At 44.8% G+C, this 461,373-nt stretch carries 476 protein-coding genes, 1 other RNA gene, 1 pseudogene, 3 riboswitches and 2 other annotated features (2 of these 483 only partly in view); of the genes and pseudogenes, 387 read left to right on the forward strand and 91 right to left on the reverse strand.

Annotation, left to right across the window (positions count from 1 at the left end):
* The 7 genes from GJB59_RS16435 to GJB59_RS16465 all read left to right on the forward strand — a co-directional run.
* Positions 1–529: the final stretch of an efflux RND transporter permease subunit gene (locus tag GJB59_RS16435; RefSeq protein ID WP_142826157.1), read on the forward strand. 2,531 nt of this gene lie to the left of the window's left edge; only the last 529 of its 3,060 coding nucleotides appear in the window; its start codon lies off the left edge, out of view; its stop codon occupies positions 527–529.
* 77 nt (positions 530–606) lie between these two features.
* Positions 607–1,686: an SDR family oxidoreductase gene (locus tag GJB59_RS16440; RefSeq protein WP_142826158.1), complete on the forward strand. Its 1,080-nt coding sequence runs from the start codon at positions 607–609 to the stop codon at positions 1,684–1,686.
* A gap of 221 nt (positions 1,687–1,907) precedes the next feature.
* On the forward strand, positions 1,908–2,702 hold the full coding sequence (locus GJB59_RS16445) for a TerC family protein (protein ID WP_142826159.1): 795 nt from the start codon (positions 1,908–1,910) through the stop codon (positions 2,700–2,702).
* A 231-nt stretch (positions 2,703–2,933) separates the two neighbouring features.
* Positions 2,934–3,680, forward strand: a complete 747-nt coding sequence (gene sigI, locus GJB59_RS16450; protein WP_142826160.1) for an RNA polymerase sigma-I factor — start codon at positions 2,934–2,936, stop codon at positions 3,678–3,680.
* A complete protein-coding gene (locus GJB59_RS16455; RefSeq protein WP_142826161.1) occupies positions 3,680–4,966 on the forward strand; it encodes an anti-sigma-I factor RsgI family protein in 1,287 nt (428 codons plus the stop codon). Before sigI ends, GJB59_RS16455 begins: the two co-directional genes overlap by 1 nt.
* Positions 4,967–5,187: 221 nt before the next feature.
* Positions 5,188–6,537: a TrkH family potassium uptake protein gene (locus GJB59_RS16460; protein ID WP_142826162.1), complete on the forward strand. Its 1,350-nt coding sequence runs from the start codon at positions 5,188–5,190 to the stop codon at positions 6,535–6,537.
* Positions 6,538–6,627: 90 nt separating this feature from the next.
* Positions 6,628–7,071 carry a MarR family winged helix-turn-helix transcriptional regulator gene (locus tag GJB59_RS16465; RefSeq protein WP_142826163.1) on the forward strand — a complete coding sequence of 148 codons (444 nt, stop codon included), beginning with the start codon at positions 6,628–6,630 and terminating at the stop codon, positions 7,069–7,071.
* 67 nt (positions 7,072–7,138) lie between these two features.
* On the opposite strand, the gene GJB59_RS16470 is transcribed toward GJB59_RS16465, so the two are convergent.
* On the reverse strand, positions 7,139–7,774 hold the full coding sequence (locus tag GJB59_RS16470) for a DUF8580 domain-containing lipoprotein (protein ID WP_142826164.1): 636 nt from the start codon (positions 7,772–7,774) through the stop codon (positions 7,139–7,141).
* Positions 7,775–7,834: 60 nt separating this feature from the next.
* Positions 7,835–8,449 (reverse strand): CPBP family intramembrane glutamic endopeptidase, encoded by a 615-nt coding sequence (locus tag GJB59_RS16475; RefSeq protein WP_142826165.1) that lies wholly within the window; start codon positions 8,447–8,449, stop codon positions 7,835–7,837.
* Between the two features lie 135 nt (positions 8,450–8,584).
* Between GJB59_RS16475 and ykzS the strand changes: the two genes are divergently transcribed.
* The 5 genes from ykzS (at position 8,585) to GJB59_RS16500 (ending at position 13,466) form a co-directional block, all read left to right on the forward strand.
* Positions 8,585–8,860: a protein YkzS gene (ykzS, locus tag GJB59_RS16480; RefSeq protein WP_425325244.1), complete on the forward strand. Its 276-nt coding sequence runs from the start codon at positions 8,585–8,587 to the stop codon at positions 8,858–8,860.
* Between the two features lie 31 nt (positions 8,861–8,891).
* The gene (locus tag GJB59_RS16485) at positions 8,892–9,827 is read left to right on the forward strand and encodes an AAA family ATPase (protein ID WP_142826166.1); all 936 of its coding nucleotides are present in this window, start codon (positions 8,892–8,894) and stop codon (positions 9,825–9,827) included.
* Positions 9,828–10,982: a DUF58 domain-containing protein gene (locus GJB59_RS16490; protein WP_142826167.1), complete on the forward strand. Its 1,155-nt coding sequence runs from the start codon at positions 9,828–9,830 to the stop codon at positions 10,980–10,982.
* On the forward strand, positions 10,979–12,202 hold the full coding sequence (locus GJB59_RS16495) for a hypothetical protein (protein ID WP_142826168.1): 1,224 nt from the start codon (positions 10,979–10,981) through the stop codon (positions 12,200–12,202). Before GJB59_RS16490 ends, GJB59_RS16495 begins: the two co-directional genes overlap by 4 nt.
* A 403-nt stretch (positions 12,203–12,605) precedes the next feature.
* Positions 12,606–13,466 carry an NAD(P)-dependent oxidoreductase gene (locus GJB59_RS16500; protein ID WP_142826169.1) on the forward strand — a complete coding sequence of 287 codons (861 nt, stop codon included), beginning with the start codon at positions 12,606–12,608 and terminating at the stop codon, positions 13,464–13,466.
* Between the two features lie 43 nt (positions 13,467–13,509).
* Here the strand turns inward: GJB59_RS16500 and GJB59_RS16505 are convergent, their stop codons facing one another.
* Entirely contained in the window at positions 13,510–13,971 is a 462-nt protein-coding gene (locus tag GJB59_RS16505; RefSeq protein WP_142826170.1) for a YkyB family protein, read from the reverse strand.
* A 231-nt stretch (positions 13,972–14,202) separates the two neighbouring features.
* Between GJB59_RS16505 and fadH the strand changes: the two genes are divergently transcribed.
* From fadH to GJB59_RS16575, 14 genes are all read left to right on the forward strand, one after another.
* A complete protein-coding gene (fadH, locus tag GJB59_RS16510) occupies positions 14,203–14,970 on the forward strand; it encodes a 2,4-dienoyl-CoA reductase (RefSeq protein WP_142826171.1) in 768 nt (255 codons plus the stop codon).
* A gap of 103 nt (positions 14,971–15,073) precedes the next feature.
* Positions 15,074–15,517 (forward strand): cyclic-di-AMP-binding protein CbpB, encoded by a 444-nt coding sequence (gene cbpB / locus GJB59_RS16515; protein ID WP_142826172.1) that lies wholly within the window; start codon positions 15,074–15,076, stop codon positions 15,515–15,517.
* A 187-nt stretch (positions 15,518–15,704) separates the two neighbouring features.
* Complete coding sequence (locus GJB59_RS16520) at positions 15,705–17,183, forward strand: MDR family MFS transporter (RefSeq protein WP_142826173.1); 1,479 nt, start codon at positions 15,705–15,707, stop codon at positions 17,181–17,183.
* Positions 17,173–18,048 (forward strand): transcriptional regulator CcpC, encoded by an 876-nt coding sequence (gene ccpC, locus GJB59_RS16525; RefSeq protein WP_142826174.1) that lies wholly within the window; start codon positions 17,173–17,175, stop codon positions 18,046–18,048. The genes GJB59_RS16520 and ccpC overlap by 11 nt, the downstream gene beginning before the upstream one ends.
* Before the next feature lie 68 nt (positions 18,049–18,116).
* Positions 18,117–18,830, forward strand: coding sequence for a 2,3,4,5-tetrahydropyridine-2,6-dicarboxylate N-acetyltransferase (gene dapD / locus GJB59_RS16530; protein WP_142826175.1), 714 nt, complete (start codon positions 18,117–18,119; stop codon positions 18,828–18,830).
* A gap of 12 nt (positions 18,831–18,842) precedes the next feature.
* Positions 18,843–19,958 (forward strand): N-acetyldiaminopimelate deacetylase, encoded by a 1,116-nt coding sequence (locus tag GJB59_RS16535; RefSeq protein WP_142826176.1) that lies wholly within the window; start codon positions 18,843–18,845, stop codon positions 19,956–19,958.
* Positions 19,959–20,091: 133 nt separating this feature from the next.
* Entirely contained in the window at positions 20,092–22,449 is a 2,358-nt protein-coding gene (locus tag GJB59_RS16540) for a DUF8725 domain-containing protein (protein ID WP_142826177.1), read from the forward strand.
* Positions 22,446–23,381, forward strand: coding sequence for an ABC transporter ATP-binding protein (locus GJB59_RS16545; protein WP_142826178.1), 936 nt, complete (start codon positions 22,446–22,448; stop codon positions 23,379–23,381). Before GJB59_RS16540 ends, GJB59_RS16545 begins: the two co-directional genes overlap by 4 nt.
* The gene (locus GJB59_RS16550; RefSeq protein WP_142826179.1) at positions 23,378–24,220 is read left to right on the forward strand and encodes an ABC transporter permease; all 843 of its coding nucleotides are present in this window, start codon (positions 23,378–23,380) and stop codon (positions 24,218–24,220) included. The genes GJB59_RS16545 and GJB59_RS16550 overlap by 4 nt, the downstream gene beginning before the upstream one ends.
* 12 nt (positions 24,221–24,232) lie before the next feature.
* Positions 24,233–25,642, forward strand: a complete 1,410-nt coding sequence (locus tag GJB59_RS16555; RefSeq protein ID WP_142826180.1) for a DUF8809 domain-containing protein — start codon at positions 24,233–24,235, stop codon at positions 25,640–25,642.
* Between the two features lie 14 nt (positions 25,643–25,656).
* On the forward strand, positions 25,657–26,649 hold the full coding sequence (locus GJB59_RS16560) for an AAA family ATPase (protein WP_142826181.1): 993 nt from the start codon (positions 25,657–25,659) through the stop codon (positions 26,647–26,649).
* A complete protein-coding gene (locus GJB59_RS16565; protein ID WP_142826182.1) occupies positions 26,646–27,506 on the forward strand; it encodes a DUF58 domain-containing protein in 861 nt (286 codons plus the stop codon). The genes GJB59_RS16560 and GJB59_RS16565 overlap by 4 nt, the downstream gene beginning before the upstream one ends.
* 11 nt (positions 27,507–27,517) lie before the next feature.
* Entirely contained in the window at positions 27,518–29,251 is a 1,734-nt protein-coding gene (locus GJB59_RS16570; RefSeq protein ID WP_142826183.1) for a vWA domain-containing protein, read from the forward strand.
* Positions 29,232–31,805 carry a VWA domain-containing protein gene (locus GJB59_RS16575; protein WP_142826184.1) on the forward strand — a complete coding sequence of 858 codons (2,574 nt, stop codon included), beginning with the start codon at positions 29,232–29,234 and terminating at the stop codon, positions 31,803–31,805. The genes GJB59_RS16570 and GJB59_RS16575 overlap by 20 nt, the downstream gene beginning before the upstream one ends.
* Before the next feature lie 20 nt (positions 31,806–31,825).
* Here the strand turns inward: GJB59_RS16575 and GJB59_RS16580 are convergent, their stop codons facing one another.
* From GJB59_RS16580 to GJB59_RS16605, 6 genes are all read right to left on the reverse strand, one after another.
* A complete protein-coding gene (locus GJB59_RS16580) occupies positions 31,826–33,016 on the reverse strand; it encodes an MFS transporter (RefSeq protein ID WP_142826185.1) in 1,191 nt (396 codons plus the stop codon).
* Between the two features lie 106 nt (positions 33,017–33,122).
* A complete protein-coding gene (locus GJB59_RS16585; RefSeq protein WP_142826186.1) occupies positions 33,123–34,199 on the reverse strand; it encodes an ABC transporter substrate-binding protein in 1,077 nt (358 codons plus the stop codon).
* Positions 34,196–35,002 (reverse strand): ABC transporter permease, encoded by an 807-nt coding sequence (locus GJB59_RS16590; RefSeq protein WP_142826187.1) that lies wholly within the window; start codon positions 35,000–35,002, stop codon positions 34,196–34,198. The genes GJB59_RS16585 and GJB59_RS16590 overlap by 4 nt, the downstream gene beginning before the upstream one ends.
* Positions 34,986–35,810 carry an ABC transporter permease gene (locus GJB59_RS16595; RefSeq protein WP_142826188.1) on the reverse strand — a complete coding sequence of 275 codons (825 nt, stop codon included), beginning with the start codon at positions 35,808–35,810 and terminating at the stop codon, positions 34,986–34,988. The genes GJB59_RS16590 and GJB59_RS16595 overlap by 17 nt, the downstream gene beginning before the upstream one ends.
* Positions 35,800–36,906 (reverse strand): ABC transporter ATP-binding protein, encoded by a 1,107-nt coding sequence (locus GJB59_RS16600; protein ID WP_142826189.1) that lies wholly within the window; start codon positions 36,904–36,906, stop codon positions 35,800–35,802. Before GJB59_RS16600 ends, GJB59_RS16595 begins: the two co-directional genes overlap by 11 nt.
* Before the next feature lie 15 nt (positions 36,907–36,921).
* Entirely contained in the window at positions 36,922–37,461 is a 540-nt protein-coding gene (locus GJB59_RS16605; RefSeq protein ID WP_142826190.1) for a helix-turn-helix domain-containing protein, read from the reverse strand.
* 384 nt (positions 37,462–37,845) lie between these two features.
* On the opposite strand from GJB59_RS16605, the gene GJB59_RS16610 reads away from it, so the two are divergent.
* Together GJB59_RS16610 and GJB59_RS16615 are read left to right on the forward strand one after the other, a co-directional pair.
* The gene (locus GJB59_RS16610) at positions 37,846–38,142 is read left to right on the forward strand and encodes a hypothetical protein (RefSeq protein ID WP_142826191.1); all 297 of its coding nucleotides are present in this window, start codon (positions 37,846–37,848) and stop codon (positions 38,140–38,142) included.
* A 102-nt stretch (positions 38,143–38,244) separates the two neighbouring features.
* Positions 38,245–38,904 carry a potassium channel family protein gene (locus tag GJB59_RS16615; protein WP_142826192.1) on the forward strand — a complete coding sequence of 220 codons (660 nt, stop codon included), beginning with the start codon at positions 38,245–38,247 and terminating at the stop codon, positions 38,902–38,904.
* A gap of 148 nt (positions 38,905–39,052) precedes the next feature.
* Here GJB59_RS16615 and rnjA read toward each other — a convergent pair whose 3' ends face one another.
* The gene (rnjA, locus tag GJB59_RS16620; RefSeq protein WP_142826193.1) at positions 39,053–40,720 is read right to left on the reverse strand and encodes a ribonuclease J1; all 1,668 of its coding nucleotides are present in this window, start codon (positions 40,718–40,720) and stop codon (positions 39,053–39,055) included.
* Between the two features lie 2 nt (positions 40,721–40,722).
* Positions 40,723–40,935: a DNA-dependent RNA polymerase subunit epsilon gene (locus GJB59_RS16625; protein ID WP_142826194.1), complete on the reverse strand. Its 213-nt coding sequence runs from the start codon at positions 40,933–40,935 to the stop codon at positions 40,723–40,725.
* Positions 40,936–41,220: 285 nt separating this feature from the next.
* On the opposite strand from GJB59_RS16625, the gene GJB59_RS16630 reads away from it, so the two are divergent.
* Together GJB59_RS16630 and GJB59_RS16635 are read left to right on the forward strand one after the other, a co-directional pair.
* The gene (locus GJB59_RS16630) at positions 41,221–41,991 is read left to right on the forward strand and encodes a Cof-type HAD-IIB family hydrolase (protein ID WP_142826195.1); all 771 of its coding nucleotides are present in this window, start codon (positions 41,221–41,223) and stop codon (positions 41,989–41,991) included.
* Positions 41,992–42,329: 338 nt separating this feature from the next.
* Positions 42,330–42,653 carry a hypothetical protein gene (locus tag GJB59_RS16635; protein ID WP_142826196.1) on the forward strand — a complete coding sequence of 108 codons (324 nt, stop codon included), beginning with the start codon at positions 42,330–42,332 and terminating at the stop codon, positions 42,651–42,653.
* A 26-nt stretch (positions 42,654–42,679) separates the two neighbouring features.
* On the opposite strand, the gene def (GJB59_RS16640) is transcribed toward GJB59_RS16635, so the two are convergent.
* On the reverse strand, positions 42,680–43,246 hold the full coding sequence (gene def / locus GJB59_RS16640; RefSeq protein ID WP_142826197.1) for a peptide deformylase: 567 nt from the start codon (positions 43,244–43,246) through the stop codon (positions 42,680–42,682).
* A 146-nt stretch (positions 43,247–43,392) separates the two neighbouring features.
* Here def (GJB59_RS16640) and GJB59_RS16645 point away from each other — a divergent pair, with 146 nt between their 5' ends.
* The 6 genes from GJB59_RS16645 (at position 43,393) to GJB59_RS16670 (ending at position 50,141) form a co-directional block, all read left to right on the forward strand.
* The gene (locus GJB59_RS16645; RefSeq protein WP_244946824.1) at positions 43,393–44,037 is read left to right on the forward strand and encodes a YkyA family protein; all 645 of its coding nucleotides are present in this window, start codon (positions 43,393–43,395) and stop codon (positions 44,035–44,037) included.
* 253 nt (positions 44,038–44,290) lie between these two features.
* Positions 44,291–45,403 (forward strand): pyruvate dehydrogenase (acetyl-transferring) E1 component subunit alpha, encoded by a 1,113-nt coding sequence (pdhA, locus tag GJB59_RS16650; protein ID WP_142826198.1) that lies wholly within the window; start codon positions 44,291–44,293, stop codon positions 45,401–45,403.
* A gap of 3 nt (positions 45,404–45,406) precedes the next feature.
* A complete protein-coding gene (locus GJB59_RS16655) occupies positions 45,407–46,384 on the forward strand; it encodes an alpha-ketoacid dehydrogenase subunit beta (RefSeq protein WP_142826199.1) in 978 nt (325 codons plus the stop codon).
* A 28-nt stretch (positions 46,385–46,412) separates the two neighbouring features.
* Positions 46,413–47,810 carry a dihydrolipoamide acetyltransferase family protein gene (locus GJB59_RS16660; RefSeq protein ID WP_142826200.1) on the forward strand — a complete coding sequence of 466 codons (1,398 nt, stop codon included), beginning with the start codon at positions 46,413–46,415 and terminating at the stop codon, positions 47,808–47,810.
* 5 nt (positions 47,811–47,815) lie between these two features.
* Positions 47,816–49,225: a dihydrolipoyl dehydrogenase gene (gene lpdA / locus GJB59_RS16665; RefSeq protein ID WP_142826201.1), complete on the forward strand. Its 1,410-nt coding sequence runs from the start codon at positions 47,816–47,818 to the stop codon at positions 49,223–49,225.
* An 85-nt stretch (positions 49,226–49,310) separates the two neighbouring features.
* Complete coding sequence (locus tag GJB59_RS16670; RefSeq protein ID WP_142826202.1) at positions 49,311–50,141, forward strand: polysaccharide deacetylase family protein; 831 nt, start codon at positions 49,311–49,313, stop codon at positions 50,139–50,141.
* A 39-nt stretch (positions 50,142–50,180) separates the two neighbouring features.
* Here the strand turns inward: GJB59_RS16670 and GJB59_RS16675 are convergent, their stop codons facing one another.
* Positions 50,181–51,650, reverse strand: coding sequence for an aminotransferase class I/II-fold pyridoxal phosphate-dependent enzyme (locus tag GJB59_RS16675; RefSeq protein ID WP_142826203.1), 1,470 nt, complete (start codon positions 51,648–51,650; stop codon positions 50,181–50,183).
* A gap of 105 nt (positions 51,651–51,755) precedes the next feature.
* Between GJB59_RS16675 and GJB59_RS16680 the strand changes: the two genes are divergently transcribed.
* Positions 51,756–52,751 carry an NAD(P)H-dependent flavin oxidoreductase gene (locus GJB59_RS16680; RefSeq protein ID WP_221931457.1) on the forward strand — a complete coding sequence of 332 codons (996 nt, stop codon included), beginning with the start codon at positions 51,756–51,758 and terminating at the stop codon, positions 52,749–52,751.
* 15 nt (positions 52,752–52,766) lie between these two features.
* A complete protein-coding gene (locus GJB59_RS16685) occupies positions 52,767–53,045 on the forward strand; it encodes a UPF0223 family protein (protein WP_142826205.1) in 279 nt (92 codons plus the stop codon).
* A 21-nt stretch (positions 53,046–53,066) separates the two neighbouring features.
* Here GJB59_RS16685 and GJB59_RS16690 read toward each other — a convergent pair whose 3' ends face one another.
* A complete protein-coding gene (locus tag GJB59_RS16690) occupies positions 53,067–53,708 on the reverse strand; it encodes a YktB family protein (RefSeq protein WP_142826206.1) in 642 nt (213 codons plus the stop codon).
* Positions 53,709–53,879: 171 nt separating this feature from the next.
* Between GJB59_RS16690 and GJB59_RS16695 the strand changes: the two genes are divergently transcribed.
* Positions 53,880–54,074, forward strand: a complete 195-nt coding sequence (locus GJB59_RS16695) for a YkzI domain-containing protein (protein WP_142826207.1) — start codon at positions 53,880–53,882, stop codon at positions 54,072–54,074.
* An 86-nt stretch (positions 54,075–54,160) separates the two neighbouring features.
* Complete coding sequence (locus GJB59_RS16700) at positions 54,161–54,952, forward strand: inositol monophosphatase family protein (protein WP_142826208.1); 792 nt, start codon at positions 54,161–54,163, stop codon at positions 54,950–54,952.
* Between the two features lie 34 nt (positions 54,953–54,986).
* Here GJB59_RS16700 and GJB59_RS16705 read toward each other — a convergent pair whose 3' ends face one another.
* Positions 54,987–55,184 (reverse strand): YlaF family protein, encoded by a 198-nt coding sequence (locus GJB59_RS16705; protein ID WP_425325245.1) that lies wholly within the window; start codon positions 55,182–55,184, stop codon positions 54,987–54,989.
* A gap of 111 nt (positions 55,185–55,295) precedes the next feature.
* Here GJB59_RS16705 and typA point away from each other — a divergent pair, with 111 nt between their 5' ends.
* A complete protein-coding gene (gene typA, locus GJB59_RS16710) occupies positions 55,296–57,143 on the forward strand; it encodes a translational GTPase TypA (protein WP_142826209.1) in 1,848 nt (615 codons plus the stop codon).
* A gap of 24 nt (positions 57,144–57,167) precedes the next feature.
* Positions 57,168–57,497 (forward strand): YlaH-like family protein, encoded by a 330-nt coding sequence (locus GJB59_RS16715; protein ID WP_142826210.1) that lies wholly within the window; start codon positions 57,168–57,170, stop codon positions 57,495–57,497.
* On the opposite strand, the gene GJB59_RS16720 is transcribed toward GJB59_RS16715, so the two are convergent.
* The 3 genes from GJB59_RS16720 to GJB59_RS16730 are packed head-to-tail and all read right to left on the reverse strand — an operon-like array spanning position 57,491 to position 58,662.
* The gene (locus GJB59_RS16720; RefSeq protein WP_142826211.1) at positions 57,491–57,940 is read right to left on the reverse strand and encodes a hypothetical protein; all 450 of its coding nucleotides are present in this window, start codon (positions 57,938–57,940) and stop codon (positions 57,491–57,493) included. The genes GJB59_RS16715 and GJB59_RS16720 overlap by 7 nt on opposite strands.
* On the reverse strand, positions 57,940–58,143 hold the full coding sequence (locus tag GJB59_RS16725) for a YlaI family protein (protein WP_142826212.1): 204 nt from the start codon (positions 58,141–58,143) through the stop codon (positions 57,940–57,942). Before GJB59_RS16725 ends, GJB59_RS16720 begins: the two co-directional genes overlap by 1 nt.
* Before the next feature lie 12 nt (positions 58,144–58,155).
* Entirely contained in the window at positions 58,156–58,662 is a 507-nt protein-coding gene (locus GJB59_RS16730) for a peptidyl-prolyl cis-trans isomerase (protein ID WP_142826213.1), read from the reverse strand.
* 169 nt (positions 58,663–58,831) lie between these two features.
* Between GJB59_RS16730 and GJB59_RS16735 the strand changes: the two genes are divergently transcribed.
* The 3 genes from GJB59_RS16735 (at position 58,832) to pyc (ending at position 63,809) form a co-directional block, all read left to right on the forward strand.
* Positions 58,832–59,113 (forward strand): Fpa/YlaN family protein, encoded by a 282-nt coding sequence (locus GJB59_RS16735; RefSeq protein WP_058384833.1) that lies wholly within the window; start codon positions 58,832–58,834, stop codon positions 59,111–59,113.
* Between the two features lie 73 nt (positions 59,114–59,186).
* Complete coding sequence (locus GJB59_RS16740) at positions 59,187–60,353, forward strand: FtsW/RodA/SpoVE family cell cycle protein (protein WP_142826214.1); 1,167 nt, start codon at positions 59,187–59,189, stop codon at positions 60,351–60,353.
* Between the two features lie 15 nt (positions 60,354–60,368).
* Positions 60,369–63,809: a pyruvate carboxylase gene (gene pyc / locus GJB59_RS16745; RefSeq protein ID WP_142826215.1), complete on the forward strand. Its 3,441-nt coding sequence runs from the start codon at positions 60,369–60,371 to the stop codon at positions 63,807–63,809.
* A gap of 34 nt (positions 63,810–63,843) precedes the next feature.
* On the opposite strand, the gene GJB59_RS16750 is transcribed toward pyc, so the two are convergent.
* Positions 63,844–64,803 (reverse strand): COX15/CtaA family protein, encoded by a 960-nt coding sequence (locus GJB59_RS16750; RefSeq protein ID WP_142826216.1) that lies wholly within the window; start codon positions 64,801–64,803, stop codon positions 63,844–63,846.
* Positions 64,804–65,107: 304 nt separating this feature from the next.
* Between GJB59_RS16750 and cyoE the strand changes: the two genes are divergently transcribed.
* The 7 genes from cyoE to GJB59_RS16785 all read left to right on the forward strand — a co-directional run bounded on the left by cyoE (position 65,108) and on the right by GJB59_RS16785 (position 71,911).
* Positions 65,108–66,025 (forward strand): heme o synthase, encoded by a 918-nt coding sequence (gene cyoE, locus GJB59_RS16755; protein WP_142826217.1) that lies wholly within the window; start codon positions 65,108–65,110, stop codon positions 66,023–66,025.
* 49 nt (positions 66,026–66,074) lie between these two features.
* Positions 66,075–67,169 carry a cytochrome c oxidase subunit II gene (gene coxB, locus GJB59_RS16760; RefSeq protein ID WP_142826218.1) on the forward strand — a complete coding sequence of 365 codons (1,095 nt, stop codon included), beginning with the start codon at positions 66,075–66,077 and terminating at the stop codon, positions 67,167–67,169.
* Positions 67,170–67,199: 30 nt separating this feature from the next.
* Entirely contained in the window at positions 67,200–69,083 is a 1,884-nt protein-coding gene (locus GJB59_RS16765) for a cytochrome c oxidase subunit I (protein ID WP_142826219.1), read from the forward strand.
* Entirely contained in the window at positions 69,073–69,699 is a 627-nt protein-coding gene (locus GJB59_RS16770; RefSeq protein ID WP_142826220.1) for a cytochrome (ubi)quinol oxidase subunit III, read from the forward strand. Before GJB59_RS16765 ends, GJB59_RS16770 begins: the two co-directional genes overlap by 11 nt.
* Positions 69,699–70,031: a cytochrome c oxidase subunit IVB gene (gene ctaF / locus GJB59_RS16775; RefSeq protein WP_142826221.1), complete on the forward strand. Its 333-nt coding sequence runs from the start codon at positions 69,699–69,701 to the stop codon at positions 70,029–70,031. The genes GJB59_RS16770 and ctaF overlap by 1 nt, the downstream gene beginning before the upstream one ends.
* A 469-nt stretch (positions 70,032–70,500) precedes the next feature.
* Positions 70,501–71,424, forward strand: coding sequence for a cytochrome c oxidase assembly factor CtaG (ctaG, locus tag GJB59_RS16780; protein ID WP_142826659.1), 924 nt, complete (start codon positions 70,501–70,503; stop codon positions 71,422–71,424).
* 25 nt (positions 71,425–71,449) lie between these two features.
* The gene (locus GJB59_RS16785) at positions 71,450–71,911 is read left to right on the forward strand and encodes a DUF420 domain-containing protein (protein ID WP_142826658.1); all 462 of its coding nucleotides are present in this window, start codon (positions 71,450–71,452) and stop codon (positions 71,909–71,911) included.
* Between the two features lie 27 nt (positions 71,912–71,938).
* Here the strand turns inward: GJB59_RS16785 and ytvI are convergent, their stop codons facing one another.
* Together ytvI and GJB59_RS16795 are read right to left on the reverse strand one after the other, a co-directional pair.
* Positions 71,939–72,994 carry a sporulation integral membrane protein YtvI gene (gene ytvI / locus GJB59_RS16790; RefSeq protein WP_142826657.1) on the reverse strand — a complete coding sequence of 352 codons (1,056 nt, stop codon included), beginning with the start codon at positions 72,992–72,994 and terminating at the stop codon, positions 71,939–71,941.
* 82 nt (positions 72,995–73,076) lie between these two features.
* Complete coding sequence (locus tag GJB59_RS16795) at positions 73,077–73,442, reverse strand: YugN family protein (protein WP_142826656.1); 366 nt, start codon at positions 73,440–73,442, stop codon at positions 73,077–73,079.
* A gap of 423 nt (positions 73,443–73,865) precedes the next feature.
* On the opposite strand from GJB59_RS16795, the gene GJB59_RS16800 reads away from it, so the two are divergent.
* On the forward strand, positions 73,866–74,930 hold the full coding sequence (locus tag GJB59_RS16800; protein WP_142826655.1) for a CAP domain-containing protein: 1,065 nt from the start codon (positions 73,866–73,868) through the stop codon (positions 74,928–74,930).
* Here the strand turns inward: GJB59_RS16800 and GJB59_RS16805 are convergent.
* Entirely contained in the window at positions 74,911–75,420 is a 510-nt protein-coding gene (locus GJB59_RS16805; protein ID WP_142826654.1) for a PaaI family thioesterase, read from the reverse strand. The genes GJB59_RS16800 and GJB59_RS16805 overlap by 20 nt on opposite strands.
* A gap of 75 nt (positions 75,421–75,495) precedes the next feature.
* Between GJB59_RS16805 and GJB59_RS16810 the strand changes: the two genes are divergently transcribed.
* Positions 75,496–75,942: a YlbF/YmcA family competence regulator gene (locus tag GJB59_RS16810; protein WP_142826653.1), complete on the forward strand. Its 447-nt coding sequence runs from the start codon at positions 75,496–75,498 to the stop codon at positions 75,940–75,942.
* A gap of 65 nt (positions 75,943–76,007) precedes the next feature.
* Here the strand turns inward: GJB59_RS16810 and GJB59_RS16815 are convergent, their stop codons facing one another.
* Positions 76,008–76,916: a glycerophosphodiester phosphodiesterase family protein gene (locus GJB59_RS16815; RefSeq protein ID WP_142826652.1), complete on the reverse strand. Its 909-nt coding sequence runs from the start codon at positions 76,914–76,916 to the stop codon at positions 76,008–76,010.
* A gap of 131 nt (positions 76,917–77,047) precedes the next feature.
* On the opposite strand from GJB59_RS16815, the gene GJB59_RS16820 reads away from it, so the two are divergent.
* Positions 77,048–77,320 carry a YlbG family protein gene (locus tag GJB59_RS16820; RefSeq protein WP_142826651.1) on the forward strand — a complete coding sequence of 91 codons (273 nt, stop codon included), beginning with the start codon at positions 77,048–77,050 and terminating at the stop codon, positions 77,318–77,320.
* Here the strand turns inward: GJB59_RS16820 and GJB59_RS16825 are convergent, their stop codons facing one another.
* Positions 77,321–77,701: a DUF7147 family protein gene (locus GJB59_RS16825; protein ID WP_142826650.1), complete on the reverse strand. Its 381-nt coding sequence runs from the start codon at positions 77,699–77,701 to the stop codon at positions 77,321–77,323.
* Positions 77,702–77,784: 83 nt separating this feature from the next.
* On the opposite strand from GJB59_RS16825, the gene rsmD reads away from it, so the two are divergent.
* The 3 genes from rsmD (at position 77,785) to GJB59_RS16840 (ending at position 79,933) form a co-directional block, all read left to right on the forward strand.
* Entirely contained in the window at positions 77,785–78,360 is a 576-nt protein-coding gene (gene rsmD, locus GJB59_RS16830) for a 16S rRNA (guanine(966)-N(2))-methyltransferase RsmD (protein WP_142826649.1), read from the forward strand.
* The gene (gene coaD, locus GJB59_RS16835; protein ID WP_142826648.1) at positions 78,353–78,832 is read left to right on the forward strand and encodes a pantetheine-phosphate adenylyltransferase; all 480 of its coding nucleotides are present in this window, start codon (positions 78,353–78,355) and stop codon (positions 78,830–78,832) included. The genes rsmD and coaD overlap by 8 nt, the downstream gene beginning before the upstream one ends.
* A 75-nt stretch (positions 78,833–78,907) precedes the next feature.
* A complete protein-coding gene (locus GJB59_RS16840) occupies positions 78,908–79,933 on the forward strand; it encodes a SepM family pheromone-processing serine protease (protein WP_142826647.1) in 1,026 nt (341 codons plus the stop codon).
* Here the strand turns inward: GJB59_RS16840 and GJB59_RS16845 are convergent.
* Complete coding sequence (locus tag GJB59_RS16845) at positions 79,921–81,120, reverse strand: nucleotidyltransferase (RefSeq protein ID WP_142826646.1); 1,200 nt, start codon at positions 81,118–81,120, stop codon at positions 79,921–79,923. The genes GJB59_RS16840 and GJB59_RS16845 overlap by 13 nt on opposite strands.
* A gap of 126 nt (positions 81,121–81,246) precedes the next feature.
* Here GJB59_RS16845 and GJB59_RS16850 point away from each other — a divergent pair, with 126 nt between their 5' ends.
* From GJB59_RS16850 to GJB59_RS17070, 45 genes are all read left to right on the forward strand, one after another.
* Complete coding sequence (locus GJB59_RS16850) at positions 81,247–81,780, forward strand: YceD family protein (protein WP_142826645.1); 534 nt, start codon at positions 81,247–81,249, stop codon at positions 81,778–81,780.
* Positions 81,781–81,804: 24 nt separating this feature from the next.
* Entirely contained in the window at positions 81,805–81,981 is a 177-nt protein-coding gene (gene rpmF / locus GJB59_RS16855) for a 50S ribosomal protein L32 (protein ID WP_006828847.1), read from the forward strand.
* A gap of 122 nt (positions 81,982–82,103) precedes the next feature.
* Positions 82,104–82,856 carry an enoyl-CoA hydratase/isomerase family protein gene (locus GJB59_RS16860; protein WP_142826644.1) on the forward strand — a complete coding sequence of 251 codons (753 nt, stop codon included), beginning with the start codon at positions 82,104–82,106 and terminating at the stop codon, positions 82,854–82,856.
* 260 nt (positions 82,857–83,116) lie between these two features.
* Complete coding sequence (locus GJB59_RS16865; RefSeq protein ID WP_142826643.1) at positions 83,117–84,466, forward strand: acetyl-CoA carboxylase biotin carboxylase subunit; 1,350 nt, start codon at positions 83,117–83,119, stop codon at positions 84,464–84,466.
* Positions 84,463–84,678 (forward strand): biotin/lipoyl-containing protein, encoded by a 216-nt coding sequence (locus GJB59_RS16870; protein ID WP_142826642.1) that lies wholly within the window; start codon positions 84,463–84,465, stop codon positions 84,676–84,678. The genes GJB59_RS16865 and GJB59_RS16870 overlap by 4 nt, the downstream gene beginning before the upstream one ends.
* Before the next feature lie 27 nt (positions 84,679–84,705).
* The gene (locus GJB59_RS16875) at positions 84,706–86,256 is read left to right on the forward strand and encodes an acyl-CoA carboxylase subunit beta (RefSeq protein ID WP_142826641.1); all 1,551 of its coding nucleotides are present in this window, start codon (positions 84,706–84,708) and stop codon (positions 86,254–86,256) included.
* A gap of 82 nt (positions 86,257–86,338) precedes the next feature.
* Positions 86,339–87,202 carry a ketopantoate reductase family protein gene (locus tag GJB59_RS19320; RefSeq protein WP_142826640.1) on the forward strand — a complete coding sequence of 288 codons (864 nt, stop codon included), beginning with the start codon at positions 86,339–86,341 and terminating at the stop codon, positions 87,200–87,202.
* Entirely contained in the window at positions 87,199–87,576 is a 378-nt protein-coding gene (locus GJB59_RS16885; RefSeq protein ID WP_142826639.1) for a DUF3397 domain-containing protein, read from the forward strand. Before GJB59_RS19320 ends, GJB59_RS16885 begins: the two co-directional genes overlap by 4 nt.
* 78 nt (positions 87,577–87,654) lie before the next feature.
* Positions 87,655–89,274 carry a bacillithiol biosynthesis cysteine-adding enzyme BshC gene (gene bshC / locus GJB59_RS16890; protein ID WP_142826638.1) on the forward strand — a complete coding sequence of 540 codons (1,620 nt, stop codon included), beginning with the start codon at positions 87,655–87,657 and terminating at the stop codon, positions 89,272–89,274.
* Between the two features lie 147 nt (positions 89,275–89,421).
* Complete coding sequence (gene mraZ, locus GJB59_RS16895; protein WP_142826637.1) at positions 89,422–89,853, forward strand: division/cell wall cluster transcriptional repressor MraZ; 432 nt, start codon at positions 89,422–89,424, stop codon at positions 89,851–89,853.
* 20 nt (positions 89,854–89,873) lie between these two features.
* Positions 89,874–90,812, forward strand: coding sequence for a 16S rRNA (cytosine(1402)-N(4))-methyltransferase RsmH (gene rsmH, locus GJB59_RS16900; protein WP_142826636.1), 939 nt, complete (start codon positions 89,874–89,876; stop codon positions 90,810–90,812).
* A gap of 12 nt (positions 90,813–90,824) precedes the next feature.
* Positions 90,825–91,184, forward strand: coding sequence for a cell division protein FtsL (ftsL, locus tag GJB59_RS16905; RefSeq protein WP_142826635.1), 360 nt, complete (start codon positions 90,825–90,827; stop codon positions 91,182–91,184).
* Positions 91,181–93,481, forward strand: a complete 2,301-nt coding sequence (locus tag GJB59_RS16910) for a penicillin-binding protein (RefSeq protein WP_142826634.1) — start codon at positions 91,181–91,183, stop codon at positions 93,479–93,481. The genes ftsL and GJB59_RS16910 overlap by 4 nt, the downstream gene beginning before the upstream one ends.
* Before the next feature lie 25 nt (positions 93,482–93,506).
* Positions 93,507–94,475: a phospho-N-acetylmuramoyl-pentapeptide-transferase gene (mraY, locus tag GJB59_RS16915; protein ID WP_142826633.1), complete on the forward strand. Its 969-nt coding sequence runs from the start codon at positions 93,507–93,509 to the stop codon at positions 94,473–94,475.
* A complete protein-coding gene (gene murD, locus GJB59_RS16920) occupies positions 94,476–95,840 on the forward strand; it encodes a UDP-N-acetylmuramoyl-L-alanine--D-glutamate ligase (protein WP_142826632.1) in 1,365 nt (454 codons plus the stop codon).
* 19 nt (positions 95,841–95,859) lie between these two features.
* Complete coding sequence (locus tag GJB59_RS16925; protein ID WP_142826631.1) at positions 95,860–96,645, forward strand: cell division protein FtsQ/DivIB; 786 nt, start codon at positions 95,860–95,862, stop codon at positions 96,643–96,645.
* A complete protein-coding gene (locus tag GJB59_RS16930) occupies positions 96,623–97,348 on the forward strand; it encodes a DUF881 domain-containing protein (RefSeq protein WP_142826630.1) in 726 nt (241 codons plus the stop codon). Before GJB59_RS16925 ends, GJB59_RS16930 begins: the two co-directional genes overlap by 23 nt.
* A gap of 17 nt (positions 97,349–97,365) precedes the next feature.
* Positions 97,366–98,082 (forward strand): DUF881 domain-containing protein, encoded by a 717-nt coding sequence (locus GJB59_RS16935; protein ID WP_142826629.1) that lies wholly within the window; start codon positions 97,366–97,368, stop codon positions 98,080–98,082.
* 2 nt (positions 98,083–98,084) lie between these two features.
* On the forward strand, positions 98,085–98,447 hold the full coding sequence (locus GJB59_RS16940; protein ID WP_142826628.1) for a small basic family protein: 363 nt from the start codon (positions 98,085–98,087) through the stop codon (positions 98,445–98,447).
* A gap of 102 nt (positions 98,448–98,549) precedes the next feature.
* Positions 98,550–99,833: a cell division protein FtsA gene (gene ftsA, locus GJB59_RS16945; RefSeq protein ID WP_142826627.1), complete on the forward strand. Its 1,284-nt coding sequence runs from the start codon at positions 98,550–98,552 to the stop codon at positions 99,831–99,833.
* A 58-nt stretch (positions 99,834–99,891) separates the two neighbouring features.
* Complete coding sequence (gene ftsZ, locus GJB59_RS16950; protein ID WP_006828828.1) at positions 99,892–101,085, forward strand: cell division protein FtsZ; 1,194 nt, start codon at positions 99,892–99,894, stop codon at positions 101,083–101,085.
* A gap of 111 nt (positions 101,086–101,196) precedes the next feature.
* Positions 101,197–101,868 carry a YggS family pyridoxal phosphate-dependent enzyme gene (locus GJB59_RS16955; RefSeq protein WP_142826626.1) on the forward strand — a complete coding sequence of 224 codons (672 nt, stop codon included), beginning with the start codon at positions 101,197–101,199 and terminating at the stop codon, positions 101,866–101,868.
* Positions 101,865–102,347 (forward strand): cell division protein SepF, encoded by a 483-nt coding sequence (locus tag GJB59_RS16960; RefSeq protein ID WP_142826625.1) that lies wholly within the window; start codon positions 101,865–101,867, stop codon positions 102,345–102,347. Before GJB59_RS16955 ends, GJB59_RS16960 begins: the two co-directional genes overlap by 4 nt.
* 20 nt (positions 102,348–102,367) lie before the next feature.
* Positions 102,368–102,631 (forward strand): YggT family protein, encoded by a 264-nt coding sequence (locus GJB59_RS16965; RefSeq protein ID WP_142826624.1) that lies wholly within the window; start codon positions 102,368–102,370, stop codon positions 102,629–102,631.
* A 64-nt stretch (positions 102,632–102,695) separates the two neighbouring features.
* Complete coding sequence (locus tag GJB59_RS16970) at positions 102,696–103,481, forward strand: YlmH family RNA-binding protein (RefSeq protein ID WP_142826623.1); 786 nt, start codon at positions 102,696–102,698, stop codon at positions 103,479–103,481.
* 94 nt (positions 103,482–103,575) lie between these two features.
* Positions 103,576–104,097 (forward strand): DivIVA domain-containing protein, encoded by a 522-nt coding sequence (locus GJB59_RS16975; protein WP_142826622.1) that lies wholly within the window; start codon positions 103,576–103,578, stop codon positions 104,095–104,097.
* A 37-nt stretch (positions 104,098–104,134) separates the two neighbouring features.
* Positions 104,135–104,349 (forward strand) — a binding site (T-box leader).
* 42 nt (positions 104,350–104,391) lie between these two features.
* Complete coding sequence (ileS, locus tag GJB59_RS16980) at positions 104,392–107,154, forward strand: isoleucine--tRNA ligase (protein ID WP_142826621.1); 2,763 nt, start codon at positions 104,392–104,394, stop codon at positions 107,152–107,154.
* 123 nt (positions 107,155–107,277) lie between these two features.
* Positions 107,278–107,754 carry a signal peptidase II gene (gene lspA / locus GJB59_RS16985; protein WP_142826620.1) on the forward strand — a complete coding sequence of 159 codons (477 nt, stop codon included), beginning with the start codon at positions 107,278–107,280 and terminating at the stop codon, positions 107,752–107,754.
* On the forward strand, positions 107,754–108,665 hold the full coding sequence (locus GJB59_RS16990) for an RluA family pseudouridine synthase (protein WP_142826619.1): 912 nt from the start codon (positions 107,754–107,756) through the stop codon (positions 108,663–108,665). The genes lspA and GJB59_RS16990 overlap by 1 nt, the downstream gene beginning before the upstream one ends.
* Before the next feature lie 194 nt (positions 108,666–108,859).
* Positions 108,860–109,396 (forward strand): bifunctional pyr operon transcriptional regulator/uracil phosphoribosyltransferase PyrR, encoded by a 537-nt coding sequence (pyrR, locus tag GJB59_RS16995; RefSeq protein WP_280525807.1) that lies wholly within the window; start codon positions 108,860–108,862, stop codon positions 109,394–109,396.
* A 27-nt stretch (positions 109,397–109,423) separates the two neighbouring features.
* Complete coding sequence (locus tag GJB59_RS17000) at positions 109,424–110,710, forward strand: solute carrier family 23 protein (protein WP_142826617.1); 1,287 nt, start codon at positions 109,424–109,426, stop codon at positions 110,708–110,710.
* 131 nt (positions 110,711–110,841) lie between these two features.
* The gene (locus tag GJB59_RS17005; protein WP_142826616.1) at positions 110,842–111,711 is read left to right on the forward strand and encodes an aspartate carbamoyltransferase catalytic subunit; all 870 of its coding nucleotides are present in this window, start codon (positions 110,842–110,844) and stop codon (positions 111,709–111,711) included.
* A 1-nt stretch (position 111,712) separates the two neighbouring features.
* Positions 111,713–112,990: a dihydroorotase gene (gene pyrC, locus GJB59_RS17010; RefSeq protein ID WP_142826615.1), complete on the forward strand. Its 1,278-nt coding sequence runs from the start codon at positions 111,713–111,715 to the stop codon at positions 112,988–112,990.
* Positions 112,987–114,084 (forward strand): carbamoyl phosphate synthase small subunit, encoded by a 1,098-nt coding sequence (locus tag GJB59_RS17015; protein WP_142826679.1) that lies wholly within the window; start codon positions 112,987–112,989, stop codon positions 114,082–114,084. The genes pyrC and GJB59_RS17015 overlap by 4 nt, the downstream gene beginning before the upstream one ends.
* Entirely contained in the window at positions 114,077–117,265 is a 3,189-nt protein-coding gene (gene carB / locus GJB59_RS17020) for a carbamoyl-phosphate synthase large subunit (RefSeq protein ID WP_142826614.1), read from the forward strand. The genes GJB59_RS17015 and carB overlap by 8 nt, the downstream gene beginning before the upstream one ends.
* Positions 117,262–118,029 (forward strand): dihydroorotate dehydrogenase electron transfer subunit, encoded by a 768-nt coding sequence (locus tag GJB59_RS17025; protein ID WP_142826613.1) that lies wholly within the window; start codon positions 117,262–117,264, stop codon positions 118,027–118,029. Before carB ends, GJB59_RS17025 begins: the two co-directional genes overlap by 4 nt.
* A complete protein-coding gene (locus GJB59_RS17030; protein ID WP_142826612.1) occupies positions 118,026–118,940 on the forward strand; it encodes a dihydroorotate dehydrogenase in 915 nt (304 codons plus the stop codon). The genes GJB59_RS17025 and GJB59_RS17030 overlap by 4 nt, the downstream gene beginning before the upstream one ends.
* Positions 118,937–119,626, forward strand: a complete 690-nt coding sequence (gene pyrF / locus GJB59_RS17035; protein WP_142826611.1) for an orotidine-5'-phosphate decarboxylase — start codon at positions 118,937–118,939, stop codon at positions 119,624–119,626. The genes GJB59_RS17030 and pyrF overlap by 4 nt, the downstream gene beginning before the upstream one ends.
* On the forward strand, positions 119,623–120,246 hold the full coding sequence (gene pyrE, locus GJB59_RS17040) for an orotate phosphoribosyltransferase (RefSeq protein ID WP_203583281.1): 624 nt from the start codon (positions 119,623–119,625) through the stop codon (positions 120,244–120,246). Before pyrF ends, pyrE begins: the two co-directional genes overlap by 4 nt.
* 161 nt (positions 120,247–120,407) lie before the next feature.
* A complete protein-coding gene (locus GJB59_RS17045; protein ID WP_142826609.1) occupies positions 120,408–120,761 on the forward strand; it encodes a PadR family transcriptional regulator in 354 nt (117 codons plus the stop codon).
* Complete coding sequence (locus GJB59_RS17050; protein WP_142826608.1) at positions 120,736–121,410, forward strand: DUF1129 family protein; 675 nt, start codon at positions 120,736–120,738, stop codon at positions 121,408–121,410. The genes GJB59_RS17045 and GJB59_RS17050 overlap by 26 nt, the downstream gene beginning before the upstream one ends.
* Before the next feature lie 88 nt (positions 121,411–121,498).
* Positions 121,499–122,833, forward strand: coding sequence for a D-serine ammonia-lyase (gene dsdA / locus GJB59_RS17055; RefSeq protein ID WP_142826607.1), 1,335 nt, complete (start codon positions 121,499–121,501; stop codon positions 122,831–122,833).
* Positions 122,834–122,837: 4 nt separating this feature from the next.
* Positions 122,838–123,134, forward strand: a complete 297-nt coding sequence (locus GJB59_RS17060) for a hypothetical protein (RefSeq protein WP_142826606.1) — start codon at positions 122,838–122,840, stop codon at positions 123,132–123,134.
* Positions 123,131–123,415, forward strand: a complete 285-nt coding sequence (locus GJB59_RS17065; protein WP_236015725.1) for a TIGR04104 family putative zinc finger protein — start codon at positions 123,131–123,133, stop codon at positions 123,413–123,415. The genes GJB59_RS17060 and GJB59_RS17065 overlap by 4 nt, the downstream gene beginning before the upstream one ends.
* 91 nt (positions 123,416–123,506) lie before the next feature.
* Positions 123,507–123,917: a VOC family protein gene (locus GJB59_RS17070; RefSeq protein ID WP_142826605.1), complete on the forward strand. Its 411-nt coding sequence runs from the start codon at positions 123,507–123,509 to the stop codon at positions 123,915–123,917.
* A gap of 48 nt (positions 123,918–123,965) precedes the next feature.
* Here GJB59_RS17070 and GJB59_RS17075 read toward each other — a convergent pair whose 3' ends face one another.
* The 3 genes from GJB59_RS17075 to GJB59_RS17085 form a co-directional block, all read right to left on the reverse strand.
* Positions 123,966–124,643 carry an amino acid ABC transporter permease gene (locus tag GJB59_RS17075; RefSeq protein ID WP_142826604.1) on the reverse strand — a complete coding sequence of 226 codons (678 nt, stop codon included), beginning with the start codon at positions 124,641–124,643 and terminating at the stop codon, positions 123,966–123,968.
* Positions 124,644–124,658: 15 nt separating this feature from the next.
* On the reverse strand, positions 124,659–125,507 hold the full coding sequence (locus GJB59_RS17080) for a transporter substrate-binding domain-containing protein (RefSeq protein WP_142826603.1): 849 nt from the start codon (positions 125,505–125,507) through the stop codon (positions 124,659–124,661).
* A gap of 467 nt (positions 125,508–125,974) precedes the next feature.
* Entirely contained in the window at positions 125,975–127,639 is a 1,665-nt protein-coding gene (locus GJB59_RS17085; protein ID WP_142826602.1) for an Rqc2 family fibronectin-binding protein, read from the reverse strand.
* A 107-nt stretch (positions 127,640–127,746) separates the two neighbouring features.
* Here GJB59_RS17085 and GJB59_RS17090 point away from each other — a divergent pair, with 107 nt between their 5' ends.
* The 13 genes from GJB59_RS17090 to GJB59_RS17150 all read left to right on the forward strand — a co-directional run bounded on the left by GJB59_RS17090 (position 127,747) and on the right by GJB59_RS17150 (position 140,326).
* Positions 127,747–128,031: an extracellular matrix/biofilm biosynthesis regulator RemA family protein gene (locus tag GJB59_RS17090; RefSeq protein WP_142826601.1), complete on the forward strand. Its 285-nt coding sequence runs from the start codon at positions 127,747–127,749 to the stop codon at positions 128,029–128,031.
* Position 128,032: 1 nt separating this feature from the next.
* Positions 128,033–128,653, forward strand: a complete 621-nt coding sequence (gmk, locus tag GJB59_RS17095) for a guanylate kinase (protein WP_142826600.1) — start codon at positions 128,033–128,035, stop codon at positions 128,651–128,653.
* The gene (gene rpoZ, locus GJB59_RS17100) at positions 128,653–128,877 is read left to right on the forward strand and encodes a DNA-directed RNA polymerase subunit omega (protein WP_142826599.1); all 225 of its coding nucleotides are present in this window, start codon (positions 128,653–128,655) and stop codon (positions 128,875–128,877) included. Before gmk ends, rpoZ begins: the two co-directional genes overlap by 1 nt.
* 74 nt (positions 128,878–128,951) lie before the next feature.
* The gene (gene coaBC, locus GJB59_RS17105) at positions 128,952–130,157 is read left to right on the forward strand and encodes a bifunctional phosphopantothenoylcysteine decarboxylase/phosphopantothenate--cysteine ligase CoaBC (RefSeq protein ID WP_142826598.1); all 1,206 of its coding nucleotides are present in this window, start codon (positions 128,952–128,954) and stop codon (positions 130,155–130,157) included.
* Positions 130,147–132,543: a primosomal protein N' gene (gene priA, locus GJB59_RS17110; protein WP_142826597.1), complete on the forward strand. Its 2,397-nt coding sequence runs from the start codon at positions 130,147–130,149 to the stop codon at positions 132,541–132,543. The genes coaBC and priA overlap by 11 nt, the downstream gene beginning before the upstream one ends.
* A gap of 19 nt (positions 132,544–132,562) precedes the next feature.
* The gene (def, locus tag GJB59_RS17115; protein ID WP_142826596.1) at positions 132,563–133,072 is read left to right on the forward strand and encodes a peptide deformylase; all 510 of its coding nucleotides are present in this window, start codon (positions 132,563–132,565) and stop codon (positions 133,070–133,072) included.
* A complete protein-coding gene (gene fmt / locus GJB59_RS17120) occupies positions 133,069–134,001 on the forward strand; it encodes a methionyl-tRNA formyltransferase (protein WP_142826595.1) in 933 nt (310 codons plus the stop codon). The genes def (GJB59_RS17115) and fmt overlap by 4 nt, the downstream gene beginning before the upstream one ends.
* Positions 133,998–135,350 (forward strand): 16S rRNA (cytosine(967)-C(5))-methyltransferase RsmB, encoded by a 1,353-nt coding sequence (gene rsmB, locus GJB59_RS17125; RefSeq protein ID WP_142826594.1) that lies wholly within the window; start codon positions 133,998–134,000, stop codon positions 135,348–135,350. The genes fmt and rsmB overlap by 4 nt, the downstream gene beginning before the upstream one ends.
* Before the next feature lie 33 nt (positions 135,351–135,383).
* Complete coding sequence (locus GJB59_RS17130) at positions 135,384–136,133, forward strand: Stp1/IreP family PP2C-type Ser/Thr phosphatase (RefSeq protein ID WP_142826593.1); 750 nt, start codon at positions 135,384–135,386, stop codon at positions 136,131–136,133.
* Between the two features lie 2 nt (positions 136,134–136,135).
* Positions 136,136–138,109, forward strand: a complete 1,974-nt coding sequence (pknB, locus tag GJB59_RS17135) for a Stk1 family PASTA domain-containing Ser/Thr kinase (RefSeq protein ID WP_142826592.1) — start codon at positions 136,136–136,138, stop codon at positions 138,107–138,109.
* A 24-nt stretch (positions 138,110–138,133) separates the two neighbouring features.
* A complete protein-coding gene (gene rsgA, locus GJB59_RS17140) occupies positions 138,134–139,030 on the forward strand; it encodes a ribosome small subunit-dependent GTPase A (protein ID WP_142826591.1) in 897 nt (298 codons plus the stop codon).
* Entirely contained in the window at positions 139,023–139,688 is a 666-nt protein-coding gene (rpe, locus tag GJB59_RS17145) for a ribulose-phosphate 3-epimerase (RefSeq protein WP_142826590.1), read from the forward strand. The genes rsgA and rpe overlap by 8 nt, the downstream gene beginning before the upstream one ends.
* Entirely contained in the window at positions 139,685–140,326 is a 642-nt protein-coding gene (locus GJB59_RS17150) for a thiamine diphosphokinase (protein WP_142826589.1), read from the forward strand. Before rpe ends, GJB59_RS17150 begins: the two co-directional genes overlap by 4 nt.
* 248 nt (positions 140,327–140,574) lie before the next feature.
* Here the strand turns inward: GJB59_RS17150 and rpmB are convergent, their stop codons facing one another.
* Entirely contained in the window at positions 140,575–140,763 is a 189-nt protein-coding gene (gene rpmB, locus GJB59_RS17155) for a 50S ribosomal protein L28 (protein ID WP_049693306.1), read from the reverse strand.
* Between the two features lie 220 nt (positions 140,764–140,983).
* On the opposite strand from rpmB, the gene GJB59_RS17160 reads away from it, so the two are divergent.
* The 25 genes from GJB59_RS17160 (at position 140,984) to sucD (ending at position 165,031) form a co-directional block, all read left to right on the forward strand.
* Positions 140,984–141,346, forward strand: a complete 363-nt coding sequence (locus tag GJB59_RS17160; RefSeq protein ID WP_142826588.1) for an Asp23/Gls24 family envelope stress response protein — start codon at positions 140,984–140,986, stop codon at positions 141,344–141,346.
* 18 nt (positions 141,347–141,364) lie between these two features.
* A complete protein-coding gene (locus GJB59_RS17165; RefSeq protein ID WP_142826587.1) occupies positions 141,365–143,017 on the forward strand; it encodes a DAK2 domain-containing protein in 1,653 nt (550 codons plus the stop codon).
* A 133-nt stretch (positions 143,018–143,150) separates the two neighbouring features.
* Positions 143,151–143,813: an L-serine ammonia-lyase, iron-sulfur-dependent subunit beta gene (gene sdaAB / locus GJB59_RS17170; RefSeq protein ID WP_142826586.1), complete on the forward strand. Its 663-nt coding sequence runs from the start codon at positions 143,151–143,153 to the stop codon at positions 143,811–143,813.
* A 16-nt stretch (positions 143,814–143,829) separates the two neighbouring features.
* Complete coding sequence (gene sdaAA / locus GJB59_RS17175; protein ID WP_142826585.1) at positions 143,830–144,729, forward strand: L-serine ammonia-lyase, iron-sulfur-dependent, subunit alpha; 900 nt, start codon at positions 143,830–143,832, stop codon at positions 144,727–144,729.
* A complete protein-coding gene (gene recG, locus GJB59_RS17180; protein WP_142826677.1) occupies positions 144,719–146,761 on the forward strand; it encodes an ATP-dependent DNA helicase RecG in 2,043 nt (680 codons plus the stop codon). Before sdaAA ends, recG begins: the two co-directional genes overlap by 11 nt.
* 90 nt (positions 146,762–146,851) lie before the next feature.
* Entirely contained in the window at positions 146,852–147,436 is a 585-nt protein-coding gene (fapR, locus tag GJB59_RS17185; protein ID WP_142826584.1) for a transcription factor FapR, read from the forward strand.
* Entirely contained in the window at positions 147,433–148,431 is a 999-nt protein-coding gene (plsX, locus tag GJB59_RS17190) for a phosphate acyltransferase PlsX (RefSeq protein WP_142826583.1), read from the forward strand. The genes fapR and plsX overlap by 4 nt, the downstream gene beginning before the upstream one ends.
* Positions 148,421–149,359 carry an ACP S-malonyltransferase gene (gene fabD, locus GJB59_RS17195; protein ID WP_142826582.1) on the forward strand — a complete coding sequence of 313 codons (939 nt, stop codon included), beginning with the start codon at positions 148,421–148,423 and terminating at the stop codon, positions 149,357–149,359. Before plsX ends, fabD begins: the two co-directional genes overlap by 11 nt.
* Positions 149,356–150,102 (forward strand): 3-oxoacyl-[acyl-carrier-protein] reductase, encoded by a 747-nt coding sequence (gene fabG, locus GJB59_RS17200; protein WP_142826581.1) that lies wholly within the window; start codon positions 149,356–149,358, stop codon positions 150,100–150,102. The genes fabD and fabG overlap by 4 nt, the downstream gene beginning before the upstream one ends.
* Before the next feature lie 40 nt (positions 150,103–150,142).
* Positions 150,143–150,379 carry an acyl carrier protein gene (locus tag GJB59_RS17205; protein WP_006828278.1) on the forward strand — a complete coding sequence of 79 codons (237 nt, stop codon included), beginning with the start codon at positions 150,143–150,145 and terminating at the stop codon, positions 150,377–150,379.
* Positions 150,380–150,797: 418 nt separating this feature from the next.
* Positions 150,798–151,553 (forward strand): ribonuclease III, encoded by a 756-nt coding sequence (gene rnc, locus GJB59_RS17210; RefSeq protein ID WP_142826580.1) that lies wholly within the window; start codon positions 150,798–150,800, stop codon positions 151,551–151,553.
* 2 nt (positions 151,554–151,555) lie between these two features.
* Positions 151,556–155,104: a chromosome segregation protein SMC gene (smc, locus tag GJB59_RS17215; RefSeq protein ID WP_142826579.1), complete on the forward strand. Its 3,549-nt coding sequence runs from the start codon at positions 151,556–151,558 to the stop codon at positions 155,102–155,104.
* 15 nt (positions 155,105–155,119) lie between these two features.
* The gene (ftsY, locus tag GJB59_RS17220) at positions 155,120–156,136 is read left to right on the forward strand and encodes a signal recognition particle-docking protein FtsY (RefSeq protein ID WP_142826578.1); all 1,017 of its coding nucleotides are present in this window, start codon (positions 155,120–155,122) and stop codon (positions 156,134–156,136) included.
* Positions 156,137–156,203: 67 nt separating this feature from the next.
* Positions 156,204–156,527: a putative DNA-binding protein gene (locus GJB59_RS17225; protein ID WP_142826676.1), complete on the forward strand. Its 324-nt coding sequence runs from the start codon at positions 156,204–156,206 to the stop codon at positions 156,525–156,527.
* A gap of 12 nt (positions 156,528–156,539) precedes the next feature.
* Positions 156,540–157,898: a signal recognition particle protein gene (gene ffh, locus GJB59_RS17230; RefSeq protein WP_142826577.1), complete on the forward strand. Its 1,359-nt coding sequence runs from the start codon at positions 156,540–156,542 to the stop codon at positions 157,896–157,898.
* A gap of 93 nt (positions 157,899–157,991) precedes the next feature.
* Positions 157,992–158,264 (forward strand): 30S ribosomal protein S16, encoded by a 273-nt coding sequence (gene rpsP, locus GJB59_RS17235; RefSeq protein WP_008430833.1) that lies wholly within the window; start codon positions 157,992–157,994, stop codon positions 158,262–158,264.
* A gap of 13 nt (positions 158,265–158,277) precedes the next feature.
* Positions 158,278–158,511 carry a KH domain-containing protein gene (locus tag GJB59_RS17240; protein WP_142826576.1) on the forward strand — a complete coding sequence of 78 codons (234 nt, stop codon included), beginning with the start codon at positions 158,278–158,280 and terminating at the stop codon, positions 158,509–158,511.
* Positions 158,512–158,578: 67 nt separating this feature from the next.
* Positions 158,579–159,094 carry a ribosome maturation factor RimM gene (rimM, locus tag GJB59_RS17245; RefSeq protein WP_142826575.1) on the forward strand — a complete coding sequence of 172 codons (516 nt, stop codon included), beginning with the start codon at positions 158,579–158,581 and terminating at the stop codon, positions 159,092–159,094.
* Entirely contained in the window at positions 159,094–159,819 is a 726-nt protein-coding gene (trmD, locus tag GJB59_RS17250; protein ID WP_142826574.1) for a tRNA (guanosine(37)-N1)-methyltransferase TrmD, read from the forward strand. Before rimM ends, trmD begins: the two co-directional genes overlap by 1 nt.
* A 137-nt stretch (positions 159,820–159,956) precedes the next feature.
* Positions 159,957–160,301, forward strand: a complete 345-nt coding sequence (gene rplS / locus GJB59_RS17255) for a 50S ribosomal protein L19 (protein ID WP_142826573.1) — start codon at positions 159,957–159,959, stop codon at positions 160,299–160,301.
* Positions 160,302–160,400: 99 nt separating this feature from the next.
* Positions 160,401–160,958, forward strand: coding sequence for a signal peptidase I (gene lepB, locus GJB59_RS17260; protein ID WP_142826572.1), 558 nt, complete (start codon positions 160,401–160,403; stop codon positions 160,956–160,958).
* Positions 160,959–160,969: 11 nt separating this feature from the next.
* Complete coding sequence (gene ylqF, locus GJB59_RS17265; RefSeq protein WP_142826571.1) at positions 160,970–161,839, forward strand: ribosome biogenesis GTPase YlqF; 870 nt, start codon at positions 160,970–160,972, stop codon at positions 161,837–161,839.
* A gap of 218 nt (positions 161,840–162,057) precedes the next feature.
* Positions 162,058–162,837, forward strand: coding sequence for a ribonuclease HII (rnhB, locus tag GJB59_RS17270; protein WP_142826570.1), 780 nt, complete (start codon positions 162,058–162,060; stop codon positions 162,835–162,837).
* Positions 162,838–162,949: 112 nt separating this feature from the next.
* On the forward strand, positions 162,950–164,110 hold the full coding sequence (gene sucC / locus GJB59_RS17275; protein WP_006828264.1) for an ADP-forming succinate--CoA ligase subunit beta: 1,161 nt from the start codon (positions 162,950–162,952) through the stop codon (positions 164,108–164,110).
* Between the two features lie 18 nt (positions 164,111–164,128).
* Positions 164,129–165,031, forward strand: a complete 903-nt coding sequence (sucD, locus tag GJB59_RS17280) for a succinate--CoA ligase subunit alpha (protein WP_142826569.1) — start codon at positions 164,129–164,131, stop codon at positions 165,029–165,031.
* Between the two features lie 106 nt (positions 165,032–165,137).
* Here the strand turns inward: sucD and GJB59_RS17285 are convergent, their stop codons facing one another.
* Positions 165,138–165,401, reverse strand: a complete 264-nt coding sequence (locus GJB59_RS17285) for a hypothetical protein (protein ID WP_142826568.1) — start codon at positions 165,399–165,401, stop codon at positions 165,138–165,140.
* Positions 165,402–165,798: 397 nt separating this feature from the next.
* Between GJB59_RS17285 and dprA the strand changes: the two genes are divergently transcribed.
* The 45 genes from dprA to recA all read left to right on the forward strand — a co-directional run bounded on the left by dprA (position 165,799) and on the right by recA (position 218,621).
* Positions 165,799–166,695 carry a DNA-processing protein DprA gene (gene dprA / locus GJB59_RS17290; protein ID WP_142826567.1) on the forward strand — a complete coding sequence of 299 codons (897 nt, stop codon included), beginning with the start codon at positions 165,799–165,801 and terminating at the stop codon, positions 166,693–166,695.
* Positions 166,696–166,797: 102 nt separating this feature from the next.
* Positions 166,798–168,867, forward strand: coding sequence for a type I DNA topoisomerase (gene topA / locus GJB59_RS17295; protein WP_142826566.1), 2,070 nt, complete (start codon positions 166,798–166,800; stop codon positions 168,865–168,867).
* A 21-nt stretch (positions 168,868–168,888) separates the two neighbouring features.
* Positions 168,889–170,199, forward strand: coding sequence for an FADH(2)-oxidizing methylenetetrahydrofolate--tRNA-(uracil(54)-C(5))-methyltransferase TrmFO (gene trmFO / locus GJB59_RS17300; RefSeq protein ID WP_142826565.1), 1,311 nt, complete (start codon positions 168,889–168,891; stop codon positions 170,197–170,199).
* A 67-nt stretch (positions 170,200–170,266) separates the two neighbouring features.
* The gene (gene xerC / locus GJB59_RS17305) at positions 170,267–171,160 is read left to right on the forward strand and encodes a tyrosine recombinase XerC (RefSeq protein WP_142826564.1); all 894 of its coding nucleotides are present in this window, start codon (positions 170,267–170,269) and stop codon (positions 171,158–171,160) included.
* 16 nt (positions 171,161–171,176) lie between these two features.
* Entirely contained in the window at positions 171,177–171,722 is a 546-nt protein-coding gene (gene hslV, locus GJB59_RS17310; protein WP_142826563.1) for an ATP-dependent protease subunit HslV, read from the forward strand.
* Complete coding sequence (gene hslU / locus GJB59_RS17315) at positions 171,722–173,119, forward strand: ATP-dependent protease ATPase subunit HslU (RefSeq protein ID WP_142826562.1); 1,398 nt, start codon at positions 171,722–171,724, stop codon at positions 173,117–173,119. Before hslV ends, hslU begins: the two co-directional genes overlap by 1 nt.
* Before the next feature lie 86 nt (positions 173,120–173,205).
* Positions 173,206–173,985 (forward strand): GTP-sensing pleiotropic transcriptional regulator CodY, encoded by a 780-nt coding sequence (gene codY / locus GJB59_RS17320; RefSeq protein ID WP_142826561.1) that lies wholly within the window; start codon positions 173,206–173,208, stop codon positions 173,983–173,985.
* Between the two features lie 222 nt (positions 173,986–174,207).
* Positions 174,208–174,924, forward strand: a complete 717-nt coding sequence (gene rpsB / locus GJB59_RS17325) for a 30S ribosomal protein S2 (RefSeq protein ID WP_142826560.1) — start codon at positions 174,208–174,210, stop codon at positions 174,922–174,924.
* A gap of 89 nt (positions 174,925–175,013) precedes the next feature.
* Complete coding sequence (tsf, locus tag GJB59_RS17330) at positions 175,014–175,898, forward strand: translation elongation factor Ts (RefSeq protein WP_142826559.1); 885 nt, start codon at positions 175,014–175,016, stop codon at positions 175,896–175,898.
* An 81-nt stretch (positions 175,899–175,979) separates the two neighbouring features.
* Positions 175,980–176,705, forward strand: coding sequence for a UMP kinase (gene pyrH, locus GJB59_RS17335; protein WP_006828253.1), 726 nt, complete (start codon positions 175,980–175,982; stop codon positions 176,703–176,705).
* Positions 176,705–177,262, forward strand: a complete 558-nt coding sequence (gene frr, locus GJB59_RS17340) for a ribosome recycling factor (protein ID WP_142826558.1) — start codon at positions 176,705–176,707, stop codon at positions 177,260–177,262. Before pyrH ends, frr begins: the two co-directional genes overlap by 1 nt.
* A 152-nt stretch (positions 177,263–177,414) precedes the next feature.
* Positions 177,415–178,206: an undecaprenyl pyrophosphate synthase gene (gene uppS / locus GJB59_RS17345; protein ID WP_142826557.1), complete on the forward strand. Its 792-nt coding sequence runs from the start codon at positions 177,415–177,417 to the stop codon at positions 178,204–178,206.
* The gene (locus GJB59_RS17350; RefSeq protein WP_142826556.1) at positions 178,203–178,994 is read left to right on the forward strand and encodes a phosphatidate cytidylyltransferase; all 792 of its coding nucleotides are present in this window, start codon (positions 178,203–178,205) and stop codon (positions 178,992–178,994) included. Before uppS ends, GJB59_RS17350 begins: the two co-directional genes overlap by 4 nt.
* Positions 178,995–179,010: 16 nt before the next feature.
* A complete protein-coding gene (gene dxr / locus GJB59_RS17355) occupies positions 179,011–180,156 on the forward strand; it encodes a 1-deoxy-D-xylulose-5-phosphate reductoisomerase (protein ID WP_142826555.1) in 1,146 nt (381 codons plus the stop codon).
* A gap of 117 nt (positions 180,157–180,273) precedes the next feature.
* Positions 180,274–181,533 carry an RIP metalloprotease RseP gene (gene rseP / locus GJB59_RS17360; protein WP_142826554.1) on the forward strand — a complete coding sequence of 420 codons (1,260 nt, stop codon included), beginning with the start codon at positions 180,274–180,276 and terminating at the stop codon, positions 181,531–181,533.
* A gap of 101 nt (positions 181,534–181,634) precedes the next feature.
* Complete coding sequence (locus GJB59_RS17365; protein WP_142826553.1) at positions 181,635–183,338, forward strand: proline--tRNA ligase; 1,704 nt, start codon at positions 181,635–181,637, stop codon at positions 183,336–183,338.
* 207 nt (positions 183,339–183,545) lie between these two features.
* Complete coding sequence (locus tag GJB59_RS17370) at positions 183,546–187,853, forward strand: PolC-type DNA polymerase III (RefSeq protein ID WP_142826552.1); 4,308 nt, start codon at positions 183,546–183,548, stop codon at positions 187,851–187,853.
* Between the two features lie 125 nt (positions 187,854–187,978).
* The gene (rimP, locus tag GJB59_RS17375) at positions 187,979–188,464 is read left to right on the forward strand and encodes a ribosome maturation factor RimP (RefSeq protein ID WP_142826551.1); all 486 of its coding nucleotides are present in this window, start codon (positions 187,979–187,981) and stop codon (positions 188,462–188,464) included.
* Positions 188,465–188,485: 21 nt separating this feature from the next.
* On the forward strand, positions 188,486–189,613 hold the full coding sequence (gene nusA / locus GJB59_RS17380) for a transcription termination factor NusA (RefSeq protein ID WP_142826550.1): 1,128 nt from the start codon (positions 188,486–188,488) through the stop codon (positions 189,611–189,613).
* A gap of 20 nt (positions 189,614–189,633) precedes the next feature.
* Positions 189,634–189,912: an RNase P modulator RnpM gene (gene rnpM, locus GJB59_RS17385; protein WP_142826549.1), complete on the forward strand. Its 279-nt coding sequence runs from the start codon at positions 189,634–189,636 to the stop codon at positions 189,910–189,912.
* Positions 189,912–190,256: a YlxQ family RNA-binding protein gene (locus tag GJB59_RS17390; RefSeq protein WP_142826548.1), complete on the forward strand. Its 345-nt coding sequence runs from the start codon at positions 189,912–189,914 to the stop codon at positions 190,254–190,256. Before rnpM ends, GJB59_RS17390 begins: the two co-directional genes overlap by 1 nt.
* Positions 190,234–192,615 (forward strand): translation initiation factor IF-2, encoded by a 2,382-nt coding sequence (infB, locus tag GJB59_RS17395; RefSeq protein WP_142826547.1) that lies wholly within the window; start codon positions 190,234–190,236, stop codon positions 192,613–192,615. The genes GJB59_RS17390 and infB overlap by 23 nt, the downstream gene beginning before the upstream one ends.
* Positions 192,612–192,890, forward strand: coding sequence for a DUF503 domain-containing protein (locus GJB59_RS17400; RefSeq protein WP_142826546.1), 279 nt, complete (start codon positions 192,612–192,614; stop codon positions 192,888–192,890). The genes infB and GJB59_RS17400 overlap by 4 nt, the downstream gene beginning before the upstream one ends.
* Before the next feature lie 18 nt (positions 192,891–192,908).
* Positions 192,909–193,259 (forward strand): 30S ribosome-binding factor RbfA, encoded by a 351-nt coding sequence (gene rbfA / locus GJB59_RS17405; protein ID WP_142826545.1) that lies wholly within the window; start codon positions 192,909–192,911, stop codon positions 193,257–193,259.
* 67 nt (positions 193,260–193,326) lie between these two features.
* Positions 193,327–194,256, forward strand: a complete 930-nt coding sequence (truB, locus tag GJB59_RS17410; protein ID WP_142826544.1) for a tRNA pseudouridine(55) synthase TruB — start codon at positions 193,327–193,329, stop codon at positions 194,254–194,256.
* Between the two features lies 1 nt (position 194,257).
* Positions 194,258–195,208, forward strand: a complete 951-nt coding sequence (gene ribF / locus GJB59_RS17415) for a riboflavin biosynthesis protein RibF (protein ID WP_142826543.1) — start codon at positions 194,258–194,260, stop codon at positions 195,206–195,208.
* Between the two features lie 135 nt (positions 195,209–195,343).
* Positions 195,344–195,613: a 30S ribosomal protein S15 gene (rpsO, locus tag GJB59_RS17420; RefSeq protein ID WP_142826542.1), complete on the forward strand. Its 270-nt coding sequence runs from the start codon at positions 195,344–195,346 to the stop codon at positions 195,611–195,613.
* A gap of 150 nt (positions 195,614–195,763) precedes the next feature.
* Positions 195,764–197,881 carry a polyribonucleotide nucleotidyltransferase gene (pnp, locus tag GJB59_RS17425; RefSeq protein ID WP_142826541.1) on the forward strand — a complete coding sequence of 706 codons (2,118 nt, stop codon included), beginning with the start codon at positions 195,764–195,766 and terminating at the stop codon, positions 197,879–197,881.
* A 59-nt stretch (positions 197,882–197,940) separates the two neighbouring features.
* Entirely contained in the window at positions 197,941–199,167 is a 1,227-nt protein-coding gene (locus tag GJB59_RS17430) for a M16 family metallopeptidase (RefSeq protein WP_142826540.1), read from the forward strand.
* A 78-nt stretch (positions 199,168–199,245) separates the two neighbouring features.
* Positions 199,246–200,283 (forward strand): aspartate-semialdehyde dehydrogenase, encoded by a 1,038-nt coding sequence (locus tag GJB59_RS17435; RefSeq protein WP_142826675.1) that lies wholly within the window; start codon positions 199,246–199,248, stop codon positions 200,281–200,283.
* A 128-nt stretch (positions 200,284–200,411) separates the two neighbouring features.
* Positions 200,412–202,079: a ribonuclease J gene (locus tag GJB59_RS17440; RefSeq protein ID WP_142826539.1), complete on the forward strand. Its 1,668-nt coding sequence runs from the start codon at positions 200,412–200,414 to the stop codon at positions 202,077–202,079.
* A 79-nt stretch (positions 202,080–202,158) separates the two neighbouring features.
* Entirely contained in the window at positions 202,159–204,501 is a 2,343-nt protein-coding gene (locus GJB59_RS17445) for an FtsK/SpoIIIE family DNA translocase (protein WP_142826674.1), read from the forward strand.
* 175 nt (positions 204,502–204,676) lie between these two features.
* On the forward strand, positions 204,677–205,405 hold the full coding sequence (locus GJB59_RS17450) for a GntR family transcriptional regulator (protein WP_142826538.1): 729 nt from the start codon (positions 204,677–204,679) through the stop codon (positions 205,403–205,405).
* Positions 205,406–205,451: 46 nt separating this feature from the next.
* Complete coding sequence (locus tag GJB59_RS17455) at positions 205,452–206,528, forward strand: BMP family lipoprotein (RefSeq protein WP_142826537.1); 1,077 nt, start codon at positions 205,452–205,454, stop codon at positions 206,526–206,528.
* 177 nt (positions 206,529–206,705) lie between these two features.
* On the forward strand, positions 206,706–208,265 hold the full coding sequence (locus GJB59_RS17460) for an ABC transporter ATP-binding protein (protein WP_142826536.1): 1,560 nt from the start codon (positions 206,706–206,708) through the stop codon (positions 208,263–208,265).
* Complete coding sequence (locus GJB59_RS17465; RefSeq protein ID WP_142826535.1) at positions 208,255–209,304, forward strand: ABC transporter permease; 1,050 nt, start codon at positions 208,255–208,257, stop codon at positions 209,302–209,304. The genes GJB59_RS17460 and GJB59_RS17465 overlap by 11 nt, the downstream gene beginning before the upstream one ends.
* 1 nt (position 209,305) lies before the next feature.
* Positions 209,306–210,265, forward strand: a complete 960-nt coding sequence (locus GJB59_RS17470) for an ABC transporter permease (protein WP_142826534.1) — start codon at positions 209,306–209,308, stop codon at positions 210,263–210,265.
* Positions 210,266–210,401: 136 nt separating this feature from the next.
* Positions 210,402–211,676, forward strand: a complete 1,275-nt coding sequence (gene yfmF, locus GJB59_RS17475; protein ID WP_142826533.1) for an EF-P 5-aminopentanol modification-associated protein YfmF — start codon at positions 210,402–210,404, stop codon at positions 211,674–211,676.
* Entirely contained in the window at positions 211,669–212,970 is a 1,302-nt protein-coding gene (gene yfmH, locus GJB59_RS17480) for an EF-P 5-aminopentanol modification-associated protein YfmH (protein WP_142826532.1), read from the forward strand. Before yfmF ends, yfmH begins: the two co-directional genes overlap by 8 nt.
* Positions 212,967–213,686, forward strand: a complete 720-nt coding sequence (gene ymfI / locus GJB59_RS17485) for an elongation factor P 5-aminopentanone reductase (protein ID WP_142826531.1) — start codon at positions 212,967–212,969, stop codon at positions 213,684–213,686. The genes yfmH and ymfI overlap by 4 nt, the downstream gene beginning before the upstream one ends.
* Positions 213,687–213,790: 104 nt before the next feature.
* A complete protein-coding gene (locus GJB59_RS17490) occupies positions 213,791–214,591 on the forward strand; it encodes a YmfK family protein (protein ID WP_142826530.1) in 801 nt (266 codons plus the stop codon).
* Positions 214,592–214,608: 17 nt separating this feature from the next.
* Positions 214,609–215,478, forward strand: a complete 870-nt coding sequence (locus tag GJB59_RS17495; RefSeq protein WP_142826529.1) for a helix-turn-helix domain-containing protein — start codon at positions 214,609–214,611, stop codon at positions 215,476–215,478.
* A 49-nt stretch (positions 215,479–215,527) separates the two neighbouring features.
* Positions 215,528–216,106: a CDP-diacylglycerol--glycerol-3-phosphate 3-phosphatidyltransferase gene (gene pgsA, locus GJB59_RS17500; RefSeq protein WP_142826528.1), complete on the forward strand. Its 579-nt coding sequence runs from the start codon at positions 215,528–215,530 to the stop codon at positions 216,104–216,106.
* Between the two features lie 24 nt (positions 216,107–216,130).
* Positions 216,131–217,384, forward strand: coding sequence for a competence/damage-inducible protein A (locus GJB59_RS17505; protein ID WP_142826527.1), 1,254 nt, complete (start codon positions 216,131–216,133; stop codon positions 217,382–217,384).
* 175 nt (positions 217,385–217,559) lie between these two features.
* Positions 217,560–218,621, forward strand: coding sequence for a recombinase RecA (gene recA / locus GJB59_RS17510; RefSeq protein WP_142826526.1), 1,062 nt, complete (start codon positions 217,560–217,562; stop codon positions 218,619–218,621).
* Between the two features lie 228 nt (positions 218,622–218,849).
* On the opposite strand, the gene GJB59_RS17515 is transcribed toward recA, so the two are convergent.
* Positions 218,850–219,065: a hypothetical protein gene (locus tag GJB59_RS17515; protein ID WP_142826525.1), complete on the reverse strand. Its 216-nt coding sequence runs from the start codon at positions 219,063–219,065 to the stop codon at positions 218,850–218,852.
* 121 nt (positions 219,066–219,186) lie between these two features.
* Here GJB59_RS17515 and rny point away from each other — a divergent pair, with 121 nt between their 5' ends.
* From rny to GJB59_RS17565, 10 genes are all read left to right on the forward strand, one after another.
* Positions 219,187–220,746: a ribonuclease Y gene (rny, locus tag GJB59_RS17520; RefSeq protein ID WP_142826524.1), complete on the forward strand. Its 1,560-nt coding sequence runs from the start codon at positions 219,187–219,189 to the stop codon at positions 220,744–220,746.
* A 65-nt stretch (positions 220,747–220,811) separates the two neighbouring features.
* Entirely contained in the window at positions 220,812–221,609 is a 798-nt protein-coding gene (locus GJB59_RS17525) for a TIGR00282 family metallophosphoesterase (protein WP_142826673.1), read from the forward strand.
* Between the two features lie 164 nt (positions 221,610–221,773).
* The gene (locus GJB59_RS17530; protein ID WP_142826523.1) at positions 221,774–221,986 is read left to right on the forward strand and encodes a hypothetical protein; all 213 of its coding nucleotides are present in this window, start codon (positions 221,774–221,776) and stop codon (positions 221,984–221,986) included.
* 2 nt (positions 221,987–221,988) lie between these two features.
* Positions 221,989–222,414 (forward strand): YlbF/YmcA family competence regulator, encoded by a 426-nt coding sequence (locus GJB59_RS17535; RefSeq protein WP_142826522.1) that lies wholly within the window; start codon positions 221,989–221,991, stop codon positions 222,412–222,414.
* A 283-nt stretch (positions 222,415–222,697) separates the two neighbouring features.
* Entirely contained in the window at positions 222,698–225,223 is a 2,526-nt protein-coding gene (gene mutS / locus GJB59_RS17540; RefSeq protein ID WP_236015728.1) for a DNA mismatch repair protein MutS, read from the forward strand.
* Between the two features lie 4 nt (positions 225,224–225,227).
* Positions 225,228–227,033, forward strand: coding sequence for a DNA mismatch repair endonuclease MutL (mutL, locus tag GJB59_RS17545; protein WP_142826520.1), 1,806 nt, complete (start codon positions 225,228–225,230; stop codon positions 227,031–227,033).
* A gap of 78 nt (positions 227,034–227,111) precedes the next feature.
* Positions 227,112–228,032 (forward strand): alpha/beta hydrolase, encoded by a 921-nt coding sequence (locus tag GJB59_RS17550; protein ID WP_142826519.1) that lies wholly within the window; start codon positions 227,112–227,114, stop codon positions 228,030–228,032.
* On the forward strand, positions 228,025–228,984 hold the full coding sequence (miaA, locus tag GJB59_RS17555; protein ID WP_142826518.1) for a tRNA (adenosine(37)-N6)-dimethylallyltransferase MiaA: 960 nt from the start codon (positions 228,025–228,027) through the stop codon (positions 228,982–228,984). Before GJB59_RS17550 ends, miaA begins: the two co-directional genes overlap by 8 nt.
* A gap of 10 nt (positions 228,985–228,994) precedes the next feature.
* Entirely contained in the window at positions 228,995–229,219 is a 225-nt protein-coding gene (gene hfq, locus GJB59_RS17560; protein ID WP_142826517.1) for an RNA chaperone Hfq, read from the forward strand.
* Positions 229,220–229,516: 297 nt separating this feature from the next.
* Entirely contained in the window at positions 229,517–229,816 is a 300-nt protein-coding gene (locus GJB59_RS17565; protein WP_142826516.1) for a rhodanese-like domain-containing protein, read from the forward strand.
* Positions 229,817–229,869: 53 nt separating this feature from the next.
* Here the strand turns inward: GJB59_RS17565 and GJB59_RS17570 are convergent, their stop codons facing one another.
* A complete protein-coding gene (locus GJB59_RS17570) occupies positions 229,870–230,475 on the reverse strand; it encodes a trimeric intracellular cation channel family protein (RefSeq protein WP_142826515.1) in 606 nt (201 codons plus the stop codon).
* A gap of 108 nt (positions 230,476–230,583) precedes the next feature.
* On the opposite strand from GJB59_RS17570, the gene GJB59_RS17575 reads away from it, so the two are divergent.
* The 7 genes from GJB59_RS17575 to GJB59_RS17605 all read left to right on the forward strand — a co-directional run bounded on the left by GJB59_RS17575 (position 230,584) and on the right by GJB59_RS17605 (position 235,909).
* The gene (locus tag GJB59_RS17575) at positions 230,584–231,816 is read left to right on the forward strand and encodes a methionine gamma-lyase family protein (RefSeq protein WP_142826672.1); all 1,233 of its coding nucleotides are present in this window, start codon (positions 230,584–230,586) and stop codon (positions 231,814–231,816) included.
* Positions 231,817–231,937: 121 nt separating this feature from the next.
* Positions 231,938–232,324: a MerR family transcriptional regulator gene (locus GJB59_RS17580; RefSeq protein WP_142826514.1), complete on the forward strand. Its 387-nt coding sequence runs from the start codon at positions 231,938–231,940 to the stop codon at positions 232,322–232,324.
* Positions 232,325–232,365: 41 nt separating this feature from the next.
* The gene (glnA, locus tag GJB59_RS17585) at positions 232,366–233,700 is read left to right on the forward strand and encodes a type I glutamate--ammonia ligase (RefSeq protein ID WP_142826513.1); all 1,335 of its coding nucleotides are present in this window, start codon (positions 232,366–232,368) and stop codon (positions 233,698–233,700) included.
* A gap of 350 nt (positions 233,701–234,050) precedes the next feature.
* Positions 234,051–234,239 (forward strand): hypothetical protein, encoded by a 189-nt coding sequence (locus GJB59_RS17590; RefSeq protein WP_142826512.1) that lies wholly within the window; start codon positions 234,051–234,053, stop codon positions 234,237–234,239.
* 147 nt (positions 234,240–234,386) lie between these two features.
* A complete protein-coding gene (locus tag GJB59_RS17595) occupies positions 234,387–234,818 on the forward strand; it encodes a hypothetical protein (protein WP_142826511.1) in 432 nt (143 codons plus the stop codon).
* A 62-nt stretch (positions 234,819–234,880) separates the two neighbouring features.
* On the forward strand, positions 234,881–235,075 hold the full coding sequence (locus GJB59_RS17600) for a hypothetical protein (RefSeq protein WP_142826510.1): 195 nt from the start codon (positions 234,881–234,883) through the stop codon (positions 235,073–235,075).
* Between the two features lie 99 nt (positions 235,076–235,174).
* Positions 235,175–235,909 (forward strand): class I SAM-dependent methyltransferase, encoded by a 735-nt coding sequence (locus GJB59_RS17605; RefSeq protein WP_142826509.1) that lies wholly within the window; start codon positions 235,175–235,177, stop codon positions 235,907–235,909.
* A 67-nt stretch (positions 235,910–235,976) separates the two neighbouring features.
* On the opposite strand, the gene lexA is transcribed toward GJB59_RS17605, so the two are convergent.
* A complete protein-coding gene (gene lexA, locus GJB59_RS17610; RefSeq protein WP_142826508.1) occupies positions 235,977–236,597 on the reverse strand; it encodes a transcriptional repressor LexA in 621 nt (206 codons plus the stop codon).
* A 165-nt stretch (positions 236,598–236,762) separates the two neighbouring features.
* Between lexA and yneA the strand changes: the two genes are divergently transcribed.
* The 6 genes from yneA to GJB59_RS17640 all read left to right on the forward strand — a co-directional run bounded on the left by yneA (position 236,763) and on the right by GJB59_RS17640 (position 240,977).
* Positions 236,763–237,080, forward strand: a complete 318-nt coding sequence (gene yneA, locus GJB59_RS17615) for a cell division suppressor protein YneA (protein WP_142826507.1) — start codon at positions 236,763–236,765, stop codon at positions 237,078–237,080.
* Positions 237,077–237,730: a YneB family resolvase-like protein gene (locus GJB59_RS17620; RefSeq protein ID WP_142826506.1), complete on the forward strand. Its 654-nt coding sequence runs from the start codon at positions 237,077–237,079 to the stop codon at positions 237,728–237,730. The genes yneA and GJB59_RS17620 overlap by 4 nt, the downstream gene beginning before the upstream one ends.
* Before the next feature lie 58 nt (positions 237,731–237,788).
* Entirely contained in the window at positions 237,789–238,022 is a 234-nt protein-coding gene (locus GJB59_RS17625; RefSeq protein WP_142826671.1) for a DUF896 domain-containing protein, read from the forward strand.
* Positions 238,023–238,109: 87 nt separating this feature from the next.
* Positions 238,110–240,113 (forward strand): transketolase, encoded by a 2,004-nt coding sequence (tkt, locus tag GJB59_RS17630; RefSeq protein WP_142826505.1) that lies wholly within the window; start codon positions 238,110–238,112, stop codon positions 240,111–240,113.
* Positions 240,114–240,320: 207 nt separating this feature from the next.
* Positions 240,321–240,563, forward strand: coding sequence for a YneF family protein (locus GJB59_RS17635; RefSeq protein WP_058384996.1), 243 nt, complete (start codon positions 240,321–240,323; stop codon positions 240,561–240,563).
* A 132-nt stretch (positions 240,564–240,695) separates the two neighbouring features.
* Positions 240,696–240,977: a hypothetical protein gene (locus GJB59_RS17640; protein WP_142826504.1), complete on the forward strand. Its 282-nt coding sequence runs from the start codon at positions 240,696–240,698 to the stop codon at positions 240,975–240,977.
* Positions 240,978–241,036: 59 nt separating this feature from the next.
* Here GJB59_RS17640 and GJB59_RS17645 read toward each other — a convergent pair whose 3' ends face one another.
* Together GJB59_RS17645 and GJB59_RS17650 are read right to left on the reverse strand one after the other, a co-directional pair.
* Positions 241,037–241,984: an alpha/beta hydrolase gene (locus GJB59_RS17645; protein ID WP_142826503.1), complete on the reverse strand. Its 948-nt coding sequence runs from the start codon at positions 241,982–241,984 to the stop codon at positions 241,037–241,039.
* A 12-nt stretch (positions 241,985–241,996) separates the two neighbouring features.
* Positions 241,997–242,896: a hydroxymethylglutaryl-CoA lyase gene (locus GJB59_RS17650; protein WP_142826502.1), complete on the reverse strand. Its 900-nt coding sequence runs from the start codon at positions 242,894–242,896 to the stop codon at positions 241,997–241,999.
* An 81-nt stretch (positions 242,897–242,977) separates the two neighbouring features.
* Between GJB59_RS17650 and GJB59_RS17655 the strand changes: the two genes are divergently transcribed.
* A complete protein-coding gene (locus tag GJB59_RS17655) occupies positions 242,978–244,162 on the forward strand; it encodes an acetyl-CoA C-acetyltransferase (protein ID WP_142826501.1) in 1,185 nt (394 codons plus the stop codon).
* Between the two features lie 13 nt (positions 244,163–244,175).
* Positions 244,176–244,385 (forward strand): DUF3886 domain-containing protein, encoded by a 210-nt coding sequence (locus tag GJB59_RS17660; protein ID WP_142826500.1) that lies wholly within the window; start codon positions 244,176–244,178, stop codon positions 244,383–244,385.
* Between the two features lie 74 nt (positions 244,386–244,459).
* On the opposite strand, the gene GJB59_RS17665 is transcribed toward GJB59_RS17660, so the two are convergent.
* From GJB59_RS17665 to GJB59_RS17675, 3 genes are all read right to left on the reverse strand, one after another.
* The gene (locus tag GJB59_RS17665) at positions 244,460–245,011 is read right to left on the reverse strand and encodes an AAA family ATPase (RefSeq protein WP_142826499.1); all 552 of its coding nucleotides are present in this window, start codon (positions 245,009–245,011) and stop codon (positions 244,460–244,462) included.
* A 36-nt stretch (positions 245,012–245,047) separates the two neighbouring features.
* Positions 245,048–246,244: an MFS transporter gene (locus tag GJB59_RS17670; protein WP_142826498.1), complete on the reverse strand. Its 1,197-nt coding sequence runs from the start codon at positions 246,242–246,244 to the stop codon at positions 245,048–245,050.
* A 139-nt stretch (positions 246,245–246,383) separates the two neighbouring features.
* On the reverse strand, positions 246,384–248,717 hold the full coding sequence (locus GJB59_RS17675) for an S-layer homology domain-containing protein (protein ID WP_142826497.1): 2,334 nt from the start codon (positions 248,715–248,717) through the stop codon (positions 246,384–246,386).
* 363 nt (positions 248,718–249,080) lie between these two features.
* Between GJB59_RS17675 and GJB59_RS17680 the strand changes: the two genes are divergently transcribed.
* The gene (locus tag GJB59_RS17680; RefSeq protein WP_236015729.1) at positions 249,081–250,118 is read left to right on the forward strand and encodes a zinc-binding alcohol dehydrogenase family protein; all 1,038 of its coding nucleotides are present in this window, start codon (positions 249,081–249,083) and stop codon (positions 250,116–250,118) included.
* Positions 250,119–250,187: 69 nt separating this feature from the next.
* Here the strand turns inward: GJB59_RS17680 and GJB59_RS17685 are convergent, their stop codons facing one another.
* Positions 250,188–251,090, reverse strand: a complete 903-nt coding sequence (locus tag GJB59_RS17685; RefSeq protein WP_142826496.1) for an aldo/keto reductase — start codon at positions 251,088–251,090, stop codon at positions 250,188–250,190.
* A gap of 79 nt (positions 251,091–251,169) precedes the next feature.
* Here GJB59_RS17685 and GJB59_RS17690 point away from each other — a divergent pair, with 79 nt between their 5' ends.
* From GJB59_RS17690 to GJB59_RS17720, 7 genes are all read left to right on the forward strand, one after another.
* Complete coding sequence (locus GJB59_RS17690; RefSeq protein WP_142826495.1) at positions 251,170–251,721, forward strand: NUDIX hydrolase; 552 nt, start codon at positions 251,170–251,172, stop codon at positions 251,719–251,721.
* Between the two features lie 104 nt (positions 251,722–251,825).
* Positions 251,826–252,287, forward strand: a complete 462-nt coding sequence (gene fur / locus GJB59_RS17695; RefSeq protein WP_008430965.1) for a ferric iron uptake transcriptional regulator — start codon at positions 251,826–251,828, stop codon at positions 252,285–252,287.
* Positions 252,288–252,397: 110 nt separating this feature from the next.
* Entirely contained in the window at positions 252,398–253,300 is a 903-nt protein-coding gene (xerD, locus tag GJB59_RS17700) for a site-specific tyrosine recombinase XerD (RefSeq protein WP_142826494.1), read from the forward strand.
* 71 nt (positions 253,301–253,371) lie between these two features.
* Positions 253,372–254,559, forward strand: a complete 1,188-nt coding sequence (gene deoB, locus GJB59_RS17705) for a phosphopentomutase (protein ID WP_142826493.1) — start codon at positions 253,372–253,374, stop codon at positions 254,557–254,559.
* A 125-nt stretch (positions 254,560–254,684) separates the two neighbouring features.
* The gene (locus tag GJB59_RS17710; RefSeq protein WP_142826492.1) at positions 254,685–255,989 is read left to right on the forward strand and encodes a pyrimidine-nucleoside phosphorylase; all 1,305 of its coding nucleotides are present in this window, start codon (positions 254,685–254,687) and stop codon (positions 255,987–255,989) included.
* A 69-nt stretch (positions 255,990–256,058) separates the two neighbouring features.
* The gene (gene lysA, locus GJB59_RS17715) at positions 256,059–257,381 is read left to right on the forward strand and encodes a diaminopimelate decarboxylase (RefSeq protein WP_142826491.1); all 1,323 of its coding nucleotides are present in this window, start codon (positions 256,059–256,061) and stop codon (positions 257,379–257,381) included.
* Positions 257,382–257,562: 181 nt separating this feature from the next.
* Positions 257,563–257,922 carry a GNAT family N-acetyltransferase gene (locus GJB59_RS17720; RefSeq protein WP_142826490.1) on the forward strand — a complete coding sequence of 120 codons (360 nt, stop codon included), beginning with the start codon at positions 257,563–257,565 and terminating at the stop codon, positions 257,920–257,922.
* A gap of 1 nt (position 257,923) precedes the next feature.
* On the opposite strand, the gene GJB59_RS17725 is transcribed toward GJB59_RS17720, so the two are convergent.
* Positions 257,924–258,424, reverse strand: coding sequence for a DUF309 domain-containing protein (locus GJB59_RS17725; RefSeq protein ID WP_142826489.1), 501 nt, complete (start codon positions 258,422–258,424; stop codon positions 257,924–257,926).
* 83 nt (positions 258,425–258,507) lie between these two features.
* Between GJB59_RS17725 and GJB59_RS17730 the strand changes: the two genes are divergently transcribed.
* The 11 genes from GJB59_RS17730 (at position 258,508) to GJB59_RS17780 (ending at position 269,750) form a co-directional block, all read left to right on the forward strand.
* Positions 258,508–259,281, forward strand: a complete 774-nt coding sequence (locus tag GJB59_RS17730; protein WP_142826488.1) for a segregation/condensation protein A — start codon at positions 258,508–258,510, stop codon at positions 259,279–259,281.
* Positions 259,259–259,849 carry an SMC-Scp complex subunit ScpB gene (gene scpB / locus GJB59_RS17735; protein ID WP_142826487.1) on the forward strand — a complete coding sequence of 197 codons (591 nt, stop codon included), beginning with the start codon at positions 259,259–259,261 and terminating at the stop codon, positions 259,847–259,849. Before GJB59_RS17730 ends, scpB begins: the two co-directional genes overlap by 23 nt.
* A 252-nt stretch (positions 259,850–260,101) precedes the next feature.
* Positions 260,102–260,833: a pseudouridine synthase gene (locus tag GJB59_RS17740; RefSeq protein WP_142826486.1), complete on the forward strand. Its 732-nt coding sequence runs from the start codon at positions 260,102–260,104 to the stop codon at positions 260,831–260,833.
* 91 nt (positions 260,834–260,924) lie between these two features.
* Entirely contained in the window at positions 260,925–261,485 is a 561-nt protein-coding gene (gene resA, locus GJB59_RS17745; RefSeq protein ID WP_142826485.1) for a thiol-disulfide oxidoreductase ResA, read from the forward strand.
* 13 nt (positions 261,486–261,498) lie between these two features.
* Positions 261,499–263,157 carry a cytochrome c biogenesis ResB family protein gene (locus GJB59_RS17750; protein ID WP_142826484.1) on the forward strand — a complete coding sequence of 553 codons (1,659 nt, stop codon included), beginning with the start codon at positions 261,499–261,501 and terminating at the stop codon, positions 263,155–263,157.
* Positions 263,154–264,338 (forward strand): c-type cytochrome biogenesis protein CcsB, encoded by a 1,185-nt coding sequence (gene ccsB / locus GJB59_RS17755; protein ID WP_142826483.1) that lies wholly within the window; start codon positions 263,154–263,156, stop codon positions 264,336–264,338. Before GJB59_RS17750 ends, ccsB begins: the two co-directional genes overlap by 4 nt.
* A gap of 217 nt (positions 264,339–264,555) precedes the next feature.
* Complete coding sequence (locus GJB59_RS17760) at positions 264,556–265,272, forward strand: response regulator transcription factor (protein ID WP_142826482.1); 717 nt, start codon at positions 264,556–264,558, stop codon at positions 265,270–265,272.
* Positions 265,265–267,046 carry an ATP-binding protein gene (locus tag GJB59_RS17765; RefSeq protein WP_142826481.1) on the forward strand — a complete coding sequence of 594 codons (1,782 nt, stop codon included), beginning with the start codon at positions 265,265–265,267 and terminating at the stop codon, positions 267,044–267,046. Before GJB59_RS17760 ends, GJB59_RS17765 begins: the two co-directional genes overlap by 8 nt.
* 46 nt (positions 267,047–267,092) lie before the next feature.
* A complete protein-coding gene (gene sigX, locus GJB59_RS17770; RefSeq protein ID WP_142826480.1) occupies positions 267,093–267,626 on the forward strand; it encodes an RNA polymerase sigma factor SigX in 534 nt (177 codons plus the stop codon).
* A complete protein-coding gene (locus GJB59_RS17775) occupies positions 267,616–268,815 on the forward strand; it encodes a hypothetical protein (protein WP_142826479.1) in 1,200 nt (399 codons plus the stop codon). Before sigX ends, GJB59_RS17775 begins: the two co-directional genes overlap by 11 nt.
* Before the next feature lie 75 nt (positions 268,816–268,890).
* A riboswitch (FMN riboswitch) is annotated at positions 268,891–269,023 on the forward strand.
* Positions 269,024–269,168: 145 nt separating this feature from the next.
* The gene (locus GJB59_RS17780) at positions 269,169–269,750 is read left to right on the forward strand and encodes an ECF transporter S component (RefSeq protein WP_142826478.1); all 582 of its coding nucleotides are present in this window, start codon (positions 269,169–269,171) and stop codon (positions 269,748–269,750) included.
* 208 nt (positions 269,751–269,958) lie between these two features.
* Here GJB59_RS17780 and GJB59_RS17785 read toward each other — a convergent pair whose 3' ends face one another.
* The gene (locus tag GJB59_RS17785) at positions 269,959–270,210 is read right to left on the reverse strand and encodes a ferredoxin (RefSeq protein ID WP_142826477.1); all 252 of its coding nucleotides are present in this window, start codon (positions 270,208–270,210) and stop codon (positions 269,959–269,961) included.
* Between the two features lie 106 nt (positions 270,211–270,316).
* Here GJB59_RS17785 and GJB59_RS17790 point away from each other — a divergent pair, with 106 nt between their 5' ends.
* The 36 genes from GJB59_RS17790 (at position 270,317) to GJB59_RS17965 (ending at position 301,311) form a co-directional block, all read left to right on the forward strand.
* Positions 270,317–271,342, forward strand: coding sequence for a YpbB family protein (locus tag GJB59_RS17790; RefSeq protein ID WP_142826476.1), 1,026 nt, complete (start codon positions 270,317–270,319; stop codon positions 271,340–271,342).
* A complete protein-coding gene (locus GJB59_RS17795; RefSeq protein WP_142826475.1) occupies positions 271,339–272,766 on the forward strand; it encodes a RecQ family ATP-dependent DNA helicase in 1,428 nt (475 codons plus the stop codon). Before GJB59_RS17790 ends, GJB59_RS17795 begins: the two co-directional genes overlap by 4 nt.
* 79 nt (positions 272,767–272,845) lie before the next feature.
* Positions 272,846–273,631, forward strand: coding sequence for a LysM peptidoglycan-binding domain-containing protein (locus tag GJB59_RS17800; RefSeq protein ID WP_142826474.1), 786 nt, complete (start codon positions 272,846–272,848; stop codon positions 273,629–273,631).
* A 68-nt stretch (positions 273,632–273,699) separates the two neighbouring features.
* The gene (locus tag GJB59_RS17805; RefSeq protein WP_142826473.1) at positions 273,700–274,329 is read left to right on the forward strand and encodes a CBS domain-containing protein; all 630 of its coding nucleotides are present in this window, start codon (positions 273,700–273,702) and stop codon (positions 274,327–274,329) included.
* A 68-nt stretch (positions 274,330–274,397) separates the two neighbouring features.
* The gene (locus GJB59_RS17810; protein WP_142826472.1) at positions 274,398–275,159 is read left to right on the forward strand and encodes a metallophosphoesterase; all 762 of its coding nucleotides are present in this window, start codon (positions 274,398–274,400) and stop codon (positions 275,157–275,159) included.
* A 66-nt stretch (positions 275,160–275,225) separates the two neighbouring features.
* Complete coding sequence (locus tag GJB59_RS17815; RefSeq protein WP_142826471.1) at positions 275,226–276,194, forward strand: YpdA family putative bacillithiol disulfide reductase; 969 nt, start codon at positions 275,226–275,228, stop codon at positions 276,192–276,194.
* Between the two features lie 61 nt (positions 276,195–276,255).
* Positions 276,256–277,224 (forward strand): asparaginase, encoded by a 969-nt coding sequence (locus tag GJB59_RS17820; protein WP_142826470.1) that lies wholly within the window; start codon positions 276,256–276,258, stop codon positions 277,222–277,224.
* An 87-nt stretch (positions 277,225–277,311) separates the two neighbouring features.
* Positions 277,312–278,001, forward strand: a complete 690-nt coding sequence (gene prsW / locus GJB59_RS17825; RefSeq protein WP_142826469.1) for a glutamic-type intramembrane protease PrsW — start codon at positions 277,312–277,314, stop codon at positions 277,999–278,001.
* 148 nt (positions 278,002–278,149) lie between these two features.
* Positions 278,150–278,824, forward strand: a complete 675-nt coding sequence (gene cmk / locus GJB59_RS17830; RefSeq protein WP_185959984.1) for a (d)CMP kinase — start codon at positions 278,150–278,152, stop codon at positions 278,822–278,824.
* Between the two features lies 1 nt (position 278,825).
* Positions 278,826–279,416, forward strand: a complete 591-nt coding sequence (locus GJB59_RS17835) for a lysophospholipid acyltransferase family protein (RefSeq protein ID WP_142826467.1) — start codon at positions 278,826–278,828, stop codon at positions 279,414–279,416.
* A gap of 68 nt (positions 279,417–279,484) precedes the next feature.
* Positions 279,485–280,630 carry a 30S ribosomal protein S1 gene (gene rpsA / locus GJB59_RS17840; RefSeq protein ID WP_142826466.1) on the forward strand — a complete coding sequence of 382 codons (1,146 nt, stop codon included), beginning with the start codon at positions 279,485–279,487 and terminating at the stop codon, positions 280,628–280,630.
* Between the two features lie 23 nt (positions 280,631–280,653).
* The gene (gene fni / locus GJB59_RS17845) at positions 280,654–281,688 is read left to right on the forward strand and encodes a type 2 isopentenyl-diphosphate Delta-isomerase (protein ID WP_280525805.1); all 1,035 of its coding nucleotides are present in this window, start codon (positions 280,654–280,656) and stop codon (positions 281,686–281,688) included.
* 93 nt (positions 281,689–281,781) lie between these two features.
* Entirely contained in the window at positions 281,782–283,092 is a 1,311-nt protein-coding gene (gene der / locus GJB59_RS17850; RefSeq protein ID WP_142826464.1) for a ribosome biogenesis GTPase Der, read from the forward strand.
* Between the two features lie 22 nt (positions 283,093–283,114).
* The gene (locus tag GJB59_RS17855; protein ID WP_142826463.1) at positions 283,115–284,134 is read left to right on the forward strand and encodes an NAD(P)H-dependent glycerol-3-phosphate dehydrogenase; all 1,020 of its coding nucleotides are present in this window, start codon (positions 283,115–283,117) and stop codon (positions 284,132–284,134) included.
* 87 nt (positions 284,135–284,221) lie between these two features.
* Positions 284,222–284,425 (forward strand): DUF2768 domain-containing protein, encoded by a 204-nt coding sequence (locus tag GJB59_RS17860; protein ID WP_142826462.1) that lies wholly within the window; start codon positions 284,222–284,224, stop codon positions 284,423–284,425.
* Positions 284,426–284,435: 10 nt separating this feature from the next.
* Complete coding sequence (locus GJB59_RS17865) at positions 284,436–285,146, forward strand: YphF family lipoprotein (protein ID WP_142826461.1); 711 nt, start codon at positions 284,436–284,438, stop codon at positions 285,144–285,146.
* 173 nt (positions 285,147–285,319) lie between these two features.
* Positions 285,320–285,592, forward strand: a complete 273-nt coding sequence (gene hbs, locus GJB59_RS17870; protein ID WP_006829858.1) for a non-specific DNA-binding protein Hbs — start codon at positions 285,320–285,322, stop codon at positions 285,590–285,592.
* Between the two features lie 650 nt (positions 285,593–286,242).
* Positions 286,243–286,827 carry a GTP cyclohydrolase I FolE gene (gene folE, locus GJB59_RS17875; protein WP_142826460.1) on the forward strand — a complete coding sequence of 195 codons (585 nt, stop codon included), beginning with the start codon at positions 286,243–286,245 and terminating at the stop codon, positions 286,825–286,827.
* A gap of 21 nt (positions 286,828–286,848) precedes the next feature.
* Positions 286,849–287,070: a trp RNA-binding attenuation protein MtrB gene (gene mtrB, locus GJB59_RS17880; protein WP_142826459.1), complete on the forward strand. Its 222-nt coding sequence runs from the start codon at positions 286,849–286,851 to the stop codon at positions 287,068–287,070.
* 77 nt (positions 287,071–287,147) lie between these two features.
* A complete protein-coding gene (locus GJB59_RS17885) occupies positions 287,148–287,924 on the forward strand; it encodes a heptaprenyl diphosphate synthase component 1 (RefSeq protein WP_142826458.1) in 777 nt (258 codons plus the stop codon).
* A 5-nt stretch (positions 287,925–287,929) separates the two neighbouring features.
* The gene (locus tag GJB59_RS17890) at positions 287,930–288,628 is read left to right on the forward strand and encodes a demethylmenaquinone methyltransferase (protein ID WP_142826457.1); all 699 of its coding nucleotides are present in this window, start codon (positions 287,930–287,932) and stop codon (positions 288,626–288,628) included.
* A gap of 22 nt (positions 288,629–288,650) precedes the next feature.
* Positions 288,651–289,625 (forward strand): heptaprenyl diphosphate synthase component II, encoded by a 975-nt coding sequence (hepT, locus tag GJB59_RS17895; protein WP_142826456.1) that lies wholly within the window; start codon positions 288,651–288,653, stop codon positions 289,623–289,625.
* An 85-nt stretch (positions 289,626–289,710) separates the two neighbouring features.
* Positions 289,711–290,157 carry a nucleoside-diphosphate kinase gene (gene ndk, locus GJB59_RS17900; RefSeq protein ID WP_008431013.1) on the forward strand — a complete coding sequence of 149 codons (447 nt, stop codon included), beginning with the start codon at positions 289,711–289,713 and terminating at the stop codon, positions 290,155–290,157.
* 187 nt (positions 290,158–290,344) lie between these two features.
* Complete coding sequence (gene aroC / locus GJB59_RS17905; protein WP_142826455.1) at positions 290,345–291,517, forward strand: chorismate synthase; 1,173 nt, start codon at positions 290,345–290,347, stop codon at positions 291,515–291,517.
* A gap of 2 nt (positions 291,518–291,519) precedes the next feature.
* Complete coding sequence (gene aroB / locus GJB59_RS17910) at positions 291,520–292,593, forward strand: 3-dehydroquinate synthase (RefSeq protein WP_142826454.1); 1,074 nt, start codon at positions 291,520–291,522, stop codon at positions 292,591–292,593.
* On the forward strand, positions 292,593–292,976 hold the full coding sequence (aroH, locus tag GJB59_RS17915) for a chorismate mutase (RefSeq protein ID WP_142826453.1): 384 nt from the start codon (positions 292,593–292,595) through the stop codon (positions 292,974–292,976). The genes aroB and aroH overlap by 1 nt, the downstream gene beginning before the upstream one ends.
* Positions 292,973–294,061 carry a prephenate dehydrogenase gene (locus tag GJB59_RS17920; protein ID WP_142826452.1) on the forward strand — a complete coding sequence of 363 codons (1,089 nt, stop codon included), beginning with the start codon at positions 292,973–292,975 and terminating at the stop codon, positions 294,059–294,061. The genes aroH and GJB59_RS17920 overlap by 4 nt, the downstream gene beginning before the upstream one ends.
* Before the next feature lie 16 nt (positions 294,062–294,077).
* The gene (aroA, locus tag GJB59_RS17925; protein WP_142826451.1) at positions 294,078–295,361 is read left to right on the forward strand and encodes a 3-phosphoshikimate 1-carboxyvinyltransferase; all 1,284 of its coding nucleotides are present in this window, start codon (positions 294,078–294,080) and stop codon (positions 295,359–295,361) included.
* A gap of 86 nt (positions 295,362–295,447) precedes the next feature.
* Positions 295,448–296,701 carry a tetratricopeptide repeat protein gene (locus tag GJB59_RS17930; protein ID WP_142826450.1) on the forward strand — a complete coding sequence of 418 codons (1,254 nt, stop codon included), beginning with the start codon at positions 295,448–295,450 and terminating at the stop codon, positions 296,699–296,701.
* Positions 296,702–296,715: 14 nt separating this feature from the next.
* Positions 296,716–297,279 carry a ReoY family proteolytic degradation factor gene (locus GJB59_RS17935; protein WP_142826449.1) on the forward strand — a complete coding sequence of 188 codons (564 nt, stop codon included), beginning with the start codon at positions 296,716–296,718 and terminating at the stop codon, positions 297,277–297,279.
* A gap of 5 nt (positions 297,280–297,284) precedes the next feature.
* Complete coding sequence (locus tag GJB59_RS17940) at positions 297,285–297,737, forward strand: YpiF family protein (RefSeq protein ID WP_142826448.1); 453 nt, start codon at positions 297,285–297,287, stop codon at positions 297,735–297,737.
* 140 nt (positions 297,738–297,877) lie between these two features.
* Positions 297,878–298,381: a Rieske (2Fe-2S) protein gene (locus tag GJB59_RS17945; protein ID WP_142826447.1), complete on the forward strand. Its 504-nt coding sequence runs from the start codon at positions 297,878–297,880 to the stop codon at positions 298,379–298,381.
* Between the two features lie 21 nt (positions 298,382–298,402).
* A complete protein-coding gene (qcrB, locus tag GJB59_RS17950; RefSeq protein WP_142826446.1) occupies positions 298,403–299,077 on the forward strand; it encodes a menaquinol-cytochrome c reductase cytochrome b subunit in 675 nt (224 codons plus the stop codon).
* A gap of 38 nt (positions 299,078–299,115) precedes the next feature.
* Positions 299,116–299,898, forward strand: coding sequence for a menaquinol-cytochrome c reductase cytochrome b/c subunit (locus tag GJB59_RS17955; protein WP_142826445.1), 783 nt, complete (start codon positions 299,116–299,118; stop codon positions 299,896–299,898).
* Between the two features lie 62 nt (positions 299,899–299,960).
* The gene (gene lhaT / locus GJB59_RS17960; protein ID WP_142826444.1) at positions 299,961–300,572 is read left to right on the forward strand and encodes a lipoprotein heptaprenylglyceryl N-acetyltransferase LhaT; all 612 of its coding nucleotides are present in this window, start codon (positions 299,961–299,963) and stop codon (positions 300,570–300,572) included.
* Positions 300,573–300,627: 55 nt separating this feature from the next.
* Positions 300,628–301,311, forward strand: a complete 684-nt coding sequence (locus GJB59_RS17965) for a zinc metallopeptidase (protein ID WP_142826443.1) — start codon at positions 300,628–300,630, stop codon at positions 301,309–301,311.
* A gap of 53 nt (positions 301,312–301,364) precedes the next feature.
* On the opposite strand, the gene GJB59_RS17970 is transcribed toward GJB59_RS17965, so the two are convergent.
* Positions 301,365–302,231: a YitT family protein gene (locus GJB59_RS17970; RefSeq protein ID WP_142826442.1), complete on the reverse strand. Its 867-nt coding sequence runs from the start codon at positions 302,229–302,231 to the stop codon at positions 301,365–301,367.
* 107 nt (positions 302,232–302,338) lie between these two features.
* Here GJB59_RS17970 and GJB59_RS17975 point away from each other — a divergent pair, with 107 nt between their 5' ends.
* The 16 genes from GJB59_RS17975 to GJB59_RS18050 all read left to right on the forward strand — a co-directional run bounded on the left by GJB59_RS17975 (position 302,339) and on the right by GJB59_RS18050 (position 316,619).
* On the forward strand, positions 302,339–302,677 hold the full coding sequence (locus tag GJB59_RS17975; protein ID WP_142826441.1) for a nucleotide pyrophosphohydrolase: 339 nt from the start codon (positions 302,339–302,341) through the stop codon (positions 302,675–302,677).
* On the forward strand, positions 302,674–303,474 hold the full coding sequence (dapB, locus tag GJB59_RS17980) for a 4-hydroxy-tetrahydrodipicolinate reductase (protein ID WP_142826440.1): 801 nt from the start codon (positions 302,674–302,676) through the stop codon (positions 303,472–303,474). The genes GJB59_RS17975 and dapB overlap by 4 nt, the downstream gene beginning before the upstream one ends.
* A gap of 13 nt (positions 303,475–303,487) precedes the next feature.
* Positions 303,488–303,892 (forward strand): methylglyoxal synthase, encoded by a 405-nt coding sequence (gene mgsA / locus GJB59_RS17985; protein WP_142826439.1) that lies wholly within the window; start codon positions 303,488–303,490, stop codon positions 303,890–303,892.
* Between the two features lie 11 nt (positions 303,893–303,903).
* Positions 303,904–305,046, forward strand: coding sequence for an N-acetyl-alpha-D-glucosaminyl L-malate synthase BshA (gene bshA, locus GJB59_RS17990; RefSeq protein WP_142826438.1), 1,143 nt, complete (start codon positions 303,904–303,906; stop codon positions 305,044–305,046).
* Entirely contained in the window at positions 305,043–306,176 is a 1,134-nt protein-coding gene (locus tag GJB59_RS17995) for a CCA tRNA nucleotidyltransferase (protein ID WP_142826437.1), read from the forward strand. Before bshA ends, GJB59_RS17995 begins: the two co-directional genes overlap by 4 nt.
* A complete protein-coding gene (locus tag GJB59_RS18000) occupies positions 306,154–307,137 on the forward strand; it encodes a biotin--[acetyl-CoA-carboxylase] ligase (RefSeq protein WP_142826436.1) in 984 nt (327 codons plus the stop codon). Before GJB59_RS17995 ends, GJB59_RS18000 begins: the two co-directional genes overlap by 23 nt.
* A gap of 402 nt (positions 307,138–307,539) precedes the next feature.
* On the forward strand, positions 307,540–308,388 hold the full coding sequence (gene panC, locus GJB59_RS18005; RefSeq protein WP_142826435.1) for a pantoate--beta-alanine ligase: 849 nt from the start codon (positions 307,540–307,542) through the stop codon (positions 308,386–308,388).
* Entirely contained in the window at positions 308,381–308,764 is a 384-nt protein-coding gene (gene panD / locus GJB59_RS18010) for an aspartate 1-decarboxylase (RefSeq protein WP_142826434.1), read from the forward strand. The genes panC and panD overlap by 8 nt, the downstream gene beginning before the upstream one ends.
* Before the next feature lie 143 nt (positions 308,765–308,907).
* On the forward strand, positions 308,908–311,670 hold the full coding sequence (dinG, locus tag GJB59_RS18015) for an ATP-dependent DNA helicase DinG (protein WP_142826433.1): 2,763 nt from the start codon (positions 308,908–308,910) through the stop codon (positions 311,668–311,670).
* Between the two features lie 24 nt (positions 311,671–311,694).
* On the forward strand, positions 311,695–311,865 hold the full coding sequence (locus GJB59_RS18020) for a YpmA family protein (RefSeq protein ID WP_142826432.1): 171 nt from the start codon (positions 311,695–311,697) through the stop codon (positions 311,863–311,865).
* An 8-nt stretch (positions 311,866–311,873) separates the two neighbouring features.
* Positions 311,874–312,350, forward strand: a complete 477-nt coding sequence (locus GJB59_RS18025) for a cell wall elongation regulator TseB-like domain-containing protein (RefSeq protein WP_142826431.1) — start codon at positions 311,874–311,876, stop codon at positions 312,348–312,350.
* A 15-nt stretch (positions 312,351–312,365) separates the two neighbouring features.
* Positions 312,366–313,556: a pyridoxal phosphate-dependent aminotransferase gene (locus GJB59_RS18030; protein ID WP_142826430.1), complete on the forward strand. Its 1,191-nt coding sequence runs from the start codon at positions 312,366–312,368 to the stop codon at positions 313,554–313,556.
* A gap of 31 nt (positions 313,557–313,587) precedes the next feature.
* A complete protein-coding gene (gene asnS, locus GJB59_RS18035; protein WP_142826429.1) occupies positions 313,588–314,883 on the forward strand; it encodes an asparagine--tRNA ligase in 1,296 nt (431 codons plus the stop codon).
* Between the two features lie 28 nt (positions 314,884–314,911).
* Positions 314,912–315,613 carry a DnaD domain-containing protein gene (locus GJB59_RS18040; protein WP_142826428.1) on the forward strand — a complete coding sequence of 234 codons (702 nt, stop codon included), beginning with the start codon at positions 314,912–314,914 and terminating at the stop codon, positions 315,611–315,613.
* A gap of 12 nt (positions 315,614–315,625) precedes the next feature.
* The gene (gene nth, locus GJB59_RS18045; RefSeq protein WP_142826427.1) at positions 315,626–316,306 is read left to right on the forward strand and encodes an endonuclease III; all 681 of its coding nucleotides are present in this window, start codon (positions 315,626–315,628) and stop codon (positions 316,304–316,306) included.
* Positions 316,281–316,619 carry a YpoC family protein gene (locus GJB59_RS18050; RefSeq protein WP_142826426.1) on the forward strand — a complete coding sequence of 113 codons (339 nt, stop codon included), beginning with the start codon at positions 316,281–316,283 and terminating at the stop codon, positions 316,617–316,619. The genes nth and GJB59_RS18050 overlap by 26 nt, the downstream gene beginning before the upstream one ends.
* A gap of 47 nt (positions 316,620–316,666) precedes the next feature.
* Here GJB59_RS18050 and GJB59_RS18055 read toward each other — a convergent pair whose 3' ends face one another.
* Together GJB59_RS18055 and recU are read right to left on the reverse strand one after the other, a co-directional pair.
* Positions 316,667–319,396, reverse strand: a complete 2,730-nt coding sequence (locus GJB59_RS18055; RefSeq protein WP_203583282.1) for a penicillin-binding protein 1A — start codon at positions 319,394–319,396, stop codon at positions 316,667–316,669.
* A gap of 34 nt (positions 319,397–319,430) precedes the next feature.
* A complete protein-coding gene (gene recU, locus GJB59_RS18060) occupies positions 319,431–320,042 on the reverse strand; it encodes a Holliday junction resolvase RecU (RefSeq protein WP_142826424.1) in 612 nt (203 codons plus the stop codon).
* A gap of 378 nt (positions 320,043–320,420) precedes the next feature.
* Between recU and GJB59_RS18065 the strand changes: the two genes are divergently transcribed.
* The 11 genes from GJB59_RS18065 to GJB59_RS18115 all read left to right on the forward strand — a co-directional run bounded on the left by GJB59_RS18065 (position 320,421) and on the right by GJB59_RS18115 (position 335,688).
* Complete coding sequence (locus GJB59_RS18065; protein ID WP_142826423.1) at positions 320,421–320,789, forward strand: YppE family protein; 369 nt, start codon at positions 320,421–320,423, stop codon at positions 320,787–320,789.
* The gene (locus GJB59_RS18070; protein WP_142826422.1) at positions 320,782–323,052 is read left to right on the forward strand and encodes a DEAD/DEAH box helicase; all 2,271 of its coding nucleotides are present in this window, start codon (positions 320,782–320,784) and stop codon (positions 323,050–323,052) included. Before GJB59_RS18065 ends, GJB59_RS18070 begins: the two co-directional genes overlap by 8 nt.
* A gap of 6 nt (positions 323,053–323,058) precedes the next feature.
* Positions 323,059–324,306 carry a ribonuclease H-like domain-containing protein gene (locus tag GJB59_RS18075; RefSeq protein WP_142826421.1) on the forward strand — a complete coding sequence of 416 codons (1,248 nt, stop codon included), beginning with the start codon at positions 323,059–323,061 and terminating at the stop codon, positions 324,304–324,306.
* Positions 324,307–324,371: 65 nt separating this feature from the next.
* Positions 324,372–324,665 (forward strand): cell division regulator GpsB, encoded by a 294-nt coding sequence (gene gpsB, locus GJB59_RS18080; RefSeq protein ID WP_006829902.1) that lies wholly within the window; start codon positions 324,372–324,374, stop codon positions 324,663–324,665.
* A 48-nt stretch (positions 324,666–324,713) separates the two neighbouring features.
* Positions 324,714–325,093: RNase P RNA component class B (gene rnpB, locus GJB59_RS18085), an RNA gene on the forward strand.
* A 477-nt stretch (positions 325,094–325,570) separates the two neighbouring features.
* On the forward strand, positions 325,571–326,707 hold the full coding sequence (locus GJB59_RS18090) for a THUMP domain-containing class I SAM-dependent RNA methyltransferase (protein WP_142826420.1): 1,137 nt from the start codon (positions 325,571–325,573) through the stop codon (positions 326,705–326,707).
* Between the two features lie 49 nt (positions 326,708–326,756).
* Complete coding sequence (locus tag GJB59_RS18095; RefSeq protein WP_142826419.1) at positions 326,757–328,664, forward strand: ATP-dependent DNA helicase; 1,908 nt, start codon at positions 326,757–326,759, stop codon at positions 328,662–328,664.
* A 53-nt stretch (positions 328,665–328,717) separates the two neighbouring features.
* Complete coding sequence (locus tag GJB59_RS18100) at positions 328,718–330,223, forward strand: carboxypeptidase M32 (protein ID WP_142826418.1); 1,506 nt, start codon at positions 328,718–328,720, stop codon at positions 330,221–330,223.
* A gap of 94 nt (positions 330,224–330,317) precedes the next feature.
* A complete protein-coding gene (locus GJB59_RS18105; RefSeq protein ID WP_142826417.1) occupies positions 330,318–331,076 on the forward strand; it encodes an SDR family NAD(P)-dependent oxidoreductase in 759 nt (252 codons plus the stop codon).
* A gap of 97 nt (positions 331,077–331,173) precedes the next feature.
* Positions 331,174–334,755, forward strand: coding sequence for a dynamin family protein (locus GJB59_RS18110; protein WP_142826416.1), 3,582 nt, complete (start codon positions 331,174–331,176; stop codon positions 334,753–334,755).
* A gap of 3 nt (positions 334,756–334,758) precedes the next feature.
* Positions 334,759–335,688 (forward strand): sulfurtransferase, encoded by a 930-nt coding sequence (locus tag GJB59_RS18115; RefSeq protein WP_142826415.1) that lies wholly within the window; start codon positions 334,759–334,761, stop codon positions 335,686–335,688.
* A gap of 40 nt (positions 335,689–335,728) precedes the next feature.
* Here GJB59_RS18115 and GJB59_RS18120 read toward each other — a convergent pair whose 3' ends face one another.
* Entirely contained in the window at positions 335,729–337,039 is a 1,311-nt protein-coding gene (locus GJB59_RS18120) for a hemolysin family protein (RefSeq protein ID WP_142826414.1), read from the reverse strand.
* A 170-nt stretch (positions 337,040–337,209) separates the two neighbouring features.
* Between GJB59_RS18120 and GJB59_RS18125 the strand changes: the two genes are divergently transcribed.
* The 3 genes from GJB59_RS18125 to GJB59_RS18135 are packed head-to-tail and all read left to right on the forward strand — an operon-like array spanning position 337,210 to position 339,742.
* Positions 337,210–338,787, forward strand: a complete 1,578-nt coding sequence (locus tag GJB59_RS18125) for an amidohydrolase (protein WP_142826413.1) — start codon at positions 337,210–337,212, stop codon at positions 338,785–338,787.
* On the forward strand, positions 338,787–339,536 hold the full coding sequence (locus tag GJB59_RS18130) for an SDR family NAD(P)-dependent oxidoreductase (protein WP_142826412.1): 750 nt from the start codon (positions 338,787–338,789) through the stop codon (positions 339,534–339,536). Before GJB59_RS18125 ends, GJB59_RS18130 begins: the two co-directional genes overlap by 1 nt.
* Complete coding sequence (locus tag GJB59_RS18135) at positions 339,533–339,742, forward strand: hypothetical protein (RefSeq protein WP_142826411.1); 210 nt, start codon at positions 339,533–339,535, stop codon at positions 339,740–339,742. The genes GJB59_RS18130 and GJB59_RS18135 overlap by 4 nt, the downstream gene beginning before the upstream one ends.
* Positions 339,743–340,421: 679 nt before the next feature.
* On the opposite strand, the gene GJB59_RS18140 is transcribed toward GJB59_RS18135, so the two are convergent.
* From GJB59_RS18140 to GJB59_RS18180, 9 genes are all read right to left on the reverse strand, one after another.
* A complete protein-coding gene (locus tag GJB59_RS18140) occupies positions 340,422–341,465 on the reverse strand; it encodes a hemolysin family protein (protein ID WP_236015787.1) in 1,044 nt (347 codons plus the stop codon).
* Positions 341,466–341,802: 337 nt separating this feature from the next.
* On the reverse strand, positions 341,803–342,552 hold the full coding sequence (locus tag GJB59_RS18145; protein ID WP_142826409.1) for an ABC transporter permease: 750 nt from the start codon (positions 342,550–342,552) through the stop codon (positions 341,803–341,805).
* Complete coding sequence (locus GJB59_RS18150) at positions 342,553–343,314, reverse strand: ABC transporter ATP-binding protein (protein ID WP_142826408.1); 762 nt, start codon at positions 343,312–343,314, stop codon at positions 342,553–342,555.
* Entirely contained in the window at positions 343,311–343,664 is a 354-nt protein-coding gene (locus GJB59_RS18155; RefSeq protein ID WP_142826407.1) for a DUF1048 domain-containing protein, read from the reverse strand. The genes GJB59_RS18150 and GJB59_RS18155 overlap by 4 nt, the downstream gene beginning before the upstream one ends.
* A 2-nt stretch (positions 343,665–343,666) precedes the next feature.
* Positions 343,667–344,038, reverse strand: coding sequence for a DUF1048 domain-containing protein (locus GJB59_RS18160; protein WP_142826406.1), 372 nt, complete (start codon positions 344,036–344,038; stop codon positions 343,667–343,669).
* Positions 344,039–344,040: 2 nt separating this feature from the next.
* On the reverse strand, positions 344,041–344,364 hold the full coding sequence (locus tag GJB59_RS18165; RefSeq protein ID WP_142826405.1) for a PadR family transcriptional regulator: 324 nt from the start codon (positions 344,362–344,364) through the stop codon (positions 344,041–344,043).
* A gap of 644 nt (positions 344,365–345,008) precedes the next feature.
* Positions 345,009–345,185: a response regulator transcription factor gene (locus GJB59_RS18170; protein ID WP_142826404.1), complete on the reverse strand. Its 177-nt coding sequence runs from the start codon at positions 345,183–345,185 to the stop codon at positions 345,009–345,011.
* Positions 345,186–345,623: 438 nt separating this feature from the next.
* Positions 345,624–347,294 (reverse strand): sensor domain-containing protein, encoded by a 1,671-nt coding sequence (locus GJB59_RS18175; protein WP_185959983.1) that lies wholly within the window; start codon positions 347,292–347,294, stop codon positions 345,624–345,626.
* Between the two features lie 68 nt (positions 347,295–347,362).
* Complete coding sequence (locus GJB59_RS18180; RefSeq protein WP_236015730.1) at positions 347,363–349,399, reverse strand: sensor domain-containing protein; 2,037 nt, start codon at positions 349,397–349,399, stop codon at positions 347,363–347,365.
* Positions 349,400–350,545: 1,146 nt separating this feature from the next.
* On the opposite strand from GJB59_RS18180, the gene GJB59_RS18185 reads away from it, so the two are divergent.
* Positions 350,546–350,956: a TIR domain-containing protein gene (locus tag GJB59_RS18185; RefSeq protein WP_244946828.1), complete on the forward strand. Its 411-nt coding sequence runs from the start codon at positions 350,546–350,548 to the stop codon at positions 350,954–350,956.
* Positions 350,957–351,153: 197 nt separating this feature from the next.
* On the opposite strand, the gene GJB59_RS18190 is transcribed toward GJB59_RS18185, so the two are convergent.
* A complete protein-coding gene (locus tag GJB59_RS18190; protein ID WP_142826401.1) occupies positions 351,154–351,999 on the reverse strand; it encodes a GAF domain-containing protein in 846 nt (281 codons plus the stop codon).
* 546 nt (positions 352,000–352,545) lie between these two features.
* Between GJB59_RS18190 and GJB59_RS18195 the strand changes: the two genes are divergently transcribed.
* On the forward strand, positions 352,546–353,265 hold the full coding sequence (locus GJB59_RS18195; protein ID WP_142826668.1) for a nucleotidyltransferase domain-containing protein: 720 nt from the start codon (positions 352,546–352,548) through the stop codon (positions 353,263–353,265).
* A 63-nt stretch (positions 353,266–353,328) separates the two neighbouring features.
* Here the strand turns inward: GJB59_RS18195 and GJB59_RS18200 are convergent, their stop codons facing one another.
* Positions 353,329–353,799: a hypothetical protein gene (locus GJB59_RS18200; RefSeq protein WP_236015731.1), complete on the reverse strand. Its 471-nt coding sequence runs from the start codon at positions 353,797–353,799 to the stop codon at positions 353,329–353,331.
* Between the two features lie 284 nt (positions 353,800–354,083).
* Here GJB59_RS18200 and GJB59_RS18205 point away from each other — a divergent pair, with 284 nt between their 5' ends.
* From GJB59_RS18205 to GJB59_RS18285, 17 genes are all read left to right on the forward strand, one after another.
* Positions 354,084–354,833, forward strand: coding sequence for a class I SAM-dependent methyltransferase (locus tag GJB59_RS18205; protein WP_142826400.1), 750 nt, complete (start codon positions 354,084–354,086; stop codon positions 354,831–354,833).
* Between the two features lie 114 nt (positions 354,834–354,947).
* Positions 354,948–355,292, forward strand: a complete 345-nt coding sequence (locus GJB59_RS18210) for an ASCH domain-containing protein (RefSeq protein ID WP_142826399.1) — start codon at positions 354,948–354,950, stop codon at positions 355,290–355,292.
* 100 nt (positions 355,293–355,392) lie between these two features.
* On the forward strand, positions 355,393–355,884 hold the full coding sequence (locus tag GJB59_RS18215) for an NUDIX domain-containing protein (RefSeq protein ID WP_142826398.1): 492 nt from the start codon (positions 355,393–355,395) through the stop codon (positions 355,882–355,884).
* A 93-nt stretch (positions 355,885–355,977) separates the two neighbouring features.
* The gene (locus GJB59_RS18220; protein ID WP_236015732.1) at positions 355,978–356,499 is read left to right on the forward strand and encodes a nucleotidyltransferase family protein; all 522 of its coding nucleotides are present in this window, start codon (positions 355,978–355,980) and stop codon (positions 356,497–356,499) included.
* Between the two features lie 169 nt (positions 356,500–356,668).
* Positions 356,669–356,923 carry a hypothetical protein gene (locus GJB59_RS18225; protein WP_142826397.1) on the forward strand — a complete coding sequence of 85 codons (255 nt, stop codon included), beginning with the start codon at positions 356,669–356,671 and terminating at the stop codon, positions 356,921–356,923.
* Positions 356,924–357,108: 185 nt separating this feature from the next.
* Positions 357,109–358,539, forward strand: coding sequence for a cardiolipin synthase (cls, locus tag GJB59_RS18230; RefSeq protein WP_236015733.1), 1,431 nt, complete (start codon positions 357,109–357,111; stop codon positions 358,537–358,539).
* 232 nt (positions 358,540–358,771) lie between these two features.
* The gene (locus tag GJB59_RS18235; RefSeq protein WP_142826395.1) at positions 358,772–359,479 is read left to right on the forward strand and encodes a DNA alkylation repair protein; all 708 of its coding nucleotides are present in this window, start codon (positions 358,772–358,774) and stop codon (positions 359,477–359,479) included.
* Between the two features lie 209 nt (positions 359,480–359,688).
* Positions 359,689–359,904, forward strand: a complete 216-nt coding sequence (locus GJB59_RS18240; RefSeq protein ID WP_142826394.1) for a hypothetical protein — start codon at positions 359,689–359,691, stop codon at positions 359,902–359,904.
* A gap of 189 nt (positions 359,905–360,093) precedes the next feature.
* The gene (locus tag GJB59_RS18245) at positions 360,094–360,513 is read left to right on the forward strand and encodes an Rrf2 family transcriptional regulator (RefSeq protein ID WP_142826393.1); all 420 of its coding nucleotides are present in this window, start codon (positions 360,094–360,096) and stop codon (positions 360,511–360,513) included.
* Between the two features lie 25 nt (positions 360,514–360,538).
* Positions 360,539–361,450, forward strand: a complete 912-nt coding sequence (locus GJB59_RS18250; RefSeq protein WP_142826392.1) for an NAD(P)/FAD-dependent oxidoreductase — start codon at positions 360,539–360,541, stop codon at positions 361,448–361,450.
* A 41-nt stretch (positions 361,451–361,491) separates the two neighbouring features.
* Positions 361,492–362,073 carry a class I SAM-dependent methyltransferase gene (locus GJB59_RS18255; RefSeq protein WP_142826391.1) on the forward strand — a complete coding sequence of 194 codons (582 nt, stop codon included), beginning with the start codon at positions 361,492–361,494 and terminating at the stop codon, positions 362,071–362,073.
* Between the two features lie 361 nt (positions 362,074–362,434).
* A complete protein-coding gene (locus tag GJB59_RS18260) occupies positions 362,435–363,823 on the forward strand; it encodes a M1 family metallopeptidase (protein WP_142826390.1) in 1,389 nt (462 codons plus the stop codon).
* Positions 363,824–364,236: 413 nt separating this feature from the next.
* Entirely contained in the window at positions 364,237–364,710 is a 474-nt protein-coding gene (locus tag GJB59_RS18265) for a hypothetical protein (RefSeq protein WP_142826389.1), read from the forward strand.
* A gap of 107 nt (positions 364,711–364,817) precedes the next feature.
* Positions 364,818–365,306 carry a hypothetical protein gene (locus GJB59_RS18270; protein WP_142826388.1) on the forward strand — a complete coding sequence of 163 codons (489 nt, stop codon included), beginning with the start codon at positions 364,818–364,820 and terminating at the stop codon, positions 365,304–365,306.
* Between the two features lie 156 nt (positions 365,307–365,462).
* Entirely contained in the window at positions 365,463–365,870 is a 408-nt protein-coding gene (locus GJB59_RS18275) for an NUDIX hydrolase (protein ID WP_244946827.1), read from the forward strand.
* A 123-nt stretch (positions 365,871–365,993) separates the two neighbouring features.
* Positions 365,994–366,208 (forward strand) — a binding site (T-box leader).
* Positions 366,209–366,261: 53 nt separating this feature from the next.
* Complete coding sequence (gene argS / locus GJB59_RS18280; RefSeq protein ID WP_142826387.1) at positions 366,262–367,953, forward strand: arginine--tRNA ligase; 1,692 nt, start codon at positions 366,262–366,264, stop codon at positions 367,951–367,953.
* A 23-nt stretch (positions 367,954–367,976) separates the two neighbouring features.
* A complete protein-coding gene (locus GJB59_RS18285; RefSeq protein ID WP_142826664.1) occupies positions 367,977–368,408 on the forward strand; it encodes an HIT family protein in 432 nt (143 codons plus the stop codon).
* Between the two features lie 77 nt (positions 368,409–368,485).
* Here GJB59_RS18285 and GJB59_RS18290 read toward each other — a convergent pair whose 3' ends face one another.
* Together GJB59_RS18290 and GJB59_RS18295 are read right to left on the reverse strand one after the other, a co-directional pair.
* On the reverse strand, positions 368,486–369,523 hold the full coding sequence (locus GJB59_RS18290; RefSeq protein WP_142826386.1) for a FecCD family ABC transporter permease: 1,038 nt from the start codon (positions 369,521–369,523) through the stop codon (positions 368,486–368,488).
* Positions 369,524–369,526: 3 nt separating this feature from the next.
* Positions 369,527–370,525, reverse strand: a complete 999-nt coding sequence (locus GJB59_RS18295) for a FecCD family ABC transporter permease (RefSeq protein WP_142826385.1) — start codon at positions 370,523–370,525, stop codon at positions 369,527–369,529.
* Between the two features lie 118 nt (positions 370,526–370,643).
* Between GJB59_RS18295 and GJB59_RS18300 the strand changes: the two genes are divergently transcribed.
* The 6 genes from GJB59_RS18300 to GJB59_RS18325 all read left to right on the forward strand — a co-directional run bounded on the left by GJB59_RS18300 (position 370,644) and on the right by GJB59_RS18325 (position 374,919).
* Positions 370,644–371,591, forward strand: coding sequence for an ABC transporter substrate-binding protein (locus GJB59_RS18300; RefSeq protein ID WP_142826384.1), 948 nt, complete (start codon positions 370,644–370,646; stop codon positions 371,589–371,591).
* A gap of 204 nt (positions 371,592–371,795) precedes the next feature.
* Positions 371,796–373,040 carry an MFS transporter gene (locus GJB59_RS18305; RefSeq protein ID WP_142826383.1) on the forward strand — a complete coding sequence of 415 codons (1,245 nt, stop codon included), beginning with the start codon at positions 371,796–371,798 and terminating at the stop codon, positions 373,038–373,040.
* A gap of 36 nt (positions 373,041–373,076) precedes the next feature.
* The gene (locus tag GJB59_RS18310; protein WP_142826382.1) at positions 373,077–373,616 is read left to right on the forward strand and encodes a GNAT family N-acetyltransferase; all 540 of its coding nucleotides are present in this window, start codon (positions 373,077–373,079) and stop codon (positions 373,614–373,616) included.
* Between the two features lie 76 nt (positions 373,617–373,692).
* A complete protein-coding gene (locus GJB59_RS18315) occupies positions 373,693–374,148 on the forward strand; it encodes a GNAT family N-acetyltransferase (RefSeq protein ID WP_142826381.1) in 456 nt (151 codons plus the stop codon).
* 63 nt (positions 374,149–374,211) lie between these two features.
* On the forward strand, positions 374,212–374,487 hold the full coding sequence (locus tag GJB59_RS18320) for an ArsR/SmtB family transcription factor (RefSeq protein ID WP_142826380.1): 276 nt from the start codon (positions 374,212–374,214) through the stop codon (positions 374,485–374,487).
* 45 nt (positions 374,488–374,532) lie between these two features.
* Complete coding sequence (locus GJB59_RS18325) at positions 374,533–374,919, forward strand: VOC family protein (RefSeq protein WP_142826379.1); 387 nt, start codon at positions 374,533–374,535, stop codon at positions 374,917–374,919.
* 51 nt (positions 374,920–374,970) lie between these two features.
* Here GJB59_RS18325 and GJB59_RS18330 read toward each other — a convergent pair whose 3' ends face one another.
* The 4 genes from GJB59_RS18330 to GJB59_RS18345 all read right to left on the reverse strand — a co-directional run bounded on the left by GJB59_RS18330 (position 374,971) and on the right by GJB59_RS18345 (position 379,019).
* Positions 374,971–375,492, reverse strand: a complete 522-nt coding sequence (locus GJB59_RS18330; RefSeq protein ID WP_142826378.1) for a GNAT family N-acetyltransferase — start codon at positions 375,490–375,492, stop codon at positions 374,971–374,973.
* A 227-nt stretch (positions 375,493–375,719) separates the two neighbouring features.
* Positions 375,720–376,904, reverse strand: coding sequence for an MFS transporter (locus GJB59_RS18335; RefSeq protein WP_142826377.1), 1,185 nt, complete (start codon positions 376,902–376,904; stop codon positions 375,720–375,722).
* A gap of 75 nt (positions 376,905–376,979) precedes the next feature.
* Positions 376,980–377,558, reverse strand: coding sequence for a TetR/AcrR family transcriptional regulator (locus GJB59_RS18340; protein WP_142826376.1), 579 nt, complete (start codon positions 377,556–377,558; stop codon positions 376,980–376,982).
* Positions 377,559–378,218: 660 nt separating this feature from the next.
* Positions 378,219–379,019, reverse strand: coding sequence for a TIGR00266 family protein (locus GJB59_RS18345; protein WP_142826375.1), 801 nt, complete (start codon positions 379,017–379,019; stop codon positions 378,219–378,221).
* 117 nt (positions 379,020–379,136) lie between these two features.
* Here GJB59_RS18345 and GJB59_RS18350 point away from each other — a divergent pair, with 117 nt between their 5' ends.
* Positions 379,137–379,625 (forward strand): cupin domain-containing protein, encoded by a 489-nt coding sequence (locus tag GJB59_RS18350; protein ID WP_142826374.1) that lies wholly within the window; start codon positions 379,137–379,139, stop codon positions 379,623–379,625.
* A gap of 76 nt (positions 379,626–379,701) precedes the next feature.
* Positions 379,702–379,947 carry a hypothetical protein gene (locus GJB59_RS18355; RefSeq protein ID WP_142826373.1) on the forward strand — a complete coding sequence of 82 codons (246 nt, stop codon included), beginning with the start codon at positions 379,702–379,704 and terminating at the stop codon, positions 379,945–379,947.
* Positions 379,948–380,011: 64 nt separating this feature from the next.
* Here the strand turns inward: GJB59_RS18355 and GJB59_RS18360 are convergent, their stop codons facing one another.
* Positions 380,012–380,656: an SDR family oxidoreductase gene (locus GJB59_RS18360; protein ID WP_142826372.1), complete on the reverse strand. Its 645-nt coding sequence runs from the start codon at positions 380,654–380,656 to the stop codon at positions 380,012–380,014.
* 193 nt (positions 380,657–380,849) lie between these two features.
* Here GJB59_RS18360 and GJB59_RS18365 point away from each other — a divergent pair, with 193 nt between their 5' ends.
* The 3 genes from GJB59_RS18365 to GJB59_RS18375 are packed head-to-tail and all read left to right on the forward strand — an operon-like array spanning position 380,850 to position 382,600.
* Positions 380,850–381,056 carry a hypothetical protein gene (locus GJB59_RS18365; protein ID WP_142826371.1) on the forward strand — a complete coding sequence of 69 codons (207 nt, stop codon included), beginning with the start codon at positions 380,850–380,852 and terminating at the stop codon, positions 381,054–381,056.
* Between the two features lie 20 nt (positions 381,057–381,076).
* Positions 381,077–382,087, forward strand: coding sequence for a S66 family peptidase (locus tag GJB59_RS18370; protein ID WP_142826370.1), 1,011 nt, complete (start codon positions 381,077–381,079; stop codon positions 382,085–382,087).
* Positions 382,088–382,102: 15 nt separating this feature from the next.
* Positions 382,103–382,600, forward strand: coding sequence for a GNAT family N-acetyltransferase (locus tag GJB59_RS18375; RefSeq protein WP_142826369.1), 498 nt, complete (start codon positions 382,103–382,105; stop codon positions 382,598–382,600).
* 49 nt (positions 382,601–382,649) lie between these two features.
* Here GJB59_RS18375 and GJB59_RS18380 read toward each other — a convergent pair whose 3' ends face one another.
* Entirely contained in the window at positions 382,650–383,660 is a 1,011-nt protein-coding gene (locus GJB59_RS18380; protein WP_142826368.1) for a PQQ-dependent sugar dehydrogenase, read from the reverse strand.
* Positions 383,661–383,735: 75 nt separating this feature from the next.
* On the opposite strand from GJB59_RS18380, the gene GJB59_RS19240 reads away from it, so the two are divergent.
* A complete protein-coding gene (locus tag GJB59_RS19240; RefSeq protein WP_268951328.1) occupies positions 383,736–383,858 on the forward strand; it encodes a hypothetical protein in 123 nt (40 codons plus the stop codon).
* A 132-nt stretch (positions 383,859–383,990) separates the two neighbouring features.
* On the opposite strand, the gene GJB59_RS18385 is transcribed toward GJB59_RS19240, so the two are convergent.
* From GJB59_RS18385 to GJB59_RS18400, 4 genes are all read right to left on the reverse strand, one after another.
* Positions 383,991–384,305 carry a hypothetical protein gene (locus GJB59_RS18385; RefSeq protein ID WP_142826367.1) on the reverse strand — a complete coding sequence of 105 codons (315 nt, stop codon included), beginning with the start codon at positions 384,303–384,305 and terminating at the stop codon, positions 383,991–383,993.
* 19 nt (positions 384,306–384,324) lie between these two features.
* On the reverse strand, positions 384,325–384,534 hold the full coding sequence (locus tag GJB59_RS18390; RefSeq protein WP_142826366.1) for a hypothetical protein: 210 nt from the start codon (positions 384,532–384,534) through the stop codon (positions 384,325–384,327).
* Positions 384,535–384,650: 116 nt separating this feature from the next.
* A complete protein-coding gene (locus GJB59_RS18395) occupies positions 384,651–385,040 on the reverse strand; it encodes a ribonuclease HI family protein (protein ID WP_142826365.1) in 390 nt (129 codons plus the stop codon).
* A gap of 8 nt (positions 385,041–385,048) precedes the next feature.
* Complete coding sequence (locus tag GJB59_RS18400; protein WP_142826364.1) at positions 385,049–385,732, reverse strand: queuosine precursor transporter; 684 nt, start codon at positions 385,730–385,732, stop codon at positions 385,049–385,051.
* A gap of 145 nt (positions 385,733–385,877) precedes the next feature.
* On the opposite strand from GJB59_RS18400, the gene GJB59_RS18405 reads away from it, so the two are divergent.
* Positions 385,878–386,078 (forward strand): zinc-finger domain-containing protein, encoded by a 201-nt coding sequence (locus tag GJB59_RS18405; protein ID WP_142826363.1) that lies wholly within the window; start codon positions 385,878–385,880, stop codon positions 386,076–386,078.
* A 65-nt stretch (positions 386,079–386,143) separates the two neighbouring features.
* Here the strand turns inward: GJB59_RS18405 and GJB59_RS18410 are convergent, their stop codons facing one another.
* Complete coding sequence (locus GJB59_RS18410) at positions 386,144–386,353, reverse strand: cold-shock protein (protein ID WP_142826362.1); 210 nt, start codon at positions 386,351–386,353, stop codon at positions 386,144–386,146.
* A gap of 165 nt (positions 386,354–386,518) precedes the next feature.
* Between GJB59_RS18410 and GJB59_RS18415 the strand changes: the two genes are divergently transcribed.
* From GJB59_RS18415 to GJB59_RS18440, 6 genes are all read left to right on the forward strand, one after another.
* Positions 386,519–387,154 carry an HD domain-containing protein gene (locus GJB59_RS18415; RefSeq protein WP_142826361.1) on the forward strand — a complete coding sequence of 212 codons (636 nt, stop codon included), beginning with the start codon at positions 386,519–386,521 and terminating at the stop codon, positions 387,152–387,154.
* Positions 387,151–389,028 carry an ABC-F family ATP-binding cassette domain-containing protein gene (locus GJB59_RS18420; protein WP_142826360.1) on the forward strand — a complete coding sequence of 626 codons (1,878 nt, stop codon included), beginning with the start codon at positions 387,151–387,153 and terminating at the stop codon, positions 389,026–389,028. Before GJB59_RS18415 ends, GJB59_RS18420 begins: the two co-directional genes overlap by 4 nt.
* 26 nt (positions 389,029–389,054) lie before the next feature.
* Complete coding sequence (locus GJB59_RS18425) at positions 389,055–390,185, forward strand: conserved virulence factor C family protein (protein ID WP_142826359.1); 1,131 nt, start codon at positions 389,055–389,057, stop codon at positions 390,183–390,185.
* A gap of 140 nt (positions 390,186–390,325) precedes the next feature.
* Positions 390,326–390,625 (forward strand): hypothetical protein, encoded by a 300-nt coding sequence (locus GJB59_RS18430; RefSeq protein WP_142826358.1) that lies wholly within the window; start codon positions 390,326–390,328, stop codon positions 390,623–390,625.
* A 31-nt stretch (positions 390,626–390,656) separates the two neighbouring features.
* Entirely contained in the window at positions 390,657–390,908 is a 252-nt protein-coding gene (locus GJB59_RS18435; protein ID WP_142826357.1) for a hypothetical protein, read from the forward strand.
* Between the two features lie 242 nt (positions 390,909–391,150).
* Complete coding sequence (locus GJB59_RS18440) at positions 391,151–391,357, forward strand: hypothetical protein (RefSeq protein WP_142826356.1); 207 nt, start codon at positions 391,151–391,153, stop codon at positions 391,355–391,357.
* 214 nt (positions 391,358–391,571) lie between these two features.
* On the opposite strand, the gene GJB59_RS18445 is transcribed toward GJB59_RS18440, so the two are convergent.
* A complete protein-coding gene (locus GJB59_RS18445; protein WP_142826355.1) occupies positions 391,572–391,808 on the reverse strand; it encodes a hypothetical protein in 237 nt (78 codons plus the stop codon).
* A 661-nt stretch (positions 391,809–392,469) separates the two neighbouring features.
* Between GJB59_RS18445 and pnuC the strand changes: the two genes are divergently transcribed.
* The 20 genes from pnuC to yoyC all read left to right on the forward strand — a co-directional run bounded on the left by pnuC (position 392,470) and on the right by yoyC (position 407,865).
* A complete protein-coding gene (gene pnuC / locus GJB59_RS18450) occupies positions 392,470–393,207 on the forward strand; it encodes a nicotinamide riboside transporter PnuC (protein ID WP_142826354.1) in 738 nt (245 codons plus the stop codon).
* Complete coding sequence (gene nadR, locus GJB59_RS18455) at positions 393,208–394,260, forward strand: multifunctional transcriptional regulator/nicotinamide-nucleotide adenylyltransferase/ribosylnicotinamide kinase NadR (RefSeq protein ID WP_142826353.1); 1,053 nt, start codon at positions 393,208–393,210, stop codon at positions 394,258–394,260. It begins immediately after the preceding gene.
* 185 nt (positions 394,261–394,445) lie between these two features.
* Positions 394,446–394,691, forward strand: coding sequence for a hypothetical protein (locus GJB59_RS18460; protein WP_142826352.1), 246 nt, complete (start codon positions 394,446–394,448; stop codon positions 394,689–394,691).
* A 170-nt stretch (positions 394,692–394,861) separates the two neighbouring features.
* Positions 394,862–394,993 carry a hypothetical protein gene (locus GJB59_RS19245; protein ID WP_268951331.1) on the forward strand — a complete coding sequence of 44 codons (132 nt, stop codon included), beginning with the start codon at positions 394,862–394,864 and terminating at the stop codon, positions 394,991–394,993.
* A gap of 496 nt (positions 394,994–395,489) precedes the next feature.
* Positions 395,490–395,927, forward strand: a complete 438-nt coding sequence (locus GJB59_RS18465) for a BrxA/BrxB family bacilliredoxin (RefSeq protein ID WP_142826351.1) — start codon at positions 395,490–395,492, stop codon at positions 395,925–395,927.
* Entirely contained in the window at positions 395,924–396,700 is a 777-nt protein-coding gene (locus GJB59_RS18470; RefSeq protein WP_142826350.1) for a class I SAM-dependent methyltransferase, read from the forward strand. The genes GJB59_RS18465 and GJB59_RS18470 overlap by 4 nt, the downstream gene beginning before the upstream one ends.
* Positions 396,701–396,979: 279 nt before the next feature.
* A complete protein-coding gene (locus GJB59_RS18475; RefSeq protein WP_142826349.1) occupies positions 396,980–397,573 on the forward strand; it encodes a YpjP family protein in 594 nt (197 codons plus the stop codon).
* A 346-nt stretch (positions 397,574–397,919) separates the two neighbouring features.
* A complete protein-coding gene (locus GJB59_RS18480; protein WP_142826348.1) occupies positions 397,920–398,864 on the forward strand; it encodes a thymidylate synthase in 945 nt (314 codons plus the stop codon).
* A gap of 110 nt (positions 398,865–398,974) precedes the next feature.
* Positions 398,975–399,472 (forward strand): dihydrofolate reductase, encoded by a 498-nt coding sequence (locus GJB59_RS18485; protein ID WP_142826347.1) that lies wholly within the window; start codon positions 398,975–398,977, stop codon positions 399,470–399,472.
* Positions 399,473–399,620: 148 nt separating this feature from the next.
* Positions 399,621–400,205 (forward strand): lysophospholipid acyltransferase family protein, encoded by a 585-nt coding sequence (locus tag GJB59_RS18490; RefSeq protein ID WP_236015734.1) that lies wholly within the window; start codon positions 399,621–399,623, stop codon positions 400,203–400,205.
* A 95-nt stretch (positions 400,206–400,300) separates the two neighbouring features.
* The gene (locus tag GJB59_RS18495) at positions 400,301–401,140 is read left to right on the forward strand and encodes a DegV family protein (protein WP_142826345.1); all 840 of its coding nucleotides are present in this window, start codon (positions 400,301–400,303) and stop codon (positions 401,138–401,140) included.
* 39 nt (positions 401,141–401,179) lie between these two features.
* Positions 401,180–401,977, forward strand: coding sequence for a GDSL-type esterase/lipase family protein (locus GJB59_RS18500; RefSeq protein WP_142826344.1), 798 nt, complete (start codon positions 401,180–401,182; stop codon positions 401,975–401,977).
* Positions 401,978–401,990: 13 nt separating this feature from the next.
* Positions 401,991–402,566, forward strand: a complete 576-nt coding sequence (locus tag GJB59_RS18505) for a YpmS family protein (protein ID WP_142826343.1) — start codon at positions 401,991–401,993, stop codon at positions 402,564–402,566.
* 16 nt (positions 402,567–402,582) lie between these two features.
* Complete coding sequence (gene msrA, locus GJB59_RS18510; protein ID WP_142826342.1) at positions 402,583–403,113, forward strand: peptide-methionine (S)-S-oxide reductase MsrA; 531 nt, start codon at positions 402,583–402,585, stop codon at positions 403,111–403,113.
* The gene (gene msrB, locus GJB59_RS18515) at positions 403,110–403,535 is read left to right on the forward strand and encodes a peptide-methionine (R)-S-oxide reductase MsrB (RefSeq protein WP_142826341.1); all 426 of its coding nucleotides are present in this window, start codon (positions 403,110–403,112) and stop codon (positions 403,533–403,535) included. The genes msrA (GJB59_RS18510) and msrB overlap by 4 nt, the downstream gene beginning before the upstream one ends.
* 58 nt (positions 403,536–403,593) lie before the next feature.
* Complete coding sequence (locus GJB59_RS18520) at positions 403,594–403,809, forward strand: YozE family protein (protein WP_142826340.1); 216 nt, start codon at positions 403,594–403,596, stop codon at positions 403,807–403,809.
* A gap of 70 nt (positions 403,810–403,879) precedes the next feature.
* Positions 403,880–404,584, forward strand: a complete 705-nt coding sequence (deoD, locus tag GJB59_RS18525; RefSeq protein WP_142826339.1) for a purine-nucleoside phosphorylase — start codon at positions 403,880–403,882, stop codon at positions 404,582–404,584.
* A gap of 591 nt (positions 404,585–405,175) precedes the next feature.
* Entirely contained in the window at positions 405,176–406,693 is a 1,518-nt protein-coding gene (locus tag GJB59_RS18530) for a lmo1851 family serine protease (RefSeq protein WP_142826338.1), read from the forward strand.
* Positions 406,694–406,747: 54 nt separating this feature from the next.
* On the forward strand, positions 406,748–407,629 hold the full coding sequence (locus GJB59_RS18535) for a CobW family GTP-binding protein (protein WP_142826337.1): 882 nt from the start codon (positions 406,748–406,750) through the stop codon (positions 407,627–407,629).
* A complete protein-coding gene (gene yoyC / locus GJB59_RS18540; RefSeq protein WP_142826336.1) occupies positions 407,626–407,865 on the forward strand; it encodes a protein YoyC in 240 nt (79 codons plus the stop codon). The genes GJB59_RS18535 and yoyC overlap by 4 nt, the downstream gene beginning before the upstream one ends.
* Positions 407,866–407,952: 87 nt before the next feature.
* Here yoyC and GJB59_RS18545 read toward each other — a convergent pair whose 3' ends face one another.
* A complete protein-coding gene (locus GJB59_RS18545) occupies positions 407,953–409,317 on the reverse strand; it encodes an MATE family efflux transporter (RefSeq protein WP_142826335.1) in 1,365 nt (454 codons plus the stop codon).
* Positions 409,318–409,580: 263 nt separating this feature from the next.
* Between GJB59_RS18545 and murG the strand changes: the two genes are divergently transcribed.
* The 9 genes from murG (at position 409,581) to GJB59_RS18590 (ending at position 421,523) form a co-directional block, all read left to right on the forward strand.
* Positions 409,581–410,657, forward strand: a complete 1,077-nt coding sequence (gene murG / locus GJB59_RS18550) for an undecaprenyldiphospho-muramoylpentapeptide beta-N-acetylglucosaminyltransferase (protein WP_142826334.1) — start codon at positions 409,581–409,583, stop codon at positions 410,655–410,657.
* A gap of 29 nt (positions 410,658–410,686) precedes the next feature.
* A complete protein-coding gene (gene dapF / locus GJB59_RS18555) occupies positions 410,687–411,640 on the forward strand; it encodes a diaminopimelate epimerase (RefSeq protein ID WP_142826333.1) in 954 nt (317 codons plus the stop codon).
* A gap of 18 nt (positions 411,641–411,658) precedes the next feature.
* Complete coding sequence (locus tag GJB59_RS18560; protein WP_142826332.1) at positions 411,659–413,305, forward strand: sensor domain-containing diguanylate cyclase; 1,647 nt, start codon at positions 411,659–411,661, stop codon at positions 413,303–413,305.
* Positions 413,306–413,554: 249 nt separating this feature from the next.
* Positions 413,555–416,371 (forward strand): 2-oxoglutarate dehydrogenase E1 component, encoded by a 2,817-nt coding sequence (locus GJB59_RS18565; protein WP_142826331.1) that lies wholly within the window; start codon positions 413,555–413,557, stop codon positions 416,369–416,371.
* Between the two features lie 24 nt (positions 416,372–416,395).
* Entirely contained in the window at positions 416,396–417,658 is a 1,263-nt protein-coding gene (odhB, locus tag GJB59_RS18570; protein ID WP_142826330.1) for a 2-oxoglutarate dehydrogenase complex dihydrolipoyllysine-residue succinyltransferase, read from the forward strand.
* Between the two features lie 89 nt (positions 417,659–417,747).
* Positions 417,748–418,338, forward strand: a complete 591-nt coding sequence (locus tag GJB59_RS18575) for a DedA family protein (protein ID WP_142826329.1) — start codon at positions 417,748–417,750, stop codon at positions 418,336–418,338.
* A gap of 177 nt (positions 418,339–418,515) precedes the next feature.
* A complete protein-coding gene (locus GJB59_RS18580; RefSeq protein ID WP_142826328.1) occupies positions 418,516–418,713 on the forward strand; it encodes a DUF6501 family protein in 198 nt (65 codons plus the stop codon).
* A gap of 89 nt (positions 418,714–418,802) precedes the next feature.
* Complete coding sequence (locus GJB59_RS18585; protein WP_142826327.1) at positions 418,803–419,660, forward strand: AAA family ATPase; 858 nt, start codon at positions 418,803–418,805, stop codon at positions 419,658–419,660.
* A gap of 9 nt (positions 419,661–419,669) precedes the next feature.
* On the forward strand, positions 419,670–421,523 hold the full coding sequence (locus GJB59_RS18590) for a vWA domain-containing protein (RefSeq protein WP_142826326.1): 1,854 nt from the start codon (positions 419,670–419,672) through the stop codon (positions 421,521–421,523).
* 188 nt (positions 421,524–421,711) lie between these two features.
* On the opposite strand, the gene GJB59_RS18595 is transcribed toward GJB59_RS18590, so the two are convergent.
* Together GJB59_RS18595 and GJB59_RS18600 are read right to left on the reverse strand one after the other, a co-directional pair.
* Entirely contained in the window at positions 421,712–422,893 is a 1,182-nt protein-coding gene (locus GJB59_RS18595; protein WP_142826325.1) for a toxic anion resistance protein, read from the reverse strand.
* Positions 422,865–423,572 carry a 5-bromo-4-chloroindolyl phosphate hydrolysis family protein gene (locus GJB59_RS18600; RefSeq protein ID WP_142826324.1) on the reverse strand — a complete coding sequence of 236 codons (708 nt, stop codon included), beginning with the start codon at positions 423,570–423,572 and terminating at the stop codon, positions 422,865–422,867. The genes GJB59_RS18595 and GJB59_RS18600 overlap by 29 nt, the downstream gene beginning before the upstream one ends.
* Before the next feature lie 204 nt (positions 423,573–423,776).
* Here GJB59_RS18600 and GJB59_RS18605 point away from each other — a divergent pair, with 204 nt between their 5' ends.
* The 4 genes from GJB59_RS18605 to GJB59_RS18620 all read left to right on the forward strand — a co-directional run bounded on the left by GJB59_RS18605 (position 423,777) and on the right by GJB59_RS18620 (position 425,326).
* Positions 423,777–424,073 (forward strand): DUF1033 family protein, encoded by a 297-nt coding sequence (locus GJB59_RS18605; RefSeq protein WP_142826323.1) that lies wholly within the window; start codon positions 423,777–423,779, stop codon positions 424,071–424,073.
* Positions 424,074–424,258: 185 nt separating this feature from the next.
* Positions 424,259–424,459, forward strand: coding sequence for a cold-shock protein (locus GJB59_RS18610; RefSeq protein WP_008428384.1), 201 nt, complete (start codon positions 424,259–424,261; stop codon positions 424,457–424,459).
* Positions 424,460–424,585: 126 nt separating this feature from the next.
* The gene (locus tag GJB59_RS18615) at positions 424,586–424,792 is read left to right on the forward strand and encodes a cold-shock protein (protein WP_142826322.1); all 207 of its coding nucleotides are present in this window, start codon (positions 424,586–424,588) and stop codon (positions 424,790–424,792) included.
* A gap of 57 nt (positions 424,793–424,849) precedes the next feature.
* Positions 424,850–425,326 (forward strand): YkvA family protein, encoded by a 477-nt coding sequence (locus tag GJB59_RS18620; protein WP_142826321.1) that lies wholly within the window; start codon positions 424,850–424,852, stop codon positions 425,324–425,326.
* A 103-nt stretch (positions 425,327–425,429) separates the two neighbouring features.
* Here the strand turns inward: GJB59_RS18620 and GJB59_RS18625 are convergent, their stop codons facing one another.
* Complete coding sequence (locus tag GJB59_RS18625; protein WP_142826320.1) at positions 425,430–427,037, reverse strand: ABC-F family ATP-binding cassette domain-containing protein; 1,608 nt, start codon at positions 427,035–427,037, stop codon at positions 425,430–425,432.
* A gap of 107 nt (positions 427,038–427,144) precedes the next feature.
* The gene (locus GJB59_RS18630) at positions 427,145–427,378 is read right to left on the reverse strand and encodes a protein YuzH (protein ID WP_142826319.1); all 234 of its coding nucleotides are present in this window, start codon (positions 427,376–427,378) and stop codon (positions 427,145–427,147) included.
* 121 nt (positions 427,379–427,499) lie between these two features.
* Here GJB59_RS18630 and GJB59_RS18635 point away from each other — a divergent pair, with 121 nt between their 5' ends.
* Positions 427,500–428,672: an MFS transporter gene (locus tag GJB59_RS18635; protein WP_142826318.1), complete on the forward strand. Its 1,173-nt coding sequence runs from the start codon at positions 427,500–427,502 to the stop codon at positions 428,670–428,672.
* Between the two features lie 2 nt (positions 428,673–428,674).
* Here the strand turns inward: GJB59_RS18635 and GJB59_RS18640 are convergent, their stop codons facing one another.
* Both GJB59_RS18640 and msrA (GJB59_RS18645) read right to left on the reverse strand, forming a co-directional pair.
* Complete coding sequence (locus GJB59_RS18640; protein ID WP_142826317.1) at positions 428,675–428,986, reverse strand: DUF2651 family protein; 312 nt, start codon at positions 428,984–428,986, stop codon at positions 428,675–428,677.
* A gap of 83 nt (positions 428,987–429,069) precedes the next feature.
* On the reverse strand, positions 429,070–429,600 hold the full coding sequence (gene msrA / locus GJB59_RS18645) for a peptide-methionine (S)-S-oxide reductase MsrA (protein WP_142826316.1): 531 nt from the start codon (positions 429,598–429,600) through the stop codon (positions 429,070–429,072).
* Positions 429,601–429,913: 313 nt separating this feature from the next.
* Here msrA (GJB59_RS18645) and GJB59_RS18650 point away from each other — a divergent pair, with 313 nt between their 5' ends.
* From GJB59_RS18650 to GJB59_RS18665, 4 genes are all read left to right on the forward strand, one after another.
* Complete coding sequence (locus GJB59_RS18650) at positions 429,914–430,861, forward strand: LCP family protein (protein WP_142826315.1); 948 nt, start codon at positions 429,914–429,916, stop codon at positions 430,859–430,861.
* 58 nt (positions 430,862–430,919) lie between these two features.
* Positions 430,920–432,128 carry an AI-2E family transporter gene (locus GJB59_RS18655; protein WP_236015735.1) on the forward strand — a complete coding sequence of 403 codons (1,209 nt, stop codon included), beginning with the start codon at positions 430,920–430,922 and terminating at the stop codon, positions 432,126–432,128.
* A 63-nt stretch (positions 432,129–432,191) separates the two neighbouring features.
* On the forward strand, positions 432,192–432,611 hold the full coding sequence (locus GJB59_RS18660) for a sporulation protein (RefSeq protein ID WP_142826314.1): 420 nt from the start codon (positions 432,192–432,194) through the stop codon (positions 432,609–432,611).
* A 541-nt stretch (positions 432,612–433,152) separates the two neighbouring features.
* Positions 433,153–433,509 carry a hypothetical protein gene (locus GJB59_RS18665; protein ID WP_142826313.1) on the forward strand — a complete coding sequence of 119 codons (357 nt, stop codon included), beginning with the start codon at positions 433,153–433,155 and terminating at the stop codon, positions 433,507–433,509.
* A 163-nt stretch (positions 433,510–433,672) separates the two neighbouring features.
* Here the strand turns inward: GJB59_RS18665 and GJB59_RS18670 are convergent, their stop codons facing one another.
* From GJB59_RS18670 to GJB59_RS18690, 5 genes are all read right to left on the reverse strand, one after another.
* Positions 433,673–434,137: a hypothetical protein gene (locus GJB59_RS18670; RefSeq protein WP_142826312.1), complete on the reverse strand. Its 465-nt coding sequence runs from the start codon at positions 434,135–434,137 to the stop codon at positions 433,673–433,675.
* 250 nt (positions 434,138–434,387) lie between these two features.
* Positions 434,388–435,122, reverse strand: coding sequence for an energy-coupling factor transporter transmembrane component T family protein (locus tag GJB59_RS18675; RefSeq protein ID WP_185959982.1), 735 nt, complete (start codon positions 435,120–435,122; stop codon positions 434,388–434,390).
* Position 435,123: 1 nt separating this feature from the next.
* Positions 435,124–436,554 (reverse strand): ABC transporter ATP-binding protein, encoded by a 1,431-nt coding sequence (locus tag GJB59_RS18680; protein WP_142826310.1) that lies wholly within the window; start codon positions 436,552–436,554, stop codon positions 435,124–435,126.
* Entirely contained in the window at positions 436,547–437,128 is a 582-nt protein-coding gene (locus GJB59_RS18685) for an ECF transporter S component (protein ID WP_142826309.1), read from the reverse strand. Before GJB59_RS18685 ends, GJB59_RS18680 begins: the two co-directional genes overlap by 8 nt.
* 1 nt (position 437,129) lies before the next feature.
* Positions 437,130–437,720, reverse strand: coding sequence for a YkoF family thiamine/hydroxymethylpyrimidine-binding protein (locus GJB59_RS18690; protein WP_142826308.1), 591 nt, complete (start codon positions 437,718–437,720; stop codon positions 437,130–437,132).
* Between the two features lie 90 nt (positions 437,721–437,810).
* Positions 437,811–437,916: riboswitch (TPP riboswitch) on the reverse strand.
* A gap of 217 nt (positions 437,917–438,133) precedes the next feature.
* Here GJB59_RS18690 and GJB59_RS18695 point away from each other — a divergent pair.
* Entirely contained in the window at positions 438,134–438,844 is a 711-nt protein-coding gene (locus GJB59_RS18695; protein ID WP_142826307.1) for a vWA domain-containing protein, read from the forward strand.
* A 66-nt stretch (positions 438,845–438,910) separates the two neighbouring features.
* Here GJB59_RS18695 and GJB59_RS18700 read toward each other — a convergent pair whose 3' ends face one another.
* A complete protein-coding gene (locus tag GJB59_RS18700) occupies positions 438,911–440,113 on the reverse strand; it encodes an MFS transporter (RefSeq protein ID WP_142826306.1) in 1,203 nt (400 codons plus the stop codon).
* An 89-nt stretch (positions 440,114–440,202) separates the two neighbouring features.
* Positions 440,203–440,302: riboswitch (purine riboswitch) on the reverse strand.
* A gap of 265 nt (positions 440,303–440,567) precedes the next feature.
* Here GJB59_RS18700 and GJB59_RS18705 point away from each other — a divergent pair.
* Positions 440,568–441,863 carry a M48 family metallopeptidase gene (locus GJB59_RS18705; RefSeq protein WP_142826305.1) on the forward strand — a complete coding sequence of 432 codons (1,296 nt, stop codon included), beginning with the start codon at positions 440,568–440,570 and terminating at the stop codon, positions 441,861–441,863.
* A 304-nt stretch (positions 441,864–442,167) separates the two neighbouring features.
* Here the strand turns inward: GJB59_RS18705 and GJB59_RS18710 are convergent, their stop codons facing one another.
* The gene (locus GJB59_RS18710) at positions 442,168–442,863 is read right to left on the reverse strand and encodes a FadR/GntR family transcriptional regulator (RefSeq protein ID WP_142826304.1); all 696 of its coding nucleotides are present in this window, start codon (positions 442,861–442,863) and stop codon (positions 442,168–442,170) included.
* Positions 442,864–443,037: 174 nt separating this feature from the next.
* Between GJB59_RS18710 and GJB59_RS18715 the strand changes: the two genes are divergently transcribed.
* From GJB59_RS18715 to GJB59_RS18725, 3 genes are all read left to right on the forward strand, one after another.
* Complete coding sequence (locus tag GJB59_RS18715; RefSeq protein WP_142826303.1) at positions 443,038–444,441, forward strand: FAD-binding oxidoreductase; 1,404 nt, start codon at positions 443,038–443,040, stop codon at positions 444,439–444,441.
* Positions 444,438–445,421 carry a bile acid:sodium symporter family protein gene (locus GJB59_RS18720; RefSeq protein WP_142826302.1) on the forward strand — a complete coding sequence of 328 codons (984 nt, stop codon included), beginning with the start codon at positions 444,438–444,440 and terminating at the stop codon, positions 445,419–445,421. Before GJB59_RS18715 ends, GJB59_RS18720 begins: the two co-directional genes overlap by 4 nt.
* 445 nt (positions 445,422–445,866) lie before the next feature.
* Positions 445,867–446,718, forward strand: coding sequence for a glycerophosphodiester phosphodiesterase (locus GJB59_RS18725; RefSeq protein ID WP_425325246.1), 852 nt, complete (start codon positions 445,867–445,869; stop codon positions 446,716–446,718).
* A gap of 87 nt (positions 446,719–446,805) precedes the next feature.
* Here GJB59_RS18725 and arr read toward each other — a convergent pair whose 3' ends face one another.
* Positions 446,806–447,222 carry an NAD(+)--rifampin ADP-ribosyltransferase gene (gene arr, locus GJB59_RS18730; protein ID WP_142826300.1) on the reverse strand — a complete coding sequence of 139 codons (417 nt, stop codon included), beginning with the start codon at positions 447,220–447,222 and terminating at the stop codon, positions 446,806–446,808.
* A 197-nt stretch (positions 447,223–447,419) separates the two neighbouring features.
* Between arr and GJB59_RS18735 the strand changes: the two genes are divergently transcribed.
* Positions 447,420–447,578, forward strand: a complete 159-nt coding sequence (locus GJB59_RS18735; protein ID WP_185959981.1) for a hypothetical protein — start codon at positions 447,420–447,422, stop codon at positions 447,576–447,578.
* Positions 447,575–448,432 (forward strand): SRPBCC family protein, encoded by an 858-nt coding sequence (locus tag GJB59_RS18740; RefSeq protein WP_142826299.1) that lies wholly within the window; start codon positions 447,575–447,577, stop codon positions 448,430–448,432. Before GJB59_RS18735 ends, GJB59_RS18740 begins: the two co-directional genes overlap by 4 nt.
* A 458-nt stretch (positions 448,433–448,890) precedes the next feature.
* Here the strand turns inward: GJB59_RS18740 and GJB59_RS18745 are convergent, their stop codons facing one another.
* The 3 genes from GJB59_RS18745 to GJB59_RS18755 form a co-directional block, all read right to left on the reverse strand.
* The gene (locus GJB59_RS18745) at positions 448,891–449,526 is read right to left on the reverse strand and encodes a hypothetical protein (RefSeq protein WP_142826298.1); all 636 of its coding nucleotides are present in this window, start codon (positions 449,524–449,526) and stop codon (positions 448,891–448,893) included.
* 332 nt (positions 449,527–449,858) lie between these two features.
* A complete protein-coding gene (locus GJB59_RS18750) occupies positions 449,859–450,941 on the reverse strand; it encodes a hypothetical protein (RefSeq protein WP_142826297.1) in 1,083 nt (360 codons plus the stop codon).
* Between the two features lie 58 nt (positions 450,942–450,999).
* On the reverse strand, positions 451,000–451,449 hold the full coding sequence (locus tag GJB59_RS18755; protein ID WP_142826296.1) for a GNAT family N-acetyltransferase: 450 nt from the start codon (positions 451,447–451,449) through the stop codon (positions 451,000–451,002).
* Positions 451,450–451,746: 297 nt separating this feature from the next.
* On the opposite strand from GJB59_RS18755, the gene GJB59_RS18760 reads away from it, so the two are divergent.
* Positions 451,747–452,733: an aldo/keto reductase gene (locus tag GJB59_RS18760; RefSeq protein ID WP_142826295.1), complete on the forward strand. Its 987-nt coding sequence runs from the start codon at positions 451,747–451,749 to the stop codon at positions 452,731–452,733.
* 291 nt (positions 452,734–453,024) lie between these two features.
* Here the strand turns inward: GJB59_RS18760 and GJB59_RS18765 are convergent, their stop codons facing one another.
* Positions 453,025–453,543 carry a cysteine hydrolase family protein gene (locus tag GJB59_RS18765; RefSeq protein WP_142826294.1) on the reverse strand — a complete coding sequence of 173 codons (519 nt, stop codon included), beginning with the start codon at positions 453,541–453,543 and terminating at the stop codon, positions 453,025–453,027.
* 589 nt (positions 453,544–454,132) lie between these two features.
* Between GJB59_RS18765 and GJB59_RS19400 the strand changes: the two are divergent.
* Positions 454,133–454,291 (forward strand): annotated as a pseudogene (locus GJB59_RS19400) (DapH/DapD/GlmU-related protein); the annotation flags it as partial.
* Between the two features lie 599 nt (positions 454,292–454,890).
* Here the strand turns inward: GJB59_RS19400 and GJB59_RS18775 are convergent.
* Together GJB59_RS18775 and GJB59_RS18780 are read right to left on the reverse strand one after the other, a co-directional pair.
* Positions 454,891–455,547 (reverse strand): potassium channel family protein, encoded by a 657-nt coding sequence (locus GJB59_RS18775; protein WP_142826293.1) that lies wholly within the window; start codon positions 455,545–455,547, stop codon positions 454,891–454,893.
* A 559-nt stretch (positions 455,548–456,106) separates the two neighbouring features.
* On the reverse strand, positions 456,107–456,709 hold the full coding sequence (locus GJB59_RS18780; RefSeq protein ID WP_142826292.1) for a CHRD domain-containing protein: 603 nt from the start codon (positions 456,707–456,709) through the stop codon (positions 456,107–456,109).
* A gap of 264 nt (positions 456,710–456,973) precedes the next feature.
* On the opposite strand from GJB59_RS18780, the gene srtD reads away from it, so the two are divergent.
* From srtD to GJB59_RS18810, 6 genes are all read left to right on the forward strand, one after another.
* On the forward strand, positions 456,974–457,699 hold the full coding sequence (gene srtD / locus GJB59_RS18785) for a class D sortase, LPxTATN-specific (RefSeq protein ID WP_142826291.1): 726 nt from the start codon (positions 456,974–456,976) through the stop codon (positions 457,697–457,699).
* 523 nt (positions 457,700–458,222) lie between these two features.
* Positions 458,223–458,525: an urease subunit gamma gene (locus GJB59_RS18790; RefSeq protein ID WP_142826290.1), complete on the forward strand. Its 303-nt coding sequence runs from the start codon at positions 458,223–458,225 to the stop codon at positions 458,523–458,525.
* Between the two features lie 24 nt (positions 458,526–458,549).
* Positions 458,550–458,873: an urease subunit beta gene (locus tag GJB59_RS18795; protein ID WP_142826289.1), complete on the forward strand. Its 324-nt coding sequence runs from the start codon at positions 458,550–458,552 to the stop codon at positions 458,871–458,873.
* The gene (ureC, locus tag GJB59_RS18800; protein WP_142826288.1) at positions 458,870–460,582 is read left to right on the forward strand and encodes an urease subunit alpha; all 1,713 of its coding nucleotides are present in this window, start codon (positions 458,870–458,872) and stop codon (positions 460,580–460,582) included. The genes GJB59_RS18795 and ureC overlap by 4 nt, the downstream gene beginning before the upstream one ends.
* Positions 460,583–460,593: 11 nt before the next feature.
* The gene (gene ureE, locus GJB59_RS18805; protein ID WP_142826287.1) at positions 460,594–461,049 is read left to right on the forward strand and encodes an urease accessory protein UreE; all 456 of its coding nucleotides are present in this window, start codon (positions 460,594–460,596) and stop codon (positions 461,047–461,049) included.
* Positions 461,042–461,373 carry the start of an urease accessory protein UreF gene (locus GJB59_RS18810; RefSeq protein WP_142826286.1) on the forward strand. Its footprint extends 355 nt past the window's final position, so 332 of the gene's 687 nt are visible here — the first part of the coding sequence; it begins with the start codon at positions 461,042–461,044; its stop codon lies off the right edge, out of view. The genes ureE and GJB59_RS18810 overlap by 8 nt, the downstream gene beginning before the upstream one ends.

The following is a 461,373-nucleotide window of genomic DNA, read 5'->3' on the forward strand; positions in this document are numbered from 1 at the left end:
TGAGCTGCTGGATAACTCGATAAACGACATGATGATGGCTGTTTTGCTTGCAGTGGTTCTTGTCTATATTGTCATGGCAGCACAATTTGAATCCTTTAAGTATCCGTTGGTTATCATGTTTACTGTGCCATTGATGGCGATTGGCGTAGCGATTGCGCTGTTTGTTACACAGACGCCAATCAGCATTACCGCCGTCATCGGTATACTGGTTCTGGTAGGTATAGTCGTCAATAACGGGATTGTGCTGGTGGATTATATCAATCAACGAAAAGAAGCAGGCATGAATTCTTACGATGCCATCATCACTTCTGTTCATGACCGCCGCCGACCGATTTTGATGACAGCATTAACGACCATTCTGGGGCTATTGCCGCTGGCGATTGGAATCGGGGAAGGTACAGAAATCAATCAGCCGATGGGGATCACAGTAATTGGCGGACTCATCAGTTCGACTTTGCTGTCACTCTATATCGTACCGATTGTCTATAGCTTGTTTGACAGACAGACAAGAAAAATGAACAAAAAGTAAGCCTTCGGGTTTACTTTTTTCTTTTGCTGCAATATACTGGGAAATTTAGTATGATGGGAGCAAAGGAGGCTGGAGCCATGACAGAAACAGTATTCACGGGATTTCCAGGATTTATTGCCAGCCAATTGATCCAAAAGCATGCCGAGCAAAACGAATCGATTTCGGCTATTATTTTATCGTCTGAGCGAGAAAAAGCAGAAAAGGAAGCCGAGCGCATCCGAAAACAAACCAACTGCCGGAGCATCAAACTGATAGAAGGAGATATTACGAAAGAGGGGCTGGGATTGACCAAAAGCGACAAAGCATATCTGATGGACAAACCGCTGATTTTCTGGCATCTTGCCGCTATTTACGATTTGGCCGTTCCCAGAGATATAGCATGGAAAGTCAATGTGGAAGGAACACGCAAGGTAAATGAATTTATCAACGAGCTTCCTAAACTGGAACGGTATGTATACTTCAGTACAGCCTATGTAGCGGGCAATCGGGAAGGAACCATTTACGAAAATCAACTGGTTCGTCCGAAAGCCTTCAAAAACTTCTATGAAGAAACCAAATTTGAAGCGGAACTGCTGGTAAATGAAATGAAGAATACAGCACCTGTGACAATCATCAGGCCCGGCATTGTCCGCGGTCATTCGATCACAGGGGAAACCATCAAATTTGATGGTCCCTATTTTTTCTTGAATTTGATTGATCGGGTGAAGTTTCTGCCGGCTGTTCCATTCGTTGGGCATTCCAAATCCTACATAAATGTTGTGCCGGTAGATTATATTTTAGAAGCGTCCATTTATCTAAGTAAACTAGGTGCGGCAGCTGGGCAAACTGTCCATTTGACAGATCCCAACCCCCACCCAGTAGAAGAAGTTTATCGCAGCATGGTCCAATCGATGACTGGAAAAAATCCAAGAGGGCGTCTGCCCCATAGGCTGGCCAAATTATCGCTGTCTATAGCACCGGTAAGAAAAGGGCTGGGGGTCGAAAAGGAAACATTGGATTACCTGACATGGTCCGCAGATTTTGACACGCAAAATGCAGAACGGCTGCTGGCAGGTAGCGGTATACGCTGCGCAGATTTTCTGGCAACTATGCCAGCTATGGTTCAGTTTTACAACTTGCATAAAAAGGATAAAAATTTTCAAATTCCCATCATTTAAAACTACCACTTCCATAAAAATGATGCTATACTGACATTACAAAATAATACACTTTGACTTTCAGTCAAGGGGGAGTAGCTATGGGGAAACCTATTTCACAGTCGTCAAGACATGGTTAGTAGCCATCGGTTGTGATAGCAAATTTAATTTGCTTAGCGAGACCTTTGCCTTTTTTTAGGCAAGGGTCTTTTTTGTGGGTAAAAATAGGAGGAGAGAATGGAATGGAAGCAATAATACTGGAGTATGCATGGGTCCTATTGGTATTGGTTGGACTCGAAGGATTACTGGCTGCAGATAATGCAGTGGTAATGGCAGTAATGGTTAAGCATTTACCGAAAGAACAACAGAAAAAAGCATTATTTTATGGGTTGGTAGGGGCATTCGTATTCCGCTTTGCAGCCTTGTTCATGATTACACTGCTAGTTAACATCTGGCAGATACAGGCGTTAGGGGCCGCATATCTCTTGTTCATCTCGATCAAGAGCATTTATGATCAGCGTAAAGGGGATACAGACGAAATTCTTGAGGGCGTTGATGCACCTGAGAAAAAAGGTTCAAGTTTCTGGATGACCGTATTAAAAGTTGAATTGGCCGATATCGCTTTTGCCATCGACTCAATGCTGGCTGCTGTAGCTTTGGCTGTTACATTGCCGCACTTAAATGTCTTCGGAATGGATGATATTGGCGGCATCAACTCTGGCCAGTTTATGGTCATGCTTGCCGGTGGTTTAATCGGTGTCATCATCATGCGTTTTGCGGCACATAAATTCGTGCAGCTGCTTGAGAAATACCCGCAACTTGAAACTGCCGCATTCGTTATCGTGGGCTGGGTAGGAGTCAAATTGTTGGTGATGACATTATCCCACGAAAATGTTGGCGTCTTGCCACATGATTTCCCGCACTCTACACCCTGGACACTTGTCTTCTGGACAGTACTGCTTGGAATTGTAGTTGTTGGCGGAATCCTTGGAGTTAAACAAAACAAAGATCAAGTGAAAGAACATGAAGCGAAATAAAAATCTTTAGCAAATAGAGTTAAAAATTAAGGTGCATTGATCTCATTCAATGCACCTTTTTTCTATGCTTATTTAAGAAAGGAAATATATTGAAGAGAAAATAGCCGACTACCGACAAAAAAGAGAATTGATAAGCGAATAATGATAAGAACAAAAATACCTGCCTCTTTTCAATTGAATCCTTCAAAGTTACAATCAAGTAGGCAGTGACTTTGAGAAGAGGTGAATGGTGTGCTTTTAGCTTCATTAAGCGGAAGATTTGGACGTATTGAAAAATCCAATGCCGAAATAATGGTATTGCAAGCACAAGATGGCGACGAACAAGCGCTGCACGATCTGCTTTTTTCTTACTCACCTTTTATGAAAAAAACGGCTTCTCAAGTATGCAAACGATTTATCGATGATCACGATGATGAATACAGCGTGGCATTGTCGGCGTTTAATGAAGCTATAGAAAAATTTGATCAAACCAATAATGCCTCGTTTCTGACATTTGCCCATATGGTCATCCGCAGGCGAGTCATCGATTTTATACGCAAAGAAAACCGGCGGGAAGAATTCAGCCACGATTTCATGCCGTCAGCAGAATCGGAAATTCATAACGGCATTGCAGATCAGGCAGCAACTCATGCATATACGCTCAAAGAGCAGGACCAAAAAAGGCGTGAGGAAATTTCTTTGTATGAAACAATGCTTCAGGAGTTCGGTTTATCATTTCATGTGCTGGCCAAGGTGTCGCCGGCGCATGAGGATGCGCGCATTACCTCCATCCAAATCGCTCAGCTGGTGGCTGAAACGGAGGAGTATAAGCATTATTTGATGGACAAGAAGAAGCTGCCGATCAAGGAGATTGAAAAACTGGTCAAGGTTTCCCGGAAAACGATTGAGCGCAATCGAAAATACATAATTGCTATGGCATTGCTGCAGATGAGCGATCTGCATTTTTTGAAAGATTACTTGAAAGGGCGGTTAAATTGATGCGGATACAATCGGGAATATGCATTGAACTGAACGATGATCGCTCAATTTTTCTAGTTAAAAATGGAGGGTTTGTTAAAGGCACACCTACCGGCAATCCTGCAATAGGAGAAGAAGCATCCTTTTATCCAGTTGAAAGAAAACGGGCGGTTCGCTGGCAGCCCGTCATGGCTCCTGTAGTAGCAGCGATAGCTGCCATTGCTTTGTTCATGTCAGTACTGGTGTTTCCGGTTGAAGAAGCTTTTAGTTATGTGCAAGTTGAAATCAACCCGGGCATTGAACTGGGCATCAATGACCGCTACGAGGTAGTCTCTATACGAGACCTGAACACTGATGGAAATGAGTTGATCCACGAGCTTGGTGAATGGGAGAACGTTTCTCTCCAAGACGTATTAAACAAGGTTTTTGAGTTAGCTGTAACCGAACATACTGAGCAAATTACCATTACTTCAGTTGAAGAAGATAGCAGCAAGCAGGATCAATCCATTAAAAAAGTCGTCATGGCAGTTTCTTCAATTGTGGAAAATGACAAAGTTACGATTCAAATGAAAGAAGCAACACGTGAGCAATGGCGCCAATCTAAAGAAGATCTTGTGCCTGTCGGCCAGATGATTGAAAAAGTTGAAACGCTGAAGGTTAAGGAAGAACCTGAAGTACAGGTTCCGCCAAAGGAGACACAGACCGTGCCTGATCTGAAAGAAACAGAACCGGCAAGTGAACCGGAAAAACCGAGCGAAAATAATGCAGGAAATCACAATCAAGAAAAAAATGAGACCAAAGAGACGAAGAGCGAAAAAGAAACAACTGAAAAAAAGCCTGATGTTCCAAAGAAATCAATTTCTCCTGCAGCAGAAAAGAAAGCCGATCCTCCAGCAGCTGAAAAGAAAAATGATAAACCATCTCCGAAGATAGAGAAGCAGCAAAAAACACCAAAACAAAACGGCAAGGCGGAAGAAACTTCAAAAAAAATCAAGAATTCTCCTCCAGCGAAACAACAGAAAGAAAACTCTGTGCCAAAAGAACAGCCTTCTGATAACAAACAAAAAGGAAAACCTGAAGAAGCGGATGAGGAGCGGGGAAACAGTGAGCCCCCAGGCCAACAAAAGAAAAAGGATGCTTCTGCCAATAGTTCGGCAGTGAAAAAAGAAGCACACACTCCACCCGGACAGGAAAAGAAAAAAGAACCGGCTGCCGATAATCCCGGCAAAGAAAAGCAACCAGAGAAAAAGACAAACGAACAGTCTCCTAAAAAAGAAGCTACGCAAGAGAATACAGAAAAAGAGTAGAAGAAGTTCTTCTGCTCTTTTCCTTTTTCCTGTCGGCCTCTGATTAATTCAACTCGATTGCTCGCAGGTGCGGTAGGGTTTTTAAAATGTATTCTTGCTAAATTGTTTGAAAACCTTAATGTTTTGGTTCTGCATAAATAGATTTGCGATTTCTCTTTCTTTTTGTCTATTCTTTTCATAGAATGGGGAGAGAGTATAATGTTGAAGGGAATCAATGTCTAATGAATAAAACTTTTCAAAAAGTACGAAATCTTACACCTGCCCAGGCAATTGTTTCGTATTATTTTGTAGCAATTGCAATTTCCTTCTTATTATTAAGATTGCCGAATGTCCACAAACCAGGAATGGTCATCCCTTGGATTGACAGCCTGTTCACCGCGGTAAGCGCTGTGAGTGTGACAGGGCTTACCGTTATCAACGTAGTAGAAACCTACACCACGTTCGGAATTGTTGTGTTGATGTTTATTTTGCAGCTGGGTGGAATCGGCATCATGTCGATTGGTACGTTTTTCTGGCTGTTGGTCGGCAAGCGCATCGGCTTGAGGGAGCGCCAACTGATCATGGTTGACCATAATCAGTCGAGCATGTCCGGTGTTGTAAAGCTGATTGTTGAAATTGTAAAAATTTTGCTGCTCATTGAAGCAGTTGGTGCTCTTATCCTAACGGTTTATTTTACACAGTATTTTCCGACATTCCAGGAAGCTCTGCTTCATGGCGTCTTCGGATCCATTACAGCGACGACAAACGGGGGCTTTGATATTACAGGAGAATCGTTGATTCCTTATTTTAATGATTATTTCGTTCAAATCATTAATATGATTCTTATCATTTTAGGAGCCATTGGTTTCCCGGTTCTAATTGAAGTAAAAGAGTTTTTGTCCAATAAGCAAAAATATTTCCGTTTTTCGTTATTTACGAAAATCACGACAAGTATCTTTGCTATTTTATTGGCAGTAGGAGCGATTGGTATTCTGTTGCTAGAGTCATTCCGTGCATTTAGGGGAATGAGTTGGCATGAAGCTGCATTTGCGTCTATTTTTCATTCGGTGTCATCACGTTCTGGTGGACTTGTTACCGTGGATATTACGCAATTCAACGAGGCGACAAATATCTTTATGAGCGCTTTGATGTTTATTGGAGCTTCTCCAAGTTCGGCAGGAGGAGGTATTCGGACCACCACGTTTGCCATCGCGATCCTATTTTTAATCAATTTTGCACGAGGAAAAAACACCATTCAAATATTCAAGCGTGAGATCGAATTGATTGATGTTTTTCGTTCCTTTGCCGTTATTTTTTTGGCAGTATTCATGGTATTGGTTGCGACCATTACATTGCTCATCACGGAACCACAGGCAACGATTGTGGAAATATTATTTGAAATCACTTCAGCGTTTGGAACATGCGGAATGTCTCTGGGCATCACGAGCGATCTGTCGGAGCCAGGGAAGTTCATCATCATGGCACTGATGTTTGTCGGACGGGTCGGGTTAATTTCCTTCCTCTTTACAATCGGCGGCAAAACAGATCCGACAAAATTCCATTATCCAAAAGAACGTGTAATCATCGGTTAAGGGTGCATAGGAGTCCTGGAAGATGTTATCTTAAAGAAAAAAGACTATAATTAGTGTAACGTAGCTTAAACAGTGGAAAGAGTGGATAGAATGAACGAAGAAATTAAACAATCATTGAAATTATTTATTGTGTTGTCGCGTGCGCATAAAGCGATCACCGAACAGACCAATCATTTTTTTCAGGCGAGCGGTGTCAATCCGACGGAATTTGCTGTCCTGGAGCTTCTGTACCATAAAGGAAAACAGCCTCTTCAAAAAATTGGAGGGAAAATCCTGCTGGCAAGCGGTTCCATCACATACGTGATAGATAAGCTTGAAAAAAGAGGCTATATCACCCGAGTGAATTGCCCAAGCGACCGGCGCGTGACTTACGCGGAAATATCAGAGCAGGGCAAAGAGTTCATGGCGCAGATTTTTCCGGAGCATGAAAAAAAGTTGCATGAATTGACCGATGCGCTGTCAAGCGAAGAAAAAGAGCAAGCCATTGAATTGATGAAGAAGCTGGGCTTGTCGATCAAAGACTTATCCTACTAATCACAGAAAAGGCCATCCGCATGTCGGATGGCCTTTTTGCGGTTAAAATATAAAGCCGCATATTATTTTATTGTTCCAGCGATTCTATTGTTTTGCCCATAGCGATCAAGTCGTCAGTGGCATTGACTGTGCTGTCGTCAAAAATCGTCAGGCGCACCAAAAGCTCCTCTTTTTCAAACACAATGCCGGTTACGGTGCCTTCTGTGCTCGGCACTTCATAAGCTATGGACTGATCAAAATCAGCTCCATCAAAATCCGTAACTTCAGCAGGTTCCTGCTCAGGATTAACAGCTTGAAGAGTCTGTATCATGCTTTCCTCAGCCGCTGCAAAGTCTGTTTCTTCCGGTGTAAAGGTTTCGATGCGCATGAAGACTGCAGAATTATCAGCTGCATAAAGCGCATCTTTTCTCGGTTCTTCAGCTGTCAGTTCGTAGCCGTCAAGCACGTATAACTCATAAGTTTGTTCGTCGCTTTGTGTCAGGGTGCCGGCTGGTTCAGCTGTTTCTGTATTTTCGACGGCATCAGTTTCTTCTTCCGTTTCTTCCGCTGGCACACTGTCATCGGTTTCTTCTTCGACCACTTCTTCAGTCGCTTCGTCAGGTGCAGTACCTGGCTCCTCCTCTGCAGTTTCTGGCGATCCGCAAGCTGCCAGAATAATGCCAACCGTCAGGACGGATGATAATAAAAATAAATGCTTCTTCATAAAAAAATTCCTCCTATCGGTTTGTCTAGTAGACGTTCGAAAAGGAGGAATGTTTCATTTTTAGACCGGTAAAGGCAGAAGAAGGAACAGCAGGACAATCATGATCAAATGGGCAACGATGATGACGGGCAGGCTCCTTTTCCATTCGTAAAGCAGACCCAGGATCAGCCCAGCTGCAATACCTGCAGCCACACCGGGCCAAAATCCACTTAATGCCAAAGCCAAGCCGAAAAGAATGGCACTGGCCAGAACCGATAGCGGCGTGGATATGTATTTTTTCAGTTTCTGTTGCACCAGGCCCCTCCAGAAAATTTCTTCACCAGGCACGATGATAAACATCAGGAGGAGATAATGCCAAATCGAAACAGGTGCAAATGCTGATAAGAAGGAATTGACCGGTCCTGATATGTTGAACGGAGTCAGAAGAAGCAGTTGGAATCCCACAGCAATAAGCCCATAGAGTAGAGTCCCATAACCTAAGCCGTAAACCAGGGACTTCCATGTAACTAGTTCATCAAAAATCTTGACGAATATAATAGCGAGTGACATAAGGATCAGCATCGAAAATGTGTACATATACCAAAAGATGGCAGTGTTATCAAAGGCTAAATTGTACAAGTAAAAAGCCAGGGGCAGCATCAAAATCAAAGAATGCTGTTTTAAAAAGTTAATCATGTAAATCCTCCTAAAAAATCGCAGCCATGTCCACATTGCGGGAAGCGGTAAGAGCAAAGATGTTCGACTTGTTTTCTTGCTGTATACTAATTTTTAGTACAGATTTTTAGTATCTGTCTAAAAGGTGGCTTTATTATGATGCTAGCCGAAACCGAGAATTATCATCCGTCTAGTATTATAACAGAAGGCTCCATCAAAACTAAGGCAAAAGGAGAACAATTCATGAATGACTATAACCAGCAACTCGAAAGTTTAAAAAACGGGGAAATCGAATCCATCACAATAGAGAAGGAGGATTTCCTGGATTTTCGCACTGTCCTGATCGCGCGAGAGGATTTCAAGCACTTTAGAGGTACAGCTTACCATCATGGAACCACAGTCTATACATATACGGTAGAGCCGTCGAAATAACGAAGTATAATTTAGAAGCGGAGGGGACAACGTGGAGAAATTAACACGGACAAAAGCACAGTTAAATAAATTGGTAGTTGGCAGAGAAAAAGAAATTGATTTTATGCTGATTGCGTTGATTCAGGGGGGGCATGTACTGCTTGAAAGTGTACCAGGTTCGGGCAAGACATGGATGGCCAAAGCATTTGCGGGATCGTTTGCTGGCCGGTTTCAGCGAATTCAATTCACACCGGATGTTTTGCCGTCAGACGTGACAGGCATTCGTTTTTTTAATCCGAAAACCCAGGAGTTTGAATTGCGCCCGGGACCGGTGCAAACCAATTTGCTGCTGGCTGATGAAATCAACCGGGCAACACCGCGGACTCAGTCAAGTCTTTTAGAGTCTATGGAAGAAAAGCAGGCAACTATAGACGGTGAGACCATTCAATTGCCCGATCCGTTCATTGTTATCGCTACCCAAAATCCGGTGGAATCGCAGCAGGGAACATTTCCGCTTCCTGCTGCACAGTTGGACCGTTTTTTGTTCCGTCTGGAAATCGGTTACCCAAAGTATCAAGAAGAACTGTCCATCATCCGGGATTTTCGCGGCAACGTCTCCCATAAAAAAGAAATTCTGCCGGTCGCGTCAGTTGAAGACGTACGGAAGTGGCGTGCAGCTGCTGGCGAAATAACAGTCCATGAAGATATTGAAACGTATATATTGGAGCTGGTACGCGCGACCCGTGAGCATCCGGCCATTGAACTCGGCTTGAGTTCCCGGGCAGCTCTGGCGCTTGTTCATGCAGCTCAGGGCCGTGCCTTTATGGAAGGGCGTCGGTTTGTGACACCGGACGATGTGAAATACATACTTGAACCTGTCACGGTCCATCGCTTGATGCTGACAGCTGAAGGCATGCTTGTTCATGAGCCTTTGGCAGTTTTACAAGAAATTTTGAATTCAGTAGCTTCACCGGTAGAGGCATTTTAGATGGCATGGATACGCCATAACGATGAAGCAAAAAATACGAAATGGGTGCTGGGCTTTTTAGGCGTCTTGTTCTTTATGGCTATGGCCTTTTTACAGTTTACTGCTGCGTCTGTCATCATTTTTGCAATCGCAGTGGTTGGGCTCCAAAAGCTTTACTTGGATCGAGCCGGAAAAAATCTGGTGTTTCAAAACGATCGAACACGCAAGCGTGTACTTTATGGAGGCGAATCTTCCTGGAATCTCGTTTTTAAAAATGAGGGTCTGCCAATTTGGGGCGGGCAGTTGAAAATTTGGTTTTACGATGCTGTGGAACCGACAAACGATCAGGGAGCAAGTTATGGAGATTTAGTGGAGCTTGATCTGCCTTTTACCGTAGACAGCAAACAGACGATTGAAATAAAAGTGCCTGTGACAGGCAAAAAAAGAGGCGTGTCGCGCATCAAAAAAATGGAATTGCTCATTCCACATCCATTTGGTGAAGGCAGCGTTACGCTGGAATACAAGCCGGTCATTTTGCACGAGCAGCTGGTATTTCCAAAACTTCAGAAATACCCTTTCCGTTATGCGCCATCCCGCTATAAGCCAGGACAATTCAATTTGCAGCATTCGCTGTTTGACGACGCTTTTCAGCCAATCGGCACACGTGATTATGTTTCAACAGATCAATTCAATCAAATTCATTGGAAAGCTAGTGTCAGAATGCAAAACTACCAAACAAAAATCTTTTCGCAGCTAGCTAATGAATCGATGCTTTTTGCACTGAATGTTTCGGCTCATTATGGAACTATCCACGACTTGGAAGAGCGGATTGAAGAAGTGGCTTCTTATATCGAAAGTTGCTTTAATGCAGGAGTTTCTTATGCGCTGGCAGTCAATATCCGCTCAGCGGGCAAGATGCCTTATTTGTATTTGCCTCCAGGGCAAGGGCAGCGGCACCGGCAACAGGCACTGGAATTGTTGTCGATCATATCGAAAAACAGCGCTACGCTTTCTTACCGCGCCATGTTGGGCCATCTGGACATCCATGCAGAACTGCCGTGTACGACTTATCTGCTGACCGACGAAACGAAAGAAGCCATGCGCTTTATCAACAAATGGAGCAGCCAAACAGCATTGACTGTCCTGCCAGGCAGAAAGGAACGTGATCCGGCATGACGGCACGCTTAATATCAGCCAATTACTTTATGCTGGATGCTTTCATAATTTCCCTGGTCCTGGTATTTGTTGCTCAAGAAACAGCATTGCCGGCAGTTTGGACATGGATTTTGGCAGCTCTTGGGATGTCATGCATTTCCTATTTTCTCTTCTCGCGAACCCCTTACCGACTGGTATGGATAGTTGGGCTGTCCATTGCTGTCGCTGCCGCCATGTGGACGGCAGGAGTTTCATTGTGGTTGGCTCTGATTTTAGGCATGCTGGCCACTTATTTGCTCCATGCCCGATACTCGGTTCTATCTGACGAGTTCAATCATGGCCATCATTTTTTAAAGAAGTTTTTGATCGTGTTCACTGTCTGCTGGATAGTTCTTCTATTGAATCCAGAAGAACAGGCAAGCCGTTTGCTTTTCACTATTGCCCCTGCAGCAATCCTGTTTTATTTAGTGAGCAGTCTGCTGCATAGTTATTTTTATTCCAAAGCAGATGGTGCGCGGCTCAGCCTGGCTGTTGGCGCTTTCGGTATTGTCGCGACTCTTTCGGCCGCAGCAGCAACCATTACTTTTTTTATTGCTGACGAAGTCCGGAGTTTGGCAGGCTGGGTTGTCGGAGGAGCAATAAGGATTTTGTTTTGGCCGCTCGCTCTGCTGCTTGAACAGGCGACGAGCTTTTTGTCGGGTCTATCGACTGAGGAGGAAATGCAGGAAACGATGGATAAACTCGGGCCGGATGGAGAAGCAGCCCAAGGCGATACTGCAGCAAGCGAAGCACTGCCAGCAGATTTTCCGGTTGAGATTTTCTTGGGATTCGTCTTGTTGGCATGTGCGATTGCACTAGTGCTGTGGCTGCGAAAAATAAAGCCGGATTCTAAAGAACAGGTACAAGAAAGCCACATCATCATCAAAAGGCATGATCATCCCTCGGCGCTGCAATTTCTGGGGAATCCAGCTTCGCCTTACAGCCAAAACCTGGATCTCCATCAAATAAGAGAGGTTTTTCGCGGCCTTGAACTTTTGGCAACAGAACAGCAAATGGGCCGCAAAAATTACGAAACGGTCCGGGAGTGGATGGTGCGAATGCAATGGGATGTGACCGATTCTTTCTTTAGGACCTACGATCAAGTCCGATATGGAGATAAACAACTGCCGGACTCGCAGGCGAATCAGTTTATTAGTGAAATTGCTGAAATAAAAGACAGATATTTAAAAGAAAATGTTTAAAGAGGTTTAAGGAAGGGGATAATATACTTGAACACAGCAACATTCTCATTTCCCCCTTTTGTGGTCGGTCCGTTATACGGGTCGGCTTCTTTTTTTTGTTTTTTAGAGGTTAAAGAGAACGCAGACGGTTGAATATTATATGAGCTCCATACATTGCCCCTGGGCGCATCTACGCCAAGGGATGGATTAGATTGAAGGCAAGTTTAAGTTTCCTGCCGCATTCATAAAAGATATGGAGAAAATCAGAAGGCAAAATCATTAGTTGAACAAATATAGCTGCTGCAATGCAAGTTGTCAGCAATAAAAGTTTATGAGTTCGATATGTATAGTTATTTTTTTACAAGAGTGAATATCCTGAAGATTTTTGCTAAACTGAAGATATATACAAAAGGAGGAAATACATATGAAGCTCGGATTTATTGGTACTGGAGTTATGGGCAACAGCCTGGTCAAACATTTACTGGACCATCAGCATGAGGTTTCCATCTATACACGAACGGCTAAAAAAGCGGAGAACCTGGTTGAAGCAGGTGCAGTGCTGGTAGAATCACCTCAGCAGGTGGCCGAAAACAGTGAAGTCATTTTCACAATGGTCGGCTATCCTTCAGACGTTGAAGAAATCTATTTTGGTGACAAAGGCATCCTGGAACATGCGAAGGCCGGTGCAGTTCTGGTCGACATGACAACTTCCAAGCCGCAATTGGCGCAGCGAATTTTTGAAGCGGCTGCTGAAAAAGGACTGCATGCTTTGGATGCTCCAGTATCCGGCGGGGATGTGGGCGCGAAAAACGCTGTTTTGTCGATAATGGTTGGCGGTGAAAAAGATATCTTTAAACAAGTTTCTTCTTTGCTTAACTTGTTCGGGGAAAACATTGTCTTCCAGGGTCCTGCAGGCTCTGGGCAGCATACTAAAATGTGCAACCAAATTAACATTGCGAATAATATGATGGGGGTTTGCGAATCCTTGATTTATGCCAAAAAAGCAGGTCTTGATCCCGAGCGCGTCTTGCGGTCTATTTCTTCTGGAGCAGCTGGGTCATGGTCACTGTCGAATTTGGCGCCAAAAATGATCAATGAAGATTTTCGTCCAGGCTTTTACATTAAGCATTTTATCAAAGACATGAAGATTGCTGCTGAGGAAGCGGAAAACTGGGGATTGAATTTGCCTGGGCTTCGGTTGTCGCTTAGCATGTACGAAGAGTTGGCGGGTAAGGGGTATGAAGATAACGGAACCCAAACTTTGATTCGTCAATACGAGGCATAAGAAAAACCGGAAACCTGTAAAGGTTTCCGGCTGATCGGCAGCATCAATCAAAATAAGATTTTTTAGGCGAATAAAATCGGTCTAATTGCCGAGGCTGGTAGGTCTTGGTGAAATTGGAGACAGCCGCTTCTTTTTTCTGCGGCTCCAATCCGGTCAAAGTCCGCAAAATTTCTTTTGCTACTTTCAAGTTCATTCGGCTTGGCGGATTGCGGTACGTATCATCCAAATGGCCAAGATGCTCGAGTGAAGAAAAATCTTCTTTTTTCGGGAGCATATGAAAATAGTAATTGCCGCATTTTACGAGGACGGAAGATTGTTGTTGGCTTTTCTGAGGGTTTTTACTGAAGTGCAAACCGATTTTTGCAGCGCGCTTTTTTTCAATCATAAGATTGAGTGCTTCTTTTTTCAACGCATACAAATAATGATTGTCGGGAGCAGTTTTTGCGTGCCGGTTAACCGTAAAAATGGCTTGAGCGATATCTGAATCTGACTTGGCAACTGTCATGAACTCATTCCTTTCATCCAAACTAATAGGTAGTTTCGAGTCCATCATATCAAAATTTCCAGCCACTGTATACTGAAGGAGACATACGCACAAAAAAGAGAATCCAACTGCGCTGTAGAACTTAATTTTAGTAAAGTGGAACTATGTATAGTTAGTTGCCGTCCACTGAACCGACGGCAAATGAAAAAATTTCGTTTTATGTACGTAATCTAATCTTAAGGGGATGTTTGCATGTTTACGGATCAAACGATTATTGTTACAGGCGGCTCGAGCGGCATGGGGTTGCATATGGCCAAGAAGTTCGCTTCAGAAGGCGCGAATGTCGTTATCACAGGACGTGATATGGACAAGCTGAACGAAGCTGTGAAAGCGATTACAGGAAGCCGGGGATCAGTTGAAGTGTTTCAAATGGATGTGCGGGAACCTGAACATGCCAAAGCCATGGTGCAATTCGCTCACGAAAAGTTTGGGAGAGTGGATGGACTGGTCAACAATGCCGCTGGAAATTTCATTGTCCACGCAGAAAAGTTATCGCCCAACGGCTGGAAGTCAGTAATTGACATTGTTTTGAACGGTACTTTTTTCTGTTCTCACGCAGTTGGCAACTATTGGATTGAAAACGGTAAGAAAGGCAATATCCTGAATATGCTTGCCACCTACGCCTGGAATGCGGGAGCTGGAGTTGCACATTCAGCCGCAGCTAAAGCAGGCGTTATGTCCTTGACCCGGACGCTCGCGGTTGAATGGGGCACGCAGTTTGGCATCCGGGTCAACGGCATTGCACCAGGTCCGATCGAGCGGACGGGCGGAGCAGACAAGCTGTGGGAATCGGAGAAAGCAGCGAAACGGACTTTAGAGTCGATTCCCCTTGGCAGACTTGGGAAACCAGAGGAAGTGGCGGAGCTTGCAGCCTTTATCATGTCGGAAAAAGCTTCTTATATGAACGGAGAAATCGTCACTTTGGACGGCGGCCAATGGCTGAACAAATTCCCTTTTTAAGGCATTTTTTGCACCAATTAAATAGTTTCAAGAATGTTGATGTGTTATGATAATGGTTGAATGGATGGCATCTAACATAGGCGATGCAAAAGGAGTAGAGTACATGATTTCATTACCAAGCAGAGATTTTCTGGATACACCAATCGAAGACTATATCATTTCTTCCGAGAAAGTTGCGCATGTTCAAATGGGCAACAGTGCTGAACATGCGTTGCTCGTATTGACAAAGACGGGCTACTCAGCCATTCCGGTTTTGGATTTGAAATACCGCTTTCGCGGCTTGATCAATGCACAACGGATTACTGATGCAATTCTCGGAATGGATCATATAGAATACGAGCGGCTTTCTGATATCCGCGTGGAAGATATCATGGAAACAGATCTGCCTTTGATCCACATTAACGAACGTTTTCAAAAAGCATTGGACATGGTTATCAACCAAAATTTTCTCTGTGTGATAGATGACGAAGAAATGTTTATGGGAATTTTGACGCGGCGGGTTGTATTAAAACAGCTGAAAAAACAAATTTATCAATTAAAAAGATAAACAGGCAACATAAAAAAAGGTCTCATCCCAGAGGCCTTTTTTATGCTTAAAAAAGCATATGATTGCTGTTCTACATATTTTTTAGATTTCAGCGCCAAGGTGACAGGAGCATAAGCCGTTCTGGCTATGTCTGCCGTACCTGAAAGGCGTTTTCGCGTTTATTGTCAGGTGAAAAGAGGTTTGGTTAATGGATAAAACAAAAAGGCCGCTTGTTTTGGCAGCTGTGATGCTGGCAATGTTCGTCAGTGCGGTCGAGGCGACCATCGTATCGACTGCCATGCCGAGCATAGCGTCTGAACTTGGCGGGTTTTCGAAATATAGCTGGGTATTTTCGGCTTATTTGCTGATGAGCACTGTGACGGTCTTGCTGTACGGCAAGCTGTCCGATATATTTGGCCGAAAGCGCATATTTGCAGTAGGGATGCTGCTGTTTTTGTTCGGCTCCTTGTTATGCGGTTTTGCCGGTTCAATGGAAGAATTGATTTTTTACCGGTTTGTTCAGGGAATGGGAGCCGGCGCAGTCATGCCGATTGCGACCACAATCGTCGGAGACATATATTCGAGTGAGGAACGCGCGAAAATTCAAGGATATTTATCAAGTGTCTGGGGAATTTCTGCTGTTACCGGACCTGCAATCGGCGGGATCCTCGTTGCAACCATTGGCTGGGAATATGTATTTTGGATCAACCTGCCTCTTGGCATTTTGTCCCTGCTTGGTGTGCTTCTTTATTTGAAAGAGCCGGTGAACACAAAAAAACCGGTAATCGATTATAAAGGGGCAGCGTTGCTGACAGCGGCCTTGTCAAGCATGCTGTATTTATTGGTGGAAGGCGGCGTGTCGTTTGACTGGCTATCCAGGCAATCGCTGATTTTGCTGTCAGCCAGCGTACTGTTTTTTGTGTTGTTCATTTGGGCGGAACAGAAGGCGGTCGACCCAATGATGCCTTTTGAGATTTGGCGGAATAAAACCATCCTCTATGCCAATCTGGTTTCCTTGGCGACCGGCGTCATTTTGATCAGCATCTCCAGCTATTTGCCCACTTATGTGACCGGTGTAATGGAGCAGCCAGCAGCCATTGCGGGCTTTACCTTGACGGCCATGTCTATCGGTTGGCCATTGGCTTCCTTTTTCTCCGGACGGCTGCTGCTAAAAATTGGCTATTTCAGAACGTCATTAGCGGGCGGTGCTTTTCTCGTCATCGGAACCTTGCTGTTTGTCTTGATGCAGCCTGGATTTGGTCCTTTGTGGGCAGCGATGTCAAGCTTTTTTGTGGGTCTTGGAATGGGCTTGACCAGCACTGCCTTTATTGTTTCGATTCAGGCAGCGGTTTCCTATGAACAGCGCGGTTCGGCTACCGCTTCGAATATGTTTATGCGAAACTTGGGCAGCACGATTGGCGTTGCTTTGCTTGGCAGCATCTTGAACAGCTCCTTGCTGCGCTCCTTTGCTGACAATGGTGAAAATTATTCTTTAAGCTCAATCAATGATTTGCTGAGTGCCGACAGCCGTGCAGGCATATCAGCCGAGGCATTGGAGTTTCTTCAGCTGGCGTTGGCCGGTGCGCTTCATAATGTCTACCTGGTCACAGCATCTTTCGCACTCGTCAGTTTTATCCTGATCTTCGGGCTGCGCGGCCCTAAAGGAGTGAAAAGCGATGTCAAATGAAGAATTGATCATTAAAGTGCTGGCCGAAGAAGGCAATATGAGAAAAGCGGCAGAGCGGCTATTTTTGTCGCAGCCCGCTTTATCGCAGCGGCTGCAGTCTATCGAAAAGGATTGGGGCCAGCAATTGTTCATTCGTTCGCAAAAAGGGCTTTCGCCAACACCGGCCGGAGAGTTGGTTATCCAATATGCCAATGAAACCATTCTGCGGAAAGAAGAGGTTTTTGAAGTGCTGCATACGTTGACTTCAAAAGTGCATGGCACACTGAAAATTGCATGCGCGACGATCATCGGCCAAAACTGGCTGCCGAAAGTACTAAAGGATTTTGTGACACTTTATCCGGAAGCAAAAATTCAGCTGATCACTGGATGGAGCTCTGAAATTGTCCGTTCGCTTTATGACGGTGAAGCGCATATCGGAATCGTGCGCGGCCATACGGATTGGAAAGGGCCGAAGCTGCATTTATTCAAAGATACCTTGTATTTGGTCGACAAGGAAATCCGTTCGCTCGAGGAACTTCTTCAAACTGAACGCCCGTTTATCCAGTTTAAAAGCGACTCGAACTATTACGAGGAAATCCAGCAATGGTGGCAAAAACATTTTGCTTCCAATCCGAAAAGGCAAATAACGGTAGACCAGATTGAAACCTGCAAGCAGATGGCAGTCAACGGCATCGGCTATGCCATACTGCCTTCGATTACACTCACCGGTACAGAAGAAGTGCATATGATGCCACTGACAAACAATAAGGAGGAGTTGGAATTGACGCGGGATACGTGGCTCATCGGCTACGAATCCGCTTTCCAGCTGCGCCAGGTTGAGGCATTTGTCGATATAGTCGAAAAACATGCCGCTTTATTAAGGTGAAGCGGATGAATTTTTATGCTAAATCAGATATAATAACAACATCACTTAATGGAAAGAGGTTTTTATTGATGAAACAGATGGATGCAAACGAAATAATCTCGTACATACAGAACGCAAAAAAGGCGACACCCGTAAAAGCGTACATAAAAGGCCAAGGAGTTGCTGATTTGGATTACGGCACAGACTCCAAAGTATTCGGAGAAGGCAGTTCAGTCACTGTGTTCGGCGAATGGACAGATATTCAGAAGGCGCTGGAAGCGAATGCGGCAGTTATCGAAGATTCGGTTGTGGAAAATGACCGCAGAAATTCAGCGATTCCATTGCTTGACATGAAAAACATCAACAGCCGTATCGAACCCGGTGCGTTTATCCGCGAAAACGTGGAAATTGGCAATAATTGCATCATCATGATGGGCGCTGTCATCAATATCGGTTCTGTCATCGGTGATGGAACAATGATCGACATGGGCGTCATCATGGGCGGCCGCGCAACAGTCGGCAAAAACTGCCATATTGGAGCGGGCGCGGTTTTGGCTGGCGTTATCGAGCCAGCTTCTGCAACTCCAGTCATCATTGAAGACGATGTTTTGATCGGTGCGAATGCTGTGGTTCTTGAAGGCGTTCGCGTCGGTAAAGGTGCAGTAGTCGCAGCAGGAGCAATCGTTATCGAAGATGTTCCTGAAAACTCAGTTGTAGGCGGCACACCAGCACGCGTATTGAAATTGATGGATGCAAAAACACGTGCAAAAACAGAAATCAAACAAGAACTTAGACAGCTTTAATCAGTGAATCCAATGGATTTAGTGAAAATCAGAAGAGATCTGCACCAAATTCCGGAAATTGGTTTTCAGGAACTTAAAACACAAGCTTATCTATTGAAAACGATCTCCCAGTTGCCGCAAGAACGGCTGGAAGTGGTGGAATGGCGGACCGGCATCGCGGTTAAAGTGCCTGGCACCAATCCAAGAAAGCGGATTGGCTGGCGAACGGACATTGATGCCTTGCCGATTACTGAAGAAACAGGCTTGCCATTTCAATCTGTTCATCCAGGATTTATGCACGCATGCGGACATGATATTCACATGGCGATTGCACTTGGACTGCTGCAAAAACTCATTGATCGTCCAATAGAAGACGATGTGGTGATTTTGTTCCAGCCTGCAGAAGAAGGGCCTGGAGGAGCATTGCCATTCCGTGAATGGCTGAAAAATGATAAACCGGACTTTCTGCCGGACGTGATTTGTGCGCTGCACATTGCGCCGGAACTTCCGGTCGGTACAGTTGGCACACGGCCGGGGTTGTTGTTCGCCAATACGTCGGAGCTGTTTATTGATCTTCACGGCAAAGGCGGCCACGCGGCTTTTCCGCATCTAACGGAAGACATGGCAATTGCAGCTGCTTCTTTGTTGATGCAACTGCAGACCATCGTAAGCCGCAATGTCAATCCGATGGACTCCGCGGTATTGACAATCGGTAAGATGAGTGCCGGAACGGTTCAGAACGTTATCGCTGAGCACGCGCGGTTGGAAGGAACAATCCGTACCTTGAACAGTGAATCCATGATTCACATGAAGCAGCGGATTGAAGGTTTCTGCCGGGCGGTCGAGAGTGCTTACAATTGCCGGGTAAGCATCGATTACGGTTCAGGTTATTTGCAAGTGACTAATGATGAGGCGCTGGCGGAAAAGTTCCTCCAGTATGCTGGCAAAGCGGAAGGCATAACAGCAATTCGCAGTGAGGCAGCCATGACAGGCGAAGATTTCGGCTACTTTACCGAGCAAATCCCTGGGCTGATGTTCTGGGCAGGTGTTTCCTCACCCCACGGCTTGCACCACGCAAAGCTGGAGCCGGATGAAGAAGTTCTCAGCTTTATGCCGGAATTGATCCACAGTTTCTTTTTAAAACTATAAGAACAGGCAGCATCGGCTGCCTGTTCTTTTTTCTGGAAAAAAAGTGGTTTAGCTGTTCCTTTTCTTATAAGAACATGGAACTATTTTTTATTGCCAGCGTACTAATAAAGAGACGAGTAAAAGGGGGATCATCATGCATAAACGCTTGCTGGCATTTTTTGCTTTTGCATTGTTTATTAGTTTATTTATCGTGCCGCAGGTATCGTTGGCGGCACCACAAATTACAGTGGATTCTAGTGCCGGGTTTCAAAATAAGATCAAGTATGAAAAGGGTTTGCCTCTTCAATTTACAGTTACCAATGAAGGCTCTGCGTTCTCAGGGGACTTGGTAATCAGTTACTCGGAAACCTATAATCTTGGAGCCGGTATGGCTATGCCGATTGAACTCGCTGAAGGCGAAAGCAAGACGCTGCACATCGCGTCCTCGGGTTTATCAGATATGAATTATACAGGTGGACCTAATGACCAAAGCATTTTTCTGTTTGAAGGCGGCTGGGAAGAAGGAGAATCAATTGCTTTCAAAGGCAAAAAAACGATACAGCCCAGTTACTATTCGCCAGGGACAATGTTTGTTGCCACTTTGACCGATAACCAGGACCGCTTGCAGCCATTAAATCAGCTTGCTGTACCATCCGGTGAAGGGGTGGAAGTGATCCACCTGAATCAACTGCCAAACTTTTCTTTGCCGATGGAAGCGCAGGCTTGGAGTATGATTGACTACTTGGTCATTGACGAGTTTTCTTATAGCGATTTGCCAGAGCCGACTCAACAAGCCATTTTGCAATGGGTTCAGCAAGGTGGCCATGTCGTTACGGGTTCGACCAGCAATTTGGAAGCAGAGCTTGGCAACTTAAGCGAATACCTGCCATTAACGCTGGGGGATGAAATCAATGTTTCGGTTTCAGGGCTTGAAAATCCAGTGCCGGCTTTCCAAGCAACAGCTAAAGAAGGGACGGCAGTCAAGCTGCAAAACGACGGCCAAATATTAGCAGCCACACAGTCTGTAGGTTCTGGGAATGTGACACAGATGAGTTTCTCTCTGGGAGATGAACCTGTGTCGGCACAAAAAGGCTATAGCCAAATGATGTCAAATTACTTCCCGGCCCCAGCAACCAATTATAATTCGATGGGTGGCCAGTCAATTCTTGATTATATGACGTATGAAGTTGGAGATGTTAACGAATTGTTTGACAGCTTTGCTGTTTCAAAACCGTTTATCATTGCCATTATTCTCCTGTATATTCTGTTGATTGTTCCGGTTCTTTATATTGTGTTAAAGAAAAAGGACAAGCGGGAATTTGCCTGGTTCATCATTCCGGCAGTTGCTTTGTTGACTTCGCTGGGACTTTTCGCGTATGGAGCCCAAGACCGAATCGGCAACCCGCAAATACAGCAAACTGGTTTTTTTGAAGTGGATGCCGATAACGGATTGAATGGCTATTATGTCAATTCATTGCTATCAAATCGAGGAGGGGATTATCAATTCACAGCTCCTTCCACCACAACGATGACCTACCGAATGGCCAGTGAATTTTCCGAGACCCAGCCGTATCTATCGGCCATGATGGAAAAAGGCGCAACCAGCAATCAAATGACAGTTCGGGATATGCGGTATTGGTCTGTCGAATCGATCATGGGACAGTCCTATATCGAAAACAGTGGAAACTTCGGTATTGAGTTGGAAGTAGCGGATAATAAAGTGATTGGCACGATTCTTAATAATTTCCCATTCGGAGTGGAAAACGTATCAATTTGGACGGGTACCCGCTTACTGGATATGGGCGACTTGAATCCGGGGGAAGAGCTGGCAGTTGATGAAACCATTCAGTCGGATATTCTTTCACCTGCGGCAGCTATCGGGCAATCCTATAGTTACCAGCCGATCGCTGATTTGGAAGAGTTGGAAACAGCACGACGCCAAGCGCTGCTTTCCACCTCTTTCGAACAAATGTCGCAAAATGGTAAAAGCCCATATGTCATTGCTTATACGCAGGATGCCATCGTGCCGATCAGTCTGGAAAATCAGCGAGCCTCAGTAGACTCTATTCATTTGCTTGCACAAAGCTTTAAACCGGAATTGTCTTTGAGTGGAGATATCAGCTTGAATGCGGATGCCTTTGGCATGGAACTTGCTGGAGCCAGTACGAATGCCTTTTTCGATAATGTTTCAAACGATCCTTATTTGTTTTATTTGGAAGCTGGAGACTATGACCTGATATATACTTTACCGGAAGACATTGAATTGGAAAAGACTCAATGGAATGAATTATCAATCGCCATTTCAAATCAGGGGCTGACAGTCAGTATGCTAAATCATGAAAATGGAGACTACGAAGACATCGACCAATTCAATCAAACGTTCACCGACAATGCAACAAACTATATAGGAGAGGATGGGGACATCCAGCTAAAGCTGAAAATGGCTGACGGATCAACAACTGCTGAAGTGGTTGTGCCAAAAGTTAAATTGAAAGGAGTGATTGCCCCGTGATTGAAACAATTGGATTGACCAAAAAATACGGTTCGTTTTATGCGCTTCAAGATTTGAATCTGGTTGTGGATGACAGCACCGTCTTTGGCTTTGTCGGTGCAAACGGCGCGGGGAAATCAACGACCTTTTCGATACTGGCAACCCTTCTTCAGCCGACTGCCGGCGATGCATTTATCAATGGCATAAGTGTCACCAAAAATCCACAGGAAGTGCGCAGGCAAATTGGCTATGTACCGGATTTCTTCGGTGTCTACGATCAGCTGAAAACAGATGAGTACTTGGATTTTTACGGAGCGAGCTATGGCATCAAACCGAAAGAGCGTGCGGTGCTGATTCCAAAACTGCTGGAACTGGTCAATTTAGAGAACAAACGCTATGACTATGTGGATTTATTGTCACGCGGGATGAAACAACGGCTATGTTTAGCGCGCGCATTGATTCATGACCCCAAAATTCTGATTTTGGATGAACCGGCTTCTGGACTTGACCCGCGTGCACGCGTTGAAATGCGGGATATTTTGAGAGAGCTAAAAGCAATGGGCAAAACCATTTTGATTTCATCGCATATTTTGCCGGAACTTGCCGAAATGTGCGACAGCATCGGAGTCATCGATAATGGAAAGTTGATTGCACAGGGCTCTGTACACGCGATACAAGCTCAACTGCAAAGCGAAAAAGTGCTTCGTGTCAAAGTAATGGGCGATACTCATTCGGTCGTGCCATTTTTCGAAATGGATCCTTTTGTTTCTCAAATCGAAGAACAGCAGGATAAAAATACTATTCAGTTTTTCTATCGGGGAACCGAACAAGATCAATTGCGTTTGCTGCAGCAGGCAATAGCACAGAACTTGCCGATCCTGTCTTTTTCAGAAGAAGAAACAGATTTGGAAGATGTCTTTATGGCAATTACAAAAGGAGTGGAAATCGGATGAAAACCCTCCTTACCAATCCTGTGCTGATCAAAGAACTTAAATTGCGTTTCCGCAACCTGAAAAGCTTTACGGGCATCCTGTTTTACTTGATCGCCATGAGCATTTTCGTTTTTGGTTTTATCTTTCTGGCTACATCCCTGACGGGGAATGGGTTTTTCAGGCCAGATGAAAGTTTTATGCTGTTTAGCATCATGACCTATATTCAATTGGGCTTGATTTTGTTCATCACGCCTGCATTAACGGCAGGAACCATCAGTTCTGAGCGGGAAAAACAAACCTTGAATATTTTGCTGACCACCTCACAAACTTCTTTCCAAATTATTTTCGGGAAAATGACGTCATCCATCGCTTTTCTATTGCTGATGATTGTTTCCGGATTGCCGATTTACAGTTTGGTATTTTTGTACGGTGGGGTTTCACCCAGCCAGTTATTTTACATCTTCCTGTTTTATTTGCTGACCTTGCTGGCCATTGCCAGCATCGGTGTGATGTTTTCGACATTGATCCGAAAGACCATCGTTGCCATCATTGCAACCTATGGCGCCATGATTTTCATCGCAGGTGTCACAGCGTTTTTCTTGTTGATCTCGGTGCAAGTTTCACAGATGGGTTCGGGGGCGCCGAGCATGTCACCCTTGGCTCATTTCTGGGCTTCCATTAACCCGCCGGCAGTGTTGTTAACTTTGCTGCAACCACCTATGGAAGATCAGTTGCAAGCTGTAACTATGATATCGATTCCGCTGTGGATCGGGTACGTGATTTTTTACAGCTTGCTAACCGTTGCCAGTATTTTTCTGGCAGTCAAAAAGCTTCGAGTCAATATGAATAAATACAAATAAGGAGGGAATTTCATGACCAACCGCGATATCCAAAAGTATGTCAAAAAGACAGCCAGGCTGTTGCGAATGCTTCGTTTTAGCCGCAGCTTTCAGTCCGCCTTGTTTGCAGGATTTGCTTCAGCAGCTGGTTTGCTTCTGGTATCGCGGTTGTTTGTGCTTCCTTATTATGAATTTTATGCATATGCAGCGGGAGTTGCCGCTATCGCAAGTTGGGGCTTGTTGACGATGAAAGATTTGCCGAGTACCAAACAGGCAGTCCAAGAGTTGGACCGTTTCACACCGCACAATCAGTTGCTGACCGTATGGAAGCTGAACGAAAAAAATGCGCTGGCAGAAATGTTAACGAACAAAACTGCAGCAACTGTTCCTTTTAGCTACCAGCTGTTTCGTCAAGAACGTAAGGCTTGGCTTCGGCCAAAATGGTTGATTGGGACATTAGCAAGCGGCGCACTGATGATGCTTCTGTTAGTTTTTCCAAGCAATCTGCAAAATCAGGCCAATGATGTTGAAGAAGAGTTGGAACTGGTACAAGACATCAAAAAAGAAATTGATGACATAGAAAAGCAGGCAGAAACGGAAGCCGTAAAAAAAGAAATGGAAGCATTGAGAGCGGCAATTGAAAATATAGAAGATCCGGAAGCCGTATTGAAAGAGCTTGTCAAAAAACAAAAAGAGCTTGATTTGAAAAAACGTCAGCTGGCGGAAGGACAAACTGCAGAAGCTGAAGCTGTTTCTGAGGATCTCGAAGAAGTTTCCGACAGATTGGCTGAGCAGGCAGGAAAAACCCAAACCGCTTTAAGCAACATGGGCAAACCGGTAGCATTTCCCTTGCAGCAGACCATTGCAAATCGTGGGCAATCTGGTGAGGAAAACCCAAGCGGTTCTGCTGCCGGGGAATCTTCCAGTGAAGGTAGTGAGTCCAATACTGATGGTCAGGGATCTGGCAATGGAGAAGGTGCAGGAGAAGCTGGAGAGCCAGAAAACGGCCAAGGGGAAGCTGAGGGGCAAGGCGAAAATGAGGGGCAAGGACAGGGCCAGGGTCAAGGAGAAGGACAAGGTCAGGGTCAAGGACAAGGACAAGGACAAGGACAAGGACAAGGGCAGGGTCAAGGACAAGGACAAGGGCAGGGTCAAGGACAAGGAGCTGGCCAGGGCCAAGGCAGCCGCGATTTGTTGACTGTGCCTTCTCGCATCGGCGGAGAAGGCGATACTGCAGTTGATAACGGAGAAATTGGAGAAGGTCAAGCCGCAGGGGAGCAAGAAGGGCCTGTTGCGGCAACTGCAGGCAGCGTGCAACCATACGCCGACGTAGTGGGTGAGTATTCAGCATCTTATTTTTCAAGCGCAGACCGCCTGCAATTGCCGCCTGATTTGCAAACCGTTGTAGAACAATACTTTACGGATATCGAAACCGAAGAATAGAAAAGAGGGGTTTTATGACGTATACAACCGACCAATTTACAGAAATGAGCCAGCTGCTTGGGGAGGTAAGATCAGAAATCGGACGTTTTATTGTAGGACAGGAAAGCGCAGTTGAGTTTTCCATGTACGCCATTTTGGCGGATGGCCATGCGCTGCTTGAAGGGCTTCCTGGGCTTGGCAAAACCATGTTGATTCGAACTATTTCAGATGTGCTCGATTTGTCGTTTTCAAGAATCCAGTTTACACCTGATTTGATGCCATCGGATATTACCGGGACAAGTTTGATCGAGCGGGACGCAGAAGGGCGACAGCAGTTTACATTTCGGGAAGGCCCAATTTTTCATCAAATGGTGCTGGCTGATGAAATCAACCGGGCGACTCCTAAAACCCAAAGTGCCTTGCTGGAAGCAATGGGAGAAAAAACGGTGACCATACTGGGAGACACTAAAGTGATGGCACGGCCATTTTTTGTACTGGCCACCCAAAATCCAATCGAAATGGAAGGAACTTATCCGCTGCCGGAAGCGCAAATGGATCGCTTTCTATGCAAGATCCTGGTTTCCTATCCAAGCCGCAATGAACTTGCCGAAATCAGCCGAAGAACAACAGGTGCTGATACGGTCCTCCTTGGCAAAAAGATGAATACCGCCAGTCTGATCGAAGCACAGCAGATGGTAAAAGAAGTTTTGCTGGCAGATGACATATTGATGGTAGCTGTCGATATTATTCAAAATACTCATCCTGAACATTCAGAGCACGAATCCATTCAGCAGTATGTGCAGTATGGCAGTGGACCGCGTGGCCTGCAGAGTTTGATTCGTCTGGCAAAAGCGCGAGCATTGATGGAAGGCCGCTACCATGTTTCTATCGGCGACTTGAAATATGTAGCCAAGCCTGTATTGCGGCATCGCCTCCTATTGAATTACGAGGCTGAAGCAATAGGCAAAGAAGCGGATGAATTGATAGATTTGGTGCTCAGCACAGCTGGAAAAGGCGTTTTGAAATGACGTTGTTAAACATGCCGGCTGATTGGGGTTCACGCCTCAGCCGCTACGCCATTGGAACCAAAGCGAAAATCAGGGGGCATCACAAAGGCTCTCATCGGTCGATGCGTTTTGGCAACTCATTGGATTTTTCTGATTTTCGCGAATACCATCCCGGAGATGATGTTCGCCACATCGACTGGAACGTTTATGCCCGAACCGAACGTGTTTATATTAAGCGCTTTTTGGATGAACAGGAGATGCGTGTTCACCTCCTGATCGACAGTTCAAAATCGATGGACAGCAAATGGCTGTTTGCCAAACAGCTGGCCTTTTCCTTGGGGCTGATGGTGTTAGGGAGTGACGATCGCCTAACGGTCTCATCTGGACAAAAAGAGCTTGTGCCTTTTCGCAAAAAAGGGAAGTCTGCCAAAAAACTGTTTGAGCATTTTCTGGCTTCGATGCCGGACCCGAAAAATCTTTCTTTTGCCAAGCAGGCAAGCTTCTATGCAGCCAAAGATTCCACGGTGCTTTTCATCGTTTCGGATGGATTGGAGCCGCTCGAAGACTGGCACGTTTTTTTCAAACAGGCACCTGCATATGCACATGACCTCCGGTTTATCCACATCAGTACGGAAGAAGAGCGTGCCCCCTCTTATAGAGGCGACCTCCGTTTTATAGACGACGAAACACAGCAAGTATTGAATGTCACGGTTACGGAAGAGGCGCTGCACTCGTATCAGAAACAAAGCGAACTACATGCCAAAGGGCTGGAGTCGCTTTGCCGGACCTACGGCATTGCTTATTTGCCGGTGCACATGGAAGATGGAATTGAGCAAGTGCTATTTCATCAGATGGTGCGAAAAAATTGGATTAAATGAGGTGAAGCGGCATGGGAGCGTCGAATTGGGGAATGATCTGGACAGCAGTTATGCCGCTGGCTGTGATCCTCTATTATTTCTTTAGAAAAAAATACAGGGACCAACGCGTATCCTCGACGCTATTTTGGCAAGAACGGATGAAGGAGCTGCAAGCTTCCCCGTATTTGAAAAAACTGCAGCATCATTTATTGTTTTACTTGCAATTGGCAGCGCTTCTGCTTTGCGTACTGGCACTGCTTGGACCGTTTAGTGAGTCGGAAACACTGACAGGCAATGATTTTATTTTTGTCGTGGATACTTCAGCGACGATGCTGGCCGGTTCGCCGTCTCATTTTGAAAAGCACCAGCAGGAAATGAAAAGTTTAGCGGCACAAGCTGGCGGCAAACCGGTAACTATTGTCACAACAGGTGCAAGTCCGGAAGTGGTCGTCCGCAATGAGCAGGATCTTGATGCGATTGAACAGGCAGTCGATCAATTGGCGGTACGCTACGAAAAGGCTGAAATGGAACAGACGATTTTATTTGCAGATACATTGGGGGCCAACGATTCAACAGTCATCCACATTTTTACCGATAGCTTGGACCGCGATCTGCTGGCCAATAAAACTGGGAAAAGCTATCAAGTTCATGGCGTTTCTGATACACTCCGCAATGTTTCCATCCAACAGTTTGGTCTTTCCGAAACGGAAGACGGTGTCCGTGGTATTGTTCAGCTGGTCAATGGCAGCGATGAAGCATTGCCCGCTCTAGTCCGGCTGTCCGCTGGTGCAACGGAAAAAACGGTGGAGGTAGAATTGGCAGCTGCTGAAGAACTGCTGGTACCTTTTGAAGAACTGCCGGCTGAAAAAAACTGGCAGGCGACTGTAGAAGTGCGTGACGATTATGCAGCTGATAACACAATGGCTGCTTACTTAACGCCTCCGGGAGATGAGGTCGTCATTGATTCAGCATTGCATGAATTGATTGCCAGCGGCTTTCGTTCGCTCGATTTGGATGTTCGTCTGGCAGAAACAGCCCAATTGCAGCCGGACTTCGGATTGCCGGTTGTGACCAATCAAAGCGAGCTATTGGAAGGAGCGGCTCCAATCCTGTTGATCGGCCGCAATGATGAAACGGCAGTTGAAGTTTCAGGGCAAATTGAAACGCAGGAACATCCGTTATTTGCGTATGCCGAACTGGAAGAAGTATACGTTTCCCAACTGTATCCGCCTTTTGACGGCTATGAAACCATCGCATCGATTAATGAACAGCCTTTTATTCAATTGTCTCCAAAAGGCGATATCGTAGTATTGGCAGATGTTCAGTCGACCGATTGGCCACTTTTTCCAGCATTCCCATTGTTCCTATGGAGCGCCATGAACAGCTTATCCGGTGATGAGGAATTTCTGGGATTTTTCCAGCCGAACGAACACCGCTCCGTGTCTCTGGCTTCCGACACCGGAGAGTGGGAAATCTTTAAAGATGGCGCATACAGCCATTCTTATATTGAAGGTAGTGGTCCATTTATTGCGCCTACCGAACCTGGAGTTTATGAGGTGATCGGAGATGCAGAGACTAAGACCCTGATCGTCCAGCTGTCCAGCGAAGAAAAAACGTTGGCTGCAGGCTCATCATACACGATGGGAGCTGCAGAAACAGCTCAAGATATGGTCCGTTTTTCATTTGTGCCGTTTATTATCGCGTTGATCCTGCTGCTGGTCATTGCGGAATGGGAGGTATACCGCCGTGGAATTGCGACTCGATGAACCGCTCTGGCTTTTCCTGTTAGTCCCCGCAATCGGTTATTTTGGCTGGTTTGGCATAAAGAATTTCCCAACCAGTTCTAAACTGGCGAAAGTAGTTTATATCCTTCGCATAGCGACTGTCGCTTTGCTGATTTTCGCGTTAGCTGCACCTTCTCTGTTCCGTCCTGTGAAAGAAGAGCAAGTCATTTTCCTGCTCGACCGGTCGGCTTCTCTTGAAGGAATGGAGAAGGAGATGGCAACTGCTATAGAAACGGCATTGTCAGCCAAAAAAGATCATCAATCGGTTGGCGTGTATACTTTTGCTGAAGATTTTTTGAGTCTCATGCCATTGACTGCAGAGTCTGAGGTTTTGCCCGCCGATCTGGCAATCGGCCAAGATGGACACACCAATATCGCCCGTGCTTTGGAACTTGCTTCAAACAGCGGCGACACGGATCTGGCAACGCGGGTGGTAATTCTGACTGATGGCAATGAAACGCAGTCTTCCGTTCTGGAAAGCTTAAACCGCTTGGAATCCGACCGGCTTCAAGTGGATGTCTGGCCGATCGAGCAAACAGCGCAAAACGATATAGCCGTCAGCCGCTTTGAAACACCTTCGCGTGCGTTTTTAGGGGAAGCCCAATCCTTTTCTGTCACGGTCGATTCCGATGCGGTAGCCCAGGCAAAGTTGGTTTTTTCAATGAATGACCGTGACTTGGATACGAAAGAAATCGATTTATCAGAAGGGCAGAATGTTTTTAATTATTCATACCCCGCCAGCTCAGAAGGCCTTTTGAAATATGAAGTGCGTCTGGAGGCAGACCAAGACGCTTTTCTGGAAAACAATTCACTTGTCAGCGTCACCGAAGTTTCCGGGAATCCAGAAGTACTCGTGGTCAACGGCGGAGAGCCAAGTCCGATACCGGATTTACTGGATAGGAACAACTTGCGTGTGACCGAGTTGTCCTCGGACCAGTTGCCGAGCAGTTTGTCCGGCATCCTTCGCTATGATTCCATTATTTTCGATAATGTTTCTGGGACTTCGGTTGGAGAGCAGCAGATGAATATCATTGAACAGGCCGTTCAGCAATTTGGTGTTGGTTTTATGATGGTCGGCGGTGAACAGAGCTTCGGTCTTGGCGGCTATTTCAAAACGCCGATTGAGCGCCTGCTTCCGGTCGAAATGGAAGTCAAAGGCAAGCACGAATTGCCTTCACTCGGTTTGATGATCGTTATGGACCGTTCGGGAAGCATGATGGGCATGAAAATGGAATTGGCGAAAGAAGCGGCAGCCCGGTCGGTTGAACTGCTTCGGCCGAATGATATACTAGGCGTCATTGCCTTTGATGATCATCCGTGGGAAATTTTTTCTGCAGCCAAAGTGACCGATCCGCAGGATGCTGTGGATAAAATTTTAGGCATCACACCAGGAGGCGGGACCGAAATTTATAGCTCCTTGCAGCAAGCTTATATGGAACTGGAAAATTTGGAGTTGCAGCGAAAGCACATCATCCTGCTGACAGATGGCCAATCGGCAACTTCCAATGATTATGGGGCGTTGATCGAAGGAGGCAAAGACAATAATATCACCTTATCTACTGTCTCTATCGGCCAAGATGCCGACCGGAATCTGTTGGAACAATTGGCCAATACCGGAAGCGGCCGTTTTTACGATGTGACCGATGCCACCACGATTCCAGCGATCCTATCGCGGGAAACAATCATGATGTCCCGTACTTTTATTGTGGACGAACCTTTTTATCCGGTGGTGTATGACAGCCAGTGGAATGAATTATTTGGGGATGGTGTCCCTCAGCTAAACGCCTATATTGCCACAACAGCAAAAAGCACGGCTTCAGTTGCGTTGGAAAGCGAGGAAGGCGATCCAGTGCTTGCCAGCTGGAATTATGGCCTGGGCAAAACAGTCGCTTATACATCCGGAAGCGGTGCATGGAGCGGAGATTTCCAGAACTGGGACAGGTGGCCGGATTTTTGGAATCACAGCGTTGCCGAGTTGCTGCCGGCGTTTGAAGAAATTCCCTACTCAGTTACCCGCAAAGAACAAGGAGTTTACACGGTTGAAGATCCTACACAAAGCTCAGCCATACTGACCGTGACTGCAGTCGATGAACAAGGCAATGAGCTTCCGCTGCAAACAGAGCCGGTAGCACCAGGCAAAGTGGATGTTAAAGTGGATGCCGATTCGGGATTGGTATTTTTCAGTGTCACCAATGAAAACGGAGCCGCCTATAAAACCGGCCTGACAATCCCTTATGGCGATGAATATCGAACAGCAGAGACAAATGTGCCTCTACTGACAACGTTGGCTGAACGGACAGGTGGACAGGTATTGACCACCATGGATGAAGCTTTCCGCGATATGCCCTTCACCAGTGGAACCAGTCGTCCGATTCAACTGTTCCTGCTATTTGCGGCGATGGTGTTGTTCTTCTCAGACATTACGCTTCGGCGGTTCGGGCTTCTAAAGCCTGGATTAAAAAGAAAAGCCGCAAAAGAAGAAGCTTCTTCTCCTGCGGCAATCGATCAATTAATAAAAGCGAAAAAGAGAGGCTGACTCTTTTTCGCTTTTTATTTTTAGCTCCGGCTCGTGGCCAAAAGCTGCTGTTTTCGCATCGACCATGTATTAGCGATGAAGAAGCAAGTGATTAAGATGGCAGTACCCAGAATATAAGGATAGCTCATATTGATATCGAACAGAATGCCTGCGAGTGCAGGGCCAATCATGTTGCCAAGACTCATATAGGCATTGTTCATGCCTGCTGCGAAGCCTTGTTCATCACCCGCCAATTTGGAAATCAAGGTATTGATGGCTGGGCGCAGCAGGGAGGCGGCCGTGAAAAATACAGCTGCCACCAGTAAAATTGCCCAAAACGAGCTGACAAACAAGATGCCGATCATCGCAGCTGCTGATACCAGCAGGTTGACCAGGATGACTTTCATCTCTCCAAACCGTTTAAAGAGCTTATCAATGACAAATGTTTGGACAACCACACCAACAAATCCGCCGACAGTTATCAGAATGGCAATTTCTTTTGGCGTGAATCCAAATTTCTTATCTGCGTATAAGGCAATGGTCGACTGGAAGTTGGCCAACCCAAAGGCGAAAATAAACATTACCAGCAACATGACAAAATAGGGCGTGTAAGTAGAACGTTTCATCTGCTGAAGCAAATTTTCTGATTTGGTATCGGCAGCCTTAATGGTAGGGGCAACATTCGGCAGCACCGCAAAAGAAATAAAGGCTGCAATCAGTGCTACAGCCGTAGCAATGTAAAACGGGAATTCTATGCTGACTTCAGCTAAAAACCCACCGATTCCGGGACCAATCATAAAGCCTAGAGACATCGAGGCGCCGAGCAGCCCCATGCCTCTTCCACGTTCTTCAAATGTCGTGATATCCGCAACGAATGCCATCATCGGAGGGATGAGGAAAGCTGCGCCCAAGCCGCTGAAGAAGCGGGCTAGGTAGAGGATCCATAAATGAGAAGCCAATCCGAATGCCAGCTGAGATAAACCGAAGACGATCAAGCCGAAGATGATCAGGTTTTTACGTCCATATTTGTCGGATAGCTGACCTGACAAAGGGGAGAACAGGAATTGCGCTAGGGCAAAAGTGGCAATCAAGGTGCCAAGAGCTTGACCTGCCACACCGAATGTATCCAAATAGGCAGGCATGATCGGGATAATCAGACCGATTCCACTCATGGCAATAAACATGTTAAACATCAGCACATAAAGTGCAAACTTATTAGATCTAACGGCCATAAAGAGACCTTCTTTCGTTGTTATTTCGACTCACTAAATTTTAGACTTTAGAATCTACATACTATACCCCAAAATCAAAAAAAAAAACAGACAAAAGTTCTGCCTGTCATTTTTCCATATCCATTTTAAATTCCAGGAATAATTCATTGTACGTACCCAACATTTCAAGACCCAGATTTTCATAGACTTCCAGGCGTTCCCGCAGTTCTTCCGGTGGGTAAAATCGCTCGTCTCCTGTAACTTCGGGATCCATCAAAGCGATAGCCTGCTCGTTGGGTGTAGAATATCCGACATAGTCCGCGTTTTGAGCAGCCACTTCAGGGTCCAGCATAAAGTTGATAAAAGCATGTGCCCCATCTATATTGTCAGCTGTTGACGGAATAATCATGTTATCGAACCATAAATTCGATCCTTCCTCTGGAACCGAATAGTCGATGTTTTCGTTGATCCACATCATGTCTGCAGCTTGCCCAGACCATGTAACCGCAACAGCCGCTTCTTCGCGGCGCATCATTTCGACAATTTCATCCCCAATGATGGCCTTAACATTCGGGCCAATGGTCTTTAATTTGTCGGTGGCTTCGCGCAACTCGTCCAAATTGGTTGAGTTCAAAGAGTAGCCCAGACTGTTCAAGCCCATGCCGATCACTTCACGGGCACTGTCGACAAGGATGACTTCCTGTTGGAGCGTTGGATCCCACAGATCGTCCCAGCTATCAAACGTTTGGCCTTCCAGCAAAGTCGGGTTGAATGCGATGCCGACAGTTCCCCAGAAATAAGGAACTGAGTATTCATTGCCCGGATCAAAAGGAAGGTCAAGAAAATACGGATCGATATTTTGCAGATTTGGAATCAGCTCATGGTCGATTGGTTGCAGCAGATCATTATCTTTCATTTTTTCGATGGCATACTCGGAAGGCATGGCTACATCATAAGTTGTTCCGCCCTGCTCGATCTTGGTCATCATTGATTCATTTGAATCGAAGGTTTCATAAACCACAGAGATATTGGTTTCTTCTTCAAATTGGTCAATTAGTTCGGGGTCGATGTACTCGCCCCAATTGTAAACGGAAATGGTGCCGCCGTCGGCTGTGGCCGAACTGCGTTCCAGGACATTGACGGTATACAAGAGAATGGCCGATACGACCAGAATGGCGATAGCAGCTCTGGTGATGTCCTTCATACTTTAGCGCCTCCTGTTCCAGGGGATTGTCCAGCCCGTTGAGTAAAGAAATAATAGCCAAGGACCAATCCAAGCGTTACAACGAAGATTAATGCAGAAAGTGCATTGATGGTCAGCGTGATTCCAGCTCGTGCCATGGAATAGATTTCGATTGACAGGGTCGAGAACCCGTTTCCTGTAACGAAAAAAGTGACTGCAAAATCATCCAGTGAATAAGTTAAAGCAAGGAAAAATCCGGCAAAAATACCTGGTTTGATATACGGGATGATGACGCGCGTCAAAATATCCCGTTTGGATGCACCAAGGTCGGTCGCTGCATCGATCAGCGAACTGCTCATTTCCTGCAGTTTTGGTAGGACCATGATCACAACGATCGGAATGCTGAAGGCGATGTGGGAAATCAGCACTGAAGCAAAGCCGAGCTGGACGCCGATCATGGTGAATAGGATGAGGAACGATGCTCCGATAATGACGTCCGGGCTGACAATCAGGATCGTGTTCAAAGACAGAACCGCATTGCGTGTTTTGCGGTTCCGCAAAAATACGATGCCGATCGCACCCAAAACACCGATAGCTGTCGAAATGAGAGAAGACAGCAAAGCCACAATGACTGTGTTCATTAAAATGATCAAGAGCCGTGTGTCATTAAAGACTGCACCGTAATGCTCCAACGTGAATCCTTCAAAACTCGACATGGTGCCTCCGCTGTTGAATGAATAAAAGATCAGGTAGAAAATGGGGGCATAGAGAATGGCAAAGACGAGTGCCAAATAGATTTTTGCCGGCTTACTTAGTTTTGCCATTATATGAGCCTCCTTTTTCTTTCTGGCCAGTCACCATCATGATGATGATCATAAACAAAATCAGGAAAACGGCAATGGTCGAACCCATGCCCCAATTCTGTGTTACGAGAAATTGCTGCTCGATAGCTGTGCCAAGCGTAATGACTTTGTTGCCGGCAATTAGGCGGGTAATGACAAAGAGCGAAAGGGCAGGGATGAATACTGCCTGCACACCAGACTTTACGCCGTTGATCGCCAATGGGAAAATGACCCGTCTGAAAGTGGTGAAAGACGAAGCTCCCAAGTCGCGTGACGCATCGATCAACGCGGGGTTGATTTTATCCAGTGAATTGAAAATTGGTAGCACCATAAATGGGATGAAAATATAAACAGATACAAAGATGAAGCTGAAATCAGTGAACAAAATTTGCCAAGGTCCCGCACCAAAAGTTTGAAGCAGCTTGTTGGCAGGGCCGTATAAGCCGAAAATCCCGATAAAGGCATAAGCTTTCAGCAGTAGGTTAATCCACGAAGGAATGATGATCAGCAATAGCCAAAGCTGCTTATGCTTAGTTTTGGTCAGCCAATAAGCTGTAGGATAAGCAATCACAATAGTGATCAAGGTGATGAGGAAAGCATACCAGAAAGAACTCAACGTCATCCGCAAGTAGACGGAAGAAAAAAAGTTTTGGTAATTTTTCAGCGTAAATGCCCCGGCCAAGTCCAAAAACGAAAAATAGAAGATTAGCGCAATCGGTGCGATGACAAACAAGGCAATCCATAAATAATAAGGAACAAGGTATAGCGGACGTGACGGGTTATCTTTCATGGGCTGCTGCTCCGTAGGACTCCAGTCTGGCATCAAACGCTTCTTCCGATTCGTTCAAGCGCATGACATGGATAGCTTCAGGTGAAAAATCCAAGCCGATCTGAGAGCCGACTTCCACTTTTTTTGTGGAGTGGACGAGCCATTCATTGCCCACTTCATCGATTGTGGAAATTTCAAAATGGACGCCGCGGAACAATTGAGTATCAACCGTAACAGCCATTTTGCCGGCACCGTTTGGCGTGATTTCCAGATCTTCCGGACGAATGACGATTTCCACCTGCTCATTGGAATTTAATCCGGCGTCCACACATTCAAAATTTTTGTTGGCAAAGCGCACCTGGTAATCCGTAATCATTTCACCGCTGACAATATTCGATTCTCCAATAAAATCAGCAACAAAACGGTTGATGGGCTCGTCGTAAATATCCATAGGGGTGCCGCTTTGCTGAATTTGACCGGCATTCATGACGAAAATTTCATCGGACATTGCGAGTGCTTCTTCCTGATCATGCGTAACAAAGACAAAAGTTTTGCCTAAACGCTGCTGCAGTTCACGCAATTCGTATTGCATTTCTGTACGCAATTTTAAATCCAATGCAGAAAGCGGCTCGTCAAGCAAAATAACTTCCGGATCATTGATAATGGCACGGGCAATGGCGACACGCTGGCGCTGTCCACCTGACATTTCCGCAATTTCGCGTTGTTCATAGCCCTGCAGATTGACGAATGCCAATGCTTCCCGCACGCGTCGTTCGACTTCGGGGCCTTTCACTTTTTTGATGCGCAGTCCGAAAGCAATGTTTTCAAAGACATTTAAATGTGGAAATAGCGCATAATCCTGGAACACCGTATTGACCTGGCGCTGGTTGGCAGGAACGTTGTTCATCTTTTTATCTTCTATATAAATGTCACCGCTGGTAGGTGTTGCAAAACCGGCAATCAAACGCAGGATTGTGGTTTTTCCACAGCCCGATGGACCGAGCAATGTATAAAATTTTCCTTTTTCAAGTTCAAAGCTGACATTGTCCAAAACATTGCCGGCACCTTCGTATGTCTGAGTGACATTTTTAAAGCGGATGATGGGTGTTTCAGTCATAAAATCCCTCCTGAATTATAAATAAGATTGTGTAGTGACGATGATCATTTCCGATATGCCATCAAAGTCATTGATCAGTTGATGGTGATCAGAAGCTTCGTAATAAATAGAGTCGCCAGTTGCTGCGATATATTGATGATCGCCGATTTGAAGCAGGACCTGGCCTTCCAATACATAGATGAATGTTTCGGCAGAAGATGGTTCGAAGCTTTTAAATTCGCCTTGAGCCCGTAATGTCAGGTAGACCGGTTCCATTTCTTTTTCATTGGAAGTGGGGATGAGCCACTCTACTTCGTATCCTGCGTCTTCATCGATATGCGCCGTATGATCTGCTGTGGAATAAACGATTTTGACATCGTGTTCATCAGCAAAAAAATCTTTTGGCGTGGTACCGAGCACTTCCAGTAAGGTAAAGAAGGTTTCAATGGAAGGGGAGTTCATATCGCGCTCCAGCTGTGAAATAAATCCTTTGCTCAAGTCTGTCCGTTTGCCCAGTTCTTCTTGAGTCAATCCGTTTTTTAATCGAAGGCGTTTAATTTTGGTTCCGATTTCCATCAAAATTCTCCTCGATTCTTAATAAGTGATGGTTCCACTTAAGTTTAGTTAAAATATACTTTTAGTTTACTAATAGCATATATTCATTATACGAAACGATTTAAATATTTCAAGTCGGAATTTATTTTCAATAAGGGATTGTTATCTATTGCAATTTACCGGTTGTTTTTACTATCATAGAGAAAGTGTGAAATTAATAATGGTATATAACTTTAACAAACCAACCGATCCTATGACATGAGCGATTATAAAAACTAAAATGATGCGTAACGAAAAAATCTTTATAAACCGGATACCAACGATTTTATACCATCGGCCCGTGAACACGCCGGCGCCGAGTAAATTTGATTTTTACAGCTCGACCAAACTCTAGGAGTGATCAATGTGAACGGCAAAATGAACTTCTTTCTTGATCCGAAAAATCGGGTTATCCAAAGACCATCAATTATGAATTACAAACAAGACCAGCAAGGACTGTACCTTGTAGCCGACAAGCGTTTTATCAATTGGATGGATGTCCATACGTATTGCCATACGTGCTTGGCAGCATTGACGTTTGACGATGAATTCGATGCAAGTTATTGTGCAAGCTGCAATGAATGGCGCGAAGAACCTTGCACTGACATCAGCTGTGAATATTGTGAGAACCGCCCGAAACGCCCACTGGATCCCCGCAGATAAGCGGGGTTTTTTTCTGCGTCAATCGATCAGCCGAGGAGATTTTTAGTTCACGCCATCTATGTTAAACTAAAGCCATATGAATAGAATATTTGGAGGATGAGTATGAAAAAGGAATTTGTAGTCATTGGACTTGGCCGTTTTGGCGGCAGCATTGTGCGTGAATTGATTGAACAGGATGCGGACGTTATGGCAATCGATAAGGACTCGGAACGAGTGGATGAGTTTTCTTCAATTGCCACTCAAGCTGTTGTAGCTGACACGACAGACGAGACGGTATTGAAATCGCTGGGAATCCGGAATTTTGAACATGTAATTGTTGCAATCGGTGAAAATATTCAAGCCAGTATTTTGACAACCCTTATGCTGAAGGAAATTGGCGTAAAAAAAATTACGGTTAAGGCGCAAAATGACTACCATGCAAAAGTATTGGATAAAATCGGTGCGGATAAGGTCGTCCACCCGGAACGTGATATGGGCATACGGATCGCTCATAATATCCTTTCCAATAACGTATTGGACTATCTGGAACTGTCCGATGAACATTCCATCATGGAAATAAAGGCAAACCACAAACTGGCTGGCTATACGTTGATCGGCCTTGATATCCGCGCACGCTATGGCATCAATATTGTGGCTATAAAAAGAGGGGGCGATATTATCGTTTCCCCGCAGGCCGACATGGAAATCGAGCAGGAAGATATTCTGATCATTATCGGCTCTGATGCAGACATCAATCGTTTCGAAAAGAAAATGATGAATTAAAAAAGAATGCCAGGAGTTCCTGAGTATATAGAAAAGCTGTAGCGGACATCAATCTGCTACAGCTTTTCTATTATTTCATTAAATTAACAGGCCAAAATAAAAGGTGCACCGGATAAATATCCGATGCACCTTTTTACGGCCTGTATTATTAAACTTCCATAATCACTGGCAAAATCATTGGACGGCGTTTTGTTTTTTCATACAAATAAGGTCCAAGAACGTCAGAAATATCATTTTTCAATTCTGCCCATTCCGTGTTTTTGCTGTGTATTTTTTTATTAAGATGGCGATTCAGCATTTGCTGCGCCTCGTAGATCATAGTACCTGACTCACGCATGTAGACAAATCCGCGCGAAATGATGTCTGGACCGGAAACCATTTTATTTTTTTGCATATCGACGCTAACAACTACGATGACGAGGCCTTCCTCTGAAAGCACCCGGCGGTCACGAAGGACAATATTGCCGATATCGCCAATTCCGCTGCCGTCAATATAAACATCACCGGAAGGGACGCGTCCTGCAACGGATGCTTCGTCTTGCCCAAGAGCAAGAACTTCACCATTTTCCATGATAAATGTGTTTTCCAATGGAACATCACATTCTACTGCCAATCCGGCATGCGTTTTTAACATCCGGTATTCACCGTGTATCGGCATGAAGTATTTTGGCTTGATCAAACGAAGCATTAATTTGTTTTCAGGTTCTGAACCATGTCCGGATGTATGGATGTTGTTAAGCGATCCATGAATTACATCTGCTCCAGCACGGAACAGCAGATTGATGGTACGGTTGACGCTGCTCGTATTGCCCGGAATCGGGGAAGATGAGAAGACAACTGTATCGTTTGGTTGAATCTGAATTTGGCGATGGGTGCCGTTGGCGATTCTCGAAAGAGCAGCCATGGGTTCGCCCTGTGAACCGGTGCAAAGAATCAATACTTCATTTGCCGGCAGGCGATTCAACGTTTGTGTATCAACAAATGCATCTTCCGGAGCGTTTATGTAGCCAAGCTCGCGGCCGATTGTCATGGCATTGTCCATGCTGCGTCCAAAAACGGCTATTTTGCGTCCTTGTGCTACAGCTTCATCCGTCACCTGCTGGAGGCGATAAATGTTGGAAGCAAAAGTAGCGAAAATCAAGCGGCCATCGATTTTTCTCATGATGTCTTTAATTGATTCGCCGACTTTTCTTTCCGACATGGTGAAATCGGGAACTTCAGCGTTGGTGCTGTCAGACAGCAAACACAACACGCCTTCGCTGCCGATTTGAGCCATTTTCAACAAGTTGGCAGGCTCTCCTACTGGAGTGAAATCAAACTTAAAATCACCTGTGTGGACGATGTTGCCGGGTGGAGTTTTTACTACTACACCGAAAGCATCAGGAATACTGTGTGTTGTGCTGAAAAAGCTGACAGCTGTTTTGCGGAACTTGATGACATCATCTTCTCCAATTTCAGTCATTTTCGTTTGGCGCAGCAAGCCGTGTTCTTCCAATTTTTTGCGCAAAAGGCCAAGTGCCAATTTGCCGCCGTATACTGGAATATTGATCTTTTTAAGCAAATAGGGGATGCCGCCGATATGATCTTCGTGGCCGTGAGTGATAAAAAGCCCTTTAATCTTGTCGACGTTTTTTACTAAGTAAGTGTAATCCGGAATAACATAATCGATTCCGAGCAAATCGTCTTCCGGGAATTTAATGCCGGCATCAATCAGGATGATTTCGTCCTGGAATTGGACACCGTACGTATTTTTGCCGATTTCACCCAGTCCGCCTAAGGCGAAAACAGCTGTTTGGTCGTTCTTGACAAATTTCATCGTTATTCGATGCTCTCAACTTCGTAATATTGGCCAGCTTGTTCATACTCGAGATGATTGCCTTCCAGTAGTTGAACAAGTTCAATATTATAGTTGCGATCTTTTAAATGGTGTCGGACTTCACGCTCGGATGCTGCTTCTACATAAAGGCTTTGGGTATTTTCACGAACTGGTACTTGAAAACGGTTTTCCTGGTAATATACTTTAAAAATCATTGTTTGCTCTCCTTTTTCCACGCTCAAATAAATGCACTTCCTTTATATTATCATGTCATTAGACTAAAATAAAGAATAGCCCTCCTTATTTATAAAGAAGGGCTAAAAAGTTTATGCAATTTTCTTTTTGTTCATGATGCCATTGAGCTGTCTGAGAAGTTTTCTTTTCAAACGTTTCAGCATGGCTAACCACTCCTTAAGGTGAGTATACTGCGTTTTCTGATAATTGTAAAGAAGTCGGGTTTTTGTTTCAAAGCCTTATTAAAATTGAATGGAGACTAAAAAATGCCGAAATTATTATTGCTGGATATTGATGGGACTTTGTTGGATTCTCATAAAAAGTTGCCGCCTTCTGCTAAAGAAGCGCTGGAACTAGCGCGTAACAATGGCCATGATTTGGCGATTGCTACCGGACGGGGACCTTTTATGATCACTAAGATTTTAGAAGAACTGAATATCGATACGTATATTACATTCAACGGCCAGTATATTGCCCATAAAGGACAAGCCATTCACAAAGAAGCAATTGATTCAACTATGCTTAATGATATCTTTGAATTTGCAGAACAGCGCGACCATCCGATCGTGTTCATGAACGAGAAGAAAATGGTTTCTTCCATCGATTTTCATCCGGATATAGATGAAAGCATCAAAACCCTGAAAATGCCCCATCCGGAAGTGGATAAGGAATTTTATTTGAACAACGAAGTTTATCAGGCGCTGGTATTTTGTGAAGAAGAAGATGAACAGCAATATCACGATACTTTTAAAGAAGTGGACTTTGTCCGTTGGCATCGGGTATCTTGTGATATCACGCCAAAAGGCGGCACAAAGGCAAGCGGCATTGAACATTTGATCCGTGCCACAGGTCATACGATTGAAGAAACAATTGCATTCGGAGATGGGCTGAACGATCTGCAGATGATGGACATTGCGGGATACAGCGTAGCAATGGAGAATGGCCACGAAGAAACAAAAAAACGCGCCTCCTACGTCACCGACCACGTCGACAACCACGGATTGGCAAAAGCGTTCAAACATTTGAAATTGATTTGAGAAGAAAAGCGGAAGCGCCCGTGTAGATTCGACGGGCATAAGATGCTCCGGCGAAGCGGCGTGTTTTTAGCCGCACAGTACGAAAAGTGAAAGTGCCTGTTCAGCTCTGACAGGCATAAGGCAGACCAGCAGAGTGGCGTTCTTTGCCGCACAGCTGGGTTAGCTTATGACCCGAGGAGCTAGGCACTTGCAATTGGACAGCCGGAGTGGCTTATGACCCAAGAATCTGGGCGCTGAAGTCTGGACAATAAGAAAAGCGGAAGCGCCCGTGTAGATTCGACGGGCATAAGACGCTCCGGCGAAGCGGCGTGTTTTCAGCCGCATAGGCGGAGTGGCTTATGACCCAAGGATCTGGGCGCTGGAGTCTGGACAAGAAGAAAAGCGGAAGCAGCCGTTTAGCTCCGACAAGCGCTGGAAGCCTTACCGATAATGGCGGTTTTCAGCCATTGCCTGTATGGCTGAAGCGACTCGAGGAGCTGGCTGCTGGAGTCTGGACAAAGAAAAGCGAAAGCGCCCGTGTAGCTCTGAAGGGCATAAGACGGACCAGCAGTGTGGCGGTCTTTGCCACGCAGCTGGATTGGCTTATGACCCAAAGAGCTGGGCGCTGGAGCCTGGACATTGAAGAAAAGCGAAAGTGCCCGTGCAGCTCTGGCGGTCACTAGACTTGGCAATTAAAAAGAGACTCGGCTTACTCAGCCGAGTCTCTTTCAATTGCGATCGCATTTTCAATTTCAGCGAATGGATTTTTCGAATCAATATGGTCAAAGAACATTACGCCATTCAAATGATCAAGTTCATGCTGGAAGGCGATGGCAGGCAATCCTTTTAAGCGCATTTTGATTTCTTCCCCGTCTAAATTGAAAGCTTTGATGGTGACCCGAGCATACCTGGGCACATAACCGGGTATTGCGCGGTCTACGGATAAACATCCTTCTCCAGCTGCTAAATATGCTTTTTCTACAGAATGGCTGACGATTTTAGGGTTAACGGCAACCATGCTGAGGTTTTCTCCAGAGCTTTCATCAAAATGAAGTGCGAAAATTCGTTTTGCTTCATTTATTTGAGGTGCTGCAATTCCAACGCCGGGACGCAAATCATATTTTTCAGCCAGTTCATCGTCCTGGCTGTTAACTACATATTCCAAAAGGTCTTCGCCCAGTTTTCGATCTTCTTCAGAAAGTGGAAACTTTACATCTTCAGAACGTTTTCTGAGTGTAGGATGACCTTCACGTATTATGTCTTTCATTCGTATCAAGTGATTTCATCCTTTCAAATAGCTTGCTATACTTAATAGTATAACTCAACTCAGCAATTTTGAAAAAAGAAAAAGCTATTGGCTCAGTTGTATTTTATTCTTTTGCATACTATAGTTAATTCATGGAAATAGAGGGGTGAATCAGGGTGAAAAGATTTGGAAAAATGGCTATGGTCTCCAGTTTGCTAATGTTGGCAGCATGTTCGGGATCGGGCATTCGTGAAGATTTAGATCAAGTGTTAAATGAAACTTTTGACGCAGAAGAAGATTATCGGTCAGTGCAAGGCGACCTGGAAGAGCGCGAAAAAGCGGAGCAGCTATTATTTGAAGAAACAATGGCATTGACGCAGGAGCAGCAAGGCGAGGTAGCAGATCAGGCGCAAGAAGCACTGGATTCAGCAGATGAACGGCTTGGCTTACTTCAGACTGAAAAGGATTCAATGCAGGCAGCCGAGGAAAATTTTGCTGAAATCGACAGCGTAATCGAATCGGCCGAAGAGGAATCCGTGATAGCAGATTTGGAAGCGCTAAAAGCGCAAATGCTGGAACGATTTGCGGCACATGACGAATTTTCGGAAGCGTACGAAGAATTGATCGCTCGTCAGAAGGAATTATATGAAATGCTTCAAGATGACCAAAGCACATTGGAGATACTCCAGGAAAAGGCTGCGGAAGTGAACGAGCAGAATGAGCAGGTACAATTGGCTGTTACAGAGTTTAATGAATTAACCCAACAGGTAAATGGTTTGAAGGACAGCACTCTGGAAAATTTAAGTGAAAGTGAGGAATAAGCGGCCTATATGGTCGCTTTTTCTGTGCTATAAAAGATGGGTTGAAGAGTCGCTGTATTATAATACAGAGATGAAAAACTACTGATACAGTTCATAGAATTCGAATTATCTTTTAATTATTATTGTCCTAAAATGTAAGGTTCTCTATGATTGACCGAGTTATTCTTGTGACGTATACTGAAAAGGAATGCGAAATTGTATCATAAATTGTATATAATTATCTTAATACAGATAAAAAAGGAGAGTTGCTTTTATGGCTGCGAAAAAATCACAGCAGTTCGATCCAGTGGAAACGCTTAACGCAATCGAAGAAAAGTTTGAAATGGTTCAGATTTTGAATGAGGAAGGCGAAATCGTCAACGAAGAGGCGGACCCGAAACTTTCGGATGAAGATCTTCAGGAATTGATGACTCGGATGGTTTATACCCGAATCCTTGATCAGCGTTCGATTTCATTGAACCGTCAAGGACGCCTAGGATTTTACGCTCCAACTGCGGGACAGGAAGCTTCCCAATTAGCTTCCCACTTTGCATTGACGAAAGAAGATTTTATTCTTCCGGGCTACCGTGACGTGCCGCAATTGATCTGGCACGGTTGGCCGCTTCACCAAGCATTCCTTTTCTCCCGTGGACATTTCATGGGGAACCAAATGGCTGAAGGCTTGAACATTCTGCCTCCGCAAATCATCATTGGTGCTCAGTTTATCCAGGCTACAGGCGTGGCACTTGGCATGCAGAAACGCAAAAAAGAAGCAGTTGCAGTAACTTACACAGGAGACGGCGGTTCTTCACAAGGTGACTTCTATGAAGGAATCAACTTTGCAGGCGCATTCCGCGCACCGGCTATTTTCATTGTGCAAAATAACCAGTATGCGATTTCTACGCCACGTGAACTTCAAACTTCAGCGAAGACCATTGCTCAAAAAGCGGTTTCTGCTGGAATTCCAGGCGTGCTAGTAGACGGAATGGATCCTTTGGCGGTATACGCGGTAACCCGCGATGCCCGTGAACGTGCTGTTAAAGGCGACGGACCGACATTGATTGAAACACTATGCTACCGATATGGACCACATACGATGGCCGGCGACGATCCAACACGCTACCGGACTTCAGACATCGACAGCGAATGGGAAAAGAAAGATCCACTTGTTCGTTTCCGCAAATACCTGGAAGCAAAAGGCATCTGGGATGAATCAAAAGAAAATGAAGTAATCGAAAAAGCTAAAGAAGAAATCAAAGCAGCAATTAAAAAAGCTGACGGCGCTCCAAAACAGAAAGTATCCGATCTATTGGAGATCATGTACGAAGATGTGCCGTTTAATGTTCAGGAACAGTTGGATATTTATAAAGCAAAGGAGTCGAAGTAAGCCATGGCACAATTAACAATGATCCAAGCGATTACCGAAGCTCTGAAAACAGAGATGAAGAACGATGAAAATGTTCTTGTTTTCGGTGAAGATGTAGGGAACAACGGCGGTGTATTCCGTGCAACAGAAGGTTTGCAGAAAGAATTCGGGGAAGACCGTGTTTTTGATACGCCTTTAGCTGAGTCAGGCATCGGCGGTTTGGCAATAGGTTTAGCTTTGCAAGGCTATCGCCCTGTTCCGGAAATTCAGTTTTTCGGATTTGTTTTTGAAGTTATGGATTCTATCAGCGGACAAATGGCACGCATGCGTTTCCGCAGCGGCGGAAGCCTGAGTTCCCCTGTAACGATCCGTTCACCATTCGGCGGCGGCGTTCATACACCTGAGATGCATGCAGATTCATTGGAAGGATTAATGGCGGCTCAGCCTGGCCTGAAAGTGGTCATTCCTTCTACTCCTTATGACGCAAAAGGATTGCTGATCTCAGCAATCCGCGATAACGATCCGGTTATCTTCCTTGAGCATATGAAGCTCTACCGTTCTTTCCGCCAGGAAGTGCCGGAAGAGGAATATACGATTCCTCTAGGCAAAGCTGACGTGAAGCGTGAAGGCAAAGATTTGACAATTATTGCATACGGCGCAATGGTGCAAGAAAGCATGAAAGCAGCAGAAGAGCTTGAAAAAGAAAACTATTCGGTTGAAGTGGTCGATCTTCGCACCATCCAGCCGCTTGATATTGAAACAATTATTGCTTCTGTAGAGAAAACCGGGCGCGCTATGGTCGTTCAGGAAGCTCAAAAGCAAGCTGGAATTGCAGCAGGCGTCGTAGCCGAAATTACGGACCGTGCAATTTTGACATTAGAAGCTCCAGTTCTTCGCGTTACTGCACCAGACTCTGTGTTCCCATTCTCACAAGCAGAACAAGTTTGGCTGCCAAACTCGAAGGATATAGTAGAGACAGCGAAGAAAGTGCTTACTTTCTAAATTAGACAGAACCGAAAGGGTGATATATATGGCTTTTGAATTTCGTTTACCGGATATCGGTGAAGGTATCCACGAAGGTGAAATTGTAAAATGGTTTGTTAAAGCGGGAGATACGATCGAAGAAGACGATATTCTTGTTGAAGTTCAAAATGACAAGGCCGTCGTTGAGATTCCATCACCTGTTTCAGGAACAGTTGAAGAGGTATTGGTTGAAGAAGGAACTGTTGCTGTAGTCGGCGACATTCTGGTTCGCATTGATGCGCCGGACGCTGAAGAAATGAACTTTAAAGGAGATCACGGCGACAAACAAGAAGCCGCTCCTGAAGTGAAAGAAGAAACAGAAGAACTAGTGCAATCCGGTACTGCTGAAGCAGGCCAGGACGTTGACAAAGCACCTGCCAAAGAAGAAGAGCCGAAAGAACAGACAGGCGCTGGAGCCCAGCCGCAAGCTGACACAACAGAAGAGTCTGATCCGAACGCACGCGTTATCTCTATGCCGTCAGTCCGCAAATTTGCGCGCGACAATGACGTTAACATCAAGCAAGTTTCAGGATCCGGCAATAATGGCCGTGTATTGAAAGAAGATGTTGAAGCATTCATGAACGGTGATCAAAAAGCAGCAACACCTGCAGCTTCGGCAACTTCTGAAGCACCACAAGAAGCGGGAGAAGAAAGCACTGACAAAGCGGCAGCAGCACCTAAAGCAGCAGCTCCTGAAGGCGAATTCCCTGAAACTCGTGAGAAGATGTCCGGTATACGCAAAGCAATCGCTAAAGCGATGGTTCATTCAAAACATACCGCTCCTCACGTAACCTTGATGGACGAAGTGGATGTCACTGAATTGGTGGCACACCGTAAAAAGTTCAAGGACATTGCAGCAGAAAAAGAAATCAAACTGACATATTTGCCATACGTGGTAAAGGCTTTAGTCAGCACATTGCGTGAATTCCCAGCCTTGAACACGTCATTCGATGATGAAACAAGCGAAGTTATTCAAAAGCATTATTTCAATATCGGCATTGCAGCTGATACAGAAAAAGGCTTGATGGTTCCAGTTATCAAAAACGCAGACCGTAAATCGGTATTCGCGATTTCTGATGAAATCAACGGCTTGGCAACAAAAGCGCGCGATGGTAAATTATCCGCAGCTGAGATGAAAGGCGCTTCATGCTCGATCACGAATATTGGCTCTGCCGGCGGGCAATGGTTTACACCGGTCATCAATCATCCGGAAGTGGCGATTCTTGGAATCGGCCGTATTGCAGAAAAGCCAGTTATTAAAAATGGTGAAATTGTAGCAGCACCTGTGTTAGCATTGTCATTAAGCTTCGATCACAGAATGATCGATGGAGCAACAGCACAGCATGCATTAAATCACATCAAACGTTTATTAAGTCAACCTGAATTACTATTAATGGAGGCGTAAAACTTATGGTAGTAGGAGATTTTCCGATCGAAACAGACACGCTCGTAATTGGCTCAGGCCCTGGCGGCTACGTTGCAGCAATCCGTGCAGCTCAAACTGGCCAGAAAGTAACAATCGTAGAAAAAGAATACATTGGCGGCGTTTGCTTGAATGTCGGCTGTATCCCTTCAAAAGCGATGATTTCTGTTGGGCACCGTTTTGAGGAAGCTCAGCATTCAGAAGATATGGGAATTGTTGCAAAAGAAGTTTCACTCAACTTTGAAAAAGCACAAGCCTTTAAAGATGGCGTCGTCAAGAAATTGACTGGCGGCGTCGAGTCTCTTCTAAAAGGCAATAAAGTTGAAATTGTACGCGGAGAAGCTTATTTCGTTGATGAAAATACGGTAAAAGTGATGGATGATAAGTCTTCACAAACGTATAAATTCAAAAATGCGATTATCGCAACTGGATCTCGTCCAGTGGAAATCCCAACGTTTAAATTTACAAAACGTGTGATCAATTCAACTGGAGCTTTGGCACTTACTGAGCTTCCGAAAAAACTTGTCGTTATCGGCGGCGGGTATATCGGTACTGAGCTTGGTACTGCATTTGCAAACATGGGATCTGAAGTGACGATTCTTGAAGGCGCACCAGACATCCTTGCTGGATTTGAAAAGCAAATGACAGCAATCGTCAAAAAAGGATTGAAGAAAAAAGGCGTTGAAGTGATCACTAAAGCATCTGCTAAAGGTGTAGAAGAAACTGATTCTGGCGTTACAGTATCATACGAAGCAGGCGGAGAAGAAAAAACGCTTGAAGCTGACTATGTACTGGTAACAGTTGGCCGTCGTCCAAATACAGACGAAATGGGTCTTGAAGAATTGAATTTGAATATGTCTGATCGCGGCTTGATCGAAGTCGACAAACAATGCCGCACAAACATTTCAAACATTTATGCAATCGGCGATGTGGTAGCCGGACTTCAATTGGCGCATAAGGCGTCATATGAAGGTAAAGTTGCTGCAGAAGCAATTGCAGGCGAGAAGTCTGAAGTTGATTATATGGCTATTCCAGCGGTCTGCTTTACAGATCCGGAACTTGCAAGCGTTGGTTTGTCTGAAGAACAGGCAAAAGAAGAAGGATTCGAAGCTGCGGCTGCGAAATTCCCATTCGCTGCAAACGGCCGTGCCCTTTCATTAAACGCAACTGAAGGATTCGTGAAACTGGTTTCACGTAAATCTGACGGCTTGCTGTTAGGTGCACAAATTGTTGGAGCTGGCGCATCAGACATGATCGCTGAGCTTGGTCTTGCTATCGAAGCTGGAATGACAGTGGAAGATATCGCAATGACGATTCATGCTCACCCAACACTTGCTGAAATTACAATGGAAGCTGCTGAAGTAGCTCTTGGAACACCGATTCATATCATCAAATAAACATGGGAGCCGCTTTTGCGGCTTCTTTTTTTTGGAAAAAAATTTCTTTACATGGTAAGATTTGTTCAGTAAAGGGGTGTTTAGTTTGATACATAGAAAATGGACTGCGCTTGCAGGGGTATTAATATTGCTGACGGCATGCGGGCAAGAAAATGAAGCATCTTCTGATAAAGAAACAGAATCTGCAAAAACTGAAGAAACAGCAGAGGTCGTGGAACCAGAAGAACCCGCTGAAAGCAAAGAAGAACCGGTACAAGAAGAACCGGAAATAACAGATATGCCTGACCCGCAATACGAAATTAATTCCGCAAACTGGTCAGTTCAGCCAATCGATGGTGCGGAAGAAAAAGTTGTGCTGCTGACTATTGACGATGCGCCAGATAAGCATGCAATGGAAATGGCAGAAACCTTGAAAAGCCAAAACATCCCAGCAATTTTTTTCGTCAACGGCCACTTCCTGGATACTGATGAAGAAAAACAACAACTAAAAGAGCTGCATGAAATGGGATTCGCGATCGGCAACCATACCAACAGCCATCCGAACTTAAGAGATTTGACTGAACAGCAGCAGAGGGAAGAAATTTTGCAATTGAATGATACAATTGAACAAATTATTGGAGAAAAGCCTAAATTCTTCCGTGCACCCCATGGAGCCAATACCGATTTCAGCAAGCAGCTCGTAAAAGAGCAGGAAATGGTGCTCATGAACTGGACCTACGGATATGATTGGGAGCAGCAGTACCAGAATGCCCAATCCTTAACAGAAATCATGGTCAATACAGAATTTCTGAACAATGGCGCCAACTTGCTGATGCATGACCGCGAGTGGACCACGGAAGCACTTCCAAAAATTATTCAAGGCTTGAAGGACAAAGGCTATGGCTTTGTAGATCCTGCCACTATAGAGGGCATTTAAAAAGATCCAAGAGCGGAGGCTCTTGGATCTTTTGTGTGTTTATCTGATAGCTTGCTGTTCTTTTATAACGCGCAGCATCTTCAGTGTATCGTCTTCCGGTCCTTGTACCGGCAAGCCGGCAGCAACGTTCATGTGGATATAATTGATGTTTTCTTCTGTGATGATTTCGCCGGGAATGAAAATAGGAATGCCTGGCGGATAAACCATGATGAACTCGGCTGAAATGCGGCCGACAGCGTCATCGATGGAAATGACTTCGGTTGTCGCGTAAAAAGCATCGCGCGGTGTCATGGCAAGGCGTGGGATATCCGGCAGCAGCACGACTGGTTCGATAATAGCCGCATCACTGTCAAAATCCTCACTCATGCGCTGTAGCGCATTAATCAATAAGTTCAATTCTTTGCGGGTATCACCAATCGTGACCAGGCAGAGAATATTGTATAAATCGGAAAGCTCAATTTCAATATTGGCGTTTTCTCTCAGCCATTCTTCAGCTTGGTGGCCAGTAATGCCCAGATTTTTGACTGTGATCAGCAACTTCGTCGGATCCATATCAAAAGTGGCTGATGAATTCAGCAATTCCTTGCCGACGCAGTGCAAATGAGGGATTTTATTGATGCGCTTTCGGGCATCCTGAGCCAACCGAATCGCCTGGTCAATCAAATCATAGCCATGGATAGCCAATTGGCGGCGTGCAGTGTCGAGTGATGCTAGAATCGGATAGGAAGTCGATGTTGTTGTCAGCATCGATAAGGTAGACTGTACACGTTTAGGCGACACTAGGCCTTCCCGAACATTTAGTACCGAACTTTGCGTCATGGATCCGCCAAGCTTGTGGACTGAAGTCGCTGCCATATCGGCCCCTGCTGCCATTGCCGATACAGGCAGAGATTTATGGAAATGAATATGGACACCATGTGCTTCATCAACCAATACAGGTACGTTTCGTGCATGCGCAATATCGACAATTCGTTTTAAATCAGCAGCTACACCAAAATAAGTCGGATTGATGACAAGCACTGCCTTAGCGTCTGGATATTCGATCATCGCTTTTTCTACTGCTTCCGCAGAAATACCGTGGGAGATGCCGAGTTCCGGATCAACTTCGGGATGGATGAAAATCGGAATGGCTCCGGCAAAGACGATGGCGGACATAATGGATTTATGGACATTCCGCGGTACCAAAATTTTGTCATTGGGACCGACGACGCTCAGGATCATGGTCATGATGGCGCCGCTTGTGCCTTGTACTGAAAAGAATGTGTAATCTGCGCCGAAAGCTTTGGCAGCTAGTTCCTGCGCTTCTTTGATAGCGCCTTTAGGCGAATGCAAATCGTCCAGAGGAGCGATGTTTATTAAATCGATGGATAAAATATTATCGCCGACAAATTCACGGAATGCGGGATCGACGCCCTGGCCTTTTTTATGGCCTGGAATATGAAATTGGATCGGGTGCCGGTTTCGATGCTTTAAGAGCGCATCAAATAACGGAGTTTCTAATTGAGACAATGTTAAGCCCACCTCACTAAATAAAATGAAAACAAAATGAATTATAGCATGATGCTAGCTGCATTAGTATAAATTAAAAGGATTTTCTGTTGCAGAAGCGAATACATGACATATAGAGAGAAAAGGAGTGAGTCGATGGAATTCAAAACGAAAGTGACAGAACTATTGGGAATCCGCTATCCTATCATACAGGGAGGCTTGGCTTATTTAGCCTATGCAGAATTAGCAGCGGCTGTTTCAAATGCTGGCGGACTCGGACAAATTACAGCAATGAGCTTAGCCACGCCTGAAGAGCTGCGGAAAGAAATACAAAGTGTAAGAGAATTGACGGACAAGCCTTTTGGTGTTAATTTTGCGATTGGCGATCATGGCCGTGCATTTTCACATATGCTTGATGTAGCAATCGAAGAAAGGGTGCCGGTGGTCTCGATGACGGGCGGTAATCCGACCCCAATATTCGAACAGCTGAAAGGGACTGATATAAAAAAATTAGTCTTAGTAGCTGCAAGGCGGCAGGCGGAAAAAGCAGAAAGCTTAGGAGCTGACGCCGTAATGGTCGTGGGCCAAGAAGGCGGCGGACATCTAGGGCGTGACGACATCGGAACAATGGTATTGATTCCGCAAGTAGTGGATGCCGTGAAAATCCCGGTGATCGCCTCAGGCGGAATCGGCGACGGCAGAGGATGGATGGCTGCCCATGCACTCGGTGCAGAAGGCATCGAAATGGGTACACGCTTTATCGCAACCAAAGAATGCGTTCATGCTTCACAAGCCTATAAAGACCAGCTGATCAGCAGCTCAGAGAACGATACGGTTATCATCAAACGCAGCATTGGAGCTCCGGCACGGACCCTGCGCAGCAGCTGGACGGACAAGATTCTAGAAATCGAGAGCAAGACGCCGACTTACGAGGCCTTGAAAGAGTTTATCAGCGGTGAAGCCAACAAACGCTTTATTTATGATGGCGAAAAAGATCAGGGCTTTGGATGGGCCGGGCAGGTCACAGGACTGATCAAAGATGTGCCGACGGTTCAGGAACTGATCGACGACATGGTCAGACAAGCTGGAGAAGTCCGGAAAAAATGGGCAATCACTGAATGAAAAGAGGGATGAAAAATGGATTATTCCTATCCATTTTCGATTGAATGGACTACAGAAGAAATCATTGATGTTGTAAGTTTTTTCGAAGGCATCGAACTGGCATATGAAAAAGGCATCAACAGGCAGGAGTTGTTGACGCGTTATCGCAAATTCAAGCAGGTGGTTCCTGCGATATCGGAAGAAAAAACCTATTTCCGTGAATTTGAAGAAGAAAGCGGCTATGCCAGTTTCCCGGTTATAAAAGAAATGAAAGCAGGAACCGGCAGCGAAAGCATCAAACTGAAAAAGAAATGACAGCAAAAAGAACCTGCAGCCTCAGCGGCTGACAGGTTCTTTTATCGGTTGGAGCAAGGCGTCGTATACGGGTAATAAAGCTTCGAAGGTTTCTTCAGTGAACTGAAGAAACTGTTCCTTGTTTAAAGATGCAGCCTGCTCTCTTGTCAAATGGCGGCCGATCACAAATTCGCCTTTTTTTACGTCGCGCAGGCGATTCAACAATTTTCCTATGCCTTCCTTACCTAATTCGATCAAGGAATCGGCTTGCGGTTTCATATGGTCACCGGAAGCAACAAAGTCTTCTGACAGGTTATTCAGTACTTCCGAACGAAGCAGGTTTTCAGCCATCGCTGTTTTATTCGGTGCTTCGTAAATCACGGCGAGGATGACGAATACATGGCTTTCCCACATGCCAATCTGAAAATGGGGCACCGCTTTATATCCTCTTTTGTATGGGGCAAAAGCTACCCAGCTGTCGTTTGGTGGATTGACGGTTCTTCGCATATGCTTGGCAACATGCGGAAAAAACTCATCTCCGGTTTTTCCGGAAAAGTATGATGACACTTCAGTGCCAAGCTCTTCGAATTTTGGGCGTACATTTTCTTTCAATGCATTCATGCGGGCATCTAGACCAGGAGTGTTAAAAACTTCAAAATCTTGCTCATTCCAGTAAGGCTTCAAATAAATTTCCTCCTTATAATTAGGTAATCAGGTTTCATTTTAACGAAGTTTGGGAAAAAAGAATATAAATACGATTCTGCCAATGGATTTAAGTCGCGTAAAGTGGTATTATAATAATTGTAACAAGATTAGTCAGAATTTTCGGAGTATGATGAGAAAGGGGTGCTCATTATGAAACAGATGATTCAGATAATCCGCAAAGCGGATGTAGAGAAGGAATATGTACATGTGCTGAAACTGGAACTAGATTACGAGCTTGCGTCATTATTCGATGCAATGCAGCAGAAAGATGATAATCAAATTTCAAAAAGCAAGCTGCGTCTCCAAGAGATTCACGTAGAACTGGAGGCCCTCCATGCGCTCTAATCCATCTATACATTAAAGGCATCTGCTGAAGTAAGACAGCAGATGCCTTTTTCGTTATACTGATATAAATGAGGAGGAATGCATACATGGACTTGCATGCTATGGACAAGTACATAAAGTCGCTCATAAAAGAGGCGGGTCACCGAATCCGCAATTCATTTTTGACCGACATCACCATTGAGTCGAAATCAAATGCCAATGATTTGGTGACGAATATCGACAAGGAAATCGAACAATTCTTCATTGGGCGTATCCGCAGGGATTTTCCGGGTCACCGAATTTTCGGAGAAGAAGGTTTTGGAGACGACATCCAGGATTCAGAAGGGGTTATTTGGCTGCTGGATCCGATTGATGGCACCATGAATTTTGTCCATCAAAAACGAAATTTCGCCATTTCATTGGGCATTTATGAAGACGGGGTCGGTAAACTCGGCTATATCTACGACGTTGTCAACGATGATTTATACCACGGCGTGAAAGGCGGCGGGGCTTATTACAACGATGAACAGCTGAAACCATTAATGGAAACAGTAATCACCGAATCGATTGTAGCCATGAATGCTACCTGGGCGGTGCCAAACCGCCGCATAGATCACGAAGCTGCCATTCAATTGATTCGCGACGTTCGCGGAATGCGTTCTTATGGCTCTGCTGCCCTCGAACTGGCCTATTTAGCAAGCGGACGCGTGGATGCTTATATTTCCATGAGGCTATCTCCGTGGGATATTGCGGGCGGCATGGTCATTGCGCAGGAAGTAGGGGCAGTCACAACGAATTTTAAAGGCGAATCTGCGAACTTATTAAAACAAGATACATTTATCGCAGCCAATCCGGCTATACATCAGGAGCTATTAAATAAATATATTCGGCTCAAGTAAAAAAAGATGCGGAATTCCGCATCTTTTTTTATACTTATAGTAATCCGGCTTCCCGCATCTCTTTTTTCTTTTTGAAGCCCATGCCCATGATGAGACAAAGCAGCAAGATTGCCGCAAATATGCCAATTACACTGCGCAGGCCAATAGCCAAGCCGATTCCGACCATTGCCAGTATTGCTGCCAGGGAATACAATACAAAAATCCATTTCGTGTTTTTAATTAAGCTTTTCACTCAATTTTCCTCCCGTAGCTTATTGCCTGAAATAAAATCTTAGGGTTTTACACCTATATGTGCTATACTAGCACAGTTATAGACATGAAAAAAGAATATTGGAGTGAAATTATGACTAAATTACGTAACGACCTAAGAAACATTGCAATTATTGCCCACGTTGACCATGGTAAAACAACTCTAGTGGATCAGCTTCTACAACAATCCGGAACTTTCCGTTCGAACGAACATGTTGACGAACGCGCGATGGATTCTGGCGATATCGAAAGAGAACGCGGAATTACAATTCTTGCGAAAAATACTGCAATCCAATACAAAGACGCTAAAATCAACATCCTGGATACTCCTGGACACGCAGATTTCGGTGGAGAAGTTGAACGTATCATGAAAATGGTTGATGGTGTTCTATTAGTAGTAGACGCTTATGAAGGCTGTATGCCACAAACGCGCTTCGTACTGAAAAAAGCATTGGAACAAAACCTGAAGCCAATCGTTGTTGTAAACAAAATTGACCGTGACTTTGCACGTCCTGAAGAAGTGGTTGACGAAGTCATCGAATTGTTCATTGAACTTGAAGCGAATGACGATCAATTGGAATTCCCGGTTATTTTTGCATCAGGTATGAACGGCACAGCAAGTCTTTCTTCAGATCCTGCTGATCAGGAAGAAAACATGCAGGTCATTTATGATGCGATCCTGGAACACGTCCCAGCGCCAATCGATAACAGAGATGAGCCACTTCAGTTCCAGGTTGCTCTTCTTGATTACAGTGATTATGTTGGACGTATCGGAATCGGCCGCGTATTCCGCGGGACGATCGAAGTTGGACAATCTGTTTCTTTGATGAAACTTGATGGTTCATTCAAAAACTTCCGTGTTACGAAAATGCATGGTTTCATGGGCCTTAAAAGGGTGGAAATCGAAAAAGCGGAAGCTGGCGACTTGATTGCCATTTCGGGTATGGAAGACATCAACGTAGGGGAAACTGTTTGTCCACAGGATCATCAGGAAGCATTGCCGATCCTGCGCATCGATGAACCTACATTACAAATGACTTTCCTAGTAAACAATAGCCCATTTGCAGGTAAAGAAGGTAAATGGATCACTTCTAGAAAAATCCAGGAACGTTTGGACGCTCAGTTGCAGACTGATGTATCCTTGCGTGTAGAACCTACAGATTCACCTGACGCTTGGGTTGTATCTGGACGCGGAGAGCTGCATTTGTCGATCCTAATCGAAAACATGCGCCGTGAAGGATTTGAAATTCAAGTTTCAAAACCTGAAGTTATCGTACGTATGGTTGACGGAGTTCGCTGCGAACCAGTAGAACGTGTTCAAGTAGATGTGCCTGAAGAGTATACAGGTTCAATCATCGAGTCATTAGGTGAGCGTAAAGGCGAGATGCTGGATATGGTTAACAACGGCAGCGGACAAGTTCGTTTGGTGTTTAACGTACCCGCACGTGGATTGATCGGCTACACTACTGAATTCCTGACGCAAACTCGCGGATACGGAATCATCAACCACACATTCGACAGCTACCAGCCAGTTGCTTCTGGCCGTGTGGGCGGACGTCGCCAAGGTGTATTGGTATCTATGGAGCGCGGTAAAGTTTCGACTTACGGCTTGATGGGCATTGAGGACCGTGGTACTGCATTTGTTGAAGTCGGTGCTGAAATCTACGAAGGCATGATCGTCGGAGAACATAACCGTGACAGCGATTTGACAGTGAATATTGTAAAAATCAAAGCTGCAACAAACATTCGTTCAGCTAACAAAGACCAGACAACTACGATGAAAAAAGCACGTTTGATGAGTCTTGAAGAAGCGCTTGAATACTTGAACGATGATGAGTATTGCGAAATTACACCACAAACAATTCGTTTGCGCAAAAAAATTCTTGATAAAAACGAACGTGAACGTATGGCTAAGAAAAAGAAAGTTGCCATCGAAGAATAAGCGAATGGGAAGGATGTATAGCCCGTGGACGATCAAGCTTTTGTCTATGACCATATGTATCCGGTAGCCCGAATTCTATATCAGAATCTGCCGAGCTATGAAATGGCGGGATACGCATTGTTTGCGGTAATTTTCCTGCTTTCGGCATTCGTCTATAAATTGGGGTTTGCTAAAAAGTTATCAATTGGAAAAAATGCAATGATTGGCCTGTTTCTGGCAGTCGGCGGTCTGGGGCTTACGTTTCTTGCCTTTTTCCTGCCGATTGTGGAAGGGCTCGTTATTGCAGCGCTCATACTGATTCTTTATAAAATCCGTCTATGGCGCGAAAAACGCGAAAACGCTGTATCTCATTGAGATACAGCGTTTTTGCGTTCAAAAGTTTTATATAAGATTGGCAATAACAGAGCGTAAGTGAGATGAGCAAAAATCCAATACAAAAATGCGCTCCAATCTGTAGCAGCTGGCACCTCTGCTTCGACAGCAAGCCAGGACAACACAAAGTAGAGGAAAGGAAAAGGTACGGACATCAGTAAAGAGATGAGCACCAATTGGCCAAACGAATAGTTTCGTCGCTTAGCGATATAAACAAATACTACCCCAATAATCAGCGCAATTATCATATGGAAAATAAATTCTGTAATCTCGGACCATTGCACACTGCCGATCACTGGAACAAAATCAACGTTCAACAAAAGGGTATATACTTGTTCGCCAGTGACAGATTGGATCCATTTTAGTAATAGCCCTAAAATCAACCCGCTCCAAAACCCAATCCAGAGGCCTTTTAAGAGCTTCATTAGAAGTCATCCTCAATGCTGCGGGAGCTGCGGTAAAAACGGAACGAACCAGTTGCTAAGCGCTCTTTGGTTCTCTGGGTGATCCGGTCATGGCATACTTCACACATGTGGGTGTGGATAGGTCTGTTGCGCAGGCGCTTTGCCTGGAGTGTATCATCTACCAACTCTTCAATTTTATCGCAGATTACGCATTGTACGCGCATGCTGAATCACTCCTATTCGACTCGGATGGCTTGGATATCGGTAATGGGATTTTCCTGATTGGAACCATCCGGAAGAAGGACATGGACAGGTCCATCTTCCTTCAATGGTTTGCCGTGATCGCTGAATTTAAAAATCAATTGTTCGGCATGTTCAATCGGAAAATCGAAATCCCCATGCAATGTTTCAAAAACGACACGTTTTGCATGCTCATATGGTTCTGCATTCAAAAGAAAAGGTTTAAACAGGATGCCGAAAGTTCCAGTCAGCATTTCTTTTTTTTCTTTGCTCTTGTAGGTTTTTTCAGAATTCAGAGTCGGCGGAACAGTGCTGCCTTCCATGATTTCACGGGACCAGTGTTCGCCCATCCCGCGTTTGTATGCTTCAAGCTCATCTTTTTCAATCCGCTCTTCCTGGAAATATGTCTCCAGATTTAATTTGCGGTCGTCAAAAATCCATACGGTCGGATCCAATATCAGCTTAAATTTCACTTCACCTTTAAAAGGCACGATAAATTCCATGGGTAAACCCTCCATTTAGATAATCATTCTTTTAACAGTATACCTTTTTGTGTCAAGTTCCTAAAGGGATTCATCTCTATTCATTATAGAGGCTTGCATTTTCCTAGCTTAAAAGATACACTTTAAACAGGAAAATAGAGAAGAAAACTCATAAAATGGGGGAGTCCTCATGGAACATACAGAAGAACAAACATACCATTTGAAAGCTTTAGAACTCCTCAAAGCTGATGCAGAAAAAATCGAGCAGTTGATCAAGGTGCAAATGGACCACTTGACATTGCCATCTTGTCCTTTATATGAAGAGGTGCTTGACACCCAAATGTTTGGCCTTTCACGTGAAATTGATTTTGCGGTTAAGCTTGGGCTCATCGAACGCGAGGCTGGGAAAAATTTAATGGATACGCTGGAGAAGAAACTTTCCATTCTTCACGAAGCGTATACAAATAAATGATCTAAAACTCAAACGAATTTTGTTTGAGTTTTTTTACTAATCCATAACCTATAAAATTAAAAGAGGTATAAAAATGAAATCTTACATCAAGAAATACGCAAAGTTCTTCGACTACCCTTTACTCTTCACTTATTTAGCATTAACGATATTCGGTTTGATCATGATTTACAGTTCAAGCATGGCCTGGTCGGTCAATTACTATGGCTCCGAGCCGGACCGGTTTTACATACAGCAATTGATCAACTTGGCAATTGCGTTTCCCGTCTTCGCGATTGCAGCAGTTTTCCCGTACAAACATTTTAAAAAACGATGGATGATGATGACGATTCTGACAGTGGTTTTTGCCGGCTTGATTGCCGTGCATTTTGTCGGATTTGCAGCTGGAGGCGCAAAAAGTTGGATCAGCTTAGGTTTTGCCAATATTCAACCTTCAGAAGTGGCAAAAGTGGGGATAATCCTTTATTTAGCCGGCGTATTTTCAAACAAGTACAACAACGGCACCATCAATAAATTAAATGAGTCCATCATTCCTCCGGTCATGATTTTGACTTTAGTACTGTTTTCAGTATTTCTTGAACCAGATCTTGGCTCGATGCTTATTATTGGAGCGGTGGGCTTATCTGTGATGTCTGCCAGCGGAGTTCGCTTAAAGCCGTTTATCCGGCTTGCCGGCGTCTTTGTTGCAGCGGCAATGGTCTTCATTGTGCCACTCATGATTTTTGCTGGAGACAGCATTTTTACGGAAAAACGGCTTGGCCGGTTGGACGCTTTCTTTAATCCTTTTTCAGATGAGCTGGGTTTTGGGTTTCAAATAGTCAACGGGTACCTGGCAATCGGTTCTGGTGGCTTGAGTGGGTTAGGACTCGGACAATCCATTCAGAAATTAGGCTATCTGCCTGAACCACATACCGATTTCATCATGTCGGTCATTGCTGAGGAACTTGGTGTATTGGGAGTCGTCTTTGTTTTAGGCGGTCTCGGATTTATTGTTTTGCGGGGTCTTTGGATTGCCATGACTACACATGATCCATTAGCGAGAATGCTTGCAGCAGGGGTTGCCAGCATGATCGGAATCCAATCTTTTGTAAATTTAGGCGGTTTGACTGGTATTATTCCACTGACCGGTGTGACGCTTCCATTTATCAGCTATGGCGGAACGTCCGTAATTTTGTTATCTTTAGCTATGGGAGTATTAATGAATGTTTCCATGTTCAATAAATACGAAAAAACGAAAAAGTAAAGGGTGTGCTGCGGTGTGAAGGAGATCAACAAAATCTTGGTGGCCAACCGCGGAGAAATCGCTATTCGGGTTTTCCGCGCTTGTACAGAACTGAAAATTCAAACAGTTGCGATTTACTCACAGGAAGACAGTGGTTCATACCATCGGTACAAAGCGGACGAATCCTATTTGGTCGGCAAAGGAAAAAAACCGATTGATGCTTATTTGGATATCGAAGACATTATCCGCATCGCGAAAGATTCCAAGGTGGATGCAATTCATCCAGGCTACGGATTCTTATCCGAAAACGTCCACTTTGCAAGGCGCTGCGAAGAAGAAGGCATTGTCTTTATCGGTCCAACTTCTAAGCATTTGGACATGTTCGGCGACAAAGTAAAAGCACGTTCGCAGGCAATTGCGGCAGGAATTCCAGTCATCCCGGGTACAGATGGGCCTGTCGAGTCATTAGAAGAAGTTGAAGAATTCAGTAAAAAAGCAGGTTTCCCGCTAATGATCAAAGCTTCTCTTGGCGGCGGCGGACGAGGAATGCGGATTGTCAGAACAGAGGAAGAATTAGCATCTTCTTATGAGCGTGCCAAGTCTGAGGCAAAAGCGGCTTTTGGTTCCGATGAGATGTATGTCGAAAAGTTCGTCGATAAGCCAAAGCATATTGAAGTTCAAATTCTTGGTGATTCGGAAGGCAATGTTATTCATTTGTACGAGAGAGATTGTTCAATCCAGCGCCGTCACCAAAAAGTCGTGGAAATCGCACCTTCTAACTCCATCAGCAACGAATTGCGCAATGAAATCTGTGATGCTGCAGTTAAATTGATGAAAAACATTAACTACATAAATGCGGGAACAGTTGAATTTCTAGTTGCCAACGACGAGTTTTACTTTATTGAAGTAAATCCACGCATCCAAGTAGAACATACGATTACTGAAATGATTACTGGAATCGATATTGTCCACGCACAGATTCATATTGCCAGAGGGCATATGATTCACAGTGAAGAAATAGGCATCCCTCAGCAGGACAAAATTCCATTATTCGGCTATGCGATCCAATCCCGTGTAACAACAGAAGATCCGTTGAATGACTTCATGCCTGATGCCGGGAAATTGATGGTTTACCGTTCGGGCGGCGGATTCGGTGTACGCCTGGACGCAGGGAACGGCTTCCAGGGAGCAGTCATTTCACCGTATTATGATTCTCTTCTGGTGAAAGTTTCCACATGGGCAGTTACATTCAAAGAAGCTGCTGCAAAAATGGACCGCAACTTGCAGGAATTCCGGATTCGCGGAATCAAAACCAACATCCCATTCCTGGAAAATGTTGTAAAGCATAAAAATTTTATTACAGGTGATTTTGATACCAGCTTTATTGATACCACTCCGGAATTGTTTATTTTCCCGGTGCGTCAAGATCGCGGGACAAAATTGTTGAGCTATATCGGCAATGTGACAGTCAACGGATTCCCGGGAATCGAAAAGAAAAAGAAACCGATTTTTGGAGCTCCGCGCAAACCGGAAGTGGATTTATTGGCTCCGGCGCAAAACGGTACAAAGCAAATATTCGATCAGCTGGGTGCTGAAGGATTGACGAAATGGATTCATGAGCAAAAAGATGTTTTGTTGACAGACACCACATTCCGCGATGCCCATCAATCTCTTTTGGCTACACGCGTCCGTTCGCACGATCTGTATGAGATTGCCAAGGAAACTGCGCATCTTCAAAAAGATCTGTTTTCATTGGAAATGTGGGGAGGAGCTACTTTTGACGTATCCTACAGGTTCCTGAAAGAGGATCCTTGGGAACGCCTGATCAAGCTTCGCCAGGAAATTCCGAATGTACTGTTCCAAATGCTGTTCCGAGGCGCAAATGCCGTCGGGTATAAAAATTACCCGGATAATGTCATTCGCGAATTCGTGCGGAAATCTGGAGATGCGGGAATCGACGTATTCCGTATCTTTGATAGCTTGAACTGGATCAAAGGAATGGAAGTGGCGATTGATGAAGTCCGCCAATCCGGTAAAATCGCAGAAGCAGCAATTTGCTATACAGGGGATATTTTAGACCCAAGCCGCGACAAGTACACGGTTCAGTATTACAAAGAAATGGCGAAAGAATTGGAAGCGGCAGGTGCCCATATTCTTGCTATCAAAGATATGGCGGGTCTGCTGAAACCGGAAGCGGCATATCGTTTAGTATCCGAATTAAAGGATACGGTTTCGTTGCCGATCCACCTCCATACACATGATACGAGTGGCAATGGCATTTATCTGTATTCGAAGGCGATCGAAGCGGGTGTTGACATCGTAGATACAGCTCTTGGCTCCATGGCCGGCTTAACATCCCAGCCGAGCGCCAATTCCCTTTATTACGCAACGAGCGGAAGCGGGCGTGAAGTTAGAGCTGATGTTGATGGACTTGAAAAATTGTCCCATTACTGGGAAGATGTCCGCAAATACTATGGCGACTTCGAAAGCGGGATGAACAGTCCGCATTCAGAGGTTTATGTACATGAAATGCCAGGCGGCCAATACAGCAATCTTCAGCAGCAGGCAAAAGCGGTAGGACTGGGCATGCGCTGGGAAGAAGTTAAGGCTATGTACTCACGCGTCAACCTGTTGTTCGGCGATGTCGTAAAAGTGACGCCATCTTCTAAAGTAGTAGGCGATATGGCGCTGTTCATGGTACAAAATGAACTGGATGAAGAAACGGTTATCTCCCGAGGGAAAACTATCGACTTCCCGGAATCGGTCATTGAATTCTTTGAAGGCTATATCGGCCAGCCTCATGGCGGGTTCCCGAAAGAACTGCAGAAAGTCATATTGAAAGAGCGCGAACCAATTACGGTGCGCCCTGGCGAACTTTTGGAACCTGCAGATTTCGACGAAATCAAAAAGGCTTTGTATGACAAATTAGAGCGTCCTGTGACAAGCCATGAAATCTTGGCTTATGCTCTTTATCCAAAAGTGTTTGAAGAATACACAGCAACCAATATCCAATTTGGAAAAGTATCCGTTCTCGACACCTTGACCTTCCTATATGGAATGAGATTAGGTGAAGAAATCGAGGTGGAAATTGAAAAAGGCAAAACCTTGATGATTAAGCTGGTTTCAATCGGAGAACCTCAAAAAGACGGAACGCGCATCATTTATTTTGAATTGAATGGCCAGCCTCGTGAAGTCAGCATTCAGGATATGACGGTAGAAGCGGACAGCACTGCCAAACCAAAAGCAAATCCGACAAATGAAAGCCATATTGCAGCAACCATGCCGGGCACTGTATTAAAAGTGCTTACGGAAAAAGGGGCTAAAGTAAGGCGCGGCGATCATTTGCTGGTAACTGAAGCGATGAAGATGGAAACGACGGTTCAGGCTCCGTTCGATGGAATGATTCAAGAGATTCATGTAGTGGCTACTGATGGCATTTCTACAGGTGATCTCCTGATTGAAATGGAGAAAAAATAAAAAAATGGCTGGCGCATAAGCGCCAGCCATTTTTTTATGAAGATTTTTTGATCCTGCTGCGCGAAACGAGCAGCACCATATAGCATAGTAAACCGAACAGCATGGAAATCAATAGCGAGTGAAGAAGTGCGACAAACAAGTTCAATTTTGTCAGGACAACGAGCATCCCTGTGGTCGCTTGAAGAAGGACGATAGCAAAAGCAATGATCCAACCCCAGTAAATCACGCGCTGATTTTTGTACTCTTTGATTGCATGCCAGGCAATATAACCAAGCCAGATGACAATCAAACCAGCAGCTGCGCGGTGGCCCATTTGAACCCACTCATACATGTTGCCCGGCAATGCGAAATCGTCATTTCGGCACAGCGGCCAATCTGAACAGATCAGGCTGGATTCCGTATGGCGAACCAGTGCGCCGGTATAAACCACAATATAGGAATACAAGGTGACACCCAGCGTATGAAAGCGCAACTTTTTGCTGATCTGCAAGCGGTCAGCATCAAACTTGCGGTCCACTTCGAAAATCAGCAGCGTCAGAAGTAAAATGGAAGCGAACGACAGCAAGGAAATTCCGAAATGCAGCGCCAGGATAAAATCGCCTTGTCCCCAAAGTACTTGAGCCGCTCCGATCAATGCTTGCAAAACTAAAAAGAAAACAGCCATGATTGCTAAAAATTTTGTCTCGCGTACATGCCCGAATTTTCTCCATGCCCAGACTGCCAGAATGACAATCAAAATGCCGACAACACCCGTAACAAGGCGATGAGAAAACTCTATTAATACTTCAGCAGTAATATTATCCGGAATCAGTTTGCCATTGCAATCCGGCCAATTTCGGCCGCAGCCCAAACCGCTGTCGGTTTTTGTGACAAGGGCACCGCCCAGAAGAATAAATAACATGCCGACGGTAGCTGCAACAGCAAACCATTTTATATATCTATTTTGCTTCAAAATTCCACCTACTTTTTTTATAGAAAACTTTTCAACGTTCATTTGCCTGCATACTCGATAATAGCGAAAGTTTCTTCAAAATACAACGAGAAATCAGCAATAGTGGAAACTTTCAAGAATTGGACATAATAAATAGAGCTTCACAAACTGTTCAAAAACTATTATTTTTCTATCTTAAAATAGTGTGATTGTTAAGGTATGATTAGAGATGGAAATTAGTGAGACCATTTACGTGTAAATCATCTCTTTTATCAGGAAATTTCAGTTATATGTAGAAAAACAACTGGAATTTAGATATAGTTATGGTTAGCGGAATATGCTTACAACTTTGAAAGGAGGGACTTACATGTCGAACGGCCGGGCAATGTCTGCAGATACTCATGAAGCACCGGAAGCGACCACATTCCTGAAAGATTTTCTGGCACTTATAAAAATTGGGATTGTCAATTCGAATTTGATAACTGTCTTCACAGGTTTGTGGCTTGCATTTCAGTTTTCCGACAGACATTTTCTGAATGAGCTGGATATTCTTGTCTATACTATCGTCGGTTCAGCGCTGATCATCGCGGGTTCTGCAGCTATGAATAATTACATCGATACGGATATAGACCCTTTGATGGAAAGTAAAAAAGCACGTCCGACAGTGACAGGAAGATTCAAGCCATCAGCTGTATTGGCACTAGCTGTTTCTTTCATCGTTATAGGCGAATTGTTTTTGTTTTCCGCTTCTGTATCAGCTGGTGTATTGGGGATTGCCGGAGTTTTAGCTTATGTCGTCTTATATTCCATGTGGTCAAAAAGACGCCATGTCAGCAATACGATTGTTGGAAGCATCTCAGGTGCAATTCCACCGCTTATCGGATGGGCTGCCGTGGAACCGGCACTCGGCACGGGTGCCTGGGCATTATTTCTGATTATGTTCATATGGCAGCCGCCGCATTTTTATGCGCTGGCTATGAAAAGAACAGAAGAATATCGGGCAGCGAATATTCCTATGCTACCGGTAGTTAAAGGTTTTCACCGCACAAAAAAATCGATGCTTGCATGGGTTGTAATGCTTTTCCCTCTGCCATTCCTGTTAATGGAACTTGGGACAGGCTTCATCATCTTAGCGACACTTTTGAATATCGGCTGGCTGGTATTGGCCATTCGTGGATTTAAAGTAGCTGATGACTTGAAATGGGCGAAGACGATGTTTATTTATTCATTGAACTATATGACCATTCTATTTGTTTCAATGATCATTTTCGCTGTCTTCATTTAACGTCCATTTCTACAGAGTAATTATTTAAATGAGAGGGGTATGAAAAGCTATGATGAAAGGAATTAAAAAATGGCGGCTTTTTGCATTGATGACCACATTGTTGGTTTTTCTTGCAGGATGCGGACGTGAAGAAATTTCGACCTTGATACCAGCTGGCGAAGTTGCCCAAGATCAATTTAATTTGTTGATTTTATCATCCATCGTTATGCTATTCGTTATTATTGTAGTATCGATCATTTTCGTTTTAGCAATTGTTAAGTTCCGCCGTTCTAAAATGGGAGAAGACATGATCCCTGAACAAGTTGAAGGAAGCGCAAGACTAGAGTTCTTGTGGACAGCTGTTCCGATTGTTCTGTTATTGGTTCTTGCTGTACCAACCGTTTATTCTACATTTGATTTGGCTGACGTTTCCACTATGGACGTTCAGGCAGAAGACGGCACTTCCACACATCTGACAGTCAATGTTACAGCTGCACTTTACTGGTGGGAGTTTGAATATCCGGAACAAGGAATCGTAACTGCCCAGGAATTGGTCGTACCGACTGATGAACGCGTTTACTTTAACTTGATTTCTGCGGACATCAAGCACTCATTCTGGATTCCATCTGTTGGCGGGAAATTGGACGTCAATCCTGAAAACGTCAATACCTTTTACTTAACATTTGACCAGCAATCTTCAGAACTTGAAGATGGTGTATTTTATGGTAAATGTGCTGAGCTTTGCGGACCTTCTCACGCATTGATGGATTTCAAAGTGAAATCTGTGGATCGCGAAGAGTTTGACCAATGGGTAACAGCAATGCAAGAAGAAGAACCGGCTGCTGTCGAAGGCGACCTTGCACAGCAAGGGGAAGAATTATTCGGAGCTGACGGATTGGCCTGTATTTCTTGCCATGCCACTTCTGGTGCAGGCGGAACTGGTGGAGTCGGACCTAACTTGGCAACATTCGGCGACCGCAACCGCGTTGCAGGATACTTAGAGCACAATGAAGAAAGTCTTAAAAATTGGATTGAAGATCCACAGGAATACAAGCCGGGCAACTTAATGCCGGAAGCAGCTTCATTAAATGATGGAGAAGCACTTTCAGATCAAGAACTCGATGCTCTTGCAGCCTACTTGATGGGCTTATCAGTTGAAGAGTAGAATAAAGCTTAAAAAAGGGAGGTTTACAGTGTGAGTTCTATTGCTCAAAAAAAGGGCTTCGGCGCTACAATTTGGGACTTCATGACAACGGTCGACCATAAGAAGATCGCGATCCTTTATCTCATTTCGGGTGGTTTCTTCTTCCTTGTCGGCGGTATTGAAGCGATGTTGATCCGTATCCAGCTGGCCAAAGCAGGAAATGACTTCCTAAGTGCTGGAACGTATAACGAAATTATAACAATGCACGGTACTACCATGATTTTCTTGGCAGCCATGCCGATTCTATTGGCTTTCATGAACGCTATTATGCCTTTGCAAATTGGTGCGCGTGATGTAGCCTTTCCATTCTTGAATTCACTTGGATTCTGGTTATTTTTCTTTGGTGGTATTTTCTTGAACCTTTCATGGTTTATGGGAGGCGCACCAGATGCAGGCTGGACGAACTATGCTTCGTTGGCACTGGCATCAGAAGGAAAAGGAATTGACTTCTATTCACTTGGATTGACAATATCCGGTTTTGGTACCTTGATTGCAGGGATTAACTTCCTTGTTACGATCATCAATATGCGTGCTCCAGGTATGACGTATATGAGAATGCCATTATTCACTTGGACAACATTCGTTGCTTCCGCTTTGATCCTTTTGGCATTCCCACCACTTACAGTCGGACTATTCTTCATGGTCTTTGACCGTATGTTCGATTCAAACTTCTTTGCTGTCGAAATGGGCGGTAACACAATTATTTGGGAGCACCTATTCTGGATTTTTGGTCACCCTGAAGTTTACATCTTAATTTTGCCAGCTTTCGGTATTTTCTCCGAAATCTTTGCAATCTTCTCCCGTAAACGCCTATTCGGATACACGGCACTAGTTTTCGCAACAATCCTGATCGGTTTTTACGGATTCATGGTTTGGGCTCACCATATGTTCACAGTCGGCTTAGGGCCAACAGCTAACGCTGTATTCGCTTTGGCAACTATGATTATTGCAGTGCCAACCGGCATCAAAATCTTTAACTGGCTGTTAACGATCTGGGGAGGGAACATTTCTTTCACTGTTCCTATGATTTACGCTGTAGCGTTCATTCCTTCATTCGTAGCGGGTGGGGTTACAGGGGTTATGCAAGCAATCGCGCCTTTGGATTACCAATTGCATGATTCTTACTTTATCGTAGCTCACTTCCATTACGTTATTGTCGGTGGTGTTGTACTGGCGATTCTAGCAGGTACACATTTATACTGGCCGAAAATGTTTGGAACAATGCTCAGTGAAAAACTTGGGAAATGGACGTTCTGGTTCTTCTTCATCGGTTTCCATTTAACATTCTTCATCCAGCATTTCTTAGGCTTGATGGGTATGCCGCGCCGTGTTTACACGTTCGGAGCAGACCAGGGCTGGGATCTATTCAACGCGATCAGTTCAGCAGGTGCTGTATTGATGGCAATTGGTATTATCATTTTGTTGGTCAACGTTGTAATGACTACAATTAAAAACGAGCGAGTCGGCAATGACCCTTGGGGTGACGGCCGTACATTAGAATGGGCTATCCCATCTCCACCGCCATTCTATAACTTTGCACAAACTCCATTAGTTCGTGGTCTTGATACATTCTGGATCGAAAAAATGGAAGGCAACAAAAAAGGAATGATTTTCGCTGAACCTCTTGGAGATATCCATATGCCGAATAATTCGTTCATTCCTTTCGTAATTTCCCTTGGAATGTTTATCGCTTCGTTTGGAGCTTTGTACTTCCTTGATGACGACAAGCCATGGGCGCTGCCGGTATTGATCATCGGTTTGTTGATCACATTCGGTTCGATGCTCGTCCGTTCATTGAAAGATGATCTAGGTTTCCATATTACAAAAGCAGAATTACTGGAAGACGCGAAGGGAGGCAAAACCGATGGACATTAATCAAAAGTACACTCCTCAATCGTGGCCGGATCATCCCGAAACGGCTACGATGGAAGGTAAAAATAAGTTTATTGGTTTCTGGTTGCTTCTTGCTGCGGAGACAGTAACTTTTGCTTCACTTTTTGCAACTTACCTTGCTTTAAAAGATAAAGGGCCAAGCGGCATGGAATTTTCTGCCGCTGGACTTTTTGAACTGCCACTTGTTTTTGCTATGACAATGATTCTTTTAACATCTTCATTGACTAGTGTTTACGCGATGTATCACATGAAAAACCATAATTTTAAAGCGATGCAGGCTTGGCTGGGTATTACCGTCCTGCTTGGTGCCACGTTCCTAGGGTTGGAAATTTATGAGTTTAACCATTATGTCCACTTGGGATTCGGCTTTACAAATAGTGCTTTCAGTTCTGCATTTTACGTATTGGTTGGAACGCACGGTGCCCACGTATTATTCGGGCTTAGCTGGTTTATCGCATTGATGCTCCGCAATGCTAAACGCGGATTGAATATGTACAATGCACCTAAATTCTATCTTGCTTCGTTATACTGGCATTTTATTGACGTCGTATGGGTATTCATCTTTACTGTCGTCTATTTGATGGGAGTGATCGGATAATGGCACACGATACACATATTCATGTTAGGTCGCAGGCAGAATTCGAGTACGCAAAGAAAAAAAGAGCAGATGAAATGAAAGGCCACTTAGCAACTTTCGCAATTATGATTTTCTTGACATTAATTGCTTTTACAATGGTTGCTGCTGGCTTCTCAGCTTATCTGATCGTACCAATTATTCTTTTGCTGGCTGGTATTCAAGTTATTCTTCAACTTTACTATTTCATGCATATGAGCGGCAAAGGACACGGCATGGTTGCGTTCTTCATGTTCTGTGGAATGTTTGTAGCTTTCATCACAGTTCTTGCGTTAGTAACAATTGTTTGGTGGTAGGCTCTCCTTAAAACCCCTTACCTTTCGAGGTAAGGGGTTTTTCTGTATGCAAAGGACTCTTCAATAATAGGAAGCTAAAGAAGTCTTAAATCGTCTTGTGAAGAGAATGGGGTGTGCTCATGTGAGATGGGAAGGATGAAGACAGGTGATCATTCCTGGATTCTGGCGGAAGTCTCGCCCCAAACGATGGGGAAAGTTGGTTTCTTTAGATCAATATATAGATGATCTTGATGTGATTCGATCTTCAGGGCGTTTCCACATTTCGTATTGTCCAGTTCCAGCGCCCAGATTCTAGGGTCATAAGCCATTCCAGCTGCGCGGCAAAGAACGCCGCATTGCTGATCTGTCTTATGCCCGTCGAATCTCCACGGTGCGCTTTCACATTTCGTATTGTTCATAGTTCGTTCATTGATATAGTTGGCAAGCCGCTATATAATGAGGGTACTTGAGGAAAAGGAGGTCCCATTACATGCCAATCAGTATCTTCGGGTTTCAAGCTTTGTGGAGTCCCGTTTACTTAGCAGTCCTCGTTTTGGTGACGATTCTATATTTTTTGGCTACTACAAAGTGGCGTGGAAAGTTTAAAGGAAATCAGCCGCTTAGCATAAGAGAAGCTGCACTTTTTGTATCAGGCATTGTCCTGCTTTATATTATCAAAGGCTCACCTGTAGATTTATATGGCCATATCCTGTTTACAATGCATATGGTTCAAATGGCACTATTGCTGCTGCTGATTCCACCATTGTTAATCATGGGGATACCGACTTATATCTGGAGAGCGTTTATCAGCTTGCCGGTAATTGAACCGCTATTCAATTTTCTGACTAGGCCCATGCTGGCACTGATCCTGTTTGGAATGGTCTTTTCGTTTTATCACATTCCGATGGTTTTTGATTTTGTGAAACAGGATGCATGGATACATGGTGCTGTAAATATTGTCCTGTTCACCTCTGCCATATTCTATTGGTGGCCGGTCGTTAACAACCTGGAAGGCATGCACAAATTCCATGGACTGAGCAAACTGGCATACCTGTTCGGATTAAGCGTACTGATGACTCCTGCATGTGCACTGATCATCTTCAGCGGAACTCCTTTTTATGCGACCTACACAGATGGAGAGGCATGGCTGCAGGCTATGGCATTGTGTGTGCCTGCTGGAACGCTGTCGCAATTAAATTTATCAGGCCCTGAGTTATTCTCTACGATGTCAGCGATTGAAGATCAGCGTACAGGTGGAATAACCATGAAAGTGCTTCAGGAACTTGTTTTTACCGTATTCCTATGGCTTGTATTCCACGAATGGCTGCGCAATGAAACGGACAAAGCTGATGAGATTACAGCAAAAGTTTTGCAGGACCGCAAAGATATGGCTTATCACAGACATAATGCTTAATGAAACCCAAAGGAGAATAACTTAAATGAATTTGCCGCTATTGCCGACTATCAGTACATTTTTTATCGTATTAAGCGCAATTTTGGTAGCGATCGGCTGGAATCTGATCCGTCGCCGCCAAATAGAAGCCCACAAGAAAGTGATGGTGGGAGCTGGTGCTGCGGCACTGACGTTCTTCATCATTTACATGTCACGCACCATTTTCGTCGGGAACACTGCATTTGGAGGACCGGATAATTTGAAGATCTTCTATACGATCTTCCTGATTTTCCACATCACATTGGCGACCACAGGTGGTGTCATGGGATTGATCACCATTTACTGGGGATGGAAAAACCAATTGGCGAAACACCGCAAAATCGGTCCGATTACCAGTATCGTCTGGTTTTCAACTGCGATAACAGGCGTTATGGTTTATTTGCTGCTTTATGTATTTTATGAAGGCGGCCATACTACTTCAGTATTCAAAGCTATTTTAGGCGGATAAAAAAGGAACCCCAAGGGGTTCCTTTTTCTATACTTTAAAATCAATTTTTATCATTCCGGCTTCACGTGCCGATGTGAAGAGGATAACAATTAACGGACCAACGAAGAACCCTAGGAAGCCGATCAATTGGAGTCCTATGAACATCGCAATCAAAGTCGCTAACGGCGAAAGTCCGATCTGAGTACCCATAACTTTTGGTTCAACGGTTCGGCGGATGATCAGCAATACGAGAGCCAGAATCGCCAACTGCGTTCCTTGAACAATATCACCTGTGATAAATTCATAAATAAACCATGGCGTCAAAACGATGATCGATCCCAAAATTGGGATAAAGTCGATCAGCCATATGAGCAAAGACATGACGATTGCATATTCTGGCGCTATAAAAGCAAGTGAAACAAGTGAAACAACAAATATAATGCAGCTCACCAGAAATTGTGCTTTTAAAAATCCAAAAATCACTTTGTTCAAACGTGCAAACATAAAACGGACTTTTTCGGCCGTAGAATCTTTCAGGCGCTTGAAAAGCATGATTTTCAATCCAGGCAAATCCAGCATGAACAAAAACAATGCAATGAGGAACACAATAAAACTGACGAGAAAAGAAGGGATGCCGGTCAACAGATTAGAGACAGTGTCATAATTGACAATCGTCAGGATCCAATCGCGAATTCCTTCTATAAATCCTGCCAGTTCAGTTTCAAATGAAGAAACCACTTCGACAGGCATATCTGCTGTTGAACGGAAAAAGAACCGTTGAAATTCATCCCACATAATAGACAAAGAATTTATGTATTCCGGCACCATTTTCGAAAACTGAATAATTTGGCCGATTAATTGAGTTACAGTCCAATAAAGCAACCCGGAAACAACTACCAGAAAAAGGATGAATACGGATATTACAGCAGACTTTCTATGCCATTTGAACCTTTTATGTATAAAATTAACAAGTGGTTCTAAAAAAATAGCAGTGATCAAAGCGATGATCAATGGAATGGAAACTGGCAATATATAGATGGATATTAAAATCAAGGCTGCTGCGACAGCAGCGATTGTTACAGTTTTCTTCGTCAACCACTTCACTGATCGAATCCTCCTTAATTAAGGTTGAAATGTTCATGACTGTTTAAAAAAACCGCAGTTCAATTGCTGAACTGCGGAAATTTTATACGCTAATTTCGAAACCTTGAACTTCTTTCTTGATCGAGCTCAATAATCCGATGCACGTTTTAATCAAGTGTTCAGGGAAATCTTCATCTTCACCGTATTCTACACCATGTGGATAATAGTGTTTGCCAAGTGCCGGCTTCATAACACGCATAGTAGCATCATTGGAATCAACATCACCGTTAGTGGCATATGCAAATACCCGCAAATAGTAAGTGCCTTCGCGAATGATGAATTTACGGTCGTATGTGACACGCTCATAATCCCATTGTCCTTCTTTGGTCAAACCGTGTTTGTTCATGATGCTTTCAAGTAATTCGATATCTACGTGAATGTTTTCAAGTCCTGTATTTTCAAAATACATAGGATCTCTCCTCCTCTATAACAAAAAAGACTACATACTCCTTTAATAATAGATCATAATTTAAGTTGTTGCAATGGCTAGTTTGTGTCAGTGTAGAGGCGGCTGTTATAATAATATATATAAGTTGAACCTAAGAATCATCATTTTTATAAACCGCTTGGGCCGCTTTGGGCTGGGCACGCCGGCACAAGAGATGGAGTAGAATCAAAGCAAACCTATGTTTTTCGCCGTATTCTTCAAAGAGTAGGAACCCATCAGCGGAGACTTCCGCGGGCTCCTGGCAGCTGCTGCGAGACGTCTTTTCGTGCCGACTGCCTGATCCGCATCCAGCGGGGCTCGAAAGTGGAGCCGATTTGTGGAGTATCAGCAAGTTAAAATCAGTAGTTCATCATATATACATACAATAGTAAAGGGGCTGTTCGATTGAAAGACTTGCTGCGCATTATGATTTTTCTATCGATAGTTCTAATCGGTTTATTCTATTTGGATCCATCAATAAATGAGAATGATGTTCTGGAAGCACCACGAACGGTAGATCCTTTGCCAAGCGAAAATATTGCGGATGAAACTTTAGAAGTTGCTCGTCCTGCTACGGGCATTTCAAGTTTTATAGGCGAGTCTAGCGATAAATGGCTGGAACAATACGGGGAACCCGAGCGGAAAGAACCTTCAGCATACGGCTACGAATGGTGGGTATATAACGCCAGCTACTCCAACTTTATCATGACGGGGGTTAAGGACGGCAAAGTGGTTCAGGTTTACACTGCTGGGACTGCAGTAGATGCGGCACCATATAAAATTGGCCAAAATCTCGATGAAGTATATCGCTTCACCATACTTGAAAATGAAATAACGGTTAAATACGGAACTAATATTTACACATTCAATGTCACGGCTGAGGATATGGACAAGCGGATCCTGGTCAAGTTCGATGGCATTTTTGCACAATTGTACATTGATTCAAAAGACCGTGCTTTAGAGGCCGTCCGTTTTATGGATGCGGAGACGTTGATTCGCCATCAGCCTTACGATCTTATGTATTCAGGTGAGCTGCTGCCGGTACAGGCTCCATCCTCCACACAGCAGCGTTCCATAGACGAAGGAAATGCCAAGCAGATTGTTGATTTGGTAAATGTTTACCGTCTCCATCATTCCACTATGCCTTTGGCGGTTAACCCTCTGGCAAACATGGTGTCTAAAGCAAACAGTGAAGACATGGCGAAGCAAAATTTCCTTTCTGAGGAAATGGAAATCAATGATTTGCACGGCAGGTTGGAACGAGCCAATATAGATTTCGAACAAGCGGCAGTCAACACAGCCACTCGCTATTATGATGCAGCGGAAACCGTACATGGCTGGATCAACTCCGATGCCCATCGCAATACGCTGCTCAGTGATGAATACAACCAAACGGGAGTTGGCGTTTTCGGCAAATATTATACACAGATTTTTCTTGAAAAAGAGCCTGCTACTGCTTTTGAGCAATAGCAGGCTTTGAATTTTTAGGGACGATAAAAAAAGTGCCGGTCGCGGTAGCAATATGCTTTCCATCTTGTTGAAAAATGTTCCCTTCTATTACCAAAGCATGCCTGCCGCTGCGTATGATGCGAGCTTTGGCGCTTATGCTGTCTTCATCCGCCACGGTCAAGTAGTGGATCGCCAAGTTTGTGGTAACAGCACTAAAGCCGGGCTGGCATTTGCTGTTGGCAAGCGTTCCCATTGCAGTGTCGAGAAGAACCGCGAGAATTCCGCCATGCGGGATATTGACGTTATTGTGGATAAAAGCGGTATTTGGTATGGAAACAACGGAAGAATGTTCATCGGTGATACGTTTCATGTTCAGGGCCGCACTTAAATACGTAGCAAAGTCACCTTGCTGTTTTTTCTCGAAATTTGTCAAGTAGTCGCCTAACATCTCAAGATCTTCGGAACTGCTGTTTTTTACAATACGCGCAAACTGATCGTTTAAAAGACTCATGCTGACAATCCTTTCCTGTCTATAGTGAAATTTAAATATATCTGCTATGATTAAAGCGTAAAGGAGGAATCTACTATGATTATGACCTATGAATGGGCTGAAATAACTGACTTTGCAGACGAGCTAAGCCAAATGATTCTACAATCTGAGCAAGCTGACCTCTACAGGGAAGCCTATGCCTCTGTCTATAACGATAAAAGTCTTGCGGAAGAAATCCAGGCCTTCGCAAGATTAAAAGACCAATATGAAGAAGTTCAGCGTTTTGGCAAATATCATCCGGAATACTCACGGGTGATGAAGCAAATTCGTGTGGACAAACGGCGATTGGATCTCAATGAGAAGATAGCCAATCTGCGTTTAATGGAAAACGAGTTGCAGGATTTGATGGACCAGGTAAGCTTTATCCTTGGCAGATCGGTATCTGAGGCGGTAAAAATTCCTTCCTCCAATCCTTTCTTTTCATCAGAATCTTCCTGCGGCGGAAGCTGCGGCACAGGCGGCGGCTGTTCTTGTTCAGCCTGACCGTGCAATTTTAAATAGCTCCATAAAAAAAGTGCAACGCTTGCGTTGCACTTTTTTTATATAAGTTACTCTTCCATTTCCGAGATAAGAGCAACGGCAAGATCGGGCCGGTCGGTGATTATGCCTTTGGCTCCAGCGTCAATTAATGTTCGCATAGCTTCTGCTTCATCGATCACCCAATAATGCACCGGGATGTTCAAATTCTCCAAGAACGCAATAAAACGGGGAGAATCCAGACGGAACACCGATGACTTCACCGGAATCTGGAACACATCTGCACGCGGGTGATACAAATGGCCAAACTGGCTGTTATAGGAAGCGTAAGCTTTTCTGACTTCATTTTCTCCTGCGCCAATTGCAACCCGGTTTTGGGCATACAAATTGAAACGGTCGATTTGCTCATCATAAAAAGATGTCACGGCTACCCGGTCCTGTACGCCAAGAGAATCGATCAGGCGCCACAGCTTGGAAGGCACTAAACTGCCCTCATACGTCTCTGGATCATCTTTAATGTCAATATTAATATACATCTGCGGGAATTTCTCAATCAGTTCACGAAGCAGCACAACCTGTTCATTTTTGCCGCGATACGAATGCTTGCCTTCTAGGTCGATAAAGTGATAGCCAAGATCAAAAGCTTTCAACTGATCAAGGGACATATCTGCCACTCGGCCGGCTCCATCAGTCGTGCGGTCAATGTATTCATCGTGAAATACAAGGATTTCTTCATCCTTGGTCATACGGATATCGATTTCAAATCCGTGTACGCCAAGATCTGCTGATCTGTTGAATGCAGCCAAGGTATTTTCCGGTGCCAATTTGGCGCCGCCACGGTGTGCAAGAACGATCGGGCGTTCATAATTCAATACTTCTTTAGCAGGACGGAACTGCGGGTTGGCCAATGCTTTAGACCCTGCCCAAGCAGCCGCTCCGACAGCAGCGGCTGCCAAGCCGATTTTTGTCTTTTTTCCCATATGTTGTGTTACCTCCCTGGAATTCTGTAATAAAAACAGTATAGCGAACTGAGTGCTGTGCTGTCAGTTTATTCGGTTGCGGCTTTTTTCTTTCCTATGGTATTCTAGAAGCTAAGAAAAGAGGGATACTTATGCATGATCGCCAAGGCCTCATTGTCTATGTGCATCATTTGAAACAAGCTAAATCGCTGCGGAAGTTCGGGCATGTCCACTATATTTCCCGCAAATTGAAATATGTAGTCCTGTATATGGATCAGGATGCCATAGAAGCAACCAAAACGAAATTAAATAAATTGCCATATGTAAAACAAGTGCTCGAATCCTATCGCCCAATGCTCAAAACGGAATATGAAAATGCTAAGCCTGATAAAGCAAAGGAATACGATTACAAAATCGGCCTTTGATTATTGCATTGGCGGAATATAATGGTTCAATCTTAAAACCGAAATCAAGTGGCTATGGTAGAATTTTCTATCTGCGTACACGGATGAATGCTTGACTTCCATTTTGATGGGGGTATAACCAAGTTCTAAAACAGTTTGCTCGAAAATGTCCAAACGCTTGGAATCGAGCGGGATCCCTTCGCGGCAAAGATAAATCGGCATAAAGTTGCCTTCAGAAGCGGGTTTGAATACAGCTGCAATCGATAAGACATCCTGTCCTTGTGAATTTGTAGAAACAAAAACAAATCCATGCATAAAGCGCTGCTGATTGCTTGTAATGAGTTCACGGAGTTCGTAAATATCTCCGTACCCTTCTCCAAGTTCAATAAAACGTTGAATCATCATGTCACGTCCTTTCCAGTCTCCATTTTACCATTATGCACTAAAAATGCATCAAGAAAATCATTTAAGTTAGAGGCGATAATATGCGTGTTGTAGCAGGCTCAGTTAAAGGGATTCCGTTAAAAGCGGTGCCTGGCAATTCAACCAGACCGACGACAGACAAAGTAAAGGAATCCATTTTCAATATGATCGGACCGTTTTTTGACGGCGGCTACGCGCTGGATTTGTTTGCGGGCAGCGGCGGACTAGGCATTGAAGCCCTCAGCCGTGGCATTGATCAGGTCATTTTTACCGATAAAGACAAACGGGCAGTGGAAACCATTCAGGCAAACTTGGAAAAAACGCGTTTATCGGACCGTGCAGAAGTTTACCGGGCTGATGCAGAACGCGCAGTCAAAGCCATTAAAAAAAACGGCATACAAGCGCGTCTGCTGTTTCTGGATCCGCCGTACCACATGAAAAAGTCCTACGACCTCATGGATAAAGCGGGAGAATTGGAAATTGTCACAAAAGATGCCATTATAGTCTGTGAACACGATAGGGAAGTAGAGCTTCCGGATCGGACCAGGTATTTTGAGCGTTATAAGAAAGAGCTTTACGGCAGTACCATTATTTCAATTTACCGTTACCAGGGGGAAGAAGGAGAACGTATTGACTAAAATTGCAGTAGTTCCAGGAAGTTTTGATCCCATTACAATGGGGCATCTGGATATTATTAAACGGGCGTCAAAAATTTTTGATGAAGTGAAAGTTGTGGTAATGAATAATTCATCCAAAAATCCGTTATTTGATGTGAATGAGCGCATGGAGCTGATAGCGGAAGTAACGCAGTCTATCCCAAACGTTAAAGTGGATTCATTTTCCGGCTTGCTGATCGATTATTCAGTAGAAGTAAAAGCGAATGCCATCATACGCGGACTGCGTGCAGTCAGTGATTTTGAATATGAGATGCAAATTACATCGATGAACCGTTTTTTAAATGAAGATATAGAAACTTTGTTTATGGTATCGAATAACCAGTATTCATTCCTAAGCTCGAGCATTGTTAAAGAAGTGGCAAAATACAAAGGCAATATTACGGGCTTGGTGCCCGAAGCAGTTGAAAAAGCCCTTCATTTGAAATTTCAGTAAGTCACGAATTTCGTGGCTTTTTTCTTATGCAGACCCCAGACAACAATGATTTCATCCAAGGAAAGGAAGAGCTGCATGAAAAGTAAACGATTACTGACTCTCGTTATTATGATGGCTCTTATAGTTTTTCTGTCCTCTTACCAACTGGACTCGTATATCACAAGGCCGGGCGGCGCTTACGAACTGTCGCCACTGGTACAAGTGGCGGGCGGTGATGAAGATGATGCAGGAAGCCTTAGCTTAATGACGGTTTCCATGCTGACAGCAACTCCTGCTTTATACGTCTGGTCGCAATTTCAGGACGGCTATAAAATTTTGCCTCCGGAACAGGTCCGAAGCCCGCACGAAAGTGATGAAGAATACAATGTGCGCCAGCTGAAGCTCATGTCCGATTCGCAGGTGAATGCTCTGCAGATTGCGTTTCAACAGGCAGAACTGCCTTACGAAATCAGCAACAACGGGGTCTTTGTCCTAAATGTACTGACGGGAGGAGCGGCGGATGGAGTATTAGCGCCAGGAGACCGAGTACTTAATGTGGATGGCAATAACTTTACCGAAATGCAGGAGCTTATCGATTATTTAAGTGATAAAGAAGATGGGCAGGTGGTGGAAGTGCTTTATGAGCGCGAAGACCGCGAAATCAGCACGGAGATTGAATTGGCGCCGTTGCCGACCGATCCCGACCGAGTCGGCTTGGGCATTTCTTTTGTTGAAGACAAGAGCATTGAAACAACCCCTGAAGTGGAAATCGATTCTGATGCAATCGGTGGGCCTTCAGCTGGCCTGATGTTCACACTCGAAATCCTCAACCAATTGGTGGACGAAGACATTACAAAAGGTTATAATATCGCCGGCACAGGAACTATGGAAAGCGATGGATCTATAGGAAGAATTGGGGGCATTGATCAAAAAATCATGGCGGCCGATTCTGCAGACATCGATATTTTCTTTGCTCCAAATGAAGCGGTGGAAGGCGGAGGCGACAGCAATTATGCAATCGCCGTTGAAACTGCAGAAAACATCGAAACAGCGATGGAAATTGTTCCGGTGGATACCATTGAAGATGCATTAGCATTTTTGGATGAGCTTCAACCCCGGTAAATCGGCGGTGTGGTAAATTCTTTTTTCATATCTGTACTACCCAATCCCTGCAGGTACATGGCAGTGGCATGAATATCAAGTTTCCCCATCGGGCCGTTCAGATCAGCTGCGCGGCTCACCAAGGGAAGCGTGATATTCTTTTTTATATGGTTTAAATAAAGTCTTCCTGTGCTAGACATGCCGAGAAGCCTGATATATTCAGGGCCTGTAAAAGAATGCAGCGCTTGCCACGTAAATCCAGTAAAAATATGCGTCATCATCCGCTGAATTCGGGTCCTCGTAAAGCGTTTGGATTTGACAAGGGCAATAAAAGCTTCAAAGTTGTCCGCTGTTTTCGCAGATTGGTAGATCAAGTTTTCAATGCCTTCGGTTACTTCGGCGTACTGTTTCAGCCGCTCCGCGCCTTCACGCAAAATAGTAAATCGCAGCAACGGATAAAATCCTTCCCAACTGCCGAAAGTGCCATATTCATTTTCACTATTTTTTAATGCGGCGATGGACGTTTCTGGCATATAAGCCGACAACTGCTCGACTGAATCCCCTTTAAAAAAAGCTTCACGAATTCCGGTCGCACTGGCAATCGGCAGCCCCGCTTCGATAGAGTCATGGTAGTTGGCGCCAATCCGCTGAATCGTCAGCGGTTCCATGGAAGAACCGAGGCGTTGGGCCGCTTCCAAATAATGAAATCCTAAAATATTGTTCGGCTGCGTCAAATCGGCAAACCCCTCACGGTCAGCCGTTAAAGCCTTATAGGCAGTGTTTAGGGCTTTTGGGTAGCTGATGCCAGTTTGGACAGCCTCGTGGATGAGATATTGGTATTCAGCTGCATGTTCTGTCAGCAGCTGGCGGGAGTTCAGGAAAGGGGCGATCGCTCCTTGTTCACTGCCAAAGCAAAAAGATGAGCAGCCGATTGCCTCGAGCAATGCAATCCCACCTTTAGCAAAATCGGATGCCTGCGCCGTTGCATAGACATAAGGAAGTTCAATCACCAGATCGATGCCAGCATCCAGCGCCATTTGTGTCCGTGCCCATTTATCGGCAAACGCCGGTTCCCCGCGCTGCAGAAACTGACCGCTCATAACTGCAATGACCAGGTCTGCGCCTGACTCCGCACGCGCCTGCTCTGCATGATGGAGATGACCATTATGGAAAGGGTTGTACTCAACAATAATTCCTACAGCTTTCAATCTGCTCACCTCTTTGGTAGAATTAAATCTAGTATACCGATGTTTGAAATAGAGTGACAAGATTTTTTCTTGACATCTTTTTCTGTGCATTATATAATCAACTTTGTTGTCTTGAGGTGATTACTTATGAAAATAGCGATTCAACAGCTTCAAAAGCATCGCAGAGACGGACTGCCAATTGACCAAATGGTCCATTTGGAAGCAGTGAAATCACGGAATAGCGATATTCGGGAAATTTCACCTGTACATGTTACAGGACATTGCACAATTGGTTCGCAACAATTAACGTGCCAACTCCATCTCGAAGGCATGCTCACGCTGCCTTGTGCCAGAACTTGGGAGGATGTTGAGTTTCCGATTAATGTCGACTCGGTTGAAGTCTTTGATTGGTCTGAAGAGGCCGGAGAAGACAAGCTTAGTGATGTTCACGCAGTAGAAACTGAAGTCATTGATCTTCAGCCGATACTGGAAGAACTAGTTTTGCTGCAGATACCGATACAGGTGTTTAAGGAAGACGCCGATCAATCCGTTATAAAAGGCGGAAACGATTGGTCGTATTCAACAGACGAAGAGTACGAAGCCGAGAAAGAAGCGGCACCACCAAAACCAGATCCAAGACTTGCTGATTTAGCAAAGTATTTTGATCAGTCAGATGAATAGAATTAGTGTAAGGAGGTGTCACCAATGGCTGTACCAGCTAGAAGAACGTCCAAAACCGCTAAAAGAAAACGCCGTACACATTTTAAATTGTCAGTGCCGGGCATGGTAATTTGCCCAAGCTGTGGCGAAAGTAAATTGGCTCACCACGTCTGCAAAGCATGTGGATCGTACAAAGGTAAAGAAGTAGTAGCAAGCAAATAAAACAGTATTTGCTGCTGAAAGGCTATTGAGAGGCCATGGCTCTCGATAGCCTTTTTCTCTATACATAAGCAAGCAGCGGATTTGTGCTTCCTGCAGGAATTCGCCTGAAAAGAGGGATTTGAATGTCTTACACCATTGACCTTAAGGACGGCATCATGACATTTACGATAGACCGGCCCCATATCCGCAACGCAGTAAATGACGAAGTGACAGCAGGGCTTGAAGAGTTGGTGCAAAAAGCACAAGACCCTTCTATCCGGCTCGTCATCATTACAGCATCCGGCAAGCAAGCTTTTTGTTCAGGGGGCGACCTTTCGGTTTTTCATGCGCTTCGGACAGAAGAACAGGCCTATGGAATGCTGAAGCGAATGAGCGATGTGCTGTATTCAGTCAAAACACTGCCTGTACCGGTTGTAGCGGTGGTTAATGGCGCTGCAGTCGGCGGCGGCTGCGAAATCGCTACAGCGTGTGATTACAGGCTTGTATGGGATCATGCAAAATGCGGCTTTATCCAAGGCACTCTTGCCATCACCAGCGGCTGGGGAGGCGGCACTTATCTTCTGGAAACGCTGCAGCACGATAAAGCTTTGAAAATGCTCAGTGAAGCGAAAGTGTATACCGCAAACGAGATGAAAGAACTGGGTTGGGCATCCGCTGTTATTCACAACGAGCAGGACCTTGAAGAGTTTTTCAAATCAATGAAAAAAATCCATCCAGATGTTCACCGTGCCTACAAGGAAATGGCCATCCGCAAATGGCACATGACCGGTCTGCAGGAACGTGTCGAACAGGAAGTCAGAAGATGCGCCATCCTGTGGGAAAAAGACGCCCACCACGATGCAGTCGATAATTTCCTCAATAAATCCCAAAAATGAAATCCCTTTTCGGAGGGATTTCATTTTTGGTTTTGCCGGCAATAAAATTAATATACGTAGAACTATTGATTGGTGCCTGCTGATATTCCGCAAATCAGCTCCGCTTTCGGGCGAGCTGCCCAAAGCAGCCCGAGCGATGTGAGAAAGAAGATTCTGCTATTCGATTTACTTTGAAAAGAAATATTTCGGCGAATAGTTGAAATCGCTTACAAAATTCGTATATGCTATAGAAGGGAGAAAACATAGGGGGTATTTTAAATATGAAAAAAATCCTGATCGCTAACCGGGGAGAGATCGCACGCCGAATTATTCGGACATGCGAACGCCTTGGAATCGAAACGGTCGCTATTCATTCTGAGGCAGATGGGGATCTGCCTTACGTCGGTGAAGCGACCCAAGCTGTACTGATCGGTCCCAATCCGGTCGTGCAGTCTTACTTGCAAATTGAAAAAATTATTGAGGAAGCCAAGAAACACGGAGTGGATGCTATTCATCCCGGATATGGCCTGTTATCGGAAAATGCCGATTTTGCACGCAAAGTGGCAGAAGCGGGAATGATTTTCATCGGTCCTTCAAGCGATATCATCGAAAAAATGGGAGACAAGATCCAGTCCCGAAGAACCATGAAACAGGCTGGGGTGCCTGTGGTTCCGGGTACAGAAGAAGGCGTGGCAACGCTTGAAGAAGCTTTGCAGGAAGCAATAGTTATCGGCTATCCCTTGATGCTGAAAGCGAGTGCAGGCGGTGGCGGCATCGGCATGGTGCGCTGCGAAAGTGAACAAGCGCTCACTCAACAGTTTGCTTCGGTTAAAAACCGGGCCAAGGCCTATTTTGGCGATGATATTGTGTACCTGGAAAAATTCATTGCCGATGCCCGTCACATCGAAGTGCAGATTTTCGGTGACCACCAAGGCAATCTGGTTCATTTGTATGAACGCAACTGCTCGGTTCAGCGCCGAAACCAGAAAGTAATTGAAGAGTCGCCTTCGCCGAATTTGCCGCAGGATGTGCGCGAACGCCTTTGTGAAGCCGCACTGCAGGCTGGGAGAGCGGTTGGCTATACAAATGCCGGTACTGTGGAATTTATCGTCAGCCCAAACAATGAATTTTATTTCCTTGAAATGAATACGCGTCTGCAGGTGGAGCACCCGGTGACAGAAGAAGTGACGGGGCTGGATCTGGTTGAATGGCAGCTGATTGTAGCAGGAGGCGGAGAACTGCCCGCACAAGACACGATCGAATCCAAAGGCCACGCCATTGAATACCGTATTTATGCGGAAGACCCGAAAACCTTTTTCCCTTCTCCAGGAAAGCTTGAAAAGCTTCAGTGGGGTGAAGGCGCACGGATTGAAACCGGTTATGAAGAAGGCAATTTAGTGACGCCTTTCTACGATCCAATGATTTCAAAAATTATTATACGCGGGTCCGACCGTGTTGATGCCTTGTCGAAATCACAGACATTTTTCAACCAGACTGAAATTGCAGGGGTAAAAACCAATATTTCCTTATTTAAAGAATTTATCAGATCAGAAGAATTTATAGCAGGTGATTACGCAACAGCGGTATTGCCGCAATGGATGGAAAAAACCAAGGAGGAACACACATTATGAGAGAATTAAAAGCGTCTATGGCAGGAACAGTATTGAATATTTTAGCAGCAGAAGGGGAAGCTGTAACAGCTGGTCAGGCTGTATTGACAATCGAATCGATGAAAATGGAAATTCCGATTGAAGCTGAATTTGGGGGCAAAGTGGAAAAAGTGCATGTGGAAGTCGGCGGTTTTGTCAACGAAGGCGATCTGCTGCTGACTGTCGGCGAATAAACGATTCCAAACAAAGGGGACAGTGAAATGACGAAAACAACGGAAACTACGGGGTACAACGAACGTTTGGAACAAAAGCTTGCGAAGATTTTTGCTGGGGGGCAGCAAAAATACCACGAAAAAATGAAAGAAAGCAATAAATTATTTGTTCGTGACCGTTTGAAACTTTTGTTCGACGATGAAAATTACGCGGAAGATGGGCGTTTTGCCAATGTGGAAGCAGAAGATCTGCCTGCTGATGGCGTTGTCACGGCTATCGGCAAAGTAAATGGGGAAACTGTTTGTGTAATGGCCAATGATTCAACGGTCAAAGCAGGATCATGGGGCTCGCGCACCGTCGAAAAAATCATCCGCATCCAGGAAACTGCTGAAAAAATGCAAGTACCAATGCTTTATTTGGTGGATTCAGCGGGTGCCCGCATTACTGACCAGCTCGACATGTTCCCGAATCGCCGGGGGGCAGGGAAGATCTTCCACAATCAAGTGAGAATGTCTGGCATGGTGCCGCAAGTATGTCTGTTGTTTGGCCCATCTGCCGCAGGCGGCGCTTATATTCCCGCTTTCTGTGACATCGTCATCATGGTAGACGGCAATGCCTCGATGTATCTTGGCTCACCGCGTATGGCGGAAAAAGTCATCGGCGAAAAAGTGACGCTTGAAGAAATGGGTGGAGCACGGATGCATTGCACGGTCAGCGGCGTCGGGGATGTCCTCGTTGCCACAGAAGAAGAAGCTATTTCAGAAGCGCGCCGCTATTTGTTGAATTTTCCTGCAAACTTTGCCATGAAGCCCGAAAAGATTGAGGGAAAAGCGGCGAAAGCCGGACGCTCGCTGGAAGCAATCATTCCTGAAAACCAAAATGCACCTTTTGATATGTACGAACTGATCGATCAATTGGTCGACGAAGGCAGCTTCTTTGATATCAAAAAGCTCTTTGCCGGTGAACTGATTACAGGAATTGCGCGTATTGACGGCCAGGTAATTGGCATACTCGCCAACCAGCCGAAAGTCAAAGGCGGCGTCCTGTTCGGTGATTCAGCCGACAAAGGCGCAAAATTCATCAATCTGTGTGACGCCTTCTCGATTCCATTGTTGTTCTTGGCTGACGTTCCAGGATTTATGATCGGAACCAAAGTCGAACGGGCCGGCATTATACGCCATGGCGCAAAATTTATCGCGGCCATGAGCTCGGCAACAGTGCCGAAAATTTCGGTCATTGTCCGCAAGGCATATGGTGCCGGTCTCTACGCTATGGCTGGCCCTGCATTTGAACCGGATGTCTGCATTGCATTGCCGACAGCGCAAATCGCGGTAATGGGCCCTGAAGCGGCAGTGAACGCGGTCTACTCAAATAAAATTGAAGCGATTGAAGATCCTAAAGAACGTTTGCAATATGTACAGCAAAAACATCAGGAATACAAAGAGGAAATCGACATTTACCGTCTGGCATCTGAATTGATCGTCGACGAAATTGTGGCGCCTCATCAATTGCGTTCTGTGCTTTCCCAGCGCCTATCTTTTTACGAAACAAAAGATTTGCCGCTGCCATATCGAAAACATCCGATTTATCCTGTATAATAAAAACTATTATTGGAAGTCTGCCTAATATGGGCAGGCTTCTTTTTTAAGAAAAAATTGTGGCACTGTAAGGAGTGATTCCGTGAATTATGCAATTATCGGAGCTGGAGCAAGTGGACTGCTGCCAGCCTATCTATTGAAAAAAGCGGGCCATGACGTGCAAGTGATTGCACAGCGTGAAGAACAAGCCGCATTAATTAACAAGCAGGGAATTATACATGGTGAGAATCGCCAACTTATAAAAGCTTACACGGATGTTGAACACATTTCTCCGGATGCTTTTATTATTTTGACGGTGACATATGAAGAATTGCCGCCGATCTTAAGGCTCCTGAAAATCCGCTGCCCGAGCAACAAAATCATTTTTCTGCAGCAGGGTATGCTATTTTTGGAAAAAGCGAGAACTTTGGCTCACCGGCATATTGCCGCTGCCATACTCGAGACGGATTGTGTCAAACTGAACGCCAACACGATCAGCTTTGCCAAAGCCCCACAAATGACTTTGGGAACGGTAAAGGGTAATCCGGAGGAATTTCTGCCTTTGTTGGAAACCACTGCATGGAAAAGCTCATGGGCGGAAAATATTGAAGAGCAGCTTTTTGAAAGCTTGTTATTCAGCAGCCTGATTGACCCCTTGACAGCACTAATGAAAATTCGAAACGGGGAACTGATCACCAACCCGCACGCCTATGAATTGTTTAGAACACTGTATAACGAATTGTATTTGGCGTTTCCGGAAATTGAATCGCTGCAGCCTATTGAAAAAGTTGCCGCATTATGTGCATCTGAACCCGGCAAAGTGTCTGCCATGTGTGCAGATCGCCTGGCAGGCGATGCAATGGAGGTTGAAGGATTGATGTTGTATGTACTAAATCGTTCAAAGTTGGAATTGCCCTTATTTAAAGCTTTTTACCATCTTTTGAAAGCGGTTGAGGTAGAAAAATGACGCTATTGCAAACAATCGGTTCTGTCTTTCTCTATATTCCTTTTCTCCTTTTTATAATTGTTTATTTTATTTCATTGAAACGCAAAAGAAAGAAAGCACTCGGACTGGCATCTGATATTACCACATTCCTGCTGTTCTTCTCGGTGCCGGCATCGGTGGATATCTTATGGGGCTATTCAGTTTCAGCCATTATTTATTTTGTTGCACTTGTACTGGCGATCGTCTTCTTGGTCATTGAATGGAGAACTGCCAAAGAAATTGAAATCATACCGTTTTTCCGGAAACTATGGAGAACCTACTTCCTGCTGTTGTCCGCCGCTTACGCTCTTGTTTGGCTGGTTGGACTGGTGATTGTTGTTATTAAATCAGTTTAGCAGGCGTATTTTTTTTCTTTAGGAGATGCGTTTGCTATAGTAGATTTTAAATGTAAAGGGAAAAGGGGACTTTTTTTCATGAAAGTAGAGGAACATTACGTAGAACCAGCCAGTAAATTGATGAGTGATTATATAAATGGCAGACCGGCTATCCGCCAATATTTTTCTTATGACCCACAGATGGAGTCATTCGAAGAACGATTACAGAAACTGCAAAGCCATTCTGTCGACCGCCAAAAAGTGGCTGGCATCCTGCATAATTACATGGCACCCAACGGATTATCAAAAGCAGCAAAGCAGAATTTAGCCAGCTTTAGAGAAGGGGCGCCGGTAGTTGTCACTGGACAGCAGGCGGGTCTTCTGACAGGACCTTTGTATACGGTACATAAAGCAATATCAGTTATTGTTTTGGCTAAACAGGCTTCTGAGCAGCTAAATACCAAAGTGGTGCCGGTTTTCTGGATTGCCGGGGAAGACCATGATTTGGCTGAAATCAGCCACCTCTACCGGGAAGTGAATGGGCGTGTGGATAAGCTGAATATCCCGCATACGGAATATGGCAAAAACTCTGCTTCCTCGGCAATGTTGAACAAACCCAAAATTGCCTCTTTCCTGGAAGAATATTTCCGCAGTTTGCCTGAAACCGAACATTCAAAAGAACTTCATGATCTGGCTTTTGGCTTTTTGGAAAGCTCCCTGTCCTATACCGATTTCTTCGCTTCGCTTCTCCATTATTTTTTCCAGGAGGAAGGTTTACTGTACATTGATGCGGCAGATCAAGAATTCCGAAAATATGAGTCGCCTTATTTTATGGAAATGATCGAACGTGCTGAAGACATTGCCGAAACCGTTGCAGCTTCAGAGGAGTCGCTGTTAAAGGATGGCTACACTGCAGTAATTGGTGCAGAGAAAACAGCAGCAAATCTTTTCATTACAGTGAAAGGCGAACGATTGCTGCTGGAGCGCGAAGGCGCGGAGTTTGTGGCGAACAACGGCGCTATCCGCTATACCAAAGAGCAGCTTCTTGATGTGGCTGAAAAAACTCCGGAACTCCTCAGCAATAATGTCGTGACGCGGCCGTTAATGCAGGAAATGGTATTTCCGGTCTTGGCTTTTGTCGGTGGACCTGGTGAAATCGCTTATTGGGCAGCGCTTAAAGGAGCTTTTAATGTGGTTGGCATGGAGCTTCCGGTCATTATGCCGCGCCTGAGCCTGACATTGGTGAATCGCCAAACTCAGCGTTTGCTGGATAAATATAATTTAAGTTTCTTGGATGTAGCAAAAGATCAGCAAGTTGCTGTGATGAGAAATGAATTGATGGAGTCGATCCGGGAACAGGAAGCTGAAGAATTGATTGTTGGAATTCAACAGCAATTGGAATCTGCTTACGAAGATATCCATCGCCAATTTTCTTCGATCAGCAAAGGCCTTGCACCGATTGTTGAAAAGAACCTCCAACTGCACATCAAGCAGTTGCATTTCCTGAAGAATAAGCTGCAGGATGAAGTGGTGCTGCAAAACAGCATTGAGTTTGGGCATTACGCTTCCATTGAAAATGAACTGCTGCCAAATGGCGGCTTCCAGGAACGCATCTACAGCCCATTTATTTATATGAATCAATATGGTCCGGAACTTGTAAAAGATCTTTTAGCGCTTCCAATGCAATATGACAAAAATCACAAAATAATTTGTTTATAAATGGAAAAAGCCTGCATATGCAGGCTTTTTTTATGTCAAAATAACTTGTTGAGATATTTTATTGCAACAAACATGAAATATTTCAAAAACAAGTGGTGACAAGTGGGGGATTGTGGTACATTTATTACAATAAGTGGGGTGAAGGGTATGTTCATGGGCGAATATCAACATAGCGTTGATGCAAAGGGACGGTTAATTGTTCCGGCAAAGTTTCGTGAACTGCTGGGTGAAAATTTTGTCATTACCCGAGGCCTGGATCAGTGCTTATTTGGCTACACTATGGAAGAATGGCAGAAAATTGAAGAAAAGCTAAAAGAGCTGCCGGTTACCAAAAAAGACGCTCGTGCTTTTACACGTTTCTTTTTTTCAGGGGCCACGGAAGTGGAACTTGATAAGCAGGGACGCGTCAATATACCGATGACATTAATTTCTTATGCGAAACTTGAAAAAGAATGCATCATCTTGGGTGTGTCCAACCGTTTTGAAATATGGGCAAAAGATTCATGGGAAAGCTATTTTGCAGCATCTGAAAATTCCTTTAATGAAATTGCGGAAAATTTAACTGATTTTGACTTTTAAAAGTGAACGGGGGGAATGGATTGTTCAATCACACCACGGTTTTACTGCATGAAACTGTCGATGGTCTGAACGTTCGTCCTGACGGCATATATGTAGATTGTACGCTGGGCGGAGCAGGACACAGCGAATATTTGGTCCAGCAATTATCTGACCAAGGTCATTTATATTGTTTTGATCAAGACGCGACGGCAATAGCTCATGCAAAAGAAAAACTACAAGATTACTTACATAGAATTACATTTATCCATGCCAACTTTAAATTTTTAAAAGAAGAATTGGAGATGCGCGGAGTAGAAAAAGTCGATGGCATTCTGTACGACCTGGGTGTTTCTTCGCCGCAATTGGATACACCAGAACGGGGATTCAGCTACCACAATGACGCACCGCTGGATATGCGGATGGACCAAAGCGCAGAGTTAAGCGCTTATCATGTCGTGAATGAATGGTCATTCGAAGATTTAGTCCGGATTTTTTACCGCTACGGCGAAGAAAAATTCTCTAAACAAATTGTTCGGAAAATCGAGGCTGCAAGAGAAAAGCATCCCATTGAAACAACTGGGCAGCTGGTTGAATGCATTAAAGACGGCATTCCCGCCTTTGCCCGCAGAAAAGGCGGCCACCCCGCCAAACGGGTATTTCAGGCTATTCGAATCGCAGTAAATGATGAACTTGGTGCAGCTGAGACATCCTTGCAGGATGCTGTCGATCTTTTGGCAATCGGAGGAAGAATTAGTGTCATCACCTTCCACTCGCTTGAAGACCGGCTATGCAAAGCGATTTTTAAAGAATCTTCATCGCTTCCGGAATTGCCTCCGAATTTGCCGGTAATTCCAGATGGGATGGAACCAAGACTAAAACTAATCACAAGAAAACCAATTCTGCCTTCAGAAGAAGAGCTGGAACATAATAATCGGTCAAGATCCGCTAAGCTGCGCATTGCAGAAAAAATAAACGAATAAGGACGTGTTCAGATGGCGTTGAATGCAAGAACCGAAACCTACATCCAACAGCCGGCCGTTCCTCAAAATCCGAGTCGGCAGCCGGTAAGAAAAAAAGGGTTAATTACCAAAGGTGAAAAAATACTGTATTTATCTTTCGTAGCAGTTTGTATCTTGTGCGCTTTGCTGGTACTCCAGAATCAATCAACGATTCAGGCTTCTACACAGGAAATCCAAACAATTGAACAATCAGTCAATGAAATAGCGAAGCAAAATACAGACTTGTCGGTACAGGTAAGCGAACTGTCTTCATATGAGCGCATTTGGTCAAAAGCGAAAGAACTTGGCCTAAAATTAAATGAGCAAAATGTAAAGGTAGTGCCTGGACAATGAAAAAAAAGTTTCGATTTCAAGGAGGAGCCTTTCTGCTGTTTTTGTTATTTGCAGGGCTCTTTTTCCTTTTATTGACTAGAATTGTGACAATTCAAGCCACGGGAGAAGTAGAAGGGCAGGAACTGGCCGCCAGAGCGGCTGCCAAGTACAGCCAGGAGGAAGTACTGACTGCCGAGCGGGGCCGCATACTGGACCGAAGCGGAGAAGTCATTGCTGAAGACACGCTGACATATAAACTTGTTGCCGTACTTGACGAATCAGCAACTCAAAAAGCAAGTGATCCGCGACATGTCGTGGATGTTGAAGAAACAGCAGCTAAGTTAGCGGGTTATCTGGATGCTTCCGAAGAAAGTATTTTGGAAACACTTCAGTCAGGAGTTGAAAATGATCGCTATCAGGTGGAGTTTGGTTCTGCCGGGCGTGAAATCAGCCACACACAAATGCTGGAGATGAAAGAAGAAGAAATACCAGGTCTGTTATTTGTTCGTGATTTAAAACGTCTCTACCCGAATGGCGTGTTTGCCTCTCATCTTGTAGGTTATGCCATGAAAGAAGAGTTAGAAGATGGCGAAACAAGAACAACGGGACGAATGGGACTGGAATCGATACACAACGAGGCATTGACTGGAAAAAATGGTAAAATGGAGTTTGATACGGATAAATGGGGTTTTCTGTTGCCGAACAGCGAATCTGCAGTCACTCCGGCTGTAGATGGTTCGGATGTCCAGTTGACACTGGACAAGACATTGCAGAACTTTCTTGAAGATGCGATGTCCGGTGTCCAAGAGGAATATGACCCGAAACGGATGATTGCCGTGATTGCTGACCCTGAAACGGGAGAAATTCTAGCGATGTCGCAGCGTCCGACATTCAATCCAAACACACGAGAAGGACTATCCGAAAACTGGCTGAACGAAAGCGTTCAACTGACGATAGAGCCAGGTTCTCCGATGAAAATGTTTACATTGGCAGCAGCGATTGAAGAAGGCAAATGGGATCCTAATGCCACTTATAAGTCTGGTACTTACTCACTGCTGGACAGTACAATCGGCGACCACAATAGTGGACGCGGCTGGGGAACTATTTCTTATCTGGAAGGTTTCCAGCGTTCTTCCAATGTTTCGATGGCATATTTATTGGAGCGTTTAGGGGCAGATACGTTTATGACTTACGTTGATGCTTTTGGATTTGGTGAACAAACAGGCATTGATTTGCCGAAAGAAGCAGCAGGCACAATACTCGACCAATACCCAATCAATAAGTTAACGACCGCTTACGGACAGGGATCAACTGTAACCCCTATTCAAATGATTCAAGCTGCCTCTGCGATTGCAAATGAGGGTGTTATGATGAAACCGTACGTCATCGACCAAATCAAGAACCCCGACACAGGTGAAGTGACTGTCAAAAGCGAACCTGAAGAAGCAGGTAAGCCTATTTCAGCAGAAACCGCAGAACAAGTAAAAGAAGTATTGGCCTCAACCGTTACTTCTGAAGTCGGTTCGGCTCAAGGTTTCGCTTTGCAGGATTACACCATAGCCGGCAAGACAGGAACTGCACAAGTTCCGAAAGAAGGCGGCGGCTATCTGCAAGGCAGAAACAATTATTTGTTTTCTTTCCTGGGAATGGCGCCAGCTGATGATCCGGAACTGCTGATCTATATTGGCGTACAGCAACCTGATTTACCGGCGGATGAATACGGCTCTGTACCGGTTTCTAAAATTTTTACTTCTGTTATGGAAAACAGCTTAAAACATATGAATATCCAGCCAGAAAATATGGCGGAAGCAACTACTATGCCTGTTGAAGACTATACCGGCCAATCGATAGCTGAAGCTTCTGAAGATTTAGAGGAATTGGGGCTAGAAGCTGTGGTTACCGGAGAGTCAGAAGAAGTTGTCTCTCAATACCCAGACGCTGGCAGCACCATACTCGACGGTGGTCGGGTTATCCTGAAGACGGCGGGAGAAACCACTTTGCCAGATTTTACCGGATGGTCTAAACGTGAACTGCTGGCATATCAATCATTAAGTGGTTTGTTGCTGGAAATTGCTGGACAGGGCTACGTTCTGACGCAAAGCATTGCAGAAGGCGAAACGATAACGGATAATGAGCCTGTGGTGATAGAACTTCATCCTCCTGAGATCTACTATCCTGCGCAAGCAGAAGCTGAAGAGCAAGAAGAGCTGGAGCAGACTGAAGAAGAAGCTTTGGAAGATGCTGTACTTGAAACTGATGCCGAAGAAACGGAAATTGATTTGCAGGCAGAAATACAAACAGAAGAAACAACCGAGTAATCTCGTGTTTAAAGGAGCTCTATAAATGAACACTTATATATTAATGGGTCTTGGAATTGCTTTATTATTAACAATAGTGCTGATGCCAATCTTTATTCCGCTGCTGAAACGGATGAAGTTTGGCCAAAGCATTCGTGAAGAAGGCCCCCAGTCGCATATGAAAAAAACCGGCACGCCTACTATGGGCGGCCTGGTTTTCTTAATTTCCATCATTGTCACTGTTGTACTGGTTGCCTGGCTAGCTGATTTATTGTCCGCAAAAGTACTAATTTTGTTGTTGGTTCTTTTCGGATATGGACTGATCGGCTTTCTTGATGACTTTATTAAAGTCGTAGTAAAGCGCAATCTGGGATTGACTTCTTTACAGAAGTTGCTTGCTCAAATTGTGATAGCGGTCATTTCGTTCTTTGTTTTGAGCGGGATTGATTTTGAAACAGGAGTCACTGTTCCTTTTACCGATATTTCACTGGAACTATCCTGGTTTTATGTGTTCTTCATTGTTTTTTGGCTAGTTGGATTTTCCAATGCAGTCAATTTAACGGATGGCTTAGACGGTCTGGTAGCCGGAACAGCATCAATCGCTTTTGCAGCATTTGGCGTCTTGGCAATTTACCAGGACGAAATTGGAATTGCAATTTTCACTTTTTCCGTTACCGGCGGATTGCTCGGATTTTTGATTTTCAACAAATATCCTGCAAAAGTCTTTATGGGCGATACGGGTTCGCTTGCTCTTGGCGGTGCCTTGGCTATGGTGTCCATCCTGCTGAAACAAGAATTTCTGCTGCTGCTGATCGGACTGGTATTCGTAATTGAAACAGCTTCGGTCATTTTACAGGTAGGCAGCTTTAAACTTCGCAAAAAACGAATTTTTAAAATGAGTCCGATTCACCATCATTTCGAATTGAGCGGATGGTCAGAATGGAAAGTAGTACTTGTTTTCTGGTCAGTCGGTCTTATCAGTGCGGCAATCGCAGTCTTTTTGGAGGTAATGTAAATGAAAGAGGCGCCACAATTATATCAAAAGAAAATATTGGTTCTCGGGCTGGCTAAAAGTGGTTTCACGGCTGCCCGAATCCTTCATAAGCTTGGAGCATTTGTTACCGTCAATGACTCTAAGCCATTTGAAGAGAACCCAGAGGCACAGGAATTACTGAATATGGGCGTTACCGTGATTTGCGGCAGACATCCTGAAGATCTATTGGAAGAAGGTTTTGAACTGGTTGTGAAAAATCCGGGAATACCTTATACCAATATATTGATCGAATCTGCTATAGAGAAAAACATTCCCGTGTGGACTGAGATTGAACTGGCCTATTTGATCAGCGAAGCGCCATTTATCGGAATTACCGGATCAAATGGAAAAACCACCACCACAACCTTATTGTTCCATATGCTAAATCAGGACAATAAAAATCCACTCATTGCCGGAAATATCGGAACAGTGGCGAGTGGAGTTGCGGAAAAAGCGAGAGCCAAAAATGTGATTGTAACTGAGTTGTCTTCATTCCAGCTGAAAGGCACGGCAGACTTCCGTCCTGAAATCGCGATTATTACAAATATATATGAAGCACATTTGGATTATCATGGAACGATTGAAGATTATCGTGCTTCCAAAATGAAGCTTACTGAAAATCAGACAGAAGAAGATTACTTTATCTACAATGCAGACCAGCCGCTACTTGCTGATCATGCGAAAAACTGCAAAGCCAAGCTTGTGCCATTTACATTGAAAGGCCGTACGCCTACAAGCATCAGTGCGGACAATGATTTTGTATATTGGCAAGGCGAAATATTGATCGAACGTTCAAAGATCATATTGGGCGGCCAGCATAATCTGGAAAACATCCTGGCAGCAACAGCGGCCACTTTAATTTTAGGTGGAACAAAAGAAACAATCATACGGGTATTGACTTCGTTTACGGGTGTAAAGCACCGTTCACAATTTATTGTGGAGTGGGAAGGCCGAAAATTCTACAACGATTCAAAAGCTACCAATGCTCTAGCGACAAAGAGTGCACTTGAAGCTTTCCCCGAAAACATCATTTTATTGGCTGGCGGTTTAGATCGACAGCATTCCCTGGAAGAAATTCGTCCGTATATGAACCGTGTCAAAGTCCTGGTTACCTTTGGAGAGACCGCACAACGATTTACTGCATTTGCAGAAGATTGCGGTGTGCCGACAATTGTCCAAGCGGGAAGAATGGACGATGCAGTCGAGAAAGCGATTCAGCAGTCAGCCAGCGGCGACACAATCCTGCTGTCTCCTGCATGTGCAAGCTGGGATCAATACGAAAGTTTTGAAATTCGCGGAGATGCTTTCATTACGGCAGTTCAGCAAATGACGGAAGCAAACGAATAAAAGATAAGGAGCAGCAATTATGGACAAAGTGATTGACATCGAAGAACGCATCCCGACGCTACGAGAGCGACGGAAAAAAAGAACCAATCGCAAGTTCGTGGCGCTGCTGTTCATTTTTCTCACTTTGCTTGCCGTACTTTTATACAGCCAGTCGAAGTACAGTGAAATCCAAGCCATCACCGTTGAAGGGGCTGTTCTTTTTGACCAGGAAAGCTACCGGGCAGCAAGTGGATTAAGCACCGGGGACTCCATGTGGTCTTTTGATGCCGGAGCTGTCTCACAACAGCTGGAAAATCTGGAATGGGTGGAAGAAGCATCGGTCAAAAAAAATTGGTTGACCGGAGTCGAAATCGACTTGAAGGAATACGTTCAAATGGGGTATTTGGATCGAGGCAACAGCTATCAGATTGTCCTGTCAAATAGCCTGGCCCTGGATCAACCGGTTACAGAAGTGGACGGACCGATTTATTCAAATTTTGAAAATGAGGAGAAACGGGAAAAGCTGATCGAGCAGTTGACCCAAATCGACGCTGAAGTTCTTCAGTTAATATCACAGGTGATCTTGGATCCCGAAGAAGAAGAGGCGGATTACGTTACTCTGTACATGAATGACGGAAATGAAATTCGAGGGATTTTGAGCACCTTAGCCGAAAAAATGAATTATTACCCATCAGTCATCGCCCAATTGGAAGATGGGCAACAAGGGGTTATTGATATGGAAGTAGGCATTTTCTTCCGGTCCTATGCAGACGTATATGGTTTCGCGAAGGAAGGTGCTGAAGATGAAGCCACCGAAGAAGAATAGCCGAAAGAGTTTCAGCAAGTCGATTGTTTTTTCATTGGTTTTTTTGGTATTGGGATTTATTATGGCCTATTCCTACAGTTTATCGAGTGACAACAGAGACACAAAAGAATTTACCGGCGGCGCATTTTTTGAACAGGAAGAGCAGTATCGGAAAGAATTGATTGATCAGCAGGAACGCAACAAGGACTTGCGGGACGAGCTGCAACTCAAGCAAAGCGATGTCCAGGAATATGAGAGGTCTTTTGCTGATGGGGAAAACCGCTATACTGAGTATGCCGCGGAAGCAGAGGAATTGCGAAGGTTTCTGGGGCTCGTTCCGGTGCAGGGAAATGGTCTGAAAGTGACGCTGCAGGATGGCGGATATAATCCTGATTCAGTTAATCCGAATGATTATATTGTTCATGAAAGCCATGTGTTCCAAGTGATTAACGAATTGTATATCTCAGGTGCTCAAGCCATTTCCATCAATGGTCAGCGCATCCATGGAAATTCCTATATTGTCTGTACGGGCCCGGTTATTACAGTAGACGGTGTACAATATCCAGCTCCTTTTGTTATTGAAGCGATAGGTGAGCCGAAGGTATTGACATCTTCAATGGAATTGACTGGTGGGATCATGGATCAGTTGATCAATGATAACATCATCGTGACATTGGATGAAGGGCTGCTTATCGAAATGTCTGCTTTGCTGGTAGAGTCATGACAAAAGGGGGGAGTCGCATGAAGAAAAGGATTCTTACCCGGTTTACAGCAATAATGTTCATCATCGGTTTGATGGCGGCTATTCAATATAATACGATCAACGAGCCAGATCTCCGGGATACACGGGATGAATGGGAAATCAGACAGGAACTGTCAAGAGAAAAGCAGCTTCACTCTCAGCTGCTGTCTGAAATTGGATCTCTTGACGAAACTTTAGATAAGTACCGAGCGGCTGCAGATGCCAGTCCGGAACAAGCTTTGCGCGAAACCGCTGGCGAACTGAGGAAGTCTGCTGGCTTGTCAGAGGCAAAGGGTCCCGGAATCGAAGTTCTTGTCGAACCTTCTTTGGAAGCGGTTGCGATGGGGCTGGAAATAGAAGGGATCTCTCCGGATTTGCTCATTCGGCTCGTTAATGAAATCAATCGCTATAATGGGCTTTACGTTTCCATTGATGGCAAAAGAATCATTAATACAACAGCAATTCGAGATATAAATGGCCAAACGGCTGTAAACACAAAACCGGTGGATACGCCGCCTTTTTCAATAAAAATTATATCCGAGTCGATGGAAGACTCGGAAAAGCTGTATAATCATTTATTAGCGTCACGTATTTTAGATGACTTTTACATTGACAACCTTACGCTGAACGTTTCGGAGCCGCAATATGAGCTGATCATAGAGGCGTATGATGGCACTGTAGACACAAAATATTTACAGGCATCAGAGGGGGAATAGCGATGTGGCTGTCCATTTTAGGTTTAATACTCGGAATATCGCTCGGGCTTCTCACAGACATCCAAATCCCGCCGGAATATGCCAATTACTTATCAATAGCAGTTCTGGCATCACTGGATACGCTTTTCGGCGGCATTCGAGCTCATTTGCAGCAAGTATACGATGATAAAGTATTTGTATCCGGATTTTTCTTCAATATTGTCTTGGCAGCCGGTCTCGCTTTTCTCGGCGTCCATTTGGGAGTAGATTTATACTTAGCTGCAATATTTGCATTCGGTGTCCGGCTGTTCCAGAACATTGCGGTCATCCGCCGCATCATTTTGGCTAAATGGGCTGAAAAGAAGGAAGTTAGAGGAACTATTTGAATAATCAAAGGAATTTTTTCTAAGTTTTGCGATTTTCTTAGACAAGGTGCATAATTTACAATAGAATATAAGTACAGCAGTTTAATAAGGAGGTGCCACGAATTGAGTCAATCAGAATTATACGTAAGTCTAGACATCGGTTCGTCATCCGTTAAAGTACTAATCGGAGAAATGGCCAACAAGTCGCTAAATGTAATCGGCGTCGGAAATGTAAAATCTAATGGAATTAAAAAAGGTGCGATTGTTGACATAGATGCAACGGTGCAGTCCATTAAAAAAGCTGTCGATCAGGCAGAGCGCATGATCGGCAAATCAATCCACGAAGTGGTTCTTGGAATTCCGGCCAACAAAGCAGTGCTTCAGCCCGTAAAAGGAATTGTGGCAGTGAACAGTGAAAATCGGGAAATTACAGATGATGACCTGGACCGTGTATTGGAAGCGGCGCAAGTTATGTCGATTCCACCGGAGCGTGAATTGGTCAACATTATTCCTGAACAATACATTGTTGATCATTTGGGTGAAATCAAAGATCCTCGGGGCATGATTGGTATCCGCCTTGAAATGGATGGTACAATGGTGACAACTTCTAAAACAATTTTGCATAACGTGCTGCGTTGTGTAGAAAGAGCAGGGCTTGAAATACGTGATATCTACGTACAGCCGCTTGCTGCAGGAAGCTATGCATTAACTGAAGACGAAAAAAATCATGGAACAGCGTGTATTGATATCGGTGGAGGCTCTACTTCTATTGCTATCTTCCAAGACGGCCATTTGACTGCTTCTTCTGTAATTCCAGTTGGAGGCGACCACGTTACAAAAGATTTGTCCATCATTTTAAAGACACCAACGGATCAAGCTGAAAAAATTAAACTTGAACATGGCCATGCTTTTTTCGAAGATGCTTCAGAAGATGAAGTTTTTGAAGTTCCGGTCATTGGATCGGATTCTACAGAACAGTATAACCAAAAATACATATCTGAAATAATCGGGGTTCGCCTGGAAGAACTTTTCGAACTGATTTTGGATGAGTTTTACCGACTGGGTGTTCAAGACCTGCCAGGAGGAGTCGTTTTAACAGGTGGCATGGCTAAGCTAGATGGCTTGCCTGAGTTGGCCCGCAATATTTTGCAGACTCGTGTCCGTTTATTTACTCCGGAATTTATCGGTGTCCGTGAACCTCAATACACGACAGCAGTTGGCTTGATTCAATACGCGTACATGGAAGATGTTTTCTATGGCCGGGTGGGCAATGGCGGAGCTGTTTCTGGAACTGCGAAAATTGAGCATCAGGAAGTACAGCAGCCAAAGAAACAAAAGCAGCCAAAACAAAATTCTGATGGTGTCGTAACTAAAGCCAAGAAGATGTTTGATCGATTCTTTGAATAAAATCAACATTGTATCTAGCTTGTACTACAAAAGCTAAGCAATTTTAGGAGGAAAAAGAATGTTGGAATTTGATACAAATATTGATGCACTGGCCGTAATAAAAGTTATTGGTGTAGGCGGCGGCGGTAACAATGCTGTAAACCGTATGATTGAACACGGAGTCCAAGGTGTTGAATTTATTGCAGTAAACACGGATGCACAAGCTTTAAACTTATCTAAAGCAGAAGTGCGCCTTCAAATTGGCGGAAAACTTACGCGCGGACTTGGTGCTGGTGCTAACCCTGATGTAGGGAAAAAAGCCGCAGAAGAAAGCAAAGAGCAGATCGAAGAAGCTCTTCGTGGAGCGGATATGGTTTTCGTCACAGCAGGAATGGGCGGCGGTACGGGTACTGGTGCAGCACCGGTAATTGCTGGAATCGCTAAAGAGCTTGGCGCATTAACTGTAGGCGTTGTAACGCGTCCATTTACTTTCGAGGGCCGCAAGCGTTCTACGCAGGCAATCGGCGGTATTTCTACTATGAAAGAATCGGTTGATACATTAATCGTCATTCCAAATGATCGACTTCTTGAAATTGTTGACAAAAACACACCAATGCTTGAAGCATTCCGTGAAGCGGATAACGTACTTCGCCAAGGTGTATCCGGTATTTCCGATTTGATCGCCGTACCTGGATTGATCAACCTCGATTTTGCCGATGTTAAAACAATCATGTCCAACAAAGGATCTGCATTGATGGGAATCGGAGTTTCTTCAGGAGAAAACCGTGCTTCAGAAGCGGCTAAAAAAGCTGTTTCAAGTCCATTGCTTGAAGTTTCTGTTGATGGAGCAAAAGGCGTTTTGATGAACATCACTGGCGGTTCAAACCTTAGCCTATATGAAGTACAGGAAGCAGCGGATATCGTAGCTTCAGCTTCTGATGAAGAAGTAAACATGATTTTCGGATCTGTTATCAACGATAACTTGAAAGACGAAATTATCGTGACCGTTATTGCTACTGGTTTTAATGAAGAGCAGCTGCAGCCAAGAACGCCTAGAGGATCCGGGTTGAATTCAAGCCGAGTGCAATCGATTCAACAGCAGTCTCCGGCACCTTCGATCCGTGATGCACGCCGCGAAGATCAACGCCGCGACGAGCAGCGCCGAGAAGAACAGCCTCCTTACTACAATCAGGAACCGCAAAGACAGGAAAAAAATAATGACGATGCATTGGATATTCCAACATTTTTACGCAATCGTCAAAAGAGACGTTAATCCAAACAGCTGCCGGTTGGGCAGCTGTTTTTTTTCGGCAAAGGGCTGGATTGATAAATTAGCCAAATCTTGTTACAATATATTGGACTTCTATAGAAAAGTTGTGAATGCATGAAACCTATTAAACCAGTCTTTGAAGAAATTACAGAACAGCTAAACGCTGTGAGAGATGGCATACAAATTATTGCAGTTACCAAACAAGTAGGCGTGGAACGCACGAAAGAAGCGATCCAGGCGGGAATTCGGCATTTAGGTGAAAACCGCCCTGAAGGATTGGCGCAAAAACTTGAGGAAATTGACGAAAATGTGTCTTGGCACTACATCGGCAATCTGCAAACAAGAAAAGTAAAAGACGTCATCAATGAAATTGATTATTTACATTCATTGGACCGCTTAAGTTTGGCAAAAGAAATACAAAAACGGGCGAGCGGCCAAGTAAAATGTTTTGTACAAGTAAATGTGTCCGGTGAAGAGTCGAAAAGCGGACTTGCACCTGGCGAAGCAATTGATTTTATCGAATCCCTGAAACACTACGATAAAATTCAAGTAGTGGGATTGATGACGATGGCACCAAATACAACAGATGAGCTCGCTATTCGCGAAGCTTTTAAAGGATTAAAATTACTCCAACTCCAAGTATCAGAAAAACAATGGTCCCATGCACCATGCACAGAATGCTCCATGGGAATGTCCAATGATTACTTAATTGCTGCTCAAGAAGGAGCAAGTTTTGTCCGGATTGGAACAGCGTTAGTCGGGTCGGAAAGTGAGGCAAATCGATGAGCATGAAAAACAAGTTCAAAAATTTCTTTTATTTAGATGAGTACGAAGAAGAACAAGTGCGGGAACAGCCTGCAACACAACAAAAGCCAGCTCCGAGGTATGAAAAACCGGCTCCAGCAGTACAAGAGCCGAAAAAAGCACCGAAAGAACGGCGCCAGAAAGTGGAGGAGACCATTGTGCCTAATTTAGTCAGTTTGCAGAGTGCTTCAAAATCTTCAAAAGTCAGCTTGGCTGAACCAAGAGTTTACGCTGAAGCACAGGATATTGCAGAGAGCCTGAAAAGCAAGCAGGCTGTAGTCGTCAATCTTCAGCGCATCGAAAAAGATCAAGGTCTTCGGATCATCGACTTTTTGAGCGGAACAGTCTATGCCCTTGGCGGAGATATTCAACGCATTGGAACTGACATCTTCCTTTGTGTACCAGACACTGTAGAAGTGGATGGCGCCATTTCAGATTATTATTACGATGATCAACAATAAGAGGGGTGCCATAAAATAATATGATAGTTCTTGTAAATCTATTACTATCGGCCATTAATATCTATTTCTATATCTTGATAGTCAGTGTTTTCATGAGCTGGGTGCCGAGCATCAAGGAATCCAGCTTCGGGCAAATGATTTCCAAGATTACGGATCCATATTTGGATATCTTTAGACGCTTTATTCCGCCGATCGGCATGATTGATATTTCACCGATTGTTGCGATTTTCACATTAAGCTTAGCAAGCCAAGGCATCGTTGTATTGGCTGGTTATCTCATTTAACTCAAAACCTCACATCACGTGAGGTTTTTTCTTAAGGACTGATCAGACGTGAAGGAGCATTCGTATGGAAGAGATATTTCAGCATTTCAGAAAAGAAGAGCAGCAGTTTATCGAACAGGCATCAGGGTGGCTTCGTGAAGTGGAGGACCGCTATTCGCCGAAGCTGACGGATTTTTTGGATCCCCGCCAGCGTTTTATCGTGGAAGCCGTGATGGGATCGAGTGATGTGAAAATGATGTCTTCAGGAACATTCAAAGATGCAGAAAGGCAACGGGTGCTGCTGTATCCTTCTTACTTTGAGCCGCAGCAGGAAGATTTCAATACAACGGTCTTTGAATTGAAATACCCTTCAAAATTCGTTAATTTGCGCCATCCTGACATTTTAGGTTCATTGATGTCACTCGGACTCGATCGCAGTAAGTTTGGCGATATTCGTATAGATAATGACCGTGTCCAGCTCGCCGTCATGAATGAAATCAGTCCATATCTGCAAAGCAATTTTGTCAGCGCCGCAAAGGTGAAAGTTCAATTGAATGAAGTGTCTGATGCAGTTGAATTGATTGAGACGAGCGAAGAGTGGATAGAAGAATCGTATACGGTCAGCTCGATGCGGTTGGATACGGTCATGAGTTCCGTCTATAATATTTCTCGACAAAAAGCGTCTGCGCTGATTCACGGTGGAAAAGTGAAAGTCAACTGGACCCTGCAAGAGCAGCCGTCATTCGAGCTGCACGAATCGGATATGATTTCTTCAAGAGGCTATGGCCGAGTCCGGTTGATCATGATCGAAGGCCGCACCAAAAAAGATAAAGTCCGGCTGCAGATTGGCCGCCTGGAAGCAAAAAAATAGGCGGCTTTTAAAAAATCCGAAATAATACTGAAATTTAGTGCCATGAACTGTATAATAGGAAGATAAGATGACAAGTTAAGGAGAGGTTTACTCAATGCCATTATCCCCGTTAGATATACATAACAAAGAATTCAGCCGAGCATTCCGAGGATATCAGGAAGATGAAGTAAATGAATTCCTGGAACAGATCATGAGAGATTATGAAATTCTGTTGAAAGACAAGTCAACCCTGGAAGAACGGTTGCGGACAACCGATGAACGGGTTGGACATTTTAATACAATCGAATCGACGTTGCAAAAATCGATTTTTGTCGCTCAAGAAGCTTCAGAAGAAGTTCGCCGCAACTCACAAAAAGAAGCCGAATTGATCATCAAGGAAGCGGAGAAAAATGCAGACCGCATCGTCAATGAATCTTTGACAAAAGCACGCCGCATCGCTCAAGAAATCGAAGAGCTGAAAAAGCAATCACGCATTTTCAAAAATCGCTTTAAAATGCTGGTCGAAGCCCAATTGGATTTGATCGAAACAGATGATTGGGAAACATTGCTCGAATACGACATTGATACACAAAATCTCGAAAAGATTGAGAAAGACAAAGAAGAGTCGAACTCTTGACTCTGAGACTTTCTGCTTTTATAATTACGACATACAAAAAAACGCACAGATAGAGACAGTAAGCCACGCAGGGCGGTAAAGCGAACCAGGGACAGTGAAAGCCTGGCACGAACGCATGGACGAAAATCACTCTTGAGCAGAATTGGTGAACGACAGTATCCAGTTCCGTCTACGCCACGTTACGGTGATCGAGTGGCAGCTATCTAGCTGCAACAAGGGTGGTACCGCGAGTCTAAGCTTCTCGTCCCTTTCCAGGGATGGGGGCTTTTTATTATGCCTACAGGAGGAATGGAAATGGAATACAAAGATACGTTATTGATGCCGAAAACAGATTTTCCGATGCGCGGCAATTTGCCGAACCGGGAACCGGAAATGCAACAGAAATGGGAAGAGATGGACATCTACAAGAAAGTATTGGATCGGACAAAAGGCCGTCCATTCTTTATTCTTCATGATGGGCCTCCCTATGCAAACGGTGATTTGCATATGGGCCATGCACTGAACAAAGTACTAAAAGATATGATCGTCCGTTCCCGTTCGATGATGGGCTTCCACGCACCATACGTTCCAGGCTGGGATACACACGGATTGCCGATCGAACAGGCTTTGACGAATAAAGGTGTAAACCGCAAAGAAATGTCATTGGCAGAGTTCCGTAAACTATGTGAAGAATATGCCTATCAGCAGATCGACAGCCAGCGCTCACAGTTTAAGCGCATCGGCGTCCGCGGCGACTGGGAAAATCCATATGTCACGTTAAAGCCGGCATACGAAGCCCGCCAAATTGAAGTGTTTGGAAAAATGGCCAATAAAGGCTATATCTATAAAGGGCTAAAGCCGGTCTACTGGTCCCCATCAAGTGAATCGTCACTTGCTGAAGCAGAAATCGAATACCACGATAAAAAATCACCATCCATTTATGTATCTTTCCCCGTCACTGATGGCAAAGGCGTATTGGCTGAAGGAACCAACTTGGTGATCTGGACAACAACTCCTTGGACAATCCCGGCAAACCTGGGGATTTCTGTGCACGCTAAATTGGATTATGTGGAGGTTTCCGTAAACGGAACCCTGTATATCATTGCGCAGGAACTTTTAAAGGAAGTTGCGGAGGAATTGGGCTGGACAGATTATGAAGTTGTTCGCGTATTAAAAGGTGCCGAAATGGAGCATATCCTGGCGAAGCACCCACTTTATGACCGTACTTCACTGGTTATGCTTGGCGATCATGTAACAACTGACTCAGGTACAGGCTGCGTCCATACAGCTCCTGGCCACGGGGAAGATGATTTCTTGATCGGTAAGAAATATGGTTTGGATGTTCTTTGTCCGGTCGATGAACGCGGAGTCATGACAGACGAAGCGCCTGGGTTCGAAGGCGAGTTCTACGACAAAGCAAATAAATCAATCACGGAAGCGCTGGATAATGCAGGGGCTCTTGAGAAACTTTCGTTTATCACGCACTCGTATCCGCACGACTGGCGGACGAAAAAGCCGGTCATCTACCGTGCAACGGCTCAGTGGTTTGTATCAATCGATGCTTTCCGAGACCAGATCCTGAAAGCCATCAAAGAAACTTCATTCACGCCGGCATGGGGCGAAACGCGCCTGTTCAATATGCTGCGCGATCGTGGAGATTGGAATATTTCGCGCCAGCGTGTATGGGGCGTTCCGATTCCAGTATTCTACGCTGAAAATGGCGATCCTGTTATCACAGAAGAAACGATTGCCCATATCGCTGATTTGTTCCGTGAAAAAGGATCGAACGTTTGGTTTGAGCGTCCAGCTGCAGAATTATTGCCAGCAGGTTTTACTCATCCAAGCAGTCCGAACGGCTTGTTCACAAAAGAGATGGACATCATGGATGTCTGGTTTGATTCAGGATCGTCTCACCAAAGCGTCCTTGATGAGCGTGAAGACCTTCAGTATCCGGCAGACCTTTATCTGGAAGGTTCTGACCAATATCGCGGCTGGTTCAACTCCTCATTGACAACAAGTGTCGCAATTAACGGCATCGCGCCTTATAAAGGCATCCTGAGCCACGGCTTTACGCTTGACGGTAATGGCCGCAAGATGAGCAAGTCGCTAGGAAATGTTATTGTACCGTCGAAAGTGATGAATCAAATGGGAGCGGATATTCTGCGCCTATGGGTTGCTTCTGTAGACTATACGGCGGACGTTCGAGTTTCTGACGAGAACTTTAAGCAAGTATCGGAAGTTTACCGCAAAATCCGCAATACACTGAAATTCCTTCACGGGAACTTGGCCGATTTCAATGAAAAAGAGCATCGTGTCGCATTTGAAGATATGCGTGAGATGGATCAGTACATGGCGATGAAATTGCAGAAGATGGTGGAAACTGTGCGAAAAGCCTATGAAACCTACGAATTTTCAACCATCTATCATGCATTGAATAACTACTGCGCCAACGACTTGAGTTCGTTTTACTTGGATGTGGCGAAAGATGTTGTCTATATCGAAAGTGCAGATAACTTGCATCGCCGTGCGATGCAGACCGTTATGTTCGATTCATTGATGGCGATTTTGAAGCTGTCGGCACCAATCATTCCGCATACAGCTGATGAGTTGTGGTCATACTTGAGCTTTGTTGAAGAAGAAAGTGTCCAGTTGACCGACTTCCCGGAAGCAGTTTCAAATCCAGCATTTGAAGGCTTGAATGAAAAATGGAGCCGTTTCATGGATGTTCGCGATGATGTATTAAAAGCACTGGAAGAAGCACGTGCTGCTAAAACCATCGGTAAATCCTTGGAAGCGAAAGTGACCGTTTACGGCAACGATGAATTGGCGACGCTGCTCGCTTCGACAGATGAAAATCTTGCCCAGTTGTTTATCGTTTCCAAATACGAATACGGCGGCACACAGGATCAGGCACCGGAACACGCTGTAAAGCTTAACGAAGTTTCGGTCACAGTCGAAAAAGCACAAGGCGAAAAATGTGAACGTTGCTGGACGATTTCAGAAGAAATCGGCAGAAGCGAAGCGCATCCGGCATTATGCCCTCGCTGTGCGAGTGTAGTAGAAAAGCAATACGCTTAAGAAAAACATAGCTTGAACTACAGAAGAGGTCTGGAGAACCGGGATTCCGGTTTTTCAGACCTTTACTTTTTCCCCTGACATTGTGTTAAAATAGATTGACTGATGAATTGACGGAGGATACGGATGTTTATTTATTATGGAATCGCATTATTGATAATCGCAGTAGATCAATGGACGAAATGGCTGGTCCTGAAAAATATGGAACTGGGTGAACGGATTCCGGTTATTGAACCTTATCTTGGCTGGCTGTCGCACCGCAACCGCGGTGCTGCCTGGGGAATGCTTGAGGGACAGATGTGGCTGTTTGGCATCATTACCGTGGCAGTCATCATCGGAATTCTTTACTATTTTCATAAACACGCACAAGGACAGCCCCTGTTTCAGCTAAGCTTGATGATTCTTCTAGGCGGAGCGATCGGCAATTTTATCGATCGGATGCTGCGCGGGGAAGTCGTCGATTTTGTCGATGTGCTGATTCCAGTGATCAATTACGAGTTTCCGATATTTAATGTTGCGGATGCCGCTTTAACGATCGGTGTCGTTTTGATGATTATCTATATTATTTATGACGAAAAACAACAAAAGAAAAAGGTGTCTTAATGGAAGATTTAACGATTGAAATTACAGAAGAAATGGCCGGCGAACGAGTAGATAAAGCCGTGTCGTCGATAGATGAAGAATGGTCGCGTTCACAGATCGCCAATTGGGTCAAAGATGGTGCCGTTAAAGTTAATGGACTTACCGTCAAACCAAATTACAAAGTACGTTTGCAGGATATTATCATCGTCACGCCTCCAGAGCTTGTAGAGCTGGATATCGTGCCGGAAGACCTGAATTTGGAGATCGTCTATGAAGACGAAGATGTTCTTGTCGTCAACAAACCAAAAGGCATGGTCGTTCATCCAGCTCCAGGGCATGCAAATGGAACGTTGGTTAATGGCTTGATGCATCATTGCCAGGACCTTTCTGGCATTAATGGCGTGGTACGACCAGGAATCGTCCATAGAATCGACAAGGATACATCGGGTTTGTTGATGGTGGCAAAAAATGATGCTTCCCATACTTCACTGGTTGACCAATTAGTGAAAAAGACCGTTACCCGTAAATATGTAGCGTTGGTCCATGGGCATATTCCTCATGATAAAGGAACGATTCAAGCACCGATTGCACGCGATCCAAAAGAGCGCCAGAACATGGCCATCGTTGATAAAGGAAAGCACGCAGTAACGCATTTCCGCGTATTGGAACGTTTTGGCAACTTCACGCTTGTGGAATGCCGTCTCGAAACGGGAAGAACCCATCAAATCCGCGTCCACATGAAATACATTGGCTATCCGCTTGTTGGCGATCCGAAATACGGACCGAAAAAAACAATGGATGTCGGGGGACAAGCTCTTCACGCGGAAGTTATCGGATTTGTTCATCCGAAAACAGCGGAATACCTGGAGTTTTCTGCAGAGCCTCCGGCTGAATTTGCAGAACTTCTGGAATCTCTTCGCGACAAGGATTGACAAACCCGAACGTCTTTCTTTATACTTGAAAAAACGAATCGAATATTGAACACCTTTAATAACAGTCCAGAGAGGCTGAGAAGGTATTTACGCAAGCCGGAAGTCTGTCTTCCGAGCTGAATTTTTCTGCGCATCTATCCTCTTGCCTCTCAGGCAAGAGGTTTTTTATTTGTAAAAAAGGAGCGGATCACATGGTGGAAAAAGCGGACATTCTGGACGAACAAGCGATTGCTCGTGCTATCACCCGAATCGCGCATGAAATCATCGAGCGCAACAAAGGCATCGATGATTGCATACTGGTCGGGATCAAAACGCGGGGAGCTTTTATTGCAAAGCGGCTGGCGGAAAAAATTGAAAAAATCGAAGGGTGCCCTATCATGAAAGGCGAACTTGACATCACCCTGTACCGGGATGATCTGAGCATCAAAACAAAAAATCAGGAGCCTTTGGTTCAGCAGGTTGATATCAAACACAGCATACTCAATAAAAAAGTCATTCTTGTGGACGATGTGCTTTACACAGGACGGACAGTACGGGCTGCAATGGACGCTGTGATGGATCTTGGCAGGCCGTCGCAAATTCAACTGGCTGTACTGATTGACCGAGGCCATCGCGAGCTGCCAATCCGGGCAGACTTTGTCGGGAAAAACATTCCGACTTCAAGCGATGAACGGATTGTCGTGCAAATGATTGAAAGCGACCGGGTTGACCGGGTAGCCATTCACGAATAGAGAGAAAGAGACAGGGGAGAATGGACAGTGAGTGAAGCAATTTTAGATGTACAAGATAAACCAAAAGCAGTGCAATGGATTTCATTAAGCCTGCAGCACATGTTTGCAATGTTTGGAGCGACCATCCTGGTACCGCAACTGGTCGGCTTGAGCCCAGCTATCGCGCTGTTGACAAGCGGAATCGCCACCATCATCTTTATCATCATCACACAGTTTAAAGTACCCGCATATCTGGGTTCTTCATTCGCCTTTATCGTGCCGATCACGATTGCCACTGAAACTGGAGGCATCGGCTCTGCGATGATCGGTGCCATGTTCGTGTCAGCGGTATACGCCATTGTCGCATTGATCATCTGGAAAACTGGCTACCAGTGGCTGATGAAGCTGCTGCCGCCGATTGTGGTGGGACCGGTCATTATCGTCATAGGACTTGCCTTGTCAGGAACGGCTGTAGACATGGCCATGAATATTCCTGTCGAAAACGGGTCGGAATACAGCCTGATCCATTTCTCAGCTGCCATTGTCACTTTGTTGACAGCGATCATCTGCAACATCTATTTCAAGAACATCATTTCACTGATGCCCATCCTGATTGGCATTATCGTGGGTTATGTTTACTCGGCTGCCATTGGCATTATTGACTTTACGGCGATCGGTGAAGCAAGTTGGTTTGCAGTGCCGGAGTTCCTGATTCCCGGAGTGGATTATTCGTTCCAAGTAACACCGACATTGCTGTTCGTTATGGTGCCAATAGCCATCGTCACCATTTCTGAACACATCGGCCATCAGCTGGTGCTCGGCAAAATCGTAGACCGCAATTACATAAAAGATCCTGGCCTGCACCGCTCGATACTTGGCGACGGCATCGGAACCTTTATTTCTTCCCTGGTCGGCGGTCCGCCAAAGACCACATACGGCGAAAACATCGGCGTTCTGGCAATCACAAAAGTATTCTCGGTTTATGTCATCTTAGGAGCTGCCGTGTTTGCCATCGCGTTTTCATTCCTGGGCAAACTGATGGCGGTGATTGAGACTATCCCGACAGCTGTTCTTGGCGGGATTTCCATCCTGCTGTTCGGCATTATCGCTTCTTCCGGATTGCGCATGCTGGTGGATAACAACATCGACTTTGGCAACAACCGCAACTTGGTCATTTCCTCCGTCATCCTGGTGATCGGCATTGGCGGAGCCAAGCTGGAATTCAGCGAATCCTTCGCGATTGAAGGAATGGCACTTGCGGCAATCGTCGGCGTAATCCTCAACCTGGTGCTGCCGGGACTGAACAAGAACGAATTAGACGACGGAACTGAATAATCACCTTTTAATGAATGTCCAGAGAGGCATGGAAAGGGTTGAAAATCGGGGTGTATTCTGCCCTTTTTTCCTCACACCTTCCTGCCCCTGGGAAGGTGTTTTTTTATAGCGGATGAAAGGATGAGATGATTTTGGCAAACTTACTATCTATGAACAACTTAGAAAACCAAACCATCATGAACTTGCTGGAACGGGCGGAAAAGTTCCGGCAAGGTGAAAAAGCACCCATAGACGGCACAGTCGTCAATCTGTTTTTTGAACCGAGTACGCGGACCAAGATGAGTTTTGAAATGGCCGAGAACAAAATGGGACTGGCCGTGCTGCCGTTTGAAACAGCCTTCTCGAGCATCTTAAAAGGGGAAACGCTGTACGACACGGTCAAGACGATGGAAGCAATCGGGGTGGATGCAGTCATCATCCGCCACGAGGAAGAGGAATACTACCAGCAGCTGGAAGGGTGCAAGGTCGCGGTCATCAACGGCGGAGATGGCTCTGGGCAGCATCCGACGCAGTCGCTGCTGGACTTGCTGACCATCTATCAGGAGTTTGGCCGAGTCGAGGGCATCCACGTCACCATCGTCGGAGATATCGCGCACAGCCGCGTAGCAAAATCGAATGCAGCTGCACTCAAGCAGCTGGGGGCTGAAGTGACTTTTATCTGCCCTGAAGAATGGAGCGGAGAGTACGACTCTTCGGAACATCTGGACGACTTTATTGAAAAGACGGACGTCGTCATGATGCTGCGCGTCCAGCATGAACGCCATGCGGTATCAGCTATGTTTTCAAAAGAAAACTACCACGAGCAATATGGTTTAACGATTGAACGGGAAAAGCGGATGAAAGACGGCGCCATCATCATGCATCCTGCGCCGATCAACCGGGGTGTTGAAATCGCAGACTGCCTCGTTGAATGCGAACGTTCACGAATTTTTAAACAAATGGCTAACGGAGTATTTGTCCGGATGGCAGTACTTGAATACGCATTGAAAGGGAGAGATTAACTTGAATTTATTCATAAAAAACGTAAACATGCTGCAAAATGGAGAACTTGCATCTACCAATATCCGCATAACCGATGGGAAAATCAATGAAATCGGCAAAGATCTAAAAGTGAAGGACGAAACGGAAATTGACGGCAATGGCCGGATGATCGCACCAGGATTTGTTGATATCCACGTTCACTTGCGTGAACCAGGCGGCGAGCAGAAAGAAACGATCGAAAGCGGGACAAAATCAGCGGCAAAAGGCGGATTTACCACCATCTGTGCTATGCCAAACACGCGCCCTGTTCCCGACACGAAAGAAAATCTGCAGCTGGTCAACGGATTAATCGAGAAAAATGCGCTTATCCGGGTTTTGCCGTATGCTTCCATCACCATCAGGGAAGCCGGGAAAGAACGCACGAATTTGCAGGAGCTGAAAGAAAACGGCGCGTTTGCCTTCACCGATGACGGTGTTGGCATCCAAGAAGCGGGCATGATGTACGAAACGATGCAGGATGCCGCAAAAATTGATATGGCGGTCGTCGCCCATTGTGAAGACAACAGCCTGATTTATGACGGTGTTATGCATGAAGGCAAACGCAGCAAAGAGCTGGGGCTTAAAGGCATTCCTTCCATTGCAGAGTCTGTGCATATCGCTCGCGACATTTTGCTGGCCGAAGCGGCAGGGGCGCATTATCATGTTTGCCACGTCAGCACGAAAGAATCTGTGCGCATTATCCGTGACGCAAAACACGCGGGTGTTCGCGTGACGGCTGAAGTAACGCCGCACCATTTGTTATTGACAGAAGACGATATTCCAGCAGATGATGCAAACTACAAAATGAACCCACCGCTCCGTGCCAAGGAAGATTGGCAGGCTTTGCACGAAGGCTTGCTTGATGGGACGCTGGACTTTATAGCAACAGATCATGCGCCGCATACAGCGGCAGAGAAAACCAACGGCATGAACGGATCGATGTTCGGCATCGTTGGATTTGAAACAGCATTTCCGCTGCTCCACAGCAAATTCGTCAAAACAGGCGTGTGGACGCTGCAGCAATTGATCGACTGGCTGACCATCAAACCGAGTGAAACCTTCAACTTGCCTTATGGCACGATGGAACCTGGCCAAACAGCCGACCTGGTGCTCTTGGATCTGGATAAAGAGCAGCCAATTCAGGTAGATGGATTTTTATCAAAAGGCAAAAATACACCGTTTGACGGCTGGAACTGCACAGGATGGCCGGCAATGACCATTTTTGGTGGAGAAATCGTATGGCAGGAGGAGAAGAATTGATGAAACGCTATTTAATCTTAGAAGACGGTACGGTATTTGAAGGAACAGCATTCGGAAGCGAAGATGCCTCGGTTGGAGAAATCGTTTTTAATACGAGCATGACCGGCTATCAGGAAATTTTATCAGACCCTTCCTACTGTGGACAGATTATCACCATGACATATCCGTTGATCGGCAATTACGGCATCAACAGCGATGATTTTGAATCGATTGAACCTGCAGTCAAAGGAATGGTGGTTCGAGAAATCGCTGAGTTCCCATCCAACTTCCGAAACAATTTAACGTTGGACGAATTGTTCAAAATCAAAGGGATTCCTGGAATTTCCGGAATCGATACACGCAAACTGACGCGCCTGATCCGTTCAAAAGGTTCCATCAAAGGAGTTTTGACGGCAGCAGGCGAAGATGTTCAAACTGAAGAAGTGGTCAAGACGCTTCAGGCGACCGTTTTGCCGAGAAACCAAGTGGCACAAGTTTCAACTGCACGCCCTTATCCGAGCCCGGGCCGCGGCAAGCGTGTAGTGCTCATCGACTACGGCATGAAGCACGGCATCTTGCGCGAGCTTAACAACCGCGATTGCGATGTAATTGTAGTGCCATATAATACGCCATCCAAAGAAATTTTGGCTTGGGGACCAGATGGTGTCATGCTGTCAAACGGCCCTGGAGATCCTAAAGACGTAGAAGAATGTGTAGAAGTGGTGCGCGAACTGCTCGGGAATGTTCCAATCTTCGGCATCTGCCTGGGCCACCAATTGTTTGCAAGAGCCTGCGGTGCGGATACCTTCAAGCTGAAGTTCGGCCATCGCGGCGGCAACCATCCAGTGCGCGACCTGATCACTGGAAAAATTGAAATTACTTCTCAAAACCATGGCTACGCTGTAGATGAAGAAACACTGCAGGGAACACGGCTGAAAGTAACACATAGCGCATTGAACGACGGAACGAACGAAGGGTTGGAGCATCTGGATTATCCGGCTTTCACCGTCCAGTACCACCCGGAATCCTCACCGGGACCAGAGGACTCAAACTACTTATTCGACCGCTTTATAGATGTAATGAACGCAACTCGAAAGGAGCAGCAACATGCCTAAAAGACAGGATATTCAAAGTATACTCGTAATCGGTTCCGGACCTATCGTCATCGGACAAGCAGCAGAGTTCGACTATGCCGGCACACAAGCCTGCCTGGCATTGAGGGAAGAAGGCTACCGTGTCATTTTAATCAATTCAAATCCGGCGACCATCATGACGGATACTGAAATTGCAGATAAAGTCTATATCGAGCCAATCACCTTGGAATTCGTCAGCCGCATCCTCCGCAAAGAGCGTCCGGACGCGCTGCTGCCAACACTAGGCGGCCAAACAGGACTGAACATGGCGATTGAACTTGACGAATCGGGCATTTTGGACGAATTGGATATCGAAATTTTAGGAACCAAGCTGGAGGCAATCCATAAAGCGGAAGACCGTGATCTGTTCAGAACCTTGATGAACGAACTCGGAGAACCGGTTCCGGATTCGGATATTATCCACAACATGGCAGAAGCAGAGAACTTTATTGAACGGGTCGGCTATCCGGTTATCGTTCGTCCGGCCTTTACATTAGGCGGCACTGGCGGCGGTATCTGCCACAATTACGAAGAATTGAAGGAAATCGTGGCGAGTGGCCTGAAATACAGCCCGGTCACGCAATGCCTGCTTGAAAAATCGATTGCCGGCTTCAAGGAAATCGAGTATGAAGTGATGCGTGACAAAAACGATACGGCAATCGTCGTCTGCAACATGGAAAACATCGATCCGGTGGGCATTCATACAGGCGATTCGATTGTTGTGGCGCCTAGCCAAACTTTGTCTGACCGTGAATACCAGATGCTGCGCAATGTCTCGCTGAAAATTATCCGCGCGTTAAAAATCGAAGGCGGATGCAACGTGCAGCTGGCACTGGATCCATTCAGCTTTAATTACTACATCATCGAAGTAAATCCGCGTGTCAGCCGGTCTTCTGCACTCGCTTCAAAAGCGACAGGCTACCCGATCGCCAAACTGGCCGCTAAAATCGCAGTCGGCTTGACACTGGATGAAATGATGAACCCGGTCACAGGCCGGACCTACGCCGCTTTTGAGCCGGCACTGGATTATGTGGTTACGAAAATTCCACGCTGGCCGTTTGATAAATTCGAATCGGCAAAACGCAATTTGGGTACGCAGATGAAAGCAACTGGAGAAGTTATGGCTATGGGCCGGACGTTCGAAGAGTCCATCCTGAAAGCTGTTCGATCGCTGGAAACAGGCCAATTCCACCTGGAGTTGAAAAATGCTGACGCCATGAGCGACGAATGGATTCAAAAACGCATCTGCCGGGCTGGAGATGAGCGCTTGTTCTTTATCGGTGAAGCGCTGCGACGCGGAGTGACGATTGAAACCATCAACGAATGGAGCCAAATTGATTTATTCTTCCTGAAGAAGTTCGAAAACATTGTTCAATATGAAGAAACATTGAAAAACGCTGCTTTTGACTACGAGACAGCGAAACGTGCGAAGCGCCTGGGCTTTGCTGACCGGACAATTGCGAAGCTATGGAATACGACCGAGCAGGAAGTTTACAACTGGCGCAAAGAACAAAAGTTGATGCCGGTTTACAAAATGGTTGATACTTGTGCTGCGGAATTCGAATCCGAAACGCCTTATTTCTACGGGACCTATGAAGATGAAAATGAATCCGTGAAAACAGATAAAGAATCCGTCATCGTCCTCGGCTCAGGACCGATCCGGATCGGCCAAGGCGTGGAATTCGATTATGCAACGGTGCATTCAGTCTGGGCTATCAAAGAAGCGGGCTATGAAGCGATCATTGTCAACAACAACCCGGAAACTGTCTCGACGGACTTCTCGATTTCGGATAAATTGTATTTTGAACCGCTGACAATCGAGGATGTCATGCACATTGTCGACTTGGAGCAGCCAAAAGGCGTTGTCGTCCAATTCGGCGGACAGACAGCCATCAACCTGGCTGAAAAACTGGAACAGAACGGCGTTAAAATTCTTGGAACAACTTTGGAAGACACGGACAGAGCGGAAAATCGCAATAAATTTGAAGCAGCCCTGCACGAAATCGGCATTCCGCAGCCTCTAGGCAAAACGGCTGTCAACGCGGAAGAAGCGATCATCATCGCTGCGGATATCGGCTATCCGGTGTTGGTCCGCCCTTCCTATGTTCTTGGCGGACGCGCAATGGAAATTGTCTACAACCAAGAAGACTTGAAGCATTATATGGAACATGCCGTAGAAGCAAGTCCGGAACATCCGGTTCTTGTTGACCGTTACCTGACTGGAATCGAAATTGAAGTAGATGCCATCTCGGATGGAAAACACGTATTAATTCCGGGCATCATGGAGCATATTGAACGAGCAGGCGTTCACTCGGGCGACTCGATTGCAGTGTATCCGACACAGAATATCTCGACCCAATTATTGGATACCTTAGTTGACTACACGACACGCTTGGCAAAAGGGCTGAACATCGTAGGCTTGCTGAATATCCAGTACGTCATCTCCAAAGGTGAAGTTTTCGTCATTGAAGTGAATCCAAGATCAAGCCGGACGGTGCCGTTCATGAGCAAAATCACGTCGATTCCGATGGCCAATATCGCGACAAAAGCAATTTTGGGGCAGAGTATCGTGGATCAGGGCTATACGCCAGGACTTGCGCCGATCTCAAAAGGCGTATTCGTCAAAGTGCCGGTGTTCTCATTCGCGAAACTTCGCCGGGTGGACATAACGCTTGGGCCGGAAATGAAATCCACCGGAGAAGTCATGGGCAAAGACACGACTTTGGAAAAAGCACTTTATAAAGGGTTGGCAGCAGCCGGCATGGAAGTGAAAGACCACGGTACAGTGCTCTTAACAGTAGCAGACAAAGACAAAGAAGAAGCAATCGGCTTAGCGAAACGCTTTAAAGCGATCGGCTATCAGATTATGGCGACCGGCGGGACAGCCAAAGCTTTTGAAGAAGCGGGTATTTTGGTAGCGCCAATCGGCAAAATCGGATCAACAGGCAAAACCTTGCTGGATGTCATCCAAAACGGCGACACCCAAATCGTCATCAATACATTGACGAAAGGCAAGCAGCCGCAGCGCGACGGTTTCCGCATTCGCCGCGAATCAGTCGAAAACGGCATTCCTTGCCTGACTTCACTGGATACGGCAGAAGCAATGCTGCGTGTCATCGAATCGATGACTTTCTCAGCTGAAGAAATGGGGGCAGGTGTATGATCAAACAAGAGCGTATGCAAGTCATCAACCAGCAGGAAATCGCCAAACACATTTTTGAACTGACGGTACAAGGCGAGCTGGCCAATGAAATGGCAGAGCCGGGGCAATTTGTCCACATTCGTGTGGCAGACAGCTTTGAACCATTGCTGCGCCGGCCGATTTCTGTAGCTTCCATCGATCTGGAAGCTTCACAATTCACGATGATCTACCGTGCAGAAGGCCGCGGCACCGGATTGCTGGCAGAGAAAAAGCCAGGCGACACGTTGGATGTACTCGGACCTCTAGGGCACGGCTTTCCCGTGGAAGAAGCACAGAAAAAAGCGTATTTGATCGGAGGAGGAATTGGTGTTCCGCCCCTATACGAACTCGCCAAACAATTGAACGCACGCGGCATTGAAACTGTCCATATCCTTGGGTTTGAAAGCAAACAGGCGGTCTTCTATGAGGACAAATTCCGCAAACTTGGCGATACGCACATTGCCACAGTCGATGGCTCTCACGGCACCCAAGGGTTTGTGACCCATATTCTCAATGAATTGCCAATTGATTTTGATACTTACTACAGCTGCGGTCCGACAGCGATGCTTGAAGCAGTGCAATGGGCATACCCGCAGAAAAAAGGCTTCCTGTCCTATGAACAACGGATGGGCTGCGGCATCGGTGCATGTTTTGCCTGTGTCTGCCGAACAACAAGGAGCGAAACGGATTATATCAAAGTTTGTTCTGACGGACCGGTATTTCCAGCAGGAGTGGTGATTTCATGACAGATTTAACCGTAAAACTACCAGGACTCGATTTAAAAAACCCGATCATGCCAGCTTCCGGCTGTTTTGGCTTCGGTAAAGAATATGCACAATTGTACGACCTGTCGCAGCTCGGCGCCATCATGATCAAAGCGACGACCGTAGAGACACGCCTCGGCAATCCTACTCCGCGCGTAGCGGAAACAGCATCCGGCATGCTGAATGCCATTGGCTTGCAGAACCCGGGACTTGAAAAAGTGGCGGGCCAGGAATTGCCGTGGCTGGAACAATACGATGTTCCAATCATCGCCAATGTTGCCGGAACGACGACCGAAGATTATGTAGAAGTCGCGAAAGCCATTTCACAGGCTCCGAATGTCCATGCACTGGAAATCAACATTTCCTGCCCGAACGTCAAACTGGGCGGCATCACTTTCGGAACGGATCCCGACGTTGCCCGCGAGTTGACGCGTGCAGTAAAGGAAGTTTCTTCTGTGCCCGTTTATATCAAATTGTCGCCGAATGTTACAGACATCGTCTCAATTGCGAAAGCGGTCGAAGCGGGTGGAGCGGATGGCATCACCATGATCAACACGCTGCTTGGCATGCGGATGGACACAAAAACCGGACGACCGGTCATTGCCAATATAACCGGCGGTTTGTCTGGACCAGCAATCAAACCGGTTGCATTGCGAATGGTTTATGAAGTCAGCAAGCATACCAGCCTTCCAATTATCGGCATGGGCGGCGTCACCAATGTGGATGACGTCATCGACTTTCTGTCTGCCGGCGCCAGCGCTGTTGCAGTTGGAACGGCGAATTTCGTCAATCCTTTTGTTTGCCCCGAAATCATCGGACAATTGCCTGAACGCCTGCATGAACTTGGCTATGATTCAGTAGAACAACTTGTCGGAAGGAGCCACCGTCTGTGAACAAACCAATCATTGCTTTGGATTTTGCATCGAAAAACCAAGTAGAAGAATTTTTGGCACAGTTTTCCGAGCCGCTTTTTGTCAAAGTAGGAATGGAACTCTATTTTCAAGAAGGGCCGGAACTGGTCCGTTTCATAAAAGCGCAGGGCCATGACGTTTTTCTCGACCTGAAGCTGCACGATATCCCGAACACTGTTGAATCCGCAATGCGGGGTTTAGCCAAACTGGATGTTGACATGGTCAATGTCCATGCCGCAGGCGGACTCGAAATGATGAAGGCGGCGAAGCGGGGACTGTCAGGCAGCAACACGAAACTTATCGCTGTGACGCAATTGACTTCGACCAGTGAAGAAGACATGCATGAAGATCAATTGGTTTATGTCAGTCTCGAAGAGTCGGTGCTGCATTACGCCAAGCGGGCCATGCAAGCCGGTTTGGACGGCGTCGTCTGTTCCGTGCTGGAAGCTGGTCCTATCGGAGAAGCATGCGGCCAGGATTTCCTGCGTGTTACGCCAGGCATCCGGCCAGCAGCGGTTTCCGTCGATGATCAGAAACGGGTGGCAACACCAGCCGAAGCTCATGCAAAGGGATCTAGCTATATTGTCGTCGGGCGAGCGATTACAAAGTCGGAAAATCCGTCAGAAAGTTACGCGCAAATTGCAGCAGAATGGGGTGGACAATCTTGAAATCTAAAATAGCAAACCATTTACTGGCCGTGGGCGCAGTCGAACTTCGCCCGCAAGACCCTTTCACATGGGCATCAGGCGTCAAATCGCCGATTTATTGTGATAACCGTTTGACGATGTCTCATCCGGCAGTGCGAAAAGACATCGCCGCAGGATTAGCAGATACCATAAAAGAATACTATCCAGAATGCCAAGTGGTGGCAGGCACAGCAACTGCCGGAATTCCGCATGCAGCATGGGTCAGCGATTTGCTCGATTTGCCGATGGTCTATGTCCGTTCCAAAGCAAAAGAACACGGCCAGACGAATATGATCGAAGGCAAAGTCGAGCCGGGCAAAAAAGTGGTTGTCGTGGAAGACTTAATTTCCAAAGGCGGATCGGTGCTGCAGGCAGCTCAGGCATTGGAAGCAGCAGGTTTTGACGTGCTTGGCATCGTCGCTATCTTCACATATGATTTGCCGCAGTCAATCGAAGCAATCACTGGGTCGGGCTATACATTCCATACGCTGACGGATTTCCCGGCGCTCGTTGAACAGGCATTAAGCACAGGAGCTATCAGTGAAGAAGACATGCCGATGCTCGCAGACTGGCATGAAAAATTAAAAGCAGGATCTCTGTAAAAACCAGCCAATTGGCTGGTTTTTTTAAAAAGGGTTGTACTGGAAACGTTTGACAGAGCAGAGTTAATGAATTAAACTGAAAACAACTAGTTGGCAATGCAAGGTAGTTATTTTTTTGAGTTACTATCTTGCATTGCCATGTACCGAATGGAGGAACAACTATGGCTCTAAGAAGTCAACTATTGAAAGGGGTTTTGGATGCTTGTGTGATGGCGGTGGTAGAAGAGCAGCCAGTGTATGGCTATGAGCTGTCCCAGAAACTGCAGGCGATCGGATTGCCGGACATCAGCGACGGCACTATTTATCCGGTGCTGCTGCGGCTTCAAAAAAATGGTTTTATTCGCAGTGAAATGAGGCCCTCTGCATCGGGGCCGAACCGCAAATACTACTTTTTGACCGACAGCGGAAAAACAGAGCTGGAGCAAATTGCTTCCGAATGGCTTCAAATTGCCAAGCCGGTCAGCCAATTATTGAAAAGGGGTGTAGAAGATGAGAAAAACAACGGAACTAATTAAAGAGAATAACCACAAAAGAGATTATTTAAATGCTGAAAACGAAAAAGTTTACGAAGAATTGTTGCTATATATCCGGACTGATCTTCGAGTCGACGAACATGCCGCGGAAGAATTATTAATGGATTTACTGGACCATTTGGTTGAAGCGCAAGAAAATGGCAAAGATGCTGCAGATCTATTTGGAGATTCTCCGAAAGCTTATGCAGATGAACTCATCGAAAATCTTCCAAGCCAAAAACGCCGAAATATCTATTGGCTTGCCGTTTCAGGAATGGCTGGATTAGTGGGCTGGTTTGCCATTACGTACGGAATTATAAATGCTGTTTTTCCGCTTTTCACTGCGTGGGACAGCGATGTGGCAGTCGGCAGCATCCTGATGATCTTATTAGCCGCCAGCTTGATCGGCTTGATCGGCACCAAAATTTTCTTTAAAATCATCCGTTCTTCCGTCTTTAAACCGAAAGATCAGCAGTGGAAAGTTTATGTAAAGGGCGGATTGTTCGGCACGGCGGGATTTGTAATTATTCTCGGAATTGCCTTTCTGTTTGATGGCATCGGTCCGGTCATTCACGTGGCATGGTGGGCAGTTATATTGATTGGAATTGTTCTGTTGGCCATTAGCAAAGGAGTCGGCTGGCTGTCAAACTGACGATGAAAACTTCCAGTATAAGGGTGGATTTTCTTTGGTTGTCCTGTATGATGAAATTAATAGACTGATTGAACGAAGGGGGATTTGTATGACCATTTTGCAATCTCAACTAACCAGCTGGATTGAAAAATATCCATTGTTAAAGAATGTCATGGACTTGGAACCGGTTATCTGGCTGAATCCAAATCTTCAGAAGATGGCAGACATGACAGGACTTCCAGTGAATCTCGAGGATATGGAACAAGCAGAGCGGCTATGGCAGCGATTCGCACCCTATTTGGCAACGGAGTTTCCGGAGACGGCAACTGTTAAAGGTGTAGTTGAATCGCCGCTTCGTGAGATTTCCAATATGAAACAGCAGCTTCAAGAACGATGGGGTGGAGAAATTGCAGGTGGGCTTTTCTTGAAATGTGACAACGACTTGCCTATTGCCGGATCCATTAAAGCACGTGGCGGAGTTTACGAAGTGCTGCATCATGCGGAAAAATTAGCGGTCGAGGCAGGAATCATTTCAACTGAGCAGTCGTATGAGCAGTTTTCTTCCGAACGGTTCAAACAGTTTTTCAGCCAGTATTCCATTGGCGTAGGATCGACAGGAAACCTTGGCCTAAGCATAGGCATCATCAGCGCCAAGCTTGGCTTCCAAGTATCCGTCTATATGTCTTCAGACGCCAAGCAGTGGAAAAAAGACCTGCTGCGTGAAAAAGGGGCCACCGTGGTGGAATTCAGGGGAGATTTCAGCGAAGCCATTTCAGCCGGGCGCAAGGAGACGCTTGCCAAGACGGATGCTTATTTTGTGGATGATGAAAAGTCCAAACACTTGTTTTTAGGCTATAGTGTCGCGGCTTTCCGCCTCAAGAGGCAATTGGAGGAAGCGGACATCCAGGTAGATGAAGAACACCCGCTTTTTGTTTACCTTCCTTGCGGAGTGGGCGGAGCGCCGGGGGGCATCGCATTCGGATTGCGGCAAGTGTTTGGCGGCGCGGTTCATTGTTTTTTTGTGGAACCGACCCATTCACCCGCAGTACTGATCGGCTTATTGACCGGTGAAAAAGAAAAAGTCAGTGTCCAGGATTTCGGTATCGACAATGTCACAGAAGGTGATGGGCTGGCAGTCGGAAGGCCGTCCAGCTTCGCTTCGGGCATCAGCGAAAAAACAGCCAGCGGCATTTATACGGTAGAAGACCGTGAGCTGTTTGCCTTATTGACTCTACTGGCGGACAGCGAAGAAATTTTCATCGAACCTTCTGCTACTGCAGGATTGCTCGGCCCGTTGAAAATCCTGGAAACCGATTATACCGAAACGAATGAAATCCCGCTGTCTGCTGCAAACCACATTGTCTGGGCAACGGGCGGCGCATTAGTGCCGAAAGAGGAAATGGACGGTTTTTATCAACGCGGAAAAGCTTATTTGGGAGGTTGATAGAATGGAAATGTCGTGGATGCTGATCATTGCTGGAGCCGTTTTGGCTGCTGGCTACTTTTTCTATACTGCTTCTGAAAAACGCATCGAAGCGCTTGAAAACAGAGTCAGGCAGGTTGAACAGCTGCTTAAACAAGCGACCCAGGGAATGGAACTGGCAGAACCCGACGTCAATAAAGAACTTCGGGTACTTCTGAAAGAAGGAAAAACGATAGAAGCTGTCAAGCGCACACGCCAGGAATTCGGCTGGTCTTTACTTGAAGCAAAACAATATGTAGATAAGCTGAAGGCGGGAAAATGATGCAGCAATGCGAAATATGCCATACTTCATTTACCTGGAAGCAGATCAGCAAATCCCTGTGGCTTGCCTATAAACCGGTACTCTGTCCGAATTGTGGAAGGCGCCATAAAATTCAGTTTCTGTCGCGCCTCCTGGCTTCATTAATGATTGTTGGACCACTTTTCGTATTAAACTCTCTTTCTCCGTTTGCCGGCACGGGGAATTTCATATTCAGTGTGCTGATTGTTGTACCGGCTGTTTTATTGGTATTGCCGTATATGATGCGGTACCGGCTTGCCTGAAAGATCCTTTCTGAGGATCTTTTTTTGTTGGCAGGATAATGGCAAGCTGTGGCGAATAGTGGTGGTGAACAGAAAAAAGGAGGCGGAATGCGTGAGTATCCAATCGAGCCATATTTTTGTCAATTTGCCGGTAAAAGATCTGGAACGTTCCAAAGCTTTTTTTGAAGAGGTCGGATTTGAATTTGAAGAAGAGATGACGGATCAAAATGCGGCTTGTATGATCATTGGTCCGACGATTTATGTGATGCTGCTGACAGAGGATTATTTCAAAAGCTTTTCAAAAAGAGAAATCGCAGACACGTCAAAAAGTTCAGAAGTCATCACTGCCATCTCTGCCACCAGCAAAGCGGAGGTGGATGAACTGGTAAGCAATGCGTTCAAGGCTGGAGGCCAGAAAGCCAATGAAAAAATGGACGATGAATATATGTACGTGTGGAGCTTTAAAGACCTGGATGGCCATATGTGGGAAGTTCTTTATATGCCTGGGGAAGAAGCGGAATAACCGAAAAAAATGCATCCCGGAGAATAATCTTCGGGATGCATTTTTTCTTTATAGGTAATCTGCATAGCGTTTTTCAAGGTGGTTTTGCAGAATGGTCATTGCTGAGCAGATGGCCCAGTAGACCAGCGCAACCAAAATCAGCATGGTCAATAAATCATATTCTCGGGCCCCGACAATGCGTGCCTTCTGGAAAATCTCGGGAACGGTGATCATGGCTGCCAAAGAAGAGGCTTTGATCAAGTCCAAGTAGACATTCGATAACGGCGGTACCGCGATCCGCACCGATTGCGGCAGGATGATACGGCGCATGGTCTGCCAATAGGTCAATCCGAGTGCAGTGGACGATTCCCATTGCCCTTTATCGACGGAAGCCAGGGATGAGCGGAAAACTTCTGCAATATAAGCGGCGCTGTTAATGGTAAAGCCAATCAAAGCGGCCTGTACAGCTGTAAATTCAATGCCGATGACAGGAAGGGCAAAATACAGCAGGAACAGGATGACTAGAATCGGTACGCCTCGCATAAAGGAAATATAAAGACGTGCCGGAAATTGCAAAATCTTCAATGGTGAGGTGCGGGCAAGGGACAGGAAAAAGCCGATAATTATCCCAAGAATCATGCTGACGACAGATATCAGCAACGTATAGCCGATGCCTTCCAGTACATAAGGCAGTGATTCGATAGCTAAGGCAGGGTCAAACAACAGCCCCCATTCAATGTCATTCATAAGACAACCTCCTGCTTAATTTTCTTCGATATCAGGTTTAACGGAAACATCCGCACCACCGAAAAACTCTTCGGAAATTTCAGTGATCGTGCCGTCTTCGAGCATTTCTTCCAAGGCGCTGTTGACATTTTCGGCAAGCTCCGTATTGTCCTTGTTCATGACAAGGCCGACTTCAGACGGTGCATATTTGATATCTGGATGAATGGTAATATTCAGCTCAGGAAAAGCAGCAACACCGAATGTCGATAAATAATAATCATTCAGGATGACATCAGTGCGTCCGATTGAAACGTCGCGCAAATACACTTCGTTCGTAGCATTGTCATAGGTCACTTCTTCTGCGCCGTAATCGCGTGCGATTTCCATGTAAATGGACGTAGAAGCTCCCGCTGCCTTTTTCCCTTCCAAGTCTTCCAATGCAGCGATGCCGGACAGATCATCTTTGCGGACAACCGCAGTGCCATAGGAGTGTTTAATCGGAGTGGAGAAAATAAACTGTTCTGAACGGTCTTCGGTTATCTCGATATCATTGGCGGCAATGTCGATTTGGCCAGTATTGACGCTGGTCAGCATTTCATCGAATCCAAGCTCGGTAAACTCGATATCCAAATCCAGGCGTTCGCCAAGTTCCCGAACCACCTCCACCTCAAAGCCCGTCAATTCATCGGAATCTTCATCACGGAAAGAAGTAGCAAGCAAGGTTCCTGAAGTGGCAACTGTCATGGAACCCTGTTCTTGAATTTCATCCCAAGCAGTCGTTGTTTCTTCGTTTTCGCTTTCTTCATTGCCGCACCCTGCCAGCAATGCCAGTGCGATAGCCCCGTTGGCTATAAGTATTTTGTTCTTTGTAAAATATGTATACACGTGTAAGCCCCCTTAAAATTAAGTCCTTTAAGAACATAGCATTTACTGATGGGCGGGGCAACGGGTAGAGCTTAACTTGCAAGAAAACTCAAATGGTTGAAATATTATTATTATGTAAACTAATAATGGCTTTTTTGGAATAAACAAGTGAAAGGGAAGCTGTCAGGTTGGAATCTACTGCTTTAGTGAAAAATAGCTTGGCGCTCGAAATAGGAAGTAAGATCTATAAAATCTATAAACATCATTAACTATACAAGGTGAACGGATGTTTTTCTTCTGCCGATATTCCGCAAATCAGCTCCGCTCTCTTGCGGGAGCACGTCCAAAGCGAACAAAGCGATGGATAAAAGCCAGGTTCCTTAGTTCAACTTGCATAATTGATAAAGGCGGTACAATACATAACTGCTTGTGTTTCCTAAGTTATGCACAAAAAAACCGGAAAGCCAAAAGCTTTCCGGTTCACAAAACTACTTTTTCAACTTGATGACAAGCTCTTCATCTGGCGTCACAAATACCGTTTTTTGTTCGAAATAAATGACGAATCCAGGCTTCGATCCATTCGGCTTTTTCACTTGCCGAACTTCGGTATAGTCAACGGGAACGGAAGACGACTCACGGGCTTTGCTGAAATAAGCTGCGATGGTGGCCGCTTCAAGTATGGTTGTTTCGTCCGGATCGGTGTCATGAATGATGACGTGTGACCCTGGAATATCTTTGGTGTGGAGCCATGTATCGGATTTGGCGGCTACTTTAAACGTCACATAATCGTTTTGCTTATTGTTTTTGCCGACAGAAATTGGCGTACCGGTAGAGGAAACATAAGGTTCCACAGAAGGTTTTGTCGGTTTTTTCTTTTTCTTCGACTTTTGTGCTTTCATAAAGCCCTGCTCGGACAGTTCTTCACGGATTTCTTCGATATCGGAAATGCCCGCCTGCTGGACCTGCGACATCAGGGTCTCAAAATACTCGATATCTTCCTCAGTTTTGTCGATCTGTTCCTGCGTTTTCACAACGGCCGTTTTCGCTTTCTGGTAGCGCGAATAATAGCGCTGCGAGTTGTCGATCGGTGTTTTGCGTGGATCCAGCGTAATTGTCACTTTTTCATCGTTGTAATAATTATCGACTTCAATTTCCTTCATGCCTTTGGTGATGCGGTGAAGGTTGGCCATGATCAGTTCACCATTTAATTGAAGGAGATCGCGTTTTTCTGCCTGATCCTGCTCTTTTTTTAATTTTTTAAGTTTGAGTTTCAGTTTAGAAATCTCATTTTGCAGCCATCTTTCCAGATCGCCAGCCTGCTGTTTTACACGGTCTCGTTCGGCTTTGGCGTAATACATCCGGTCGAGAAGTTCGCCAAGCGTCGAAAATTCCAGTCCTTCCTCTGCAATGTGGGTCAATGGCGTAGCAGAAAAGAAACTTTTTCCTTCGTGCTCGACATAATAGCCGGTTGGCTGTGCTCCTTGGAAATCTTCCAGGAATGCCCGTGCGATTTCCGTTTTTTGGTCAGCTGACTCGAGCCGGTGGGCAAGCTCACGGGCATTCAGTGGAGAAAAGCCGGAGAATTGGCCGACGATTTCCTTGGCTTCTGTTTGTGCCAAATCATCGATCGACTCGAACGGATCTTTTTTCTCCTGGGAAGGCGGGAAGATATAAGGCTGCCCAGGCAGAATCGTCCGGAACGAATTGACGCTCGGCGGCAAATGCTTCAGGCTGTCGAGAATCATCGTCCGTTCGGCATCGATCAGGATGACATTCGAATGCCGTCCCATCATTTCAACGTGCAATTCACGTTCGATGTCATCACCGATTTCATTTTTTGCTTTGATTTTCAGCATGATGAGGCGGTCCATTCCGTATTGTGAAATCTCGGTGATGACGCCGCCCTCGATATGCTTGCGCAGCAGCATGCAGAACATCGGAGGTTCGGACGGATTGACGTTTGCTGCTGCCGTCAAGTGAATCCGTGAATACGACGGGTGGATCGAGATCAGCAGTTTATGGTTTTTTCCTTGGGCGCGTATATGTAAAAGCAGTTCAAGCTGGTTGGGCTGATGAACTTTTGAAATCCTGCCGGTGACCAGCTGTTGAAGTTCGCCAGTCATCGATTTTGTGAATAATCCATCAAATGCCATTAAATATCCCTCTTTCAAATCGTTTTGTTCCATCTTATCATTTTCTCGGTGTATTATGATATAATAAGACAGTTAGTTAGAAAACGAAGAACAGGGATCGGCAGCGAATGGCGGTGAAGAGTGTGGCGGAAAACGTGAAGTTTATTTCCATCGGCGGCGGCAATGCAATTTCGGTCAGCCGAATAGTTGCTGTCGTTACACCGGATTCTCCACCGGCAAAGCAGCTGATCCAGGAATCGCGCAGCAAAGGGCTGCTGGTTGATGCCACAAGCGGGAAAAAAACCAGGTCGATATTCATTATGGATAGCGACCATGTGGTGATTTCTGCGGCAGCTGCAGAAACGGTGCTCCCGCGATTAGAAGAAAATGATGACAAGGCAAATGAGGGATAAAATGAGAAACCAACGTGGACTGCTGATAGTCCTATCAGGGCCTTCGGGTGTTGGAAAAGGCACGGTAAGAAAAGAGCTGTTCTCACAGCCAGATACAAATTACGAATACTCCATCTCGATGACGACCCGTTCGCCGCGGGAAGGTGAGGTTGATGAAGTAGATTATTTCTTCAAGACCAAAAGTGAATTTGAGGGGCTGATTGAAGAAGATCAGCTGCTTGAATATGCGGAATTTGTCGGGAATTATTACGGCACTCCGCTAGCGTATGTCAACAAGATGCGCGATGCGGGCCGCGACGTGTTTTTGGAAATCGAAGTTCAGGGCGCTGCACAGGTTCGTTCGAAAGTTCCGGATGGCCTGTTCATTTTCTTGGCACCGCCGAGTCTATCGGAGCTGGAAGAGCGGCTGGTAGGCCGCGGAACCGAGTCGGATGAAGTGATCGCTTCCCGTCTGCAGGCCGCACGCCAAGAGCTGGAAATGATGAACCTCTACGATTATGTAGTGGAAAACGATGAAGTTGAAAATGCCTGTGACCGAATCAATGCCATCATCATTGCAGAACATTGCAAGCGTGAACGTGTTGAAAAACGATATTTTGATATGCTAAAGGAGAATGTCTGATGTTATACCCATCCGTTGATAAACTAAAAAGCCGAATTGATTCAAAATACTCGCTGGTGGCACTTGCTTCTAAACGTGCCCGCCAACTGCACGAACACGGTGATGAAAAATTGGATTCATACGTTTCCACTAAATCGGTCGGAAAAGCACTTGAAGAAGTCGCAGCCGGCGCTTTAACACAGGAAAAACAAGATGAATTTGCAGTATACGAAGACGAAATTTAACCATTAATCGCAACAGACGACTCCCAGAGCAAATTTGTTCTTTGGGAGTTTGTTGTTTAGAAAGGGTGTTTGAGTTGTTGGAGAATCGTAAAATTCTACTATGTGTCAGCGGGGGAATCGCCGTCTATAAAGCTGTTGCTCTCGTCAGCAAGCTGTCTCAGGCAGGCGCCACTGTAAAAGTGATTATGACAGAGTCAGCGCAGCAATTTGTAAAGCCGCTGACGTTTCAAGTGATGTCCAGAAACGATGTATACACGGATACTTTTGATGAAAAGGATTCTTCTGTCATTGCGCATATTGATCTTGCCGACTGGGCGGACTTGATCATTGTCGCCCCGGGGACTGCCAATGTGATCGGCAAGCTGGCAGGCGGCATCGGCGATGACATGGTTACGACAACGTTGCTGGCAGCAACTGCCCCTATTTGGATTGCTCCGGCAATGAACGTCCATATGTACGACCACCCTGCGGTAAAACGTAATATTCAGCAGCTTCATGATGATGGAATTCGTTTCATTGAACCGTCCGAAGGGTTCCTGGCTTGCGGCTATGTCGGCAAAGGCCGATTGGAAGAGCCGGAAAAAATTACAGAGCTGGTCACGGATTATTTTTCGCGCGAACACAAGCTGGCAGGCAAAAAAGTGATTGTGACGGCCGGCCCGACACGCGAGCGAATTGATCCAGTCCGTTTTTTGACCAATTTTTCGAGCGGCAAAATGGGCTATGCCATGGCCGGTGCTGCAGCAGAGATGGGTGCTGAAACCATTTTGATCAGTGGTCCCGTATCGCTGCCGGTTCCAAGCGGCGTAAACCGGATTGTGGTAGAAAGTGCAGAAGACATGCTGCAGGCTGTAGACGCGCATTACGATACGGCAAACTACGTCATCAAAACGGCAGCAGTTGCTGATTATAGACCGAAAACAGTGGCTGACAAAAAAATGAAAAAACAGGAAGGCGGTTCGACCATTGTTCTCGAACGGACCGTCGATATCTTGCAACATTTGGGCCAGCAGAAAAAAGGCCAGGTATTGATCGGTTTTGCGGCTGAAACAAACGATGTCGGACAATACGCTAAAGAAAAGCTGGAACGCAAAAATGCGGATTACATTATCGCCAACGATGTAACAGAAGCACAGGCGGGCTTTGAAGCGGATACAAATCGGGTGACTGTTTATGGGAAAAACGGCTTTGAGCAGGCTTTTGAACTTATGTCCAAACAGCAATTGGCTCGCCAGTTGCTTGAAATGATCACGGATAAGGAAGAGCCGCATGATAGCTGAAGTGATCGTGGACGTTGCAGCGCATCCTATTGACCGCCCTTTTGACTACGCCATTCCGAAAAATGTGGAAGTTTTGGCAGAGCCGGGAATGCGTGTCAAAGTACCGTTTGGCAACCGCAAAGTACTTGGGTTTATTACCAAAATTAAAGAAACCTCAGAGTTTGATCCGAAACGCCTGAAACCGATTCATGAGTTGATGGACGTTGTGCCGGTTTTAAATGAAGAATTATTGAAAATGGCCCAATGGATGAAAGAGCAGACAGTGTGTTTTGAAATTGACGCACTGCAGGTCATGGTGCCGGCAGCACTCCGCGCAAAATACGAAAAGCGCTTTGTGCTGAATGCAGCGCTTGATGAAATTGCAGTGCCATTGCGTCCATATTTTGAAAAACGTTCATTTATTCGGCTGCAGGATGCCGTCGATATATATAGTTTGTTGAAACAAGAAATGGAAAAAGGGACCATCCTTGCTGATACCGATATTCAGCAGCAGACAGCTGTGAAAAAAGTACGAATGATTCATATTGCTGACAGCATCGAGCAGCTGGAATCTACGGATATCCGTTCCAACGCCAAACAACAGCTGAAATTGATGGAGTTTTTCATGGAACATGCAGGACGTTCAATTGAGTCTTCCCAGCTGCAGAAAGAAGCGAATGTTTCCCTGCCAACCATCTACAGTTTGGTGGAAAAAGGAGCGGCTCAGATTTCCAATATGGAATCTTACCGGGATCCGAAGCTGCTGACAGCGATTGAGCAGAAGTCTTCCCTGAAATTGACAGGTGCCCAGCAACTCGCTTTTGATTCGATCGAAAGCGCATTAAATACGCCTAAAACCTTCCTGTTGCATGGCATCACGGGCAGCGGAAAAACGGAAATTTATCTCCAGACGATCGATCAGGTGCTGAAGCAAGGCAAGGAAGCGATCATGCTTGTGCCGGAAATTTCACTGACGCCCCAAATGACCATACGCTTTAAAGAACGTTTTGGCGACCAGGTCGCAGTTTTGCATAGCGGATTGTCAGCTGGTGAGAAATACGATGAATGGCGTAAAATTCAACGGGCAGAAGTGAAAGTTGTTGTCGGGGCACGCTCAGCCATTTTTGCACCATTTCAAAACCTGGGCTTGATCATCCTCGATGAAGAGCATGAATCGAGCTATAAACAGGATGATTCGCCGCGCTACCATGCACGGGATATGGCGATATGGCGCAGTGAATATCACAATTGTCCAGTGATTCTGGGCAGCGCAACGCCATCACTCGAATCCTATGCGCGTGCGCAAAAAGGCGTCTACGAATTGCTGGTGCTGGAAAAACGCGCGAAAAACCAGCCTTTGCCGGATGTCCATATTGTCGACATGCGGGAAGAGCTGCGGACCGGCAACCGGTCCATGTTCTCTGTGCAATTGGCGGATGCCATCCGCGACCGGCTGGAGAAAAAACAGCAAACTGTGCTGTTTCTCAATAAACGCGGCTACTCCTCGTTTGTGCTGTGCCGGGACTGCGGAACAGTCATGCAATGCCCAAACTGTGATATTTCATTGACGTATCACCGCTCCAGCGAAACGATGAAATGCCATTATTGCGGCTATGACGAACGCGTGCCGAAAACCTGTCCGGAATGCGAAAGCGAACATATCCGGTTTTTTGGAACCGGTACACAGAAGGTCGAGGAAGAGCTGGCGAAATTGGTGCCGGAAGCTCGCGTTTTGCGAATGGATGTCGATACGACCCGCAACAAAGGCGCACATGAAAAAATTCTTTCCGCTTTTGGCGAAGGCAAGGCCGACATCTTGCTGGGCACTCAAATGATTGCCAAAGGATTGGATTTCCCGAACATTACATTAGTGGGGGTATTGTCTGCGGATACGACGCTCCATTTGCCTGATTTTCGGGCCGCAGAAAAAACGTATCAGCTCTTGACGCAGGTCAGCGGCCGTGCGGGAAGAGATATTCTTCACGGCATGGTATTTGTTCAGTCGTATACACCAGAGCATTACGCCATCACATTGGCTAAAGACCAATTGTATGAGCCATTCTATGAACAGGAAATGGCCATGCGCAGAGCAAGCGGCTACCCGCCGTATTACTATGTTGTCAACATCCAATTTACGCATGAAGATTTGATGACGGTTGCCGAGTACGCGGATCAAACAGTCCGTTACCTGAAGAGCCACCTGTCTTCAAATACCTTGATTATCGGGCCTTCAGCGTCTCTTATTGCCCGTGTCAACAATAGATATCGCTATCAATGTTTGATAAAATACAAAAAAGAACCGAAACTGACCGATACGATGCAGCAGCTGATTAAAATCCACCGTACCGAGTGGCTGAAAAAAGGTGCGACATTGTCCATCGATATGAATCCGACATCGGTCATGTAACAGAAAAGAGGAAATGAATATGTCAATTCGAATGGTAGTAAAACACCCAAACGAAGTATTGGAAAAAAAATGTTTGCCTGTCACCACTTTTGATAAGAACTTAGCGGTTCTTTTAGACGATATGCATGAAACGATGGTGGAATCGGATGGCGTCGGCATTGCCGCGCCGCAAGTAGGGGTTGCAGTCCGTGCAGCCATTGTCGATTTCCGGGAAGGGCAGGATCCGATTGAATTGATCAATCCGGAGTTGGTGCTGTTTGAAGGTGCGGAAACCGATATCGAAGGCTGCCTGAGCTTCCCTGGAATCTTCGGTGAAGTTGAGCGCTGGGACCATATCAAAATCAAAGCGCAGGAGCGCGATGGTTCCTGGTATGAATTGGAAGCAGAAGGCTACGAAGCCCGCGCGATCCAGCATGAAATGGACCACTTGGATGGAATCTTGTTCACCAGTAAAATCACCAAATATGTTACCCAGGAAGAATTGGATGAAATGATCCGCCAGCAGGAAGAAGAGGAGGAACAGGTTTGACCAAAATTGTATTTATGGGAACACCTGCCTTTTCGGCACCGATCCTGCGCATGCTTGTTGAAGAAGGCTATGACGTTATTTCCGTCGTGACGCAGCCAGACCGCCCAGTCGGACGCAAAAAAGTGATGACGGCAACACCGGTCAAAGAAGAGGCCATGCGCCTCGGATTGCCGGTGTACCAGCCGGAAAAGCTGAAAAACCCAGAAGAACTTCAGCACGTCCTTGATTTAGATGCTGATATAATTGTTACTGCGGCTTTTGGGCAGATTTTGCCGAGCGAATTGCTGGAGACGCCGAAACTGGGCGCTATAAATGTCCATGCTTCGCTTTTGCCGGATTACCGCGGAGGCGCGCCGATTCACCAGGCCATTATAGATGGCAAAGTCGAAACAGGCGTCACCATCATGTATATGGTAGACCGATTGGATGCCGGGGATATCATTTCGCAGGTAACGGTGCCGATCGAAGAACGGGATCACACGGGAAGCATGTTTGATAAACTGAGCATTGCTGGACGGGACCTTTTGAAGAGAACTTTGCCTTCAATCATTGCGGGAACGAACGAACGGATTCCACAAGACGAAGAGGCCGTTACTTATGCGCGAAATATTTCGCGCGAGCAGGAGCGCATCGACTGGGCCAAATCAGCCGCAGCAATTTACAATCAGGTGCGCGGGTTGCATCCATGGCCGGTTGCGTATACGACGTTCAACGGCGCCAATATGAAAATCTGGTGGACGGAAAAAACTCTGTCGAATGCCAGCGGCAAGGCCGGCAAAGTGGTCGGACTGACCGATGATTCGATTTTGGTGCAGACCGGCGAAGGCGTTTTGGCCATCACGGAACTGCAGCCATCCGGCAAGAAGCGCATGACCGCAACAGAGTATTTAAAAGGACCTAAAATCCAGGCAGGAGATTTATTCGAATGAAAAACAAAAAACTTCAAGGCAATGTCCGCGATGCCGCTTTCTCAATCCTTTGGGCAGTGGAAAACAAGCAGGCATACAGCAATCTATTGCTTCACCAAACAATTGAAAGCTATGGCATTGCAGCAAAAAATAGAGGGTTGCTGACAGAGATCACATACGGCACACTGCAGCACCAAATGACGTTGGACTACTATCTGGAACCTTATTTAAAAGGGAAAATCGAGCCATGGGTCAAAACCCTGCTGAGATTGTCGCTGTATCAAATCGTTTACCTGGACCGCATTCCGGCACACGCAGTCGTCCACGAAGCGGTTGAAATCGCCAAGCGACGCGGCCACGGCGGCGTGGCTTCAGTCGTCAATGGCGTACTGCGTTCAGTACAGCGCAACGGTGTCCGTTCGTTCAATACGATCAGCGATCCATACGAAAAGATTTCCATCGAAACGAGCCATCCGATTTGGATGATCAAGCGCTGGGCAGAACAGTTCGGTTTGGAGAAAACGCGTGAAATGGCATTGGAAAACAACAAGACGCCTTCCCAGACCGTGCGGGTCAACACAGCCCGGGCAACTGTTGAAGAAGTGATTGAAATGCTCCAGTCCGAGGAGTTGGAAGCTGTACCCAGTAAATTGATCCCTGAATGTTTGATTGTCACGAATGGACAGCCGGCACGGACGGCTACGTTCGAAAAAGGCTTTATCACCATCCAGGATGAAAGTTCCATGCTTCCTGCCTACGCACTGCAAGTCAAGCCGGAAATGACCGTGCTCGACATGTGCGCGGCGCCGGGCGGGAAAACCACTCATATTGCCGAAAAAATGAATAACAGCGGTGCGCTTTACGCGCTTGACCTGCATCAGCATAAAGTCAAGCTGATTGATGAAAATGCTAAACGGCTTGGTCATACGGTTATTGAAACAGTAGTTGGAGACGGCAAGCAAAGCGTCGAACGGTTTGGTGAAGAGAAATTTGACCGCATTCTTGTAGATGCACCTTGCAGTGGGTTGGGTGTTATCAAGCGAAAGCCTGACATTAAATACACGAAAAAAGAAGAGGATTTTGCCCGTTTGCAGGAAATTCAAATTGAATTGCTGGACCAGGCCGCGCGTTTATTAAAACCAGATGGCATTTTGGTCTACAGTACCTGTACAGTGGATGCTGTCGAAAACCGGGGCACGGCAGAGCGATTTCTGAAAGACCACCCTGAAATGGAAAAAATTCAGGCAGCATTGCCTGCAGCCATGGGCATCAAGCATACAGGCTTTGTCCAAGTGTTTCCTCAGGATTATGGAAGCGACGGTTTTTTCATCGCAGCTTTTAAAAAGACTGAAAAGACCGCAACAGCTTGATGCAGGAAAAGACTAGAATCGGGGTGTCGTGATTTGTTCCAATATGTGGTAGAAAGTGATACGGGTAAAATTCGTGAAGTGAACGAAGACAGTGTGGCGGTCTTGAAACGTCCGGACGGACTGATCCTGGCAATTGTGGCCGATGGCATGGGCGGACATAAAGCTGGTGATGTTGCCAGCAAAATGACTGTCGACCAGCTGAGCCGCTATTTTTTGGAAGATGGGGAAGAGGCATTTTCAACACTCGACAATAAGAAAAAATGGCTTTCCGAACGTGTACAGCTGATTAATCGATCGGTATATGCCCATTCGGTGGAACATTTGGAGTGTAAAGGGATGGGCACTACCTTGATTGCGGCATTGCTTGAAGGCGATGAAGGCATTTTATGCCATATCGGAGATAGCCGTGCCTATTTGATTAACGGCGGCATTGAGCAGATTACACGGGATCATTCCTATGTCAATGTGCTGGTGGACAGCGGGGAAATCAGTCAGGAAGAAGCGGAAGAGCATCCAAAGAAAAATTGGATTGTTCGTGCACTTGGCACTGAAGCCGATATTGAAAGAGAGTTAATCCACTTTTCATTTGTGGGTGCTTCTTATTTACTGATTTGTTCAGACGGCCTAAGCAATAAAATCCCGAAAGAAGAACTGGCCTCCATCGTTCGCACAACTGCTCCTTTATCTCAAAAAGGCCTGGAGCTGGTAACCATGGCCAACGATCGTGGAGGAGAAGATAATATTTCATTCGTTCTTCTGTCCTCTATGGATGAGGAGGTGTAAACATGCTTATTGGCAAAAGCATCAATGGCCGCTATAAGATCAAGAAATTGATTGGCGGCGGGGGAATGTCCAATGTGTATTTAGCACATGACATGATTTTGGACCGGGATATCGCTATCAAGATATTGCGCTATGATTTTTCCAATGAAGAAGAACTGCGCAGGCGTTTCCAAAGAGAAGCCTTGTCTACGACCAGTTTGGCGCATCCGAACATCGTCAATATTTTTGACGTTGGTGAAGATGGTTCTATTCATTACTTGGTGATGGAATATGTTCCGGGAAAAACGTTAAAAGACTACATAATCGAGCATTCTCCTGTATCCCCTGAACGGGCTGTTGAGATTATGAAACAATTAACATCAGCTTTGGCACACGCCCACCACAATCAAATTGTGCACCGGGACATCAAGCCGCAAAATATCTTGATGGATGCAGAAGGCAATGTGAAAATATCCGATTTTGGCATTGCGATGGCATTAAGTGCAACATCCTATACCCAAACCAATTCGGTGCTTGGAACCGTCCATTACTTATCGCCTGAACAGGCGCGGGGCGGGATGGCCAATAAAAAATCCGATATTTATTCACTCGGCATTGTTATGTACGAATTGATTACAGGCAAGCTGCCGTTTTCAGGAGAATCGGCTGTGTCAATTGCTTTAAAACATCTGCAGACGGATACGCCTTCTTTGCGCGAAACCGTTCCCGACTTGCCGCAAAGCCTGGAAAATGTTGTGCTAAAAGCGACGGCGAAAAACATCCAGCACCGCTACCAGTCTGCTGATGAAATGGAGGCAGACCTGGAGACGGTGTTATTGCCCGAACGGTTGAATGAACCAAAATTCGTGGTGCCAGTCGACCAGGATGAGACACGTGCCATGCCGGCTATCAAAGATGCGGCTGCATATACGAGCGCTGCAGAGACGAAAACCATGCCGTTGCCGCTGAACAAGGAGAAAAAAGAACTGAAAAAAACTCCTGAAAAAAAGAAAAAGAAGTGGCCATGGATCCTGGGCATACTGGCTTTTTTGCTCATTGGCGGTCTGATCCTCGCAATTGCATTTCCAGGTCTGTTCGAACCGAGGCAAATTGCTGTACCGGATGTTTCAGAAATGGAGCATAACGAAGCACTTGAAGAGCTTCAGGCAGCTGGTTTTGTGGCAGGTGAAGAAACCGAAGAATACTCGGAGCAGGTTGAAGCGGACCACATCATCCGGACCATTCCGGAAGCAGGAAAAATGAGGGACCGGGAAACGGAAATTCAACTATTCGTCAGCCTGGGCAAAGAAATGACTGAAATGGACGATTTTGTCGGCAGCACGATTGAAGAAGCAAACGAGGCACTGGAAGACGAGAATTTCGCCTCAGTGGAATCGACTGAAGAATTTTCTGAAGAACCGGTTGGCACCATCCTCACTCAGGAACCGCTGGCTGGAGAAAATGTCATCGTCAGTGAAACGGACGTTGAATTTATCGTCAGCAAAGGTGAAGACCTGCGCGACGTGGAAGATCTGGCTGGCTTTACAGAAGAGAATCTTAACGATTATGCCCGTTCTTCCGGCTTTAATATCCGCATTATTTCAGAGCAGTCATCAGATACAGTGGAGGCAGGCAAAGTCATGTCCCAAACTCCGGCAGCAGGAGAACAACTCGTTGCCGGCAGTACAATTGAAGTGGTATTGTCATCGGGCGTGGCAGAACAGCCGATGAAGACTTATATCCATACCGTGGAAATTCCTTACGAACCGGCTGAACCTGCCGAAGAAGGAGAAGACCCTGTAGAACAAACAATCCAGGTTTATATTCAGGACAACACCCAGACCATGGTGGAGCCGTTCGAAGAGTTTACAATCACGGAAGATCAGTCACACCGCATTGAACTGGAGATTGCAGAAGGTGAAACGGCGTCATACCGGATTGTCCGGGATTCCACGATTATTCTGGAAGAAACTTTTGAGTATTCAAGCGTAGAATAAAATAATAGCAAAAGGAGTGAAAAGATGCCGAAAGGTCAAATCAGAAAAGCATTGAGCGGGTTTTATTACGTACTGGATGAAGATGGCAAGCGCTATATCCAGTGCCGGGGACGCGGGGTTTTCCGCAACCGCCAGATAACGCCGCTGGTCGGAGATTATGTGGATTATAAAGCGGATAACGACCTTGAAGGAACAATTTTGCACGTTTACGAACGAAAAAACGAGCTGGTGCGTCCACCAATTACGAATGTGGACCAGGCAATACTTGTTTTTTCGGCCAAACAGCCTGATTTTCATCCATTGCTTTTGGATCGATTTTTAACAGCCATCGAATCCCATTCGATTCAGCCGATTATTTGCCTGACAAAAATGGATCTGTTAAAAGAAACAGAAAAAGAAAAGATTCAGCATTTTATTGCAGATTATGAAAAAATCGGCTATGAAGTGATTCCGACATTCATCGATGACCCTGCCTTGAAAGACCGTCTGATGCCGGTGCTTGAAGGCAAAATCAGCGTACTCGCTGGCCAGTCGGGTGTTGGGAAATCAACTTTGCTGAATACTATTTTGCCATCGCTGGAACTAAAAACAGACGATATTTCAAAAGCGCTGAACCGAGGCAAGCATACGACGCGGCATGTGGAGCTGATTGCCGTCAACAACGGACTGCTGGCAGATACGCCAGGCTTTAGTTCGTTCGACTTTGAAACCATGGAACGGGAAGAGTTGTCTGCATGCTTCCCTGAATTTGCTGCACGCTCCAACGCCTGCAAGTTCCGGGAATGCCTGCACATGAACGAACCCAAATGCGCCATTAAAGCTGCTGTAGAAGCCAAGGAAATACCGGAATATCGCTATAAGCATTATTTGAAATTTTTGGAAGAAATCATGAGCCGAAAGCCGAGGTATTCAAATGATTAAAATTGCACCGTCTATCCTAGCCGCAGATTTTTCGAAACTTGGAGAAGAAGTATTGGAAGTGGAGAAAGCTGGAGCCGACTGGATTCATGTTGATGTCATGGATGGCCACTTTGTTCCAAATATTTCATTTGGTCCGATTGTCTTAAATGCCATCCGGCCGTTGACCAAATTGCCAATGGATGTTCATTTGATGATCGAAAATCCAGATCAGTATATTGAAGAGTTTGCAAAAGCAGGCGCCGACTTTATCACGGTTCATGTAGAAGCCTGTCCTCACTTGCACCGGACCATTCAATTGATCCGCTCGCTGGGCGTCAAGCCGGGTGTCGTCCTGAATCCGCATACACCTATCGAAACTATCCAGCATGTCTTGGAAGATATTGATCTCGTGTTATTCATGACGGTCAATCCTGGATTTGGCGGACAGAAGTTTATTCATTCGGTTGTGCCGAAAGTCAAACAGCTTTCTGACATCATCAAAGAAAAAGGGCTGTCTGTCGAAATTGAAATTGATGGCGGCATCAATGAAGAAACAATCGGAGCCTGTGCAGAAGCGGGAGCGACTGTTTTTGTAGCCGGTTCAGCCATCTACAGCAAGAAAGACCGGATGCAAGCACTTCAAGCAATCAGGAAAGCGGGAGAAGAGGCGATTTCGTGAACATCATTTTAATCGCAGGAGGTCCGGCAGGCGAACTGCCGGATTTCTCTTTTTTTCCGGAAGCCCTCTATATTGGAATCGATTCCGGGACACTGGTGCTGCTTGAAAAAGAGATTCAGCCCACTGCCGCTGTTGGAGATTTTGATTCGGTCAGCGACGAGGACTATGAGAAAATTCGTGCCGCATTGCCGGAGCTGGAACGTTATCCATCTGAAAAAGACCAGTCTGATACAGAGCTGGGACTGGAAAAAGCAATGGAGCATCAGCCGGAGCAAGTCATACTCGCGGGTGTCACTGGCGGCCGATTGGATCATTACATGAGCGCGCTGCACACAATGTTCAAGTACCAGCAGGAATTTCCTGCAACACGCTTTCTGCTGCTGAACAACCAAAATCGCATCCGTTTTCTAAAGCCCGGCACGCATCTGCTGGTGAAAGATGAACAGTACCGTTACGTATCGTTTTATCCGTTTGCGGAAGAAATCGGCGGCTTGACGCTGACAGGGTTTAAATACCCCGTAACGGACGAAGCCGTCCCATTCGGTACGACACGCTTTATCAGCAACGAACTATTGGGTCGTGGAAGCGTAACTATCCAAAGCGGCCACTGCCTGATGGTGGAAAGTTCGGACGCTTGAAACAATTGCTGAACAAAAAAACAGGCAACGAAAAGGGAGATCCTTTCGTTGCCTGTTTTGAATTGTTCTATTTATACTGAACTTACAAATCATCATTTACAAATTGCTTCGGCTGCTTTGGGCAAAATAAAGACGAATGCTTATCGCCGAGCTTCGCCCATAGAGGGCAACGGCGCTAAGAATAGTTGCTCTAGACCACGAAAAAATGCCGGGCTGATTAGATCAGCGCCGGCATTATCGATGAGCGATTATACGCGCTCAACTTTTCCTGATTTCATGGCTCTTGCAGAAACCCATACACGTTTCGGTTTACCGTCTACAAGGATGCGAACTTTTTGAAGGTTTGCTCCCCATGTACGTTTTGTCGAATTCATTGCGTGCGAACGGGCATTTCCGGCACGAGCTTTACGTCCACTAATTGCACATACTTTAGGCATGTAAGTCCCTCCTCACAAGTGAAGCTGAAAATTATTATAGAATTTCAGTTCGTTTTTCGTTTCACATACTTTAATAATTTACCACAGACATATCGTGTTTGCAACTAAATTTAGAGGTCTTTAAAGAAAAAAACCTTTACACCCTAAAACGGCTGCTTTTCTTCTATAAGGCTTTAAGGTAGAATGATAAGAGTGAAATAGGACTTGAGGAGGAATTTCAATGTCGATTGAATTAAAGAACGAATATGGTCAAATCGATATTTCCAATGATGTAATTGCCCAAATAGCAGGCGGTGCAGCAATTGAATGCTATGGCATTGTAGGCATGGCAACTAAGCACCAAATACGTGATGGCTTAACGGATATACTCCGCAAAGAAAATTTTGCCAAGGGAGTTCTGGTACGCCAGGAAGATGATGATTTGGTTGTGGATATGTATGTCATCATCAGCTATGGAACTAAAATTTCCGAAGTGGCTTATCAGGTCCAGTCCAAAGTAAAATATACGATCAACAAAACATTGGGTATGTCAGTAAAAGCAGTAAATATTTTTGTCCAGGGCGTTCGTGTAACGAACCCGTAGGAGGAGGAAGAGTCGGTTATGAAGTCATTAAATGGAGTAAAGTTCGCAGAAATGGTACAGATGGGATCTCATCATCTTTTTCAAAATGCGGATTATGTTGATGCATTAAATGTTTTCCCTGTGCCTGATGGCGATACGGGAACAAATATGAATTTATCGATGACTTCCGGAGCGAAAGAAACAACTGCTCAAGCAGAAGACCATATCGGAAAAACAGCAGGCGCTTTGTCCAAAGGGTTATTGATGGGTGCTCGCGGAAACTCCGGTGTTATTCTTTCACAGCTTTTCAGAGGATTCGGCAAATACATTGCATCAGAATCAGAATTGACAGCGCTTAAGTTTGCGGAAGCTCTTCAGCACGGTGTTGAAACAGCCTATAAGGCCGTCATGAAACCGGTAGAAGGAACAATTTTGACCGTCGCAAAAGATGCGGCTGCCAAAGGCATGGAAGTTTCAAAGACGGAAAAGGACATTATCGTTTGGTTTGAGGCTGTTGTTGCAGAAGCTCAGGCTTCTTTGGAACGGACACCCGACCTGTTGCCGGTCTTGAAAGAAGTAGGGGTTGTCGACAGCGGCGGGCAAGGCCTTGTTTATGTTTACGAAGGATTCCTCGCTTCACTGAAAGGCGAAGAATTGCCGGCAAAACACGCGCATAATACGATGACCGATCTTGTCAGTGCGGAGCACCATAAAAATATTGCCAGTTTTATGGATACAGCAGATATTGAGTTTGGCTATTGTACAGAATTCATGGTGAAATTCGAAAAAGGCAAAAAAGAGTTTAACGAAGCTTTATTCCGTTCTGATTTAAGCGAATATGGCGATTCGCTATTGGTCATCTCTGATGATGAAATTGCGAAAATTCATATCCATTCAGAAGAGCCAGGAAAAGTTCTTACATATGGCCAGGATTACGGAAGCTTGATCAGCATGAAAATAGAAAATATGCGCCAGCAGCATATCGATATTGTAGGCGAAGACTTCCAGAAAAATGCGCCAAAACAGGAAGCTGTACATCCTTATGCCGTAGTGACGGTTGCAATGGGTGAAGGAATTGCTGAATTGCTGCGCAGCATCGGTGCTTCGTACGTCATTGAAGGCGGACAGACAATGAACCCGTCGACAGAAGACATCGTTAATGCAGTTAAATCGATTGGCGCAGAACGTGTGCTGATTCTGCCAAACAACAAGAACATCATCATGGCAGCCGAACAGGCAGCTGAACTTTTGGATATCGAAGCGGCTGTTGTCCCGACGAAAGATGTGCCTCAAGGCATGTCAGCATTACTGGCATTTAATCCAGGCGCTTCCGTAAAAGACAACCAGGCGGCGATGGCAAGTGCATCAAAACACGTAAAATCAGGATCTGTGACATTTGCGGTCCGTGATACATCGATTGATGGGATTTCTATCAAGAAAGATGATTTCATGGGCATTTCTGAAGGGAAGATTGTTGTTTCCGACAGCAGCCTGGATGCCGTCACAGAAGAACTGGCTAAAAAGCTGGTGGACAGCGATGCTGAAATCGTCACAATCCTTTATGGAGAAGACGTGGCAGCGGCAGATGCTGAAAAGCTGGGTGAATTCATCGAATCGCTCAACGGCGAAGTCGAAATCGAAATCCATAATGGCAAGCAGCCGTTGTATCCATTTATAATTGCTGTCGAGTAGTATTTCGACCTTTATCGCGAATATGATAACAAGCTTAGGCGCATACGGATGTATGCGCTTTTTTATTTTTGTTTAATATGCCGAAATCATGTAAACTAAAGGTATACGTAACCGAAAGTGAGGGGTTTGAGCCATGAAGTTCAAATCTGTTTTTGATATAATCGGCCCGGTCATGATCGGGCCTTCTTCTTCGCATACTGCGGGAGCAGCCCGCATCGGAAGAGTGGCGAGGGATTTATTTGGCAGGCAGCCGCAATGGGCAAAGGTCCATCTTTATGGATCATTTGCAGAAACTTATAAAGGCCACAGCACGGATGTGGCGATCATCGGTGGATTATTAGATTACGATACCTTTGACGAACGCATCAAAACCTCGTTCGAAGAGGCAGACAAAGCCGGGATGTCTTATGAATTTATTCCAGAGACAGGCCATGTCGATCACCCGAATACGGCACGCATCGTCATCGGAGACCAAGATTCTGAAATGTCGATGATGGGCATCTCAATTGGCGGCGGCAAAATCGAGATTACAGAGTTGAATGGCTTTCCGCTTCGTTTATCGGGCAACCACCCGGCCATTCTCGTCGTCCACGAAGACCGTTCAGGCTGCATCGCGAATGTTGCGAACTGCCTGTATAAATACGACATCAATATTGGCCACATGGAAGTATCGCGGAAAGAGCGCGGGCATATGGCCTTGATGGTCATCGAAGTAGATCAAAATGTGGACAAAGAAGTGATGGACGAATTGAAAAAACTTCCGAATATCACGCAGGTGACAAGAATCGCCGATTAAATTGGAGGGTATGAACATGGAAGCTTTATTCCGTAACGTAAGAGAATTGGTTGAACGGGCCGAAAAAGAACAGAAATTGATTTCTGAAATCATGATTGAGCAGGAAATTCTCATGACGGACCGTTCACGTGAAGATATCATGATCCAGATGGACCGTAATCTGACGGTCATGGAAGAAGCTGTGGAAAAAGGGCTGAAAGGCGTTCATTCTGTCTCAGGCTTAACAGGCGGCGATGCTGTTCTGCTGCAGGCTTATCGTGAAAAAGGCAATACACTGTCAGGAGATCTGCTGCTTGACGCAGTCAGCAAAGCGGTAGCGACCAACGAAGTCAATGCAGCAATGGGGACTATCTGTGCAACGCCGACAGCAGGATCTGCGGGCGTTGTGCCAGGCACTTTATTTGCTGTGCAAAATAAATTAAACCCGACACGGGAGCAGATGATCCGTTATTTATTCACGGCAGGGGCTTTCGGTTTTGTCGTGGCCAATAATGCATCGATTTCAGGTGCTGCCGGCGGTTGCCAGGCAGAAGTCGGATCGGCAGCCGGTATGGCGTCAGCGGCTATTATCGAAATGGCCGGAGGGACCCCGCAGCAAAGTTCGGAAGCATTCGCAATCACGATGAAGAATATGCTTGGCCTGGTCTGCGATCCAGTGGCGGGATTAGTGGAAGTGCCTTGCGTAAAGCGTAATGCGATGGGAGCAGCCAATGCAGTAGTGGCTGCGGATATGGCGTTAGCCGGTGTCACCAGCCGCATTCCGTGCGACGAAGTCATCGGAGCGATGTTTGAAATCGGGCAATCCATGCCGAGTGCGCTGAGAGAAACCGCAAAAGGCGGACTTGCCGCAACTCCTACCGGAAAATGGCTCGAGTCCAAAATTTTCGGGGGAGCAGTTGTTGGAAGTGGGCAGTAGAGATTCCGTCGCCACATTAAAAGGGGTAGGCAAGCAAGCAGCAGAAACCTTGCAGGAAATGAAAATCGAAACTATACATGACCTGATCATGACATTTCCTTATCGCCATGAAGATTTTCAATTGAAGGATCTGGCGGATACGCCTCATAATGAACGCGTTACTGTGGAGGGAAGGGTCGAAAGCGAGCCTTCCGTCCTTTTTTTAGGCAAGAAAAAATCGCGCACCCAAGTTCGGGTTTTGGTTGGCCGCCATTTGGTCAAAGCGATTTTCTTCAATCAGCCCTATGTTAAAGCCAAATTGCATCTAGGAGAAATTATCACCTTAACCGGAAAATGGGACCGCGGCCGGCAGGTCATTACGGTTTCGAGCCATTCCATCGGTCCGCGTACGGATGGAGCTGATTTTGAACCTGTCTATAGCCTGAAGGGCAGCATCCACCAAAAAACCTTCCGCAAACTGATGAGGCAGGCACTTGATTTGGCGAAAGAAGACATTGAAGACTGTCTGCCGAAGGGTTTGGTTGAAACTTATCAATTGGCACCCATTCAAGACGCCTTGGAATGGGTTCATTTTCCTCCGGACGGCGAGGCGGTCAAGCAGGCACGCCGGCGTTTTGTCTACGAAGAGCTGTTGGTGTTCCAATTGAAGATGCAGGCGCTGCGCAAAAAGAACCGTGAAGAAGAAGGCGGCTCGTTCATCGATTATGATCTGGAGCGCTTAAAGAAATTTATTGATAGCCTGCCTTTTGATCTGACCGCTGCGCAAAAGCGAGTGGTCAATGAAATCTGCAAGGACATGAAAGAACCGTTCCGAATGAACCGTCTCCTTCAAGGGGATGTAGGCTCAGGCAAAACGGTCGTGGCTGCCATTGCGCTTTATGCAGCCCATACAGCAGGATTGCAGGGGGCTTTAATGGCGCCGACCGAGATTTTGGCAGAGCAGCATGCCAATACATTGGAGCAGTGGTTCCGTCCGTTTTCAATGAACATTGCACTGTTGACTGGATCGGTAAAAGGCAAGAAGCGCCAAATGATCCTGGAGCAACTGGCAGCTGGAGAAATTGATATTTTGATCGGCACCCATGCGTTGATTCAGCCTGAGGTCAAGTTCCATAAGCTGGGGCTTGTCATCACAGACGAGCAACACCGTTTTGGCGTGGATCAGCGCCGTGTGCTGAAAGACAAGGGCTATAATCCGGATGTACTGTTTATGACGGCTACGCCGATTCCGCGTACGCTGGCGATTTCGGCTTTTGGTGAAATGGACGTATCGGTCATTGATGAGATGCCCGTGGGCCGCAAAGAAATTGAAACCTACTGGATGAAAAAAGACATGTTTGGCAAAATAGTCGGCCGGATGGAAAAGGAACTGTCCGCAGGAAGACAGGCCTATGTTATTTGTCCGCTGATTGAAGAATCGGATAAACTCGATTACCAGAATGCGGTCGATCTGTTCCAGCAGTTGTCAATGTATTTCAAGGACCGGTTTACGGTCGGCTTAATGCATGGCCGTCTGCATTCAGAAGAAAAAGAACAGACGATGCGCGAGTTTACAGAGGGCAAAGTGGATGTGTTGGTATCGACGACTGTAGTGGAGGTTGGGGTCAATGTACCGAATGCCTCGTTTATGCTCATCTATGATGCCGAGCGTTTCGGCTTGTCCCAGCTGCACCAATTGCGCGGGCGCGTTGGACGCGGCAGTGAACAGTCTTATTGTGTGCTGCTGGCGGATCCAAAAACGGAAATCGGCAAAGAGCGCATGGCGACGATGACCGAAACCAACGACGGCTTTGTGCTGGCGGAAAAGGATCTGCAGCTGAGAGGTCCGGGCGACTTTTTCGGCCGCAAACAAAGCGGCATCCCGGAATTTAAAATGGCCGATCTGGTCCATGATTACCGGGCGCTTGAGACGGCCAGAAAAGATGCAGAAAAATTGATCGGCGGCGAAGAATTTTGGCAGGGGGAAGATATGCGCTGCCTGCGCCAGCAAATCGTACAATCAGGTATATTATCAGGCGGCAGACTGGATTAAGAATGCAGGGATCGTGATTTTCCTTGCATTCTTTTTTTGTTATTTATATACTCATATTAGTACCAAGTGCTAATAGCGGGCGGTGACACAGTGAGAAGACCGAAAAAACAACGGCAACAGGCGTTAAAAGATTCCATAAAAGACAATCCGTTTGTGACAGATGAAGAACTGTCCATCGAATTTGATGTCAGTGTGCAGACAATCCGGCTAGATCGGATGGAACTTGCGATTCCCGAACTGAGGGAACGCATTAAACACGTAGCCGTGAAAACGTTTGAAGATGAAGTGAAGTCTTTGCCGATCGACGAAGTGATCGGAGAGATTATCGATATTGAACTGGACAACAAAGCGATTTCTATTTTCGATGTCAAACCGGAACATGTATTCCAGCGCAACAAGATTGCCAGGGGCCATCATTTGTTTGCGCAGGCCAATTCGTTGGCGGTTGCGGTAATGAATGAAGAATTGGCTTTAACTGTGAAATCGGAGCTGCAATTTTTGAGGCCGGTCACAGCGGGCCAGCGCGTAGTTGCAAAAGCGGAAGTGATCGAAAGCCATCCTGAAAAAAATAGGGCATTTGTTAAAGTGGTTTCTTCTGTCGAACAACAAACGGTTTTTATCGGCACATTTGAAATGTACCGTATGACAGAGCAAAGTGAAGGTGAAGCAAAATGAAAATAGCAGTAGATGCAATGGGCGGAGACAATGCCCCGAAAGAAATCATTGCAGGTGTCTTTAAAGCTCTGGATGAATTTAAGGATATTGAAATTCAGCTTTTTGGCCATCAGGAGAAGATGCAGGAATTCCTGAAGGAACATGAACGCCTGACAATCGTCCATTGTGAAGAAGTCATTGAGTCGGAAGACGATCCTGTGCGGTCAGTCAAACGAAAAAAAGACGCATCAATGGTCCGAATGGCGCAAGCTGTGAAAGACGGAGCCGCTGATGCGTGTGTATCTGCAGGCAATACGGGAGCGCTTATGTCAGCCGGCTTGTTCATTGTGGGCCGCATCGACGGCGTGGACCGTCCAGCTCTGGCTCCGACTTTGCCAACCATTGACGGCAAAGGATTCGTTATGCTGGATATGGGCGCCAACGCGGAAGCCCGTCCGGAACACTTAGTTCAATACGCCATCATGGGAAGCATTTATGCTGAGAAGGTACGCGGCATTCAAAATCCGACAGTCGGATTGCTGAACATTGGAACCGAAGAGAAAAAAGGCAATGATTTGACGAAAGCTGCTTTTCCTTTATTGAAAGAAGCACCGGTCAATTTTATCGGCAACGTGGAATCGCGTGATTTGCTGAACGGCGTGGCTGATGTGGTGGTCACTGACGGCTTTACCGGAAATATGGTATTAAAGACAATCGAAGGAACAGCCATGAATGTATTTTCGATGATCAAAGACGTCTTCATGACTAACGCCAAAACAAAAGTTGCGGCTTTTCTGGTCAAAGACAATATCAAAGGCCTAAAGGGCATGCTGGATTACAGCGAGTATGGCGGTGCGGGACTGTTCGGCTTGAAAGCGCCGGTCATTAAAGCACATGGTTCTTCAAATGCGACAGCTCTTTTCAATGCCATACGCCAGACGCGGACAATGGTTGAATATGATGTAACCGGAACAATTTACAGTACGCTGAAAAAGGAGACCTTACATGAAGACTAAGATTGCATTTATATATCCCGGCCAAGGTTCGCAGACAGTCGGAATGGGCGAAAGCTTTTTAGCGGATGACACGAGCCGCAAATTTTTTGAAAGCGCGGATCAGTCACTCGGCATCGAATTGTCCAAGCTGATGCTTGAAGGCCCTCAGGAAGAGTTGACGCTGACTTATCACGCCCAACCGGCTTTGCTGACAGTGAGTTCAATGATTACAGAACGATTGATTCGTGCAGGCATCCGGCCAGACTATACAGCCGGCCATAGCTTAGGCGAATACAGCGCATTGGTGACTTCCAATGTGTTGGATTTTCCGACAGCGGTCAATATTGTACATAAACGCGGATTGTTTATGAACACTGCTTTTCCAGCAGGAGAAGGCACCATGGCGGCGATTCTGGGACTGGAAAGTGAAGAACTGGAAAAGGTGACGAACGAAGTGACGGATACAACAGGCGTCGTTCAGCTCGCCAACTTAAACTGTCCTGGACAAATTGTCATTTCCGGCACAAAAGCAGGAGTAGAGCAAGCTTGTGTTGTCGCCAAAGAGCGCGGCGCGAAACGGGCAATTCCGCTGGACGTCAGCGGTCCTTTCCATTCGGAATTGATGCGTTCGGCGTCACAGGATTTAGCGAAAGAATTGAGTACGTCTTTCCTGCTTGATGCCAAAGTGCCAGTGGTTTCAAATGTAACGGCGAAAGCTGAAACCAATGCGACACAAATACAGGACCTTCTGGTACGCCAATTGTATTCACCAGTTTTATGGGAGCAGTCAGTGCGCGAAATGATCGATCTTGGTGTTACGGTATTTATCGAAATCGGACCAGGAAAAGTGTTGAGCGGCCTGGTGAAAAAGATTGACCGCTCAGTTAAAACTTTGCCGGTCTATGACGTGGAGTCATTTGAAAAAGCGGTAGAGGAGTTGGCGAAATGAGTAAACTTGCAGGAAAAACGGCCATTATTACAGGGGCATCGCGCGGAATCGGTGCGGAAATCGCACGGAAATTTGCAGCAGACGGCGCCAAAGTGGTTGTCAATTACAGCGGCAGCCAGGAAAAAGCGGAAGCCGTTGTAGCAGACATTCAGGCTAACGGCGGAGAGGCAATTGCAGTCAAAGCCAATGTATCGGATGCAGAATCGGTCAAAGCCATGGTTGATGAAACGATGAAAACTTTCGGATCGGTTGATATTTTAGTGAACAACGCGGGCATTACCCGTGACAATTTGATGATGCGCATGAAAGATGATGAATGGGATGATGTGATCAACATCAATTTAAAAGGCGTCTTTATCTGCACGAAGGCAGTGACACGCCAAATGATGAAGCAGCGCGCAGGCCGCATTGTTAACATCGCGTCCATCGTCGGAGTCATGGGCAATGCAGGGCAAGCCAATTATGTTGCCTCAAAAGCGGGCGTCATCGGCTTGACCAAAACAACAGCTCGTGAATTGGCAAGCCGCGGCATTACGGCAAACGCCGTAGCACCCGGATTTATCACAACTGACATGACGGACCAATTGACCGATGAAGTCCAAAAAGCCATGCTGGGACAAATTCCGTTGAACCGTTTTGGCGCACCGGAAGATGTCGCAAAAGCGGCGCTGTTCTTGGCTTCTGACGACGCTTCATATATGACAGGCCAAACGCTTCATCTTGATGGCGGCATGGTCATGTAAGAAAGATTTTTGTATACTGATTTGAGGGGAGGTGACGACATTGTCAACAGTATTAGATAGAGTAACTAAAGTAATCGTGGATCGTCTAGGTGTAGAAGAAAGCGAAGTGAAACTTGAAGCTTCATTTACCGGTGACCTAGGTGCAGATTCATTGGACGTAGTGGAATTGGTTATGGAACTTGAAGATGAATTCGATATGGAAATTTCTGACGAAGACGCTGAGAACATGGCTACAGTAGGCGACGCAGTAACATATATCGAAAAGAAACAAGCTTAAGACCGAAAAACGGAAGCGGCCGTGTAGATTCGACGGGCATAAGACGCTCCGGCGAAGCGGCATTTCTTCAGCCGCACAGCTGGAGTGGCTTATGACCCTAGAATCTGGGCGCTGAAGCTGGACACCACGAAAAGCGGAAGCGATCGTTAAGACCCGACAGGCATAAGGCGCGTTGACGAAGCGGCGTGTTTTTGCCGCATAGTCGACGTGACTTATGACCCCGAGGGTCTGATCGCTGAAGCTAGCCACCAAGAAAAGCGAAAGCGGCCTTTTAGACCCTTCCGCAAAACACCATACTTAAACACCCATTGACGCACAATTGCTGTTATACTAAGCAGTTGTGCGTCAATTCTCTTTTTGCACAAAAGCTGAAAAAAAGGTAAAATTGATGGAAGTACACAAAGGAAGGCAGATAAAAATGGCAATGAATAGAAAAACAAATCACCAAAAGCCGGGCGTCATAAAAGAAAACGCAAAAGCGGCATTTGAACAACTGCAAAAAGAACTGAATGTTTCATTTAACAAGCCTGCATTGCTGTATCAAGCTTTCACGCATTCATCTTATGTGAATGAGCATCGAAGAAAACAATTTACCGACAACGAACGTTTGGAGTTTCTGGGAGATGCGGTATTGGAATTATCCGTTTCGCATTACCTGTACGCGAAATATCCTGAAATGAGCGAAGGTGAATTGACGAAGCTGCGTGCAGCGATCGTTTGTGAACCTTCACTGGTTTTATTTGCCAACGAACTTGGTTTCGGCAAATACATCCTGTTGGGCAAAGGGGAAGAGCTGACGGGCGGACGAACACGTCCAGCACTTTTAGCAGATGTTTTCGAATCGTACATCGGTGCCCTTTACCTTGACCAGGGATTGGAACCTGTTGTCGCATTTTTGGAGATGGTGTTATTTCCAAAAGTGGAAATCGGTGCTTTTTCGCATGTGATGGATTATAAGAGCCAATTGCAGGAATTGGTCCAGCAAAAAAACACTGGAGCATTAAGTTATGAAATTATTGATGAAATCGGACCGGCCCATAGCCGTGTATTTGTGACCCGCGTCTCTCTGGCGGAGCAGGAACTGGGCGTTGGCAATGGCCGATCGAAAAAAGAAGCGGAACAGCAGGCAGCTCAGCTGGCAATCCGTAAATTGCAGGAAGCAGCGGAGGAGTAACAATGTTTTTGAAAAGATTGGAAGTCATAGGGTTCAAATCTTTTGCCGATCGCATCGGCATAGACTTTGTGCCTGGAGTAACAGCGGTTGTCGGTCCGAATGGCAGCGGCAAAAGCAATGTCACCGATGCCATCCGTTGGGTGCTCGGAGAACAATCGGCAAAATCGCTGCGCGGCGCTAAAATGGAAGATGTCATTTTTGCCGGCAGCGATTCCAGAAAGCCGCTGAATTTTGCGGAAGTCACATTAATTTTAGACAATACGGATGGGCGTGTCCCTCTTGATTACAGCGAAGTCAGCGTAACAAGAAGGGTTTTTCGCAGTGGCGAAAGTGCTTATCTATTGAACAAGCAAAATTGCCGGCTGAAAGACATCACGGATCTGTTTATGGATTCGGGGCTTGGCAAAGAAGCGTTCTCGATCATTTCGCAGGGGCGTGTGGACGAGATACTGAATTCGAAGGCAGAAGAGCGCCGATCGATTTTCGAAGAAGCTGCCGGCGTTCTAAAATACAAGCAGCGCAAGAAAAAAGCGGAAGTGAAACTAAACGAAACCGATGAAAACTTAAGCCGTGTGCTTGATATCCTGCACGAATTGGACGGCCGGATGGAGCCGCTTCAAATTCAGGCTTCTACAGCCCGTGATTATTTGGATATGAACGAACAGTTGAAGGATGCCGACATCGCTTTACTGGCCTATGATGCGGGTAACCTGCAGCAGGAATTGGATCAGCTGACACATGACGCTGCCGCCCATTCTGAAAAAGAACAGCAATTGTCAGCGGCCATCAACAAGAAGGAACAGGCGGTAGGCGGCATTCGCCGCACTCTTGCTGGTTTGGATAATAAAATAGACCAGGCGCAAAATGCCCTGGTGGAAGCCAGCGCTGAGACAGAAAAATGGCAAGGCCGCAAGTTGCTGATGTCCGAGAAAAAAAGCAATGCGCATCGCCAAGCCCAGCAGCTGCAGGACAATCTCGATGCAGAGAAACTGGAAAACGATTTTTTGATGCAAAAGCACAGCGAACAGCTGGCTTTGCTGGAAGAACGCAAAGCGGAGCAGCGGGCGATCAGGACAGCCATCAAAAGTCTGGAAGAGCAGCTCAACCGGACGCCAGCTGACATCGATAACGAAATTGAAAATGGCAAATCGGTTTATATCGATTTGATGAACGAACAGGCAACAGTCAAAAATGAACTGAAAAATATCGACTTGCAGGCACAGCAATTGTCAGAGTCTACCGGACGCATTGTGTCGCAGCGGACAGACTTTACAGCCGAGCTGACTAAGTTGGAGAAGGAAAAAGTGCAGGCGGAAGGCAACGTTCAGGAAATCCGTACGCTCCTGGAAGACAAGCGTCAGCAATACAAAGACAATGAAACTTCCTACCAGCTCCAAAAGCAGGCGTTCGACCAGAAGCAATCCATGCTGTTCCAGGCCTACCAGTCACAAAAACAGTTAAGTGCACGGATTGACACGCTGCAGGAATTAGAAGCCGATTTTTCAGGCTTTTTCCAGGGCGTCCGTGAAGTGTTAGTGGCACGTGAAAAAGGCCATTTATCGGGAATCCGGGGAGCCGTCGCTGAGATTGCCCAGGTAGAGAAAAATTACGCCAAAGCGATCGAAACGGCTTTAGGTGCTTCCAGCCAGCACATCGTTACAGAAAACGAACAGCATGCCCGGGAAGCGATTGATTTCCTGCGCAAAAAAAGAGCGGGCCGCTCTACATTCCTGCCAATGACTGTCATGAAGGCTCGAAAAATACCAGACCATACCTTAGCTGCCATAAGTGAACATCCTTCTTATATTAATATGGCATTTGAATTGGTCCAATACGATCCGCAATACGCGATGATCATAGAAAATCTATTGGGCAATGTCATTATTGCCGAAGACCTAAAAGGCGCGACGGCCATCGCAAAAACAACAGGCAATCGGTTCCGTGTCGTAACGCTCGAGGGCGATATCGTCAATGCCGGAGGATCGATGACCGGCGGCGCCAATAAAACACAAGCTTCTTTCTTTTCCCGGAAAGCTGAGCTTGAGCAATTGCTTGTGCAAGCAGGAGAATTGGAAGAAACGATTTTAAATGCTGAAAAAACAGTTCAGAAAGAACAAGCCGAAGTTAAAGCCGCTGAAGAAGCTATTCAGATCCTGCGGACCGAGGGTGAAAAATACCGGGATATGGAAGCGGAAAGCTCTATTATTCTGCGTGAAATCGAAGCGGTGCTTAAGACCACCTTAGAGCGTTTCCAGCTTTTCGAAGCTGAACAGCGCAACAAAGCATACGATTTAACGGCCATCACCGGGCGAAAAGAAACAGCCTCTGCGCGACTCGAAAGCATCGTTGGCGAATTGGACGCCATTACAGCGAAAATCGACGAGTTGACTTTGTTCAAGCAGCAAAATGAATCGGCACGCGATCAGGTGCTTGAGAAATTGGCAGAGCAGAAGTCGCTCCATGCTGTGACGAAAGAACGAGTCATCCAATTGACAGCAAGTGAAGCCGAACTTTTTGAACGTTTGGAAAAAAGCACCCGAAAGCTGCAGGAGCATCAAAAAGAATTAGAGTGGATCCAGTCAGAAGAAGCGGCGAAAGTCTATTCGGACGAAGAAATTCTACAGGAAATCCAGTCTTGGTCAACGAAAAAAGTGCAGATGCTGGAAACAGTCGAACAGACGAAAGAACAGCGTGCGGCACAGCAAAGCGGATTGAACGGACTCGAAGAAGATCTGAAAGAGCAACAGCGCATCTATAAAGGATACGTAGAAGCGGTTCGGATATGTGAAGTCAAATCCACACGCCTGGAAGTTCAAATCCAAAGCTTGGTATCGCAACTCGAAACCGGCTACCAGCTGACACTCGAGCAAGCCAAACAGTTTGATATGGTGGATGAGGAAGCGGCTGTCCGCAGAAAAGTCAAGCTGCTGAAGCAGTCTATCGAGGAATTAGGTCCGGTCCATATTGGAGCTATCGAGGAGTTTGACCATGTATCCGATCGCCATGCCTTTTTAACCGAACAGCGCAATGATTTGAATGAAGCAAAAGAAACGTTGCGGACCTTGATTCGGGAAATGGACGGAGAAATGACCAGCCGTTTCGATGATACTTTCCATGCAATCCGAAAGCAATTCCAGCTTTCATTTAAAGAGTTGTTTGGTGGAGGTTCGGCTGACCTGGTGCTGACCGATCCAAAGGATATGCTGCGGACTGGTGTGGAAATTATCGCCCAGCCGCCCGGCAAAAAGCTGCAGAACCTGAGCCTGTTGTCAGGCGGAGAACGTGCACTGACCGCCATCGCGTTATTGTTTGCGATTTTGAATGTGCGCCCTGTGCCGTTTTGTGTACTGGACGAAGTCGAGGCAGCGCTTGATGAATCGAATGTCGTGCGTTACAGTCAATACTTGAAGAAGTTCAGTGAAGACACCCAATTTATCGTGATCACCCACCGCAAAGGAACGATGGAAGGCGCGGATGTTCTGTATGGCATTACGATGCAGGAATCGGGGATTTCAAAATTGGTTTCAGTTAAACTGGAAGAAAAAATTTAACAGAGGAGTGGTCACGTGAGTTTCTTTAAAAAATTAAAAGATAAATTTGCTGGAAACACCGAGGCTGAAGAGTCAACTGAAAAATATAAAGAAGGATTAACCAAAACCCGCACAGGCTTTACGTCAAAGATCAATGATCTGGTTGCGAAATACCGCAAAGTCGACGAAGATTTTTTCGAGGAATTGGAAGAAATCCTGCTGCAGGCAGATGTCGGTTTTGAAACGGTCATTGAACTGATGGATGAACTGCGCTATGAAGTGCAGCGTAAAAATGTCAGAGACACATCCAACGTCCAGTCTGTCATTTCAGAAAAACTGGTGGATATCTACCAGGCTGGTGAAGCCGAAACGAATGAAATCAATTTCGTTGACGGATTGACGGTTATTTTAGTGGTAGGCGTCAATGGTGTCGGCAAAACCACGACCATCGGCAAATTGGCTCATCGCTTCAAAAATGAAGGCAAAACCGTTATGCTGGCTGCCGGAGATACGTTCCGTGCCGGTGCAATCGAACAGCTGGATGTTTGGGGTCAGCGCGTAGGCGTCGATGTCATCAAACAAAGTGAAGGTTCAGATCCGGCTGCGGTCATGTATGACGCTGTCCGTTCAGCCAAATCCCGCGGAGTGGATGTATTGATCTGCGATACGGCAGGGCGCTTGCAGAACAAAGTCAATTTGATGAATGAACTCCAGAAAGTGCACCGCGTCATTTCACGTGAAATTCCGGGGGCGCCTCACGAAGTGCTGCTGACTCTTGATGCGACGACTGGGCAAAATGCCATGATTCAAGCACAGACATTTAAAGAAGTCACAGATGTCACAGGCATCGTCCTGACAAAACTGGATGGAACGGCAAAAGGCGGAATTGTTTTGGCCATCCGCAATAAGCTGAAGATTCCAGTGAAATACGTGGGACTCGGTGAAAAACTGGATGACTTGCAACCGTTCGATGCGCAAAAATACGTCTATGGTTTGTTTGCTGAAGGATTGGATAAAGAACAGCAGTTGGAAGATGCAGAAGCAGACAAGTAAAACTACTTGACAGCTTCAGCGATTTTCAGTATTCTAAGCAGTAGAATGAGTGGGGTGAGCGTCAATGATGGGATTGGAAAAAACAACACGCATGAATTACTTGTTTGATTTCTATCAGGAGCTACTGACACCTAAACAGCGGAGCTATATGATGCTGTATTATTTAGATGACCATTCACTGGGCGAAATTGCGGAAGAATACGGCATCACCCGTCAGGCGGTCTATGACAATATCCGTCGGACGGAAGCGATGCTGGAAGAATATGAACGCAAATTGCAGCTGTTCGAGAAATTTCAGAAACGGCAGCAATTGGTTTCGTCATTTGAAAAACAGCCATTCACAGAAGAGCGCGTCCAGCAATTTTTGGGCGAACTGAAGGAATGGGACTAGGAGGCGGAAAGAATGGCATTTGAAGGATTATCCGAACGCCTGCAAGGCACCATGACAAAGATCAAGGGCAAAGGAAAAGTCAATGAAGCTGACGTTAAGGAAATGATGCGTGAAGTACGCTTTGCCTTAATCGAAGCGGATGTCAACTTAAAAGTCGTCAAGGAATTCGTCAAGAAAGTCAGCGAACGGGCAATCGGCCAGGATGTCATGGACAGCCTGACTCCGGGCCAGCAGGTCGTCAAAATCGTAAAAGATGAGCTGACCGAATTGATGGGCGGCGAAGAGCGGAAAATCGAGTTTTCATCGAAACAGCCGACTGTTATTATGATGGTTGGTCTGCAGGGGGCGGGTAAAACGACCACTTCCGGAAAACTCGCCAATCTGCTGCGCAGAAAACACAACCGCAAGCCGTTATTGGTAGCGGCCGACGTCTATCGTCCGGCAGCCATCCAGCAGCTTGAAACAATCGGCAAGCAATTGTCACTGCCCGTTTTCTCCAAAGGGACAGATATGTCTCCAGTGGAAATTGCACGGCAGGCAATTGAACACGCAAAAACCGAACATTTGGATACCGTCATCATCGATACGGCAGGCCGCCTGCATGTTGATGAGGCTTTGATGCAGGAATTGAAGGACATCCGTGCGCTTAAAGAGCCGGATGAGATCTTCCTGGTGGTCGATTCCATGACCGGTCAGGATGCGGTAAACGTTGCTCAGAACTTCGACGCAGCAATCGGCATCACCGGCGTCGTTCTGACAAAGCTTGATGGCGATACACGAGGCGGTGCGGCGTTGTCGATCCGTACCGTTACCCAAAAACCGATTAAATTTGTCGGGATGGGCGAAAAAATGGACGCACTTGAAGCTTTCCATCCGGAACGCATGGCGTCACGCATTCTTGGCATGGGCGATATGCTGTCGCTGATTGAAAAAGCGCAGTCGAGCGTCGATGAAGAAAAAGCGAAGGAACTGGAAGAAAAATTCAGAACTTCGACTTTTACGTTTGATGATTTTCTTGAACAAATGTCGCAGGTCAAACAAATGGGACCATTGGATGAAATTCTAAAAATGCTTCCAGGCGCCAATAAAATCAAAGGGCTTGAAAACGCAAAAGTGGATGAAGGCCAAATGGACCGTGTTGAAGCCATTATCTATTCCATGACGAAAAAAGAGAAAACCACGCCTGAAATCATCAATGCAAACCGCAAAAAACGGATTGCAAAAGGTTCAGGAACGACGATTCAGGATGTCAACCGGCTCTTGAAACAGTTTGAAGACATGAAGAAAATGATGAAGCAAATGTCTGGCATGAACACAAAAAAAGGCAAAAAGAAAATGGGAATGCCAGGCCTGGACTCACTTTTCAAGTAAAATTTTAAGGTGTTAAGAAAAAATACTTTACAAACTATTTAAAGCTTGCTAATATAATATCTTGTGTGAAACTATTCGGAGGTGCTTTAAGAAATGGCAGTAAAAATTCGCTTGAAACGTATGGGAGCTAAAAAATCTCCTTTTTACCGTATTGTAGTAGCTGACTCACGTGCTCCACGTGACGGCCGTCAAATCCAGACAGTAGGTACTTACAACCCGCTGACAGTTCCAGCTGAAGTTAAAATCGACGAAGAACTAGTGTTGAAATGGCTTCATGATGGTGCAAAACCATCTGACACTGTACGCAACTTGTTTTCTCAAAAAGGCATTATGGAGAAATTCCATAACGAAAAACTAAACAAGTAAGGGAGATTTTCTTATGAAGCAGCTGATTGAGACCATTGTCAAACCGTTAGTTGATTATCCGGAAGAAGTTCGTGTCGAAACCGACGAAAACGCAAGCCGAATTGTCTACAAGCTTTCTGTGCATCCTGAGGATACAGGGAAAGTGATCGGGAAACAGGGACGTGTAGCGAAAGCTGTCCGTTCAATTGTGTACTCAGCAGCAGGCGGTTATCATAAGAAAAAAACTTATCTCGATATTGTCGATTAAGAAAGAAGGAGGAGCCTAGGTTCCTTCTTTTTTTTTCAGAAAAATAGCAGTGGAAGGATGTTTTTTTGTGCAATGGTTTAATGTAGGGAAAATTGTTAATACTCATGGAATCCGCGGGGAAGTGCGTGTGTTGTCGCGTACCGACTTTCCAGAAGAACGATTTGCGGTAGGTGCGAAGCTTGGCCTTTTCACGCCGGATGCCAAAAAACCGATCATGGTCAAAATTGCCAGCCATCGTCAGCATAAAAACTTTGAGTTGCTGACTTTTGAAGGCTACCCGAACATCAATGACGTGGAAGCGTTCAAAGAGTCTTATTTGAAAATTGCTGAACATGATTTGACTGAACTGGAGGACAATGCGTTCTACCATCACGAGATTCTTGGGTGCACAGTTTTTTCAACCGAAGGGCAGGAACTCGGAACCATCAGTGAAATTTTGGAGACGGGCGCCAACGATGTTTGGGAAGTGACACCGAAAACAGGGAAGAAGCATTACATCCCGTATATTGAAGACATCGTCAAAGAAATCGACATTGATGAAAAGAAAGTGGTCATCGAAGTGATGGAAGGCTTGTTGTCCTGATGAACATAAATGTCTTATCGTTGTTTCCTCCTATGTTTGAAGGGGTCTTCCAACATTCGATCATGAAAAAAGCACAGGAAAAAGGTGCAGTCAGTTTGAACGTTGTAGACATCCGGGAATTTGCCGACAACAAACGGCAAGTAGATGATTATCCATTTGGCGGAGGCGCCGGCATGGTGCTAAAACCGGAACCAATCTTCAATGCCGTAGAAAGCCTGACCCCAGACAGCAAGCGGCGCGTCATTTTAATGTGTCCACAAGGCGAGCGCTTTACGCAGGAAAAAGCCGAAGAGCTGGCTGGCGAGCAGGAACTGGTGTTTATCTGCGGCCATTACGAAGGCTACGACGAACGGATCCGGGAGCATTTGGTGACAGATGAGATTTCCATTGGAGATTTCGTGCTGACCGGTGGAGAGCTGGCAGCCATGACCGTCATTGACAGTGTCGTCAGACTGCTTCCAGGGGTGCTTGGCAACGCCGATTCCCCTGTTCGCGACTCTTTCTCCACAGGGTTCCTGGAACATCCCCAATACACGCGTCCAGCTGATTTTAGAGGCTGGAAGGTGCCGGACGTCCTGACTTCCGGCAATCACGGGAAAGTTGATGAATGGCGCGAGGAACAAACATTAAAACGGACGCTGGAGCGGCGGCCGGACCTGCTTGATAAAATTGACTTGAGCGATAAACAGAAAAAAACGATTGATAAATTGAAAGAACAAAAATAGAATGCAAGTTGCTCTTGCGCACACAACGGATCAATGGTATTATGGACACTGTACTTTTATGTGAAGTACAGGATCACGATGTTCCGCTGCAACAGTCTATTTGTGTGCAAGAGCGTCTGTAGAAGGAGAGAAAAATAATGCAAAACATTATTACAGAAATCACTAAAGAACAGCTTCGTACGGATCTTCCAACGTTCCGTCCTGGAGATACTGTCCGCGTCCACGTTAAAGTTGTCGAGGGTACACGCGAACGTATTCAGGTATACGAAGGAGTCGTAATCAGCCGTCGCGGAGGCGGAATCAGTGAATCATTCACTGTTCGCAAAATCTCTTACGGTGTTGGTGTTGAGCGTACATTCCCTGTACACACGCCAAAAATTGCACAGCTTGAAATTACCCGTCGCGGTAAAGTACGTCGTGCGAAATTGTACTACTTGCGTGACCTACGCGGTAAAGCAGCTCGTATCAAAGAAATTCGATAAGATCGCATGAATGAAAGAGGGCGCTTGCGCCCTCTTTCTTTTTGCTAAAAAGTTTGATTCCTTGTACAATTAAGCCAGTAAGCATGGGGAGGAACACGCATGGAGACTGAAGTGAAGAAGAAGAATGAAGTGTGGGAATGGTCTAAAGCTCTATTGATCGCCTTCGGTTTGGCTGCAATTATCCGTTTCTTTTTATTCACGCCGATTGTCGTTGATGGAGAGTCGATGATGCCGACTTTGGAACATGGGGACCGCATGATCGTTAACAAGATCGGTTATTCAGTCGGAGAACCTGACCGTTTTGACATCATCGTTTTCCATGCGCCGGAAGAAAAAGATTATATTAAGCGCATAATTGGATTGCCGGGTGATCATATAGCCTACGAAGACGATCAGTTATATATAAATGGAGAAGCAGTGGAAGAACCTTATCTGGATATTTATAAGCAAGGAATTACCGGTACGCTGACAGAGGATTTTGTTCTGGAGGATGTTACCGGCGAAAGCATCATACCCGAAGGCTCTGTATTTGTCATGGGCGATAATCGCCGTGCAAGCAAAGACAGCCGCCATATCGGATTGGTCCCGACCGACGAAGTGATCGGGGACACAAGTCTCGTTTTCTGGCCGTTGCCTGAAGCGGGAATTGTAAAATAAGGAGTGGTTTTATGACGATACAATGGTTTCCTGGACATATGGCAAAAGCACGGAGGCAAGTTACCGAAAAACTGAAATTGGTGGATATTATTTTTGAACTTGTTGATGCCAGGTTGCCTTTATCTTCACGAAATCCGATGATCGATCAAGTGATTCAGCAAAAACCGCGTCTCATTATTTTGAACAAAATGGACATGGCAGATGAAGTTGAAACGAAAAAATGGATTCGTTATTTTGAGGATCAAGGTACCCGTGCAGTAGCTATCAATTCACTTGAAGGCAGAGGGCTGCAGCTCGTGACTAAGGCATCGAAAGAAATACTGGAAGAAAAGTGGAACCGGATGATTGCCAAAGGCATCAAACCCAGAGCCATCCGCGCCATGATTGTCGGCATACCAAACGTTGGAAAGTCGACCCTCATCAACCGCTTGTCGAAAAAGAGCCTGGCCAAGACCGGAAATATGCCAGGTGTTACAAAAGCACAGCAATGGATCAAAGTCGGCAAAGAAATTGAATTGTTGGATACGCCAGGTATCTTATGGCCGAAGTTTGAAGACCCGGAGACTGGTTTGAAATTAGCCGTTACAGGAGCGATCAAAGATTCGGTCATCCAAATGCAGGAACTGGCTATCTATTCCTTGAAATTCCTGGAAGAACGCTATCCGGAACGCATGATGGAGCGCTATGGCATTGATCATGTCGACGAAGAAATCGTCAATACTTTTGACCATATCGGCAAAAAGCGCGGCTGTTATGACCAGCATGGCGATGTCGATTACGAAACAACCGCTGAAGTGATTGTCCGTGATATTCGGAACCAGTACCTTGGCAAAGTGACGTTCGACTACAGAGATGAAATGATTGAAGCAGAAGAGGCGTGATAGTTTGCCCTATCTGATGAAAAGCTGTTCCTCGATTTCGAGGAACAGCTTTTTTTGGTATGATGGAAAGCGAATCAACCCGTTGCTAAAATTACTGGTTCAATCAAAGACTGCTGCTCCGAGTAGTGGTGAGTCCTTTTTATAAAATCTTTGCTGATGCATAGCCATAGAATACACAAACCTGTTTAAAAGAATTCCTTAAGAAAGAAGTTGAAGAGATGCAAAAAACGTCTGAAATAAAAGAGAAACTGGATGGAGTGACGGAATGGCAGCCGTGGATGGAGGAGCTTCAAAGCGATCCACGGAAAAGCGTCCAGGTTTTATTGGCCTCTTGGCAGCGCAAACGGGAGCAACGCGGCAAGTTATTGATGAACCATGGCTTGAAGCTGCAGTTTGATGCCGCATTCAGAAGTGGTGAACGTGATTTGGTGGCAGGCATCGATGAAGCGGGACGCGGCCCTCTAGCAGGCCCTGTCGTTACCGCTGCTGTGATCTTGCCGGAAGATTGTTCGAGCCTGGTTGGTTTGGACGACTCAAAGCAGCTAAGCAAAGCCAAGCGCGATCAGTTTGCCGAAATCATCAAGAGGATTGCCGTTAGCTATGCAGTCCATGTTCAGCCGCCCAAAGAGATTGACCGGATCAATATCTATCAGGCGACAAAAAGCTCAATGACCGAAGCGGCTCTAGCCTTAACGCCACAGCCTGCCGTCGTGCTGGCTGATGCCATGATGCTGGATGTGCCGATGCCGTGTGAATCCATTATCAAAGGGGATGCCAAGAGCCTGAGCATTGCAGCAGCCTCGATATTGGCTAAGACGGGAAGAGACGCCCTCATGGCTGAGTATGCCACTGAATACCCGCAATACGGGTTTGACAAGCATGCGGGCTATGGCACAAAGGAGCATGTTGCAGCGCTGGAAAAATACGGCCCTTGTGAAATCCACCGGACAACATTCGAACCGGTCAAATCTCTTTTGACGCAAAATTCACTGTTTTAAGCAGGTTAAGTTTTGGCAGAACTGCTAACAACGGTGGACATTTTATGACAACTTTAATACAATGGTAAAGGTAATAAAATTACGATAGAGATGTTTGATTGGAGGATGACAGATGAATATCCATGAATATCAAGGAAAAGAACTCCTCAGACAATACGGCGTAGCAGTTTCTTACGGCACGGTTGCTTTTTCTCCGGAAGAAGCAGTAAAGGCAGCTAAAGAACTGAGTACGGATATTGTCGTGGTAAAAGCACAAATCCACGCAGGTGGACGAGGCAAAGCCGGCGGTGTTAAAATCGCTAAAAACCTGGATGAAGTCCGTACATACGCGAAGGAACTTTTAGGTAAAGTTCTTGTGACTCACCAGACAGGTCCAGAAGGCAAAGAAATCAAACGCCTGTTGATCGAAGAAGGATCTGACATCAAGAAGGAATATTATGTCGGATTGGTGCTTGACCGCCAAACTTCACGCGTCACTCTTATGGGTTCTGAAGAAGGCGGAGTTGATATCGAGGAAGTTTCTGAGAACACTCCTGAAAAAATCTTCAAGGAAATTATCGATCCAGTGATCGGTCTGACTGGTTTCCAGGCACGCCGCATGGCTTTCAACATGAACATTCCGCCTAAGCTTGTAAACAAAGCAGCGAAATTCATGCTTGGCCTTTACACTGTATTCATCGAAAAAGATGCTTCAATCGTTGAAATCAATCCGTTGGTAGAAACTGGCGACGGCAATATTCTGGCGCTTGATGCAAAATTCGATTTCGATGAAAATGCTCTATACCGCCACAAAGACATTGTGGAACTTCGTGATTTCGACGAAGAGGATGCAAAAGAAATTGAAGCTTCCAAGTATGACTTGAGCTATATTTCTTTGGATGGGAACATCGGCTGTATGGTTAACGGCGCCGGACTTGCTATGGCAACGATGGATACGATCAACTATTACGGCGGAACACCCGCTAACTTCCTTGACGTTGGGGGCGGTGCTACCGCTGAGAAAGTAACGGAAGCTTTCAAGATCATTCTTTCTGATAAGAATGTAAAAGGAATCTTCGTTAACATTTTCGGCGGTATCATGAAGTGTGACATCATTGCGGAAGGCGTAATCCAGGCAGCAAAAGAAGTAAGCCTCGATGTACCGCTTGTAGTCCGTCTTGAAGGAACCAATGTAGAAATCGGTAAAAAACTGCTTAATGAATCAGGTCTTAATATTGTGGCTGCCGGTACAATGGCAGACGGCGCTAAACAGATCGTAGAACTTGTAGGCTAAAGAAGGGCAGGGACAAAAATGAGTGTATACATTAACAAAGACACAAAAGTGCTTGTACAGGGAATTACAGGGTCAACTGCCCTGTTCCATACAAAGCAAATGCTTGAATACGGAACGAAAATCGTTGCGGGTGTAACACCAGGTAAAGGCGGAACTGAAGCTGAAGGCGTACCTGTCTTCAATACTGTGGAAGATGCAGTAAAAGCTACAGGAGCAAACGTATCTGTAATTTACGTACCGGCACCTTTCGCAGCTGACGCAATTCTTGAAGCTGTTGAAGCTGAGCTCGACATGGCGATCTGCATCACTGAGCACATTCCTGTATTGGACATGGTCAAAGTGAAGCGTTACATGGAAGGCAAGAAAACACGTCTTGTTGGACCAAACTGCCCGGGCGTAATCACTCCGGATGAATGCAAAATCGGCATCATGCCTGGATACATTCATAAAAAAGGACACGTAGGCGTTGTTTCACGTTCTGGTACATTGACGTATGAAGCAACTCACCAATTGTCTGAAGAGGGAATTGGCCAGTCGACAGCTGTCGGCATCGGTGGAGACCCAGTAAACGGCACAAACTTTATCGACGTTTTGAAGGAATTCAACGAAGATGAAGATACTTACGCAGTCGTTATGATCGGTGAAATCGGCGGAACAGCTGAAGAAGAAGCTGCTGAGTGGGTTAAAGCCAACATGACTAAACCTGTAGTAGGATTTATCGGTGGACAAACTGCACCTGAAGGAAAACGTATGGGCCATGCCGGTGCGATTATTTCTGGAGGTAAAGGAACAGCTGCTGATAAAATCAAAGCAATGAACGAAGCGGGCATCGAAGTTGCAGACACTCCATCTGTTATCGGAGAAACTTTGATCAAAGTCATCAGAGAAAAAGGGTTATACGACAAGTGTAAAACCCATTAATACAGAAAAAGGCTCAAAACGTTGGCAACACAGCGTTTTGAGCTTTTTCTTTTTATTAATATCCATTCACTCGTACAAAGATTGAAATTTTATAAGCATTAACGAATTAACCTACGGAAAATCCTCCGGTTAAGATTAAAAACAGATCCATAGCAAACCACATGCCAAATGCTATATAAAACAAGAAGATGAAAACATTTAATTTGTTAAAGCCCTTTTTGCTAAGTAAAATCACAAGGTATAAAAATAGCGTTATGTATAGCGGGTGTTCCCAGTAACCGGCGTGCAAAGAATATTTATAGACCAAATAAGCAGCTGACATGAACCAAAGTATGGTCGTGACAAAGCGTATTTTTTGTAAAGGTTTCATTGTGTGAACCACCTTTCAAGGAGGAGAAGAGACAGGAGAAGCCGAATGTGTTGCTGACTGTTTAATGCAGGGTTTGAGAATAAAAAACGAGTTTAAAATAGTCAATTCTCTCTGCATTTAAGTGGGATTATTCATATTTAGCTTAGCATTTATCAGGATGAAATGATGCTGGAAAATAGAAGTATCTAAATAAGCAGCGTGACATTAATTTTGTCAAAAGTTGAGTCTGCTGTTTATCAAGTATGGACACAAGCCTTTTTTACGGCATGGAATATATACGAAGCGCGTCAAACTATTCCGGGTTTACGCCACGAGCAAAACCCATTACTATAAAGAAGAGCTGTGTCTTAGCTGATGGGGCTTTTTTGTATTATAAAAATAGAACAGGAGGAACAAAATGAACAAAGAATTTACGGAGCGCTTGTTGGCGCTGCATTACGTCTATCCAAAAAGTTTGCAAAAGTTGCTGCCGCTGCTCGCTGAAGATCCCGATCTGACAAAGCTTGAACGGAAAACCCCGTATGAATTAATGATGCTGTTGAATATCCAAATGGATCAAGCAGCCAAACTGAAAGCCTCTTATCAACAATCCCTGACGATCCCCTTAAGTGAAACCTACAAAAAGCATAAGATACTCCCCATATCTTATCAGCATCCCCAATATCCTGGAAGCCTGCTGGAACTGTTTGATCCACCCGCAATTCTTTACGCCAAAGGCGACGCCGCTCTACTTAAAGAACCCAAAAAAGTAGCCATTATCGGCTCTCGCAAAGCTTCGCCCTATAGCCAAAAAGCTCTGCAAAAGATTGTTCCGCCGCTGGTTGAACACGGGTTTGTCATTGTCAGCGGGTTGGCAAGAGGAGCGGATGCCATGGCTCATCAAAAAGCGATTGATTTGGGCGGCCGGACAATCGCAGTTACCGGCAGCGGTTTTCTGCATCCTTACCCGAAAGAAAATGCAGCCTTAAACCATTTAATAGAAGAAAAACATTTGGTTTTGACGGAATATCCGCCATATATGGAGCCGCGCAAATGGAACTTTCCGATGAGAAACCGCATTATCAGTGGTTTGTCCAGAGGCATCATTGTGACAGAAGCTCTTGTAAAAAGCGGAACCTTAAGTACGATCGAGCATGCATTGGACCATGGAAAGGATATTTTTGCGGTTCCCGGCGATATCGGTTCTCCCTTATCTGAAGGACCCCATAAATTAATTTTAGAAGGGGCAAAACCGGTATGGAATGGCTGGCAAGTGCTAGAAGAATACCAGCAAATGACAGCTGAAAAAAGATGAAAAAAATGAAAAGCCTTGCATTAAGCCAAAATCTGTTATACATTTTGCAACAGGTAATTCTTTTAAGCAGTTTTGAGAAACCTCTATGAGGAGGAAATAGTTATGGCGGATTTTTTAGTGATTGTTGAGTCGCCTGCAAAGGCTAAGACAATCGAACGGTATTTGGGCAAGAAATATAAAGTCCGTGCTTCACTTGGACATTTACGCGATTTGCCCCGGAGTCAAATGGGTGTGGACGTGGAAAACAATTATGAACCTCGATATATTACGATAAGAGGCAAAGGCCCGATATTACAGGATCTTAAAAAAGAAGCGAAAAAAGCGAAGAAAGTCTTTCTCGCAGCTGACCCCGACAGAGAAGGGGAAGCGATTGCATGGCATTTGGCCACCGCACTCGGAATTGACCAAACTTCGGATTGCCGTGTGGTCTTTAATGAAATTACTAAAGATGCCATTAAAGAATCGTTCAAACACCCGCGCAAAATTGATATGGATCTGGTCGATGCACAACAGGCACGCCGGATTTTGGATCGTCTCGTCGGCTACAGCATCAGTCCGTTGCTTTGGAAAAAAGTGAAAAAAGGATTATCTGCTGGGCGCGTACAATCTGTAGCTCTTCGGCTGGTCATTGATCGGGAAAATGAAATTAAAAGCTTTGAACCGGAAGAATACTGGTCCATTACGGGAGAGTTTGAAAAAGCCAAGAAGCAATTCGAAGCACAATTCTACGGCAATACAAAAGAAAAAATGAAACTGAACAACGAAGCAGATGTCAAAGCTGTCATGGCTTCGATGAAAGGCAAAGACTTTACAGTAAACCGCGTGGTGAAAAAAGAGAGAAAAAGAAATCCATCCCCTTCTTTTACAACCTCTTCACTCCAGCAGGAAGCAGCCCGCAAATTAAACTTCCGAGCCAAAAAGACAATGATGCTTGCGCAGCAATTGTATGAAGGTATTGCAGTCGGAAAAGAAGGCATTACCGGTTTGATTACTTACATGCGAACGGATTCTACACGTATCTCGGATACGGCGAAAAAGGATACGATCGATTTTATCGTTGAAAACTACGGCGAGCAATACGTCACGCAAAAAGCGGCTGCCAAGCAGTCAGCAAAATCACAGGATGCCCACGAAGCGGTGCGTCCGACGAGTGTAATGCGGACTCCGGAATCGATGAAGAGCATCCTGTCCCGGGATCTTCACCGTTTGTATAAACTGATTTGGGATCGTTTTGTTGCCAGCCAGATGGCGCCAGCAGTTTTGGATACCGTTATGGCGGAACTGCAGAACGGTGAAGCGGTATTCCGCGCAAACGGTTCACAAGTTAAATTTCCTGGTTTCATGAAACTTTACATTGAAGGTACAGACGATCAAAAAGAAGAAAAAGATAATATTTTGCCGGAAATGGCTGAAGGCGACATCGTGAAAGCGGTTGAAGTTACGCCTAATCAGCATTTTACGCAGCCGCCTCCACGTTTTACAGAGGCTCGTTTGGTACGGACACTCGAAGAACTTGGAATAGGACGTCCGTCAACCTATGCACCAACACTGGATACCATCCAGAAGCGCGGATACGTAACGCTGGATGCTAAAAGATTTATTCCGACCGAATTGGGTGAGATTGTCCATCAGCTGGTACTCGAATTTTTCCCTGATATTCTGAATATCGAATTCACCGCTAAAATGGAGCACGATCTGGATACCGTCGAAGAAGGCGAAATCGATTGGCGTTCGATCATCAATGCATTTTATCTGGAATTTGAGAAAAATGTTGAAGTGGCAGAAGAAGAAATGGAAAAAGTACAGATCAAAGATGAGCCCGTAGGCGAAGATTGTGAATTATGCGGTTCGCCGCTGGTCTACAAGCTTGGACGATACGGTAAATTTATGGCCTGCAGCAATTTTCCGGAATGCCGCAATACAAAAGCCATCGTCAAGCATATTGGCGTTAAATGCCCGACATGCAAAGAAGGCGAGATTGTTGAAAGAAAAAGCAAAAAACGCCGTATTTTCTATGGCTGTGAACGCTATCCGGAATGTGAATTCGTATCATGGGACAAACCGATCGAACGGCCATGTCCAAAATGCAACGAACTGCTGGTAGAGAAAAAAGTGAAAAAAGGCGTTCAAATCAATTGCACAAGCTGTGATTACAAAGAAGAAGTTCAATAATAATTATAGAGGTGTTTTAAAATGACGAAATTTGTAAACGTAATTGGAGCAGGATTGGCTGGCAGTGAAGCAGCGTGGCAAATCGCAAAACGAGGAGTTAATGTCCGTTTATACGAGATGCGCCCGGTAAAGCAGACACCAGCCCATCATACTGACAAATTTGCAGAGTTGGTTTGCAGCAACTCGCTGCGCGCCAATTCCTTGACCAACGCAGTCGGTGTAATCAAAGAGGAAATGCGCAAACTGGACTCGGTAATTATCGAGTCGGCTGACCGGGCGTCTGTGCCCGCCGGTGGAGCGCTTGCAGTTGATCGCCATGAATTTGCAGGTGCAGTAACTGACAAAGTCAGAAACCATCCGCTTGTCGAAGTGATCAATGAAGAAGTGACTGAAATTCCAGAGGGCATCACGATTATTGCTACTGGCCCCCTTACCTCTCCAGCACTGGCTGAAAAGATTCGTAAATTGACAGGCGAAGAATATTTGTATTTTTACGATGCGGCAGCACCGATTGTTGAAAAAGACAGCATTGATATGGACAAGGTCTACTTGAAATCCCGCTACGACAAAGGGGAAGCGGCTTACTTGAACTGCCCGATGACGGAAGAAGAGTTCAAGCGTTTCCATACAGCGCTTGTCGAAGCGGAAGTTGTGCCATTGAAAGAATTTGAAAAAGAAATTTATTTTGAAGGCTGTATGCCGGTGGAAGTTATGGCCTCGAGAGGTGAGAAAACCCTGACTTTTGGACCGATGAAGCCGGTAGGGCTGGAAGATCCGAAAACAGGCAAAATTCCTTACGCCGTTGTTCAGCTTCGCCAAGACGATGCAGCTGGAACGCTTTACAATATAGTCGGGTTCCAGACGCACCTGAAATGGGGACCTCAAAAAGAAGTGCTTAAATTGATCCCTGGACTAGAGAATGTGGAAATTGTGCGCTATGGTGTCATGCACCGCAATACATTTATCAATTCACCGCGTGTCTTGAAGCCGACTTATCAATTGAAAGCTGACGAAAACATCTTCTTTGCCGGCCAAATGACTGGTGTAGAAGGTTACGTTGAATCCGCTGGCAGCGGTTTATTAGCAGGCATCAATGCCGCAAAATTGGTACTGGGTGAAGAGTTGTTAGTGTTCCCTGCTGAAACGGCTCTAGGCAGCATGGCCCGTTACATCACGGAGGCGGACAGCAAAAACTTCCAGCCGATGAATGTTAACTTTGGATTGTTTCCGGATCTGGGCGAACGGATCCGTTCAAAACAGGAGCGTGCAGAAAAACACGCAGACCGGGCATTAGCTTCAATTCAAAATTATATGAATACAGTGACTGTTTAATTGATAAAAGCCTCTAAATGTTGTTATAATTTAGAGGCTTTTGTATTTGGTGAAAGGTGGAGCATAGATGGAGAAAGAGAAGATGCTTGAATCTTTTATGACGTATATTCAACTCGAGAAAAATTATTCTGAACACACCGTCCACCATTATGCGTATGATTTGGCGGATTTTTTTCTGTTTCTGAATGCAGAAGGCGTGCCTAATATCAGAGAAGTCGAATATATGCATGCACGAAACTATGTTACGAAACTATACGATGCCAAATTATCCCGAACCACCGTTTCCAGAAAAATTTCTGCAATCCGTTCTTTTTTCCGTTACGGCAATCGCGAGTTTGGTTTGGATGAAGCTGCATTCAGATCGCTGTACCACCCGAAAAAAGAAGAACGGCTGCCGCAATTTTTCTATGAGGAAGAGTTGGCTCAGCTTTTCAAGTCGGTACAGGGTGAAGACAAGCTGTCCATCCGCAATACAGCGCTTTTGGAACTGCTGTATGCGACAGGGATGCGTGTCAGCGAATGCGTCTCTATTCGCTTGGGCGATTTGGATCAGACGATGCAGATTGTCAAAGTCATGGGAAAAGGCCGTAAAGAGCGTTACATTCCCTACGGCCAGTTTGCGCAGGACGCCCTGGAACATTACATGGAAGATGCACGTCCTAAACTGATGAAGAACCAAAAACACGATTATCTGTTTGTGAATAGCCGTGGAGAGACGGTGACTGATCGAGGTGTTCGCCACATTTTAAGCGAATGCATGAAAAAAGCCTCTGTCAATTCTTCTATTTACCCGCATATGATCCGCCATACATTTGCAACTCACCTGATAAACAATGGTGCCGATATTCGGACCGTCCAGGAATTGCTTGGACATTCTCATTTAAGTTCAACGCAGGTATATACGCATGTCACCAAAGAGCATTTGCGAAATACTTACTTGAATTCACACCCGAGAGCTTAGAAAGGGGAACTTTACCATGCAACAATTTCACGCAACCACGATATTTGCAGTTCAACATAACGGCGAATGTGCCATGTCTGGCGATGGCCAAGTGACATTCGGCAACGCAGTGGTCATGAAGCATACAGCAAAAAAAGTAAGGAAACTGTACAACGGCCAGGTTTTGACTGGATTCGCAGGATCGGTGGCTGATGCATTTACGCTGTTTGAAATGTTCGAAGGCAAATTGACGGAATATAACGGCAACCTTCAACGGGCAGCGGTCGAGCTTGCCAAGCAGTGGCGCGGAGATAAAATGCTTCGCCAATTGGAAGCGATGCTCATCATTATGAACAAAGATGAATTGCTGCTGGTGTCTGGCACCGGAGAAGTCATCGAACCCGACGATGGAATTTTGGCCATCGGTTCAGGCGGAAACTATGCACTGGCTGCGGGACGTGCTTTGAAAAAATACGCTGGAGACAATATGACTGCCGCACAAATTGCACAATCTGCGCTGGAGACAGCTGCCGACATCTGCGTCTACACCAATCATCAAATCATAGTGGAGGAATTGTCCTAATGAAAAATCAAACCGATTTAACGCCAAGACAAATTACTGACCACCTGGACCGCTATATTGTCGGCCAAAAAGATGCGAAGCGATCGATTGCCATCGCATTGCGCAACCGCTATCGCAGAAGCCGGCTGGATGAAGAAATGCGCGGTGAAGTCATTCCCAAGAACATTTTAATGATCGGGCCAACCGGTGTCGGGAAAACTGAAATCGCACGACGGATTGCCAAATTGACCGGGGCCCCTTTCATCAAGGTGGAAGCGACCAAGTTTACTGAAGTTGGCTATGTCGGCCGCGACGTTGAATCCATGGTGCGCGACCTGGTTGAAGCAGCTGTAAGGATTGTCAAAGAAGAAAAATTCGAAGCGGTCCAATTTCAAGCAGAATCAGCCGCCAATGAACGAATCGTAAAATTATTGGCTCCATCGATGCGTAAAAAACAAACGAACCAAAACCCGCTGGAGATGCTCTTCGGCCAGAAACTTGAGCAGGAAGAAGAAGAACCTACTGCTGAAGTGGAAGTGCGTGTCAAAAGGAGAGAAATTGCTGCTGACTTGAAAGCCGGCAAACTGGAAGACGAATGGGTAACCGTCGAAGTAGTTGAAAATTCACTTTCCATGTTTGATGCGCTGCAAGGCTCGGGTATGGAGCAGATGGGCGCAAACATGCAGGATGCGTTTTCGTCGCTTATGCCAAAGAAAAAGAAAAAACGGCGTTTGCAGGTAAAAGAAGCCCGTCGCATTTTGACGGCGGAAGAAGCGGCTAAACTCGTGGATGATGAAGAAGTGGCAATGGAAGCGATCGAGCGTGCTGAACAGCATGGCATTATTTTTATCGATGAAATGGACAAAATAGCCAGCAAGAGCAGTTCTTCTTCAGCGGATGTTTCGCGGGAAGGTGTTCAGCGCGACATTTTGCCAATAGTCGAAGGCTCCACAGTTTCTACGAAATACGGCGCAGTCAAAACGGATTATGTGCTGTTCGTTGCTGCAGGCGCATTTCATATGTCCAAGCCATCCGATTTAATACCGGAACTGCAGGGACGCTTCCCGATTCGGGTAGAGCTGCAGAAGCTGGAAGTAGAGGATTTTGTTAAAATTCTAACAGAACCAAAACATTCTTTGATAAATCAATATAAAGCCCTTCTCGAAACCGAGGGAGTTGTGGTACACTTCAATGATGCCTCAATAATCAGACTTGCAGAAATTGCATATGAAGTAAATCAGGACACAGATAACATCGGCGCGCGCAGGCTGCACACAATATTGGAGCGCTTGTTGGAAGATTTGTCTTTCGAAGCTTCCGAGATTTCACCGGCACAAATTGACATAACCCCCCAATATGTGAACGAAAAACTTGAGAATGTGGCGAAAAACAAAGACTTGTCACAATTTATTCTGTAAAACAAGGCAAATTAGTTTCAATAAAGAGTAAAAACCTTTAGAATATTGAATAAATACGGAACGAATTATGTAGGAGGTTCATTTAAATGAATTTATTAGGAAAAACAAGACGAATTAACTCTATGCTGGAAGCAGCGGGCGGAAAAAAAGTAAACTTTAAAGATATGGCTGAAACTTTAAGCGAAGTGATTGAATGCAACGCATTCGTCGTTAGCCGTAAAGGTAAAGTGTTGGGTTACGCAATCAATCAGCAAATCGAAAACGAACGCATGATAGGGATGCTGGAAGATCGTCAATTCCCGATTGAATACACACAAAAACTTTCAAACATCACCGAAACTACTGAAAACTTGGATGTTAACAGCGAACACACGATTTTCCCTGTGGAAGAACGCGAATTGTTCAAAAACGGCTTAACGACTATCGTTCCGATTAACGGCGGCGGCGAACGTCTTGGGACATTGCTTCTTGGGCGCGTTGACGCAGAATTCCATGACGATGATTTAATTCTTGGCGAATACGGCGCAACTGTTGTAGGGATGGAAATCCTTCGTGAAAAAGGCGACCGCATCGAAGAAGAAGCACGCAGCAAAGCTGTTGTGCAAATGGCGATTTCTTCACTTTCATATAGCGAACTTGAAGCAATCGAACACATTTTTGAAGAGCTTGACGGCAACGAAGGTTTGCTAGTCGCTTCAAAAATCGCTGACCGTGTAGGTATTACGCGTTCAGTTATCGTAAATGCGCTACGTAAGCTTGAAAGTGCAGGCGTTATCGAATCACGCTCTCTAGGAATGAAAGGGACATACATCAAAGTATTGAACACAAAATTCCTGGCAGAGCTTGAACAATTGAAAATGAACTAATGGACTCTTAAAAGGTGCCGGGAATTTTCCCGGCACCTTTTGTTATTGGCATTTTCGTTTCTTGAAAGAAACCTGTTGCGGTGTTAAGGGGAAGCATGGTATAATTTCAAATGGTGTTAAATACACACGCATTTCGATTTGAGTCGCAGGTGCCCAACAGGGTAACGGTTCAGAGAAGAAAAATGCGGAGGGAAAAAATAACCTATCAGGAGGAAACATATCATGGCAGTAATCTCAATGAAACAATTGTTAGAAGCTGGTGTACACTTTGGCCACCAGACTCGCCGCTGGAACCCGAAAATGAAAAAATATATCTTCGTGGAACGTAACGGCATCTACATCATCGATCTTCAAAAAACAGTCCGCAAATTGGAGGAAGCTTATAGCTTCATGAAACAAGTGGGCGAAGAAGGCGGTAAAGTACTTTTCGTTGGTACGAAGAAACAAGCTCAGGACGCGATCAAAGAAGAAGCAGAACGTTCTGGCAACTACTACATCAACCAACGTTGGTTGGGTGGAACACTTACGAACTTCGGTACAATCCAAAAACGTGTGAACCGTTTGAAACAAATCGAGCGCATGGAAGAAGATGGAACTTTTGAAGTTCTACCGAAAAAAGAAGTTGTTCAGTTGAAAAAACAACACGAACGCCTTGTTAAATTCCTTGGCGGTATCCGTGACATGAGTTCACTACCGGACGTAATGTTCGTAGTTGATCCACGTAAAGAACGCATTGCAGTTGCAGAAGCAATGAAATTGAACATCCCTATCGTTGGTATCGTTGATACAAACTGTGATCCGGATGAAATCGATTATGTTATTCCTGCAAACGACGATGCAATCCGTGCAGTTAAATTGTTAACTGGTAAAATGGCGGACGCTTTGCTTGAGTCAAAACCGGAAGAAGAAGAAGAAACTCAAGCTGAATCTGCTGAGTAATTCGTAATTTACACAGGTGATAAGCGGCCAACCCCACTTATCACCTTTTTTTGAGAAAATGCACCAAATTATAGAGGAGGAATTTAATCATGGCAGTTACAGCACAAATGGTAAAAGAATTGCGTGCAAAAACAGGCGCAGGTATGATGGATTGTAAAAAAGCTTTAGTGGAAACAGACGGAGATATGGAAGCGGCTCTAGATTTCTTGCGTGAAAAAGGCCTTTCAAGCGCTTCTAAAAAAGCGGACCGCATTGCAGCTGAAGGAACAACTTCAATTCTTGTTAAAGAAAACGAAGCGATTATCTTCGAAGTAAACGCAGAAACTGACTTTGTTGCGAAAAACGAAGGCTTCCAGACACTTGTAAAAGAGTTAGGTGAGCACTTGATCACTACAAAACCGGCTACAGTTGAAGAAGCTAACGCTTCAACAATGTCGAACGGTTTGACAGTTGCAGACCACATTTCAAACGCAATTGCTAAAATCGGTGAAAAAATCACTTTGCGCCGCTTTGAGATCCGTACAAAATCAGATGCTGACGCTTTTGGCCCTTACCTTCACATGGGTGGACGCATTTCAGTTCTAGTGGTTCTTGAAAACTCTACTGATTCAGATGCTGCACGCGACATCGCTATGCACATCGCTGCATTAAATCCTAAATACGTTTCACGCGACGAAGTTTCTGCTGACGAAGTAGAACATGAACGCAAAATTTTGACTGAGCAAGCATTGAACGAAGGCAAGCCAGAAAAAATCGTTGCTAAAATGGTTGAAGGCCGCCTTGGCAAATATTTCGAAGACATCTGCTTGCTCGATCAGGCGTTTGTTAAGAACTCAGACCAAAAAGTTCGCGATTTTGCAGCTTCTACTGGTGGATCTGTTAAAGAATTCATTCGTTACGAAGTTGGAGAAGGCATCGAAAAACGTGAAGATAACTTTGCTGATGAAGTTATGAGCCAGGTTAACAAAAAATAACATTGTTTATTATATGATTTATCTTGGGGAACACGAGAATGTGTTCCCTATTTTTCAATAAAAGTGTAATGGAGGGTACCGATGAGTGTTCAGCAATATAAACGCATTGTATTAAAACTAAGTGGTGAAGCAATGGCAGGAGGACAAGGTTTCGGTCTGTCCCCTGAAATTATCAAATCAGTAGCAAGCCAGGTAAAAGAAGTGGTTGAACTTGGAGTGGAAGTTGCAGTCGTAGTAGGCGGCGGCAATATTTGGAGAGGCAAAGTCGGTTCCGAAATGGGAATGGACCGTGCAACAGCTGACTACATGGGCATGCTGGCAACAGTTATGAACTCGTTGGCTTTGCAGGATTCCCTGGAAAAACAGGACGTGGAAACACGCGTTCTTTCTTCCATTGAAATGCGCCAGGTCGCTGAGCCTTACATCCGCAGAAGAGCTATTCGCCACCTGGAGAAAAAGCGGGTTGTCATTTTTGCAGCTGGTACTGGAAATCCTTATTTTTCAACTGATACAACAGCAGCTTTGCGCGCGGCCGAAATCGAAGCCGATGTCATTTTAATGGCGAAGAACAATGTTGATGGCGTGTATTCAGCTGATCCGAAAACGGATTCCACTGCTGTGAAATATGAAGAACTTTCTTATTTCGAAGTGATTCAACAAGGCTTGCAAGTGATGGATTCAACAGCTTCCACACTTTGTATGGACAATGATATCCCACTCGTAGTATTCTCAATTATGGAAAATGGAAATATAAAACGGGCTGTACTCGGAGAAAAAATCGGGACAGTAGTGAGGAGAACAATATAATGCCGAAATCAGTGATGAATGACACTAAATCTAAAATGACCAATGCAATCCAGGCTTTTTCCCGTGATCTGGCTTCTATCCGTGCTGGACGTGCAACTCCATCTATTCTGGACAAGTTAACGATCGATTATTACGGTGCTCCAACACCGGTCAATCAAGTAGCAGGCATTTCGATTCCTGAAGCTCGTTTGATCATGATTCAGCCGTATGACAAATCGGTTCTTGGCGATATCGAGAAAGCCATCCTGAAATCTGACCTGGGCCTAAGCCCGTCAAACGATGGATCAGTCATCCGATTGGCAGTTCCGGCTTTGACGGAAGAACGCCGCAAAGATCTTGTGAAACAAGTGAAAAAAGAAGCAGAAGAGGCGAAAGTCGGAATCCGCAATATCCGCCGCGATGCCAATGATGAGTTCAAAAAACTGGAGAAGAAAAGCGAAATTACAGTTGATGACTTGCGTGGCTATTCGGACGATGTTCAGAAATTGACAGATGACAACATCTCGAAAATTGATGAAATGGCTAAAGATAAAGAAAAAGAGATTATGGAAGTTTAAATCGAACTTCATTTCATGTCTGGCGTCCTGTTAAGCAGGACGCTTTTTCATGCCAAAAAATAACACAGTCTCTTGAAAGAAGCGCACAATGCCGTTTTTTTTGATATGATAAGCATTAGACATGCCGATTTGCAATAGGTGGAGGACTAACTATGTTTAATAAACTATTAAAACGAAATACTGATTTGGTCTTGGAAAGCGGAGATCGCTCAGTTTTGATTTCAAACGAAGCCGTTCCGGCTCATATTGCGATTATTATGGACGGCAATGGGCGCTGGGCAAAAAAACGTTCACTTCCAAGAGTTGCAGGGCATCACGAAGGAATGAAGACTGTCCGCAAAGTGACCAAGCTTGCCAATGAACTTGGCGTCAGCGTGTTGACTTTGTATGCATTTTCCACTGAAAATTGGAAGCGCCCAAAAATCGAAGTGGATTTTTTGATGCGCTTGCCGGAAGAATTTTTGACAACTTTTCTGCCGGAATTGATTGAAGAAAACGTTCGAGTAGAAATGATGGGATATCATCATAACTTGCCATTGCATACGCTCAGAGCCATAAAAAAAGCAAAAGAGGCGACAAAAGACAACACAGGGCTTGTGCTGAATTTTGCTTTGAATTATGGCAGCCGTGCAGAGATTGTAGATGCTGTTAAAGATATAGCCGCACAAGTTGCTGCGGGTACGCTGGACGTTTGTGATATCAACGAAGACCTTATTTCCGGAGGGTTGATGACCAAAGATCTGCCAGAACCGGATTTGCTGATCCGCACAAGCGGCGAAGTCCGTTTAAGCAATTTTATGCTTTGGCAATTGGCTTATACTGAGTTTTGGTTCACGGAAACCTTGTGGCCCGATTTTAATGAAGATTCTTTGCTGGAAGCGATTGAGATTTACCAGAAACGCAATCGCCGGTATGGAGGGTTGAAAGGGGACGAAGTGAAATGAAACAACGGATCATAACAGGTGTCATTGCAGCAGCTCTTTTCATCCCTTTTGTTATTTACGGCGGTATTCCATTTATTTTATTGGTTTATTTATTGGGTACGGTGGCATTGCAGGAACTTTTGAAAATGAAGGGCCGGAGTTTACTGAGCATTCCCGGCCTTATTTCTCTGTTGGCGCTTTACGCATTCATGCTTCCTGATCAGTGGGCGGTTCGCGTTTATGAGTGGACAGGCTATGAAAAAGTTGAGTTTGCATTTTTAGCTGTCATCCTTCTTTTAATACATACTGTAATTGTGAAAAATAGCTTTACTTTCGACGATGCCGCTTTTGCTGTTTTAGGAACTTTATATGTCGGCATCGGTTTCTTTTATTTTATCGAAACGCGTGAAGCCAGCCTCAGTGTATTGATTTTTGCATTGCTGGTTGTCTGGTTTACTGATTCCGGCGCTTATTTCACAGGACGCAAAATCGGGAAACGAAAACTATGGCCAGAAATTTCACCAAACAAAACGATTGAAGGGTTTGTGGGCGGAATCGTTTGGGCAATCGGATTTGCGCTTGTCTTCAATTATTTCATACCATTAAACCACTCTGTTCTACTCATTATCATTGTAACAATCATTGCCTCGGTCTTTGGCCAGATGGGCGATTTGGTGGAGTCTGCGTTGAAGCGCCATTTCAACGTAAAAGACTCAGGCTCAATCCTGCCTGGACATGGAGGGATTTTGGATCGCTTTGACAGCATCTTATTCGTTATGCCCTTGCTTCATTTTTTACATTTCATCTAAGAGAGGAAATTGCTGAATGGTTAAAAAAATAATCCTGCTGGGCGCTACCGGTTCCATTGGAGTGCAGACAGCCGACATTATTCGCGAACACCCGCAAGAATTTTCGTTAATTGGATTTTCTGCTGGAAAAAATATGGACATTACCCGCAAATTAATTGCTGAATTCAATCCTGAGATTGTCTGTGTGCAGCAATTGCAGGATTCCAAGAGCCTGGCTGCTGAGTATCCTGCTGTGTCATTTGTAGCTGGCGCTGAAGGATTGACGGAAATTGCTGTTTATGACGCAGATATTCTGGTTAATGCTGTGCTCGGCAGCGTGGGTCTAGAACCGACACTGGAAGCGATAAAACTTGGCCGTACAATTGCGATTGCCAATAAAGAAACTCTGGTGACAGCAGGCCACTTGGTCATGGACAGCGCAAAACAATACGGAGCAGTCGTTTTGCCGGTAGACAGCGAACACTCAGCCCTCTTCCAGGCACTGAACGGCGAAAAGAAAGATCAGGCCAGCCGATTGATCCTAACTGCTTCCGGGGGCAGCTTCCGTGACTTGACGCGAGAGCAGCTAACAAACGTTACCGTTCAGGATGCATTAAATCATCCGAACTGGTCAATGGGGTCGAAAATCACGATTGATTCAGCCACCATGGTCAACAAAGGACTGGAAGTAATTGAAGCACATGTTCTGTTTGACTTTGCATATGCAGATATTGATGTGGTCCTTCACCGAGAAAGCATCATTCATTCCATGGTTGAATTCCATGATACAAGTGTGATGGCACAGCTCGGGACACCGGACATGCGCGTGCCGATTCAATATGCCTTGTCTTATCCGGATCGCCTGCCGCGTCCCCAAGCAAAGCGATTGAACTTGGCTGAAATCGGAAAGTTAAATTTCCAGGAAATGGACTACAAACGTTTCCGTGCTTTGCAGCTGGCTTTTGATGCCGGCATCGCCGGAGGGACAATGACGACTGTTCTAAATGCAGCAAACGAACAGGCAGTTGCTTTATTCCTCAATGAAGAAATCAAATTCCTGCAGATTGAGGAAATGATTGAGCGTGCCATGGATCAGCATGAAGTTTTGTCGAATCCGGATTTGGAAACGATTTTGCATGTCGATTCTGAAACAAGAAAATCTGTAAAAAACATGCTAAAATAACTAAAGATCAAAACCGAATAAGTTTATCCTGCTTTGACGGTAATTGAATCAACTAACACTTAGTGGGCGCCAGATAAGTCCGCCGAGCGAGTTTCTCTTTAAAAGGGTGGGTTCATAATGGAAACAGTTATATCGTTTATAATAATTTTCGGTGCTTTAGTATTTTTTCATGAGTTTGGCCATTTTCTTTTCGCAAAACGAGCAGGCATTTTAGTCCGGGAATTTGCGATAGGAATGGGTCCGAAAATTTTGGGCATTACCAAAGGAGAAACACTTTACACCTTGCGTTTGCTGCCGATTGGCGGCTATGTGCGCATGGCAGGCGAAGATATGGATACTATCCACCTCCAGGCAGGCCATCGCATCGGCGTTTTGTTAAACAAAGAAGGCAAGGCTAAAAAGATCATCATGAACCAAAAGCATGTTTATCCAGAAATCCTGTTTCTTGAAGTAGAAGAAGCAGATCTGGAAAAAGACCTATGGATTAAAGGCTACGATGAAGATGAAAAACTGGTGCGTATTGAAGTGGCACGCGATGCGGTTGTAGAGGAAAATGGCAGGGAAACCATTTTGGCTCCTTATGACCGCCAGTTCGATTCAAAATCAGTTGGAAAGCGTTTTATGACGATTTTTGCAGGACCGCTCTTCAATTTTATCCTGGCGTTTCTGATTTTTACGGCGCTTGGCATGATGCAGGGCGTTCCGACTTTTGAACCTGTCATTACCGAAGTGACAGAAGAAAGTCCGGCAGCAGAAGCTGGAATGCAAAATGGTGATCTGGTCACTGAAATTGAAGGGAATCCGATTGGCACATGGGACGAACTGGTTGAGTCGGTTCAGAGCAATGCCGGCAACCCGCTTGATTTTAATGTTGACCGTGACGGTGAGCTGTTAAACTTCACTATTACACCTGAAATTTCAGAACAATCCCCTGAAAAAATCGGTGTTATTGGCGTACTTTACCAAAGCCCGGTTGAAAAAGATTTTCTCGGGTCTTTTGTCTACGGTGCTGAGCAAACCATCTTTTGGTTCAAGGAAATTTTCCGATTGTTGGGAATGCTGGTAACAGGACAATTTACGATTGATGCCTTGTCAGGTCCGGTTGGAATTTACAAAACGACAGAAGAAGTCGCGCAATATGGATTCTTTACTTTGATGAGCTGGGCTGGCATGCTCAGCATAAACTTAGGAATCATGAACCTTCTGCCGCTTCCTGCACTTGACGGAGGACGTCTAATGTTCTTCATTCTTGAAGCAGTGCGCGGCAAACCGGTTGATCGGCAAAAAGAAGGAATGGTTCACTTTGTTGGAATCATGCTCCTGATGCTGTTGATGATTGTCGTCACTTGGAACGATATCCAAAGGTATTTCTTTTAATATAAGCGATGGGGCATTACCGGACAGGCAGTCAACTTTGCCTGTCCTGAACTTTTAATTCATCAATAAAAATTCTATAGTCAGTTGAGGTGTATTCTGGAATGAAACAAACAGCAACTTTTATCCCAACTTTACGCGAAACTCCCGCCGATGCAGAAGTGAAATCGCATCAGCTCTTGTTGCGTGCAGGCTTTATCCGTCAAAACACCAGTGGCATCTATTCGTTTCTGCCGCTCGGCAAGCGCGTCCTTCAAAAAGTTGAAAGCGTAATCCGTGAAGAAATGGAAGCCGCCAACAGCGTTGAAATCTTCATGCCTGCACTTCAGCAGGCGGAACTGTGGCAGGAATCCGGACGCTGGTATTCATATGGCGACGAATTAATGCGTTTGAAAGACCGCAATGACCGCGAATTTGCACTGGGGGCGACACACGAAGAAGTTATTACGAGCCTCCTGCGCGATGAAATCAAATCGTACAAGAAGCTCCCTTTGAACCTCTTCCAAATACAATCAAAGTTCAGAGACGAAAAGCGCCCACGTTTTGGTTTGTTGCGGGGACGTGAATTCCTGATGAAAGATGCTTATTCTTTCCATGCTACTACTGAGAGCCTGGATGAAACATATGACGTTATGATGCAGGCATATACCAACATCTTTACACGTCTTGGCTTGAATTTCCGGGCAGTCATAGCGGATTCGGGTGCCATTGGCGGAAAAGACAACCATGAATTCATGGTGCTGTCGGAAATTGGCGAAGACACGATTGCCTATTCAGATACATCTTCTTATGCAGCCAATATCGAAATGGCCGCAGTTAACGTTTCCTACCCAGTTTCAAATGAAACCCCTAAAACGATGGAAAAAGTGGCGACACCAGGCAAAAATACCATTTCTGATGTAGCAGAATTCCTTGGAATCTCTGCTGAAAAATGCATTAAAACGCTTGTGTTTAAAGCTGACGAGGAATTGGTCATTGTTTTGGCAAGAGGCGATCATGACATCAATGACGTTAAAGTCAAACATGCAACAGGTGCCAAAGTGATTGAAATGGCGACGCCGGAAGAAGTTCAGCAATTATTGTCTTGCGATATCGGCTCGCTTGGCCCAATCAACCTGCCAGAAGACGTTCGATTGTTTGCAGATCATGCAGTCGAAACTATGGTCAACGGAGTGACGGGAGCCAACGAAAGCGGTCATCATTATAAGAACGTCACTCCTGGAAAAGACTTTACGGTTCCTGCCTATCATGACCTGCGCTTTGTTCAAGAGGGCGATGCTTCTCCTGACGGACAAGGGACAATCCAATTTGCTAAAGGCATCGAAGTCGGTCACATCTTCAAATTAGGCACGACCTACAGCATTCCGCTGAAAGGCACATTCCTGAACGATCAGGGCAAAGCGATGCCATATATCATGGGGTGCTACGGAATCGGCGTGTCTCGTGTCATGGCAGCAATTGCTGAACAGTTCCAGGACGACAATGGCTTTACATGGCCGGATGTTGTAGCTCCTTATGAGGTCCACCTGGTGCCGGTTAATGTTAAAGACGATGCACAGCGCGGGCTTGGAGAAGAGCTGTACACATTGCTGAAATCCAACCGCTACGAAGTGCTGCTCGATGACCGCAAAGAACGGGCGGGCGTAAAATTCACGGATGCAGATTTGATCGGTTTGCCGATCCGCATCACCATCGGCAAAAAAGCGTCTGAAGGAATCCTGGAAGTCAAAATACGGCGGACCGGTGAAACATTCGAATGGACGCGTGAAGAATTGCTCGATCAATTGCAGCAGTTTTTTAAAAAATAACAGCAAAATCTGATATGATGAAAGGAAAGTACATTATGTACTTTCCTTTCTTTTTCTGCTCGCTTTTGCGAAAAAATGCCTTATATAGTTTTCAAGAAGTTGCAGCTTTACATTCATTAGTTCAACATATAAATTGCTCAAGTTCCAATGCCAATAAGGCAACAGGCATTTACGTTTACTTAAATCACTACCATGAAGGGGATAATTATGACAAACCAGCAAGATCCTAAGATGCGCTTTAAATTGCTGCTTCAGCATCTCGACTTAACGGACGATGTCCATATGCCCTTTTTCGAAGAGGCTGAACTGACTCGGATGACCGTCCACAAAAAAGAGCGGTCCTGGAAATTTCTTGTGAAAGTGAAAGGCATCCTACCAATCGAATTGTACCTATTATTAAAGCAACGTTTGTATAGCACCTTTTCTCCGATTGCTTCGATCCAGTTGAACATTGAGTCTGCTCAGGAAACGGTTCAAGAAGAGCTGGTCATGGGTTATTGGAAATATGCCGTTGAAGAACTGGCAGACATGGCGCCGCCGCTGCGCGATCGGCTCCTGTCACAGGCGCCCGTATGGAACGGCAATAAGCTGATGCTGCAGTGCAATCACCAGCACGAAATGATGGCATTGAAATCCAAATACAGCGACAAGCTGGCAGGAGTCTATCAGCAGTTTGGTTTTCCTCACGTTGCGATCGATTTCCAACTGTCGGACGAAAACCAGGAAGCCGCTCATGAAGCGTTCATGGCCGAACGCCTAAGAGAAGAAGAAGAAATGGCGAAAAAAGCGCTGTCCGATATGAAAAAACGGGAAACAGACCGGAAAGAAAACGGTGCTCCTGCGGGGCCATTCCAGATGGGGTCTGCCATCAAACCGGATGAAACCATTTCCGAGATCAAATCCATTGTTGATGAAGAGCGCCGCGTAACGATCGAAGGCTATGTTTTTGATGCAGAAGTGAGAGAGCTTCGAAGCGGGCGTTCCTTGTTGACGGTTAAAATCACCGATTATACGGATTCGATTCTTGTCAAAATGTTCTCACGTGACAAAGAAGATGCCGAGCTGATGGCAAATGCCAAAAAAGGCATGTGGCTGAAAGCGCGCGGATCGATCCAAACCGACACTTTTGTGCGTGATTTGGTGATGATGGCGCAGGATATGGTCGAAATCAAACCCGAGCTTCGCCGGGATACAGCTGAAGAAAAGCGGGTTGAGCTGCATCTGCATACGCCGATGAGCCAAATGGACGCAGTTTCGTCTGTTGAGTCGTTGGTCAGCCAAGCCGCTAAATGGGGGCATCCGGCCATCGCTATTACGGATCATGCTGGTGTCCAGTCGTTTCCGGATGCCTATGCTGCAAGCAAAAAACATGGCATTAAAGCCATTTTTGGCCTGGAAGCGAATTTAGTGGATGATGGTGTGCCGATTGCCTACGAAGAGCGCCATGCTTTACTCGAAGAAGAGACTTTCGTGGTGTTCGACTTGGAGACAACTGGATTGTCTGCTGTTTACGATACTATCATTGAGCTTGCTGCAGTGAAGATCAAAGGCGGCCAGATCATTGATAAGTTCGAGAGCTTTGCGAATCCGCATCACGAATTGTCGTCCACGACGATTGACTTGACCGGAATCACCGATGATATGGTCAAAAATGCACCGGAAGTGGAAGAAGTGATCCGCAAATACCACGAATGGGCAGGTGACCATATTATGGTCGCCCACAATGCATCTTTTGATATGGGCTTTCTGTATGTCTGCTATAAAAAGTTCGGCATTGATACGAAGCACGCGACCATCGATACATTGGAATTGGCACGTATGCTTCATCCAGAGTTGAAAAATCACCGGTTGAATACATTGGCCAAAAAATTCGGCATTGAATTGACCCAGCATCACCGTGCCATCTATGATACCGAAGCGACTTCGTATTTATTGACTTATTTACTAAAAGAAGCCGATCAAAAAGGCATCCTGTATCATGACCAACTGAACGATTATGTCGGCAGCGGCGATGCTTACAAGCGTTCGCGGCCAACCCATTGTACGCTGTTGGCGCAAAATGATGAAGGGTTGAAAAACCTTTTCAAACTGGTCTCTGCGTCGCATATCGATTATTTCTACCGAGTGCCGCGCATTCCGCGTTCGCTTCTTCAAAGACACCGCAAAGGTTTGCTGGTCGGTTCCGGCTGCGACAAAGGTGAAGTTTTTGAAGCTGTCATGCAAAAGTCGATGGAAGAAGTCGAAAAGACAGCGCAATTCTATGATTATTTAGAAGTTCATCCAAAAGAAGTTTATTCCCATTTGATTGAACGCGAAATGATTCGCGATGAATGGAATTTGGAAGACATTATCCGCAAACTCGTGAAAATCAGCCGCAAGTTGGAAATTCCGCTCGTGGCCACCGGTAATGTTCATTACTTGGACGAGACAGATGCGATTTTCCGTCAAGTGCTGATTGGATCTCAAGGCGGGGCAAATCCTTTGAACCGCCACAAATTGCCGAAAGTGCATTTCCGTACGACCAGTGAAATGCTGGATGCTTTCGATTTTCTTGGCAGTGAAACAGCACATGAGCTTGTAGTAGCGAACTCGGTGAAAATTTCTGAGATGATTGATGTTGTGAAGCCGATCAAAGATGAACTGTACACGCCTAAAATCGAAGGCGCTGACGAAGAAGTCAGGGAGTTAAGCTATGGCATGGCTCACCAAATTTACGGTCCGACTTTGCCTGAAATCGTGGAAGCCCGTATTGAAAAAGAATTGAAATCCATCATCGGGCACGGATTTGCGGTAATCTACCTGATTTCGCACAAACTCGTTAAAAAATCCCTGGATGATGGCTATCTGGTCGGTTCCCGTGGTTCGGTCGGTTCTTCGCTGGTTGCGACATTGACGGAAATCACAGAAGTAAACCCGCTGCCGCCGCATTATATTTGCAGAAAATGCAAAAAATCGGAGTTTTTCGATGACGGTTCCGTCAGCTCTGGATTTGATTTGAAAGACAAAAATTGTCCGGATTGCGACGTGCCCTATCAAAAAGAGGGGCAGGACATACCATTTGAAACGTTCCTAGGATTCAAAGGGGATAAAGTTCCCGATATCGATTTAAACTTTAGCGGTGAATATCAGTCGAAAGCCCATAATTACACGAAAGAATTATTCGGGGAAGACAATGTGTTCCGTGCTGGGACCATCGGAACGGTTGCTGAAAAAACAGCCTATGGCTATGTGCGCGGCTATGCGAACGACCGGGAGATGACGCTGAGAGGCGCTGAAATTGATCGCCTTGTACAAGGCTGTTCGGGCGTTAAGCGAAGCACCGGACAACATCCAGGGGGAATTATCGTTGTTCCGGACTACATGGACATCTACGACTTCTCTCCGATTCAGTTTCCGGCAGACGCCCAGGATTCAGAATGGAAAACGACTCACTTTGATTTCCATTCGATTCACGATAATTTACTGAAGCTGGATATACTCGGGCATGATGACCCAACCGTTATCCGCATGCTTCAGGATTTATCCGGCATCGATCCGAAGACTATTCCAACAGACGATCCGGAAGTCATGAAAATATTCGCCGGTCCAGAATCGCTTGGAGTCACCAAAGAGCAGATTGGCTGCAAAACCGGAACATTGGGCATACCGGAATTTGGCACGCGCTTTGTGCGCCAGATGCTGGAAGAAACAAAGCCGAACACATTCTCGGAGCTCGTCCAAATTTCCGGACTGTCCCACGGGACGGACGTCTGGCTGAGCAATGCGCAGGAACTGATCCAAAACGGAACTTGCCAGCTGTCCGATGTCATCGGCTGCCGGGATGACATTATGGTCTACCTGATTTATCAGGGGCTGGAATCTTCATTGGCATTTAAAATTATGGAGTCTGTCCGTAAAGGGAAAGGCTTGACGCCGGAATTCGAAGAAGCGATGAAAAAAGAAGGCGTACCAAACTGGTATATTGAATCCTGCAAAAAAATCAAGTATATGTTCCCGAAAGCCCACGCTGCTGCATATGTATTGATGGCAGTACGGATCGCCTACTTTAAAGTGCATTTCCCGGTTCTTTACTATGCAGCTTACTTTACGGTTCGGGCGGAAGATTTTGATGTTCAAGCGATGGCCAAAGGGTCCCATGCCATCCGAGCCAAAATTGATGAAATCAATGCCAAAGGATTGGAAGCATCGACAAAAGAGAAGAACTTATTGACGGTCATGGAACTGACGCTCGAGATGGTGGAACGCGGTTTTACATTCCAGAAGGTGGATCTGTATAAATCATCTGCCGACCAGTTTATCATTGACGGCAACAGCCTGATTCCGCCGTTCAATGCCATTCCGGGATTAGGGACCAATGCCGCAAAATCCATCGTTGCTGCGCGCGAGCACGGAGAATTCCTGTCGAAGGAAGACCTTCAGCAACGGGGCCGTGTTTCGAAAACAATCATCGAATACATGGACGATCTTGGCTGCCTCGAAGGGATGCCTGAGGCCAACCAGCTGTCGTTGTTCTAGCCAGTTGCACCATGGCGCCATTTGTGGTATTATTGTAGTAACATTTACTGATAGCTCTGTCGCAGAAGAGTGGGTTCTCCCGCTCTTTTCTGTTTGTTATGGCATAAAATTGGCGGGAGGCATGTATGAGCAAAATTACAGAACAAATCGAGCAGATAGTACAACCCATTACCAGTGAATTGGCATTGGAACTTGTAGATGTGGAATTCTTAAAAGAAGGCCGCGACTGGTTTTTACGAGTATACGTGGACAACCCGGAAGCACCTATTGACATTGACCAATGTGCGTTGGTAAGTGAAAAGCTGAGTGAGATTTTGGATCAGCTAGATCCGATCGAACAAAACTACTTCCTGGAAGTTTCATCTCCAGGGGCAGAACGTCCATTGAAGAAAGAAAAAGATTTCGAAAAAGCTCTCGGCAAATTTATTTATATCAAGACTTATGAGCCGGTTGAAGACGCCAAAGAGTTTGAAGGTTACTTAAAGTCTTATGATGATGAACAAGTGGAAATTGAAATTAAAATCAAAACACGCAGAAAAATAATTAACATTCCAAAAGAGAAGATTGCAGTTATCCGTTTGGCCATTGATTTTTCTGTGAAACCTGATTGAAGAACCTGGGAGTGAATATAAATGAGCAGTGAGTTATTGGATGCTTTTGAAGTATTAGAGAAACAAAAAGGGATTTCGCGTGAAGTTCTGATTGAAGCGATTGAAGCGGCATTGGTAACGGCATATAAACGGAATTTCAACCAAGCGCAAAATGTCCGTGTGGATTTGAACTTGAACACTGGCACAATGCTGGTTTATTCCCGTAAAGATGTAGTGGAAGAAGTCGAAGACGAACGCCTTCACATTTCTTTGGAAGACGCCAAAGTGATCAACCCGGCATACGAGCTTGGAGATGTTGTGGAAGAAGAAGTGACGCCGCGCAATTTTGGGCGCATTGCTGCACAAACAGCGAAACAAGTGGTTACACAGCGCGTCCGTGAAGCTGAACGCGGATTAATCTTCGAAGAGTTCGTGGATCGTGCTGACGATATCGTCAATGGCATCGTCGAGCGTATGGATGCACGCAACCTTTATGTTGGCCTTGGCAAAGTAGAAGCTGTGCTTCCGCAGACAGAGCAAATGCCAAATGAACATTACAAACCGCATGACCGCATCAAAGTGTATATCACGAAAGTGGAACGCACTACGCGTGGACCGCAAGTTTTTGTTTCACGCACTCATCCAGGATTGCTTCGCCGTTTGTTCGAGAACGAAGTACCTGAAATTTATGATGGCATTGTTGAAATCAAGTCGATTGCACGCGAAGCGGGAGATCGTTCAAAAATCTCTGTTTTTGCTCATCGTGACGACATCGATCCAGTTGGATCATGCGTTGGATCTAAAGGCGGCCGTGTTCAGACAATCGTCAATGAACTGAGCGGAGAAAAAATTGATATTGTGGAATGGTCTGAAGAGCCCGTTGTCTTTGTTGCAAATGCGCTTAGCCCATCCAAAGTGTTGGATGTCCAAGTGAATGAAGATGCGAAGTCAACTACGGTTGTCGTTCCAGACTATCAATTATCTCTTGCAATCGGCAAACGCGGACAAAATGCGCGTTTGGCAGCAAAACTAACCGGTTGGAAAATCGACATTAAGAGCGAAACAGATGCGCGGGAACTTGGAATTTATCCAAATCCGAACGCTGATATCGAATTAGTGGAATCCGGTGAAGAACTGGACGACTTTGATTTTTACGAAGAAAAAGAATAATGTAGAAAAGGTGATGTCCGTTGGCTCTGCAAAAGAAAATTCCATTACGGAAGTGTGTAGCTACAGGCGAGATGCATCCTAAAAAAGAAATGATCCGCGTTGTCCGTTCAAAAGAAGGCGAAGTATCTGTCGATTTGACGGGCAAGAAATCAGGACGCGGCGCGTACGTTTCGAAATCGGAAGATGCCATCGCGGCTGCCCGTAAAAAGAAAGTGCTGGACAAGCACTTGGAAGTCAAGGTTCCAGACGAAATCTATGATGAGTTAATTCGCGTCGTTCTCAGAGAGCAGTTGAAATAATGACTAAACAAAAAATTCTTCAATTGCTGGGATTGGCTACACGTGCAAGAATGACCATTTCCGGTGAAGAAATGACCGTGAACGAAGTCCGAAAAGGCAAAGCGAAATTAGTAATTGTCTCTGAAGATGCTTCAGACAACACCAGTAAAAAATTGCACGACAAATGCAAATCGTATGGAGTGGATGTTCATGTTTTTGCATCCCGTTTCGAGTTGGGACATGCGATAGGCAAAGAAGAGCGGGTAGTGATTGCAATTACCGATAAAGGTTTTGCAAAAAAAATAACCAGCTTATTCGAAGAAATTAATCGGGGGCGAGCAGATGACCAAAATTCGAGTACATGAATACGCTAAGAAGGTAGACAAGCCAAGCAAAGAGATTATTAATGAGTTGTCTAAACATAATATTACCGTACAAAACCATATGGCTACATTAGAAGACAATGCTGTATCGAAACTGGACAGCATATACAAAAATGCTTCAGCTGGACAGCGTCCACAAGCACCATCACGTCCATCAAGCCAAGGACAATCACGTCCGGCACAAAGTGGACAATCACGCCCATCGCAAGGAGGGCAATCACGTCCATCGCAGGGCGGCCAGTCGCGCCCATCAAGCCAGGGACAGTCACGTCCTTCAAGCCAAGGGCAGTCACGTCCGTCACAAGGCGGGCAGTCGCGCCCATCTGGACAAAGCCAATCACGTCCGGCAGCAGCACCGAGTCAAGGGCAATCCCGTTCACAAGGGAATGGCCAACGACCAACTACACCTGCAAAAACAGGGTCAAATTTCACGCCAAAAGCAGCTAAACCTACGGCAGGCCCAGGACAGCGTTCTTCAGGACGTCCAGGCGGCGGAAACCGCAACGGCTTCCAAAACCGCAACCGTAAAGGGAAACAGCAGCAACCGGTAAATCCGTTGCCGCCAATGCCTAAAAAAGAAAAAGAATTACCAGCTAAAATCACTTTCAGTGAGTCATTGACAGTAGCTGAGCTGGCAAAAAAATTAGGACGCGAGCCGTCTGAAATCATCAAAAAGTTATTTATGCTTGGGGTAATGGCTACCATTAACCAAGAGTTGGATAAAGATGCAATCGAATTGATTTGTGCTGAGTATGAGGTTGAAGTAGAAGAAGAGATCTTGGTGGATAAAACCGATCTTGAAGTTTACTTTGAACCAGAAGACGAAAGCCTTAACCAAGAACGTCCGCCAGTCGTTACCATCATGGGTCACGTTGACCATGGTAAAACCACTTTGCTTGATTCAATCCGCCACACGAAAGTGACTGCAGGAGAAGCAGGCGGAATTACGCAGCACATCGGCGCTTACCAAGTTGTCGATAACGGCAAAAAAATCACGTTCCTTGATACACCGGGACACGCAGCCTTTACAACTATGCGTGCTCGTGGAGCAAAAGTAACGGATCTTGCAATTATTGTTGTTGCAGCTGATGACGGCGTTATGCCACAAACAGTTGAAGCAATTAACCATGCCAAAGCGGCAGAAGTTCCAATTATCATTGCGGTCAACAAAATGGATAAGCCCAGTGCAAATCCTGACCGTGTTATGCAAGAACTGACGGATCATGGATTGGTTCCTGAAGCTTGGGGCGGCGACACAATTTTCGTACCGATTTCTGCTTTGAAAGGCGACGGCATCGATTCATTGCTTGAAATGATCTTATTGGTATCAGAGGTCGGCGAATTAAAAGCCAACCCTGCACGCCGTGCGATTGGTACTGTTATTGAAGCGGAGCTTGATAAAGGCCGCGGTTCAGTAGCTACACTACTTGTGCAAGATGGAACATTAAAAGTTGGAGACCCAATCGTTGTCGGCAATACTTTCGGCCGCGTTCGTGCAATGGTATCTGACCTTGGCCGCCGCGTAAAAGAGGCTGGTCCATCAACACCGGTTGAAATCACTGGTTTGAATGATGTACCTCAAGCAGGAGATCGCTTTGTTGTCTTCGAAGATGAAAAAACAGCTCGTCAAGTGGGAGAAACGCGTGCGACTTCAGCGCTTCAAGTTCAGCGTTCTGAAAAAACACGGGTAACTCTTGATAACTTGTTTGATCAATTGAAGCAAGGCGAAATGAAAGAGTTGAACTTGATTGTCAAAGCTGACGTTCAAGGAGCAGTTGAAGCAATGGCTGCATCTCTTCTGAAAATTGATGTTGAAGGCGTTAATGTGAAGATTATCCACACAGGCGCTGGTGCCATTACGGAATCTGATATTTCGTTGGCAGCTGCTTCAAATGCCATCGTTATAGGTTTCAACGTCCGTCCTGATGCAAACGCGAAACGCGCTGCTGATGCAGAAGGCGTAGATATCCGTCTACACCGCATCATTTATAAAGTAATCGAAGAAATTGAATTTGCGATGAAAGGATTGCTTGATCCGGAATTTGAAGAAAAAATTATCGGCCAAGCTGAAATCCGCAGCACGTTCAAAGTTTCTAAAGTCGGAACAATTGCCGGAAGCTATGTAACAGAAGGCAAAATCACGAGAGACAGCGGCGTTCGCGTCATCCGTGAAGGCATTGTTGTATTCGAAGGTGAAATTGATACTTTGAAACGCTTTAAAGACGATGCTAAAGAAGTGGCTAAAGGATACGAATGCGGGATTACCATCAAAAATTTCAACGATGTGAAAGAAATGGACATTATCGAAGCTTACGTTATGGAAGAAATCGAACGTAAATGATCCTGTACATGGAATGCGAATTTTTCATTCCAACGGCACATTCGTTAAAAGATAAGCGGGCAGTGGTTAAAAGCATGCTGACCCGCAGCAGGCAGAAATTCAACGTTTCCGCAGCAGAGATTGATCATCAGAATGTCTGGCAGCGAACGCGCATTGCCTTTGTGATTGTGTCATCCTCAAAAGAGGTGGCAGATAAAGAAATGGCGCAAGTTCTCTACTATCTGGAAAGCAATCCTGCTTGGGAATGCTTGGAGATTGAAAAAGAATATTTGTAAGAACGAGGTGGATTAGCAATGACAATGCGAGCGAATCGTGTAGCTGAGCAGATGAAAAAAGAGCTTAGCGATATCATCAGCCGAAAACTGAAAGATCCACGTATCGGATTTGTCACTGTAACAGATGTTGAAGTTACAGGAGATCTCCAACAGGCAACTGTATACATCAGCGTTTTAGGCGAAGACCACGCAAAAGAACAGACATTGCTTGGGTTAACGAAGTCAAAAGGATTTATCCGTTCCGAAATTGGGCAGCGGATCCGTCTCCGTAAAACTCCTGAATTGTCTTTTGAAATCGATTCGTCGGTTGCTTACGGCAATCGAATTGATTCGCTGTTGCGTGACATTCAAGAACCAAAAGAAGATTAAAATCAAAGCCTGCTGTCTATTCCAGATAGCAGGCTTTTTTTTGCATCAAGCAAAGGAGCTATGGATTATGGCGCTAAATGGAATACTTCCACTATGGAAAGAAAAAGGGATGACCTCCCATGACTGTGTATTTAAATTGAGAAAAATCCTGCAAACAAAAAAAGTCGGGCATACCGGGACGCTGGATCCTGAAGTGGATGGCGTGCTGCCAATCTGCATCGGCAACACGACCAAAGTTGCCGAATACATTACCGACCAGGGCAAGACTTATGAAGCTGAAGTGACAATCGGCTATTCAACTGAAACGGAAGATGCAACTGGAGCAACAGTGGACACGGATGATTCAGAGAAGCATATTACACGAGAGCAAGTTGAAGTGGCATTGCTTGGGCTGACGGGAAGCATCAAACAAATTCCGCCCATGTATTCGGCCGTTAAAGTAAATGGCAAGAAACTTTATGAGTACGCGCGCCAGGGAATTCCTGTTGAACGTCCTGAGCGCACAGTGCGCATCGACTCGATTGAGTTGCTGGACGATGATCAGCAATGGGCAGGACAGGAAATTAAGTTCAATATCCGCATCCGTTGCGGCAAAGGAACATACATCCGGACATTAGCCGTGCAAATTGGAGAAGCATTAGGCTATCCTGCACATATGTCGAGGCTGACCCGAACAGAATCCGGTAAATTCAACCAAAAAGATTGTGTCACGCTTGCCGAAGTGGCCGAACTTGCTCAAAATGGACATATCGGCGACATTTTGAAACCGCTCAGCTATGGTTTAAGTGCGTTTCCATTCATGGAAATTGAATCCAAGCAGATTTTTGCTGTGAAAAATGGTCAGGTGCTGGCACGCCATGCCATACTCGATCAAATGGGATTTGTTGTATTGACATATAAGGGGCAGCCTGTAGCACTTTATAAAAATCATCCTGAAAAAGCGGACAAGATGAAACCTGAAAAAATGTTCGGTTTTCCGACAGCAGACGAGGTGTAATATGGAAATTATTCATTTGAGTTATCCAATTCACGTAAAACCTGATAGCGAAACCGGTCCTTTGTCGCTGGCACTCGGCTTTTTTGACGGGGTACATAAAGGGCATCAGCGGGTTATAGGCGAAGCAATGGAACAGGCTGTACAAAAAGGTATCAAGTCCGCAGTCATGACCTTTGATCCGCATCCGTCTCTGGTGCTTGGCGGACGCAAAGAAGAAGTCTTCTACATCACACCCATGCAGCAAAAAATGGAGATACTGGAAGAGCTGGGTGTTGATTATTGCTTTATTGTCCGCTTTACTTCCGAATTCGCCAAATTGACCCCTGAGGAATTCATCGAGATTTTTATTAAAGGCCTCAATGTAAGGCATGTTACTGCTGGATTTGATTTTTCATTTGGCAGCAGAGGCAAAGGCGATATGGCGTTGATGAAAAGAGACGGCGAAAGCTTTTACGATGTCACAGTGATCGATAAGCAAGAAGCGGGTGATGAAAAAATCAGTTCGACGCGCATCCGCGAATTATTAAAGCAAGGCACCGTTGATCAGGTATGCCACCTTCTGGGTCGACCGTTCCGGGTTATCGGCACCGTCGTCAATGGCGACAAGCGTGGCCGCACTATTGGTTTTCCGACAGCCAACGTAGAACCCGAGCTTGGCGCCATCGTGCCAAGCCGCGGTGTCTACGCCGTCAGAATTCAGGTGCAGGGGCAATCTTACAACGGTGTCTGCAACATCGGCTACAAGCCGACCTTCAATAATCCGGATGTAAAAAAACAAGTGATCGAAGTCCATATCCTCGATTTTGATAAGTCGATTTACGGGGAAATGGTAGAAGTCGAATGGCATGAACGAATCCGGGATGAGCAGAAGTTCTCCGGCATCGACGAGTTGAAGGCGCAGATTCAGCGGGACAAAGAGACAGCCGAAAGTTTTTTTGCAGGCATTAATTAGCCGGTGCAGTTGATTTTGAAAAAGCCTTATGCTATTATTTATGAGTACTGAATGTACAAACCGTTGCTTGGCAAATCGAATCACCAACGTTTGCTCGGTAATTGGGGATATCAGAAATTAGGAGGTGGAAACAGTATGGCAATCACACAAGAACGTAAAAATGAATTGATCAATGAATACAAAGTGCATGACACTGATACTGGGTCTGCAGAAATTCAAATCGCCATTCTTACAGAAGACATCAACAACTTGAATGAGCACTTACGTACTCACAAAAAAGATCATCACTCACGTCGTGGTCTATTCAAAATGGTTGGACGCCGTCGTAACTTGCTAAAATACTTACGTGAAAACGAAGTGGCTCGCTACCGCGAGTTAATCGCAAGACTTGGCCTACGCCGTTAATAGCAAACAGAAAAAAGCGGGATTCGTCCCGCTTTTTCTTTATGGATAAAACTTTAATCTAGTGCATCGCACACCGCATGCATTTTTGATACACTACTAATGGATACATATAGTATATAGAAACAAGGTAATAGAGAGGAGCTCGATAGTATGGAGCAAACAAAAAAAGTTTACACACTTGATTGGGCAGGCCGGGAATTACAGGTTGAGGTCGGCCAATTGGCAAAACAAGCAAACGGAGCAGCATTGATCCGTTATGGTGATACAGCAGTTCTTTCAACTGCAACCGCTTCAAAAACTCCAAAACCACTGGATTTCTTTCCACTGACAGTTAACTACGAAGAGCGTCTATACGCTGTCGGCAAAATTCCTGGCGGATTTATCAAACGTGAAGGACGTCCTTCTGAAAAAGCGACGTTAACAAGCCGTTTGATCGACCGTCCAATCCGTCCATTATTCCCGGATGGCTTCCGTAATGAAGTACAGGTAATCTCAATGGTCATGTCAGTCGATCAGGATTGCCCATCAGAAATGGCTGCCATGTTCGGTTCTTCATTGGCTTTGATGATTTCCGATATTCCATTCGGTGGACCGATTGCTGGAGTAATCGTTGGCTTGATCGATGGACAATACATCATCAACCCGACAAATGATCAGCTGGACAAGAGCTCGATCAACTTGACGGTCGCCGGAACAAAAGAGGCTATCAATATGGTGGAAGCAGGAGCGAAAGAAGTTTCTGAAGAAATCATTTTGGAAGCGATCATGTTCGGCCACGAAGAGATCAAGAAATTGATTGCTTTCCAGGAACAGATTGCTGCTGAAGTCGGCAAAGATAAAACTGATATCCAGCTTTACGAACTAGATGCGGAATTGACAAGCTCACTTAAAGAAGCTGTAGAAGCGGATTTGAATGCGGCTGTCCAAATCAATGAAAAACAAGCGCGCAATGAAGCGATTGATGAAGTCAAAGCACGCGCTATGGCAGCATACGAGGAATCGGATGATGCAGTGAAAAAACAGGCTGGCCAAATCCTTGATAAAATGGTTAAAGATGAAGTGCGCCGCTTGATCACTGACGAGAAAATCCGTCCGGATGGCCGTGGACCTTCTGAAATCCGTCCATTATCTTCTGAAGTCGGCATTTTAAACCGTACACACGGTTCTGGTTTGTTCACGCGTGGACAAACGCAGGCGATGAGCATTTGTACACTGGGCGCTTTAGGTGATGTTCAAATCATCGACGGCCTTGGCATTGAAGATACGAAACGTTTTATGCATCATTACAACTTCCCGTTGTTCTCAGTTGGCGAAACCGGCTTCCTTCGTGGACCTGGCCGCCGCGAAATCGGACACGGGGCACTGGGAGAACGTGCACTTGAAGCGGTCATTCCAAATGAAAAAGATTTCCCTTACACAATTCGTCTTGTGGCAGAAGTATTGGAATCAAACGGTTCGACTTCACAGGCAAGCATCTGTGCGTCAACGCTTGCTATGATGGATGCTGGTGTTCCATTGTCAGCTCCAGTAGCAGGTATTGCGATGGGGCTGGTCAAAAAAGGCGATAACTATACCGTGTTGTCTGATATCCAAGGCATGGAAGATTACCTTGGCGATATGGACTTTAAAGTGGCGGGTACTGCTAAAGGCATTACGGCTCTTCAAATGGACATTAAGATCGATGGTCTTTCTCGTGAAATTTTGGAAGAAGCATTGGCTCAGGCTCAAATCGGCCGTATCCACATCCTTGAATCGATGCTGGCAACGATTGCTGAACCTAGAACAACTCTTTCTAAATTCGCACCTAAAATCATCATGGTGAAGATCAATCCTGACAAGATCCGCGACGTTATCGGACCTGGCGGTAAAGTGATCAACAAAATCATTGATGAAACAGGCGTTAAGATTGATACAGAACAAGACGGCACCATCTTCATTTCATCTGTTGACGAAGAAATGAATGCGAAAGCGAAAGCGATGATCGAAAACATTGTGCGTGAAGCAAAAGTCGGCGAATATTACGAAGGCAAAGTAAAACGCATTGAGAAGTTCGGTGCATTCGTGGAATTGTTTCCAGGCAAAGATGGCCTTCTTCATATTTCTGAAATCCAGGAAGAACGGACGAAAGAAGTGGAAGATGTTCTGAAAATGGATCAGGTCCTTCAAGTCAAAGTAATTGAAATTGACCGCCAAGGCCGTGTAAACTTATCACGTAAGATCGTATTGAAAGAACAAAAAGAAGCAGCAGAAAAACAAAACCAAGAATAATCAACCATTCAAATTGCCGACTTTGTCGGCAATTTTTTACTATGAGGAGGAACATGCACATGGTGACTACTAAGACTTGCAAAAATGGATTGCGCATCGTTTCCGAACATATTCCCTATTTCCATTCGGTTGCGGTAGGGGTCTTTGTCAATAACGGCTCCCGGGATGAACTTCCGGAAGAAAACGGCATTACGCATTTTATCGAACATATGCTGTTCAAAGGAACAGACCTGCGCACAGCAAAGGAGATTGCCCAGGAATTTGACCGTATCGGCGGAGATATCAATGCCTATACGTCAAAAGAGTATACCTGCTATTACGCTAAAGTATTGGATCATCATGCAGAACATGCCGTAGCTGTATTAGCTGATATGCTGTTCAATTCGCAAATGGATCCAGTAGAGTTCGATAAGGAACGCCAAGTCATTCTTGAGGAAATCAGCATGACAGAAGATATGCCGGATGACGATGTACACGAACAGCTGTGGCGCGTCATGTATCCGAAAAATTCGATCGGAGCACCCATACTTGGGACTGCTGAAACACTCGCCAGCTTCACACCGGAGAAGATCCGCGATTACATGGACCGGCATTACACACCGGCTAACACCGTCGTTTCAGTAGCTGGCAATATTACACCAGCATTGCTGGAGACGATTGAAGCGTTGTTTGGTGCTTTTGAAAGGAAAGAAAGTCCTAAAAAATATGAACTGCCTGTTTTTACATCCGGTTACTCATTAAAGAACAAAGAAACAGAACAGGGACATCTATGCCTCGGATTTCCAGGGCTGTCGTTAAATGATCCTGATATTTATAACATCACTGTTTTAAACAATATTATCGGCGGCTCGATGTCTTCAAGGCTGTTCCAGGAAATTCGGGAGCAACGCGGTTTGGCTTATTCGATTTTTTCGTATCATTCAGCCTACTCCGATCACGGAACCTTGGCGATATACGGTGGAACTTCAGACGAACAGATGGCTGAAATGCAGCAGGTAATTTTGAGCTTGCTGAAAGAATTGAAAAACGGCGGGATTACGCAGCAGGAAATCATCGACTCAAAAGAGCAGCTGAAAGGCAGCTTGATGCTGGGGCTTGAAAGCACCAGTGCGCGCATGAGCCGAAACGGCAGACATGAATTGCTGCTGGGCAAACACCAAACGTACGATGAAGTACTTGAGCAAATCGATCTTGTATCACTCGAAAAAGTTTTATCTTTGCTCGATATTCTGGTGAAGTCACCTGCCATTTCCATTATTCGTCCGAAAGAAGCTCTCTTAGTTTAAGGGAGCTTTTTGTTATTTCGTTTCTCTAGCAGACTAAATTATGTTACAATAACTCAAATCACCATTGAAGGAGCGAATATTGTGAAAACATATAACGTAGCAATTATGGGAGCAACAGGGGCAGTTGGCCAACAAATGAAAGAGCAATTGGAGAAGCGGAAATTTCCGGTAAAAGACATTGTCTTTTTGTCTTCAAGCCGTTCGGCCGGTAAAAAAATTAGATTCAACGGCAAAACATTCACCGTTCAGGAAGCAAAACCTGAATCATTTGAAGGCATCGACATCGCGTTGTTCAGTGCTGGCGGCAGTGTATCGGAAAAGTTTGCGCCGGAAGCTGTCAAGCGCGGGGCAATCGTCATCGACAACACCAGCGCATTCCGGATGGACAAGGAAGTGCCGCTTGTCGTACCTGAAGTAAACAAAAGCGACCTCTCTCTACATAAGGGCATCATTGCCAACCCGAACTGTTCCACCATCCAGATGGTCTGCGCCTTGCAGCCGTTGAAAGAGCAGTTTGGCATGACCAAAATTGTCGTCTCTACCTATCAGGCCGTTTCAGGAGCGGGCATTGACGCCATCAATGAACTAAAAGCCCAGTCGGCTGACTTTGACAATGCCAAAACGGCGGATGCGAACATGCTGCCGGTCAAGTCTGCCGCGCGTCATTATCCAATTGCATTTAATGCGATTCCGCAAATCGATCAGTTTACAGACAACGGCTACACATTTGAAGAAATGAAAATGATCAATGAAACCAAGAAAATCATGCATGACGATTCCTTGGCTGTCGCAGCTACTTGCGTGCGGCTGCCTGTGGTTACAGGGCATTCAGAATCAGTGTATGTCGAGCTTAAAGGCGCAGCAACTGTCGAGCAAGTCAAACAGGCAATGGTCGATGCACCTGGGGTTGAACTGATGGATGATCCATCAAACCAAGTCTACCCAATGCCGTTGATGGCTGCAGGACTGGACGAGGTGTTTGTCGGGCGTATCCGCCAGGACCTGGACAATCCGAATGGCTTCCACCTATGGGTCGTTTCAGACAACTTGGTCAAAGGTGCCGCACTGAATTCTGTACAGATTGCAGAAGCATTAATCGAAGAAAATATCATTTAAATCAAAACAGCAATCGTTTAAATAAACCGGCCATTGCGCCGGTTTATTTTTTTCTTTGGACTGTTTCAGGGGATTCCCGTATAATGAAGTTTATGGATGTGTACGGGTGAATTTTAGGAGGAAATAAATTGAGTAAAATTAAAAATGAAGTAATACGAGTTATCCCTTTAGGCGGCGTCGGTGAAGTCGGCAAAGCCATGTACGTAATCGAAATTGACGAAGATCTGTTTGTTGTAGACAGCGGATTGATGTTCCCGGAAGATGAAATGCTGGGCGTCGATATTGTCATTCCAGACATGACTTTCCTGGAAGAAAACAAAGACCGCGTCAAAGGAGTTTTCTTGACGCATGGCCATGAGGACGCAATCGGTTCCATCGCTTATTTATTGAAGAAAATCCAGGCTCCGGTTTATGGATCGAAATTAACGATTGCATTAGCGAAAGAACATATTAAAGAACAAGGTTCTTTAAAACACGTAAAGTTCTTTGAAGTGACCAACAAAAGCCGCATGAACTTTGATAAAACGCATGTGACGTTCTTCCATACGACACACAGCATTCCTGACGCACTTGGAATCGTCTTCCACACATCAGAAGGCGCCATTGTGCATACAGGCGAATTTAAATTCGATCAATCCGCTAAAGGAAGCTATAGACCGGATATTGCAAAAATGGCGAAATTGGGAGAAGACGGCGTACTTATGCTGTTGTCTGACTCAACTGAAGCTGAACGTCCAGGCTATACCACGTCTGAAATTGTGGTTGCTGACCATATTCTGTCGGCGTTTCTTGCTGCAGAAGGCCGCGTATTGGTATCCCTGTATTCATCAAACTTTATCCGCATCCAGCAAGTATTCGACATTGCGGCAGCTACAGGCAAAAAAGTCGCTGTAGCAGGCAGAAGCCTGGAAAGCAGCTATGAAGTCGGCTTGCGCCTAGGCTACTTGACCGTTCATGAAGATACCGTCATTTCCTTGAAAGACCTGGAAAACTACCGTGATGACGAAGTTGTCATTATCGTTACCGGCAACCAGGGAGAACCGCTGGAAGCATTGGACAAGATGGTCCGCAAACAGCACAAAGACGTTAAAATTAAAGAAACTGACACCATATTGATTACATTCACACCATCACCCGGTATGGAAGTTCCTATGTTCCAAACAATGAACAAACTGGCAAAAGCTGGTGCAAACGTTTTGACTGCCAGCAAGAAAGTCCACGTTTCAGGACATGGCAGCCAGGAAGATTTAAAAATGATGTTGAACATGATGAAACCCAAGTATTTCATTCCCATCCAGGGTGAATACAAAATGCTGATTGCCCATTCTAAATTGGCGCAGCAAGTGGGATTGCACAAGTCTGAAATCTTTATTGCCGATAAAGGCGATATCGTGGAATACAAAGGCGGCAAAGTCCGCATGAGCGGCCGCGTTACAGCCGGCAATGTGCTGATTGATGGCATTGGCATCGGTGATGTTGGAAACATCGTTTTGCGTGATCGTAAGTTGTTGTCACAGGACGGAATTTTCATCGTTGTGGTGACATTGAACCGCAAAGAAAAGAAAATTGCTTCCGGTCCGGAAATGATTTCACGCGGTTTTGTTTATGTCCGTGAATCAGAAGAGCTGATGGATGAATCTACAAGACTTGTCCGCAAAGTCGTTGAAAAATACGTAACCAGAGACGCGTTCGAGTGGAATAACATCAAGCAGGAAATTCGTGATACGTTGAATTCTTACCTGTTCCAGCAGACAAAACGCCGTCCAATGATTATCCCGATTATTATGGAATACTAAGAGAAAAAGAAAAAGGATTTCCATACCGAGTCATTCGGAGGAAATCCTTTTTCGATTACGGAGGAAATGAGGAATGGCGATGACCAGGGCTCGAACAACCACTAAAGCAAAACCTAACGCAAGAGCAAAAGCAAAAGCAAAGCCAAAAACAAAACCGAAAAACAAAAAACGGCAGCCAATGCCGATGATCGCCTATGAAATGATCGGATTGGTATTACTGGGGATATCCGTATTAATGGTGTTCCAACTGGGCGTTATCGGCAAAATGTTCTATAACATGGCAGAATTTATGGCAGGCTATATGGCCTTCCTAATTCCGCTGGCACTTGTCTATATCGCTGTTTATGTAATGGTCAAACGTTCATGGCCAAAGCCAAGGGCGAAAATAGCGATTGGGTCGGCATTTGTTCTGATCGGCATATTGCTGATTTGCCACTTAATCTGGGCAGCCGGCACCATTTTGCCAATTACGTCAGGAAATGTCTTATCCGAGACCATCCGCAACACACAAATGACAGGAACGGTTTGGAGCACTTATTTGGCTACTGGAGGCGGAATTATCGGTGCATTGCTGTATGCTATGCTGCATGTGCTATTTGATACTGCTGGCACGTGGGTAGTGGCGATCATCTTGCTGTCCATCGGGGCCATTATTTTAACAGGAAAAGCAGCAGCACCCTTTATTGCTGAAAAGATTCCAAGTGCCCGTCCAGCGATCGATGCGCTAGTAAGCCGCTTTCAACGGGACAAGCCGAAGAAACTGCGGGCTCCCCGCAAAAAGTCGGAGCCGGAGCAAGTGCTGGAAATTAATGAATCTCTAGCCTATGAGGAAGAGGAAGAGGAAGAAGATCTCTTGTACCGTCCAAAACAGGAAGAACCAATCATTTCTGCATTTACTGAAAACGTTAAACCAAAACAGGCAGAAACAGCGCCGGAGCCGATTGTGGAACCGGAGACTGGAGAAGTCCAATTGCTGTCGACTGCAGAAGAGCTGGAAAATGAAGAATACCAGCTGCCGCCACTCAGCCTGTTAACCTTGCCTCCGCATCATGACCAAAGCGGAGAGTATTCAGGCATTCAGAAAAACGCCAAGAAGCTTGAAAAAACTTTCCAAAGCTTCGGCGTCCGTGCGAAAGTGACACAAGTCCATTTGGGTCCTGCTGTCACCAAGTACGAAGTTTTGCCGGATACCGGTGTGAAAGTAAGTAAAATTGTCAGTTTGCACGACGATTTAGCTTTGGCTTTGGCAGCCCGCGATATTCGTATTGAAGCGCCGATTCCAGGGAAATCCGCTATTGGCATCGAAGTGCCAAATTCGGAAGTATCAATCGTCAGTCTGCGCGAAGTGCTGGAATCGGAAGAAAACAACCGCCCGGATGCTAAGCTGTTGTTTGCTCTGGGCAGAGACGTGACCGGACAAGCTGTGATGACGGAATTAAACAAAATGCCGCATTTGCTCGTTGCTGGTTCAACAGGCAGCGGGAAATCCGTGTGCATTAACGGCATTATCACAAGCATCATCATGCGCGCCAAGCCGCATGAAGTGAAAATGATGATGATCGATCCGAAAATGGTGGAACTGAACGTCTACAACGGCATTCCGCATCTGTTGGCACCGGTTGTGACAGATCCGCGCAAAGCGGCACAGGCACTGAAGAAAATCGTTTCAGAAATGGAAAGAAGATACGAGCTGTTTTCGCATACCGGTACACGCAATATTGAAGGCTATAACGAATATGTCCGTATTTTCAATGAAGAAAATGAAGACAAGCATCCAAAACTGCCGTTTATCGTGGTTATCGTCGATGAGTTGGCTGATTTGATGATGGTCGCTTCAAACGAAGTAGAAGACGCAATCACGCGTTTGGCTCAAATGGCACGTGCAGCAGGCATCCACTTGATCATCGCCACACAGCGGCCAAGCGTCAACGTCATCACCGGTGTTATCAAAGCGAATATTCCATCCCGCATCGCTTTTGCCGTCTCATCTTCCATTGATTCTCGAACGATCCTGGATATGGGCGGTGCAGAAAAATTGCTGGGCCGCGGAGACATGCTGTTTCTCGGAGCCGGCCAATCAAAACCGGTTCGTGTTCAAGGGGCATTCCTGTCGGATTCAGAAGTCGAAAAAATTGTTGATTTTGTTATCGAACAGCAAAAAGCACAATACCAGGAAGATATGATTCCAACTGAAATTGACGATACCAAGATAGATGAAGAAACAGATGAAATCTATGATGAAGCCGTTCAATTGGTGACCGAAATGCAGACAGCGTCGGTTTCCATGCTGCAGCGCCGGTTCCGTGTCGGCTATTCACGTGCTGCCCGGATCATAGACCAAATGGAGCAGCGGGGAGTGGTTGGTCCTTATGAAGGCAGCAAACCACGAACGGTATTAGTTCCAAAGCAGGAAGATTACTGAGCTTTTGGGTTTTTTTTGTGACATAATGATTAGTATTTTAGATAATGAAGAAATGAAAATTCGCTAAATTCGACAAATTACTATTTATTTCATTTGTAATAAGTGGTATAGTAATTTTGATTAGTAGGAATGTTTTACATCAGATGTCTGATCTCTGTCATGGGTGGTGAATCGTATGACAATTAAGTCGGATCATCGTGCTTTGTACCTTCAAGTGATCGATCGAATGAAACAGGATATTGCGGCGGGCGTCTACAAAGAAAAAGAGAAGTTGCCGTCCGAATTCGAGTTATCGAAAACACTGGGAGTCAGCCGCGCGACTTTACGAGAAGCGCTGCGGTTGTTGGAAGAAGATAATATTATCGTCAGACGCCACGGAGTCGGAACATTCGTCAATTCCAAACCATTATTTTCTTCAGGGATTGAACAATTGACAAGTGTTTCCGATATGATCCGCCAGGCGGGAATGGAACCGGGTGCCATCTACTTGAGCACTTCGGAGAGCCTTTCCTCTGAAGAAGATATAAAACGCTTTCATTGCACTGGCGATGATACTATTATTACTATTGAACGCGTCCGTACGGCAAACGGAGACCCTGTCGTGTATTGCATCGACAAGGTACCTTCGGATTATTTGCCTGCAGATTTTCTAGGACGCACCGAAAGTTCCATTTTTACAGCGATTGAGGAATCAGGAGATATTCATATATCCTATGCGGTCACGTTTATCGATCCGACGGGGTATCATGAAGAAGCTTCACCAATCCTGGAATGTGAACCGGAAACAGCATTACTGGTATTAAAACAGCTCCATTACGATGAAGACGATCGCTTGGTGCTTTATTCAAAAAATTATTTCAGAGCTGATAAATTCAGCTTTCATGTGGTTCGCAAACGCGTGTAAAACATCAAATTCCTGCTAATATCAAAAAACCTTGGGGGTTATTACATTGACAAAACGTAAATTTGGTCTTGGTTTATCATTAATGCTTGCTGCTGGTACTATGCTTGCTGCTTGTGGAAGCGAAGAAGATACTTCAACTGGCGAAACTGGCGGAGGAGAAGAAGGCACAGAAGAAGCTGCTGATTTCTCGGTTGCCATGGTTACAGATGTCGGCGGTGTGGATGATAAATCCTTCAACCAATCTGCTTGGGAAGGAATCCAGCAATTTGGTGAAGAAAATGGCCTTGAAAAAGGCGATGGCGGCTTTGATTACCTTCAATCTGCATCAGACGCGGATTACAACACCAACTTGAACAATTTAATCCGTCGTGACTTTGACGTAGTTTACGGCATCGGCTTCTTGATGGAAGGCGCTGTAGCTGAAATTGCTGAACAGCAGCCTGAAGCCCAAATTGCGATTATAGATGCAGTAGTAGATGCTCCAAACGTTGCAAGTGTCTTGTTTAAAGAGCAGGAAGGCGCATTCCTTGCGGGTGTAGCAGCAGCTCTAATGACAGAAACTAATAAAATCGGATTTGTTGGCGGGATGGAAATTCCGGTAATCGAACGTTTTGAAGCAGGATTCCTTGAAGGAGTTGCAACTGTTGACGATACTATTGAAGTCGATGTTCAATACACAGGGGCTTTTGATAAAGCGGAATTAGGTAAAACAACTGCGAACCGTATGTACTCTGCTGGAGCAGACATCATTTTCCACGCTGCTGGCGGCACTGGAAACGGCGTATTCACTGAAGCAAAAGAACGTAAAGAAGCAGATCCAGAAGCAAACGTTTGGGTTATCGGCGTAGATGCTGACCAATACGATGAAGGCCAAACTGGCGATGCCAACGTAACATTGACTTCAGTATTGAAGCGTGTTGATACAGCTGTAATCAATATTTCTGAACAGGCGATGGCTGGCGAATTCCCAGGCGGCGAAACAATCACTTACGGTTTGTCTGATGAAGGTGTAGGCCTTGCAGATTCACGCGGAGCAATTCCTGAAGACGTGATGACGCAACTTGAAGATTACCAGCAACAAGTTATCGATGGCGACATCGTAGTTCCCGATACTTTACAGTAGAAGTTAATTAGCAGCACGGTCATCATAAAGACCGGTTTAACCGGTCTTTATGATTTTTTTTGCCCATAAGCAGGAAATTAATAGATGAAAGGCTTTTGGCAACGGAAGCCTTTCCTGTATTAATTAATTAGTTAATTCAATCACAAGAAGTTAGTAGCTTTCAGGGGAGTGACAACAGTGGAGTATGTAATCGAAATGCTGAATATCCGTAAAGAGTTCGGTACATTTGTCGCCAATGACAATATTACGCTGCAACTACAAAAAGGAGAAATTCATGCGCTATTAGGGGAAAACGGGGCAGGGAAATCTACTTTAATGAACGTCCTATTCGGTTTGTACCAGCCGGAAGGCGGAGAAATCCGAGTGCGCGGCCAAAAAGTGGATATTGCCAATCCGAACGTCGCCAATGATCTTGGCATCGGAATGGTTCACCAGCATTTTATGCTGGTTGAAAATTTTTCTGTTACTGAAAACATCATTTTAGGAAGTGAGCCAACAAAATACGGCATCACCAATAAAAGGGATGCGGCTAAAAAAGTTCAAGCCCTCTCTGAGCAATATGGCTTGAATGTAGATCCTTATGCGATCATCGAGGATATTTCGGTGGGCATGCAGCAGCGTGTTGAAATATTAAAAACTTTGTACCGCGGAGCCGAAATTTTGATATTCGATGAGCCGACCGCTTCATTGACGCCTCAGGAAATCACGGAATTGATTCAGATCATGAAACGGTTGATTGCTGAAGGCAAATCCATCATTTTGATTACACATAAATTAAAAGAAATCATGGATGTTTCAGACCGGGTAACAGTCATCCGCAAAGGCCAGGGAATCGGGACGGTTATTACTTCAGAAACCAACCCGAACGATCTGGCATCATTGATGGTTGGTCGCCAAGTGGAATTCACTACAGTTAAAGGCCAGGCATTCCCAGGGGAAGAAATTCTGGATATTAAAAATCTCGTGGTTCAGGATTACCGTGGAGTAGAGAAAGTGAAGAGCCTGAATTTGAACGTCCGCAAAGGTGAAATTGTCGGAATTGCGGGAATTGACGGCAATGGACAGTCTGAACTGATCGAAGCAATAACGGGGTTGCGTAAAGTGAAGAGTGGGACTATCTTCATCAACGGCAAAGAAGTCACCAATATGAAACCGAGAAAAGTAACTGAATCGGGCGTAGGGCATATACCTCAGGATCGCCATAAGCATGGTTTGGTATTGGATTTCCCAATTGGCCATAACATTTCGCTTCAGACATACTACACAAAACCGATTTCCAAATCGGGCATTATCGATTACAACAAAATTAATGATAAAGCGCTGCAGATCATCAAGGATTTTGATGTCCGGACTCAAGGTCCTGGAGAGTTGGCCCGTTCCCTATCCGGGGGCAATCAGCAAAAAGCCATTATCGGCCGTGAAGTCGACCGGGATCCGGATCTGTTGATTGCGGCTTTGCCGACTCGTGGATTGGACGTTGGCGCCATTGAATTTATCCATAGCCGGTTGATCGAACAACGCGATAACGGCAAGGCAGTTCTCCTAATATCCTTCGAATTGGATGAAGTCATGAACGTTTCAGACCGAATTGCAGTTATCCATGACGGTGAAATTGTGGACATCGTGACACCGGAAAGCACGAGTGAGCAGGAGTTGGGATTATTGATGGCAGGTCATACCGGCCATAAGGAATCCCAGGATTTGACGAAGAAAGGTGAGGATCAGCATGTCGAATAGAGTGACCAATCTCCTGGTCCCCATCATTTCCGTTATTTTAGGACTATTGGTAGGCGCGGTGATCATGCTGGTCAGTGGCTATAACCCATTGGAAGGCTATGCCGCTCTATGGAACGGGATTTTTGGCGATATGTATACAATCGGCGAAACAATCCGCCAAATCACACCTTATTTATTGGCGGGTCTTGCGGTCGCTTTTGCGTTCCGCTCAGGTCTGTTCAATATTGGTGTTGAAGGGCAATTGATCGTCGGATGGTTTGCTGCGGCTTATGTAGGGGTAGCTGTAGAATTGCCGAAAATTATCCATTTGCCATTGGCAATCATTGCGGCAGCGGTGGCTGGCGCATTATGGGGCTTTGTACCAGGGCTCCTGAAAGCGAAGTTCCATGTTCATGAAGTAATTATTACCATCATGATGAACTATATCGCATTGCACGTAACAAACGCATTGATCCGTACGGTTTCCGATGGAGGAGACAGGACAGAAAATATTTTTGCCAGCGCTTCCCTGCGTTCTGAGTTTCTTGAAAACCTCACGGAATTTTCACGGCTCCACTTGGGAATCGTCCTCGCTCTGGTTATGGTCGGGGTAATGTGGTTTATCCTTGAAAAAACAACGCTTGGCTTTGAGCTGAAAGCTGTTGGATTTAATAAAAACGCCTCTCAATACGCAGGCATGAATGTCAACAAGAACATCATTTTGGCGATGGTCATCTCTGGGGCATTTGCTGGTATGGCCGGCGCTATGGAAGCACTTGGAACGTTTGAGTACGTGTCTTCTAAAGGTGGTTTTACGGGTATCGGATTTGACGGGATTGCAGTCGCATTGCTGGGGATGAATACGCCTCTGGGTGTCATTTTCGGGGCTACGTTATTCGGGTCCTTGAAGTATGGAGCATTGAACATGCCGAATGCTGCCGGTATTCCGATCGAGATTGTTGAAATCGTAATCGCAGTTATCATCTTTTTTGTAGCTTCCGGCTACATCATTCGCTTGCTGCTGCTCCGTGCTTCAGCTAAGAAGAAGGAGGCGAAGTAATATGAGTTTCCTTGACGTTCTATACTTCATCATTCCTTCGGCAATTTTCTATGCAGCTCCGCTTATTTTAGTGGCGATTGGCGGCGTATTCTCGGAGAAATCCGGAGTCGTCAATATTGGTCTCGAAGGGCTGATGGTGATTGGGGCATTTGTCGGAATCCTATTCAACTTATTGTATGCTGATACATTCGGTGCAGCGACGCCTTGGATTTCACTCATTGCGGCGATGGTAGCTGCTTTGCTGCTATCACTGCTTCACGCTGTAGCTTCCATCTCGTTCCGGGCAGATCAAGTTGTATCGGGTGTTGCCATCAACTTGTTGGCTGTTGCATTATCTCTGTACTTAGTAAAAAGAATTTTCGATAAAGGTCAGACAGACTTTATTACAGAGCGGTTTGCACGCTATAATGTGCCGTTCTTGTCGGACATTCCAGTTATCGGACCTTTATTCTTTACATCCGTCTACAATACATCGTTCTTTGCGATTGGTGTTGCCTTTGTGGCATGGTTTGTCATTTACAAAACGCCTTTCGGTTTGCGCTTGCGTGCTGTCGGGGAACACCCGATGGCTGCAGACACAATGGGTGTCAACGTAGCAAGAATGCGTTATATTGCCGTTATGATTTCTGGTGCGTTAGCAGGAATTGGCGGTGCGATTTATGCACAGACCATCACCAATGATTTTGGTCACGCTACTATCAATGGCCAGGGCTTTATGGCACTGGCAGCGATGATTTTTGGGAAATGGCATCCGCTGGGCGCGATGGGAGCTGCATTGTTTTTCGGATTTGCACAATCCTTGAGCATTGTCGGTTCATCCATTCCAATCATCCAAGAGATTCCAAACGTCTTCCTATTAATATTGCCGTATGTTTTGACGATCTTTGCGCTTGCCGGATTTATCGGCCGTGCCAATGCACCGCTGGCAAACGGAAAACCATATATCAAAGGACAACGATAAGCTATTTGAAAGAGCCGTCATTGCGACGGCTCTTTTGTTTTGCGGACTATAACGGGCCGCTTGCGCTTTTCTTTATTTGCAATTAACGGAAAAGGTTCGGTATAGTTAGAACATGAACGACGAGAGGGGATTCCACATGTTTGAAACAATTAACATTGCTAAAGGCGTTAACGTACACGTCAATGAGACGACACAATTTAAAACGATAAATTTTTCGATTAAGTTCAAAGATAAACTCACCAAGGAAAAAGCATCTGCCCGATCGATTTTGGCAAACGTGCTGCAGCACAGCAATGAAGTCTATCCTTCACACACAGCACTGCGCATGGTGTTGGACGATCTTTACGGGACATCTCTTTACATAGATTCTTCAAAACGGGGCAACGAACATGTCGTAACTTTGAACGTAGAAACAGTCAACGATCAATACTTGTCTGAAAAAGGCGTATTGGAAAAAGTACTGAATTTAATGTACATCGTCTTGTTCAAACCTAATTTTGAGCACGGACAGTTTAAAGAATCTATTTTCCTTCGTGAAAAAAATGCTATTGTGCAACGGATCGAGTCCGTTTTTGACGAAAAAACGCGCTATGCGCAACAGCGCATGATGGAGCTTGCATTGCCAAACCATCCAGCATCGATTACTTCAAATGGTACGATCGAAGATGTGGAGAACGTCACCAACGAACAACTGGTTGCCGAGTACAAAGAAATGGTAGCTGAGAATGAAATTGAAATTTACGCTGTAGGCGATGTCAAACCAGAGATGATCGCTTCCCATATCCGTGAGTTTTTCCATTTTAAAGACCGCGAAAAGGCGATAGCGGTCCCTCCATTGGAACTTGTGAAACCAGAGCAATCGCATGTGCTCGAATACGAGGATATGAAACAAGGAAAGCTTCATATGGCATTTTTTACGCCAATTACTTTCCGAGACGAAAAATTTCCGGTGATGCAATTGATGAACGGCGTTTTCGGCGGCTATGCGCATTCCAAGCTATTTGTTAATATCCGTGAAAAAGAAAGCATGGCTTATTACGTATCGAGCTCTTTTGCTTCGCAATTCGGCCTGATGTTTGTTTTGGCGGGCATTGACTCGAAGCTGGAAGAAAAAGCGGTGAAGTTGGTTCTTGAGCAATTGGAAGAAGTTAAAAAAGGCAATATTTCCGATATGGAACTGGACCAGACAAAAGCCCTTTTGACGAATCAATTAAAAGAAGCTCTTGATTCGGCTCGCGGCCAAATCGATATTTACGATCAATATATGGAGTTAATGGATAAATTCGAACCGGAATTCATGATAAACAGATGGAAGAATGTCACGAAAGAAGATATCGCTGATGTAGCCCAGCAGCTTTCTTTGGAAATGACATACTTCCTATCAGGCAAGGAGGATGAAAGGGATGCATAAAGTTGAATTTGAACAATTGGAAGAAACACTTTTTCATGAAAAGCTGGACAATGGCTTGAATGTTTACATTCTCCCTAAAAAAGGTTTTTCAAAAACCTTCGCCACTTTCACAACCAAATACGGCTCAATTGACAATCATTTTGTGCCGCAGGGTGGAACTGAACCGATTAAAGTACCGGATGGCATCGCTCATTTTCTGGAGCATAAAATGTTTGAAAAAGAAGAAGGGGATGTTTTTCAGGAGTTCAGCAAGCAGGGAGCTTCAGCAAATGCCTTTACTTCGTTCACACGGACAGCCTATTTGTTTTCGGCAACCGGTGAAATCGATAAAAATGTCAAAACTTTATTGAATTTTGTCCAAACCCCTTATTTTACGGAAAAAACCGTCGAAAAAGAAAAAGGCATCATTGCACAAGAAATCACCATGTATGATGATCAGCCGGATTGGCGCCTGTATTTCGGCATTATCGAAAACCTCTATAAAAATCATCCGGTGAAAATTGATATTGCCGGAACTGTAGAATCTATTCAGGACATCACGGCTGAACATTTATACACTTGTTACAATACTTTTTACCATCCTTCCAACATGGTCTTGTTCGTAGTCGGCAACGTCGATCCCGAGCAAATGATGAAATTGGTGAAAGAAGACCAGGCACAGAAAACCTTTGTGGAACCGACAGAAATCAAGCGTATTTATCCGGATGAGCCGAAAGAAGTTGCCATCAAGGAGCGTGTGCTGGAAATGAGCGTCCAGAAGCCGAAAGTCTTCTACGGCATCAAACCGGAGAAACTGGATTTGATCGGACCCGACATGCTCAAGCATGAACTGGCTGCTCAATTGGCCTATGAACTGCTGTTTGGGCGGACTTCTGATTTCTATCACCACGCCTATGAGAACGATTGGATCGACGAATCTTATTCGTTTGACTACTCATTGGAAAACGGCTTTGGCTATGCCCTGATCGGCTCTGATACGCACAAACCGGAAATCCTGATCAAGGAAATCAAACACACGCTTCAAAACGCGGTAGAAAAATGGCCGTTTGGACAAGAAGATCTTGATCGTGTACGGCGCAAAAAAATCGGCTTTTTCATGAGAGCACTAAATTCACCGGAATACATCGCCAACCAATTTACCCATTATGCGTTTAATGATATGAATTTATTTGATGTGGTACCTGTATTGGAGGGGCTGGAAGTTTCAGACCTTCAAAACGCATTCGCATTGGTCAGCCATGAACCTCAGCATTCCGTCTTTACCATCATGCCTACGAAAAAGGATGAACAGTGAAACGATTTGCTGTCCTGTTAGGGGCATCCGGAGAAATTGGTGAAAGCATTGCGCTTCAGTTGGCCGAAAGCGGCTGGTCTCTTTACTTGCATTGGAATAGCCGGCCGACAGAGACATTGGCAAAGCAGTTGGCTGAAAAATATCCTACACAGGAATTTATTGCCGTGCAGGCCGATTTTGCTGAAGCATCAGGGGCGCAGCAGCTTGCAGCCAATGTCTATGATGCCAGCTGCATTATTGTGGCATGTGGCCAGTCGCTGGTGAAAATGCTGATGGATACTACAGATGAAGACATGGAAGCGTTGTGGCGGGTGCATGTGAAAAATCCGGTCTCGGCAATTCGGCTGATTTCCCCATTTTTCCATCGTCATGACAAATCTTATATCGTCTTTATTTCCTCTATTTGGGGAGAAACGGGGGCTTCCATGGAAACCGTCTATTCATCTGTAAAAGGCGCACAGCTGGCGTTTGCCAAAGCCTATGCCAAGGAAATGGCGCCTTCTGGAACCCGTGTCAACGCAGTTGCGCCTGGATTTATCCAAACAGAAATGAATGCATCACTAACAGCAGAAGAACTGCAGGAAATAGAAGAAGAAATTCCACTGGGGCTTGGTTCGCCTCAAGACATAGCGGATGCAGTCGATTTTCTTGTAAACGGCAAAGCGGATTATATGACGGGGCAAACGCTGCGCATCAATGGCGGATGGCTGATGTGATGGCGTTTCACTGCTCTTCATGTAACTAATTGCCCTTTTCCTATTGCGCCAGATCAGCTATTATATTAACTAAAGATCTCTTCGGAGAAAGGTCGGGGATTTGCATGAAAGAATGGTATTTCGAATACGAAATTCAAGTGAACCGTCCGGGCCTGCTTGGTGATATTGCTTCTCTTTTGGGGATGCTGCGGGTAAATATCGTAACGATCAATGGTGTGGACCAAGGCCGCCGCGGAATGTTGCTGCGCGCCGAGCACGATGTCCAGCTGGAGCGATTTGAACAGATCCTGTCAACCATCGAAACTATTGCGGTAACAAAATTCCGTGAACCAAAACTGCGGGATATTCTGGCAGTGCGGCACGGCCGGTATATCCAGCGAGACGCTGATGACCGCAAAACTTTCCGTTTTGTGCGTGATGAGCTGGGGCTGCTGGTCGATTTCATGGCAGAAATCTTCAAGCAGGAAGGCCATAAACTGGTCGGCCTGAGAGGGATGCCGCGTGTCGGCAAAACAGAGTCGATTGTGGCCGCAAGTGTCAGTGCCAATAAAAAATGGATTTTTCTTTCTTCCACGATGATCAAGCAAACCGTTCGCAACCAATTGATGGGCGATGAACACAATGCCAACAATATTTTTATTCTGGATGGCATTGTTACACGCCGATCTGCAGACGAACGCCATATGCAGCTGGTGCGTGAAATGATGCGCATGCCAACCATTAAAGTTGTGGAGCATCCCGATAAATTTGTCGAGCAGTCAGAATACAGCATCGACGATTTTGATTATATTATTGAACTGCGCCATCATCCGGAAGAGAAAATCACCTATGAAGTGTTGGAGAAAAACACTTTTATGGATGAAAAATCACAAGGGGACATGTTTGGGGACGGATTCAACTTCTAAGTAGGCAGGTGATCGTTTTGAGTGAGTTGGGTACTCGGCTGAAACAGGCCAGAATCGCCAAAGGATATAGTTTGGAAGATTTACAGGACTTGACTAAAATACAGAAGCGTTATTTGGCTGGTATAGAAGATGGCAATCACAGCATGATGCCGGGTGCATTTTATGTGCGGGCTTTTATCAAGCAATACGCGGCAGCAGTTGGGCTGAATGGTGAAGAGCTGCTTGAACAGCATAAATTGGAAATGCCGGATAAGGAACCAGCTGCCAGGCCCCAAATGCCGAGTTCTCTTACTTCGCGGAGCAGTTCAGTGTCAAGAACTGCTCCGAGCGCCGCCTATGCGGAATTTATGCCCAAATTTTTGGTTGCGCTGTTTATCGTTCTGATTCTTGCAGTAGTTTGGTATTTCTACAGTGCCTCGACCAATAGCGGCTCATCAAATCTGCCGGTGGATGAAGATGGAGGAATTTCTTACGAGGAACCCGCCCCTGCTGCACCTGAGGAAACGGAAGAGCAAACTGCCGAGGAACCGGTCGAGGAGCCTGCAGCAGAACCCGCAGAGCCTGAGGCCGTGCTCGCTGTCGAAGAAACCCAAGGTGAGACCACGACTTACTCCTGGCAGGGACCGGCTGATCGTCAGCTCGAAATCGCTGCGGATGGTCCATCCTGGATTACAGCTACTGATCAGAACCAAACTGAACTGACTTCTGGAGCACGTGTAATGCAAGCAGAGGAAACGGAAACACTCGATTTATCAGAGGTCGATTTTGTTCGCTTGCGCATTGGCGACTATTCAAATATTGCACTAACTTTAAATGGTCAACCGATTGAGTATGAACAGCAACTTCAACCCCAAAATATCGTTATTCAATTTACAGACGCCGAATAGCCATCTTTGGATGGCTATTTTTCATGAAAGTTCGAAAGGAGAAACAGCAATGAATATACCAAATCAGATTACCATTTCGAGGATTTTACTGATTCCAGTATTTATGGTGATCATGCTAGCCGGTTTTGATTGGGGTACAATGACTCTTTTTGGAGCATCTATGCCTGTCACTCATTTTGTCGGAGGACTTATTTTTATCTTTGCATCATTAACCGATTGGGTGGACGGCTTTTATGCCCGGAAATATAATCTGGTCACGACTTTCGGGAAGTTTTTAGATCCTTTAGCCGACAAGCTTCTTGTATCAGCGGCTTTAATCATTTTAGTGGAACTGGGATTTGCCGCTTCTTGGATCGTCATTATCATCATCAGCCGTGAGTTTGCGGTCACTGGACTGCGCCTTGTGCTTGCGGGCGAAGGTGAAGTGGTTGCCGCCGGCGGTTTAGGGAAAATCAAAACAACTGCACAAATTTTGGCAATTTCTGCATTGTTGCTGCATAATACAATTTTCACGTTGGTTGGCTTGCCGTTCGCTGAAATCATGCTTTATATTGCACTGATTTTCACAGTCTGGTCAGGATGGGATTACTTTTATGCCAACCGCCGAGCGTTGATGGCTTCAAAATAAGCTTGTAAAAAGGGGATTAGACAGATGAACGCAGAGATTATTGCGGTAGGTTCAGAATTATTACTAGGTCAGATCACCAATACGAATGCCCGTTTTCTGTCCAATCACTTAGCGGAACTTGGCATTAATGTTTATTACCACACGGTTGTTGGAGACAATGCCGACCGTCTGGAAGATGCCATAAAAATCGCAGAAAATCGTGCAGACTTGATCCTGTTCACAGGAGGGCTGGGCCCGACCAAAGATGACTTGACGAAAGAGTCGATTGCCCGGCACTTGGGGACTACATTAGGGATGAATGAGGAAGCATTGGATTCCATTGTGGCGTATTTTGAGCGTGCTGGCCGCCCTATGACAGAGAATAACAAAAAGCAGGCATTGGTGTTAAAAGACAGCGATGTTCTCGTCAACCATAACGGGATGGCGCCGGGCATGATGTACAAAAAAGATGGCCGTGTTTACATACTCTTGCCTGGTCCGCCAAAAGAGATGGAGCCGATGTTCCAATTTGAAGCTAAGCCGAAGCTGGCGCATTTATTGAACAAAGAAGATGTCATCCTGTCACACGTCCTGCGTTTTTACGGTATCGGCGAGGCTGAGCTGGAAGACCGTCTCCATCACATCCTGGACAAACAGTCGAACCCGACAATTGCGCCTCTGGCTGCTGACGGCGAAGTGACTTTGCGCATTACGGCTAAAACCAATACGACTGAAGAAGCCTGGGAATTGATCAATGGCACAAAAGAAGAAATTTTGGATTTAGTAGGCGAATACCTGTATGGCTATGATAATGATTCACTGGCTTCCAAATCAATTGAGCTGTTAAAAGAGCAAAGCAAAACCATTTCAGCTGCTGAAAGCCTGACTGCGGGCCTTTTTCAATCCGAATTGGCTTCTGTCGCTGGAGCAAGTGCGGTTCTGGCGGGTGGTGTTATCACTTATAATGAGGAGATGAAAGTTCACCAGCTTGGGCTGTCTGCTGAATTGCTTGCCGAATACGGAGTCGTCAGCGAACAGACAGCATTGGCAATGGCTGAAGCTGTGCGAGACAAGTTTAAAACCGATATCAGTGTTTCGCTGACGGGTGCAGCGGGTCCGGATGCCCACGGCGATCAGCCTGCTGGCACTGTCTGGATTGGCATCGCTACAGAGCAAGGATCCGAATCTTACCGGCTCCAGCTTTCCGGCATGCGCAACACCAATCGTTTGCGCGCTGTAAAACTTGCACTGCATTATGTGATCCGAACGTTAACTGAAGAAGATGCACGCAAAATTTAATTTTGCGTGTTTTTTTCTGTCCAAAAATGGGGAATGGATTATATAGGGCTTCTAAATGTGAAGTTTTAAAAAACAAAAGCGAATAAACGTTCGCTTTTTTCTTGTGTATTTCTCAATAAGCTAGTATACTAGAAACAGGTAGAAAATTAGTTTTTCATTTAGAGGAGGATTTCTTTTGAGCGATCGTAAAGCAGCATTAGACATGGCGTTAAAACAAATAGAAAAGCAATTTGGTAAAGGTTCTGTAATGAAATTGGGAGAAAAAACAGACCGCAATATCTCATCTGTTTCCAGTGGTTCTTTGGCATTGGATACAGCATTAGGAATAGGCGGATATCCTCGCGGGCGTGTAATCGAAGTATACGGCCCGGAAAGTTCCGGTAAGACAACCGTTTCTCTTCATGCCATTGCAGAGGTTCAGGCTATTGGCGGAACAGCCGCATTTATCGATGCCGAGCATGCATTGGATCCGGTTTATGCAAAAAACCTTGGCGTTAATATTGATGAATTGCTGCTGTCTCAGCCGGATACAGGCGAACAGGCATTGGAAATTGCTGAAGCGCTTGTCCGAAGCGGAGCAGTGGATATCGTAGTAGTCGACTCAGTTGCAGCGCTAGTACCAAAAGCTGAAATTGAAGGAGAGATGGGCGACTCCCATATGGGATTGCAGGCACGTTTAATGTCCCAGGCTCTACGGAAATTATCAGGAATTATCAACAAGTCCAACACGATTGTTATTTTCATTAACCAAATCCGTGAAAAAATCGGTGTTATGTTCGGTAACCCTGAGACGACTCCTGGCGGCCGTGCATTGAAATTCTATTCATCTGTCCGTCTCGAAGTACGTCGTGCAGAAGCATTGAAATCCGGTACTGAGATTATCGGTAACAGAACGAAAATCAAAGTAGTTAAAAACAAAGTAGCTCCACCGTTCCGTACTGCCGAAGTTGATATCATGTACGGAAAAGGGATTTCCCGTGAAGGTGAGATCGTCGATATCGGCTCTGAACTGGAAATCATCCAAAAGAGCGGTTCTTGGTATTCATACAACGACGAACGCATTGGCCAAGGCCGTGAGAATGTTAAGCAATTCCTGTTGAAGAATCCGGAAGTCCGCAATGAAATCTCTAATAAAATCCGTGAGTCTTACGGAATGGCAGCTGCATCTTATACAATTGCCGGCAGCAAGGATGAGCCTGAAGACTTTAACTTATTGCTTGACGAAGATGACGAATAAGATCGTTCCGATAATCTGGAAAAGCCGCCAAGCTTAAAGCTTAGCGGCTTTTCTTCTACGCAGAAAACAAAAGAGCTGGAAATGGTTAAGCAAACATACTCTATCTATCGAAAATAGCATGTTCGCTTCGCCAAAGTGCCTTGTGCCCGTCGATTCTACACGGCTGCTTCCGCTTTTCGTCGTGTTCAGCTGCAGCGATCAGGCCCTCGGGGTCATAAGTCCCTCTGGCTATACGGCTGAAGCGATGCCGTACAGCCAAAGTGCCTTATGCCTGTCGGACCTGGACGATCGCTTCCGCTTTTCCTGATGTCCAGCTGCAGCGGCCAACTCCTCGGGATCTAAGCCACTCTGGCTGTGCGGCTGAAGAAATGCCGCTTCGCCAGATCGTCTTATACCTGTCGGAGCTGAACGGCCGCTTCCGCTTTTCGTGGGTTGACACGACATAAGTCCATCTATACAATTAAAATTGTATAATTTACTAATTATTAAACAGTTGAAACGAAAAATTTTTATTTATTCATCTTTTTTAACTGAAAAAAATTCAATAGCAAGAGGAGGTGTCCGAATGGGTATTAATGAGTTCATCTTCGCTTTGCTTGGTATCATCGTCGGTGTAGTTGTTGGTTATTTTGCATTGAAAAAAGCAAACGATTCCAATATTGCAGGCGCTAAAAATTCTGCGGAGCAAATTGTCGAAGATGCAAAACGAGAAGCTGAAGCGCTGAAAAAAGAAGCCTTATTGGAAGCGAAAGACGAAAATCATAAATTGCGTACTGAATCAGAATCTGAAATTCGGGAACGCCGATCTGAACTACAAAGACAAGAAAATCGGTTGTTGCAGAGAGAAGAAAATTTAGATCGCAAGGATGATGCATTAAACAAAAGAGAAGCGAGTCTGGAACGCAAAGACGAAGCACTCGCAGAAAAACAACAGCATATTGAACAGATGGAGAGCAAAGCTGAAGATTTAGTCCGCCAGCAACAGTCCGAAATGGAACGCATTTCATCTTTGACACGCGAAGAAGCGAAATCGATCATCTTGCAAGATGTTGAAAAAGAACTTTCAACTGACATCTCTGTCATGATGAAAGAATCGGAAGCCCGCGCCAAAGAAGAATCGGACAAAAAAGCGAAGAACATTTTATCACTGGCGATGCAGCGCTTTGCTGCTGACCATGTAGCAGAAACGACCGTATCAGTGGTCAATCTGCCAAACGACGAAATGAAAGGCCGTATCATCGGGCGTGAAGGACGCAATATCCGAACGCTTGAAACCTTAACAGGAATCGATTTGATTATCGATGATACGCCGGAAGCGGTTATTCTGTCAGGATTCGATCCAATCCGCCGTGAAACAGCTCGATTGGCGCTTGAAAAACTGGTATCAGATGGCCGTATCCATCCTGCACGCATCGAAGAAATGGTCGAGAAGTCAAGACGCGAAGTGGATGAACAAATTCGTGAAATTGGTGAACAAACCACATTTGACGTAGGTGTACATAACCTGCACCCTGACTTGATCAAAATTCTTGGACGCCTCCGCTACCGCACAAGCTACGGACAAAATGTACTGAAGCATTCTGTGGAAGTTGCATTCCTGTCCGGTTTGATGGCAGCAGAGCTTGGAGAAGATGTGACACTAGCCCGACGTGCCGGCCTTCTGCATGACATCGGCAAAGCGATTGATCATGAAGTAGAAGGAAGCCATGTTGAAATCGGCGTGGAACTCGGAACCAAATACAAAGAACATCCGGTTGTCATTAACAGTATCGCCTCCCACCATGGTGACACAGAAGCGACTTCGATCATTTCGGTCATTGTTGCTGCTGCAGATGCATTGTCTGCCGCTCGCCCGGGTGCAAGAAGTGAAACACTGGAAAATTACATCCGCCGCTTAGAAAAACTTGAAGAAATTTCCGAATCGTATGAAGGCGTTGAGAAATCATTCGCTATTCAAGCGGGACGCGAAATTCGCATAATGGTTCGTCCTGAACAAATCGATGATATGACGGCGCATCGTCTGGCCCGCGATATCCGGAAACGGATTGAAGAGGAACTGGATTATCCAGGTCACATCAAAGTCACGGTTATCAGAGAAACCAGAGCAGTTGAATACGCAAAATAATAAGGGTGAGGCTTCGATGAATGTCTATTCAAAGAAGCCTTTTTCTTATGGAAAAAGGTGAGCTTGTGAAAATTTTATTTATCGGAGATATTGTAGGATCAATCGGAAGAGATGCATTGGAATCGTATTTACCAAGATTGAAAAGAAAGTATTCGCCGGATGTCATTATCGCCAATGGTGAAAATGCAGCAGCAGGACGCGGCATCACCAAAGCTATTTACCAGGATCTTTTATTCATGGGAGTGGACATGGTGACAATGGGCAACCATACGTGGGATCAGAAAGAGATTTTTGATTTTATTGATGAAGTGGATTATTTGATCCGTCCTGCCAACTTTTCAGACGAAGCGCCAGGACGCGGCATGGCGACTGTGACAAAAAATGGGCAGACCTTGTCTGTCATCAATTTGCACGGCCGTGTATTCCTGCCGCCGCACGGGGACCCGTTCGAAAAAGCGGATGAGCTTGTAGCGGAAGCCAAAGCGATTTCACCATTGGTGTTTGTGGATTTTCATGCAGAAGCTACCAGTGAAAAAATTGCCATGGGCTGGCATTTGGATGGCCGGGCTTCAGTTGTGGTCGGAACCCATACACATGTTCAAACAGCCGATGCACGCATTTTGCCAAATGGTACAGCCTACATCTCGGACGTGGGCATGACAGGACCTTATGATGAAATTCTGGGAATGACCAAAGAATCTGTGTTGTACCGGTTCAAGACCAATATGCCAACTCGTTTTGAAGTGCCAAAGCGCGGTCGTTCCGTAGTCAGTGGCTTCTTCACCGAAGTGGATGACCAAACGGGCAAAGCAACTGCTTTTGAACGGGTTTACATCAATGAAGATTACCCATTTCAAGGTTAAAAGGGAAGCTTTTTGACGAAACTCCGACAATTTGGGCAGACGTCTTGTAGAACATGTCCGGTTTTCAGTATAATAAAGTATCGTTTAAAAGGTTTTTATAAACGAACTTCAGAAAAAATGATATGCTGCTCAACTGATTTAACATCAGCCAGGTACAAACATACGTGGACGGATTGAATAATGTGCTGGTGCAAGGCGGGAATCTTGTCGACGAGATCCATTTACCTGTACAATCAGAATCGATGGCAACACAAAACCGATCCAAGCATCTATTCACATGTACGCTCTATGGGGCAGTTAAAATTACGGAAACTAAAAAATGGTCGCTGAACGATGAATTTACAAAAGTCGTATCAGGCCAAGAAATGGGTGTCTAGAAATGACGTATACAAAACAGGAAATCGTCGCAAAAGCGCGCGAAGTAGCAGATATGATCGCAGCAACAGAAGAAGTGGATTTCTTTAAGCGTGCAGAAGCACAAATTAATGAAAACCAGCAAATTCGTGAAAAAATTGCCAGCTTGAAGAGCCTGCAAAAGCAAGCTGTTAACTTCCAGGCATATGGCAAAGAACGGGCATTGACTTTGATTGAAGGCAAAATCGCTAAAATCGAAGAAGAAATCGATGCTGTGCCAATCGTTCAGGAGTTCAAGCAATCCCAGAGCGACGTCAATTCGTTGTTGCAGATGGTGTCAACCGCCATTGCCAACCAAGTAACAAACAACATCATCACGGAAACAGGCGGCGATTTGCTGCGCGGCGAAACCGGATCAAAAGTCCGCAATGACAAACCGGGAAGCTGTTAAAATAAAAGCGGAAGCGGCCGTTCAACTCCGACAGGCATAAGACAGACCAGCAGGGTGGCGCTTTTTGCCACGCAGCTGGGTTGGCTTATGACCCGAGGAGTTGGCCGCTGGAGCTGGATAAAAGAAAAGTGGAAGCAATCATCTAGGGAAGGTAACCTAAGACCACCCCATGCTTCCTTAAAGCATCAAACTGAAAGAGCCAAAGCTCTTTCAGTTTTTTCTTTTCCGCATTGATTTTTGGTATAATGGAGAAACGACGAATCGATTTGAAAGAGGTTTTATAATGGCACCGACACCGATGATGCAACAATATTTTCAAGTGAAGTCCGAATACCTGGACGCATTTTTATTTTTCCGGATGGGCGATTTTTATGAATTGTTTTATGACGATGCCATCAACGCATCGCAAATTTTGGAAATCACGCTGACGAGCCGCGGCGGAACCGGCGACGACCGGATTCCGATGTGCGGCGTACCACACCATGCGGCGAAAAACTATATTGATCAATTGATCCTGAAAGGCCATAAAGTGGCCATCTGTGAACAAGTGGAAGATCCGAAAACGGCCAAAGGAGTCGTCAAGCGCGAAGTGGTGCGCCTCGTTACTCCGGGCACGCATACGGAAGGAAAAAGCGTCGATTCCAAATCAAATGTGTTTTTAGCGGCGGCCGATGAGCTGTCAGATGGATTTGGATTGTCTTATATTGACATCAGCACAGGTGAAGCAACCGCGACATACATAATGGGGACGGAAAAGGCACTGCTTCAGGAACTGCAATCGTTGAATATCCGTGAGCTGGTGGTTTCGGAACAATTGTTTGTCTTGCTGAACGAAGAAGAACAGAACTTGGTGTTGTCCATTGAAACCATGGAAACAGCATTCCCGGTGCCGCCTGCGCAAGTAGCAGAGTGCCCGGAAGACTTGCAAATGAGCTGCCAGCGTTTATTGACCTATATTTCGCGTACGCAAAAACAGTCTCTCGACCATATCCAAGCCTTTACGTATAAAGAAAACAATCAGCTGTTAAGCATCGATTTTCATTCAAAACGCAATTTGGAATTGCTGCAGTCGATTCGCGGTGCTGAAACAAAAGGGACGCTGCTGTGGCTGTTGGACGAAACCGTAACGGCAATGGGCAGCCGGAAACTAAAGCAATGGCTGCATCAACCTTTGGCGAACAAGCGCATGATCGAAGAACGCCAACAAATGGTAGCGGCTTTGATCGATCAGTATTTCGTGCGTGTGGAGCTTCAGGGGCTGTTGAAAGAAGTCTATGACTTGGAACGCCTGTCCGGACGCATCGCCTTTGGCAGTGCCAGTGGACGCGATTTAGCACAGCTTCGGAGTTCGCTGGAGAAAGTGCCGAAGCTTATTGAAGAACTGGCCAATTCCGGCAACCCGGCATTGCAGGAATTCAGCGGAAAACTGGACCGCTGCATCGAGGTCTGTGAATTGCTGCAGGCCATCAGCGAAAATCCGCCCTTGTCTTCAAAAGAAGGCGGCGTCATCCGTGACGGATTCCATAAACAGTTGGATGAATACCGGGATGCTTCACGCAACGGCAAAGATTGGATTGCGGAACTCGAACAAAAAGAACGCAAATTGACCGGCGTCAAAACCTTGAAAATCGGCTATAACCGTATTTTTGGCTATTATATTGAAATGTCTAAAGCCAATATGCATTTGGCGGATTTGGAGCGATATGACCGGAAGCAGACTTTGGCCAATGCCGAACGCTACACGACACCGGAACTCAAGGAAAAAGAAGCGTTGATCTTGACAGCTGAAGAAGAAAGCTTGTCACTTGAATACAATCTGTTTGTGGCCATCAGAGATGAAGTCAAGCAGTATATTTCGCGTATTCAGCGACTGGCTTCCTCGCTCAGCGGACTGGATGTCTTTTTAAGTTTCGCCAACGTGGCGGAAAAATATCGTTTTGTGAAACCCGAGTTTAACGATCTAAATGAAATAACGATTAAAGAAGGACGCCATCCGGTCGTTGAAAAAATGCTTAACAAGCAGCATTACGTACCGAACGATTGTGTTCTGGCGGAAGGCCAAAACATGCTGCTGATAACGGGACCGAACATGTCTGGTAAAAGTACGTATATGCGCCAAGTGGCGTTGACGATTGTGCTGGCACAGATCGGCAGTTATGTCCCAGCAGAATCGGCGAATTTGCCGATTGTCGATCAGATTTTCACGCGCATCGGAGCAGCCGATGACCTGGTGTCAGGACAAAGTACGTTTATGGTGGAAATGCTCGAGTCGCAGTATGCCATCACCCACGCAACCAAAAACAGCTTGTTGCTGTTTGATGAAATTGGCCGCGGTACTTCGACCTATGACGGCATGGCGCTGGCTCAGTCGATGATTGAGTACATCCACCGGGAAATTGGCGCAAATACGCTGTTTTCAACCCATTATCATGAGTTGACAGCGTTGGAAAAATCGCTCGACAATCTTCACAATGTCCACGTAGCGGCAATGGAACAATCGGGCAAAGTGGTCTTTTTGCACAAAGTGAAAAAAGGCCCAGCCGATAAAAGCTACGGGATTCATGTGGCCGAACTGGCGAATTTGCCGGAGCCGATCCTGGCGCGTGCCCGTGAATTGCTGAAAACCTTTGAAGAGGATAAAAAGCAGCAGCCGAAAACGATTGAACAGTTATCTTTTTTTGATGAAACAGACACTGAAAGAGATGAAATCCTGCAGGCCATCACAGATGTTGAAGTGTTTGCGATGACGCCTCTTCAAGCGCTGCAGATGCTTAGCGACCTGCAGCAAAAGCTGACCAATAAGGAGTGAGACCATGGGCATCATACGATTGATGGACGAACCTCTATCCAATAAAATAGCCGCTGGTGAAGTGGTGGAACGCCCGACGTCAGTCGTCAAGGAATTGGTGGAAAACGCTATTGATGCCGGGAGCACGGCCGTTGAAGTGCAGCTGATCGAAGCTGGACTGACATCGATTCAGATTATCGACAATGGTGCCGGCATGGATGCCGATGATGCCTTGCTGTCCTTTTCCCGCCACGCCACCAGTAAAATTGCCCACGAACATGACCTGTTCCGGATCCGGACGCTCGGGTTCCGCGGGGAAGCGCTGGCAAGTATCGCTTCGGTGTCCAAAGTGACCTTGCATACATCGGACGGTTCAAGCGGGACTTTTGTCCAGATGGAAGGCGGACGCCTGACTGAGCATCGCGCCGGATCTCTTAGAAAAGGCACGGATATCAAAATCGATCAACTGTTTTTTAACACGCCCGCACGGCTGAAATACATGAAGACGCTGCAGACGGAGCTTGGCCATACGATCGATTTGCTCAACCGCTTTGCGCTGAGTTATCCAGGCGTTGCCTTCAAGCTGTCGCACGATGGCAGAACTATTTTGCAAACCTCCGGCAGCGGAGAAATCAAACGTGTGCTGGCTGATATATATGGAGTGGCGATTGCCAAGAAAATGATTCCTTTCGAAGGACAGTCGCACGATTACAAGGTATCAGGCTATGCGTCGCTTCCTGAAATCACCCGTGCCAATAAAAACTACATTTCCTTGTTCGTCAATGGCCGTTGGGTCAAGCATTACGCCATCGCCAATACGGTACACAAGGCTTACCATACTTTTTTGCCGCTCGAGCGGCAGCCGATTGTTGTATTGAACATTGAAGGCGATCCTTATTTGACAGATGTCAATGTCCATCCGTCCAAGCAGCAGATCCGCCTGAGCAAAGAAAAAGAATTGATGGAACTGATTTACGAGACTATCCGCCGAACCATCAGTACAGTGGTCCGTGCACCCATCATCGACAAGCCGAAGCCGGTCAAACAAGCGCCGACCAAGCAATTGGATCTATGGAAGAGCTCGTTCACGGTGCAGGAACCCAAACAGCCATTGCCGAATCATGCAGCAGAAGACTGGCACGAATTGCCGGTAGAGAAAGCGATCGCACCGGTTCAGCCAGATCCTCTGCCGATGGATGAGGAAGTGCCGGAAGCAGAGCTGCCTGAAAAGGATGACAGTCCGCAATTTCCCGAACTGGAAGTGGTAGGCCAGATTCACGGAACATATATAGTGGCACAAAGCAACGACGGCTTTTACCTGGTCGATCAGCACGCAGCGCAAGAGCGCATCAAATACGAATATTTCCGTGAAAAAGTGGGCGACATCGACAGCAATGAACGGCAGTCGTTGCTGTTGCCATTGACTTTCCATTACAGCCGTGACGAAGCGCTAAGGCTGAAAGATAATCTGAATGTCCTGTCTGACAGCGGTGTGTTTCTTGAAGAATTCGGGGATACTTCATTTATTGTCCGTGAATATCCCACTTGGTTTCCAAAAGGATTCGAACAGGAAGTCATTGAGGATTTGATCGAGCAAGTGTTGACCGAACGCAAAGTGGATGTCAAAAAACTGCGTGAAGATGCAGCTATCATGATGAGCTGCAAACGGTCCATCAAAGCCAATCATTTCCTGCAGAAGCACGATATGGAAAGGCTGTTGGCTGATTTGAAAAATGCGGAGCAACCTTTCACATGTCCGCACGGACGTCCTGTCATCATCCATTTTAAAACCTATGATGTTGAAAAGATGTTTAAGCGCGTAATGAATTAAACTTTAGAGGGCTTAGTCCAAAGAGTTTTGGGTATTAGTATAGAATAGGTGAAACGACTCAGTAGGAGGGTGTAGAGAATGCAGGTAAGCAAAGACTATATACGCGTCTCTGATGGGCACGAACTCTTTTATGTCTGCTACGAACCGCCAAGCCCGATTGGACATGTTCATATCATTCATGGAATGGCGGAGCACGTTGGCAGATATGCGGAATTCGCCGAGTATTTGGCCAACCGTGGATTTGTTGTTTCAGCCCACGATCAGCGAGGACACGGGGAAACGGCAGAACGCAATGGAGTACAGGGTTATTTTGCAGATACTGACGGTTTTGAACGGATCGTGGAAGATGCCCACACCATTATTACCGAAGTGCAGCACGCGACCGGCAATCTGCCGCTGATCCTGTTCGGTCATAGCATGGGCTCATTTGTCACCCGCCGCTACATGCAACTGCACAGTGAAGATATCAGCCGTGTGGTGTTGTCCGGCACTGGCGGTGATCCCGGTACTGCCGGTAAACTTGGTTTGGCCGTTGCAATTGCCTCGGCGAAAACACGGGGCAAGCAGGAGCCGAGCAAAACCTTGGGGAAAATGACTTTCGGCAGTTTTAATAAGCCTTTCGAAAAAGAAGGCTCCCCTTACGCTTGGCTGAGCCGGGACATGGAAGCGGTCGCGAAATACGAAGCCGATCCATGGTGCGGTTTTGAATCGACAAATCAGTTCTACATCGATCTGTTTTCCGGACTAGCGGTTATCAACAAGCCAGCGGAAATTGCCAAAATCCGCAAAGACTTGCCGGTCCTGCTGATTAGCGGCTCTATGGATCCTGTTGGCAGCAACGGAAAAGGGGTATTCAGTTCTGCCAAGCAGTTTGTTGATGCTGGAATGGATAACGTCAAAGTTTATCTTGTTGAGCAAGGACGGCACGAATTGCTGAATGAAATCGATCGCCATGCTCACTTCGGGCTGATCGGCGATTGGATGTGCGGCAATGATTGACGTAGTAGCCATTGTCGGCCCGACTGCCTCCGGCAAAACGGCGCTGAGCATTGAACTCGCCAAAAGACTGGATGGCGAAATCATCAATGGTGATTCCATGCAAATATACCGGGACATGACAATCGGGACAGCAAAGATTTTGCCGGAAGAAATGGCTGGCATTCCGCATCATCTATTGGATATCAAAGAGCCGGATGAGAGCTTTTCAGTAGCTGAATACCAAAAGCTGGTAAGGGGGAAAATTGATGACATCCGTTCGCGCGGCAAGCTTCCGATCATCGTTGGCGGATCTGGGCTATATGTCCAGGCCGTGCTGTTTGATTACCGTTTCTCGGAGGAGCCGGTTGACCAAAGCTTGCGCGACAGCTTGCATAAAGAGCTGGAAGAATTCGGTCCTGAGCGGATGCACCAAAAATTGATGGGGTTGGATCCCAAGTCGGATATCCATCCTAACAACACACGGCGGGTTGTACGGGCAGTTGAAATTCTGATGAGCAGCAACCAAAAAAAGGGCGACCGTGAGCTTGCGTTGTCGCCGATGTATAATGAAGCGATTATCGGATTGGATATTCCAAGGGATATTCTGTATGAACGGATTAATCAGCGTGTAGATGTGATGATTGAACGTGGTCTGATAGACGAGGTCCAGTCCTTGCGGAATAGGGGCATCCGGGAAGTTCAATCAATCCAGGCAATAGGATATAAAGAGATTTACGCATATCTCGACGGGCAGGGAAACTTCGAGGAAGCCGTTGTAAAACTTAAACAGAACTCACGAAAATACGCCAAAAGACAGTTTACCTATTTTAAGAACAAGCTGCCGATCCTTTGGATAGACGCACTTTCGGATCCTGAAAAGAATATCAACGAAATAACCGCTTTCATGCAGGAAACTGACAGGAACTGTCGAATTGATAAACTGACGGCAAATCAAACAAAAGCAGAGAAATAGGGGGATTTACATGAAACCGATCAATATTCAGGACGTCTATTTAAATCAGCTTCGTAAAAATAATATTTACGTTACGGTTTTTTTACTTAATGGCTTCCAATTAAAAGGAACCATTAAATCCTATGATAATTTTACGGTGCTGGTGGAAACGGAAGGCAAGCAGCAATTGATTTACAAGCATGCCATCTCGACATTTTCTCCGTCAAAACCTGTAGCGATTGAGCACGAAGAGTAAAGAGGTTCCGGGCTGCATTTGCAGTCCGGTTTTTTTGTGGAACCGGAGGAATTATAGTGTGTCCTAATGCCTGTCTAATCTGAGCGGGTGCTTCCGCTTTTCGGTGTCCAGCTCCAGCGCCCAGTCCCTCGAGTCGCTTCAGCCTTTCCGGAAATGGCTGAATAACGCCATTACCGGCAAGGCTTCCAGCGCTTGTCGGGACAAACACGGGCGCTTCCGCTTTTCTATAGTTGACAGTTAGCTTTTGGGAGTATAGCATCTTCAGGTGAATACGATTTAAATTCAGGAGGCGTACTTATGAAAACCATTACAGCAGATGAATTGCAACAACGAGTAGAAGCTGGAGAAGAGCTGAACATTATCGACGTTCGCGAAGCGGACGAAGTCGCTGCAGGAATGATCCCTGGAGCAAAGCATATTCCGCTTGGTGAAGTGGAAGAACGCATCGGGGAACTGGATGCTGGAAAAGAGTATCATATGGTCTGCCGTGCTGGCCGCCGCAGCGAAATGGCTTCAGGTATTTTAGAATCCAATGATTTCAAGACAGTTAACGTTGAAGGCGGCATGACTGCCTGGAACGGCGAAACAATCGCATAAGCAAAAAACAGACGGCCTGGATTTCTTCCAGGGCGTCTGTTTTTTTAAAAAATCTATGATATTTGGATTTTGCGGGCTGGCAACCTCCATTTGAATGTGTAGGACAAAATCCGCAAGATTGTGATCAAAACAAACAAGGAATAAAGCATAAGATCTGAACCTGCCAAGCCAAAACTGATGAACAGTCCGGCCAGTGCTGCCCACACGGCATAAATTTCGGATTTTAAAACAAGCGGCTTTCGTCCAGCCAGCAGATCACGGATTATACCTCCGCCTGATCCTGTTAATACCGCTGCCACAACAACTGCATAAAATGGTAATTCCAACTCCACAGCGAAGATGGCGCCTTGCACAGCAAAAGCTGATAAACCGATAGCATCAAAAAAATAGCCCCAGCGATTCCAATGGCCAAGCAATTTATGTGGAAACAAGAATACGACTGTAATGGAGATGAGGGCAAGTTGGAACATGAATTCCTGTTCCCACAATGCCGAAACGGGTACACCAATCAATAAGTTTCGGATGGCGCCGCCTCCAAAAGCGGTGACAGCCCCGAGAAGATAAACGCCAAAAATATCGTATTCTTCTTCCATGGCGATAATTGCGCCGGACACTGCAAACGCAATGGTACCGATGGCGCTTAAGACTTCCCAAGCCATAGGCCTATTCCTCCTTAACGTACAACTCTATGAATTGTATCAGAATTTGACGCTATTTCAAGTCATGCCGCATAATAAGGTGAGAAGTCCAAAAGAATGGAGAATTACATGTTTACACTGATTAAAACAATAGAAGAAACGATTCAAGCTCAGCTGCAGCAGGCAGATGAAATTGCCTACGTAAACCAAAAAAAAGTATTGGATGCTTTTCAACAACAGCGGGTCAGCGACCACCATTTTAATCCGTCGACAGGCTATGGTTATGACGACGAAGGGCGGGATACACTGGAACGTGTGTATGCCGATGTTTTTAAAGCAGAAGCGGCGCTCGTCCGGCCGCAGATTATCTCCGGTACCCATGCCATTACCATCTCGCTTTTTGGCGTACTGCGCCCAGGGGACGAATTGCTGTACCTTACGGGCAAGCCTTATGACACGTTGGATTCCATTGTCTTTGGAGGAGAAAAGGACACGGGGTCATTAAAGGATTTCGGCATCAGCTATCAGCACGTAGCACTGGCTGCTGACAATAAAATCGATTGGCCAGCAGCTGAAAGTGCAATCGGCAGCAGGACAAAAGTGGTTGCCATTCAGCGCTCGAGAGGCTACGACACGCGACCGTCCTTTACTATAGAAGAAATAGGGGAAATGGTTGAAAAAGTTCGCCGCCTGAAACCGGACGCCATCATTTTTGTGGATAATTGCTACGGCGAGTTTGTGGAAGAACAAGAGCCGGTTGAAGTAGGGGCAGACCTGATTGCGGGTTCTCTTATCAAAAATCCCGGCGGCGGCATGGCAAAAATCGGCGGTTATATAGCCGGCAAAAAAGATTTAATCGAAAAATGCGGTTACCGCATGACTTCACCGGGTATAGGAGGAGAAGCAGGAGCTTCGCTAAATGCGTTGCCCGATATGTATCAAGGTTTTTTCATGGCTCCACACATCGTTTCGCAAGCATTAAAAGGGGCGATCTTCACTTCAGCGCTGCTGGAAGACGCAGGAATGGAGACCACGCCTCATTGGAGCGACAAGCGAACAGACTTGATTCAGTCGGTGTCGTTTCAAACTGCTGAACAGATGATAGCATTTTGCCAAACGATACAGGCAAGCTCGCCTGTAAATGCACAATTCAAGCCGGAACCCGCATACATGCCAGGCTATGAGGACGATGTTATCATGGCTGCTGGAACATTTGTGCAAGGGTCTAGCATTGAATTGACAGCTGATGGTCCGATTCGTCCACCTTATACAGCATTTGTCCAAGGTGGGCTGACATACGAACATGTAAAAATTGCTGTATTGAATTCAGTCGATGCCCTTAAAAAACTAAAATTAATCTAATCTTTATCCCGTATAAATCATACGGGATATTTTTGTGTTAGAAAACATAACATTGATTTGACAAATAACCTGACATGATATATGCTATAAGAGTAGTAATTATTTGAAATGGGTGAAACTTATGACGAACCGGGTGCGACGCACAATGCCGCTTCTTCCCATCAGCATTGTAATGCAGCTGACGGAATTGACTGCAAGACAAATTCGTTACTATGAAGAGCATGGATTGGTCAGCCCTGCCCGAACAGAAGGCAATAAACGTATGTTTTCGCTGAATGACGTCGATACCCTGCTCGAAATCAAGGATTACTTGGATCAAGGGCTGAATATGGCCGGCATTAAGAAAATATACGATTTACGAGAAACACCTGCAAATGAAAAAGCAGAGCCGAAAAATCTAAGCGATGCAGAACTTCGCAGGCTGCTTCATGAAGAGTTGAAACACCAGGCGCGTCCATTTGAAAAGGGCGGCTTCAGACAAAGTGATTTATCCCGTTTTTTTAATTGAAATGGGCTTACATACAACTATAATAGGAGAGTGAAGAGAACATGGGCAAGTATTCAAAAGAAGACATTCAACGATTAGTAAAAGAAGAGGACGTAAACTTCATCCGTCTACAATTTACAGATATTCTTGGGGTCATTAAAAACGTTGAAATACCGACATCCCAATTGGACAAAGCACTCGATAACAAAATGATGTTTGATGGATCTTCTATCGATGGGTTTGTACGCATCGAAGAATCTGATATGTATTTATTCCCGGACCTTGACACATGGGTAGTATTCCCGTGGATCACAGGCAAAGGAAAAGTAGCTCGCTTAATCTGTGACATCTACAGCCCGGATGGTACGCCATTTGCTGGAGATCCACGTACGAACTTGAAGCGTGTATTGAAGGAAATGGAAGAGCTTGGCTTTACGCATTTCAACCTTGGACCTGAGCCTGAATTCTTCTTGTTCAAATTGGATGATAGAGGCGAACCTTCTCTAGAATTGAATGACCACGGCGGCTATTTTGACTTGGCACCGATGGACCTTGGCGAAAACTGCCGACGCGACATCGTACTTGAGTTGGAGGAAATGGGCTTTGAAATCGAAGCTTCCCACCACGAAGTAGCACCAGGGCAACACGAGATCGACTTTAAATACGCTGATGCGATCAAAGCATGTGACGATATCCAAACCTTTAAATTGGTTGTTAAAACGATTGCCCGCAAACACGGCCTTCACGCAACATTCATGCCGAAGCCATTATTCGGTGTAAACGGTTCAGGAATGCACATGAACGTATCGTTGTTTGATGGAGACCGCAATACATTCCTTGACGAAGACGGCGAATTGAAGTTGAGCGAAACTGCTTACCAATTCATTGCTGGCATCATCGAACATGCTAAAGGCTTTACCGCTGTAACAAACCCGCTTGTCAACTCGTATAAGCGTTTGGTTCCAGGCTACGAAGCACCTTGTTACATCGCTTGGTCTGGCCAAAACCGCAGCCCGTTGATCCGTATTCCGGCATCACGCGGCTTGTCTACACGCGTAGAAGTACGCTCAGTTGACCCAGCAGCTAACCCATACTTAGCAATGGCTGTTCTTTTAGGAGCAGGTCTTGACGGAATCAGAAGAAAATTGACTCCGCCAAATGCGGTTGACCGCAACATCTATGCGATGAACAAAAGAGAGCGCGAAGCAGTCGGCATTGAAGACCTGCCAGGTACTTTGTATTTAGCTCTTGAGGAATTGCAGAAAGATGAAGTGATGACAAAAGCGTTAGGCGAACATATTTTGAACAACTTCGTCGAAGCGAAAGAAATTGAGTGGGACATGTTCCGCACATCTGTACACCCGTGGGAACGCGAGCAATACTTGAAAATGTATTAATAGTTAAACTGGAACCGCTGAAGCTTTTGAGCTTCGGCGGTTTTTTTCTGTGTTCTGCACGCTCAAACATATTCAAGGCATATTTCAAGAAGTTTTTGATTGCAAGAAGATAGTAGATCAGAACCCAACCAATGCTAATAAAAGCCTATGGAAAACATCAAGAACCTGCATCTTCAGCAATAGCTTCTATTATCAAGTTGATAAAAATCAGTAAAGTTCATTAAAAATTTCATTGCTTAAATTGTTTACAAGAGAAACTTTCAGGTTATAATTAAGTGCAGCCTATATGTTTAATAACTCATACTGAATTTTCCTTTTAGCGAAGGAAGATTTTGTGGGAGGGGATTAAATTGAGGAAAATACAAGGACTTCCAAGTCTGATCGAGTATTTGGAGTCAGTAGATTATCCGCTGGCTGCAGAGCAGATTACAGATTTAATGTCGAAAAGAAAGATTCCGCACCGCAAAGCATTCCAGGATACTGTGATTTTTAACTTAGAACACATAGACTGGTGGATTGCTGAGCAGCGGAAACGATGATGAGTTAATGAATGTGCTGAACTAAAAAGAAAATCTCGCGCCCGTTCTGCAAAGAACCGGGAACGGGGTTTTTCTTTTTTTTTGGTAACTTTATACACTTTTGTCCGTCTACTGTTATAATAATCTAAAAACGAAGGGGGTTCGGCTATGCGCTTTTTAATGACAATCCTTATCTTCCTCATCTTTTTTTCATTTGCGGGAATTGGCGCTTATGTGGTAGGCCCGGATTTCTCAGCGGATCGTTTGGTTGCAGAAGCGACGGAAGAGTTGCGGAATACTGGCCAGATGGACAAAATAGTTGAGTATGTAGAAAGCGACCCGCAGATGCTGGAGTACATAGAAGAAGCTCAAGTTGCGGAACAGGACAGCGAATCTTTGCCATTTGAGACAAGCGGCGATGCAGCGGGTACCGTGATAAAAAAGGTGGGCATAACCGACTTGGCTAAAATGAAATCGGGAATTGAGGATGGCACGATGTCCGCTGAACAAGTGATTCAGGAACTGGAAGAAGATTTAAATGAAGAAGAAATGCTGGCGCTGAAAGTGCTCATGTATAAAGAACTATACAAACAGCAATAAAACATAGAATATGGTAGACTGATTCACGGAGACAAAGTAAATAGTTCAAAGGGGGCCATCGCATGAAATCATTTCAAGTAGAATTTAATTTTGATCATGGAAATACAATTGTTCATAATGTTGAGGCTGTGGACAAAGAGTCGGCATTGGGTAAAATTCCTTCCAATGGAACTTATGAAATTTCTGATGTGGAGACAGGCCATATTTATCGCATTACAATCAATTTAGTTAAATATATAAAAGTCAGCGAATTGTAGAAGAATCTTTCTCGATAAGCTGCACAGGGGTGCTGCTTATGCGGCGCCTTTTTTTGAGCGCATATTTACAAGCGACTAATCGGACAGTGGAGGGATTACATGAAATTCAAAGGTTCAAGTGTATATGAAGAGAAAGATTTTTTAGCCAACTACCTGCAAAGAAGGAATCGAACGGATAGCCCGAACAACAGCATTGAAAAGCCGATGATATACGAACTGCTTGGAGCCTTCGAAAACAAACAGATACTCGATTTAGGCTGTGGGGACGCACAGTTTGGAAAAGAACTTCTGCATGCGGGTGCACGCCGCTATCATGGAGTCGAAGGGTCTAAAGGGATGGAGAAGCTGGCAGCTCAAAATCTGGAGGGTCTGGATGCATGTTTAACTTTAGCAACAATGGAATCATTCGATTATCCGAAAGAAAGTTACGACATTGTTGCTTCGCGCTTGGCAATCCATTATTTGCCCACTGTTGAAGAGGTGTTCCAAAATATCCATCGAACTTTAAAACCTCTAGGAAAGTTTGTCTTCAGTGTCCAGCATCCGCTGACGACATCTACTTTCGAAAGTAAAAAATCAGGCGGGAAAAGAAGCAACTGGATTGTAGATGATTATTTTATGGAAGGAGAGCGCGAAGAACCGTGGATCGATAAATTAGTGGTTAAGCACCATCGGACCATAGAAAGCTATTTTACAGCGTTAACCAAAGCAGGCTTCCTAGTTACGGGACTACAGGAAGGCATGCCAAAACGGCAGCACTTTGAAGATGAAACGGAGTATGCGAGAAGAAAGCGGATACCCATCATTTTGGCTTTTGGCTGCATCAAACAATGAGCAGTAGTCTTTGTTTACATAATAATAATATAAATAAAAAACACCGGAGAATTTTCTCCGGTGTTTTTTAGTGGATCTGGCGGTAAACGCCAACAACTTTTCCAAGTATGGACACTTGGTCGACAATGATAGGATCCATCGATGAGTTCTCAGGCTGCAGGCGGAAATAACTTTCTTCACGGAAGAAACGTTTGACTGTCGCTTCATCCTCAGCAGTCATTGCAACAACGATGTCGCCGTTATTGGCAGTTTGCTGCTGTTTGACAATGACGTAATCGCCGTTAAGAATACCGGCCTCGATCATACTTTCACCCATAATTTCAAGCATAAAGATGTGGTCATCTTCTGTGCCGTAGCTCTGGGGAAGCGGGAAAAACTCTTCCACATTTTCAATGGCTGTAATAGGAATGCCGGCTGTGACTTTACCGATTAACGGCACATGCAAAACTGGGCTTTTATCAATAAGCGCTTCATCAGTGCTGATTACTTCAATTGCTCTTGGTTTTGTTGGATCACGCCGGATCAGGCCTTTGCTTTCAAGGCGTGCCAAGTGGCCGTGTACGGTCGAACTGGATGCCAGGCCGACTGCTTCACCAATTTCACGAACGGACGGTGGATAGCCTTTTAGGCGAACTTCTTCTTTTATGAATGTCAGAATATCTTCTTGTCGCTTGGATACTTTTTTCAACAGTTTCACCTCATTTGAGTAATTCTACTTGATTTCTACCAATAGTATACCAACTCGGGCTGTGAAATGCAAACATAGGTTCGAATTTAATTCTTGACAAAAACACCTGTTCGCATTATTATGAGAACATACATTCCGAACATATATTCTCAGGAGGCGATCAGAATGACAATCATCCGACAAAATTCTTACTTAATCGTATTTTTTGCTTTAATTGTGGTATTTACTTTTTATGCGATCCTGTCCCATAATACGAACAGTGCACAAATGAGCCAAGTTGAAATAGAAGAAGGCGATACACTTTGGACTTTAGCTGAATCGTTCAGCGGCACGACTCCCCATCATGAGTGGATAGAGGATATCATGAAGGAAAACAATCTTTCAACTCCTAAAATTATAGCAGGGCAATCTCTTAAGATACCCAGCGACCAATTAAAATTTGCTCCTGATGAGACCATTAAATTTGCAGGTGATGCTGAATGAAAAAAAATGCATTAATTTATTGCCGTGTCAGCACGACCAAAGATACTCAGGAATCTTCGCTTGAGAGACAGGAAGAGGAACTGATGAAGTTCGCGTTTGAACAATCCTACAAAGTGGATGGCGTTTTTGCCGATCAGCATAGCGGCTACGAAATGGACCGTGAAGGGCTGCTGGAGATGTTGAACTCAATCAAAACCGAGCAGGTCGATGCAGTGTTCATTCAAGATGAGACGCGTTTAGGCAGAGGGCATGCCCGCATCGCACTACTGCATGTGATGAAAAAATACGGTGTGGAAGTTTATACCCTATCTGACCGGGGACCCATTGCATTAAATGATATGGATGATATGGTCCTTGAAATTTTGGCGGTCGTAGAAGAATACCAGCGCAAAATACATAATGCCAAAATTAAACGGGGCATGAAACGCGCTGTGGAAAACGGCTATCAACCGGAAAAAAATTTAAAAGGCAAAGGCAATCCGGATGGCCGGGAACGCTTGGATTTGCCCATTGACCAAATTGTCAGTTTGAAGACCAATGGCCTGACTTTCAGCGAAATCGCTGTTACCCTGCAGGGATTTGGCTATCAGGCGAGCAAAGCTACCGTCCATCGCCGGTATAAGGAATATGAAAAGCTAATGAAAGACTAAAACATTGCAGAAACCCAACTTTTTTTGTACCATATGAAAAGAAGAAAGGTGGATGTCTATGTTATCGCCAGATAAATTAAGCCGAATAAACCAGTTGTCACGCAAGTCGAAAACTGCTGGTTTATCAAAAGAAGAAGCGAAAGAGCAATCCCTTTTGCGCCAGGAATACTTGCAGACTTTCCGCAAAACCATGCGCGGCACAATTGAAAACGTAAAAGTGATTGACCCGAACGGAAACGATGTAACTCCGGATAAGGTCAAAAATATTCGAGAGAATAAGTATTTGAATTAAATACTTATTCTCTTTTTCATTGTATTCTTTTCTATTGTTGACTAAACTAGAAAGGGATTCTATTTTTGTTTGAGAGAGGATGTTACTATGTCAACCCACGCAGATCAACTTGCAGTGACTACAATTCGTACACTTTCCATCGATGCTATTGAAAAAGCAAATTCTGGCCATCCAGGATTGCCAATGGGCGCAGCTCCAATGGCGTATACATTGTGGACTAAACACATGAACCACAACCCGAAAAACCCGGATTGGTTTAACCGCGACCGTTTTGTGTTGTCGGCAGGACATGGTTCCATGCTTCTATACAGCCTGCTTCACTTGAGCGGCTATGGTTTGGAAATGGATGAAATCAAAAATTTCCGCCAATGGGATTCGAAAACGCCAGGCCATCCGGAATACGGCCACACTACAGGCGTAGAAGCAACAACAGGACCACTTGGCCAAGGAATTGGCATGGCAGTCGGCATGGCAATGGCTGAGCGCCATTTAGCGGCTACATATAATAAAGAAGGCATGAACGTCGTTGATCACCATACTTTTTCATTATGCGGAGATGGTGATTTGATGGAAGGCGTTGCCGGGGAAGCCATTTCTCTTGCTGGCCACTTGAAATTAAATAAATTGGTTGTATTATATGACAGCAACGACATTTCATTAGATGGGCCACTAGGCAAAAGTTTCTCTGAAAATGTTCAAAAGCGTTTTGAATCATACGGCTGGAACTACTTGCGCGTCGATGACGGCAACGAGTTGGATGATTTGTCTGAAAAAATTGCGCAAGCCAAAAGTTCATCGGATAAGCCAACGTTGATCGAAGTAAAAACGGTCATCGGCTACGGTGCTCCAAACAAATCCGGTAAAGCAGATGCGCACGGCGCACCGCTTGGTGAAGATGAAATGAAACTGGTTAAAGAATATTACGAGTGGACTTTCGATAAGGATTTCCATGTACCTGATGAAGTATACGCAACGTTCGAGCAAGCAACAGAAGAACTTGGCGCAAAAGCTGAATCCCAGTGGAACGAATTATATGAACAGTATAAATCGGCACATCCAGAGCTGGCTGAACAATTGCAAAAGGCAATTCGCGGCGATCTTCCAGAAAACTTTGATGCAGAATTCCCGACATATGAGTTTGGCAAAAAACAAGCAACTCGTTCGTCTTCTGGAGACATGATCAATGCCATCGCGAAAACGGTTCCTTCATTCTTCGGCGGCAGTGCTGACCTTGCAGGATCCAACAAAACAAACATCAAAGGCGCTGGCGATTTTGATGCGGAACATCCTGAAGGACGCAATATCTGGTTCGGTGTCCGTGAATTTGCAATGGGCGCTGCCTTGAACGGTATGGCTTTGCATGGCGGTTTGCATGTGTTTGGCGGAACGTTCTTCGTCTTCAGTGACTATGTGCGTCCGGCGATTCGTCTGGCTGCATTAATGGGTCTTCCAGTAACTTATGTCTTCACACATGACAGTGTAGCGGTCGGGGAAGATGGTCCAACGCATGAACCGGTTGAACATTTGGCTTCTCTTCGTGCAATGCCGAACTTAAGCGTTGTTCGTCCTGCTGATGCCAACGAAACGAAAGCAGCGTGGCGTTTGGCGTTGACAGCTAAAACAACACCTACTTTATTGGTGCTTTCACGTCAGGATCTGCCGATTTTAGAAAACAGTGCAGAACTTGCTGAAGCTGGTGTGGAAAAAGGCGCTTATGTCGTATCACCTGCTGAAAATCCGCAGGCGCTATTGCTGGCAACCGGATCTGAAGTAAGCCTGGCTGTAGCTGCGCAGAAACAATTGGCTGAAGAAGGAATTTCAGTATCTGTTGTATCTCTGCCGTCTTGGGACCGTTTCGAAAAACAGGATAAGGAATACAAGCAATCCGTTATTCCGAAAACGGTTAAAAAGCGCCTGGCTATCGAAGTCGGTACTTCATTCGGCTGGGATCGTTACACAGGCGACGAAGGCGACATTCTGGCAATCGACCGTTTTGGTGCAAGTGCTCCGGGCGACCGCATTATGGAAGAGTTCGGTTTCACTGCTGATAACGTAGCAAGCAAAGTGAAAAGTTTGATCAACGAAAACTAAGTTGGAGAATGGAGGCAGCTGATGCCTCCATTTTTTTGTTCTTTTGTGATGGAAACATCTGCATGGTTGCTTGATAGAGCTCTAAAAAAGTTTTTCTAAGCGAAGTTTCTGTTAATTATTCTCCTGCTTATGGTCACAAATCTTTTTTTATAGTATAATCCATTGTGGTGCACTACTTATTTACGCAACACGAAGGAGGTAACAAGAATGGATACATGGATCTGGATCGTAATCGTTATCGTGGCTTTACTCGCAGGTGTTGCACTTGGATTCTTTATCGCACGTCGATATATGATGAAATATTTGCAAGACAACCCACCAATCAATGAAGAAATGCTGCGAATCATGATGATGCAAATGGGACAAAAACCGTCTCAGAAAAAAATCAATCAAATGATGTCTCAGATGAATAAAGCGTCAACTAAACCTGGCAAACCAGCTAAAAAATAAAAAGTACTCTGCGGAGTGCTTTTTTTATTTTGTCTTTAAACAGCTATTAGAGTTTCTCATAACGGGTATGTTGCCTGTAAGATCCTGGTTTTATTGCTTTACAGAAAGTAAGAAACAAAGGAGGCGTTTTAAATGGCAGATCACGAAGAGTTAAAGTTTTACTTGCCGGTTATCGAAGAGGATGAAAAAGAAAAAGGGAAATTTCATCTGGAAAGCACGAGTTTAACAAAAGCATTTCCGGTTTCATTAGACAAAATTCAGGAACTGGTGAAAGACATGACGGACTACAACTTAGATACCATCGAGTTACATGTTACAGGCATTGTGAAAAGTGGTCCGATTACCGAGCTGTTCATTGGAGCAGAAGGGCAGGCAGGCATGAAGCTGGTGCTCAATAAGAAGAAAACGCCATAAGAAAAAGCACGCCGCGGCGTGCTTTTTTATTTTAGATACGTCGGAACAGCTGCAGCAGATTACCTATGTGATTCTTGCTGCTTAGGTGTCAGCAGCCCGTATTTCATCAGAAATTCAGCGACAGCCTCTTCGTATTCCTCCGGATTTTTATTGAACGATTGTGCATGGGCGCCCACTGTAAACAACTTCAACTCTTTTGGGCCTTGCTTCAGTGCATAAAGTTCTTCGCTCATTTTTGGCAGGACAAAGTCATCGTTGACGCTGTGGATAAACAGAACTGGTTTCTCGATGTTTTTGACCGTTTCCCGTGGCGATACCGTGGAAATAGAATAACCATCCCGCATTTTCATGAACAAACTGGCAAGGCGCAAAGCCAATGTTGTGCGCAGCGGTGTTGTCGTTTTCATCACATGAAGAACTTGTTCATAAATATCGGAGTAGGCACAATCGGAAATATAGAAGGCTGCGGTATCTTCCATGCCCGCATAAAGAAGCGTTGTCGCGGCTCCCATTGATTCACCGTGGATGCCGAAAAACAAGTCATTACCGACATGCAATTGCAAGGCTTGGACAACAGCCTTCAAATCAATTTTTTCAAAATGTCCAAAACTGGTTGTTTTTCCGCCGGAGTCGCCATGGCGGCGGTGATCGTAAACAACCGAATTAAAGCCGAGACGCTCGAACATCCGTGCAAACTTGAATGAGTTAACTTTGCTTTCTGTCACTCCGTGGCAAATGATGACATAACGATTGGTATCATGCGGCTCGAGAAATATAGCTTTGATCGGGTAGCCGTTTTCGGACTCGATCCACTGCTCGCTTTTGGGGACATTGGAGTACCATACTTCATCATAGCGTTTGGCACTGGTTTCCCGTTCCAGAATCAACTGTTCATCTTTTTTCTTTACATACATCAGCCTGTTGCTGGCGATAAATCCTGCAACAGTGGCTGATGCTGTAAGGAGGCTGGAAACAATGGCGGAAGTCCAAATCAATTTTTTCTTCATGGCAGAAGCTCCTTACGCCTGGTTTTTGTAAAGCGTATACATGCCCGTAGCAACGGGATTCGTCACATGAGGCTCGATTTTTTCAATAGCCTGGCAAAGCAGGTCCAAATCGATTCCTGTCTGGACATCCATCCGATGGAGCATGTTGACGACATCCTCTGTCGCGACGTTCCCGGTAGCGCCGGGGGCAAACGGACAGCCGCCCAATCCGCCTGCAGAGGCATCAAAACGGGTTACACCTGCTTGGAGTGCCGCTGTGATATTGGCAAGAGCCATTCTGCGGGTATCGTGAAAATGGGCGGTCATTAATACTTCCGGAAAGGCTTCGAGCAGCTCAGTGAACAATTCATAGCTCTCTTTCGGATTCGCCATGCCGATAGTGTCGGCGACACTCAATTCGTCGACTCCCCAATCCACGAATTGGCGGCATAGCGCAATAGTAGCTTCTGGTGAAACAGCCCCTTCGAACGGGCAGTAAAATGCAGTTGAAATGCAGGCGCGGACAAAAACTCCTTGTTCTTTCAAGTTAAAGATCAGCGGCTTTAACGCCTCCATGCTTTCTTCAGTGGTTTTATTGATATTTTTCTTATTAAAGCTATTGGAAACGCCGACGAATACGGCAAAAGACTGCGCGCCAGCCTCAAGAGCAGCAGTGATGCCGCGTTCATTTGGCGTCAATACGAACTGGCGCCCGACTTGTTTCGTTTGAGCGACAATCTCCTTGGCATCAGCCATTTGAGGCACCCATTTTGGCGACACAAAAGATGTTAATTCCATTTCCTGAATTCCGGCTTGCTGCAAAGCAGCTATAAATTGAAGCTTATCTTCGGCTTTTACAAGTTTCCCTTCGTTTTGAAGGCCATCTCGAGGTCCGACCTCGATAATCGTTGCATTTTTTGGTAAACTGAACATAGTATCCCCCCTGCTTTCCATTGTATAGAGGGAAGGGATAAAAGAGCAACTTGCAAACAATCAACCAAGGGGGAAAATTTCATGTCACAGGAAATCGTTATTGTAAGCGCTGTCCGAACAGCCGTAGGTTCATTCCAAGGAGCGCTCAAGGATGTACCGGCTACACAGCTAGGGGCGATCGTCATCAAAGAAGCCATCGAACGCGCAGGCGTTCAACCGGACCAGGTCTCTGAAGTCATTATGGGGAATGTACTTCAGGCAGGGCTTGGCCAAAACCCGGCGCGGCAGGCGTCTATCCATGCGGGGCTGCCGGAAACCGTTCCGGCTATGACCATCAACAAAGTATGCGGATCTGGATTAAAGTCGATTCAGTTGGCATACCAGGCGATTTACGCTGGAGATGCAGAAATTGTCGTGGCAGGCGGAATGGAAAACATGAGCCGGGCACCTTACTTAATGGAAAATGCCCGCAGCGGTTTCCGCATGGGAGACCAAAAAGTGGTCGACAGCATGCTGGTTGATGGTCTAACTTGTGCATTCAACGATTATCATATGGGCGTAACAGCGGAGAACTTATGCGACCGCTATGACATCACCCGCGAAGAACAGGACAAGTTTGCAGCCCGGTCACAGGCTCGTGCCACAGCGGCAATCGAATCCGGCAGATTTAATGATGAAATCGTGCCAGTGGAAATTCCGCAGCGTAAAGGAGATCCGATCATCTTTAAGGCGGATGAGTATGTCAAGAGCGATTCAAACCAAGAACGTCTAGGAAAGCTGCGTCCGGCTTTCAAAAAAGATGGCAGTGTAACAGCGGGCAACGCTTCAGGCATCAATGACGGGGCAGCAGCCGTTGTGGTCATGTCAAAAGCAAAAGCTGAGGAATTGGGACTGACACCGCTTGCGACTGTAGTAGCTAACGGCAATGCAGGCGTCGATCCGGCTGTGATGGGCATCGGTCCTGTGCAGGCTGTGAAAAATGCTTTGCAGAAGGCAGAGATGTCACTTGGGGACATCGAACTGATCGAAGCAAATGAGGCTTTTGCGGCCCAATCGATTGCGGTTGACCGTGAACTGAAATTCAACCATGACATCTTGAATGTCAATGGAGGAGCCATTGCGATCGGACATCCGATCGGAGCAAGCGGCACCCGCATTTTTGTCACTTTGCTGCATGAAATGATCAAGCGCGATGCCAAAACCGGCCTGGCGACGTTGTGCATTGGCGGCGGGCAAGGAATTGCGACTGTCATTAAACGTCCTTAAGGAGAGAAGAATTATGGCTAAAAGAAAAGAAGAATCCAACAGTGGGCTGTCTGAAGACATATTGGCAAAACTGAAACAAACAAAAAAAGACTTGCTGAAAGAAGAACAAAAGCAGGAAGAAGAAAAAGAAGCACAGCGCTTATTCGAACGCAAGGAACGCGAAAAGAACTTGTCGTTCGCGGAATTGCTGGAGCGCCATGGAGATAAGGGCAATAAGTTTTAAAAGCGTATTGGCTGTTCGTCCAAAATCTATATTGCTAATAAATAGCCAGTCCCCTTTTACAAGGGACTGGCTATTTATATGTATCGCTTTAATTTTTTATAAGCTGCTGCTATTTCCCGATACAATTCTTCTGTCGATTTTGAGCTATTGAGTTTGAGAATTGGGCTTTGGGATAGTTCAAGTTCATGCATATGGGCTGCGTATGTACCAACTGCGGTTTTATCGGTCGATGTGTGGTAGGTTTTACACCATTCTATAAAATCATTGGTGGGTTTGCCTTTCTGGTCTGGCCACATGTTATTAAGGTTGCCCCGATTTGCTTCCCGCTCCAACAGGCGTTTCATCCGTTCGGCTTCATCTAGTTCCAAGAAAATAAAAAGTTCCCGGTTGTTGAAACCATCTTTGCACCACGAAAAAACAGAGCCTGACACGGCGTAGCGGTCTGTCGATTGCATATCCTTCTCATAAAGCTCCAACCGCTTTTCTGCCGGGTGATTTTCAGTAAAAGAGCTGTCTTTCCAAAGATAGCGATCTGTATCAATCCATACACAGTTTTCTTGTTCGCTGATGTATTTCGCTAATGTGCTTTTGCCGGTGCCGGAACCACCGATGACTTGGATTTTCATCCTCTTTCCTCTTTTCTTAAGACGATATGATAGGTGTTACTGTTTTGCTGCAGTGGGATAAAATCTTGATTTCAGTAAAAGCGACAGCACAAAAATAACGAATGACAGAGCGGCCGAAATGACCAGTGCCGTTTGTTCACCGTAGTGTTGGATAATGTAAGTATAAACGATGGGTGAAATTGCAGACAATAAGAAGCCGGGTACGAGAAGCTTTCCGACAAGCGATCCATAAGTTTCGTGGTCAAACAAAACGAGCGGCAATGTTCCTCTCGTAATCGTCATCAGCCCGTTACCGGCGCCAAAAAGAAAGGCGAATAGCAGCGAAGCTGCAAGAAACTGTCCACTGAAAAGACCAATAATAAATCCGACAGGCAAAAACAAGGAAGCCAGGATGGTTAAGGAAACAGGGTGGAGGCGTGCGCCGAAAAGGACTTCACAGACCCGGGCGAAGGATTGTCCGATTCCCCTCAGCGTTGAAATCCATACGGAAAGAGCGGCAGTAAGCCCGAGTCCTGCCAAAAGAGTAATCATATGGGTAGACATAGCAGAATTCAAAAAGTTCAATAATGTAAAGATCAGTGCATACAAGCTCCCGGCAGCCCATTGCTCTCTCGCAGTAGCAGCAGAAGGAGAAGGAAACGACAGTTGTTTAACATCAGATGCTTTTGTCTGAACGCCGAATCGGCTGGTGGGAATTGACAAATGTAATGGGATCGTCAACAAAGCAAAAATGGCATAAATCATAAGGGCCATTCGCCAGCCGAAAGTTTCAGCCAAAAAGAAGCCAATCGGCCAAAAAACAGTGGAAGCAAGTCCGCCTAAAAGCGTGATTTGGGAGATGGGACGCTTAGCATGTACTCCCCCAATCCTTGCCAATGCTGCGAATGCTGCATCATAAAGACACAAACGCATAGCAAATCCCAACAGCATCCAGGAGAGATAATAAGCTTCAATAGAGTAGGACAGGGCAATTCCCCCGCAGCCGATTGCGAGCATTAGCGAACCTGCAGTCATTACAACTTTGCCGCCAAATCGGTCGATGGCCTGGCCAGTCAGTGGAGAAGTTACAGCCATAATGATCAAAGCGGCTGAAAAGCCACCATAGACAAAAGGTTCACCCCAGCCGAGATCCTCAGCAATCCGTGCGCCAAAAGCGGCAATCAAGTAATAGGAGATTCCCCAGCAGACGAGCTGAGACACGCCAAGTGAAATGACTGTATGACGGGTAATCATGAATTCACCTCCCTGTATAGTTTAAGGTATCAATGAATGGCTTTTGGTAATTCCATTATAGTTTTTTTAAGGGATTGGATGTAGCTTAATCAAAAAAAGAAGAGGAGCCCGCAGTTGCGGGTTCCTCTTCTTTAATGGTCTATTGTTCTTCAGAATACTCTAAAGCTCTGTCCATAAAGACAGCAAATTCGGCTCTTGTTACATTGGCTTTCGGATTGAACTTTCCGCCAGACGAACCGATAGTGATTCCGGCAGCATATAGCGTGTCGATATACTGATCTGCCCAGCCTTCTTCAACATCAGGGAAGTTGTGAGAGCCTTCTTCTGTAATTTCAAATGCTGTCACTAATACCTTAGCCATTTCTTCACGGGTTAGCTGTTCTTTAGGACGGAACTTATTTTGGTAGCCTGTAAAAATTCCAGCCTGCTGTGTAGCCATGATTTCTTCGAAATAAACATGTGTGTCTGGAATATCATCGAACATTTCATACGGTGAAGAGCTTACTAGTTCCGGTAAAGCCCGGTCGAACATCAAAGCAACATGTTGCCTTTGAATGCCGTTTCTCCATCCGAAAGTCCCATCAGGATTACCTATGATAATCCCTTTGCCAGCCATTTTTTCAATTGATTCATAAGCCCATTTTGGCTCGTCAGGACTGACATCAGAGAAAGTTGGATTCGGATTTGGTTCTGGTTCTGGTTCCGGCTCCGGCTCTGTTGATCCCGTCGTAAATCGGTAAATTGCCGATTTTTCGCTTTCATCTGCCGCATTGGTCATGTTCATGTACCAGTGATACGTCGTGTTTTTACTTAGTCCATTCCACTCGACTGAAGCTGTATCACCTGATTGGAGATTTGTATCTTGGCCGATAAGTTGATCTGTGTAGATATTGACAGCCATGTAATCCGTTTCGATTTGTCTAGGATTTTCTTTGGCTTCTACATCGGCTAAATCAAATTGCGCCGTAAAGCTTTCTTTTGCAGGATCGAACTGGTCGAAATCATAATCGTCAAGATAAGGTGAATATGAAACAAAGTCCAATGTTTCATCTGTTGGATCAAACGTCAACATCTTCAAATATCCTTGCCCACGGTCTGGAGGGGTATTGCCTTGGTGATTCGCCAACACTTCCAGCACTTCACGGTCTGTACCGTCTTCATTTTCAAGTTTCTTCACACGATAATTTGCGCCATGGTGATGTCCGCTAAGCACCATTTTGACGTTTTCATTCGGAACGACGATTTCTCTGTTGACGATTCTTGCTTCTTCGGTCACATATTGTGCCAATGAATTGATGTTTTCATGCATACCGACGATCGCATTGCGGTCTGCGTGCTCTGCTAGGACCCTATTTGCCCATTCGACAGTTTCAGCTGACCCGTCTCTGCCAAATCCAAGGTAAAGGAAAATGAAATCATGGTCGCCAAATGAGAACAGATCATAATGGTTCTGGTTTTCATCATTCATCGCTTCGCCAAACCAAGGCTTGTCTTGGAAGCGGTCAATTCCAGCATATCTTTGGAAGATCGTGTAATCATAAGTCTTGTTAAGTTTGTCAATAACTACATCATGATTTCCGGCTAACACACCATACGGAATGTTCGCCGCATCCATCCGGTCCAGATTTTCCTCGGCTACTTTCCATTGTTCCTCATCGAGTACTTCGTTGACAAGGTCACCGGTGTGCATTGCGTATTCATAGCTTCCTTTTTTAAATTCCTCAATCATCCAATCCGTCATGGACGTCCAGACTTCCGGATAATCCTGGGCGTAATATTGTGTGTCTGTAAACCAAAGCATTGTAAAGTCTTTATCTTTTGAATCGGTAAGGGTCCCAGAATCATGGACCATTGCCTGGACTTTGCCGTCTTTGACAAATCGGTCTTTGTCAATTTCCGCTTTTAGTACAATTTCATCGTTATTGGCATTTCCTTGTGTTTGGCTTAAAGCTACCCAGTTGCCGGCTTTAAAGTCCCATGCAGATAAATTGGCCAATCCGCTTGCTAATGTTTTTCCTTCCCAATAAAGCTCAATCGAGTTGCCCGCTGCCAAATCTTTTGATACATCAACTTCGAATCGCTGGGAAGGGAAGCCGTTGCTGCTTTTTGTTATTGCTGTCTTGTCATCATCTGATGCCATTGCAGCCTTTTGTCCATCTGTTAATGGAGTCGAGCCAGTTTGTATTGGGACAGATATGGGGTTGTCGGCTGTATCGTTCTCAAAGCCCGATATGCTATTGCTGCCCGCAAAGTCATATGTAAACCCTTTTTTGAAATCTACTGCTTTAATGCCTGCTCCTGTTGAATCCTTGACAATCCCTTCCAAAGTAGTGTTAAGGCTGATATCCGATGCATAATTAGCCGGTTTGATATTCGTCGGCTTTTCCAGGCTCGTTTCTGCCAAAGGTGCTAATGAAACATTTGTTAACACCAAAGCTAATACGGCAGTTGTAGTGAAAATTTTCTTAATCATTTTTCGTCCTCCTTTATTAGGTGTGCGTATCTTATTTGAATTTCTCAGGCTTCCCTGAAAAATGAGTATAAAATACTACTATGATAGGGATATATATTCTTTTTGAATATAAATGGTGAACCTATTTATTCATAATACCAAAAATAAAATAAAAAACAACTTAATTTTCCATATTTTTTGAATATTTAAATATTTGAGGCGGTACAATTGGCTTACAGATCTTCGCGTGCACTTTTTAGGGGGATAAATAGACCTTGAAAATAGAGAGGAGAGGCTGATTTTTTGTGTCTAGCACTGGAGATAGATAGAATAAGCATTGTATACAATTTTGGGGAAGAATCCAAAGAGATGAGGCGAAGTAGATTGAACCAAGACAAAATGACTGCATTGGGTTTTTATAAACCCAATTCAACAACAGAGGCACCTAATTTCGAACGGGTAGAACTTGAACGCCCTAAAGCTACCGGCAGAAACTTGCTGGTTGAGGTAAAGGCGATTTCAGTCAATCCAACTGATTTAAAGACGCGGGACGGCAAGAAGGAAGATGACTCATCAGTAACAATTGTCGGCCGTGACGCTGCTGGAGTAGTTGTCGAAGTAGGAGAAGATTGCAGTTTCTTCCAAGTGGGAGATGAAGTTTTCTATGCGGGAACGAGCAATATTCCAGGGAGTTTGAGTGAAGTCCAACTGGTAGACGAGCGGATAGTGGGCAAAAAGCCGAAGAACATCGGTTTTCCAGAAGCGGCAGCTCTGCCTTTGACCAGCATCACAGCGTGCGAAGCAATTTTTGATCGGCTGGGTGCCTCACGGGAACCGGCTGACAACAAAGACAAAGTAATCTTAATCATTGGAGCAGCTGGTGGAGTAGGATCGGTTGCGACCCAAATTTCCAAACTTGCCGGCTTGACCGTAGTAGGCACAGCTTCACGTCCAGAATCAAAAGAGTGGGCGTTGGAACACGGCGCAGATCATATCATCAATCACCACGAGGCATTCGGACCGCAACTGGAAGCTCTCGGATTTTCAGGGGTTCATTACATTTTCAGCCTGACTAATGTAGATGACCACATGGAAAACATGGCAAAAACAATCTTGCCGCAAGGAAAAATCTGCTCGATTCTGCCAGCTTTCAAGCCGCTTTCCCTGGAGCTGTTTTCGAAATCTGTTACGTTTTCCTATGAACTTATGTACACGCGTTCAGTTTTCCAAACAGAAGATATGGTTTCCCAGCACCATATTCTGACGCAAATTTCTGACTGGGTGGAAAAAGAAGAAGTCCGCTCGACCATGACCAAGCATTTGTCGCCTCTCAATCCGGAAACTTTAAAAGAAGCCTACAATGGCCTTTTAACGGGACGGACAATCGGCAAGATCGTAGTAGAAGGACCGATACAAAAATAAATTTATACAGCAAAAAGCAGGCATTACTCCTATAAGAGTAGCGCCTGCTTTTTTTGATCATTGAATCGCTTATTCCCGGTGTTCCTGGTAAATATCCTGGCGCGTCAGTTTTTTTGCCTGTGCAATTTGTTCGGCTGATACCGGGGTGTTGTAGGCATCAATGGTTGCTTTGATCTGATCCGCAGAACTGGCACCTGCCACGACCGAACTGATCGTGTTGTGCTCTAATACGCTGTGCAATGCTACTGCATGGAGATTATCGTGAACCGCCAATAGTTTTTCCAGAACAGTTTTTAATTCAGAATCACTATAGCTTAAGTAGCCATCCATTTTAACTGCACGCTGAAGTCCTTCGCCAGTCAACAACCCTTTTGCCAAGGATCCGCGCGTCACCACGGACTTGCCGGCTTGGCCAATGCTGTCAAGCAGTTCTTCCGGGCGGCGGTCCAACAGGCTGTATTGCATCATGATCGAGGCGATGTTTCCGTTTGCCAAAAAACGTTTGATGACATTTGGGCGAATTGAGGAAATGCCATAAGCACGAATCAAGCCTTCTTTTTTCAATTCTTCAAAAGCTTCAATAGTTTCTTCTGAATCATCGTTAATCATGCCGCCATGCAATTGATACAGATCGATGTAATCTGTCTGAAGGCGCTTTAGGCTCGCATGGATCTGTTCTTTAATGTACGCTTTGGTTGGATTCCAGTTGACTTCATCTGACTCAGTACTCCACTGGTTCCCCACTTTGGTGGCCAGCACAATATCATTTCGGTGGCGCTTTAATGCTTCGCCGACCACTTCTTCGTTTTTGCCCTTATTATACAAATCGGCAGTATCAAAATAATTGATGCCCTGTGCAATTGCTTCGTCAACAATGCTGCCTGCTTTTTTGGCATCACTCGGCAAAGACATACATCCCAGAGCGATCTCGCTTACTTCAATTCCGCTATTGCCCAAAAAGTTTTTCTTCATTTCTCCACCTCGTTTAGTCTGTCGTCCCCTATATGGTATACTTTTCCTTAGAGAAACCACAAATGAAAAGAGGATTTCAATGAAAAAGTTTGAAGAAAAAACCATCCATTCCAATCGCTTGTACGAAGGGAAAATCATCAACTTGAAAGTTGATGAAGTGTCTCTTCCAAATGGCCATACATCTAAACGTGAATTAGTCGAGCACCCGGGAGCAGTTGCCATCATTGCCATCACTCCGGAAAACAAAATCATCTTGGTGGAGCAGTACCGGAAAGCACTGGAGCGTTCACTGATAGAAATTCCAGCGGGCAAGCTCGAGCCTGGAGAAGCACCGGAATACACCGCAATGCGTGAACTGGAAGAGGAGACAGGGTATACCGCTGAAAAGCTGGTTAAAATCCAGACTTTTGCGACCTCTCCAGGCTTCGCCAACGAAGTGGTCCATCTGTTTGCGGCTGAAGGCTTAAGCAAAGCCACTAATGGTGCGGTGTTGGACGATGATGAATTTGTAGAGTTGATGGAAGTGACCATTGAAGAAGCAGAGCAAATGGTCGTTGATGAAAAGATTTATGATGCAAAAACCGCTTTTGCTGTGCTGTGGGCAAAACAGCGATTTTCAATTGAGAATTGAAACAATTCTCTCTTTATAACGATTATAATTAAAGGGCAGATAGTATTGTTGTAATTGAGAACTCCCTTTTGATATAATAAAGGCAGTTTGAGGGAGGGCGTCGCATGGAAACCAGGATTGATCGGATTAAAAAGCAATTACACGCTGCGAGTTACAAATTGACGCCACAGCGTGAAGCGACAGTTCGAGTTTTGTTAGACCATGAAGAAGACCATTTGAGTGCAGAGGACGTCTATCTTTTAGTAAAAGATATTGCACCGGAAATCGGATTGGCAACTGTGTACCGTACACTAGAACTTTTAACAGAATTAAAAATTGTCGATAAAATAAATTTTGGTGACGGCGTGTCGCGCTATGATTTGCGTCAGGAAGGCGCAGCACATTTTCACCATCACCTTGTGTGCCTGGAATGTGGAGCAGTGGATGAAATACAGGAAGATCTATTGGAAGATGTGGAGAATATCGTAGAGAAACGCTGGAATTTCCAAATTAAAGACCACCGTCTTACTTTCCATGGCATCTGCTGGCGCTGCAACGACAGCAATTCTCAAAATCCATCAGAATAACGGATGCCAAAAGGACGGCCCATAATGGCCGTCCTTTTTTTATGGAAAAACAGAAAAGCTTTAGCGGTAGAATGATTGCCTTAAATATAAAAAACCAAGGAGGCAGACGCATGAACTTTGGCAAAGATGCACTCGACGACTACCTGCATTTTCTGCGTGTTGAAAAACAGCTTGCAGATAATACTTTATCTTCATACCAACGGGATCTCAACGTCTATCTGCAGTATTTAAAAAAAGTGGAGCAGCTGGAGTCCCTAAGCAAAGTTGAGCGGGTACATATATTAAATCACTTGCGCCACTTGAAGGATTCGACGAAAACGCCGCGAACTGTTGCGCGCCATATTTCGTCTATTCGTTCGTTTCACCAATTTCTAATTCGTGAACGCATTGTTGAGACCGACCCTACTGTCCATTTGGAGATGCCTCAGATGGACAAGAAACTGCCGAATATCCTGTCTATTGAAGAAGTGGATGTGTTGATGCAGGCGCCTGCAACTAATAAAGCTAATGGGCTGCGGGATCTGGCGATGCTGGAACTGTTATACGCCAGCGGAATGCGAATCAGTGAATGCATCAATTTGGATGTGGAAGATGTCCATTTGACGATGGGATTTGTCCGCTGTACAGGAAAAGGCGGAAAAGAGCGCATTATACCTTTAGGTAAATCAGCGCTGAATTCCTGCCAAACCTATCTTGAAAAAGGGCGGATAGACTTGCTGAAAAGTGGAGAAAAAACCGATGCCATGTTCATCAATCAACGCGGCAAACGGCTGACCCGCCAAGGCTTTTGGAAACTGCTCAAGCAGCATGCCCAAAAAGCTGGAATCCAAAAACAATTGACGCCGCACACGCTGCGCCATTCTTTCGCTACACACCTGCTGGAAAATGGAGCGGACATACGGGCAGTCCAGGAAATGCTGGGCCATGCAGATATTTCAACAACCCAAATTTATACTCACGTCAGCAAAACACGCCTTAAAGATGTGTATTCCCAATTTCATCCACGTGCTTAAAAAAAGAGGTCTGACTTCCGACAAGGGACGGATATGTGGTAAGATAAAAGCGAAAATAAGGAGGAAGACTTATGACAAACAAACCTTTTAACCGTGTACATTTAGTTGTATTGGATTCAGTGGGGATCGGTGAAGCACCGGACGCTGAAGCTTTTGGAGATACAGGATCAGATACGCTCGGCCATATTGCAGAAGCAGTTGGCGGGTTGAACATGCCGAACATGGAGAAGCTGGGACTTGCAAACATCGTTCCGGTGAAAGGGCTTGCAGCCGCAAAATCTCCTTCAGCTTATTACGGGAAATTACAGGAAGCTTCTGTCGGAAAAGACACGATGACAGGCCATTGGGAGATCATGGGCTTAAACATCGATACACCTTTTAAAGTTTATCCAGACGGTTTTCCGGAAGAATTGATCCAGCAGCTGGAGGAAAAGACAGGCCGTAAAGTTCTAGGCAATAAACCGGCCAGCGGCACTGAAATTCTGGATGAACTTGGCCAGCAGCATATGGAGACGGGAGCTATCATCGTCTATACATCGGCTGATCCGGTTTTGCAGATTGCGGCTCATGAAGAAATCATTCCATTGGAAGAGCTTTACCGCATTTGTGAGATAGCACGGGAATTGACATTAGAGCCTGAATATTTAGTCGGCCGTGTTATTGCGCGTCCATTCCTGGGCCAGCCTGGAGCCTTCAAGCGGACAACAAATCGCCACGATTATGCTCTGGCGCCATTTGACCGCACTGTCATGAACGAGCTGAAAGATGGCGGAAAAGATGTCATCGCCATCGGGAAAATAGATGATATCTACAATGGTGCAGGGGTTACAAAATCTTTGCGGACAAAAGACAATATGGATGGCATGGACAAGCTCGTGCAAGTTGCCGGTGAAGATTTCCATGGGTTGAGCTTCTTGAATCTGGTGGACTTTGATGCACTTTATGGCCATCGCCGAGATCCGCAAGGGTATGGAGATGCACTGGAGGCATTCGATGTCCGGTTGCCTGAAGTGCTGGAAAAAATGCAGGAAGATGACTTGTTGATCATTACAGCAGATCATGGCAATGATCCTACATTCCCTGGCACTGATCATACTCGTGAATACGTGCCGCTATTAGTTTATTCGCCGCGTTTTTCTGGCGGCGAGCAGCTGGAAACAGGCAAAACATTCTCGGATATCGGCGCTACTATTGCTGAAAACTTTTCAGTAGCGATGCCTAAATTCGGCAAGAGTTTTTTAGCTCGTTTAAATAAATAAAAAAGGAACAAATCAGCAGCAACTCCTAAGGGAACGGTGGAGCGATAAATCAGCAGGCGAAAATCTTTAGATCAACTTATATAGTTGATTTGTTCAGAAACTAACCTACAAAGGCGGTAGTATTCATGAGAATGGTAGATTTGATTGAAAAGAAAAGAGACGGCAACGAGTTATCGACTGAAGAAATCAAGTTCGTCATCACCGGCTATACAAATGGAGACATTGAAGATTACCAGATGAGTGCTTTCCTGATGGCTGTTTATTTTCAGAATATGACAGAACGGGAGCGGGCAGACCTGACAATGGCCATGGCTGAGTCAGGGGATCAAATCGACTTGTCGGCAATTAAAGGCATCAAGGTCGATAAGCACTCTACCGGCGGTGTCGGCGATACAACCACTCTTGTACTTGGACCATTAGTCGCAGCATGCGGTGTTCCGGTTGCCAAAATGAGCGGACGCGGCCTTGGACATACAGGGGGAACCATTGATAAATTAGAAGCAATTGATGGTTTCCATGTAGAACTGTCGACTGAGGATTTCATCAAACAAGTAAATGACCATAAACTCGCAGTGATTGGCCAAAGCGGCAATCTGACTCCTGCAGATAAAAAAATGTATGCACTCCGTGATGTAACAGGAACTGTCAACAGCATTCCCTTGATCGCCAGCTCGATCATGAGCAAAAAAATCGCAGCTGGAGCTGACGCTATCGTTCTAGACGTTAAAACAGGCGAAGGTGCATTTATGAAAACGCCGGAAGATGCCAAAGAATTAGCGCACGCGATGGTTGGAATCGGAAACGCGACAGGCAGAAAAACGATGGCCATCATTTCGGATATGAGCCAGCCTCTGGGCTTTGCCATTGGCAACGCTCTGGAAGTCAAAGAAGCGATTGAAACCCTGCAAGGCAAAGGACCAGAAGATTTGACGGAATTGTGCATGGTGCTCGGCAGCCAGATGGTAGTTGTCGGCGGCAAGGCAGATACGTTGGAAGAAGCACGGAAGATGCTCGAAAACGTAATTGAAAATGGGCAAGCACTGGAATTCTTCAAGCAGTTTATAGCCGATCAGGGCGGCAATCCGGCAGTGGTGGATGATGTCACATTATTGCCACAAGCTGAATTTGTTACAGAAGTCCCTTCCAAAGAAGAAGGCTACATTTCGTTTATGGAAGCAGATGAGATTGGCACAGCGGCTATGGTGCTGGGAGCAGGCAGAGCAACAAAAGAATCTAAAATCGACTTGGCTGTCGGCATTGTCCTTCACAAAAAAGTAGGGGACTTCGTTAAAGCCGGCGAGTCGATCGCTACAATTTATTCCAACACACAAGAACTCGCAGAATGTTCTAATATGATATATAATAGTATCGAATATACAAGTGAACCGGTTGAAAAAATCAAGCTAATTTCTGCTTTGATCACCGATTGACAAAAAATCTTGCTGGGTAGCTGCTCAGCAAGATTTTTCACATACATATACCATCAGGAGGGGCTTTTATTGCATTTATACGGCACACAAACTATTAATGAGCAGGGCCATTTGACGATTGGCGGAACCGATTCGGTAGAATTGGCGAAAACATATGGCACACCGCTGTACGTCTACGATATTCAATTATTCCGGGACCGTGCAAAAGCATTTCAGCAAACCTTTGAAGAAGCGGGAATCGGCTATCAGGTTGCATATGCGAGCAAAGCATTTTCTACCATCGCCATTTACCAAGTAGCAGCGGAAGAAAACCTGTCGCTGGATGTTGTTTCTGCTGGTGAATTGTACACAGCCGTAAAAGCAGGATTCCCGGTTGAAAAGATTCATTTCCACGGCAACAATAAAAGTTTGGAAGAGTTGCAGATGGCGTTTGAAGTAGGGATCGGCTGCATTGTAGTCGATAATTTCCATGAAATTAGCTTATTGAAGAAACTTTCCGAGCAATCCAAACGACCAATGAACATCTTGTTGCGCGTAACTCCTGGAATTGAAGCACACACACACGACTACATCACGACCGGGCAGGAAGATTCAAAGTTCGGCTTTGACTTGAAGAACGGCCAGGCAGATCGAGCATTTCAGCAAACTTATGACCACGAGTATTTGAAGTTGATGGGCCTTCATTGCCATATTGGCTCTCAAATCTTTGATACAGGGGCATTTCAGTTGGCAGCAGAAAAGCTGCTCCAGAAAATGGCTGGATGGAAATCAGCATTTGGCTACACGTGTCCGGTATTAAATCTCGGAGGAGGTTTCGGCATCCGATATACAGAGGAAGATGCCCCGCTTGAACCCGCTGTTTATGTAGAACAGATGATTCGCACGGTCAAGCAGACTTCGGAAGCTTCAGGCTATCCGGTTCCTGAAATTTGGATTGAACCGGGCCGCTCGCTGATTGGCGATGCCGGTACGACACTTTATACGATTGGCTCAACGAAAGAAGTGCCGGGTACCCGCAACTATGCGGCGGTAGACGGCGGCATGTCAGATAATATCCGGCCAGCTTTATACGGAGCAAAATACAGTTCACTGATAGCCAATAAAGCAAATGCTGCATTGACTGAACAATACACGATTGCAGGGAAATGCTGTGAATCAGGAGATAAACTCATCGAACAAGCCGATCTGCCTCCTGTTGAAGCCGGAGATTTGCTCAGTGTTTTCTGTACAGGCGCCTACGGCTATTCAATGGCAAGCAACTACAACCGTATTGCACGGCCTGCTGTTGTTTTCGTCGAAAATGGTGCGCATCAGCTTGTAGTCAAGCGTGAAACCAACGAAGATTTAGTTAAACAGGATTTGAGCTATTCCAAAAAGGCTGTTCAACAATGAAAAAAGGGAATCTTGTCTTGCTGCTTTTTATTTTAGCTATGGCCATCGCCTGGGGATTTGTTTATTGGGTATTTTTCGCAGAAAATGTCGCGGGCGGCTGAAAAGTTGCTCTCTTGAGTTATCAAGAGAACTATAGTAGTATGGTAAAAGCCGCTTTTAGACGAAAATGAGGGATTTAATTATGTTATTCAGATATAAAAAATCATTCGAAAAGATCGCTATGGGGCTGCTGTCATTTATGCCTAAAGAGCGAGAACTAAAAAAACTGCAGCAAACTATGCACATTTACGAAGAGAATCCGGATTGGCAGTTATTCCTTTGGAAAAAAGGGGATGATTTCGTCGGGTTATTAGGTGTGGAAGTTGGCGAAAAGTCATATACGATCCATCATTTATCTGTGAACCCTTCGCATCGCGGAGATGGAATTGGCCATGAAATGGTGGACAAAATTCAAGATATCATGCAAGACCGCAAAATGCTTGCAACAGAAGAAACCGAAGCGTTTCTAAAAAAATGCCCAGTAAAAAAAGGCGGCCTTTAAGTTAAAGGTTCCGCCTTTTTTTTTGTTCGCGCAAACTGATGATGGAAGAACGGTCGCGAAGCCGATGTTTATGCATCAGGAAGTAAGGATCCTGTTCGATTAGCGGCAGTTCGGAATAATAGGCTTCCACTGCCTGCTTCAGCTCTTCTGAAACTATCGGAATTTCCTGTATGAAAAACGGCTTGCGTTCTGTTACAGCTTCGATTGAAGTGGTTAAGATGCCGATCAGCTTTTCATGGTCGAATCCTTCCACCCAAACTCCACCTGGAGCCAACTTGACCTTGGCACGGATGAAAGAGCGCAAGGCTCCCGGGTAATTGCTTCTTCTCCAATGGTACATGCCGACTGCCAATTGGATCCATCCGGTCAGGGGATGCATTTTGTCTTTAGGTGCAATTGACTTCCAGTATTCTTCGCCAACTTCATGGCATTCAAAATAATCTTTTTCTTTGTTGAAATTTACGATGTATTGAATAAACAGCGGATGTTGAAGTGGATGCATTTTGATCCCCTTTCTACTATAATAAAGTGTAACTGCCCATTAATGGGGATGGATGAGTATTTTAACAGTCAGGTGGTACAGTCATGTCTTACGAAGTAAAAGTGGAGGCCTTTGAAGGCCCTCTTGATTTATTATTGCATTTAATCCACCGTTTGGAAATTGATATTTACGATATTCCTGTTTCACAGATTACTTCACAGTATATGGAACACATACGAGCTATGCAAGTTCTGGAACTAAACGAAGCGAGTGAATACCTGGTCATGGCAGCCACATTGCTGGCGATCAAAAGCAAAACTTTGCTGCCGGTCCATGAAGGCGAGCTGGACGAAATTGAATACGAGTTCGACGAGCAGGATCCGCGCGAAGAGCTGGTATCGCGTCTTGTAGAATACCGGAAATTCAAAGATGCCTCCGAGAATCTAAAGGAGTTGGAAAGCAAACGTTTCTTTATTTACACAAAAGCGCCTATGGATTTATCGGAAATTCAAGCAGCCATTCCATACGACCAGTTAGACCTCGAGGTAAACGCTTATGACATGCTTGGGGCATTTCAGAAAATGCTCCGCCGGAAGCAATTAAAAGCGCCATTGTCAGCGCGCATCGCCAGACAAGAGATTTCCATCAAACACCAAATGACCTCGATCGTCGATCAGTTGAGGTTGTCAAAGGGACGCACATCTTTTAGCAATCTGTTTCCATCAGACGATAAAACCGTTCTGGTGGTATCGTTCTTGTCAATTTTGGAATTAATGAAACGGCAAGTCATTGCGGTGGAGCAGGAAACAAACTTTACCGATTTAATGGTGGAACTCAGAAAGGACAAGTGGGAATATGAAGACGAATCTTTCCAGTAAGATAGAGGCGCTGCTTTTTGTGGCAGGAGACGATGGCCTCACGTTAAAGCAGCTTCAGTTTTTGACGGAAGCAGACGATGTCGAACTGCAGGATGGCATCAAGGAATTGGAGGCACGCTGCTCCGATTCTGCATGCGGCATCTGCCTGAAGGAACTGGCAGGCGTCTTTCAGCTGGTGACCAAGCAGGAAGTGGCAGAAACCATTCAAAAGCTGGTGGAAAATCCGACTGTTCAAGCCTTGTCTCAAGCCTCCTTGGAAGTTTTGGCTATCATTGCCTATAAGCAGCCGATTACGCGTGTAGAAGTCGAAGACTTACGCGGTGTGAAAAGCGAAAAAGCATTGCATACTTTGGCTGCTAAAGGCCTGGTTCAGGAAACGGGAAGGGTTGAAGGGACAGGTCGTGCTATTTTGTATGGCACAACAAAAGAGTTCTTAAATTATTTCGGATTGAAAAATTTGGACGAACTGCCGCCATTGCCTGAAGCAGCAGCCAGCGATTCAGATGACGAGGCAGATCTTTTTATGACCAGCTTTCAAGAAACTTTTAAAGAAGAAGTAGAAGTGTAAAGCATTATTTGCGGAAGGCTGCGCTATTGACAGTCTTCTTTTCTTTTGAGCTTAGAGCTTCCGCTTTACGAAGAAATGTGACATAATTCCGAGAGGAACGAACGGCATATCGAGTTATTGTAATACATTTGCAGTGCTTGGCGGGAACGTCCGAAAACATGTTTTTCGGTCTTTCCTGCTGCAGTGTCCGGCCATTGGGCTGAACAAGCGCGTACGCTTTTCGAAAAAAATACTAATGAGGTGAACTTATTTATGGAAAGATTACAGAAAGTACTTGCACATGCAGGCGTGGCATCACGACGTAAGTCGGAACAATTGATATTGGATGGCAAAGTGAGAGTCAATGGAAAAACGATCAAAGAATTGGGTGTTAAAGTTTCAAGCACGGATAAGATCGAAGTTGAAGGTGTCCAGCTTGAAAAAGAACAGAAAGTGTATTACTTGCTTTACAAGCCTCGCGGCGTAATTTCTGCTGTTTCGGATGATAAAAACCGCAAAGTCGTCACAGACTTTTTTGGGGATATTGAAAAACGGATTTATCCGGTTGGCCGCTTGGATTATGATACATCCGGATTATTGATTATGACCAACGATGGCGAATTTGCCAATATGCTGACGCATCCAAAATTTGAAATCGACAAAACATACGTAGCCCGTTTAAAAGGGATTCCGGAAAGAGATGACCTGAAAAAATTGGAGCGCGGCATCAAGCTCGAAGACGGCATGACTGCACCTGCTAAAGTAAAGCTGTTATCGGGAGATAAAAAAACAGGCAAAGCCATTGTCCAGATCACGATTCACGAAGGAAGAAACCGTCAAGTCCGTAGAATGTTTGAAGCGATTGGCTACCCGGTACAGAAATTAAGCCGTGAACAATTTGCTTTTCTGACACTGCACGGTTTGAACGCCGGCGAGTCGCGGGAGCTTTCTGCGCATGAAGTTAAACTATTACGCGTTCTGGCTGAAACGGGCAAGCGCGTCTAACGTTCACAAACACTTCAAAACTCCAGACTTGCGGCCGTTTAAACTTTGCTATAATTAAGTTTGCATAATATCCCTCGAAGGAGGAACAAGGATGGACGAACGAGCAGTTCCACAAAAGAACGACAAAAAGAAAAAAAGAGCAGTAATGAGAACCGTTATTTTGGCGATTTTGATAGCCGCCATCGGCTATACCATCTATAACAGTGCTACGGCCGAGGAAGTCAGCTTGCTGGAAGTCGGGGACAAAGCGCCTGATTTTACACTAGTGGATCTTGAAGGCAATGACCATAAATTATCGGATTATGAAGGCCAAGGAGTCTTTTTGAATTTCTGGGGTACATGGTGCAAACCGTGTGCAAAAGAAATGCCAGCCATGGATCGTCAGTATGAAGCCTTTTCGAACGATGGTGTTCAAGTGCTCGCAATCAACATTGCGCAATCAGATTTTGAAGTCCAATCTTTCGCTGATCAATACGGCTTGTCGTTTCCAGTAGTGATTGATAAAACAAAAAGTGTAATGACGGCTTACAGCATAAGGCCATTGCCGACCACAGTGCTTGTTAATCCGGAAGGCAACATCGAGCGCATCATTACAGGTGAAATGACGGAACAGGATATTGAAGGGTTTATGGAAGAAATCAAACCTGAATAAGGAGATTTTTTGGATGGAAAATTTACAATGTCAATGTGGTCATACGAATCCGCCTGGTACGAAGCTTTGTGAATCGTGCGGGCGGTCTTTGACTGAAAAGGAACAAAACAGCAAGCTCGTAGATATGCGATATGAAGGAACAGCCAGACGTTCGCAAACCTATAACAAATCGGTCATCGATAAAATTTGGAACTTTTTTTCAAGCGTAAAAGTGGGCGTCAGCATTATTGTCGTCTTGCTGGTGGCAGCGGCCATCGGGACAATCCTCCCGCAGCAAGCGTTTGTTCCGGCGAGTACTGAAGCGACGATCAAGGATTACTACGCTGATACTTACGGCAGTGTGGGGCGCGTCTATCATGCACTTGGGTTCCATGACTTATACAGCTCCTATTGGTTTATCGCGTTAGTCGGAATGTTGGCTATTTCGTTGGTAATTGCCAGCCTGGATCGTTTTGTACCGCTTTATAAGTCATTAAAAAATCAACGAGTTCTGCGCCATCCGAGCTTTATGGACAAGCAGCGCATCTATGGAAGCGGTCCTGCAGCTGAAGATACGCTGGAAAAGGCGGAAACAAAGTTAAAAGAATTGAAATACAATGTCCGGACGGATAAAAATGGTTTATTAGCTGAAAAAGGCCGCTTTTCCAGATGGGGTCCCTACGTAAATCATATCGGCTTGATCATTTTCCTTTTTGGCGTCATGCTGCGTATGATTCCAGGGTTTTATATTGATGAAAGCCTATGGCTGCGTGAAGGCGAAACAAGAGCCATTCCTGAAGTGCCGGGCTACTACCTAGAGAGCAAAAATTTTGAGCTTGAAAATTACACGGGTGAAGGCGGAGAAGAAGTTTTCGGTGAAGCTTTGGACCGTGTCGGTACGGTAGCGAAGAATTATCAGACAGATGTTGTGCTTTATCAAAATTCGGAAGATGCATTGCCTGGCGCTGCTGATAGCCAAGAAGTTGTGACAGAGTATCCGATTCGTGTCAACCAGCCGTTGAAGTTTGATGGCTATGCCATCTACCAGATGGATTTCAGGTTGGATGAGCTGAAAGCAATGACGTTTGCACTGACGAATAAAGAAACGGAAGAATCGCTTGGTGAATTGACAATAGATTTAATCAATCCGGTCGACAACTATGAACTCGAAGGCGGGTCAACGGTTGAATTGCTTGGATATTATCCGGATTTTTCAGGGTTTGAAAATGGTGAACCGCAAACGGCAACGCCATTGCCAAACAATCCGGGTTTCTTGGTGGAATTGACTACTCCGGAAACACCTGAAGGAGAAACCAGTTTTATTACGATTCAAAATACTGTGGAGCCTTTAGGAGAAAATGACTTTAAATTAACTTTCCTAAGTGCAGATACTCGGGACGTTTCTGGCCTTACCGTACGGAAAGACAGCACTTTGCCGATTCTTGGGCTTGGCGGTTTAATCTTTATGATCGGTGTAGCGCAAGGAATGTACTTTAATCACCGTCGTTTCTGGATACAGCAGAAAGCGGATGGTACGGTCTTGTTAGCCGGCCACACCAATAAAAACTGGTTCGGCTTGAAAAAAGATCTTGATCGAGTTGTGGAATATGCGTCATTGCCCGCTTACACAGATCAGCAGGATGAAATCGATAAAGTAGAGAAAGCGGAAAAGGAAGGTGAAACACTGTCATGAATTTAGCCGATTTAAGTTCAAATCTTCTATATGTGGCGTTTGTTGCCTACTTGATTGCTACATTTGTTTTTGGTGGAGCAGTAAAAGGCAATAAAGAAGGAACATTCAACTCTGAAAAACGGTGGGGCAAAGTTGCAATCACTATTACACTGATCGGCTTTGTGGCGAACCTTGGGTATTTCTTTACTCGCTGGGGAGCAACAGGCCACGCACCACTCAGCAATATGTTCGAATTCACGACTGCTTTCGGCATGACGTTAGTCGGAGGATTCATTATTTTGTATTTCTTATACAAAACGGCGGTTCTCGGTATGATCGTATTGCCTGTAGCTTTATTGATCATCGCATTTGCGAGTATGTTCCCGAGTGAAGTAAGCCCGCTTATTCCGGCTCTTCAAACAAGCTGGTTGGCGATTCACGTCAGCACAGTTGTTATTGCAGAGGGAATTCTCGCCATCAGCGCTGCTGCAGGCTTGATCTATCTGCTGAAGGTAGTAGATCCTGCAAAAAAATCCAAGCAGCGTTTCTGGTTGGAAGCTATGATGTACTCATTAGTCCTGGTTATTGGATTTGTTGTAGTCAGTTCTTTCTTTTCTCTAACCGGCTATGAAGCCGAATTCACTTACGTGGACAAAGAAAGTCAAGAAGCTGCAATTACTTACGCAATGCCTCCTATTTTTGGTATGAATGAGTATGTGGCTTTAACCGACGGCGCAATGACGCCTTTAGTTGAAACGCCGGCGCTTGTCCATGCTGGAAAACTGACGACCGTAGTCTGGTCTGTACTCGTCGGGACAATCATTTACTGGTTGATTCGTTTGATTTTCAGAAAACGCATCTCAGCGCTGTTAAAGCCTTTTGTCAAAAATGTCAATTTGCAGCTGATGGATGAAATTGGCTACCGCGCCATTATTATTGGTTTCCCAATATTCACATTGGGTGCGTTGGTTTTCGCCATGATCTGGGCACAAATCGCCTGGTCCCGTTTCTGGGGCTGGGATCCGAAAGAAGTATGGGCACTGATCACTTGGCTGTTCTATGCTGCTTACCTGCATTTGCGTTTGGGCAAAGGGTGGCAAGGTGAAAAATCCGCATGGCTGGCAGTTATCGGCTTTGCAATCATCATGTTCAACCTGGTAGCTGTCAATTTAATAATTGCCGGATTGCATTCTTACGCATAAAGAGACGGGCCTTTTCCGGTAACGGAAAAGGCTTTTATTATTGCGCGGGTACCAATATGCAAATTGCAAGTTTGTAATGCACTTTGTGAGGGCTGAAAAGCCGCTTCGAGATTGCGGCTTATGCCCGTCAAATCTGCATGGTGCTTACGCTTTTCTTTATTTTTGGCAGAGTTATCGGTACAATGAAACATAACAGAAGAAAGTTGGAGGGGTTATCATGTCGGAAGAGATTACGGTATTGGTAGTGGATGACGAGGAACGGATTCGCAGATTGCTGAAAATGTATCTGGAGCGTGAAGGTTATTTGGTGGAAGAAGCTGAAAATGGCGTTCAAGCACTCGAAATGGCCATGGAAAAAGATTATCATTGCATCCTGCTGGATTTAATGATGCCCGAAAAAGATGGGGTAGAAGTGGCTACTGAGTTGCGCGAAACAAAAATGACTCCGATTATTATGCTTACCGCCAAAGGAGAAGAAGCCAATCGAGTGGAAGGTTTTGAATCCGGCGCGGATGATTATATCGTTAAGCCGTTCAGTCCGAGAGAAGTGGTGCTGCGTGTCAAAGCAATTTTGCGGCGTTCATCGGCATATTCGCCAATTTCCAACTCGAGTGTCTCTAAAGACCTGGTAGTATTTCCACACCTGACGATCGATCACGATGCACACCGCGTAACGGCTGATGGTGTAGAAGTGAATTTAACCCCAAAAGAATACGAACTATTGTACTTTCTAGCAAAAGCACCGGATAAAGTTTTCGACCGCGAGCATCTGCTGAAAGAAGTTTGGCATTACGACTTTTTCGGTGACTTGCGGACAGTTGATACGCATGTCAAACGATTGCGTGAAAAATTGAACCGCGTTTCGGAATCTGCAGCGAAGATGATTGTCACTGTATGGGGCGTCGGCTATAAATTCGAGGTTGGCAATGAATAGAATATGGAATAGTGTTGTCGGGAAGCTTTGGATTACGATCCTGCTTCTCGTTTCCTTTGTCCTTTTTATTGTGACAGTTCTGCTTTTGGAGTTTCTTGGAAACTATCATAGCGAAACCGTGGAAGAAACATTGAACAGCGAAGCGAACATGATCGCAAATATTTTCAACGATCATGCTGAGGTTTCAAGTTCGCTGGAAATTATCGAAGATGTTATCGGAACAGAAACCAATGCAGTAATAGCAGAAGTACCTTATGACGATAGCTACTATATTCATGACGGACTGAACGGTTCTGAAACCCGTGAAAAAATATTAAACGAACCATCTTTTCAGAAAGTATTTGAATCGGATGAGACGGTAATGAAAGAAATGCTCCTGCCTTCATTGACAGAACAAAATCGTTTGGAATCATATATTGTACTGGCCAGCCCGCTGCAAACAGGAGAAGAGCAGCACGGTGTGGTGTTCATATATCAGTCATTGGAAGTAATGGATCGAACTGCTGAGCGGACAACCAATATTGTTTTCCTGTCAGCCTTTATCGCCCTTTTATTAACTACTTTTTTTGCTTTCTTCCTATCATCGCGAATTACTTCACCGCTTCGGAAAATGCGGGAAGGTGCATTTGAACTGGCAAAAGGCAATTTCGATACAAAAGTCAGAGCAACTTCCAGTGACGAGATTGGCCAGTTGGCAACAGCCTTCAATCAAATGGGCCGCCAATTAAAACATCATGTGGAAGTGATCAATCAGGAAAAAGAACAATTATCGAGCATATTGACATCGATGGCGGATGCCGTCATTACCTTTAACCAGGACAAAACTGTTTTATTGAGCAATCCGCCGGCAGAGAAACTCATGCAGCAATGGGTCTTTAAAAATGGTTCCACTGAAGCTCAGCCTCTGCCAGCCGAGATGCTCCATATGCTTGACCATGTGCTGGGTTTTGAAGAAGAAATTGTAGAGGAACTGGAAATTGAGGGAGCTTACTATGCCATCAATTTCAGTCCCTTGTACAGTGGAGCGTCCATCCGGGGCGCAGTGGCAGTTTTGCATAATATGACCGAACAGCATCGTCTGGAGAAGCTTAGGGAAGATTTTATCGCCAATGTTTCGCATGAACTGCGCACTCCGATTGCTATGCTGCAAGGCTACAGCGAAGCCATCTTGGATGACGTCGGCGCAACGGAAGAAGAACGCCGCGAGATGACAAAAATCATCTATGAAGAGTCGCAGCGTATGGGCAGATTGGTTACAGATTTATTAAATCTGGCGCGGATGGAATCTGGCCATATGCGGATTTATAAGGAAATTGTCCAATTGAACAGTGCTATTGAACGCATGACCCTCAAGTTTTCGCAAATTGCGAAAGACAGCGGCGTTCAGTTGTCTTTCGAAACCACACTCGATGACTGGGCGGCCAGTGAAATTGACGAAGATCGGATCGAACAGGTCATGACCAATTTGATAGATAATTCAATTCGACACACGCCTGAAGAAGGGCAAGTAGTGGTCCGTGTCGAACAACAACAGGAGTATGCTAAGATTTCGATCAACGATAATGGAGTCGGGATTTCAGAAAAAGATCTGGAATTTGTTTTTGAACGATTCTACAAAGCAGATAAGGCTAGAACACTCGGCAAAGGCGGGACAGGTCTTGGTCTGGCAATTGCCAGCAACATCATCAAAGCGCATGAAGGCAAAATATTTGCAGAGAGTACAATCGGACAAGGGACTTCATTTGTCTTTTTGCTGCCTTTAAAGAATATGTAACTTTACAAAGACCAAGACGACTAATCTTTAGAACGGGGGGAGTATATTGAATGACTCCGTTTTCCATCGGTTGTACGAAGAGTATCACCAGGATGTTTTTCAGTTTTTAATTTATTTGGTGAAAAACAGGCATCTATCGGAAGATTTGATGCATGAAGTTTATATTCGTGCTTTTCGGGCTTACGATCGTTTTGAAGGAAAAAGCTCTGAGAAAACATGGCTTTTTTCGATTGCAAAAAACGTGGCAATTGATCATTTTCGAAAAACGGCAGTACGCAAAAAGCATTCGATGGAATATTTTGATTGGGAAACACAGCAATTGGTTTCGTTGGAGCGGATTCCTGAAGAAGTTTCACTATTGAATGAAGATAAAGTGCTGCTGTACAAAACCTTGGACACTTGCACAGGAGACCAAAAAATGGTCATCATCATGCGCTTTTTCCAAGACTTATCAATAGCGGAAACCGCTGATGTATTGGGCTGGACAGAAGGAAAAGTAAAAACAACTCAGCACCGCGCAATCAAAGCCTTGCGTGAAAAATTAACAGCGAGGGAAGGGGGAGATGAAAATGCCGAATAGCAAATGGACCGATGAATCCATCGAAGATTTGTTAAAGGATTTCCCCGCAATCAAAGATAACCGTTCAAAAGAAGAAGTCTACAATCGGCTTGCCCCCAATGAAAAGGTCCAAAAACGTCCGAAAAAGTGGCTTCCGTTGCTGGTAGCCGCATTGGGATTTATTACAGTTGGAATATTGGTCGCTACTATTATCAGTCAAAATGGCATTGATTCTGCTCAAAATCCTCAAGAATCAAGTGAAAATTCAGCAGCCACGAGCGAAGCAGAGGATCAGGCGCAAGAAGAAGCTGCAGGACTTTCAGAAACCGAAGATTCGGAAGCTGAAGAGCCTGGCCAGTTTTCATCAGCCCAGGTAGAAGCTCCACTGCGCACAGCTGTTTATGAAGACAGCATCGGGGATCAAACTTTAATGACTATTGGACTGACTGAGAACGCATTTGTGGTGCCCGTTTCCTTCCTGATTCCCAGTGAACAGACAGAAGCGGCATTCGGAGGCGATGCCCCATCATCGTTTGATCTGTATCAGGAATACGCTGGTGATATTGATGAAGAGTTGCTGGGATTTGATGAGTATCATCCGTATATAGGGAGATTTGAGGAAATAACTGGAGGCATTCGCCATCTGCTGCCACAGGACCACCAGTATGACCTAGCTTCTGCCAGCATGGGAGTTTACTTTAATACTCTGACAGAGACGTTTACTGATGTGGAGCAAATTGAAGTGGCCAACGAAGACGGTTCAGTTGCAGAGTTTTCTGAAATTGGTCCGGTTGAACCGGTAGTGCCGATGGAAGAAAACGTTGCCTACTATTCCTTTGAATCTTCAACTGGTGATGTTTACCTTGCACCCGGATATGATATGCCGTTTACTGCTGCAAGCGAGGCAATTCGAGCACTTGCAGAAAGCCCCAATGATTTTTATGGGGCAACGATTCCGCAAAATATCGAAGTTCGAGTTTCGGAAACAACAGACCTTGTACAAGTCGAATTTGAAGATGGACTCGATTTAAGTTCACTGGATCCTTTGGAAGCTGTTCGAATGATTGAAAGCTTTGTATTGACCGCTGATGCATTCGGAAAAAAGGTAAAGGTGGACGGGCTTCATTCGGAAACCTGGAATGGATTCAACTTTAGCCAGCCGTTGCCGATTCCGGTAGCCCCTAATTTGATGGAATGGCCATTACAATAAGAGAAAGAGCGTTGTAAACAAATTTGTTTACAACGCTCTTTCTATATACTAAGATTAGGGCATAACAAAATATCGATTCATCTTCGGGGCAGGGTGTAATTCCCTACCGGCGGTAATTGAACTCTGTTCATAAGCCCGCGAGCCGTAAAACGCAGGATTTGGTGAGATTCCAAAGCCGACAGTATAGTCTGGATGGGAGAAGGTGAAGGTGCGGACGTTTGTCGTTTACATATAGACGGAACGCTTATTAAGTGTGCCTTTTCTCCCTTAAGTGTTTGATGCTTAAGGGATTTTACATGTAAATGCTAGGTCCAAGCTTTTCTTCTGGTGAATCACTACAAGGAGAGAGGAATATGAAGAACAAGAAGTTGCAAACGATGATCGTTATCGGAATGTTGAGCAGTATTTCGTTTATTTTAATGCTTTTCAACTTTCCGCTACCCGCATTACCTGCTTTTTTGAAAGTGGATTTCAGTGATGTGCCTGCGCTGATCGCAGCAGTTACAATGGGTCCGGTAGCAGGGATTTTAGTGGCATTCTTTAAGAACGTATTGGATTGGCTGTTTGCAGGAAGTCCTACAGGGGTTCCGGTTGGCCATATGGCGAACTTTGTAACAAGCCTGTTGTTTATTTTGCCGGTTTATTTCATCTACCACAAAGTAGCAACTAAAAAGGGGATGGCTTTCGGCTTAGCTGCTGGTACATTATCCATGGCAATCGGCATGAGTATTTTAAATTACTTTGTATTTCTGCCAATGTACACTTATTTCCTTAACATGCCGGCTGAAACAGGCAGTGTGTTATTCGGAACGATCGTTCTGGGAATTCTACCGTTCAACTTAATCAAAGGCCTGCTTTTGACTGCAGTTGTCCTGTTGATGTTCAGCAGCATGCACACGTGGATCGAAAAGCAGCGTTCCTATTATTTATCATAGATTGAAAAGCGTAAGCAGCCGTTTAGCCCCGACAAGCGCTGGAAGCTTTACCGGGAATGGCGTTCTTTGCCATTATTGGTAAAGCTGAAGCGACTCGAGGGGCTGGCTGCTGGAGTCTGGACATAGAAAAGCATAAGCGCATTACATTAAAACAAAAAAAGAAGGCGTTCGGCAGTTTATCACTGCCGAGCGCCTTTTCTAATTGTTATCAGTCTTCGTATTTTAAAGGATCGCCTTCAAAAGATGAATCTGCAACTTTGATGGAATCTGTTGGACAGCCTTCAAATGCATCTTCCATATCTTCCTCGAGTTCGTCTGGAACTTGTTCTGTCCCCATGTTATTATCTAAAATAACAAAAGCGATTCCTTCATCATCGTAATCGTAAATATCAGGTGCTGCTGCACCACATGCACCACAAGCGATACAAGTATCCTTGTCGACAATGGTATACTTAGCCATATTGTTTTCCTCTCCTTTATCTCCGAACAAGTTCAGTTATACTATCGTATTTATTCTAAAGGTGTTTGAGTAGTTTTTCAACCAAAAACCGCTAGGGGGCACAAGCTTGTTATTTTCCGAACTCATTCTGGCCATTATGAAGGCCGTTAACCGGCAGCGGACCATCTCTTCCCCTTATCATTTGATCAAAGGAAAGAAGTCCGGACAAACGATACAGGATATCGGCTATTTTGGCCTGTATCCTTATTTTGGCGTGCTGCCGAAATTGGATAAGAAAGCCTACGACCAAGCGGTTCAGCGCTTATTTTCAGAAGGCTACCTGCTGGATAATGACCAGGTGGTCGACTTGTCCCAAAAAGCGATGGATTTGGACATTGCCGCTTCGCCGCTAAACGGCTGGAAATACCGGGGCAAGGAGAATTTGTTTTTTTCCCGGTTGTCACTGATTGTTCAAACTTTTTCCCATATAAGCCAGCAACAAAAAAACTTCGACCCCGTTGTCATTAACGAAGAAGTTCAGAGTTGGGTGAAAAAATACCTCAAGCGGATTAATTTTCGTGATTTGGCAGTGGCTCAAGCATTTAAAATAGAGCTCTTCACTACATTAACCGATAGTGGGAGTTCTGAAACACATAAAATAATCGTAACAGAACGTTTGACAGGATTGGCTTTAAGTGGCTTAACGTGGCAGCAAATCGCTGATTCAAAAAACCTTTCTCTTTTGGATGTTCAATTGATGTGGGTAGAAGCATTGCATAGTTGGATGGGAGTCATTGAACAATCCAAGCCACCGCTCCTGTTTGGATTAATGGAGGACATTATTCAGCAATCTTCCTTGACAGAAACGGCACAGCGTACAAAGAAATTATTCGACAAAGGGTTCTCGCTGGAGCAGATTGCATCGCTGCGCCAACTAAAGACCAGCACCATTGAAGACCATTTTGTGGAACTGGCGATGAACGATCCCTTTTTTAATTACAGAGCGTTTGTAAATCCAGCCTTGTTTGAGGCAATTATAGCTGAAAGCCGGAGCCGAAAAACAAAGAGATTGCGTGAAATCAAAGAGCATTTGCCGGAAGCCAGCTATTTTCAAATCCGCCTTGCTTTGGCGATTAGGGAGGAACAAAGATGAATTTGGACCAATTGCTGTATAACACATATGGATTTTCTTCGTTTCGTCCCGGGCAGCGGGAAATCATTGAACGCGTATTGGCTGGTGAGGATGTCATAGCGCTGCTGCCGACGGGAATGGGAAAATCAATCTGCTACCAGCTGCCGGCAAAAGTGTTGCCAGACAGCATCTTGATCGTTTCCCCATTGCTGTCGCTAATGCAGGATCAAGTGGCGCAGTTAAAAAAAATGGGTGAAAAATCAGTAGTTGCCATCAACTCTTTTTTAAAGCCGGAAGACAAAGAAAAAATTTGGAGTACGCTCAGCTCATATAAGTTCATTTTTATTTCGCCAGAAATGCTTGTTCAGCCTTTTGTTAAACAAAAGCTGAAGCAGATCCGAATATCTTTGCTGGTGGCTGATGAAGCCCATTGCATTTCTCAGTGGGGGTTTGATTTCAGGCCGGACTATCTCCGGATTTCTGAAATTCTGCCCCACTTGAACTTTCCGCAAGTGCTGGCACTGACAGCGACGGCGACCGATAAGGTCACTGAAGAAATAAAGAAATACCTGGCGCTGTCAGAGCCTTATGTATACAGCCACCCGATGGATCGTAAAAACATCGTTTATGACATTAAAAAGTTTGAAGAAAGCCGAGACAAAATTGAATTTATAAAAGAATTTGTTCAAAAATACAACGGTCCTGGAATTATTTATGCCGGAACCAGAAAAAAGTCCCAGGAACTCTCTATGCTTTTGACGGAGTTAGGGGTTTCTGCAGCATTTTATCATGGCGGTATGGAGCAACAGGACCGTGTTTTCGTCCAACAGCAATTTCAAAACGGAGAACTGCAGTGGATCTGTTCAACAAACGCTTTTGGCATGGGGGTCCACATTCCGAACATCCGGCATGTTATCCACTACCAGCTGCCGACTTCCATAGAAGGCTATGTACAGGAAGTGGGAAGAGCAGGAAGAGATGGGCAGCCATCTTTGGCTACCCTGCTGTACGCACAAGGGGATGAAGCGCTGCTGGACAGTCTTGTTATGGACGACTTGCCGACGCAGCATGAAATCGAAGCAGTCTACCACCACGGTGCCGGTGCACTGCATTTAATTGATCAAGGGATTGTCAGAGAGACTGCGATGCGAGTGATCTCCTATTGGATGACCCAATTGCCGATTGAAGGTGTCATAAAGCAGATGGAACTTTTGAGGAGCGGCAAAAGGCAGCAAGTCTTAAAAATTCGTGAACTCATCGGGCTCAACGGATGTCTGCGCAGCTTTATTGTTCAATGCTTTGATCAGCAGCTTGGAGGCAAGCCGGATAATTGCTGTATTAATGATGGGATCGATTATGATGCGTTTGAAGTTTTTTCACCCTCCAAAGAAAAGCAGTTTCCCCTTCAATGGCAAGAGCGCTTAAGTGTAATATTACCTATTTAAGATTCTCATTAACTGTCATTTACAAATGAGCCTTTTTTCGTCATAATAGATATATTAGTACAGATAGGGGTCGTCATGTATGGGAAATCATAGTTATCATGAGTCGATTGAGAAAAATCGACAGGAAATATCGGTGGACAAAAATTCAGCATTGTCCAGAGCAGCTCAGCGGCAGGCACAAAAGCCTAAGGCCAAAAAAAGCAAAAGCCTTCTGATGCCTGCATTGTTTTTTATCTTCATATTAATACCGGTTTCTTTACTGATTTATGTAGTTTTCTTATTCGAACCCAATGATACATTGACAGCTACACCTGCAGAAAACGAAGTAAGCTTTGAGATGAATTCCCAACCATCCACAACGCCTGTCGCTGCAGCCGATGATGAAGAAGACAAGCAAGAACAAGAAGAAAAAGTGGCTGCAGCAGAAAAAGAAAAAGCTGCAGCAGAAAAAGAAGCAGCTGAGGTAAAGGCGGCTGAAAAAGCGGAAGCCGAGGCTGCCGCAAAAGCAGACGCTGAAGCGAAAGCTGATGCTGAAGCTAAGGCCGCGGCAGAAGCAGAAGAACAGGCACAAGCAGCGGCCAAAGCTCAGGCAGATGCCGAAGCCAAGGCAGAAGCAGAGGCAGCAGCTGAAGCTCAAGCTCAAAAAGAAGCGGAAGCAAAAGCGAAAGCGGAAGCCGAGAAAAAAGAGGAAGCACCAAGCGCTTCCGGTAAAACATATGTTGTGCAATCCAGTGAAACGTTGTACCGCATCGCCGTCAATAATTATGGAGCAGCCGGAGCAGCCGCGGCTGTAGAGAAAATTAAGCAGGCAAATGGCTTGAGTTCAAACAGCATAAGCCCAGGGCAAACTTTAGTTTTGCCATAGGCATCTGTCTTGATTAGCAGATGAATAGTTGGGGAATATATATGACAGATTAGAAAGTGGGCGATCAGATGTTTGTTAAAAGTGCATTGGTTAAAAAAGAGAAATGCATTACAGTCAAAATGGAAGATTCTGTGAAAAAAGGTTTTGACCTGCTGGAAAAGCATTCAATTGATGCCATACCGGTTGTGGCAGGGACAGAGTATAAAGGTATTTTTACTTGGTACCATGCATACCGTGCGTTTTTTTACTCTGGAAAATCAAATGAGGATTTTATCACTTCAACTAAGATTAGTGATGTCATGGTAAATGAGCGAGTTTATTTGAGTATTGATGACGTTTATGAAAAAGCGCTGGTTGAACTGAATGATTTTCCGATCATTGCCGTCGTTGAAGACCACCAATTCTTAGGGATTGTTACCCGCTATGATATCGTCAACCAATTGCAAAGCGCTTTTGGAATGAACAAGCCTGGATACCGCATCACCTTCACTTCGGTAGAATCAGAAGGCCGAATTGGCCGCCTTGGAGAAATTATCGAAAAATACAAGGAGTCTGTAGTCTCTCTTGTCACGTTTGATGAAACCAATAAAATGGTCCGCCGAATTGTTTTGAAGATCAAAAAGAAAGACAATATCGACCGGTTTGTAAAAGAGCTGGAAAAATCCGGTTTCCGTGTTTTGGACATTGCAGAAGATTAATAGCAGAATAAGACGAAAAAGCATAAGCCTCGCTTATGTTTTTTTCTTCTTTTGGAAGGAACTCCTACATGAAATATTTAATTCGCATTGCCCTTGCAGCTTTGGCGCTGCTTCTTTTTATGGTCCGGAATGCCTTTTCGGAAAAACTTGTGATGGAAACAGTGGAATTGCGTGCAGCAAAGCCCTTCAAACCGTTTAAACTGCTGTTTATTGCAGATGTCCACCGCAGGGTCATACGGGCTGATTTGCTTGATAGTCCCGTCGATATTATCATAATCGGAGGCGATTTGGCCGAAAGGGGAGTACCGTTAGAACGGGTCGCTGAGAATGTTAAAAGACTCACGGCTATTGCACCTGTCTATTTTATATGGGGTAACAATGACCGGGAAGTTGATGAAACTTCACTTAGGCAAATTTTTGATCAATTGGGCGTGATTGTGCTGGAAGACCGATCGGTGCCGCTTTTTGGCAATGAGCACTTAAAATTGGTTGGACTTGACCATTTCGCGTACAAACCCGACGGATTCGAAAATGCTTTTAAAAATGTAAAGGCTGATGATACTGTTTTATTTGTTTCACATACCCCGTTCGACTTCTGGAAAGTAAAAGGGGACTATTCTGCGGATTTGCTGCTTGCCGGCCATACGCACGGCGGACAAATTCGCATTGGACCATTCGGTTTATTCAAAAAAGGTTCCATGAAAGTCAAAAAAGATCGCATTGAACTGATTAGCAATGGCTTTGGCACGACCACTTTGCACCTGCGGCTGGGTGCACAGGCAGAATGCCATGTGCTGACCGTGCGCCCGAAAATCGAAGCGGATAAATAAAATTTGTCACACCGAGGATAAATCCATTATGCTTAGAAAAGGATCAAGTACAGGAGATGTTTTAAAATGGACTATGTAGATGCATTAATTATTGGAGGCGGCCCATGCGGTTTGTCGGCGGCAATCGAATTGAAAAAACTCGGTCTCGATCCTGTCGTGATCGAGAAGGGCAATATCGTCAACGCGATTTTCAATTACCCGACGCATCAAACCTTTTTCAGCACCAGTGAAAAACTGTCGATCGGCGATGTGCCATTCATTATAGAAGGGCGTAAACCTAAACGCAATCAGGCATTGGTCTACTACCGTGAAGTCGTTAAACGGAGCGGGATTCAAGTTCATCCCTTCGAGACGGTGGAGCGCGTAGAAAAGGATGGCCTGTTTACCGTGACCACGTCAAAATGCCAATACCAGGCCAAATACGTAATTGCAGCGACCGGTTACTACGATCAGCCCAATACGCTGGAAGTGGATGGCGCAGATCTGCCGAAAGTGATGCATTATTTCAAAGAAGGCCATCCTTATTTTGATCAGGACGTTCTTATTATCGGCGGCAAGAATTCTGCGGTTGATGCGGCTCTGGCTTTGCATAAAGCAGGTAGCCGTGTGACGGTATCCTATCATGGCACGAGCTATTCCAAAAGCATCAAGCCTTGGATTCTGCCGGAGTTTGACGGCCTAGTGAGAAAAGGCGAAATCACGATGCTGTTTGATTCGATGGTCGATAAAATTACAGACAGCACTGTAGAGCTGACAGTCAATGATCAAAAAGCAACGATTCCCAATCAGTTTGTCTTTGCGATGATTGGCTACCATCCCGACCATCAGTTTTTGCAGTCAATGGGCATTTCCATTGATGGGGTTTCCGGACGTCCAACATTTGATGAAGAAACGATGGAAACCGAAGTGAACAATCTGTATGTTGCCGGGGTGATTGCGGCAGGCAATAATGCCAATGAAATCTTTATTGAAAATGGACGCTTTCATGGACAGCAAATTGCGGAAGCTATTGCAAAAAAAGAAAGCACATCTTGATTGTGCTTTCTTTTTTAGGGTTTAAAATGAATTGCGGAAAACCGGGAAAGGGAGTTAGATTATGAAAAAGAAAGTATCCTTGATCACCACAGGCGGAACCATCGCCAGCAGAGAAATTTCCAATGGGTTATTAAAATCAGGTGCCATCTCCGGAAAGGAATTGGCTGAGCTTTGCCAGCTGCCTGAAGAAATAGAAGTGAAAGTGATCGATGTCTTCCAATTGCCGAGCATGCATATCGGCTTTGAACAAATGCTGACGGTCAGACAAGCGATTCTTCAGGAATTGCAGGATCCTGAAGTTGAAGGAATTGTCGTAACGCATGGCACGGATACTTTAGAAGAGACCGCCTATTTTCTGGATCTGACAATTGATGACGACCGTACAGTAGTCATCACAGGCTCTCAGCGTTCCCCAGAGGAAGTCGGGACCGATGTCTATTCCAATCTCCGCAATTCAATTTATGTGGCGGTAGACACCAGCCTCAGAGGGATTGGGGCGGTTGTCGTATTTAATGAACGGATTTACAGCGCCAAATACGTCAAGAAAGTGCATTCCAGCAACTTGCAGGGATTTGATTCTTTTGGGCATGGCTATCTCGGCATTATTGACAATGACACAGTGCGCGTTTACCAAAAACCCGTGATGCATGAAGTGCACACAGTCAGCGGTCCCTTGCCGCGTGTGGATATCATAAAATGCCATTCCGGGCAAGATGGGTATTTGATCGATATGCTGGTATCTGGGCCGTCCAAAGGCATCGTATTGGAAGCGGCAGGCAGAGGGCAGGTGTCTCCGCATATGATGGAGGCAGTCGATCATGCAGTCAGAAAAGGAATTCCAGTCGTCCTGACGACAAGTGCTGAAGAAGGCAATGCTTATCCTGCCTACAGCTACCCGGGCAGTGCGCATGACTTGTTGACCCGCGGCGTTGTTCTCGGAAGTGACTACGACAGCAAAAAAGCACGCATTAAACTTTCGGTTTTATTATCCGCCGATGTGCCCATACAAGCAGATGCTTTCGAGAGATAGGCGGTGGCAGGAGACTGCTCAGAAAAGCTGAAAATGATGTTGATAAACATGATACAATAACTGTAACTCAAACAAAGGGGTAGGCATATGATTATTCTATTAACTGTAGCAATAGCCCCGAGTTTAGCGCTTTTTAGTTATTTGTATTTGCGCGACCAATTTGCCAACGAACCATCCAGACTGTTGTTCCAAAGTTTTTTGTATGGAGCCGCTTTGACCTTCCCGATTCTTTTTGTTCAATATGTGTTCGATGCAGAAGGCGTCTTTACCAATAGCTTTGCACAGAATATCCTGTTTTCCAGTATAGTGGAAGAGTTTTTCAAATGGCTGGTGCTGTTGATTGCGGTCTATCGCCATGTTGACTTTGAGGATCCGTACGATGGCATCCTTTATGGCGCCAGTGTATCCCTCGGATTTGCGACAGTCGAGAATATTTTGTATTTGTTGGAATTCGGTCTGCAGACTGCTTTCATCCGTGCTTTTTTGCCGGTATCAAGCCACGCTTTGTTTGGTGTGGTGATGGGCTATTATTTCGGGAAAGCGAAGTTCAGCGGGGGCAGGAAACGCTGGCGTTGGATCGGTTGGGCTTTTGCGAGCTCAGTGGTTCTTCACCTTGCATACAACACCAGTCTGTATGTATACGATAATATTATCTATGGAGCCATTCCGTTTATGCTGTTTCTTTGGTGGTTTGGCCTCCGGAAAGTAAAGCAGGCACATCAACTTTCCCTGTCGCATTACCATGATCACAATTCATCAGCACAATCAGGCGAATAATATGAATATCTCAAAAAAAGTCTTGTACATGAAGACTTTTTTTTGAATTAAAAAAGCTTTTGGATTTTCGGACAGTGTCCATTCTTCGAGGGCGCTTGTGCTTTTCTTATGTTAAAATATGATGAATACATATGATGAGGTGACTATTTTGACGAAACCGATACAAATAGCGATCGATGGGCCGGCAGCTGCGGGCAAAAGCACAATTGCCAAAATTGTGGCGGAAAAACTGGGCTATGTTTACATCGACACCGGCGCTATGTACCGAGCGATTACATTAAAAGCTTTAACCGAAGGAATAAATATGGCCAGCAATGAAGAGGCGGGCCAATTATTAGCAAAAACAGAAATTGACCTGCAGCCATCCGAAAACGGCCAATTGGTCTTCCTTGATAAAAAAGATGTAACAGAAGCGATCCGTTCCCAGCATGTTACAAAAGCCGTATCAGAGATGGCGGCTCATGAACAGGTCCGGCTCCGTATGGTAGAGCTGCAGCAGCAATTGGCAGAAGGGCGCGGTGTGGTCATGGATGGGCGGGACATCGGAACAGATGTACTTCCGGATGCCGCGCTGAAAGTCTTCATGTCAGCATCTGTCGAAGAGCGGGCAAGAAGAAGGTTCGAAGAAAACAAAAAAAGAGATATTCTAACTCCGCTCGAGGAACTTCAGGCTGAAATAGCCAAACGGGATAAAATGGACAGCGAGCGCATCGTTTCCCCCTTGCGCCAAGCGGAAGACGCAATTTACCTGGATACCACTGAACTGACTATTGATCAGGCTGCGCAGAGTATACTAAAACTGGCTGAAGAGAGGTTGCTGTAAAGTGAATTTATATGCATTTGGCAAAGGACTTGTGAAAACAGTATTAAGCCCTTTATACCGCTTTGAAATAATCGGGGCTGAAAATTTTCCGAAAGAGGGCGGCATTTTACTTTGCTCTAACCACATACATGCACTTGATCCCCCGGTAGTGGGAATGACAGCTCCAAGAACTGTCCACTTCATGGCGAAAGAAGAGTTATTCAATGCGCCGATCCTTGGGCCGATCCTGCCAAAAGTAAATGCTTTTCCCGTTAAGAGGGGAATGAGTGACCGTGAAGCTCTTCGTACCGCACTTAAAATATTGAAAAATGGAGATGTTGTAGGGCTGTTCCCAGAAGGTACACGCTCAACAGACGGTGTATTGAAAAAAGGGCTCAGCGGAGCAGGATTTTTTGCATTGCGCGGCAATGCGGATGTGATGCCTTGTGCCATAATCGGGCCCTATAAGGCATTTCGGAAAGTTAAAGTGGTTTACGGTGAACCGATTCGAATGGCCCCGTTCCGTGAACGAAAAGCTTCCGTTGATGAAGTAACCGAAGCCATTATGTCCAGCATCCAGAAAATTCTTGATGACTACACCGTCAATAAGTGATAATTTTTGTTTTTATTAGAGAATTCGCATAAAATAGAAGATGGATAGTTTGTGAAGGAGGGCTACTTATGTCAGAGGAAACGAACATGATGGAAAACCGTGACTTCCAAACAGGAGATCGCGTAAAAGGGATAGTTGCCAAAATAGAAGAAAAAGCTGTAACTGTAACAATTGAAGGGGCACCTTTTGACGGCATTATACCCATTAGTGAGTTATCGAGCCTGCATATCGAAAAGGCATCAGATTCTGTAGAGGTCGGAGACGAACTAGATCTGATCATTACAAAAGTGGAAGATGAGAATTTTGTTTTATCCAAACGAAAAGTTGATGCCGAGCAGGCATGGGACGAGTTGGAGAAAAAATTCGAATCGGGCGAGATTATAGAAGCTGAAGTAAAGGACGTCGTAAAAGGCGGCCTGGTAGTCGATCTGGGTGTACGCGGATTTGTACCGGCCTCTTTGGTGGAAGATTATTTTGTTGAGTCTTTTGAAGATTACAAAGGAAAAGTACTGACTTTCAAGATTGTCGAAATGGAAAAAGAAAACAATCGCCTGATTCTTTCTCACCGTGCTGTTATTGAAAAAGAAAAAGAATCTCAAAAAGTCCAGGTGATGGAAAAAATCCATGCTGGAGATGAAATGAAAGGCAAAGTGCAGCGCATCGCATCTTTCGGAGCTTTTGTCGATATTGGCGGTGTGGATGGTTTGGTTCATATATCGCAGCTGTCGCACGAACATGTGGAAAAAGTTTCTGACGTCGTAACGGAAGGCCAGGAAGTGACGGTCAAAGTACTTTCTGTAGACCGTGACTCTGAAAGAATTTCGCTGTCCATTAAAGACACGCTTCCAGGGCCATGGGATTCTATCGATGAAAAAGCGCCAAAAGGTTCGGTTCATACTGGAACGGTCAAGCGCCTCGTCAGCTATGGTGCGTTTGTGGAAGTCTTGCCGGGTGTTGAAGGGCTTGTCCATATCTCCCAGATTGCACACAAGCACATTGGTACGCCGAACGAGGTTTTGACGGAAGGCGAAGAAGTTCAAGTTAAAGTGCTTGAAGTCAATAAAACTGATAAGCGTCTTTCTCTGAGCATCAAGGAACTTCAGGAAAAAGAAGGCGACCAGGATTTCTCGAAGTATGACATGCCTGAAGAGTCGACTGGATTTTCAATCAGTGATGTGATCGGTGATAAACTAAAAGGGTTTAAATCCGAATAATTATGTCGAGAGCTGAACGCAAAATGGATCATATACAATTTGCTTTATCGACAGGACAGAGCAAGAAGAACATGTTCGATGATATTCGGTTCGTCCATCAGGCTTTGCCGGATTCCGCGGTTTCTGATATCAGCATAAAACCAGAAACAGGTGATTTGAACTTGAAATCACCTGTTTTTATTAATGCGATGACGGGCGGCGGCGGCAGGGACACCGAACAATTGAATGGCTTGCTGGCCCGGGTTGCCAAAGAGACGGGGGCAGCCATGGCTGTTGGCTCGCAAATGGCAGCTTTAAAAGACCGCAGCGAGCGGCAATCTTATGCAGTCGTCCGCAAAGAGAATCCGGATGGCATCTTGCTCGCCAATCTCGGCAGCGAGGCAACGGTCCGTCAGGCACAGGAAGCTGTCGAGATGATCGAGGCCAATGCACTGCAAATCCACCTGAATGTTGTCCAGGAATTGACAATGCCTGAAGGTGACCGTGATTTCCGTGGGGCACTAGAACGAATAAGTGCGATTGCAGAACAGCTGAATGTCCCTGTTATCATAAAAGAGACCGGCTTTGGCGTATCGCGTGAAACGGCAGAGAAACTAAAGCATACCGGGATTTCTGCAATCGATGTCAGCGGCTTTGGCGGAACGAATTTTGCCTTGATTGAAAATGAGCGCCGGAGACGGAAGCTGGCGTATTTTGAAGACTGGGGCATTCCGACCGCAGCGGCGATTGTGGAAGTCAAGAGTGTTTTCGGCAAAACCGTGCTTGCTTCAGGGGGAGTCCAGGATGCTCAGGACATGATCAAAGCATTTTTACTGGGAGCTGATGCAGTGGGCCTTGCCGGATCGTTCTTGAAAACAGCGATGCAGGATGGCGAAACACAGCTGATCAGTGATGTGAATGGACTTTATGAGGATCTGGCTATGATGATGACGGCATTGGGAGCCAAAAATCTGGCGGATATCCAGAAATGTCCAGCAGTCATCACTGGAGAATTGGCGCAATACCTCGACGCAAGAGGCTTCAGTCCGGCATCTTATGCAAACCCTGAGAAAAACTGAATATTGCACATTTTAGGGGGATGGACATTTAGCAGATGCCATCGCCTTTTTCGTGTATAATAGGCATATCAGAAGTGGAAGGATGAATTTTATATGTCAAAACCGGTAGTAGCAATAGTTGGCCGGCCGAACGTTGGTAAGTCCACGATATTCAATCGCGTGGTAGGAGAACGGGTTTCCATAGTGGAAGATATTCCAGGAGTGACGCGTGACCGTATTTACAGCTCGGCAGATTGGCTGACACATGAATTTAACATTATAGACACAGGGGGCATCGATCTTCGTGACGAGCCATTCCTTGAACAGATCCGCCAACAGGCAGAAATTGCCATGGACGAAGCGGATGTCATCATATTCCTCGTTAACGGACGCGATGGTGTCACAACGCAGGACGAACAGGTAGCCAAGATTTTATACCGCACGAAAAAACCGGTCATTTTGGCCGTCAATAAAATCGACAATCCCGATATGCGCCACATGATTTATGATTTCTATACATTGGGAATGGGTGAACCTTATCCGCTGTCAGGATCCCACGGACTGGGATTGGGCGATTTATTGGACGAGGTGGCTAAAAACTTCCCGAAAGACGATGATGAGGAGTATCCGGATGATGTTATTAAATTCTCATTGATCGGCCGTCCGAATGTCGGCAAATCCTCCCTTGTAAACTCATTCCTGGGTGAAGAACGTGTCATTGTCAGCGAAGTAGCAGGAACCACGCGCGACGCTATCGATACCCAGTACGAATATAACGAACAGCCATATGTCATTATCGACACGGCCGGAATGCGCAAAAAAGGGAAAGTCTATGAAACGACTGAAAAATACAGTGTTTTGCGTGCATTGCGTGCCATCGAACGTTCGGATGTTGTTTTGGTAGTCTTGAATGCAGAAGAAGGCATTCAAGAACAGGACAAAAAAATTGCGGGCTATGCACATGAAGCTGGAAAAGCAATTATTATTATTGTCAATAAATGGGATGCCGTTGAAAAAGATGAAAAAACGATGAACGTCATGACACGAAAAATCCGTGAGCATTTCTTGTTCTTGGATTATGCACCGATCATGTTTGTTTCCGCAATCAGCGGAAAACGCGTACACAGCATATTGGAAATTGTCAATAAAGTGAATGATAACCATTCACGACGCATTCAATCGAGTATCCTCAATGAAGTTATTGAAGATGCGGTCGCCATGAATCCGGCACCATCGGATAAAGGCCGCCGTTTGCGTCTTTATTATGCTACGCAAGTGGCAATCAAGCCTCCGACATTTGTTGTTTTTGTCAATGAACCGGATCTGATGCACTTTAGCTATGAACGTTTCTTGCAAAACCGGATTCGCGAAAGTTTTGATTTCGAAGGAACTCCTCTTCGTTTGATCACAAGAGCGCGTACTTAAGGTAAAAAGGTGGTTTTAGCTTATGGAAAAAGTTTCTGTTTTTGGAGCAGGAAGCTGGGGAACGGCATTGAGCTATGTACTTGCTCAAAATGGCCACGATCTGCTGCTTTGGACACATCGTCAGGAGCAGGCTGAGGAAATCAACCAGCATACAAACAAACGCTATTTAAAAGATACGCAGTTGCCGGAGAGCCTGAAAGCGACAAGCGATTTGGCTCTTGCTGTTAACCATGGTGACATTTTGGTGATGGCCGTTCCGACAAAAGCTATCCGGGAAGTCTGTCAGGACATCAAGAAAGTCTTGGATCGAAAAGTTTTGTTTGTCCACGTTTCGAAAGGCATTGAACCGGACTCTTTAAAACGGATCAGTGAAATGATCCGCGAAGAAATACCGGCACAATGGATTGAAGACGTTGTTGTATTGTCCGGGCCAAGCCATGCAGAAGAAGTGGTGCAGGAGCATCCGACGACCGTTACAGCTGCCTGTGAGAATACTGCAGCAGCCAATCGGATCCAGGATCTGTTCATGAATCATTATTTCCGGGTTTATACAAACACCGATGTGATTGGCGTTGAAATTGGCGGTGCTTTGAAAAACATTATTGCCTTGGCTGTCGGAATAACAGACGGCTTAGGGTTTGGCGATAATGCAAAAGCTGCCATCATGACGCGCGGGCTGGCAGAGATTGCACGGCTCGGCGTAAAAATGGGTGCAACGCCTTTGACTTTCTCCGGACTGACCGGGGTGGGTGATTTAATTGTGACGTGCACCAGTGTCCATTCACGCAATTGGCGCGCAGGAAACATGCTCGGCAAAGGCAAATCCCTGGACGAAGTGCTGCAAGAAATGGGCATGGTTGTCGAAGGGATACGGACCACGAAAGCAGCTTATCAATTGTCGGAGGCATATGATGTACCTATGCCGATAACGGCTGCACTTTATTCGGTTCTCTTTGACGATGTGTCGACCGACGAAGCGGTCGGAAAGCTGATGGGCCGCATGAAAAAGAACGAAATGGAAGATTTGATCAACTTGCTTTAATTGTCACAAAAGAAGAGGATGCCACAAGCTGCCTCTTCTTTTTTTATGCTATACTATTGACTGAAACACTACGAAAGGCGGGCAATTATGAGTGCTTTGGATAAAATGTGGGTATCATTTGCTGGAATTGCTTTTTTGATGATTTCAATGGGCTTTATCTACTTGAGCAGATACAAACTGAAGAATGGCATCCTTAAATTTCTTTTCGCGCTAGTTGCATACATCTTGCTGATTCTTGGATTCTTTATCATGATATTCACAGTATTCAGCGGCCCTACCGGCGGCGCATGAGGTGAGGAAAATGAAAAAAACAATATTATTTGTACTGCTCCTGTTTATAGTGGGATTTCTCGCTTCGTGCGGATACCCGCAAAGCGAGAGAGCAGAAAACCAAATTCCGTATGAAGACCAACTAATTACTGTTCAAAATGCAGTGAATCAGTACAGAGGGGCATCAGGCGGTTTGCTGCCAATAAAGACACGGGATATGGATATTGACCAATACATTAAGTATCCAGTCGATTTTTCGTTGATTGTTCCTGATTACACTGCTGAAGTGCCTACAAATGCATTTGAAACCGGAGGCATTTTTCAGTATGTCTTAATGGACGTTGAAGAAAATCCGACTGTGAAACTGGTGGATCTGCAAGCTGCAGAAGTGATTAGATCGGTCAATGTCAGAAAAAGTGCAAACGGTGGACAGGCGCCAATCGCTGAAATACTGGCGGACAATGTCTACAAATTTAACCATGAAGCAATGGGTTTTTCTGAAGAGCCAACTGTTGTCAGTCCATACACCGGCAGAAATCTGCCTTTAGTAATTACCGGCAGCGGTGAAGTTTATATTGATTATGCGATGGACATATTTTCAGCTCTCCAAGAGTATGAAGGAGAGCTGGAAGCCGGGCAGGATATCCGCTTTATTCTTTATGAAGACCATCCTGTCGTGCCAGCTTACTCATTGCCTTATACTATAAATGAAGAAAATGAACCGGTATTTTTAGTAGAGTAAAAAACGTTGATTTACCGCGTTTTTAATAGAAATGCCATCTTTTTAGAAAATTTTGTTAGTATTTGGTGGTTTTATTGAAAAAGCAGGCTGTTTGTTGTTGCTATGCGATTTTCGATGTGATACTCTTTTTACAGGATTGATGATTGCATCCCCTTTGAGAGGAGGTGAATAGCATGAACAAAACAGAATTAGTGAACTCTGTTGCTGAAGCAGCTGAACTTTCTCGTAAAGACGCTGCCAAAGCAGTTGACGCTGCATTTGAGACAATTCAAGATGCTCTAACTAAAGGTGAAAAAGTACAGTTGATCGGTTTCGGTAACTTTGAAGTACGCGAACGCGCGGCCCGCAAAGGACGTAACCCACAAACTGGTGCTGAAATTGAGATCGCTGCAAGCAAAGTTCCTGCATTTAAGCCAGGTAAAGCGCTTAAAGACGCAGTGAAGTAAGCTTTAGCCTCTGTACATAGGATGACTTTTGCGAGACACAATCTTGCAAAAGTCATCCTTTTTTTGAGCCAACAATTTTGCGAAACACCTGTGCGTATGCTACGATTCATGTGAGAAAAGCGGAAGTGGCCGTTCTGCTCCGACAGGCATAAGACGTTCTGGCGAAGCGGCATGTTTTCAGCCGCATAGCCAGAGTGGCTTATGACCCGAGGAGCAGGCCGCTGAAGCTAGACAGTTAGAAAAGCGGAGGGAGCCGTATAGACCCGACAGGCATAAGGCAGACCAGCAGAGTGGCGTTCTTTGCCATACAGCTGGGTTGCCTTGTGACCCCGAGGGTCTGGCTCCCGAAGCTAGCCAATCACAAAAGCGTAATCGGCCGTTCTGCTCCGACAGGCATAGGACGTTCTGGCGAAGCGGGATGTTTTCAGCCGCATAGCCAGAGTGGCTTATGACCCGAGGAGCAGGCCGCTGAAGCTAGACAGTGAGAAAAGCGGAAGCGGCCGTTCTGCTTGTACAGATATAATATGGATCACCGAAGTGGCGTGACTTAAAATTCACAAGCACTATATAAAAACTTGAATTCACAATACTGCCGGCAGCCATCCTGCTGCCAAAAAATAACCGATTCGTCTTCAACTGGAGGAAGCAGAATGATAGATGTAAAAGCACAAAAAGTAGACCTTGATAAAATTGAACAAGCTGTCTCGATGATTTTAGAGGCTGTTGGGGAAGACGTAAACCGAGAAGGATTAAAGGATACGCCTAAAAGGGTAGCTAAGATGTATGCGGAAGTATTTTCCGGATTGAAGGAAGATCCCAAAGAATATTTCAAAACGGTTTTTCATGAAGGCCATGAAGAATTGGTGCTCGTCAAAGATATCCCTTTCTACTCGATGTGTGAACATCACCTCGTTCCGTTTTTCGGCAAGGCGCATATCGCTTACATTCCTCGTGATGGCATTGTGACGGGATTGAGCAAGTTAGCGCGCGCTGTGGAGACGGTCGCAAAACGTCCACAGCTTCAGGAACGCATTACCTCGACAATTGCAGATTCTTTAATGGAAACTTTAAACCCGCATGGTGTGTACGTCATGATTGAAGCAGAGCATATGTGCATGACCATGAGAGGGATAAAAAAACCTGGTTCTAAAACGGTGACAGCGGTTTCTAGAGGAGTTTTTGAAACAGATGACATTAAACGTTCTGAAGTCATCACATACATCAATATGGACTAATACGGAAAAGCAGGTGGGAAAATGGCTCAGACAGAATATATAGTTATTCGCGCGCAGGAAGATGGCGTGAACGTAATTGGTTTAACTCGCGGCAACGATACAAAATTTCACCATACTGAAAAATTGGATAAAGGCGAAGTGATGATTGCTCAGTTTACAGAGCACACTTCAGCTATGAAAATCCGCGGAAAAGCGGAAATTCATTCTGCCCACGGTATCGTTGAAAGCGACGCTAAAAAATAAACGATATTGGATGAAGGCAAGGCTTTGCCTGTGATATACTATTGTAGTATGGCTAAATCATGAATGGAGCAAGCAGTATGAAGGGACATCAAATACAATCGAAAATTATTTCCATGGAAGTCGAGGTTTTAGATGCTGTGAGACAGCGTACCCTCGATCAATTTACTGAAGGACCATCCGTCAAAGAATCTCGTTTGTTTTTTTTGCTGTTGCCTTTTTTTGACGGGAAGAATTGGTCGCCTGAAATTGAGTCTTCTGCAAAAACGGTTTCCATCGTCTACGCTGCTTTGCATGCCCATGATCAAGTAAGAGAAGATGTTCCCATTATCAAAGAGCAGCAGTTGACTGTGTTGGCTGGCGATCTATATAGCGGTATCTATTATCAGATGCTGGTCAATTCAAAAAATATAGCCATGGTTCAGCGACTGGCCACAGCAATTATTCAAGTAAGTGAAAAGAAAACTTCTTTTTTCGAAACAGCAATCCGCCCTATTGAAGAAACAGAAGAAGCCATTACGGTTATTGAAACTGAACTTTTAATATCATTTTATAGATTTTACAATTTTTCTGAATATGCACCACTCGCAAAACAGACGCTTCTTTACTTGCGCTACGCTGATGAACTGAAGCATTTGCAGTCAAAAAACTACACGCATTTTCTTCGGGAACTTAATTCGAATCTTGTTCACGAAATCTACACAGAACATTGGCTGATGGAAAAACTTGATAGCCTGCACAGACAGATTCTAGTATCCATAGGTGATTGTTCACTGGATCATGAACTGGCACAATTTTTGCTCCATCAAATAACCCCGCACCAGCATAGAGCTGAGCAGCTGACCCGAGAAGGATGACTGATATGCCTAAAACGAAAGAACAAAAAGTCCACGAAGTATTTGAAAAGATTTCTGAAAACTATGATCAGATGAATTCGGTCATCAGTTTCCAGCAGCACAACAAATGGCGTGAAGATACCATGCACAAGATGCAGGTGCCAAAAGGTGCCGCCGCTATTGATGTTTGTTGCGGGACTGCTGATTGGACCATTGCACTTGGCAAAGCGGTTGGTGAAACCGGTCAGGTTGTCGGACTGGATTTCAGCCAGAACATGCTGAATGTCGGACATGATAAAACCAAGGACATGCCTCAGATCAAGCTGGTACAAGGCAATGCCATGTCACTGCCATACCCTGACAATTCTTTTGATTTTGCGACAATCGGTTTTGGATTGCGCAATGTTCCGGATTATCGCCAAGCCCTTTCCGAAATGCACCGGGTGTTAAAGCCGGGTGGCATGATTGCGTGTCTCGAAACGTCACAGCCGGAAAATATTGTTTTTAAACCATTTTTCAGACTGTATTTCCGGTTCATCATGCCGGTTTTCGGTAAACTATTCGCTAAAAGCTATAAAGAGTATTCATGGCTTCAGGAATCGGCAAAATCTTTTCCCGGCATGAAGCAACTGGCGAAAATGTTCACGGAAGTCGGATTTGAGAAAGTGAAATACAAGCCTTATACTGGAGGCGCCGCAGCCCTCCATTTGGGAATAAAAAAGTAAACTAGCGGGAGAAGGATTTTAAGTGGAAAAGATGAAGTTGAAATTGCTCTATTCCGACCTTAGACCGGAACTGGAAATGATCGAGAAGGAATTGGAACAGGCAGTGGATTCCGAATCTCTCCTTTTAAATGATGCTTCTCTTCATTTATTGCAGGCCGGAGGGAAAAGAATCCGACCTGTTTTTGTTTTGCTTGCTGGAAAGTTTGGAGATTACAATATCGATGTCATGAAACGTGTAGCTGTGCCGCTTGAGCTGATTCATATGGCTTCATTGGTCCATGACGATGTTATTGACGATTCGGAAATCCGGAGAGGCCAGCCAACTGTCAAAGCTCAGTGGAACAACAGTGTGGCAATGTACACTGGCGACTTTATCTTGGCGCGAGCGCTGGAGCAGATTACTGAAATTGAATCGCCGCGTGTTCATGAGATCCTGTCAAAAACCTTGATTGAAGTTTGCCGGGGCGAAATTATTCAAATAAAAGACAAGTACAAGCTGGATCAAAACTTGCGGGATTATTTCCGGCGCATCAAAAGGAAGACGGCCTTGCTGATATCCTCGAGCTGTGAATTGGGCGCACTCGTATCTGGCACTGATGAGAAAACTGCTGCACATTTGCGCCGCTTCGGATATTTTATCGGCATGTCATTTCAGATTATAGACGACATTCTCGATTTTACTTCTACGGACGAAGAACTTGGAAAACCGGCAGGCAGCGATTTTATTCAGGGAAACATCACATTGCCAATTTTATGCGCACGAAAGGATCCTGAAATCTACACAATGCTGAAAGCAAATTTGAATCGGGATTTATCCAATGAAGAGCGGTTAACGGTCGTTCGGACTATTCGAAACAGTTCGGCCATCGAAGAGGCGAAAGCGATGAGCGAACGGTACTTGGAAAAAGCATTGCGGGAACTTTCCTTTCTGCCAAAAGGACAAGCAGTGAAAACGATGCGTAAAATCGCCTTTTTTATCGGCAAGCGTAATTTTTAAGTTGGCAGTTGACAAATGGTTCGACAATGATAGTATTTTTTAAGGTGGGCAAAAAGCCCGAGCTTTTAATAGAGGAGTGTTTACATTGGAAAAAACATTTTTAATGGTTAAACCAGATGGCGTTCAACGCAACGTAATCGGAGAAATCGTCGCACGTTTTGAGAAAAAAGGATATCATTTAGCAGGTGCTAAATTGATGCAAATTCCTACTGAATTGGCTGAAGAGCACTACGGCGAGCACAAAGAGCGTCCGTTCTTCGGTGAATTGGTTGAATTCATCACATCTGGCCCTGTATTCGCAATGGTTTGGGAAGGCGAAAACGTTATTTTGACTGCACGTCAAATGATGGGCGCAACAAATCCTAAAGATGCAGCTCCAGGAACTATCCGCGGCGACTTCGCAGTTACTGTCGGCAAAAACATGATTCACGGATCGGATTCTGCTGAAAGCGCAGAACGCGAAATCGGCTTGTTCTTCAAAGAAGAAGAATTGGTATCATACGAAAAAACAATGAACAGCTGGGTTAACTAATCCACACTGTTGGAAAAACCGTCCCATACATGGGGCGGTTTTTTTGTTGGAAGCAGAAACTTGGCAATATGATGTATTTTCAATTGATTGAAGTTTCACTTTAAGTGATTTTCTTATAGAATTGAAGAAATGCCTTATGGTATAGTGGTACATAAATACTTTAGCACGTTGAAGGGAGAAAGCGTAAATGCGTTATTTAACAGCAGGAGAATCACACGGTCCGCAATTGACTGCCATCATAGAGGGGTTGCCGGCGCAATTGCCTTTGACGGCAGAACTGGTCAATAAAGAGTTGAAAAGACGCCAAGGCGGACACGGCCGGGGAAGACGGATGCAGATCGAGAAAGATACAGTAGAAATTGTTTCCGGCGTTCGGCACGGCAAGACATTGGGTTCTCCTGTCGCTTTAGTCGTCACGAATGATGACTGGAAACACTGGACTTCTATTATGGGCATTGAGCCAATTGAAGATACAGAAGAAGTGAAACGCCAAATTTCGCGTCCTCGTCCCGGTCATGCAGACTTGAACGGCGGCATGAAATATGGACACCGGGATCTCAGAAACGTCTTAGAGCGGTCTTCAGCACGCGAAACGACGGTCCGAGTAGCGGTTGGCGCAGTAGCCAAGCAATTGCTTGCGGAACTGGGCATAAAGATTGTATCCCACGTGACTGAAATTGGCGGCATCAAAGTGAACCCTGAAAGCTATCTTGGAAAGTCGGCAGATGAAATCCGTGAAATCGTTGAGAACGATGCGGTTTATTGTGCAGATCCTTCCGTTACAAAGCAAATGACGGATTTGATCGACCAAACGAAGAAAAACGGAGATTCAATCGGCGGAACAGTAGAAGTCATCGTGGAAGGCATGCCGGCAGGAATCGGCAGCTATGTGCATTACGACCGGAAGTTGGACGCCAAATTGGCGGCTGCGATCATGAGCATCAATGCTTTTAAAGGTGTGGAATTCGGCTTAGGCTTCGAGATGGCCAGAAAACCCGGCAGTGAAGTCCATGATGAAATTCTTTGGGACGAAGAAAACGGCTATACACGAAAAACCAATAACCTCGGTGGATTTGAGGGTGGCATGACCACGGGAATGCCAATTATTGTAAGAGGCGTCATGAAGCCGATCCCGACTTTATACAAACCGCTTCAAAGTGTCGACATTGAAACAAAAGAACCTTTCCAGGCAAGCATCGAACGTTCTGACAGCTGTGCAGTACCGGCAGCTTCGATTGTAGCTGAGCATGTAGTGGCCTGGGAAGTGGCTAATGCGCTGCTGGATCAATTTGATGCAGATCAGATGCCGCGATTGGCCGATAACTTGAAAAACTATAAGAATTACACGAAGGAGTTTTAAGCATGAAGCAATTGCGGGTCGAAGCTGATCATCCTTATTCAGTTCATATCGGTGCTGGTGCATTCGAATTGCTTGCCGATTCTTACCGCTCCTTGCTGGATAAAGCGGACCGCATAGTAGTCATTGCAGACGAGCGGGTAGCGGAACTTCACTTACCGTATTTACTGGAATTTTTAGCAGACTGGGACATTCGTGTGTTGACTGTTCCTGCGGGGGAAAGTGCAAAATCAGTGGAAACTTATATGGCTTGCCACAGCTTTTTGCTATCTGAAAACTGTTCGCGAGATTCTTTATTGCTGGCTTTTGGCGGAGGCGCTACAGGAGATGTAGCAGGATTTGTCGCTTCGACTTTCATGCGTGGAATCCCATTTATTCAGCTCCCGACCACTATTTTAGCCCACGACAGTGCAGTCGGGGGCAAAACGGCGATCAATCATGAGCTGGGCAAGAATATGATCGGCACTTTTTACCAGCCTAAAGCTGTTTTATATGATAGCAAGCTATTAGGTACATTGCCGCCTGGAGAAGTACGTTCCGGAATGGCTGAAGTGATTAAACACGCCTTTATATCCAATGAAGAATGGCTCGAGGAACTGTTGGCCATCCGTGATTTCAACAAGATGACAGATGAGGATCTGAACCGCCATCTGGAAAAAGGCATTGCTGTAAAAGCGGCAATCGTTGAAGAAGATGAATTCGAAGGCGGTGTCCGCAAATACTTGAATTTCGGCCACACGTTAGCGCACGCACTGGAAGGCCATCTTGGCTATGGCAAAGTTACCCATGGAGAAGCGGTTGTGCTTGGTATGGCCTATGCACTGCTGTTATCGGACCATGACAAATTGGATAGATTTATCCAGTGGTCCAGTGCCAATGGCTACCCGCTCTATTTGCTGCGGGAAATTCAATTTGCAGATTTATTGCCTTATATGAAAAAAGATAAAAAATCTTCAAGAGGTGCGCTGAATTTCGTTTTGCTTGAACGGACGGGCATGCCGTTTGTTGAACAAGTACAAGAGCAGCGTGCAAATGCAGCATATGAAAAATTAGTGTTACAGATAGGAGACGTGATTTGATGATACGCGGAGTAAGAGGTGCAATTACAGTTTCTGCCGATCAGCCGGAAGAAGTTCTAAAGGAAACAACGCGGCTAGTGTTGGAAATGGCCAAAGAAAATAAAATTGAGCCAGACCAAGTCGCATCTGTCATAATCTCGACGACGACAGATATTTCATCAGCTTTTCCTGCAAAAGCCGTTCGGACCATTGAGGAGTGGACTTATGTTCCAGTAATGTGTACACATGAAATGGATGTGCCCGGCAGCATGCCGTTATGCATCCGTGTCATGATGCATGTCAATACCGAGCTTGGCCAGAAGGATATCCATCACGTTTACTTGAATGAAGCCACAAAACTGCGTCCGGACCTTACTGCTAAAAGCCAGGTGAGTTCGACGTGACAACACATATTTTAATAATCGGGTTGGGCTTGATTGGCGGCTCTTTAGCAAAAGCGCTTCAGCGCAATGATGATGTTCATGTGGCAGGCTATGATGCCGATCCATTAACTGCCAGGAAAGCTTTCAAGATGGGCATTATACATAGTTCCCCGCCATCGCTCGAACAGGCAGCATCTGAAGCGGATGTCATCGTTTTTGCCACACCGGTTGGGGCGACAATCAAATTGATGGAACAAAGTAAATATTGGAGCCTGAAAAAAGATGTCATCTTGACAGATACAGGCAGCACTAAATTGCAGATTATGGAAACGGCGAAAAATCTCAATCACTTGTTTATCGGAGGCCATCCAATGGCCGGTTCCCATAAAAGCGGAGTTGAGGCTGCAAAAGATGTCTTATTTGAGAACGCCTTTTATATTTTAACGCCTGGCGACAGCACGGATGAAAAACGTCTTCAGTTTTTGAAGGATTTGTTGGCTGTCACAAAAGCGAAAATTGAAGTTCTGCCAGCGGAAGAGCATGACCATATGACGGCCATCGTCAGCCATTTTCCTCATCTGATTGCGGCTTCACTCGTCCACCAACTTGACCAGGAAGATAAATTTCCTTTTGCTCGGCAATTGGCTGCAGGCGGTTTCCGCGATACGACACGCATTGCTTCGGCAAATCCGGAGATGTGGCGGGATATCACTACGCAGAACAATGCCATGATCGTCCAGCAACTCGGCAATTGGATGGAGCAGATGGATCAACTGAAGGATATGCTCGTGAAAAATGATCCAGAACCGATCCAGCAGTTCTTTTCGCACGCAAAAATGGTGCGCGACGAACTTCCCATTGCGGGACACGGCGCGATGTTTTCTGTTTTTGACCTGTATATTGATATACCGGATGTTCCAGGCAGCATTTCAGAACTGACGGGCTATTTGGCAGAAGAAGGGATCAGCATCGTCAACCTCCGGATCCTGGAAACGCGAGAAGATGTTTTTGGTATTCTCGTCATCAGTTTCCAAACAGCAGAAGACCGTGACCGTGCACAAAAATGCATCTCCGCACGGACAGTTTACGATTCGTATATTTCCTGAAAGGACGGATAAGCACATGGCATTATCGTTAACATACAATAAACCAAGCTTAAAAGGCAGCATTCAAGTGCCAGGGGACAAATCGATTTCCCATAGAGCCATTATGTTTGGATCTATGGCAACAGGTAAGACCACTGTGGAAGGTTTCTTAATGGGCGATGATTGTCTAAGCACCATTGCCTGCTTTAAGAAATTGGGCGTAAAAATCGAGATTTCAGATAAATTGGTGACCATTCAAAGCGAAGGCGAAGATTCCTGGAGTGAACCCTCAGAAGTGTTGGATACTGGCAATTCGGGGACAACGACACGCCTGATGCTTGGCTTACTCGCTGGAACAGGCTTTCATTCCGTATTGGCAGGCGATGAATCAATAGCCAAACGGCCAATGAAGCGCATCATCAATCCGCTTCGCGAAATGGGTGCGGATATTCGCGGGCGCATGGATGGACAATATACCCCTTTAGCAGTTCAGGGGACGGGGCTAAAAGCAATTGACTATACATTGCCGGTTGCCAGTGCCCAAGTGAAATCCGCGATTTTGTTGGCTGCGTTAAAAGCCGAAGGCAAAACGGTCATTCATGAGCCAATCGCTTCGCGCGACCATACGGAAATCATGCTGGAACATTTTGGGGCAACGATTGCACGGGAAGATCATTTGATCAAGCTTGAAGGCGGCCAAAAATTGACTGCTGCACATGTCCAGGTGCCTGGAGATATTTCGTCTGCTGCGTTTATGATCGGTGCTGCTTTGATAACGGAAGACAGCAAAGTGACATTGAAAAATGTTGGCATCAATCCCACTCGGACAGGCATTTTGGATGTGGTTGAACAAATGGGCGGTAGTATTGAAATAGAAGAGATCGACACGCAAGGAGAGCGATCGGCGGATTTGACTGTCACTTCGAGTGCTTTAAAAGGAATCGAAATCGGCGGAGACTTGATTCCAAGGCTGATCGATGAAATTCCTTTGATCGCTCTCATCGCGACACAAGCAAAAGGCACGACCGTGATTAAAGATGCTGAAGAGCTGCGGGTCAAGGAAACCGACCGCATTGCTGCAGTCGTCAAGGAATTGTCAAAAATGGGTGCAAACATCGAAGCGACAGAAGACGGCATGGTCATCCATGGCCCGACGCCTTTGACGGGGGCTGTAATGACTTCCTACGGCGATCACCGCCTTGGCATGATGGCGGCAATCGGCGCTTTGGCAGCCTCTGGGGAAATCGTGATTGACGATCCGGACTGCATCTCCATTTCTTATCCAAACTTCTTTGAACAACTGAATTTACTGACAAATTGACTCTCCTGATGGAGAGTTTTTTTATTATGATAATAAGAATCTTTCGTGTAGGATGAGAGTAAGAACGTGAAGGAAAAGGTGATAGGATGGCTAACTTACAAGAGATACAAAAAGCGGTGGAACAAGGAGATCCGAATCTCCTGAACACCTTATTGGACAGCTATTTGCTGCAGGGAGAACCCGATGAGCAGTATGGGTTGTCGGAATGGCTGGCAGAAATCGGCTTTGTGGAAGAAGCGATCAAAGTGCTGGAGCATCTGCAATATATTTTTCCGGAAGAAGCGCAGCTCATTATCGACCGAGCCAATTTGCTGATTGATGCCGACCGGGAAGATGATGCTTTGAATGCCTTGATGGAAGTGCCTAAAGACGATGAGTTATACGCACAGGCGCTTGTCACGCTGGCGGACTTGTTCCAGCTGCAGGGCTTGCTTGAAGCCGCTGAGAACCGCTTGAACGAAGCGATCGAGCTGATGCCAGATGAGCCGCTGCTGCAGCAGGCAAAAGCGGAATTGCTCTTGGATTCGGGCCGCTACCTGGAATCAGCGAAGATTTATCAGGAGCTTAAAGCTCAGCAAGTCGTCATCGAAGGCGTCAATATTTCAGAACGGCTTGCAGAGGTTTACAGTGCTGGAGCCGCGTACGAAGAAGCGTTGCCTTATTATGAGAAGGCCCTGGAAGATTCGGCTACGCCTGATGTCCTGTTTGGCGCAGCATTTGCCGCTTTTCAGACCCGACAATATGAAGGGGCCGTCCGCCGGTTGGATGAATTGATCCGGATCGATCCGGATTACTTTTCCGCCTATTTATTGAAGGCGCAAAGCCTGAACATGGCAGAAGATTATGAAGCTGCATATGGAGCGATTAGCGAAGGCATTGCCAGAGACGAGTTTGACAAGGAACTGTATCTGTTCGCCGGCAAACTGGCCATGAAACTTGGCAAGGCAGAGGAAGGCGTTGGCCACCTGCGCCAGGCAATCGCATTAGATCCGGAATACATGGAGGCAATCTACACGCTGGTATCGTATTTCCATGCACAGGAGCAAGATGCAGAAGTGCTTGAGCTTGCGGATATGGTAATTGAAAGCGGCGATGATTGGGCTGGCCTTTATCCGATGATCGCAGAAGCCTATGAACGCTCTGAAAACTACGAGCAAGCCACTGCTTATTATGAGAAAGCGCATCCTGCTTTTAAAGATGATTCCGCGTTCCTTAAAAAGTACGCCTTATTTTTAATCGAAGAAGGAAAAAGGGCAGCTGCCCTCGAAATTATAAAAGAGCTGCAGGCATTGGAACCGGAAAATCCAGAATGGTTCGACTGGCAGCAATCGTTTGAATGAAAGGAGGAAATTTCATGACCGCTTCAGTATCGATAGGTGAAAAAAAGCAATTCGTCCGTTGGTTTCTGCAATCGTACAAGATGAAAAGACGTGAATGCATTTGGATTCTTAATTATATGTTGAGCAACGAAGACCTGCTTGAAAAAACCCATTTTGTTGAAGAAGCGCATTATTGCCCGCGTGCCATGGTCATGTCCTCTACCGAATCGAAAGAAATACCGTTTCGATTTTACAAAGGGAATTTGATGACAGCAGATGCAGAAAAGTCGTTTCACGATTTGCGGCTGAATCCTGAAGATGATCTGTATGTTCAATTAAATTTCCCGAGCATTCCGCCGCCAGCCCTCTATTTATCAGTGTTGGAGGAAAACCCGTATATGCCAAAAAATGCATCAGTCAATGAGCAGGACCGTTTGATTGCCGAAAAAATCCTGGAAGAGAGCATGTCAACCTTTCAGGAAGAAACCATTTACAAACAAATCGACGAAGCTTTGGATGCCAATGATCGTGAGCGATTTTTCGAGCTGTCCGCGATGCTTCAGGCATTTAAAACTTTTAAGAAAACGGAGAGTGAGTAAGTTCTATGCATTTTATCGCTAAAGAAATAGATCAGTATTTAAACCAGCAGGACTATGTGGATACAGCAGTCGTTCCGCTGCTTCAACTGGATTTAAGCACCAATGGCATGAAGCCAAGCGCTGGAGCATCTGAATACTTGCAAACCTTAACTGCATTATTGGAAAAGCAATTCAAAGGGCGGATACTTTTGCTTCCGCCCGTTTCTTATGCCAAAATAGCAAATCGTCAGCGAATTGCGGATGAACTGTCGGAAGAACTTCAGCAGACAGGGTTCAAACACGTGTTTTATTTAACAACTGATGCGGAGTGGCGGACTATTGAAAGCCTGAAAAATGTTTTGTGGCTGCCTGCAATTCCGATCGAAGATATGGACCAATCGTTTAAAAAATCGGTCATGGAAGACCAGTTGAGACAGGTATTGCCGCTATTTATGAAAGAATGGTCACATCATTCATGAAATGTTCACAAACTCTGTGAATACGCTAATTGCGATATTGACCTAAAGATTTGATTGATATATCATTAGGTTGTCCTAGTAATTATATTTGAATGAGTATGTCCATTGGACTGACCTTGAATGTTAGAGGGGGGAAAAGGATGAGTAATAATCGTGTATCACGACGTCAATTTTTAGGCTACACATTAACAGGTGTAGGCGGCTTTATGGCAGCAGGAATGTTGATGCCAATGGTTCGTTTTGCGGTAGACCCGATACTTCAGCAACATGAAGGCGGAGATTTCGTTTTAACTGATCAAGCTGTAGCTGATATCACTGAAGAACCAGTACGTGTCGACTTTTCATTCGAACAAACGGATGCATGGTACGTATCTGAAGTGACGAATTCGGCTTGGGTGTATAAAGAAGGCGATAAGTTAATCGCGCTTTCACCTGTTTGCAAACATTTGGGATGTACAGTGAACTGGGCGGGAGATCCAGAACAACCGACACAATTCTTCTGTCCATGCCACGCTGGCCGTTATGAGAAAAACGGACAGAACATTCCAGGAACACCACCGCTTGGGCCATTGGATGAGTACGAAGTGCAAGAACAAGATGGCTTTGTTGCAATCGGTGCAGTAAGAGACAACACATTAGTTTAATAGTTAGGGGGTACGACACCAGTGCTAAACAAGTTATATGATTGGGTTGATGAGCGATTAGACATTACGCCTATCTGGCGTGATATTGCTGACCATGAAGTACCTGAGCACGTAAACCCCGCACACCACTTTTCAGCATTTGTTTATTGTTTTGGGGGACTTACATTTTTCATTACAGTGATTCAGATCTTATCCGGTATGTTCTTAACAATGTATTATGTACCAGATATTGAAAATGCTTGGCAGTCGGTTTATTATCTTCAAAACGAAGTCGCTTTTGGAGAGATTGTGCGTGGGATGCACCACTGGGGAGCTTCTCTTGTAGTTGTTATGATTTTCCTTCATACACTGCGGGTATTCTTTACAGGTTCTTATAAGAAACCTCGTGAGTTGAACTGGGTCGTTGGAGTACTATTATTCGGCGTTATCCTTGGCTTAAGTTTCACAGGCTACTTGCTTCCATGGGATATGAAAGCTCTATTTGCAACAAAAGTTGGTATTGAAATTGCAGCATCTGTACCTGTGATAGGGGAGACCATCAAAATTCTACTGGCTGGGGATTCAACAATTCTTGGTGCACAGACTTTGACTCGATTCTTCGCTATCCACGTCTTCTTCTTGCCTGCAGCTTTGCTTGGGTTGCTAGCTGCTCACTTTATCATGATCAGAAGACAAGGTATTTCAGGACCGCTATAATTTAGTCCGCAACACGGATTTATTAAGGAGGGAACACTATGCATCGCGGAAAAGGGATGAAATTTGTAGGGGATTCGCGTGTTCCAAGTATGGAATTCCGTAAGCCGAATGTTCCTAAAGATTACTCCGAATACCCTGGTAAAACAGAAGCATTCTGGCCAAACTTCCTTTTGAAAGAATGGATGATTGGTGCAGTCTTCTTGATCGGGTATTTGCTTTTGACTGTCGCTCATCCGTCGCCTCTTGAAGGCCAGGCAGATCCGACTGATACAGCTTATATTCCTTTGCCAGACTGGTATTTCTTGTTCTTATACCAATTACTGAAATACGAATTTGCTTCCGGGCCATTTAACGTCGTGGGTGCCATTATCATGCCAGGTCTTGCTTTTGGAGCACTTATGTTGGCTCCATTCCTAGACCGTGGACCGGAAAGACGTCCTTCGAAACGTCCATTGCCTACAGGATTCATGCTTCTCGCCATTGCTTCTATTATATTCCTTACATGGGAATCGGTAGCAAACCATGACTGGGAAGCTGCTGAAGCGCAAGGGGAAATCACAGAGGAAGTTGAAATTGATACAACTGATCCAGGATACGAAATTTACTCTGGAGCAGCATGTATCAGTTGCCACGGTGATAATCTCGAAGGGGCAGTTGGACCGTCACTTATTGGTACCGGCCTGTCACCTGAAGAAATCGCTGATATTGCTGTCAACGGCATCGAAGTTGATGGAGAGCAAACTATGCCACCATCATGGGACGGATCAGATGAAGATCTGCAAGTTCTAGCTGAATTTATTTCAGGACTTGAAGCTGAATAATAAAAGGTAGAAAAGAGCCGGGAAACCGGCTCTTTTTTTCTACACCTGAAAGGAAGAAAACGATGCAATCCTTCGCGATTAAAATTTCCGCCTGGCTGATGTATCGGCCATTTTTAATCCTATTGTTTTTTGTCAACTTAGGCGGGACAATTTATGGATACATATGGTATGGATGGCAGTTGGCAATAACGGAGCCGATCTTCTTAATCTTTGTCCCCGACAGCCCGACAGCAAGCCTTTTTTTCACGGTAGTCTTAGGATTATGGATTTTTGGTAAACAGAACCGCCTGTTTGAAGCCTTGGCATTTGTGACGCTGATCAAATATGGCTTATGGGCAGTTGTCATGAATTTGCTGACGCTTTGGGAAACGGGTTCAATAGGCTTAATAGGCTGGATGCTGATTGGATCTCATTTTGCTATGGCGCTTCAGGCAGTTCTCTATATTGAACATTATCGTTTTGGCTGGCTGGCTGTTGCCTTGACCGCCGTGTGGACTTTGCACAATGATGTAATCGATTATGTCTACGGACAGATGCCGATCTACAGTACATTGAGTGAATACAGCAGCCATATCGGCTACTTTACATTTTGGTTGTCGATTGCTTGTGTCAGTTTCGCCTTTTTTGTTGCTCATCTGAACCGATCGCAATCCGTTTTAGTTGACCATAGTTGACTAAGCCAAGTAAAATAAAGCTATAAAGCAAAAAGAAAGAGGTGTTGATTTACACATGGATTTCGGTGGCTATATCTTATATTTTATCCTTTTGCTGATCATCCCGATTTGGGCACAGTTTAAATTAAAACGAACATACAAAAAATATTCAAAAGTCCGCTCTACTTCTGGACATACTGGGGCACAAGTAGCTCGCATTATTTTAGATGCCAATAACCTTCAGGATGTTAAAATAGTAGAAAGCCGCGGTATGCTTAGCGATCACTACAATCCATTGACCAAAGTTGTGGCACTCAGCAGCCACAATTACCATGAAGCATCGGTCGCTGGGACCGCAGTAGCGGCTCACGAAGTCGGGCATGCGATTCAAGATGCCGAGGACTATTCGTTCTTGCGCCTTCGCCATCGCTTAGTGCCGATTGTCAACATTTCATCGAATATGTCATGGGTTTTCATCATGATCGGCTTTTTCTCCGCTTGGAGTGGAGCGCTATTGATCGGGATTATCCTTTTGGCAGCGGGTGTGGTTTTCCAATTAGTCACATTGCCGGTCGAGTTCAATGCTTCCAGCCGTGCTATGGACCAGTTGCTGTCACATAACATTATCCGAAATGAAGAAGAACGCCACGCGAAAAAAGTGCTGAGTGCAGCCGCAATGACCTATGTAGCAGCAACTGCAGTCGCAGTTTTGGAACTGGCACGTTTAATTCTCATTTACACAAGCATGAACCGTTCGTAAAAAAACGGCCCGATCAACGGGCCGTTTTTTTCTATGTTCATTTTTGCTTTGAATCAGCCAATGGGCCTTTTTTGTTCATCAAGGGTAAACCCTTCGCCCATCACATCATGGACTTCCATCAAGGAAACAAATGCATGGGGATCAACGGAGTTGATAATGTTCTTTAAACGGACAATCTCGTTTCTCGCGACGACACAGTAAAGAACTTCACGTTCTTCTTTTGTAAAATGGCCATAGCCGCGAAGAATCGTAATGCCCCGGTCCATCTCGACCGCAATCCGGCTGGCGATTTCTTCCTGGGAGTTTGAAATGATCAATGCGCCCCGTCCTGCATAAGCGCCTTCCTGAACAAAATCAATGACCCGGGCGCCGACAAAAACAGCAACCAATGTATACATCATCGAACGGTGATCGAGGAACGTCAGCCAGGAAAGCATGATGACGCCCGCATCGAACATGAACATGGTTTTCCCCATGCTCCAGCCGATGTATTTTTGCGCAAGGCGTGCAAGAATATCAACCCCTCCTGTAGTTCCACCAAAACGAAAGATAATGCCGAGGCCGACTCCGACAAAAACACCCGCAAACAAGGCTGCCAGGAAAAGGTCATCCTGCAAATTGATTTGAATTTCGTAAATTAGGAAAATCTTCAGAAATACGGAGACCGCAACTGTGCCAATTATGGTATAAAGAAACACTTTTCTGCCCAGCAGTTTCCAGCCAACGAAAAACAAAGGGATATTCAGCAACAGATTCATCAAAGCCGGGTCCCAATGGAAGATAAAGTACAAAATCAACGTAATTCCGGCAAATCCGCCTTCGCCCAATTCATTTTGGATGTTGAAATGGACAAAGCCGAAACTATAAATCGCTGCACCCAACAGAATAAAAAATATGTTTTTGATTTTCAGCTCTTTCAATTCAGCTAATCTCCTTTCGTGAATATAACCTTCTGTATTATCGTTTAATTACAGTATTTTGACAACATCATCAGTTTTCTTTACGATTGACTGAGGAGTGTGATGGCATGAACGGAGAAAAATCCATGAAACAATTACAGCAGGACGTTGACGACTATATTGGACAATTCAAAGAAGGTTATTTTCAGCCTATGGAAATGATGGCTCGCATGACCGAGGAGCTTGGGGAGCTTTCCAGAGAAGTGATGCATGAATACGGTCCTAAAAAAAAGAAAAGTTCGGAAGCTGAAAACAGCATTGAAGAAGAAATGGGCGATGTCCTGTTCGTCTTGATTTGCATGGCGAACTCGATGGACATTGATTTGGCAAATGCCCACGACCGGGTGATGGAAAAATTCAGCAGCAGGGACAAAGACCGTTGGACAAGAAAGGATGGAGACAAATGACAATTCGCGTAGCAATTGCAGGAGCAAGAGGGAAGATGGGCAAAGAAGCCGTACATACAATAATGAACAATCCGGAAATGGAACTGGTCTCAGTTCTGGATTATAAAGAAGTTGGAAAGACGTTAGCTGACACCAATTTATTTCCAGCTGACTTTACAGCGCCTATCTTTCTCGATCTGAAAGAACTCCATTCAAAAACCCAACCGGATGTGCTGGTTGATCTGACCACTCCGGAATTTGTCTATGACCATACAAAACAGGCTTTGGAATTGAAGATTCGTCCGGTCGTTGGAACGACCGGCTTTTCAGATGAACAGCTTGAAGAATTGACAGCTCTGTCAAGAAATTCGAAAATCGGCTGCATCATTGCACCGAATTTTGCGGTTGGTGCTGTATTGATGATGAAGTTTGCCGAGCAGGCAGCCAAGTATTTGCCGGATATTGAAATCATTGAAATGCACCATGATCAAAAGTTGGATGCTCCATCCGGAACTGCAATGAAGACAGCTCATTTAATTTCGCAGGAGCGGCCGATTCATGAACAAGGGCATGTCCGTGAAAAGGAAACCATTCCCGGTGCAAGGGGTGCCAACTATGATGGGATGCGCATCCACAGTGTCCGTTTGCCCGGGCTCGTAGCCCATCAGCAGGTTTTGCTCGGAGGAGATGGCCAGCTGCTGACGCTGCGCCATGATTCATTTAACCGCGGTTCCTTTATGTCCGGCGTAGTATTATCCATTAAAACCGTTATGGAAAAAGAAGAACTAATTTATGGTTTGGAACATATAATCGTTTAAAGGGGAAGATATTATGAAAATCGCTTTGATTGCCCATGATCGAAAAAAAGACGACCTGATCCAATTTGTCACAGCTTATCAGCCGATACTAGCTCAGCATACGCTATATGCTACTGGAACAACTGGACAACGGGTTATTGATGGAACCGGATTGCCGGTCATCCGCTTCCAATCCGGCCCTCTTGGAGGCGATCAGCAAATTGGTGCGATGATCGCACAGAACCAGATGGATATGGTCATCTTTTTCCGGGATCCTTTGACTGCTCAGCCGCATGAGCCTGATGTGACCGCGTTGATTCGTTTGTGCGATGTTTACGGCATACCGCTGGCTACCAATATGGGAACCGCTGAAGTTCTTCTGAAGGGCTTGGAAGAGGGCTTTGTCGACTGGCGTTTGATCGGAGAACGAAGAGGATAGGAGAGAACATTGTGCGGAAAATGAAAATTGGCATCACCTGCTATCCAACAGTTGGAGGGTCGGGTGTTATTGCCACAGAACTTGGGAAAATGCTGGCGGAAAAAGGGCATGAAGTGCATTTTATCACGTCAAGCACCCCTTTTCGTTTAAATAAAACCTATGCCAATATTTTCAGCCATCAGGTGGAAGTCAATACGTATTCGGTTTTTCAGTATGCGCCATATGATATTGCCCTGGCTACAAAAATTGCAGAAGTGATCAAAAACGAAGAATTGGATTTAATGCATGTCCATTATGCGATACCGCATGCCGTTTGCGCTATTCTCGGACGCGACATGGCAGGCTCCAATATCGGCATCGTGACAACCTTGCACGGGACTGATATCACTGTTTTAGGGTCTGATTCTTCATTAAAAGAAGCGATCCGCTACGGCATTGAAAAATCGGATATTGTCACTGCGGTTTCAGATTCATTGAGGGACCAGACCTATGATTTGATCAAACCTGATAAAACCATCGAAACCGTTTATAACTTTGTTGATGAAAGAGAATATTTCCAAAAGGATTCTGCGGAGTTAAAAACAGAGTTAGGTATTGATGCCGATGAAAAAGTGATGATCCACGTATCGAATTTCAGGAACGTCAAACGTGTGCAGGATGTTGTAGAGACGTTTGCATTGGCTCATAAACAGCTCCCCTGCAAGTTATTATTGGTGGGGGACGGACCTGAAATGGGACGGATCATCCAGCAAGTACGGGATCTCGGACTGAATGACCATGTACTGTTTCTGGGCAAGCGTGACGGCGTTGCCGAGTTTTATAACATCAGTGACATCAAGCTCCTGTTGTCTGAAAAAGAAGCATTTGGCCTGGTATTGCTGGAAGCCATGGCATGCGGGGTTCCGGTAATTGGCGCAAACATCGGCGGGATGCCCGAAATTATCGAGCCTGGTGTCAACGGATATCTGGTTGAGTTGGGCGACACGCAGCAGGCTGCCAAGAACGCGGTCGCCATGCTAAGCGATCGAGTATTGCTGCAAAATTTGCGGCAAGGAGCATTAAAGACGGTATCTGAACGTTTTCATTCCTCTAAAATATTGGAACAATACGAGAGATTATACGAACAATTGCTGACAAGGAATGAAGAAAAATGAAAACGGCCATCAAAGTGATTGAAACGTTAAAAGAGGCGGGCTTTCAGGCTTATATGGTAGGTGGAGCGGTGCGCGATTTTCTATTGGGCAAAATACCCCAAGATGTTGATGTCGCCTCCTCAGCCTCACCTCATCAGGTTAAAGCCCTTTTTAAACGTACGGTCGATACGGGAATTGAACACGGGACCGTGCTGGTGCTATTGGATGGTGAAGGAATTGAAGTGACAACGTTTCGGACGGATGGAAGCTATTCCGACAACCGCCGGCCCGATTCGGTCGAGTTTGTTCAATCGCTTGAAGAAGATTTAAAGCGTCGAGATTTCACCATCAACGCGATGGCGATGACTGAACAATTGGATATTATCGATCCATTCGGCGGAAAAGACGATCTTAAAAAGCAAATTATTCGTGCAGCCGGGGATCCGAACCAGCGTTTTCAAGAAGACGCACTGCGTATGCTGAGAGCGGTGCGGTTTTCCGGCCAGCTGAATTTTATGATTGAAGAAAATACCGTCCACTCGATTCAGCGCCATGCACCGCTGATCCATACTATTGCTGTCGAACGGCTAAAGGCGGAGCTGGATAAGATATTTGCCAATCCGAATACCCAAAAAAGCATGGCATACTTAAAGGCTAGCAGTCTGACTGCTTTCCTGCCGGCAGGCCACCTTTTCGAAACCGACTGGAAGCTTTACCACCCAACCGGAAAATCCGTCTACGGCTGGTTCTATTTGCTGCATAAGCAAAACCAGCCGTTTTCAGAAGTTAGGGATTACCGGTTTTCCAATGAAGAAAAGCGGCTCATAGAAAAGAGTCTGGAATTAGCAAAGCTTGAATTCTGGGATCAATGGACATTTTATCAATATTCGATCGACCAATTGGAGATGGCTTCGCGTGCAACGGGCAAAAAGCTGGATCCTTCAGCAGCCAAAAAGCGGTTGCCTATTCATTCGAAGTCCGATCTTGCAGCAAGCGGCCTGGATTTGATGCGGTGGAGCGGGGATCGTTCGGGTCCGTGGCTCAAGACCTGGCTCGAAAAGTTGGAAAAAAAGGTTGTTTACGGAGAATTAGAGAACGACAAAGAACTCATAAAGGACTGGTTTCTCCATGAATATCACCGTCACACATAAGTTGGCAAAACGATTGATCGAGGCGAATGGCGAAGCCGTGTCTGGCCAGCATTTGGCAGATGAGTTTGGCATTTCCAGAACCGCTATTTGGAAACACATCAAAGAGCTTGAGGAAAAGGGTTACACCATTGAATCAGTCAAGAAAAAAGGCTACCGCATTGTTTCAGTTCCGGATACGTTAGAACCGCTGGCAATTCAAACGGGATTGAAGACCAAACGGATCGGCCAGAAAATCGACTATATTGAAAGCTGCCCCTCGACTCAAATTATTGCGCATCAGCTGGCACAGGAAGGCACTCCAGATGGTACAGTGGTGCTGACAGAGGCACAGACAGCAGGACGCGGCAGAATGGCCAGGAAATGGGATTCGGCAGCCGGAAAAGGCGTCTGGATGAGCATTATCCTGCGGCCGGATGTGGTGCCTCAAAAAGCACCGCAGTTTACACTGGTTACAGCCGTAGCGGTCGTCAGAGCGATAGAAGAAGTGACCAAGCTGCAGCCGAAAATCAAATGGCCAAATGACATTTTGCTGAATGGCAAAAAATGCACCGGCATTTTGACAGAACTGCAGTCAGACGCTGACGGCATACAGGCGTTGATCATCGGCATTGGGTTGAATATCAATCAGGAGAAAGAGGATTTTGACCCGGAAGTGCAAGGCATTGCGACTTCACTTAAGATGGAAAGCGGAGAAATGGTAAGCCGCCAAAAAATCGTCCAATCTTTGCTGTACTATATGGAGATTTATACTCAGATGTATATCGAAGAAGGCTTCGGCATGCTGAAAATCTTGTGGGAAAGCTATTCAACGACCATTGGCCATCCGGTTCGCGCGAGAATGACGAACCAGACGCTCGAAGGCATTGCGGAAGGAATTACCGATGACGGCGTCCTGCAATTGCGGACAGCGGACGGCAAGCTTCATGGCATCTATTCAGCAGACATTGAAATGGCGGACTAGATGGGGTTCGTTCTGAACATACTGTGTTGGACATTCCGCAATCCAGCTCCGCCTTCCTGCGGAGCAGTGGAGCGACATCTATGAGTCCCCGCAGGATCTTGCGACGAGGAGGCTCAGCGATTCGTCCGCCTGAAGTGCTTTATTCGTACCGCCATTCACATAACTGCCAAGCACAGAATATGTTTTTTTCTGGATTTCTGTTATAGTATTTTTAACGGGCGGTATCGCTTTTGAACTGCACCGAACAACCGCAATACACTCAAAATTCATAGCAACCAGATCTGCCTTGATCACTTACACGACAGGGACGGAGGAAACCAAACGCACATTTACTGTCCTTCTGTCTTTTTTTCGGCGGAAGGGCTTTTTATATGGTTTTCTTCCCGAGAGGAGAGAAAAGAATTGTTGATTTTACAGACGGTGGACGAACTGAAAGGATGGGTTCAGGAAGCCAAAAGAGAAGGACACACCATCGGCCTGGTGCCGACGATGGGCTTTTTGCACGAAGGGCATTTGTCGTTGGTTGAAAAAGCCAAGGCGGAAAATGATAAAGTGGTCATGAGTATTTTCGTCAACCCGGCTCAATTCGGGCCGAACGAAGATTTCGACCGCTATCCGAGAAATCTTGAGCGCGATCAGCAACTGGCTAAAGGAGCAGGGACGGATGTTATTTTTGCGCCAGGCGTGGAAGAAATGTATCCGCGTGAAAGCCAAATCAAAATTAGTGCGGGTGCTCAGGCTGAAGTTCTTTGCGGCGCGAAGAGACCCGGCCATTTTGACGGAGTCCTGAAAGTAGTCGCCAAGCTGTTCCATTTAGCTGAGGCGGACTTGGCGTATTTTGGCCAGAAGGATGCACAGCAGCTTGCAATCATCGAATCCTTAGTTGCAGACTTTAACTTCCCGATGGAGATCCGCAGAGGTGAAACGGTGCGGGAAGAGGATGGGCTGGCGAAAAGTTCACGCAATGTTTATTTAAGTTCAGCTGAGCGGAATGAGGCGCCTCATTTGAAAAAAGCACTGGAAATGGGCAGAGCTTTAGTTTTGCAAGGGCAGGATCCAATTGAACCCATGACCCAGTACTTAAGTGAACACACATCCGGGAAAGTCGATTATATCGAGCTGTTGGATTACCCGACACTGACTGCTGTTATCCAAAACGATGCCATCCTGGCACTTGCTGTACAATTTGAAAAAGCACGTTTGATCGATAATATTATTTTTCAACCAAAAGGGGAACTCGACCATGCTTAGAATGATGCTCAATTCAAAAATCCACCGTGCAACGGTGACAGAAGCCGATTTGAACTATGTGGGAAGCATTACCATCGATCAGGATCTGCTTGATGCTGTCGGAATGCTGGCCAATGAAAAAGTGCATATCGTCAATAATAACAACGGTGCCCGTTTCGAAACGTATATTATTGCAGGAGAACGCGGCAGCGGAGTCATCTGCGTAAACGGAGCGGCAGCACGTCTGGTTCAGCGTGGGGATATTGTCATCATCCTGTCATATGCTTATGTTATGAATGAAAATGCACGTGACCACAAGCCGACGGTAGCCATCATGGATGCCAACAACCAGATCAAAGAAATCATCCATTACGAACCTGAAGCGACCGTTATGTAACAGAGCAGCCTCCGATATTTTTCGGAGCTGTTTTTCTTTTGTCTGAAGAAACTGGAAGAAGATTGAATTTTCATCCTGAAAGCGGAAAACGGCAGGATATGTTACAATTTTTTTAGGCAATCACCTAAGAAAGAGGGGCTGAAATGAACACGCAAAAGTATGTCGTTGTCGATATTGAAACAACGGGCCATTCCCCTGCAAAAGGTGACCGGATCATTCAGCTGGCAATGGTAACGATTGAAAACGAAGTGATCACGGATACATATACGAAATTCATCAATCCTGGGCGAAATATCCCTTTATTTATACAGGACTTAACGAATATTACGGACAAAGATGTGGCAGAAGCCAAAGCCTTTGAATTTTACGCAGAAACCGTCTTTGAAAAAATGCAGGATGCTATTTTTGTGGCGCATAATACCAATTTTGATCTGCCATTCCTGCAGGCAGAGCTCAAACGCAGCGGCTTGCCAAAATGGCATGGAATTACGATGGATACGGTGGAATTGGTTCGGCTCATGTATCCGACCGCATTCAGCTTTAAATTGCAGGACATAACTTCCGAGTTGGGGATTCCACTGGAAAGTGCACACCGTGCAGACGACGATGCCATGGCGACCGCATTGTTGTTCCTGCGTGCTAAAACTGATTTGGAATCATTGCCTTATGACACATTGGCATTTCTCCATAAACGATCATTTCAGCTGAAATCGGATTTATCCCGGTTGTTCTTTGAGTTGACACAGAAAAAAAGAAATGCCCAAGCTGATGAGTTTGATCGGTTTAAAGGGGTTCCACTGAAACCGCGAGCTCTATTTTCGTCAGGTCCAAACCAGACCGAATCGCTGCCGCGTGATTGGCGGGAGGGACTCGAAACAGTCTTTCCAAATTTCGAAAAGCGTCCAAGCCAATTCCGTATGATGGCTTCGATTGAAGATGCGTTAACCCATAAAAAAGAAGTGGTTATAGAAGCCTCGACCGGTATGGGCAAAACCATTGCCTATTTGCTGCCGGCGGCAAATTATGCCCTTGAAAGCGGAAAGCAAGTCTTAATCAGCACATATACCACCCATCTGCAGGATCAGCTTGTTCTGAAAGAAGGCCGGATGGTCGAAGCTTTTATCGGTTCGCCGGTCCGGATTTCATTGATCAAAGGCTTGTCGCATTACATCGATTTGGCGCGATTTGTCGAGTTGCTCCAGGGTGATGATGAGTCTTATGATGAGACCTTTACGATTATGCAGGTGCTGGTCTGGCTGACGGCAACAGAAACCGGGGATTTGAATGAACTTAATTCTTCGAGCGGCGGCCAGTTTGTACTGGACAAAATTCGTCGTTCGCATATCCGCAAATTATCGCAACAGGAAAAAAAGGCTGATTTCTATGAGTTTGCCTTGAAACAAGCACAGCATGCCCACATTATTGTCACCAATCACGCATTTTTGCTGAACCAGCATTTAAGCAAGAAGTCGATTCTGGCGAATGTCGATGCTTATATATGGGACGAAGCTCACCAAGTTGTTCAAGCAGCAGTCTCACAGCACGAAAAGACCTTTGTTTATACGCAATGGAAATACATTTTTGGCCAAATTGGGAGCCTGGACGACCAGCAGCTTTTTGCAGCACTTTTTGAAACCGCAGATCGTACCGGTTTTTCAAACGTACCCGAATTGCTTAAGCTCGACTCGTTGTTCCGCAAATTCACAATGTTGTTTGATGAAGTTTCAGTTTTGCTGGCAACCGAGTTTTCGGCGAAGTTTGCTGCTAGCCGGCACAAGAAAAACGCCTCATTGCTGAGTGAGCTGGCGCTTGAAGACTCCCGTTTCCTGGAACTGCTGCGCTATTTGAATGAATGGATCGATTTGTCGCAGCTTGTTTTGCAAAAAGCTGAGCGCCTGACTGAAAAAACTATCCAGGACCGGCTGACGATCGCGGACTGGCGCTATTGGACAGAGGAAATGATGGTCAAGGCAGTCGAATTCAGCGAAATTTTTGTTTTCCCGCTGACCGATGAAGTGAGCTGGATTGAGGGAGATTTAAGAAGTTTGCCCACCAGTTTGTCCTTATACAAAAGGCCGTTTGCCGTGGCAACTCTAGTGGATAAAGTTATGGCAGCTGCACGTGCAGACATGGCCGTGATCTGGCTCTCCGGAACGATGACTGTTCCGGCAAATGACCGCTTTATTGTCAATCAGATCGGAATTCCGCAGCATGTGCCGATTTTAAAATTTGAGCCGCCAAAAGATTTTTATCAGGGAGCCCATGTGTATATTGTGGAAGATATGCCGGATATCCAGCAGGTATCCCAGCATGAATACATCGAATCAGTAGCGGACGCGGTGATTCAAACCGTCATTGTGACAGAAGGACGCTGTTTTGTGCTCTTTACGTCACAGGATATGCTTCGGAAAACAGTGGATTTGATCCAGGACACAGGCCTGCTGGATGATTATATGCTGTTCGCACAAGGGATTTCTACAGGCAGTCGCATGAAGTTGCTGAAATCGTTCCAACGTTTCCAAAAATCGGTGCTGTTTGGCACAAATAGTTTTTGGGAAGGCGTCGATGTCCCAGGGGATGCGCTTCGAGCTGTAGTAGTGGTGCGTTTGCCATTCACTTCACCAGACGAGCCAATTTTCAAGGCACGCTCTGAAATTATTTCGCGGGAGGGCGTCAATCCGTTTCTGCAGTATGCATTGCCTGAAGCAGTGCTTCGTCTGCGGCAAGGATTCGGCAGGCTGATCCGCTCAAAAAATGACAAGGGATTGTTTATCGTACTTGACCGCAGAATTGAGACAAAATCCTATGGCCAGGAATTTATAAGCGCTTTGCCGAAAGTCAAAGTGTCCAAAGTGTCTTTAGAAAAGATGGTAACCGATATTGAAGCTTGGTATAATAAGCAATGATATAACGAAAGGATGGGCGCAGACATGGAATCAAAAATTGAAGTAATTTCTACAGTGGAAGTCACGTATCAAACCGATTTATATAAAGTGGTGGACGCATTGAACCGTACCTTGAAAGACAAAAATTTAATGTTTGGCCTGGCACTTGATAAAGAAGATGCTGAAAAAGCAATTTTTACTATATATAAAACATAGGTGATGAAATGAGACAATGGATTACATTCATACTCGGATTTTTATCGTTTTTGGCAGTTGCCATCATCATTCTGGTTTTGTATGTTGGCAATAAACCCTATTCAGAAACAGAACAACAAGCCATCGACCGTGCGAAGAGCGAGCAGTTGATCGAAGAAGTGGAACGAGCGTATGTCTACACCAATACCTCGGCATCTGTTACCGTTCTTGGGACAAACAGCTCAGGTGAGTTGACGGCTGTTTTTGTTCCGGAAGGCGATGGCGAAATGCAGACTACGCCGCTGGAAGACAAAATAACGGCACAGCAGGCGCGGGAAATGGCTCTTGCAGAAATGGATGTCAAAGACATTCTTCATACCAAACTCGGTATGGAGAGCGATGGTCCCGTGTGGGAAATTGCATTTTTGAATGAAGAAGAAAGTTTGAATTATGTTTATCTGTCCGCGAGTGATGGTACTTGGTGGAAACGAATATTGAATTTGTGAAAGGGCGGAATAAATTTGATCAATTTAGCAAATCGTGTACAAACTTTAACACCTTCTACAACATTGGCAATTACTGCAAAAGCGAATGAGTTGAAAGCTCAGGGAGTGGACGTCATCGGCTTGGGGGCCGGTGAACCGGATTACAACACACCCGCAAATATCTTGGACGCGGCGTACCAATCGATGAAAGAAGGCAAAACCAAATATACGCCTGCTGGCGGCCTGCCGGCATTAAAAAAAGCCATTATTGAGAAACTGCAGAGAGACCAAGGGTTGAACTACCAGCCAAGTGAAGTAATGGTCGGCATTGGTGCTAAACACGTGCTTTATACCTTATTCCAGGTATTGCTGAACGAAGGCGACGAAGTGATTATTCCGATTCCGTATTGGGTCAGCTATCCGGAACAAGTTAAATTGGCACAGGGCGTTCCCGTATACATAGAAGCGACAGCCAGCCAGGAATACAAAGTCACTCCTCAGCAATTGAGAGAAGCTGTGACAGACCGGACAAAAGCTGTCATCATCAATTCACCGAGCAATCCGACAGGCATGATCTATTCCAAAGAGGAGTTGGAGGCGCTGGCAGAAGTTTGCCGTGAATTCGATATCCTGATCGTTTCAGATGAAATTTATGAAAAGCTAATCTATGGAGATGTTGAACATATCTCCATCGCAACTCTTTCGGAAGATGCAAAAAACCGTACCATCGTGATCAATGGTGTATCAAAATCCCATTCGATGACAGGGTGGCGGATTGGCTATGCAGCCGGCGACGCTAAATTGATTAAAGCGATGACAGACTTGGCGAGCCATTCTACGTCAAATCCAACAACAACTTCCCAATATGCGGCGATTGAAGCCTATAACGGGCCGCAGGACACCGTAGAGGAAATGCGCCAGGCATTTGAAGGACGCTTGAATGAGATCTTTCCTAAACTGCAGGCGATTCCAGGTTTTACGGTTTTACGTCCTCAAGGTGCATTTTACCTGCTGCCGGACGTTTCCGAAGCTGCAGCGAAAACCGGCTATGCTTCGGTTGATGACTTTGCCACGGCTTTGTTGACAGAAGCGAATGTAGCGGTAATTCCGGGTTCAGGCTTTGGCGCGCATTCAACGATTCGCTTGTCTTATGCAACCTCGCTTGAAATTTTGACGGAAGCCGTGGAACGGATCCATCAATTTGTGACATCGAAATGGAAAGACTAAGACCACACTATTCTTTGGAGGCTATCGCTGGATGAAAAAAATTACCATTGCCGAAATGGCTAAATATAACGGACAAACAGTAAAGTTAGGAGCTTGGATCGCCAATAAGCGATCAAGCGGGAAAATAGCATTTCTTCAGCTGCGCGACGGTTCCGGATTTGTACAGGGGGTTGTCGTAAAAGCAGAAGTAGGCGACGAGATTTTTGCAGCAGCTAAAGCGTTGACACAGGAAACGTCACTTTATGTAACAGGAGAAGTGAAAGAAGATGAGCGTTCAGCATTTGGCTACGAGCTTGCTGTGACGGGCATTGAAGTGATCCAGGAAGCAAAAGATTTCCCAATCACACCAAAAGAGCATGGAACAGAATTCTTGATGGACAATCGGCATTTGTGGCTGCGTTCACGCAGACAGCACGCTATCATGAAAATCCGCAATGAAATCATTCGGGCAACATACGAATTCTTCAATGAAAACGGTTTTGTGAAAGTGGATCCACCAATTTTGACCGGATCATCTCCGGAAGGGACATCCGAGTTGTTTGCAACAAAATATTTTGAAGAAGACGCATATTTGTCACAGTCTGGCCAGCTTTATATGGAGGCTGCTGCAATGGCGCTTGGAAAAGTATTTTCATTCGGTCCTACTTTCCGTGCCGAAAAATCGAAAACTCGCCGCCACTTGATCGAATTTTGGATGATTGAACCTGAAATGGCCTTTATGGAGCATGCAGAAAGCCTGGAAGTGCAGGAACAGTATGTTTCCCATATTATCCAATCCGTATTGAAAAACTGCAAATTGGAATTGGAACGTCTGGAAAGAGACGTATCGAAACTTGAAAAAATAAAAGCGCCGTTCCCGCGCGTTTCGTATGATGATGCCATCGTATGGCTGAACGACAATGGCTTTGATGATATCAAATGGGGCGAAGATTTTGGCGCACCGCATGAAACGGCTTTGGCAGAAAGCTATGATATGCCGATCTTCATCACCAACTACCCGATCGGCATCAAGCCATTTTACATGCAGCCGCATCCGGACCGTGACGATGTTGTATTGTGTGCAGACATGATCGCACCGGAAGGCTACGGAGAAATCATTGGTGGATCTGAACGTATCCATGACTATGATTTGATGAAACAACGAATCCAAGAACATGGCTTGGATGAAGATGCCTATGCCTGGTATTTGGATCTCAGCAAATACGGAGCGGTTCCTCATTCCGGCTTCGGTTTGGGTCTTGAACGCACGGTTGCTTGGATCAGTGGCGTTGAACACGTCAGAGAATCGATTCCATTCCCTCGACTATTAAACCGTCTTTACCCTTAAAATAAATGAATGGAAAGGTGGTTGGGATATGAAACAACCTAATCGGCTGCAAATGTGGATCGAGCAGGGGAATGTTAACATTTCCCAGCTTTTTTTTCAGTTTTATAAAGAACTGAAGATTACAGACGAAGAAGCCATGCTGCTTATGCACATTCAGGCATTTCAACAAACGGGAAACCAATTTCCGACGCCTGATGAAATTGGTGCGCGCATGATGACTTCGCAAAAAAGCGTAACAACCATGCTGCAGAAATTGATGCAGCAAGGGTATTTGGCCATCGAACAAACAACAGAGAATGATGTACTGACAGAAATCATTTCGCTTCAGCCTTTATGGGACCGCTTGCTGGACTGTGTGTTCAAAGAACAGCATGAAACGAAAGAAAACACCCAAAAGGATCTGGAGGGGGAAATCTTCCAATTGTTTGAGCAGGAGTTCGGACGATTCCTGTCACCCATGGAAATCGAGACCATTTCCATGTGGATGGACCAGGATGGGCATACGCCGGATGTAATCCGAATGGCGCTTAAAGAAGCAGTTATTTCACAAAAAGTCAGCCTGCGTTATGTAGACCGGATCCTTTTTGAATGGAAAAAGAAGAACATCAAAACTTCTACACAGGTAACTAAACATGCAAGTTCTTTCAGAGAAAAAAATATCCGGATTCAGCCAACAGAGAACGTTGCAAAAAAAGTTCAGTTTTACAACTGGCTGGAAGACCGCAATTAGAAGGTGAAATAGATGATGTCGAAAAAAGAATGGCTTGCTTGTTTGGAAGAGATGGACGCAATGTTCCCGGATGCCCATTGTGAATTGGTCCACCGCAATCCGTTTGATTTATTGATTGCGACGCTCCTTTCGGCACAATGCACGGACAAGCTGGTGAACCGGGTAACGGCTGATTTATTTCAGAAATACCATACGCCTGAGGATTATGTATCTGTGTCTTTGGAAGAGCTGCAGCAGGATATCCGATCAATCGGTTTGTTCCGAAACAAGGCAAAGAATATCCAGGCACTCAGCCAGATCCTGATTGATGAACAAGGCGGTATTGTGCCTGCTGATCGAGATCTCTTAATGACGCTTCCGGGAGTAGGAAGAAAAACAGCCAATGTGGTCGTGTCTGTTGCTTTTGGAATTCCAGCTTTGGCAGTGGATACACACGTGGAACGTGTCGCCAAACGCCTCGGCTTGAATAGATGGAAAGACAATCCGCTTCAAGTGGAAGAAACCATCATGAAAAAAACACCCGCAGACGATTGGTCGAAAACACATCATCAAATCATCTTTTTTGGCCGCTATCACTGCAAATCACAAAATCCGGGATGCCATATCTGTCCATTATTCGATCGATGCCGAGAAGGGCAGAAACGCGAGAAAAAAGGACTTATCAAACATGAAATCGTCACAGAAGTTAACTAAAGAACAGCTTGATCCCTATTTTCTGGAATGGGATCGAATTGCAGCAGATTTAACTATTCTGCATAGACAGCGGAACAAACGCTCAAAAGAGGTTATACAAGCTGGTATTGAGCTGTATCATCAATTACTGGCTCATTGCCGCGAAGCGCTTCAGGATAGCGGATTCCAGCCGCTGAACGGTTCGGAACGCCTTTCGTTTGTCGAGTCATCCCCAGGAACCTATGCTGCTTACCGCCAATTGGATGAATTGTTTTCGGAACTGAAGAAGACTATCGCCAGAAAGCGAATCGATCTCAAACGTTTAAATGAATAGCATGGCAAAACCCCCGAATGCGTTGGCATTCGGGGGTTTTTTTATGGTTAATTATTTTCTTCATTGTCAGCATCGCCATTTTGGCTATCATTATTGCCATTATCGTTCTCGTTGCTGCTCTCGTTTTCATTGTCTTCGTCAGCGTTGTTGTTATTGTTATTGTTGCCGTTATCGCCACTGCTGTTCCGATTTTCACTGCTGTTTACAGAAGGTGTTTCGTTTTCTTCTTCTTCAGTTGGATCTTCGGGAACATCAATTGGGTCCTCGGCCGGTTCTTCCTCAGCTGGTTCATCCTCAGCTGGCTCTTCTTCGGCCGGCTCTTCTTCAACCGGTTCTTCTTCAACTGGCTCTTCTTCGGCCGGTTCTTCTTCAACCGGCTCTTCGGCCGGTTCTTCTTCAGGTTCCTCAGGAGCGGCAGCAACTTCTACTATAGTCGAAGCTGGATCGCTTCGTTGTGTGCTATTGACCGCAACGACGCGGAACGTATAGTTCTTTCCTTCTTCAAGGCCATTAAATGTATAGGACTGGCTTGATGAAGTGGTGAGAACTGAACTCGATCCATCGACCTCCACGGACACTTCAAATGATACATCGTCATCTCCGTAGTTCCAGGATAGCTGGGCTGAGCTGCCTTGAACATTTGCGCGCAATCCGCTTGGTGTTTCCAGATCTTCAACGACATAGCGCTGTGAAACTGAATTCGGTTCAGTGCCACGTGCAAATAGTTCAGAGCTTCTCATGTTGTATGGAGTAAAGGCACTGGCCAATTTCAACGGATCAGAGCCTACTTCAACAACTTGCTCGGTTACTGATTCCGGTTGCTGGAAACGAGCAGTTTCGGGTGAAGATATCTCGGACATGACATTTTTGAATAGACGCTGAGCTAGCAGGCGTTCGTTTGAATCCGTATCGATCGGTGTTGAACGATCGGCATAACCGCTCCAAACCGAAATCGAATAATCGGTTGTATAGCCGGCGAACCAAACATCCAGCGCGGAGCTGGAATCCAGTCCATACTTTTCGAGATCTTCAAGTGAGTAGTTGGTCGTACCGGTTTTGCCGGCCATATCCAGTCCATTGATGGCGACTTCTTTGCCGGTAGAGCCGGGCACGTTCAAGTCTACAACATCTCTTAGCATATCTGTGACCATGTATGCTGTACTGTCTTTCATTGCCTGTTCCGGTTCTGGTGCTACAATTTGTTCAGTCGAGCCATCGCGGAAAACAATTTTTTTGATGGTATGGGGCTTATTGAATTCACCTTGGTTGCCGAATGCAGCATAAGCACCTGCCATTTGGACTGTAGAGAAGTTAGCAGATCCCAATGCTGTAGATTCATAAATGTTTTCCATATCGAGCCCCACATTGCTCATGAATTCGCCGGCATCTTCTGTGCCGACTTCCTGCAAGGTTTTAACTGCAGGAATGTTGCGGGATCGGTAAAGTGCTTCGCGAATGGTCATCGTACCAAGAAATTGGCCATCGACGTTGCGGATTTCCTGGTCATTATCTTCATAAGAGTAAGGTTCATCGACAACGGTTTGGCCAGTAGACCAATCCAAGTATTCGATGGCAGGTCCATAATCCAATAATGGTTTAATGGTTGAGCCGACTGACCGGTCTGTAGCTGTCGCATAGTTGTGGCGAACATCACCCGAGTATTCACGGGCCGCACCAACTGCGCTGATTCCGCCAGTTTTGGTATCTACAACAGTCATGGCAGATTGAACATTGTCATCAAAAAATAAATCAGAAGCCATCGCTTCGTTTACTTTTGTTTGGACATAAGGCTCCAATGTTGTGTAAATTGTCAAACCTTCATCAAGCGAATAGTCGCCTTCAAGTGTATCAAGTTCATCCTCGACCATTTCCATAAAGGCGGTGTATTCGGCATTTGGTGTTTGCTGTTGGCGTTCGCCTTCAGGCACCAAAGAATCGATTACTGGCAGCGCTTGTGCCTGTTCTTTTTCTTCTGTGCTAATTTTTTCATGCTGATCCATCAGGCTCAAAACGACATTTCGGCGTTCTTCGGCACGTTCCGGATTTTTGAATGGGTTATAGCCATTCGGGCTTTGCGGCATTCCGGCAAGCAAAGCTGATTCAGCAAGCGTCAGCTCGCCGAGTGGTTTGCCGTAAAAATATTCTGAGGCTGTACCGAATCCGTAGATATTGCCGGACATCAGTATTTTATTGAAATACATCTCGAATATTTCTTCTTTTTCGTATTCTTGTTCGAGCTTGTATGCCAGGTAAGCTTCTTGTGCTTTTCGTTTTAAGGTCTTGTCATTAGTCAGAAACGAATTTTTAATGACTTGCTGGGTGATTGTGCTGGCACCTTGTGAACCAAAGCCGCCAGTGATATTGGCAATGACTGCACCGCCCAGGCGGATAACGTCAATTCCGGAGTGTTCGTAGAACCGGTTATCCTCCGTTGCTAAAATAGCATCTTCCATCGTTTTTGGAATATCTTCATAATTGACGTATTCCCGATTTTCTGAGGTGATGTAGGGGATTTCTGTTTCACCATCTGCAGCATAAAAAGTTGGGCTGATCGGATCGCGAAGCAGTTCTTCATCGATTTCCGGGGCACTGCTGGCATAGAAGGCAAACAGGGAGGCTCCAAAAACAAACCCGGCAATCCCGATTGCCACCAGTGCAAGCAGGATGCGTTTTATCCAAGTCACTGCAGGTGATTTCTTTTTCTTTTTATTGGTGGTCTTCTTTTGGCGTTCAATTGCTTTTCGGCGTTCTTCACGCGAAATTTGCTTATCGCTCAAGTTCAGTTCCTCACTTTCATATATATGATGGTGCTTAAAGCTTGTTCAGAAGAGGCAAATAATTGATGCGGGGAAACGCTCCAGGTGTTAGTTCAAATGAAGTTTCTTCAATTTCCTGCAAAGTAACCGATTTTCTTCCGCCAGTCAACATCCGGTTCCAAAACACTTCGAGTTCTCCGTAAGGCATGATGAAATACCGCTGCCAGGATGAAAAACGGATGATCATGAACGCCACTCCATTTTGTTGGACCACTTGGGACATATGATGGATTTGGTGATCATGAATGTTCTTCAATGGAAATGAAGTTTTGCTTTCTGTTTCTTTCGCCTCGAAGTCAATGTATTTTCCATTCCATACACCGTTGTAATCTGTGGTGGAGGGAGACTGGAAATAAGCTTCCCGAATGACGGCAGCACTTCTGGAAGGATACTCGACTTTAACGATTTGCAGAGGCACAGGCTTTTTATGGATGACTGCCAATCCCAACTGAAGATAATAATCATTGGTCTCGTTCAACTCGTCCTCTAATGTCTTCCCGCGGTTGCTGAAGGAAAAATCCTTCTTATTTTTCTTTGCCGTTTGTTGTTTGGCAGGCTGCTCTTTTGAAGGAACAAATTTTTTTCCATTTGGATAATTGATTGCCATTGTGATACACCTCGCTTACTCTATCATATCACAAGCTTTTAGACGACTGATATGATGAAAGGTTTCAACAATTTAAGTCGGAAAAATGACGTCTAAGAATTCCAGCCTCATAAAATTCCAGAAAACAATGGTTCTTGCATAGCTGTACAAGATCCATTTCGATGGAAGCCTTCAGTTTGCCCTGTTTTCCCGAACATCGGTGCAACAGGGCATCTTCCTTACACTTCCCTAAAAACTAAGTGATGAATCCAACTTCTGTCTGTTCTCTAATAATAACGGATTTCTTAGACGGTTCCAAATGGGAAGAATGCTTGTTCGATAAAAGTCGTACCGTATTGGTGAATATGATAAACTAATGGCAATGGAGGGGTTGCAAAAATGACAGTTAGAGAGCTCTCTTCTGCATTATACGACGAATGCGGAAAATGCCAGGACCGCTTTTTTGAAATGCGTGAAACGGATGCGGTTCCGGATTTTTATGAAGATGTTAAACCATACGCAGATTACTGGCACGGCAAAATAAATGAATGGCAAAGGGAATCATTGCTTTACATTCAACAGGAGCGGCCGAAGTATGTCCACAAGCCGACAATCGATACAGCGGCAGAAGGCATGGCGCAATTTTTTGTTCAGAGCTTTTATAAGGAGACCAGCAAAAAACGTTTTATCCAGACGATCCAGGCAGCCCAATACACGTTGCAGACTTTTATGCTGGCCATAGATGAAAAGAGTGCTGAGCATGATTAAGCGAAAAAAACTGCCTGAGTTGATGAATGAATGGAAAACAGAACCGGACATGATGGAGCGTATTGTCCACTGGCATACGCGGCAGGAAAAACCTGCAAGGTACGCTGACTTTCCTCCGGAGATGCATGGCAGCCTGAAAGCAGCATTGCGGAAAAAAGGCATTGAGCAATTATATACCCATCAGCGCGAAGCGTTTGATTTGGCAACCTCCGGCAATTCGTTTACCGCGGTTACGCCTACAGCATCGGGCAAATCCTATTGCTATCATTTGCCGGTGCTGCACAAAATTTTGAATGATCCGGGCGCACGCGCTCTGTACTTGTTTCCCACAAAAGCATTGGCGCAGGATCAGAAAAGCGATCTGCATGATTTGATTGAGAAGACGGAAGAAGAGATTCTGTCTTACACGTATGATGGAGATACTTCTCCTGCAATCCGTACTAAAGTGCGCAAAGCCGGACAAATCGTTATGACAAACCCGGACATGCTGCACTCGGCGATTTTGCCGCATCACACGAAATGGGTCTCTTTATTTGAGAACCTTCATTATATAGTCATCGACGAGCTGCATACGTACAAAGGCATATTCGGGACGCACGTAGCCCATGTCATCCGCAGGCTGAAACGGATCTGTGAATTTTATGGCAGCAATCCGGTCTTTATCTGCACTTCCGCAACAATCGCCAATCCTAAAGAACTGGCAGAAAACTTGACGAACAGCACACATAAGCTGATTGACGAAAACGGTGCACCTTCGGGCAAAAAGCATATTGTTTTTTACAATCCGCCAATTATTCACCCGACTTTTGGCGTCCGCAGAAGCGCAATACTGGAAGTCCGGGATTTGGCCACCCACCTGATCAAAAACGGCATTCAGACGATCGTTTTCGCCAAGAGCCGGGTTCGCGTCGAAATGCTGGTAACTTATTTGCAGGCCATCACCAAAATGAAACTGCAGGATGATTCGATTAAAGGCTATCGTGGAGGCTATTTGCCGACAGAACGGCGAGCTATTGAAAAAGGTTTGCGCGATGGTTCAATTCAGTGTGTCGTTTCCACCAATGCTTTGGAACTTGGCGTCGATATTGGCCAGCTTCAGGCATGCATCATGACGGGCTATCCCGGAAATATCGCTAGCGCCTGGCAGCAGGCAGGGCGCGCAGGACGCCGCCAGGATGAATCCCTGGTCATTTACGTGGCGCAATCAACTGCCCTGGACCAATACATCATCAACCATCCGGAATATTTGCTGGACCAATCGCCGGAAGAAGCCCGCATCCATCCGGAGAACATCATCATCTTGATGGACCATCTGAAATGTGCTTCTTTTGAACTGCCATTCCGCATCGACGATCAGTACGGAGAATTTGAAGTGCAGGAACTGCTGGAGTATCTGCAGGAAGAAGGGGTGCTTGTCCGGACCTCAGATCGCTGGCATTGGATGAGCGACCGTTTTCCGGCGCATGATATTTCCCTGCGCTCTGCTTCACAGGAAAATGTCGTCATCATCGACCAGTCAGTTCCTGCAGATACACGTGTAATTGGCGAAATGGACCGCTTCAGTGCTATGACGCTGCTGCACGAAGAAGCAATCTACCTGCATCAAGGCACGCAGTTCCAAGTGGAAATCCTGGACTGGGAAGAAAAGAAGGCCTACGTCAGGGAAGTCGACGTCGATTATTTCACAGATGCCAATCTGGCAGTGGAATTAAAAGTGATGAGCGAAGACAAAGATAAGATGATGAACAGTTCAGAAGTTTTCTATGGCGATATCGCTGTACTTGCCATGCCGACGATTTTCAAAAAAATTCGATTTGATTCGCATGACAATATTGGCTCAGGGCCGATTTCGTTGCCGCCAGAAGAGCTTCATACTTCTTCAACTTGGTTGAGTTTTACGAAACCGGCGGATTTTTCGGAAGCAGAGCTGTCTGATACGATGACCGGAGCGGCATATGCAATCGAATCGTTCATTCCTGTATTTGTTCAATGCGACCGTCGGGATGTCCATGTCGTGCCTCAAGTGAAATCGCCGCATAACGACATGCCGTCGTTTTTTATACACGATTCCTACCCAGGCGGCATCGGCATCAGCGAGCGGATTTATGATTTGTGGAAGCCGTTGCTCGATAAAGCGCAGCAGCACGTCTCAGAATGTCCATGTCTGGATGGATGCCCATCATGCATAGGCGCACAGGACGCAGCCATCAGTATGAAGGGCCACGTAATTCGGCTATTGGATGAGCTTCGCAAAGAGGGGTGAAGAAGAATGTCGTTTGAAAACAAACTTCTCCAAATGAAAGGCATGCTGAAAAAACAGCCGGCCAAAAAACAGCAGCCTAAAGCGTCAGAGCGGCCGCTCCATGAAAACAAGTGGAATGGGATCGGACTGGAGTTGGTCGAAAACAAATTCGGCTACGTATTCCAAAAAAAAATCATCTATCCTTTTGACACCCGGCATGGTTCAGTCGTGTTGAATGAACTGGATCCTGTGCTGAAGGCGTGGCAAAACACGGATTTTGATCATCCTTTCAAGCTCAAGGAACAGGACCCGCTTGTTTTTTTTGATACGGAAACCACAGGCCTCAGTGGAACCGGTGCGTATATCTTTTTGATTGGCCTGCTCGTAAAGCGCAGCGACCATTTTGAAATGATGCAGTATATCATGCCGGATCCTTCCCATGAAGCTGCGTTTTTGTACGAAACCGGATTGTGGAAAACGGACGATCCGATCATTTTTTCTTATAATGGCAAAAGCTTTGACTGGCCGCAGCTGACGTCCCGCTGGACCATGCACCGAAACATTCTTCCGAAGCTTCCGGTTCCGCGCCAAATTGATTTGTTTCATGGCACAAAGCGAATTTGGAAAAATGAGCTGGCACGGATGAAGCTCAGCACCATTGAAGAAGAAAAGCTTGGTTTTACACGGCAAGGGGATGTGCCCGGCTACTTGATTCCTGCCATTTACCTCGATGCTGTGAAGAGCGGGTTTCCCGAGGGATTGGCAAAAGTGCTGTATCATAACGAGCTGGATATCCTGTCGCTCGTTTCGCTGTATGTGCTGTCATCCAATTTGCTGATGGAGGACATGGAGTCGGAAACGAGCGGAGCCTATACAAATATCGGCAAATGGTATGCAGACTTGAAACAGTTTGACCAAAGTGCAGCATATCTCGAACATGTGACAGTGGAGCGCGGCGCTTCCTCGGCGTTGGCTCGATATTTGCTGGCCATTCAGAAAAAAAGGGCAGGTAAGCACGAAGAAGCCGTTAAATTATTTAAAGAAGCCGCACCTCACTTGCGCGGCAGCATTGAAGTGGAGGCATGGATCCATGCTTCTAAACTTTACGAGCATCAATTGCGCGACCTGGACCAAGCGATCACTATGGCTGGTTTTGCAAAAGAAGCGAGCGAGCATACAAAAGTACGCCATTCCCTCATAGAGGATATCTTCAAAAGGCAGAAGCGCCTGGATGAGAAAAAGAGAAAAAAACGCCCTGAAGTTGCTGAGAACTAAGCACGGCAAATCCACCTTATGCTATACTTATCATAAGGTAGCTTTTTTATGGAAGGACGATTGGAATGGACAATAAATTTACATCAAAGGACATTTTAGAAAAAGATTTTAAAACGGCAATGCGCGGTTACAATCAGGATGAAGTGGATCATTTCCTGGATGAAGTCATTCAGGATTATGAAGCTTTCGCGAAGCGGATTGAACAGCTGGAAAACGAAAATAAACGCTTGCGCATGGAACTGGAAGACACGCCAAGAAAACAGGCGACACCGGCACCCGGAACGACAAACTTCGATATTCTGCGCCGCTTGTCCCATCTTGAAAACCATGTATTCGGCAACAAGCTGGACAATAACTAAAACAATTGTTTTATTGTGCCAAATGACGTATACTAGTAAAGCCATTTGAAATTCTGGCAATCGCTCTGGCATTTATGCTGGAGAGGAAAGTCCATGCTCGCACGGTTCTGAGATGACCGTAGTGTTCGCGCCCAGTGAAACAATAAGTTGGGGCAGCTAGCAATAGCTGACGGCGGGTAGAACGCCTAAGTCTTCGGATATGGCCTAAATACCCTGAAGGTGCCACAGTGACGGAGCTGTATAAGAAATTATGCAGGTGGAACGAGGTAAACCCCGTGAGCGAGAAACCCAAATTATGGTAGGGGCACTTTTCTGAAGGAAATGAACCGATGAAGAGGCAGGCGCAAGCTTGCAGATAGATGGTTGCTGTCCACTAGTACGAGGTGCAAACCGCTTGAGTACGTGGAAACAAAACATGGCTTATAGAATTTCACATGGTCTTAAAATGCTTATCAAAGGCTCTCCTGTCGGGGGAGCTTTTCTTCATATTATGAGTCGAAATGTTAAAAAGTATAGATTTTGAAGAAATCGTTTCAGGCGGACGATTTCCACTCTTTCTTCTAAGAGTTATCCAGAGAATACAAACTTAAATGCTTTGCGGAATAACCTGCAAGATTTATAAAATTGGCTTCCTTATTTTTCTGATTTAAAAAGATATGGAGCACACCAACGGAGACTCCCGCGGTATAGTGAAGTGCCGAAATCCACTCGGACAGCAAGTCCGAGTTAGTTCGGCGCGAGCCCGCAGGAAAGCGGAGTTGGTTTGCGGAATATCAACAGCAGAAAAGGAGTTAATATTAAAAAGAGATTAACCTATACATTGAAAATATATAGGTAGGTCAATTGACCATCAATATAATAAACATCGAAATCTGAATTAGTGAACAACTGGAGAGGAAGTCATTATGACAACATTTAAATTGCTCGCAACAGCTGCTATGGGCTTGGAGTCGATAGTAGCCAACGAAGTAAAAGAACTGGGATACGAAACTGAGACAGAGAACGGCAAAGTATTTTTTGAAGGAAATGAACGGGATATCGCTAAAACAAATCTGTGGCTGCGGACAGCTGACCGCGTCAAGATCATTGCCGGTGAATTCAACGCTTATACCTTTGATGAATTGTTCGAACGCACAAAAGAAATTGAGTGGGAAAAATTCCTGCCGGTGGATGCTGAATTTCCGGTACAAGGGAAATCGGTTAAATCGACCTTGCACAGTGTGCCAAACTGCCAGTCAATTGTTAAAAAAGCGATTGTCGAGCGCTTGAAAAAAGCATATCACCGCAATTCCTTTTTGGATGAAACCGGACCGCGCTTTAAAATTGAAGTATCAATCCTGAAAGACAAAGTGCAATTGTCCATTGACACAAGCGGAGCAGGGCTGCATAAACGCGGCTACCGTTTGGATCAGGGGGAAGCCCCATTGAAAGAAACCTTGGCTGCGGCCTTGGTGAAATTATCAAGATGGACGCCTGACCGTCCATTCGTTGATCCGTTCTGCGGTTCTGGTACAATCGCTATTGAAGCGGCGATGATTGGCCAAAACTTGGCGCCCGGCTACAACCGCGATTTCGACAGCGAAGAATGGCCATGGATTGGCCAGGAGATTTGGGATGAAGTCCGCGAAGAAGCGGAAGAGCTGGCAAATTATGACCAGCCCTTAAATATTCTTGGCACAGACATCGACCACCGCATGCTGACAATTGCGGAAGAAAATGCCCGGGAAGCCGGCTTTGCCGACTTGATTCAATTCGAGCAGCGCCAAGTGAAAGATTTCACCACTACTGAAGAAAACGGCGTTGTCGTTGGAAACCCGCCATATGGGGAACGTCTTGGTGAAATTGAAATTATTGAAGAAATGATTGCGGACATGGGGCGCGTATTTGCGAAGCATCCGACATGGTCCATCTACATGCTGTCATCGATGGGGCGTTTCGAAACCCTATACGGACAGCCGGCCACGAAAAAACGCAAATTATTCAACGGATTTATCCGCACGGATCTTTTCCAATTCTGGGGAGAACGTTCAAAAAATAAATGAGACGAAACGGGAGAGCGATGGCTCTTCCGTTTCTCTGTGAGGAGAGTTTATGAGACAGCCACTACCATTTCCTTTAACAAAGGACAAAACTTTCTTTGAATCACTCAATGACTGGATCGGCGATGTATTTTACGATGAACTGCCTGAAAAAGGCTATGACCTTCGAGACGAACAGATTTTCATGTCTTTTCAGATCGAGCAGGCACTAAAAGAAAAAGCAGTACTGTTTGCTGAAGCAGGCGTTGGCACAGGGAAAACAATGGCTTATTTGCTGCCAGCGATTGCATATGCCCGCTATACCGGCAAGCCGGCGCTTATTTCATGTGCGGATGAAACGTTGATTGAGCAATTGGTCAAAAAAGGCGGAGATGTTGACCGGCTGAACGATCTGTTCGATTTGAATCTCGATGTCCGTTTGGCGAAATCCCGAGACCAGTATTTATGTCTCCAGCGTCTTGAAGGTGCAAAAAAACGCAGCGATGCCGATTTTCTGGATGACATCGAATATAGTCTTCCGGAATTCGTCAACAAAACCTACTCGATGCAAAACACGTATCCATACGGAGAGCGCTCGAGCTATCCGGAAGTGACAGATGAAGAGTGGCAACAGGTCAATTACCACCCGATCCAAAACTGCAATGCCTGCGAACTGCGCAATAAATGCGGACAGACCATCCACCGCAACCATTACCGCCAGGCAACAGATTTGGTCATTTGTTCTCATGATTTCCTAATGGAGCATATATGGACAAAAGAAACACGCAAACGCGAAGGCCAGACGCCGCTGCTTCCTGAATTCTCCCAAATTGTGCTCGATGAAGGCCATTTGCTGGAATTCGCAGCACAGCGAGCATTGACCTATGAAGTACAGGAAAGCACGCTTCAGGACGTCACGGAAAGCATTCTGTCCGATGGCATGCGCGAAAAAACTTTGAATATGATCGAGCAGACGATCGATCTTCACAACGACTTTTTCCGTCTGCTGCGGATCCACACAGTCAAAAGCGATGAGGACCGCAAAGCCATCACCAAGGATCCGGAATTGGTTCATGTCGGCAAATTGCTGATTCGCCACATCGATTTGATGATGGAGGAATTCGTCTTTGAAGGAGAGCTGTTCACCATTCCGGAGTATGAACTGCGGCTGGCAGAAGAGTATTTTGAACAATACACATTCTCCATGCGTTTGTTCGTAGAAGAAGGCGACGCTGTCACATGGTTGGAAATAAAAGATGAAATCGAGACGCTGGTCATCATGCCGCGCCTCGTTACCGATATATTGGATGAAAAGTTGTTTGACGGAAAGATTCCAATCATTTTTTCTTCAGCTACTCTTTCCATTCAAAAAGATTTTACGTACCTGTCCGATAGCCTCGGTATCGACAAATACCAGTCGTTTTCTGTACCGTCACCATTTGACTATGAGGATGTCATGAAAATCTTCAAGCATCCATTGAACCAGAATCAAAAATTCGAACGGGTTTATGATTTGTTCAGCACAGGGGATCAATCACTGGTGCTGTTCACTTCAAAAATGGAAATGGACAATTTCAAAAAGTCACTTCCATTGGACCATCACTACACTATCGAGTTTGAAGGGGACCGCGAATTGTCGACGGTCGTCAAAGAATTCCAGGAAGGCAAGTTCCAAATTTTGTGTTCTTACCATCTATGGGAAGGTTTGGATTTGCCGGGTGAAGCACTGACGAAAGTTATCATTGTGGATTTGCCATTTCCACCGAAAGATCCTGTTTTTGACGCCAAGCGCAAATTCAGCAACAATCCGTTGGAAGAAATTGATTTGCCATTCATGCAGCTGCGCATTCAGCAGGGAATTGGCCGCTTGATCCGCACATCAAATGATTATGGCGAAATCCATCTGTTGCTTAATGAAGATGAATTGCGTGTCGAACATTTATGGGAAACAATTCTGCCGGTTCCTGCTGAAAACTTTTAAGAGACAGGTTTGCCTGTGATACAATAGTCTCATCAACCATTGGAGGGATTTTTGTGTCACTCGAAAAGCAGTTTACCGAACATTTCAGCAAGATTAAAGGCTATAATGAAGCAATTTCGTTATTGTATTGGGATTTGCGAACAGGTGCACCGAAAAAAGGGGTGGAATTGCGCTCTGAGACGATCGGTACCTTGTCTGAAGAAGTATTCAATTTATCGACGTCCGACAAATTCGGTGAATTGCTGAGTTCTTTGGAAGCAGAGCAGTCAACACTCGATCCATTTATCCGCCGTTCTGTGGAAGAAGCACGCAAAGAATATGATTTGAGCAAGAAAATTCCTCCGGAAGAATATAAAAAGTTCATCATCCTGCAATCCAAAGCAGAATCCATATGGGAAAATGCCAAAGAAGCTTCCGATTTTTCTTTGTTTCTTCCTTATTTGGAAGAGCTGGTCAGCACGACGAAAAAGATGATCGGCTACTGGGGCGAGAAAAATGGCAGCCCTTATAATACCTTGCTGGATCAGTATGAGCCTGGCATGACCACTGAAATTCTCGATGGGGTATTTGGCAAGCTGCGTGAACGCATTGTGCCGCTTGTGCAAAAAATTGCGTCTTCACCAAACAAACCCGAGACGGCTTTCCTGTATGAGCATTTTCCAAAAGAAGCGCAGCAGGATTTCAGCCGCCAGATGCTGGAACAGCTTGGCTATGATTTTGAAGCAGGACGGCTGGATGAAACGGTTCACCCATTCATGATTTCCATCAATCGCCAGGACATTCGGGTGACGACAAAATACGACGAAGCCGATTTCCGCACAGCTGTTTTTGGCACTATTCATGAAGGCGGCCACGCGATGTATGAGCAGAACTTGGGCGGGTCATTGGCAGGTTTGCCGATTGAAACCGGTGCATCCATGGGGATTCATGAATCACAGTCCCTGTTTTGTGAGAACTTTATCGGACGCAATGAACATTTTTGGCAGCAAAACTTCAGCTTGCTGAAAGAATATGCACCTAAGCAGTTTGCCGATGTCGAGCTGGTGGATTACGTGCGTGCAATCAATGAATCCAAACCTTCGTTGATCCGCATTGAAGCTGATGAACTGTCGTATGCTCTGCACATCATGGTGCGCTACGAGCTTGAAAAAGGGCTGTTTGACGGCGATCTTCAAGTAAGCGACTTGCCGCAGCTGTGGAACGATAAATACGAAGAGTATTTAGGCGTTCGTCCTTCAAATGATGCGGAGGGCGTTCTGCAGGATGTCCACTGGGCAGGCGCAAGCTTTGGCTACTTCCCTTCGTATGCCTTAGGTTATATGTATGCTGCACAGTTTAAGAACGCTATGATAAAAGACTTGCCGAATTTCGATGAGCTTTTGGCAGAGCGCAACGTTCAGCCGATCCGTGAATGGTTGAGCCATAATATCCATCAACACGGGGCTTTTAAAAAGCCACTGGATATTTTGCAGGATGTTACCGGAGAAGGTTTGAATCCGGATTATCTGGCTGCCTACTTGGAAGAGAAGTATTCGAAGATTTATCGATTGGAAAAATAAGTACTGGCCACCGTGTATTTTCATGGTGGCTTTTCTTATATTAAAAGACAAAAAGCAAATTGTTTGATTATAATAAGGACGGAGGCGATAAACGATGTTGAAATCATTCAGTTTGGAAGGCAAGACGGCGATCGTTACGGGAGCCGGCAAAGGAATCGGCAAAGCGATTGCTATGGCGCTTGCAGAAGCAGGAGCAAATGTGATGCTGGTGGCGCGGACCGAATCGGATCTGGTGCACACCCAGCAGGAAATTGGCAATGACCGCACGGGGTATGTATTGGCTGACATCACGCGGCGCAGCGACATACAGGCTGCAGTCGAGAAAACGGTCAAGCAATTCGGAGCGATTGACATTTTGGTCAACAATGCCGGGATGAACATCCGTTCTTCTTTATCGGATGCAACCGACGCAGAATGGCACCAAATCATGGATACCAATGCACAGAGTGTCTTTATGTTTTCGCAGGAAGCAGTTAAAAAAATGGACAGCGGCAGTTCCATCATCAACATCAGCTCGGTTGGAGGGGACCGTGCATTGAAGACAGGGGTGGTTTATGCGGCGTCAAAAGCTGCCATCATCCAAATGACCAAGGTCATGGCAATGGAATGGGGGCCGAAGAACATCCGCGTCAATGCAATCGGACCGTGGTATTTCAAAACGCCGCTAACGGAAAAGATTTTAAGCGATCCGGAATACCTGGATTCCATATTGGCTGTTACTCCGATGAAGCGCGTCGGAGAACTGCCGGAAGTTGCGTCTCCGGTGGTGTTTTTGGCATCGGATGCCGCAAGTTACATAACTGGCCAGACGCTTTTTGTCGATGGTGGCATGTCCATCCACGGATTTTCGTAAGAAAAACAGCATCCTTCCCAAAATCGGGAAGGATGTTTTTCGTTCTCTCCTAAAAATGATATGATAGAGGACAGTAAGCGGAGAAGGAGATTTCTAAATGACAGTTCTTGATCATAAAAAAGAGTTACTTGAAACGGCTCACCTTTACCGGATCTTCCAAGACAACGAAGATACCGAACGGGAAGCGAAAGCCCATTTATTTGCAAAGAAAATCCTTAAGAATAATTTCATCATCGGGTTTGCCGGCCATTTTTCATCCGGCAAGTCTTCTATGATCAACGCACTGACAGGCGAAACTTTATTGCCTTCCAGCCCGATTCCGACAAGCGCCAATATTGTCAATGTCCAAAAAACGGACACCGACTTCGCCATCGTCAATATGCGCAACGAAAAGCCGGTCTATTTTCCGGAGAATTATGATTTTAACGCGGTAAAAGAATTTTGCAAAAGCGGGGACGTTACGCAGATCGACATCGGCCATCAGGCTTCCGTCCTGCCAAAAGGCATTACCGTCATGGATACGCCGGGTGTCGATTCTACGGATGACGCACACCGCATGTCCACAGAATCTGCCCTGCATGTGGCGGATATGGTCTTTTACGTTATGGACTATAACCATGTGCAATCTGAATTGAATTTCAATTTTACAAAAGAGCTGCAAAAATACACCGAACTGTACTTGATCGTCAACCAAATCGACAAGCATCAAAACAGCGAAATGAGCTTTGCAGACTTCCAACAATCGGTCCATGACTCGTTTGCGGCATGGGGAGTCGTTCCGAAAGGCATCTTCTTTACGTCGCTGAAGGATTTCGGTTTTCCAGGGAATGATTTTGAGCAGGTCAAAGGCCTCGTTTCCTCGACTATGCAGGACTGGAAAGGCCATGTCGGAGAAGCATCAGATTCTGCCTTAAGTCAACTTAAAGATGAACATATCAAGTTTTTAGAAGATGAAAAAGCAGAGCGGTTGCAGGCATTCTCGGAAGTCCTCGATCCAGAGGAATGGGAAATGCGCGAAGACCTGAAAAAGGAAAACGCTTTGGTGTCACGCAGAATGTCTGTGCAGGATTTTGAAAACTGGCAGGCCAAATTCGAAAAAAGCCGCAAAGATTTGCTGGAAAACTCGAACATCATGCCTTACGAACTCCGCAGCGCTTTGACCAACTACTTGGAGTCGATTCAGCCGAATTTCAAAGTCGGCATGCTGTTCAGCGGCAAAAAGACGGAAGAAGAACGTCAGAAAAGGCAGCAGGAAGTGGACGAGCGCTTGGAGTCCACTGTGTCTTCCCAAATAACCAGCCATCTGAAAAAACTGATGAAAGCATCTTTGAAAGATGCCGGTCTATTGACCGATAGCGAGTCTTTGGCAATTGATGACATGGTTTTTGATGTCCCGTTTTCCGTTGTTAAAGATCAAACGCCAACCGGTGCTTCGATGACTGGCGATGCCGTGTTGAATTTTGCCAATAGCATTTCAACGGCCGTGCAGCGATGGTTTGTCCGCGAAACGGATGGCTGGAAAAAAGCGCAGGAAGAAAAGTTTGATGGGCTGACGGACGATGCCAGCACAGAAATAGACATGAAAGCACAAACTTTGTCCCAAAAAGTGCTGGCCATCAACACACTTGAAGAAATGGACAGAAAAATCGATAAAGTGAAAAAATCCTATTCTGCGATGCTGCCCAAACAAAAAACGGCAGCCGAAGAAAAAGTGGAACAGTGGCTCGGCGAATTTGAAGTGTCTGTTGAAGAAATGACAGAGTTCAATCCGGCAATGCTTGAAAAGAATGAACAGCAGCAGGAAGAACAAACTGAGCACGCTGAAACGCTGGAAGTGGCAGCATTCGACGAAATTGCTGTGCTCCAGCGCGCCAAGCGTACCGCCGAAGTGATTGACCCGATTAAAGGGTTTGCTGAAACAGCAGCTTACTTGAAACGAAAAGCGGGACGTCTCGAAGGACAGGAATTCACCATTGCTTTATTCGGTGCTTTCAGTGCAGGAAAATCATCGTTTTCAAATGCTTTGATGGGTGAAACGGTCTTGCCGGTGTCGCCGAATCCGACAACGGCGACCATCAACCGGATCAGGCCAGTCTCTGAAAAGCATCCGCACGAAACAGCAGATGTACGTTTGAAGACGCTTGCGCAAATGACAGAAGACGTTACGAATTCCTTCCATGTTCTGGGGATTAAAGTGACTTCACTGGAAGATGCCTATGCCAAATCAGTGAAGCTGCCGGAAGATACTCCGACAGAGCAGCAAGTCCACAAGTCATTTATTTTAGCTTTCAATAAAGGGTACCTGGATTTTAAGGACCGTTTGGGTGAAACTTTACGGACCAACCGGGAAGACTTCGGTTTGTATGTAGCTAAAGAAGAGAAAAGCTGTTTTGTCGACGAAATCGATTTTTATTATGATTGTGAGTTGACGCGCAATGGCGTGACACTTGTGGATACGCCTGGGGCCGACTCCATCAACGCACGTCATACGAATGTTGCCTTCGAGTATATCCGCAACGCAGATGCAATCTTGTTCATCACCTATTACAACCATGCTTTTGCACGGGCAGACCGTGAATTCCTCATCCAGCTCGGTCGGGTCAAAGATGCTTTTGAGATGGACAAGATGTTCTTTGTCGTCAATGCCATCGATTTGGCAAATGACGAGCAGGAAAAAGATGCGGTCGTCACATATGTCAAAGACGAATTGCAGCGCTTCGGTATCCGATTCCCTCGTCTGTACGGTGTTTCCAGTCTTTTGGCGCTGCGTGACCGGGAGCATTCCGGCATGCCGCAATTCGAAGAAGCGTTCCAGCATTTCCTGAAAGAAGAATTAAAAGGCATGGCTGTCCAATCACTGGCGGAAGAAGAGCAAAAAACGGTGGACCGTTTCGGAAGCCTAATTGAACAGACAGAAAAAAACTTGTTGCGAAAAGACGAGCGGCTGGAAGAACTCAAACATTTGGAGCAGCAGCTGCGCATCTTGTTTGGTGCATCGATCGCTAAACTATTGGAGCGCGAAGCTCTTCAGGAACTGGATGAATTGTTGTATTATGTCAATCAGCGAGTCTTTTATCGTTTCAACGACTTTTTCAAGGAAGCATTCAATCCTTCGGTCTTTTCAAATAAATCGGCCCAAGCAGCACTGGATACCGCTTTGCAGGATATGAACGATATGACCGGTTTTGATTTCCAGCAGGAACTGCGTGTTACCAATTTCCGACTTGCCCAATTTATCGAAAAGAAACTCGAATCACGCTTTAAGGAAGATACGGCAAAGCTGAAAGAAAAGAATGCAGACTTTTCATTTACACCATACGAAGTTCAGGAAGCTGTATCGCTGGATATTGCGAAGCCGTTTGTGAACGCGGACTATTCCTCAGTCAAATCGTACTACAAAAACAATAAAAGCTTTTTCGAGAAAAATGAAAAAGAAAAGTTGCGCGATGCACTGCAGACAATGATGGAGCCGGATGCCTTGCGCTATCTGGAACTTGAGAAAAAAGAACTTGGCAACTGGGCGGAGTTTTGGATTGAGCAGGAAGCAGAAGGCCTTCGTCAGCATATTCTTCGCCAGGCGGTCGATCAGATTGATTCAGAACGTACGCTGCTCCAGCAATCCGAAAGATTAGCACAATGGAAAGAGCTGTATTCAAACTTAATGGATGGAAGGGTGTAGACGATGTCAATTTTTATTGAAACGACCGATACCGAAAACCATAGATGGATTGATGCACGATTTGATTTACAGGATCCGTCAGCAGGCAAAAATTTGTATGAGCAAGAGCATGTGGCAGGTGCTGTGTTTTGGGATCTGGAAAAAGACATGTCCGATATGACTGCAACTCAAGGGCGGCATCCGATGCCGTCTAAACAACAGCTGAGGGGTTTGATTCAGTCTAGCGGATTGAATTTGGATGACTCTATTGTCATTTACGATCAGGGCGGTTCGCCTTATGCAGCGCGCGCTTGGTGGCTGCTGAAATATGCGGGATTTGAAAAAGTTCAGATCAGCCGAAAAGGCTTTGAACAGCTGAAAAAATTAGGAATTGCCGTATCTGCAGATATATCTAGCTACCAGACATCCCCAGTTGAACCAGATTTCAATGATGAAATTTTCGCTGATCAAAGATATGTGAAGGATGTCATCAGCGGCGATGAGTTGGGTGTCCTGATAGACGCACGTTCTGCAGCTCGTTATGCAGGACTGGAAGAGCCGATTGATCCGGTTGCCGGACGGATTCCAGGCGCGCGCAATTTGGATTGGGCGCAATTTGTCTCTAAAGGCGAATTCCAGTCGGAGGAAGACATTGACCATGTCGTCCAAAAGCATGAACCGGCTGTTGTATACTGCGGAAGCGGTGTTACTGCTGCCGCTTTATATGCTGTTCTCGCTGAAAAAGGCCACGATCAGCTAAGGCTTTATATGGGCAGTTTCTCGGATTGGATTACAGACGCTGAAAACGTCGTCGAATTCGACCGCGATGAACATCCGGAAGCAGCAGACGACGGAACCAAAAAGATTTTGGCGAAATTGATCGAAGAAGGCTATTCAGGAGAAATGCTCATGAAGAAGTTCGAATACGAAAAATCATTATTGGAAAAAGAATGAAAAAACTCCCCGCCAGCATACTGCTGGCGGGGAGTTTTGGTTATTCAGCTAGCTCTGTATTGCGCGTCAACAACACACGGATAATCTGATGATTTTCCATTTCGCGTACAGTGATCGAGTGGTTCGACAATTCAACCGATTGGCCTTCGTTAATATCGGTGTTTTGCAATTGGATCCAGCCGCCGATGGTATCGACGTCTTCGCTGTCATCAAACTCGATGGCAAAACGATCTTCCAGATCTGAAAGCAGCACACGCCCATTCAATAAATAATTATTGATGTCGACTGCCTTGATTTCATCGCGTTCATCTTCGTCAAACTCGTCGCGGATTTCACCGACAATCTCTTCCAAAATATCTTCCATTGTGATGACTCCGGCAGTTCCGCCATATTCATCAACAACAATAGCCATATGGACATGCTCTTTCTGCATTTTCAGCAGCACATCTTGTATGGGTGCCATATCATGGACAAAAGGAATATCGTGTACGACGATGCTATCGTTCAAATCCTGTTTATAGGTGTAATTGGTCAGCATTTCCTTGACGTTGACAAAACCGAGAATATCGTCCTTGTCACCCTGTTCAGTGACCGGGTAACGGGTGTACTGATGGTCACGTACAATTTCCATCAAGTCGTCATGGCTCATTTCAAGTGAAATGGTCTCCATTTGTGTTCGGGGCAGCATGATGTCTTTTGCCATGCGTTCGTCGAAAGAAAATATATTCTGCATGTACGATAGTTCCGTTTGATTGATTTCACCGCTTTGATAGCTTTGCGTCATGATGATTTTCAGCTCTTCTTCTGAATGGGCTTGTTCATGCACCGCTGGCTCAATGCCGAAAGCACGGAGCAGCAGACGGGCAGATCCATTCAAAAGCCAGATGAACGGTGCCAAAATGATTCCGAACACATAAAGCGGACGGACAAAGATAAAAGCCATTTTTTCCGCATATTGTATCGCCAGCGTTTTAGGTGCCAGTTCACCGATGACGACATGCAGGAACGTAATGATAGTAAATGCAATGATAAAGGAGAAGATCGACGCAGTCGGTTCTTCGACGCCAAAATTTTCGAAAGCCGGGTGCAGAATCTGTCCTACAGTTGATTCACCCAGCCAACCAAGGCCAAGTGCTGTAACGGTAATTCCCAATTGGCAGGCAGACAAATAATAATCCAGGTTGCCGATAATTTTCTGTGTCAAAATGGCATTTTTATTGCCTTCTGATACAAGCTGATCAATTCGGGACTTTCTGACACGGATAATCGAAAACTCTGATCCAACAAATAAAGCGGTCAGCCCTATTAAAAGAGCGACCAATAACAAATTGAGAATGGGTATACTGTCCAATACGTCCCTCCGACTGGGAGGGTTCACCTCTGCTTTCTATAAGTAGAAACAGTATAACATATATGCAAGTCCTTTTACCTTGTGAGCGAATCGATGAAAATTTCAATTCTAACGTATTGAATGCGGCGGCAATTAAACTTATGATGGGAAGAGAGAAAAGGAGTGGTTTGATGAAGGTGTTATGGCATGGGGGAACAATTTATACAATGGAAGCAGAAGGCGCAGTCGCGGAAGCGGTACTGGTGTCTGATGATCATATAGAGAAAGTTGGAACATACGAAGAGTTAAAAGAACAAGCGGATACGAAAGTCGATTTGCAGGGGAAGAGCATGTACCCCGGATTTGTCGATAGCCATATGCACATGATCGGACATGGTGAGAAATTGATGCGCGTCGATCTGTCAAAAATCGCAAGCTCGGAGGAAATGCGAGAGCAATTGATCGAGTCAACAAAAGAACTCAATAAAGACGAATGGTTTATTGGGGAAGGCTGGAATGAAAACAACTTTGCCGACCGTAAAATATTTCACCGGCACGAGCTTGATGAAATCAGCTCATCGCCGATGATGCTGAAAAGAGTTTGCCGCCATGCGATTTTGGCGAACTCCAGCGCCTTGGCGCTTGCTGGCATAACTAAAGACAGTCCGGACCCGGAAGGCGGCGTGATTGTCCGTGATGCAGACGGAGAACCGACTGGCTACTTGTTGGACGCAGCACAGGACATGGTTGCGAACCAGGTTCCGGAAGTCAGTGTCGAGTACTTGACGCGCGCCCTGCAAAAATCCGTCGATGATTTGCTGTCGCTTGGCTTGACCGGGGCACATACTGAGGACATGGGATACTACGGACATTATTCACGTCCATTGCAGGCTTTCAAAAATGTCATTGGCAAACAGGTGAAATTCCGTGCGCATTTGCTCAGAGCACACGTGGCATTTGAGGAGATGATGGAAAATGCTTCTTATGCAGAACCGTTTGTCGATCCAGGTCCGATGAAAATTTTCGCGGATGGTTCGATTGGCGGCCGTACGGCATTGTTGAGCAAACCATACAACGACGATCCTTCTACAATCGGTGTTGCTATCCAATCTGACGAGGAGTTCAAACGCCTTGTTTCCATCTCCCGCAAGCACGGGGAGGCTGTAGCGATTCATGTGATCGGCGATCTTGGATTGGAAATGGCATTGGATGCCATTGAAGCGCATCCGGTGCCTGCAGGTAAGCGTGACCGTCTGATACACGCAATGGTGGTCCGTGAAGATTTGGTAGAGCGGATGCAACAAATTGATGTGGCGCTGGATCTTCAGCCGAGCTTCGTAACTTCCGACTTCCCGTGGGTTGTGGAACGTCTCGGAGAAAGCCGTTTGGAGTGGGCATATACTTGGAAAAAATTGTTGAATCATGGTCTGATTTGCGCTGGAGGGTCAGATGCACCGATTGAAGAGGTGGATCCATGCCTCGGCATTTACGCTGCGGTCACTCGCAGAAAGCCTTATGACACGCATGAAGGCTATCAGCCAGAAGAAAAATTATCCCGTTTTGAAGCCATTCAGTTGTATACAAGCGGCAGTGCTGCAGCTATCGGCAAAGAAGCTGTCCGTGGCGTGATCCGTGAAGGTTTTGACGCTGATTTCACCATATTCGACCGTGACTTGTTCGCTGGAAATGAAGAACAGATTTTGGAAGCGAAAGCCGTCATGACAGTAGTGGCAGGAGAAATCATGTATCAAAGAGGTGAAGAGGCTTAATGGCTAAAGAAGCTTACATCATCACCGGGGCATCCAAAGGGATTGGCTTGGAATGGAGCCGCCAGCTCAGCAACGCGGGGCATATGGTCATTGGAATTGCACGCACCGAGCCGGAAAATTGGCCAGGTGAGCACTTTCTGCCTTTCGATCTGACACGGCTTGAAGCGATTGCGGACATCATCTCACAGGCTTTGGAGCTGGTCTCCAAAGAAACTGAGACGATTGTTTTAGTGAATAACGCTGGAACCATTGAACCGATCGGACTAGCCAATACAAATAATGCGGCAAAAGTAAGCCAAAGCATTGTCCTCAACTTGACGGCGCCGATGCTGCTGTGCGGTGCATTTATCAGCCAGCTGGAAAATAGTCCGGCAGATAAAAAAATTGTCAATATTTCATCGGGAGCCGGTCGCAAAGTATATGAAGGCTGGAGTGCTTATTGTGCCGGAAAAGCGGGTCTTGATCATTACAGCTCTTGCCTGGATGCGGAAAACAAGAGTGTCAAAGTGGTCTCTGTAGCACCAGGCATTATTGATACGGGGATGCAGGAAAAAATTCGCAAAAGTGAAGCAGCAGATTTTCCATTGATTGAAAAGTTCTTGGATTACAAGGAAAGCGGCTTGCTCAGCAGCCCGGAAGAAACAGCACGATTGCTGATGGAAATGACACAAAGACCGGACTTTGAGAGTTTGCCGACCATTTTGGACATTCGGAATTTACCGCAAGCAGAAAAGGGGAGTATAGAGTGAGCAAGACACCTGAAAATATTTTAGCGAAGCTATCCGATGCCAACCAGGCTGGAATTGATATGAAAAGCCCGAAAGCCGTCGTTACTTTTTTGTTGTCCCAAGGTGAGAAAGATTCCATCCTTTTCTTCTACAAATCAGGCAGCGTTGAGTTTGATTTTGATAAATTTAATGGAGCTGTAGCAGAAATGAAAGAAAAGAAAAATTAGTTTTCTTCTTATATAAATGAATTCAAAATGAAGTGAACGTCCGCAAAATGTTTTATACATTTTCGGGCGTTTTTGTTGTTCTGGAATTATAAGTTTTTCTTATAGGACCGAAGTTAACTAAATATCATATTTTTCAAAAGCATGTTTGTGAGCAGAATTTTATAATTTGCAAACGTTTACTTTATTCGTCAAGTTCTGTCGATTTATAATTTTAAACGATGTATAATAATGCTGAATTTTTTATATGAAATCAGCTGTAATTATCTGACTAGGGGTTAAGCCATCTTGGTGATTCCGTTCTTGATTGGTCTTGTATGTAGAGTGAAGGGGACTATCGACTCCTGGGACGGAGGGGGGTCAATCTTTTTGAAGGTGGGATGTACATAATACCAAAAGATGGGAAGCAAAAGCCTTATGCAGAGAGAGAATGCCATATTATTGTGGTGGAGCCTGAAGGATTAGTAAACCATGGGGTAAGAACGGGGAATTGACGGCTGAAAATGATGCATGGATTTATATTCATTGACAGAATTTATTTTAGAATATGAACCGAATACCAAATGATGACATAAACTAGAACCCGACTTGCAGACACTTATGAGTGGTACGTTCGGAATTTTTCCTATTCTGCCATCCGCTATACAAACAGCTGAACAGCAAGAAAAACTTTTAGAAAATTTCATTCTGATCCATATTCACTTTTAATGTCTCCGACCAATTCTTCAATCAAATCCTCAAGTGTGACTAATCCTGAAGTGCCGCCAAATTCATCCAGAACAATGGCTAAATGAATATTATTTTTTTGCATTTCGACAAAAATATCGTCAATCTTTCTTTTTTCAAAGACAAAATGCGGCTTTCGTATAATTTTTTGAATATCAAATTTGTCTGGAGTGGGTTTTTCCCTATACCGAAAAAGGTCTTTTATATTCAATGTGCCGACAATATGATCGGTATCTCGCTCGTATACAGGGAATTTTGTGAACGGACACTCTTTCACAATGTTTATGACGTTTTCAAAACTTTGTACAGTAGAAATAGCTGTCATTTCTGTCCGGTGAACCATGATGTCTTCGACTTTCTTATCGTTGAATTCAAAAACCCTTGTAATAATAAATTGTTCCATTTCTTCAATTGTCCCTTTTTCTTTGCCTGCATCCAGCATTAATCTAATTTCTTCCTCAATTTCTCCAGGATCTTCGTATGACGGATCGATGCCAAATATGCGGATAACTGTGTTTGTTGACCAAGAAAGGAACTTTACAAATGGATTTGTAAGTTTTGCCAAAAAACGCAAAGGATTAATAATGAGAAAAGAAATTGATTCCGCTTTTTGGAGAGCCAGGCGTTTTGGGACAAGTTCTCCAAACACAAGTGTGAAGTAAGAGAGGATAATGGTGACAATAATTAATGATGTTACTTGAGCCGCTTGAGCAGACACAGGAATTTCGGTTTGCTGGACATATAAAGACAGTTCGTCAGCAAAACTGTCTGCTGCAAAAGCACTGGCAAGGAAACCAGCAAGTGTGACGCCGATTTGGATGGTGGCTAAAAATTTACTGGGTTCTGATAACATATGATTTATTTCTTGGGCCTTCTTGTGGCCATCTTCCGCCATTTTCCTTATCTTGTGATCATTTAAAGAAATAAGGGCAATTTCAGAAGCGGCAAAGAAGGCGTTGAACATTAGCAGAAAAGTCAATATCCCCAATTCTAATCCCATCAATCATGCACCTCCGACTCATTTTATCAATCCATTAAATGTTAATAGAAATAAATATAATAAGTAAGCAAAGAAAAAATGCATTTAGTGCAGAAAGTTCATCAGCAATGCTTTGGTTTATATAAAGTTTAGTTCAAAATGAGTCAAATAAATTTTTTATATTTAGTTCAACGTACATAGTTTCCGGTGCTTTGTAAAGGGATTTTGCAAGTTAATGCATCCTGACAACAGAAAAACTATGCCATGCATTTCAATCAAGAAAGCGCGCATAGTTTTAAATTTATAGTTGAGCAGCCTTTGTATTTAATCGGAGACCGGCCACTAGAGACCACGTTCCTTACCGGGCCTGCCTTTTAAATACGTTCACTGCAATAAAATAAGCAAAAACCATGATGGCTATGCACCAGGCAAGCGCCACCCAAATATCGTTGCCGACAGTTTCATCGTACAACAAAACACGAATCGAATTTACAATGGAAGTCACCGGCTGGTTATCAGCGAATATCCGAACTGCCGTAGGCATCGTTTCAGTGGGAACAAAAGCAGAGCTGACAAACGGCAGGAAAATCAAAGGGTAGGAATAGGCTGTCGCACCTTCCATAGAGCTAGCTGTCAATCCAGGAATAATCGCAACCCATGTCACCGCCAGCATGAACAACCCCAGTATACCGGCAACTGCGAGCCATTCCAAGATGCCGGCGTTGGAACGGAATCCCATTAAGAGCGCGGCTAAAATTACCACCGCAACAGCAATCGAGTTGGAAACAAGGGAAGTCAGCACGTGTGCCCATAATATAGCAGAACGTTTGATGGGCATTGTGAGGAAACGTGCCATCAAGCCGCCTTTAACATCATTGAATAGCCGTAAGGAAGTATAGGCAACTCCTGATGCAATCGTAATCAGCAAAATTCCTGGCAATAAATAATTGACGTAACTGGAAGAACCGGTTTCTATCGCACCTCCGAACACATACACAAACAGCAGGAGCATCATTATCGGTGTAATTGCCACAGTAATAATCGTGTCAGGGCTGCGGGTGATGTTGCGCATTAAACGGCCCAGCAAGACTCCCGTAGTGCTTGTCATTTACAACTCCTCCTTTTTTCTAATGATGGCGAGAAAGATTTCCTCCAATGTCGGCTGTTTTTCGACAAATTCAACTTTTGCAGGAGGGAACATCTTTTTAAGTTCTGTAAGTGTACCAGTCGTGATAATTTTTCCGTCATGCAAGATGGCAATGCGGTCAGCCAATTGTTCAGCTTCTTCAAGATGCTGAGTCGTCAGCAAAATAGTCGCACCACCGCCAGCAAGTTCCTTAATGGTTCGCCAAACTTCGAGCCGTGATTCGGGATCTAGCCCTGTTGTTGGCTCATCAAGAAAAATGACTGCTGGTGAGCCAATCAAACTCATCGCAATATCGAGACGGCGCTTCATGCCGCCTGAGTATTTTTCTGCACGGCGGTTTGCAGCATCAGCTAAGCTGAACTTGGCAAGCAGCTTATCGGCAGTTTGAGCTGGATTGGAAATTCTTCGCAACTTGGCAATCATAATTAGGTTTTCCCGTCCGGTGAGTATGCCGTCAATAGCTGAGAATTGTCCCGTCAAACTGATGTTTTGACGAACTTGATCTGGTTGGAGCAGGACATCAAAAGAGCATACTTCTATTTTCCCGCCATCGGGCTTCATCAAAGTTGAAAGGATGTTGACAATCGTAGTTTTGCCAGATCCATTAGAGCCTAACAGCGCAAAAATTTCACCGTTTTGCACATCAAAATCCACATCCACTAGGACCCTGTTGGTTTTAAAGGATTTTTTTAAACCCTCTACACCAATTGCGATCTTTTTCATAAAAAATCGTTCTCCTTTCCGAGTTTCTTTAACATGTCCCGGTTAATTTTTTGGCGATAGGCATCGGTCCACTTTTGTGTATCGCTTAAAAAATCGTCGCAAAACCCAGCAACATCTTCCCCCGTTACATCGAGAACGTGCACGCCTTCCGAAGAGCTCGCTTCGAACAATTCAATTAGTTCGTGCTGAGCCCTTAACATATCAGAGCCGTCGCCTCCAGCGAAACTCCACATGTACGCATGGAGTTTCTTAAATACAAACCGATAGTCTTCCGGCAGTGCTTCGGCTCTGGCCATTTGTTCTCTGTACTCTTTTTTGTCCCCAATCATTTTTTTGATAAAATCCAGCATCGTTATTCCTCCTTTATATTAAACTTTTCCAGAATCTCTTTGTTCATTCGGTTTCGGGAGCTTTCAGCGCCCGAGTTCGATGCGCGCATAAATTCATCACTAAACTTACCTACGTCATTGCCTATAACTTCGAGGACGTTTCTGCCTTCAGAGGCACTTGTTTCAAAAAAGTCCGCTAAGTCCGTAAACATGGCCAAGTCGGTAAATATCGTCATATCACCATCAGGGGGGCCGACGCTAAACATGTAATGCTGAATTTTATGAAATGCAAATCGATAACCCTTCGGCAGGGAATCAACTCTCTTCATCAGTTTTTTGTAGGCGCGTTTATCTTCTAAATCGCCAATAAGTAATTTAATAATAGAGTCCAACATGATCAATCTTCCTCCTTTAGTTGATTAATTTTAGACGAAACAAACTCCCATTTCCCCCAAAAATTTTTGAGGTGCTGTTGGCCAGCTGCATTGAGTGTGTAAAATTTTCTTGGCGGTCCTTTAGTGGATGCTTTTTTGTTTGTATTCACGAAATTGTTTTTCTCAAGCCGCATGGTAATTGTATAAATGGTTCCTTCGACCACATCAGTGAAGCCAAGTTCCCGCAATTTTTGTGTGATTTCATAACCGTAAGTTTCTCCTCGGCTGATGATTTCAAGTACACAACCTTCAAGTACTCCTTTGAGCATTTCTGTATTGTTTTCCAATTTTCTCACCTCAATTAAGTATTGGTATTCTATTTTTCTGTCTAATAAGTATTACTTACTACTGCTATATAGTATAACTAAGTAGTGTCGGATGTCAAGAAACTTAAACTTAGTATTGGACAATTTTCTAGCTCTCCCTTTTTCAAAACTGCAGGAAAGCAATAAAAGATAGGAAGAGAAAAGCTGTTTAATAGCATTTTCTCTTCCTATCTTATCGAGTTGACATTAGTAGCTGCTTTCTGAAAACCTTGCAGCAAGTACACAAAAAGATGTTTACATTTACAGTTTGCTAAAGTTTATGGGTAGTAGACAACACCATGAATATAATCAAAAGCGCCATCAATTATTCGGTTGCTGAGTTCTCTATTTTAATGCTCAGTTGCTGGAGAACATGGAGCAGGTGTCAAGAATTTCACAAAACTGCCATTGCCTCCTAAGGTTATATTGGATAAGAGAATGTGGCAAATAACTTCATTTTTTAAAGCGACCAGTGGTAGTTTAGAAACAAATTCTGCCGACTTCCGAATCTGATTATTCAGCTGCTGTGTAAAATGCTAATTAGCTTGAACCACTGGGCATAATGCACAGTCTAAATGAAAAACGGGCAATCAATCCTCAAAGTCGGATTGATTGCCCGTTAGTTTTTACAATGCTACCCAGCCACTTTTGATGGCTTTTAAAACGATTTGAGTCGGATCTGCCAATTTTAGTTTAGCCAGCATTTTGGACCAATGATTTTTAACGGTTTTTTCACTGATGCGAAGAACTTCATCTATAGATTTATTGCTTTGCCCCTCAGTAAATAAGCGAATAGTTTCCATTTATCTTTTAGTAAGGAGCTCGGGGCATGGATCTGCAATCTGAATCGAAAAATGTTTGTTGTCCTATATCTTTCCGTGCAACTGTTTAATTTCTTTTACTAAAAACTGAGCAGGCTAAGGATCTATATAGTAGGGGTCTCGTGAAACGATGCGCAAGCCTTCGATTGCCGTTCTAATTTAGGCTCCTTTTGAAAAGTATTCTACAGCCCCGTACTTTAGAGTTTCGACAACATGTTCTTTTCCTTTAATATCGAATAATTGAAAACTCATTCCCTTAATCGTTTAAAACTTACTTTAGACCTTTGCCAAAAAGACGGTTTGTATCTGCCAATCCCATGGGAAAGATACCATCAGTGTATGGGGATAGCATTGTAGAACCCCTTTTCGTCATGTAGTAAATTTAACGTTTGTTTTGCAGTCTTGTGAGTGGCCAATACATTACAGGCTCAGTAAGCGATAGGTTCCTCTTCCAGCTTCTTTTGCTTCATACATGGCAAGATCTGCACTTTTTAAAACAGATGATACGGTCGCCTCAGTAAGGGGTATCAGTGTAATTCCCATGCTGGCAGTAACTTCCGGTGGGCCATTGTGGATTGTCCACGGAGCTTTCATGGCCAATTGAATTTTTTGTGCGATTTGTTCCGCCCCTTCGCGCGTAGTTACACTCGGCAATAGCAGCACAAATTCATCTCCGCCGAGGCGAGCCGCCAGATCGTGCTCTTCTAAAGGATGGCTGATGCGCCGTCCAAACTCCTCGATGACCGCATCGCCCACTTCATGGCCCAATTGGTCATTGATTCTCTTGAAATGGTCGATATCCAGCAAAATTACCGCCAAAATTTCATTATTATCTTGACCGGAAGCGATTTCTTCAGACAATCGTTGTTTGAAAAACCGCCGATTCGGCAACCCCGTCAACGAATCGTGGTACGCGTAGTAATGAAGTTTGGCTTCGTGTTCTTTTTGCAGCGTGATGTCACGTGTAATTGTCAGCATATGAATAAACTGGTCTTGTTCGTTGAAAATCGGGGTTCCTTGCAATTCAGACCAATGCCAGCCAGTGGTTTTATGCTTCATCCGGATTTCAATTACATAGTTTTTTGCTTCTTTAACCGCTTGCTTGTAGATGTTTTTTACGAGCGATATATCTTCCGGATGGACGTTATGAAAAGGCGGTTTTTCCATATATTCTTCCGGAATAAACCCGTACACCCGTTCAATAGAAGGGGAGACATACAAAATTTCGCCTTTGTAGTTCATCAACACGATGACGTCATGGGCATTTTCCGCAATAATCCGGAAGCGGTTTTCGCTTTCGGCATATTGATTGATTAGGTGGTCGATTTCCCTCATGTCCCGCAGGACCGCATAGATCCCAACAATTTCGCTTTCCTCTTCAATTGGTGCAAATTGAATGGAGACACCGATCAAATGTCCGGATTTGTCACGGAACTTTGTACGGAAATCTTGAATTACTCCAATTAATGTCTGCTTATAATGAATATCGAGCAATTTGGAATCTTTTCCGTAGATAAATTTACTGAATTCAACACCTGTAATTTCAGATGGTGTAAAGCCTGTTAACTGCTCTACCGCTGAGTTCCCTGTCTGGATTCGTCCGGTCAAGTCTAGCGAGAGAATGGCATTCGCATTATTGTCATAAAGTGAGCGATAGCGGGAACGGCTTTCCTTTATCCGTTTCCAAGCTTCCTGGCTTTCCATTTTTGCAAGCCTCTCAGCAGTAGTGTCTTTGACCACCCCAATGATGTAAGAACAATTTCCATCTTCATTGAACAACGGAGTTAAGGTGGATTCCGAATAATAGGAATTGCCTGCCGGTGAAATATATGAATCGACATAAGTAACCGCTTCTTTGATAGACAGCACTTGTCCATAGTTCATTGTCAAAACATCAGCTAAATTGCCATCATGGACTTCTTGAAACGTTTTCCCAATAGCAGCCTCTGTTAAATTGGTTCGTTCGAATACGGCTTGGTTTAAGAACGCATATGTGAGGATTGAATTGGTTTCATTCTTGACAATGAATACCATATCTTTTATGGCCGCCATAAAAGCCTTATCGAAGGGAAGTTCGTTAGTTTTTTCCATGTGTGGATTTCCTTTCTCCATTGAATCCTAATCCCGCTGTTGGGGTATTCAGCTATTAGGTGAATTTTTTATCCGTTTCGTGTTAACTGAGTTTTTGAGTCAAATTGTAAATACTTGGCCTCGAAATCAGTTGGTTTCATCGGCTTATCATACAAGTATCCTTGAAAAACATCGCAGCCATTTTCCCTGAGAAATTCAACTTCCTCTATACGCTCAACACCTTCAGCTACAAGATCACATTCGATGCTTTTAGCCAAGTAAATTAAGGACTTTAATACGGCTTCTGATTTTCGATCCTGTCCAATTTTCTTGACAAAAGATCGATCAATTTTTATTTTGTTGATTGGAAAATTTGTTAAGTAGGAAATCATGGAAAATCCTGTGCCGAAATCGTCTACAGAAATGGAAATGCCTTTGGATTTACAGAGCAGCAGTGTTTCCAAAGTTTGTGGCGAGTATATTAGTTCTACTTGTTCAGTAATTTCAAGTTCTAGCAGATTGGGATTTATATTTCGCCTGTCCATAAGTTCAAAGAAGTTATCAAAAAAAACAGGGTCGCTGAGAAGGGAAGAGGTCATATTGATCGCAACACGCTGCTTCCAGTCGAATTTTTTCTGCCAGTCCTTGATCTGGATAAAGACTTCGTCAAGCAAATGCAAGGTTAAGGCATTTATTTGACCGGAAGCTTCTGCAATTTGGATAAACTCTACGGGTGAAATTTCTCCGATTTCCGGATGAAGCCACCGGGATAAAACTTCTGCTCCGACTACTTGGCCAGAACTGCCGTCTATTTGCGGCTGCAGGGTGTAATAATAACCAAGCTCCTTAAAGTTGCGTGACAAATCTCTTTCAATAATCAATTTGCGATTATAAGATACTTTCATCCATGGGCGGTAAAAAGAATAAAAAGAACCAGGAATGATTTTTGTTTCATGCATGGCAATTTCTGCACAGGAAAATAGATCATTCATGGTGCTGGCATCATAAGGAAAACAGGCAATTCCAATACTGATGCTGACATTCATCTTTTGGGAGCTGGTTAAAGAGATCGGTTGACAAAAAACTTCTTCCATCTGTTTTGCGAGATCTTCCAAACTTTCTTTTCGAACAGGCTGGCGCAGCACAATGAATTCATTGCCTTCCATTCTGCCAACATGGCAAGTTTCACTGGAAAATCCTTTTAGTTTATCTGCATAAACTTTCATGAGTGTTTCACTCGTATTGTAATGATCAAAGGCATGAATATAGTTGGATTTATCAATGGAAATGTGAAAAACGGAAAACTTTTTCTTTTTGCTGATCAATGATTCGGCCATCAACATCAAAGATCTTCGGTTAGGCAGTCCCGTAACATAATCATAGTAAGTAGATTCTGCTATCTGTACCTCTTTTATCTTTTGATCACTGACATCATGAAAATAAACGCTTAAGCTTCCGTTTGTTAGGGGACAAACTTTAACTTGAAACCACATGTCCAATGGCTCAAAATAGTCAATGAATTCCTGGACCACTTGATTTATTAAAGCTTTTTTACAATTGCTGTAAAAGTTTGCATTGGCTGCTTCTGAAAGCCAGTTTTTTTGTTTTCCAAGCATGACATTTTCCCGGCTGTTGCGAAGATACTTTTCTGCGATTTTGTTGAGGTAGATGATTTGCATATTGCTGTCCAACAAAATAAACCCTTCCGTCATACTTTCCAGTACAAGTTCAGCCGTAATCAGTTGAGAAGACTCGAGGCTGACCAGTTTAAAGGACAGCAGTGCGCTATTAGGATGGTTTGAAGAAGTCAGCAACTTTCGCACTTTTCCTTGCAGCCATTGGATTTTGCCGTCCTTCATCTTGAAGGGATACATAATTTGCTGTTCTTTCACCTGGTCATCTAATACTTGTTGCAGCAACTCAATTTCGTCGTCTTTGCCGCGCTTATTTAAGTGGTCAAAGAGATTTCCTCCGGGTTTCCACGACAAATGTTTTTTGTTTTGTGTCATACAAAAATTTATCCAAGCTTCATTCACATGCAACATGACTCCATTGCTGTCAATGGCAATTAAAAATTCGTCTTGACTGTCAATCAAACCTGGATTATCTAATTCTTTAAAATTCAATATTTCCCCTCCAAGCTTAAAAACGGCGACTCCAGTTCATATTTTGCTTAATAATGATTGAACTGATACTTCTACTCGTTTATTAGAATTAAAATGCTGCCACTAAAAAGTTTTGTGTAAGAAAATCCTTTTTGCTAATCGACATTGATGATATTTTAGTCACTTTTTCGAGAAAGTGCATTTTAGTACAGAATGGTGTTTAATAAATTGACCGATATTATTTATACATGTGTAAAAGCAGTCAATACAAATTCCGACAATATACATTCCTTTCCAGGAAAAACTAATGCAAGATCATACTTATCCGAACTCTCTCAATATTTCACAGCATCACTCAATGGGGTTTTCCCGCATAATTATTTGACTTGAATATTTCAGATATAGAGAGAGCTGCTATTTTTTTAAGTTGAGCATGTTTTAATTCACTCCTTTATTTTTAAATAAATAGCTGCCAATTAGATTCAAAGATAAATGTCAAAAATAATAGAAAAATAACCAAAAGGTTTGTTATACCTTTATACTATAGTAAAAAAATAGTAAAAAGAGCCTAAAACACAAAATACTTTAAATAAACCAATATATTTACTTTTTATAATATAATTTAGAATTAATTTACTATCAAGTCCTATATTTTGTGTAACTGCATTTGTTTCTAATACATGTAATTTAATTTTTGTTTTGTCTAATATCTGTAGGAAGATTTCGTGATATTTAATTGGAGTTTGCTAGTATGTTTTGAAGTAAGAGGCAAAATTCCATTCTCACCGGCCTTTGTATGGGCCGTCAAAACATGTCAACCGGCCCTCGTATCATATATAGGAAGATAACTGTGCAATAAAAAACGGCAGAAAGGAGCATCAGGGGAAAAAGTGCTTAATGCCGCTTCTGAATATTAAAACTATGAACAGATTCATGCTAAGCCGTTTCTTACTATCTATTAAAAATTTCAAAACAGCTGTATGTGTTAAAGTGAAAATAAGAAAGCGGTTTGCCCTGCATACAAAGGATATTTGCGGCGCAGCGATCGCCAAAAAATTATTTATTGGCAGCTAAGAAGTTGGCAATGGGAAGAGAAGAAAGTGTTTCAGCATGTGAAGGAAGAAGAGCCGTCCCCAGGTAATGGCTATTTGGAAAGGTTGTGAAAGTGTGAAAAAGTTTTATGTGGCTTCAAGTTTTAGGAATATTGAATCGGTTGTGTATGTTACCAATCAGTTAACCGCAAAAGGATATCTCCATACATATGATTGGACACAAAATACCGGTTCAGGAAAAAATCAGAAATTGACACTGGATGACTTGATGAACATCGGACAACACGAGAAGAATGCCGTGAAGGAGTCGGATTTTGTTGTGATTTTGTTGCCGGGAGGAAATGGCACACACATCGAATTTGGCATGGCGTTAGGACTGGGCAAAAAGATTTTTCTCTATTCGCAGGATGGTGCGATTAACAATCCAGAAGCAACCAGCACTTTTTACCACTTGCCGGAAGTTCAAAAATGTTACGGCACTCTGGATGAGTTGCTTGAAAAAATCGCGGCTGGTGCAGCGGGGTAGTTTAAATAGCGGAAGTATGGCTAACCGAAAAGTATTGATGCGGTTTAATGCAAGATTCTTTGATTTTGATATGAATGACCCACGAAAAAAGGCAAATGCGCAAGCCTGCGCATTTGCCTTTCTTGTAGTAAATGTGTGAGAAAATTGTTGAAAAGACAGTCAAGATTCAACCTGGTGTTTTAGCAGGGTGGCAATTGTTATTTTTGAAGATTATAGCCAATTTTGTTCAGGGCCGATTCAATATCTGTAACATACTCAGTGTTAAGATCCATCAAATGCTCGCGAACTTCCTCCATTTTAACGAGCCAAGGCGGCAATCCGGTCATCATGACCTGAATGCCCATAATATTCAGGCCCAATACCAAGTTTTTCAAGACATCCGGAAAGCGGTTTTCCAAAAGGACAAGCTGTGACAAATCAATGATAAAAGAATAGACACTTTTTACAGCTGCATACTGCAAAGTATCTTCCATAATTTTTTTGGAACGTTCCTCGTTGATGTTGCCTTGCAAAGACAGAATGGCGAGTCCTTTTTTGATAGGAATGATTGGCACATTCACCAACTCGATATCCGCCATAGTGTTATCCAAATGAATAATATAGGATAGCACTTCGGCCATTTGCTTCAGAAAATGAATGTTCTTTTCGGTAAACTGCTTTTCTTCTTTATCCATTACACACAATGTCCCAAATACAGTCCCGTAGAAGTCGCGAAGCGTCACTCCGAGAAACCCCTTAACCTCCAGCTGTTCAGTTACTTCGAGTCCTTTTGTTAAATTGAAAGAACCCAAATTGTTGGTGTGCATCGATTCATTTTCGCTCTGAAGAATCAATCGGCAGTAAGTTCCATCGTAATCCACTTCATATCCTTCAGGAATAATATAATGATCTTTATTGAACGAACTGATTACTTTCATCGCTTTTGGTTCTCTTTGTGTCACATACGCTGTATTTACACCCAGTTCTTCGCTGATCACCTGAAACAGTTTATAAGAAACTGCTTTTAATGAATCGTGAGTGGATCTTCGCATTTTTTCTTGCATTTTGCTTCCTCCTCAATGGCTGCCAGCAGAGAGCTGTGCTATACTTTTTTTCCTTCCAAAGGAGGCGAGTAGTTTACCCTCAGCCAACACTTTAAATCTAAATGAATATTGCAATCTATAACCCGATTTTTCTAGCTTTTCAATCATCCTTAAGCTATTAGTTCAATTTTCGAAATATCTCTAGTTATAACCTATTATTATATAGGGTTTTGTGATAAATGTTAAGTATTTCAAATTTGACAGAGAAAAACTCAAAAGATAATCCCTCTGAAACAGCAATTCCTTGCATTTGAGCTTGGACTAAAGAATAGATCAAACATAGTAGATACTGACTTTCTAGAAAATGGGATTGCTGCATACATACCTTAGAAAAGCCAATTGGTACGAACGCAATTAGTGTATTCTAAAGCTCATTTTATGTCTGTTTTTAGTGATAAACTTAAGTTAAAAGTTTGATGTTTGAAAAGTTATGGGCAAAAAATACGAAAGCTATCGAAATTTATAATAATGGATTAATAAAACAGGAAGGAAAGGTGCAAAAAAATGATGGGAAAGAAACTACCTGCAATCGATGCAGCGAAAAGTTTTATTCAAAAAAACTTTCCAGATTGTGATGGAGCTATATTGGCCGGAAGTGTCATTCGGGGAGAGGAAACTGAAACGTCTGATCTCGACATTGTGATATTCGATGGGAAGTTATTCGCTCCTTATAGAGAATCTTTTATTGATTTCGGTTGGCCAATCGAAGTATTCGTCCATAATTGGAGCAGTTACAAAGCTTATTTTTTTAACGACTGTGAAAGAGCCAGGCCATCACTGCCCAGAATGGTGGCTGAAGGCATTATTTTAAGAGGCGAGGCAACAATTGCTTCTATAAGAAATGAAGCGGAAGAGTTGTTAGCCAGAGGACCTAAAGAATGGACGAACGAAACAATCTCGTTAAAACGATATTTTCTTACAGATACGCTAGATGACTTTATTGGATGCACTAATCGAGCGGAAGCAATTTTTGTAGCAGGATCCTTGGCTGAAGCAACAGGTGAATTTGTGTTACGAACAAACAATAGCTGGATTGGCAGTTCTAAATGGATCCTGCGTGCATTAAAGAAATATGATATGGAATTGGCTAACCATTTTGTTGATGCGTTTGATACGTTCTATAAAACTGGAGATAAAAATAAAGTAATTCAATTAGTAGATGAAGTATTACAGCCGCATGGCGGAAGACTGTTTGAAGGATTTTCTATTGGAAAGCCCATGTTATAAAGGGATGTCCCAACAAATTGATTTGGAGAAGAATCCTTCCATCAAACTCTGAGTGTAAGCATATTACTGATTAATTGACTTAGAAGTCAACATGCTAATAATGCCAATAGCAAATGCTAATGAGTGGGTCAATATAAAAGTATAGGCATTAAAATAAATACTATTTGTGTATTGATTCAACCAACCGTATCGAAAAATTCGAGAGTCTGGATTAGAAGGTGTCCCGCCCAATGCAACAATCAAATCACTTCTGTAATTTATGATTAAAAATACCATGAATCCGCCTAATAAAAGAGAAAAAGATATTACCAGTATGCTTATCATCTTATTTTGCTCTTTGGAAATTAGTTCTCTTGTTCTTTTAAATGTGTAAAGATAACTTCCAATAAAAATAGGTGATAAGCATATTATAACTAGGAGTCCCAAATTTCCATTACCAGAAGTTACACTAGGCTGAATCGTAAATACATTCTCTATCAGAATGAACCCTGAAAAAGAGAGAAAAACAAGAATTCCTCCAAGAATATCTTTCATAATAAACACTCCGCTCTTGTTGAACTGTGGCGCAGGCAATCGATATTGAACCGGTTAAACTAACTGCTCCATTATTTCAATTGCCAGCCCTGAAATTCTGTGTCCTTGAAATTACAGACAGGTATTATGAACAGTTTATTGTTTGATCGTATCTTCGTATTATTAATAATATCTTTTTTAGTCTATTTTTTGTAAAAAACTGGATATACATTCTAAATATCATTGAATATACTGAAAGTATCTTATCATAAAACTGTGAACATCCCATACGAGGTGGTAGATTGATGAAAGACTTCGAATATCAAAAATTTTATGAAGCCATTGGAAAAGTAAACGGTTGGAATTTTAGTCATTTACGAGTCTCAGCTGATCAAGCGGATTGGGATTTTAATAATGAGGTAATTAACCGGTGCAACAAAAGGGATTCTCTATTGGATATTGGAACAGGCGGAGGAGAAAATCTTTTGGAAATTGCTCATTCAGTAGAGAGGGCAATCGGAATTGATTTATCAGGGGCAATGATTGAGTCAGCAAAAGATAACTTGAAAAGGTCTAGACAAGATAATGTAAGGTTTATTCAAATGTTCTCCAAAGATTTACGGTTTCCTGAAGACTCTTTTAACATCGTTACTAGCCGACACGCACCATTTGATTCTTTTGAAGTGGCTAAGGTGCTGAAAAAAGGTGGGGTTTTCTTAACTCAGCAAGTGAGCGAAGGCGATAAACAGAATATCAAAAACATATTCGGCCGTGGCCAATCTTTTACTGAGACCGATGGAACGTTAAAAGAAAAGTACCGGACGGATTTAAAAGATGCCGGCTTTTCCAAAGTCCAGAGCTATGATTCCAACGTTCTGGAGTATTATGAAAGACCAGAAGATCTCCTGTTCCTGCTTCGACATACTCCAATTATTCCTAATTTCGGTCAGGATAAAAAGGATTTAGAGTTTTGGGATGCTGTTGTTGAAAACAACCAAACTGCAAGAGGCATTTGTACAAACTCGAAACGCTTTTTGATTGTGGCTGTTAAATAGTCTGCGGGTAGAAGCTTTATTTGATTTTAGTAAATAAAAAAATCTGGTATGTGTTTAAAATGAGATCAATCAATCATTTAGGTAAGTTCGTGAATATGTAAATTGGAGGATTTTATGAAACATGAGATGGGTTTGTACAGCGAATACTTTGAATTAATAAAGGCTGGTAAGAAAAAAGTTGAAGTAAGGCTAAACGACGAAAAGAGAAGAAATATAAAAGTCGGAGAAATCATTAAGTTTAGTAAACTTCCCGAACGAAACGAAGTGATTCAGGTGGAAGTTACAAGGCTAACAGTATATTCTCATTTCCAATCGATGTATGAACATATATCATTTACAGATTTGGGCTGTGCAGGTTGGAAAATGGAAGCAATGATAAAAGAAACTTACGATGTCTACTCACAGGAACAAGAAAAAGAATATGGTGCTTTGGCTATTCGAATTAAGCTGCTCCATTAATATTTAATTTGCTATATGACTTGAAGGAGAAGCAGGTGTGTGGATTATTAACAGACCAAATGCATTAGTTCAACTTATGGAGCAGAAGGAGACAAGTTAAATGACTAGGTTGCATGTGAAATGGGGAGAAGCGAACGTTAAATTGACATGGCTAGCAAATGGCGGAATGCCTGATGTTAGGCTGGTGACCAGTGTGCATAGCTTTTGTTTCTATAAAGATCAGCTGCTCTTGGTAAATTTAAAGCATCGAGGTTGGGATTTTCCGGGAGGGCATATCGAAGAGAATGAAAGCCCGGAAGAAAGTTTACATAGGGAAGCGATGGAGGAAGGATACGTGTCTGGAAATTGTCAGCATATAGGATGTATTATGGTTGACCAGACTGAAAATTTAATATGGAATGAAAATGGAAAATATCCATTGATCGGGTATCAAGCATTTTACAAAATGGATATAGAGAAATTCCATGCCTTTAAAGCAGAACATGAATCGTCGCAAAGAATTATGGTGCCACTGAATAGAGCTGGAAGTTACCATCATGATTGGAATAAGATTTATGAAGAGATTTTGGCCGAAGCTATTCGTTTAAAGTGAGCCTTTACTAGTGATGGCTAAAATGGAGGTGAATGGCAGGTGCTGAGGAGCGAAAACGACATTATAGAACTCATCCAACAAGACGAAGGGATGATGGAATTGCTTGAAGCGGTAAAGTTATTGGACCTGCCTGACTGGTGGATTTGTGCAGGGTTTGTCCGGTCTAAGATTTGGGATACGCTTCATGATTTTACACATAGAACGAGACTGCAAGATATTGACGTCATTTACTTTAACCCAGACAATATGCTTGAAGAAGAAGAGAAAAGATTTGAAGAAATGCTAAATAACCTAACTTCCGGTATTCCCTGGTCGGTGAAGAATCAAGCAAGAATGCATTTGAGGAACCATGTAGCCCCATATACTTCATCGGTTGATGCAATGACCAAATTTCCGGAAACGGCCACAGCACTGGGTGTGAAATTAGATCAGCAGCATAAACTGGTTTTATCTGCTCCTCATGGAATCGAAGATCTGATCGGTTTGGAAGTAAGGCCAACGCCCTTTTTTATGCTGACCCAAAACCGCATGCAAGCATACCACAAGCGAATAGAAAACAAAGAGTGGAAAGCGCATTGGCCAAAACTGACTATAACTCATCTTAAGGATATTTGAGAAACAATCAGAGATTTTTGAACGTAGTTTCTTCAAATCTGATTAGATTATTTGGTTTCTTAAATTTGATGGAAGGGTAGTAGAATTTATGTAGGTAAAAAGTATGGTGAATATAGAATCAGTATATTCTTCTGCTATCTTTATAAACAGAATGAAAGGAGAAAAGCTTATGAACTTATTAAATGAATCCAGCCCATTATTGGCCGGCTATTTGCCGTTTTTTCTCATTATTCCTTCGCTCTTATTATTGGCTTATGGCTTGGTAAAAAAATCGCATAATGTAATATTAATCAGTTACATAGTATTCTTTCCCATTTTTATGGCGCTCATCTTTATGGAAATGGATAGTTATTTATTGCCGCTGCTTTTTTTGCCGCCGCTCCAAGTATTTTATTACTTTAAGCTGAAAAACTCCCCAGCGTAGCGGGAATCCATAAAAGCTAAACAAGGAACGATACGGACTGGACACCTTTTTTTTCTTCGACCGTTTGGAGCATTCCTTGTATTCACTTCTGCTTGGAGTATAGAATGAACAAAGCTCTAGTCGATTAATGCAGATCAGAAAGAGTTCAAGGAGGAGTTAAGATTTTATTCGATTGGTTAAGCATATTGAGCAACATTTTTATAATTTTAAACCTAGTATTGGCGTTTTTCATTTTGTTTTTTGAACGCAAAACGGCATCTTCAGCGTGGGCTTGGATCTTAATCCTGTTTTTTGTCCCGATTGCTGGCTTTATCCTGTATTTATTATTTGGAAGGTCATTAAGGCAAAAGCGTTTGAATTGGCCGGTTGCCTATGAAAATAAAGATTTTCAGGGAAATATGGCTCGACAATTAGAAGACATGAAAACCGGCAGCTTTCAGCCAATTTCCAAGATTGCGAATGGCTGGCTGGATCTGATCCAAATGAATGTGGCAAGAACCGATGCACCACTGTCGACGGCTACTGACATAAAAATCTTTAACGATGGGACAAGAAAGTTTGATGCTTTGTTTGAAGACATTCGAAACGCAAAAGACCATGTGCACCTGCAGTATTTTATCCTGAATAATGATGGTCTTGGGCGCAGATTGGTTTCGCTGCTCACTGAGAAAGTGCAGCAAGGTGTAAAAGTAAACGTTCTGTATGATGATTTGGGATCCAGCAGTCTGCCAAAACGCTTTTTTGATGAATTTGAGGCATCCGGCGGAAAAACAGCGGCTTTTCTGCCAGCAATGTTTTCCCGTATAAATCCAAGGCTGAACCACCGAAACCACCGGAAACTGGTCGTTGTCGATGGTTCGATTGGCTATATTGGCGGGTTTAACGTGGGTGATGAATATGTGGGGGAAAAAAAGGAATTCGGCTATTGGCGTGATACGCATCTTCGGATAACAGGAGAAGCGGTCCATTCGCTCCAAAACCGCTTCTTCATCGACTGGAATCAGGCGGCTAAAAAAGATCCAATGGGATATGCAGAAAGTTATTTTCCGAGAGTTGACCATAAAGAAGGGATTGCAATGCAGATTGTCGCAAGCGGTCCTTTGGAAATCTATGAAGACATTAAGAACGGCTACTTGAAAATGATCCATCACGCCTGTGACTCTATTTACCTCCAAACTCCCTATTTTATTCCGGATAAGTCTATTATGGATGCGCTGCGGACAGCATCACTTGGAGGCGTAGATGTTCAAATCATGATCCCCCATTTGGCGGACCATATCTTCGTCCATTCAGCTACCCTGTCATATGTCCGCGAATTGCTGGAAGATGGCGTCAAAGTATATAGCTACAAAAATGGATTTCTGCATGCCAAAACACTGGTTGTGGACCGAAAAGCTTATTCTGTCGGGTCGGCCAATATGGATATCCGAAGCTTTGCATTGAATTTTGAGCTGAACGCTTTTGTCTACAATGCGCAGTCGGCATCGGAAATGGCGGATCTCTTTTACCAAGACAAAAAGCTATCCGTCCAATTGACAAAAGAGACTTTTGAAGAGCAGTCATGGATAGAAAAGGTGAAACAGGATGTTGCGAAGATGGTTTCTCCAATTTTGTAAGTTTTCGCTACACTCTATAAGATTCTAAAAAGAGGAAGATGCCATTATTTAGCATCTTCCTTTTTCATGCACCGTCTCTTGAAACAGATCCAATAGTGTAAACTAAAATAGCAGATAAAGTTTTTGAACGTCTTATTCACTTTGTTGATAGGAATAAACTATAGAGAGAATACGGAATATAAGTGGAGTTTTATGTAAGCCACTGTTCTTTGTAAGGGAGGGTGCAGCAAAAATGGATTTAAAACTCGCTATGCAGGAACTCGAAGGCTTGGGCAAGGAACGGACAAAAAAGATGTATATTTCAAATGGCGCGCATGAACCGTTATTCGGGGTGGGGACAGGGGCTATGAAGCCAGTTGCGAAGAACATTAAAATAGACCAGGAGTTGGCTGAAGCACTTTATGCCACAGGCAACTATGATGCGATGTACTTTGCAGGCATCATTGCAGATCCGAAGGCCATGACAGCATCCGATTTCGATCGCTGGGTGGATGCGGCGTACTTTTACATGTTGTCGGATTATGTGGTAGCGGTAACTTTATCGGAATCAGATATTGCGCAGGAAGTAGCAGACAACTGGATTGCGAGCGGCCAGGAGCTGAAGATGTCCGCCGGTTGGAGCTGTTATTGCTGGCTGTTGGGAAATCGTCCAGACACTGAGTTTTCGGAGGACAAAATTTCCTCAATGCTTGATACAGTGAAAAGGACAATTCACAATTCACCGGAACGAACAAAGTCTGCTATGAACAACTTTCTTTACACCGTAGGAATTTCTTTTGTGCCGCTCAGTGAAAAAGCGTTGGAAACATCCAAAGAAATTGGCACTGTAGAGATGAAGCGTGACAATAAAAAAAGCAGTTTTTTGAATGCCCATGAAAGCATTCAAAAAGAACTGGATAGGGGCAAGCTTGGTTTCAAACGGAAATACGTAAGGTGTTAATATATGAATGCAAAAAAGAGGGGGGATCTATATTAGTATCAACCTTGAAACATTGCATGTTGATGAAAATGGTCCAAGAAAATATTTAGTTTTCTATAAAAGAGTCAACCCGTGCTATAATTAAGAACTTAGGGCACTTGAGATTTTGCCTGAAATTGACCGGATGCCAAAAGCCTCCGCTTAGCAATAGAATATGGAGGTGTAACAATATGAACAAACGATGGACCTTTAAAGAAATTAGAGCATTTGTCGAGAAAAACTCAGACAGCAAATTGTTGTCGACGGAATACCACGGTTTCTCTCAAAAGCTGCTGTTTAAATGCGCATGCGGCAATAACTTCGAAAAAACATTTACAAAATTCAACACGAAAAACCAACGTAAATGTGACGTCTGCCAACCGCCCAAAGCACCCCGCGGGGAATAATAAATAAACAAACCACTGGTTTCTGTACAAAGAAATCAGTGGTTTTTATTATGGACATGTTGTTAAAAAGCTAAGCAGATAGAATCAATTTGAAATCAACGGCTTGACTACTTATTAGTTAAATGATATATTTTTCTTATTAGAGACAACAAGAATCTTTAATATCTTTGAACTAGAAAGGAGGGCATTATGAAATATTCAAATGCTACAAACTATGCTTTGCATACAATGGTGTATTTAATTTGGCTGCCAAAAGCCAGTACCGTTGGTGTTCAGGACTTGGCAGAATTCCAAAAGCTATCGCCGACCTATCTGTCAAAGATATTGACTAAGCTTACGAAGGCAGGTTTGATCGAATCGACGCCCGGCGCAAAAGGCGGCTATAAAATCTCTAAATCTCCAAAAGAAATTTCGTTTTTAGATGTCATCATTGCGATTGAAGGAGAAAGCAATTTGTTTAATTGCTCGATCCATCATAACGAAGGATGCCTGATCGAAAAAGTTATGCGTGAGTCTGAAGACAATATGAAAGAGGAGCTTAGCAACAGGCTGCTCATCGATATTGTGGAGAAGATGGAGCTGCAAAAGCAGGCCAAGGAAAGCAATTAAAACTTCATAGAAGGAAGATGATGGCATGATATTGGACTGTGCAGTAATTGGCGGAGGGCCAGCGGGATTAAATGCTTCGCTTGTTCTCGGGAGGGCAAGAAAGAAAACCGTCTTGTTTGACGACAATAAACCGCGCAATGCAGTGACTTCGGAAGCACATGGATTTATCACACGCGATGGCATAAATCCTCAGGAGTTAAAGCGAATCGCGCAAGAAGAGTTAGCCAACTATCCAGACGTTAAAATTGAAAGACAGCGAGTATTCCGTGTAAGTAAAGAACACGAGCTGTTCCGCATTGAGACAGAGAATGGCGAACTCTTCAAAGCAAAAAAGCTTATTTTAGCAACCGGCTTTAAAGAAGTTCTTCCGGACATCGACCGGCTAGAGGCGTTTTATGGAAGCAGCCTGTTCAGCTGTCCTTTTTGCGACGGCTGGGAACTCAGAGACCAACCGCTGGCTGTCATTGCAGAAATACCGGGTGCTTTTCATATGGCAAAAGTGGCTTCCAATTGGACAGATGACTTGGTTTTTTGTACGAACGGCAAGCAAATTCTTTCAGAGGATGAAAAGAAGATTTTGGAGATGAACGGGATCGGAGTGAATGAGAAAAAAATTCAGACACTGATTGGGAAAAACGGAGCTTTAGAAGGGATTGAGTTCGAAGACGGAGAAATTCTTTCGCGCACAGGCGGATTTGTTGCGTCTCAATGGGTACAGCCTTCTGCTATTGGTTCGCTGCTTGGCTGTAAGTTAAACGAGCGGGGCGGAATAGAAGCCGATCGTTTTCAACGGACCAATGTCACTGGCGTCTTTGCTTGTGGAGACACCTTAATGGGCGGACCGTCGCAGTTGATCATCGCAGCTGCAGAAGGCAGTATGGCTGGAATTGGCGTTAATGGAGAACTGCTTGAGGAAAGATTTTTGACGGTGAGCTAGTGCAAAAAACCTACAAATAACAGCAGAAGAGGAGAAATGCAATGACAGGTGAACGCAGCAAGTCCCATGCACGCCATCAACACGGAAAAGCATCTTACCTGGAGAGTGCCAAAAGAAGAGCGGAGTTTTCACCGGAAGAGCTGCTGGATAGAATTCCTTTAAAGAAAACCGATCACCTATTAGACTTTGGTGCAGGCACAGGCTATTTTACAATTCCCGCAGCGAAAAGGCTGGAGGGCCAAGTATATGCACTGGATATCGATCCAAGCATGCTGGAGATTATTGGTCAAAAAGCGCTGGACGGACAGCTCACCAATATCGTTCCAATCCAAGGAGGCAGCGCCGAACTTCCGTTAGCCGACAAATCCATTGATGCAGCAATCGCTTCACTGGTTTTACACGAAATCGATCCTTTGTCCGAAGTATTAATCGGAATTAGGAATGCCTTGAAAGTGAACGGCTATTTGATTGTGGTTGAGCTGGAACCCAAAGAAAATCCAATGCAGAAAGCACCGAGAATTTCACAAGCAGGAATGGAAAAAGAAATAACGGACGCGGGAATGCGCATAACCGAAAAGTTCTTTCCGACAGAATTTTTGTACGTATTGATTGCTCAAAAATAATTTTGATGAGGCAAACCTCTCTTTTTTTACAATAATTAGAGACAACAAGTGTCTTTAAAGGTTGTAATTAAGAACTCGGTTAATATAAGCTAAATTGAAAAATTCGCCTGCTGATTTACTCCATTTTTAATGGCTAATCAAAGCAATGGATAAAAGTTGGTTTCCTTAATTCCAATTAACTAATTCAATGCAGTTGAAGAAAGAGCGGATTTTATATCCGCTCTTTTTATTATTTATGAGAATCTACAAGCCAACTGGAAAAACAAATGATAAAATTTAAAAAGAGTAATGCATGAGAATGGCCTAAAGAATAATAGTTCAAAGTAATTTTGAAACCAATTGCAGAAACGGGAGATGCAGGATGAAGCTGAAAATTTGGGCAGCTGTACTGGTAATAGTTATTGGGATTATCAGCTTTTTGGTTTTGGGGAATGTTGTTTTTTGCGAAGAATGCGGTCAACAGGTGACGGAAATGCCGCAAGATGCAACAAATGCGGTTTATGACATAAAGTTCGAATTGAACGAGGCAGGAGAGTTTCAAGTGGCTGCTTCAGTTGACGTAACGAACAGCTCTTCGGATTCCTGGTCAGAAATCGGATTTTACTTAGTTCCGAACGCCATGAATTCGGTTGAAACTCCATTGTACGAAGATGAGGATCTGGAAATGGAAGTTTCTGCCGTATCTGTTGACGGGCAAGAAGCCGCTTACACCTTAGACAATAACGAACTGATGGTGGAGCTGGATACAAATTTGGAAACGGCATCGAAGGCGAAAGTTGCAATTGAGTATTCGATGGTTTTGCCGCAAAACGGCATGCGCTTGTCTCAAGTGGACGATAATTATTATTTAGCGCATTGGTACCCAATGCTCGGCCATTATCAAGATGATTGGGACATTGAGGACTATGATCCAATCGGCGAGTCCTATGATACGGATTATGGAGACTTTACCGTAACTTTCGATTTGCCCAAGGATTATTTGGTCGCAAGTTCAGCTGAAGATGGCCCAATTGAAGCAACATCGACCGGTACAGTCAATGGGGAAAACATCAAAGACTTTTATATGGCTATCATGAATCCCGATGAGTGGGAATTTGAAACAGTACAAGCCAATAGCACGGATCTTCGGGTATTTACGCCCCGATCAGCGAATATGCTGGAAGAGACTTCTGAACTGGCAGTAGATGCTTATGTCTATTTTGAAGAAAATATTGGCGATAACCCGTTTAGGGAGCTGGACATTATTGGAAACGATGGTTACATGGAGTATCCGAATATTATCGAAGTGGCTGCGGATGCAGCCTCCCAGGAATCCGTCCTGGTGCATGAAATTGCCCACCAATGGTTTTATTTCATCGTGACAAATGATCCCTTCAACGAAGCTTGGCTGGATGAAGGAGTGACGGAATTCAGCAGTTCGCTTTTCCTTAGTGACTATTACGATGATGAGGAATACGGATTTTGGGGTGCTTTAACGGCCGAAGAATACTATCCGCCAGAAACCTACGTAAACTTGCCGCTCGATCGATTTGAAGACGAGTCTTATTACTCCACCATTTACGGCAAGGTTCCGATGTTGCTGAAAGAGCATTTTGATCTTTTGGATGAAGACGGGGCGGAGCTCAAATTCCTTTCGGCTTACTACAAAGAATTTCAGTTCAAGCAGGTGGATACAGAGGAATTTAAAGTGTTTTTCGAAGACTATTTTGAAGGAGACCAAAGTGAATTTTTGGATAGTTGGTTAGAATAGGAGAATGTTGGAAAGAAGATCTCCCAAAAGGGGCTGACGTCCATTCCAGTGGACGCTTTCCGCGGGCTTGCACCGAACTAACTCGGCTAAACCGTCCAAGTGGATTTCGGCACTGCGCTACCTCGTAGAAGTCGCTGCTTCCATTCCCGTCAGCTCGTATAAAACCGGCAAAGAAAAGCAATCCTTTTCTTTGCCGGTTTTATATTTTGTAGTTATGAGACAGGGGTTTAAAGATCTGTCAGAACAAAAACTTTACTAATGCTGAACCTAAAGGTGAAACAGCTGTATAGTTGCCGGTATTTTTGCATCCGAGTACATCTAAGGTCTTAGTCCAAAACCATCCTTAGGCTGATTATTTATATGATATCCCTGATTACAATGGATTAAATGGGAAACTTAAATAACAATGAGGAGTGACGAGTATCAAATCAAACAAATTGCAGTCTTCCCGTAAGTTAGTTACATTATCGATTGTTTTACTGGCTGCAATTGTGACTGTGTCTGGATTTTTCTTGAATTCGCTTGATAGAAATCAACTGGTCCAAGATTTTTGGGTCGATATGTTTCAAAACGATTCCAAAGTGCAACAGGACATGAGCAGAGGAGAAGCCACCATTTCAGCAGAAGAATTTGCAAGTAACAATACGCTAATTGCTAAAAATGTGCTAGTTATTCCTTACTATATGCTAATCATTGCCGTAGTTCTTAGTTTGATTGGATTTCTTACTATTGGCGTGAATCCTGCAGTTGCGACTGTATTTTTGGCATTAGCCGGTATTTTTTCTCTTTTTACTATTTTTCCAGCAATTTTACTGTTCCGTGCTTCTGGTATGTTACTCGAAACTATTAAACTTGAGGGCATAACGTTTACTGAAAAAGCTTTATGACCCATAGATTTCTTGTGAATAAAACATATTTAGGAGCTGTCACAAGGAGATTTTTAAAAAATGGAGAATACAACCACATACAAACTAAAAAAGTGGAGAGGTTCTCTGTGAATAAAATACTTATGCTGGTATACGCAATTTGTGGAATCATAACTATTGGCGTTTTCTATAGTATGAATTTATTAACGCAGCCAGTGAATAATGATGATTATTGGGGAGGCAATGGCAATCCTGCATTGTTCATTCCTGTGCTAGCAATGCCGTTCATTTTATATTTTTTATATGGAACGGCGGAATTATCCATGCGGGCAAATGAAAGATGGCTTTTCCGCAAGGGGACTATTGCTGGAATCTTAATCAGCACAACTTATATTTTGGCGGCTTCATTTATCACGTATAATAAAGCATTCGAATTTCGCAAGTACATTGTTGATGAGAAAGGTGCTTCCAGCTATCCAGAGGAATTCGCTTTGTTCAACGTTTTTTCCACCCACATATTTTTTAACCCACTCACCTTTATTTTGGTAATGATGGTTTGTTTTTTTACAGGGGCAGTTTGGAGCTTAGCAAGAAATAGAAAAGAAAAAGTCCTGTGATCTATTAGATGGTTAGAGTTTAGGGCAGGCAGAACAATATAGCTGCGCTCATCAATAAGGGGACCTATTTACAGGTCTAGCTGGACATAGGAGAATTAAATTCTATGACTATCATCTCAATGCGTAGTAAAAATCAGGTTGAAGGGATTTTGCTAAGTGAATAACGAAAAAATCATATGGACTGGCGCAGCTGGAATTGTAATGGTGCAAAATAAAATTCTTATGGTAAGAGAAAAAGCCACTAAGAACTGGAGTGTACCGTCAGGCGGAATTGAAAAAGGCGAAACTCCTGAACAGGCATGTGCAAGAGAAGTTTGGGAAGAAACCGGGTTTATAGTGGAAGTTGCGAATTCCATACATATTAAAAGAGAAATAGTTGAGAACTATGACGTGACTACCTATTATTTTAAATGTGAAATCACTGATGGAGAACTTTCTTATGCAGATCCAGATGAAGAGATTGAAGAAGTTTCTTGGAAAACGTATGAAGATTTATTGGCGATACAGCATGATTATCCTGAAGATTTGGAAATGCTGTTGTCTTTTTTTGAAGAAAGTAACTAAAAGTTTAGGTACATGGCGCTTCTCGAATTCTGTCTGCAATAGATATGTTTTACCGATTTATCCAACATAAGGAAAAATTGATTGACTTAAATTTACCTGGACGTTATGATAACTGAAAAATATGTAAATTCGATGATGAAGAGAGTAGTTGCAAATGAATGCGCCAGCGAGTCAGGGAGAGTGGAAGCCTGATTGTGTTTGTTGCAATGAAGCGCACTTCTGAGAAACTGCCTGAACTTATTTGTAGGGTATTGTCGGGAAATCCCGTTATCAGTTTGAGCCGGTTCAGTTTATCCTGGACAATAAGAGTGGTACCGCGGGAAAAGCCCGTCTCTGTATTTAATTATACAGAGACGGGCTTTTTTGTTTTATCAAAAAGGAGGGTTAATGGATGGAATTGGTGAAAACGTATGCTGAGGAAATTGCTTTGGAGTTGAATGGATGGGTAGAACTGGATGAAATTATGAATTTGATAGAGCAGCCAAAGTTTGATAAGCAGGGAGACTTGGCATTTCCATGCTTTACCTTGGCAAAGGCAATGAAAAAGTCGCCTGCAAAAATAGCCGAACAGCTGGCTGCAAGAATTTCCAATCCGTACTTTGAACAGGTGATTGCAGAAGGGCCGTATGTGAATTGTTTTTACAATAAATCATTCGTCAGCTTAGAAGTCATCAGAGATATCTTGCATATGCAGTCGGATTATGGCGCATCAGCATTTGGACAAACCAAGACCGTAACCTTGGATTTCTCTTCTCCTAATATTGCCAAGCCGTTTTCCATGGGCCATTTGCGGTCAACGGTGATCGGCAATTCGTTGGCACTTATCTCAGAAAAATGCGGGTATAAGGCGATACGCATCAATCACTTGGGCGACTGGGGAACTCAATTTGGCAAACTGATCACAGCTTACAAATTGTGGGGAAGTGAACAAGAAGTAAAGGATGCTCCAATCAGTGAACTGCTGAAGCTTTATGTGAAATTCCATCAGGAAGCTGGAAACAACACAGAATTGGAAAGCGAAGCCAGGCTGTGGTTTAAAAAGCTTGAAGATGGCAACCCGGAAGCACAAAAATTATGGAAGTGGTTCCGTGAAGAATCGCTTCAGGAATTTTCCAAAATCTATTCGCTGCTGGACATTGGTTTTGATTCCAATGACGGAGAGTCTTTTTACAACGATAAAATGGATGAAGTGGTGAAGCTGCTTCGAACAAAACAACTGCTGGTCGAGTCAAACGGTGCAGAAGTTGTGGATTTGAGTGACTATAGCTTGCCGCCATTTCTGATTAGAAAAAGGGACGGTGCGACCTTGTATGGTACGCGTGATTTGGCTGCAGCTTTGTACAGAAAAAGAAATTACCAGTTTGATCAGTCGTTTTATGTCGTAGGGCAAGAGCAAACGCTTCACTTTAAACAATTGTCTTTAGTGCTGGAAAAATTGGGGTATGACTGGCCGCAAGATATGAAGCATGTCTCTTTTGGCTTTATATTGAAAAACGGCAGGAAGATGTCGACCAGAAAAGGCGGAGTTGTTTTGCTTGAGCATGTGATCCAGCAAGCAATCGACCTTGCTGAGAATAACATTGCCGAAAAAAATTCAGCGTTGCCGGATAAAAGAGCGGTAGCGAAAATGGTCGGCATCGGGGCCATTATCTTCCATGATTTAAAAAATGACCGCCAAAATAACATCGAGTTTTCACTGGCAGATATGCTGAAGTTTGAAGGGGCAACCGGTCCTTATGTTCAGTATACACATGCAAGAGCGTGCTCAATATTAACAAAATCTTCATTTAAGCCGGATCAACTCGAACCGGCTGGTCTGAATGATGAGCATAGTTGGCCGATTATCAAACTATTGCTGGCTTTTCCCGAAGTTATTGCAAAGAGCTTTGATTACACTGAGCCTTCTCAAATTGCCAAGTATCTTATTTTATTGGCACAGGAATTCAACTCCTATTACGCTCATGTGAAAATTTTGAACGAAGACATCGAGCAAGAGGGAAGGGTGGCGTTGGTTCAGGCTGTTGCTATTGTATTAAAAGAAGGGTTAAGATTGCTTGGCATAAAAGCGCCTGAAAAAATGTAGAGAAGTGAAGGGTGGAAAAAAACATGTCATATGAAACCGATTGTCCGTTTTGCAACCCAAATAAAGATCACAACCAAAAGATTGTATTTGAAAATAAAACATGCTTCTTCCTGCAGCATGACAAAGAGCAAGAGGTTCTGGAAGGCAGTGGAGTGATTGTGCCAAAGCTACACCGTGTGAATGTATTTGATTTAACAAAAGAGGAGTGGAGCGACACGTATGGCTTACTGCACCAAGCCAAAGAATATTTAGATGCAGAGTTTGCTCCAGATGGCTATACACTCGGCTGGAACGTTGGAGAGGCTTCAAATCAGTCGATTGGCCATTGCCATCTTCATGTGATCCCCAGATATAATGACGAGCCATTAGCCGGAAGGGGTCTCCGCCATTGGCTAAAGCAGCCGGAAAATAAAAGAAGCAAAGATGCCATCAAATCTGTAACGACTTCATTTTAAACTGAAGAATTTTACTATGGAACATCAAAAAAACTGCTCGCCAGACAGATTTTCTGTCCAGTGAGCAGTTTTTTTCTTTATGCCGATTTTCTTTTACGCTCTGTCATTAACAAGTAGATAAAATAAGGGGCGCCAACAGCAGCGGTCCAAACACCTGCAGGCACTTCCATCGGTGCAAATGCTACACGTCCGATCAAATCTGCGATAAGAACCAGCAAAGCACCGATTCCTGCTGAAAACAGCACCATTGATTGAAATTGCGGACCGACGATTCTTCTTGCTATATGAGGGGCAAGTAGACCGATAAATCCAATTCCCCCTGCAAAAGCTACAGCCACGCCTGTAAGTCCGGTGCTCACTAGCAGCAAAATGAGCCGATTCCGCTGGACGTAAGAACCGACGCCAGTTGCGATATCATCCCCGAGTTCAAGTATATTCATTTGCCTTCTCATTAATAGCGAAACACCGATGAGCAAGAGCGCCCATGGTACCAATACATAGATTTGGGACCAGTTGGCCCCGTATATGCTGCCTGTTGTCCAAATTGTCGCTTGGCTCGCCCTGTATATTGGCCCCATAAGCATCCATACCGTAGTTCCTGCCTGCATAAACGCAGAAACCGCAATGCCGATCAGCAACAGCCGAAATGGAGCAAGACCGTTTTTCCACGACAGGAAGAAAACAATCAGTGCGGTAGATGTAGCGCCAAGAAAGGCGAACAATGGCAGCCACTGAATGCTGACAATCAGGGAATTATTTTCATCTGAAAAAATGGCTAAAAACAGCACTACGGAAAAAGATGCGCCTGCTGTAATGCCGATCAAATCGGGTGACGCCAGCGGATTTTTTGTGATTCCTTGAAGAATGGCTCCGGATACGGCAAGCGCCATTCCAACAAAAAGGGCCATGACGATTCGGGGCATCCTGAAGTCCATAACTATTGTTCGATTAAATTCTTCTCCCAAGCCGAAAAGCGCTGCTATCACCTTTAAAGGAGACAATGGAAACTCCCCGGATCCAGCGGATACAACCATTACGGCAAGAACGGCCAGAAAAACTAGCACTGTTGCAAAGAAAGGATGTTGAGCAAAGTTTTTTTTCTTAAAAATTTTCATAGTTTAAATCCCCATCTTTCTGCGTGCCACGTAAATGAAGAAAGGAACCCCGATAAGAGCTGTCATAACTCCGACCGGCAATTCCTGCGGCATTAAGATGTAACGGCTGCTAATATCGGCAAGCAGCAGCAGAACGGCGCCACCCATAGCGGAATATGGAAGAATCCAGCGATGGTCGAGGCCAACCAATGAGCGCACCAAATGAGGAATGACGATTCCGACAAAACCGATAGGGCCGGCAACGGCAACTGCCGCTCCTGCTAAAAATACAGCGCAGACACTGAATAAGAACTTGGTCCACAAGGTTTTTTGACCAAGACCAACGGCCACATCATCGCCCATGCTTAAAACATTCAACTCTTTAGCACGTAAAAAAGCCAGTGAGAGGGCAATTGCTATGTAAGGTAGCGCGGCCGTCATTAAACTCAGCGGCCGATTTGCTACAGATCCCGCAAGCCAAAAAAGTACCTGATCAAGCGCATTTTCATTGAGAACCAGAAGACCTTGCGTTAAGGAGGCAAATAACGCTGAAATTGCTGCACCAGCAAGCACTAATTTAACAGGGGTCAAACCTTCACGTCCGGCATTGCTCAAGATGAATACCATTAGAAAAGCAAACGCTGCTCCTGCAAAACTAAGCCACATATAAGACTGCGAACTTTGGATGGAGAAAAATACAACGCCAGTCACAACAAAAAAACTGGCTCCCGCGTTTACACCGAGAATGCTGGGTGAAGAAAGCGGATTTCTCGTGACGGATTGCATAATGGCGCCAGAAACACCAAGACACGCACCGACAAACGCAGCGATTAAGGCGCGTGGAAACCGGACGTCACGGATGATGATATGTTCGTTTGAACCTGTCTGATTGAAGAAGGCCGAGTAAGCATCGTTCCAGCTTGTATCTGTATAGCCATATACCAGACTGGCACACATCAAAAGCATAATACTGCTGATGCCGACTGCGACTCCCCAACTACGGGTAAAATTGGTGCGTAGCATAAAAGACCTCTTTATATATTTATTTTTTGAACTTCGTTGACAAATAAAATCCTAGCATATAAAGTACTAACTGTAAATGAGTTTCATTCTCAATTAACCAAATAAAGGGAGTAGTAAAATGAAAAAAATTGGTGTATTAGCGATAGCGTTTTTGTTGATATTATTGGCAGCTTGCGGAAGTACGGAAGATGAGACTGTTGCTGGCAACGAGGAAGCGACTGATCAGGAAAGTTACACTGTCACCCATGCAATGGGGGAAACGACGATCGAAGGAGAACCACAACGTGTTGTCATATTGACAAATGAAGGAGTAGAAGCACTTCTGGCCATGGATGTTACACCGGTTGGCGCTGTCGAAGCCTTTACAGGAGATCAATGGTATGAACATGCCGCGGATCAGCTGAAAGATACACAGTCTGTTGGTACCGAAAGCGAGCCATCTTTAGAAGCCATTGCTGCTTTGGAACCTGATTTGATCATCGGAAACAAGATGAGGCAAGAACAAGTCTACGATCAGTTAAGCCAAATTGCGCCTACAGTTTTTGCGGAAAGCTTGCGCGGAGATTGGCAGGAAAATTTTGAACTGTATTCGAAAGCCATTAATAAAGAAGAAGTAGGGCAAGAAAAATTGGCTGAATATAATGAGCGTATCGAAGAGTTGAAAACTTCTTTAGGAGATCAAACACAACAGGAAGTTTCAATCGTCCGATTCATGGCAGGCGATGTACGTATTTACCATAAAGACTCATTTTCTGGTGTAATCTTGGAGCAGCTTGGATTTGCGCGTCCTGAAGAACAAGATTTAGAGGACTTTGCAGAACGCGGCGTAACCAAAGAACGAATCCCGGCAATGGATGGCGATATTCTCTTCTACTTCACTTATGAAACAGGAGATAGCGAAGCGACAAAATTGGAAGAAGAATGGATCAATGATCCTTTATTCCAAAACCTCGAAGTCGCAAAAGCAGATAAAATTTTTAAAGTTGATGATGTAATTTGGAATACAGCGGGTGGTTATCTGGCGGCTAATCTGATGCTCGATGATTTAGAAACGTATTTTGAATAAGAAAGTAAGAATGCCTGCGTTAAGACAGTCCAATACTGTCTGAGCGCAGGCTTTTTCAAAGCAATATGTATAAATGGAATGCAAATTATTCCCATAAATATTTACTTATTATGGTATGCAATCGTGTTATACTGATGATATGTCAGAAAACATACATAAATCACAATAGCGTTTAAAGTTTCCATCGATTGGAGGTATATAGATTTGAAGCCGACTTTGAAAGAATGGAAAAAACCAGCTGTCTTGCTCGGCTCCTTAGGCATTGCCGGTGTCGGAGACTTTGTCTACTTGATCGCCATTAACATCATTGTTTATCAAATGACGGGGTCTGCAGTTGCTGTAGCTGGGTTATGGGTGATCAGCCCCTTGACTAATATAGCGACGAAGTTTTGGACCGGCAGTTTTATTGATTACCGGAGCAAGAAAAAGATAGTATGGGTGACATTCATTTTAAGAGCGGCTTTGATTGCCTTGATTCCTTTCATGCCAAATTTAGCAGGTATTTACGCCATTCTCTTCCTACTAAGCATTGCCAAAGCGTTTTTTGGACCGGCTTCAATGACCTATGTGACGATGCTGGTCCCTTTGCAAAAACGAAAGCGATTCAACTCGCTGCGGTCCTTCACTTCTTCTGGTGCTTTTATCATCGGGCCCGCAATCGGAGGTTCACTTATTCTAATGACCAATATCTATGTGACTTTATGGCTAAACGCCAGTTTCTTCCTGATTGCGGCCCTTCTTTTGGCCTTATTGCCGGAAACAGAAAAAAAACAGCAGGAAAAGATGCCTGCTTTGACGTTCCCACAAGTTGCAAAAGACTTTACGGTCGTATTGGATTTTATGGCAGAAAAGAAATATGTCTCTCTCATGTATGTGGGATTTTTGATAGTTATGATGTTTTCTTTTGCCATGGATGTCCAGGAAGTGGTTTTCATCCAAGAGGTGATCGGATTGTCCGAAGTGGATTACAGCCTGCTCATTAGTATCACAGGCATCGGGTCAGTGTGTGGTGCGCTGTTGCTCGCCATATTTGCCAATAAGATTTCCATCCGCAACATGATCGTCACCGGTTTGCTGATGATGACGGCAGGTTATGTTATCTATGCGTTTTCCTGGTCGTTTGCATCGGTTACGATAGGTTTTGTCATCCTAGGGTTCTTTAACGTTTTTCTGAATGCAGGAATTGCGACATTCTATCAAAACAATGTTCCTGTAGCCGTCATGGGAAGAGTGACGAGCATCTTTGGGTTGATTCAAAGTATTTTCCAGATTTTTTTCATTCTGGCGATCGGTTTCTTGGCAGACTGGATCTCATTAAAACTGACGATCGGCTCTCTTGCGGTCATCATGCTGATCACGGCTTTGCTGTATTCCATCGCTGTATTGAATCCGAAGCATTCTAAATGGTATGAAGAGGATGAGGAGTTAATTAAAGAGAAGTTTGCCTAATGTAGGCTGATAACAGAAAGGTAGGCATGATGGCTAATGGAGATAGACCAGCTAGATTTTTCCTCATTCCTTATACGGACGGCACACCTAAACGATGCTCACAACTTAGTTGAACTAAGGCTGCAGGTAGATGGGGAAACCGAAAATCTTGACAGGGAAAAAGGCGAAGCATACATAGATGAAGAGGGTTTTCGAAGCTTGATTGAAAAGGATGGGGCGAGTGGAAACAGCCTTTTTTTAGTCGCCGAGGAAAATGGACAGCTCGTTGCATTTTCCAGGTGTGCTGGAAGTGATTTAAAGAGGACTTTGCATCAAACTGAATTTGGCATCGCGGTGGTGAAAGCGTTTTGGGACCATGGAATTGGGCAAAACCTGCTAACTGAATCTATTCGATGGGCAGACGAGGTTGGCATCAGCAAGATAAGCTTGAAGGTTCTAGAAACCAACATTAAAGCAATCAACTTGTATAAAAAATACGGCTTTGAAGTAGAGGGGATTTTAAAGAAAGATAAACTTCTATCTGATGGCAACTACTATAATACGGTTTTGATGGGTAGGATAAATGAAAACACATAGGGGATTTTGCATTTAGAACTATACTTCTATAAGAAGTTATAACGTTGCATGCAAGAAGGTTAGTAGAGGTGTAAAAGTGGAAATAGAAACTGGACGGTTAAAGATGATTTCATGTGACAGCGAATCGATCCGACTGATGAAGGACCAAAAGTATGAGAATGGCCCACAAGCAGCCAACCATGTAAAGGCACTTCTGGACGATCCATCTATAGATGGATGGGGAAGCTGGCTTGTGCTTCGAAAATCTGACGGTGTAATACTTGGAGATGCAGGTTTTAAAGGAAAGCCAAATCCCGAGAAACAAGTTGAAATCGGCTATGGCTTCCTTGAATGTTATTGGGGAATGGGCTATGCGACAGAAGCAGTCGAAGGGCTTTTGGACTGCGCATTTAAAGCGAATATGGTTGAAAAAGTAGTGGCAGAAACAGACCGAAACAACTCTGTATCTATTCGCGTGCTGAAAAAAGTGGGAATGGAAGAAACAAATGAACATGCAGACATGATTTATTGGCAATTAATCAGGCAGCGATAGGACCGGATATCCGGTCCTTAATTATTCTTGACATGCAACTATATGGTTGCTTATAATGGGGATATGAAGAATAAAGACGCAGTATTCAAAGCACTCAGTGACTCGACACGGCGGTTAATATTGGACGAACTGTCCGAACGCAATGAAATGACTCTGTATGAATTGACGGTTCGCCTGATTACGAAACACCATCTTGCAATTACCAGGCAGGCAATCGCTAAGCACCTCTCCATACTGGATGAAGCGGGGCTGGTAAAGTCTACAAAAAAGGGGAAGTACCGGGTGCTGACTTTCAATAAGGAACCTTTGGAAAACTTGCTGGAAGGCTGGATCAGGTAAGTAAAGGAGTAAGCGAACTAGCTTTAATAAAGGAGGCATATCAGAATGAACATTATTGTGACCAGCTTATTTGTTGAAAATCAGGATAAGGCTTTGGAGTTTTATTCGGGAACGCTTGGCTTTGTGAAAAAGCACGATATACCGATGGGAGAATTCAGGTGGATCACTGTTGTTTCACCGGACCATCAACAGGGAACAGAGCTTGTGCTAGAACCGAACGTCCATCCAGCAGCTAGGGAGTATCAACAGAAAATTTTTGCGGAAGGTGTTCCCGCTACTATGTTTGGGGTGGAAGATGTTCAAAAAGAGTTCGAACGATTACTCGAACATGGTGTAAGCTTCACCATAGAGCCAACAGAAATGGGCAATGTTAAAATAGCTGTATTCGATGATACATGCGGCAATTTAATTCAAATTGCGCAAATGCTTTAAACGCACCAAAAAAACCGTTCTTCAGCTGAAGAACGGTTTTTTTGCAGCGATTTATAGTTTCTCCAAAACGTCATTTAGATTTCCCCATTCATATATCAACTCGTTCAGTGATTTTTCATCCCAGTTTATTTGGACAGTGTTCACCAGCTTCGCGCCATAATGTTCATAAAAATATCGTGTTTTATTGTCTTCCAGTACCTCTACGAAGATTCGGTTATAACCCAATCTTTTGAAATGAAGGAACAGCTCTTTCAACAGCATTTTTCCAATGCCTTGTCCCTGGTATTCCTCAAATAAATAAATGGAAGTCAAATCACCAGATCTGTCCACCGTATTGGTGTCTCTTTTTGAAGCTGTGCCAAAGCCGACGATGTCGCCGCTATCAGTTTCTGCCACAACCACATACTCATCTTTTTCTCCAATGTTGTTTTCCCATAACGTTGTCCGTTTATCATAAGACAAACTATCGAGATAACTGTTTGAAAAGATGCCTTTATAAGTCGTTCTCCAGCTATCTACGTGAACTTTTGCGACGGCGGAAGCATCATCTACTGTAGCTTTTCTAATATGCATCGTTTCATCCTTCCTGATTTTGTATGATTTAATAAATAATAACATACCTCCAATGCCTCAATAGTGCGTAGAGCTAGACCTTATTGAAAAAACTAAAAAAATATTTCAGCTTTAACGCACAAAAACCAACGGATTTGAATGTGAAAAAGAGGCTGCTGGAATTGAGCATTTCAAATCCAGCAGCCTCTTTAATTTGTTTTGACTAAAACACTTCGGGAAACACAAAGTCATATAATTGTTGCTTTTCCTTCTGAAAACGCAGGTCTTTTCCATACGTACGTCAAGGCAATGCCCACCGCTAAAACGACGGTGGCAAAATAGAACGGATAGTTCAAATCAATATCGAACAAGATGCCGCCAATGATCGGACCGAAAATATTGCCGATGCTCGTAAACATGGAGTTCATGCCCCCGGCAAATCCCTGCTCGTTTCCGGCAATTCGCGACAGATAGGTGGTGACAGCAGGACGCATTAAGTCAAAACCGACAAATACCACCATCGTGACCAGCAGAATCGACCAGTAGCTGGTAACCATCGTCATAGCGAATACAAGGACGGTTGAAACCAGTAAACTGTAGCGGATCAGACGGATTTCACCAAGCCATTGCGTCAGCCGGTTAAACAAGCCAATTTGGAAAATCACTCCGACAATGGCGCCGAGTGAAATGACAATGGCAATGTCTTTCGCGGTAAAGCTGAACTTATGGTCAACAAATAATGCAAACAACGACTCAAATGCCGCCAATCCGAATGATGAAATGAGGATGACCATAAAGGCGATAAAGTACATTGGAGAAAAAACCCTTTTAAATCCTGATTTTGGCAGAGGCTGATGTTTTTCTTCCACTTCGTAATTCCGTTCCGGTTCTGTCAGAGTGATGAGCGACAAAATGGTCGCAAACAAACCGAAAGCAGCTGCAAAGAAAAATGGAAGCCGGGTGCCAATATCGGCCAGGAAGCCGCCGATTCCCGGTCCGATAATAAAGCCGGTGGATATTGCTGCAGACATATAGCCTAATGCCTTTGGCCGTGTACTGCTGGTTGTGATGTCCGCTATATAAGCGGTGACTGCCGGCATGATAAAAGCGGCGCTAATTCCTCCCAAAATGCGTGAAAAGAACAGGATTTCCACAGTTTGCCCGAGACCGAAGAGCAGTTCGGAGATGCTGAAGATGAGCAGCCCGATGATGATCATCGGCTTGCGGCCAAAGCTGTCCACCAATCGGCCGGCAATAGGTGAAACAATGAGCTGAGCCAGAGCAAAAGCGGAAACCATATACCCGACGACGGTTCCGGAAATGCCTAACTCGTTCATTATGGTTGGAGTGACTGGAATGACAAGCCCAATCCCTAAAAATGCAATAAATAGATTAAGCAGCAAGGTTGAAAGAACTAATTTGTTTGTTTTCATGTGGTGATCTCCTTATGGCAATCGTGCCTGGTGAATACTGAAAAAATTGTTGAAGTGACAAGAATCTTTCAAATCTTATCGAATCAAGCCACGCCAAAAAATGGGCCAAACAGCTTGAAGCCGCTGATTGTATTTTTCCATTCCGCTATAAACTAATTCATTCATGACTCCTTCGGTGATTGTCAAATAAGCCAAAGCCGCATTTGAAAAATCCTCGGAATGGAAAACCTTTTCATGGCGGTGCCTTTCACGCAGCAAACGGGTGAGATGGCGATGCATTGTATCAAAAAAAGGATTGAATAATTTCCCGACTTCTGTTTCCAATTTCAGTGGTGGGAAATAGGCAACTCGTATGATAAATTTCATGCGTTCGTTGTCGCGGCTTTCTTTTGCGAGCCATTCAAAATACCCGAGCAACAGCGATTCCAAAGGCTCTTCCCGCATGGAATTAAAGTAAGCAGCCAATTGTGCTTTTAATGTATGGAGTGAATACTGTACAGCCGACAGGAATAAATCATCCTTGCCTTTGTAATGGGCATATATCGATGGTTTTTTTATGCCTACTTCGTCAGCAATTTTGCTGAGTGAAGCACCTTCATAGCCTTCTTTGGCAAAATGGCTGACTGCAGTTTGGAGTATAAGATTTGACTTCATAGTTTCACCTTCCTAACGGTCGTTAGGTTATATTCTCATATACACATTAGTTTGTCAATCCTTACAAATGGGCCCAATTTTTGAAAATGCCCACAACCTATATGCGTTGAACTAAAGAAACTGGCTTTCACCCGACGCTTCGGACGCTCTGGGCATGGCACCCGCAAGAAGCCAGGAAAAGAACACCTGTCTTCTTGCTTTGCCTAGCCCTTGGATGCGCCGGCGCTAAGAAATCGATTGAATTCAAAGCAAGTCTCTGTTTTTCTACTGTAATCATAAAGATATGAAGCAAATCAGTGGAGACTCCCAAGGGAGCAGCGCAGCGATGCAGCGGCATACAAGAAATCCACTCGCACGTTTAGCCCGAGTCCGTTTTGAGCTTGGCAGCAGACACCGCGACGTCCTATCACACCGGCTGCATGACTGCATCCAGTTGGCCAGAAAGCGGAGCTGATTTGCGGAATATCAGCACGCGAGAAACATTAGTTCAACTTATATAGATCCGTTACTTTTTAGATGATTCGTTGAAGAAGTAGATTCACAAATAAAACAGAAAAAACGTCCACTCCAAACCTGTTAAAGGATGGAGTGGACGTTTGTTATTTAAATTTCACGATTTTACCTTTATGCAGTACATCAACCAATTGTGCTTCTAAAAAGTTATCTTCCTCCCAAAATGTCAAACAATCCACCTGCTGCACTGCCTTCACCTTGAGATCGTCCGGCAGGGTTTTGTGGAGCCGCCGCAAATACGCGGCTGGCCAAGCGGCTGAAAGGCATTGACTGGATCCAGACACTGCCCGGACCACGCAATGTGGCAAAGAATAGACCTTCACCGCCGAACAAGGCAGTCTTGATGCCAGGAACCGTTTCGATATTGTAATCGACATCCCCGGTCATGGCGACCAAGCAGCCGGTGTCAACGCGTAGGACTTCACCTTTTTGCAGATTTTTGCGGTAAATTGTGCCGCCAGCGTGGACAAAAGCCAGCCCGTCGCCTTCCAGTTTCTGCATGATAAAACCCTCGCCGCCAAAAAATCCGGCTCCGAGTTTGCGCTGGAATTCAATGCCGATGGAAACTCCTTTGGCCGCTGCCAGGAATGAATCTTTTTGGCAGATGATTTTGCCGTTCAGCATGCTCAAGTCCATCGGAATAATCTTGCCGGGATAGGGCGCTGCGAAAGACACATGGCGTTTGCCGGTTCCTTTATTGGTAAATGCCGTCATGAATAGACTCTCACCTGTAATAACACGTTTACCGGCACTCATCAGTTTGCCCATCAATCCGCTGCCACCAGAACTTTTAGACCCGTCTCCAAAAATCGTTTCCATACTAATGCCATCTTCCATCATCATCAACGCGCCTGCTTCTGCAATCACAGTTTCAGAAGGGTCTAGTTCCACTTCCACAAACTGCATATCATCCCCGTGCAGTTTAAAGTCGATTTCGTGATTATTCATCCTTATTCCTCCTCGGTCAAAACGGTATTTTTGATATATAATGGATACGTCTAAAGAGATAGAAAGTTTCATTAATTTATAGCTGTAAAAAATTAATTAGAAATGGAGAGGGAAGCGATGAATGCAGAAGATTGGATCACTCATTTGGATATGGCAGCACATCCGGAAGGCGGGTACTTTAAACAGTCTTTCGTTTCGCCCGAAAAAATCCGCCTAACGACACATCCAGCAGAGCGGAACTTGTACACCAGCATTTACTTTTTGCTGCGCTCACAGGACATTTCCCATTTCCACCGGCTGAAATCAGATGAGCTGTGGTATTTTCATATGGGCAGCGCTGTTACAGTGCATATTTTGGATGCGGAGGGAAATTACCGGGCTGAAAAGTTAGGGCTGGATTTGACTGCAGGAGAACGTCCGCAGGTGCTGGTCGAAAAAGGCAGCATTTTCGGTTCGACAGTGGACGCAGAAGATACATTTTCATTGGTGGGCTGCATGGTTTCACCGGGCTTTGACTTTGCTGATTTCGAATTATTGCGGCAGGCTGAACTGCTCCTACGCTATCCTGAACAGGAAAAGATCATCAAGAAGCTTGCTTACGAATAAATTCCCCGTACTCTATCGGACGCTAGGGAAAAATGCTAGACTTATGGAAGACAAAGCAAAAGGGTGAGGGAGAAAAATGGGGAGTCTTTTATTGATTTTGATTATTGCCGTGGCGATTTTTGTGGGAGTTGCGTCCAAGAAATATTACGATAAGCCGTACATTGTGAATTTTGGCATCGCTCTTATGATGGCTCTATTGGTTATCCAGACATTCCAAATGACACCGATTGGCGGGCTTGGCTATGCGGCAATCGCTTTGTGTTCGGTTGCGTTTGTATTTCAGTTGGTGTTGGGTATTAAAAACATGAAAACAGTATCATAAGCAAAGAAAAACAAGCCACTAATTAATTTAGTGGCTTGTTTTTCATAGCATGTAATTAAGATGGTTAAAGTTGATTAAGTGCATCCTCTATATTGTCATCACCTGATACAATTTCAAAAGTCTTATTGAAGACATGTTCATTTGCAAGAGAATGAAACAGCACACGTGCCACATCTTCACGTGGAATTTCACCGGAATCGAGATTCTCAGTTGCTAAAATCTTGCCAGTCCCCGAATCGTTGGTCAACAAGCCAGGCCGGATAATCGTATAGACCAAGCCACTGGCCCGCAAAATGTTATCAGCGTGGTGCTTGGCGACATAATAATAGGCCATGTCTTCTTTCCACATTTCCCTTTTATCGGCATTGATGGCACTGATCATTAGAAAGCGTTCAGTTCCGGTTTGTTCAGCTGCTTCAATGGTTTTTGCTGCACCATCCAAATCAATAAGCAACGTTTTATCAGCACCTGTCGCACCGCCGCTGCCGGCTGCAAATACGACGGCATCGCAGTCTGCCATGGCATCTGCAATTTCCTCGACACTGCCTTCTAGGCTTGTCAAAACCGATTCGACGCCTAAACCATTGAAAAAACTGATTTGCTCTTCTTTGCGGATCATCGCTTTTGGTGTATGGTCTTCGCTGTCTGCCAGCATTTTTACAAAATGACGTCCAATTTGTCCATTTGCCCCTACTACCAACACTTTCATCCCAATCAGCCCCTCATATTTTTTCTGTTCTTACCCATCATATACCCTGAGAAGCCCATTTCAAGCCCGGCCCTTCTTTGTTTATTCTGAAAAATGACAATTAGGAGAAAAGGGGACTATATTCTCAAGTTAAGTTTAGTATAATGGTAGATATCTTAATGATTTTACTGCAACCGATTCTAGGAGGAACAAAATGGACCAGCTAAGCGAAACTAAGACGATGAGCCACACTAAAACGACAGCAAGAAAAGAAACACCGCCTGATTTTTCGCAATTCAAAGGCGAAAGATTGGATAAGGAGCCGAGCCGTATTCTTGAATTGCTGGGCTATCTGGTTTGGTTCTGTGCCGGAGCCGGAATATTACTGGCCATGATTTATTCACTATTTTATTTTGTTTAAACTAAAAGGGGGACTTATGGATGATTCGTTATCCTGCTACTACCTTTAAAACAATTGGCATAACCGCTCCATCTTCAGGAGTGGGTACCGAACAGCACAGTGTATTGGAACAGGCGATTGCCCGTCAAGAGCAGAACGGTTTCAATATAGTGGCAGGTGAAACAGCTTGGACGCAGGAATTTGCCAAGTCAGCTCCTGCTAAAAAACGTGCGGATGAATTTATGGAAATGATGAACAATCCGGAAATCGATGTAATTATTCCTCCTTGGGGCGGCGAATTGCTTATTGAAACCTTGGAGTACATGGATTTTACGAAGATGCAGCCTAAATGGGTGCTTGGGTATTCGGATCTCAGTGTTTTGTTGTTTGCCATTACCTTAAAAACGGGAATTGCCACAGCACATGGCACCAATATCGTGGACTTGCGCGGCGAAAAAAGCGATGAAACGACCGGACGCTGGCTATCGGTATTAAAAACGGCCGCAGGCGAAACGGTTGCCCAACAGTCGTCATCACTTTATCAGAAAGAATGGAACCATTTGGATCCGTCGCCAGTAGTTTTTCATTTAACGGAGCCGACCAGCTGGAAAACCGTTTCGGGATCAGCAGAAACTTTCTCGGGACGCCTTTTGGGCGGATGCATAGACGTGATTCGAAACTTGACCGGAACACCCTTCGGTGACGTACAGGCATTCCGGGATCAGCACATTCCCGGTGAACAGGTCATCTGGTACTTGGAAAATTGCGAAATGTCTGTTGCAGATCTGAAAAGGTCGCTGACAGGAATGAAATATGCAGGCTGGTTCGAAAATTGTTCCGGCATAGTCTTCGGTCGAAGTGCGGCGAACAATCCGGTCGAGGGCTATACGGTTGAACGGATGTATCAGGATTTGGCTGAAGATTTAAATCTTCCGATCGCTTATGATATTGATCTAGGGCATGTGCCGCCGCAGATTACATTTGTCAATGGTGCTTATGCGGAAATACAGGTTGCAGATGGCAAAGGAACCGTCATTCAGGAATTCAAATAAAAAGGATGTCTGCTCATGGAGATTCGAAAGTTGGACGTTAAAGATGCACAGGTTTATTACGATTTGCGCATCGAAGCGCTAAAGGACAGTCCTGACGCATTCGCCACGAGACTGGAAGATGCCATCAAAAGACCAGTGGACAAAACGGCGAAAAACTTAGCGCTGAAACATGCCGCCACGTTTGGCGCTTTTAAAGACGGCAACCTGCTCGGCAATGTAACGCTTGTCCGCAATACAGCACCCAAGCTGGATCACCGGGCATCTGTCGTAGCAGTTTACGTGACGCCAAGTGCCAGAGACAATGGACTGGCCGGCCGGTTGATGAAAGAACTGCTTCAATATGCCTCAAACTGGCAAGGACTGGAACGATTGGATTTAATGGTAGCCAGTAAAAATCTGCCAGCCATCGCGCTTTACGAACAACTGGGTTTTGAAAAATACGGAACGGAAATAAATTCTATGAAAACACCAGAAAAATACATTGATGAAAATTTAATGGTGAAATTTCTTTAGCATCAGTTTAAGAAAAAAGGTGTATTGGATGGCTCCAATACACCTTTTGTTATTCATTCAATTTATAGAGGTGGTCGTCTCCATCTGCAGGCGTTCCGCGCCCATCTGTGTTATTGGTGATAAAATAGAGAGAGTCGCCATCTGAAAAGACATCCCGTACGCGGCCGAAGCCTTCGATCGATTCCAGCACTTCGGCATTTTCAGGATCCAGTACTTTAATAGCGGTTCCGCGAAGTGCCGCCACGTATAGAGAGCCGTCATGCATGTCAATACCGCTCGGAGCCCAGGTATCGTCAGGACCGGTAGTGAAGAACGGCGATTCCATGCCTTCTTCGGACTCATCGCCTTCAATGGTTGGCCAGCCATAATTATGGCTCTCTTCTATAATATTGATTTCATCATTAGCAGATTGGCCGTGCTCGGATGCATACATGGTGTCTCCATCCCAGGCAATGCCCTGCGGATTGCGGTGTCCGTGTGAAAAAATTTCAAATTCATTGGAGCTGTTGAGCTTTAGGATTTTGCCGTTGACCGAACCTAAATCCTGTGCAAGATCGGGTGTAGAAGCGTCCCCGATGGTTGCAAAGAGGGTGCCTTCTGCATCCAGTTCCAGGCGTCCGCCATGATGGACGTTGCCTGTTGGGATTCCTTCAAGCAAAACATCGTTTTCCTGCCATCGCCCATCTTCCAAAACGAGCGAGACAATTTTGTTGTAATCATTGCCTTCACTTTCGTAGACATAGTATCCATAGGCTTCCTGGCTTTCTTCAAAATCCTGCTTTAACACAAAGCCTAAAAACCCGGCTTCAGAAGCACCGGAAAGTGCATCGGAAAAATTGACTTCTTGGCGTGTCAAAGTTCCCTCTTCATCTATGTAGGCAACTTGTCCCGTACGCTCTGAAATATAGAACTCATCGCCCGTTTTATTGATTGCCCAAGGCGCATCAAGCCCTGTCGCAATCGCTTCAAAAGGCGCAGTTGCTTCGTCTGGATTTGGTGCAGCATTGTTGCAGCCTGCCAGCAGCAATAGTGAAAATGAGGGGATTAGTATTTTTTTCACGAGAAAACCTCCTTTTTTCCATCTTAATAGAATCGTTGACCAATAGGAAATATTACAGATAAAGGAGGTGATTCCATGCCGTTGCTAAAAGACGTCAAGGAAACAGAAGAAATACGCAAAAAGAAAAACCTGATCCGCATCATGACCTGGGTAATCGTTGCCATCGCGCTGGTACTTGTTTGGTATTTTACCAAATAAAAAGTTTAGCCGGTTTAGATGAGCTGAACTGATCACCGTTGACAGCAAATGTTCGGGAATAAATCGTTTACAAACAAAAGAGGACCCCAGCAAGACTCAAATCGTTCGAGTCCTGCTGGGGTCCTCATTCTTTTAAGCTGGTATTTTTTTCGTCTGAATAATTTCAGCGATCACGATTCCTAAAGTAACACCAATCATCACATTAATGATCAGCGGGCTTAAAAATTCGTCGCGGAAAATGGTTGCGACGGTCAGTATGTAAAATGCTGCCTGTGTGATTTTAGCGATGCGCGGAACTCCGTCTTTCGGATAGCGCAGGCGTGCCATCTGAAAGACCAAAAATGCCAGAAGCAATGCCAGGTAATGCGGCCAAGCCATGCTGGTGACCACATTATTGACGATGGCAAATACCAGCAATGGAATAAAATAAAACAACAGCGATTTCACGATAGGAGCCTCTTTTCAATTATTTTTTCGTGTTGTTCTGCTGTTTGCGGGAAACCAGCAAATACAGATTATAAACGGAGAAAATCAGTGCGACGGTAACAATAACCACCGAAACGACCGGGTAGACAGAGGCTCCGTCTTGCATGATTTCAACAATTCGCGTATAAATGATCCACGGTCCGACGACCAAAATAAAGATATCGAGTGCAGTACCAAGTTTAGTTCTCATTAGGTTCCTCCAATAAAAGATAGTACCTTAATCTTATCAGACTTTCCCCGCAGCGTATGCATGGAAACAAAAACAGCCGCCTATAAAAAACAGGCGGCTGCCACAGATTGGACAGATTATTTATGTTTGCGCAGCTCGGTTCTTGCCAAAGCGTCTGCAGCCCGGTTTTGGGAGTCTGGAATCCACTTGATAAAGCAGAAATCAAACAGGTCGCCGAGTTCCAGCGCTCTTGCCAGCAATGGTTTGAACTTTGGATTTTTGATCGCTCCTCTTTCAAAAGCGTCCACTGTCACTTGGGAATCGGACTTGATCGACACCATGCCAGACGATAAGCCCGATGCAAGCTCCAGCCCTTTTACAAGCGCGGTAAATTCTGCCGTATGATTGTCCATTTCCCCCACATATTCGCTCCATTGGATCGAGTGGCCTTCGCCGCGGATAAAAACGCCGACTGCACTGACTTGAGGGGTTCCGGCAGTTGCCGCATCCACGAACACTTCCAACATGAAATCACCTACTTTTCGTCAATGGGTTTGATCCGTTTTGCAAGATAGCCGAACGGCGTATCCAAAACAGAGACAATAAACTTCAGCACATAGGTCGAGATGAAGATTTGAAGCCATACATCAAATGGGAAGACACCCCAGAAAGCGATGGAAGTAAAAATAAGCGTATCCAAAAGCTGGCTGATCAATGTCGAACCATTGTTGCGGATCCAGAACTGGCTGTCTTTTGGAAACATTTTGCGCAGCGCACTGAAGATTACGACGTCCAGATGCTGGCTGGCAAGGTAAGCGACCATGCTGCCGATGGCGATTTGTGGAATCAATCCGAAAATCGTCTCCAGCGAGCCTTGTGCAAAATCACTTTCAGCCGGTACAAATTTCAGTCCGAACTGCATGACCAAAACCATGATAAGCAAGGAAGAAAAGCCGAGCCACACTGCTTTTTTTGCCTCTTTCTTGCCATATTTTTCATTCAGGATATCGGTTGCCAGAAATGTCGAGGCATACAGGCTATTGCCCAATGTAGCTGTTAAGCCGATAATCTCAATGGTCTTGGTCACTTGGATGTTGGCCAAAATCGTTGAAATGGCCACCCAGGCAAACAAGCCGGTCTTTCCAAAAAACTTATACATGATCAATAACAGTACAAAATTGAACAAGGCAAAGCCAAGTCCCCAAAATTCATTAAACAAAAAACTTCCTCCTTAGTTTTGGTAGAGCGGGAATTTGCGAACCGCTTGGTCCTCTAAAATATCCTCAGTTAGTATAACTATTGTTGGAATAAAAAACAAATGCGTAGTAGAATGAAGAAATGACGATTTGCTAAGAGGTGACAAAGTGAAAAAAGTTTCCATTATCAATGAAATTGACGAAATGCTGACTACGTATTGTGATGGCTGCTTTGTGCGGACCCAACTTCGCAAAGATGAAGGGAAAACTGCCGCCCACAGATTTTGCATCAGCAGCTGTACAGTCGGCACCCAATTGCAATTCCTTGGAAATGAGCTCAACAAAGTCGGAACCGGCGATAAACAATAAACTGTTTTTCTTCTTCAATACAAAAAGCAGGAACGGAATTTCCGTCCCTGCTTTTTTCTATTGTTTTACTCTGAATCGATCTGAATAACATTTGCTGCCTGTGGTCCGCGGTTGCCGTCAATAATATCGAATGACACGGTCTTGCCCTCGGCCAATGTCTTAAACCCATCGCCCTGGATCCCTGTAAAATGGACAAATACATCATCACCATCATTATACTCAATAAATCCGTAGCCTTTTTCTGAGTTAAACCATTTCACTGTTCCCTGGTGCATGCGAGTTCCCCCTATTATTGAGTATGCCATGGACCTATAGACGCCATGTTATGGATGGCTATACTATACATGAAGCCTATGGAAACGTCAATAATCGCTGAGAATACAGGCATTGTGGAGTGATTTCAGGTTATAATAGAAGAAACAGGCGATAGGAGCGGAAGCATGGAACTGGAAAAAATCAAGCAATGCAAAAATGAAGTACAGAAAATTTATGAGCAGTTTGATGCCAGCCACGATTGGCAGCATATTGAACGCGTCATGAAAAACGCCAAAACAATTCTTGAACAGGAAGCAGCAGATGCCTTCATTATCGAATTGGCGGTGTTGCTGCACGACGTCTCGGATGCGAAATACAAAAAGCCTGGGGAAGACCTGGAGCAGGAAATTTTGGATCGTCTGAAGCTTTCAACCCTACAGCGTCAGCAAATACAGGACGTCATTGCATCGGTTTCCTTTAAAGGGGGCAACGGCAAACGCGCGGAAAGCATCGAAGCGAAAATTGTGCAGGATGCAGACCGGCTGGATGCCATTGGGGCAATCGGCATCGCGCGTGCATTTGCCTACGGCGGAGCGAAGGGGCGGAAGCTCTACGATTGGAACGAAAAAGCCCGCACCGAGATGACAGAACAGGAATACCGGCAAGCACAGACAAGCAGTGTCACGCATTTTTACGAAAAACTTTTATTGCTTAAAGACCAAATGACTACGGAAACTGGTAAGCAGATGGCTGAAGAACGCCATGAATATATGCTATCCTTTTTAAAGCAACTACAAACAGAAACGGATGGGAATAAATGAGCCACTTAAATATTACGAAATTAACCAAAACTGTTGGAGCCAAAACTTTATTCAAGGACGTAGAATTTTCCTTGTATCCAGGAGAGCGTGCCGGATTGATCGGCGTGAACGGAACAGGGAAATCCACATTGATGTCTATTTTGGCAGGATCGATGGATGCTGACCAAGTTGTCATGGATCACCCGAAAAAGTACCAGATTACGTACTTGATGCAAGAGCCTGAATTTGATGAGTCCTTAACTGTACTTGAAACAGTGTTCTCAGGGAAATCGCCGATTTTGGCATTGAACCGTGCCTATGAAAATGCGTTGAAAAATATGATGGTCGATTCCAGTTCCACAAAATTGCAGGATGAATTGATGGATATCCAGGAAAAAATGGAACAGGAAAACGCTTGGGACATCAATGCTTTGGCGAAAACGGCTTTGTCGAAACTTGGAATTGATATGTACGACCAGGTGGTCAGTGAATTGTCAGGCGGCCAGCGCAAGCGTGTTGCACTCGCTAAAGCATTGATCGAACCGGCAGACCTGATCCTTTTGGATGAGCCGACCAACCATCTGGATGCCGTTTCAACAGAATGGCTCCAGGAAACTTTATTGCGTATGGGTTCGGCCATGCTGTTTGTGACGCATGACCGTTATTTTTTGGACGCCGTTTCAACGCATATTTTCGAAATTGCCGATCAGACGATGTATACGCATAAAGGGAACTACGGCGATTATTTGGAAAACAAAGCGATTCGCGACGAAATGAACGCTTCGTCTCAGCAAAAGCTTGAAAACCGTTTCCGTTCAGAGTTGAAATGGATCCGCCGCGGAGCTAAAGCGCGTTCCACCAAACAGAAAGCGCGGATTCAGCGTTTTGATGAAATTAAGGAAGATGTCCAAAAAGTAAACGACAATACGTCTCTTGAGCTATCGATGCAAAGCCAGCGTCTTGGCAAGAAAATTATCGAAGGCAAGGACATGGGAGTCGCTTATGGCGACAAGCAGATCTTCAGCGGCTTTGACTTCTTATTGCAGGGCGGGGACCGCATCGGCATCGTTGGGCCAAATGGCGCAGGCAAATCGACTTTGATGAAAATGCTTGCTGGTGAACTGGAGCCGACTACCGGCAAGATGGAATACGGCAGTACAGTGAAAATCGCGCATTTTACACAGCATTTGCCTGAAATGGACGAATCGCAGCGGATGATCGAATACATTCAGGAAACATCAAGTGACTTTGAAGCTGAAAAAGGGGTTCGCTTATCGGCGACTCAAATGCTGGAGCGCTTTTTGTTTCCCTCAAACGGCCATGGCACACAAATCGGCAAATTGTCCGGCGGCGAGCGCAAGCGCCTCTACTTATTGAAATTATTGATGGAGCAGCCAAATATCCTGTTCCTGGATGAGCCAACGAACGATCTGGACATCCAGACACTTTCCGTTCTGGAGGATTTCCTGGAAAACTTCCCGGGCGTCGTCATCACAATCTCGCATGATCGCTTTTTCCTGGACCGCATTGCGCGGAAATTATGGACGACAGGAACTGGCCAAATTGAAGAATATCAAGGTTTGTACTCTGAATTTATTAAAGACAAGAGCAATCCGGTAGCATTGGCTGAACAGGAATTGGTTGAGACATTTGTGGCCGAACCGGTAAAAGCGAAAAAGAAGATGAGCTATAAAGAACAGCAGGAATACGATGGTATTCTGGATAAAATTGCACAAGCAGAAGCGGAAATCGAGGCACGCGAAGAAGAAATGGCTTTAGCCGGCGCAGATTATGATAAGCTGCAAAAATTGACGCAAGAAGTCAATGCCTTAACGACTGAGTATGATGCCTTGGTCGAACGCTGGACCCATCTTCAGGAAATCGCGGAAGCATGATCTATTAATTGCAGGAGGGATTTTTTGTGAAAATCATTACTATTGAACCGACACCAAGCCCGAATACGATGAAAGTGATCATCGATCAGGAATTGCCATTTGGCAAAAGCCATAACTACCATAAAGACAATCTTGAAGGCGCACCTAAAGAAGTTCAGGAGATGCTCTTGATTGATGGCGTAAAAGGCGTTTACCATGTGGCAGACTTTTTAGCAGTCGAACGCATATCCAAGTTTGACTGGGAAGCGATTTTGGCGCAAGTCCGCAATGTCTTCGGTGAAAACCGTGAGCACACAGGCGAAGAAATTGAATTGGATGAGCATTACGGAGAAGTCTATGTACATGTTCAGGAATTCAAGGGAATTCCGCTGCAGGTAAAAGTCTTCGACAACAGCTCTGAGGAACGTTTCGGCATGCCAGAGCGCTTTGTCACGGCGATGCAGCTTGTGATGGACCCGACAGAAGAGAACTACCTGCTGCAGCGCAAATGGGCCGATTACGGCGTCCGTTACGGCGACAAAGCTGAAATCGGCAGAAGCATGGTGGAGGAAATCGAAGCCGCTTATCCTCAAGACCGCCTGGACGCACTTACTGCAAAAGAAGAAGCCAAACAGTCTGAAGAAGCACCAAGAGGCCGCAGAGTTTCTGCGGAAGAATTCAATGCGCCTGATTGGGAAACGCGTTTCCAACTGCTCGATCAAATGATTGAAGCGGATATTGAAGATCTGCCGTTGCTATCGCTTGCTTTGGATGATGAAAAGATGTCCATTCGACGCCAGGCCGCCATATTCCTTGGTGATATCAAGGATAAGGCAGTGGTTCCTTATGCTGAACGGGCAATGAAAGACAAAAGCTGGGCTGTCCGCAGAACAGCTGGCGACACCATCAGCGATCTTGGTTTTGAGGAATTCGAACCGATCATGATGGAAACTTTGAAGGACAAAAACAAATTGGTCCGCTGGAGAGCAGCGATGTTCCTGTATGAAACCGGGACAGAAGCGGCGTTGCCGGCTTTGAAACAAGCGGAAAACGATCCGGAGTTTGAAGTGAAGCTTCAGATCAAAATGGCAATAGCACGAATCGAACTAGGTGAAGACGCTAAAGGATCTGTTTGGAAACAAATGACCGAAGCACGCCAAGCGATGAAAGACGAATAGGGGAAGCAGGCCGGGGACTGAAGAGTCCCCGGCCTTTTTCTGCTTCAAGCCAAATTAAATGTTTCTAATTTCCCAATAAGAGGTAAAGTGCACCTAAACGATAGAAAATACGGGTCGTCACTTACTAGGAGGAATTTGAGATGGAAAACAGTGTTTATTCAATGGAAATTTTATATAGCGGAAAGTATGAATCATGGGAGTTTGAAGACCGTCAAACACGTGATGCTTTTTATGGCAAAGTAGCCCAACAATTTGCTGGCCAGAAAGTAACAGAACAAGAAGATGTAGAAGATACCCAAATCGTGCAGCTCTCTTCAAACAACCTGGAAATCAAAGAAGATGGAAAATACGATCAGGATACATCCTACGAATGGTTCGAATACGACATATTCAGCCAAATGCTTGATTTTATCAATAAAGAGTATGACAAAAAGGAATAAAGCTTCCGGAACAAAAGGAGGGGTAAATAAAATGAGGCTTACCAAAGAGCAGCTGGAAATCGTGGCAAAAACGTTAAATGACCGCGGTGTCAGCAAGGTGTGTTCTGCATGCGGCAAGAAAGAGCCAGTAATCGTTGAGGAACTGCTATTTCTCGGCAAATCGACGGCAGGCAAGTTTCCGCTTATTGTCACAGGCTGCGGCCATTGTGGATTGACGCAAAGCTTTGCAGTGAATCGATTGGTGCCGGGACTGTTTGATGACAAAACAGCTGAAACAGAATAGTAAAGCGATAATCTGGCAAGCTACCCAATTTGGGTAGCTTTTTTATTGACAGGATTTCGTGGTTTTGCTGTGGGAGGTATTATAAATTTAGTGTGAAATAGGTAATTTAAATCACTTTCTCCATCAAAAGGTATGAATTTACTAAAATTAATAAAAAATATTAGAAAATATTAGGTCCATATATACGTTTGCTTGTATTAAATTTATGCTATCGTGTAAGTATATACATAGGAGGGTTACAGGTGAATCTTACAGTCAATGGGGTAGTACTAAATCAAAAAAGAAGTTCGTTGATTATTCAGGAACTCATAAGAGAAGAAGTGGCAGAACATCCGAAAGATGTGGAAGAATTTTTAAAGAATTACACGGTAGAAGAATCAGGCAGTTCAATCATTCTTCGCCCGCCATCGGTTGAAGGCATTCAAATATCGCTCTTTAAGCCATCCTGAGGGGTGGCTTTTATATTGCCTAAAGCAGCAATGTGAAATGTGATTTAGAGAGGTGAAGAAATTTTTGCAAACAGGAGTCTTTTGCTTTTATTCTTTGGTCCTTCTTATTTAAAAATGCTGTAAATAGTAAAAAACAACCTGCCGTTTGGTAACGAACGGCAGGTTGTTTTTGGTTGGTCGTGTCTATCATAGTTAAAAAGTCGGCAATGAATGATCAGGAAATTTTATTGGAATCCATTTTGTTGAAAAGTCTTTCAGCCGCTTGATCAACAGACGTGTACTGTTCAATGTGCCTGCTTTCACGGGACGTGATCTCTATGATAAATGTGTCTTTGATGCACTTAACGATAAGGGCATCTTCGCCGTCATCAATCGCAAATGTGTGGGTGATGGAGGACGCATTAAAATTGCATGTAATAACCAAAAGATCTTTAATGTGATTCAATTTCATAAAATCGCTCTCTTTCCAGATTAGACGTGCTGCTCCACTTTAGAGTAGATCCGAGGCGAGTTCCATGAACGTTAATATATTCCACTATATTCAATAAAGGCAAAAAAAAAACCTGAAGGATCAGGGTCAGTAACTTGAGGTGAAATTAACTTATATTTCTACTGTTTTCACTGCTTCAGCAAGGCAATCATACAATTCTATTCGTCGTTCTTCTAAAAAAGTAAGTTCCAGAGTTGATGTTGAAGGGATACATACTGCGCGCATAAGGCTATTACCTTCTTTGCTGAAAGTAGAAGTGATTTTTGCGGTGTGATACTGACGCATTGTAGATAATATCTCATTAATTCTATCCGAGCTCATCGTAATTCCTCGCTTCCACTTTGGAAATTGACTAAATAAAGTCGCGGAGAATCCATTAATAATGTTCATCCTTAACTATAACATATATTCTATATCTATTTTTATATTTAGGCTTCAATGGAAATATTAGGGATTTCATCGATTACGTTAGGAATAACTCTTGGCATAAAAATTTGGGTTTACAGTAGAAGGAAACAGATATGAAAATGAGAGTAAATGGTATAATCAAGGTAAAAAGTATACAGTTTTCAAATGATGCTATTCAATGATTGGGAAGTTCAAAAAAATTGGAGGATAAACCATGACCGTCACCGCTGCCGAATCAAAATCACAACGCTTCTTAAAGGATTGGAGTTTATTCGAAAAAAGTTGGCTCGTCATTTTCACAGCCATTAATATTTACCTGTTTTTTGCCTGGGATGATACCCTCCTCGGTCTCATCAGTTCACTCAGCGGCATGCTGTGCGTCCTTTTAGTGGCAAAAGGAAAGATCAGCAATTATTACTTTGGCATAATTCAGACATCTACCTATGCATACATTTCATTTACATATGGGTTATATGGAGAGGCAATGCTTAACGGCCTGTTTTATTTCCCTATTCAATTTATCGGTCTTTACCTATGGCACCGAAACACGATCAAAAATAAGAACAGTGTGCAAGGCGAAGACGTCGTTGTTAAAACAATGAACCCCAGCTCCTGGCTTTATACCGCTATTGCCATCATCATTGGGACAATTCTGTATGCAATCTTGCTGCAGACCATTGGAGGACGCTCTGTCGGCCTAGATTCCGCCACAAATGTGTTGTCCGTTACAGCGCAGATTCTTATGCTGAAACGTTTTGCTGAACAATGGCTCGTTTGGATTTTGGTTAACTTTCTTTCCATTGTTCTTTGGGTTGTTACGCTGGATGCAACAGGCGGCAACGATTATACATTGGTTGTGATGTGGACAGCATTCCTTGTCAACTCAATCTACGGATATTACAACTGGAGAAAGATGGCTAAAAATCAAGTTTTAAAAGAGGAGACCGTTTAAATGGCGATTGGCAAAGTTGGAATGTACGGCGGCAAATTTTTGGTTATCCATCAAGGGCATGTTAGTGCAATGATCCGTGCCAGTACCATGGTAGAAGAGTTGCACGTTATCCTCACGCATGATGAAGAGTATGAGCGTGAATTTTATTTTAATGGCACAACCATGAAACCAATACCATTTCACCAACGGCTTCGCTGGTGGAATGAACTCACAAAGGACCTTCCGCATGTCAAAGTCCACGCCGTAGCTGAAAAGCAGACAGATGAATTTTATGACTGGGAAAAAGGGTCCATTGCCATCAAAGAGGCAATCGGCAAAAAGATTGACACCGTCTTTAGTTCAGAACACGCGTACGGCGAGCATTTTGAGAAGCTTTATCCAGACGCGCAGCATGTGGTTTTAGACGCAGAACGGCAAACATACCCCATCTCTGCTACACAAATACGTGAAGAAGGTGCCATGAAACACTGGTCGATTATCCCTCACGTAGTCCAACCTTACTTTGTTCGGACGGTTGTCGTGGTTGGAACCGAAAGCGCTGGAAAATCGACATTGGTTAAAAACCTGGCGAATCTTTATAACACAAGCTATGTCGAAGAATATGGCCGCAAGTTTTATGAAAACATCGGCGCTGAAATCACTATTGAAGCAGACTTTCCGAAAATTGCCTTCGAGCACAAATATCATGAAGAAGAACAGGCAAAGCGTGCCAACAAACTGCTCTTTATCGATACGGAAGCAAATGTCACGCAGTATTTCTCGTGGGCATACCTCGGCTATGAACAGCCAGTCTTAGATCAAGTAGCTGCTCTTCAAAACTATGATCTATGGCTTTTCCTTGAGCCTGATGTGGCGTGGGTCGATGATGGCACCCGGTTATTCGGAGAACAAAAGATTCGGGAGCGGAACAACGACTATTTAAAGGCCATATTGGATCGCCAAAACATTCACTATCATTCTATCAAAGGAAACTACAACGAACGGCTCGAGCAGGCAATCGAACTGGTTGACAGGGTTTTGGAAGAAAAGCTGTACGGCAATAAAACAACGTAAAAAATCACTGCACATCCACTCTATTGGGATGCAGATTGGGCAGAAGCTCTGTAGTTGGATCTTTTTAAGTTATGGCAACAGAATAACTCATTCAAAAAAAGAACAAGAGTGGCATAAATTCGGCTTGATGATTCTTTTCAAATTTTTTCTTTTGTTGTATATTGGTAAGAGAAAAGAGTGATGTTATGGGCAGTGCAGTATTTCCGGCAAAAAAGAAAAAACTAGAAGCGATGATCAAAAAATATGGTGAAGATATGACTTGGCATATTTTTAAAACTAATTTTAAAACCGATTATCCGGAGGATTGGGAGCTGATTAATTCAGCTTTTGAAAGTTACCAGCGGAATACCAAAAGAGGCAAAAATCATCCGATGCCCCATCCGGATAAATACCTAAAGAATATGTACACCAGTATTTCCAAAGAAAATTAACAAAAAAGCGTCCATTGGGCGCTTTTTTGTTATGCAATAGAAACTTATCTGTGCGTTAACACGACTAATTAAAAATAGTGAAATACCGTAAAGAAATTCTTAGGGTCTTCTTGCAACTTTTGATCCGTATTTCGACTAGTTTGTTGATTAGTAGAAGAGGAGGAATCATGATGTTCATGATCTTAAATGCAGCTGTAATCTCACTTTGGATCACGTCGCTTGTCGCGTTCGGGAGCAGTTACATCCGTTACCTAAAAGAGGAGCGTGCTTATGAAAAAAGCCGAAGAACAGACTCTACTTAGCTGGAAAGCTTAAAGGAATATTCAAAACTGATTTTTCAGTCAGATAGTGAAGGGAAGGGCATGTCTAGAAAATTATTTAGAGTGACATATTGTTATATAACCGGATAATCGATCGGGGTATGAATAATATAACATTCCATATAATGGAGAATATGGCCTGTGCAATAATTGTAAAGCTAAGTTCCTTAAACATTTCAACAAAACAATTTTCTTCTTTTACCTGCTTCTTTTTCTTCTTCATACTGCATCTCCCAATCTGCTAGAGTGTTAAAGATACTGCCGCCAGCGTCTTTCGCGGCAGTATTTTATTTTCGCTATAAGTTATTATATAGAAGAAACTTACATAAATTCGTTGTGTGGAAAATATTTTATTAACGCATTAAAAAGGCACATCAAAACAGCTCACTATGAAATTCCAACCTATCTAGGTTACACTGAAATAGACAAGAACCTAAGATACCAAGTAAAACCAGATGAAACGAAAAGGGGCGAAAGCATGAACGCATATGATGAGTACATGAAAGGCATTGTTGTGCCGATGCGCCAAGAATTAACGGGTGCAGGATTTACGGAATTATTGACGGCTGAGGAAGTCAATGAGCATATGAGCAGCTCTGAGGGGACAAGCCTTGTTGTCATCAACTCGGTTTGCGGCTGTGCTGCAGGTTTGGCACGTCCGGCAGTTATTGAAGCGCTTCAGACAATAAAGGCGAAACCGGAGCATTTGGTGACGGTGTTTGCTGGGCAGGACAAAGAAGCAACTGCGCAAATGCGCAATTATTTTGAGGAAGTTCCTCCATCATCGCCATCGATTGCGGTATTGAAGGACGGCCAACTGGCTTATTTTATTCCACGTGAACAAATTGAAGGCTTCCCGATGGAACAGATTCGCGATCATTTGTCACAGGTTCTTGAACAGGTGGCAGCTCATTGAAAACAGTAGTTACAACAGCGTACCGGCCAACTTCATCAACGTTAGAGCGGGCCGCTCGTGTTTCAGAAGATCTATCGCTTCTGCAGGTTCCGCGCAATAAACGTTCCATCGACAAGATGCATGCGGATGAAGGAGCGGACCTTTTGGTTTGTTTAAAGGAACGGCTCGAGTTTTACCCACTGGGTAAAAAAGAGCCGTTCTTTTTTCATCCGAATTCAGCAGCTTTCCGGACGAAACGGCCGCTCGAGCAGGATCCGGTTATTGAAGTTTCGAGACTGGCTCCGGGCGATTCTTTTTTAGACTGTACATTGGGTTTAGCTTCAGACGCCATTGTAGCCTCTCAGCGCGTTGGTGACCGAGGATGTGTGATAGGCTGCGAAAGCCATCCGGTTCTAGCTTATGTAGTGGGACAGGGGTTGCAGGCATACAACGAGATGCTTCACTTGGAAGAGGCGATGCGGCGCATCCAAGTGGTAACATCAGACGCGGTGTCATTTTTAAAAACGCTCGAATCCGGTTCAATTGATGTCATTTACATGGATCCGATGTTCACCGAGGAAATTAGCGAGGCATCCAACTTTACTCCGCTAAGAGGACCGGCTGACCATGGGCAATTGACAGAGCAGTGGGTAGCAGAAGCGAAACGTGTGGCACGAAAAAGCATCGTCTTAAAAGCGCATTTCCGCTCAGGCGATTTTGAAAGGTTCGGGTTTGTCCGGCGCGTTCGGCCAAATACAAAATTCCATTACGGCGTAATTTCTGTCAGGCCATAAACGAGCAAATAAAAAAATCTTCTGGGCATCCAGAAGATTTTTTTATTTGCTCGTTAGTCTGTAAAAGAAAGTGAAGTCAAGTATCCAAGCATAAACAGGAGACCCAGTCCGATCAATAATGATGCATCCATGAAAATTCCTCCTTTTCAAAAAAAAACAAGGCGTTCTTAATGACTTTATTGTACAATGAATTTCAAGAAGATGAAACCTTTACCAATAAAATTCGTATAAATAAGCAAACGTGTTACTAAAATGTTCATATATGAAAAGGTGATGTTAATGAAAAATTGGTGGCAAAAGTCGCTGATGATTGCAGTTGCCGTTTTGACATTAGGTGCAATCTCCCCGAACCATTTAATCTGGGAGTCGCTTCTGGACGAAAAAGGACAACCGAAATCACACGCTGCTGAAAGCGATAACAAACAGTATATTTATGATTGGATCGATCCAAGCGAGTTTTACGATACCAGTGAATCCATCCTCGACACGGTCCACCAATCTGCCGAAGAGCAGTCTTATTTGAAGTTCGGTTCACGGATCGGCCCTGTCATCCAAGATGAATTTCAGACTATGATCCTGCCAAACATCCAGCGGGCGATCGATGTTCATTTGGCAACTCTGGATACCGGCAAGTTGAGCAAATTGGCCATTTCTGAAAAACCTTCAGGCGATTATTCAGAAAAGATTTTCCATGTGTATGATACCGAAACGAACAAAGACGAAATCCGTTTCCACGTCAGAACCGAGAAAAAGCCGCAAGTAGGCTATTCATTTAATTTCCATTACCATTTGGCTGAAGATGATTTCCAAAAGCACATAACCGTGGGCGATATTTACTGGTCCAAAAATACACCGCCTAAATGGCTTTCCTAAACCGTTCACGTTGTGGCGGTTTTTTGTTTTGTATAAATGAATCATTTAAGATGGACTTGCATATCGCCATTTCATGAACCACTTTGGTCGCCTTAGGAATTGCTCTCGCAAGTAACCGGGAAAAGCACCAGTCTTCTTGCGTCGCCTAGCCATTGGAGGCACAGTTGCTAGGGTAGTTATTTAACTCATGATTAATGAACTTTTCTTCATACACCTATTGCTATTTCGCGGAAGAGTAATAGTTAAGTTTAGCTGTTCAGGTTAAAATAGATATAAATCTATAGATGAAAGTGTTGTTAGTAGAGAGTTTTTGTTATGATTAAACATAATAACGGAGGCGATTTACATGAAGCAATATTTAGACTTATGCGAACACATTTTACATAACGGAGCGACAAAAGAAGACCGCACCGGTACAGGAACTTTGAGTATCTTCGGCCATCAAATGCGTTTTGATCTGAGCGAAGGGTTCCCCCTGATGACAACAAAAAAAACAGCGTTCCGCCTGATTGTGTCGGAACTTCTTTGGTTTATCAAAGGCGATACCAATGTCCGGGCCTTGCTCCAGGACAATAATCATATTTGGGATGAATGGGCGTTTGCCCAGTGGGTAGCAAGTGAAGAATACGCAGGGCCGGACATGACCGACTTTGGGCGGCGTGCACAAAGGAATCCGGAATTCGCGGAACTGTACAAACTGGAGATGCAAAGCTTTCAGCGGAAAGTAATCGAAAGTCCGGAGTTTGCAGAAAAGTATGGAGACCTGGGGCCGGTTTATGGCAAACAATGGCGTTCATGGGCGACAACCCAAGGCGGTACCATTGACCAGCTTAAGAATGTCATCGAATCCATCAAGGAAAATCCGGATTCGCGCCGCCACCTTGTCACCGCCTGGAATCCGGAATTTATTGATGATATGGCTTTGCCGCCATGCCACATCATGTTCCAGTTCTACGTGGCGGATGGCAAACTATCCTGTCAGCTATACCAGCGAAGCGCAGATGTTTTTTTAGGCGTGCCTTTCAATATCGCATCCTATGCGCTATTGACGCACCTCATCGCAAGGGAATGCAATTTGGAAGTTGGCGATTTCGTCCATACAACAGGCGACACACACCTGTATTCCAACCATATGGAACAGGTGAAGGAACAATTGCAAAGAGAACCAAAACCATTGCCAACTCTGAAAATTAACGAAGATGTCGAATCGATTTTCGACTTGAAACTGGAAGATATCACCATCGAAGGCTACGATCCGCATCCTCGGATCAAGGCACCCGTCGCAGTTTAACATCTATTACCTGATGGAATTGCGATTAACCAATACGATTTCTTTAACAACAAAAAATCCTGATTCATTAAAGTTCAACACCCGCAAAAAGCGGGATAGGAGGAAAATTCATGATTTCACTGATGGTAGCGCATGATCCAAACCGGGTTATCGGTATAGACAACGAATTGCCTTGGCACATTCCGGCTGATTTGGCTTATTTCAAAGAACAGACAATTGGGAAAGGCATCGTCATGGGGCGCAATACGTTTGAATCGCTCGGCCGTCCCCTTCCAAAACGCCGCAATATTGTCGTGACACGCAATGACGATTATCAGGCAGAAGGTGTGGACGTGGTCCATAATCTGCAGGACGCCGTAAAATTGGCAAAAGAATTTCATGACGAGGTGATGATTATCGGGGGCGAGCAGATTTTCAATTCAATTTTGGATGATGCTGACCGCCTTTACATCACACTTGTTCACCAGGCTTTTGATGGGGATACATACTTCCCGGAATATGGCCGTGAATGGAAGCTCGTTTCCGAATCGGAACAGCAAATTTCAAATGAAGTGCCATTTTCATACCTGGTGTACGAACGCCGGAAAAAGAAAAAAGATCATGCTTAACTCGGTCAGGACATTCTCATTTCTATTTGGCTATTTGCCGATCAGCGCTGTAAACCTGAAAAAGTTCATAAAACAAAAAACGCAGCTGAGTGTAGAGGAGTATGACAAGCTGATTCATACAGAGCCTCAAAAATGGGCGGCCGGCATTATGGAAAGGACGAAAAGCACTGTTTCTGTTACAGGGCTGGAAAACCTGCCTGATGGGCCGGTCCTTTTTGTCAGCAATCACGAAGGGAATTTTGATATTCCGGTCCTGCTGTCGACCATTCCAAAACCCTTTGGTTTTATTTCCAAAAAAGAAGTGAAGAAAATGCCAATCATTCCGATGTATATGGAAGAAATGAATTGCGTATTTCTCGATCGAACCGATCGCCGCAGCGCGTTAAAGTCAATCACCGATACGGTTGGAAAACTGAAAGAAGGCCATTCCATCCTGATTTTCCCTGAAGGAACGAGAAGCAAGGGCCAGGAGACGGGTGAATTCAAATCCGGTTTTATGCGGATTGCGAAAGACTCGGGTGTCCCGATTTTGCCGATTGCGATTTCTGGAACTTCTGATATTATGGAAAAAAACAACAATAAGATTATGCCGGCAGCAGTATCCGTCCAATTGCTCGATCCTGTTTCGGCTAACCGGATCCAAGAACTGGATACCAAATCCGCAATAGCGCTTGTTCGGTCACGTATTGAAGATGCCCTTGATTCACCGGTGCAACAAAGCACCGGTGGCTGACTGAAGATTTCCGCCCATCTAACTATGCGGGCAGCGCTATGAGTTATCTCCCATATACTGATTACTTACACTAAAGTGAAAAAGGATGTGATTTCATGTCAAAAATTCATATTGTCACGGATTCGACCGCTGATTTAAAACCGGAAGTCATTGAAAAATACGATTTGCACGTGGTTCCGTTAAACATTCAAATTGGCGGAAAATCTTATTTGGACCGCGTTGACCTTGAGCCGGAATCTTTTCTCGAGCTGATGAAAACCTCCGATGAAATGCCGAAAAGCTCTCAGCCGGCTCCGGGCATCTTCAAAGAACTTTATGATGAACTGGGCAAAAATGGAGATCAAATTTTATCCATTCACATGACTGGCGGAATGAGCGGGACAGTTGAGTCTGCGAAAGCAGCAGCTCAACTGACGGATTCAGCTGTCACGGTCATCGATTCCCGCTATATTTCCCACGCTTTGACATTTCAGGTGTTTGAAGCAGCTGATATGGCGAGAGCTGGTAAATCGATGAGCGAAATTGTTGCACGGGTGGAACAGATCCGCCTCAACACCAAGCTGTTTGTAGTGGTCGACACACTTGATAATTTGGTGAAAGGCGGTCGCATCGGCAAAGGACGTGCATTGCTGGGCTCGCTGATGAAGATCAAACCGATTGCCTCATTGGACGACGGTGAATACACGCCCGTTGCCAAAGTAAGAAGCCATAAGCAAGTGGTTGAATATCTCATGAAGGATTTCATGGACCGCACGGCAGGAAAAATTGTTAAAGGTGTAGGAATTGCGCATGCTAATGGACTGGCAATGGCTGAACCGCTGCGGGAAAAAATTAAGGAAACGGGCTTTACGGATATTAAATTCGATTTTACGACTCCGGTTATCTCTACCCATACGGGAATCGGAGCCATTGGTTTCATGTATTATACGGATTGACTTGTACGGTAAAGCCCTTCAGAAAAAGGAGAGACAAATTTGAAGCGCATCCTGTTTATCATCATTTTGTCCATGGGTATTGTAGCGGGGTGCAGTCCAACTTTTATCTTTGGCAATGAAGAAGCGGAACCAAGAACCGAACCCTCCATTAACCCGTATACAATCCCGCCAAATTTTGTTCCTCAAGCTGTGGTCATTACGGCTCTAGGCGATTCCTTGTCTCAGGGTGTAGGCGACGAGGAGAACTTAGGGGGCTATACAGGGAGAGTGGCAAACGAGATTCGAACCTGGCAAGGAATTGAAGGAGTCGCTGTTGAAAACACCGCCAAGCGCGGACGCCGCAGCGATCAGCTATTGGCTATGATTCAGCAGGGCGAACTGAACGGTCCTGTTGCAGAAGCGGATTATTTGTCGCTGACGATTGGCGGAAACGATATCATGCGAATCGTCAAACGCGATTTGTTTTCATTGAATCTGGAAGCCTTTGAGGATGAACTGATCCTTTATGAAAATAGATTTGAAACGATTTTTACGGCAATCCGCGACATCAATCCCAATGCACCCATGATCATTGTGGGCATCTACAATCCTTTCTCGCTCATAACTGATGAGGTGGAGGAATTTGATCAGATTATCGCTTCCTATAACCAAGCGATGGAAGATCGGGCGGCAGCAGATCCACAGGCATGCTTCGTGCCTGTCAGTGACTTGTTTGTCGGCAATCAGAACCTGGTTTATCACTCTGATTTTTTTCACCCGAACAGCAAAGGCTATGACTTGATGGCCGAGCGTATTTTGGAACGCATGGAAGAATGCGGGTTGAACTACGAAGAATAGGGGGTGGTGACAAATGAAAAAATGGCGTTTTGCTTTCTTTGTGCTATTGGTGTTCAACGCATTGGCATTGGTGGGACTCTTGCTTTATGTGACCACTCCACCGCAGGACCACACATCTTATCAAGCGGTGAAAAATACGCCGGCAGCCGGCAATACAGTTGTCGTCAATACCACAAAATCCGATTTTGAAGGAATTGCCAACACTTATATACAAGATGCCATGAAAGATCAGCCAATCCCATTATCATTGTCAGTTACTGATGACGTCAGCATTTCGACCGAGCTTACTATTTTTTCGGTAACTTTGCCAATTTTAATGAAATTTGAGCCGCTTGTTCAAGAAGACGGCAATTTATTGCTGGAACAAAAGTCAGTGGAAGTCGGCATGCTGGATATTCCGCCTGAATCTGCGTTAAAGTTGCTTAGAGACTCAGTTGAACTTCCGGAATTTATGGAAGTGATGCCTGCCGACGAAGAAGTGCTGCTAAAACTGACGGAAATTCCGTTGGATGATGGCATTTCCGTGCGCGCAGCATCGTTCAATTTGCAAGAAGACGATATCCGGTTATTGGTAACAATTGAACCATAAGGAACGGAGTGAGCTTATGAAGACGGAAAAAGCGACATTTGCAGGAGGCTGTTTTTGGTGCATGGTCAAGCCTTTTGATTCATTGGACGGCATTGAGGAAGTAGTAAGCGGCTATACAGGCGGAGATCTGCCAAATCCGACCTATGAACAGGTTTGTTCAAACGCAACGGGCCATGTCGAAGCGGTTCAAATTACGTTCCAGCCCGACATTTTTCCATACGAAAAACTGTTGGATGTATTCTGGACACAAATCGATCCGACAGATGCAGGAGGACAATTTTTTGACCGCGGGGAATCATACCAGACGGCTATCTTCTATCATTCAGAAGAGCAGCGTCTTGCTGCAGAAAAGTCCAAACAGGAACTGGACAATTCAGGCAGATTTAAAAATCCTGTAGCAACACCGATTATTGAAGCCAAACCATTTTATTTGGCAGAATCTCATCATCAAGATTACTATAAGAAAAACCCTGCCCATTACAACCGATATTCGGTCGGCTCTGGGCGGACGGCTTTTATTGAAAAGAACTGGGGTGGACAATCATGAAAGAAGAATTAAAAGCAAAGCTAACGCCGATGCAATATCATGTGACCCAGGAAAGCGGCACTGAACCGCCGTTTCAGGGAGAATACGACCAACACTTTGAAGAAGGCATCTATGTGGACATCGTTTCCGGCAAACCGTTGTTCAGTTCCAAAGATAAATTTGATGCGCATTGCGGTTGGCCTAGTTTTGCAAAGCCGATCGAAGGCTCAGAAGTAAAAGAGAACCTGGACACGAGCCACGGCATGAGAAGAACGGAAGTCCGCTCTGAGACAGCCGATTCGCATCTAGGGCACTTGTTCCCGGACGGCCCATCTTCTCTTGGCGGCTTGCGCTACTGCATCAATTCTGCAGCGCTCCGTTTTGTTCCCAAAGAGCAGTTGGACGCAGAAGGCTTATCCGAATACAAAAAACTGTTTGAATAGAAGGTTGCCCGGACAACTGTCCGGGTTTTTTTGGCCTGAAATCTGGAAGGAGCCCTTCATGGACCGATCATTTTATCAATTTGCATTAAAATATCGAGGGAAAATGGATGCTGATGATTTTTCCCACTTTGCGGATTCGATGTTTCTGGACCATTCATTTCCCAAATCGTCATCAGACTTTGATCAGCTTTCAAAATATGTCGAAGAAAAGGCACACCCGGTCATGAAAGCTTCTGTCTTTGATGAAATGTGGGAGGAATACGCCGGCGAATAATGCTGGTCATTGCACTATAAGTAAAAAAACAGTATGATTGATTCGACTATAATAAAGTGAGGTTTTTTAGATGAGTGTTCATATCAATGCAAAAAAAGGCGATATCGCCGAAACAATTTTACTGCCTGGAGATCCGCTTCGCGCAAAATACATAGCGGAAACTTTTTTGGAAGACGTAACGTTATATAACGAAGTCCGCAATATGTTCGGTTATACCGGCACATATAAAGGGAAACGCATCTCTGTTCAAGGAACAGGAATGGGTGTACCGTCGATTTCTATTTACGTAACGGAGTTAATGCAGGAATATGATGTTAAAAAACTAATCCGTGTGGGTACTTGCGGCTCAATTCATAAAGACGTCAAAGTTCGCGATGTCATTTTGGCACAAAGTGCGTCTACTGACTCTAAAATGAATGAAATCATATTTAAAGGGGTCAACTATGCACCGACCGCCGATTTTGATTTGTTGTTGAAAGCATACAACGCGGGCCTAGAAAAAGGTCTGAGCTTACGTGTCGGAAATGTCTTTACTGAAGATGTTTTCTACAACGAATTTGCTGAACACGAAAAATGGGCACAGTACGGTGTACTTGCTCTTGAAATGGAGTCTTCTGCGCTTTATACACTGGCAGCGAAATTCGGCCGTCAAGCCCTATCTATCCTAACTGTCAGCGATCATTTATTGACAGGCGAAGTGACAACTGCAGAAGAACGACAAACAACATTCAACGACATGATTGTCGTAGCTCTGGAAGCAGCAATTCAAGAGTAGAAAGAAAAGCGCAAGCGCCCGTGTAGATTTGACGGGCATAAGACGCGCTGGCGAAGCGGCATGTTTTCAGCCGCACAGCCAGAGTGGCTTATGACCCTAGAATCTGGGCGCTGGAGTCTGGACAAAGAGAAAAGCGCAAGCAGCCGTATAGCCCAGAAAAGCGCTGGAAGCCTTACCGGTAATGGCGGTCTTTGCCATTGTTGGTAAGGGTGAAGCGACTCGAGGGGCTGGCTGCTGGAGTCTGGACAAAGAGAAAAGCGCAAGCGCCCGTATAGATTCGACGGGCATAAGACAGACCGGCAATGCGGCATTTTTTGCCGCGCAGCCGGGATGGCTTATGACCCCGAGAATCTGGGCGCTGAAGTCTGGACATTGAAGAAAAGCGCAAGCAGCCGTATAGCCCCGACAAGCGCTGGAAGCCTTACCGATAATGGCGGTCTTTGCCATTGCTGGTAAGGGTGAAGCGACTCGAGGGGCTGGCTGCTGAAGTCTGGACAAGAAAGAAAAGCGCAAGCAAAAAAAGACTGTCTCGACAGTCTTTTTCTTTTCATATTCTCCGGTTCTAGAGCAACTATGAAAGTGGTGAAACAGATGGATGATAAACGTCCGGGGGAAGAACACGAACAGATTCCGCCAGTAGAAGAGTCGCCGTCGCACACTATTAAAATGAAAACATTCTCTTTTATCATGCTTGTCTTTCTTTTAATAATAGCTACGGCAGGTTTAACGGTTTTTGCATTGACTTTTGGCGACGACAAAGCGGTCGAAGTTAATTCGCCGGAACGTCGTGAATTCGAAAAGCTTTACTCAGCTTACGATCAAATTCAAGACCAGTATTTCGAAGAAGTAGACAGAGATGTATTGGTTAACGGTGCCATTAACGGCATGGTTGATTCGCTGGAAGATCCTTATTCTGATTACCTGAATGAAGATGAGGCATCCCAATTTTTGGAAGGGATATCATCCAGTTTTCAAGGGATTGGCGCCGAAGTGCAGGAGCGCGGGGGCTATGTAACGGTGGTTTCGCCAATCAGAAATTCACCAGCTGAAAAAGCGGGTGTTCAGCCGAACGATCAAATACTGGCAGTTGATGGAGAAAGCATCCAGGGCTTTACAACCACTGAAGCGGTAATGCTGATTCGCGGTGAAAAAGGCACAGAAGTGACATTGACAATTCAGCGCGGTGAAAATACGGAGCCGCTTGATATTACCATTGTCCGTGATGAAATACCGATCGAGACCGTTTATGCGGAAATGATTGGGGATAATGTAGCGCATATTCAAGTAACAAGCTTTTCTGAAAATACTTATCAGGAGCTGCTTGATGCTATAGAAACTATGGAAGCTGAAGGAATGGAAGCGGTCGTTATGGACGTTCGCCAAAACCCGGGCGGCTTGCTGGATGTGGCACTTGACATATCCAATCTGTTTATCGAAGATGGAAAACCTTTGTTTGAAGTCCAGGCAAAAGGTGCTGAACCTGAAGTTTACATGTCTTCGCCAGGTACGAAAATTGAAGTGCCTGTTACCCTGCTGATTGATGGCGGAAGCGCCTCGGCATCCGAAATATTGGCCGGAGCGATGAACGAGTCGGCAGAGATCCAATTAGTTGGAGAAAAAACTTTCGGCAAAGGTACTGTTCAGACTGCCAATGACCTTGAAGATGGGTCTAATCTGAAGTTTACAACGGCTAAATGGCTTACGCCTGACGGCAATTGGATTCACGAAAAAGGAATCGAACCGGATGTTGAAGTTGCTTATCCGGAATATGCGTCTCTGCCGGTTTTGGATACATCATTGGAACTGCAAGATGGCGTCATTTCCGACCAAGTAGAAACTGCAGAGCAAATGCTCGAGGCACTTGGCTACGAAGTTGGCGATGTAGATGGCGTATTTGAAGAGCAAATGACAGAAGCTGTGGAAACTTTCCAGGAAGAAAATGAACTGGAAGTGACCGGCATCTTGACTGGAGACAGTACATTTGCGGTAATGGACGCATTGCGACAGAAAATTGAAGATGAAGATCCGCAATTGCTGGAAGCTAAAAATCTGTTGATGGAAGAAGCGGGAATCACAGCTTCGGAAGAAGCAGAAGAAACTGAAGAGTAATTTTTAAGGTCCGCTTATGCGGGCCTTTTCTTAAGGGGAAGAAAGGATGAGAAGATGAAAGATGTATATTTGTTCAGCGGATTTTTGGGGAGTGGAAAAACAACGCTGTTAAAGGGCATGATCAGCCAAATGAAAGGCCAAGGCTTAAAGCCGGCAGTTTTCATGAACGAACTAGGCAAAATGAACATGGATTCCGATTCAGTAGAGGACGGAGTGCCGTTGAAGGAAATTCTTGATGGCTGCATCTGCTGCACAGGATCAGAAAAATCAGAAGCGCAGATCCAGACCTTGCTGGCTGAAGAAGATTTTGATGTTTTGTTGATTGAAACAACGGGAGCGGCGCATCCGGTTGAAGCATTGGACGCCATCTTTTCTCCTTTATTTGCTGACCAGCTAAACTTCAAAGGCATAGTGACAGTCGCCGACAGCAAGCGCTGGATGGACCGCAACAACTTGTCTCCGCAGATTCGTTCCCTGTTTTTGGAGCAGATCCGCCATGCTGACCTGATCTTGGCCAATAAGATGGATTTATTGACGGACGGCGAACAAGGGACAGTGATCTATGAAATTCAGTCGCTGAATCCGACAGCGCAGATCATCCAAACTGTCCATGCAAAAGTGCCGTTTTCGGCATTGGAAAAACTGACACCTTCGCCGGCTGGAGACATTGCTGAAGCCCATGTTTCAAAATTAAATTTAAATGCGAAAGTGCTGCAGTTTGAAGCACCGATCCAACGGGAAAAATTTGAAGAATGGCTTCGCGCATTGCCGGATTCTGTATATCGCATCAAGGGTTACGTGCCGCTTGAAGGTGACAAGTATCCCCATGCTTTCCAGTTTGCATATGGAATGGCGCAATGGCTTCCGGAGTATATGAAAATGCAAAACCAAATTGTCGTGATCGGTGAAGGGTTGGAAGGAGTCGAACTGCCGTGATTGAATCTTACCGGAAACTTTGGTCGCAGCGTGCAGCTGCAGAAAAGATCGCTACCCAGCAGGATCTCGAAAAATACATCCTGATTGAATTGAACGATGAATTGACGCATCCGCGTGTCCGCAAATCCAAAGAACAAAAATTGGAATTGGCACTGCTGCGAATCCAAGGGTCGGATTTGTCGGAATCAGAAAAGAGTGGCCTGAGTGCGTTATATAAGAATCTTGCCGCCAAGTAACGCTAGAGATGAATGAAAAACACCATAAATAAAACCAGGAAAGAAAAAATCACTGATTTTTTCTTTCCTGGTTTTTTATTTTATAGCTCAATCTTGAGCTGGCGAATGAGCAGAAATTCTTTTTTGGATCACCAGCAGGCGGATGGACAAAGTAATCGCGCCGGCTGTTAAGCCAACAATCAAGCCGATCCAGTAACCGAAGGCACCAAAGTCGGTGAAGTTGGCAAGCAGGTAGCCAGAGGGCAGGCCGATGACCCAGTAGGAAACGAGTGCCATGACAAAGGTGATGTTGACATCTTTGTAACCGCGAAGCGCTCCTTGTACAGGCGCCTGAATGGCATCCGACAGTTGGAACAGTGCAGCAAACAGCAGGAACTGAACGGCCAGCTCGACCACGATGGGATCCGAAGAATACAGCGCAGCAATTTCACTGCGCATGAAGAACAAAATGCAGGCTGACAGAGAGCTTAACGTGACGGCAGTGCCGACACTCATCCAGCTGTATTGTTTAGCGTCCTGGAAGCGCTTGGCGCCAATCTCATAGCCAACCAGTATCGTGGCGCCCATGGAGATGCTGAGCGGCAGCATATAAAGCAGGGAAGCGAAATTCAAGGCGATTTGATGGGCCGCAATGGTGACTGTACCATAAACTGCCAGCATAAAAGTGACCGCCGAGAAAATGCTCGTCTCTACAAAGATTGAAATGCCGATCGGCACACCAATCCGGCTGATTTCGCCCCAGCTCTTCAGAGAAAACTTCGGCCAGTTGCGGAAGATGCCGTAAGACTGGAATGGGTTTCTCGTATGGATAATCCATATTGCGATGAGCAGAATCAGCCAGTAGGTGATGGCCGAAGCAAGTCCTGCGCCAACGCCTCCAAGTTCCGGGAATCCGAACTTCCCGAAAATCAGCAGATAGTTGAAGAAAATATTGATCGGCGTGGACAGGAGTGAAATGACCATCGTGACGCGGGTAGCTCCGAGTGCATCGATATAAGAGCGCAGTGCGTTATAAACAAACAAAGGGATCAATCCGATCGACATCGCAAAGATATAGCGGCCGGCGACATCAGCAACCACTGGATCGAGATCCATGAACGCTAGCAGATAATCGATGCCGAAATAGAAGAAAGCAAAGACGATTGCAGCCAGCAGGACAGCCAAATAAATCCCTTGCTGGACGGCTTGTTTTACTTGTTCTTTTTTCTTAGCCCCCATCAATTGTGCTACAATTGGGGTAATGGACATGAGAATTCCGGCAAGACCGATATAGACGGGAACCCAAAAGGATGATCCGATCGACACGCCGGCCAGATCCTCTGTTCCGTAGCGGGCGGTCATGTAAATATCGAAAAATGTCACCATATACATCGCGACTTGCGTAACGAGAATCGGAAAAACAATTTTCATTAACAGCAGCAGTTTTTCTTTTTTTGTAGTTGTCTGGTACATGCTTCTTTCCTCCCGCAATCTATCTGAGTTGAAATTAAAAATGTTTCACTTATATCGTGGCAAGCAATCCGATTGTCCCTTTCAACTCTAGCCACAAGCCAAACGGAGCTGCATAATGCCAGCTGCTGAAAAATATGCAACAACATCGATAGTTCAGGTTATGCGATTACAATTTAACACATAAAATCCAGTATAGCATAGAAAGTCTTGCTCTAAAGCAATTGCTGCTATGCCAAATTAATAGATGAGAGTAGGACATGAAAATGGACAACAAAACAATTTTATTGACCGGGGGCGGTACCGCAGGACACGTCTCCCTGAATCAGGCATTAATACCGGAACTGAAGAATTTAGGCTTCCATGTGGAATACATCGGATCCAAAGAAGGAATTGAAAACGAATTGATCCGGGACTCGTTTCCATCAATTCCTTATCATCCAATTTCCAGCGGCAAATTGAGACGTTATTTTTCCACCAAGAATTTTTCGGATCCATTTCGTGTAGGGGCTGGACTGACCCAGGCGCTCAACATTATTCGCAAAACCAAACCCGCAGCGATTTTCTCAAAAGGCGGATTCGTATCCGTACCGGTTGTCATGGCTGGGCGGATGATGTCAGTACCGGTCATCATCCATGAATCGGATGTAACACCTGGACTTGCCAACAAATTGGCATTGCCGTTTGCCGACCATATTTTTACGGTCTTTAAAGAAACTTTGGCGCATGTGCCAAGCACCAAATCAACGTGTACGGGATCTGTGATCCGCAGTGAGCTGATGGAAGGCTCCGCAGAAAAAGGCCAGGAAATCTGTCCTTTCGGCAACGAACTGCCGGTCTTGATGGTAATGGGCGGAAGCCAAGGATCGGCTATGATCAATTCAGCTGTCCGCAACAACCTGGAAAGGCTGTTAAAGCAGTTCAACATCATCCACTTATGCGGCAAAGGGAATAGCATGCCGGAACTGGATGTCCATGTGAATTACCGCCAGTTTGAATATGTTACACATGAGCTTCCGCATTTGCTGCACATGACCGACTTTGTCGTATCGCGGGCAGGTTCCAATTCGATCTTTGAATTTCTGGCACTGAAAAAGCCGATGCTGCTGGTTCCGCTATCTATGCAAAAAAGCCGGGGCGACCAAATATTGAATGCCAAATTATTTGAAAAACAAGGCTTTGCCCATGTTGTGGAAGAAGAAGAGTTGTCTGCTGACCGCTTGATGGAAGAGCTGGACCGTTTGCAGGCTGACAAAGACCAATTGATTGAAACAATGACTCAAGCTGAAGCGCCGATTACCGCCGCAGAAATGGCGAAGTTGGTTTCATCATATACAAAGTAATTCCCAACTAATTTAAAGAGGTGACCGGAATGGAAATGACGTTGATAAAAGTCCATGGCTCTATGAATACTTTTTATATGTTTGAATCGGATGAACGGGAAGATTTTGCGCAGCTGGCTATTCGGCTCTCTGCGTTGGACCCGGACATTGACGGCATTTTAGTGATTTTGCCTTCAGCTGTTGCACATGCTAAAATGCGCGTTTTCAATAATGACGGATCAGAAGCATCCATGTGCGGAAACGGCCTTCGTTGTGTGGCACGCTACGTATGTGAGCGCGACCGAGTGCAGGAAGCGGTAATTGAAACCTTAAAAGCTTTACTGTGCGTGAAGAAAGAAGAGACTTTGAATGAAGGAATCGAAACCTATTCAGTGGAAATATCGCCGGTTTCTTTTTCACTCAGCAGTTTGCCGATGAAGTACGGGGACAACAGTGAATGGACTCATCAAGCTTTGCCGTTTGTCTCAGAAGAAATTCCATTTTCAGCCGTTGCTGTTCCCAATCCGCATTTAATTGGGATTGTGCCGCAAGAAATGCAGAGAGATACCAGCCACCAGCAAAAATGGGCGCAATACTTTAATGGCGAAAACGAGTATTTTTCAGACGGCGTCAACGTCAGTTACGTGACGCCTATGGAGAACGGCATATTTGTTCGGACTTATGAGCGCGGCGTCGGTTTCACCAATGCCTGCGGAACCGCAATGACAGCCTCGGCGTTGGTCAGCTGCATGGCTGGTCTGGTACCTTACGGAGATGTGGCAGTTTACAATCCTGGCGGCATGGTGAAATGTTCAGTTTCCAAACAAGGCGATGACATCCAACTTCAGCTTACAGGCAATGCAACGTATTTATCGGTTGTAAAGTTTGACTGGACCGTTAATGCGGAAGAAAGCAGCATCTTATCTTCCGAACCGCTGGAAGAACAGGTATTTTATGAAAAATTTATTGGAAACATCTCAAACATCTCAAAACAATTTGTCTAACGGAAAGCGGTGAAACAGATGCCAATCCCCTTTACACTGGAACAGCTGGACCTTCTCTATAAAAATGTAAAAGATCCCGTTTACTTTATGAAACAGAATGGCGACACGTTTGACTACGTTTATGTTAATCCCGTTTGCAGAACTATTTTTAAGAAAGAGCTAGCTGGCACCACATTGGATGACAGCATGCCACCGGACTTATCCAGGGAAATCAAAAAGCAGTATCTTATTGCCTTGAGAGCAGGAGAGAGGCACATATACCGCGACTACAGCTTATTCAGCGACCTGGACACAGCGATGGAGACTGAATTGACGCCTATTGATTTTGAAGGGCAACGCTTTGTGCTGGCAGTGACGAAAAACGTGACGGCACAGAAAAAAATAGAAGAGGATTACCTGTTCTATGAATCGCTGGTTCAAAATTCAGTAGATCCGATGATCATGATTTCGGCGGAATATATGATCATCGATTTGAATTCGGCTTACGAAAAAGCATTTGGTGTGAGAAAGGAAGATTGGGTTAACCGCTATTACAAGGATTTGCCCGATAAGCAAAAAGAACAGTTTAAGTCAGGCAAAGATTTGCTTGAGAAGTTTGTTCCAGAAACAAAAAGCTCATCAATCATTATGCAGCGCCGAAAAGAGGATGGCACGCTGGCCAAATTTTCAGCCAGTTATTCTCCCATCAACGAAAATGGCATCATCCGGGCATTCCATGTTGTATTCCGGGAGCTGACAAGCGAACTGCTGTTAAAAAATGAGCTTAAAAAGACAGAGAATATTCTGGAGAGCTACAAGGATGCGCTTAATTACGCAGCACTCGTCGCAATTTGGAGCCTGTCTGGTACGATAGAGTTTGTCAATGAAAATTTAAATAAGCTGACCGGGTATATGCCTGAAGAGTTGATCGGGATGAACGTATACGAAGTCAGTGAAGCGATTATTTCAACTGAAGAATACGAAATGATACGCACGGTTATTTTGGATGGCGTTATATGGCGCGGCCAGCTCAAAAGCCTAAAGAAAAATGGTGAAATTTTCTGGGTGGATGCGACCATAATCCCTTTGCTTGACGTAGATGGGGAAATATATCAGGTGCTGTCGATTTTGTTTGACGTGACCGAGAGAAAACAGCTGGAAGAACAGCTGCACTTTATGGCTTATCATGATAGTTTGACGACTTTGCCCAATCGCCGATTAATGGTGCAGAAATTTCAACAGATGAAAGATCATGCACAACAAAAAGGAGAGCATATTGCCTTGCTGTATATTGATGGCGATAACTTTAAATCGATCAATGACCAGTTTGGCCATGATGTCGGTGATGATTTCATCTATCATTTTGGGCAGGCAATCAAAAAGAGCCTGCGCAAAGGAGATTTGGCGGCCAGAATAGGCGGCGACGAATTTTTGGTAGCGCTTTGCGGCATTTTCCCCGAAGAAAGCCAATTTCATATCGAGAAGATTATTGACCGCATTAACGATACACTGGCCGAGGGCTGGGAAATCAATGGGCACCATTTTACACCGAGTTCATCGATAGGCATTTCTGTCTACCCCAGCCATGGCACTGATTTTGATGATCTCGTCAAAAAAGCGGATGCCGCCCTTTATTTAGCAAAAAGCAATGGAAAAGGGAAATGCTATTTGTACACTTCTCCTTGAAAGCCAGAAAAAAACAGGCTGAAGCCCAGCTCTTACATCGATGAAAGCGCTTTACAATGTCTTATGTGAATATTTTCACGGAAAGGCTTTGTTTTTTCAATCTGGAAGTAGTAAGATTGATAGGGAATTTTAAACTTTTCTTACTTAAACGCCTTCTGCTTTATGTCTAGTGGGATGCGTGATAAAATAAATGAGACATATAACAAATTAATGTGACTGCCGTCAAACAAATAGTTGGAGGTTTTTTTAATGTCTAGCAATTATTCAGATGCAAAATCCCCATGGAGTTCCATTACTGGCCCTAACCTGGGATACATAATGGAGATGTATGACCTGTATCAAGAATCACCAGAATTGCTTGATCCGGAATACGTCGAACTTTTTAAGCAATATGGCCCCCCCGCTGAAGTGGATGTTTCCACAAGCCAACAGCCTTCAGCTGCAAAAACCGTGGAATCAAATAATTTTGAAAAAGTTTTGGCTGCTGTTAATTTAGCTGAAGCGATTCGTGCTCATGGCCATCTGGCATCGGACATTTACCCTTTGAAAGATCAGCCGAAAGACACTTCCCGCGTGGAGGCGTCCACGTATGGCCTCAGCGTTCAGGACTTAAAAGAAGTTCCTGTTTCATTGCTGCTGAATAATGCACCGAGCAACATTACAAACGGCCTGCAAGCAATTGATTATTTGAAATCACTTTATACGGATAAAGTCGCCTTCGAATTTTCGCATGTAATCCAGCCGCAGGAACGAAGCTGGCTGCAGGATAAAATCGAGGCAGGCGACGTTAAACCGACACTGGACGCAGATAAGAAAAAACAGGTTCTTGATTTGTTGACACGCGTGGAAGGCTTTGAAAAATTCGTGCATCGCACATTTGTTGGACAAAAACGCTTTTCAATTGAAGGTGTCGATTCGCTGGTAGTTTTGATGGATGAACTTGTACGTTTATCCGAATCAGCCGGAACAAAAGACATCATGATCGGGATGGCGCATCGCGGTCGTTTAAATGTGCTTACACATATTTTGAACAAGCCTTATGAAATGATGTTTGCCGGTTTTGCACATGTGGGAGACAACGCGTTTCTTCCGGAAGACGGCTCGCTGCAAATCACTAAAGGCTGGTTTGGCGATGTGAAGTACCATATGGGTGCAGCTTATAAATCTGCAAATGGAACGAGTGTGAAACTCGCTTACAATCCTTCCCATCTTGAAATTGTCAGCCCGATTGTTGCGGGGCAAGCGCGTGCTGCACAGGAAGTTACCGACCAAAAAGGTCTGGCGAAAGTGGATGCGAAAAAATCCTATGCAATTCTTGTGCACGGTGATGCCGCTTTCCCTGGACAGGGAATTGTAACCGAAACCTTAAACTTCAGCCGTGTTAAAGGCTATCAGACAGGTGGGTCTATCCACATCATCGCCAATAACCTGATCGGCTTTACAACTGAACAATTTGATTCCAGATCTACACATTATTCTTCGGATCCCGCAAAAGGATTTGAAGTGCCGGTCATCCATGTCAATGCAGATGAGCCTGAAGCAGTTGTGGCTGTTGCGCGCTTGGCATTTGAATACCGTGAGAAATTCGGCAAGGATGTGCTCATTGATTTGATCGGCTACCGCCGCTACGGACATAATGAAATGGACGAGCCGCTGGTAACGAATCCGACGATGTACCATGGCATTCATCAGCATGATACCGTTCGTGAGCTTTACGGAAAGCAGTTGGCAGCGGAAAAAGTGCTGTCAGAAGAAGATGTTCAAAAGCTTGATGCAGACACACAAAAAGAAATGCAGGAAGCTTACGACACAGTGAAAGAAAACAAATCAGCCGAATTTCCGAAACTTGAAATTCCAGAAGCTGTACTGAATGGCTACCCTGAAGTGCCGACTGGCGTTGATAAGGACGTTCTGACCAAGATGAATGAAGAGTTATTGTCTTGGCCGAGTGATTTCTCAGCTTTTGGCAAATTGGCTAGAATTCTCAAGCGCCGTGAAGATCCGTTCAATGAAAAGGGCAAAATCGATTGGGCGCATGCTGAGACATTGGCATTCGGTTCGATCCTGCAAGACGGCAACCCGATCCGCCTGACTGGCCAGGATGCGCAGCGCGGAACATTTGCACATCGCCATCTTGTTTTGCATGATGACAAGAACGGCAATGAACTTGTGCCGCTGCATCACATTTCAGATGCCAAAGCGTCATTTGTGGTTTACAACAGCCCACTGAGTGAAGCATCTGTATTGGGCTTTGAATATGGCTACAATGTTGAAAATGATAAAGCACTGGTTATTTGGGAAGCGCAATACGGCGATTTCGCCAATATGGCACAAATGATCTTTGACCAGTTTATTTCTGCAGGACGTGCAAAATGGGGCCAGAAATCCGGACTCGTTATGCTGCTGCCTCATGGCTATGAAGGCCAAGGACCCGAGCATTCGAGTGCCCGCTTGGAAAGACATTTGCAGATGGCTGCCGAGAACAACTGGACCGTTGCAAACCTTTCCAGCGCAGCAAACTACTTCCACATTTTACGCCGCCAGGCCAAAATGCTTGGAGAAGAGTCAATTCGACCGTTAATCATTGTTTCACCAAAATCTTTGCTTCGCCATCCGTTGGTAGGCGCAGATGTAGCTGATTTAACTGAAGGCCATTTCCAGACTGTCATCGAACAGCCGAACATGGGCAAAGATGCGAAAAAAGTAAAACGTATTCTTTTTGCAAGCGGCAAAATGGCCATCGACTTGGCAGAGCGGGTGAAAGATGGAAAAGGCTACGAGTGGGCGCACATTGTCCGTGTGGAGCAGCTGTATCCATTCCCGGCTGAGAAGATTCAGGCAATCGTTGACCGTTATCCAAATGCCAAAGAATTGGCTTGGGTACAGGAAGAACCGAAAAACATGGGTTCATGGACATTTGCAGATCCGTACCTGCGTGAATTGGCAGACGGCAAAGAAGTGAAATATTTCGGACGCATCCAGCGCCAAAGCCCTGCAGAAGGCGATGGAGAAGCGCATAAAGTGGAACAAGCACGGATCATAGACGAAGCATTGGCTAAATTGTAAGGATAATCTAAGGAGGAATTTTTTGTGGCAGAGATTAAAGTACCGGAATTAGCAGAATCGATTACAGAAGGAACAATCGCTCAGTGGCTTAAACAGCCGGGCGAAACAGTCCAAAAAGGCGAATTCATCGTTGAATTGGAAACAGACAAAGTTAACGTTGAAGTTATCTCAGAAGAAGCTGGGGTTGTTCAGGAACATTTAGCACAAGAAGGCGATACAGTTGAAGTTGGACAAGTTATCGCTATCGTTGGCGAAGGTTCTGGCGAAGCTGCAGCACCTAAAACTGAAGAAGCTCCACAAAAATCCGAGGAGCCTGCTAAGACAGATGCTGCCGCAACTCCAGAGCCTGTGGAAAAAGATCCGGCAGCTGAAGAGCAATCTTCTTCTGACCGTACAATCGCTAGCCCGGCTGCACGCAAATTGGCACGCGAAAAAGGAATCGATCTGGCAGCTATTTCTCCAGTAGATCCAATGGGCCGTGTACGCGTACAGGATGTTGAAGCCCACGGTTCAAAACCGGCTGCAAGTGCACCGGCTGCAAAAGCGGAAGCACCAAAAGCTGCTGCTCCTTCTTCCGATGAAGAAAACGGCCGCATTGTCCGTGAAAAAATGACAAGACGCCGTCAGACGATCGCAAAACGTCTTCTTGAAGTAAGACAATCTACTGCGATGTTGACGACGTTCAATGAAATCGATATGACAAATGTCATGGCACTTCGCAGCCGCAAAAAAGATCAGTTCCTTAAAAACAACGATGTGAAACTTGGCTTTATGTCATTCTTCACAAAAGCAGTTACGGCTGCTTTGAAAAAATACCCTTATGTCAACGCTGAATTGGACGGGACGGATGTCCTGTTGAAACAGTTCTATGATGTCGGGATTGCGGTTTCAACCGAAGAAGGACTTGTTGTACCGATCGTTCGCGATACGGACAAAAAGAACTTCGCTGAAATCGAAGCGACAATCGGCGAGCTTGCTGCTAAAGCACGCGATAAGAAACTCTCGATTGCAGACATGTCAGGTGGTTCGTTTACCATTACAAACGGTGGAGTATTCGGTTCATTGATGTCTACACCGATTTTGAATGGTACACAGGTTGGTATTCTTGGAATGCACACCATTCAAAAGCGTCCTGTAGCTATCGGAGATGAAGTTCAAATTCGCCCGATGATGTATGTTGCTCTTTCATACGATCACCGCGTAATCGACGGAAGCGATTCTGTTGGTTTCTTGAAAATGGTCAAAGACATGATCGAGAACCCAGAAGATTTACTGCTGGAATCTTAATATAAACGGTTAACCGGATAGTCCTGCGTTGCAGGACTATCTTTTTTTTGTCATCATAAGGGAAACAAGCCTAAAGGCGGTAGAAGTACATGGATATTTCGTTTTTTATTGAATTGGTGAAGGAATATGGCTATTTCAGCATGTTTGTATTTAATTGGCTGCTGCTGTTCGGCTTGCCAATTCCGAACGAAGTGGCTGCTGCATTTTCAGGAGTCATGACGGAAATCAGCTATTTCAAGCCGGTTTATGCCTTTTTGGCAGCTTACTTAGGCTTGATTTCCAGCAATACATTCGCATATTTTATCGGACGCAGCCTGGGGCAAAGGCTGTTGAACCGGCTGAATCGGACCCGTTTAAAAGGGCCAATCAGCCGATTCAGTGCCTTTTTGGAAAAACACGGGGAATGGGCGATTGCGTTCAGCTTTTTCCTTCCAGGAATTCGGTGGGCCATGCCTTATGTGGTCGGCGCCAACCGGTTTCCATTCCTGCGCTACATGCTTTTTGCCTATACAGCTGGGTTTGTCTGGATGTTCATTTACTTTAATGTGGGCAGGACGTTTCCATATGCATACGAGTCGATTCTTGGACACTTACAAGGCTTTTTGATCCTACTATCGGTTCTTGTTATCGCTGGGTTATTGCTGCGTTATTTGTACAGCACAAAGTTTGCAAAAAAGTAGTTTTAGTTGAAAGTTATGCAGGTGTGCTGGGGCTGGAAAATTTTCTTATCTTGCCAATAAGTTCGACAATGAAAGAACATAAGTTGAACCCGTATCTTACTCAAAAAGGACAGGTTTGAAATTACCTGGTGTTTTCCTTATACTGAAGACATAGACAGATAGAAAAGGATGAGGACTATGATTCACAATGAATGGCTTGAGAAAGACACCATCAGAACCGTCACTTGCAAGCATACAGAAGCAGCTAAGTTTTTGGTTTCCAATGTGCTGACTGCAGGCAAGGAATATGAAGTGAAAAACGAAACCGACGAATTTATTTTTGTAGTGGACAATACCGGCAAAATTGGTGGATTCTATAAAACGTATTTCGAATAACGATTGGATAATGGGCTGTTAAAGCCTCAAAGAATGTCAAAAAGCCGATGGATGTGCATCGGCTTTTTCTGCGGAAAAGAGGAAAAAGAATGTCGTTGATTGAACTGGATATAGCCAAACGCAAGGAACGGACGCATGAAAATTATGATAAATTGATCGGAAAAGCGGGATACATCGCACCAGACAACCATCTGTGGCAGGATATTTTGTCCGCGATTGTTCTACGGAAGCCTGTCTTGCTGAAAGGGCCGACGGGAGCAGGCAAGACGAAGCTTGCAGAAAGCGTTTCGGCTCTTTTCGGTCAGCCGATGCAAAGCATCAACTGTTCAGTGGATCTGGACGCAGAAGCGCTGCTGGGCTTTAAAACCTTGGTTCAGCGGGATGGGCAAAGTGTCATTGAGTTTGTCGAAGGACCCGTTGTAACAGCAATGAAAAAAGGGCATTTTTTATACATCGATGAAATCAATATGGCCAAAGCAGAAACTTTGCCGATTCTTCACAGCGCATTGGATCATCGCCGTATGATGACCAATCCGTTTACTGGAGAAGTCATCGAAGCCCACCCTGATTTTGGTGTGATATCCGCCATCAATGAAGGCTATATTGGAACCGCCCCAATGAATGAAGCTCTGAAAAACCGTTTTATTGCGTACCCAATCCCCTATTTGACTGGCCAGCAGCTGGCTGAGCTTTGGGACCGTGAATTTCCGGAAGCGGACGGGAACTTGAAAGCGTTTATGCTGAATCTGGCAGAAGACTTGATGAAGCAAGTCGAGAACGGTCTGTTATCTGAAGAAGCAGCTTCAATCAGGAGTTTGCTGGATGCTACTGCTTTAGCTGCATATATGGATCCGCTGCGTGCAGTGCAATATGCCATTGCCGAAAAACTGGATGATGAAAGCGAACGTGATTTGTTTATGGATCTGGCTCATACTTGGAAAAAGTAGGTGAATAGAATGGCGTCAGTCAACCGATTTATCCAATTCAACAATGAAACCATCGATACTAAGATGCTTCATCAAATGGAGCTTCTTGCCGGCGCACTGGCGGATGCCCCTTATTTGAAAGTGACGACACGCAAACTGGTGGAGCTTCGGCCATCTGAATCGGCCCTGTCCATCAGTGTTTTTTGGCGGCATCGCACAAAGCGGATTGAACGCAATGGGTATCTGTCGGATATCTATTTGATGGCTGCCGGCTATTGGCGTGATTTCGATTTAAGCGCATGGCGGAACTTTAAAAAAAGCGATGCCCCTCTGCCAAGCTTGCGGGAACAATTGCTGTTGTGCGCGGAGGAGTTCCGGCTATCTGAACAAATCAAGAGAGCACGTCCTGGAACGGCTGCTGCATTTGATACGCGAGAAGCCGTTTATTCGGAATACCATGAAGACCAGTTTAAGCAAAACCATAAAAAAGGCTTTAAAAGCGATGTGCTGATCAATGCAGCTTATTTGCGCTTGCGTGGAATTGACGTCGACATGGACGAAAACTTTCATTCGCTGTTTCTTATTTGGACGGATTTGTTTGATGCAAAGTCAACGATCGATTCTGTGAGGGTTGTAGAACGAGTCATGGACCGGGCTGAGTTTCTGCTGGACGCGGATGCATTGCATGGTTATTACACTTTCGGCGAATCGGCTGAAAAAGCGCCGCCTTTTCGGTATCATGAGGGAATAGAAGCGGAAGAATCGGATGAGCCGGAAGAAATAGAAACCATTGAAGAGTGGTTCGAGTCCTGGCATCGGGAAACCGAAATGAGCGAAGCGCCAGCAATGGAGTTTGAACTTGAACGCGGCGATTCCCAGCTTGCAGAAGGCGGCAGGGAAGAAGAAGGAGCAGGAGACGTACAGCAGACGGCTAAAGGCGATTCCAGCGGCGAGCATCTGGAAGACAGTGATGCCGAAGACCGGCAGATGGAAAGCCAGCCGAAAAAAGCGGAAGGCAAGTTCGGCTCTGCCAATGACCAGGTAATTTTTCACGAATCGAGGCTGCGGGCACAAGGCGACCACCGGCTGGATATTGAAGTTTGGCGGAAAAAACAGGCACCATACGTACGTGCTTTGCTGAAAGAGCTGAAAAAAAGAATGACCCAGAGACAGGAAGGAATCCGCCTCAACTTAAACGCGGGAAGGCTGTCGAAAAAACTGGTGCCGCTGGCGATTGAAGAACGTCCCAAACCATTTTACCGGAAGACGGCGCCTTCTAAAGAATTGGATGCGGTTTTTTGCCTGTTGATTGATGGATCCGCCTCAATGCTGGACAAACTGGATGAAACAAAGCAAGCTGTGCTGTTGTTCCACGATGTGCTGCGCGGGTTGAATGTGCCGCATGAAATTGTGCTGTTTTACGAAGACGCTTACGAAGCAAGCGACGCGGAACAGCCGAATTATTTTGAGTGGATGCACAAGTTTGAAGACCGCAACAAAGATCATGCACAGGAAATCGCTTCATTGGATGCGCACGAAGACAACCGGGATGGTTTTGCGATTCGCTGGATGAACAGCCGCTTGAAAAGGCGCACCGAAAAACATCGCTTTTTACTGGTTTTTTCCGATGGGGAGCCATCTGCTTACAACTATGCGGAAAATGGCGTAGTGGATACGGCAAACGCTGTTGCAGAGGCCAAAAAGCAAGGCATTGAAGTGCTGCATCTTTTTTTGAGCAGCGACTCAATCACCGAGGAGCAGGCGGCCTTTTACCGGATGATGTATGGCAATAAATCCGTCAGTGCCGATTCTTTGGAGCAGTTTGTTGAACAAACTCTGCGCCTGCTGAAAAGAAGTTTGCATTTAGTAATTCAATCAGGGTGATTTTTGGCTGTTCATGTGGCTAATCGTTGCTCCTGTTAATTAGTTATTTCCAGTAGTAGAGTTTACTTTCCAGAAAGTTTGAGATACTTTCCGCAGCTTCCCGAATAAGTTTTAAATGGCTTGAGATACTTTCCATAGAATAATGCACACAACAAACCCCGGAAGCTAATGAGCTCCCGGGGTTTAGATTACATATTATTCTTTTCGTTGTTGTCATGAATAGTGAGAAGGCGCTGTTTCAGGTCTTCTTCCATGCGGCCGATTTCAAGTTCTGCCGCTTTGCGGTTTCTTCGGCCTTCGGCTTGGATCTTCAACGTCTCTTCTATGGTTTCAAGCAAGTTTTCCTGTGTTTTCTTCAATGTGTCGATTTCAACGATGCCACGCTCGTTTTCACGAGCAGTCTCAATCGAGTTCATTTTCAACATTTCCGAGTTTTTCAGGAGCAGGTCATTGGTCGTTGCTGTAACTTGCTTTTGGGCCTCAACAGCTTTCAACTGTTTGTTCAGTGTCAATGCTATGGCAATCTGGTTTTTCCATAATGGAATTGACGTCATGATGGACGACTGGATTTTTTCCGCCAAAGTTTGGTTGGTTTGCTGGATCATACGGATCTGCGGTGCGCTTTGGATGGTGATCTGTCGCGACAACTGCAAATCGTAAAGGCGTTTTTCCAGGCGATCCACGTACTGGACCATGTCGTTGACTTCCTGGTAGACCATTTGATCCTGTGACGTTTCCGCTTTTCTGCGAAGTGCAGGAATCGTTTCGTTCATAATTTCATCGCGTTTAATTTCAGCTGCCGCGATATAAACATTCAGTGCCTGGAAATAGGTTTTGTTCTGGTCGTATAGCTGCTCAAGCATTTGAACGTCATCTAAAAGTCCACGCTTGGAATGGTCAAGCTGGATGCTGATGCGGTCAACTTGGCTGCTGAGTTTCTGGTATTTGCTCATCATTTCCTGTACCGAGTATTTGGCTTTCGAAAAAATCTTTCGTATTCCTGATTTTTTGCCTTGCGTCAACTCTTCAGGATTGAGTTCTTCCAGTTTTTTCATCAAATCATGAAGTACGTCACCGACAGGCCCGATATCTTTGCGCTGGACATGGTCAAGCATCTTATGTGAAAACTGGCTCAATTGGTTTTGGGCATTTGCACCGTACGTCAAAATCGCTTCGTTATTGCCAATCGGAATTTGTTTTGCCAGCTCACGTGCTTTGGCCTGTTCATCTTTTGTCAAACGATCAATTAAAGCAACGGGTCTGTCTTCTGGTTGGTCGGCTGCCGACTGCTCTTTTTTTTCCAATTGCATGCCAAAAGGCGATTCCAATAAATCATCCAATTCACTTCGAGTTGATGGTTTCTCTGTCATCTTCCACGTCTCCCTCATGTTCAGGTTCTGGCTGAACGAGTAATTTCTGATTATTATGCTGATCAACAGCTAACTGGGCATAATCTAACTCCATGCGCAGCTTTTCGACATCGCTTGATAGGACGCGTTTCAAATCCTGCTCCATAACTTTATTGAGGGACAGCAGCATTTCACGAGTATCCTGCAGCGCTACACGCATTTCCTGATCTTTGACCGGCTGTCCGACCAATAGGGTATATTTCTCCGTCAACTCAATGGCGGAATCCAGATGAGAATAGAAGAATGGTTCAGCTAAATAGAATTTTCTGGGGTTTTGCTGAACCACCATAATAATTTTATTGGCGATTTTTGTCATATCCATCAACTGTTTGAAAGATGAAATAGAACGGACTTTGTAATAATTGCCTTGGAGCTGTTTTATTTTTTCTTTTCCTTCTTTTATCTGGGTGCGCACATTTTTAAATTCACTTCGCGTCATTCCAAGATTTTTGGAATCTGATGAAATTTGAACTTGTTTGATTGTGCTGTTGCTGGCGATATATGTGCCGGCAGCGACTGCTCCAGAAGCGATCAACCCGATTTCTGCACCTAGATACAGGACTGGGAACATCACTGTCATGAGAGGCAGGCTGACGGATTGTCTTTTGATGAAATTTTCAATCGGCTTTAGGGGCTTCATGCAAAGAACCTCCTTCACTGCTACTATAACTATACGTTCCGTACATTGAAAAGTTTCATCTCAATGCCTTCTCTACCTAGTATTTTACGTGAAACAGGAAGTCAATACAAACTTTCGGACCCCTTTAAAAAATTAAGCGGAACACTTTACAAGCTGGTAAAGATTTGGCACAATGCTAACTAGGAAGAAACGAGGCAGATTGCAATGCATGAAATAGTCTATATGCGAGCAGATTACGAACCGTGGTGGATGTTTGACGGCTGGGAAGAAAAAGTGGTGTCACGCAGAGAATTTGAATCTACTGAGAAAGCAAAGCAGTATCTGGAGGAACTTGATCTGGATTTCAGCCGCCGGTTTGCTCAGCGTGAAACGAGGGATTCGGCTTTCACAGCTTATTGGAATAATGAAGAAATGGAATATTGCGAAAAGTGTGAAGAGGATTTACAGATCTTTCACGGCCTTATTTGGCTCTATAACGGGAAGCCAAAGATAAGTTTTTAGATTTATTTGACTTTTGTAGTCAATTTGATATAATAACTGTAACAATATGAAATCTTCACCAATTACAGCTATTCACATATTCCCTAAAGTGATCAGCACGTGATGGTACTTTAGGGAATATGTGAATTTTTTTATTTGAAAAGATTCCATATTGAAAATTTTTCTTACCACAGGAGGTAATTTATATGCAAGAAGGAACAGTAAAATGGTTTAACTCAGAAAAAGGCTTTGGTTTTATCGAAGTTGAAGGCGGAGATGATGTATTTGTACATTTCTCAGCAATCCAAGGTGAAGGCTTTAAAACGCTTGACGAAGGACAACGTGTTGAGTTCGAAGTAGAAGAAGGCAACCGTGGACCACAAGCTACTAACGTAACTAAAGTCTAATAACCAAGAACCGCTCTTTTGGGAGCGGTTCTTTTTTTATAGGAGCTCTATTGCTTAAAGGTTTTTATTTTTAGCCCATAGGGTATAAATAGAGGATTGGTGAAAGAGAACATGGGAGGTTTTTAAATGGAAGGCAAAGTAAAATCATTTGATGAGATTAAAGGCATAGGCATGATTACAGGCGACAATGGGGAAGATTTCTTTTTTGAGGAAATCAATATCAATGTCGAAGGCTTCCGGAAGCTGGTTCCAGGCCAACCCGTAAAGTTCACCGTCTATGAAGGTGTAGCCGATAAAGAGCGTGTAGCAACAAACGTGACATTGGTATTTTAACTGCGGCCATGTACTCGGTAACTGTGCATGATCAGAAAGATCAAGGGGGACAACAAAATGACTAATGAATACTTAAAAAAAGATATGCCAAGCCAAGAAAAGCAAGAAGACTTTTATCATAAACTCCGGGACAGAGTACAAAATTGGGTAGATTCTAAACCAAAAGTGATTGGAACTGTCAGCGGGTACGTTTTGTTCGCGCCCGATCTTTTCCATTTGCTGACTAAATTGATGCTGGACAACCGCATTGACAAGAAAAGCAAAGCAGCTGTTGGTGCAGGTATCATGTATTTTATCGCGCCGATAGATTTTCTGCCTGAAATCTTGCTGGGTCCAGGTGGATTCCTTGATGATGTCGTCGTTGCAGTATTTGTAATCAATACATTGTTGAACAAGTTCCCAAAAGAAGTTATCGCAGAACATTGGGCTGGCGATGAGGACTTGTTGGCACTTGTCAAAAAAGTATCAAATTCAGGGAATAAATACGTTTCTAAATTGCCTGCAGGCCGTTTAGTGAAACGTTTTACAAAATAAATAACAAGCAGAAAAGCCGGGGATCTGCATAGATCCCCGGCTTTTCTGTTTGTAGAAAAAGCAGCCCGTCGGATAATACAAACGGCACTGCTTTAAAATTTATTTAGTTTGTGATGCCTTGAGTGTCTTTCCATTCAAGGAATTCATCATAGCCCAATTGCTTGTCGAGGATTGAACCGTCTTCACGGATTTCAATCACGCGGTTCGCAACCGTCTGGATAAACTGATGGTCATGGGAAGTGAAGACCATGGCGCCTTTAAAGGCGATCATGCCATTGTTCAACGCCTGGATTGATTCAAGGTCCAAGTGGTTGGTAGGCTCATCCAATAGCAGAACGTTTGCATGCGACAGCATCATTTTAGATAGCATGCAGCGAACTTTTTCGCCACCGGACAGCACAGAAGGTTTCTTTTTCACTTCTTCGCCGGAGAACAGCATTCTGCCAAGGAAGCCGCGAAGGAAAGTTTCGCTTTCGTCTTCAGGTGAATACTGGCGAAGCCAGTCCACCAACGACAACTCGCTGCCTTCAAAGTAAATCGTGTTGTCAATCGGCAAGTAAGCACGTGAAGTGGTAACGCCCCAGCGTACCGAACCGGCAGCCGGTTGGTCTTCTTCAGCTAAGATGCGGAGAAGAGCCGATTTTGCGAGTGGATCGCCGATCAAAACGATTTTATCGTCTTTGTTCAAGTTGAAGCTGACGTTGTTCAACAATTGCTTGCCGTCTACTGTTTGGCTCACGTCTTTTACTGTCAATACATCATTGCCGATTTCACGGCCGATGGTGAAGTTGACAAACGGATACTTACGGGAAGAAGGGCGGATATCGTCCAGCTCAATTTTATCGAGCATTTTCTTCCGTGATGTGGCTTGCTTCGATTTCGAAGCATTGGCGGAGAAACGGGCGATAAAGGCTTGCAGCTCTTTGATCTTTTCTTCTTTCTTCGAGTTCTGGTCAGATGCCAAACGGGTTGCCAATTGGCTTGATTCGTACCAGAAGTCATAGTTCCCAACATAAAGCTGAATTTTACCAAAGTCAAGGTCAGCGATATGTGTACATACTTTGTTCAAAAAGTGGCGGTCATGCGATACTACAATGACGGTGTTATCAAAGTTGATCAGGAATTCTTCAAGCCATTGGATGGCTTTCAAGTCCAAGTGGTTAGTAGGCTCATCCAGCAACAGAACATCAGGTTTGCCGAACAAAGCTTGTGCCAAAAGCACTTTCACTTTGTCAGAACCGGAAAGTTCAGCCATTTTCTTATCATGAAGCTCTTCAGAAATGCCAAGGCCCTGGAGCAAGATTGCAGCTTCGGACTCAGCTTCCCAACCGTTCAGTTCTGCGAATTCGCCTTCAAGCTCAGCAGCGCGCATGCCGTCTTCATCAGAAAAGTCTTCTTTCATGTAAATGGCGTTTTTCTCTGACATGACTTCATACAGTTTTTTATGGCCCATAATAACCGTTTCAAGAACAGCATGCTCTTCGTATTCAAAATGGTTTTGCTTTAATACAGCAAGGCGTTCGCCGGATCCCATATAAACATTTCCAGACTGCGCGTCAAGATCACCAGATAGAATTTTGATGAACGTTGATTTGCCGGCACCATTGGCACCAATCAATCCGTAGCAATTGCCCGGGTTGAATTGAATATTTACATCTTCGAATAGTTTGCGGTCGCCAAAGCGAAGACTTACATCATTTACAGCTATCATTTATACGTACCTCCTAAATTTCACAATAAGAAGAGTATACCACGAAATCCACGGAAATCGATAGCAATCGCCCGTGGTCTCAGATAAACTAAAATTATATTGTTGATTTATCTTGTTTTGCGCTTTACGTATGCATCCAGCATGCCAAGTTCCTTGTTCAGCAAATACTCCATCTGTACGTAATCGCGCCGGCCGGGGATATGTTCCGGAGTCAGGCCTTTCATCGAATAGATAAAGTAATAACTGCCGATTTGGCGAAACAGCACGACGACATGCGGAAATTCGTCAAAAATTGCTTTTATATTATAGCGTTTTGCGTAACTCCAATTTACGAGTTTCATCGGTTACCCGCCTTTCACATCTTTATTTTAAATGATGGCGGCGTGAGAACACAAGTTTGTACCTTATGTTCGGCTGAAAAGCTGATTAATTTATTCGAGTTGGTGGACAGGAGGAAAAAACGTGGCTGAAAAGCAGAAAAATGCAGCGATGGGCGGTATGGTTTTGGCGATTCTTTTTGTGGCTTTGAATTTGCGTCCGGCTATTTCGTCGATCGGCCCAATGCTAGAACCGATTCGAGCCGACTTAAATCTGAGCAATAGTGAAGTGAGCCTGCTCACGGCGGTTCCTGTATTTTGCATGGGGCTTTTTGCACCGCTTGCTGTGTTGTTCGGCCGGAAATTCGGCTTAAAGCGGTCAATTGCCGTATTGCTGTTGGCAATAGGGGTGTTTACGTTGGCCAGAGGCTTTATGCCGACTTATCCTGTTTTGCTTGCCAGTGCCTTTTTCATCGGTTTGTCGATTGCCATCATCAGTCCGTTGCTGTCGGCCATGATCAAGCGGGATTTTCCAATGCGGACCGCAGCGCTGATTGGCGTCTTTTCGTTTGGTATGGGATTAGGGGCAACCTTGTCGGCAGGATTGACAGGTGTCTTTTACAGTGTCGCGGATTGGCCGCTGGCGATTGCCAGCTGGAGTTTGCTGTCTATTGCCGCAGTGGTTATTTGGCTGCGGGTGGAGCAGCCGGCTGAGGAGAAGCCGGAGAGATCCGGACTTGAAGAGATTGCCGGAATTTCGCCTTGGAAGAATAAGCGGGCTTGGTATATGCTGTTGTTTTTCGGCTGCCAATCGGCCTTATTCTTTTCGATGCTCACATGGCTCGCGCCGATTGCAATTGAAAAAGGCATGTCCGTTTTAGCGGCAGGAGGGGTATTGACTTTGATGTCGGCTGTACAGATTGCAGGGAACATCAGTATTCCACTGTTTTTCAATAAATTCCCGAACCGCTTAGGCTGGATATTAGCGGTATTGTCCTTTGGAACCGTGGGAATTCTGCTGTTGATGTTTGGCAGTGTTACGGCTGTTTGGGCTGCTGCTGCGTTTATTGGCGTAGCCTTGGGTGGTCTGTTCCCGATTGCCTTGCTGATGCCCCTTGATGAAACAGCTTCTGCAGATGAAGCCAATAGCTGGACGGCAATGACGCAATCAGGCGGCTACATCATTTCGGCATTTATGCCGTTAACGATTGGAATCGTCTATGACCAGACAGGCAATCACAGTATCACGTTGACCATGCTTTTAATCTTTATCTTCTTGATGGTCATTTTCGCAGTATTGCTCAATAAAAAGGAGTAACACTATTCTTTAGGCTCCGGCAAAAAAAACTCTTTAATGGCATGTGGCTGCAGAACAAAAATCCAGGAAAGATAAAGGGAAATCAACGGGAAAATAATGCACCAGGACGATACCATAGTAAAAGACAGCTCTGAGTTAGGAAAAAATGAAGTGAAGTACCAATAGTTATAGCTCAAAGTTAATAGCATGGTTGTGATCGGGCCAACGTAAACTTTTTTTGTAAACAAAGCGAGCATAATGCCAATTCCAATAACAATGGTTGGAACTATCACCAATTGCATCACGATAGGATCTATTGCTTCTATAAGCTTCAATCGATTTCCTCCCTAAATCTGATATGAGCGGGGTAATTGACAGAATAGTTACTTAATAATAGAGGGTAAAAAAAGTCGACGCATCAAGCGTCAACTTTTTCCCAGGCGTCGGAAAGAAATTTGTCCCGCCCGGAATCTGCCCGGTCTTTTTGGTAGTGCTCCGCATTTTTCTTGTAAAAATCCTGATGGTAATCTTCTGCTGCGTAAAACGGAGCAGCATCGTGGATCTCGGTGACTACAGGTTTGGTGAACCGTCCGCTGTTATCAAGTTCCTGCTTTGAATTCTCTGCAAGAAGCCGCTGCTTTTCGTTGTGGACAAATATAGCAGCCCGGTAAGATGGGCCGCGGTCCTGGAACTGTCCATCATTGTCGGTCGGATCGATTTGCTGCCAAAAAATGTCCAACAACTGTTCATACGAGAAAACATCCGGCTGGAACGTAATCTCTACGACTTCCAAATGGCCAGTTGTCCCGGATTTTACTTGTTCGTATGTAGGGTTTTCTACATGTCCACCGCTATAGCCTGAAACGACCTGCTCAATGCCGTCAAACTGATCGAACGGTTTGACCATGCACCAAAAGCAGCCGCCTGCAAATGTCGCTTTTTCCGTCATGATAATGTCTCCTTTCGGGTAAGGAAGTATATTGGATTATTTGTTTCAGTGAATGGTTATCGAACCCATAAAAGAATTTTGCTTTTAAAGTCTCTCCAACTGGATAAGAAAAATCTTACCACTCCAACAGAATGTAGACAATAAAAATGTTTCAAAGAGGCAGAGTGATCTGCCCAAGTATAAAAATCTCATCATTACCAGGAAAAAAAACCTATTTCTATGAACAAACGCAACTAATTAAGGGGATATCCGAAACTTAATGCATAGAAGAGCGTCTTATTGACGTAAAAGTTTAGAAAGGAGTGCATATATAATGGAAGAAGAACTACAACCCATCAAAAGAAAAAGACGCAGAAAAAGAAGATTTCGGCTGCGCGGCATCGTCTTCCTGCTTCTGGTCGCCCTAATCGCTATTGGCGCTTATGCATTCATACAATTTAAAACTGGCGTCAGTTTGGCAGACAACTCTGAACAGGAACCCGTGACATTTAATGGAGATGCAGCAAACGGAGATTATGAAAATATTTTGGTGCTTGGTGTTGACTCGCGTGGAGAAGAGCAGTCCCGCACAGATACGATGATGCTTGCTACTCATGACAAAGCGAATGGGGAAATTAAACTGACTTCCTTTATGCGTGACATTTATGCCGATATTCCCGGCTATCAATCCTATAAATTAAATACAGCTTATTATTTAGGCGGAGTGGACTTGCTTGCAGAAACGTTAAGAGGCATGTTCGGCGTGGAAATCCATCATTATGCACTGATCGACTTTGCTAGCTTTGAAAGTCTGGTCGATGTAGCAGCACCAAATGGCGTCGAAATCGATGTTGAAAAGGCGATGTCCGAACTAATCGGTGTATCGCTGACGCCTGGCGTACAGAATTTGAACGGCAAGGAGCTCCTGGGGTACGCCCGTTTCCGAGCTGACAGCGAAGGCGATTTTGGACGCGTCCGCCGTCAGCAGCAAGTTATTGCAGCCATGAAAGACGAATTGGTCAGCGTAACGGCAATTCCCAAATACCCGAAATTGGCAGGTGCCTTGCAGGGCTATGTCCAAACCGACATGCCATTGACTGATCAAGTGAAACTAGCTACACAATTGGCGGCCGGAGGGAGCGGGGAAGTGCAACGGCTGACTTTGCCTGTAGAAAACAGTTATAGCTATGGCAATTATTCTCACGCCGGTTCAGTTCTCGATATAGATTTAGAGCTGAACAGACAAGCCTTAAGTGAATATTTGTCACAACCCTTAGACTAAATCATCAGAAATTATGATAATATGAAGGTATAAAGTCTATTCAGAAAAGGGGAAGTTTATGCAGCCAGAGGACAAGCTTATTCAGCCTGAGGATAAGCCTTCATTTTTTGCCACCAGTTATATCCGCTTTTTAGGCGGAAGAAACACATTGTTCACACTGATCTCTATGTTGTTGCTTGGGCTCGTAGTTTATATTTTCAGGGAAGTTTCATTTATCTTCCACCCAGTCAGCGTTTTTATGAAAACGGTTGTTTTGCCGATTGTCCTGGCATTGATTTTCTTCTATCTGCTTCGGCCGGTATTGCGCATGCTGGAGAATTTCAAAATTCCGCGCATTTGGGGAATCATCATCATCTTCCTCGGTGTTGTCGGACTGATCACGTTGCTGATCGTATTGGTATTTCCTTTTTTGCGGTCTCAATTTCAAACGTTGATTGAGGAGTTTCCGGAGTATTTTATGCAATTGCTGACAGATGTGGATGCTTTTTTGAGAACTTCCTTTATTGGTGATTATTACAGCGAATCCAATTTCACAGTAGACACGCTGCTGGCTACTTTGCCTGGAGATATTGCGAATACGCTGCAAAACACAGTAACCAGCATCATTACAGGGGTCACTGGTTTAATCTCAACCATTACCGGCGTTATTTTGTCGGTTGTCATTGTACCTTTCATCCTCTTTTACTTGTTAAAAGACGGCGATAAGCTGCCAGAGTATTTTCTCAAGCTATTGCCGCCGAGATTCCGTGACGATACTCGTGAAGTGTTCACTGAAGCGGACAGGCAATTGGGTGCTTATATTCAAGGCCAGTTGATTGTTGCATTTTGCATTGGCGTTATGGTTTATATTGGATTCCTGATTATCGGCATGGATTATGCGTTATTGCTGGGAGTTTTGGCGATGGTCACGAGTGTGGTGCCTTATATCGGCCCCGCGATTGCAATAGCCCCGGCTGCCATCATTGCACTGGTCACCTCTCCATTTATGCTCGTTAAGCTGGCAATCGTCTGGACGGTCGTGCAATTGGTGGAAGGCAACTTGATCTCTCCGCAAGTTATGGGGAAAACATTGTTTATACATCCTGTGACAATTATTTTTGTTCTTTTGACGGCAGGATCATTGTTTGGCATTGTCGGAGTGATACTGGGTATCCCCATGTATGCCCTGCTGCGTGTACTGGTCTCGCATTTTTATAAGCTCTTTAAACGCCGTTACAACAAACATGAGATCAATTTAGAGAACCAGTACGATTATACGGAACTATAGGATTGTTTTAAAAAAGTATTATTGTGGTATATAAGGATTAACAATAGTTGGGGGTTCGAAGTTATGAAGTTCAAGGATTTTTTATCATCTATCGGCATTGGGTCATTAAAAGTGAACACAGTCGTTGAGAGGCCTCATTTGGAAGAAGGCGAAACTTTAAATGGCACCATTTATCTTGATGGAGGAGATGGGGAACAAACCATTGATTTTATCGAATTGAATGTTGTGAAGCTTGTCGAGGATACGCGTGATGACAGCGATTTTGATTTTTACGAAACGGTTGTCGCAAAACAATCGATGGAGTTTGCAGGATCAGTCAAATCAAAGGACACGGTCATGCAGCAGTTTGAAATTGTTCCAGACGAACGTTGGATACTGGAAAATCCTAACGCCAAATTGATTTTGCGGACAATTGTCCATGTGAAAAATGGGGTCAATGCAAGAGATGAAGATGATATCACATACGGAACATTAGAGAGCTGAGTTTTCAGCTCTTTTTTTTTGACCGAAAATCGAATAGGTTATTGAAAGGAGACTATTTGTCAGACGTGTTCAGCATACAAAGTTGTTACGCAAAGATATGGGCAGTGAAATATAAGGACTGCAGCTTATAGAGTAAAAATTAATTCAAATTTATTCGCTGATATTGATAATCATTCTCACTTGTGGTATGGTGTATGAGAACAGCAGCTAAGCAGAGGCCTACAAAACAGAGGCGATCGAACTATGATCGTAAAGTTTGTGCTTGGTTGTGCTGGACTATGAATGCTCAGCCGGTGTATCTTCTGGAACAGGCCGTGACCCTGTGATTTTGGAATACCGGATTGGAGTGGCAGCAAGGGGGTTCGGGTGGACTTGGTGTTCACAGATGCTCTGCTCAGCATCTGCGGAACAGCAAGAGCTGCCAGGAAGCCCCTTTTTATCTGTCCGACTTGCTGCTTTAGAAACAATGCAGTTTTAACTGGAACCACCGCATTGCCGAAGAACTGAACGTTGAAGATCACCAGCATGGGAGCGGAGGCAGATGAAAAAAATGATGCTGTTGCTGAGCCTGCTTGCATCCATTAAAATTCAGGCTTATACACTGAATGAAAACCCGGAGCATATCAATCAGGCAGTCAGTGGAGCGAATACCGAAATTCTGTTGGTGTATGCATTTCCCGACTTTAACCACCCTCAATCACTTTTGCCGGCGATTCAAACCGATAAGATCGAGACAGAACTTGCCGGAGTGTCGACGGCAGAAACGCAACGTGAAGTGGTCAAAGCGGACTTGGATGAAAAAGAAGGTCGGCTGGATTGGAAAACGGGGATTATTGTTTTATGCGTCGCTTTCTTTGTTTATTCGATTAATAAAGGCAAGAAGCAGGATATCGATTAGTACCGACCATATTAAAACAGAAGACACTCATCGATAACCGGCTTTATTTTTTCTATATAGTTCAGTACATACAAAAACCATTGCCCAGGCTGATCCTTAAAAAGATCAGCCTGGGCAATGGTTTTTGCGGTAAAAGCTCTTCGAAGGCTCATTTTTTTAAAATTCACTCTAGGGGAATGTTGTAAATCAATTTAGCTCCTAATGCTTTTATTTCTATATGGGGAGAAGCGGTTTTTAGGCGAGTTATGTGTTCGATTGCTGCTTTTTGTGCATCTTCAAAATTTGGATGGCTTTCGGCTGTATTGATTGACTGGATTTCAAATGGAGTGGAGGGGGATTTTTTTATAAATAATAATATTATGTAATCCAAAGAAATTCGCGTCTTCATAAAAACATCGGGTTCGATTAACAATTCGTTGTCCGGAAAGTAGCTGATTTTGTCTTCACAGAATATGGCAATTCTTTTGAGGATCCATAAGTACGGTTCTTTTGAGGTCATCCTGGTTTCTACTGTTTTTAGTACTGTATCCAGGTGTTGTTCAAACAAAGAAAAAGAATGCGGCTGGTTTGGCGTTACGACAAAGTAAATCCGGCTGTCTTGTTCGTCTAGCAGTTGAAATCCATTCACAGCAATTCCCCCCCAGTAAATCGAGTCATGTAACTGCTTTCATTATAATCCATAGAATGGCCAGGAACAAATGCTGTACTCCGCTTTACATGTAGAATAATACATAAGGAAATAGTAAATAAGTTCAAAACAAGCAACAAGCATAGAAAAAACAGAAAAAGGGAAAACCCTTACAATAAGGATTTTCCCTTTCAGACTTTTTGGCGCTCCTATATCAATCGGATCCATTTGTTTTTGCTTTTGCATATTTTTAGCTCAGCCAACTGCCGCCAATACAGCTGGTGAGGAGGAGGATAAGGAAAATGCCGGACATGAGCCAATCTGTGCGATCAATCTGAACCGGATGATAAAAAGCACTTCTCGGTTCACCTGTAAAGCCGCGTGCTTCCATAGCAAATGCCGATCGCTCGGCTTTTCGTACAGCTCCTGCAAGCATTGGAATCAGGACTCGGCGCATGGATAACAGCCGTTGCCAGCTGTATTTCTTTGTTTCTGCACCGCGCAGCCTTTGAGCCTGCTGAATTTGAGTAAATTCGTCCTTCATGACCGGCAGGAACTGATAGCCCACCATCACACCGTATGACAGCTTTGGTGACAGCTTCATTTGCTGCATAAGGCTCATGATAAATTTCACTGGATCAGTGGTGAAAGCGAATAGCAGAGACAGTGTAGAGAACGCCATTACACGGAATGCCAATGACAAGGCGCGTGCCCATTGTTCTTCGGTTACATCGATTCCCGCAAATGACCAGATGATCGTTCCTCCAGTTTCTGCCCCAAAGACGACAGTGGTCCATAAATAACCGAATGCGCCGATCGAAAACGGCAGCATGAACAGCAGCCACAACTTCCAATTTATATGGCTCATCGTCAGCTGCAGCAGGATGATGCCGAGCCAGAACAAAAGCGGCGTCCACGGATTGAAGAAAAACGCAATGACCAGCATCGATAGGGTGACCAGGATGAACTTGACGGATGGATTCATGTCATGCAAAAGATTTCGCAGGACGGACCACTCCTTTTGGGGCCAGCAAATGATGTGATGCTAACAGTTTTTCATTCGACCAAACTTCGTTTGCAGGAAACTTGCCGGTCATATGCCCGTCTTTGATCAGTATCACTGAGTCGGCCAAACCTGCTGCAAATTCCATATCATGCGTAACGATCAGAAAACTCGTGCCTTCTCTGGAACGCTGGTCAATCAAGTTAAAAAGCTCCAGCAGTGCATCGTCATCTTGTCCGGATGTCGGCTCATCCATCAATAAGACGGGTTTTTTATCAGCGAGCATTGCCGCAATTGCCACACGCCTTTTTTGACCGTGGCTGATCGCAAAGGGATGTGCTTCTCGGACTTCTTCAAGGCGGAGACTGGCCATCAGTCCATTCAGTTCAGACTGGCTTGAGGCCCCTGAAAACGCCACTTCCTGTTGGACGCTTTGCGTCAAGAACAGGTATTCCGGTGACTGGGGTACATAGCCAATTCCGTCTGCTCTGATTGTGCCAGTCTTCGGTTTATAAATGCCGCATAACGCCTTTACAAGCGTCGACTTGCCGCTGCCGTTCGGACCGGCGATAGCCACCACTTCGCCTTGGCTGACGGAAAACTCCAGCGGATCGAGCAATTGCTTGTCTTTCATGGTGACCGAAAGCCCTTGGGTAAGCAATAACGTGATCGGTTGAGCGGCAGATTGGCGTTCTGGGAATAAAATCGGCTGGCGCGGTATAAATGTTTGATCAGCCACGATCCGGCCGTCATAGCCTAATTGAATTTCACGTTCGAAAAAAGATCCCCAGCAGTCCAGCCGGTGTTCGACCGTGACGATAGTCAGATTTGATGCTTGCTGCAGATCCTCCAGCCAGTGGACAAATTGCAATGCCGTATATGGGTCCAGGTGAGACAAGGGTTCGTCGAGCAACAATACCTCCGGCTCCATAATCAGCGCACACGCGGTCGCCACGCGCTGTTTCATTCCTCCGGACAAGGATTGAATGACCGTATTTCGCAAGTGTGCAAGTCCAGTCTCTTCCAAAACCGCTGTGATGCGCGGCTCCATCTGTGCAAACGGCGTCTGCAGATTTTCCAGTGTAAATGCCAGCTCTTCTTCAACAGTGGGCATGCAAAACTGCGAATCGGGATCCTGAAAGACAGTGGCGATGCGATGATTGATTTCACCGGGAGCATAGTCTTCGGCCGTTTTCCCGAACAGTATAATTTTTCCATCTACAAGACCGTCGCAATTATCGGGATATAAACGGTTCAGCAAATACAGAAAGGTGCTTTTACCGCAGCCGCTCGGACCAGTCAGGACCAGCCGTTCGCCCCGGTGGACCGAAAAGGAAATGTTGGTTAAGGTTTTATCTTCGTCTTCCGGAAAGCGAAACGACAGTCCATCTAAAGAGAAAATCTCTTCAAGCATTCACATCACCTTTTTTCGCATGTGCAATCGCATAGCCCCGGAGTGAACCAGTCGCAAGCAAAGCGTCGCCTATATACTTGCCGCCGATGCCTGCGATAATTGCTCCGCTAAGAACGCGTATCGTAAACATTAAAGCCACAAAAGAAGGATCGAGTGCTGCATATCCGGAAACGAAATAGCCATAAACGAAGCTGAAAACAGCCGATCCGATGCCGGCAAGCATTAACACGAGTATGTTGAAATGCTTGTAACCGGTTAATGCGAATACTGCTTCTGCACCCAGCCCTTGAATGACGCCAGACAAGATCAGGCGGGGACCAACAGCATTGCCGATCAGCACTTCGATTGTCGCCGCCATCGTTTCGGATAGGAAGGCCGCACCAGGCTTGCGGATGATGTACATGCAGATAATCGAGACGATAAACCAAATGCCGAACATCCATTCATAGGCGAGCGGCCCGATAACCGCTGCCCAAATGTTTGCGGCGTGGACAAACAGCAAATAGACGATGCCAAATACGACCGCAAAGAGGGACATCAAGACCACTTCTTTTAATTTCCACGACTTCAGCACGTTAGGCACCTCCGTGAGAAGGGCTGTTAATGCTCATCGATACGGTCATCACCAAATGGCGGTGTTCATCAGAACGTGCATGGGTAAACGCTTCTTCATAAAAGTTGAAAACTTCGTGAATGTCGCCGTGGATGCCGCTGGCGTAATGCATCGAGTCGTTGAAAACTCCTCTTTGTTTGGCGCGCTCCACTTCCCGGTATATGACTGCCATATAATCCGGATTGTTCATCGGGTAAAGGGCAAACTGGGAAGAGACGTATTGCTTGGTGCTATCGGTGTTCAACAGCACATCGTCTTTTTCAAGGTAGACGTCCCCTGATGAATCGCCGGGGCAGCCGATTGAAAAGGTGCCAGAAAGCGCCACATGCTCTCCGGTCTTTGCAGCATGCAAAGCCAGTGCCTTTGCGACGTTAAAGACGTGATTCTGTTTGCCGCGTATCACGGTTGAGACATCATCGGTATGCATCCAGACGTTCGATGTGTCTGTTTCTTTCAGTGCTCCTTTTATTACTTTAATAAAGTCTTTGGTCATCGGATGGAGCGAAAATCGAAATCCGACGATTGGGCTTGTTCCACAGTGCAATGGTTCCATAACTACATTCCTCCCAAAAATTTGCACAAAAAAGACCGCATCCGCGAAGATGCAGCCATAATCTACAAATAATCATAAAAGGAATTATTTCAGAAATGCGCCGCACTTCCTCACGCAGGTATTATCCTGATCGAGTTATGAGGGATCGAAGCTTGCGCTTGCATCTCAGCCATAATGGGCACCCCTAGTGCAGAAAACGGTATGCGGTTTTTGTGTTCGGGTTGTTCCCGATGGATTTAGTGTAGAGGAAGAAGTTGGAGATGTAAAGAGGAGTTTGGAAAAGGTATAGGTGGCAGTTTGAGGTGGTGGTCTGAAATCGCTCTGTTCACGTCTTTAAATATTTCCAATATTTTCTTTTTATGTTTACGAATCTTCGCTATACTTAAAGCACCATGACAAGAGGAGGCAGTTTGATGAACACTATTTCCCTTAAGAAAAAAACGGCTAGTATCGTTTTAGAGAAAAAGAAATTAACAGGTGTCGCAGCAAAGGTCGGCATTGTGCTGGATATTTCAGGATCGATGCGCAAACTTTATCGCGAAGGCGTGGTGCAGGAAGTTGTAGAACGGGTTTTGGCCGTGGCCAGCCAGTTTGACGATGACGGCGCACTGGATGTATGGGTGTATGACAATGAATTTTCCCGTTTGCCGGCAGCTACGGAAGCAACGTTTATGGGCTATGTGGAAAAGAACATTTTAGCCAATGACAGCATCCACAAGTTTGGCCGCAACGATGAACCAAAAGTGATGGAAGACGTCATCAAAAAATACACGAAAGAAGAACCGAGTGATGATCCGGTCTTTTTGGTATTCATCAATGACGGCGGCTGCAAGTCCGGCATCAAGAAGTTCATTGTGGAATCTTCTGATAAGCCGATTTTCTGGCAATTTATCGGCATCGGCGACTCGAACTTTGATGTGCTGAAAAAACTGGATACCATGGAAGGCCGTCTCGTGGATAATGCCAACTTTTTCCATGTTCCAGATATCGATCAAGTGACGGATGAAGAGCTGTACAATCAAATGCTGGATGAATTTCCGATGTGGCTGGAAGAAGCAAAAGAAAAAGGGATTTTTCGCAAAAAACGCAAATCACCTTTGGATTTTATTTTTGGGAACAGGTAACAGCAGTTGCAGAAGGATAAAAAACAAAACCCCGATGGATTCCATCGGGGCTTTGCGGCAACTGGGTTAATTTGGTTCGTAACCGTTTTTGAATTTCTGGCTGCCCATCTGTTCTGCTTTTTGCTCTTTTACCGAACGCGTAATGGAAAATACCGCACAGCCAAGAGCAACCAATACGATACCAGCACCTACCCATGCTGTGCTTGAGACCGAACCGGTTTGCGTCAAGGTGATGCCGCCGATTGCAGAACCAAGTGCGATCCCAATCTGCAGGGCGGAGTTATTAAAGCTTTGCTGGATGTCAGATGTTGCTGGATCGGTTTCAATCAGGTAGCTTTGCTGAGGGGGAGCCAGGCTCCAGCTAAGTGCTGCCCAGATGACCATAACGGGCAGGAAAACAAAGAGTGAAAATGTCGTCAGCGGGAGCAGGAACAAGACAATTGCAAATGCAGAAATGACAATGATGATGCTTTTTTTCGAGCCAATCGAATCGGACATCGTGCCGCCAATTGCGCCTCCGCTGACTGCCGCAATCCCGAACAGCAAGTAGCAGACGCTGACCCAGAACGAGCTCAGCTGCAGGTTGGTTTCCAAGAACGGTGTGAAATATGCGTAGACCGTATAATGGCCGGCAAGCATGAACATCGTCGCGAGATGGGCTGTTCCGATTTTGGCACTCGCCACCGCTTTCAGCTGCTGCTTAAGCGGAACTGCTGTGCCTCCAGGAATCGGCTGGATGTAAAGGGCAATAAGTGCCATTGAACCGATGGACAACGCCGCGATGCCAAGGAAAATTAGGCGCCACGCGAATGCATCCGAAAGGAGAATGCCAAGCGGAACGCCGAGGACGAGCGATGAACTGATTCCCATAAAGATAAGGCCGATCGCTTTTGCGCGGTATGGTGGTTCGACAATTTTGGCAGCAATGGTCAAAGACAAAACGACGATGAGTGCAGTACTGGCTGCCGTAATGACACGGGCAATCATCATCCATGTAAAGTCAGGGCTGAAGAAAGTCATAATGTTTCCAAGGAAGAAGATGGCCAGGGAAATCAAATATACTTTCTTCCGTTCAAATCTGCTGGTTGCCACCAGCAAGACAGGTCCTGCAATGGCATAGATTAACGCAAATAAGGTAATCAGCTGTCCAGCTGAACTTAGCGAGACGCCAAATTCCTCTGCGATTGTCGGCAGGATGCCGCCGACGATGAGTTCCACGAGTCCGACTGCGACTGTGGACAAGGCAAGAATGTAAACTTTCAGATTCATGGGTTCATTCACTCTCTTTCAAAATAGGGTAATAAAAAAATGGCAAAAAGATCTCCGTCAGAAAACACAAAAAAATCCTGATTACAAAAAACGAACGGATCGTTTTTTGTAATCAGGATTTTGCGGTTCCTGGTAGAGACCCTTAAGCCATATTCTTAAGGTTATACAGACGCTTATAAGTAGCTATTTACTTTAAGAATCTTACAATAAATAATATGTTTCTGCAAGTCCTATTGCGGACCGGTGCAAATTTCTTGGTAGATCGGTTCATTCCAAGCTTTATCTATATTTATTCGTTTTTACAGGAAGTTAAGATAAAAAAATAAAACGGCTTCAATAGATTTTTAGTAAAAACTGAAATAAAAAAATAACAAAATACACAAAAATAGCCTCTTAAAATTAGGCACTATGTGCTATTATATGTAAGATATTCCAAATTGAGAGGGAGTTAATTGTGGACATTACTAAGATTCAATCGAGCAGAGAAACCATGTATTTTGTCATCAGCCTAGTTTTCAGCATTCTTATTTACGCAGCGGCTGTAGTATCCATCATCGGCATTGCTATCGCCCTGACCATTTTTGTGATTTTGCTGTTTGCAAATGCTATCATGCTCGGATCAATCCGCGGCAACGGAGTCCGGATTCATGAACGGCAGTTCCCTGATGTCTATGAACGCGTCCAAACCCTGGCAAAACAGATGGAACTGAAAAAAGTCCCAGATGTCTTTGTCGTCCAATCGGAGGGGGCATTGAACGCTTTTGCTACCCGTTTCTTCGGGCGCGATATGGTCGTTTTGTATTCCGAAGTGTTTGAATTGGCCCGTGAGCAAGGGCAAGAGGAACTGGACTTTATCATTGCCCACGAACTGGCCCATGTAAAGCGGCGTCATGTGTGGAAAAATCTCTTGATCCTGCCAGCAGGATTCCTTCCCTTTCTTAGCGAAGCCTATAGCCGTTCATGCGAATATACATGCGACCGCCATGCCGCTTTCACTATCCAAAACGCAGCTGCGGCGAAGCGTGCATTGACGCTTCTTGGAATCGGTAAGAAAACGTATTTGGAAGTGAATGAAGACGCATACCGTGAACAAATTGCAACCGAAACAAATGCGGTCGTCTGGTTGAGTGAAGTGTTATCGACACATCCACGCTTGCCGAAACGGATACAAGCCATCGAGCAATTCGACAACAGCGATGCGAAATTCTATGAGCCCAACCATGGAAAAATTGCCCTTGGCGCAACGTTGATGGTAGGGATTGTAGGGGCTGTGTACTTCCTGACCATTGCGCTTTTTGCAGGTGGTGCATTCGCCTTTTCGCAATTTTTGCCGGATTTAGATGAACCTTTGTACGAAGAAGATTATGGCTTTGGAGTAGAAGGGGAGACCTCGCTAATGTCCGCTGCCTCCATAGGTGATCTGGCTGCAACCGAAGAGTTGATTGCAAATGGCGAAGATGTACATGCTACAGATGCAGATGGATCAGATGCATTGATGTACGCTATTTACTCTGGAAACATTGCCGTTATTCAAGTGTTGCTCGATGCAGGAGCTGACGTTAATACGATGGATGACTATTCTACCGTATTGGCATCGGCTGTGATGATGGGCGAATATGAAATGGCATTGCTGCTGATAGAGAACGGAGCGGACCCTGCTTTGCCAGGTCCTGATGGTTACAATGCCATGGATCAAATCGAAGCTGAGAGTGAAGCGGAGTTTTTGGAGATGCTGAGAGCGGGCCAGTAATATTCACTGATATGCCAATGCATTCCTACAGCAAAAAACGCCTCAATGAAACTTGGTTTCATTGGGGCGTTTTAGCTTTTATTTCACTACAATGTATCCATTGTTGGTGCGCGACTCGATGCGGGCGTTGTCAGGTTCGTTATCGTTCTGAATTTCAATACGTCCGCCGAATTTTTGAAAAAACATTGTGTAGTTAAAAACCGCCGCCTTTGAAATTACGTAATTTCAAAGGCGGCGGTTTTTAGAATAAAGGACAAAGCAGAATGCTTTCCAAATAAGGCAGTCTATATTCACCATCCACACACTAAGTAGCTCTATACAGCTCCAGCCGAATCCGTGAAATGTGCTTGTCCATCAGCTGTCTGGCCAAATCGCTGTTGCCACCTGCGATTGCCAAGTAAATTTCTTCGTGTTCTTTTAGGGTGTCTAGGTGGCGACTGCTGTCAGTAAAGCGCTGCCTGCGGGTAGCCCGGATATTTTCTTCCATCCGGTTGGCGAGTGTTTCCATTAGGTCAATTAATAATTGATTTTTCGTAGCATAGGCTACTTGCAGGTGAAAATCCAAATCTGCCTGTACGCCCAATTCCGGATCATCTATCGCTTCAGCCATTTGTGTCAGTACGTATTTTATGGCTTCAAGGTTTTCGGCAGTGGCTCGTTGCGCAGCGAGAGAAGCGGCTTCCACTTCGAATGCCCTGCGCAGTTCAAGCATTTCGTCGATCAATTGAGCGTGTGTTTCATCAATGTGAGTGCGCAGCTCATTTCCGAGTGTATCTCTTTTAGAAACAGCTAGAAAGCTCCCGCCGCCTTGGCGTATTTCTAAAATGTTTTTGCTTTCTAATCGTTTTAACGCTTCTCTGACAGAAGTGCGGCTGACACCGAACAAACTGGCCAAATCGCGTTCAGAAGGGAGCCGGTCGCCAGGCTGCAAGTTCTGTTCGAGGCAGAGCATGTTAATTTGTTCTACGATCAATTCATACGTTCGCTTCTTCGGATTCAAAAACAATCACTCTCCCCGCACAGTGGCTTTTTATGCTTAACTTTATCAATACAAAATCGATTAAGCAATCAAAGAAAATAGAAGTTGTGCTTTTCAGATTATTATGTATAATTGGGTTAATTGGTAGGACCAATTTAGAAGAAGTTAGAATAAATATAGAAGGAGCGATAAAGCATGTCAATCGCCAATCAGGAAACGATTTTGGAAAGCTTGAAGAAACAGTTGAGAGAAGATCTGATCAGCATCAACGAAACTGTCAAAGAGCTGCACGGACAGGATGAATCCTATCATCAAATGGAATTGCCTGATATCGTCGTTTTCCCGGAAACGACCGAGCAGGTATCAGCCATTATGAAAATTTCAACGCAATACCAAGTTCCTGTTGTGCCGTTTGGACTCGGTTCCAGTTTAGAAGGGCACGTCATTCCGCAAAGAGGCGGCATCACCATCGATTTTTCATTGATGAACAAAGTCCTCAAGGTCTTTGAAGAAGATTTCCTGGTGACGGTGCAGCCTGGAGTTACCCGGACGCAGCTCAACAAGGAATTGAAAAAGTACGGGTTATTTTTCACTGTGGATCCTGGAGCGGATGCGACACTCGGCGGAATGGCAGCCACTAACGCCAGCGGCACCACTTCTGTGAAATATGGCGTCATGCGTGACCAAGTGCGTGATTTGGAAGTGGTTACGGCTGATGGAACTGTCATCCACACCGGAAACAAAGCCGCAAAATCCTCATCCGGCCTCCATTTGAATGGATTGTTTGTCGGTTCAGAAGGGACGCTTGGCTGCTTTACCGAAATGACGCTTCGTGTCTATGGCATTCCTGAATTTATTACAGCAGCCCGTGCCTCGTTTGCGACGGTAAAAGATGCTGTGGAAGCAGTTGTCTCCATATTGCAGGCTGGTATTCCAATTGCCCGCGTGGAACTTGTAGATGAGCAATCGATGAAGCAAGTCAATAAATACAATGATACCGCTTACAAGGAAATGCCTACCCTGTTCTTGGAGTTTCATGGAAATGAAGCCGGATTGCAGCAGGATGTAGCCTTTATGCAGGAAATTGTTCAAGGGCATGCATGCGAAGAGGTGGCGTTTGAAACAGATACCGCAGCGCGCATCCGGCTATGGGAAGCACGCCATACGTTGGCTTACGCATATATCCATGGGCATCCCGGCAAAAAAATGATGGTGACCGATGTGTGCCTGCCGATTTCTGAACTGGCGGGAGCTGTCGGACATGCACGGGAAAATCTGATGGCACTCGATTTGCCGGGAGGGATTGTGGGGCATGTCGGGGACGGCAACTTCCATGCGCTCATCATGATGGATATGAACAACCCGGAAGAAATTTCAAGGGCGCAGGAATTCAATGAACGCATTGTCGTGTACGCTCTTGAAAGAGGCGGCACATGTACCGGAGAACACGGCGTCGGCATCGGCAAGCAAAAGTATCAGCAGCAGGAACACGGAGCTGCTTTGGCCGTTATGGAAAAAATCAAAGCCGCACTGGATCCGGATAACTTGTTGAATCCAGGCAAAAACATCAAAGTAGAAAAAAGGGAGCCAATTCAATGAAAATACTGCAGTCATTAAGTGCCATCGCCGGAAAATACTTTGCGGTCTGGGTCATCCTCGCCGCACTGCTTGCTTTTTTCCTGCCTGAAGCATTCATCGGGTTCGGTGCATACATTACCATTCTTCTCGGTGTCGTCATGTTTGGAATGGGACTGACGCTGAAGCCCGTAGATTTCAAAATCATCTTTAAAAATCCGCTTCCGGTGGTTATCGGCGTGGCGGCGCAATTTTTGATCATGCCGCTCGCAGCGTTTGGCATCGCCTATTTGCTGAACTTGCCGCCTGAACTAGCAGCTGGCCTTGTGCTGCTCGGTTGCGTTCCTGGTGGTACAGCATCGAATGTCATGGTGTATCTCGCGAAAGGAAATCTGGCGCTGTCTGTGGCCATGACCTCTTTATCAACGTTGATGGCACCAATCATGACGCCTTTACTGTTGCTGCTCTTGGCCGGTCAATGGCTTCCGGTAAACCCGGTCGATATGTTCATGTCGATCATCCAGGTGATCATCATTCCGATTGCACTCGGTTTTCTGGTCCAGCGAATCTTACCAAAAGTGGTCGCAAAAAGTATTTCCGTCGTGCCGCTCATTTCCGTTGTCGCCATCTTGATCATTGTCTCAGCAGTGACAGCTGCGAATGCACAAAACGTCATCAGTTCAGGATTTATCGTGTTCTTCGCTGTATTTTTACATAATAGCTTTGGCTTAGTGCTTGGCTATTTAACAGCTATGGCAATGGGACTCAATGAAACCGACCGCCGTGCGATTTCGCTTGAAGTGGGCATGCAAAATTCCGGTTTAGGTGTCGCACTGGCCACTGCCCATTTCAGTCCGCTTGCGGCATTGCCGAGCGTGTGGGGTGCAATTTGGCATAATATTTCCGGACCGATTCTTGCGACGATCTGGTCGAAAAAGCCAGCTGTTGGGAATAGAGAAACAGAAGTGGAAAGGGTTCCAGATGTGAAACCTTGGAAAGCTTGAAAAATTATCAGTGATCTTTTGCCATTTATATGAAACTATCAGCCGTCCATACAATGGGCGGTTTTTTTCTGCCGATTTCAATTTAAATGCCTGTCACTTCAGAGTAGAGTCGCTTTGATTTCTTAGCCCCTGCTGTTAACGTAGTTTTGCACAGTGATAAGCATTTGAACGATTTCTGATTGAATTTCCTTTTATGGATTTTATTTTACCGATGATCTATAGAGGTGATGTAACCATAGAAGAGCATGAAAAATTCAATAGAACTATTTTTTAGTTAAATCGCTGGCCAAAATAAAAAACCGAAATGGAAATTTTAAGTAATTAAAAATATATTTCCGTTAATTTACATTTATTTAACCTTTCTTCATGTTCTATTAACACCTACCATATATTCATTGCTTATGCTTAAATTATCAAATACATAGGGAGTGGTTATTTGAAACGGATGATGACTATTTTAGCAGCAAGCCTGGCAATGACATCTTTTACGGGAGCTGCATTTGCTGCTGAACAAGGAGAAGCAGACAAGGTGATATCAAAACAGGAACAGCAAAAAATGGTGAACATCGCACATCGTGGAGCTTCTGGACATGCACCCGAAAATACGATGGAGGCTTTCCACAAAGGATTTGAAATGAAGTCGGACTATATTGAAATCGATGTTCAAATGACAAAGGATGGCGAGCTGGTCGTTATTCACGATACCACTGTAGATCGTACTACCGATGGAACCGGCAAAGTGGGTGACTTAACATTTGAAGAAATTAGACAACTGGATGCTGGCAGCTGGTTCAGTGAAGCCTATGCGGGTGAGAGGGTTCCAACTTTCGAGGAAGTAGTAGATGAGTTTCGAGGCAAGGTTGGTATATTAATTGAGTTGAAGGCCCCAGAACTTTATCCGGGTGTGGAAGAGAAGATTGCGGATGCTTTGATCGAACGAAATATGGCTACACCGAATAATAATAAAATCATCATCCAATCCTTCAACCACGAATCCATGAAAAAATCGAAAGAACTTTTGCCGAATCTTTCTCATGGGGTTCTAACGGGAGGGGGTTGGGCGGATGTAACGGAAGAACAATTAGCCCAATTTGCGGCCTACGCCGATTATTTCAATCCTACGATGAGCATTGTAACGAATGAGCTGGTTACTGATGTTCATGAAGCGGGAATGGATATCTTTCCTTATACTTCGCGCTCACAAGAACAGGCTTTGCGGTTATTTGATTTAAATGTAGATGGCATCATTACCGATTATCCGGAACATGTTTATCATCATCCTGTAAAAAATTCATAATTCCTTAGTGGGAAAGACAGGTCGAGAATTCTTAAAAGAATCCTCGACCTGTTTTGTTTACCTGATTTTTTCATCCTTTTAAAAAGTTCAATCAAGTATAATAGCCTTCCCTTGTTGACGCATTTCTTTTAAAGATGTAAGCATGTGATTGATCTCTTCATCGGAATGCCTTTCCCAGGAGCCCAGTTCTGCGATGATCTTCAGCGGTGACTTGGACCTGTAGGAGCGAGTAGGGTTTCCGGGAAATCTTTTGTCGGTTAAGTTCGGGTCATTTTCAAAATCACCTGTTGGTTCCACAACATAGATTCTTTCTGTTGAATCGGATGCGGCCAGTTCAGCACCCCATTTGGCTGCCTCCAAGGTTGCCGTGAAGTAGATGTAATTGGATTTTTTGTCCTGGTAATTCGATGCAAAATGCGCTTCCAGAAAATCTCCAATATTTAATTGTGCTTTTGTTCCATGAAAGAAAGGGCCCTGGTCCAAAACTTCCTTATTGTCATTCATCCTGAATCTCCTCCTCTATTCTCCTCGTTGTATGTAAAAGTATAGGGCAGGAATTCTGGTAATAGTAGTCTGTAATTTATATTTTCTTCGTAGTATAATTAAGTATAAGGAATGACATCGTAAGCATACATAAACTAGCTAAAGCCCTATTTTTCAAAATTTTATGCCGCATACGGTCCATTGAGGGGATCCTCCCTTTGAGACAGGATAAATTGGTCTGGATTGCGATGATCCGGAAACATGAAATCTGCCTGAGCGACCCGCGAAAAGCTGCTCTTGAAAAGATGGAGACGGTCATTCGGCATTTAATCAGAAACCATTGTGGCCATCACGGAAAAGAAGGGAGAAAATCATGATTAGAATTCACCTTGAAAGGGTTTTTAATGTCGGTCCAGAATTGCTTTGGGAACTTGTGGTTGATCCGGATCATTATCGTTTTTGGACAGAAGCGTTCTCTGAAGGCTCGGAGTTTAAAGGGGAATGGACTAAGGGCAGCCCCATTCGTTTTGTGGTGGAAGATGAAAATGGGAAAGAAAGCGGCATGTTGTCAGAAATTGCAGAAAGCAGATGGCCGGAGTTTATTTCGATCAAGCACGTGGGCTTGGTAATGAATGGTGAGGAGGATTATGATTCCCTATTGGCTCAGGAATGGTCACCAGCCTTTGAGAATTACAGATTTATCCCGAAGGAAGATGGGACGTGTATCTTTGAAGTTGAGCAAGATTTGCCAGAGGAACAAGCCGAAGAGTTTAAAGGGAACTGGGAAAAATCGTTTGACCTGATGGCGATTCGACTTGAAACCAGTGGAAGCGTGGGGAAGATGATAACCCTTCGCGAAAAGTCGCGCAATCGTCCCGAGGTGATTTGGAAAAAGCTTGTCACGCCTGAAAATGTAATGTCTTGGAATTATGCCAGTGATGATTGGCATTGTCCAACCGCTGAAAATAATTTAGTGATTGGAGGCGAATTTCACTACGAAATGGCTGCTAAGGACGGCAGTGTGTCTTTTGATTATTGGGGCACTTATACAGAAATTGAACCTGCTAAAAGATTGTATTTTGTATTGGGCGATGGACGCAAGGTGCGTATCGATATCTTTGAGAAACCTTATGGCTGCTTGATTGAAGAGCGCTTTGAGGCAGAACAGCAAAACAATCTGCACCTTCAGCGCCAAGGGTGGCAAAACATCCTGAAAAATTTGGCGCGGTGATGTAGAGAAATCCTATTTTTTATGAACTGAACCCCAACCGATAGGCACTTTTTTTAAGGGCATACCAGTTGGGGTTCAGTTTATATTTTCAGTTCTTTCACTTTTATTCTAATTACCAAAACCATGAGTGGCTAGCTGTACAAAAAAGAGCTTAAGTAGCAATCAGCCATCAAACAGTATCGCGTAGATAAATAATAGAGCGTAATAAAGATATGGACTATACGCAATCATACAGATTCCAAAAACAACAACCGCAAGCACTTTATACCGGTCATTCGGCAAATACCAAATAAGAACTAACGACAGGATAAAGAAAAAGGTCGAGTAGAGAAACCCATAAGTTGAAACACCAATACTGGCACTGCCATAGAGATTGAGCAAATGATAACAGCTAATACATGGCCGCTAATGAACGGTTCTTTCTCTTCCGCATTCATTACATTCACCTCTTCTTTCGATTAACGGAGAGCTGTCCCTTTACTGCCGTATTTTTTGACGGCCCAATTCCCGGTGAATGCAAATATCGGGACACCTAAAATCACTACAGTGGTTTCTATCAAATCGAAATACAGGAAAGATGTCAGTGTGTTATCCACCCAGCGGTAAACAATCACCGCCCCGTAAGAAAAGAGAAGTCCGCCTGCTGCACCGGCAACAGTTCCTGCCAAACTGAATCGTTTTGTATCGTATTTAATGAAAAAGAGTCCGACCAGCATACAGACGAAGACCAGCACATTAAGATAAACATACAATGGTTCGCTGTAACCAGAATATTGCCAAATCCATTGGTTGAGGAGCTGGAAGAAACGAACGAGCCAAAATCCGAATCCCGCCCCAAGCAGAAGGCCAAGCATATTCAGCCGTTTATAAAAAATCAAAAAGACAATAAATAACAGCAGCACCAAGAACACCGAACTGTAAATAAGAAGCAGGAGAACATCGAAAAAAGGTCCAAGTGATCCTGCTTCCGGAGAGGGCATCTGTACAATTTCATTCAGGTAAAAAGCGTAGGCTCCGTATATTCCGAAATTTATACTGACTGTTGCTATTACTGCAGCTACTGCTGAAACCAAGAAACGCATCAACCATTTCATAGTCCATCTCCTTTTTTCATTAATAGTAACAGAGAACCAGTGTCCTTTCTATTGCATAAGCAAATATACCTCTATTAGATGATTGCGTTAAATTTGTTGGATGATGCGGAGTGTTTTTCATTGGACATCATTGAATAATTATTATCGAACCGTATTCATTTCTCTAGTGCTGAAGAAATGGGTTACCAATTGAGAGAGGGTTTAGCAAATGCCATTTAGTGTACTTTTGTAAAATAACTATTCGGTTTGGAATCTCTAAAAAAAAGGGATGCCATTTCGCTTATGAATTGGCATCCCTTTTATTAATATATTTATCCTTATGCGTAAAGTCTTTATTGTTCTGTAAATATAAAGTTGATCAGATCATCCGTATTCGTATAAGTTATTCTGTCTTCATATTCAATATCGAACTCTTCATACGCTGAAAGTTCGTCACCTTTTAAGAAAATGTGGTCAACTTTAATCTCTGGTTCTAAGTGCATTTCGATGAATTTAAAAATGGTATTCAAGTCTTCACTCAAAAAAGGATTATCGGCATTAAGTCCACCTTTTTGGTAAGTGATAGATAGGACAGCAGACGTACATTTTCCATCTTCATTAGTTAAATTGCAGTTAAACCAGGAGTCAAACGGGTCATTGAACGTATCGTCATATTGGTTTCCGAAATGAAAGCGTTCATTATTCAGCCGAGCTGCTTCTTTTTCTAACGGCTTTACGACTTCATATTCGACAATTTCCAAATATCCCGTTTTTATTTGAAGCAATAATTCTTCTTTGCTTATTACTTTTTCTGGTGGTCCCATATAAAAGCTTATATCTTTTTGGTCGCCATTCTGATCAATTGTTCCAAAAATTGCTACATTCTCAACATTTGCCTGACTCTTTTTTACCAGTTCATACAGTTCGTAATAGGTATCAAAATCTTCCTCTACAAAGGTAGCGTAATTCACAGGTTTGTCGCTCTCCAGGTGCAAAAATGCAGTATCTCCAATGCCTTCTATGTAATGAAGGTGAATCGGGGCACCTTCCATTCCAGAAAAACCGAGTGCCTCAATCTCTGGAATGACGGTTTTCAGTTTCTCGTATTCTTTGTCTATTTCTAATGCAACGTTGTAATCATCCTCGATGACGGTATAGTCGTAAGGGTCAACAGAGACCATAAATTGAATGAGCCCGTCATCTTTTGGCGAAACGGTGTATTCCGTGGTAGAGCCGATTCCATACGAATTTGTTTCAATCACATCAACTTTAAATCCGTACTTTTCTTCTACATAATCTTCAACGACGTGATTGGGTGCATTAGTGATAAGCGGGGCAAACGCGGAATAAAGTTGAATGACTAAAAGTGCAATTGGGACAACTATAATAAGTGAAATTCCTGCTACAATGAAAAGAACTTTCTTTTTGCCAGTCACAATGCTTATCCCTCCATCTTTTCCACAAATGGTTATTGCCTGTCAAAATCACTTACACTTATACCAATTTAACAACAGCCATTTCTTTGCCGAATCGGTCTCCATTATCAACAAATCTCAAACTGGCATATAACTGATGTGCACCATGATTTTCAGGATGATAACCTACCGCAATTTTTTTCGCATTCCAGGAACTAGTCATCTCTTCGATCAATAACCGGCTTGCCTCTTTGCCAATGCCTTTGCCTTGATGCTGCTTGTCGACCATAATTCGATAGATCCAATACGCATCCAGTTCTTCAGGAACTGAATTGCACATCAAAAATCCGACAACTTTTTCTTCAGCATAGATAGCAAACGGCTTTAATGTATGTTCAAACTTTGATTGTGCTATGGAAACTGCATTAGGTTCCATGTATTGTTTTTGTTCTTCTGCCACTTCTAATTCACAGCAGGCGTACCAGTTAGTTTCGTTTAACTCTTCAATTTTAATCGTTAATTCGCTCATGTTTTTCTCCTTCCAAAATGGTAGGAACTGCTTAAGTAAGCAAAATTCCCAGTTAGTTTTAAATTGTATAAAGACAGTAATTATCATATTGACCATCTCAGATAAGAACTAGTTTCTATTAATCAATCAATTTTTTTGATAGTTCGATTGTATCATATGAAAAGCCTGCGCTAATTGTTTAATGGAAGAATATTTCCAACTTCATCGTTTACTCATCGTCGGTACAGGGTAAATATTGTCATGACTCTGTAAGGGTCGCTTAATCCACAATCAATCTTGATGAAGAGGTGAGTTTCGATGAAAAATGAGATAAACATAAAAAACAAACTGGGACTCGGCACAGCGCCGCTTGGCAATATGTTCAGGGAGGTTCCGGAAGACGAGGCGATGAAGACGATCCAGTCCGCTTGGGACGAAGGAATCCGCTATTTTGACACGGCGCCGTTTTACGGGGCAGGCTTGGCTGAAATGAGGCTTGGAGAAATTTTGCCAGCTTATAATCGTGACGAATATTTATTGAGCTCAAAAGTCGGCCGCATTGTGCTGAACGAAGAGGAAGAAAAAGAAGGACTGTTTGAATTTGGCCGTAAGAACAAAATTCAAACGGATTATACAGAAGACGGAACACTCCGTTCGATTGAAGACAGCTTGAAGCGTCTGAAAACAGACCGCTTGGACATGGTGTATGTGCACGACATCTCACCTGACTTTCTTGGAGATGAGTGGGTGACAAAGTTTGATGAAGCGCGTAAAGGCGCCTTTAAAGTGCTAGACCGCCTCCGAGATGAAGGAGTCATTAAAGCTTGGGGGCTTGGGGTGAACACGACAACGCCGATTGAAGTGGCACTAGAACTTGAGGAAGCCCATCCGGACCTGAGCTTGTCAGCTACCCAATATACCTTGCTTCAGCACGAGCGCGCGCTCCAGCGGATGATGCCATTGGCGCAGGAGAAAGGCGGGGGACTTGTTATCGGATCGGCATTTAACTCGGGCGCCTTGTTGGGCGGAGACCATTTCGATTACAAAGAAATCACGCCGGACATCAAAAAGAGAGTAGACCGGTTTAATGATGTAGCACAAAATCATGGCGTGAATTTGAAAGATGCAGCGCTTCAGTTTTCTACAGCCCATCCCGCTGTAAAGGCAGTAGTAACCGGTTCGACGAGACCTGATCGCATTAAGGAAGACTTGCAGGCATTGCAGGCAACGATTCCGGCTGATTTTTGGGAAGAGCTGATCGAGAAGGGGCTTGTTTCTTCTAAAGCTATTTTGCCAGAAAAGTAAACTATTCACATAAGGACGAAGAAAAGGTTCCGGAGATTAAACCGGAACCTTTTTTGTGCAAACTTCAATGCTATACCTTTCAATATACTTTAGTTTTTTTTCATAAAATTGTTTTTAAAAGTTTAGGTAGAACGGCGAACGTTCGTAAAATGTTTTGATACGTTGACGAATGTTCTTTTCGGCCGTTTTTAGATGTTTTAAAGCGTTCGGAAACGTGTACTTTTACAAACGCTTTAAAATAGGAGTAGAAATCATTAAAAGGAGTATGAGGAATTTCAGCTTAAGTTGGAATTATTCCACAAACTCGATGTCGTTTGTCTCCTGCAGTGTGGCAAAACTGCTCAGTTGGCCATTATGATGGTTGATGATTTGCTCGGCGCTCATCACTTCGGAATCCCAGGTACCGTGCGCATCTTTGGCAAGCGTCACGTCAAATCCCAGGTTGCTGGCGCTGCGTGTGGTCGCATCTATGCAGTGCTCAGTCTGGTTGCCTGCAATAACGAGGTTCTGGACGTTTTTATTTTTCAATACCTCCAGCAGCGTTGTTTCGTGAAAGGAATCCGGCGTCCATTTCTGGACAATGTCATCTCTTTCCTCGGGAGTGATGGACTGATGGATTTGCCAGAAGTCGGTGCCTTTTACAAGGCCAGGGTCATTATGCTGCACATAAACGACGGGAACGTGAGCTGAACGTGCTTTTTTGATCAATGACTGCAGATTCTCGAGCAATTGTCCGCTTTGATGGACAGGATTGGACTGGTCGAACATTTCGTTTTGGGCATCAATGATTAATAAAGCCGTTTTAGGCATCGGACATTCTCCTCTTCATTTATTCATTTACCTTATTTTACAGAGGATTCAATTACTTGTATAGTGGCTGTTGTAAAATATGGAAGTAGACCGATGGCTGGGTTGCTGCCGCAACTTCGTGCGTTTCTATCTGTTCTTCTAATGACATACTTTTTAGTTGCGTATCTTTGTAATATATGAGGAGGATTCTAATGGATATTATAAATTTTTTAGCATATTTGAACCGAGGAGAAGCTGTTGAGGGTGGTTCAGAGATGCATAAAAAATGCATGAACTGTCACAGGAAGCATTAAAAATAACCGTTGAACTGAACGGCCATTATCATACTCCCGAAGAAGTTCAGGAACTGTTTTCCCGATTAAGTGGCAAACCGGTAGATTGAACATTTGCCTTATTCCCGCCTTTTTATACGGATTGCGGGAAAAATATCAATGTGGGCAAGAACGTTTTCGTCAATTCGGGCTGCCGTTTTCAAGATCAAGGAGGCATTACAATTGGCGATGGCGCGCTTATTGGACACAATGCTGTTTTGGCGACTCTTAATCACGATATCAACCCTAAAAAGCGCAGCACTATGCAGCCCAGACTCATTACGATTGGTAAAGATGTTTGGATAGTAGCAAACGCCACTGTAGTTCCCGGTGTGGAAATTGAAGATGGAGCTATTATTGCCGCAGGTGCTGTTGTGACTCAGAATGTACCTCCAAACGTAATTGCAGGAGGAGTTCCTGCGAAAGTATTGAAGAAAATCGAGGTAAATCAGGAATAGAACGATTGCTCTCTCTTCTAAAGAAGTATGCAGTATCTCTGATTTTAAATTACTTAAATCAAGTCATATAAAAAGACCATGTAATTCATAAACATCTTTATGAACACGCATGGTCTTTGTTTTTGCTGTTTTTGGGATTCGGCAGCCAACTATTGGCTGATTTACTTTTTGAATCACTTATCGTTTTTGAGTAATTTTTTAAAAATTTATGAAAGAAGATAGCTAAACTTTGAAACCGGTGGCGAAAGCAGGGAAATATAGTACTTTAAGAGCATTTAGATTGAGTATTGAATTCAGAAAATGAAACGAAGTTGGTGAATAATACGACTCATGGATAAAGTTAAAGAGTTTATTGATAAACGGTACCAAACACCAAAGGGGTTGATTGGTACTTATATCGGTGAAAAGATGGTAAGGCGACATCAACCTGAAACGTGCAATGAAGCTCCCTGAAATGACGATGGGAGAAGAGATGTTTTTCTTTTTCTTCAATAGCATTTTTGTATACTGCCTACTTTAAAAGATAAACCCTTGCATTTAATGACTACAATAAAAGGATTGTTGGAGACAAAGCGATTCTACAGCCCCTTTTCCTCGAAGCGTCTTAAATCTTTCCTGTGTCCCATCGTAATCAGAATGTCGCCTTTCACCACTTCATCGTCAGGCAAAGGCGCAATATTAACATCTTCAAATCGTTTGATGGCCAGCACGATGCACCCATATTTTGCACGAATGTCCAGCTGCTTAAGGGTTTTTCCAGACATTTGGGAAGAAGCGATCAACTCAATGATGCTGTAGTCTTTCGACAGCTCAATATAATCGACGATTTTATCAGAGTCCAGGAGGTGTGCTACCCGAATGCCCATTTCTTTTTCGGGCTGAATAACTCGGTCAGCTCCAACTTTTTCTAGAATGAGCTGGTGCTGTTTGTCTCTTGCTTTGACCCAAACATTGGGTACACCCATCTCTTTCAGCATAAGCGTACACAAAACACTTGCTTGCAAGTCTTCGCCAAAGGCAACAATGGCATGCTCAAAATTTCGCACACCTAGCGCTTTTAAATCCCGTTCGTCGGTCCCATTGGCCCTTACAGTGTGTGTAGCAAATTCAGACATCGCATCTACACGTTCTTCTGTCAGATCCATTGCCAGTATCTCATGTCCTAAGGCATGAAGTTCCTGGCATACACTGCTGCCGAAGCGGCCCAACCCAATAATGACAAATTGCTTTTCCATCTGTATACCTCAATTCTATTTTTACTCAAGAAAAAAAGACCATTATAAATAGAATGGTCTCAAGTGCAACCTAGGACCTTTCTCTCTGCAAGCTACTCTCCTTCGTAACAGATGTCAATATATGTTTTGAAAAGATGTTTCAGTGCTTATGACCGAACCTAATTATGTCCCCAACGCATCTCAAAAAAGTGATGTGTAAGAGAATAAGTTAGTTGTACTTTTGATTATGTAGAAGTAGAGGCTTGAGTAAAAACCAGTAATGTATAGAAGTATGCTTATAAAAAGGAAGAGGATGAAGAAATGTTCAGTACTTTGCTTATAAAATAAAGTCACTTCTCAAACGGAAAAAAATTTTTAAATGCTTTTTTCTTTTTCTTGTTTGCTAAGGTGTACTTTTACCAATGCTTTAAAGAGTTGATTAACTATATTTTCTTCGAACAACTGAAAATAATTGAGTGAATGATGTTTAGTTCTACTAAATATCCATATGAACAGAAAAAAGCCGAATTTACGTTATCGGCGAGTAGCCATAATGTAAGGTCGACTTTTATACAAAAAACTATTCGGTTATCTTATTGCGTCGGCCATACATCATAATTCCGCCAGCAACTACTGCAAGCATTCCGAGCATTGTATATAGAGGGCCATTCGAGGCTGTGTCCGCCATTTCGTCGCCTTCTGTATACTCATCCGCCATTTCTGCCTGTCCCCGAATTTCTCCATCAGGATATTCTTCCGTATGAAGATTCACATAAATGTCACCAGCCACGAGTGCCATAGAGAACTCCTGCCAGCTCAAATCACCTACTAGGTCATCGGCAGTCAACGTGCCAGTCGCTACTTCGCCATCGTAATCCATGGCTTCTTCATTTTCAAATAAGAACAATTCTACCGGCCCATTTTCTCCGGCTGCACCACTGTGCAAATGACCAGCTAGCGTGTTGTCTAAGTCATAGGCATTTACGGTGAATTCTAACGAATTTCCATCTTCACTAACTTGAATCTGTGCATCTCCGGTTGCTTCACTCTCAGCCGCCGGGACTTCTTGATCTGGTGTCAACTCTGCCATGAACATTTGTCCCTCATGTGCTGCAAAAGCTGTTCCTGTGAAACTTGCCGCCGCAAAAACTGTAGCCAACGATAATACTGCTGCTTTTTTCATATACCGCTCTCCTTCGGATCTGATTTCGCCTAAGGCGATTCTCTTTCTTAATACCCATAATTAGTTGAAAACAATCAATTTTCTGATAATATTTCATATAGATAGCAATGTTTCTTATTATTTCTTTTAAACTGTTCAATAGGCTACTGTAAAAAAGCGCCGAAATAGCGCATAAGCGCATTCATAGCAGATGAAGGTTATGAAGAGGTAGAAAAAGGGAAGAGTATTTATAATTGTTAATTTATTATAAAGGAGTGAACGGCAATGAAGAGAAATATCGCGATGTTTTTAATCATAGTTGGATTTCTCTTCGCTGGATGGAATGGGTATTTCTGGGCTGTTGAAAGTTTCGGCAGCAAAGAAACCCTTGGTAAAAATGACATTGTTGCAGTGGCTGAAGCGGAAAAGGAAGATTTGAAGCCAAAAATAGATGATTCGACAACAGGAAGACAAGAAACCCCGCAAAACAAAGAGATAGCCCTCTATGAAGAAGGGGATTCTATACTTCCTTCACAGAATGCAGAAAAAGAGGATTCGAAACAATCAACTATGCGTGACTACAAAGAATATAACCGGGGAGACGAGGTAGGGTGGCTGCTTGTCCCTTCTCTTGGTATGAAGTATCCGATTTATTGGGGAACAGATGATGAGACATTAACTCAAGGGGTAGGTTATCACGTAGGGGACTTTACAACCCCGCCAGATGGGTTCGGGCACACCGTTTTATCCGGCCACCGGGATACTGTTTTTCAGGAACTTGGAGAATTGGCGGAAGGAGCGCAGATTTATGTGCAATTTGAAGAGATCCAGTATGAATATAAAATACAAAAAACATGGATTACGGATGCTGAGGACCGCACAGTTATCGTCAATAAGGACGAACCAACTCTGACCCTCACGACCTGCTATCCCTTCAGGTTTATTGGATCGGCTCCAGATCGATACATTATAGAAGCGCTGCTGGTCAACACGACAGAAATGCCTTCCTAATTGCTAATGTTTCCTCATTCGGTTGGGTCCTAATTTAGGCTTTAGCTTAATATTTGAAGAACAAAACAGTTTTTCTTTTTGTTCAGCACAACGATGTACCTGATAATATTGCTCCAACATCTATGGGAAATGACTAACGTAATTTAGCATGCCTAAGAGAACGTAACCTGTTTCATACAACCTACCTATAAAAAAAGCAGCGCCGGGATTGATTTCAAAATACCGGGCTGCTTTTGTTTTATTTAGGATCAATTTATTTGTAGCAACAAAAATAATATTTACAACTTTAGATAGTACTTATTAACTTCTTTTCATAGTACTTAATAACTTCTTTAAACAGTTACTATATACCTTGGAGTGTCCTAATGCTAAGTTGCTCTAGAGGAAGTTTAAAAGTCAGAAGCTTAGGGGAAATTAAAAAGATATGGTTATTTGAAATTTCAGATAATTAAAGTTCTAAAAATTTCAAGTCACTAAGTGGACTTCTTTTACTATCAGATAAAAAAGGGAGGAGGGTTAGACTATGCATTTATTGCCTCGTGAGATTGACAAATTGATGATCGTAGTCGCTGCAGATTTGGCTAAAAGACGGCGGGAAAGAGGATTAAAGCTTAACCACCCCGAATCTGTTGCCATCATTACTTATGAAATAGTTGAAGGTGCAAGAGATGGGAAAACGGTTGCAGAATTAATGGAATTTGGAGCAACAATATTAACGACAGAAGACGTCATGGAAGGTATTCCTGAAATGATTAAAGACATTCAAGTTGAGGCCACATTTCCTGATGGAACAAAACTAGTTACTGTACACAGTCCGATTCGTTAATTTAAGCAAAGGAGGAAGAGGCTTATGGAACCAGGAGAATATGTATTGAAAGAAGAAGATATAGTTTGCAATGAAGGAAGAGAAGTCGCTATGGTTTCCGTTATCAATGTAGGAGACCGGCCTGTACAGGTAGGGTCACATTTCCACTTTTATGAAGTGAATCCAGGTCTTCAGTTCAATCGGGAAGAAGGTTATGGAAAACGTTTGAATATTCCTGCCGGGGCGGCAGTCCGGTTTGAGCCTGGAGATGAAAAAGAAATAGAGCTGATTCCATTTGTTGGAGAGCGCCGAGTATATGGTTTCAATAACAAGGTGGATGGCCCACTGGAAAGCAGGGATGGATCATGAGTTTCAAAATGTCCAGAAAGCAATATGCAGAGATGTTTGGACCTACAACAGGCGATGCGGTCCGACTTGCTGATACCAATCTATTTATCCAAGTCGAGAAAGACTTTACGACTTATGGAGAAGAAATGGTATTTGGTGGCGGAAAAGTCATCCGTGATGGAATGGGACAGCATCCTCTTGCCGCACGTGAAGACGGAGTTCCTGACACAGTCATCACGAACGTTATCATTTTTGACTATACCGGAATCGTAAAAGCTGACCTTGCTATACGAGACGGGAAGATATTTGGCATAGGAAAAAGCGGCAATCCGCTCATTATGGATAACGTTGATATCATTGTCGGCACAGCAACCGAAGTGATAGCGGGCGAGGGACTGATTGTAACTGCAGGCGCCATTGATACCCATGTACATTTTATAAATCCAGAACAAGTGCAAGTAGCTCTTTCAGCTGGAACGACAACATTAATCGGTGGCGGTACGGGTCCCGGAGCCGGGTCGAAAGCAACAACCGTTACGCCAGGTGAATGGAATATCCACCGAATGCTTGAAGCGGCAGAAGGTTTGCCAATCAATATCGGATTTACGGGCAAAGGTCACGCAGCAACTTCTGCACCATTAGTAGAGCAAGTAAAAGCAGGAGTCATCGGACTGAAAGTCCATGAAGATTGGGGAGCAACAGGTTCTTCTCTTGATCATGCACTTCGTGTCGCGGATGAATATGACATCCAAGTCGCTCTCCATGCCGATACTTTAAACGAAAGCGGATTTATGGAACAAACCATGGCTGCAGTAAAAGATCGGGTCCTCCATATGTACCACACAGAAGGAGCAGGCGGCGGACATGCACCAGACTTAATCAAATCAGCAGGTTATCATAATATACTACCGTCTTCGACCAACCCCACCCTCCCCTATACTGTCAATACCGTTGATGAACATCTAGATATGGTGATGGTTTGCCATCACTTGAATCCTTCAGTACCGGAAGACATTGCGTTCGCCGATTCAAGAATACGCCGAGAAACGATTGCTGCGGAAGACATTCTGCACGATATGGGTGTATTCAGTATGGTCAGCTCCGATGCTCAAGCTATGGGACGCGTCGGTGAGGTTGTCATACGAACATGGCAAGTAGCCGATAAAATGAAAATGCAGCGCGGCGTCATGGAAGGCGACAGCGAGTATGCTGACAATAACCGGGCTAAGCGCTATATTGCGAAATATACGATTAATCCTGCTATCACCCATGGGATTTCAAATCATGTCGGCTCGATTGAAGTAGGCAAAATGGCAGATCTGGTTTTATGGAATCCGGCATTTTTGGGTGTGAAACCGGAAATGGTTCTGAAAAATGGACTGGCTGTCGTTGGTTTGATGGGAGACGCCAATGCTTCTATTCCAACACCGCAGCCGTATATTTCGCGTCCGATGTATGCCCAGTATGGTAAAGCGTTATCAAGAAGTTCCGCAACATTCATTTCTCAAGCAGCTTTTGATGACGGCGTTCATGAAAAGCTTGGACTTCAAAAAATCATTCTGCCTGTCGGAGGCATCCGAAATCTGTCGAAAAAAGACATGAAACTGAATTCAGAAACACCTGATATCACCGTAGACCCGCAAACGTACGAAGTGAAAATAAACGGAGAACTGCTGACATGTGACCCTGTAGACAAGGTTCCGATGGGGCAGCGATATTTCCTATTCTGAGGTGAATTGAATTGATAATTGAAGAAGTAATAATGAATGTAGAAGATATGGATAAAAGTGAGATTGATAAGAGGCACATTGAAAAAGTCTATTTGGAAAGCGCATATTTGGTTAAACGAATTCAGCGTGTCAAGACCGATCACGGAAACGAGCTGGGAATTCGCTTAAAACAAGCGCGTGATCTAGTTGCAGGCGATGTTCTGTTCATGGACGACAAAAACATGATTGTAGTAGATGTGCTATCTGATGATTTGATTGTCATCAGTCCTCGAACTATAGAAGAGATGGGCAACATAGCCCACCAACTTGGAAACCGTCATTTGCCAGCTCAGTTTGAAGGCAATGACATGCTTGTCCAATACGATTATTTGGTGGTGGCGCTACTGGAGGAATTAGGAATTCCGTTTAGACGAGAAGATCGCAAGGTGAAAAAAGCATTCCGCCACATCGGCCATAGCCATGAATAAAAATCTGCTCTCGCTGTTTCAAATATGTGATTCTGGATTGCCAACCGGGGCTTTCAGCCATTCATTTGGTTTGGAAAGCTATATACAGGTGGATATTGTTAAAGATCAAAAAACGTTTTTTGAATGGCTTCGCGTCTATGTCCATGACCAATTAATCTATACGGATGGACTGGTGTGCCGGCTGGTTTATGAGGCGCTTGAACAGCAGAATTTTCAAGAAATATGGGAATGGGACCGGATGTTAATGGTTCAGAATTTACCGAGGGAAACACGGGAAGGCACGCAAATGATAGGCGACCGTTTGCTGAAAATCGCTCAATCACT

The sequence above is a fragment of the Planococcus soli genome, from assembly GCF_016881065.1.
In the GTDB taxonomy this organism is placed as follows: domain Bacteria; phylum Bacillota; class Bacilli; order Bacillales_A; family Planococcaceae; genus Planococcus; species Planococcus soli.

Coding starts and splice junctions, on each gene's coding strand:
- GJB59_RS16440 (WP_142826158.1), top strand. CDS start 607: ATGACAGAAACAGTATTCACGGGATTTCCAGGATTTATTGCCAGCCAA.
- GJB59_RS16445 (WP_142826159.1), top strand. CDS start 1,908: ATGGAAGCAATAATACTGGAGTATGCATGGGTCCTATTGGTATTGGTT.
- GJB59_RS16455 (WP_142826161.1), top strand. CDS start 3,680: ATGCGGATACAATCGGGAATATGCATTGAACTGAACGATGATCGCTCA.
- GJB59_RS16460 (WP_142826162.1), top strand. CDS start 5,188: ATGAATAAAACTTTTCAAAAAGTACGAAATCTTACACCTGCCCAGGCA.
- GJB59_RS16465 (WP_142826163.1), top strand. CDS start 6,628: ATGAACGAAGAAATTAAACAATCATTGAAATTATTTATTGTGTTGTCG.
- GJB59_RS16470 (WP_142826164.1), bottom strand. CDS start 7,774: ATGAAGAAGCATTTATTTTTATTATCATCCGTCCTGACGGTTGGCATT.
- GJB59_RS16475 (WP_142826165.1), bottom strand. CDS start 8,449: ATGATTAACTTTTTAAAACAGCATTCTTTGATTTTGATGCTGCCCCTG.
- ykzS (WP_425325244.1), top strand. CDS start 8,585: ATGATGCTAGCCGAAACCGAGAATTATCATCCGTCTAGTATTATAACA.
- GJB59_RS16490 (WP_142826167.1), top strand. CDS start 9,828: ATGGCATGGATACGCCATAACGATGAAGCAAAAAATACGAAATGGGTG.
- GJB59_RS16495 (WP_142826168.1), top strand. CDS start 10,979: ATGACGGCACGCTTAATATCAGCCAATTACTTTATGCTGGATGCTTTC.
- GJB59_RS16500 (WP_142826169.1), top strand. CDS start 12,606: ATGAAGCTCGGATTTATTGGTACTGGAGTTATGGGCAACAGCCTGGTC.
- GJB59_RS16505 (WP_142826170.1), bottom strand. CDS start 13,971: ATGACAGTTGCCAAGTCAGATTCAGATATCGCTCAAGCCATTTTTACG.
- fadH (WP_142826171.1), top strand. CDS start 14,203: ATGTTTACGGATCAAACGATTATTGTTACAGGCGGCTCGAGCGGCATG.
- cbpB (WP_142826172.1), top strand. CDS start 15,074: ATGATTTCATTACCAAGCAGAGATTTTCTGGATACACCAATCGAAGAC.
- GJB59_RS16520 (WP_142826173.1), top strand. CDS start 15,705: ATGGATAAAACAAAAAGGCCGCTTGTTTTGGCAGCTGTGATGCTGGCA.
- ccpC (WP_142826174.1), top strand. CDS start 17,173: ATGTCAAATGAAGAATTGATCATTAAAGTGCTGGCCGAAGAAGGCAAT.
- dapD (WP_142826175.1), top strand. CDS start 18,117: ATGAAACAGATGGATGCAAACGAAATAATCTCGTACATACAGAACGCA.
- GJB59_RS16535 (WP_142826176.1), top strand. CDS start 18,843: ATGGATTTAGTGAAAATCAGAAGAGATCTGCACCAAATTCCGGAAATT.
- GJB59_RS16540 (WP_142826177.1), top strand. CDS start 20,092: ATGCATAAACGCTTGCTGGCATTTTTTGCTTTTGCATTGTTTATTAGT.
- GJB59_RS16550 (WP_142826179.1), top strand. CDS start 23,378: ATGAAAACCCTCCTTACCAATCCTGTGCTGATCAAAGAACTTAAATTG.
- GJB59_RS16555 (WP_142826180.1), top strand. CDS start 24,233: ATGACCAACCGCGATATCCAAAAGTATGTCAAAAAGACAGCCAGGCTG.
- GJB59_RS16560 (WP_142826181.1), top strand. CDS start 25,657: ATGACGTATACAACCGACCAATTTACAGAAATGAGCCAGCTGCTTGGG.
- GJB59_RS16565 (WP_142826182.1), top strand. CDS start 26,646: ATGACGTTGTTAAACATGCCGGCTGATTGGGGTTCACGCCTCAGCCGC.
- GJB59_RS16570 (WP_142826183.1), top strand. CDS start 27,518: ATGGGAGCGTCGAATTGGGGAATGATCTGGACAGCAGTTATGCCGCTG.
- GJB59_RS16580 (WP_142826185.1), bottom strand. CDS start 33,016: ATGGCCGTTAGATCTAATAAGTTTGCACTTTATGTGCTGATGTTTAAC.
- GJB59_RS16585 (WP_142826186.1), bottom strand. CDS start 34,199: ATGAAGGACATCACCAGAGCTGCTATCGCCATTCTGGTCGTATCGGCC.
- GJB59_RS16590 (WP_142826187.1), bottom strand. CDS start 35,002: ATGGCAAAACTAAGTAAGCCGGCAAAAATCTATTTGGCACTCGTCTTT.
- GJB59_RS16595 (WP_142826188.1), bottom strand. CDS start 35,810: ATGAAAGATAACCCGTCACGTCCGCTATACCTTGTTCCTTATTATTTA.
- GJB59_RS16600 (WP_142826189.1), bottom strand. CDS start 36,906: ATGACTGAAACACCCATCATCCGCTTTAAAAATGTCACTCAGACATAC.
- GJB59_RS16605 (WP_142826190.1), bottom strand. CDS start 37,461: ATGGAAATCGGAACCAAAATTAAACGCCTTCGATTAAAAAACGGATTG.
- GJB59_RS16615 (WP_142826192.1), top strand. CDS start 38,245: ATGAAAAAGGAATTTGTAGTCATTGGACTTGGCCGTTTTGGCGGCAGC.
- rnjA (WP_142826193.1), bottom strand. CDS start 40,720: ATGAAATTTGTCAAGAACGACCAAACAGCTGTTTTCGCCTTAGGCGGA.
- GJB59_RS16625 (WP_142826194.1), bottom strand. CDS start 40,935: ATGATTTTTAAAGTATATTACCAGGAAAACCGTTTTCAAGTACCAGTT.
- GJB59_RS16630 (WP_142826195.1), top strand. CDS start 41,221: ATGCCGAAATTATTATTGCTGGATATTGATGGGACTTTGTTGGATTCT.
- GJB59_RS16635 (WP_142826196.1), top strand. CDS start 42,330: ATGACCCAAGGATCTGGGCGCTGGAGTCTGGACAAGAAGAAAAGCGGA.
- pdhA (WP_142826198.1), top strand. CDS start 44,291: ATGGCTGCGAAAAAATCACAGCAGTTCGATCCAGTGGAAACGCTTAAC.
- GJB59_RS16655 (WP_142826199.1), top strand. CDS start 45,407: ATGGCACAATTAACAATGATCCAAGCGATTACCGAAGCTCTGAAAACA.
- GJB59_RS16660 (WP_142826200.1), top strand. CDS start 46,413: ATGGCTTTTGAATTTCGTTTACCGGATATCGGTGAAGGTATCCACGAA.
- lpdA (WP_142826201.1), top strand. CDS start 47,816: ATGGTAGTAGGAGATTTTCCGATCGAAACAGACACGCTCGTAATTGGC.
- GJB59_RS16680 (WP_221931457.1), top strand. CDS start 51,756: ATGACATATAGAGAGAAAAGGAGTGAGTCGATGGAATTCAAAACGAAA.
- GJB59_RS16685 (WP_142826205.1), top strand. CDS start 52,767: ATGGATTATTCCTATCCATTTTCGATTGAATGGACTACAGAAGAAATC.
- GJB59_RS16695 (WP_142826207.1), top strand. CDS start 53,880: ATGAAACAGATGATTCAGATAATCCGCAAAGCGGATGTAGAGAAGGAA.
- GJB59_RS16700 (WP_142826208.1), top strand. CDS start 54,161: ATGGACTTGCATGCTATGGACAAGTACATAAAGTCGCTCATAAAAGAG.
- typA (WP_142826209.1), top strand. CDS start 55,296: ATGACTAAATTACGTAACGACCTAAGAAACATTGCAATTATTGCCCAC.
- GJB59_RS16720 (WP_142826211.1), bottom strand. CDS start 57,940: ATGAAGCTCTTAAAAGGCCTCTGGATTGGGTTTTGGAGCGGGTTGATT.
- GJB59_RS16725 (WP_142826212.1), bottom strand. CDS start 58,143: ATGCGCGTACAATGCGTAATCTGCGATAAAATTGAAGAGTTGGTAGAT.
- GJB59_RS16730 (WP_142826213.1), bottom strand. CDS start 58,662: ATGGAATTTATCGTGCCTTTTAAAGGTGAAGTGAAATTTAAGCTGATA.
- GJB59_RS16735 (WP_058384833.1), top strand. CDS start 58,832: ATGGAACATACAGAAGAACAAACATACCATTTGAAAGCTTTAGAACTC.
- GJB59_RS16740 (WP_142826214.1), top strand. CDS start 59,187: ATGAAATCTTACATCAAGAAATACGCAAAGTTCTTCGACTACCCTTTA.
- GJB59_RS16750 (WP_142826216.1), bottom strand. CDS start 64,803: ATGAACGTTGAAAAGTTTTCTATAAAAAAAGTAGGTGGAATTTTGAAG.
- cyoE (WP_142826217.1), top strand. CDS start 65,108: ATGTCGAACGGCCGGGCAATGTCTGCAGATACTCATGAAGCACCGGAA.
- coxB (WP_142826218.1), top strand. CDS start 66,075: ATGATGAAAGGAATTAAAAAATGGCGGCTTTTTGCATTGATGACCACA.
- GJB59_RS16770 (WP_142826220.1), top strand. CDS start 69,073: ATGGACATTAATCAAAAGTACACTCCTCAATCGTGGCCGGATCATCCC.
- ctaF (WP_142826221.1), top strand. CDS start 69,699: ATGGCACACGATACACATATTCATGTTAGGTCGCAGGCAGAATTCGAG.
- ctaG (WP_142826659.1), top strand. CDS start 70,501: ATGCCAATCAGTATCTTCGGGTTTCAAGCTTTGTGGAGTCCCGTTTAC.
- GJB59_RS16785 (WP_142826658.1), top strand. CDS start 71,450: ATGAATTTGCCGCTATTGCCGACTATCAGTACATTTTTTATCGTATTA.
- GJB59_RS16795 (WP_142826656.1), bottom strand. CDS start 73,442: ATGTATTTTGAAAATACAGGACTTGAAAACATTCACGTAGATATCGAA.
- GJB59_RS16805 (WP_142826654.1), bottom strand. CDS start 75,420: ATGAGTCTTTTAAACGATCAGTTTGCGCGTATTGTAAAAAACAGCAGT.
- GJB59_RS16810 (WP_142826653.1), top strand. CDS start 75,496: ATGATTATGACCTATGAATGGGCTGAAATAACTGACTTTGCAGACGAG.
- GJB59_RS16815 (WP_142826652.1), bottom strand. CDS start 76,916: ATGGGAAAAAAGACAAAAATCGGCTTGGCAGCCGCTGCTGTCGGAGCG.
- GJB59_RS16820 (WP_142826651.1), top strand. CDS start 77,048: ATGCATGATCGCCAAGGCCTCATTGTCTATGTGCATCATTTGAAACAA.
- GJB59_RS16825 (WP_142826650.1), bottom strand. CDS start 77,701: ATGATTCAACGTTTTATTGAACTTGGAGAAGGGTACGGAGATATTTAC.
- rsmD (WP_142826649.1), top strand. CDS start 77,785: ATGCGTGTTGTAGCAGGCTCAGTTAAAGGGATTCCGTTAAAAGCGGTG.
- GJB59_RS16840 (WP_142826647.1), top strand. CDS start 78,908: ATGAAAAGTAAACGATTACTGACTCTCGTTATTATGATGGCTCTTATA.
- GJB59_RS16850 (WP_142826645.1), top strand. CDS start 81,247: ATGAAAATAGCGATTCAACAGCTTCAAAAGCATCGCAGAGACGGACTG.
- rpmF (WP_006828847.1), top strand. CDS start 81,805: ATGGCTGTACCAGCTAGAAGAACGTCCAAAACCGCTAAAAGAAAACGC.
- GJB59_RS16860 (WP_142826644.1), top strand. CDS start 82,104: ATGTCTTACACCATTGACCTTAAGGACGGCATCATGACATTTACGATA.
- GJB59_RS16865 (WP_142826643.1), top strand. CDS start 83,117: ATGAAAAAAATCCTGATCGCTAACCGGGGAGAGATCGCACGCCGAATT.
- GJB59_RS16870 (WP_142826642.1), top strand. CDS start 84,463: ATGAGAGAATTAAAAGCGTCTATGGCAGGAACAGTATTGAATATTTTA.
- GJB59_RS16875 (WP_142826641.1), top strand. CDS start 84,706: ATGACGAAAACAACGGAAACTACGGGGTACAACGAACGTTTGGAACAA.
- GJB59_RS16885 (WP_142826639.1), top strand. CDS start 87,199: ATGACGCTATTGCAAACAATCGGTTCTGTCTTTCTCTATATTCCTTTT.
- bshC (WP_142826638.1), top strand. CDS start 87,655: ATGAAAGTAGAGGAACATTACGTAGAACCAGCCAGTAAATTGATGAGT.
- mraZ (WP_142826637.1), top strand. CDS start 89,422: ATGTTCATGGGCGAATATCAACATAGCGTTGATGCAAAGGGACGGTTA.
- ftsL (WP_142826635.1), top strand. CDS start 90,825: ATGGCGTTGAATGCAAGAACCGAAACCTACATCCAACAGCCGGCCGTT.
- GJB59_RS16910 (WP_142826634.1), top strand. CDS start 91,181: ATGAAAAAAAAGTTTCGATTTCAAGGAGGAGCCTTTCTGCTGTTTTTG.
- mraY (WP_142826633.1), top strand. CDS start 93,507: ATGAACACTTATATATTAATGGGTCTTGGAATTGCTTTATTATTAACA.
- murD (WP_142826632.1), top strand. CDS start 94,476: ATGAAAGAGGCGCCACAATTATATCAAAAGAAAATATTGGTTCTCGGG.
- GJB59_RS16925 (WP_142826631.1), top strand. CDS start 95,860: ATGGACAAAGTGATTGACATCGAAGAACGCATCCCGACGCTACGAGAG.
- GJB59_RS16930 (WP_142826630.1), top strand. CDS start 96,623: ATGAAGCCACCGAAGAAGAATAGCCGAAAGAGTTTCAGCAAGTCGATT.
- GJB59_RS16935 (WP_142826629.1), top strand. CDS start 97,366: ATGAAGAAAAGGATTCTTACCCGGTTTACAGCAATAATGTTCATCATC.
- GJB59_RS16940 (WP_142826628.1), top strand. CDS start 98,085: ATGTGGCTGTCCATTTTAGGTTTAATACTCGGAATATCGCTCGGGCTT.
- ftsZ (WP_006828828.1), top strand. CDS start 99,892: ATGTTGGAATTTGATACAAATATTGATGCACTGGCCGTAATAAAAGTT.
- GJB59_RS16955 (WP_142826626.1), top strand. CDS start 101,197: ATGAAACCTATTAAACCAGTCTTTGAAGAAATTACAGAACAGCTAAAC.
- GJB59_RS16960 (WP_142826625.1), top strand. CDS start 101,865: ATGAGCATGAAAAACAAGTTCAAAAATTTCTTTTATTTAGATGAGTAC.
- GJB59_RS16965 (WP_142826624.1), top strand. CDS start 102,368: ATGATAGTTCTTGTAAATCTATTACTATCGGCCATTAATATCTATTTC.
- GJB59_RS16970 (WP_142826623.1), top strand. CDS start 102,696: ATGGAAGAGATATTTCAGCATTTCAGAAAAGAAGAGCAGCAGTTTATC.
- GJB59_RS16975 (WP_142826622.1), top strand. CDS start 103,576: ATGCCATTATCCCCGTTAGATATACATAACAAAGAATTCAGCCGAGCA.
- ileS (WP_142826621.1), top strand. CDS start 104,392: ATGGAATACAAAGATACGTTATTGATGCCGAAAACAGATTTTCCGATG.
- lspA (WP_142826620.1), top strand. CDS start 107,278: ATGTTTATTTATTATGGAATCGCATTATTGATAATCGCAGTAGATCAA.
- GJB59_RS16990 (WP_142826619.1), top strand. CDS start 107,754: ATGGAAGATTTAACGATTGAAATTACAGAAGAAATGGCCGGCGAACGA.
- carB (WP_142826614.1), top strand. CDS start 114,077: ATGCCTAAAAGACAGGATATTCAAAGTATACTCGTAATCGGTTCCGGA.
- GJB59_RS17025 (WP_142826613.1), top strand. CDS start 117,262: ATGATCAAACAAGAGCGTATGCAAGTCATCAACCAGCAGGAAATCGCC.
- GJB59_RS17030 (WP_142826612.1), top strand. CDS start 118,026: ATGACAGATTTAACCGTAAAACTACCAGGACTCGATTTAAAAAACCCG.
- GJB59_RS17045 (WP_142826609.1), top strand. CDS start 120,408: ATGGCTCTAAGAAGTCAACTATTGAAAGGGGTTTTGGATGCTTGTGTG.
- GJB59_RS17050 (WP_142826608.1), top strand. CDS start 120,736: ATGAGAAAAACAACGGAACTAATTAAAGAGAATAACCACAAAAGAGAT.
- dsdA (WP_142826607.1), top strand. CDS start 121,499: ATGACCATTTTGCAATCTCAACTAACCAGCTGGATTGAAAAATATCCA.
- GJB59_RS17060 (WP_142826606.1), top strand. CDS start 122,838: ATGGAAATGTCGTGGATGCTGATCATTGCTGGAGCCGTTTTGGCTGCT.
- GJB59_RS17065 (WP_236015725.1), top strand. CDS start 123,131: ATGATGCAGCAATGCGAAATATGCCATACTTCATTTACCTGGAAGCAG.
- GJB59_RS17075 (WP_142826604.1), bottom strand. CDS start 124,643: ATGAATGACATTGAATGGGGGCTGTTGTTTGACCCTGCCTTAGCTATC.
- GJB59_RS17085 (WP_142826602.1), bottom strand. CDS start 127,639: ATGGCATTTGATGGATTATTCACAAAATCGATGACTGGCGAACTTCAA.
- GJB59_RS17090 (WP_142826601.1), top strand. CDS start 127,747: ATGGCGGTGAAGAGTGTGGCGGAAAACGTGAAGTTTATTTCCATCGGC.
- gmk (WP_142826600.1), top strand. CDS start 128,033: ATGAGAAACCAACGTGGACTGCTGATAGTCCTATCAGGGCCTTCGGGT.
- rpoZ (WP_142826599.1), top strand. CDS start 128,653: ATGTTATACCCATCCGTTGATAAACTAAAAAGCCGAATTGATTCAAAA.
- priA (WP_142826597.1), top strand. CDS start 130,147: ATGATAGCTGAAGTGATCGTGGACGTTGCAGCGCATCCTATTGACCGC.
- def (WP_142826596.1), top strand. CDS start 132,563: ATGTCAATTCGAATGGTAGTAAAACACCCAAACGAAGTATTGGAAAAA.
- rsmB (WP_142826594.1), top strand. CDS start 133,998: ATGAAAAACAAAAAACTTCAAGGCAATGTCCGCGATGCCGCTTTCTCA.
- pknB (WP_142826592.1), top strand. CDS start 136,136: ATGCTTATTGGCAAAAGCATCAATGGCCGCTATAAGATCAAGAAATTG.
- rsgA (WP_142826591.1), top strand. CDS start 138,134: ATGCCGAAAGGTCAAATCAGAAAAGCATTGAGCGGGTTTTATTACGTA.
- rpe (WP_142826590.1), top strand. CDS start 139,023: ATGATTAAAATTGCACCGTCTATCCTAGCCGCAGATTTTTCGAAACTT.
- rpmB (WP_049693306.1), bottom strand. CDS start 140,763: ATGCCTAAAGTATGTGCAATTAGTGGACGTAAAGCTCGTGCCGGAAAT.
- GJB59_RS17160 (WP_142826588.1), top strand. CDS start 140,984: ATGTCGATTGAATTAAAGAACGAATATGGTCAAATCGATATTTCCAAT.
- GJB59_RS17165 (WP_142826587.1), top strand. CDS start 141,365: ATGAAGTCATTAAATGGAGTAAAGTTCGCAGAAATGGTACAGATGGGA.
- sdaAB (WP_142826586.1), top strand. CDS start 143,151: ATGAAGTTCAAATCTGTTTTTGATATAATCGGCCCGGTCATGATCGGG.
- sdaAA (WP_142826585.1), top strand. CDS start 143,830: ATGGAAGCTTTATTCCGTAACGTAAGAGAATTGGTTGAACGGGCCGAA.
- plsX (WP_142826583.1), top strand. CDS start 147,433: ATGAAAATAGCAGTAGATGCAATGGGCGGAGACAATGCCCCGAAAGAA.
- fabD (WP_142826582.1), top strand. CDS start 148,421: ATGAAGACTAAGATTGCATTTATATATCCCGGCCAAGGTTCGCAGACA.
- fabG (WP_142826581.1), top strand. CDS start 149,356: ATGAGTAAACTTGCAGGAAAAACGGCCATTATTACAGGGGCATCGCGC.
- rnc (WP_142826580.1), top strand. CDS start 150,798: ATGGCAATGAATAGAAAAACAAATCACCAAAAGCCGGGCGTCATAAAA.
- smc (WP_142826579.1), top strand. CDS start 151,556: ATGTTTTTGAAAAGATTGGAAGTCATAGGGTTCAAATCTTTTGCCGAT.
- GJB59_RS17225 (WP_142826676.1), top strand. CDS start 156,204: ATGGGATTGGAAAAAACAACACGCATGAATTACTTGTTTGATTTCTAT.
- ffh (WP_142826577.1), top strand. CDS start 156,540: ATGGCATTTGAAGGATTATCCGAACGCCTGCAAGGCACCATGACAAAG.
- rpsP (WP_008430833.1), top strand. CDS start 157,992: ATGGCAGTAAAAATTCGCTTGAAACGTATGGGAGCTAAAAAATCTCCT.
- GJB59_RS17240 (WP_142826576.1), top strand. CDS start 158,278: ATGAAGCAGCTGATTGAGACCATTGTCAAACCGTTAGTTGATTATCCG.
- trmD (WP_142826574.1), top strand. CDS start 159,094: ATGAACATAAATGTCTTATCGTTGTTTCCTCCTATGTTTGAAGGGGTC.
- rplS (WP_142826573.1), top strand. CDS start 159,957: ATGCAAAACATTATTACAGAAATCACTAAAGAACAGCTTCGTACGGAT.
- lepB (WP_142826572.1), top strand. CDS start 160,401: ATGGAGACTGAAGTGAAGAAGAAGAATGAAGTGTGGGAATGGTCTAAA.
- ylqF (WP_142826571.1), top strand. CDS start 160,970: ATGACGATACAATGGTTTCCTGGACATATGGCAAAAGCACGGAGGCAA.
- rnhB (WP_142826570.1), top strand. CDS start 162,058: ATGCAAAAAACGTCTGAAATAAAAGAGAAACTGGATGGAGTGACGGAA.
- sucC (WP_006828264.1), top strand. CDS start 162,950: ATGAATATCCATGAATATCAAGGAAAAGAACTCCTCAGACAATACGGC.
- sucD (WP_142826569.1), top strand. CDS start 164,129: ATGAGTGTATACATTAACAAAGACACAAAAGTGCTTGTACAGGGAATT.
- GJB59_RS17285 (WP_142826568.1), bottom strand. CDS start 165,401: ATGAAACCTTTACAAAAAATACGCTTTGTCACGACCATACTTTGGTTC.
- dprA (WP_142826567.1), top strand. CDS start 165,799: ATGAACAAAGAATTTACGGAGCGCTTGTTGGCGCTGCATTACGTCTAT.
- topA (WP_142826566.1), top strand. CDS start 166,798: ATGGCGGATTTTTTAGTGATTGTTGAGTCGCCTGCAAAGGCTAAGACA.
- trmFO (WP_142826565.1), top strand. CDS start 168,889: ATGACGAAATTTGTAAACGTAATTGGAGCAGGATTGGCTGGCAGTGAA.
- xerC (WP_142826564.1), top strand. CDS start 170,267: ATGGAGAAAGAGAAGATGCTTGAATCTTTTATGACGTATATTCAACTC.
- hslV (WP_142826563.1), top strand. CDS start 171,177: ATGCAACAATTTCACGCAACCACGATATTTGCAGTTCAACATAACGGC.
- hslU (WP_142826562.1), top strand. CDS start 171,722: ATGAAAAATCAAACCGATTTAACGCCAAGACAAATTACTGACCACCTG.
- codY (WP_142826561.1), top strand. CDS start 173,206: ATGAATTTATTAGGAAAAACAAGACGAATTAACTCTATGCTGGAAGCA.
- rpsB (WP_142826560.1), top strand. CDS start 174,208: ATGGCAGTAATCTCAATGAAACAATTGTTAGAAGCTGGTGTACACTTT.
- tsf (WP_142826559.1), top strand. CDS start 175,014: ATGGCAGTTACAGCACAAATGGTAAAAGAATTGCGTGCAAAAACAGGC.
- pyrH (WP_006828253.1), top strand. CDS start 175,980: ATGAGTGTTCAGCAATATAAACGCATTGTATTAAAACTAAGTGGTGAA.
- frr (WP_142826558.1), top strand. CDS start 176,705: ATGCCGAAATCAGTGATGAATGACACTAAATCTAAAATGACCAATGCA.
- uppS (WP_142826557.1), top strand. CDS start 177,415: ATGTTTAATAAACTATTAAAACGAAATACTGATTTGGTCTTGGAAAGC.
- GJB59_RS17350 (WP_142826556.1), top strand. CDS start 178,203: ATGAAACAACGGATCATAACAGGTGTCATTGCAGCAGCTCTTTTCATC.
- dxr (WP_142826555.1), top strand. CDS start 179,011: ATGGTTAAAAAAATAATCCTGCTGGGCGCTACCGGTTCCATTGGAGTG.
- rseP (WP_142826554.1), top strand. CDS start 180,274: ATGGAAACAGTTATATCGTTTATAATAATTTTCGGTGCTTTAGTATTT.
- GJB59_RS17365 (WP_142826553.1), top strand. CDS start 181,635: ATGAAACAAACAGCAACTTTTATCCCAACTTTACGCGAAACTCCCGCC.
- GJB59_RS17370 (WP_142826552.1), top strand. CDS start 183,546: ATGACAAACCAGCAAGATCCTAAGATGCGCTTTAAATTGCTGCTTCAG.
- rimP (WP_142826551.1), top strand. CDS start 187,979: ATGAGCAAAATTACAGAACAAATCGAGCAGATAGTACAACCCATTACC.
- nusA (WP_142826550.1), top strand. CDS start 188,486: ATGAGCAGTGAGTTATTGGATGCTTTTGAAGTATTAGAGAAACAAAAA.
- GJB59_RS17390 (WP_142826548.1), top strand. CDS start 189,912: ATGACTAAACAAAAAATTCTTCAATTGCTGGGATTGGCTACACGTGCA.
- infB (WP_142826547.1), top strand. CDS start 190,234: ATGACCAAAATTCGAGTACATGAATACGCTAAGAAGGTAGACAAGCCA.
- GJB59_RS17400 (WP_142826546.1), top strand. CDS start 192,612: ATGATCCTGTACATGGAATGCGAATTTTTCATTCCAACGGCACATTCG.
- rbfA (WP_142826545.1), top strand. CDS start 192,909: ATGACAATGCGAGCGAATCGTGTAGCTGAGCAGATGAAAAAAGAGCTT.
- truB (WP_142826544.1), top strand. CDS start 193,327: ATGGCGCTAAATGGAATACTTCCACTATGGAAAGAAAAAGGGATGACC.
- ribF (WP_142826543.1), top strand. CDS start 194,258: ATGGAAATTATTCATTTGAGTTATCCAATTCACGTAAAACCTGATAGC.
- rpsO (WP_142826542.1), top strand. CDS start 195,344: ATGGCAATCACACAAGAACGTAAAAATGAATTGATCAATGAATACAAA.
- pnp (WP_142826541.1), top strand. CDS start 195,764: ATGGAGCAAACAAAAAAAGTTTACACACTTGATTGGGCAGGCCGGGAA.
- GJB59_RS17430 (WP_142826540.1), top strand. CDS start 197,941: ATGGTGACTACTAAGACTTGCAAAAATGGATTGCGCATCGTTTCCGAA.
- GJB59_RS17445 (WP_142826674.1), top strand. CDS start 202,159: ATGACCAGGGCTCGAACAACCACTAAAGCAAAACCTAACGCAAGAGCA.
- GJB59_RS17450 (WP_142826538.1), top strand. CDS start 204,677: ATGACAATTAAGTCGGATCATCGTGCTTTGTACCTTCAAGTGATCGAT.
- GJB59_RS17465 (WP_142826535.1), top strand. CDS start 208,255: ATGTCGAATAGAGTGACCAATCTCCTGGTCCCCATCATTTCCGTTATT.
- GJB59_RS17470 (WP_142826534.1), top strand. CDS start 209,306: ATGAGTTTCCTTGACGTTCTATACTTCATCATTCCTTCGGCAATTTTC.
- yfmF (WP_142826533.1), top strand. CDS start 210,402: ATGTTTGAAACAATTAACATTGCTAAAGGCGTTAACGTACACGTCAAT.
- yfmH (WP_142826532.1), top strand. CDS start 211,669: ATGCATAAAGTTGAATTTGAACAATTGGAAGAAACACTTTTTCATGAA.
- GJB59_RS17490 (WP_142826530.1), top strand. CDS start 213,791: ATGAAAGAATGGTATTTCGAATACGAAATTCAAGTGAACCGTCCGGGC.
- pgsA (WP_142826528.1), top strand. CDS start 215,528: ATGAATATACCAAATCAGATTACCATTTCGAGGATTTTACTGATTCCA.
- GJB59_RS17505 (WP_142826527.1), top strand. CDS start 216,131: ATGAACGCAGAGATTATTGCGGTAGGTTCAGAATTATTACTAGGTCAG.
- GJB59_RS17515 (WP_142826525.1), bottom strand. CDS start 219,065: ATGTCGTGTCAACCCACGAAAAGCGGAAGCGGCCGTTCAGCTCCGACA.
- rny (WP_142826524.1), top strand. CDS start 219,187: ATGGGTATTAATGAGTTCATCTTCGCTTTGCTTGGTATCATCGTCGGT.
- GJB59_RS17535 (WP_142826522.1), top strand. CDS start 221,989: ATGACGTATACAAAACAGGAAATCGTCGCAAAAGCGCGCGAAGTAGCA.
- mutS (WP_236015728.1), top strand. CDS start 222,698: ATGGCACCGACACCGATGATGCAACAATATTTTCAAGTGAAGTCCGAA.
- mutL (WP_142826520.1), top strand. CDS start 225,228: ATGGGCATCATACGATTGATGGACGAACCTCTATCCAATAAAATAGCC.
- GJB59_RS17550 (WP_142826519.1), top strand. CDS start 227,112: ATGCAGGTAAGCAAAGACTATATACGCGTCTCTGATGGGCACGAACTC.
- miaA (WP_142826518.1), top strand. CDS start 228,025: ATGATTGACGTAGTAGCCATTGTCGGCCCGACTGCCTCCGGCAAAACG.
- hfq (WP_142826517.1), top strand. CDS start 228,995: ATGAAACCGATCAATATTCAGGACGTCTATTTAAATCAGCTTCGTAAA.
- GJB59_RS17565 (WP_142826516.1), top strand. CDS start 229,517: ATGAAAACCATTACAGCAGATGAATTGCAACAACGAGTAGAAGCTGGA.
- GJB59_RS17570 (WP_142826515.1), bottom strand. CDS start 230,475: ATGGCTTGGGAAGTCTTAAGCGCCATCGGTACCATTGCGTTTGCAGTG.
- GJB59_RS17575 (WP_142826672.1), top strand. CDS start 230,584: ATGTTTACACTGATTAAAACAATAGAAGAAACGATTCAAGCTCAGCTG.
- GJB59_RS17580 (WP_142826514.1), top strand. CDS start 231,938: ATGACGAACCGGGTGCGACGCACAATGCCGCTTCTTCCCATCAGCATT.
- glnA (WP_142826513.1), top strand. CDS start 232,366: ATGGGCAAGTATTCAAAAGAAGACATTCAACGATTAGTAAAAGAAGAG.
- GJB59_RS17595 (WP_142826511.1), top strand. CDS start 234,387: ATGCGCTTTTTAATGACAATCCTTATCTTCCTCATCTTTTTTTCATTT.
- GJB59_RS17600 (WP_142826510.1), top strand. CDS start 234,881: ATGAAATCATTTCAAGTAGAATTTAATTTTGATCATGGAAATACAATT.
- GJB59_RS17605 (WP_142826509.1), top strand. CDS start 235,175: ATGAAATTCAAAGGTTCAAGTGTATATGAAGAGAAAGATTTTTTAGCC.
- yneA (WP_142826507.1), top strand. CDS start 236,763: ATGACAATCATCCGACAAAATTCTTACTTAATCGTATTTTTTGCTTTA.
- GJB59_RS17620 (WP_142826506.1), top strand. CDS start 237,077: ATGAAAAAAAATGCATTAATTTATTGCCGTGTCAGCACGACCAAAGAT.
- GJB59_RS17625 (WP_142826671.1), top strand. CDS start 237,789: ATGTTATCGCCAGATAAATTAAGCCGAATAAACCAGTTGTCACGCAAG.
- tkt (WP_142826505.1), top strand. CDS start 238,110: ATGTCAACCCACGCAGATCAACTTGCAGTGACTACAATTCGTACACTT.
- GJB59_RS17635 (WP_058384996.1), top strand. CDS start 240,321: ATGGATACATGGATCTGGATCGTAATCGTTATCGTGGCTTTACTCGCA.
- GJB59_RS17640 (WP_142826504.1), top strand. CDS start 240,696: ATGGCAGATCACGAAGAGTTAAAGTTTTACTTGCCGGTTATCGAAGAG.
- GJB59_RS17645 (WP_142826503.1), bottom strand. CDS start 241,984: ATGAAGAAAAAATTGATTTGGACTTCCGCCATTGTTTCCAGCCTCCTT.
- GJB59_RS17650 (WP_142826502.1), bottom strand. CDS start 242,896: ATGTTCAGTTTACCAAAAAATGCAACGATTATCGAGGTCGGACCTCGA.
- GJB59_RS17655 (WP_142826501.1), top strand. CDS start 242,978: ATGTCACAGGAAATCGTTATTGTAAGCGCTGTCCGAACAGCCGTAGGT.
- GJB59_RS17660 (WP_142826500.1), top strand. CDS start 244,176: ATGGCTAAAAGAAAAGAAGAATCCAACAGTGGGCTGTCTGAAGACATA.
- GJB59_RS17665 (WP_142826499.1), bottom strand. CDS start 245,011: ATGAAAATCCAAGTCATCGGTGGTTCCGGCACCGGCAAAAGCACATTA.
- GJB59_RS17670 (WP_142826498.1), bottom strand. CDS start 246,244: ATGATTACCCGTCATACAGTCATTTCACTTGGCGTGTCTCAGCTCGTC.
- GJB59_RS17675 (WP_142826497.1), bottom strand. CDS start 248,717: ATGATTAAGAAAATTTTCACTACAACTGCCGTATTAGCTTTGGTGTTA.
- GJB59_RS17685 (WP_142826496.1), bottom strand. CDS start 251,090: ATGAAGAAAAACTTTTTGGGCAATAGCGGAATTGAAGTAAGCGAGATC.
- GJB59_RS17690 (WP_142826495.1), top strand. CDS start 251,170: ATGAAAAAGTTTGAAGAAAAAACCATCCATTCCAATCGCTTGTACGAA.
- fur (WP_008430965.1), top strand. CDS start 251,826: ATGGAAACCAGGATTGATCGGATTAAAAAGCAATTACACGCTGCGAGT.
- xerD (WP_142826494.1), top strand. CDS start 252,398: ATGAACTTTGGCAAAGATGCACTCGACGACTACCTGCATTTTCTGCGT.
- deoB (WP_142826493.1), top strand. CDS start 253,372: ATGACAAACAAACCTTTTAACCGTGTACATTTAGTTGTATTGGATTCA.
- GJB59_RS17710 (WP_142826492.1), top strand. CDS start 254,685: ATGAGAATGGTAGATTTGATTGAAAAGAAAAGAGACGGCAACGAGTTA.
- GJB59_RS17720 (WP_142826490.1), top strand. CDS start 257,563: ATGTTATTCAGATATAAAAAATCATTCGAAAAGATCGCTATGGGGCTG.
- GJB59_RS17725 (WP_142826489.1), bottom strand. CDS start 258,424: ATGCATCCACTTCAACATCCGCTGTTTATTCAATACATCGTAAATTTC.
- GJB59_RS17730 (WP_142826488.1), top strand. CDS start 258,508: ATGTCTTACGAAGTAAAAGTGGAGGCCTTTGAAGGCCCTCTTGATTTA.
- scpB (WP_142826487.1), top strand. CDS start 259,259: ATGAAGACGAATCTTTCCAGTAAGATAGAGGCGCTGCTTTTTGTGGCA.
- GJB59_RS17740 (WP_142826486.1), top strand. CDS start 260,102: ATGGAAAGATTACAGAAAGTACTTGCACATGCAGGCGTGGCATCACGA.
- resA (WP_142826485.1), top strand. CDS start 260,925: ATGGACGAACGAGCAGTTCCACAAAAGAACGACAAAAAGAAAAAAAGA.
- GJB59_RS17750 (WP_142826484.1), top strand. CDS start 261,499: ATGGAAAATTTACAATGTCAATGTGGTCATACGAATCCGCCTGGTACG.
- ccsB (WP_142826483.1), top strand. CDS start 263,154: ATGAATTTAGCCGATTTAAGTTCAAATCTTCTATATGTGGCGTTTGTT.
- GJB59_RS17760 (WP_142826482.1), top strand. CDS start 264,556: ATGTCGGAAGAGATTACGGTATTGGTAGTGGATGACGAGGAACGGATT.
- GJB59_RS17765 (WP_142826481.1), top strand. CDS start 265,265: ATGAATAGAATATGGAATAGTGTTGTCGGGAAGCTTTGGATTACGATC.
- GJB59_RS17775 (WP_142826479.1), top strand. CDS start 267,616: ATGCCGAATAGCAAATGGACCGATGAATCCATCGAAGATTTGTTAAAG.
- GJB59_RS17780 (WP_142826478.1), top strand. CDS start 269,169: ATGAAGAACAAGAAGTTGCAAACGATGATCGTTATCGGAATGTTGAGC.
- GJB59_RS17785 (WP_142826477.1), bottom strand. CDS start 270,210: ATGGCTAAGTATACCATTGTCGACAAGGATACTTGTATCGCTTGTGGT.
- GJB59_RS17795 (WP_142826475.1), top strand. CDS start 271,339: ATGAATTTGGACCAATTGCTGTATAACACATATGGATTTTCTTCGTTT.
- GJB59_RS17800 (WP_142826474.1), top strand. CDS start 272,846: ATGGGAAATCATAGTTATCATGAGTCGATTGAGAAAAATCGACAGGAA.
- GJB59_RS17805 (WP_142826473.1), top strand. CDS start 273,700: ATGTTTGTTAAAAGTGCATTGGTTAAAAAAGAGAAATGCATTACAGTC.
- GJB59_RS17810 (WP_142826472.1), top strand. CDS start 274,398: ATGAAATATTTAATTCGCATTGCCCTTGCAGCTTTGGCGCTGCTTCTT.
- GJB59_RS17815 (WP_142826471.1), top strand. CDS start 275,226: ATGGACTATGTAGATGCATTAATTATTGGAGGCGGCCCATGCGGTTTG.
- GJB59_RS17820 (WP_142826470.1), top strand. CDS start 276,256: ATGAAAAAGAAAGTATCCTTGATCACCACAGGCGGAACCATCGCCAGC.
- prsW (WP_142826469.1), top strand. CDS start 277,312: ATGATTATTCTATTAACTGTAGCAATAGCCCCGAGTTTAGCGCTTTTT.
- rpsA (WP_142826466.1), top strand. CDS start 279,485: ATGTCAGAGGAAACGAACATGATGGAAAACCGTGACTTCCAAACAGGA.
- fni (WP_280525805.1), top strand. CDS start 280,654: ATGGATCATATACAATTTGCTTTATCGACAGGACAGAGCAAGAAGAAC.
- der (WP_142826464.1), top strand. CDS start 281,782: ATGTCAAAACCGGTAGTAGCAATAGTTGGCCGGCCGAACGTTGGTAAG.
- GJB59_RS17855 (WP_142826463.1), top strand. CDS start 283,115: ATGGAAAAAGTTTCTGTTTTTGGAGCAGGAAGCTGGGGAACGGCATTG.
- GJB59_RS17860 (WP_142826462.1), top strand. CDS start 284,222: ATGAGTGCTTTGGATAAAATGTGGGTATCATTTGCTGGAATTGCTTTT.
- GJB59_RS17865 (WP_142826461.1), top strand. CDS start 284,436: ATGAAAAAAACAATATTATTTGTACTGCTCCTGTTTATAGTGGGATTT.
- hbs (WP_006829858.1), top strand. CDS start 285,320: ATGAACAAAACAGAATTAGTGAACTCTGTTGCTGAAGCAGCTGAACTT.
- folE (WP_142826460.1), top strand. CDS start 286,243: ATGATAGATGTAAAAGCACAAAAAGTAGACCTTGATAAAATTGAACAA.
- mtrB (WP_142826459.1), top strand. CDS start 286,849: ATGGCTCAGACAGAATATATAGTTATTCGCGCGCAGGAAGATGGCGTG.
- GJB59_RS17885 (WP_142826458.1), top strand. CDS start 287,148: ATGAAGGGACATCAAATACAATCGAAAATTATTTCCATGGAAGTCGAG.
- GJB59_RS17890 (WP_142826457.1), top strand. CDS start 287,930: ATGCCTAAAACGAAAGAACAAAAAGTCCACGAAGTATTTGAAAAGATT.
- aroC (WP_142826455.1), top strand. CDS start 290,345: ATGCGTTATTTAACAGCAGGAGAATCACACGGTCCGCAATTGACTGCC.
- aroB (WP_142826454.1), top strand. CDS start 291,520: ATGAAGCAATTGCGGGTCGAAGCTGATCATCCTTATTCAGTTCATATC.
- aroH (WP_142826453.1), top strand. CDS start 292,593: ATGATACGCGGAGTAAGAGGTGCAATTACAGTTTCTGCCGATCAGCCG.
- aroA (WP_142826451.1), top strand. CDS start 294,078: ATGGCATTATCGTTAACATACAATAAACCAAGCTTAAAAGGCAGCATT.
- GJB59_RS17930 (WP_142826450.1), top strand. CDS start 295,448: ATGGCTAACTTACAAGAGATACAAAAAGCGGTGGAACAAGGAGATCCG.
- GJB59_RS17935 (WP_142826449.1), top strand. CDS start 296,716: ATGACCGCTTCAGTATCGATAGGTGAAAAAAAGCAATTCGTCCGTTGG.
- GJB59_RS17940 (WP_142826448.1), top strand. CDS start 297,285: ATGCATTTTATCGCTAAAGAAATAGATCAGTATTTAAACCAGCAGGAC.
- GJB59_RS17945 (WP_142826447.1), top strand. CDS start 297,878: ATGAGTAATAATCGTGTATCACGACGTCAATTTTTAGGCTACACATTA.
- GJB59_RS17955 (WP_142826445.1), top strand. CDS start 299,116: ATGCATCGCGGAAAAGGGATGAAATTTGTAGGGGATTCGCGTGTTCCA.
- lhaT (WP_142826444.1), top strand. CDS start 299,961: ATGCAATCCTTCGCGATTAAAATTTCCGCCTGGCTGATGTATCGGCCA.
- GJB59_RS17965 (WP_142826443.1), top strand. CDS start 300,628: ATGGATTTCGGTGGCTATATCTTATATTTTATCCTTTTGCTGATCATC.
- GJB59_RS17975 (WP_142826441.1), top strand. CDS start 302,339: ATGAACGGAGAAAAATCCATGAAACAATTACAGCAGGACGTTGACGAC.
- dapB (WP_142826440.1), top strand. CDS start 302,674: ATGACAATTCGCGTAGCAATTGCAGGAGCAAGAGGGAAGATGGGCAAA.
- mgsA (WP_142826439.1), top strand. CDS start 303,488: ATGAAAATCGCTTTGATTGCCCATGATCGAAAAAAAGACGACCTGATC.
- GJB59_RS17995 (WP_142826437.1), top strand. CDS start 305,043: ATGAAAACGGCCATCAAAGTGATTGAAACGTTAAAAGAGGCGGGCTTT.
- GJB59_RS18000 (WP_142826436.1), top strand. CDS start 306,154: ATGAATATCACCGTCACACATAAGTTGGCAAAACGATTGATCGAGGCG.
- panD (WP_142826434.1), top strand. CDS start 308,381: ATGCTTAGAATGATGCTCAATTCAAAAATCCACCGTGCAACGGTGACA.
- dinG (WP_142826433.1), top strand. CDS start 308,908: ATGAACACGCAAAAGTATGTCGTTGTCGATATTGAAACAACGGGCCAT.
- GJB59_RS18020 (WP_142826432.1), top strand. CDS start 311,695: ATGGAATCAAAAATTGAAGTAATTTCTACAGTGGAAGTCACGTATCAA.
- GJB59_RS18025 (WP_142826431.1), top strand. CDS start 311,874: ATGAGACAATGGATTACATTCATACTCGGATTTTTATCGTTTTTGGCA.
- asnS (WP_142826429.1), top strand. CDS start 313,588: ATGAAAAAAATTACCATTGCCGAAATGGCTAAATATAACGGACAAACA.
- GJB59_RS18040 (WP_142826428.1), top strand. CDS start 314,912: ATGAAACAACCTAATCGGCTGCAAATGTGGATCGAGCAGGGGAATGTT.
- nth (WP_142826427.1), top strand. CDS start 315,626: ATGATGTCGAAAAAAGAATGGCTTGCTTGTTTGGAAGAGATGGACGCA.
- GJB59_RS18050 (WP_142826426.1), top strand. CDS start 316,281: ATGAAATCGTCACAGAAGTTAACTAAAGAACAGCTTGATCCCTATTTT.
- recU (WP_142826424.1), bottom strand. CDS start 320,042: ATGGCAATCAATTATCCAAATGGAAAAAAATTTGTTCCTTCAAAAGAG.
- GJB59_RS18065 (WP_142826423.1), top strand. CDS start 320,421: ATGACAGTTAGAGAGCTCTCTTCTGCATTATACGACGAATGCGGAAAA.
- GJB59_RS18070 (WP_142826422.1), top strand. CDS start 320,782: ATGATTAAGCGAAAAAAACTGCCTGAGTTGATGAATGAATGGAAAACA.
- GJB59_RS18075 (WP_142826421.1), top strand. CDS start 323,059: ATGTCGTTTGAAAACAAACTTCTCCAAATGAAAGGCATGCTGAAAAAA.
- gpsB (WP_006829902.1), top strand. CDS start 324,372: ATGGACAATAAATTTACATCAAAGGACATTTTAGAAAAAGATTTTAAA.
- GJB59_RS18090 (WP_142826420.1), top strand. CDS start 325,571: ATGACAACATTTAAATTGCTCGCAACAGCTGCTATGGGCTTGGAGTCG.
- GJB59_RS18095 (WP_142826419.1), top strand. CDS start 326,757: ATGAGACAGCCACTACCATTTCCTTTAACAAAGGACAAAACTTTCTTT.
- GJB59_RS18105 (WP_142826417.1), top strand. CDS start 330,318: ATGTTGAAATCATTCAGTTTGGAAGGCAAGACGGCGATCGTTACGGGA.
- GJB59_RS18110 (WP_142826416.1), top strand. CDS start 331,174: ATGACAGTTCTTGATCATAAAAAAGAGTTACTTGAAACGGCTCACCTT.
- GJB59_RS18115 (WP_142826415.1), top strand. CDS start 334,759: ATGTCAATTTTTATTGAAACGACCGATACCGAAAACCATAGATGGATT.
- GJB59_RS18125 (WP_142826413.1), top strand. CDS start 337,210: ATGAAGGTGTTATGGCATGGGGGAACAATTTATACAATGGAAGCAGAA.
- GJB59_RS18130 (WP_142826412.1), top strand. CDS start 338,787: ATGGCTAAAGAAGCTTACATCATCACCGGGGCATCCAAAGGGATTGGC.
- GJB59_RS18140 (WP_236015787.1), bottom strand. CDS start 341,465: ATGGGATTAGAATTGGGGATATTGACTTTTCTGCTAATGTTCAACGCC.
- GJB59_RS18145 (WP_142826409.1), bottom strand. CDS start 342,552: ATGACAAGCACTACGGGAGTCTTGCTGGGCCGTTTAATGCGCAACATC.
- GJB59_RS18150 (WP_142826408.1), bottom strand. CDS start 343,314: ATGAAAAAGATCGCAATTGGTGTAGAGGGTTTAAAAAAATCCTTTAAA.
- GJB59_RS18155 (WP_142826407.1), bottom strand. CDS start 343,664: ATGCTGGATTTTATCAAAAAAATGATTGGGGACAAAAAAGAGTACAGA.
- GJB59_RS18160 (WP_142826406.1), bottom strand. CDS start 344,038: ATGTTGGACTCTATTATTAAATTACTTATTGGCGATTTAGAAGATAAA.
- GJB59_RS18170 (WP_142826404.1), bottom strand. CDS start 345,185: ATGGAAACTATTCGCTTATTTACTGAGGGGCAAAGCAATAAATCTATA.
- GJB59_RS18175 (WP_185959983.1), bottom strand. CDS start 347,294: ATGGAAAAAACTAACGAACTTCCCTTCGATAAGGCTTTTATGGCGGCC.
- GJB59_RS18190 (WP_142826401.1), bottom strand. CDS start 351,999: ATGCAAGAAAAAATGCGAAGATCCACTCACGATTCATTAAAAGCAGTT.
- GJB59_RS18195 (WP_142826668.1), top strand. CDS start 352,546: ATGGGAAAGAAACTACCTGCAATCGATGCAGCGAAAAGTTTTATTCAA.
- GJB59_RS18200 (WP_236015731.1), bottom strand. CDS start 353,799: ATGAAAGATATTCTTGGAGGAATTCTTGTTTTTCTCTCTTTTTCAGGG.
- GJB59_RS18205 (WP_142826400.1), top strand. CDS start 354,084: ATGAAAGACTTCGAATATCAAAAATTTTATGAAGCCATTGGAAAAGTA.
- GJB59_RS18210 (WP_142826399.1), top strand. CDS start 354,948: ATGAAACATGAGATGGGTTTGTACAGCGAATACTTTGAATTAATAAAG.
- GJB59_RS18215 (WP_142826398.1), top strand. CDS start 355,393: ATGACTAGGTTGCATGTGAAATGGGGAGAAGCGAACGTTAAATTGACA.
- GJB59_RS18220 (WP_236015732.1), top strand. CDS start 355,978: ATGGAATTGCTTGAAGCGGTAAAGTTATTGGACCTGCCTGACTGGTGG.
- GJB59_RS18225 (WP_142826397.1), top strand. CDS start 356,669: ATGAACTTATTAAATGAATCCAGCCCATTATTGGCCGGCTATTTGCCG.
- GJB59_RS18235 (WP_142826395.1), top strand. CDS start 358,772: ATGGATTTAAAACTCGCTATGCAGGAACTCGAAGGCTTGGGCAAGGAA.
- GJB59_RS18240 (WP_142826394.1), top strand. CDS start 359,689: ATGAACAAACGATGGACCTTTAAAGAAATTAGAGCATTTGTCGAGAAA.
- GJB59_RS18245 (WP_142826393.1), top strand. CDS start 360,094: ATGAAATATTCAAATGCTACAAACTATGCTTTGCATACAATGGTGTAT.
- GJB59_RS18250 (WP_142826392.1), top strand. CDS start 360,539: ATGATATTGGACTGTGCAGTAATTGGCGGAGGGCCAGCGGGATTAAAT.
- GJB59_RS18255 (WP_142826391.1), top strand. CDS start 361,492: ATGACAGGTGAACGCAGCAAGTCCCATGCACGCCATCAACACGGAAAA.
- GJB59_RS18260 (WP_142826390.1), top strand. CDS start 362,435: ATGAAGCTGAAAATTTGGGCAGCTGTACTGGTAATAGTTATTGGGATT.
- argS (WP_142826387.1), top strand. CDS start 366,262: ATGGAATTGGTGAAAACGTATGCTGAGGAAATTGCTTTGGAGTTGAAT.
- GJB59_RS18285 (WP_142826664.1), top strand. CDS start 367,977: ATGTCATATGAAACCGATTGTCCGTTTTGCAACCCAAATAAAGATCAC.
- GJB59_RS18290 (WP_142826386.1), bottom strand. CDS start 369,523: ATGAAAATTTTTAAGAAAAAAAACTTTGCTCAACATCCTTTCTTTGCA.
- GJB59_RS18295 (WP_142826385.1), bottom strand. CDS start 370,525: ATGCTACGCACCAATTTTACCCGTAGTTGGGGAGTCGCAGTCGGCATC.
- GJB59_RS18300 (WP_142826384.1), top strand. CDS start 370,644: ATGAAAAAAATTGGTGTATTAGCGATAGCGTTTTTGTTGATATTATTG.
- GJB59_RS18310 (WP_142826382.1), top strand. CDS start 373,077: ATGGAGATAGACCAGCTAGATTTTTCCTCATTCCTTATACGGACGGCA.
- GJB59_RS18320 (WP_142826380.1), top strand. CDS start 374,212: ATGAAGAATAAAGACGCAGTATTCAAAGCACTCAGTGACTCGACACGG.
- GJB59_RS18325 (WP_142826379.1), top strand. CDS start 374,533: ATGAACATTATTGTGACCAGCTTATTTGTTGAAAATCAGGATAAGGCT.
- GJB59_RS18330 (WP_142826378.1), bottom strand. CDS start 375,492: ATGCATATTAGAAAAGCTACAGTAGATGATGCTTCCGCCGTCGCAAAA.
- GJB59_RS18335 (WP_142826377.1), bottom strand. CDS start 376,904: ATGAAAACAAACAAATTAGTTCTTTCAACCTTGCTGCTTAATCTATTT.
- GJB59_RS18340 (WP_142826376.1), bottom strand. CDS start 377,558: ATGAAGTCAAATCTTATACTCCAAACTGCAGTCAGCCATTTTGCCAAA.
- GJB59_RS18345 (WP_142826375.1), bottom strand. CDS start 379,019: ATGAATAATCACGAAATCGACTTTAAACTGCACGGGGATGATATGCAG.
- GJB59_RS18350 (WP_142826374.1), top strand. CDS start 379,137: ATGAATGCAGAAGATTGGATCACTCATTTGGATATGGCAGCACATCCG.
- GJB59_RS18355 (WP_142826373.1), top strand. CDS start 379,702: ATGGGGAGTCTTTTATTGATTTTGATTATTGCCGTGGCGATTTTTGTG.
- GJB59_RS18360 (WP_142826372.1), bottom strand. CDS start 380,656: ATGAAAGTGTTGGTAGTAGGGGCAAATGGACAAATTGGACGTCATTTT.
- GJB59_RS18365 (WP_142826371.1), top strand. CDS start 380,850: ATGGACCAGCTAAGCGAAACTAAGACGATGAGCCACACTAAAACGACA.
- GJB59_RS18370 (WP_142826370.1), top strand. CDS start 381,077: ATGATTCGTTATCCTGCTACTACCTTTAAAACAATTGGCATAACCGCT.
- GJB59_RS18375 (WP_142826369.1), top strand. CDS start 382,103: ATGGAGATTCGAAAGTTGGACGTTAAAGATGCACAGGTTTATTACGAT.
- GJB59_RS19240 (WP_268951328.1), top strand. CDS start 383,736: ATGCCGTTGCTAAAAGACGTCAAGGAAACAGAAGAAATACGCAAAAAG.
- GJB59_RS18390 (WP_142826366.1), bottom strand. CDS start 384,534: ATGAGAACTAAACTTGGTACTGCACTCGATATCTTTATTTTGGTCGTC.
- GJB59_RS18395 (WP_142826365.1), bottom strand. CDS start 385,040: ATGTTGGAAGTGTTCGTGGATGCGGCAACTGCCGGAACCCCTCAAGTC.
- GJB59_RS18410 (WP_142826362.1), bottom strand. CDS start 386,353: ATGCACCAGGGAACAGTGAAATGGTTTAACTCAGAAAAAGGCTACGGA.
- GJB59_RS18415 (WP_142826361.1), top strand. CDS start 386,519: ATGGAACTGGAAAAAATCAAGCAATGCAAAAATGAAGTACAGAAAATT.
- GJB59_RS18420 (WP_142826360.1), top strand. CDS start 387,151: ATGAGCCACTTAAATATTACGAAATTAACCAAAACTGTTGGAGCCAAA.
- GJB59_RS18430 (WP_142826358.1), top strand. CDS start 390,326: ATGGAAAACAGTGTTTATTCAATGGAAATTTTATATAGCGGAAAGTAT.
- GJB59_RS18435 (WP_142826357.1), top strand. CDS start 390,657: ATGAGGCTTACCAAAGAGCAGCTGGAAATCGTGGCAAAAACGTTAAAT.
- GJB59_RS18445 (WP_142826355.1), bottom strand. CDS start 391,808: ATGAAATTGAATCACATTAAAGATCTTTTGGTTATTACATGCAATTTT.
- pnuC (WP_142826354.1), top strand. CDS start 392,470: ATGACCGTCACCGCTGCCGAATCAAAATCACAACGCTTCTTAAAGGAT.
- nadR (WP_142826353.1), top strand. CDS start 393,208: ATGGCGATTGGCAAAGTTGGAATGTACGGCGGCAAATTTTTGGTTATC.
- GJB59_RS18460 (WP_142826352.1), top strand. CDS start 394,446: ATGGGCAGTGCAGTATTTCCGGCAAAAAAGAAAAAACTAGAAGCGATG.
- GJB59_RS19245 (WP_268951331.1), top strand. CDS start 394,862: ATGTTCATGATCTTAAATGCAGCTGTAATCTCACTTTGGATCACGTCG.
- GJB59_RS18465 (WP_142826351.1), top strand. CDS start 395,490: ATGAACGCATATGATGAGTACATGAAAGGCATTGTTGTGCCGATGCGC.
- GJB59_RS18475 (WP_142826349.1), top strand. CDS start 396,980: ATGAAAAATTGGTGGCAAAAGTCGCTGATGATTGCAGTTGCCGTTTTG.
- GJB59_RS18480 (WP_142826348.1), top strand. CDS start 397,920: ATGAAGCAATATTTAGACTTATGCGAACACATTTTACATAACGGAGCG.
- GJB59_RS18485 (WP_142826347.1), top strand. CDS start 398,975: ATGATTTCACTGATGGTAGCGCATGATCCAAACCGGGTTATCGGTATA.
- GJB59_RS18490 (WP_236015734.1), top strand. CDS start 399,621: ATGGAAAGGACGAAAAGCACTGTTTCTGTTACAGGGCTGGAAAACCTG.
- GJB59_RS18495 (WP_142826345.1), top strand. CDS start 400,301: ATGTCAAAAATTCATATTGTCACGGATTCGACCGCTGATTTAAAACCG.
- GJB59_RS18505 (WP_142826343.1), top strand. CDS start 401,991: ATGAAAAAATGGCGTTTTGCTTTCTTTGTGCTATTGGTGTTCAACGCA.
- msrA (WP_142826342.1), top strand. CDS start 402,583: ATGAAGACGGAAAAAGCGACATTTGCAGGAGGCTGTTTTTGGTGCATG.
- msrB (WP_142826341.1), top strand. CDS start 403,110: ATGAAAGAAGAATTAAAAGCAAAGCTAACGCCGATGCAATATCATGTG.
- GJB59_RS18520 (WP_142826340.1), top strand. CDS start 403,594: ATGGACCGATCATTTTATCAATTTGCATTAAAATATCGAGGGAAAATG.
- deoD (WP_142826339.1), top strand. CDS start 403,880: ATGAGTGTTCATATCAATGCAAAAAAAGGCGATATCGCCGAAACAATT.
- GJB59_RS18530 (WP_142826338.1), top strand. CDS start 405,176: ATGGATGATAAACGTCCGGGGGAAGAACACGAACAGATTCCGCCAGTA.
- GJB59_RS18535 (WP_142826337.1), top strand. CDS start 406,748: ATGAAAGATGTATATTTGTTCAGCGGATTTTTGGGGAGTGGAAAAACA.
- GJB59_RS18545 (WP_142826335.1), bottom strand. CDS start 409,317: ATGTACCAGACAACTACAAAAAAAGAAAAACTGCTGCTGTTAATGAAA.
- murG (WP_142826334.1), top strand. CDS start 409,581: ATGGACAACAAAACAATTTTATTGACCGGGGGCGGTACCGCAGGACAC.
- dapF (WP_142826333.1), top strand. CDS start 410,687: ATGGAAATGACGTTGATAAAAGTCCATGGCTCTATGAATACTTTTTAT.
- GJB59_RS18560 (WP_142826332.1), top strand. CDS start 411,659: ATGCCAATCCCCTTTACACTGGAACAGCTGGACCTTCTCTATAAAAAT.
- GJB59_RS18565 (WP_142826331.1), top strand. CDS start 413,555: ATGTCTAGCAATTATTCAGATGCAAAATCCCCATGGAGTTCCATTACT.
- GJB59_RS18575 (WP_142826329.1), top strand. CDS start 417,748: ATGGATATTTCGTTTTTTATTGAATTGGTGAAGGAATATGGCTATTTC.
- GJB59_RS18580 (WP_142826328.1), top strand. CDS start 418,516: ATGATTCACAATGAATGGCTTGAGAAAGACACCATCAGAACCGTCACT.
- GJB59_RS18585 (WP_142826327.1), top strand. CDS start 418,803: ATGTCGTTGATTGAACTGGATATAGCCAAACGCAAGGAACGGACGCAT.
- GJB59_RS18590 (WP_142826326.1), top strand. CDS start 419,670: ATGGCGTCAGTCAACCGATTTATCCAATTCAACAATGAAACCATCGAT.
- GJB59_RS18595 (WP_142826325.1), bottom strand. CDS start 422,893: ATGACAGAGAAACCATCAACTCGAAGTGAATTGGATGATTTATTGGAA.
- GJB59_RS18600 (WP_142826324.1), bottom strand. CDS start 423,572: ATGAAGCCCCTAAAGCCGATTGAAAATTTCATCAAAAGACAATCCGTC.
- GJB59_RS18605 (WP_142826323.1), top strand. CDS start 423,777: ATGCATGAAATAGTCTATATGCGAGCAGATTACGAACCGTGGTGGATG.
- GJB59_RS18610 (WP_008428384.1), top strand. CDS start 424,259: ATGCAAGAAGGAACAGTAAAATGGTTTAACTCAGAAAAAGGCTTTGGT.
- GJB59_RS18615 (WP_142826322.1), top strand. CDS start 424,586: ATGGAAGGCAAAGTAAAATCATTTGATGAGATTAAAGGCATAGGCATG.
- GJB59_RS18620 (WP_142826321.1), top strand. CDS start 424,850: ATGACTAATGAATACTTAAAAAAAGATATGCCAAGCCAAGAAAAGCAA.
- GJB59_RS18625 (WP_142826320.1), bottom strand. CDS start 427,037: ATGATAGCTGTAAATGATGTAAGTCTTCGCTTTGGCGACCGCAAACTA.
- GJB59_RS18630 (WP_142826319.1), bottom strand. CDS start 427,378: ATGAAACTCGTAAATTGGAGTTACGCAAAACGCTATAATATAAAAGCA.
- msrA (WP_142826316.1), bottom strand. CDS start 429,600: ATGACGGAAAAAGCGACATTTGCAGGCGGCTGCTTTTGGTGCATGGTC.
- GJB59_RS18650 (WP_142826315.1), top strand. CDS start 429,914: ATGGAAGAAGAACTACAACCCATCAAAAGAAAAAGACGCAGAAAAAGA.
- GJB59_RS18655 (WP_236015735.1), top strand. CDS start 430,920: ATGCAGCCAGAGGACAAGCTTATTCAGCCTGAGGATAAGCCTTCATTT.
- GJB59_RS18660 (WP_142826314.1), top strand. CDS start 432,192: ATGAAGTTCAAGGATTTTTTATCATCTATCGGCATTGGGTCATTAAAA.
- GJB59_RS18665 (WP_142826313.1), top strand. CDS start 433,153: ATGAAAAAAATGATGCTGTTGCTGAGCCTGCTTGCATCCATTAAAATT.
- GJB59_RS18675 (WP_185959982.1), bottom strand. CDS start 435,122: ATGAATCCATCCGTCAAGTTCATCCTGGTCACCCTATCGATGCTGGTC.
- GJB59_RS18680 (WP_142826310.1), bottom strand. CDS start 436,554: ATGCTTGAAGAGATTTTCTCTTTAGATGGACTGTCGTTTCGCTTTCCG.
- GJB59_RS18690 (WP_142826308.1), bottom strand. CDS start 437,720: ATGGAACCATTGCACTGTGGAACAAGCCCAATCGTCGGATTTCGATTT.
- GJB59_RS18695 (WP_142826307.1), top strand. CDS start 438,134: ATGAACACTATTTCCCTTAAGAAAAAAACGGCTAGTATCGTTTTAGAG.
- GJB59_RS18700 (WP_142826306.1), bottom strand. CDS start 440,113: ATGAATCTGAAAGTTTACATTCTTGCCTTGTCCACAGTCGCAGTCGGA.
- GJB59_RS18715 (WP_142826303.1), top strand. CDS start 443,038: ATGTCAATCGCCAATCAGGAAACGATTTTGGAAAGCTTGAAGAAACAG.
- GJB59_RS18720 (WP_142826302.1), top strand. CDS start 444,438: ATGAAAATACTGCAGTCATTAAGTGCCATCGCCGGAAAATACTTTGCG.
- GJB59_RS18725 (WP_425325246.1), top strand. CDS start 445,867: ATGATGACTATTTTAGCAGCAAGCCTGGCAATGACATCTTTTACGGGA.
- arr (WP_142826300.1), bottom strand. CDS start 447,222: ATGAATGACAATAAGGAAGTTTTGGACCAGGGCCCTTTCTTTCATGGA.
- GJB59_RS18740 (WP_142826299.1), top strand. CDS start 447,575: ATGATTAGAATTCACCTTGAAAGGGTTTTTAATGTCGGTCCAGAATTG.
- GJB59_RS18745 (WP_142826298.1), bottom strand. CDS start 449,526: ATGAAATGGTTGATGCGTTTCTTGGTTTCAGCAGTAGCTGCAGTAATA.
- GJB59_RS18755 (WP_142826296.1), bottom strand. CDS start 451,449: ATGAGCGAATTAACGATTAAAATTGAAGAGTTAAACGAAACTAACTGG.
- GJB59_RS18760 (WP_142826295.1), top strand. CDS start 451,747: ATGAAAAATGAGATAAACATAAAAAACAAACTGGGACTCGGCACAGCG.
- GJB59_RS18765 (WP_142826294.1), bottom strand. CDS start 453,543: ATGCCTAAAACGGCTTTATTAATCATTGATGCCCAAAACGAAATGTTC.
- GJB59_RS18775 (WP_142826293.1), bottom strand. CDS start 455,547: ATGGAAAAGCAATTTGTCATTATTGGGTTGGGCCGCTTCGGCAGCAGT.
- GJB59_RS18780 (WP_142826292.1), bottom strand. CDS start 456,709: ATGAAAAAAGCAGCAGTATTATCGTTGGCTACAGTTTTTGCGGCGGCA.
- srtD (WP_142826291.1), top strand. CDS start 456,974: ATGAAGAGAAATATCGCGATGTTTTTAATCATAGTTGGATTTCTCTTC.
- GJB59_RS18790 (WP_142826290.1), top strand. CDS start 458,223: ATGCATTTATTGCCTCGTGAGATTGACAAATTGATGATCGTAGTCGCT.
- GJB59_RS18795 (WP_142826289.1), top strand. CDS start 458,550: ATGGAACCAGGAGAATATGTATTGAAAGAAGAAGATATAGTTTGCAAT.
- ureC (WP_142826288.1), top strand. CDS start 458,870: ATGAGTTTCAAAATGTCCAGAAAGCAATATGCAGAGATGTTTGGACCT.